393 protein-coding genes, 5 tRNA genes, 1 other RNA gene and 2 pseudogenes (2 of these 401 only partly in view) are annotated in these 461,373 nt (G+C 47.7%); 310 read left to right on the top strand and 91 right to left on the bottom strand.

Annotated features, from left to right (window positions below; all coding sequences use genetic code 11):
• The 7 genes from AC1VOR_RS05320 to AC1VOR_RS05290 form a co-directional block, all read left to right on the top strand.
• Positions 1-426, top strand: partial view of a Dps family protein gene (locus AC1VOR_RS05320; protein ID WP_482616247.1) — the 3' portion only. It extends 48 nt beyond the left edge of the window; 426 of the gene's 474 nt are visible here — the last part of the coding sequence; its start codon lies off the left edge, out of view; it ends in the stop codon at positions 424-426.
• 328 nt (positions 427-754) lie between these two features.
• The gene (sufC, locus tag AC1VOR_RS05315; RefSeq protein ID WP_482616245.1) at positions 755-1,537 is read left to right on the top strand and encodes a Fe-S cluster assembly ATPase SufC; all 783 of its coding nucleotides are present in this window, start codon (positions 755-757) and stop codon (positions 1,535-1,537) included.
• Positions 1,538-1,556: 19 nt separating this feature from the next.
• A complete protein-coding gene (sufD, locus tag AC1VOR_RS05310) occupies positions 1,557-2,858 on the top strand; it encodes a Fe-S cluster assembly protein SufD (protein WP_482616243.1) in 1,302 nt (433 codons plus the stop codon).
• Complete coding sequence (locus AC1VOR_RS05305; RefSeq protein ID WP_482616241.1) at positions 2,855-4,075, top strand: cysteine desulfurase; 1,221 nt, start codon at positions 2,855-2,857, stop codon at positions 4,073-4,075. The genes sufD and AC1VOR_RS05305 overlap by 4 nt, the downstream gene beginning before the upstream one ends.
• Positions 4,075-4,497, top strand: coding sequence for a Fe-S cluster assembly sulfur transfer protein SufU (gene sufU, locus AC1VOR_RS05300; RefSeq protein ID WP_482616240.1), 423 nt, complete (start codon positions 4,075-4,077; stop codon positions 4,495-4,497). The genes AC1VOR_RS05305 and sufU overlap by 1 nt, the downstream gene beginning before the upstream one ends.
• Before the next feature lie 21 nt (positions 4,498-4,518).
• Positions 4,519-5,916 carry a Fe-S cluster assembly protein SufB gene (gene sufB, locus AC1VOR_RS05295; protein ID WP_059051757.1) on the top strand — a complete coding sequence of 466 codons (1,398 nt, stop codon included), beginning with the start codon at positions 4,519-4,521 and terminating at the stop codon, positions 5,914-5,916.
• A gap of 201 nt (positions 5,917-6,117) precedes the next feature.
• Complete coding sequence (locus AC1VOR_RS05290; protein WP_482616239.1) at positions 6,118-6,474, top strand: DUF898 family protein; 357 nt, start codon at positions 6,118-6,120, stop codon at positions 6,472-6,474.
• Between the two features lie 63 nt (positions 6,475-6,537).
• Here AC1VOR_RS05290 and AC1VOR_RS05285 read toward each other — a convergent pair whose 3' ends face one another.
• Positions 6,538-7,584, bottom strand: a complete 1,047-nt coding sequence (locus AC1VOR_RS05285; RefSeq protein ID WP_482616238.1) for an HD-GYP domain-containing protein — start codon at positions 7,582-7,584, stop codon at positions 6,538-6,540.
• A gap of 244 nt (positions 7,585-7,828) precedes the next feature.
• On the opposite strand from AC1VOR_RS05285, the gene AC1VOR_RS05280 reads away from it, so the two are divergent.
• From AC1VOR_RS05280 to yfcE, 17 genes are all read left to right on the top strand, one after another.
• Positions 7,829-9,277, top strand: a complete 1,449-nt coding sequence (locus tag AC1VOR_RS05280; RefSeq protein WP_482616237.1) for a bifunctional metallophosphatase/5'-nucleotidase — start codon at positions 7,829-7,831, stop codon at positions 9,275-9,277.
• Positions 9,278-9,286: 9 nt separating this feature from the next.
• On the top strand, positions 9,287-10,114 hold the full coding sequence (locus AC1VOR_RS05275; RefSeq protein ID WP_482616236.1) for an undecaprenyl-diphosphate phosphatase: 828 nt from the start codon (positions 9,287-9,289) through the stop codon (positions 10,112-10,114).
• Positions 10,115-10,197: 83 nt separating this feature from the next.
• Positions 10,198-11,295, top strand: coding sequence for an HD-GYP domain-containing protein (locus AC1VOR_RS05270; protein WP_482616235.1), 1,098 nt, complete (start codon positions 10,198-10,200; stop codon positions 11,293-11,295).
• Positions 11,292-12,434, top strand: coding sequence for a radical SAM/CxCxxxxC motif protein YfkAB (yfkAB, locus tag AC1VOR_RS05265; protein ID WP_482616234.1), 1,143 nt, complete (start codon positions 11,292-11,294; stop codon positions 12,432-12,434). Before AC1VOR_RS05270 ends, yfkAB begins: the two co-directional genes overlap by 4 nt.
• Positions 12,435-12,450: 16 nt before the next feature.
• Positions 12,451-13,815, top strand: coding sequence for a hemolysin family protein (locus AC1VOR_RS05260; protein WP_482616232.1), 1,365 nt, complete (start codon positions 12,451-12,453; stop codon positions 13,813-13,815).
• A 156-nt stretch (positions 13,816-13,971) separates the two neighbouring features.
• A complete protein-coding gene (locus AC1VOR_RS05255; RefSeq protein WP_482616231.1) occupies positions 13,972-14,190 on the top strand; it encodes a spore coat associated protein CotJA in 219 nt (72 codons plus the stop codon).
• A 4-nt stretch (positions 14,191-14,194) separates the two neighbouring features.
• Positions 14,195-14,473 (top strand): spore coat protein CotJB, encoded by a 279-nt coding sequence (locus AC1VOR_RS05250; RefSeq protein WP_482616229.1) that lies wholly within the window; start codon positions 14,195-14,197, stop codon positions 14,471-14,473.
• 52 nt (positions 14,474-14,525) lie between these two features.
• Positions 14,526-15,095 carry a manganese catalase family protein gene (locus tag AC1VOR_RS05245; protein WP_059051769.1) on the top strand — a complete coding sequence of 190 codons (570 nt, stop codon included), beginning with the start codon at positions 14,526-14,528 and terminating at the stop codon, positions 15,093-15,095.
• Positions 15,096-15,383: 288 nt separating this feature from the next.
• On the top strand, positions 15,384-16,352 hold the full coding sequence (locus AC1VOR_RS05240) for an ABC transporter permease (RefSeq protein ID WP_482616228.1): 969 nt from the start codon (positions 15,384-15,386) through the stop codon (positions 16,350-16,352).
• Positions 16,353-16,370: 18 nt separating this feature from the next.
• Positions 16,371-17,261, top strand: coding sequence for a carbohydrate ABC transporter permease (locus AC1VOR_RS05235; protein ID WP_482616226.1), 891 nt, complete (start codon positions 16,371-16,373; stop codon positions 17,259-17,261).
• A gap of 113 nt (positions 17,262-17,374) precedes the next feature.
• A complete protein-coding gene (locus AC1VOR_RS05230; RefSeq protein ID WP_482616225.1) occupies positions 17,375-19,054 on the top strand; it encodes an extracellular solute-binding protein in 1,680 nt (559 codons plus the stop codon).
• A 67-nt stretch (positions 19,055-19,121) separates the two neighbouring features.
• Positions 19,122-21,035 carry a cache domain-containing sensor histidine kinase gene (locus AC1VOR_RS05225; RefSeq protein ID WP_482616223.1) on the top strand — a complete coding sequence of 638 codons (1,914 nt, stop codon included), beginning with the start codon at positions 19,122-19,124 and terminating at the stop codon, positions 21,033-21,035.
• Entirely contained in the window at positions 21,010-22,629 is a 1,620-nt protein-coding gene (locus AC1VOR_RS05220; protein WP_482616222.1) for a response regulator, read from the top strand. Before AC1VOR_RS05225 ends, AC1VOR_RS05220 begins: the two co-directional genes overlap by 26 nt.
• 77 nt (positions 22,630-22,706) lie before the next feature.
• Entirely contained in the window at positions 22,707-23,792 is a 1,086-nt protein-coding gene (locus AC1VOR_RS05215; protein WP_482616221.1) for an AI-2E family transporter, read from the top strand.
• Between the two features lie 256 nt (positions 23,793-24,048).
• The gene (locus AC1VOR_RS05210; protein ID WP_482616219.1) at positions 24,049-24,594 is read left to right on the top strand and encodes a CueP family metal-binding protein; all 546 of its coding nucleotides are present in this window, start codon (positions 24,049-24,051) and stop codon (positions 24,592-24,594) included.
• A 108-nt stretch (positions 24,595-24,702) separates the two neighbouring features.
• Complete coding sequence (locus AC1VOR_RS05205; protein ID WP_482616217.1) at positions 24,703-25,776, top strand: FAD:protein FMN transferase; 1,074 nt, start codon at positions 24,703-24,705, stop codon at positions 25,774-25,776.
• A gap of 135 nt (positions 25,777-25,911) precedes the next feature.
• Complete coding sequence (gene yfcE / locus AC1VOR_RS05200; protein ID WP_482616216.1) at positions 25,912-26,463, top strand: phosphodiesterase; 552 nt, start codon at positions 25,912-25,914, stop codon at positions 26,461-26,463.
• A gap of 10 nt (positions 26,464-26,473) precedes the next feature.
• Here the strand turns inward: yfcE and AC1VOR_RS05195 are convergent, their stop codons facing one another.
• From AC1VOR_RS05195 to AC1VOR_RS05185, 3 genes are read right to left on the bottom strand one after another with little or no spacing between them, the layout of a single operon-like run.
• Entirely contained in the window at positions 26,474-27,589 is a 1,116-nt protein-coding gene (locus tag AC1VOR_RS05195) for a GerAB/ArcD/ProY family transporter (protein WP_482616215.1), read from the bottom strand.
• A gap of 11 nt (positions 27,590-27,600) precedes the next feature.
• Positions 27,601-28,755: a Ger(x)C family spore germination protein gene (locus tag AC1VOR_RS05190; RefSeq protein ID WP_482616213.1), complete on the bottom strand. Its 1,155-nt coding sequence runs from the start codon at positions 28,753-28,755 to the stop codon at positions 27,601-27,603.
• Positions 28,755-30,200 carry a spore germination protein gene (locus AC1VOR_RS05185; protein ID WP_482616212.1) on the bottom strand — a complete coding sequence of 482 codons (1,446 nt, stop codon included), beginning with the start codon at positions 30,198-30,200 and terminating at the stop codon, positions 28,755-28,757. Before AC1VOR_RS05185 ends, AC1VOR_RS05190 begins: the two co-directional genes overlap by 1 nt.
• Before the next feature lie 124 nt (positions 30,201-30,324).
• On the opposite strand from AC1VOR_RS05185, the gene AC1VOR_RS05180 reads away from it, so the two are divergent.
• From AC1VOR_RS05180 to AC1VOR_RS05155, 6 genes are all read left to right on the top strand, one after another.
• Complete coding sequence (locus AC1VOR_RS05180) at positions 30,325-31,812, top strand: spore germination protein (protein WP_482616210.1); 1,488 nt, start codon at positions 30,325-30,327, stop codon at positions 31,810-31,812.
• A gap of 12 nt (positions 31,813-31,824) precedes the next feature.
• On the top strand, positions 31,825-32,985 hold the full coding sequence (locus tag AC1VOR_RS05175) for a Ger(x)C family spore germination protein (RefSeq protein ID WP_482616209.1): 1,161 nt from the start codon (positions 31,825-31,827) through the stop codon (positions 32,983-32,985).
• Positions 32,982-33,191, top strand: a complete 210-nt coding sequence (locus tag AC1VOR_RS05170) for a hypothetical protein (RefSeq protein ID WP_482616207.1) — start codon at positions 32,982-32,984, stop codon at positions 33,189-33,191. Before AC1VOR_RS05175 ends, AC1VOR_RS05170 begins: the two co-directional genes overlap by 4 nt.
• Positions 33,192-33,213: 22 nt before the next feature.
• Positions 33,214-34,317 carry a GerAB/ArcD/ProY family transporter gene (locus AC1VOR_RS05165; protein WP_482616206.1) on the top strand — a complete coding sequence of 368 codons (1,104 nt, stop codon included), beginning with the start codon at positions 33,214-33,216 and terminating at the stop codon, positions 34,315-34,317.
• 70 nt (positions 34,318-34,387) lie between these two features.
• Positions 34,388-35,077 (top strand): HAD family hydrolase, encoded by a 690-nt coding sequence (locus tag AC1VOR_RS05160; protein WP_482616205.1) that lies wholly within the window; start codon positions 34,388-34,390, stop codon positions 35,075-35,077.
• Between the two features lie 238 nt (positions 35,078-35,315).
• Positions 35,316-38,114 carry an endo-beta-N-acetylglucosaminidase gene (locus tag AC1VOR_RS05155; RefSeq protein WP_482616203.1) on the top strand — a complete coding sequence of 933 codons (2,799 nt, stop codon included), beginning with the start codon at positions 35,316-35,318 and terminating at the stop codon, positions 38,112-38,114.
• Between the two features lie 36 nt (positions 38,115-38,150).
• On the opposite strand, the gene AC1VOR_RS05150 is transcribed toward AC1VOR_RS05155, so the two are convergent.
• The 5 genes from AC1VOR_RS05150 to AC1VOR_RS05130 are packed head-to-tail and all read right to left on the bottom strand — an operon-like array spanning position 38,151 to position 44,328.
• Positions 38,151-39,260, bottom strand: coding sequence for a YheC/YheD family endospore coat-associated protein (locus AC1VOR_RS05150; RefSeq protein ID WP_059054383.1), 1,110 nt, complete (start codon positions 39,258-39,260; stop codon positions 38,151-38,153).
• Positions 39,261-39,313: 53 nt separating this feature from the next.
• Positions 39,314-40,438: a YheC/YheD family endospore coat-associated protein gene (locus tag AC1VOR_RS05145; RefSeq protein ID WP_059054381.1), complete on the bottom strand. Its 1,125-nt coding sequence runs from the start codon at positions 40,436-40,438 to the stop codon at positions 39,314-39,316.
• Positions 40,435-41,811 carry a YheC/YheD family endospore coat-associated protein gene (locus tag AC1VOR_RS05140; protein ID WP_482616199.1) on the bottom strand — a complete coding sequence of 459 codons (1,377 nt, stop codon included), beginning with the start codon at positions 41,809-41,811 and terminating at the stop codon, positions 40,435-40,437. Before AC1VOR_RS05140 ends, AC1VOR_RS05145 begins: the two co-directional genes overlap by 4 nt.
• 23 nt (positions 41,812-41,834) lie before the next feature.
• Positions 41,835-42,947 (bottom strand): YheC/YheD family endospore coat-associated protein, encoded by a 1,113-nt coding sequence (locus AC1VOR_RS05135; protein ID WP_482616197.1) that lies wholly within the window; start codon positions 42,945-42,947, stop codon positions 41,835-41,837.
• Between the two features lie 13 nt (positions 42,948-42,960).
• Positions 42,961-44,328 (bottom strand): YheC/YheD family endospore coat-associated protein, encoded by a 1,368-nt coding sequence (locus AC1VOR_RS05130; RefSeq protein WP_482616195.1) that lies wholly within the window; start codon positions 44,326-44,328, stop codon positions 42,961-42,963.
• A gap of 186 nt (positions 44,329-44,514) precedes the next feature.
• Here AC1VOR_RS05130 and AC1VOR_RS05125 point away from each other — a divergent pair, with 186 nt between their 5' ends.
• From AC1VOR_RS05125 to AC1VOR_RS05115, 3 genes are all read left to right on the top strand, one after another.
• Positions 44,515-45,678, top strand: coding sequence for a DUF445 family protein (locus AC1VOR_RS05125; protein WP_482616193.1), 1,164 nt, complete (start codon positions 44,515-44,517; stop codon positions 45,676-45,678).
• A gap of 34 nt (positions 45,679-45,712) precedes the next feature.
• Complete coding sequence (locus AC1VOR_RS05120) at positions 45,713-46,057, top strand: YlbF/YmcA family competence regulator (protein ID WP_059054373.1); 345 nt, start codon at positions 45,713-45,715, stop codon at positions 46,055-46,057.
• Positions 46,058-46,185: 128 nt separating this feature from the next.
• The gene (locus AC1VOR_RS05115) at positions 46,186-46,479 is read left to right on the top strand and encodes a hypothetical protein (protein ID WP_059054371.1); all 294 of its coding nucleotides are present in this window, start codon (positions 46,186-46,188) and stop codon (positions 46,477-46,479) included.
• Positions 46,480-46,575: 96 nt separating this feature from the next.
• On the opposite strand, the gene AC1VOR_RS05110 is transcribed toward AC1VOR_RS05115, so the two are convergent.
• Both AC1VOR_RS05110 and AC1VOR_RS05105 read right to left on the bottom strand, forming a co-directional pair.
• Complete coding sequence (locus AC1VOR_RS05110) at positions 46,576-46,911, bottom strand: hypothetical protein (protein WP_482616191.1); 336 nt, start codon at positions 46,909-46,911, stop codon at positions 46,576-46,578.
• Between the two features lie 18 nt (positions 46,912-46,929).
• Complete coding sequence (locus AC1VOR_RS05105; protein ID WP_482616190.1) at positions 46,930-47,163, bottom strand: DUF2249 domain-containing protein; 234 nt, start codon at positions 47,161-47,163, stop codon at positions 46,930-46,932.
• Between the two features lie 229 nt (positions 47,164-47,392).
• Here AC1VOR_RS05105 and AC1VOR_RS05100 point away from each other — a divergent pair, with 229 nt between their 5' ends.
• Together AC1VOR_RS05100 and AC1VOR_RS05095 are read left to right on the top strand one after the other, a co-directional pair.
• Positions 47,393-48,115 (top strand): YwiC-like family protein, encoded by a 723-nt coding sequence (locus tag AC1VOR_RS05100; protein ID WP_482616188.1) that lies wholly within the window; start codon positions 47,393-47,395, stop codon positions 48,113-48,115.
• Between the two features lie 52 nt (positions 48,116-48,167).
• Entirely contained in the window at positions 48,168-49,502 is a 1,335-nt protein-coding gene (locus AC1VOR_RS05095) for a DRTGG domain-containing protein (RefSeq protein WP_482616185.1), read from the top strand.
• A gap of 96 nt (positions 49,503-49,598) precedes the next feature.
• On the opposite strand, the gene AC1VOR_RS05090 is transcribed toward AC1VOR_RS05095, so the two are convergent.
• The 3 genes from AC1VOR_RS05090 to AC1VOR_RS05080 all read right to left on the bottom strand — a co-directional run bounded on the left by AC1VOR_RS05090 (position 49,599) and on the right by AC1VOR_RS05080 (position 50,852).
• Positions 49,599-49,898, bottom strand: coding sequence for a YtpI family protein (locus tag AC1VOR_RS05090; RefSeq protein WP_482616183.1), 300 nt, complete (start codon positions 49,896-49,898; stop codon positions 49,599-49,601).
• Between the two features lie 130 nt (positions 49,899-50,028).
• On the bottom strand, positions 50,029-50,526 hold the full coding sequence (locus AC1VOR_RS05085; RefSeq protein WP_482616181.1) for a sporulation membrane protein YtrI: 498 nt from the start codon (positions 50,524-50,526) through the stop codon (positions 50,029-50,031).
• Positions 50,523-50,852 carry a YtrH family sporulation protein gene (locus AC1VOR_RS05080; RefSeq protein WP_482616179.1) on the bottom strand — a complete coding sequence of 110 codons (330 nt, stop codon included), beginning with the start codon at positions 50,850-50,852 and terminating at the stop codon, positions 50,523-50,525. The genes AC1VOR_RS05085 and AC1VOR_RS05080 overlap by 4 nt, the downstream gene beginning before the upstream one ends.
• A 164-nt stretch (positions 50,853-51,016) precedes the next feature.
• Here AC1VOR_RS05080 and AC1VOR_RS05075 point away from each other — a divergent pair, with 164 nt between their 5' ends.
• The 9 genes from AC1VOR_RS05075 to AC1VOR_RS05035 all read left to right on the top strand — a co-directional run bounded on the left by AC1VOR_RS05075 (position 51,017) and on the right by AC1VOR_RS05035 (position 60,544).
• The gene (locus AC1VOR_RS05075; protein ID WP_482616177.1) at positions 51,017-54,601 is read left to right on the top strand and encodes a DNA polymerase III subunit alpha; all 3,585 of its coding nucleotides are present in this window, start codon (positions 51,017-51,019) and stop codon (positions 54,599-54,601) included.
• 148 nt (positions 54,602-54,749) lie between these two features.
• Positions 54,750-55,259 carry a phosphatidylglycerophosphatase A family protein gene (locus AC1VOR_RS05070; protein ID WP_482616175.1) on the top strand — a complete coding sequence of 170 codons (510 nt, stop codon included), beginning with the start codon at positions 54,750-54,752 and terminating at the stop codon, positions 55,257-55,259.
• 133 nt (positions 55,260-55,392) lie between these two features.
• Positions 55,393-55,581: a hypothetical protein gene (locus AC1VOR_RS05065; protein ID WP_059054354.1), complete on the top strand. Its 189-nt coding sequence runs from the start codon at positions 55,393-55,395 to the stop codon at positions 55,579-55,581.
• 312 nt (positions 55,582-55,893) lie between these two features.
• Entirely contained in the window at positions 55,894-56,787 is an 894-nt protein-coding gene (accD, locus tag AC1VOR_RS05060; RefSeq protein ID WP_482616173.1) for an acetyl-CoA carboxylase, carboxyltransferase subunit beta, read from the top strand.
• A complete protein-coding gene (locus AC1VOR_RS05055) occupies positions 56,788-57,897 on the top strand; it encodes an acetyl-CoA carboxylase carboxyltransferase subunit alpha (protein ID WP_482616172.1) in 1,110 nt (369 codons plus the stop codon).
• Positions 57,898-58,085: 188 nt separating this feature from the next.
• Positions 58,086-59,507, top strand: a complete 1,422-nt coding sequence (gene pyk / locus AC1VOR_RS05050) for a pyruvate kinase (RefSeq protein WP_482616170.1) — start codon at positions 58,086-58,088, stop codon at positions 59,505-59,507.
• 140 nt (positions 59,508-59,647) lie between these two features.
• Positions 59,648-59,827, top strand: coding sequence for an acyl-CoA thioesterase (locus tag AC1VOR_RS05045; protein ID WP_482616168.1), 180 nt, complete (start codon positions 59,648-59,650; stop codon positions 59,825-59,827).
• A complete protein-coding gene (locus AC1VOR_RS05040; RefSeq protein WP_482616166.1) occupies positions 59,788-60,066 on the top strand; it encodes an acyl-CoA thioesterase in 279 nt (92 codons plus the stop codon). Before AC1VOR_RS05045 ends, AC1VOR_RS05040 begins: the two co-directional genes overlap by 40 nt.
• A gap of 85 nt (positions 60,067-60,151) precedes the next feature.
• On the top strand, positions 60,152-60,544 hold the full coding sequence (locus tag AC1VOR_RS05035) for an FxsA family protein (RefSeq protein WP_482616165.1): 393 nt from the start codon (positions 60,152-60,154) through the stop codon (positions 60,542-60,544).
• A 371-nt stretch (positions 60,545-60,915) separates the two neighbouring features.
• Here AC1VOR_RS05035 and ytvI read toward each other — a convergent pair whose 3' ends face one another.
• Positions 60,916-62,034 carry a sporulation integral membrane protein YtvI gene (gene ytvI, locus AC1VOR_RS05030; RefSeq protein WP_482616164.1) on the bottom strand — a complete coding sequence of 373 codons (1,119 nt, stop codon included), beginning with the start codon at positions 62,032-62,034 and terminating at the stop codon, positions 60,916-60,918.
• A gap of 622 nt (positions 62,035-62,656) precedes the next feature.
• Here ytvI and citZ point away from each other — a divergent pair.
• From citZ to AC1VOR_RS05015, 3 genes are all read left to right on the top strand, one after another.
• The gene (citZ, locus tag AC1VOR_RS05025) at positions 62,657-63,769 is read left to right on the top strand and encodes a citrate synthase (protein ID WP_482616162.1); all 1,113 of its coding nucleotides are present in this window, start codon (positions 62,657-62,659) and stop codon (positions 63,767-63,769) included.
• 91 nt (positions 63,770-63,860) lie between these two features.
• On the top strand, positions 63,861-65,156 hold the full coding sequence (gene icd / locus AC1VOR_RS05020) for an NADP-dependent isocitrate dehydrogenase (RefSeq protein WP_059054337.1): 1,296 nt from the start codon (positions 63,861-63,863) through the stop codon (positions 65,154-65,156).
• A gap of 143 nt (positions 65,157-65,299) precedes the next feature.
• Entirely contained in the window at positions 65,300-65,725 is a 426-nt protein-coding gene (locus AC1VOR_RS05015; protein ID WP_482616160.1) for a hypothetical protein, read from the top strand.
• A gap of 89 nt (positions 65,726-65,814) precedes the next feature.
• Here AC1VOR_RS05015 and AC1VOR_RS05010 read toward each other — a convergent pair whose 3' ends face one another.
• Positions 65,815-66,171 carry a helix-turn-helix domain-containing protein gene (locus tag AC1VOR_RS05010; protein ID WP_059054333.1) on the bottom strand — a complete coding sequence of 119 codons (357 nt, stop codon included), beginning with the start codon at positions 66,169-66,171 and terminating at the stop codon, positions 65,815-65,817.
• Between the two features lie 163 nt (positions 66,172-66,334).
• Here AC1VOR_RS05010 and AC1VOR_RS05005 point away from each other — a divergent pair, with 163 nt between their 5' ends.
• Both AC1VOR_RS05005 and AC1VOR_RS05000 read left to right on the top strand, forming a co-directional pair.
• Positions 66,335-67,222 carry a glycosyltransferase family 2 protein gene (locus AC1VOR_RS05005; protein WP_482616158.1) on the top strand — a complete coding sequence of 296 codons (888 nt, stop codon included), beginning with the start codon at positions 66,335-66,337 and terminating at the stop codon, positions 67,220-67,222.
• A gap of 94 nt (positions 67,223-67,316) precedes the next feature.
• A complete protein-coding gene (locus AC1VOR_RS05000; RefSeq protein ID WP_482616157.1) occupies positions 67,317-68,186 on the top strand; it encodes an SDR family oxidoreductase in 870 nt (289 codons plus the stop codon).
• Between the two features lie 89 nt (positions 68,187-68,275).
• On the opposite strand, the gene yfbR is transcribed toward AC1VOR_RS05000, so the two are convergent.
• On the bottom strand, positions 68,276-68,896 hold the full coding sequence (gene yfbR / locus AC1VOR_RS04995) for a 5'-deoxynucleotidase (protein ID WP_482616155.1): 621 nt from the start codon (positions 68,894-68,896) through the stop codon (positions 68,276-68,278).
• Between the two features lie 158 nt (positions 68,897-69,054).
• On the opposite strand from yfbR, the gene AC1VOR_RS04990 reads away from it, so the two are divergent.
• From AC1VOR_RS04990 to AC1VOR_RS04945, 10 genes are all read left to right on the top strand, one after another.
• The gene (locus tag AC1VOR_RS04990; RefSeq protein WP_482616418.1) at positions 69,055-70,614 is read left to right on the top strand and encodes a fumarate hydratase; all 1,560 of its coding nucleotides are present in this window, start codon (positions 69,055-69,057) and stop codon (positions 70,612-70,614) included.
• A gap of 2 nt (positions 70,615-70,616) precedes the next feature.
• Positions 70,617-72,422 carry a two-component system histidine kinase PnpS gene (gene pnpS / locus AC1VOR_RS04985; RefSeq protein ID WP_482616154.1) on the top strand — a complete coding sequence of 602 codons (1,806 nt, stop codon included), beginning with the start codon at positions 70,617-70,619 and terminating at the stop codon, positions 72,420-72,422.
• Positions 72,423-72,577: 155 nt separating this feature from the next.
• The gene (locus AC1VOR_RS04980; protein WP_482616152.1) at positions 72,578-73,303 is read left to right on the top strand and encodes a response regulator transcription factor; all 726 of its coding nucleotides are present in this window, start codon (positions 72,578-72,580) and stop codon (positions 73,301-73,303) included.
• Between the two features lie 154 nt (positions 73,304-73,457).
• Positions 73,458-74,654, top strand: coding sequence for a methyl-accepting chemotaxis protein (locus tag AC1VOR_RS04975; RefSeq protein WP_482616151.1), 1,197 nt, complete (start codon positions 73,458-73,460; stop codon positions 74,652-74,654).
• 426 nt (positions 74,655-75,080) lie between these two features.
• Complete coding sequence (gene pstB / locus AC1VOR_RS04970) at positions 75,081-75,836, top strand: phosphate ABC transporter ATP-binding protein PstB (RefSeq protein WP_482616149.1); 756 nt, start codon at positions 75,081-75,083, stop codon at positions 75,834-75,836.
• Between the two features lie 18 nt (positions 75,837-75,854).
• On the top strand, positions 75,855-76,514 hold the full coding sequence (gene phoU / locus AC1VOR_RS04965; RefSeq protein WP_482616148.1) for a phosphate signaling complex protein PhoU: 660 nt from the start codon (positions 75,855-75,857) through the stop codon (positions 76,512-76,514).
• Positions 76,515-76,656: 142 nt separating this feature from the next.
• A complete protein-coding gene (polA, locus tag AC1VOR_RS04960; RefSeq protein WP_482616146.1) occupies positions 76,657-79,314 on the top strand; it encodes a DNA polymerase I in 2,658 nt (885 codons plus the stop codon).
• Between the two features lie 41 nt (positions 79,315-79,355).
• Complete coding sequence (gene mutM, locus AC1VOR_RS04955; RefSeq protein ID WP_482616145.1) at positions 79,356-80,198, top strand: DNA-formamidopyrimidine glycosylase; 843 nt, start codon at positions 79,356-79,358, stop codon at positions 80,196-80,198.
• 25 nt (positions 80,199-80,223) lie between these two features.
• Positions 80,224-80,820 (top strand): dephospho-CoA kinase, encoded by a 597-nt coding sequence (coaE, locus tag AC1VOR_RS04950; RefSeq protein WP_482616144.1) that lies wholly within the window; start codon positions 80,224-80,226, stop codon positions 80,818-80,820.
• Positions 80,817-81,380: a lytic transglycosylase domain-containing protein gene (locus tag AC1VOR_RS04945; RefSeq protein ID WP_482616142.1), complete on the top strand. Its 564-nt coding sequence runs from the start codon at positions 80,817-80,819 to the stop codon at positions 81,378-81,380. The genes coaE and AC1VOR_RS04945 overlap by 4 nt, the downstream gene beginning before the upstream one ends.
• Before the next feature lie 68 nt (positions 81,381-81,448).
• On the opposite strand, the gene AC1VOR_RS04940 is transcribed toward AC1VOR_RS04945, so the two are convergent.
• On the bottom strand, positions 81,449-81,670 hold the full coding sequence (locus AC1VOR_RS04940) for an alpha/beta-type small acid-soluble spore protein (protein ID WP_018750433.1): 222 nt from the start codon (positions 81,668-81,670) through the stop codon (positions 81,449-81,451).
• 136 nt (positions 81,671-81,806) lie between these two features.
• On the opposite strand from AC1VOR_RS04940, the gene nrdR reads away from it, so the two are divergent.
• From nrdR to AC1VOR_RS04910, 6 genes are all read left to right on the top strand, one after another.
• On the top strand, positions 81,807-82,274 hold the full coding sequence (gene nrdR / locus AC1VOR_RS04935) for a transcriptional regulator NrdR (RefSeq protein ID WP_059054306.1): 468 nt from the start codon (positions 81,807-81,809) through the stop codon (positions 82,272-82,274).
• Positions 82,275-82,483: 209 nt separating this feature from the next.
• Positions 82,484-83,437, top strand: a complete 954-nt coding sequence (locus AC1VOR_RS04930) for a phosphate ABC transporter substrate-binding protein (RefSeq protein WP_482616140.1) — start codon at positions 82,484-82,486, stop codon at positions 83,435-83,437.
• Positions 83,438-83,520: 83 nt separating this feature from the next.
• Positions 83,521-84,423 carry a phosphate ABC transporter permease subunit PstC gene (gene pstC / locus AC1VOR_RS04925; protein WP_482616138.1) on the top strand — a complete coding sequence of 301 codons (903 nt, stop codon included), beginning with the start codon at positions 83,521-83,523 and terminating at the stop codon, positions 84,421-84,423.
• On the top strand, positions 84,420-85,307 hold the full coding sequence (gene pstA, locus AC1VOR_RS04920; RefSeq protein WP_482616137.1) for a phosphate ABC transporter permease PstA: 888 nt from the start codon (positions 84,420-84,422) through the stop codon (positions 85,305-85,307). The genes pstC and pstA overlap by 4 nt, the downstream gene beginning before the upstream one ends.
• Before the next feature lie 12 nt (positions 85,308-85,319).
• Positions 85,320-86,078 (top strand): phosphate ABC transporter ATP-binding protein PstB, encoded by a 759-nt coding sequence (pstB, locus tag AC1VOR_RS04915; RefSeq protein WP_482616135.1) that lies wholly within the window; start codon positions 85,320-85,322, stop codon positions 86,076-86,078.
• A gap of 219 nt (positions 86,079-86,297) precedes the next feature.
• The gene (locus tag AC1VOR_RS04910; protein ID WP_482616133.1) at positions 86,298-86,921 is read left to right on the top strand and encodes a DedA family protein; all 624 of its coding nucleotides are present in this window, start codon (positions 86,298-86,300) and stop codon (positions 86,919-86,921) included.
• A gap of 48 nt (positions 86,922-86,969) precedes the next feature.
• On the opposite strand, the gene AC1VOR_RS04905 is transcribed toward AC1VOR_RS04910, so the two are convergent.
• Positions 86,970-87,203 (bottom strand): hypothetical protein, encoded by a 234-nt coding sequence (locus AC1VOR_RS04905; protein ID WP_232436934.1) that lies wholly within the window; start codon positions 87,201-87,203, stop codon positions 86,970-86,972.
• A 190-nt stretch (positions 87,204-87,393) separates the two neighbouring features.
• Here AC1VOR_RS04905 and AC1VOR_RS04900 point away from each other — a divergent pair, with 190 nt between their 5' ends.
• A complete protein-coding gene (locus AC1VOR_RS04900; protein WP_222860898.1) occupies positions 87,394-87,522 on the top strand; it encodes a YjcZ family sporulation protein in 129 nt (42 codons plus the stop codon).
• Positions 87,523-87,587: 65 nt separating this feature from the next.
• Here the strand turns inward: AC1VOR_RS04900 and AC1VOR_RS04895 are convergent, their stop codons facing one another.
• A complete protein-coding gene (locus AC1VOR_RS04895; RefSeq protein ID WP_482616130.1) occupies positions 87,588-88,547 on the bottom strand; it encodes a radical SAM protein in 960 nt (319 codons plus the stop codon).
• A 150-nt stretch (positions 88,548-88,697) separates the two neighbouring features.
• On the opposite strand from AC1VOR_RS04895, the gene AC1VOR_RS04890 reads away from it, so the two are divergent.
• The 4 genes from AC1VOR_RS04890 to AC1VOR_RS04875 all read left to right on the top strand — a co-directional run bounded on the left by AC1VOR_RS04890 (position 88,698) and on the right by AC1VOR_RS04875 (position 90,075).
• Positions 88,698-88,773 (top strand) — tRNA-Ala (locus AC1VOR_RS04890).
• Positions 88,774-88,779: 6 nt separating this feature from the next.
• Positions 88,780-88,852 (top strand) — tRNA-Lys (locus tag AC1VOR_RS04885).
• A 153-nt stretch (positions 88,853-89,005) separates the two neighbouring features.
• On the top strand, positions 89,006-89,602 hold the full coding sequence (locus tag AC1VOR_RS04880) for a TetR/AcrR family transcriptional regulator (protein ID WP_482616127.1): 597 nt from the start codon (positions 89,006-89,008) through the stop codon (positions 89,600-89,602).
• Positions 89,603-89,625: 23 nt separating this feature from the next.
• The gene (locus AC1VOR_RS04875; protein ID WP_482616125.1) at positions 89,626-90,075 is read left to right on the top strand and encodes a DoxX family protein; all 450 of its coding nucleotides are present in this window, start codon (positions 89,626-89,628) and stop codon (positions 90,073-90,075) included.
• A gap of 124 nt (positions 90,076-90,199) precedes the next feature.
• Here AC1VOR_RS04875 and AC1VOR_RS04870 read toward each other — a convergent pair whose 3' ends face one another.
• Complete coding sequence (locus AC1VOR_RS04870) at positions 90,200-90,508, bottom strand: hypothetical protein (protein WP_482616123.1); 309 nt, start codon at positions 90,506-90,508, stop codon at positions 90,200-90,202.
• A gap of 190 nt (positions 90,509-90,698) precedes the next feature.
• Between AC1VOR_RS04870 and AC1VOR_RS04865 the strand changes: the two genes are divergently transcribed.
• The 8 genes from AC1VOR_RS04865 to AC1VOR_RS04830 all read left to right on the top strand — a co-directional run bounded on the left by AC1VOR_RS04865 (position 90,699) and on the right by AC1VOR_RS04830 (position 94,765).
• Positions 90,699-90,986 carry a Dabb family protein gene (locus tag AC1VOR_RS04865; protein ID WP_482616122.1) on the top strand — a complete coding sequence of 96 codons (288 nt, stop codon included), beginning with the start codon at positions 90,699-90,701 and terminating at the stop codon, positions 90,984-90,986.
• 88 nt (positions 90,987-91,074) lie between these two features.
• A complete protein-coding gene (locus tag AC1VOR_RS04860) occupies positions 91,075-91,509 on the top strand; it encodes a DUF86 domain-containing protein (protein WP_482616119.1) in 435 nt (144 codons plus the stop codon).
• A 104-nt stretch (positions 91,510-91,613) separates the two neighbouring features.
• Positions 91,614-92,030 (top strand): YtxH domain-containing protein, encoded by a 417-nt coding sequence (locus AC1VOR_RS04855; protein ID WP_482616117.1) that lies wholly within the window; start codon positions 91,614-91,616, stop codon positions 92,028-92,030.
• A gap of 190 nt (positions 92,031-92,220) precedes the next feature.
• Positions 92,221-93,039: a glutamate racemase gene (racE, locus tag AC1VOR_RS04850; protein ID WP_482616116.1), complete on the top strand. Its 819-nt coding sequence runs from the start codon at positions 92,221-92,223 to the stop codon at positions 93,037-93,039.
• A 135-nt stretch (positions 93,040-93,174) separates the two neighbouring features.
• Positions 93,175-93,804 carry a TraX family protein gene (locus tag AC1VOR_RS04845; protein ID WP_482616115.1) on the top strand — a complete coding sequence of 210 codons (630 nt, stop codon included), beginning with the start codon at positions 93,175-93,177 and terminating at the stop codon, positions 93,802-93,804.
• Positions 93,805-93,858: 54 nt separating this feature from the next.
• Positions 93,859-94,098, top strand: coding sequence for a hypothetical protein (locus AC1VOR_RS04840; protein WP_059054275.1), 240 nt, complete (start codon positions 93,859-93,861; stop codon positions 94,096-94,098).
• An 89-nt stretch (positions 94,099-94,187) separates the two neighbouring features.
• Entirely contained in the window at positions 94,188-94,490 is a 303-nt protein-coding gene (locus AC1VOR_RS04835; RefSeq protein ID WP_059054274.1) for a hypothetical protein, read from the top strand.
• Positions 94,491-94,525: 35 nt separating this feature from the next.
• Positions 94,526-94,765, top strand: coding sequence for a YuzB family protein (locus tag AC1VOR_RS04830; protein WP_059054272.1), 240 nt, complete (start codon positions 94,526-94,528; stop codon positions 94,763-94,765).
• Positions 94,766-94,810: 45 nt separating this feature from the next.
• Here AC1VOR_RS04830 and AC1VOR_RS04825 read toward each other — a convergent pair whose 3' ends face one another.
• A complete protein-coding gene (locus tag AC1VOR_RS04825) occupies positions 94,811-96,769 on the bottom strand; it encodes an LTA synthase family protein (RefSeq protein WP_482616114.1) in 1,959 nt (652 codons plus the stop codon).
• A gap of 55 nt (positions 96,770-96,824) precedes the next feature.
• Entirely contained in the window at positions 96,825-97,970 is a 1,146-nt protein-coding gene (locus AC1VOR_RS04820) for a THUMP domain-containing class I SAM-dependent RNA methyltransferase (protein WP_482616112.1), read from the bottom strand.
• 124 nt (positions 97,971-98,094) lie between these two features.
• On the opposite strand from AC1VOR_RS04820, the gene AC1VOR_RS04815 reads away from it, so the two are divergent.
• Positions 98,095-98,736, top strand: a complete 642-nt coding sequence (locus AC1VOR_RS04815; RefSeq protein ID WP_482616110.1) for an O-methyltransferase — start codon at positions 98,095-98,097, stop codon at positions 98,734-98,736.
• Between the two features lie 101 nt (positions 98,737-98,837).
• On the opposite strand, the gene AC1VOR_RS04810 is transcribed toward AC1VOR_RS04815, so the two are convergent.
• Positions 98,838-99,551 (bottom strand): cupin domain-containing protein, encoded by a 714-nt coding sequence (locus AC1VOR_RS04810; RefSeq protein WP_482616109.1) that lies wholly within the window; start codon positions 99,549-99,551, stop codon positions 98,838-98,840.
• Positions 99,552-99,740: 189 nt separating this feature from the next.
• On the opposite strand from AC1VOR_RS04810, the gene AC1VOR_RS04805 reads away from it, so the two are divergent.
• A complete protein-coding gene (locus AC1VOR_RS04805; RefSeq protein WP_482616107.1) occupies positions 99,741-101,084 on the top strand; it encodes an APC family permease in 1,344 nt (447 codons plus the stop codon).
• A gap of 45 nt (positions 101,085-101,129) precedes the next feature.
• Positions 101,130-102,302 carry an alanine--tRNA ligase-related protein gene (locus tag AC1VOR_RS04800; RefSeq protein WP_482616106.1) on the top strand — a complete coding sequence of 391 codons (1,173 nt, stop codon included), beginning with the start codon at positions 101,130-101,132 and terminating at the stop codon, positions 102,300-102,302.
• Here the strand turns inward: AC1VOR_RS04800 and AC1VOR_RS04795 are convergent.
• Complete coding sequence (locus AC1VOR_RS04795; protein WP_482616416.1) at positions 102,299-103,489, bottom strand: MFS transporter; 1,191 nt, start codon at positions 103,487-103,489, stop codon at positions 102,299-102,301. The genes AC1VOR_RS04800 and AC1VOR_RS04795 overlap by 4 nt on opposite strands.
• Positions 103,490-103,763: 274 nt before the next feature.
• On the opposite strand from AC1VOR_RS04795, the gene hemE reads away from it, so the two are divergent.
• From hemE to AC1VOR_RS04755, 8 genes are all read left to right on the top strand, one after another.
• Positions 103,764-104,831: a uroporphyrinogen decarboxylase gene (gene hemE, locus AC1VOR_RS04790; protein ID WP_482616104.1), complete on the top strand. Its 1,068-nt coding sequence runs from the start codon at positions 103,764-103,766 to the stop codon at positions 104,829-104,831.
• Between the two features lie 53 nt (positions 104,832-104,884).
• Complete coding sequence (gene hemH / locus AC1VOR_RS04785; protein ID WP_482616103.1) at positions 104,885-105,844, top strand: ferrochelatase; 960 nt, start codon at positions 104,885-104,887, stop codon at positions 105,842-105,844.
• Positions 105,837-107,270: a protoporphyrinogen oxidase gene (gene hemG, locus AC1VOR_RS04780; protein ID WP_482616102.1), complete on the top strand. Its 1,434-nt coding sequence runs from the start codon at positions 105,837-105,839 to the stop codon at positions 107,268-107,270. Before hemH ends, hemG begins: the two co-directional genes overlap by 8 nt.
• A gap of 138 nt (positions 107,271-107,408) precedes the next feature.
• Positions 107,409-108,740, top strand: coding sequence for a CapA family protein (locus AC1VOR_RS04775; protein WP_482616101.1), 1,332 nt, complete (start codon positions 107,409-107,411; stop codon positions 108,738-108,740).
• Between the two features lie 73 nt (positions 108,741-108,813).
• Positions 108,814-109,455: a fumarylacetoacetate hydrolase family protein gene (locus tag AC1VOR_RS04770; RefSeq protein ID WP_482616415.1), complete on the top strand. Its 642-nt coding sequence runs from the start codon at positions 108,814-108,816 to the stop codon at positions 109,453-109,455.
• A gap of 2 nt (positions 109,456-109,457) precedes the next feature.
• On the top strand, positions 109,458-110,282 hold the full coding sequence (locus AC1VOR_RS04765) for a DUF92 domain-containing protein (RefSeq protein WP_482616414.1): 825 nt from the start codon (positions 109,458-109,460) through the stop codon (positions 110,280-110,282).
• 16 nt (positions 110,283-110,298) lie between these two features.
• Positions 110,299-112,254 carry an ABC-F family ATP-binding cassette domain-containing protein gene (locus AC1VOR_RS04760; RefSeq protein WP_482616100.1) on the top strand — a complete coding sequence of 652 codons (1,956 nt, stop codon included), beginning with the start codon at positions 110,299-110,301 and terminating at the stop codon, positions 112,252-112,254.
• 462 nt (positions 112,255-112,716) lie between these two features.
• Positions 112,717-114,111, top strand: a complete 1,395-nt coding sequence (locus AC1VOR_RS04755) for an MATE family efflux transporter (RefSeq protein ID WP_059054249.1) — start codon at positions 112,717-112,719, stop codon at positions 114,109-114,111.
• A 92-nt stretch (positions 114,112-114,203) separates the two neighbouring features.
• Here the strand turns inward: AC1VOR_RS04755 and AC1VOR_RS04750 are convergent, their stop codons facing one another.
• The 5 genes from AC1VOR_RS04750 to AC1VOR_RS04730 all read right to left on the bottom strand — a co-directional run bounded on the left by AC1VOR_RS04750 (position 114,204) and on the right by AC1VOR_RS04730 (position 118,279).
• The gene (locus tag AC1VOR_RS04750; RefSeq protein ID WP_482616099.1) at positions 114,204-115,244 is read right to left on the bottom strand and encodes a M42 family metallopeptidase; all 1,041 of its coding nucleotides are present in this window, start codon (positions 115,242-115,244) and stop codon (positions 114,204-114,206) included.
• A 28-nt stretch (positions 115,245-115,272) separates the two neighbouring features.
• A complete protein-coding gene (locus tag AC1VOR_RS04745) occupies positions 115,273-115,671 on the bottom strand; it encodes a LapA family protein (RefSeq protein ID WP_482616098.1) in 399 nt (132 codons plus the stop codon).
• 89 nt (positions 115,672-115,760) lie between these two features.
• Positions 115,761-117,551, bottom strand: coding sequence for an oligoendopeptidase F (gene pepF / locus AC1VOR_RS04740; protein WP_482616413.1), 1,791 nt, complete (start codon positions 117,549-117,551; stop codon positions 115,761-115,763).
• A 260-nt stretch (positions 117,552-117,811) separates the two neighbouring features.
• Complete coding sequence (locus AC1VOR_RS04735; RefSeq protein ID WP_482616097.1) at positions 117,812-117,982, bottom strand: hypothetical protein; 171 nt, start codon at positions 117,980-117,982, stop codon at positions 117,812-117,814.
• 63 nt (positions 117,983-118,045) lie between these two features.
• Complete coding sequence (locus AC1VOR_RS04730) at positions 118,046-118,279, bottom strand: hypothetical protein (protein WP_482616096.1); 234 nt, start codon at positions 118,277-118,279, stop codon at positions 118,046-118,048.
• 234 nt (positions 118,280-118,513) lie between these two features.
• On the opposite strand from AC1VOR_RS04730, the gene AC1VOR_RS04725 reads away from it, so the two are divergent.
• Positions 118,514-118,711, top strand: coding sequence for a cold shock domain-containing protein (locus AC1VOR_RS04725; protein WP_018750471.1), 198 nt, complete (start codon positions 118,514-118,516; stop codon positions 118,709-118,711).
• A 152-nt stretch (positions 118,712-118,863) separates the two neighbouring features.
• Here the strand turns inward: AC1VOR_RS04725 and AC1VOR_RS04720 are convergent, their stop codons facing one another.
• Positions 118,864-119,511, bottom strand: coding sequence for a nitroreductase family protein (locus AC1VOR_RS04720; RefSeq protein WP_482616095.1), 648 nt, complete (start codon positions 119,509-119,511; stop codon positions 118,864-118,866).
• Between the two features lie 101 nt (positions 119,512-119,612).
• Complete coding sequence (locus AC1VOR_RS04715) at positions 119,613-120,809, bottom strand: MFS transporter (protein WP_482616094.1); 1,197 nt, start codon at positions 120,807-120,809, stop codon at positions 119,613-119,615.
• A gap of 278 nt (positions 120,810-121,087) precedes the next feature.
• Between AC1VOR_RS04715 and AC1VOR_RS04710 the strand changes: the two genes are divergently transcribed.
• The 3 genes from AC1VOR_RS04710 (at position 121,088) to AC1VOR_RS04700 (ending at position 123,511) form a co-directional block, all read left to right on the top strand.
• The gene (locus AC1VOR_RS04710; protein WP_482616093.1) at positions 121,088-122,167 is read left to right on the top strand and encodes a tetraprenyl-beta-curcumene synthase family protein; all 1,080 of its coding nucleotides are present in this window, start codon (positions 121,088-121,090) and stop codon (positions 122,165-122,167) included.
• A gap of 19 nt (positions 122,168-122,186) precedes the next feature.
• Positions 122,187-123,158: a 6-phosphofructokinase gene (gene pfkA, locus AC1VOR_RS04705; RefSeq protein WP_482616092.1), complete on the top strand. Its 972-nt coding sequence runs from the start codon at positions 122,187-122,189 to the stop codon at positions 123,156-123,158.
• 146 nt (positions 123,159-123,304) lie between these two features.
• On the top strand, positions 123,305-123,511 hold the full coding sequence (locus AC1VOR_RS04700; RefSeq protein WP_482616091.1) for a DUF3906 family protein: 207 nt from the start codon (positions 123,305-123,307) through the stop codon (positions 123,509-123,511).
• On the opposite strand, the gene AC1VOR_RS04695 is transcribed toward AC1VOR_RS04700, so the two are convergent.
• From AC1VOR_RS04695 to AC1VOR_RS04680, 4 genes are all read right to left on the bottom strand, one after another.
• The gene (locus AC1VOR_RS04695; RefSeq protein ID WP_482616090.1) at positions 123,508-124,884 is read right to left on the bottom strand and encodes an MATE family efflux transporter; all 1,377 of its coding nucleotides are present in this window, start codon (positions 124,882-124,884) and stop codon (positions 123,508-123,510) included. The genes AC1VOR_RS04700 and AC1VOR_RS04695 overlap by 4 nt on opposite strands.
• Before the next feature lie 86 nt (positions 124,885-124,970).
• The gene (locus AC1VOR_RS04690; protein WP_482616089.1) at positions 124,971-126,158 is read right to left on the bottom strand and encodes a putative glycoside hydrolase; all 1,188 of its coding nucleotides are present in this window, start codon (positions 126,156-126,158) and stop codon (positions 124,971-124,973) included.
• A gap of 196 nt (positions 126,159-126,354) precedes the next feature.
• On the bottom strand, positions 126,355-126,555 hold the full coding sequence (locus tag AC1VOR_RS04685; protein ID WP_482616088.1) for a hypothetical protein: 201 nt from the start codon (positions 126,553-126,555) through the stop codon (positions 126,355-126,357).
• A 174-nt stretch (positions 126,556-126,729) separates the two neighbouring features.
• The gene (locus tag AC1VOR_RS04680; protein WP_482616087.1) at positions 126,730-127,557 is read right to left on the bottom strand and encodes a YitT family protein; all 828 of its coding nucleotides are present in this window, start codon (positions 127,555-127,557) and stop codon (positions 126,730-126,732) included.
• A gap of 247 nt (positions 127,558-127,804) precedes the next feature.
• Between AC1VOR_RS04680 and cshA the strand changes: the two genes are divergently transcribed.
• Positions 127,805-129,388, top strand: coding sequence for a degradosome RNA helicase CshA (gene cshA, locus AC1VOR_RS04675; RefSeq protein WP_482616086.1), 1,584 nt, complete (start codon positions 127,805-127,807; stop codon positions 129,386-129,388).
• A gap of 66 nt (positions 129,389-129,454) precedes the next feature.
• On the opposite strand, the gene AC1VOR_RS04670 is transcribed toward cshA, so the two are convergent.
• Positions 129,455-129,562 (bottom strand): hypothetical protein, encoded by a 108-nt coding sequence (locus AC1VOR_RS04670; RefSeq protein ID WP_018750481.1) that lies wholly within the window; start codon positions 129,560-129,562, stop codon positions 129,455-129,457.
• Positions 129,563-129,744: 182 nt separating this feature from the next.
• Between AC1VOR_RS04670 and AC1VOR_RS04665 the strand changes: the two genes are divergently transcribed.
• The 3 genes from AC1VOR_RS04665 (at position 129,745) to AC1VOR_RS04655 (ending at position 131,371) form a co-directional block, all read left to right on the top strand.
• Positions 129,745-130,548: a YesL family protein gene (locus AC1VOR_RS04665; RefSeq protein ID WP_482616085.1), complete on the top strand. Its 804-nt coding sequence runs from the start codon at positions 129,745-129,747 to the stop codon at positions 130,546-130,548.
• 56 nt (positions 130,549-130,604) lie between these two features.
• A non-coding RNA gene (ssrS, locus tag AC1VOR_RS04660) (6S RNA) lies at positions 130,605-130,793 on the top strand.
• 179 nt (positions 130,794-130,972) lie between these two features.
• Positions 130,973-131,371: a DUF1499 domain-containing protein gene (locus AC1VOR_RS04655; RefSeq protein ID WP_482616084.1), complete on the top strand. Its 399-nt coding sequence runs from the start codon at positions 130,973-130,975 to the stop codon at positions 131,369-131,371.
• A 71-nt stretch (positions 131,372-131,442) separates the two neighbouring features.
• Here the strand turns inward: AC1VOR_RS04655 and tpx are convergent, their stop codons facing one another.
• Positions 131,443-131,964, bottom strand: coding sequence for a thiol peroxidase (gene tpx, locus AC1VOR_RS04650; RefSeq protein WP_482616083.1), 522 nt, complete (start codon positions 131,962-131,964; stop codon positions 131,443-131,445).
• A gap of 111 nt (positions 131,965-132,075) precedes the next feature.
• On the opposite strand from tpx, the gene AC1VOR_RS04645 reads away from it, so the two are divergent.
• Positions 132,076-132,690 (top strand): rhomboid family intramembrane serine protease, encoded by a 615-nt coding sequence (locus tag AC1VOR_RS04645; RefSeq protein ID WP_482616082.1) that lies wholly within the window; start codon positions 132,076-132,078, stop codon positions 132,688-132,690.
• Between the two features lie 92 nt (positions 132,691-132,782).
• Positions 132,783-133,691 carry a glutamate biosynthesis transcriptional regulator GltC gene (gltC, locus tag AC1VOR_RS04640; RefSeq protein ID WP_059054214.1) on the top strand — a complete coding sequence of 303 codons (909 nt, stop codon included), beginning with the start codon at positions 132,783-132,785 and terminating at the stop codon, positions 133,689-133,691.
• Positions 133,692-133,827: 136 nt separating this feature from the next.
• Here the strand turns inward: gltC and AC1VOR_RS04635 are convergent, their stop codons facing one another.
• Both AC1VOR_RS04635 and AC1VOR_RS04630 read right to left on the bottom strand, forming a co-directional pair.
• Positions 133,828-134,508, bottom strand: a complete 681-nt coding sequence (locus AC1VOR_RS04635) for a zinc metallopeptidase (protein ID WP_482616081.1) — start codon at positions 134,506-134,508, stop codon at positions 133,828-133,830.
• Positions 134,509-134,594: 86 nt separating this feature from the next.
• Positions 134,595-135,035: a MerR family transcriptional regulator gene (locus AC1VOR_RS04630; protein WP_482616412.1), complete on the bottom strand. Its 441-nt coding sequence runs from the start codon at positions 135,033-135,035 to the stop codon at positions 134,595-134,597.
• A 276-nt stretch (positions 135,036-135,311) separates the two neighbouring features.
• Between AC1VOR_RS04630 and AC1VOR_RS04625 the strand changes: the two genes are divergently transcribed.
• The 5 genes from AC1VOR_RS04625 (at position 135,312) to AC1VOR_RS04605 (ending at position 139,873) form a co-directional block, all read left to right on the top strand.
• Positions 135,312-136,703 carry an ammonium transporter gene (locus AC1VOR_RS04625; protein WP_482616080.1) on the top strand — a complete coding sequence of 464 codons (1,392 nt, stop codon included), beginning with the start codon at positions 135,312-135,314 and terminating at the stop codon, positions 136,701-136,703.
• Between the two features lie 62 nt (positions 136,704-136,765).
• Positions 136,766-137,857 (top strand): DUF294 nucleotidyltransferase-like domain-containing protein, encoded by a 1,092-nt coding sequence (locus tag AC1VOR_RS04620; protein ID WP_482616079.1) that lies wholly within the window; start codon positions 136,766-136,768, stop codon positions 137,855-137,857.
• The gene (locus tag AC1VOR_RS04615) at positions 137,854-138,588 is read left to right on the top strand and encodes an exonuclease domain-containing protein (protein WP_482616078.1); all 735 of its coding nucleotides are present in this window, start codon (positions 137,854-137,856) and stop codon (positions 138,586-138,588) included. The genes AC1VOR_RS04620 and AC1VOR_RS04615 overlap by 4 nt, the downstream gene beginning before the upstream one ends.
• A 177-nt stretch (positions 138,589-138,765) precedes the next feature.
• Positions 138,766-139,359: a TlpA family protein disulfide reductase gene (locus tag AC1VOR_RS04610; protein ID WP_482616077.1), complete on the top strand. Its 594-nt coding sequence runs from the start codon at positions 138,766-138,768 to the stop codon at positions 139,357-139,359.
• Positions 139,360-139,537: 178 nt separating this feature from the next.
• Positions 139,538-139,873 (top strand): nuclear transport factor 2 family protein, encoded by a 336-nt coding sequence (locus AC1VOR_RS04605; protein ID WP_482616076.1) that lies wholly within the window; start codon positions 139,538-139,540, stop codon positions 139,871-139,873.
• 103 nt (positions 139,874-139,976) lie between these two features.
• Here the strand turns inward: AC1VOR_RS04605 and cimA are convergent, their stop codons facing one another.
• Positions 139,977-141,596 (bottom strand): citramalate synthase, encoded by a 1,620-nt coding sequence (gene cimA, locus AC1VOR_RS04600; RefSeq protein WP_482616075.1) that lies wholly within the window; start codon positions 141,594-141,596, stop codon positions 139,977-139,979.
• Positions 141,597-141,788: 192 nt separating this feature from the next.
• Between cimA and AC1VOR_RS04595 the strand changes: the two genes are divergently transcribed.
• The 3 genes from AC1VOR_RS04595 (at position 141,789) to AC1VOR_RS04585 (ending at position 145,109) form a co-directional block, all read left to right on the top strand.
• Positions 141,789-143,093, top strand: a complete 1,305-nt coding sequence (locus tag AC1VOR_RS04595; RefSeq protein ID WP_482616074.1) for a DNA polymerase IV — start codon at positions 141,789-141,791, stop codon at positions 143,091-143,093.
• Positions 143,094-143,213: 120 nt separating this feature from the next.
• On the top strand, positions 143,214-143,456 hold the full coding sequence (locus AC1VOR_RS04590) for a ferredoxin (protein WP_059054195.1): 243 nt from the start codon (positions 143,214-143,216) through the stop codon (positions 143,454-143,456).
• Between the two features lie 204 nt (positions 143,457-143,660).
• Positions 143,661-145,109: a L,D-transpeptidase gene (locus AC1VOR_RS04585; RefSeq protein WP_482616073.1), complete on the top strand. Its 1,449-nt coding sequence runs from the start codon at positions 143,661-143,663 to the stop codon at positions 145,107-145,109.
• Between the two features lie 10 nt (positions 145,110-145,119).
• On the opposite strand, the gene AC1VOR_RS04580 is transcribed toward AC1VOR_RS04585, so the two are convergent.
• Positions 145,120-145,251 (bottom strand): hypothetical protein, encoded by a 132-nt coding sequence (locus AC1VOR_RS04580; protein ID WP_482616072.1) that lies wholly within the window; start codon positions 145,249-145,251, stop codon positions 145,120-145,122.
• Between the two features lie 172 nt (positions 145,252-145,423).
• On the opposite strand from AC1VOR_RS04580, the gene AC1VOR_RS04575 reads away from it, so the two are divergent.
• The 8 genes from AC1VOR_RS04575 (at position 145,424) to AC1VOR_RS04540 (ending at position 154,653) form a co-directional block, all read left to right on the top strand.
• Positions 145,424-146,518: a quinone-dependent dihydroorotate dehydrogenase gene (locus AC1VOR_RS04575; protein WP_482616071.1), complete on the top strand. Its 1,095-nt coding sequence runs from the start codon at positions 145,424-145,426 to the stop codon at positions 146,516-146,518.
• 41 nt (positions 146,519-146,559) lie between these two features.
• Positions 146,560-147,375 (top strand): GTP diphosphokinase, encoded by an 816-nt coding sequence (gene yjbM / locus AC1VOR_RS04570; protein ID WP_059054188.1) that lies wholly within the window; start codon positions 146,560-146,562, stop codon positions 147,373-147,375.
• Entirely contained in the window at positions 147,365-147,859 is a 495-nt protein-coding gene (locus AC1VOR_RS04565; RefSeq protein WP_482616070.1) for a DUF309 domain-containing protein, read from the top strand. Before yjbM ends, AC1VOR_RS04565 begins: the two co-directional genes overlap by 11 nt.
• A 123-nt stretch (positions 147,860-147,982) precedes the next feature.
• Positions 147,983-149,521 carry an RsmB/NOP family class I SAM-dependent RNA methyltransferase gene (locus AC1VOR_RS04560; protein WP_482616069.1) on the top strand — a complete coding sequence of 513 codons (1,539 nt, stop codon included), beginning with the start codon at positions 147,983-147,985 and terminating at the stop codon, positions 149,519-149,521.
• Between the two features lie 2 nt (positions 149,522-149,523).
• Positions 149,524-150,315, top strand: coding sequence for a pseudouridine synthase (locus tag AC1VOR_RS04555; RefSeq protein WP_482616068.1), 792 nt, complete (start codon positions 149,524-149,526; stop codon positions 150,313-150,315).
• 58 nt (positions 150,316-150,373) lie between these two features.
• Positions 150,374-151,189 carry a Cof-type HAD-IIB family hydrolase gene (locus AC1VOR_RS04550; RefSeq protein ID WP_482616067.1) on the top strand — a complete coding sequence of 272 codons (816 nt, stop codon included), beginning with the start codon at positions 150,374-150,376 and terminating at the stop codon, positions 151,187-151,189.
• A 374-nt stretch (positions 151,190-151,563) separates the two neighbouring features.
• Positions 151,564-152,337 carry a hypothetical protein gene (locus tag AC1VOR_RS04545; RefSeq protein WP_482616066.1) on the top strand — a complete coding sequence of 258 codons (774 nt, stop codon included), beginning with the start codon at positions 151,564-151,566 and terminating at the stop codon, positions 152,335-152,337.
• Positions 152,338-152,400: 63 nt separating this feature from the next.
• Complete coding sequence (locus AC1VOR_RS04540; RefSeq protein WP_482616065.1) at positions 152,401-154,653, top strand: S-layer homology domain-containing protein; 2,253 nt, start codon at positions 152,401-152,403, stop codon at positions 154,651-154,653.
• A 183-nt stretch (positions 154,654-154,836) separates the two neighbouring features.
• On the opposite strand, the gene AC1VOR_RS04535 is transcribed toward AC1VOR_RS04540, so the two are convergent.
• Positions 154,837-154,932, bottom strand: a complete 96-nt coding sequence (locus AC1VOR_RS04535; RefSeq protein WP_198343589.1) for a sporulation protein YjcZ — start codon at positions 154,930-154,932, stop codon at positions 154,837-154,839.
• 241 nt (positions 154,933-155,173) lie between these two features.
• A complete protein-coding gene (locus AC1VOR_RS04530; protein WP_482616064.1) occupies positions 155,174-156,721 on the bottom strand; it encodes an RsmB/NOP family class I SAM-dependent RNA methyltransferase in 1,548 nt (515 codons plus the stop codon).
• A gap of 181 nt (positions 156,722-156,902) precedes the next feature.
• Between AC1VOR_RS04530 and AC1VOR_RS04525 the strand changes: the two genes are divergently transcribed.
• Genes AC1VOR_RS04525 through AC1VOR_RS04515 form a run of 3 tightly spaced genes read left to right on the top strand, consistent with a single transcriptional unit; the run spans position 156,903 to position 162,669 of the window.
• On the top strand, positions 156,903-158,024 hold the full coding sequence (locus AC1VOR_RS04525; protein WP_482616063.1) for a glycosyltransferase family 4 protein: 1,122 nt from the start codon (positions 156,903-156,905) through the stop codon (positions 158,022-158,024).
• 17 nt (positions 158,025-158,041) lie between these two features.
• On the top strand, positions 158,042-159,373 hold the full coding sequence (locus AC1VOR_RS04520) for a metallophosphoesterase family protein (protein WP_482616062.1): 1,332 nt from the start codon (positions 158,042-158,044) through the stop codon (positions 159,371-159,373).
• Entirely contained in the window at positions 159,370-162,669 is a 3,300-nt protein-coding gene (locus AC1VOR_RS04515; RefSeq protein WP_482616061.1) for an AAA family ATPase, read from the top strand. Before AC1VOR_RS04520 ends, AC1VOR_RS04515 begins: the two co-directional genes overlap by 4 nt.
• 19 nt (positions 162,670-162,688) lie before the next feature.
• On the opposite strand, the gene AC1VOR_RS04510 is transcribed toward AC1VOR_RS04515, so the two are convergent.
• The gene (locus tag AC1VOR_RS04510) at positions 162,689-163,735 is read right to left on the bottom strand and encodes a YkvI family membrane protein (protein ID WP_482616060.1); all 1,047 of its coding nucleotides are present in this window, start codon (positions 163,733-163,735) and stop codon (positions 162,689-162,691) included.
• A 177-nt stretch (positions 163,736-163,912) separates the two neighbouring features.
• Between AC1VOR_RS04510 and AC1VOR_RS04505 the strand changes: the two genes are divergently transcribed.
• The 3 genes from AC1VOR_RS04505 (at position 163,913) to AC1VOR_RS04495 (ending at position 165,265) form a co-directional block, all read left to right on the top strand.
• A complete protein-coding gene (locus AC1VOR_RS04505; RefSeq protein WP_482616059.1) occupies positions 163,913-164,485 on the top strand; it encodes a xanthine phosphoribosyltransferase in 573 nt (190 codons plus the stop codon).
• A gap of 102 nt (positions 164,486-164,587) precedes the next feature.
• The gene (locus tag AC1VOR_RS04500; protein WP_059054163.1) at positions 164,588-164,920 is read left to right on the top strand and encodes a hypothetical protein; all 333 of its coding nucleotides are present in this window, start codon (positions 164,588-164,590) and stop codon (positions 164,918-164,920) included.
• A 120-nt stretch (positions 164,921-165,040) separates the two neighbouring features.
• The gene (locus AC1VOR_RS04495; RefSeq protein ID WP_482616058.1) at positions 165,041-165,265 is read left to right on the top strand and encodes a hypothetical protein; all 225 of its coding nucleotides are present in this window, start codon (positions 165,041-165,043) and stop codon (positions 165,263-165,265) included.
• A gap of 62 nt (positions 165,266-165,327) precedes the next feature.
• On the opposite strand, the gene AC1VOR_RS04490 is transcribed toward AC1VOR_RS04495, so the two are convergent.
• The gene (locus AC1VOR_RS04490) at positions 165,328-165,726 is read right to left on the bottom strand and encodes a YhjD family protein (RefSeq protein ID WP_482616057.1); all 399 of its coding nucleotides are present in this window, start codon (positions 165,724-165,726) and stop codon (positions 165,328-165,330) included.
• Between the two features lie 113 nt (positions 165,727-165,839).
• The gene (locus AC1VOR_RS04485) at positions 165,840-166,730 is read right to left on the bottom strand and encodes an AraC family transcriptional regulator (RefSeq protein WP_482616056.1); all 891 of its coding nucleotides are present in this window, start codon (positions 166,728-166,730) and stop codon (positions 165,840-165,842) included.
• 162 nt (positions 166,731-166,892) lie between these two features.
• Between AC1VOR_RS04485 and AC1VOR_RS04480 the strand changes: the two genes are divergently transcribed.
• From AC1VOR_RS04480 to AC1VOR_RS04425, 12 genes are all read left to right on the top strand, one after another.
• Positions 166,893-168,251: an ABC transporter substrate-binding protein gene (locus tag AC1VOR_RS04480; protein WP_482616055.1), complete on the top strand. Its 1,359-nt coding sequence runs from the start codon at positions 166,893-166,895 to the stop codon at positions 168,249-168,251.
• A gap of 19 nt (positions 168,252-168,270) precedes the next feature.
• The gene (locus AC1VOR_RS04475) at positions 168,271-169,203 is read left to right on the top strand and encodes a carbohydrate ABC transporter permease (RefSeq protein WP_482616054.1); all 933 of its coding nucleotides are present in this window, start codon (positions 168,271-168,273) and stop codon (positions 169,201-169,203) included.
• A 4-nt stretch (positions 169,204-169,207) separates the two neighbouring features.
• Entirely contained in the window at positions 169,208-170,071 is an 864-nt protein-coding gene (locus AC1VOR_RS04470; protein ID WP_482616053.1) for a carbohydrate ABC transporter permease, read from the top strand.
• 96 nt (positions 170,072-170,167) lie between these two features.
• A tRNA-Leu gene (locus tag AC1VOR_RS04465) sits at positions 170,168-170,251 on the top strand.
• A gap of 174 nt (positions 170,252-170,425) precedes the next feature.
• On the top strand, positions 170,426-172,030 hold the full coding sequence (locus tag AC1VOR_RS04460; protein ID WP_482616052.1) for a response regulator: 1,605 nt from the start codon (positions 170,426-170,428) through the stop codon (positions 172,028-172,030).
• Complete coding sequence (locus tag AC1VOR_RS04455) at positions 172,030-173,808, top strand: sensor histidine kinase (protein WP_482616051.1); 1,779 nt, start codon at positions 172,030-172,032, stop codon at positions 173,806-173,808. Before AC1VOR_RS04460 ends, AC1VOR_RS04455 begins: the two co-directional genes overlap by 1 nt.
• Positions 173,809-173,978: 170 nt before the next feature.
• Positions 173,979-175,328, top strand: coding sequence for an ABC transporter substrate-binding protein (locus tag AC1VOR_RS04450; RefSeq protein WP_482616409.1), 1,350 nt, complete (start codon positions 173,979-173,981; stop codon positions 175,326-175,328).
• 83 nt (positions 175,329-175,411) lie between these two features.
• The gene (locus AC1VOR_RS04445) at positions 175,412-176,338 is read left to right on the top strand and encodes a carbohydrate ABC transporter permease (protein WP_482616050.1); all 927 of its coding nucleotides are present in this window, start codon (positions 175,412-175,414) and stop codon (positions 176,336-176,338) included.
• Positions 176,338-177,174: a carbohydrate ABC transporter permease gene (locus AC1VOR_RS04440; RefSeq protein WP_482616049.1), complete on the top strand. Its 837-nt coding sequence runs from the start codon at positions 176,338-176,340 to the stop codon at positions 177,172-177,174. The genes AC1VOR_RS04445 and AC1VOR_RS04440 overlap by 1 nt, the downstream gene beginning before the upstream one ends.
• 42 nt (positions 177,175-177,216) lie before the next feature.
• Complete coding sequence (locus tag AC1VOR_RS04435; protein ID WP_482616048.1) at positions 177,217-178,371, top strand: glycoside hydrolase family 88 protein; 1,155 nt, start codon at positions 177,217-177,219, stop codon at positions 178,369-178,371.
• 36 nt (positions 178,372-178,407) lie between these two features.
• Positions 178,408-180,003: a glycoside hydrolase family 43 protein gene (locus AC1VOR_RS04430; protein ID WP_482616047.1), complete on the top strand. Its 1,596-nt coding sequence runs from the start codon at positions 178,408-178,410 to the stop codon at positions 180,001-180,003.
• Positions 180,004-180,196: 193 nt separating this feature from the next.
• Positions 180,197-181,234 (top strand): leucine-rich repeat domain-containing protein, encoded by a 1,038-nt coding sequence (locus AC1VOR_RS04425; protein WP_482616046.1) that lies wholly within the window; start codon positions 180,197-180,199, stop codon positions 181,232-181,234.
• Positions 181,235-181,292: 58 nt separating this feature from the next.
• Here the strand turns inward: AC1VOR_RS04425 and AC1VOR_RS04420 are convergent, their stop codons facing one another.
• Positions 181,293-182,315 carry a nitroreductase family protein gene (locus AC1VOR_RS04420; protein ID WP_482616045.1) on the bottom strand — a complete coding sequence of 341 codons (1,023 nt, stop codon included), beginning with the start codon at positions 182,313-182,315 and terminating at the stop codon, positions 181,293-181,295.
• Positions 182,316-182,497: 182 nt separating this feature from the next.
• On the opposite strand from AC1VOR_RS04420, the gene AC1VOR_RS04415 reads away from it, so the two are divergent.
• From AC1VOR_RS04415 to AC1VOR_RS04380, 8 genes are all read left to right on the top strand, one after another.
• A complete protein-coding gene (locus AC1VOR_RS04415; RefSeq protein ID WP_482616044.1) occupies positions 182,498-183,001 on the top strand; it encodes a MarR family transcriptional regulator in 504 nt (167 codons plus the stop codon).
• 200 nt (positions 183,002-183,201) lie between these two features.
• Positions 183,202-185,265, top strand: a complete 2,064-nt coding sequence (locus AC1VOR_RS04410; protein ID WP_482616043.1) for a family 10 glycosylhydrolase — start codon at positions 183,202-183,204, stop codon at positions 185,263-185,265.
• Complete coding sequence (locus AC1VOR_RS04405; protein WP_482616042.1) at positions 185,222-186,181, top strand: ABC transporter permease; 960 nt, start codon at positions 185,222-185,224, stop codon at positions 186,179-186,181. Before AC1VOR_RS04410 ends, AC1VOR_RS04405 begins: the two co-directional genes overlap by 44 nt.
• 48 nt (positions 186,182-186,229) lie before the next feature.
• Positions 186,230-187,111, top strand: a complete 882-nt coding sequence (locus tag AC1VOR_RS04400) for a carbohydrate ABC transporter permease (RefSeq protein WP_059054134.1) — start codon at positions 186,230-186,232, stop codon at positions 187,109-187,111.
• Between the two features lie 195 nt (positions 187,112-187,306).
• Complete coding sequence (locus tag AC1VOR_RS04395) at positions 187,307-188,845, top strand: extracellular solute-binding protein (RefSeq protein WP_482616041.1); 1,539 nt, start codon at positions 187,307-187,309, stop codon at positions 188,843-188,845.
• Positions 188,842-191,001 carry an alpha-amylase family protein gene (locus AC1VOR_RS04390; protein ID WP_482616040.1) on the top strand — a complete coding sequence of 720 codons (2,160 nt, stop codon included), beginning with the start codon at positions 188,842-188,844 and terminating at the stop codon, positions 190,999-191,001. Before AC1VOR_RS04395 ends, AC1VOR_RS04390 begins: the two co-directional genes overlap by 4 nt.
• Positions 191,002-191,124: 123 nt before the next feature.
• Complete coding sequence (locus AC1VOR_RS04385) at positions 191,125-193,458, top strand: helix-turn-helix domain-containing protein (protein WP_482616039.1); 2,334 nt, start codon at positions 191,125-191,127, stop codon at positions 193,456-193,458.
• Between the two features lie 48 nt (positions 193,459-193,506).
• Entirely contained in the window at positions 193,507-194,391 is an 885-nt protein-coding gene (locus tag AC1VOR_RS04380; protein WP_482616038.1) for an NAD(P)-dependent oxidoreductase, read from the top strand.
• 129 nt (positions 194,392-194,520) lie between these two features.
• Here the strand turns inward: AC1VOR_RS04380 and AC1VOR_RS04375 are convergent, their stop codons facing one another.
• Together AC1VOR_RS04375 and AC1VOR_RS04370 are read right to left on the bottom strand one after the other, a co-directional pair.
• A complete protein-coding gene (locus AC1VOR_RS04375) occupies positions 194,521-196,719 on the bottom strand; it encodes a GH92 family glycosyl hydrolase (protein ID WP_482616037.1) in 2,199 nt (732 codons plus the stop codon).
• Positions 196,720-196,736: 17 nt separating this feature from the next.
• Entirely contained in the window at positions 196,737-197,834 is a 1,098-nt protein-coding gene (locus tag AC1VOR_RS04370; protein ID WP_482616036.1) for a GntR family transcriptional regulator, read from the bottom strand.
• A gap of 341 nt (positions 197,835-198,175) precedes the next feature.
• Between AC1VOR_RS04370 and AC1VOR_RS04365 the strand changes: the two genes are divergently transcribed.
• The 20 genes from AC1VOR_RS04365 (at position 198,176) to AC1VOR_RS04270 (ending at position 222,391) form a co-directional block, all read left to right on the top strand.
• The gene (locus tag AC1VOR_RS04365) at positions 198,176-199,765 is read left to right on the top strand and encodes an extracellular solute-binding protein (protein ID WP_482616035.1); all 1,590 of its coding nucleotides are present in this window, start codon (positions 198,176-198,178) and stop codon (positions 199,763-199,765) included.
• 195 nt (positions 199,766-199,960) lie between these two features.
• Positions 199,961-200,818 (top strand): ABC transporter permease, encoded by an 858-nt coding sequence (locus AC1VOR_RS04360; protein WP_316245769.1) that lies wholly within the window; start codon positions 199,961-199,963, stop codon positions 200,816-200,818.
• Between the two features lie 12 nt (positions 200,819-200,830).
• Entirely contained in the window at positions 200,831-201,721 is an 891-nt protein-coding gene (locus AC1VOR_RS04355) for a carbohydrate ABC transporter permease (RefSeq protein ID WP_482616034.1), read from the top strand.
• Positions 201,722-201,830: 109 nt separating this feature from the next.
• Complete coding sequence (locus tag AC1VOR_RS04350; protein WP_059054118.1) at positions 201,831-202,697, top strand: AraC family transcriptional regulator; 867 nt, start codon at positions 201,831-201,833, stop codon at positions 202,695-202,697.
• Between the two features lie 172 nt (positions 202,698-202,869).
• A complete protein-coding gene (locus AC1VOR_RS04345; protein ID WP_482616033.1) occupies positions 202,870-203,943 on the top strand; it encodes a Gfo/Idh/MocA family protein in 1,074 nt (357 codons plus the stop codon).
• Positions 203,944-203,955: 12 nt separating this feature from the next.
• Entirely contained in the window at positions 203,956-204,705 is a 750-nt protein-coding gene (locus AC1VOR_RS04340; protein ID WP_482616032.1) for a sugar phosphate isomerase/epimerase family protein, read from the top strand.
• Positions 204,702-205,412 carry a ThuA domain-containing protein gene (locus AC1VOR_RS04335; protein WP_482616031.1) on the top strand — a complete coding sequence of 237 codons (711 nt, stop codon included), beginning with the start codon at positions 204,702-204,704 and terminating at the stop codon, positions 205,410-205,412. The genes AC1VOR_RS04340 and AC1VOR_RS04335 overlap by 4 nt, the downstream gene beginning before the upstream one ends.
• Positions 205,413-205,427: 15 nt before the next feature.
• On the top strand, positions 205,428-206,396 hold the full coding sequence (locus tag AC1VOR_RS04330) for a sugar phosphate isomerase/epimerase family protein (RefSeq protein WP_482616030.1): 969 nt from the start codon (positions 205,428-205,430) through the stop codon (positions 206,394-206,396).
• A 13-nt stretch (positions 206,397-206,409) separates the two neighbouring features.
• Positions 206,410-207,447, top strand: coding sequence for a Gfo/Idh/MocA family protein (locus tag AC1VOR_RS04325; RefSeq protein WP_482616029.1), 1,038 nt, complete (start codon positions 206,410-206,412; stop codon positions 207,445-207,447).
• A 248-nt stretch (positions 207,448-207,695) separates the two neighbouring features.
• Positions 207,696-208,406: a response regulator transcription factor gene (locus AC1VOR_RS04320; RefSeq protein ID WP_482616028.1), complete on the top strand. Its 711-nt coding sequence runs from the start codon at positions 207,696-207,698 to the stop codon at positions 208,404-208,406.
• 3 nt (positions 208,407-208,409) lie between these two features.
• The gene (locus AC1VOR_RS04315; protein WP_482616027.1) at positions 208,410-210,050 is read left to right on the top strand and encodes a sensor histidine kinase; all 1,641 of its coding nucleotides are present in this window, start codon (positions 208,410-208,412) and stop codon (positions 210,048-210,050) included.
• A 122-nt stretch (positions 210,051-210,172) separates the two neighbouring features.
• Positions 210,173-211,822 carry an extracellular solute-binding protein gene (locus AC1VOR_RS04310; protein WP_482616026.1) on the top strand — a complete coding sequence of 550 codons (1,650 nt, stop codon included), beginning with the start codon at positions 210,173-210,175 and terminating at the stop codon, positions 211,820-211,822.
• Between the two features lie 100 nt (positions 211,823-211,922).
• Positions 211,923-212,801 carry an ABC transporter permease gene (locus AC1VOR_RS04305; RefSeq protein ID WP_482616407.1) on the top strand — a complete coding sequence of 293 codons (879 nt, stop codon included), beginning with the start codon at positions 211,923-211,925 and terminating at the stop codon, positions 212,799-212,801.
• A 9-nt stretch (positions 212,802-212,810) separates the two neighbouring features.
• Positions 212,811-213,698 carry a carbohydrate ABC transporter permease gene (locus tag AC1VOR_RS04300; protein WP_482616025.1) on the top strand — a complete coding sequence of 296 codons (888 nt, stop codon included), beginning with the start codon at positions 212,811-212,813 and terminating at the stop codon, positions 213,696-213,698.
• 65 nt (positions 213,699-213,763) lie between these two features.
• Complete coding sequence (locus AC1VOR_RS04295) at positions 213,764-216,193, top strand: carbohydrate-binding protein (RefSeq protein ID WP_482616024.1); 2,430 nt, start codon at positions 213,764-213,766, stop codon at positions 216,191-216,193.
• A gap of 165 nt (positions 216,194-216,358) precedes the next feature.
• Positions 216,359-217,381, top strand: a complete 1,023-nt coding sequence (locus tag AC1VOR_RS04290) for an ROK family protein (protein ID WP_482616406.1) — start codon at positions 216,359-216,361, stop codon at positions 217,379-217,381.
• 117 nt (positions 217,382-217,498) lie between these two features.
• Positions 217,499-218,719, top strand: a complete 1,221-nt coding sequence (locus AC1VOR_RS04285; protein WP_482616023.1) for an MFS transporter — start codon at positions 217,499-217,501, stop codon at positions 218,717-218,719.
• Between the two features lie 39 nt (positions 218,720-218,758).
• Positions 218,759-219,370 (top strand): sugar O-acetyltransferase, encoded by a 612-nt coding sequence (locus tag AC1VOR_RS04280; RefSeq protein ID WP_482616022.1) that lies wholly within the window; start codon positions 218,759-218,761, stop codon positions 219,368-219,370.
• 25 nt (positions 219,371-219,395) lie between these two features.
• Positions 219,396-220,001: a sugar O-acetyltransferase gene (locus AC1VOR_RS04275; RefSeq protein WP_482616021.1), complete on the top strand. Its 606-nt coding sequence runs from the start codon at positions 219,396-219,398 to the stop codon at positions 219,999-220,001.
• Between the two features lie 140 nt (positions 220,002-220,141).
• Entirely contained in the window at positions 220,142-222,391 is a 2,250-nt protein-coding gene (locus tag AC1VOR_RS04270; protein ID WP_482616020.1) for a hypothetical protein, read from the top strand.
• Between the two features lie 58 nt (positions 222,392-222,449).
• On the opposite strand, the gene AC1VOR_RS04265 is transcribed toward AC1VOR_RS04270, so the two are convergent.
• Together AC1VOR_RS04265 and AC1VOR_RS04260 are read right to left on the bottom strand one after the other, a co-directional pair.
• Complete coding sequence (locus AC1VOR_RS04265; protein ID WP_482616019.1) at positions 222,450-223,232, bottom strand: glycosyltransferase; 783 nt, start codon at positions 223,230-223,232, stop codon at positions 222,450-222,452.
• A 101-nt stretch (positions 223,233-223,333) separates the two neighbouring features.
• Entirely contained in the window at positions 223,334-223,903 is a 570-nt protein-coding gene (locus AC1VOR_RS04260; RefSeq protein WP_482616018.1) for a TetR/AcrR family transcriptional regulator, read from the bottom strand.
• Positions 223,904-224,087: 184 nt separating this feature from the next.
• On the opposite strand from AC1VOR_RS04260, the gene AC1VOR_RS04255 reads away from it, so the two are divergent.
• From AC1VOR_RS04255 to AC1VOR_RS04230, 6 genes are all read left to right on the top strand, one after another.
• The gene (locus AC1VOR_RS04255; protein ID WP_482616017.1) at positions 224,088-224,789 is read left to right on the top strand and encodes an NAD(P)-dependent oxidoreductase; all 702 of its coding nucleotides are present in this window, start codon (positions 224,088-224,090) and stop codon (positions 224,787-224,789) included.
• Between the two features lie 165 nt (positions 224,790-224,954).
• Positions 224,955-225,851, top strand: a complete 897-nt coding sequence (locus AC1VOR_RS04250; RefSeq protein WP_482616016.1) for an NUDIX hydrolase — start codon at positions 224,955-224,957, stop codon at positions 225,849-225,851.
• Positions 225,848-226,399 carry an NADAR family protein gene (locus AC1VOR_RS04245; RefSeq protein ID WP_482616015.1) on the top strand — a complete coding sequence of 184 codons (552 nt, stop codon included), beginning with the start codon at positions 225,848-225,850 and terminating at the stop codon, positions 226,397-226,399. Before AC1VOR_RS04250 ends, AC1VOR_RS04245 begins: the two co-directional genes overlap by 4 nt.
• Positions 226,400-226,414: 15 nt before the next feature.
• A complete protein-coding gene (locus AC1VOR_RS04240) occupies positions 226,415-227,251 on the top strand; it encodes a TIGR02452 family protein (protein ID WP_482616014.1) in 837 nt (278 codons plus the stop codon).
• Positions 227,252-227,331: 80 nt separating this feature from the next.
• Positions 227,332-227,874, top strand: coding sequence for an RNA 2'-phosphotransferase (locus AC1VOR_RS04235; protein WP_482616013.1), 543 nt, complete (start codon positions 227,332-227,334; stop codon positions 227,872-227,874).
• A gap of 90 nt (positions 227,875-227,964) precedes the next feature.
• Positions 227,965-228,051: transfer RNA gene (locus AC1VOR_RS04230), tRNA-Leu, on the top strand.
• A gap of 2 nt (positions 228,052-228,053) precedes the next feature.
• Here the strand turns inward: AC1VOR_RS04230 and AC1VOR_RS04225 are convergent.
• Together AC1VOR_RS04225 and AC1VOR_RS04220 are read right to left on the bottom strand one after the other, a co-directional pair.
• Positions 228,054-228,299, bottom strand: a complete 246-nt coding sequence (locus tag AC1VOR_RS04225) for a tyrosine-type recombinase/integrase (RefSeq protein WP_482616405.1) — start codon at positions 228,297-228,299, stop codon at positions 228,054-228,056.
• Between the two features lie 598 nt (positions 228,300-228,897).
• The gene (locus AC1VOR_RS04220) at positions 228,898-229,323 is read right to left on the bottom strand and encodes a hypothetical protein (protein ID WP_482616012.1); all 426 of its coding nucleotides are present in this window, start codon (positions 229,321-229,323) and stop codon (positions 228,898-228,900) included.
• A gap of 79 nt (positions 229,324-229,402) precedes the next feature.
• Between AC1VOR_RS04220 and AC1VOR_RS04215 the strand changes: the two genes are divergently transcribed.
• Entirely contained in the window at positions 229,403-229,699 is a 297-nt protein-coding gene (locus AC1VOR_RS04215; RefSeq protein ID WP_482616011.1) for a hypothetical protein, read from the top strand.
• Positions 229,700-229,774: 75 nt separating this feature from the next.
• On the opposite strand, the gene AC1VOR_RS04210 is transcribed toward AC1VOR_RS04215, so the two are convergent.
• The 6 genes from AC1VOR_RS04210 to AC1VOR_RS04185 all read right to left on the bottom strand — a co-directional run bounded on the left by AC1VOR_RS04210 (position 229,775) and on the right by AC1VOR_RS04185 (position 232,448).
• Entirely contained in the window at positions 229,775-230,500 is a 726-nt protein-coding gene (locus tag AC1VOR_RS04210) for a hypothetical protein (RefSeq protein ID WP_482616010.1), read from the bottom strand.
• Positions 230,445-230,729, bottom strand: coding sequence for a hypothetical protein (locus AC1VOR_RS04205; RefSeq protein ID WP_482616009.1), 285 nt, complete (start codon positions 230,727-230,729; stop codon positions 230,445-230,447). Before AC1VOR_RS04205 ends, AC1VOR_RS04210 begins: the two co-directional genes overlap by 56 nt.
• Positions 230,704-230,892, bottom strand: a complete 189-nt coding sequence (locus AC1VOR_RS04200) for a hypothetical protein (RefSeq protein ID WP_482616008.1) — start codon at positions 230,890-230,892, stop codon at positions 230,704-230,706. The genes AC1VOR_RS04205 and AC1VOR_RS04200 overlap by 26 nt, the downstream gene beginning before the upstream one ends.
• A gap of 213 nt (positions 230,893-231,105) precedes the next feature.
• Complete coding sequence (locus AC1VOR_RS04195) at positions 231,106-231,369, bottom strand: ABC transporter permease subunit (protein WP_482616007.1); 264 nt, start codon at positions 231,367-231,369, stop codon at positions 231,106-231,108.
• A gap of 297 nt (positions 231,370-231,666) precedes the next feature.
• Positions 231,667-231,831, bottom strand: coding sequence for a hypothetical protein (locus tag AC1VOR_RS04190; RefSeq protein WP_482616006.1), 165 nt, complete (start codon positions 231,829-231,831; stop codon positions 231,667-231,669).
• Positions 231,832-231,923: 92 nt separating this feature from the next.
• Positions 231,924-232,448, bottom strand: coding sequence for a carbohydrate ABC transporter permease (locus AC1VOR_RS04185; RefSeq protein ID WP_482616005.1), 525 nt, complete (start codon positions 232,446-232,448; stop codon positions 231,924-231,926).
• A 1,018-nt stretch (positions 232,449-233,466) separates the two neighbouring features.
• On the opposite strand from AC1VOR_RS04185, the gene AC1VOR_RS04180 reads away from it, so the two are divergent.
• The 25 genes from AC1VOR_RS04180 (at position 233,467) to AC1VOR_RS04060 (ending at position 272,565) form a co-directional block, all read left to right on the top strand.
• Positions 233,467-233,679 carry an alcohol dehydrogenase catalytic domain-containing protein gene (locus AC1VOR_RS04180; RefSeq protein ID WP_482616403.1) on the top strand — a complete coding sequence of 71 codons (213 nt, stop codon included), beginning with the start codon at positions 233,467-233,469 and terminating at the stop codon, positions 233,677-233,679.
• Between the two features lie 558 nt (positions 233,680-234,237).
• Positions 234,238-235,392 (top strand): glycoside hydrolase family 88 protein, encoded by a 1,155-nt coding sequence (locus AC1VOR_RS04175; RefSeq protein WP_482616402.1) that lies wholly within the window; start codon positions 234,238-234,240, stop codon positions 235,390-235,392.
• 78 nt (positions 235,393-235,470) lie between these two features.
• Positions 235,471-236,382 carry a carbon-nitrogen hydrolase family protein gene (locus tag AC1VOR_RS04170; protein ID WP_482616004.1) on the top strand — a complete coding sequence of 304 codons (912 nt, stop codon included), beginning with the start codon at positions 235,471-235,473 and terminating at the stop codon, positions 236,380-236,382.
• Positions 236,383-236,445: 63 nt separating this feature from the next.
• Positions 236,446-238,917, top strand: a complete 2,472-nt coding sequence (locus AC1VOR_RS04165) for a hypothetical protein (protein WP_482616003.1) — start codon at positions 236,446-236,448, stop codon at positions 238,915-238,917.
• A gap of 399 nt (positions 238,918-239,316) precedes the next feature.
• Positions 239,317-240,921 carry a response regulator gene (locus tag AC1VOR_RS04160; protein WP_482616002.1) on the top strand — a complete coding sequence of 535 codons (1,605 nt, stop codon included), beginning with the start codon at positions 239,317-239,319 and terminating at the stop codon, positions 240,919-240,921.
• A 237-nt stretch (positions 240,922-241,158) separates the two neighbouring features.
• Positions 241,159-242,697 carry a sensor histidine kinase gene (locus tag AC1VOR_RS04155; protein WP_482616001.1) on the top strand — a complete coding sequence of 513 codons (1,539 nt, stop codon included), beginning with the start codon at positions 241,159-241,161 and terminating at the stop codon, positions 242,695-242,697.
• A 209-nt stretch (positions 242,698-242,906) separates the two neighbouring features.
• Positions 242,907-244,262 carry an ABC transporter substrate-binding protein gene (locus AC1VOR_RS04150; RefSeq protein WP_482616000.1) on the top strand — a complete coding sequence of 452 codons (1,356 nt, stop codon included), beginning with the start codon at positions 242,907-242,909 and terminating at the stop codon, positions 244,260-244,262.
• 95 nt (positions 244,263-244,357) lie between these two features.
• Positions 244,358-245,278, top strand: a complete 921-nt coding sequence (locus AC1VOR_RS04145) for a carbohydrate ABC transporter permease (RefSeq protein ID WP_482616401.1) — start codon at positions 244,358-244,360, stop codon at positions 245,276-245,278.
• Positions 245,278-246,114: a carbohydrate ABC transporter permease gene (locus AC1VOR_RS04140; RefSeq protein ID WP_482615999.1), complete on the top strand. Its 837-nt coding sequence runs from the start codon at positions 245,278-245,280 to the stop codon at positions 246,112-246,114. Before AC1VOR_RS04145 ends, AC1VOR_RS04140 begins: the two co-directional genes overlap by 1 nt.
• A gap of 85 nt (positions 246,115-246,199) precedes the next feature.
• The gene (locus tag AC1VOR_RS04135; RefSeq protein WP_482615998.1) at positions 246,200-247,771 is read left to right on the top strand and encodes a GH39 family glycosyl hydrolase; all 1,572 of its coding nucleotides are present in this window, start codon (positions 246,200-246,202) and stop codon (positions 247,769-247,771) included.
• 184 nt (positions 247,772-247,955) lie between these two features.
• Positions 247,956-250,049, top strand: coding sequence for a glycoside hydrolase family 36 protein (locus AC1VOR_RS04130; RefSeq protein ID WP_482615997.1), 2,094 nt, complete (start codon positions 247,956-247,958; stop codon positions 250,047-250,049).
• 263 nt (positions 250,050-250,312) lie between these two features.
• Positions 250,313-252,616 (top strand): alginate lyase family protein, encoded by a 2,304-nt coding sequence (locus AC1VOR_RS04125; RefSeq protein ID WP_482615996.1) that lies wholly within the window; start codon positions 250,313-250,315, stop codon positions 252,614-252,616.
• A gap of 415 nt (positions 252,617-253,031) precedes the next feature.
• Positions 253,032-253,829: a carbohydrate-binding protein gene (locus tag AC1VOR_RS04120; protein ID WP_482615995.1), complete on the top strand. Its 798-nt coding sequence runs from the start codon at positions 253,032-253,034 to the stop codon at positions 253,827-253,829.
• Between the two features lie 42 nt (positions 253,830-253,871).
• Positions 253,872-255,461, top strand: coding sequence for a response regulator transcription factor (locus AC1VOR_RS04115; protein WP_482615994.1), 1,590 nt, complete (start codon positions 253,872-253,874; stop codon positions 255,459-255,461).
• A gap of 14 nt (positions 255,462-255,475) precedes the next feature.
• Positions 255,476-257,275, top strand: a complete 1,800-nt coding sequence (locus tag AC1VOR_RS04110) for a sensor histidine kinase (protein WP_482615993.1) — start codon at positions 255,476-255,478, stop codon at positions 257,273-257,275.
• Between the two features lie 23 nt (positions 257,276-257,298).
• Positions 257,299-258,618: an ABC transporter substrate-binding protein gene (locus AC1VOR_RS04105; protein ID WP_482615992.1), complete on the top strand. Its 1,320-nt coding sequence runs from the start codon at positions 257,299-257,301 to the stop codon at positions 258,616-258,618.
• 229 nt (positions 258,619-258,847) lie between these two features.
• Positions 258,848-259,777, top strand: a complete 930-nt coding sequence (locus AC1VOR_RS04100) for an ABC transporter permease (RefSeq protein ID WP_482615991.1) — start codon at positions 258,848-258,850, stop codon at positions 259,775-259,777.
• A 33-nt stretch (positions 259,778-259,810) separates the two neighbouring features.
• The gene (locus tag AC1VOR_RS04095) at positions 259,811-260,701 is read left to right on the top strand and encodes a carbohydrate ABC transporter permease (RefSeq protein ID WP_482615990.1); all 891 of its coding nucleotides are present in this window, start codon (positions 259,811-259,813) and stop codon (positions 260,699-260,701) included.
• 59 nt (positions 260,702-260,760) lie between these two features.
• The gene (locus AC1VOR_RS04090) at positions 260,761-262,338 is read left to right on the top strand and encodes an extracellular solute-binding protein (protein ID WP_482615989.1); all 1,578 of its coding nucleotides are present in this window, start codon (positions 260,761-260,763) and stop codon (positions 262,336-262,338) included.
• A gap of 138 nt (positions 262,339-262,476) precedes the next feature.
• On the top strand, positions 262,477-264,075 hold the full coding sequence (locus AC1VOR_RS04085) for a glycoside hydrolase family 43 protein (RefSeq protein ID WP_482615988.1): 1,599 nt from the start codon (positions 262,477-262,479) through the stop codon (positions 264,073-264,075).
• A gap of 173 nt (positions 264,076-264,248) precedes the next feature.
• A complete protein-coding gene (locus AC1VOR_RS04080; RefSeq protein ID WP_482615987.1) occupies positions 264,249-265,742 on the top strand; it encodes an alpha-L-arabinofuranosidase C-terminal domain-containing protein in 1,494 nt (497 codons plus the stop codon).
• A 92-nt stretch (positions 265,743-265,834) separates the two neighbouring features.
• A complete protein-coding gene (locus AC1VOR_RS04075) occupies positions 265,835-267,190 on the top strand; it encodes a glycoside hydrolase family 28 protein (RefSeq protein WP_482615986.1) in 1,356 nt (451 codons plus the stop codon).
• Between the two features lie 223 nt (positions 267,191-267,413).
• A complete protein-coding gene (locus tag AC1VOR_RS04070; RefSeq protein WP_482615985.1) occupies positions 267,414-269,681 on the top strand; it encodes a glycoside hydrolase family 95 protein in 2,268 nt (755 codons plus the stop codon).
• Positions 269,682-270,519: 838 nt separating this feature from the next.
• Positions 270,520-271,461 carry a hypothetical protein gene (locus AC1VOR_RS04065; protein ID WP_482615984.1) on the top strand — a complete coding sequence of 314 codons (942 nt, stop codon included), beginning with the start codon at positions 270,520-270,522 and terminating at the stop codon, positions 271,459-271,461.
• A 114-nt stretch (positions 271,462-271,575) separates the two neighbouring features.
• Positions 271,576-272,565: a hypothetical protein gene (locus AC1VOR_RS04060; RefSeq protein WP_482615983.1), complete on the top strand. Its 990-nt coding sequence runs from the start codon at positions 271,576-271,578 to the stop codon at positions 272,563-272,565.
• A 1,535-nt stretch (positions 272,566-274,100) separates the two neighbouring features.
• Here AC1VOR_RS04060 and AC1VOR_RS04055 read toward each other — a convergent pair.
• Positions 274,101-275,026, bottom strand: a pseudogene (locus AC1VOR_RS04055) (IS4 family transposase); the annotation flags it as partial.
• A 137-nt stretch (positions 275,027-275,163) separates the two neighbouring features.
• Here AC1VOR_RS04055 and AC1VOR_RS04050 point away from each other — a divergent pair.
• From AC1VOR_RS04050 to AC1VOR_RS04025, 6 genes are all read left to right on the top strand, one after another.
• Positions 275,164-275,835: an SGNH/GDSL hydrolase family protein gene (locus AC1VOR_RS04050; RefSeq protein WP_482615982.1), complete on the top strand. Its 672-nt coding sequence runs from the start codon at positions 275,164-275,166 to the stop codon at positions 275,833-275,835.
• A gap of 140 nt (positions 275,836-275,975) precedes the next feature.
• Positions 275,976-277,553, top strand: coding sequence for a response regulator transcription factor (locus AC1VOR_RS04045; protein ID WP_482615981.1), 1,578 nt, complete (start codon positions 275,976-275,978; stop codon positions 277,551-277,553).
• Between the two features lie 14 nt (positions 277,554-277,567).
• The gene (locus tag AC1VOR_RS04040; protein WP_482615980.1) at positions 277,568-279,322 is read left to right on the top strand and encodes a cache domain-containing sensor histidine kinase; all 1,755 of its coding nucleotides are present in this window, start codon (positions 277,568-277,570) and stop codon (positions 279,320-279,322) included.
• A 203-nt stretch (positions 279,323-279,525) separates the two neighbouring features.
• Positions 279,526-280,833 (top strand): ABC transporter substrate-binding protein, encoded by a 1,308-nt coding sequence (locus tag AC1VOR_RS04035; protein WP_482615979.1) that lies wholly within the window; start codon positions 279,526-279,528, stop codon positions 280,831-280,833.
• Between the two features lie 135 nt (positions 280,834-280,968).
• Positions 280,969-281,832, top strand: coding sequence for a carbohydrate ABC transporter permease (locus AC1VOR_RS04030; protein WP_482616399.1), 864 nt, complete (start codon positions 280,969-280,971; stop codon positions 281,830-281,832).
• Positions 281,825-282,649 (top strand): carbohydrate ABC transporter permease, encoded by an 825-nt coding sequence (locus tag AC1VOR_RS04025; RefSeq protein ID WP_482615978.1) that lies wholly within the window; start codon positions 281,825-281,827, stop codon positions 282,647-282,649. The genes AC1VOR_RS04030 and AC1VOR_RS04025 overlap by 8 nt, the downstream gene beginning before the upstream one ends.
• A gap of 60 nt (positions 282,650-282,709) precedes the next feature.
• Here the strand turns inward: AC1VOR_RS04025 and AC1VOR_RS04020 are convergent, their stop codons facing one another.
• From AC1VOR_RS04020 to AC1VOR_RS04000, 5 genes are all read right to left on the bottom strand, one after another.
• Entirely contained in the window at positions 282,710-283,546 is an 837-nt protein-coding gene (locus tag AC1VOR_RS04020) for an IS3 family transposase (RefSeq protein WP_482616398.1), read from the bottom strand.
• The gene (locus tag AC1VOR_RS04015; RefSeq protein ID WP_482615977.1) at positions 283,543-283,890 is read right to left on the bottom strand and encodes a transposase; all 348 of its coding nucleotides are present in this window, start codon (positions 283,888-283,890) and stop codon (positions 283,543-283,545) included. Before AC1VOR_RS04015 ends, AC1VOR_RS04020 begins: the two co-directional genes overlap by 4 nt.
• A gap of 776 nt (positions 283,891-284,666) precedes the next feature.
• A complete protein-coding gene (locus AC1VOR_RS04010) occupies positions 284,667-285,608 on the bottom strand; it encodes a stalk domain-containing protein (protein ID WP_482615976.1) in 942 nt (313 codons plus the stop codon).
• 14 nt (positions 285,609-285,622) lie between these two features.
• Positions 285,623-286,030, bottom strand: a complete 408-nt coding sequence (locus AC1VOR_RS04005) for a hypothetical protein (protein WP_482615975.1) — start codon at positions 286,028-286,030, stop codon at positions 285,623-285,625.
• Between the two features lie 289 nt (positions 286,031-286,319).
• A complete protein-coding gene (locus tag AC1VOR_RS04000) occupies positions 286,320-286,763 on the bottom strand; it encodes an RNA polymerase sigma factor (RefSeq protein ID WP_482615974.1) in 444 nt (147 codons plus the stop codon).
• 1,032 nt (positions 286,764-287,795) lie between these two features.
• Between AC1VOR_RS04000 and AC1VOR_RS03995 the strand changes: the two genes are divergently transcribed.
• The 38 genes and pseudogenes from AC1VOR_RS03995 to AC1VOR_RS03810 all read left to right on the top strand — a co-directional run bounded on the left by AC1VOR_RS03995 (position 287,796) and on the right by AC1VOR_RS03810 (position 344,541).
• A complete protein-coding gene (locus tag AC1VOR_RS03995; protein WP_482615973.1) occupies positions 287,796-288,254 on the top strand; it encodes a helix-turn-helix domain-containing protein in 459 nt (152 codons plus the stop codon).
• A gap of 106 nt (positions 288,255-288,360) precedes the next feature.
• Positions 288,361-288,831, top strand: a complete 471-nt coding sequence (locus AC1VOR_RS03990) for an IS630 family transposase (protein ID WP_482616397.1) — start codon at positions 288,361-288,363, stop codon at positions 288,829-288,831.
• Positions 288,832-289,234: 403 nt separating this feature from the next.
• On the top strand, positions 289,235-290,128 hold the full coding sequence (locus tag AC1VOR_RS03985) for an ABC transporter permease (RefSeq protein WP_482615972.1): 894 nt from the start codon (positions 289,235-289,237) through the stop codon (positions 290,126-290,128).
• A gap of 4 nt (positions 290,129-290,132) precedes the next feature.
• On the top strand, positions 290,133-291,032 hold the full coding sequence (locus tag AC1VOR_RS03980) for a carbohydrate ABC transporter permease (protein ID WP_482615971.1): 900 nt from the start codon (positions 290,133-290,135) through the stop codon (positions 291,030-291,032).
• A 65-nt stretch (positions 291,033-291,097) separates the two neighbouring features.
• A complete protein-coding gene (locus AC1VOR_RS03975) occupies positions 291,098-292,756 on the top strand; it encodes a type 2 periplasmic-binding domain-containing protein (protein WP_482615970.1) in 1,659 nt (552 codons plus the stop codon).
• Positions 292,757-292,790: 34 nt separating this feature from the next.
• On the top strand, positions 292,791-294,869 hold the full coding sequence (locus AC1VOR_RS03970; protein ID WP_482615969.1) for a beta-galactosidase: 2,079 nt from the start codon (positions 292,791-292,793) through the stop codon (positions 294,867-294,869).
• A complete protein-coding gene (locus tag AC1VOR_RS03965; RefSeq protein WP_482615968.1) occupies positions 294,823-296,781 on the top strand; it encodes a cache domain-containing sensor histidine kinase in 1,959 nt (652 codons plus the stop codon). The genes AC1VOR_RS03970 and AC1VOR_RS03965 overlap by 47 nt, the downstream gene beginning before the upstream one ends.
• Positions 296,753-298,363 carry a response regulator transcription factor gene (locus AC1VOR_RS03960; RefSeq protein ID WP_482615967.1) on the top strand — a complete coding sequence of 537 codons (1,611 nt, stop codon included), beginning with the start codon at positions 296,753-296,755 and terminating at the stop codon, positions 298,361-298,363. The genes AC1VOR_RS03965 and AC1VOR_RS03960 overlap by 29 nt, the downstream gene beginning before the upstream one ends.
• Positions 298,364-298,380: 17 nt before the next feature.
• Positions 298,381-301,191 (top strand): glycoside hydrolase family 2 TIM barrel-domain containing protein, encoded by a 2,811-nt coding sequence (locus tag AC1VOR_RS03955; RefSeq protein WP_482615966.1) that lies wholly within the window; start codon positions 298,381-298,383, stop codon positions 301,189-301,191.
• A 678-nt stretch (positions 301,192-301,869) separates the two neighbouring features.
• Positions 301,870-303,708 carry a cache domain-containing sensor histidine kinase gene (locus AC1VOR_RS03950; RefSeq protein ID WP_482615965.1) on the top strand — a complete coding sequence of 613 codons (1,839 nt, stop codon included), beginning with the start codon at positions 301,870-301,872 and terminating at the stop codon, positions 303,706-303,708.
• Positions 303,701-305,302 carry a response regulator transcription factor gene (locus tag AC1VOR_RS03945; protein ID WP_482615964.1) on the top strand — a complete coding sequence of 534 codons (1,602 nt, stop codon included), beginning with the start codon at positions 303,701-303,703 and terminating at the stop codon, positions 305,300-305,302. Before AC1VOR_RS03950 ends, AC1VOR_RS03945 begins: the two co-directional genes overlap by 8 nt.
• 154 nt (positions 305,303-305,456) lie before the next feature.
• Complete coding sequence (locus AC1VOR_RS03940) at positions 305,457-306,740, top strand: ABC transporter substrate-binding protein (protein ID WP_482615963.1); 1,284 nt, start codon at positions 305,457-305,459, stop codon at positions 306,738-306,740.
• Positions 306,741-306,802: 62 nt separating this feature from the next.
• The gene (locus AC1VOR_RS03935; protein ID WP_482615962.1) at positions 306,803-307,684 is read left to right on the top strand and encodes a carbohydrate ABC transporter permease; all 882 of its coding nucleotides are present in this window, start codon (positions 306,803-306,805) and stop codon (positions 307,682-307,684) included.
• 1 nt (position 307,685) lies between these two features.
• Positions 307,686-308,516, top strand: a complete 831-nt coding sequence (locus AC1VOR_RS03930) for a carbohydrate ABC transporter permease (RefSeq protein WP_482615961.1) — start codon at positions 307,686-307,688, stop codon at positions 308,514-308,516.
• Positions 308,517-308,543: 27 nt separating this feature from the next.
• Positions 308,544-310,049: an alpha-N-arabinofuranosidase gene (locus AC1VOR_RS03925; protein ID WP_482615960.1), complete on the top strand. Its 1,506-nt coding sequence runs from the start codon at positions 308,544-308,546 to the stop codon at positions 310,047-310,049.
• 13 nt (positions 310,050-310,062) lie between these two features.
• On the top strand, positions 310,063-312,180 hold the full coding sequence (locus AC1VOR_RS03920; protein WP_482615959.1) for a glycoside hydrolase family 36 protein: 2,118 nt from the start codon (positions 310,063-310,065) through the stop codon (positions 312,178-312,180).
• Between the two features lie 24 nt (positions 312,181-312,204).
• A complete protein-coding gene (locus AC1VOR_RS03915; protein ID WP_482615958.1) occupies positions 312,205-313,788 on the top strand; it encodes a GH39 family glycosyl hydrolase in 1,584 nt (527 codons plus the stop codon).
• A 243-nt stretch (positions 313,789-314,031) separates the two neighbouring features.
• Positions 314,032-315,651 (top strand): ABC transporter substrate-binding protein, encoded by a 1,620-nt coding sequence (locus AC1VOR_RS03910; RefSeq protein ID WP_482615957.1) that lies wholly within the window; start codon positions 314,032-314,034, stop codon positions 315,649-315,651.
• 202 nt (positions 315,652-315,853) lie between these two features.
• Positions 315,854-318,172 (top strand): AraC family transcriptional regulator, encoded by a 2,319-nt coding sequence (locus tag AC1VOR_RS03905; RefSeq protein WP_482615956.1) that lies wholly within the window; start codon positions 315,854-315,856, stop codon positions 318,170-318,172.
• Positions 318,173-318,331: 159 nt separating this feature from the next.
• Positions 318,332-323,800 carry a putative Ig domain-containing protein gene (locus AC1VOR_RS03900; RefSeq protein WP_482615955.1) on the top strand — a complete coding sequence of 1,823 codons (5,469 nt, stop codon included), beginning with the start codon at positions 318,332-318,334 and terminating at the stop codon, positions 323,798-323,800.
• Between the two features lie 190 nt (positions 323,801-323,990).
• Positions 323,991-324,968: an ABC transporter permease gene (locus AC1VOR_RS03895; protein WP_482615954.1), complete on the top strand. Its 978-nt coding sequence runs from the start codon at positions 323,991-323,993 to the stop codon at positions 324,966-324,968.
• A 162-nt stretch (positions 324,969-325,130) separates the two neighbouring features.
• Entirely contained in the window at positions 325,131-325,880 is a 750-nt protein-coding gene (locus AC1VOR_RS03890) for a carbohydrate ABC transporter permease (protein ID WP_482615953.1), read from the top strand.
• Positions 325,880-329,470 (top strand): hypothetical protein, encoded by a 3,591-nt coding sequence (locus AC1VOR_RS03885; RefSeq protein ID WP_482615952.1) that lies wholly within the window; start codon positions 325,880-325,882, stop codon positions 329,468-329,470. Before AC1VOR_RS03890 ends, AC1VOR_RS03885 begins: the two co-directional genes overlap by 1 nt.
• Before the next feature lie 132 nt (positions 329,471-329,602).
• The gene (locus AC1VOR_RS03880; RefSeq protein WP_482615951.1) at positions 329,603-330,637 is read left to right on the top strand and encodes a dienelactone hydrolase family protein; all 1,035 of its coding nucleotides are present in this window, start codon (positions 329,603-329,605) and stop codon (positions 330,635-330,637) included.
• A 106-nt stretch (positions 330,638-330,743) separates the two neighbouring features.
• Positions 330,744-330,878, top strand: coding sequence for a hypothetical protein (locus tag AC1VOR_RS03875; protein ID WP_482615950.1), 135 nt, complete (start codon positions 330,744-330,746; stop codon positions 330,876-330,878).
• Positions 330,879-330,881: 3 nt separating this feature from the next.
• Positions 330,882-331,175 (top strand): hypothetical protein, encoded by a 294-nt coding sequence (locus AC1VOR_RS03870; protein ID WP_482615949.1) that lies wholly within the window; start codon positions 330,882-330,884, stop codon positions 331,173-331,175.
• A 268-nt stretch (positions 331,176-331,443) separates the two neighbouring features.
• Positions 331,444-331,818 (top strand): hypothetical protein, encoded by a 375-nt coding sequence (locus AC1VOR_RS03865; RefSeq protein ID WP_482615948.1) that lies wholly within the window; start codon positions 331,444-331,446, stop codon positions 331,816-331,818.
• A complete protein-coding gene (locus tag AC1VOR_RS03860) occupies positions 331,803-332,402 on the top strand; it encodes a hypothetical protein (RefSeq protein WP_482615947.1) in 600 nt (199 codons plus the stop codon). Before AC1VOR_RS03865 ends, AC1VOR_RS03860 begins: the two co-directional genes overlap by 16 nt.
• A 31-nt stretch (positions 332,403-332,433) precedes the next feature.
• Positions 332,434-332,637, top strand: a complete 204-nt coding sequence (locus AC1VOR_RS03855; RefSeq protein ID WP_482615946.1) for a hypothetical protein — start codon at positions 332,434-332,436, stop codon at positions 332,635-332,637.
• A 34-nt stretch (positions 332,638-332,671) separates the two neighbouring features.
• Complete coding sequence (locus AC1VOR_RS03850; protein ID WP_482615945.1) at positions 332,672-333,058, top strand: hypothetical protein; 387 nt, start codon at positions 332,672-332,674, stop codon at positions 333,056-333,058.
• A 179-nt stretch (positions 333,059-333,237) separates the two neighbouring features.
• A pseudogene (locus AC1VOR_RS03845) lies at positions 333,238-334,566 on the top strand (glycoside hydrolase family 1 protein).
• Positions 334,567-334,870: 304 nt separating this feature from the next.
• Positions 334,871-336,625, top strand: coding sequence for a glycoside hydrolase family 35 protein (locus AC1VOR_RS03840; RefSeq protein WP_482615944.1), 1,755 nt, complete (start codon positions 334,871-334,873; stop codon positions 336,623-336,625).
• A gap of 324 nt (positions 336,626-336,949) precedes the next feature.
• Positions 336,950-337,906, top strand: a complete 957-nt coding sequence (locus AC1VOR_RS03835) for a sugar phosphate isomerase/epimerase family protein (protein WP_482615943.1) — start codon at positions 336,950-336,952, stop codon at positions 337,904-337,906.
• Between the two features lie 42 nt (positions 337,907-337,948).
• Positions 337,949-340,216, top strand: a complete 2,268-nt coding sequence (locus AC1VOR_RS03830; RefSeq protein WP_482615942.1) for a helix-turn-helix domain-containing protein — start codon at positions 337,949-337,951, stop codon at positions 340,214-340,216.
• A gap of 222 nt (positions 340,217-340,438) precedes the next feature.
• Positions 340,439-342,007 carry an extracellular solute-binding protein gene (locus AC1VOR_RS03825; protein ID WP_482615941.1) on the top strand — a complete coding sequence of 523 codons (1,569 nt, stop codon included), beginning with the start codon at positions 340,439-340,441 and terminating at the stop codon, positions 342,005-342,007.
• Positions 342,008-342,080: 73 nt separating this feature from the next.
• A complete protein-coding gene (locus AC1VOR_RS03820; protein WP_482616396.1) occupies positions 342,081-342,941 on the top strand; it encodes an ABC transporter permease in 861 nt (286 codons plus the stop codon).
• 17 nt (positions 342,942-342,958) lie between these two features.
• Entirely contained in the window at positions 342,959-343,831 is an 873-nt protein-coding gene (locus AC1VOR_RS03815) for a carbohydrate ABC transporter permease (RefSeq protein WP_482615940.1), read from the top strand.
• A gap of 44 nt (positions 343,832-343,875) precedes the next feature.
• On the top strand, positions 343,876-344,541 hold the full coding sequence (locus tag AC1VOR_RS03810; protein WP_482615939.1) for a hypothetical protein: 666 nt from the start codon (positions 343,876-343,878) through the stop codon (positions 344,539-344,541).
• Positions 344,542-344,613: 72 nt separating this feature from the next.
• Here AC1VOR_RS03810 and AC1VOR_RS03805 read toward each other — a convergent pair whose 3' ends face one another.
• Positions 344,614-345,408: a lipase family protein gene (locus tag AC1VOR_RS03805; protein WP_482615938.1), complete on the bottom strand. Its 795-nt coding sequence runs from the start codon at positions 345,406-345,408 to the stop codon at positions 344,614-344,616.
• Between the two features lie 428 nt (positions 345,409-345,836).
• Here AC1VOR_RS03805 and AC1VOR_RS03800 point away from each other — a divergent pair, with 428 nt between their 5' ends.
• The 11 genes from AC1VOR_RS03800 (at position 345,837) to AC1VOR_RS03750 (ending at position 360,373) form a co-directional block, all read left to right on the top strand.
• On the top strand, positions 345,837-347,513 hold the full coding sequence (locus tag AC1VOR_RS03800; protein ID WP_482615937.1) for a helix-turn-helix domain-containing protein: 1,677 nt from the start codon (positions 345,837-345,839) through the stop codon (positions 347,511-347,513).
• Positions 347,514-347,639: 126 nt separating this feature from the next.
• Positions 347,640-348,650, top strand: a complete 1,011-nt coding sequence (locus tag AC1VOR_RS03795) for an ABC transporter substrate-binding protein (RefSeq protein ID WP_482615936.1) — start codon at positions 347,640-347,642, stop codon at positions 348,648-348,650.
• A gap of 21 nt (positions 348,651-348,671) precedes the next feature.
• Complete coding sequence (locus AC1VOR_RS03790) at positions 348,672-349,676, top strand: FecCD family ABC transporter permease (RefSeq protein ID WP_482615935.1); 1,005 nt, start codon at positions 348,672-348,674, stop codon at positions 349,674-349,676.
• Entirely contained in the window at positions 349,673-350,698 is a 1,026-nt protein-coding gene (locus AC1VOR_RS03785; RefSeq protein WP_482615934.1) for a FecCD family ABC transporter permease, read from the top strand. The genes AC1VOR_RS03790 and AC1VOR_RS03785 overlap by 4 nt, the downstream gene beginning before the upstream one ends.
• A 26-nt stretch (positions 350,699-350,724) precedes the next feature.
• The gene (locus AC1VOR_RS03780; RefSeq protein ID WP_482615933.1) at positions 350,725-352,371 is read left to right on the top strand and encodes an alpha/beta hydrolase; all 1,647 of its coding nucleotides are present in this window, start codon (positions 350,725-350,727) and stop codon (positions 352,369-352,371) included.
• Between the two features lie 94 nt (positions 352,372-352,465).
• Positions 352,466-352,672, top strand: coding sequence for a hypothetical protein (locus tag AC1VOR_RS03775; RefSeq protein WP_059054061.1), 207 nt, complete (start codon positions 352,466-352,468; stop codon positions 352,670-352,672).
• A gap of 276 nt (positions 352,673-352,948) precedes the next feature.
• Positions 352,949-353,032, top strand: a tRNA-Leu gene (locus AC1VOR_RS03770).
• 556 nt (positions 353,033-353,588) lie between these two features.
• On the top strand, positions 353,589-356,684 hold the full coding sequence (locus tag AC1VOR_RS03765; RefSeq protein ID WP_482615932.1) for a type I restriction endonuclease subunit R: 3,096 nt from the start codon (positions 353,589-353,591) through the stop codon (positions 356,682-356,684).
• A 14-nt stretch (positions 356,685-356,698) separates the two neighbouring features.
• On the top strand, positions 356,699-357,538 hold the full coding sequence (locus tag AC1VOR_RS03760) for a hypothetical protein (RefSeq protein ID WP_482615931.1): 840 nt from the start codon (positions 356,699-356,701) through the stop codon (positions 357,536-357,538).
• A gap of 56 nt (positions 357,539-357,594) precedes the next feature.
• Positions 357,595-359,172: a type I restriction-modification system subunit M gene (locus AC1VOR_RS03755; protein ID WP_482615930.1), complete on the top strand. Its 1,578-nt coding sequence runs from the start codon at positions 357,595-357,597 to the stop codon at positions 359,170-359,172.
• A gap of 13 nt (positions 359,173-359,185) precedes the next feature.
• Positions 359,186-360,373, top strand: coding sequence for a restriction endonuclease subunit S (locus AC1VOR_RS03750; protein ID WP_482615929.1), 1,188 nt, complete (start codon positions 359,186-359,188; stop codon positions 360,371-360,373).
• Here the strand turns inward: AC1VOR_RS03750 and AC1VOR_RS03745 are convergent.
• The 3 genes from AC1VOR_RS03745 to AC1VOR_RS03735 all read right to left on the bottom strand — a co-directional run bounded on the left by AC1VOR_RS03745 (position 360,366) and on the right by AC1VOR_RS03735 (position 363,574).
• On the bottom strand, positions 360,366-361,292 hold the full coding sequence (locus AC1VOR_RS03745; RefSeq protein ID WP_482615928.1) for a tyrosine-type recombinase/integrase: 927 nt from the start codon (positions 361,290-361,292) through the stop codon (positions 360,366-360,368). The two genes, AC1VOR_RS03750 and AC1VOR_RS03745, sit on opposite strands and share 8 nt — an antisense overlap.
• 67 nt (positions 361,293-361,359) lie before the next feature.
• The gene (locus tag AC1VOR_RS03740; RefSeq protein ID WP_482615927.1) at positions 361,360-362,502 is read right to left on the bottom strand and encodes a restriction endonuclease subunit S; all 1,143 of its coding nucleotides are present in this window, start codon (positions 362,500-362,502) and stop codon (positions 361,360-361,362) included.
• A 316-nt stretch (positions 362,503-362,818) separates the two neighbouring features.
• Positions 362,819-363,574 carry a DeoR/GlpR family DNA-binding transcription regulator gene (locus AC1VOR_RS03735; protein WP_482615926.1) on the bottom strand — a complete coding sequence of 252 codons (756 nt, stop codon included), beginning with the start codon at positions 363,572-363,574 and terminating at the stop codon, positions 362,819-362,821.
• 204 nt (positions 363,575-363,778) lie between these two features.
• Here AC1VOR_RS03735 and rhaB point away from each other — a divergent pair, with 204 nt between their 5' ends.
• The 4 genes from rhaB to AC1VOR_RS03715 all read left to right on the top strand — a co-directional run bounded on the left by rhaB (position 363,779) and on the right by AC1VOR_RS03715 (position 367,861).
• Complete coding sequence (gene rhaB / locus AC1VOR_RS03730) at positions 363,779-365,251, top strand: rhamnulokinase (protein WP_482615925.1); 1,473 nt, start codon at positions 363,779-363,781, stop codon at positions 365,249-365,251.
• A gap of 38 nt (positions 365,252-365,289) precedes the next feature.
• Positions 365,290-366,546, top strand: a complete 1,257-nt coding sequence (gene rhaA, locus AC1VOR_RS03725) for an L-rhamnose isomerase (RefSeq protein ID WP_482615924.1) — start codon at positions 365,290-365,292, stop codon at positions 366,544-366,546.
• A 231-nt stretch (positions 366,547-366,777) separates the two neighbouring features.
• Entirely contained in the window at positions 366,778-367,620 is an 843-nt protein-coding gene (gene rhaD / locus AC1VOR_RS03720; RefSeq protein ID WP_482615923.1) for a rhamnulose-1-phosphate aldolase, read from the top strand.
• A 13-nt stretch (positions 367,621-367,633) separates the two neighbouring features.
• Positions 367,634-367,861 carry a hypothetical protein gene (locus AC1VOR_RS03715; RefSeq protein ID WP_482615922.1) on the top strand — a complete coding sequence of 76 codons (228 nt, stop codon included), beginning with the start codon at positions 367,634-367,636 and terminating at the stop codon, positions 367,859-367,861.
• A 95-nt stretch (positions 367,862-367,956) separates the two neighbouring features.
• On the opposite strand, the gene AC1VOR_RS03710 is transcribed toward AC1VOR_RS03715, so the two are convergent.
• Positions 367,957-368,265: a DUF6809 family protein gene (locus tag AC1VOR_RS03710; protein ID WP_482615921.1), complete on the bottom strand. Its 309-nt coding sequence runs from the start codon at positions 368,263-368,265 to the stop codon at positions 367,957-367,959.
• A gap of 139 nt (positions 368,266-368,404) precedes the next feature.
• The gene (locus tag AC1VOR_RS03705) at positions 368,405-368,584 is read right to left on the bottom strand and encodes a ribbon-helix-helix protein, CopG family (RefSeq protein WP_182534716.1); all 180 of its coding nucleotides are present in this window, start codon (positions 368,582-368,584) and stop codon (positions 368,405-368,407) included.
• A gap of 527 nt (positions 368,585-369,111) precedes the next feature.
• Between AC1VOR_RS03705 and AC1VOR_RS03700 the strand changes: the two genes are divergently transcribed.
• The 6 genes from AC1VOR_RS03700 to AC1VOR_RS03675 all read left to right on the top strand — a co-directional run bounded on the left by AC1VOR_RS03700 (position 369,112) and on the right by AC1VOR_RS03675 (position 377,781).
• On the top strand, positions 369,112-372,120 hold the full coding sequence (locus tag AC1VOR_RS03700; RefSeq protein ID WP_482615920.1) for a type I restriction endonuclease subunit R: 3,009 nt from the start codon (positions 369,112-369,114) through the stop codon (positions 372,118-372,120).
• On the top strand, positions 372,113-373,387 hold the full coding sequence (locus AC1VOR_RS03695; protein ID WP_482615919.1) for a restriction endonuclease subunit S: 1,275 nt from the start codon (positions 372,113-372,115) through the stop codon (positions 373,385-373,387). Before AC1VOR_RS03700 ends, AC1VOR_RS03695 begins: the two co-directional genes overlap by 8 nt.
• The gene (locus AC1VOR_RS03690; protein ID WP_482615918.1) at positions 373,384-374,487 is read left to right on the top strand and encodes an AAA family ATPase; all 1,104 of its coding nucleotides are present in this window, start codon (positions 373,384-373,386) and stop codon (positions 374,485-374,487) included. The genes AC1VOR_RS03695 and AC1VOR_RS03690 overlap by 4 nt, the downstream gene beginning before the upstream one ends.
• 11 nt (positions 374,488-374,498) lie before the next feature.
• Positions 374,499-376,253 carry a type I restriction-modification system subunit M gene (locus AC1VOR_RS03685; RefSeq protein WP_482615917.1) on the top strand — a complete coding sequence of 585 codons (1,755 nt, stop codon included), beginning with the start codon at positions 374,499-374,501 and terminating at the stop codon, positions 376,251-376,253.
• A 395-nt stretch (positions 376,254-376,648) separates the two neighbouring features.
• On the top strand, positions 376,649-377,296 hold the full coding sequence (locus AC1VOR_RS03680) for a hypothetical protein (protein WP_482615916.1): 648 nt from the start codon (positions 376,649-376,651) through the stop codon (positions 377,294-377,296).
• Positions 377,297-377,331: 35 nt separating this feature from the next.
• Positions 377,332-377,781 (top strand): OsmC family protein, encoded by a 450-nt coding sequence (locus tag AC1VOR_RS03675; protein ID WP_482615915.1) that lies wholly within the window; start codon positions 377,332-377,334, stop codon positions 377,779-377,781.
• On the opposite strand, the gene AC1VOR_RS03670 is transcribed toward AC1VOR_RS03675, so the two are convergent.
• The gene (locus AC1VOR_RS03670; protein WP_482615914.1) at positions 377,778-378,557 is read right to left on the bottom strand and encodes a helix-turn-helix transcriptional regulator; all 780 of its coding nucleotides are present in this window, start codon (positions 378,555-378,557) and stop codon (positions 377,778-377,780) included. The genes AC1VOR_RS03675 and AC1VOR_RS03670 overlap by 4 nt on opposite strands.
• A gap of 241 nt (positions 378,558-378,798) precedes the next feature.
• Here AC1VOR_RS03670 and AC1VOR_RS03665 point away from each other — a divergent pair, with 241 nt between their 5' ends.
• From AC1VOR_RS03665 to AC1VOR_RS03630, 8 genes are all read left to right on the top strand, one after another.
• Positions 378,799-380,085, top strand: a complete 1,287-nt coding sequence (locus AC1VOR_RS03665) for a Gfo/Idh/MocA family protein (protein WP_482615913.1) — start codon at positions 378,799-378,801, stop codon at positions 380,083-380,085.
• 186 nt (positions 380,086-380,271) lie between these two features.
• Positions 380,272-382,554 carry a helix-turn-helix domain-containing protein gene (locus AC1VOR_RS03660; RefSeq protein WP_482615912.1) on the top strand — a complete coding sequence of 761 codons (2,283 nt, stop codon included), beginning with the start codon at positions 380,272-380,274 and terminating at the stop codon, positions 382,552-382,554.
• A gap of 329 nt (positions 382,555-382,883) precedes the next feature.
• Entirely contained in the window at positions 382,884-383,741 is an 858-nt protein-coding gene (locus AC1VOR_RS03655) for an ABC transporter permease (protein WP_482615911.1), read from the top strand.
• Between the two features lie 293 nt (positions 383,742-384,034).
• Positions 384,035-384,907: a carbohydrate ABC transporter permease gene (locus AC1VOR_RS03650; protein ID WP_482616394.1), complete on the top strand. Its 873-nt coding sequence runs from the start codon at positions 384,035-384,037 to the stop codon at positions 384,905-384,907.
• Between the two features lie 37 nt (positions 384,908-384,944).
• The gene (locus tag AC1VOR_RS03645) at positions 384,945-386,579 is read left to right on the top strand and encodes an extracellular solute-binding protein (protein WP_482615910.1); all 1,635 of its coding nucleotides are present in this window, start codon (positions 384,945-384,947) and stop codon (positions 386,577-386,579) included.
• Positions 386,580-386,595: 16 nt separating this feature from the next.
• Entirely contained in the window at positions 386,596-387,624 is a 1,029-nt protein-coding gene (locus tag AC1VOR_RS03640) for a glycoside hydrolase family 88/105 protein (RefSeq protein ID WP_482615909.1), read from the top strand.
• Positions 387,625-387,667: 43 nt separating this feature from the next.
• Positions 387,668-387,997 carry an L-rhamnose mutarotase gene (gene rhaM, locus AC1VOR_RS03635; protein WP_482615908.1) on the top strand — a complete coding sequence of 110 codons (330 nt, stop codon included), beginning with the start codon at positions 387,668-387,670 and terminating at the stop codon, positions 387,995-387,997.
• Positions 387,998-388,177: 180 nt separating this feature from the next.
• Positions 388,178-389,200: an L-rhamnose/proton symporter RhaT gene (locus tag AC1VOR_RS03630; RefSeq protein WP_482615907.1), complete on the top strand. Its 1,023-nt coding sequence runs from the start codon at positions 388,178-388,180 to the stop codon at positions 389,198-389,200.
• Between the two features lies 1 nt (position 389,201).
• Here AC1VOR_RS03630 and AC1VOR_RS03625 read toward each other — a convergent pair whose 3' ends face one another.
• The gene (locus tag AC1VOR_RS03625; RefSeq protein WP_482615906.1) at positions 389,202-389,855 is read right to left on the bottom strand and encodes a GntR family transcriptional regulator; all 654 of its coding nucleotides are present in this window, start codon (positions 389,853-389,855) and stop codon (positions 389,202-389,204) included.
• 164 nt (positions 389,856-390,019) lie between these two features.
• On the opposite strand from AC1VOR_RS03625, the gene uxuA reads away from it, so the two are divergent.
• The 5 genes from uxuA to AC1VOR_RS03600 all read left to right on the top strand — a co-directional run bounded on the left by uxuA (position 390,020) and on the right by AC1VOR_RS03600 (position 395,058).
• On the top strand, positions 390,020-391,096 hold the full coding sequence (uxuA, locus tag AC1VOR_RS03620; RefSeq protein WP_482615905.1) for a mannonate dehydratase: 1,077 nt from the start codon (positions 390,020-390,022) through the stop codon (positions 391,094-391,096).
• Complete coding sequence (locus tag AC1VOR_RS03615) at positions 391,096-392,712, top strand: mannitol dehydrogenase family protein (RefSeq protein ID WP_482615904.1); 1,617 nt, start codon at positions 391,096-391,098, stop codon at positions 392,710-392,712. The genes uxuA and AC1VOR_RS03615 overlap by 1 nt, the downstream gene beginning before the upstream one ends.
• A gap of 10 nt (positions 392,713-392,722) precedes the next feature.
• A complete protein-coding gene (locus AC1VOR_RS03610; RefSeq protein ID WP_482615903.1) occupies positions 392,723-393,373 on the top strand; it encodes a bifunctional 2-keto-4-hydroxyglutarate aldolase/2-keto-3-deoxy-6-phosphogluconate aldolase in 651 nt (216 codons plus the stop codon).
• Between the two features lie 158 nt (positions 393,374-393,531).
• Complete coding sequence (locus AC1VOR_RS03605) at positions 393,532-393,984, top strand: DUF6097 family protein (RefSeq protein WP_482615902.1); 453 nt, start codon at positions 393,532-393,534, stop codon at positions 393,982-393,984.
• A gap of 168 nt (positions 393,985-394,152) precedes the next feature.
• Positions 394,153-395,058, top strand: coding sequence for a copper amine oxidase N-terminal domain-containing protein (locus tag AC1VOR_RS03600; protein WP_482615901.1), 906 nt, complete (start codon positions 394,153-394,155; stop codon positions 395,056-395,058).
• 65 nt (positions 395,059-395,123) lie between these two features.
• Here AC1VOR_RS03600 and AC1VOR_RS03595 read toward each other — a convergent pair whose 3' ends face one another.
• The gene (locus tag AC1VOR_RS03595) at positions 395,124-395,978 is read right to left on the bottom strand and encodes a helix-turn-helix domain-containing protein (RefSeq protein ID WP_482615900.1); all 855 of its coding nucleotides are present in this window, start codon (positions 395,976-395,978) and stop codon (positions 395,124-395,126) included.
• 153 nt (positions 395,979-396,131) lie between these two features.
• Here AC1VOR_RS03595 and AC1VOR_RS03590 point away from each other — a divergent pair, with 153 nt between their 5' ends.
• Positions 396,132-396,677: a TetR/AcrR family transcriptional regulator gene (locus AC1VOR_RS03590; protein WP_482615899.1), complete on the top strand. Its 546-nt coding sequence runs from the start codon at positions 396,132-396,134 to the stop codon at positions 396,675-396,677.
• A 2-nt stretch (positions 396,678-396,679) separates the two neighbouring features.
• Entirely contained in the window at positions 396,680-397,081 is a 402-nt protein-coding gene (locus AC1VOR_RS03585) for a DMT family transporter (RefSeq protein ID WP_482616392.1), read from the top strand.
• 61 nt (positions 397,082-397,142) lie between these two features.
• On the opposite strand, the gene pelA is transcribed toward AC1VOR_RS03585, so the two are convergent.
• The 4 genes from pelA to AC1VOR_RS03565 form a co-directional block, all read right to left on the bottom strand.
• Complete coding sequence (pelA, locus tag AC1VOR_RS03580) at positions 397,143-398,327, bottom strand: pectate lyase (protein WP_482615898.1); 1,185 nt, start codon at positions 398,325-398,327, stop codon at positions 397,143-397,145.
• Between the two features lie 313 nt (positions 398,328-398,640).
• Positions 398,641-400,047: an SLC13 family permease gene (locus AC1VOR_RS03575; protein ID WP_482615897.1), complete on the bottom strand. Its 1,407-nt coding sequence runs from the start codon at positions 400,045-400,047 to the stop codon at positions 398,641-398,643.
• A gap of 9 nt (positions 400,048-400,056) precedes the next feature.
• The gene (locus tag AC1VOR_RS03570; protein ID WP_482615896.1) at positions 400,057-401,043 is read right to left on the bottom strand and encodes a hydroxyacid dehydrogenase; all 987 of its coding nucleotides are present in this window, start codon (positions 401,041-401,043) and stop codon (positions 400,057-400,059) included.
• 229 nt (positions 401,044-401,272) lie between these two features.
• A complete protein-coding gene (locus tag AC1VOR_RS03565) occupies positions 401,273-402,133 on the bottom strand; it encodes a MerR family transcriptional regulator (protein WP_482615895.1) in 861 nt (286 codons plus the stop codon).
• Between the two features lie 181 nt (positions 402,134-402,314).
• On the opposite strand from AC1VOR_RS03565, the gene AC1VOR_RS03560 reads away from it, so the two are divergent.
• The 10 genes from AC1VOR_RS03560 to AC1VOR_RS03515 are packed head-to-tail and all read left to right on the top strand — an operon-like array spanning position 402,315 to position 410,448.
• Entirely contained in the window at positions 402,315-402,875 is a 561-nt protein-coding gene (locus tag AC1VOR_RS03560) for a biotin transporter BioY (protein WP_482615894.1), read from the top strand.
• An 18-nt stretch (positions 402,876-402,893) separates the two neighbouring features.
• Positions 402,894-404,393, top strand: coding sequence for a class I adenylate-forming enzyme family protein (locus AC1VOR_RS03555; protein WP_482615893.1), 1,500 nt, complete (start codon positions 402,894-402,896; stop codon positions 404,391-404,393).
• Complete coding sequence (locus AC1VOR_RS03550; RefSeq protein WP_482615892.1) at positions 404,390-405,541, top strand: thiolase family protein; 1,152 nt, start codon at positions 404,390-404,392, stop codon at positions 405,539-405,541. The genes AC1VOR_RS03555 and AC1VOR_RS03550 overlap by 4 nt, the downstream gene beginning before the upstream one ends.
• Positions 405,538-405,924: an FAS1-like dehydratase domain-containing protein gene (locus AC1VOR_RS03545; RefSeq protein ID WP_482615891.1), complete on the top strand. Its 387-nt coding sequence runs from the start codon at positions 405,538-405,540 to the stop codon at positions 405,922-405,924. The genes AC1VOR_RS03550 and AC1VOR_RS03545 overlap by 4 nt, the downstream gene beginning before the upstream one ends.
• Positions 405,917-406,261, top strand: a complete 345-nt coding sequence (locus AC1VOR_RS03540) for a MaoC family dehydratase (RefSeq protein ID WP_482615890.1) — start codon at positions 405,917-405,919, stop codon at positions 406,259-406,261. Before AC1VOR_RS03545 ends, AC1VOR_RS03540 begins: the two co-directional genes overlap by 8 nt.
• A 3-nt stretch (positions 406,262-406,264) precedes the next feature.
• On the top strand, positions 406,265-407,116 hold the full coding sequence (locus tag AC1VOR_RS03535) for an SDR family NAD(P)-dependent oxidoreductase (RefSeq protein WP_482615889.1): 852 nt from the start codon (positions 406,265-406,267) through the stop codon (positions 407,114-407,116).
• Positions 407,095-407,856, top strand: a complete 762-nt coding sequence (locus AC1VOR_RS03530; protein ID WP_482615888.1) for an ATP-binding cassette domain-containing protein — start codon at positions 407,095-407,097, stop codon at positions 407,854-407,856. Before AC1VOR_RS03535 ends, AC1VOR_RS03530 begins: the two co-directional genes overlap by 22 nt.
• Complete coding sequence (locus AC1VOR_RS03525) at positions 407,841-408,695, top strand: ATP-binding cassette domain-containing protein (RefSeq protein ID WP_482615887.1); 855 nt, start codon at positions 407,841-407,843, stop codon at positions 408,693-408,695. Before AC1VOR_RS03530 ends, AC1VOR_RS03525 begins: the two co-directional genes overlap by 16 nt.
• On the top strand, positions 408,692-409,489 hold the full coding sequence (locus AC1VOR_RS03520) for an energy-coupling factor transporter transmembrane component T family protein (RefSeq protein ID WP_482615886.1): 798 nt from the start codon (positions 408,692-408,694) through the stop codon (positions 409,487-409,489). The genes AC1VOR_RS03525 and AC1VOR_RS03520 overlap by 4 nt, the downstream gene beginning before the upstream one ends.
• A complete protein-coding gene (locus AC1VOR_RS03515) occupies positions 409,486-410,448 on the top strand; it encodes an NAD(P)H-dependent flavin oxidoreductase (protein ID WP_482615885.1) in 963 nt (320 codons plus the stop codon). Before AC1VOR_RS03520 ends, AC1VOR_RS03515 begins: the two co-directional genes overlap by 4 nt.
• Before the next feature lie 258 nt (positions 410,449-410,706).
• On the opposite strand, the gene AC1VOR_RS03510 is transcribed toward AC1VOR_RS03515, so the two are convergent.
• The 5 genes from AC1VOR_RS03510 to AC1VOR_RS03490 all read right to left on the bottom strand — a co-directional run bounded on the left by AC1VOR_RS03510 (position 410,707) and on the right by AC1VOR_RS03490 (position 416,830).
• Positions 410,707-412,113: a YfcC family protein gene (locus AC1VOR_RS03510; protein WP_482615884.1), complete on the bottom strand. Its 1,407-nt coding sequence runs from the start codon at positions 412,111-412,113 to the stop codon at positions 410,707-410,709.
• Positions 412,110-413,312: a M20 family metallopeptidase gene (locus AC1VOR_RS03505; RefSeq protein ID WP_482615883.1), complete on the bottom strand. Its 1,203-nt coding sequence runs from the start codon at positions 413,310-413,312 to the stop codon at positions 412,110-412,112. The genes AC1VOR_RS03510 and AC1VOR_RS03505 overlap by 4 nt, the downstream gene beginning before the upstream one ends.
• A gap of 205 nt (positions 413,313-413,517) precedes the next feature.
• Positions 413,518-414,411 (bottom strand): LysR family transcriptional regulator, encoded by an 894-nt coding sequence (locus tag AC1VOR_RS03500; protein ID WP_482615882.1) that lies wholly within the window; start codon positions 414,409-414,411, stop codon positions 413,518-413,520.
• Between the two features lie 33 nt (positions 414,412-414,444).
• The gene (locus AC1VOR_RS03495; RefSeq protein WP_482615881.1) at positions 414,445-415,608 is read right to left on the bottom strand and encodes an anaerobic sulfatase maturase; all 1,164 of its coding nucleotides are present in this window, start codon (positions 415,606-415,608) and stop codon (positions 414,445-414,447) included.
• 31 nt (positions 415,609-415,639) lie between these two features.
• Complete coding sequence (locus AC1VOR_RS03490; RefSeq protein WP_482615880.1) at positions 415,640-416,830, bottom strand: ROK family protein; 1,191 nt, start codon at positions 416,828-416,830, stop codon at positions 415,640-415,642.
• Positions 416,831-417,110: 280 nt separating this feature from the next.
• Between AC1VOR_RS03490 and AC1VOR_RS03485 the strand changes: the two genes are divergently transcribed.
• The 4 genes from AC1VOR_RS03485 (at position 417,111) to AC1VOR_RS03470 (ending at position 422,237) form a co-directional block, all read left to right on the top strand.
• Positions 417,111-417,746 carry a chromate transporter gene (locus tag AC1VOR_RS03485; protein WP_482615879.1) on the top strand — a complete coding sequence of 212 codons (636 nt, stop codon included), beginning with the start codon at positions 417,111-417,113 and terminating at the stop codon, positions 417,744-417,746.
• 17 nt (positions 417,747-417,763) lie between these two features.
• Positions 417,764-418,297 carry a chromate transporter gene (locus AC1VOR_RS03480; protein WP_482615878.1) on the top strand — a complete coding sequence of 178 codons (534 nt, stop codon included), beginning with the start codon at positions 417,764-417,766 and terminating at the stop codon, positions 418,295-418,297.
• A 181-nt stretch (positions 418,298-418,478) separates the two neighbouring features.
• Positions 418,479-419,993: a peptide MFS transporter gene (locus AC1VOR_RS03475; protein ID WP_482615877.1), complete on the top strand. Its 1,515-nt coding sequence runs from the start codon at positions 418,479-418,481 to the stop codon at positions 419,991-419,993.
• Between the two features lie 21 nt (positions 419,994-420,014).
• On the top strand, positions 420,015-422,237 hold the full coding sequence (locus AC1VOR_RS03470) for an alpha-galactosidase (RefSeq protein ID WP_482615876.1): 2,223 nt from the start codon (positions 420,015-420,017) through the stop codon (positions 422,235-422,237).
• Positions 422,238-422,354: 117 nt separating this feature from the next.
• Here AC1VOR_RS03470 and AC1VOR_RS03465 read toward each other — a convergent pair whose 3' ends face one another.
• Both AC1VOR_RS03465 and AC1VOR_RS03460 read right to left on the bottom strand, forming a co-directional pair.
• Positions 422,355-423,407 (bottom strand): hypothetical protein, encoded by a 1,053-nt coding sequence (locus AC1VOR_RS03465; RefSeq protein WP_482615875.1) that lies wholly within the window; start codon positions 423,405-423,407, stop codon positions 422,355-422,357.
• A gap of 119 nt (positions 423,408-423,526) precedes the next feature.
• Complete coding sequence (locus tag AC1VOR_RS03460; protein WP_482615874.1) at positions 423,527-424,384, bottom strand: helix-turn-helix transcriptional regulator; 858 nt, start codon at positions 424,382-424,384, stop codon at positions 423,527-423,529.
• 166 nt (positions 424,385-424,550) lie between these two features.
• Here AC1VOR_RS03460 and AC1VOR_RS03455 point away from each other — a divergent pair, with 166 nt between their 5' ends.
• Entirely contained in the window at positions 424,551-426,830 is a 2,280-nt protein-coding gene (locus tag AC1VOR_RS03455) for a beta-L-arabinofuranosidase domain-containing protein (protein ID WP_482615873.1), read from the top strand.
• A gap of 57 nt (positions 426,831-426,887) precedes the next feature.
• A complete protein-coding gene (locus tag AC1VOR_RS03450; RefSeq protein ID WP_482615872.1) occupies positions 426,888-427,970 on the top strand; it encodes a M24 family metallopeptidase in 1,083 nt (360 codons plus the stop codon).
• Positions 427,971-428,053: 83 nt separating this feature from the next.
• Here AC1VOR_RS03450 and AC1VOR_RS03445 read toward each other — a convergent pair whose 3' ends face one another.
• Positions 428,054-429,592, bottom strand: coding sequence for a sulfatase family protein (locus tag AC1VOR_RS03445; protein ID WP_482615871.1), 1,539 nt, complete (start codon positions 429,590-429,592; stop codon positions 428,054-428,056).
• A 128-nt stretch (positions 429,593-429,720) separates the two neighbouring features.
• Here AC1VOR_RS03445 and AC1VOR_RS03440 point away from each other — a divergent pair, with 128 nt between their 5' ends.
• The 8 genes from AC1VOR_RS03440 (at position 429,721) to AC1VOR_RS03405 (ending at position 441,514) form a co-directional block, all read left to right on the top strand.
• Positions 429,721-430,584, top strand: coding sequence for an AraC family transcriptional regulator (locus AC1VOR_RS03440; protein WP_482616390.1), 864 nt, complete (start codon positions 429,721-429,723; stop codon positions 430,582-430,584).
• A gap of 103 nt (positions 430,585-430,687) precedes the next feature.
• Positions 430,688-432,478 carry a sensor histidine kinase gene (locus AC1VOR_RS03435; RefSeq protein ID WP_482615870.1) on the top strand — a complete coding sequence of 597 codons (1,791 nt, stop codon included), beginning with the start codon at positions 430,688-430,690 and terminating at the stop codon, positions 432,476-432,478.
• 15 nt (positions 432,479-432,493) lie between these two features.
• Positions 432,494-434,083, top strand: coding sequence for a response regulator (locus AC1VOR_RS03430; RefSeq protein ID WP_482615869.1), 1,590 nt, complete (start codon positions 432,494-432,496; stop codon positions 434,081-434,083).
• A gap of 133 nt (positions 434,084-434,216) precedes the next feature.
• Complete coding sequence (locus AC1VOR_RS03425; protein WP_482615868.1) at positions 434,217-435,791, top strand: extracellular solute-binding protein; 1,575 nt, start codon at positions 434,217-434,219, stop codon at positions 435,789-435,791.
• 33 nt (positions 435,792-435,824) lie between these two features.
• A complete protein-coding gene (locus tag AC1VOR_RS03420) occupies positions 435,825-436,784 on the top strand; it encodes an ABC transporter permease (protein WP_482615867.1) in 960 nt (319 codons plus the stop codon).
• Between the two features lie 15 nt (positions 436,785-436,799).
• Positions 436,800-437,696: a carbohydrate ABC transporter permease gene (locus AC1VOR_RS03415; RefSeq protein WP_482615866.1), complete on the top strand. Its 897-nt coding sequence runs from the start codon at positions 436,800-436,802 to the stop codon at positions 437,694-437,696.
• A gap of 20 nt (positions 437,697-437,716) precedes the next feature.
• Positions 437,717-439,747, top strand: coding sequence for an alpha-L-arabinofuranosidase C-terminal domain-containing protein (locus AC1VOR_RS03410; RefSeq protein ID WP_482615865.1), 2,031 nt, complete (start codon positions 437,717-437,719; stop codon positions 439,745-439,747).
• Positions 439,748-441,514 (top strand): glycoside hydrolase family 2 protein, encoded by a 1,767-nt coding sequence (locus tag AC1VOR_RS03405; protein ID WP_482615864.1) that lies wholly within the window; start codon positions 439,748-439,750, stop codon positions 441,512-441,514.
• Positions 441,515-441,829: 315 nt separating this feature from the next.
• Here AC1VOR_RS03405 and melA read toward each other — a convergent pair whose 3' ends face one another.
• A complete protein-coding gene (gene melA, locus AC1VOR_RS03400; RefSeq protein ID WP_482615863.1) occupies positions 441,830-443,128 on the bottom strand; it encodes an alpha-galactosidase in 1,299 nt (432 codons plus the stop codon).
• A 192-nt stretch (positions 443,129-443,320) separates the two neighbouring features.
• Between melA and AC1VOR_RS03395 the strand changes: the two genes are divergently transcribed.
• From AC1VOR_RS03395 to AC1VOR_RS03355, 9 genes are all read left to right on the top strand, one after another.
• Positions 443,321-444,193 carry a helix-turn-helix domain-containing protein gene (locus AC1VOR_RS03395; protein WP_482615862.1) on the top strand — a complete coding sequence of 291 codons (873 nt, stop codon included), beginning with the start codon at positions 443,321-443,323 and terminating at the stop codon, positions 444,191-444,193.
• A gap of 152 nt (positions 444,194-444,345) precedes the next feature.
• Complete coding sequence (locus AC1VOR_RS03390) at positions 444,346-445,893, top strand: extracellular solute-binding protein (protein WP_482615861.1); 1,548 nt, start codon at positions 444,346-444,348, stop codon at positions 445,891-445,893.
• Between the two features lie 81 nt (positions 445,894-445,974).
• Positions 445,975-446,943 (top strand): ABC transporter permease, encoded by a 969-nt coding sequence (locus tag AC1VOR_RS03385; RefSeq protein ID WP_482615860.1) that lies wholly within the window; start codon positions 445,975-445,977, stop codon positions 446,941-446,943.
• A gap of 52 nt (positions 446,944-446,995) precedes the next feature.
• Entirely contained in the window at positions 446,996-447,871 is an 876-nt protein-coding gene (locus tag AC1VOR_RS03380) for a carbohydrate ABC transporter permease (RefSeq protein ID WP_482615859.1), read from the top strand.
• A gap of 452 nt (positions 447,872-448,323) precedes the next feature.
• Complete coding sequence (locus AC1VOR_RS03375) at positions 448,324-449,436, top strand: Gfo/Idh/MocA family protein (RefSeq protein WP_482615858.1); 1,113 nt, start codon at positions 448,324-448,326, stop codon at positions 449,434-449,436.
• Positions 449,436-450,326 carry a carbohydrate ABC transporter permease gene (locus AC1VOR_RS03370; protein WP_482615857.1) on the top strand — a complete coding sequence of 297 codons (891 nt, stop codon included), beginning with the start codon at positions 449,436-449,438 and terminating at the stop codon, positions 450,324-450,326. Before AC1VOR_RS03375 ends, AC1VOR_RS03370 begins: the two co-directional genes overlap by 1 nt.
• A 12-nt stretch (positions 450,327-450,338) precedes the next feature.
• Positions 450,339-451,181 (top strand): carbohydrate ABC transporter permease, encoded by an 843-nt coding sequence (locus AC1VOR_RS03365; RefSeq protein ID WP_482615856.1) that lies wholly within the window; start codon positions 450,339-450,341, stop codon positions 451,179-451,181.
• A 57-nt stretch (positions 451,182-451,238) separates the two neighbouring features.
• Positions 451,239-452,591, top strand: coding sequence for an ABC transporter substrate-binding protein (locus AC1VOR_RS03360; RefSeq protein ID WP_482615855.1), 1,353 nt, complete (start codon positions 451,239-451,241; stop codon positions 452,589-452,591).
• A 754-nt stretch (positions 452,592-453,345) separates the two neighbouring features.
• Positions 453,346-454,368 carry a LacI family DNA-binding transcriptional regulator gene (locus tag AC1VOR_RS03355; protein WP_482615854.1) on the top strand — a complete coding sequence of 341 codons (1,023 nt, stop codon included), beginning with the start codon at positions 453,346-453,348 and terminating at the stop codon, positions 454,366-454,368.
• Between the two features lie 40 nt (positions 454,369-454,408).
• On the opposite strand, the gene AC1VOR_RS03350 is transcribed toward AC1VOR_RS03355, so the two are convergent.
• Together AC1VOR_RS03350 and AC1VOR_RS03345 are read right to left on the bottom strand one after the other, a co-directional pair.
• Entirely contained in the window at positions 454,409-456,271 is a 1,863-nt protein-coding gene (locus AC1VOR_RS03350) for a leucine-rich repeat domain-containing protein (RefSeq protein ID WP_482615853.1), read from the bottom strand.
• A gap of 135 nt (positions 456,272-456,406) precedes the next feature.
• Positions 456,407-457,312 (bottom strand): helix-turn-helix domain-containing protein, encoded by a 906-nt coding sequence (locus tag AC1VOR_RS03345; protein ID WP_482615852.1) that lies wholly within the window; start codon positions 457,310-457,312, stop codon positions 456,407-456,409.
• A 216-nt stretch (positions 457,313-457,528) separates the two neighbouring features.
• Here AC1VOR_RS03345 and AC1VOR_RS03340 point away from each other — a divergent pair, with 216 nt between their 5' ends.
• The 4 genes from AC1VOR_RS03340 to AC1VOR_RS03325 all read left to right on the top strand — a co-directional run bounded on the left by AC1VOR_RS03340 (position 457,529) and on the right by AC1VOR_RS03325 (position 461,044).
• A complete protein-coding gene (locus tag AC1VOR_RS03340) occupies positions 457,529-458,134 on the top strand; it encodes a carbohydrate-binding family 9-like protein (RefSeq protein ID WP_482615851.1) in 606 nt (201 codons plus the stop codon).
• A gap of 40 nt (positions 458,135-458,174) precedes the next feature.
• Positions 458,175-459,014 (top strand): sugar phosphate isomerase/epimerase family protein, encoded by an 840-nt coding sequence (locus AC1VOR_RS03335; protein ID WP_482615850.1) that lies wholly within the window; start codon positions 458,175-458,177, stop codon positions 459,012-459,014.
• Positions 459,015-459,108: 94 nt separating this feature from the next.
• A complete protein-coding gene (locus tag AC1VOR_RS03330; protein ID WP_482615849.1) occupies positions 459,109-460,119 on the top strand; it encodes a Gfo/Idh/MocA family protein in 1,011 nt (336 codons plus the stop codon).
• A 67-nt stretch (positions 460,120-460,186) separates the two neighbouring features.
• Positions 460,187-461,044 carry a divergent polysaccharide deacetylase family protein gene (locus tag AC1VOR_RS03325; protein WP_482615848.1) on the top strand — a complete coding sequence of 286 codons (858 nt, stop codon included), beginning with the start codon at positions 460,187-460,189 and terminating at the stop codon, positions 461,042-461,044.
• Here AC1VOR_RS03325 and AC1VOR_RS03320 read toward each other — a convergent pair.
• Positions 461,031-461,373: the end of an N-acetylmuramoyl-L-alanine amidase family protein gene (locus AC1VOR_RS03320; RefSeq protein ID WP_482615847.1), read on the bottom strand. The gene runs 365 nt beyond the window's last position; the window shows 343 of its 708 coding nt (coding positions 366-708); the start codon falls outside the window, past its right edge; it ends in the stop codon at positions 461,031-461,033. The genes AC1VOR_RS03325 and AC1VOR_RS03320 overlap by 14 nt on opposite strands.

Raw genomic sequence — 461,373 nt, 5'->3', positions numbered from 1 at the left:
CTTGAACCATTGATGAATGAACAGGTTGCTAACTTGAACGTACTTTATGTGAAGTTGCATAGCTACCATTGGTATGTGAAGGGTAACAATTTCTTCAGACTTCATCTTAAATTTGAAGAACTATATAATGAAGTATCTGAGCAGATGGATGCCATTGCCGAACGGATGCTTACATTAAAATGGAATCCAGCAGCAACGTTGAAGGAATACTTAGAATTAGCCACCATTCAGGAGGCTTCTGGTAAGGAAGAGCCGCAAGCGATGGTTCAACATTTGTTGGAGGACCTCGCCACTTTATGTGAATCCTACCGCGAAGGAATCGAGCACGCCGGGAAAGCAGGCGATGATGCCACAGCAGATTTGCTAACCGGTTATGTCGGTAGTCTGGAGAAGCATATGTGGATGCTTCGGGCTTACTTGGGCTAACAAGGGTAGTGGTGTTCATGCTAGGCCGAGGGGCCTTTCGAGCATACCGCCGCGCAGAAGGGCTTGGCCATAGAGATGGCCGAGTCCTTCTATGCGTTTGAGCAATTCTCAAGCTTATAGAATGTGTCTGTGATAAAAGGCACAATGCAAGCGGATATCGGCGGACATACGTTGCTTATGCCAAAAAAGTAAGATAGAATGAAGTGAGAATCAGTGAGAATCAGCGATAATCATTCTAAACTGATAATTATTATGGTACAATGGCAAGAACAAGGGCAGCGCCCTTGATCAAATAACGTTAATTATTGTTAATGGAAGGAGTAGGCTTATGGCGACGCATTTTGTGGTTGAGGGGCTTAAGGCAACAATTGAGGACAAGGAAATCCTGAAGGGGATTGACATTGAAATAAAAGGCGGCGAAATTCATGCCATCATGGGACCTAACGGTACCGGTAAGAGTACGCTTGCTTCTGCATTGATGGGACATCCCAAATATGAGGTTACGGACGGGAAAGCCTTGTTGAATGGCGAAGACGTTCTGGAGATGGCCGTGGACGAGCGGGCTCGTGCCGGCTTATTCCTGGCTATGCAATATCCAAGTGAAATTGCAGGGGTTACGAACTCTGACTTCCTGCGCAGTGCGATTAATGCACGACGTGAAGAAGGTAACGAGATTTCTCTGATTAAATTTATTCGTCAAATGGAAGGGCAAATGAAAGCCTTGGAGATGAACCCTGAGTTCGCTCATCGCTATTTGAATGAAGGCTTCTCCGGCGGGGAGAAGAAGCGGAACGAGATTCTGCAAATGTTGCTGCTTGATCCTAAGATCGTAATTTTAGATGAGATTGATTCCGGTCTCGACATCGATGCCTTGAGAATTGTAGCCAACGGCGTCAATTCTATGCGCAACGAAGATCGTGGCTTCCTGATTATTACCCACTATCAACGTTTGTTGAATTACGTGAAGCCTGATTACGTCCATGTGATGATGCAAGGACGTATCGTTAAATCTGGTGGCCCTGAGCTGGCTGAACGCCTGGAGCAGGATGGTTATGACTGGATTAAGGAAGAGCTTGGCATTGTGGACGAAACGGTCGGTCAAGAAGCCTAGACGGAAGGAGGAATAAAGAATGACGACACAAACCGTTCTTCCGGTAGAAGCGGAACAATTGAAGCAAATTTCCCTGAAGCAGGGTGAACCTGTATGGCTGACGGAGAGCCGTACCAAGGCTTTGCGACTGGCTGAAGGACTGGATCTGCCCAAACTGGAGAAGACGCGGCTGGACCGCTGGAATCTGAGCAACTTTGGCGACTTCGGCGCAGCACGTAGCGAGGAACTGCAACAGCTTCCTGACAGCGTCCATTCGCTGGTGGATTTGACGGAGCAGAGTAACTTGCTGGTACAACGTAATGCTGGCACGGTATTTGCTAGGCTGGCTCCGGAACTGGCTGCCCAAGGCGTGATTTTCACTGACCTGGAGACGGCTGCTCGTGAGCATGGCGAATTGGTACAGAAATATCTGCATACGATTATCAAGCCGGATGAGCATCGCTTGTCTGCCTTGCATGCAGCTCTATGGAGCGGCGGGGTATTCCTCTATGTTCCCAAGAATGTCGTAATTGATACGCCGCTACAAAGCATCTTCTTGCTGGATGAAGCAGACGCTGTGTTTGCACCGCATGTGCTTATTGTTGCAGAAGAGAATAGCCAAGTAACCTATGTAGATAACTACATCTCGGTGAACTTGAGCGAGCGCATCGTGCATAACGGAGCTTCCGAGGTATACATCAAGCACGGAGCGAAGGTGCAATTTGCTAGCGTACATCATCTGGGTGAGCAGGCGACCGACTTGACCTATCGCCGGGCTGTTGTGGAGAACGACGGCAGCATTGAATGGATCGTGGGCGAGATGAATAGCGGTGATTCGGCAAGCGAAACGTTATCCATTCTCAAGGGGAACGGCTCGACTTCGGATGCCAAAGTGATTGCTGTTGGTTCCGGCTCGCAGCGGTTGAATTACACGACCAAGGCGGTTCATTTTGGTAAGAGCTCTAGCAGCCAGATGATTACCCGGGCTGTAATGCGTGAAGGAGCAACCGCCATTATCAACGGTATCACCAAGATTGAGAAGGGTGCCACCAAGGCGGATGGACAACAGACAGAGAAGGTATTGATGCTGAGTCCGAAGGCGCGTGGGGATGCCAACCCGATCCTGCTAATTGATGAGGATGATGTAACGGCAGGCCATGCGGCATCTGTCGGACAGGTGAATCCAGAGCAAATTTACTATCTGATGTCCCGCGGTATTTCGCGTGCGAACGCCGAACGCTTGATTATATACGGCTTCCTTGCACCGGTCGTCTCGGATATTCCGCTGGAGCCACTGCAAAAGCAATTGCAAGGTCTGGTGGAAAGGAAGCTGGGACAATGAGTATCGATGCTGGGGAACTTAAACGGCAGTTTCCAATTTTGCAGCAGGAGATCAGCGGCCATCCACTAGTATATCTGGATAGTGCCGCTACTTCCCAGAAGCCTATTCAGGTTCTGGAAGCACTCAAGCATTATTATGAATGGGACAATGCGAACGTTCACCGCGGTGTGCATACGCTTGGAAGCCGGGCTACAGATGCTTATGAGGGCGCCCGGGACAAAGTGGCCCGGTTCATCGGCGCAGCTCACCGGGAGGAAGTTATTTTTACCCGGGGCACGACTACAGCCTTGAACCTGGTAGCTTCTTCTTATGGAGGAGATGCTATAAGTGAAGGCGACGAAATCGTCATTACGCCGATGGAGCATCATAGTAACCTGATTCCTTGGCAGCAACTGGCCTTGAAGAAGAAGGCTGTCTTGAAATATATTCCGCTTCAGCCGGATGGTCATATTGATTTGGCTGATGCAGAGAACCTCATTACCGATAAGACGAAGATTGTGTCGATCGCCTATGTTTCTAATGTGCTTGGCGTTGTGAATCCGATCAAGGAATTAGCAGCCATCGCTCACCGTCATGGTGCTGTGATGGTGGTGGACGGAGCTCAGAGCACGCCGCATATGAAGGTGGACGTACAGGAACTCGACGTTGATTTCTATGCTTTCTCCGGCCATAAGATGTGCGCTCCAACGGGGATTGGCGTATTATATGGTAAGAAGCATCTGCTGGAGGCCATGGAGCCGATTGAATACGGCGGGGAAATGATTGATGATGTGGGTCTCTATGAGTCCAATTGGAAGGAGCTCCCGTGGAAATTCGAAGGGGGTACGCCGATTATTGCCGGCGCGGTTGGATTGGCAGCGGCCATCGATTTCCTGGAATCAATCGGGCTGGAGAACATTCATCGCCATGAAGCCAAGCTGGCAGCTTATGCGATGAACCGTCTTGCAGAGATCGAGGGATTAACTTTGTATGGGCCGCGTGAACGCGAGGTTGGCTTGCTTACCTTCAATCTTCAGGATATCCATCCCCATGACGTAGCGACCGTGCTTGATGCTTCGGGCATCGCGATTCGGGCAGGGCATCATTGCTGCCAGCCCCTTATGCGCTGGCTTGAAGCAAGCGCGACGGCCAGAGCCAGCTTGTATCTGTACAATACGGAACAGGACATTGACCGGCTGGCGGAAGCTCTAATCCAAACAAAGGAGTATTTTGGATAATGCAACTGGACGATTTGTACCGACGCGTCATTATGGATCACTATAAGAACCCGCGCAACCGGGGGAAGTTTGAGCAAGAGGCTGTAACCGTTGATTTGAATAACCCTACCTGTGGTGATCGGATCTCCTTGCAGCTTATTGTGGAGGAAGATATCGTTCGCGATGCTAGGTTCACCGGGGAAGGGTGCTCAATCAGTATCTCTTCCGCTTCCATGATGACGGAGGCTGTAAAGGGGCGTAGCTTCGCAGAGGCCCTGGATCTGGCCGGAAGATTCTCCAAGCTCATGATGGGGGAATCCGTGGAATTTGAGGATTATGAAGACATTGAGGCTTTATCTGGCGTTAATAAATTTCCTGCTCGTATCAAATGCGCGACCTTAGCCTGGAATGCGCTGAAGAAGGGCATACAGGCAGAATCATAAACCCTAAGGAGGTAGCCGAACATGGCCAAGAAAGCACCGGAACTGGAAGAGTACAAATATGGCTTTCGCGATGAGCACAAATCCATATTTCAGTCGGGCAAAGGCTTGACCCGCGAAATCGTTACGGAAATCTCACGGATTAAGAATGAACCGGAGTGGATGTTGAACTTCCGTCTGAAATCGCTGGAGCAATTTGAGAAGATGCCGACTCCTCAATGGGGCGGAGATTTAAACGGATTGGATTTTGACGATATTCAATACTATGTCAGACCTTCCGAGAAGCAAGGGAAGACTTGGGAGGAAGTTCCTACAGAGATTAAGGAAACCTTCGACAAATTGGGGATTCCCGAAGCGGAGCAGAAGTTCCTGGCCGGGGTGTCTGCTCAATACGAATCCGAGGTTGTATACCATAGCATGCAGAAGGATCTGGAAGATCAAGGTGTTATCTTCATGGATACCGATTCAGCGCTAAGAGAATATCCGGAATTGTTCAAGGAGTATTTTGGTACGGTTGTGCCACCGGCAGATAATAAGTTTGCCGCTTTGAACAGTGCGGTCTGGTCCGGAGGTAGCTTTATCTATGTACCGAAGGGTGTTAAATGCGAGGTTCCGCTGCAAGCTTACTTCCGGATTAACTCGGAGAACATGGGGCAGTTCGAACGGACATTGATTATTGCCGATGAAGGCAGCTTTGTGCACTATACAGAGGGTTGTACGGCTCCAGTCTACAGCACTAACTCTCTGCATAGCGCCGTTGTTGAAATCCTTGTGAAGAAGGATGCTCGCGTTCGTTATACGACGATTCAGAACTGGGCTCCTAACATCTACAACCTGGTAACCAAACGGGCGGTAGCAGAAGAGAATGCAAATATGGAATGGGTTGACGGGAACATCGGCTCCAAGCTGACGATGAAGTACCCAGCGGTTATCCTGAAGGGACGGGGAGCTAAAGGCAGTGTGCTGTCGATTGCTGTAGCTGGCAAGGGTCAACTCCAGGATGCGGGTGCGAAAATGATCCACCTGGCACCGGATACGACATCGACCATCGTCTCCAAATCCATCTCCAAGCATGGGGGTAAAGTAACGTATCGTGGCCTGGCTTCCTTTGGCCGTCAGGCGGAGGGTGCCAAGTCGAACATCAAGTGCGATACGCTCATTCTGGATAACGAATCCACTTCCGATACCATTCCGTACAATGAGATCATGAATGATAACATTGTGTTGGAGCATGAAGCGACGGTATCCAAGGTGTCCGAGGAGCAGCTCTTCTACCTGATGAGCCGCGGGCTTACCGAAGAAGAAGCAACACAAATGATCGTCATGGGCTTTATCGAGCCATTTACCAAAGAGCTGCCAATGGAATATGCGGTAGAGATGAATAGATTGATCAAGTTCGAAATGGAAGGCTCCATCGGTTAATCCCGATAGATCCTGTTGCACCAAGGTTTTATTTAATAAAAAGGCACGGATTGGCTTAGCCGATTCCGTGCCTTTTTTGGTATGTATTTTGATTTTTAGGTCGAATTTACTACCATCCTAAAATATATGCCTAAAGAAGGAGGAATATTGTCCTTTATGTAGAATATTATTCCTTACAACACAAAGAAAAGGATGAAGGACATGAATGTGGCTGTAGAGCCTAAGACAACACAGAATTCGCAGTATGTAGCAAGTGGGCAATATCCATCGGTATTTGATGGTGGACTTGCGCAGTATATTGGATGGAGCATACTTGGCTGGTTGGTGACAATCGTTACTCTGGGTATCTGCTACCCATGGAGTCTTGTGATGATTTATCGCTGGAAGATTGAGCATACCGTTATTGAAGGACGGCGCTTAAAGTTTGATGGAACAGCAGTGGGGCTGTTTGGAAATTGGATTAAATGGTTACTGCTATGTATCATCACGCTGGGTATCTATTCTTTCTGGTTAAACATTAAGCTAGAGCAATGGAAAGTTAAGCACACTCATTTTTAAAAAAAGCAAAGAACCTGCGAGCCTTTTGATTTAAAGGGGCTTGCAGGTTCTTTTTTTTGTTCTCTACAAATAAACCTCAGCAATGGAGATTTCACGTTCCTTGGACAGGTCCACAAACCTGGTGTCGGTCTGGACGAGTGGGCGGAAGAAGTCGGTATGGTTGGTCATGACGATGGAGCCGGACTCGCCTGAGTTCAGCAGGACCTTCTTGCCAATGAAGTTAGGTAGTAGATGACGAATGAGTGCTTGAGTGGGCTCGGGGCTCAGCTTGCCGAAGCTAAGGCTGTTCAACTCACGAAGTACGGACAACAGCTCCTGCTTGGACCCATAGACCCGATTGGAGGTCATTGCTGAATAGACATCGGCTACGGCGGCAATCTTGGCGTAAGGATGTATCTCAGGGCCGCGCAATCCATGAGGATAGCCGCTACCATCCTCTCGTTCATGATGCTGTAGAGCTACCAGGGCCGAAAGTTGGTCACCGGTTGATTCCATAATAATGTCATGGCCGTAGGTGGTGTGAAGTTTAACCTCCTCGAATTCCTCGGGGGTCAACTTACCGGGCTTGGACAAAATGCTGGCAGGCACTTTGCATTTGCCGATATCGAGCAGATAGCCGGCTTTACCAGCCTGATGGGCTTCTTCCTGAGAATAGCCAAGCCATGCGGCGATATAATAACATAGCATGCCCACCTGCATGGAGTGATTGTATGTATAGTTATCATCGTCCTCAATGGCTAGCAGCAAAGAGACGACATCCTTCTGGCTCTCTAACTCCGAGAGGAGTGGCTTCATTAATTCATCCACCTTGGACTCGTTGAACTTGCCATTAGTTAGCGCTTCCAAAAATATTTCTTCAAACTTGTCTACCCCTTCGTCCAGATAAGCCTTTGCCCGTTGAACCGGGTTTGCGATGCGCCCGGATGATGGGAAATCAACCTGAACGGTCTTGGGCTCGATATCCACGTAATCGATGCCATGCTGTATCAGTTTGGCAATAGCTTCATTGGTCAGCTCGGACCCCTTCTGTAGGACAAAGACGCCAAAATGATTAAATACATCATGTTGTAGAAGGTCGCCGGGACTGAGGTCCATGATATGTGCTTTCATGGGCTATGACACCTCATATTCTCCAGTTTTCTTTTTATAATAGCAGGGAATAAATGGGTTGACAATGAGGAATATGGGCCAATGGTCATTGTATAGGGCAGAGGGTCTGGTGCTTATGGCGTAGTCGCTTGTTAACAAGTTGGATTATAACGAGACAACGATGAATTTTAAGGTATATAATACTCATTGAACTCTAAAATTTGAAACAGACCGGATACACCGAAAGCCAAGGAGGCCATTCACGATGCCGGAGACGAACCCGGAAACGTTAACGATATTGTACACCAATGATATTCATAGTCACTTTGAAACGATGGGGCCAATTGCTGCGATGGTGGATCAAGTGAGGGACGAAGCGTCAGGCGGCGAGGTGCTCCTGCTCGATATCGGGGACCATATGGACCGGGCAGCCGTCGAAACGGAAGGCACGATGGGGAAGGCCAATGTAGAAGTGATCAACTTGATGGGATATGATGCGATTACGATTGGCAACAATGAAGGTCTGACCTTTACGCCAGAGCAAATGAAACAAGCTTATGCTCATCTGCATAGTCCTGTGGTGTGCGGCAATATAGTAGATAGAGAGACAGGCAATTCCCCGGAGTGGATGAAACGTAGCTTGATCTTAAGCAAGGGGGGGATCAAGATTGGCCTGGTGGCGGCGACCGCAGCATTTGCGGAATTTTATGAGCTGCTAGGCCTGACTTCCTTAGACCCCTTGGAGACGATTGCTCGCGATGTTCATGAGCTGCGAGACCAGGTAGACCTTGTGGTCGTCATGTCCCATCTGGGTCTGCCTATGGATCGGGAGCTGGCTGAGCAGATTGCGGGTATCGACCTTATTATCGGCGGGCATACACACCACCTGCTAGAGGTACCCTTGCAGGTCGGAGACACGATGATTACGGCTGCGGGCAAATTTGGTGCCTATTTAGGCAAGCTGGTTATCCGCCCGAGTGAGGAAGAAGGTGAGGGAGCGAGCTTTGTGATCGAGGGTCAATGTCTCCCTGTCAAGATGGATAATAGCGCTAGGCGTATCGACGAAGCTATCGCCTTGCAGCAGTCTAAGGCCCGGCAGCAGCTAGCTCATGCCATTGCCGTAACAGATCGAGAGCTCCCGCTAGAATATGCGACGGAGTCTCCCTTTGGCAATCTGCTGGCTCAAGCGGTGCGCCGTTATACGGGCAGCGACTTCTCGCTGGTGAATAGCGGACAACTGCTCGCTAGCTTGCCAGCCGGAACGATCAGTGAAGGCATGCTGCACGAACGCTGCCCCTCTCCGATTAATCCTTGCACGATGAAGCTATCGGGACGAGACATTTTGTACAGCCTGGAGGAGTCTTTGCTGGAAGACATGATTCACAAGGAGATTAAGGGGTATGGCTTCCGGGGCAAGGTACTGGGTGGCTTATGTGTGGATGGTCTGGAGGTTGCCTATGCGCCTCAGGCGGCGCCTTATCAGCGGATTACTCAGGTCACCATGGGCGGTGTACCCATCCAGCCAGAGCTATCCTACACCGTAGGTACGCTGGATATGTTCTCCTTCGGCATCGGATATGAGCGTCTGCAACATGGCACGGAGAAGCGGTATATGTTGCCGGATTTCCTGCGCGACTTGCTGCGGATGGAACTGCAAATTCACGGATCGACGGAAACCTGTTTTCAATTGCGGTGGAAAAAAGTAGAATATTAGGAGGGGCCCATGAGTTTTATTGTTGCGATTATATTAGCGATCGTAGAAGGCCTGACAGAATTTATTCCCGTTTCATCAACGGGGCACATGATTTTGACCGCCAAGCTTATGGGGTATAATGATCAATCGCCGGAAATGAAGACCTTCGAGATTGTCATCCAGCTCGGAGCCATTCTGGCCATGGCGCTAGTGTACCGCGAGCGAATTGCCCATATGCTGGGCCTCAGCAGAAAGATTACGGTAGTAGACCGCCACGCTCCTGCGGGACGGCTGGATCTGATCCATGTTATTCTAGGTATAATGCCGGCTTTGATCGTCGGCTACTTCTTTCGCGATTTCATCAAGAGCCTGTTCAGCTCTCAGACCGTCCTGTGGGCTCTTGTGGCCGGCGGGATATTTATGATTTTTGCTGAATGGTTCTCCAAGCACAAAGCGAATGTTACGGCTCCAGGTATGGACCAGATTACGTACAAGCAGGCCTTGCTGATAGGGCTATATCAATGTATTTCTGTATTGTGGCCGGGCTTCTCTCGTTCGGGCTCCACGATTGCGGGGGGCATGCTTAGCGGTGTTAGTTACAAGGCAGCAGCGGATTTCTCATTTTTGATTGCGATTCCCATTATGTGTGCGGTATCAGGCTATGAGATGCTTGATTCTTACCGCTATCTGACCTCTGATACCATAGGATATTTTCTGATGGGCTTTATTGTTGCTTTTATCGTAGCTTATATTGTTGTGCTGGCGTTCTTTAAGCTGATTCAGAGAATTCAGCTTCGCCATTTTGCTTATTACCGCTTTGTTTTAGCGGCTGTATTCTGGATTTTCATTATGCGTTAATTCGCCTCGCGGCATAAGTGATGCTTGGAGAAGACCGTTAATTCCAGAGACATACAATCCCAAACAGAGATGGATGTGGAAGTATGCGGTTAATCCCCGTTGGCTCCTTACGAGCCGGGATGAAACTCGGTAAAAAGATTTATAATGAAGATGGTATTATTTTGCTGTCGGAAAATGCGGAGCTTAGCGACGCTATCATTCGGCGTTTGCGGAGCCATGGACTGGAATTCATTTATATAGAAGATTCCCGAACGGATGATGTGGTTATTCCGGAAATGATTGCAGAGGAGACCGAGCGTCGTGCGCTCTCGGAGATTCGAACTCATTTTCGCAAATGGGCAGGCCCTGCCGTGAAAGGTGTGGCCTACCCTTATTTAGGTAAAACCTTCTCCGGGCTTGTTGAATCCATTATCGGTGATCTCAGCGCCCGTGACGATGCCATGATTATGCTGATGAGCATGAATAGTATGGATCACTATTTGTATCGTCATTCGTTGAATGTTTGCGTGTATACGTTGCTGCTCGGGCAACTTCATGGTTATAGCAAGGAAGAATTGACGACGCTGGGACTGGGAGCGTTGCTTCATGACATCGGCAAAACCAAGCTCTCTCTGGAGGTACTGAACAAGCCTTCTCGCTTGACCGAAGAGGAGTATAAGATTATTCAACAACACCCGGAGCTTGGCTTCAAAATATTGAAGAATGAACCTGGGATTCCTCTTGTATCCGCTCATTGTGCTTACCAGCATCATGAGAAGGTAGATGGAACAGGTTATCCACGTGGGATAAAGGGAGACGAGATTCATGAGTTCGCCCGTTGGATTGCCATCACGGATGCGTATGACGCCATGACAACGCACCGAGTATATCGCAAGGCCATGCTTCCACATCAAGCGCTGGAGGTGTTGTATGCCGGCTGTGGGGAATGGTATGAGAAGTCGAAGCTGGAGCTCTTCCGTGATCGTGTGGCCATTTATCCGCTGGGGATGACCGTTAAGCTTAACACGGGAGAGACAGCTGTCGTTGTCAAGATCCATGGACATACCCCGCAAAGACCGATCGTCCGTGTGTTAGCAGATGCCGGTGGCCAGGATTTGAAGACCCCTTATGAAATAGATTTGTCCGTTCAACTCTCTATTGTAGTGACGGAAATGGACGGAATGGATGGTGAACAAGTATGATAAACAAGCACACACCAGATACAATTTTTGCCGATAAAAAGATTAGCCCCAGCTATGACCCGTGGGACCCGATTCTCTCTCTACGTGAGTTCGGCCGCCACGTGCTGACCAGCGTCGAGTTAACGGTAACCAATTTATGTAATATGCGCTGCGAGCATTGCGCAGTGGGGGACAGCCTTGTCATGAAGGAGCCTGAGCAGTTGCCCTTGCCATTGATCTTGAAGTCGCTGGATCAGGTGGAGCATCTGAAGACGATCAGTATTACCGGAGGGGAGCCGACCTTCCGGCGCAAGACGGTAGAGGAGAAGATAGTCCCGTTACTCAAGTATGCCAAGGAGCGGGGCATACGCTCTCAGATTAACTCTAACCTGACCCTGGACTATGACCGCTACGAACCCTTGCTGCCTTATTTGGACGTCATGCACATCTCTTTCAACTATACGAACGAGCAAGATTTCCATGAAGTCGGGTTTGCGCGCAGCGGTCATTCCGTTCCTGCGCAAGCGGCGTACAACATGTATAATAAAATGATCGACAATACGCGCAAACTAAGCGCAGCAGGTATGTTTATTTCTGCGGAGTCCATGATTAACTACCGGACCCACGATAAGCTCCCGGAAATTCACAAGCTGATTGTGGACATGGGCTGCCAGCGGCATGAGGTTCACCCCATGTATGCGGCCGATTTCGCGGAGGGCTTGCCGGTTCTTGAATTGAGTGATATGCGAGCCTCGATCCATTCCCTGCTGGACGCGCGAGATCCCTCGCTCTGGATGTTGTTCGGAACGCTGCCGTTCTTTGCCTGCAATCGCAGCGAGGAGGATCAGGCTCTGCTTCGCCGCTTGCGGCAGGAGCCGAATGTAACGGTGCGCAATGACCCTGATGGACGTAATCGCGTGAACGTGAACATGTTTACGGGGGATGTGTATGTCACGGATTTTACTGCAATTCCGGCCTTTGGGAACGTGCAGGACGGGCGCTTGGACGATATCTTTGAGCGTTGGCTCACCCGGCACCCGCTGAATCAAACGGTCAACTGCCACTGCGACGCAGCCGCTTGCTGCGGACCTAACTTGCTAGTTGCCGATATGTATTACAAGCAGACGGATTTCAAAAACCGCCGAGCAATCACATTATAGAAAAGAGGCGTTTTTCGTGCCTGTTCCACCTGATGGACATACTGAGATAGAACTTGGCAAGCTGATCTGGAATTTGCTATTGGTTTTTATTCTTGTTTTTTTGAATGGATTTTTTGTCGCTGCGGAATTTTCGCTGGTGAAGGTCCGTCAATCGCGTCTGACCCAATTGGTTCGAGAGGGTAACCGGAGAGCTAATTATGCACTTAAGGTCAATCACCGTCTGGATACGTATCTGTCAGCCACCCAGCTTGGCATTACCTTGGCCTCGCTGGGGCTGGGCTGGGTAGGGGAGCCGGCGGTGTCGGAACTGCTGATTAAACCCTTGATGCATAAGGCTGGTGCTACAGATCCTACGTTAATCTCGACAGTATCTGTGGCGGTTGGGTTTGCGATCATTACCTTCTTACATATTGTAATGGGTGAGTTAGCTCCTAAATCTTTGGCTATTCAGAAATCAGAGGAGACCTCCCTGTGGTTGTCATGGCCACTGTTGATGTTCTATCGATTGTTCCTGCCTGTGATTTGGCTGCTCAACGCAGCAGCTAACGGGGTATTACGGCTGGTTGGCATTGAGCCGGTGAATGAAAATGAAGCGGCCCACTCCGAGGAAGAAATTCGCATCCTGATGGATCAAAGTGCAAGAAGCGGAGTGATCGACAAGGATGAAATGAAGCTGATGGACAACTTGTTTGATTTCTCGGATATGCTGGCCCGGGAAGTGATGTTGCCCCGCACGGATATGGATTGCTTATACACCAACTTGAGCTGGGAAGAGAATATGCGTATTGTGGCAGAGACCAAGCACTCTCGTTATCCAGTTGCAGTGGAGGATAAGGACCAGATCATGGGATTCGTCCATATTACGGATCTGTTGTTACCTGATCCGGATAAGACCTTGGACTTGGCAGAGATGGTACGTCCTATTCTGAACGTTCCGGAATCCATGGAAGTCAGCCATGTCCTTCGCTTAATGCAGAAGAAGCATGCTCAGTTGACGCTGGTCGTTGATGAATATGGAGGAACGGCGGGGTTGCTGACTGCCGAGGAGATTCTGGAGGAGATCGTCGGAGACTTGCACGATGAGTTCGAGGATGAACGACCGGAAATCGAGAAGCTGACCGAAGGCGTATTTTCCGTCGATGGTCGCTTGCTAATTGAGGAGGTCAATGAACTGGTTGGTAGTGAGATTGAAGATGAAGAAGTGGATTCCATTGGGGGCTGGTTGTTTAAGGAATTGGAGGGTGCTCCGGTGAAAGGGAAGAGAAAACAACTCGATCGTTATCTGTTTGAAGTGGAGGAAGCCAGCCGTTTGCGGATTACACGGGTGAAGGTTGTCCGCCTTGCTATTGAAGAACCTGATGAAGAGGTTGAGGAAGGATAAGGACGAGTCCTGGTCTTGCTGAAAAGATATAAACGCCGTTGTTCCTGCGTAAGCAGGAAGCGGCGTTTTTTTGTATTTTCCGGGAAATGAGTTCATAAACTGGGCATTCGTCATATCTTAGTGATAGGAAATATTCTGTCAAAGGAGGAAATTGGTTTGAGTCAGCCTCAAGAGCGCGTGTATTACCCTTTTGTCGGCCCCTACGATCCTTGTCCGCCGATCACGCCGAAAACCTACAGCACCCCTCCGCAGCTATTTATTCATTTTCAACCTATGGACTTGCCGCAGTTCAGTCCGGCCGAAGCCTTAAAGCTAGGTACATTGTGGCCAGCCTTGTACAGTCCCTATGAATCCAAATGGGGGAAAGGACGGTGACCTCATGACGACGGAGAACCAGTACTTGCCGTGTGACGAGCAATATTATGAGATGCTGGAAAAGTTGCAGGCCCTTGATTTTGTATTGGTCGAGCTCAACCTGTACCTGGATACGCATCCCGATGATTTGAAGGCGATTGAACAGTTCAATCAACTGACACAGGAGCGGACGGGGCTTGCTAACCATTTTCAACAACGATATGGTCCTTTACAGAACTTTGGACGCGCTTATTCCAAGTATCCTTGGGAATGGTCGCAAAGTCCTTGGCCTTGGCAAGTGTAGGCTTCATCTACAGGCGGGTTGCCTGGATGCTAAAGGAGGTTGAACGGACGACATGTGGGTGTATGAGAAAAAACTGCAATACCCGGTTCGTGTGGGCAAATGCGACCCGCGAATGGCAAAGCTGCTGATCGAGCAGTATGGTGGGGCTGACGGAGAGCTGGCGGCGGCGCTGCGCTATATGAACCAACGGTATACAATTCCGGATAAAATCATTGGCCTGCTAACCGATATCTCCACCGAGGAATTTGCCCACCTCGAGATGATTGCAACGATGGTCTACAAGCTGACGAAGGATGCTACCGTGGAACAACTCAAGGAAGCAGGAATGGCTCCGTATTACGTGAACCACGATCATGCGTTGTTCTACGAGAACGCTGGCGGTGTCCCCTTTACGGCAACCTATATTGCGGCAAAAGGCGATCCCATTGCTGATTTGTATGAGGATATTGCCGCAGAAGAAAAAGCGCGGGCTACATACCAGTGGCTGATCGACATGACCGATGACGTGGATATTCAGGATGGCCTGAAATTCTTGCGTGAGCGCGAAGTTGTGCACAGCTTGCGCTTCCGTGAAGCGGTGGAGATCTTGAAGGATGAACAAGGGAAGAAGACGGTGTTCTAACTTGTCTTTGTTTATCGGAAGAACAGCAATGCAGCAGGTTAGGGGAAATCCCGCTACTTGCTGCTTTTTGTTTGCTTGTTTTAATAGATAGGAGCTGATAGTATACTATTTTCTGGACGAGCTGTATTCCTTACACCTGCCTAGCTTATTTCTGGTAATCCGAAAAAAGAACCCCCTAATACGAAATCCTGCACGTTTACCTTGATCCTGTGCACCAAGTACAATAAAAGCGTGACAGGTGAAAGTGCTTTCAAAAGCAGAAACTAGCTAACCTGGAGGTCAGAGGGGATGGACATGAGGCAGTCAATGCAGCCCACAGCCACATTAAAGACAGATAAGCCGCAGGCGCCAAGGCGGAAATGGCTGAAGAAACTTTACACGCAGCGGCATATCCAGATTATGGCTTTACTTGGTATCGCATGGATGATTATATTCAACTATATTCCCATGTACGGTGTCATTATCGCGTTTAAGGACTATGACATCATTCGAACGATTTCGGAGGCTCCTTGGGCTGGATTGGAGCATTTCAGAGAGTTTTTGTCGGACGAGAACTTTGGTTACGTGATGCGGAACACCTTGGGCATCAGTTTGCTCAAGCTGCTAATGTTCCCGCTACCTATCGTATTTGCCCTTTTCTTGAACGAGATTCGTTCATTACGATTTAAGAAAGCGATTCAGACGATTTCATACCTGCCCCATTTCCTGTCCTGGGTTGTACTCGGGGGGATTTTGGCAACCTGGCTATCGGAGACAGGGATTATTAATGACATATTTATGGCCTTAAAGCTTGTCGATCAGCCGATCGCTTATCTGGCGGAACCTAAATATTTCTGGACCATCGTCATTACTTCGGATGTGTGGAAGGAGCTTGGCTGGTCAGCCATTATTTATCTTGCAGCGATTACCAGCATTTCTCCGGAAATGTATGAAGCAGCAACGATTGACGGTGCGGGGCGCTTCCAGCAGATGTGGTACGTTACGCTGCCATCGATCAAAGCGACGATCAGCATTCTGTTCATTCTGGCAGTCAGCGGTGTATTGAACTCCAATTTTGATCAGATTCTCGTATTACGAAACGCGCTTAATGATAGCGCAAGTAACGTAATTGATTACTACGTGTACTATACAGGGATTTCCTCAGGCCGTTACTCGTATTCTGCGGCAATCGGATTGTTCAAGTCCGTCATTGCGCTTACGTTGCTGCTGATTGCGAACCAAGTATCCAAAAAACTCAACGATACGTCGTTGTTTTAGGCCAAGGAGGACCTGCAGATGTTTCTAACCAACCGTAGAACGAAAGGCGAGGTCGCCTTTGACTTTCTAAATAATTTCGGAATGCTCCTGATTTGCTTCGTCACCTTGTATCCGATTTGGTACGTGCTTATCAATTCTTTTAATGATGGTCAGGATGCCATGCTGGGCGGCATCTACTGGTGGCCTAGAGTGTTCAGTCTGGAGAATTTTGAAGCCGTCTTTAACAACCCGGGAATTATGACTGCGATGTGGCTGACGGTGGCCAAGACCCTGCTTGGGGTAGTGGCGCACGTATTCTTTACAGCGATGGTCGCCTATGCCTTCTCCCGCAAGGAGCTGATCGGTGGCAAGATCTATATTCTGATGGGTACCATCACGATGATTTTCTCCGGCGGTCTCATTCCAACGTATTTGTTGATCCGGGATTTACATTTGCTGGATACCTTTATGGTTTATATCATTCCTGTGTTATTCAGCTTCTTTGACTTAATCATCTTCATGACCTTCTTCCGGGAAATCCCGGATGGTCTGGAAGAGGCGGGACGCATTGACGGGGCAAGCGATTGGACGATTTTCTTGAAAATTGTGCTTCCGGTATCCATGCCGGTGCTGGCCACCATTGCCTTGTTCCATGGGGTATATCAGTGGAATGACTATTTCGCAGGAATCATCTTCGTCAATCAGGAATCATTACAGCCCGTTCAGACTTTTCTATACCGGGTTGTGGCTCAGTCAAGCTCCAATATCATGACGACCGCCTTGCAGGGAAGCGCAGTGACCAAGACCGTCACTTCGCAGTCTGTTAAGCTGGCCACGATGGTCGTCACTACTCTCCCCATTGTATTTGCTTATCCGTTCCTGCAACGGTATTTCGTCAAGGGGATGATGATTGGCTCAATCAAGGGCTAATCTAGCGAGTCAAGTCTTGAGTTCAGTAACTCCTCCAGGCCGCCTTACGGCGGCTATGGGGTTGCATATTATAGCAATTAACTATTAATCAATTCAGAAAAGGGGTAAAAAGCATGGGCATGAAAAGCAAGTCCAAAAAAATGATGATGCTGCTAATGGCAGCCGTCATGGTGTTCTCTCTGGCAGCTTGTTCCGGCGGAAATAATAATGCCAAAAACGAAAGCGCTAACAATACGTCGGGGAACACACCTTCATCCAACGAAACGGTGACTCCTCCATCTGCTGATGAACCTGGTTGGAAGTCGGACACTGCTCCAATCACGTTTGACTGGTATTTGAACTTTGCTTGGTTCCCGAATAAATGGGGAGTGGACCCGACTTCTCAATATGTAACGAAGAAGACGGGCGTCGACATTAACTTCATCGTCCCTGCCGGTAATGAGAACGAGAAGCTGAACACGCTGATTGCTTCTGGTAAATTGCCTGATTTTATCACCCTCGGCTGGTATGAAGACGGCGTTAAGAAAATGATTGAAGGCGATCTCGTTCTGCCACTGAACAAGTTGGCTGAAGAGTACGATCCTTACTTCTTCAAAGTATCCGATCCGGATAAGCTGAACTGGTATACGCAGGAGGATGGTAATGTTTACGGCTATCCTAACTCCTCTTCCTCGCCTAAGGATTACGAGCAATTTGGCGATACCTACGTATCCAACCAAACCTTTGTCGTACGGAAGGATATTTATGAAGCAATCGGTAGCCCGGACATGCGTACACCGGAAGGGTTCCTGAATGCGCTTAAGGCAGCCAAGGAGAAGTTCCCGCAAATTGACGGGCAGCCAATGATTCCGTTGGGCTTGCATGAATTTACGCCAACAGGTAACGACTCGCTGGAAGGCTACATTCAGAACTTCCTGGCCATTCCTAGAGAAAAAGATGGCAAGTTATATAACCGCGAGACGGATCCAGAGTATGTACGCTGGTTGAAGACCTTGCGTCAAGCGAACCAGGATGGCTTGTTGGCCAAGGATATCTTTATTGACAAGCGAGCTCAAATGGAAGAGAAAATTGTGCAAGGTCGTTACTTTGCCATGTTGTATCAACGTACAGACTTTGCTGCACAGCTTGGAACCTTGTATCAAAAGGACCCTAACAAGATTTACATCGCTGTAGATGGCCCCGCTAATACAAATCTGGATGCACCTAGACTGAACGGACCAGGCATCTCGGGGTGGACAGTAACGCTGATCTCCAAGGATGTCAAGGATAAGGCTCGGGCTATCAAATTCTTGAGCTACCTGAACAGTGAAGAAGGACAAAAGGATCTTTTCCTTGGTGAAAAAGGTGTGAGCTATGATACAATTGACGGCGTAGACCAATTTCTTCCTGAAGCGTTCGAGCTTATGAATGCTGATCGTGCCGCATTCGACAAGCAATATGGATCTTCTTTCACCTTCTGGATGATGCAAAATACAAACATCACGCAACAATGGGCACCTAAAGCGGTTGAACCCTACAAACAATTGGAGGACTGGACAATCGGCAAGACGGTAAGTAACTCGGAATTTGACCTGATTGATCCGTTAGCTAACTCCGATGAAGGCATTATTCTTGGTAAAATCAAAGACCTGCGCGGCAAGACATTGCCGAAGCTGCTGATGGCATCGTCTGAAGCAGAGTTTGATAAGATATTTAATGATTACATCAAGAAGCAAGAAGAGCTTGGCCTGGATAAGGTCATGGCGTTCCAACAAACGAAATATGAAGAGAACAAGAAGAAGCTTGGCATGTAGTCATAGCCAAGCCCAAAAGCTCGCAAACTGCGGGCTTTTGGGCTTTTAAAAAGGAGTTATCACCTGTATGAAGAATAAGCGCTGGATCGCTCTGTGGGATTCATTTATGTATTGGTTTGGACGTCGCTCGCTGCAGAGCCGCCTGATCGCCGCCTATATCTTTATTATCTTAGGACCCAGCTTGATGGTGTCCTTTTATTCGTATCAAGCAATCAATAACATGTATGTTCGCGATGCCAAGGAGAAGAACGAGTCCTTGCTGGATATGGAAGAGCTCCATATTCATACCCAAATCGAGTCCATGGTTCGGGCAGTTCAGGTTGCTTATGATGATCTGGATGTGAGGGAGTATCTGGCCAATACCATTGAGCCCGATGCAGCATACTTGGTGGATTTCAGCAATAACAGTTTTAAGAATCTGACGCGCATCCAGTATTACAATCCTAACGTAGAGCATCTGCGCTTGTTTTCCAGCAGCAACGTTTCGGAAATATGGCCAATTTTCTTCCGAGAAAGCCGAGTGGCTCATGAACCTTGGTATCAGAAAGCCGTGGAAATGAAGGGAATGGAATCCTGGGCATTCCAGTACAATGACCCGGATGTTATAGAGCGTTATAAGGGACAGCCCCCCCGCAGAGCACCTAAAGTGTCGCTGCTGCGTGAGATGAGTATTCCCGCCAACCATCATGTGGGCATGGTGCAGGTAGATATGCTATTGGAGAAATTTAGCCCGAGGACTTACTCGGCGATTCAGGACAACCAATCACAAATGCTGATTATGGATAGCGAAGCCCAAATCTTTACGCTGGAGCATAACTCTTTGCTGGCAAAGTACCCAAGCATGGGTGAGGCGATTAAGGAGCGTCTTCAGAGCTATAAGGATACAGGAATTTGGGATATCGATTACACGGAGAATGGAAAATCATTTCTTCTACTCCACCAACCCATTGAGCGCATCAATGCTGATTTATTCAATATTGTCTCAATGGACGGTGTATTAGAGGAAATTTCTCATACACGGAATTTATTAATTGGCGCCAATATTGTGTTTATTACTATGGTGACAATCATTGCTTATGTACTTAATGCCTTTATCCTGAAAAATCTTCGTCTACTGACCGAGGAGATGAAGAAGGCCCGGCGCGGAGAGACTTACAACGGAATCACTATCCGCGGAGGCGGGGAAGTTGGAGAACTTGCGCATCATTTCTCCAAACTCATGAACACCATCAATACCTTGGTAGCGCAAGCCGTATATAAGCAAGCGTTAACCAAGGAAGCCGAACTTCGCACATTGCACAACCAGATTGATTCGCATTTTCTATATAATACGTTGGAGAACATCAAGATGCTGGCCGAAATTGAGAACCAAAGAACGATCTCTGATGCGTTAACCTCATTGGGCGGGATGATGAGATACAATTTCAAATGGTCCGGCGAATATGTGAAGCTGCGAGATGAAATCAGGCATATTCAGAACTATACGGAAGTGATGAATATTCGCTTCGACACACCTGTTCAGTTGCAGCTTGATATTCCTGAGGATGATCTGGAGCTTGAGGTGTTGAAAATGTCGCTTCAACCCATTGTGGAGAATGCGGTAAAGCATGGATGGACCGGGGAAGAGGCTACGGCGCGGGAAATCTCCATCCAGGTTGAGGATTGGCAGGAAGCGGACATCCGTATTACGGTAACTGACAACGGCAGGGGAATGGATGAGGATACTCTATTCAAGCTTAATCATCGGCTGGATACGGTAGGGATGAATGTGAAATTCTCTGGCCGCTCGGGACAGGAAGTAAAGCAGCAGGGTATTGGACTACGGAATGTGCAGGAGCGCATTCGTCTTTACTATGGCAAGGAATACGGTTTGAAGGTCTTAAGTAGGGAAGGACATTTTACTCAGGTTGTCATGATTATACCTAAGGTAATGCTAGCAGGGAGGGTTGACAGAAATGACCAAGCTGATCATCGTGGATGATGAGAAAAATATTCGCTTAGGCCTGAAAACCATGATCGAACGCGAATTTCAAGATAAATACGAGATTATCACGGCTACTCAAGGGGCTGAGGCGCTTGAGATGTATCTGACAGAGGGCGCGGACATCATCATTACCGATATTCGTATGCCCGTGATGGATGGCATTACCCTGATTGAGAGAATATCGGCAGAGCCATTGCCATCGGGGCAAAGTGGCCGCCCATTGATCATCATATTAAGCGGTTATGAGGATTTTGAGTATGCCAAAGCCGCTATCCATTATCAAGCGATGGACTATCTTCTCAAGCCGATTCGCCGAGATGAATTGTTTGGGGCACTCTCCAAGTGTGGGGAACAGTTGGCCAAACGCTCCGAGGTAGTCGAACAATTGGCGATTACAGAAACCTACCGCTTGCAGATTCAACTTGCACGGTTACAAGAACTGCTACAGCAAAGAGATTTTACGGACAAAGATATAGAGGCATGGAGTAAAGAAATTGGCTTCGACCGATATGGATTACCGTTCTCTGTGGCTGTATTGACTTATAAATATGAGGATGGTAGCCGGATGAAGAAGGAGGAACTCCAGTCGCTGGCCAAGCATATGTTTGAAAGTGTGGGAGGGCGGCTCGATACCTGTCTGCTTGATCGTGAAGGCAGAGTGGTGCTGATTGGAGGACCGCAACGGAAATTTGCTGAATTGTCGCTGCTGGCTGACGAGAAGGAGCTTGATGGATTGCTGATTGGCGTGAGCCAAGAAGGCAGTCAGCTAACGGATCTGGCCCATGGATACAAACAAGCCAGTGCCTCCTTGAGTTATACGTTTATTTATCCCAAGACACGTCTGATTTGGTTCGCCGAACTACCCAGTGACCGCCCGTTCTTTGCGATACCCAAGGAAGAGATACGCAAGCTGGGGAACATTCTGGGAACCAATCGGGAAAAGGAAATCGGACCGATGCTCCATCAGATATTCCGGATTGATCAACTGGCAAACGTGGACATCTCTTATTTAGAAGCGGTAAGCAAGCAAATGAATGAACAGGTACTTGATGAGGTGTTCCGTTTGTATGGAGAGGCCTCTGTGGAAGTCATCAAGTTGTACCGCAAGGTAGGAGACTTATCCAACTTCCGTCATTTTCATGATTATTTCCGTTCCTTGGAGCAACTGCTCTTCAATCTGGACGAATATATCAAGGAGATCCGTTCAGCACATAGTGAGCATGGAGATATGAGAGAAGCGGTCGCCTACATCGAGAACAATTACCATCGCCCGTTGAACATGGCGATGGTAAGCAACCACGTTTCATTGAATTACTCTTACTTTAGCGAAGCCTTCAAAACTTATGCGGGAGAAAGCTTTGTTACCTACTTGAAGAAGGTGCGAATTCACAAGGCGAAGGAATTAATTGGGATGGGATCGCTCAAGCTATCGGAGATCAGTGCAGCGGTTGGTTTTGAGAACACCAGGCAGTTTTCTCGTGTTTTCAAGGAGCTTGAGGGAGTCTCCCCGTTCGAATATCGGGGGAAATTGTTCGTGGGAAGCGAGCGCTACACAGATCGGCAGAAACTTGAGGACGAGGAATCATCATAGATTATTTTATTTTTGAATCATCCATATAGTATAATGAGATCAACAAAGTTTTGGCATATTTTAAAAGTTAGGTGTGGATGATTATTAACCTGTTGGAGAAATGGACTCGTGCTGCTAAATTTATTTTGATCTTGTTAGCTATTGTGTATGTGTTTTCTTTAGTAAAACCCTTTTTCCTCCCTGTGAGTGCTGTTATCGGGGCCATATCCATCCCCATTCTGTTGGCGGGGTTCTTCTACTACCTGCTACGTCCTGTAGTAAGTTACATGGAAGCTCACAAGATCAAGCGATCCTTGGCGATTCTTATCATTTATGTGGCACTGGCCATTATAACGGTCGGGTTTATTGCTGGGGTATGGCCGATGCTGCGGGACCAGCTTATTACTCTGGTACAGAATATCCCACAATTGATTCATATGCTTGATGTTCAGCTCAACAAGTTGGGAGAGACGCCTCTCTTGGCTTCGATTATTCCGGCAGATTCTGACCTGGCATCGAACTTTACTGCGTATCTTAGCCAAGGAATTTCATTCTTGAGCAACTATATTTCGGGATTTGTATCCTTTATTTCTCAATTCGCGATTGTTTTGTTTACGTTCCCTATTTTGATGTATTACATGTTGAAGGAAGGCCATAACTTTAAGCGGAGTCTGGTGAAGCTGTCTCCCAAGCGCTATCGGAAGGAGACGCTTCGTGCGGCTGTAGAAATGGATAAAGCTTTAAACGATTATATTATCGGCCGGGTCATCGTCAATGTGGCCTTGGGAATGCTGATGTTTATAGGCTTTTTAATTATCGGTCTCCCATATGCGTTGCTATTGACAACGGTAGCCATCGTTTTGAATTTTATTCCTTTGTTTGGGGCGATTATCTCTTCCATTCCGATTGTGATCATTGGCTTGATTGAATCTCCATCTACGGGCATATGGGCTTTGATCATTATTCTGGTAGCACAGCAAATTCAGGATAATGTGATTTCGCCGTATGTGTTTGGTAAGAAGCTGGACATTCATCCAGTAACCACAATTTTGCTTGTGCTGGGTAGCGGCAACTGGTTTGGCATTATCGGCATGATCGTAGTCATCCCGGTATACATGCTGATCAAAATAGCCTGGCGCCGCATCTACAAGCTGTTCTTCCGATCTCAGTGGGAGACCCTGTAGTTCAGTTCAGAGGATTTTATAATGAAACACAAACACCTTCAAGATTGGTCTTATCTATCGTAAGATAGTGAGGATTATCTTTTAGGTGTTTTTTGTATATACGATTTCGCTTTCAATATATTGCCATAATTGTTTCATGTATTGACTTGTGAGTGGAAGTAACAAATAGCTTCCCAAATATAACCTATGGTATAATCGGGGCAGTTTCGTACAGATTTTGGATGATTTCTTTCTATAGAAAGGGTGCCACCATAAAATGAAGAATAAAATGATGTTACTTGGGGCTGGGGGCGTTGTAATTGCTGCCATCGGTGGATTTTTGTTATTCAACGGACCGGAGAAGCAGGCAGACCAGAATGTATTGGACACGCAAAGCATTAAGCAAATGGTTCATGATTATAGTGTAGGGAAGCTGACGGCTGAGTCGGCGTCGATTACTCCGCGGGAGTTGATTGTGAACGGGGGCAGTGCTGATGAGAAGGTGTACGCGTTGCCTCAAGAGGAGTTTTTTGTATCCGTGGCCCCATATATGGATCAAACCCATCCTTGTCAGGTTCACAGTCTGACGGGTTGCCAGGGGGAATTAACGGAGCAGGAATTTCAGGTTACGGTTACGGACCTGGAGGGTAATGCTGTGGTTGATCAAGTCATGAAATCAGAAGCTAACGGGTTTATCGACCTTTGGCTCCCGCGCGAGCAAACCTATCGTATGACTATTGAATATGAAGGCAAGACGGCCGAGTCGCAAATTTCCACGTTTGACACAGATAATACGTGTATAACTACTTTGTCTTTAAGTTAAAATTTCGGTGATTAACTTACTGGACTACTTGGGGACAATGGGGATACAATACAACGTATTGACGACAAGACACCACAGAAGCGTGGAATTATTGAACGAGGTGAAAGAATGTCATTAACACGGTATTTGCGGAGAGGTGCGGTTGCCCTGGCGTTAGTTGCCCTGGTTGCTGTCATGCTATCCGGCTGCGGAAAGAATGCAAGCAAGCAAGAACCGGCATTAGAGCTGGTGTCCAGACAGTATTATATTTTTGATACGGTTGTGAGCGTCAAATTGTACGAGGATGCCAAAGGGGAAGAGCATCTCAATCATATTGATGAAATGTTAAATGAGCTGAATGATGAGTTAAGTCGCACCCTTGAGACCAGCCAGTTGTATAAAGTGAATCAGGAGGCTGGCAAGCAAGCCGTGAAGGTATCCGCTCATACCCTTGAGGTGGTGAAGCGATCCATTGCCTACGCGGAAGAAGCGGACGGGCTATTTGATCCTACCGTTGGGGGATTGGTGGACCTTTGGGACATTGGGCATGAGGGAGCTCACGTCCCGGCTCAGGAGGATTTGCAGCGTGAATTGGCGCTGGTCAACTACAAGGATATCGTGGTGGATGAGACTCAAAGTACAGTTTACCTGAAGCGCCCGGGTACTATCCTTGATCTGGGTGCGATAGGCAAGGGCTACGCAGCCGACGAAATTGCTGCTTACCTCCGTGAAGAAGGCGTAAAGAGTACGCTGATTGACTTGGGAGGAAGTTCTATTATTGCTATGGGCGCCAAGCCTAATGGAGATAGCTGGAATATCGGTCTGCAAGACCCGGACAGTTCCCGTGGTATCTCCGTGGGAACTATTCGTCTTAATGATCAGATCATCACGACTTCTGGCGTGTACGAACGTTATTTTGTGGAAGATGGAGTGATGTATCATCATATTCTCGACCCACGGACCGGAGCGCCGGCACAGAATGAACTTAAAAGTGTGACGATTCTGACAGATTCAGCTACCGCAGGGGACGCCTTGTCCACGTACGTGTATGTGCTGGGGCTAGAGGATGGACTGAAGTACATGGAAGCCCGGGAGGATGACTCTGAAGCCATCTTCATTACCAAGGATGACAAAATTTATATTACCTCCGGCTTGAGGAATCTGTTCAAGATATCAAGCGAGGGATATACACTTGTAAAGTAAGCTGAGGGCATAGGTAAGACGTTCCGGTAAGAGGGGCGTCTTTTTGCTGAGTTATTGAGAAAGGAAGGTGAATATCGGCTCGCCAGTGTTCATTACCTTCCTTAAATACATAAATGATGAGGAGAGAAATTGAATATGAAAATCATGTTTATATCCGATATTCACGGGTCTGCAACTTGGCTGGAACGGGCGTTGGAGAAGGCGAAGGAGGAACAGCCAGATCAACTGGTAATGCTGGGAGATTTCTTGTATCATGGTCCCAGAAATCCCCTGCCTGAGGGATATGATCCGAAGCAGGTAGTAGAAATGTTGAACTTACATAAGCAGAACATTGTGGCCGTTCGCGGAAATTGTGATGCCGAGGTGGACCAGATGCTGCTGGAGTTTCCGATGATGGCAGATTATGCCATGCTGTATGTTGACGGTATGCGTATTTATGTGACGCATGGGCATGGGTATCATATGGAGCAACTTCCGCCTCTAAGGAAGAACGATATCTTTATCCAAGGGCATACTCATGTCCCCGTAGCCGAATGCAACCAGCAAGGCATACACCTGCTTAATCCGGGCTCGATAGCCTTGCCTAAGGAGAACCATCCTAATTCCTACGGAATTTTGCACAACGGACATTTTAGTGTTAAAGATTTCAATGGAAATATGTTGAAGCAAATCTTCTGCTCTCATTAATCGCTCCGCCCTAACGCCGCGACAATCGGAGACTCTTGCCATGGCGAAGCAATCCAATTAGATAGACGGCAGTATAATAAACGGGAATGCATTCAACAACGATCCAGATAATCACCACCTCCATAGAGTAGTAATGCTTCTGATAAAGTGACAGATTATTAGAGTAATAGAAGGCGATACATACAGCAAATACCGTCATCAGTACAATGAAGAACCGATGTCCTTTGGCTTTAGTGAAATAAGTAGCACAGCGGGAGGCGGCATAGATCAGAAAAGAACTATGAATAAACATGGAGGTGGTCCAGATTCCGATGATCAAGGGGGCCACCTTGGATAAAATGCTATCCGGCTCCATACTGCGTATAATTTCCAAATAAGGGTACTGGAACTGGCTGGCTAATTGAGGTCCGAAATTCATTAGAGCCAATAACCACCCGGTGATGACTAGCAAGCTTAGGACGCTGGCCACGGCGAATAGGCTCTTCAGTGCGTTCTTATCCAGCTTAAGGTCAGGAACAATGAACAGGAATACCATCCACTCTGCGAACCAGGAAAATGTAGTCAAGCTATTCTCGAATAGCTCTGAAGAGGGGAGTAGATGATATTGAAGCGCACTTAACATATTAAAATTGGCTTGTTGGGTAAACAGAAGCAATATTAATGTGGTTGAGGCCAGAATAAGAACAAACAGACCGTCAGCCATATAGATGATATTCTTCACGCCGCGCATGGCCGTGTACATGATGATAGGTGCGATTAACGCCTGAAGGAACCAGGGTGGGGTATTTCTCAGATAATTGGATCCGAAGAACAGTACAAAGCTTTGGATGTCATATGAAGTGTAGTATACACACCAAGCCAGCAAGAGTATGACAAAGACGCCGTGCAGCCACTTGCCCATCAGCGATTTGCCGAATTGAAGCCAGGGTTGTTCCGGATACCTGCTGCCAATATAAATCATCGTCCCCAATAACATTAAGCTGAGCAGATATCCTCCCAGTACCCCCATCCACGCATTGTAGGTACTACTTGCCAGCAAGGCAGGCACCAGAAACACAGTGGACTGGGAATTAAAATAGACAAACCCAAAGCGAAACAGTTGCCAAGGCGTCGTACGCATTTCCATGCTTTCCCTCCTTACGAATCTTGAGTTTGCTTGCCGAAATCATTAATTTTAAAATCAGTAATGACCCTGATCGTTGTCCCTTCCTTATAGATTTTCTCCCAATCTTGTTGGTTGGCTTGCCAGTAGTCCGGATACTTCCATTCCAGCATCTCGCCCAATCGGAGCACGTCTGCGGAGGCCTCCTGTGTGGCTTGCATCGCTCGTTCTACGTCCTTGCCAATCCTCTCATTAAGCCTTTCGATAATAATCGCACTAAGTTGCATCGAATCCCGCTTTTTTACATCCCGTATTTTACTTAAACTGGCTCTCCCCATAATCCGAATAGTAAATACAGGATACCCATCCTCCAGCTTAGCTTCATATTTGGAGGAAGATTGGGTGAACAAGGCGCTTGCACGACTCTTATCCCCATCCCAGACGATGGAATAAATAGGGTTTTGTAGCTTTCCGTATGCCCAAGCCAACCCCCTGCCCTCCTCAATGCCTAGCTGCCCCTTCATTTTTTCTTTATTAAATAGCGTAACTCCGCTAATGCCCGTCCAATTTAATGTTTGTCCAGGTTGATCCTCAGAAGGGACTTTCTTGGAGAATAAGTGGGTAAGCGGGAAGCCATACTCTGCAGCATTGGAAATAAGACAATCTCGGGCCGTAGTATTTATCATATGTCTTTGGGAGGCAAAGCTCGTCAGCACTTGGGTTGGCGATTGCTCATAGACGGGAGTTAACTGGGCAACATCACTGATGCTGTCAGCCGTCAGCATGTAGGCTCCCATAGAAACGGAAGATTCCCGCTTGATCCATTCCAGCAGGTCGGAAATTCCTGAAGCAGCATATTTCTTGCCTATGACAATAACCCGGATTTCTGACAGATTCAGCCTGCGCGTCATATCCTCTTGAATAAGTAGCATGGCGTTGGGGATGGTATCCGAGGTTTTGCTAATTATGGCATAGGGCTTCTCGCCGGGACCATTGCCTCCAGACTGTTCCCCGTTATTAAAGTGATTAGGCAAGGGGGTGCTGATAGAAATTTTTAACGTTCCCGGCTGATCCCCCACATCGATAAAAAGACCGTATACAAATACCCATTCATCCAATTCGATTTTGGACCAACATCCCGTGCATGTAACGAGTACCAGCAAAATTAGCGCACATTGAAGATATTTCATTATTTTCCGGCTCCTTTAGGATTGCGTTTTGGATTAAAGGGCAGATTTTCCGTAGCTCTTGTCGGAAATGGAAAGCGGAAGAAGGTGTCCTTCCACTCGGCGAGAATCAAGGGTGCCAACGGTTCCATATAAGGCGTATTAAATGACCTGAGTGATACAACATGTGCATAAATCAGGAAGGTGCCTGCGAATACGCCAATCAGGCCCATCGTTCCACCCATGATCATCAGGGGGAAACGGAGAAGCCGCAACACTAATCCCAATTGAATGTGGGGAATGATAAAGGAAGCGATGCCCGTGATGGAGACTACGATGACCATGGGGGCTGATACGATGCCAGCCTGGACCGCAGCCTGACCAATGACAATCCCGCCAATAATGGATACCGTTTGTCCAACGGGCTTAGGGATTCGAGTACCGGCCTCTCTTAGTGCTTCGAAAGTAAGCTCCATCACGAAGGCCTCAGTCAACGCGGAAAAGGGAATATTCTCACGTGCAGAAGCTATAGTGATCAGTAGATTGGACGGTATGATTTGTGGATGGAACGTAGTAATTGCGATATATAGCGAAGGCATAAGTAAGGCAATCAAGGCAAAGGAAAACCTAACGATCCGAATCCAACTGGCAGCATAGAAGTTCTGATAATAGTCCTCTGAAGATTGCAACAGGGAGATCATGCTCATGGGGGCCATCATGACGCTAGGCGTGCCGTCAACCATAATCGCAATACGTCCTTCCAGCAAGGAAGCCGCAACAGCGTCAGGCCGCTCCGTGAATTGGAACAAAGGAAATAAGGTAAGATTGGTGTTCAGACTTTCGCTCAGGTAGCTGGCACCAAAGACGCCTTTAGTTGAAATAGAGGCCAATTTGCTTTCCACTTGTTCAATAAGCTCTTGAGAGGCTATGCCTTCAACATAAATGATGCAAGTCGCTGACTTGGTGTATTCCCCGATTGTTAGCTGGCGAATTTTCAGGTCAGGATGCTTCAGCTTGTGGCGCAACAACGCTAAATTTGTTCCAATATTCTCGATGAATGCCTCTTGTGGCCCTACAATGACGACTTCATTTTGCGATTCTGTAATGGCTCTTTTCTGATATTGTGTGGCTTCCTCAAAGCAATAGAAGGCGGGACTTCCCTCAATAAAGAGTACCGGTCTCCCAAGTACAACGTAATCAGCCGCCTCAGTATGAGACAGGGTCTCGGTGTAGGACAAGGGGAATGCGGTGCCAGCCTCAAGTCGGGAGGCAAAATCATCCCAGTCTTTCCCTTGCCCGACTTCAGCTTGCAGTGGTGAGATTATATACTCATGAATCGCAAAGCTGTCGGTGATGGAGGAAATATAAATAAGAACTCCGGAGTGGCCCAGAATCTCTATGGGCTTATGGACGATATCTGCACTGTGCGATAACAGGTCAATCAAAGACTTCAGGCGTTGGTTATCCATGCTTCTCCTCCTAAAGATAGATTTAAGTGTACCCTTAGGATGCTGAAAAGAACGGAAAATATGAGGCCGAAACATGATTTTGACTATTTTGGACATAACATAAGGAGATGCATAGGAAGAAAGGATGAGAACATTGCGGGATAAGGAAGGACTTCATGAATCGGTAGAGCAGAATATAGCCTTGTTCAAGCGGACGTTTGCTGGTGATGATACAGTGAAAATCCGTCATTTTCGTCACCCGTCCTTGTCCTACGTATTTGGCTGTGTCATATATATCGAAGGTATGGTCAGCCACGATACGTTAAGCAATAACATTCTCAGGCCTGTGCTTAGTTATCAACCTGCAGAAGAGCACGATGGACATTCGTTTATGGAGATTATGACGGAGTGGTTGATTGACGCCGGTGATCTTCGCTTCTCGGATCATATGGAGGATATATTTAATTCGTTGTTGTACGGAGAGACGCTACTGCTGCTTGAGGGGCAGGCAAGAGTGCTCATTATCGGGACCCAGGGCTGGCAAACCCGCAGTATCTCCGATCCGGGAACAGAGAAGGCCGTCTTGGGGCCACGCGAGGCATTTACAGAATCACTGACCGTAAACCTGTCTCTCGTTCGGCGGAGAATCACAAGCCCTGACCTCAAGTTTAAATTTATGGAGCTTGGCAAGACGACGAATACCAACATCTGTCTTTGTTATGTAGAGAGTGTCGTCTCGCCCAAAATCCTGAAGCAGCTTACTAAGCGGTTGGAGCGTCTGGATATTGATGCGGTGCTTGATTCCGGGCAGCTTCAGGAGATGATTCGGGATACTCCCCTTTCCCTTTACGAAACGGTAGGAAATACAGAGCGGCCGGATGCTGTAGTAGGGAAAATTCTCGAAGGTCGTATTGCTATACTTGTGGATGGAAGCCCGTTTGCGCTGACCGTTCCATTTCTCTTCATAGAATATTTCCAAGTTAGCGAGGATTACTACAGCAATTACTTCTTTGCTTCGTTCAATCGGGTCATTCGCTTCCTGGGGGAATTTCTGGCAATCAGTATTCCGGGGATCTATATTGCACTGGTTACTTATAATCAGGAAATGATGCCCACGCCATTGCTGCTAAGCATTGCGGCTGCCAGGCAGTCCGTGCCGCTACCAACGGTTGCCGAATGCTTTATGATGCTGATTGTGTTCGAGATTTTGCGAGAGGCGGGGACGAGAATTCCCACTTCCGTAGGGCAAGCGGTAAGTATTGTAGGTGCCCTTGTATTGGGACAAGCCGCTGTAGAAGCGCGGGTAGTCAGTGCTCCGATGGTGATCGTAGTGGGTCTCACCGGCATCACGACTTTGCTGAATATTAAGATGAAGGCGGCTTCCATTCTCTCACGATTTCTTCTGCTCTCGTTATCGTCGTTTCTGGGGATTTATGGCTACTTATTTGGCATGATGGGCTTAATTATTCATCTGATGAGTCTGCGCAGCTTTGGAATTCCCTACATGCTAACCGTAGGTTCGTTCAAGGAAGAGGACATTCAGGATACGGTATTTCGTGCTCCTTGGTGGCAGACTAAACTACACGCACCGTTATCTCAGGCAAGGCAGCGAATCAAAAAAGTCTCAAGATAGGCGGGGAAGGACATGATGCGATGGAAAAAAATCACCTTGTGGCTCTTGTGCCTTGGCTTACTCTCTTCGTCAACCGGTTGTTGGAACTATGCAGAAGTCGATAAATTATCGACAGTGGCCGGCATTGCTATTGATAAGGGAGAGGACGACAAGATTGTGCTTACGGTAGAACTTGTGGACCCTACCGGTGGAAATGATAGCATGCACACTGGCTCTCAGTTGATTACCCTGACCGGGCATACCATCTTTGATATTGTCCGCCGCATCATTACGGAATCGGGGACGAAATTGTACTGGGCCCATGCCAAATCGCTGATTATGAGTGAAGAGATTGCAAGAAGCGGGGCAGCCAAAGTAATTGATTGGTATATTCGGGATACAGAAACAAGATCGGATATCCATGTTTTGGTTTCGGGCGAGAAGACAGCCAAAGAGATCCTGGATTCCAAGGAAAAGATCAGTGACCCGATATCGTACAGAATCGAAGATATTTTAAAAAATGAAAAAAGCGTGTCTGCATCGCCGGTCATGGAGCTATGGGACTTCGTGGATACCATTAACACACCGGGCATCAGCAGCATCCTGCCAGTCATTTACCTGAAGGATAATAATGGTAGAGAAACGGCTTCCATCAACGGATTAGCTGTGTTCGACATGGACCGAATGTTAGGAAAGATGGATTATTTGCAAACCAAGTATGTACTTATGTTGCGAAATGAGCTGGAGGGTGGAGTTGTCCCCCTAGGGGGATATAATCAGAAACCGGGCATTTCCCTGGAAATTTTTAATAATAAAACAAAGGTTAAGCCGGTTATCGTGGATGGAGAAGTACAGATTCGGGTTCAAACGCATACCGTTATGGCCGTGGATGAGGTGCTGCAAAAAATAGATTTCTACACGGAGAAGGGACGCACTGAGGTCGAAGAAATGGCAGAAGAAACCATGGAGACGGAAATGATGAAGGTCATCAGATACGCTCAACAGAAATACAAGCAGGACGTGTTTGGATTTGGCCGCATCATTCATGAACGTATGCCTAAGCAGTGGAAGAGTCTTGAGCCCAACTGGGACGAGAGATTCTCGCAACTCAAGGTTACTGTAGAAGCCAAAGTTATGATTAAGAATACAGCTTCCTCCATTAAGCCGATTTTGATTGAGGAGGATGACAAATGATCCTGCTCACGCTTTTGTCCTATGTACTAATTGTACTCGTTGACCAGGTTCAGAATTATAAAAATGGAACGAAACGAGATTTCTACGTGAGTTGTGCAATGTGTCTATTCTCATTCACGATAGCCATCCTGTTGGCCAGTGGTCTGGACCTGCCGAGTCCAGTCAAGCCAATTGAGCGATGGATCAGCCAGATGTTTGGGTCTTAATTGACTGACGGGAGGGAAATGCATGGACAAGGAAATGATCAGCCGCGGTGAGACCCGGACAATTCTGATCCTATATATCATGGGCAGCACTATGATTCTTGGAGCAGCAGGTGAGGCCAAGACGGATTCCTGGATTTCCATCCTGTTGGCGATGGCTTTGGCTGCACCCATTTATTGGGCGTGGGCTCGGGTACTGACCTTGTATCCAGGCCAAAATATGTTTGATATTGCGCTACATGTATTTGGTAAATGGATCGGAAAGATGTTCATCCTGGTATATATCTGGTATGCCTTTCATCTAGGTGCTCTTGTACTGCGGAACTTCGGCGAATTCATGGAAGCGGAGGCTATGCCAGAAACACCGATGCTGGTGCCCATGTTATTTGTGGTAGCATTGGCGGTTGGCGTTGTACGGGCAGGAATTGAGACCATGGGGAGAAGCGGGAGAATGCTGCTGAACATTTGTCTGGTCACGATGCTGGTCGTATTTCTGCTGGTATTAAGCAAATTGCGCTATCAAAATCTGTTGCCTATTTTGGATCAAGGCTGGCCCCGTGTCTGGAAGGGAACCTTCTCCGCCTTTTCTTTCCCATTTGCGGAAGCGGTTGTTTTCCTGGGGGCCATCTCCTCGGTTAAAGGCAAGAAACCCTTAACAGGGGTTTTCCTGTACAGTTTGCTCATTGGTGGAATGCTGGTTCTGTTCATCTCGGTCAGAAATATTATGGTCTTGGGCGTTTATACCATCGATAACGTTTATTTTCCGTCCTACGCGGCGGTTGGCAGAATTAATGTCGGGGATTTCATTCAAAGAATTGAGGGCTCGGTATCCATCGTATTCGTCATCTGTGTATTTATGAAGCTAAGCGTCTGTCTCATGGCTGCGAGCAAGGGAATTGCCAAGCTATTTGGCCTGGAAAGCTATCGTAGCGTGGTCATTCAAGCGGGGCTGCTAACCACTTATTTGGCTTATTTGCTTTACGATAACATTATGGAAATGCAGTATTGGACCATTTACATATACAGTATTTATGCAGTTCCCTTTGAAATTATCTTGCCTCTACTTCTGCTGGTGTTCGTAGAACTCAAGACTCGCCGGGAGCAACGGGCCAAGCCGGAACCTGGCTAGCCTATAGTTTACAAGCAACGTCGGTTTGGCATATCATGGGGCTATATACCGAGACGGAAGGAATGTGGAGATGGGGAAGAAAGATATCAAATTAACTAGGCCGGATGCGATCATCTTCGATATGGACGGCACTTTGTTCAAGACGGAGACCCTGCTGATCCCTGTGTTTCATCAAGTATTTGCACGGTTGCGCGAAGAGGGGCTCTATCACGAGGAGACTCCTCCGGAGGAGTTGATCCTGGGCAGCTTGGGTATGCTGTTACCGGAAATTTGGAGAAGAGTGATCCCGAATCATGGGGAAGAGGTACATCGTCGTGCAGATGAGCTGCTTCTGGAGTTGGAACTGGAGGGGCTCAAGGGACAGGTTACCGAATTATATCCCACTGTACCGGAGACGTTGGAGGCACTTCGCGGTAGAGGAGTAAGGCTGTTTGTTGCCAGTAATGGTCTGGAACATTATGTGAGAGGAGTCGCGGATACTCACCGGATTCTCCCGTTGTTTGAAGGGCTTTACAGTGCAGGCCAGTATGAAACAGAGACAAAAGTGGATCTGGTTCGGTTGTTGCTGGACAATCATAATGTGTCAAAGGCCTGGATGGTTGGAGATCGTTCTTCGGATGTTGAGGCAGGTAAACAAAATGGTCAGATCGTTATTGGTTGTGCCTATGCCGGATTTGGAGACGGACAGGAGTTGGCGGGAGCTGACATTCTAATTAATCAATTTGATGAGTTGCTGGCCTTATTTGATCAAGCCGAGTAGCCAATAAATTTAGAAAAGCCGGAGAATCCGGCTTTTTTTGTGCAAATCTACAAGTTTACATTATGGGAAATGAAGGGCCATTTATTTAGTTTGTTCCTTATATCTTTACTTTCACCTCTATTTGAAAGTGCTTCCATGGGATAGATTGGTATATAAATCCATTTGCAGGGAGGTGTCTGGGGCAGGGAGTCCTTGCTTAGGAACGGTAGCATATAAGAATAGAGGAGTTGATGTGGACATGCAAAAAAGAAGAAAAATGGTTTCGAAAATAACGTCGATGATTTTAGCGGCGGGACTACTCGCTGCTGTATTTCCGTCAGCCGCACAGGCGGGGGATACTTGGCCATTTGAAGGAGATAGCGCCCATGGAAACAATCAGCCTAGCGTTCATGGCTACACCAGTGGCCAAATCCTTCGTTGGAGTCCGGAGACGGATCGTGACGGGGAGTTGCTCCGGTCGCGTGTACCCTTACAGCCTCGAATTAATGCATTTGCTCCAACACAAGCCAATCCCAACTTGAATCCGGATGCCCAAATGATAAATGTGTCCGGGGATTATGGGAATGCCTTTATCGAAAATGCACCTTACACCAATAAATTTGCCCAATATCATTTTAATTTCTGGCAATACGTTGATTACTTCTCCTATTGGCATGGCACAGCGACGGCCTACACGCCACCCGAGTATTACGATGAGCTGGCACAGAAGGACTGGCAGCAGAAATGGTTTGAATTCGGCATACTCAACATTCCCAATCCAACCTATACGGATGCAGCACATAAGAACGGTGTCCTTTCCCTGGCAGGCATTTTCTTCTCCAACAATGACCGTGGCCAGCAAATTTATAAGCAAATGCTTGTTAAGGACGAGAACGGCAATTATCCTGTAGCGGAGAAGCTGATTGAAATGGCTGAATACTACGGATATGATGGTTACTTTGTGAACCAGGAGGAGCAAGGACCCAATGTGGCAGTGGCTGATATTCCTGATTACTTAGGATTTATGAAGACGCTGCAACAGGGCGGCTTGTACGTACAATGGTACGATTCATTGAATACGGCTAACGGGGCCAACACGTTCGCCAGAACCTTCAACGATAACAATATTTCATTCTTGTATGACAAGAATGATGGCCAGCAAGTATCGCAATCTTATTTCTTCGATTATGGCATGGGAAGTTCCCAAATTAATGGAGCCAAGAATTATCTGAACAGTCTGAATCAAAATTATGGTACGAACTATAACCTCTTTGATGTGGGCTTTGCGGGTCTGGAGGCCGGACGCGACCGCTTCAAGAGCGTGCAGGGCTCGGCGCTACGTAGCAAGCTGGATAATAACGGTTTGTTGCAGTTGAGTCTGGCTACACTAGGGGCAGACTTTGTACATGCGGGACTGGATGAAGATATGGGCTTGTCCTGGCCAGTGAAGCATCGTGCGGAGAATGATTACCAGTGGATGACAAAAGTGCGCGAGCAACTGTGGTGGTCCGGTCCTAACGGTGATCCCAGGAATACGTCGGTATCGTCCACGAACACAGCCTCTGATGTTTACGCCGATAACCGTTATTGGCCGGGGATCGCTTCTGCGATTGCAGAACGCTCTGTCATCGGAGAATCAAACTTTTATACAAATTTTAATACCGGTCACGGTCTGAACTATTATGTGGATGGTCAAATCTCCAATGAAGCAGAGTGGTCTAACATGAGCTTGCAGGATGTTCCGGTAACCTGGCAGTGGTGGCAGGATACCGAGGGCGACAAGCTTACGGTCGATTTTGATTATGGTCCTGAATACAATATTGGAACAACCACACGTTTTGATTATGAACAAATTGGAGCTTATCAAGGTGGCAGCTCACTTGTTGTTAATGGACATCTAAATGCTCCCAATTTCTTGAGACTTTATAAGACGAGTCTGGATATCAATGCTTCCTCTAAGCTCTCTATCACCTACAACAAGGTGACGGCGGATGATGATTCTACCATGAAGATCGGAATTATTCTTGCCGATCAACCCGATACCGTTGTAGAAATTCCTGTGGAGGGAAGCGGTAGTCAAACCGACGGTTGGGTTCATGCGGAATTGGACTTAAGCGCTTATGCGGGTCAAGCCATCGCAGCCTTTGGTCTTGTATTTGACCCGGGAGCAGACACTATTTCGGATTATCAGATGAATATTGGACAAATCCGCATCTATGACGGTTCGGCGGTGACGCCACCAGCTCCGGCAGGAGCACAAATTACCGCCGCATACACAGATACGGAGGAAATGGTTGTTAGCTGGCAGATGGATACCAACTATGACAACGTAAAGCAATATAATGTATACGTTAACGACGTTTACGTGGGCGGCAAGTATGATGAACTTTTCTATATCAAGCAATTGCCTGCCCGCTCTGGGGTAGTTAAGGTAGTTCCTGTAGGAGCTGACGGACGAGAAGGGCTGGCTGCAGAAATTTCTTTTGATTTAAATGCTTCACCAACGAATATTCAGGTGGACTCCCGCGAGAACGGCGAGTTTGAAGTGTCTTGGACTCCGGCTTCATCGGGTAGTACGGACGTGAAGGTGAGTGTGCAATCGCTCGACTGGATTACGACTCCTCAGCCTGTATTCGAGCAAGCGACGGCTCCGGCGGGACAAGCCTCTGTCCTGTTCAGTGGGATGCCAACGAATGGGGACGACTATGTGGTCACTTTATCTTCTACAAGTGGTACCCCCGTCTCGGTAAGCGGCAACTTCATTGATAAAGTGGTGGAGCCTTATGCAGAAGCGTGGTCATGGGAAGGTAACCGATTGAATTTGCCTATGCCGGAAACACGGGATTGGCGTTATTTATACGTCTATGAGGACGGAGTACTAAGATCGTTCCCGACTACCTACAGCGTTGGCAACAAGGATCACATCATTCGGGGCAGAACAACCAAGGCTTCCTTAAGCTTTAATTCGACTGCGGCTAATGTCTGCGTCATTATGGAGGATTATGCCGGGAACCAATCGGAACCGCTCTATCTAAAAGGTGGAGAGCCTACATCTTGACTGTTCTTTGAAGCGCAAAGCAAAAGCCGCTTTCTCCTAAGAGGAGAGGGCGGCTTTTTGCTTATGCATCCATAAGGCGTATTCAAGCGGCTTGACGATGGACTGGCGATATACATCCGGATCGCCTGATCGGTTAAATACCTCCCGGGCTGGCTTCGGATTCACCTCTAACAAATAAATTTGCCCCTGCTTGTTGATGGCAAGGTCCAGCGCAAGCTCACAGAGTGCGCCGAAGGTATCCTCCAGATCGGCTGCAATCTCCAGACTAAGCTTCTCGGCACCCCGCCGGACCTCCTGGCGCCGTTCCTCGCTGGGAATCCATTGCTGGAGCAGCGTGTTCATCGCGACGGCATGCCCTCCCCCATGGAGGTTGGAGGTTACGCTACGCGGGGGACCCACCCGGCCTGCGCAGCCCGTGACCTCCCACTTGCCCTGACCATTCTTCTGGACCAACATGCGGTAGTCGTGTACTCTGCCGCTGGGAAGCATGATCTGAATCCCTTGCTGGGCAAGGAAGCGTCCTTGGCCTCCCTTCCATCCAAGCAGAAAGGCACCAAGCTGTGATTTATGGATTTTACGGGGAGAGACGATGCGGCGATTCTGCCGCCGTCCCTGAATCAGGAAGCGTTCCCGGTCCAGTTGCTCTACTCGCACAATACCGCGTCCCCCCGTGCCGTTAATGGGCTTGACGTACACGGTAGGGTGCTTCTTTAAGAGTCCAAATACATCGCTGCTGCTCTCAAATAGAACGGTATCGGGCAAATGTGGCCGGAAGCGGGCTCTACGGGCCAAGGTTTGATATATCGTCCACTTGTTACGAAGCGGGCGATTAAGGAACGTGAGATGTCCGTATTTGGCGCGAAATCTCAGTAATTGATCAAATCGCTTGCTGCGTTGAATCCGGCAACGGTCAAAGATCATCTGTGGGAAGCTTCGCCAGCGCCGGTACCATTTTTTTTGCTTGGGGTCATACATGAGGGCGAATATCATTTTCTTCTGGTCGGATACATCCATGGGCGTAAAGACAAAAATATCCAGACCCAGCTTCTGTCCCTCCGTAATCATCTTCTGATAGATATGCCGTTCCTCAAGCTGTTTCTTGTCGTTGAGATACAAGGTCAAGATGCCTAGAACGGGTTGTGACAACAAGATCACCTTCTTTGCTGGGATGGCCGCTACTTTCATTCCAGATCACAGGCTCACGTTCTAACTTTAGGTTGACGGGACAAGAACTGGCTGTATTGAACGATGCGCTCCAATGATTTTTTGCGGATATGCGGCTCATCGAATTTCATCGGCTTGGCATTGGCTTCAAAGAACCACAATCGTCCGTCCGTATCGACGCCAAGGTCCATCGACATTTCCCCCAACAAAAATCCGGATTCCTTTTCAATTTGCTTGGCGATGAGGACGGCATTCGATTTGACACGACCCAGCAGGAATTGAGTCATGTCAGAGCCGAAGGCCGGAATCAGCATTTTCTCCGGATCTTCAATACTGCCTCCTTGTGGCACATGGGTGGTAATCCGTTTGGGGCCAGCAAGCCGGGCTCCTGTTCCGGTAACCATCCAGACGCCCTTGCCTGTCTTCTGGACGAGCACGCGAAGGTCGAAATGGCGTCCTTGGAAGGAGGACAATTCAATACCCTCTTGCATGATATACGGCGTACTGCCGGTTTCTGCCTTGATCCGCTTCCAGAGCAACCGGAGCTTGGCGGTTTTGTATACGATATTTTTCCGTTTATCTCCCTGGATGGTCAGACGGTAAGGTTTGGCTTCGCCTTCGTCCAGTCGGACGAGCATAATTCCTTTGCCTGCCTTGCCGCTCTCCGGCTTCAGGTACAGACTGCTATACTGCTGAAGCATGGCTGACAGCGTTTTGGGGCCCAGCATTTTCCTTGTTCCAGGAACAAGCGTTTTGGTTGTTTTGTTCTTCTTCAGCCATTCAAACAAGCGGCGTTTATTGAAGAAGCACGGGTTGAACAGATGGATGGAATCGTGCCGGATGACCTCGTCGATTTTCCGCCTTACCTCGGGTCTTCTCTCATCCTCCCGCAGAGGAATCCGGTTATAAACAACATCAGGTAAGGGGAGCCAATGCTTCCGCCACGACTTATCTTCGGGGTGGAACAGATAGCCTTGCACCCGCTTGGCGCTGAGCTTCAAATCTCTGGCGGTCACGACATAAACGGGGCAATCAAGCTCCTGGCCAGTTTTGACGAGATCTCTGAAGTTGGCACGATTGCCGCGAAATTGTCTGGCCTCGTCATCCACCGTCAATACGGCGACGATAGGCTTCTTCTCGCTCAGGAGCAGAGTGCTCATGAGCCATCCCTCCTCCGAAATTTGCTCAAATAGAGGCAATGTTCAAGTATATGTTCCACGGAGGCCTTGCCCTCCGCCCGTAAGGACGGATGCTTGAAGATGGAGCGGCCTGGCTTGGCATTGGCTTCGAACATCCAGATGCGCTCTTCCCGATCGATCCCGATATCGAAGCCAATCTCCCCGATTAAATGCTGCTGATGGGACTCAATTGCCTCGGCTAGTGTAATGGCTATGGCTTTGGCATTACGAAGGACCTCGTCAGCCCGACTGCCGAAGGTACGGCTTAATGCCTGCTCCGGCGTCAGCAAGGAGCCACCGTTCTTAAGATGCGTGGTTACACTGCCCTTGCCTGCTTTCTTCGCACCGATGCCGACGACGGCCCACTGATTTCTACCGTTCTTATGCATATGGAAGCGGAAGTCGATGGGGCAGCCGTCAATTTCAATGAGCCGTATGCCTTGCTGAGCGACATATCCGCGTAGCGAGCGGCCGTGGCGGGCCTGTAGTGTTCTCATCAGACTGGCGAAGGAAGAGAAGCGGATTAAGGCATTACGCCCGTTTTTCCGGTATCTGGCATAATATCCGCTCTTGGGGATGTAGGAAAGGCGGTAAATTCCGTTGCCCAGACTTCCGCTATTCGGCTTGTAATATATCAAAGAATGCTGTTCCAGCATCTCCTTGATCTGTTCAGAGGAAGGGCTCATGATGGACTCAGGTACGTAGCGGCCCACAGTGGCATCCTTCTCCAGCAGGCGATATATATCGGATTTATTGAAGAAACTCCAATTGAAGAAAGGAATTCTGCGCCTTACGAACCGTTCTCGCAATTGGTTGATCGGATTGGTCGTCTCGGCCCGGCGGCTGGGCAAACGGTTATACACCACATCAGGCAGCGGCACGCGCTTGCGGACGAATCTCCCCGCTTCGTTCAGGAAGTAGCCGTTAACGGTTTCGTCCTCCCAGTCAATATCCCTTGGAGTGAAAGCGAAAATGTAAGAGGTGCGGCTACCTTGCCGCAGAAGCTGCTTAATGAAGCCGGTGCGTGATCCGAACGGATTCGTTTGAGACGAGGTAGGTCCGTCGGACAGGACACCGATCAGTGGGCCAATTTGTACTTCTCCCTCTTGAAGGCTGCGAAGGTATACGCCACCTGGCTTGGGAATTTTGATGCCCTTGCGAACACCGCCTGCGAGATATAGGTGTTTTCCAGCTTTGTTAATGCGTTTAACCGTGGCGGGAACCCGTTCTCCGCCCAATCTGAGATGAACCGACTTCTTCCCCGACAGCTTGAGGTTTTTCATTAGAGCCCCTGACACGTAGACGACCCGTTCGGGAGCCTGCGTGAAATGGACGTTGCAAAAAGTCAAACTCATGGATTTTATCCTCCTAAACGTTTTCAGGGTTTGCTCTGCAGCAGGTAGCGGGCATAGAAAATGGGGTTTTCCAGCGACTTTCTGGCGCTTTCCGGGTCACCGATACGGAAGAACGAGGACCGCCCGGGCTTGGAGTTGACCTCCAGCACCCACACGCGACCCTGGCGGTCAACGCCAAAATCGAGGCCAAGTTCTGCCAGCCGACCGAAGCGGGTCTCTAGATACTCCGGGATCAAGAGAGACAACTTGCGGATGGCGGCGACGGCGGCTTTTCCTTCTGTCTCGCCCATCTCTCGAATCAGAAACGGCAAGGCTTGATGAGCGGTGCCTCCACCGTGCAGATTCGAGGTGAGGGAGTGTTTTTGGCCCGCGCGTACTGCCATTCCTGTAAGGCTCCAGGTCCCTGTGGCATTTTTCTGCATCAGCACCCTGACGTCAAACGGTTCGCCTCCGGTACTGTTGAGTTGCAGGTAGGGCTGAATTAAGAAAGGGCGTTTGCCGGTAAATCGGTCTACCCATTTCAAGCCTTCCTGCTGCGAAGAGAACCGTCGTCTAAATATTGAATTTCTCCCGCTGCGCCCAATGACCCTAAGTTCCCCGTTCGGATGCTGGAGCTTGGCGTACAAGGTTCGCTTTCCGTGAGTACCATTGCGGGGCTTCAGGAAGACCTCGCCATTATGGGCTTGAAGCCATTCGCTTAATTGAGCAGGCCCTTTGTAAACTTCAGTCTCCGGGAGATAAGGGGCTGCTTCCGGGCATTGGCGCAGGGCTTGGTGAACGGCCCATTTACCTGCGAGTCCCCGGGTCAGACAAATGAACGGATGCTCGTCGGCGAGCCGGGAGAGCAGCCGGTGCTTGCGTAATTGCTGCTTGCGGTCATGGATCAGGCAGCGGTCGTAGATGATATCGGGTCGTGGGAACCGCTTGCGGACCCAGGTTCCGCGCTGGGTGGTATAGCCTTGAATACCTCCCGCATTGCCATCTGTTATCCAGGCCGGACAGAAGACGTATACACATAGCCCCTGTCTTTCGCCGATGGTACATAACTTTCGGCAGAAGGCGGGCTCTGCGAACGGGAACGGGCCTTCGCTTTCGGCTACAAGTATTCCAACGGCACCTTGCGGATGCTTGATCATGAAGGTTCCCTCCTTAGAAGCCTGAGAGGTAGCGGGTATATTCGATCACTTGCTTGACCGAAGGACGAATTTTCCCTTCGCCCATCGGAGTGTTGTCGTTCTTGGACGGCTTGGAATTGACCTCCAGTAGCCATACCCGTCCACTGGTATCCACGGCTAAATCGATGCCGAACTCTCCGAAGTGAGCCGGGATGTGAGTGTCCACGCTTTGTGCAATATCGAGGGCTGCATTTTTCAACTTCGTTCCGACTTTGCTCTTGACTCCAGCGGGCAGCATGCTGCGTGCAATGGCCTCCTTGACGGTGCTCAGGCTACCCCCGCGGGCCAGGTTAGATACAAAATGCTGACTTCCGGCGATTCGTGCCACGATGGAGGTCGTGTTCCACTTTCCAGACAGATTCTTCTGCACAAGCGCGCGAAAATCCACCGGCCGGTGATCCACTTCGATAAGGTGAAGCCCCTGCTGGATTTGGTAACGGGTAGTTTTCATTTTGCCAGACAACGATTGGAACAGCTTTGTGAGGTTGGGATATGTCTGTCGACGCGTGCCTCCAACTTGAGCGGTCAGGGTCTGATAGGTGCCTCCCTCAAGCCGGGAGATACGGATGATGCCTTTGCCCAGACTGCCTCTGATCGGCTTAAGAAAAATGATTGGATACTTGCTGCACATCATTTTCAACATGGCGTAGTTTCGAAACAGGTGAGATTCGGGCAGGTAGCGCTGAATGGAACCGTCCCGCTCGATGGCATCGAATACTTCGGTCTTGTCGAGATACTTCTCATTGAAGAAATGGCTGCCGTAGCGAGATTTTACTTCTTTCATAAAATGCTGTACGCTAGGTTTATTCTCCAGTTTCCGTGAATTCAGCCGGTTGTAGAATACATCTGCCGCCGGCAGTTGAGTCTGCTTCCATCCGTTGCCGTAGACCCAACCCGTCACTTGGCTCGAGCTTGTGCCGATATGCTTGGGGGTGAAGAAATATACGTACACCCCTTGGCGTGAGCAGGCATTGACAAGTTCCCGGCAAAACAGGGTCATCTGCCCGAAAGGCCGTTCCGGGTTGCCCGCAAAGTCCTGGCTGAGCAGGATGCCCAGCAGCGGCCCAAACTGAAGGGTCGAGGAATGGGGACGGTAGATCAGCCGTAGAGTGGCTTTCGGCTGAATGCCCATTTTCTTCGCGAGACCGGAGCCAAGCCGGATTCCATCAGAACGTGACAATGGAACGACCTTGACGCGTTGTCGGAATGATCCGAAGGTAAGCAGGAGCGGAAGATGAGTAGGTATTCTCCATTGCTTGATCAGAATGTCTCCGAGCACAAGAATGTCATCTTCTAGCAGGCCCGGACTCATGATCTGTATTGTTATTTTTCTGGAGGGCATGTAGCGGATCTCCTTCCAAGCTAAGCTGGGGTCCTGGATGCAAGTAAAGATCATCTGCGTAAAATGCATGTAATGTATCATATGAGGACATAGAATCCTTGGTGATTAACCTATGCCCGTTTTTCCCTTAGTCTGGGCGGGAGACGTCACTATTCTTCAGTGTACGAGACAGAAGGAGGAGGAAAGGTGCAGGACTGGCTATACATATTGGTGAGTATCCTGGTAGCGGCATTTGTAGGCGGAGTCACCAATCACTTTGCGATCAAAATGTTGTTCCACCCAAGGAATGCTGTACATATTGGTAAGGTCCATGTTCCGTTTACACCGGGCCTGATTCCCAAGCGGCGCGATGATATCGCTCTGTCGCTGGGCAAGGTAGTGTCTGAATATCTGGTTACGGTAGAAGGGTTGCAGGAGACCGTGCTGCGACCCGCGTTTCGCCAGCGGCTGGAGGACAAAGCACAGGGGTGGTTCGTGGAGCTAAGCAGTGGTGACTTAACAGTAAGGCAAGCGGCTTTGCGGGTATGGAGTGAGGCGGAACTGGAAGTGCTGAAGGTCAAGCTGGCAGAGGGTGCCAGGCAAACCGCTTTGCGGGGCTTTCAGTCCTGGTGGGAGCAGTCGGATGCCAAGAGCGTTCCCCTCAAACAACTGATCCCCGGCTGGTCCGAGGAGAACCGCAAGGTGTGGAGTGCGGTCTTAGCAGGTGAACTGCTGCGGGTCGCCGAGGAGGAACTTCTATCAGCCAGCGGACAGCGGATGCTTTCCAAGCTGGCAACCGGTATGATGGACAAGACCGGAGGATTTCTCGGGACGATGGCTGCTATCTTTGTAGACGAGGATAAGCTGGTGCAGAAGATGACGCCTGCGGCTGTGCAAGCACTGCGGAGCAAGCCAACCTTGGACAAGACAGCCCAGGCGATTGAAGCGAGAATGGAGCAGTACGGAGAATTGCCGGCGGCAGAACTGCTTGCTATTGTGACCGGTCAGGAGGCCGGGGCATGGCTGGAAGAGCATATCGGACAATGGCCGATTTACGATTGGATCACGCGGGTAGAGCAGCTCCGAATCAGCTCTTTCGTGGAACCTTGGCGGGAGCAAGTGATGACCGGGATTCCCCGGCTGACGGAGCGGGTACTGACTGTAGCTGCTAGCGTGATTCCAGCGGTGATCCAAGCGGTGGGGTTACCCGAACTTGTTGAAGAGCAGGTCAAGAAGTTCCCCGTCGAACGCCTGGAGGAAATTATTTTAGGTATTTCGGGGAAGGAATTTCGAGCAATTACGTGGTTGGGAGCGGTGCTAGGCGGTATCATTGGCTTGTTCCAGGCTATCTTTATGCTTTTGACTAACTAAGATTATTGTCAACTAATCATTAGGAGGAGATTACATGAATATTTACGACAAGGCACATGAATTGGCAGCAGCTCTGAAGGATAGCAAGGAGGTAACGGAGATTACAGCAGCCATGAAACTGGTGGATGCGGACCCTGAAAGCAAGCAAATGCTGGACAATTTCCGTACTCGTCAGGCAGAGGTACAGCAACGCATGATGTCCGGAGATATGCCTGCACAAGAGGAAATGGAGCAGATGGAGAAGCTGTTTGAAGTGCTTAGCCTCAATCTCAATATCCGTCGCTTGTTCGATGCCGAACAGAAGCTTAGTGTCATCATTCAGGACGTCAACAAGATCATTACGGATAGCTTGCAGCATTTGTATGGAGGAGAGGCTTAAATAGCCAATCTGGAATTTTGAAGTGAGTTCGCAGCTTTCTCTCATATTCTTGCAGCTTGGTTCATAGAGATAGAAGAGACAAGGTAAGTTGGAATCTTCTATTCTATGAAATGAGGGAGCTGTGAAAGATGAAGACCGTAAAGAGAGCAAGTAAATGGAAGAATGTCATTTATTTAATTCTGGCTTTGGCCATGCTGGTGTACGCGTTGCCGTTAATTTCCTTTGAGCCGGGGGCCGGGTTTGTATCCTGGTTTGGAGCCGTATGGGCGGGGTTTGCCTTCCTGGTGATCGGGGCACATCTATACTTCATTCTTGGTGTCAGCGAAGAGAAGCAGCGGGAATTGGATAAAATTCGGCGCGCCAAATACCGGGAATGGCAGCTTCAATGGCAGGAGCGCGGTGAGCAGCGCGAGAACGTTTGATGGCTCGAAGCCGATGATAGGCGACATAGTAAAAACAGCAAGTGAGAGGGAAATGTGAAATGCCCTTCTCGCTTGCTGTTTTTTTGCTGCTCCAGCTTACTCAGGTGTGAGTGCCCGGCATAGCCTCGCCGCCCCGCTTAGTCCCTTCATACCACCGAACAGCGTGTAGAAGAAGGAGTCCGGCGCATCGAGAGAAAAGGATAGATACTGCTTGGGATCGATCCCAAGCATTTTCTCAAATAAGGTAGCGGTATCGTAGGCATAGAAGCAGAAGTACGTATATTGAAACTCAGGCATCTTTTCGGCAATCGTCAAAATTTCATCCGCATACAGCTCCAAGTGATTTTCCGCTTCTTCCAGCATGGTCAGCGCATCTTCAAGCTGTACGGCAATCTTGATTGTTTTCTCGTCAATCACGGTAATCGTAGCCATAGTGTCGCCACTCCCCGCTTAGTTTTTGCCGATTTTCACTTGGAACATATCTGGTCCTTGTTCGATATACTCCCATGTGAAGGCGCCTGGATGCATGGCATCAAATTGGAAGCGCAGTGGCACCGGATCATGATCATTAACAAGCAGCATAGCCTCACCGGGCTGTAACGAATTGTAGGCGGCAAAAATGGTCTTATGTTTCAATTGCGGCGGATATTCCGTAGCATTGACAGTCACTTTGAATTGGCTCATATGAGTCCCTCCTGAATAGATAGAATGAATGATTCGCCATCATTATATCAAGGGGTTCAGGTGCGAATGTGATACAAATCACAAGAAGGACTATGGCAATATATTTCTCTGCTATGTTTGCTTAAGCCGTCAATAATCTAGTGACAGAAGTCACTGGACCGGGGAGGAAAGGCGATTATAATGTCGGTAATTTGTGCTTGCTAACATCTGGAAGGAGCGATCAAACGCTTTGAGAATTAAAGACTATATTCCCAATCAACACGGGGCTTGGGCGATGCTCGTTATTCCATTTCTATTCGGTATGCTGGCCTCGACTCCAGGAGTCATTCATGTCTGGTTATTTACTTGCTGGCTACTCATTTACTTATTGATGTTTCCGCTTCTCCAATGGGTGCGTACAGGCAAATTTGGCCGCGTTAGGGGGCCCATAATCCTGTATGGCCTTCTGCTGGTTCCTGCAGCCGCAGGGCTGCTATGGATTCGTCCTGGTGTTATCTTAATGGCCTCCCTGTTCCTGCCCTTATTTGCTGTTAACGTCTATTACGCCAAGCGAAAGCGCGAGCGGGCCTTGCTTAACGATATGGCAGCTATCGTGCAGTTTAGCTTGATGGTGTTCGTGTCGTATCGGCTAGGAGGCGGTAACGACTACCATCTGGCCTTCGAGCTGTTCCTGATTAGTATGCTATATTTCATCGGTACGGCTTTTTATGTAAAAACAATCATTCGCGAGCGCCATAATAAGCGATTCTATGGATATTCGGTTATATATCATCTCGGTTTAACGCTTCTGTCTCTACGGTTGCCTGCCTTAATCCTGGTGGCCGCCGCAGTGATTTTACTGGCTCGAGCCATTATTCTTCCACGTACCGGCATTACCGCGAAGCAGTCCGGGATGCTTGAAATCTTGTTCTCTCTACTAGTTCTGTCTACGGTCTGGCTGACTTACGCCTGAATGTGTATAATAGAAACAGAGTAGTACAGATTCGGGTAAGGGGGTATAACAGTTGGAGGGGCCGGAAGAGAGCGTAACTAAACACGAGCAGTTGCTACAGCATATCGAAGGATTGAAGATTGGAACGAAGATATCCGTACGTAAGCTGGCCAAGGCGCTGAGCGTCAGTGAAGGGACGGCCTACCGCGCGGTCAAGGAAGCGGAGAATCTCGGAATCGTCATCACGAAGGAACGGATTGGCACAGTTCGTGTAGAGAAGAAGCCGAGAAATATCTCTGACCAATTGAGCTTCGGCGATGTGGTGGATATCGTAGAAGGACATGTGCTGGGTGGTGGGGAAGGCTTGGACAAGACCCTGCATAAATATGTCATCGGTGCGATGAAGATTGATGCAATGGCCAGGTACATCGATGCAGGCAGCCTGTTGATCGTCGGGAACCGTGACAATGCCCATTCCTTGGCCTTGGAGCAAGGGGCTGGGGTGCTGATTACCGGGGGATTCGGGACAAGCCGTGAAGTCAAGGCGTTGGCTGATAAGCTGGCGCTACCTATCATCTCTTCAAGACACGATACATTTACGGTAGCCTCCATGATTAACCGTGCCTTATTTGACCGCCTGATAAAAAAGAAGATTATGCTTGTGGAGGATATTGTTGCCCGCAAGCCACGCGTCAATATGCTTAAGGCGACGAGTAATATTTCTGATTTTGACCAACTCTCGCTGGAGACAGGAAGCCTGCATTTCCCTGTGGTGGACGAATGGAATCGGGTCATAGGTATCGTCAGCCGCAAAAATGTCGAAGAGCTGAGCGGAGATCAGACGATTGAGAAGTGTATGACCCGTCATCCAATTACCGTCGGCCTGCAAACTTCGCTGGCATCGGCGGCGCAAATCATGGTCTGGGAAGGGATTGATTTCCTGCCTGTGGTTGACCGCAACCGCAAGCTGGTCTCGTCCGTTACGAGACGGGAGGTACTGCATGCGATGCGGGATGTTCGTAACCAGCCGCAGCTTGGTGAGACGTTCGAGCATCTGATGTGGAACGGGTTTGCTGAAGAACGGGATGCAGAAGGGAAGCTGTTCTTTCGTGGGATGATCACGCCGCAAATGTCCACGGACCTCGGGACCATTTCACACGGCGTGTTGACCTCGTTGATGACCCAAGCGGGCTTGAGAGTAGCGAAGGATGCCAGCGGTGGCGATTTTGTCGTGGATAACATAACCACGTATTTCATTCGCCCGGTACAGATCGAGAACCCGGTGATTATCAGTGCGCTGGTACTGGAGATGAGCCGCCGGGCCTGTAAGCTGGAGATTACGCTGACCTACCAGGACATGTTAATCTCCAAGGCGGTTATGACATTGCAATCTATCGACCATGCTTGACCCATATCATAAGGCCTGATCTGCTATCAGCGCCCTGCCATTAGTCCCGCAAGGACCTGTTGGCAGGGCGCTTCGCTTTAAAGTATAGTGATCCGGTTATCCCTGCTTCTGACGGGAATACATGCCGTGATTACGAATGCCGGCAAAGATATTGAACGCTCCGAGCACCATAAATACCGCGCCGATGATAACGCGAAGTGTAGAGCCGCTGAACATGAACATTTGAATGAATGCCAGAATAATGAGCATGAGACCCATGCTGATGTTCATTTTGGCTCCGGCCAGGGCTCTGGTCACCGGTTCCAGAGAACGGCGAGATTTGAAGCTGAAGAATAGAGAACTTAAGCAGGCAATAATTAAGAAGCTGTACAATATGTATTGAATCGTTTCTATCATCCTGACGACCTCCTTGCGGACCATCCATATTTGCCCTTATTCTAGCATGAAATACCGCGAAGGGACATCCGTCAGATAGAAGTGCGGGCATGGGTTGACGAGGAGGCTCTATGAACAAGCTGCTCGTCTGTTAAGGCCGAACGTATGGCCTCATGTCCACCCAAACTTGCAATACCCCCTCGCTAACGAGCATTGTTTTGATCTGGATGCTATATTCCTTTTCTCGTACGGTATAGATTTTACGATTAAGCAGCGTTCTTGCCATCTTGGCATCGGAGTCGATATCGAACATATTACGTCCGCGAAGGACCTCAAGCTCCTCATGCAATTGCTTGGCAACCTCCTTGACCGCGAGGGAATCAAGCGGGGGGTCACGTTCTTCCACCCGTACCTTGATCTCTTTGATAACGGTGGATTGCTTGTTGTATTTCTTCAAGGTGCGATTGTCTTCCTCCGCCTGGTGCAACTGGATGGTCAGGTCCTTATTTTGAATCCAGAGTAAGTTGTAGCTGGTCTGATAGATCACATTGTACGTGACGCTGCCCGCCACCATGCCCAGAATAAACACGGAGGCTAACTGCATGAACCGGCGAAATCCGGTAGCCCCTGGCGGTTTGGGCGGCTTCATGCTTTGCCTCCTCCACACATCCAGCGGACCAATTCTGATCCGGAATGAGCGCCTAGAAAGGCGAAGAGCAGATACAATATTTGCTTGATAGCCGGAGATAAATTACCGTCGAAGAAGTTGCTCTCAATCACTCGCATCGGGTCGATGGTTCCGCCTACGGCAGCGGCTAGTGCCCATATTTTGATCCGATCGGCGATATCCAGCATGGTATGCGTCGGGGGTTGCAGCGAAACGACAGCCCCGATGCCACCTACCATAGCTCCTCCCACTACAATACCGAAGGCGATGAAGAAATCCATCACGGATTTGGTTAAAAAGGTGCTCATGTGTCAGTTCCCCTTTCCAGTGGTTTGTCCGATTCCTTGAAGGTCGCATTTATAGAGGTCGTACTTATACCATTGTATGGGCGCGTAGTGGACATGTATGATAAAATATTTAGATAGAAGTGCACCAGAAAGTGAATTGATTATAGAGAGGAGGGATCGTCCGTATGAACGGCTTTGTTCATCTGCATGTACACAGCGAATACAGCTTGCTGGATGGCGCGGCACGGCTTGAAGAGCTTGTAGCCAAAGCGGCCGCGTCCGGGATGAAGGCACTGGCTCTCACAGATCACGGGGTAATGTACGGCGCGGTTCCTTTTTATAAATTGTGCAAGAAGTACGGCATCAAGCCCATTATTGGCTGTGAGGCCTATTTCACCTCAGCCTCGCGCAAGGAGCGGGGCAGCCGTCAGGACCAGCCAATTCATCATTTAATTCTGCTCGCGAAGAACGAGGTCGGCTACCGTAATTTGATGAAGCTGTGCTCCATCGGTCATTTGGAAGGATTTCACTACAAGCCACGCATTGACTGGGAGGTGCTGAGCCAGCATCGCGAGGGTTTGATCTGTCTGAGTGCCTGTCTCGGCGGCGAGGTGCCATTCCATCTGCTGCGTGGTCACGAAGAGGAAGCAAAGCGCGCTGCTTTGCGTTACCGTGAGGCCTTTGGGGATGATTTCTACCTTGAATTGCAGGACCACGGTCTGCCGGAGCAGAAGAAGGTGAATCCCAAGCTCGTTCGGCTGGCCGAGGAGACCGGAATCCCGTTGGTTGTGACAAATGACGTGCATTACCTGAGTGCCGCCGATGCGGAGGTTCAAGACGTACTCATCTGTATCGGGACGGGCAAGACCGTGGATGATGAGCAGCGGCTCAAGATGAACACCAACCAGCTTTATCTCAAGAGCGCTGAGGAAATGGCGGCGTTATTTCCTCAATGGCCAAGCGCCTATGCCAATACGGAGGTTATTGCTGCGCACTGTAATCTGGAGCTTGCCTTTGACCACCATATCTTGCCTGCGTACCGTCCCATTCCCGAAGGCCTTGACGCCGAGAGCTATTTGCTAGAGCTGTGCCGGAAGGGATTGGCTGACCGTTACAGCCATCTGACCACCTGGGAGGACCCGTCCGAGCGGGAACGCCTGGAGCAGCGGCTAAATTATGAGCTTGGCGTCATTGCGGGGATGGGCTTTTCCGATTATTTCCTGATCGTCTGGGATTTTATTGCCTTTGCCCACCTGAGCGGCATTGCAACCGGGCCGGGTCGGGGCTCTTCTGCAGGTAGCCTGGTAGCTTACGTGCTCCGGATTACCGACGTTGACCCGATGAAGTATAATCTCTTGTTTGAACGCTTCCTGAATCCCGAACGGATTACGATGCCGGATATCGATATCGACTTTAGCGATGAACGCCGGGACGAGGTTATTGCTTACGTGGTCCAGAAATACGGAACTGAGCATGTGGCGCAGATCATTACCTTCGGGACGATGGCGGCGCGCGCGGCGGTTCGCGATGTGGGCCGTGCGCTAAATGTACCCTTCGGCGAGGTGGACAAGACTGCGAAGCTGATACCGGGAAATTTGGGGATGACCATTGAGCGTGCCTTGAAAGAAAGCCCTGACTTGAAGGCGATGTATGAGTCTTCCGAACGGGTCAAGGGACTGCTGGACATGGCGAAGAAGGTAGAGGGCATGCCGCGCCACGCCTCGACCCATGCCGCCGGCGTTGTGATTTCTCGTGACCCGCTAACGGATGCCGTTCCGCTTCAGGCCGGTGGTGAGCAGATCGCACTGACGCAATATTCCATGGAGCATCTGGAAGCGATCGGCTTGCTGAAAATGGATTTTCTCGGTTTGCGCACCTTATCGATTATTGAGCGGTCTATGCACTGGATTCAAGAGCAGACCGGGGGAAAGCTGGACTTTCGGGATATTCCCGATAATGATCCGCTTACCTATGACATGCTGGGACGCGGGGAGACGACAGGAGTATTCCAGCTTGAGTCTGCGGGAATGCGCCGGGTATTGAAGGAAATGAAAATGTCGGTGTTTGAGGATTTGATCTCTCTGCTGGCCTTGTATCGTCCGGGGCCCATGGAGTTCATCCCTAAATATATCGCCGGTAAGCATGGGCAGATCAGCGTGGAGTATCCACATCCCGATCTGGAACCTATTCTTAAGGATACCTACGGCATCATCGTCTACCAGGAGCAAATTATGCAGATTGCCTCCGGGATGGCGGGCTTCTCGCTGGGTGAAGCCGATCTGTTGCGGCGAGCTGTATCCAAGAAGAAACGTGAAGTGCTGGATGAACAGCGCGGGCATTTTGTTAGCGGAAGCAAGCAACAAGGATATACAGAGGCGGAGGCCGATGTAGTATACGATATGATCGTACGCTTTGCCGATTATGGCTTCCCACGGGCCCATGCCGCCGCCTATGGCGTACTGGCGTTCCAGACCGCCTATCTCAAGGCACATTATCCTGTGCAATTCATGGCCTCCATGCTGACGGCCGTGATGGGCAGCCACCGGAAGGTGGCGGAATATATTGTAGAGTGCCGTAGAATGGGCATTGTCGTGCTACCGCCGGACGTGAATGAGAGCAAGGTGTTGTTCACGCCACAAGCACAGGCCGGAGAAGGTTCTATGTCGGCAGGTGAAGCAGGTGACAGTAGCCGTCTGGGGGTCATTCGCTTTGGGCTGGCAGCAATCAAGAACGTGGGTACCCAGGCCATCGAGAGCATCCTCCGTGAACAACAGGAGCGTCCCTTTGACAGCCTGCTCGATTTCTGCCGGCGGGTTGACTTAAGAACCTGCAACAAGCGGGTCATTGAATCGTTGATTCAGGGTGGGGCCTTCGACTCGCTACCTGGGCATCGGGCCCAACTGCTTGCTATGCTGGATGAAACGGTGGATGCAGCCCTGAAATGGCGCAAGGAGCGGGATGATTTGCAAATACAGCTCTTTGATTTTGTGGAGTCGCCGAATTGGGAGATTGAATACCCTGATATTCCGAAGTTCACTGCCGGAGAGCAGCTTGATCTGGAACGTGAGCTGTTGGGCCTGTATCTGTCCGGGCACCCCCTGGACGATTTCAGCGAGCTTCTGGAGGGAGCGGGCGTGGAACGGCTGATGGATTTGGCCGAGGCTGCTGACGAGAGCCGTACCGTGGTAGCGGGGATGGTCGTCTCCGTCAAGGCGATTACGACCAAGCAGGGCAAGGCGATGGCCTTCGTGGAACTCGAAGACCAGATTGAGCGCTGCGAGGTGGTCTTGTTCCCTGAGGTGTGGCGGCGCTCGGCCGCTCAGGTCCGTAAGGGGGCTTTGCTCGCGCTGCGCGCCACCGTCCAGTTACAGGACGAGGGCTTCAAGCTGCTGGCCGACGAAGTGGCCCCGCTGAGCGAGCAAAGCCTGGCGCAGCTTCGCCGTGGCCTGACCCGCGGGCGGGGCACGGCCGGAGCGAGCGCCGGCGGGGCTGTACGCGCCGCAGCGACGGCATCCGGCGCGGGCAGTACGCAGAAGACGGCGCAGCAGCGCGTCTTCATCAAGATCACGGCCGCGGCGGAGAACGCGCGCCTGCTCGACCGGCTCAAGACGCTGCTGGAGCAGCATCACGGGCCGGTCGGGACGGTGCTCTTCTACGAGAGCACCGGCAAGCTGCTGGCTTTAACCGAGCGCTACAGCATCAAGCCTTCACCGGCGTTGTTCCGCGAGATGGAGCAAATGCTTGGCCCGGAGACGGTCAAGCTTAAATAAAGAGGTCAGCCTGTCCTCCTGCCTTCACCGGCGAGGACGGGCTTTTTGACGAACATTTTACCAGACATGCGCATACACTTAGGAACACGGTAGAACAGAAGCCAATTATCGTGGGAAAATGTGGCTCCGCCAAGAGAGGAAGATGCGCATGTCATATCAATTAGCTGAAAGCTGGTTGCTTCGCCGGGGCGTGGAACTGGAGGAAATTTCCCGTATTGTGTATTCGCTGCAAATCCCGTATCATCAAGGCTTGACTATTGAACAGTGCAGGGAAAGCGTCATGGCCATATTGCAAAAAAGGGAAGTTCAATATACATTGTTTACGGGTATCGCCCTGGATGAATTGGCGGAGCAGAGGTTGCTTCCTGAGCCGCTTCAGGCTATCATGGATGCCGATGAGCCGCTTTATGGCGTTGACGAGACGCTGGCACTGGGCATTACGAATGTGTTCGGAATGATTGGACTGACGAGCTTTGGTTACTTGGACAAGGTCAAGCCGGGAATCATTGGCAGACTAAATAATAAAGGGGAGCGGATTCACGTCTTCCTCGATGATTTGGTCGCAGGGCTTGCTGCTGCGGCGTCTGCCCGCATTGCCCATAAGAATGAGAATGCGACGACCTACACTCCGGTTGATCCACCGAAGGCCGCGGATTAACCTGACAGGGCAATGATATGCACCCTAAACCCACGCAGGAAGAGGTTCCTTTGTTGCGGGAAATTTGAAAATTATGTTATCATTACTCTATTATACGGGCTCGAAGATGAGGTTAGGGGGCTTTGAAAAGGGCATGTGGACTGTCATATATATTGCGCCGACCGCTAAGGTTGCCGATATGATTAAAACGAAACTGACGGAAGAAGGATTTCTTGTCCAAACACGTCCTGTCAATTTATCCAAACAGCAGTTTGAGATTCTGGTTCCCTCCGGGGAGCTGGAGGAAGTACAAGAAGTATTAAATTCCATATTACATCCTTAAAAGAGGTAGTTCAAAAGGTCATCTTCCCAGGACGGAGTTGTCCAAGGAGTGGATTCGACATCGAATCTTGAATTCAGCCGTGCCAAGCGCAGGCTTCCGTAGTATATTTCTTGCAGAAACATTTCAGTTGCTCATGTATCCACTACGTACACTCCGCTACTCACGTCACTAGCTTCATCCTGAAAATTCGACTTTTTGAACAGTTTTGAGTATGTAGTTAGGCAAGATACGTGAACGGCAGATTTCAGGAGGCCAAATGCATCCTGCTGCAACAGATGAGGCCTATAAATAAACGGCTGAAGAGGTGTAGTTGTGTTCAAAGATTTGTTCCAGAAAAAAAGAAAATACGCGACCATTCCTTCAGGGCGCACCGGCAGCGAAGACAATACGGCGTCTTCTGATCGTCCAAAACGCGAGGTTCCGGAAGGTCTGATGAATAAATGCAGTCATTGCGGCTCCATTCAATACAGCAAAGAGCTAGAGAAGAATTACAAGGTATGCCCGGCTTGCGGACACCATATGCGCCTGAACGCGCTGGAGCGGATACGATTTACGCTGGACGAGGGTAGCTTCCAGGAATATGATGCAGATCTGATCTCCGTCGATCCCCTGGAATTCCCGGGCTATGCCAGCAAGCTGGAGCAGCAGACGCTGAAGTCCGGCTTGCGGGAGGCTGTAGTGACCGGAGAGGGGACCATCGGGGGCTTCCCGGCTGTTGTGGCCGTCATGAGCTTCGACTTCTTCTCCGGCAGCATGGGCTCTGTAGTGGGAGAGAAGATTACCCGTGCGGTGGAAGCGGCCACAGAGAAACGCTTGCCGATGATCATCTTCTCAACCTCAGGTGGAGCGCGGATGCAGGAGAGTATCCTCAGCTTGATGCAGATGGCCAAGACGAGCGCTGCTTTGGCCCGTCTGAGTGAGCAGGGAGGGCTGTATATCTCGGTCATTACGGACCCTACCACGGGTGGCGTATCGGCCAGCTTTGCCATGCTTGGCGATATTATTGTGGCCGAGCCTGGGGCTGTCTTCGGATTTGCCGGAAGAATTGTTATTGAGCAGACCATTCGTCAGAAGCTCCCGGACAATTTCCAAACGGCGGAATTCAATCTGGAGCATGGACAGTTGGACCTTGTTGTTCACCGCAAGGAAATAAAAGCTACGCTGGCTAAATTACTAGATTTGCACGGCGTGAAGGGAGGGGAATAAATGGCGGGCGAATTGCCTTTTGAAACACCTCTTGTGAAACTGCGTGAGAAGATTCAGGAACTGGAGCAATTCGGCACTGAGAAGGGGATTGACTTCACGGATGAAATCGCGCGTTTGGAAGAGCGCTATCGGCAGTTGGAGGAAGAGATCTATAGCAATATTACGCCTTCCCAAAAGATGCACCTGGCCCGCGATCATCAACGCCCAACATCGCTGGATATGATTAGCCTGATCTTTGAAGGCTTCATCGAGCTTCACGGAGACCGGGTATTCGGCGATGATCTTGCTGTTGTTGGAGGATTGGCCAAGCTTGAGGGAATGCCAGTAACGGTGATTGGGCAGCAGCGGGGCAAGGATACGAAGGAGAACATTGCCCGCTTCTTTGGAAGCGCCCATCCCGAGGGCTTCCGTAAGGCGCTGCGTCTGATGCAGCAGGCGGAGAAGTTTCGCCGTCCAATTATTACATTTATTGATACGAAGGGGGCATACCCGGGTATCACGGCCGAGGAGAGAGGGCAGTCGGAAGCAATCGCTCGCAATTTGCGGGATATGGCGATGCTTCGAGTGCCCGTCATTTGTGTTGTTCTTGGCGAAGGCGGTAGCGGAGGGGCGCTGGCTCTGGGCGTTGGCAACCGTGTACTCATGATGGAGAATGCGATCTATTCCGTAATTTCGCCGAACGGAGCGGCTTCAATTTTGTGGAAGGATGCCTCCAAAGCTGATCAAGCTGCGGAAGCGATGAAGATTACGGCTCAGGACCTGCTCGAAATGGAAGTGATCGAGGAGATCATTCCTGAACCCCGCGGCGGTGCAGGCCGGGATTACGAAGCCACGGCTGAGGCAATCAAAAGCGGACTGCTGCGGCATCTTGAGGAATTGTCTGTGATGAATCCGGACGAGCTGGTAGAGGACCGTTATCTCAAGTTCCGAAAAATCGGCAAGTTTACGGTGGCACCAAAGGCTGAACCCCCCGTTGCGCAACAATCCGAGGAGATCGCTGAAGTGGCGGCCATACCGGAGGAAGAGGCTACGGGAGAACTATCCGAAGCACCGGATTTGTCGAATGCTGCCGATCCTCGTACACAGGCTCCGGTTAGCACGGAGCATTGAGGGCTTCACGGTTTATTTCTGCCCTTATTAGGATATAATGGAGCTCTGGGATAACCCCCGATAAGCAGAATCCACAGAATGTTCGTTAATTTATGATAAACTTCCTATACAAATCGACAAAACTATAGTAAATTTAGTTGTTGGAAAAGACTATACAGAGAGAACTATTTAAAACGGAGGAAACCCAAATGCGCAAAACAAAAATCGTATGTACTATCGGTCCTTCCAGTGAATCGTTAGAGAACATCAAGAAGTTGATTATGGCTGGAATGAACGTCGCTCGTCTGAACTTCTCCCATGGTGATTTTGAGGAGCATGGTAACCGGATCAAGACGATCCGCGAGGCGAGTGCAGAGCTGGGGAAATCAATCGCCATACTGTTGGACACGAAAGGTCCTGAAATCCGTACCGGCAAATTGAAGGAAGAAGCTATTGAGCTTGAGCAGGATGAATTCCTGACCTTGACCACGGAAGAAATTCTTGGCGACAAGGATCGCATTTCCATCACGTACAAGGAGCTTCCTAGCGATGTGGAAGTGGGCTCGACCATTTTGATCGATGACGGATTGATTGGCCTGACGGTCGTTGATGTGCAAGGCACTGAAATTAAATGCCGCATTGTCAACGGCGGTACTGTCAAGAGCAAGAAAGGCGTTAACGTACCCGGCGTGAATATTTCCCTGCCAGGCATCACAGAGAAAGATGCTAACGATATTCAGTTTGGTATCGAGCAAGGCATTGATTTTATTGCGGCATCCTTCGTTCGTAAAGCGGCTGATGTGCTTGAAATTCGTCAATTGCTTGAAAAGCAAAACGCCACACAAATTCAAATTATCTCCAAGATCGAAAATCAACAAGGTGTTGATAACCTTGATGAAATCCTGGAAGTTTCCGACGGCTTGATGGTTGCCCGTGGTGACCTTGGCGTGGAAATTCCTGCTGAAGATGTACCTTTGGCGCAAAAACGCATGATCGAGAAATGTAATCGTGTGGGCAAACCGGTTATTACGGCCACACAAATGCTGGATTCCATGCAACGCAATCCTAGACCTACACGCGCTGAAGCCAGTGACGTAGCGAACGCAATCTTCGACGGTACAGATGCTATCATGTTGTCTGGTGAAACGGCTGCCGGGAAATATCCGGTAGAATCCGTATTGACGATGGCTCGCATCGCTGAAAAAGCGGAATCTGCACTGGAATATCGTGAAATCTTTATTAAGCAAAGTAATGCTCAACAAACGACGGTTACTGAAGCAATCAGCCAAGCTGTAGCTAATTCTGCACTGGAACTGAACGCCAAGGCAATCATTACTTCGACTGAAACCGGCTATACGGCTCGTATGGTATCCAAATACCGTCCGAAAGCGCCAATCATCGCGGTAACAACAGCAGATCAAACTCTGCGCCGCTTGGCTCTGAACTGGGGAGTAACTCCAGTCAAGGGTGAAGTAGCCGCTACTACCGATGAAATGTTTGACAAGGCAATGAAGGGTGGCTTGGACTCCGGTCTGGTTAAGGAAGGCGACCTCGTTGTCCTGTCCGCAGGTGTGCCGCTCGGAAGCTCCGGTTCGACGAACCTGATCAAAATCGGACAAATCCGCAAGTAGTCGATCATTAAGCATATACACGACTATCGTCCATGACGATCATAAAAAGGCAATGGGATGCCCGGCGACGGGAACCATTGCTTTTTTTGCCTATAAATTACACGCAGTAACACGTAGACTCCGGGAAGGGAGCGACATGAATGCAGGTTTGCGAAGTGGCCATTGAGCCGAGATATTTTGAATACGATATGATGGGTATTATTTATCACTCTCATTATCTGGAGTGGTTTGAACTGGGTAGGTTAGCGCTGATTCGCCAGCTAGGCTTTGACTATTTGATATGGAGCAATCCGGTTACATCTCCCCTGTTCACGAAATGAAGGTTGAATATAAACGTGGTATAAGATATGGGGAGAGCGTCTTGCTTAAGACCCGAATTGTAGACAACGGTGGAGTCAAGACGGTATATGGCTACGAGGTATACAATGGGGAAGGAACGTTATGCGTGGAGGGATCTTCATCCCATTACGTAGTGCGACGTGAAGACTTCAAGCCTGTTCAATTCAAGAAGGTCTTCCCGGAGTGGTATGCAGCATTTGCCGAGGCAGCCAGACCGTGAATTTTGATTATCCGGCGTTGAAGCGGTAAAATACAATTATCAGGAACAATCACATTCTATTGTTGCTTTCAAAAGGAGTCCTTATATGCGTAAATGGATAGCCGTTCTCATCGTCGTCATTCCAATTGTGGAATTTTGGGGATATACCGTCGTAGGCGAAATGCTGGGAGTTGGCAAAACAATCTTTCTGACATTAGCAACCTCCGTTATCGGTGGGTTGATGATGCAATTCGAGGGCCGCAAAGTGCTCGCAGATGCGAAAGCTCAAATGAGCAGCGGACAAATACCGGGACGTATGGTGCTGGATGGTCTTTGTGTATTTGCTGGCGGCTTGTTGCTGTTGATTCCCGGTTTTGTGACCGATATTATTGGTTTTACCATGGTGTTTCCGTTAACTCGCTTGCTATATCGTTTCCCACTCTTGAAGTGGGTGAACAAGAAAATGAAAGACGGAACCATCACTTATTTTCGCAGGTAAGTCTCTCTACTAGTGTGCAACATTCATCCTTGGGGTGCGATTAACTTAGCGGGAAAAAGTCCTGTTATTTATAGATAATCGTAGGATATCACAGATATAGCGGGAAATACTCCCTATAAAATGCTTGAAATCGGCAGTTATCCGTGAATTTAGTCAGATTAGCGGGAGGATTTCCAGCTAAATGGTCAATTTCATGGGGAATAGCCCGAAATATAGGGAGGATTTCCTGTTGATGTGAAATGGGTGCGTAGAGAGTGCTTGGCTCCATTTAAGGGATGAGCGTCCATTCCGTATTAAGTACAAGAAGAAGCAGGAGCAGAACCGGTGCGTTTCTGTCCTGCTTCTTTCTAATATTGATTTGTTGGGCTCACTCACCGTAAACGTCCGTGGGTGATATAGTTTTTCAAATCTCTGACTACCCCGGCTCGCACGGCTGCACTTACCAGTACCAGTGTTACGGGGCCGACGATAAATCCAAGCACTCCAAGGAGCTTCAGCCCAACGAACATAGCAATCAGGGTTGGGAGAGGCTCCAGACCGACGTTGCTGGCTAGCACTTTGGGTTCGATAATCTGGCGGGCAATCAGCACGACGCCGTACAGAATGGCAAGTCCGATGCCAAGCGTGATATCCCCCGAGGCGAAGGCGTAAATAAGCCAGGGAATCATGATGGTACCCAGTCCCACGTAAGGCAGCAAATCGACCAGCCCGATGATCAAGGCATAGGTGAAGGCTGAGTCTACGCCTAGAATGATCAGTCCGATTAGCACGATAAAGGTTGTGATGGAGAGCATGATGAATTGAGCGTGCAGGTATCCGGATAATGCCCGTTGCAGGTCTTGCCAGATCTCACCCGCAGTTCTGCGAAAGGCAGTGGGGACAGCTCCGGCGAGGAAGCGCATATTCCGCTCCCAATGATTGCTGATGAAGAAGGTGGCCAGTAAGACGACCCCGACAATCATACCCAGATGGGGGAGGGAAGAGATCAGATTTACAACAAATTCAAGAATTTGATTGACCAGACGGGAGACGAAGACGCCTACTTTTTCGGCGGTATTGTCAATATTCTTGTGAATGGTATTCTCATAACCCGGATTGTTCGCAATGAATCGGTTGATCTCTGCCATAATGGATTGAATGCTCTCGCTTTGAGTCCAGGAGATGAACAGGCCCCTCCATTCGGCGATACGAAGGTCGAAGGATTCAGTGAGGTGGATAAGTTCCTTCACCAGACGGGTTAAGGCGGCGGACAGCACGATGACGGCACTTCCGAAGCAGACGCACAGAGATACCGTCACAGCCAGCCATTTAGGCAATCTGGCGTGTTGCTGGAGCCAAAGAACAAAGGGATTCATGGCGTAGGCGATAAGCCAGGCAATGAGGAACGGATAAGTCAAGGGGAGGAGCCAATAGACGGCAACGAAAGCTCCGGCAAGGACAACGCATATCCAACTGCTGCGCAGGATGCGCTTGACAATGACGTGATCCACAGAGCATTTCTCCTTTTTTAGAGGTTGTTCAAAAATTCGTCTTCCCAGGACGGAGTTGTTCAAGGAGTAAATTCGACATCGAATCTTGAATTCAGCCGCTCCCTCCGTTGCTCACGTAGATCTGTCTACGCTCCGCTACTCAGTCCCTAGCTTCATCCAACCTTCTCGGTCCTGTAAACCCGACTTTTTCAACTCGCATTTTAGAGGTTGTTCAAAAAGTCGTCTTTCCAGGACGGAGTTGTTCAAGGAGTAAATTCGACATCCCCGACTTTTTCAACTCGCACTTTTAGCAATACATGTCCTGTTTCTACGATATTACTTGTCCGCCGAGGGTATTCCATTCCTGACATTTTTTAAATAATGTGACATATTTCATTGCATATCCTATTTCTTTTAAAAAAATTCTTTATGATCGTGATAAAACATTTTAATGTAGCCGTCACCGCTCTAGCGGTTCCCATGCTTCTTCAAATCCAGTATGATGGGTAAGTAAGCAGTGATAGCCTTGCTTCCGTTTTCAGGAGCCTCGTGCAAGTGGGTTTTGAACCTTCTAATCCTTTAAATTGAAAATGTTTTCAAGGGTGTATTTGCTCACAAAATGTTAACAAAGGAGAGGTGTATCATGACAGCTACGAAAGGCCTGGAAGGCATTGTCGCGGCAAGCTCTTCGATCAGCTCCATTTATGATGGCGTACTCGCTTATCGTGGCATCAATATTGACGATTTGGCAGAACGTGCAAGCTTTGAAGAAACGGCCTATTTGCTGTGGTACGGTAAATTGCCCAATGTATCCGAGCTTGAGGAACTTCGTCAGCAACTGAGTGACTATGCTGCAGTTCCGGAGGCGGTACTTGAGCAGATGAAATTGTATCCGGCAGATGCCAACACCATGGCAGTGCTTCGTACGGCCGTATCTGCACTTGCGTTGTATGATGAGAGCGCAAATGATAACTCCCCAGCAAGCAATCAACTGAAGGCCATCAAGCTTCAGACTCAAATTCCTACTCTGATTGCGGCGTTTGCTCGCATCCGTGAGGGGAAAGAACCCGTACACCCGCTCTCCGGGGTGTCCCTTGCTCATAATTTCCTGTACATGTTAACCGGGGAGGAGCCGGACGAAATTGCTATTCGTGGTTTGGATCAAGCGCTTGTGCTTCATGCAGATCATGAGCTTAACGCTTCTACCTTCTCTGCCCGTGTAACGATTGCAACCTTGTCAGATATATATTCGGGAATTACTTCGGCGATCGGTACCTTGAAGGGGCCGCTGCACGGGGGAGCGAACGAAGCGGTCATGAATATGCTCGCGGAAATTGGTACTCTTGAACAAGCCGAGCCTTATATCAAGCAGAAGTTGGCTAACCGGGAGAAGATTATGGGCTTTGGTCACCGGGTCTATAAACAGGGTGATCCAAGGGCAAAGCATTTGCAGAAGATGTCCCGGCAGTTAAGCGTACTGAAGGGTGATACCACTCTATATGATATCTCCGTTAAGGTGGAGGAACTTGTAACGAGCCAAAAGGGCCTTAAGCCCAATGTGGATTTCTATTCGGCATCGGTGTATACTTTGCTGGGTATTCCACGCGATTTGTTCACCCCTATCTTTGCTATCAGTCGCTTATCGGGATGGACGGCACATATCCTGGAGCAATTGGAGGATAACCGTCTCATTCGTCCGCGTGCAGAGTACACCGGGGTGACTAACCAGCGATTTATTCCTATCGAACTTAGATAAGCAGCTATTTGCGGCATCTCCAAGGAACATTGTGTTAAAATGGAGACCGTGAGACGTAGTAAATTGTGTGAATGAGGAGGAAACCGCTAATATGTTGAAATTGGAAAAATTCTCCCTTCCTACGGAAGGCGAAAAGATTGAGATTCAGGACGGAAAATTGCAAGTGCCTAACCATCCGGTGATTCCTTTCATCGAAGGTGACGGTACCGGCCGCGATATTTGGAGAGCATCGAAGCGTGTATTGGACGCCGCCGTGGAGAAAGCCTACGGCGGTGAGAAGAAAATTGCCTGGTATGAAGTGTTTGCTGGTGAGAAGGCCTTCAATACATACGGGGAATGGCTGCCGGCGGATACGCTGACGGCGATTCGCGAATATATTGTGGCCATCAAGGGGCCGCTCACTACGCCGATTGGCGGCGGTATTCGCTCGCTGAACGTGGCGCTTCGTCAGGAATTGGATTTGTATGTATGCTTGCGTCCGGTTCGTTATTTCGATGGTGTCCCTTCGCCGGTGAAACGTCCTGAACTCGTGGATATGGTTATTTTCCGCGAGAATACAGAAGACATCTACGCTGGTATTGAATATAAGGAAGGCTCCGATGAAGTGAAGAAATTGCTGGCCTTCTTGCAAAATGAGCTGGGAGTTACAAAAATTCGCTTCCCTGAGACATCCGGTCTTGGTATTAAGCCAGTATCGGAGGAAGGCTCCAAGCGTTTGGTTCGCGCAGCGGTGGAGTATGCTATCGAGCACGGCCGCAAGAGCGTCACACTCGTACACAAGGGCAATATCATGAAGTTCACCGAAGGTGCCTTCAAGAACTGGGGTTACGAGGTTGCAGAAGCGGAATTTGGCGACAAGGTATTTACTTGGGCTGAGTATGACCGCATTAAGGAGCAATCCGGTGCAGATGCGGCTAATGAAGCGCAGAAAGCGGCGGAAGCAGCCGGGAGAATTATCGTGAAGGATGCCATTGCGGATATTGCTTTGCAGCAAGTATTGACGCGTCCTACCGATTTTGAAGTCATCGCCACCCTGAATCTGAACGGTGATTACCTGTCTGACGCACTGGCTGCGCAAGTTGGGGGCATCGGAATTGCACCGGGAGCCAACATTAACTATGTCACCGGTCATGCGATCTTCGAGGCTACTCATGGCACAGCACCTAAATATGCCGACCTGGATGTGGTAAATCCGGGATCTGTGATCCTGTCTGGCGTTATGTTGCTTGAGCATTTGGGATGGCATGAAGCAGCCCAATTGATTTACAAAGGGTTGGAAGCTTCGATCAACAACAAAACGGTAACTTACGATTTTGCGCGCTTAATGGAAGGTGCGACCGAAGTAAAATGTTCGGAATTTGCCGATCAAGTCATTAAGAATATGTAAGTGCCTTAAGGGTTAAACTCCGTTTATATCGTTCCTCCCTGACTTGTCGGGGAGGATTTTTTCATTCGAATTTCTTTTATTTCCCTCCAAAGCTATAATAGATTATAATAAATCTAATTGACGTTGAAAGGGTGGCTATGTTCATGTACCAAGTCATGATTTTTTTGCACATCATCGGAGCTTTGGCATTAGGATTTTATTTGTTCCTCCCGTTCGTATTTGGACGTATTGGCAAATTGTCATTGGCTGCTCGGGAAGGAACCGTATCGGCTGTCAGTTCTCTGAACAGATACGCGCAAATCGGTTTGGTGGTTCAACTCCTGACCGGGGGATATCTGATTGGCAAAGGGGAATATTCGGTACCGTGGATGATTGTCATCGTGGTGTTGTTTCTGGCCATCGGGGCTTTTAGCGGAATCATGGGGAAGCCGCTTCGCTTAATACTGGAAGGTATTCGCCAGAATAAGTCGGTGACCGCAGAGGAAGGTAAGCTTCGTACGCTAAGCGCGTTGTTGTCTGTAACCGTCCTGCTGATTTCGTTCTTTATGGTGTTTAGCACCATTATCTAATTTAAGACAAGCTGATAAATGGACACGACCTGCAGGGCTATTAGCCTTGCAGGTCGTGTTTTTTGCCATGCTATCAAGCAAGCAAAGCCCTATGTAGCAGGGTCTTGTTCCACATTTTGTAATTCATCCAGGTGGGTGAACATGAGCTTCATGATGTCCAGCGCCAACTGTTTCTCTTTTGGCGAACGGTTTATCATAATTTGTTGAACCTGGTTTAAGAAATGGTCATCACTGATTTCAATAGAATCATGGAGCAAGTAATCAACGGTAACCCCTAACTGATTGGCCAACTTGATGAGCGTTTCTAGCGACAAGCTGCGTTCGCCTCGCTCAATTTGTCCAATATAGGCGTCCGAAACCTCGATTCGCTCGGCCAGTTTTTCCTGGGTCAAGTGCATTTTATGTCGTTCTTGACGCAGTCTTTTTCCTAATGCCTCGTAGTCCATAACACCCCTCCTGTATTTACCTTAGTGAGAAGCGGAAGGAAAGATAATAAACTACAGGTTTTGTTTTTCTTTACTGAAAGTATGAATTGGGTTATTATGGAACCATGTGATTTACTTTTTTGTATTTGATTGATATTTATATCCAAATTTAAGGAGAAGTATAATGCCTGCCGAATCTATTTACGTATCGATTATTATTGCTGTAAAAAATCATGGTATCGACTTGTACACTACGATGGAATCATTGAAGGTTTCTCAGACGGTATTGCCTTACGAGGTCATTATCGTCGATGAGGGATCGGTGGACGGATGCTGTGACTTTCTTATGAATTATCGATTTGATCATCCGGTGAAGCGAATCAAGGGGGAGCCGGGGATTTCGGCCCGTCATTTGGGGGCTGCTCATGCCTGCGGGAAGTATTTGATCTTCTGTGGTTCACATTTGTATTATGAGGATCACTGGATGGAGCGGCTGCTCGCGCCTCTGTTTTCGGGAGAGGCCGATAGTGTATCTCCGTTATTTGTCCGTAGTGAGCATTCCCATTCCCAGCATGTCGAGCAGCAGGAAACCAAGGGGCTGCTTGGGCGAATCCGGCGATATCCGGCACCACAAGGGGAGCGGGGAGAGATTCCTTGGTTATCCTGGGAATGCTTTGCGATCAGCCGGGATAAATATCAAGAGCTCGGGGGGCTGGAGGAAGACTTCTTTGGCAAGGAGATGGAGACGGCAGAGTTCTCTTTGCGAATCTGGCTGCTTGGGGGGACCTGTTGCCTGGTTCGGGAGGTTACGCTGGTGCAGGTGTTGCGCAAGAATTTCCCCTATGACGATAGCAGGGAGAAATGGGGAAGGGACTTGCTGACGCTGGCCTATTTACATTTTGGATCCTCGCTGATTTCTGCTTGCGAGACATTGGTACAAGAAGTCCCTTCCGGTTGGGCCAGTGAAATTCACGAACTGAGAGAACGAACCAGAACACAACGGGAGAATTACTCCAGCAGAAGAATTCACGATGATGCCTGGTTCTATGAACGATTTGGGATCGAAGCATAGCAGCTAGGGATAAGGTTAGGGGGTCAGGTCATCCTAATATGGGTAAGGTTGTTTTGAAACGACCGATACCTTAATAGCAAGGAGGATGACTTACATGACGCAAAGTAAACAAGGCAAGCAGACGATGCCTCCCCAGCACCAGAATCAGCAGCCCGGTATTGAATCAGATATGAATCCAAGACCGGTGTTTGAAGGCTCCTATAAGGCCGCAGGCAAGCTGAAGGACAAGGTGGCGCTGATTACCGGCGGTGATAGCGGGATTGGCCGAGCCGTAGCCGTAGCTTACGCCAAAGAGGGTGCGGATGTATCCATTGTCTATTTGAGCGAGCATGGCGACGCTGAGGTGGTTAAACGGGAAGTCGAGGAGGAAGGGCGAAAATGTTTGCTCATCAGCGGGGATATCGGAGATGAGAGCTTTGCAGCCCAGGCCGTGGAACAGACCGTGAAGGAACTGGGTGGCCTTGATATTTTGGTGAATAATGCGGCGGAGCAACATCCGCAGAAGGATATAACGGCAATAACATCAGAGCAGCTAGAGAAGACGTTCCGTACCAACATCTTCTCTATGTTCTACCTGACACAAGCGGCAATGCCTCATCTCAAGAAGGGCAGCGTTATTATTAATACGGCTTCTGTCACCGCTTATCGAGGGCACGAAGAACTGCTGGACTATTCAGCAACCAAAGGAGCTATCGTAAGCTTCACTCGCTCTTTGTCCATGAATTTGGTCGGGAGCAAGGGGATTCGCGTGAACGCGGTCGCTCCTGGTCCCATCTGGACTCCGCTAATTCCGTCCACATTTGATAAGCAGCAAGTCGCCGAGTTTGGCGGAAATAGCCCGATGCAGCGTCCAGGACAACCGGAAGAACTCGCTCCGGCATATGTGTACCTGGCTTGCGAAGACTCCTCTTATATGAGCGGCCAAGTGCTGCATATCAATGGTGGGGAAATCATCAACGGTTAGTAGACCCTGGGTACGATTTAACCTTATAAGAACCCCGGCACAATTGATTTGTGCCGGGGGTTCTTGTCGCTTGAGAGCAGTATTAAGCATTACTCGCCAAGGGGTGGCTCTGTCTCTGACAGTTCATCCAGAGTCATCTCGAAGCTTGGAGCGAGATGCTCCAGGAAATAAGCAACCTCGGGAAGATTGACCTGGTTCAGCTTGTCAAGAAGCTGTGTCTTGGCTACGGCGAATTCCCGGTTGCCAGCAGCAAGCTCCCATGCGCATTTTAGATAGGCATCAAGGCTGTCTGCTGCCTTGACGTACAACATCAGTTCGGCATCACCAGAAGCTGCCGAGGGCTCATTTGGCGATAGCAAAGGAGCATAAGCTTCATGCAGACCGGGAGGGACCATGGACAACAGTCGCTCGGCGGCAATTTGTTCCATCTCACGGAAGTTGGCCAAGAGCCGGGGGTTATGATGCTTCACCGGTGTTGGAATATCTCCGGTGAATACCTCCGTAGCATCGTGGAACAGGGCCAGGGTGACCGCTCGCTCCGCATTTAACTTCCGGTCGAACAGAGAGTTGCCGATCTCGCAGAGGAGATGAGAGAGCAGGGCAACATGGTAGGAGTGTTCGGCCACATTATCGGGAGCGGTACTGCGCATCAGGCTCCAACGTGAGATGGAGCGCAGGCGGTACATGTATGCTGAGAAGTGATAGCTCATAAGAGATTAACCTCGCTTTAGCACTCATTTGAATAGAAGGGGTCAACGCCCACCGCTTCTTATGTTATTATAAATCTGTCAAAGACGATATGGCTATTTTATAAAGAGCAGATGCTTATAACATGGAAGATAAACATAGAGAGGGGATTGTTTGGATGATGCAGCAATTCGAGGAAAGCGCGTACCAATTAATTGTGGAAACTTCGACTCATTTACCGGGAGACGTACGCCGCGCGGTTAATCGGGGGCAGGCGCTGGAGAACCAAGCAACGCGAGCAGGATTGGCCATGTCGACGATCACACGGAATATCAAGATGGCAGAAGATCAAGTGTCGCCGATATGCCAGGATACAGGAATGCCCACTTTTATCCTCCATACTCCGGTAGGCGTGAATCAACTTGAACTGAAGAAGGGAATTCATGCGGCTATCCAGAGAGCCACGAAGGAAGGAAAGCTGCGGCCTAACTCCGTGGATTCCTTGACCGGCGAGAACAGCGGAGATAATTTGGGGCTCGGCACACCGGTGATTCATTTCGAGCAGTGGGAACAGGATGTTGTGGAAATGCGCCTCATCCTTAAGGGTGGCGGCTGCGAGAACAAGAATATTCAATATAGTTTACCTGCTGAGATGGAAGGACTGGGTCGGGCCGGGAGGGATCTGGACGGAATCCGAAAGTGCATTTTGCATGCGGTCTATCAGGCACAGGGACAAGGCTGCAGTGCCGGATTTTTAGGCGTCGGAATCGGCGGGGACCGGACAACGGGTTATGAGCTGGCCAAGCAGCAGCTATTTCGCAAAGTGGATGATACGAACCCTAATTCCGAGTTGAACCGGTTGGAGAAGTATGTGTTGGAAGCAGCCAATCAGCTCGGCATCGGTACGATGGGTTTTGGCGGCAAGGTGACCTTGCTTGGTTGTAAAATAGGAGTTATGCACCGTCTCCCAGCGAGCTTCTTCGTGTCGGTTGCATACAATTGCTGGGCTTTCCGCCGTCAAGGAGTAACTGTGGATGCATCCACCGGAGAGATTCAGGAATGGTTATATGAGCGGGGAAGTGACGTCCCTATTGATACAGTAGCAACGGATGGGCAAGCTGCAAAGGTGGATGCTTCAAGCGACCTGACCCCCTCTTCCAGCCGGGAGATCGTCCTGCAAGCGCCGGTGAGCGAGGAGCAGATTCGCCAGTTGCGCGTGGGCGATGTCGTCATAATCAAGGGTGAAATGCACACGGGTCGTGATGCGCTTCATAAACACTTGATGGAGCACGATTCACCGGTGGATTTGAACGGAGCAATTATTTATCATTGTGGACCCGTTATGCTCAAGGATGAGGAAGGCTGGCATGTGAAGGCTGCGGGGCCTACGACCAGTATTCGTGAGGAGCCTTACCAAGGCGATATTATGAAGAAATTCGGTATTCGTGCCGTGATTGGCAAAGGCGGGATGGGGCTCAAGACACTCGCTGCACTCAAGGAGCACGGTGGCGTATATCTGAATGCGATCGGTGGAGCAGCACAATATTATGCTGAGTGCATCAAGAAGGTGAATGGTGTCGACTTTATGGAATTTGGTGTTCCAGAGGCGATGTGGCATTTAGAGGTTGATGGATTTGCAGCTATCGTAACCATGGATTCCCACGGAGACAGCTTGCATGAGGGCATAGAGAAGGATTCGCTGGGCAAGCTAGCCACATTTAAGGAAGCGGTGTTCAAATAAAGATGAAGACTTTTCGTACGCGGCTTACCCTGATTTTGATGGGACTATTGGGCGTATCCATGCTGGCGGCCGGCATTATCATGGCCCAGATGTTTAAGGATTCGCATATACAGGCACTGGAAGAGAACATGGCCCGTGAGATTAATTTGCTGGAGGCGACGTTTGCATTCGTCCCGGTACAAGGGAACCCGGACGCGTACTTCTATTATGAAGAGCAGGCTACCAAGCTAGAGGAATTGACGGACTCCCGGGTGACGTTCATAACCCTCGAAGGCACGGTGTTAGGAGATTCCGGGGTGGATTCCGAGCGGATGGATAACCATGCACACCGCCAAGAGGTAGAGTCGGCCAAGGATGGAGTGATCGGTAGCGCTATCCGTTATAGCGACACCATCGGGGAGAACATGTTGTATGTGGCTGGCCGGGTAACCTCAGACCAGGGCTTTGACGGATATATCCGGCTCTCCATGAGCCTGGCTGCGGTCGAGCAAGGACTAGCCAAGGGTTGGGTCTGGATGTCAGGCGGCCTGCTGGTACTGTTCCTGATTGCGGGGCTGGTCAGCTACCGGGTGGCGGCTGGCCTGACCAGGCCCCTTGAGCAAATTACCCGTGTAGCTCACCGCATCTCCAAATTTGATTATGATGCTCGGGTCAAGCTTAACCGCAATGATGAGATCGGCCAGCTTGGACTAGTCATTAACGGCATGGCCGACAGTTTGCAGCAACAGCTCAAACGTATTAGGGATAATGAGGGCTTGATGCAGAGCGTGCTGGCTAACATGACCGGAGGAATCTTGATGCTCGATGAATCGGGCAAGATTGCCTTGATTAACCGGGAAGCGGAGCGGATCTTGCATATGCGCGGTCGTCAGCTCCTGGGGAAGCCTTATCAAGAAATCAAGCGCAACTATGAATTCACTAAATTCATGGAGGATGGGATTGGACACAAGGAAGCGGTTCAAGAGGAACGTGCCGTATATGATCCTGAGGAGAAAATATTGCTGTTCGACAGTGTGCCGATGTTCGAGGATAATGGCGACTACCGGGGGATGCTATTCCTGCTTCAGGATGTCACGGAGATTCGCAAGCTGGAACGGATGCGTAGCGAATTCGTTGCCAATGTTTCCCACGAACTTAAGACACCGATTGCGGCGGTTAAGGGCTTTGCAGAGACTTTGCTGGCTGGTGGGGTCAAGGATGAGGAGACGGCCCGTTCGTTCCTGCAAATTATTTATGATGAGGGAGATCGGCTTAATCGGCTAATCGGGGATATCCTCGATCTCTCCAAGATTGAATCCAAGCGAACGCCACTGGAGTATGCCCCGGTGCAGCTTAAGGAATTGTTTGACAGCGTGTATGAGGTGCTGTTACCTGCGGCCAAGAAGAAGCTGATCAGCATGTCTCATGATGTGCCAGAGCATTTGTTCATTGAAGGGGACGAGGACAGGCTGCGTCAAATCTTCATGAATCTGTTGTCCAATGCGATTAGTTACTCGCTGGAGGGTGGCAAAATACAGGTGCAAGCGGGAATTATAAGTGATGGGGACGAGGAGAAGGTACGCTTTGTCGTCAGCGATACAGGCATTGGCATTCCTAAGAAGGATTTGCCAAGGATATTTGAACGATTTTACCGGGTGGATAAGGCAAGATCGAGAGGGTCAGGCGGGACAGGGCTTGGTTTATCGATTGTCAAGCATCTGGTAGAGCTGCATCGGGGAACCATCCGGGTGGACAGCAAAGTGGGAGAGGGAACGACATTTGAATTAGAACTCCCCTTGATGCATACTTTAGATGATGATCATGAATAGGTCTTCAGACAAACTTTGGGATACGTACAAACATGTGTAAAATGATTTTTAAAAAATTTTACACCGGGTTAACAATGCCGTGATATGCTGAGCTTGTCATCAAGTGATATTGGTTCATAAATATGAACTTGTACCGCAAACAAATGGGGGGTACTATGACACAGCGTTTACTGGTTATAGAAGATGAACCGACGTTATCCAGACTTTTATCGTACAATTTGACGGGTGAAGGTTATGAAGTTGTCGTAGAGGATCATGGACAATCGGGCTATGAGACTGCATTGCATCAGGAGTTTGATTTGATCTTGCTCGATTTGATGCTGCCGGGCATGAATGGTTTTGAAATTATGTCCAAGCTGAGAAGTGAGGGAGTAAGTACACCGGTCATTATTCTGACGGCCAAAAATGCCGAGGAAGAGGTTGTACAGGGACTCAAGTCCGGTGCGGACGATTATATTACCAAGCCGTTTGGCGTTGCTGAACTGTTGGCCCGGGTAGCTGCGGTGCTTCGTCGCTCCAATGGACAGGAAGAACGGGAGAAGCCGGTCAGTCAAGAGAACTCGCAGATTGCACTCGGAGCCTTGACTATTTTTCCAGAGAAATATGAGGTCACTCTAAATGGTGAAGGCATTACGCTAAGACCGAAGGAATTTGAAGTGTTATTATATCTGGCCCGGAAGCCAGGAGTAGTCATGACTCGGGACGATTTAATGAATGCTGTATGGGGATTTGACTATATCGGCGGACAGCGGACCGTTGATGTGCATGTCAGTTCGTTGCGGAAGAAGCTGGAGCTTGATCCGCAGTCGGTACACATTGATTCTATTCGCGGTGTCGGCTATAAGCTGGTTGTTAACAAGAAAAAAGCGCCCATCATTTAGCAATTGATGATGGACGCTTTTTTTATTTGGAACCGGCGCGTGAATAAACAGTTCATTTTACATAGGACTAAAGCACCGAAAACATTACCCGAATATTTCCCCACTATGATTCTAATATGTAGGCTAACGTATAGATATGGGGGAGTGGTCAGAATTGGATAGTCAGGCCATGGCGTTGCTGGAACGTTCTGTAGAGGAAGACAATGAGACCTCGCCGTGGAATGGGGACAGCGGCGTGTTACAGGGGACTATTGCCGATGCGGCGATATTTCAATCCGGGGGTTCTAATATCGACGTACGGGCTTTCTGCCGCGATGTACCGGTGATTGCGCCGGAGGATTCTTGCCGAAGTGTGCTGCAGTTGTTCAAGAAAGATCACGATTTACCGTGTATTGTCACTTGTGATGATCATTACAATCCTGTGGGCCTGTTGATGCGGGATCAATTCTTCCGCAATCTGGCGGGAAGATTTGCCGCCGATTTATTTTATGATCGTTCTTCCGAGCATTTCGCGGTACGTAATCCGTTGGTATGCGAATTGGACACACCTGCTGGAGACTTGCTGGATGCGGCATTGAATCGGGAGGGCCTGCGATTCTATGACTGCTTGATTATTGTGGACCAAGGGCGGTTCTACGGAATTATGACGGTCCAGGATTTAATGTTATTATCCCGAGAACTACAGCGCGAAGCGGATGAATCACGTCGTATGACCGTTCGGGAGAGCCGTGAGCGCGTCGTGGAGATTGAACAGTCTATTGTTCAAGTGTCCGAGTCGGCCCAGCGGAGTCTAGACGAATCGGGAAGAATGAATGGCTTGTCGGCGGAGGGCAGAGCCGAGCTTGAAGCGGTGAAGGCATCCTTTGCCCGTGTGCTGGAGATGACCCGATACCAGGAGACGCAAATGGGGCAATTGCTGGAGCGCATGAAGGAAATATCTTCTGTAGCATCACGAATCCATGGACTTGCCGATCAAAGCGGGATGCTGGCGATGAATGCTTCCATCGAGGCAGCTCATGCCGGAGAGCATGGGAGGGGTTTTGCGGTGGTAGCTTCGGAAGTTCGCAAGCTGTCGCTTCAAACCAAGAATTTCTCGGAGGATATCGGTACGACCTTGGATGTTGTTGAAAAATTAATTCAGGAAACGGCGGGGACGGCCTCTTCCACGGCGGGAGAGATGGAGCAAAGTCATCAACGCGTCGGGCGTGCGGATGCAACCTTCGAAGCGCTGGTTGGATCGGCCCGGGCCGTAGAGTCGAGAGGACAGGAAATGTGCCAGTCCTCAGAGGAAGCCGCGAAGCGCACGAAGACGGTGTTACATGAATTGCAACTGTTGGAACAAACGGAATGATATTTTACATGCAGTTTACAATTTCACTCATTTTGTTTTACACAAGTGGGCTAAAATAAATATTATATTTCTTCTTTCTATGGCTGTTTTGGAGCATACTAATTTTAAAGTGCTAGTTCAAAAAGTCGGGTTTACAGGACCGAGAAGGTTGGATGAAGCCAGGGACTGAGTAGCGGAGCGTAGTCAGATCTACGTGAGCAACGGAAGGCCCGGCTGAATTCAAGATTCGATGCCGAGTTTACTCCTCGAACAGCTACGTTCTGGGAAGACTACTTTTTAAACAACCTCTTATAGCTGAAGCGCTGGCACGGGTTCGCTTGGAATGGCGGGTACCGTGCTTGAAGTTTGTTAGCGCTCTCCATGTCACTTCATGCGCCTCGAGAACTGAAGGACGGCAAGGATGCTTATTTGTGAAGGAGAACTGAGATGAGCAACATTATCCAGATTAAGAAGCTGAATTTGTATTACGGGCAATTTCATGCGTTAAAGGATGTTTTTTTGGATATTCCGGAGAGAGAAATTACGGCATTTATCGGCCCCTCCGGCTGCGGGAAGTCTACACTCCTGCGTACTTTGAACCGGATGAACGATATGATTCCAGGCACGCAGATCGATGGATCTGTGGAAATTGCCGGTTCGGATATCTATGGCGAGGAAGTACAAGTGGAATCGTTGCGCAAGCGCGTTGGCATGGTCTTTCAACAGCCGAATCCTTTTCCGAAGTCCATCTATGATAATGTGGCCTATGGTCCTCGCTTGCATGGTATTAAGAATAAGAAGGTCCTGGATGAGCTTGTGGAGAAAAGTCTTCGTCAGGCAGTATTGTGGGACGAGGTGAAGGATTTTCTGAAACGTTCGGCACTTAGCTTGTCGGGCGGACAGCAACAACGCCTTTGCATCGCACGCGCTATTGCGGTGCAGCCGGATATTTTATTGATGGATGAAGCAACTTCAGCGCTGGACCCGATCTCCACCTTGAAAATTGAAGAATTGGTGCAGCAATTAAAAGATAGTTATACGATCGTCATGGTTACGCATAACATGCATCAGGCGGCTCGTATTTCGGGACGGACCGTTTTCTTCCTTAATGGGGAGATCGTGGAGGCCGATCATACGCAAAGGCTGTTCTCTACGCCGCGGGATTCACGCACTGAAGATTACATTTCCGGTCGTTTCGGATAACGAGGAGGTTGCTGTTGTATGATTCAACGTAAGGAATTTGATGATAATCTGGAGGAACTTCGCCTTTTGCTCAGACAAATGGGGACGCATGTCGAGGAAGCTTTGACGGGGGCCATTGAGGCTTTACAAACACTGGATTCGACCAAGGCCAAGGAAATTGCGGCCCGTGATGTTGAACTGAATCGGTTGGAGGAGCAAGTCATGGATATCGGTTCACGTCTGATTGTGACGCAGCAACCTGTAGCCAAGGATTTGCGCCGAATTATCGTGGCGTTCAAAATCTCCAGTGATTTGGAGCGTATGGGCGATTTGGCCATTGATATCGCCAAGGTCACCACGCGCTTGCAAGGCGAAACCTTGATCAAGCCGCTGATTGATATTCCCAAGATGACCGAATTGGTTATTCTGATGTTGCGCGAATCCTTACAATCTTATCTGGATGAAAATACCGATTTGGCTTATAAGATGGCGAAGGACGACGATGAGGTGGATCATTTGTATAGCCAGATGATTCATGAGTTGTATTCGTTCATGTCGAGCAACAAGGATTCCTTGCAGCAGGCGATGTTGCTTACTTTAGTAGGTCGTTATATTGAACGAATCGCCGATCATGCGACCAATATTGGAGAGTGTGCCGTTTACCTGGTAACCGGACATCGTCCTGACTTGAACCAATAGTTACCACTTGGGCTACATAACGGCCGCCGCTTGCAAAACTGCAAGCGGCGGTCGTTTTTTGTGTTGAAGCGCATCCGGTGTTTTTGACAGGGGGCTTTGTGTTATCATAAGACAAGGTACAAATTTGTGGACGAGGTGTCGTATGGAAAAATTGATACTTATAGATGGCAACAGCATCATTTATCGGGCGTTCTTTGCGATGCCGCCGCTGACCAATTCAAGCGGAATGCATACGAATGCCGTATATGGATTTACCAACATGCTGCTGCGGCTTATTCAAGAGGAGCAGCCTACGCATATCCTTGTTGCTTTTGATGCGGGCAAGGCAACGTTTCGACATGAGTCGTATCAGGATTATAAAGGTGGACGGGACAAGACTCCGCCCGAATTGGCAGAGCAATTTCCCATGCTGCGCGAACTGCTGGAGAGCTTCGGGATTTCCTGGTTTGAATTAGCCGGTTATGAGGCCGACGATATTATCGGGACGCTGAGCAAGCAGGGCGAAGAAGCCGGATATGATGTACTGGTTGTCACCGGGGATAAGGATATGCTGCAAGTGGTGAGTGACAAGGTCAAGGTAGCCCTGACCCGTAAGGGGGTTAGTGAAATCGAACCTTACGGTCCTAAGGAAATTGAAGATCGTTACCAACTTAAGCCGCTGCAGATCATTGACCTGAAGGGCTTGATGGGAGATACTTCGGATAATATTCCTGGCGTACCTGGTATTGGAGAGAAGACAGCACTTAAGCTGCTGCATCAATATGGCTCCGTTGAGGAAGTGCTGTCCCATCTGGACGAACTTAAGGGCAAGATGAAGGAAAATCTGGTTAATCATGCTGAAGACGCACGCCTGAGCAAGGAACTTGCGACGATCTTCCGTGAGGTTCCCGTTGAACGTTCGTGGGACGATATGATATTTGCCGGGATTACCGAAGAGAAGGCGGTTCCTTTGTTACGCAAGCTGGAATTCAAGTCCCTGATGGATCGGCTGTCCTTTGCAGCCGGTGCGGGAGAGATGGAGGGTACGGCACAGGAACTGGCGGATATTTCCGTAATCATGGTAGACGAAGCTAACCTATCGGAGCTTATTGTTAACCTGCCGAACGTTGAGGGGATGATTGTAGAATCTCATGGAGAGAATCCACATCACGCTGAGTTAATGGGGATTGTATTGTCTACTGCGGATCAACAATACTTCTTGTCAGTTGACGTGCTTAAGCTTGAGGAAGCTAAGGAAGTGCTGACCTGGCTGGCGGACGACGAAATTCCCAAACGTGGGTATGATCTACACCGGGCCGATCTTGTATTGTTCTGGCAAGGTATTGCCTTCGGCGGCGCTGAGCATGATATCCAACTTGCTGCTTATCTGCTTGATCCGACGGAGAACGACCAGACGATTAATGGTTTGGCTACCAAATACCGCTTGCCCACGGTGCCTGCCGATGATGAGGTCTATGGCAAGGGAGCAAAATTCAAGTTGCCGGATACGGAAGAACTCAGCAGGCATTTAGCCCGCAAAGGGGATGCGCTGCTGCGAATCTTGCCGCTTCAACGAGAAGAGCTTGAGAAGAATGAGATGCACCGGTTATTCTATGAAATGGAAATGCCGTTATCCCGGATATTAGCCGATATGGAGAAGCAAGGCGTGGCTGTCAACCGGGAAGCTCTCAAAGAGCTTGGCGTTGAATTTGAAGCACAGATTGGCAAACTGGTAGCCCGGATCTATGACATTGCTGGACTCGAATTCAACATCAATTCGACCAAGCAGTTGGGTGAAATCCTGTTTGATAAGTTAGGTCTGCCAGTGGTCAAGAAGACCAAAACGGGGTATTCGACCGATGCCGAGGTGCTGGACAAACTTGCTCCTTATCATGAGATCGTTCAATTTATTTTGGAATATCGCCAATTGGCCAAGCTCCAGTCTACTTATGTGGAGGGGTTATTGAAGGAAATCTCGACGAAGACGGGCAAGGTGCATACCTATTTCCGTCAGACGATTGCCGCGACGGGCCGCCTGAGTAGCCAATTCCCTAACCTACAGAACATTCCGATTCGTCTGGAAGAAGGCCGTAAAATTCGCAAGGTATTTGTTCCGTCTGAGTCAGGCTGGTCCATTCTGGCGGCTGACTATTCACAAATTGAATTGCGGGTGCTGGCCCATATTTCAGGGGATGAGGGCTTAAGAGAAGCGTTCTTGCATGATATGGATATTCATACGAAGACAGCCATGGACGTCTTTGGGGTAGGCCCGGATGAGGTGGACAGCAACATGCGCCGCTCCGCCAAGGCAGTTAACTTCGGGATCGTGTATGGTATTAGCGATTATGGGTTATCGCAGAATTTGAAAATTACCCGGAAGGAAGCCGCACGCTTTATTGATCAGTATTTTGATGCTTTCCAGGGCGTTCGTCGTTATATGGACGAGATCGTGAAGGAAGCCAAACGGGATGGATACGTCAAAACATTGCTGGAGCGCCGCCGTTATTTGCCAGAGATTAACGCCTCCAATTTTAACCTGCGTTCTTTCGCGGAACGTACGGCAATGAACACCCCGATTCAGGGGAGTGCGGCTGATATCATCAAGCTGGCCATGGTACGTATGGATGAGACGATGCGCAAGCATAACCTGAAGAGCCGTATGCTACTTCAGGTGCATGATGAATTGGTATTTGAAGTGCCACCGGAGGAACTGGATTTAATGAAGCAGCTTGTACCGGAAACGATGGAGAAAGCCTTGCCATTGTCCGTTCCGCTCAAAGCCGAGGTATCTTGTGGCTTGAATTGGTACGAAGCCAAGTAAGTTCCCTTTCAATAATATTACAGTATTAGAGGTGTCAAACCATGCCGGAATTGCCGGAAGTCGAGACAGTCAGAAGAACGCTGACCCAGTTAGTGGTTGGCAAAACCATTGAAGCCGTGCAGGTATTGCTGCCGCGAATTATACAGCGTCCGGATGATATCCGGCGCTTCGAAACCGAGTTGACCGGCCATACCATCACGGAGATTGGACGGAGAGGCAAGTTCCTACGCATTATTATGGATGGCGTGGTGCTTGTCTCCCATCTACGGATGGAGGGCCGTTATGGCGTGTATCCGGCCGATGAACAGGTGGAGAAACATACCCATGTTATCTTCACCTTCACGGATGGGACTCAGCTTCGCTATAAGGATGTCCGCCAATTTGGAACCATGCATCTTTTTGCAGGCGGAGAAGAGCTGAAGGAGAAGCCCTTGTCCAAGCTTGGCCTGGAGCCGCTAGACGGAGACTTTACTTTAGAAGCCTTTTGCCAGGTTATCTCCCGGCGTAACACCAAGATCAAGCCTGCACTACTCAATCAAGAATATATTGTTGGTTTGGGTAATATTTATGTAGATGAAGCCTTGTTTCGGGCGAAAATCCATCCCGAGCGGCCAGCCAGTGCGCTCTCCTCTGAGGAATTGGGGGCTCTCCATGCGGCTATCGTGTCCACTCTGGAAGAAGCGGTGGCGGCTGGTGGCTCGTCCATCAAGTCCTATGTCAATGGACAAGGGGAGATGGGGATGTTCCAGCATTCCCTGCAAATTTATGGACGAAAGGGAGAGGAATGTCGGCGCTGTGGTCACCCGGTGGAGAAATCGGTGGTTGGAGGCCGGGGAACTCATTATTGTCCGGCATGCCAGACCCTCGCTTCTCTGACAAGCTAATCCAATGTGTGAGGTGTAATCCGGGATGAATATTGGATTGACCGGAGGAATTGCTACCGGCAAAAGCACGGTATCCCGAATGCTGGCCCAGCGGGGCGCGGTAATCATTGATGCTGATATCATCGCCAGAGAAGTGATGGAGCCGGGACATCCGGTGCTGGCTGCTGTGGCTGAATGGTTCGGACAAGCCATACTGCAACAGGACGGTACACTCAACCGGAAGAAGTTGGGGGAGATTATTTTCTCACAGCCTGAGGAACGGAAAGCTTTGGAGAATTTGACCCATCCTGCCATCCGGGCCGAGATGAAAAGGCGGATAGCACAATGCGAAGCTGCCGATCCCAGACAACTGGTGGTTGCCGATATTCCGCTGCTGTACGAATCGGGGCTCGAGTCCTTATATAAAGAAATTATGGTGGTATATGCACCCAGAGAAGTGCAGAAGTCTCGATTAATGTCTAGAGATGGGCTGACGGAATGGCAAGCCGAGCAACGATTGAACGCCCAGATGGATATCGAATTGAAGAAGGAGAGGGCGCATATTTTGATTGATAATAGTCAAGGATTGGCACAAACAGAGCAGCAGATTGAGCGTTTTTGGCGGGACAAGGTTCAAATATGAGTTGGCTTCGCAAGAAAAGGGTGCTGCTTTTATTGTTTCTTGGGTTTACTGTTCTGCTGTTCTTTAATTCTACGTGGTTGTCGTTGTTTTACCCGATCTATTATAAGAGCGAAATTCGCCAACATGCCCAGGTGAATGAGCTTGACCCTTTTATTGTGGCGGCCATCATCAAGGTGGAGAGCAACTATAAGCCGGGAGCCGAGTCGCGGAAGGGTGCGCTGGGTATTATGCAAATCATGCCGGATACGGCGAACTGGGTCATTGAAATGGCCAAGCTCCCGGAAGCCTCACTGGAGGAAATCCGCAATGAGACAGAGACGAACATAGCTATAGGCAGTTGGTACTTGAAATCGCTGTCTGACCAGTTTGAAGGCAATCAGATTGCTATGATCGCAGCTTACAATGCGGGACCCACCAATGTGAAGAACTGGTTGAAGAGCGGAAGATGGGATGGCCGGCTGGAGACGTCAAAGGATATTCCGTTTGGTGAGACGCGGCACTATGTGCAGCGGGTGACTCATTATTACAAGCAGTATTCAGATATCTACGATGATTTCTAAAGACCTCATTCATAAGAAAAAAGCATCAACAGCGAATGATCGCTATCGATGCTCTTTTCATACCGGCATTATTTGTATTGACCTGCCAGTTGTTGTTCGGCGATAGTTACCAGACGTTTCGTAATGTAACCACCGATCGAACCGTTTTCGTAAGAAGTCAGGTTGCCGGCATATCCGTCTTGTGGGAAGGAGATGCCAAGTTCCTGAGCGATTTCATATTTCATTTGATCCAACGCTCCAGAAGCTTGTTTAACCACCAGATTGTTCGAAGAGTTATTGTTTTGGGCCACGATTGTTCACCTCCTTGCGGTTGGTAACAGTATTATGTGCCTGGACTATCGACTTCATTACGAAATTGTGCAGTAATTTATTGGTATTATTTTATAATAGGTGTGAGCATTGCATTTTGAAAGGAGGAAGGCTAGCTTGAGATGTCCGTATTGCGACTATTTTGGCACGAAGGTTCTTGATTCAAGACCCGCAAATGAGAACCGTTCCATTCGCCGCCGTCGGGAATGTGAGAAATGCAGCCGCCGCTTTACTACCTTTGAAATGGTCGAGGAGATGCCCTTGATCGTCATCAAGAAGGATGGCAGTCGTGAGGAATTCAGCAGGGAGAAGATGTTGCGTGGGTTAATCCGTGCTTGTGAGAAGCGTCCTGTATCGGTAGAGCAGTTAGAGTCCATAGTATCCGAGGTGGAGCGCTCGATGCATTCTGCTAATGCTGAAGTGGAGAGCCGGGAGATTGGTGAATTTGTTATGGAACAGCTATATCCTGTGGATGAGGTGGCTTATGTCCGCTTTGCTTCAGTATATCGGCAGTTTAAAGACATTAATATGTTTATGAAGGAACTTAAGGGGCTATTGTCCAAAAACACGGAGACCGATAATTAGTACAGCATATCTGTCCACAGTTATAGAAACAAAATGTAAACACTTCTCGCGAAAATGCGAAGGAGTGTTTATTTTTTTGCGTTAATGCGAAAGTTACATGATATAAAACTGTTTATCATTTTACACAAAGTTTACAAAACGAAAACACGGGATTGATCTTTGATCCCTATAATCAAGTTGTAAAACAAATAAGGGGGATACCTAAGACAATGAAAAAGAGTATGCTTTTGGTTTTGACTTTGGTACTGAGCTTGACACTGGCCGCATGTGGTCAAAACACTGCAGCGCCAAACAACACTTCCGGATCAAACGGCGGATCCACGAATGAAGCTGCACCAAACAATGCAGGCGGTGAAGAACAGAAAACATCAGATTTGTCTGGATCTCTTCTGGCAGTAGGCTCTTCGGCCCTTCAACCATTGGTAGATGAAGCTTCAAAGAAATTTATGGATGCAAACCCTAACGTTTCTATACAAGTTCAAGGCGGCGGTAGCGGTACTGGCCTGACGCAAGTATCTGGCGGACAAGCTGATATCGGTAACTCCGACGTATTTGCTGAAGAGAAGCTGGATGAAGCTGCTGCGGCTGAGCTGGTTGACCATCAAGTTGCCGTTGTAGCTATGGCTGCTGTTATCAACCCAGACATCACGGTTGACGACCTGACCAAAGATCAATTGGTACAAATCTTCACGGGTAAAGTAACGAACTGGAAAGAAGTTGGTGGCCCGGATCAAGCGATCCAAATCATCAACCGTCCTTCTAGCTCCGGTACTCGCGCTACATTTGAGAAATACGCTTTGGGTACAAAAACAGACGACCTTCCAGGTTCGATCCAAGAGGATTCTTCCGGCACAGTTAAGAAGCTCGTTGGCGAAACACCGGGAGCCATTGGATACCTTGCCTTGTCCTACCTGGACGATAGCGTTAAGGTTGTCAAATACGAAGGCGTAGAAGCCAACGAAGAAAATGTAACCAACGGTAGCTATCCAGTATGGGCTTACCAACATATGTACACGAAGGGCGAGCCAAACGAAGTGGCTAAGGCATTCCTGGACTTCATGATCTCTCCTGAAGTACAAGATAACGATGTAGTAGAACTTGGCTACATTCCGGCAAGCAAAATGCAAGTTAAACGTGATGTTGACGGCAACATTACGAAATAAGATTACGCGACAAACATCATATTAGCAGGATAAGAGGCGGACCATTCTGCCTCTTTCTGTGCTGCTGCAAAGGGAGAGGTTTCATGGCTCAGTCCGGCGGAAGAAAAAAAGTACAGCCGCATATCATAGAGGAATGGACCGGTAAAATATACGCTTCATTGTGCATCGTGTTTCTGGTTGTGACAATCTTCTCGATGGTTTATTTTGTCGCAACCAAAGGATTAAGCACCTTTTTTCAAGACGGGATCGCATTTGGTGAAATATTTGGGAGCGCGAATTGGAAGCCGGAAGGAGTGCCGCCGATTTATGGGGCGTTACCGTTTATCATCGGTTCCTTTAGCACTTCCTTGCTTGCAGCCTTGATTGCTGCTCCGCTAGGCATTTGCGCAGCCTTGTTCATGGTTGAAATCATGCCTAAATTTGGTAAGAAGTATCTGCAACCGGTAATTGAACTGTTAGCAGGTATTCCTTCGGTTGTTTACGGCTTTGTTGGCCTCAGCGTGATCGTTCCTTTTTACCGGGATATCTTCCCGGGACAAGGCTTGGGTATCATGGCAGGGGCAACTGTATTATCAATCATGATTCTGCCGACCATTACATCGATCGCGACGGATGCGCTTGCCGCATTGCCTCCCGGTTTGAAAGAAGGCTCTTACGCTTTGGGAGCCACCCGTTGGCAAACCTTATCTCGTACAGTTATTCCTACAACCTTGCCGGCGTTGATGACTGGCGTTGTGCTTGGGATGGCTCGCGCCTTCGGCGAAGCTCTTGCCGTGCAGATGGTTATCGGTAACGCTCCGCATATTCCTAGCTCACTCTTCGAATCAACTTCTACGCTGACCAGTGTCATTACGCTGAGTATGGGGAACACAGTCATGGGCACTACGCCTAATAATGTGCTCTGGACACTGGCGTTGATTCTGATGATGATGACATTTGTCTTTGTCTTTGTCGTCCGTTGGCTTGAAAGGAGAGCGAAGTCATGAGTCCAAGAGTAGTAGACAAAATCGCAACGACCGTCATCGTCCTGTTAGCCAGCGTAATTGTGCTCATTATGGCAGGTTTACTGGGATTTATCCTGTACCGGGGACTGGGTCATATCAGCTTTGATTTCCTGACTTCTCCGCCACAAACCATTAAGGCCGGTGGGGGGATTGGTCCGCAGTTATTCAACTCCCTATTCCTATTAGTGCTTACGCTCATCATCACCATTCCGCTGGGACTGGGTGCAGGAATTTATATGAGCGAATACGCCAAGCCGGGCAGAGTAACGGACTTTATTCGATTAATCGTCGAGGTGTTGTCCTCCTTCCCATCTATTGTCGTGGGCTTGTTCGGTTTGCTCGTTATCGTCAATTTATTTGGATTTGGCTTCTCCCTGTTCTCAGGTGCCTTGGCATTGACCGTATTTAATTTGCCGCTGATGGTCCGGATAACCGAACAGGGGATGGCCAGTGTGCCGCAGGCCCAGAAAGAAGCAAGTCTGGCGCTAGGCCTCTCGAAGTGGAAGACGATCAATTCAATTATGCTTCCAATTGCTATGCCGATTATCTTGACAGGAACGATTCTGGCAGCCGGCCGTGTATTCGGCGAAGCCGCCGCCCTGTTGTTCACAGCGGGTATGAGTAGCCCAAGGCTTGACTTCGGGAACTGGAACCCGTTCAGCCCGACGTCTCCGCTTAATCCGTTCCGTCCGGCAGAGACGCTGGCCGTGCATATTTGGAAGATCAATTCTGAGGGGCTGGCTCCGGATGCTCCGGAAATCGCTGCTGGCGCTTCGGCCGTTCTGATCATCACTGTACTGCTGTTCAACTTGCTGGCACGCTGGCTTGGACGCATGATGTTCAAGAAATTTACGGCTACGAAATAGGAGGACGAAGCAGTGCAAAATATCGGATTGGCCACAAAAGACTTAAGTGTATTTTACGGCGATAAGCAAGCCGTTAAGAATATATCGCTTGATTTCGCTACCCGTCAGGTCACGGCATTGATTGGACCATCCGGGTGCGGTAAATCGACCTTCTTGCGAAGCCTGAACCGAATGAACGATTTAATCAGCGGTGCGCGTATTACGGGTGAGGTCTGGATTGGGGAGGATAATATCCTGGACCCTAAAACGGATGTTGTACTGCTACGCCAAAAGATTGGCATGGTCTGGCAACGCCCAAATCCGTTTCACAAGTCGATTTACGAGAATATTGCGTTTGGTCCTCGTTATCACGGTATCCGTAACAAGAAGGATTTGGATCAGATCGTCGAGGAGGCCTTGACGAAGGCGGCGCTTTGGGAAGAAACCAAAGACCGATTGCATAAGTCTGCGTTGGCTTTATCTGGTGGACAGCAGCAGCGCTTGTGCATTGCCAGATCGATTGCCGTTAATCCAAGTATCATTCTGATGGATGAACCTGCATCTGCCCTTGACCCGGTATCCAGTGCAAAAATCGAAGAGCTGATTGCCGATCTCAAGCAGGAATATTGTATTATCATCGTTACGCACAATATGCATCAAGCTGCTCGGGTATCAGAGAAGACGGCGTTCTTCTTGATGGGAGAAGTGGTAGAGTTCGATGAGACAAGCAAAATATTTACCAATCCTTCGGAGAAACGTACGGATGATTATATATCCGGGAGATTTGGCTGAGCCTACGCTTTATTAAACTTAAAAATACGGGAATTATACATGCCAGGCCGGGCAAGGAGATTCGATCTCCTTACCCGGCCTCTTGCGTATGATCAGAAGGGGTCATTTCCCCGCCTAAGGTCTATTTAAGTTTTGCCAAACTCGTATATACTAATAGTGCGTGTTCAAAAAGTTGAGTATTCATTAGATGTGCCTGGAATGATCAAAGGAGATTGAGTCATGAACGTGCTGGACTGGATCGAGCGGATGTTTGAGCAATACGGCTATCTTGTTCTGTTGCTTGGACTGCCTGTCGACTTTATTGCTTTGCCGTTGCCTCCGGGGCAAACGACATTAACTTATACGGGCTATTTGGCTTACGAAAGGATTCTCAGCCTGCCGTGGGCCTTACTCGCCGCATATGCAGGCTCCTTTATCGGTGTGACGGCTACTTACTTTATCGGTTACCGGGTTGGGGCTCCGCTCGCTGAACGCTATGGCAAATGGATTTTCCTAAGGCCCGCCTATTTGCAGCGTACGCGGAAGGTCTATGAGAAATATGGAAATAAGATGCTGTTGATCAGCTTCTTCATCCCTGGGGTAAGACAATTCTTTGGTTATTTCGTAGGCATGATTCGTGTTCCGTTCCGAACCTTTGCTCTATATGCCAGTGTGGGCGCGGCTCTTTGGGTCAGTTTGTTCGTCGGTATCGGTTACATATTCGGTGAACAATGGCAGGTTGCCATCCATTGGGTGGAGAAATACATGATTTATTTCTTTATTGGCGTTGGGGTATTAGTGTCCACGCTGATCTATGTAAAGTGGCGCAAGTGGAGGCTGAAGGTGGCCAAGCTCTCGCGCTGATGGAAAAAGGCGCGAAGGTTCGCTTCCGCGCCTTTTTGTTATATGAGGTTACTTCTTGTTTCGTAAAAGCAAAAATTCATCGATCAACGTTTCTTCGGCTTCTTCTCCGGGAGTGGCCTTGCCGTTCTCCGCTGTTTCTTCTCTCAGCTTCATCAGGGAAAGCAAATCAAATATGTCTCCAAGAACAGTGAAACCGGCGCCGATGATAGCCAGATCGTCCGAAGAGATGTCATTGTTTATGCGCCTTTTATATTGGCGTCTCTTTTTTCCTCCCAAGAGCACCACCTGCTTTTAAATATTGACTTGCTGTATTATATGCAGGGCCATGCACGGTTGATTAGGCAATAGGTACAGCTTACCTGGGGACTGGTGGGGATAACGGGCTATTTTTTGTCTTCTCCGCGAATATGCCGTGTCTTTCGGTAACCGCTCTTAATATGATGTTCTATAATCGTTAGAAGGAGGGAAAACGATGTCGGGATATGAAAATGGCGTAGGCAATATCGGTTGCGGCGGCGTTGGTGGTTTTTGGACTTCAACGGGGACAATCCTTGTATTGTTTATCTTGTTGGTTATTATCTCCAAAGCGTTCGTACTGTAAATTATTGAAATGACGATCAGAAAGGCCCTGCCGAAGCAGGGCCTTTCTTGCGTTTGAAGAATCGTTTATCTTGCCTGGCTGCCTTGAGGGAATAAAGCATCCAGCGCCGGACAAGGTTCGGTATCGAGGAAATGCTTCAAGGCTGTCGGTATATTGTTGAAAATATCCTTCAGCGAGGTCCCCTGATAAATATTGCCGATGATCACCGGGTAGCAAAGTTCGGAGATCAAAATGTCGCCATTACCGTGCAGATGCAGTTGCTTCTTGCCCTCGATACAATGGGAGAAATGAATGCCTGGCTGGTCGGCGAACCGAAGCTCTGCCGCAAAGCGATCCATACAAGTGAAGTAGATGATGCCATCCTCCCGTTTGGCGTCGATCAGCTCTTGCACGGCTCGTTTGAGTTGGTCACGGGCAGCAATGGCTTTCCATCCCGTATGTTCCATCCGGATGCTGTTCTGGATTTCATGCGTACGGACACCAAGCTGATAGACGTGGTCTCCAATTTCACGCAAATGATGTTCGGTTTCCTCGAACAGCAGCGTTTCCAGAACCGTATCAATTGAACTGGCCGCTGAGTAAGCAATATTCTCTCTAATTTTGTGATACACCGATTCCGGCATACCGTAATAGCGGGAGAAGTTGGCAGCATCGGTGAAATTGAACGAAATATGTAGCGTAGTGAGTCCGGCTGCCTCCAACTGATCAATACGGGTAGGGTTCAGCAGACTGGCGTTGGAGTTTAACTGCGTCTCAATGCCATGGGCTGAACAGTAGTTGACGATTTCCAGGCAATCCTGGAATTTCAAAGTAACCTCTCCACCGGAAAGGCGGACCCGGCGAATGGTACCGATTTCCTCTAACAGACGGGTCACTTCTTTACCGCTGATACTGTTACCGTCATTTCTTTCGTATGCACAGCAATAATCGCATTTAAAATTACAGCTTGAGGTAACGCCAACCTCGAGGGCCTCCAGCCCGTATTCAGCAGGCTTTTGCAACTCAAGAAATTTATACTTTTGCATTCGTTTAGTCCTCCTGATTATTACCAAGGATCCTTCTTGGTCCTTAGTGATTATAAGGCTTATGCATAGCGGAGCTTTATGACTTTTTTAACGTTTATTTTATGGTTGACAGGCCATTCACATTTTTATATACTATAATAGTCGTCTAACGGGGCCTTAGCTCAGCTGGGAGAGCGCATCGCTGGCAGCGATGAGGTCAGGGGTTCGATCCCCCTAGGCTCCACCAAAGTACGGACTCTTAGCTCAGTTGGTAGAGCAGTAGACTCTTAATCTATTTGTCCAGGGTTCGAGTCCCTGAGGGTCCATCCAGGAAGAACGGTAGTGATACCGTTCTTTTTTGCTGTCTTAAGCATCGGATTCCCGAAATGCTTGATTAGTTTTATCCACTTTACAAACCGATGGTCGGTTTATATAATTAAAATAACTTACATGCAAAGCTTGGGAAAAGGGGGATAGCTATGAAGAACGCAGATCGCCGGAAGAATACCATCCGGCAACTATTAAATGCAACCAAGGAGTTGCTGCGCGACAAAAGCTGCCATGCTATCACTTTAAAGGATATTATGGAGCAATCGCGTTTATCAAAAGGTGCGATATTCCACTATGTAAAGAGCAAGGATGAGATCTTTGCCTGGGTGCTGGAGGAGCGTCTTGAAGCTGTTAATGAACATTTTGAAGAAGAAGTAGCCAACAGCCTTAATAAAACGTTCGATGGGCCTATGCTGGCCATCTCTAACAGTATTGCGGGGTTGGAAGACAGTCATGAGGTCACCAATAAGGTTCTTCTATATATGCTGGGCAAGGAGAATGAACCGGAGGTAGCAAAGGTGCTTGAGCATTTTCACGAGCGATCTGTATCTGTCTCCAGGCAGTGGATTATTACGGGTCAAAAGTACGGGGTGATTAAAGAAACCGTGAACCCTGATGAAACGGCAGAGTTGTTCGTTCTACTGTCATTGGGTCTGCGTGTACGGGCATCCTTGACCACATCACCAAAGTCTCTGTCAGCGAAAGGTGTATCGGACTTTATGGCCGGAATCCTGAAAAAGCAATAATTTTCGTTTGAGGAGGGTTCAACATGGTTCCTTTTATTTCGCTTATCGTATCCTTTTTGCTATTTCGGATGGTTGGTTTTCTGGGCTTGAATGATTTGAATGATTGGCATACATCCCTGCAATGGGCAGTAGTCACGATGCTGCTATTGAGTGCATCTGCTCACTGGGGAAAGCGGCGGCCTGATCTGGTAAGCATGGTGCCACCTGCTTTTCCGCAAAAGGAATGGATTGTGACGGTTACCGGAATTTTGGAAATTGCTGGAGCTTTGGGCATTCTGGTGCCTGCGCTCTCACTTATTGCTTCGGTGTGCCTTGTCTTGCTTCTTATTGCCATGCTTCCTGCCAATATCTATGCAGCCCGTAACAAGATGACCATCGGCGGCAGACCTGTACCGAAATTGTCGGTTCGCCTAGGAATTCAACTTGTTTTTATTACGGCCATATTACTTGCCTCCCCGTTATTTGCTGGATGAGTCAGCGCACCTAAGAGAATGAATGTATCAGGAAGGAGAAATAGCCGTGTCAGGGAGTTGTCCCAACACGGCTATTTCTTTCCGTGCCCCCGTTGTTCTTTATGGGGGAGATTTGTCTGAAAGCTTACTGCCGGATGAGCAAGATTCTTGCTGCGGGCACAACGACATGCTGGCCTTGTTCATCCATCAATTCCAGAGAATCCTGATGCATGTTGACCAGGATGCCATGTAGGCTATGCTCCCGGGTCTCCACGGTGATGCATTGGCCGGCAGTTGCATTCATGCGTTCCACGGTGCCGGCATCGGGAAAAGAGGCGGCTGCAAAGGCCTGCTCCAGTTGCTCTATACGACTTGTTAACAGCTCAAGCTTGGCCTGTAGCAACCGGATGCGCCTGCGCAGCGGACCATTGAGCAGAAAGCGCAGAACACTCATAAGGTACACCCCCTTCCCTAGATCATTATCTCTGGAAGGAAGGACCTGCTTACTCGACCCTCCTATTGCAGAAGACATTATATCTTATGTTGCTAGATTCATAGAGTTCGGGTGGGTCCGCTTTTCTGGGGCTATTCGTTATGTTATGCTGGAAGCAAGTGACGAATCAAAGCATAGAGGAGCTGATGACATGATCAAACATATCGTATTGTTTAAACTGAAGGATGCTGCTCCGCCAAGCATTGAGCGGACGGTCCAGGTGCTGCGGGGGCTGGAAGGCAAGGTAGAGCAATTGCGGAGCCTTGAGGTGGGAACCGATGTCATACGCTCTGCGCGTTCTTATGACATCGCTTTGATTGCTACCTTTGATTCCCTGGAGGATCTTGAGGGATATCAGGTTCATCCCGAACACAAGAAGGTTATTGAGCACATGAATGAAGTTCGTGAGAGCCAAGTTGCGGTGGATTTTGAATTTTAAGATTCACTTTTGATAAATTGGCGTATTATACATGTAAGGGACATTGGCATAGAGGGACAAACCTCACCGTTTTCAGGAGGTAATTGCTGTGTATTATGTGAATCGGGAACAAATCGAACGAAGACTCGAAATTATTCCGGAATTGCTTCAAGTACTTAGTCAGTCGTCCCGGAGAGAACGTCCCCTCATTGATCGGTATGCCGCGGAGCGTGCGTTACATCTAGCTGTGGAGATCGTAACGGATGTAGGCAGTTACCTCATTGATGGCTTCATTATGCGTGATGCAAGCAGTTACGAGGATATCGTGGACATCATGCTGGACGAGAAGGTCATCGACAGTAACATGCATGCTATCTTGGTTAAGCTGGTGCGGCTTCGGAAGCCACTAGTACAGGAATATTTCCTGAGCCAGCAAGAGCCTGCCGAATGGGCGCAGGATTTACCGGCGGTGCTGGAGACTTTCTCAACAAAGGTATTAACGTATTTGGAACAGGAAGGCGTTTATAGCCCGTTGGCTAAATAAAAATGTCTGTCCATGTGTGACCAGTCGGATTGTTGTTGCTTATAATACATTAAGATATGGGCATTCGCCCTGATACGGGGGATGCTAAAAAGGAGAGATGAGCTATGAGTAAAGGAAATAAAGGTTGGTTGTTAGGTGCAGCAATTGGTACGATCGTTGGTTCGGTGACAGCATTACTGTTTGCGCCGAAGCCAGGCAAGGCACTGCGTAAGGACATCGCGGACGGGGCTCGCCAGGTTGGAGAGAAGACCCAGGAGGTTGCCGGGAAGGTAACGGAGCAAGGTGCTATTCTGGTGGATAAAGTGAAAGAAACAGCCGGAGACCTCATTACGGATATTCGCCAGGTTACTAAGGAAAAAGTAGAGCAAGTATCCGAGATTGTAGAAGACACGGTCGAAACCGTTAAAGACGTTAAGACGGTGGTACTGGGCGTAGTCGACTCTGAGACGGATGGTAAGGATGCCGAAGCTGCTACGCTTGAAGCTGCAGTTACTGCGGAAGAAGACAAAGGCACTAAATAAGCCAGTCTTACTGACAAGACGGCATTGCTTGACGAGGACCCTGGAAGCAGGGTCCTTTCTCATGGCATAAGAGATACGACTTTCTTGTCCGATGATTCAAATTAAGTTAATATTTAGGTACGCTTTATGATTTCAGGTCATACAGTAACGAGAGAGACTCCAATTAAAATTTGATGATAAAGGAAGCGGTATGTTCGTGCAGCAAGCTATTGCCATCTTAGACTCGGGAGTGGGAGGTCTCACAGTTTGCAAGGAAGTGATGAGACAGCTTCCCAGAGAGAAGATTATTTATTTCGGAGATACGGCCCGAGCTCCTTATGGTCCAAGGTCCCCTGAAGAGGTTCGCTTGTTTACCGAGCAAATCGTTGATTATTTGATTCAATTTGACCCTAAACTGATTGTCATTGCCTGCAATACCGCTACTGCGGCAGCGCTTGATTACATTAAGGATAAAGTGAATATTCCGGTCATCGGCGTTATACATCCCGGGGCAAGGGCGGCGATCAGCACTACCAAGAGTGGTAAGGTAGGGGTTATCGGTACGGTTGGTACGATTCGCAGTGAAGCTTATACTATGGCCTTACGCGAGCTAAATCCCCAAATCGAGATCGTTAGCCAGGCATGCCCCGAACTCGTACCGCTAGTGGAACGGGGGTTGTATGAAACCGACGAGGCCTTGTTTGTCGTACAGAATAGTCTGCAAGGACTGCAGGATTATCCTATGGATTGTCTGATTCTTGGCTGTACTCATTATCCCTTTCTGAAGAATTCGATTCAGCAGGTGATGGGGGAGCAGGTTACGTTGATTAGCTCAGCCGATGAGACGGCCCGGGAGATCAGCACTGTGCTGCACCAGAAGGAGGGCTTGGCCCGGGGGAACGCCATCCCGGTACATCAATTTTTCTGTAGCGGGGATGCGGACATGTTCAGCAAGATTGCACGTCAATGGCTAGGGGAGCAGATCGAATTGACCCCGATCGTTTGGCAGGTGTCCAGTCCTGTGGGCTAACATGAAGAACCTTTGGAGGGAAATGCCCCGGCCAAAGGTTCTTTTAGAAGGAAGGCCAAGCCTTTAAATGAATAGCTTTTGTTCTGGGAAGAAGACTTTTTGTACCACCTCTTTAAGGGGAAGGGAGAGTGGGGCATGCAACTGATTGCCATGCTGACGATGTTAATTGATCATGTGGGACTTATATTTTTTCCAGGGGAAATGGGATGGAGAATTATCGGGAGGATTGCCTTTCCCATCTATGCCTATGCGCTGGTTCAAGGTCATGTGCACACTTCGAATTACCGAAGGTATGCGGTGAGGCTCTCGGTCATAGCCCTGCTCTCGCAAATTCCTTATCAACTGGCCTTTAACACCACTGGCCTGAACGTAGTAGCTACCCTGTTAGTTTCATCGCTCGTCCTTCGTTTGCTGGAGAAGGTGAAGCATGGCGTAGGTTCCGGTATTATCATTGTTGTCGCCTGCCTGCTGATGGAGGTTGTGTCGTTCGACTATGGAGCTTATGGCCTGCTGCTCGTGTTAATCTTTAGATATGGGGGAGCGGCTAGCATGGTGCTCATGCATATGCTGCTGAATATTGTTTATTTGTTCGCCTTCGGTTGGCTCGTCCAGCTAGCAAGCATTATCCCGACGATGGTGATTGCTTACGGGCCGGAGGTCTGGAGAAGGCTGGAGAACTGGCGACTCCCTCGCTGGGTATGGCGTAGCTTCTATCCGGTGCATTTGGCCGTGCTGGTTATTTTAGCGTATACGCTACGCTATTAGACGGATGGGAAATAGGGCGAGAATGTATCTTGAACACATCGAGGAGGAAGTGTCATGAAATGGAGAAGAATTTGGTCGTTTCGTCATTGGTCCCATATTTTTCGCCGTACATGGCCTTTGCTGGGGTCCCGGAAGGTGCCTTGGTTCGACAAACTCCTGTTGACAGTACCGGCACTGGCTTATTGGGTTCTGCCTGATGTCATGCCAATGATTCCTATTGACGATATGGCCGTAACGATGCTGCTCATGAACTGGTTCGTGACCCGTGCAGAACGGAAATACCCCGGTGTATAGCAGGATTTGCCCCTTGGTCTTGCTTGTTTGACATTGTTTCTTTACAATTAGGAATGTTAGGTAAGCCAATTGAAGATAGGAGAGATCTCATGAACGTCAAAATTACCCGCAATGCGGCGAAGGTGATAAAGCAGGAACTGGAGAAAGAAGAGAACCAAGGGTTTGCTCTGAAGGTATTCATCACACACTCCCATGGGGACCACGCTCATTATGGTCTGGATTTGGCCAAGCCAGAGAGCGATGCTCAAGTGATTAAGACGGATAAGGAAATTGATGTGATTGTGGAAGGAACCGATCCGCTGCTGGATGGAGTAAAGATCGATTATTTGTATTTTCCGGAGGAAGGATTCGTCATTACTAATCCGTCTAAAGGAAATCATGGCGACCACTAAGTTTTAGCTGAACCATATAAAGAAGGGATCTACGCATGGCTAACGATATCCGGATTTGCGACAAATGCAATCATATCCGAATGAAGACTTTTATACCGAAATTGCAAAAGCTCGCGCCGGACGCCGAGATTAAAGTCGGCTGCAAGTCCTATTGCGGTCCGTGCGGCAAAAGAGCGTTCGTATATATTAACGGCCGATACGTCAGTGCCCCAACGGAAGACGAGGTACTGGCCAAGGCTGCTCCATTCGTCAAGAAACCCAAGACAGATGCTTGAATAGCAAATCCCCCACTCCTGAGAAGAAGTGGGGGATTTATTTGTTTATTTATCGATATCCATTGCATTGAGCAGGTTGTTGGTAATCATTGTATCAGATATTTCCAAGCGGTTCATTGCTTCCTCCTGTGGAACGCGGCAGGGTTCGATGTCGGTTCGCTCCCTGCTGGACAGGTCGTAACATTGTCCGTCTTCGAACAAATGGCTAGCCGATGGAATATAGTAGACTTGTCCGTTTGTTAAGGCCCCTGTGCGCAGCACCACTAAACGCTCATCCGTCGCGCTGCTAAACAAGTTATTGCCCATAAAATAGTACGGCTCCGCAGAGATACCCAGCAGATGCAGTAGCGATGGGGGCATATCCAACTGTCCTGCTGGTTCCGGATAGACCCCGGCATGCTTGCTGTCTGGCAGATGAATTAGCAGGGGGACCTGATTCATGATCTGGTGCATATCCAGTGCACTCAGCTTGCGGCCCAGAAACCGTTCATAATCTTTCTGCACCGTAACGGAATTATCATGGTCGCCGTAAACGTACAAAATGGTATGATCCCATAAGCCTTCCTGCTTCAAGCCTGCTACCAATTGACCTAATGCCTCATCCATATAGTGAATGGACTGCAGGTAATTGCCGAAGATGGTTCCTTCGAACTCCCCGGTATCGAGCGTTCGTGCTTCGGCAGGCAGTGAATAGGGATGGTGGCTGGATAACGTAATCATGAAGGAGTAGAAGGGCTCTGGGGTTTGCGTCATAAAATCTAATGATTGGCGGAAGAAAGACTTATCACCCAGCGACCATCCTAGTGGCTCATCCATTACGTAATCTTTCTTACTGTAAAAGTGGTCGTAGCCCATTTTCGGATACATTTGATTTCGATTCCAGAAGCTGCCTTCGTAAGCATGGAAGGCAGAAGTGGCATAACCAGCCTGTGTCTTCAGGATTTGCGGCAGCATATCAAAGCGATGATCCGGGTAACGGACTGCCACCGAGCCGGTAGGTAATGGATGAAGTGAGCTGTTGGAGGAGAAGTCCGCATCGGAGGTTCTCCCCTGACCCGTCTGGTGATAATAGTTCGGGAAATATAGGCTCTCTTTCATTAATTCATTGAAGTGCGGGGTAATCTCCTGGCCCGCGATTTCCTGACCAATCATAAAGTTCATAAAGGCCTCTGTCTGAATCACAACCACGTTGCTCCCTGTATAAGCGCCGAAGGTTTCATTTGGCTCTACTTGGCGCTGCTTCGCTTCCTGGAACCAACTTTCAATGGCATCTTGTTCCTCGGAATCTACAGCCTTGGCCCCTCCAAAATGCTCCTGCACGTAACGGCTGGCATCATAATAGTGAAAGCCCAGTAGACCGGTAACATTGTAGAGGGATACATTCCACCAATTGTTCTCAAATAATTCGGTGGCCCAGGTACGGGCGTAGAATTGAATAGGTCCTACAGATAACATGAAACCCAGGATAAATGCGGCAAGGCCGGGGAATAGGCGTCCCAGTCCGCGACGCCCCTTCCCCTTGTAGTTGGCGCCCGCTCGGTAGACGGGGCCAAGGTTGCCAATGGTGTGAGAGGGCGTCTGGAACTGTCTGCGCCACACCAGAGCGAAGAGGACGGCAGCTAGCCAGAGGGCCCAGTCGGCAATAAGCCATAAATCACGAGGATGAATAAGTTCCTCGATGCTTTCCCCTAACGCTCCAACTTGTCCCGCCTGCATCAGAACCGGTACGGTAATAAAATCGGCAAAATACCGGTAATAGACCAGATCGGCAAAGATGAGTATGGTGAGCAGCACGTTCAGACTGCCCAGCCCCCATTTGAAGGCTTTGCCAGGGAGCCATAATGTCCAGAATGAAGCCAGCATAATAGAGCCGATGGCAATAAGGTCATCCAGCCAGCTCATGTCAATATAACGGGCCTTCAATTGACCATGAAATAACACGAGCTTGATGAAGACAGCCATGACAAACAAGAGATAGGCAAAATATCGGGAATGCCGTAGCATGACAATCAGCCAGCTCCTTTCTCGCTCCGAAAAGGGAGAAACCCTCCCACCACGATTAATGACGTGGAGGAAGGGGTCCGAGATACTGCAAATATTGGCATTCAATGCGTCCATTAAACAGCTTGCGCCGCTTGTCTGCTTTACGCGTGAAGTCGCGCTCAAACGTCTTGGTTGGTGTTAGGGCGAAGAAAGACCAGGTCGGCAAGCCTGCGGTAACTCTGCCAAGTTGCGATATCAGCTTGCGCACTTCTTTCTCCTCACCGATTCGTTCCCCGTAAGGGGGATTGGTAATCATGCAGCCGTAATCGCCCTGTGGCTCAATCTTGACGGCCGGGAGGCATTCGAAGCGAATCTCATCGGCTAGTCCTGCGCTCTTGGCTGCGGCTTTGGCAATCTCGATGGCTTCCGGATCAATATCGCTGCCCACAATGTTCAGCGGAATATCGTCCCGTACGGCGTCGATGGCTTCCTCGCGTGCCTGGGCCCAGAGCTCCTCCGGTATAGCCGGCCAGCTCTCTGAATTAAAGGTACGGCGTAGTCCCGGCGCGATGTTCCAGCCAATCATCGCTGCTTCAATCGGCAACGTTCCCGAGCCGCAGCAGGGATCGTAGAACGGACGTGTTGGGTTCTGGTTCCAGCGGCTAAGCAGAATCATGGCCGCGGCCATCGTCTCTTTCAGCGGTGCTTCTGTGGCTTGCTTGCGGTAGCCACGCTTATGCAGAGCAGATCCCGTAGTATCGAGGGTGAGCAGAGCACGGTCATTCAGGAGATGAATCTCGATCACGTAGCGCGGCCCGTATTCCTCGAACCATTCAATATCATAGGATTGCTTCAGCTTCTCAACTATGGCCTTCTTCACAATTCCCTGGCAGGCGGGAACGCTGCTGAGCTGCGATTTGTGCGAACGGCCCTCAACGGGAAATTCTCCATCCGCAGGAATCCAGTCCTCCCAAGGCAAAGCCTTAGTGCCCTCAAACAGCTCGTCAAACGTCAAGGCGTTGAATTCCCCCATATTGATCAGAACCCGGTCAGAGGTTCTCAGCCACAAATTGCAGTGGCAGATATCGATCAGATCTCCGGTAAAATGGACGCGTCCGTTATCCACAGACGTATCATGATAGCCCAATTCTTTCAACTCGCGTACCACTACGGCCTCTAGGCCCATCGGTGCGGTTGCGATTAATTTCAAAGGTCCAGACATGCTAGATAATCACTCCAACTTCAGCTTTGTACTTGTGAGAATAAACGAAAAACCATACAATTTAGTATAGGCTAATGTCCTGTAAGTTACAAACGCTTCTTGAAGTAGATAGGAAGGGAAGATTATGATGTTAACGCCTGAACAATACGGGGATGAATTATATGCGAAGGATGAGGTATTGGAGCGTGTAACGCGGTCCATTGCCGAAAGCGGGCTTCAGGATGTATCTATTGCGCCCGGATATGGACGGCTTCTGACGTTCCTGGTGAAGCTGGCCGGGGCCAGATCGGTGCTGGAAATCGGTGCACTGGGAGGCTATAGCGGCATTTGTCTGGCCAGGGGCCTACCGATTGAAGGGGGCAGATTGCTGTCGCTGGAGCTAAAGGAAGAGAACGCTGAGTTGGCCCGAAAAAATCTGCAAGAGGCGGGCTTCGGGCATATGGCGGACTATAGAATTGCTCCAGCGCTTAGCAGCCTGGAGGAGCTGGTGGAGGAAGGGGAACGGTTCGATTTCTTCTTCATCGACGCAGACAAAGAGAATTATCCCAATTACCTGGAGTATGCCATCAAGCTGGCTAATCCGGGAGCTTTGATCGCCGGGGATAATATTTTGTTAAGGGGCCGTACGCTCAATACGGACAAGAACGGACCCTCTGTGCAGGCGATGCGGCGTTTCAATGAAACCATAGCCCGGGATGATCGGTTAATAAGCGCTTTGCTGCCGGCGTATGATGGTCTGGCATTGGCTATGGTCAAATCATCATAAATACTCAATCAAGCAAGGCAAATAAACAAGCAGCGCGGCCCACTCAGGCGGCGCTGCTTGTTTGCATGAAGCCAAAGGAGATGGAAGAAATGATCACAGCTTCAAGGCCCGTTGTGGTACAGATGCGCCCAGCCATTGCCAATGACTTGAGGACGCCGGGGATTTCCGTCGCTCTGCTCATTTGATCTTAGCCCGTAACCTTGATTATAGGGTGGCTGGGCTGGATGAGCATGGTGGGTCTGGGGCCCTTGATTGGCCAAGTGAGCGTTTGGCTGGCCCTGATGGCAGCCTTTTGGTGGACCGATGAGCACCGATTGATTGAGTGGGGCGAAGGTGTCCTTGACTTTAGCCGGGTCGAGGCAATAGGCATAGGCCAATACCTCGGGAGGGGTCAACCGCAGCATGTTCGAGGCCAAAATCACTTCAGGAATCGGAGCATCGAAGATGGCCAGGAAATGCGTGCCGTCCACAGTGGCGGTATCATAGTGCCACCACCCTTGAGGAACGTTTGTCACTTGCCCCGGACGGTTAGGATAGTTGTGCAGCTCATTGGTAAACGGGTTGATGATGGATACAATGACTTCCCCGGAAATGCAGTAGACCAGTTCCGAAGCGTTCTGATGGATATGAGGCTCGACAATATTGTTTTTATCGAGATAGACATCAAGGAGTGAGACATTGCCTAGCGTATTTAATTGCTGGATAGACACCTCATTGATAAAATTTCGATTATCCTTCTTAAAGGTGGTATTGCGATTCACATCAAACGTGAATTGCGCTGAGGGTGAGGCGAAATTCATGTATGAAACCGCCATGCTTTTTCCCTACCTTTCTCTTAGGCTTACAGAGCCGTTCTTCCTAAGATATTTATGATTCTATTAGGTGATAAATACGCTATTTTTTAGCAAATGTTAATTGCTTAAGGAAAGCAGGCTAAAGTATAATAGTGCGGTAATTCAGGATAAGCTATCCGATTTACGAAAGTCATCTTACTAATGAAGGATATGAGAACAACGATGAAGCCTATTGCCAATGTACAGCAAGAACCGCACTCTACCCCCAAACAGATTACCTTTGTCCAAGCTCTGTCGATTGTGGTCGGCATGATTATCGGATCGGGCATATTTTTGAAGCCAGGGATTGTCCTCAGCCATGCTGGTTCACCTTGGATGAGCATTATGGCCTGGGCACTCGGAGGTATTATTACTTTGGCTTCGGCCTTATCGGTAGCGGAAATCGCCGCAGCCATTCCCAAATCCGGGGGGTTATACACCTATTTGGGTGAGTTATATGGTGATGTTGTTGGTTTTCTGCTGGGCTGGGTGCAGACGGTTATCTCGTATCCAGCCTCAGTAGCAGCTCTGGCCATTGCCTTTGCTTCGTATTCCGCTTATTTCCTTCCTATGAACGGTTGGGTTCAGAAGCTGGTGGCGGTCGGAATTCTCGCCTTTATCTTAGTTATGAACATCATAGCTACGAAATACGGCGGAATCATTCAGACACTGGCTACGGTTGGCAAGCTGGTGCCGGTGGTGGGTATTGTTGGCTTTGGTTTGTTCAGCGGTACGGCCCCGGGACTAACTGGTATGCCTGCCGCTGTAACCGGAGCAGGCTTTGGTATGGCCGTGCTGGGTACGTTATGGGCTTATGATGGCTGGATTGGCGTGACCAATATGGCTGGTGAAATTCCCACTCCTGCTCGAACGATGCCCAAGGTAATTTCGATTGGCGTTGTTTTTGTCATTATTGTATATGTATTGTTTAATTTAGCTATTTTTAAAATTTTGCCTTATGAGGTGATTGTAAGCTCCAAGGCTCCTGGAGCGGATGCAGCAGAGGCTCTGCTTGGCAGTGGTGGCGCGATGTTGATTACGGCGGGAATTATCGTATCTGTGTTGGGGGCGCTTAACGGATACCTCATGACGGCAGCCAGAGTTCCGCAGGTGATGGGCGAGAAAGGACAGATTCCTTTCTCCCGCTTGCTTCGCAAGCAGCATGCTAAATTTGGAACGCCCGCAAATGCGCTGATTCTCCAAAGCTTGCTCGCGGTGATCTACATTTTCTCAGGGACCTTTAATACGCTAACCGATTTGCTTGTTTTTGTATTATGGATCTTCTTTACGATGGGCGTGTTCGGCGTGTTTCTTCTGCGGAGAAGGAAGCCTGTAACCTCAGGGGAGCCAGGCAGATACCGTGTACCATTATATCCAATCACTCCGTTGATTGGTATTCTGGGCGGCATTTATATCCTGGGCAGCACCATCATCAGCAATCCGCTACAGTCCTTGACGGGAATCGGAATTACGCTCATTGGCCTGCCTGTGTACTTCTACATGCAGCGCCGCTAGAGGCAATTTGAAGCAGGAGAATCAATTCATGAGAGGAGCATCACGATGACGAGAAGGCTGTATTTTGAAGATGCTTATTTGACCCGGTGGGTGACGCAGGTGAAGGACAAGCTGGAGCGAGAGGAAGGCAAATTTGTTGTACTGGAAGAGAGCGCCTTTTATCCCGATGGCGGGGGACAACCCCATGATACGGGGACGCTTGGTGGAATTCAGGTGCTGGACGTCATTAGCGAGGAAGACAAGGTATTGCATCGTGTGGAGCGTTTTCCGGAGACGGATCAGGTTGCTTGCGAAATCGATTGGCCGCGCAGGTTTGATCATATGCAGCAACATAGCGGGCAACATCTGTTATCTGCGGTTTGCCGCGATTTATATGACGCCATCACGATGAGCTTCCATCTGGGAGCCGACTACTGCACGATTGATGTAGATAAGCCGGAGCTGTCACCTGAACAGCTTGCTGCTATTGAGCAGGAGGTGAACCGTCATATCTATCTGAATCATCGGATTGTCAGCTATTTCGTATCCGCTGAGGAGGCAGGGCGATTGCCGCTGGTCAAGCCACCTAAAGTGACGGAGCATGTTCGTATTGTGGAAATGGAAGATGTTGAACATAACGGGTGCGGCGGGACACATGTTGCTTCTACCGGCTCGATCGGCATGATCAAGCTACTCAAGAGCGAGAAGCAGAAGGGTTACACTCGAATCACCTTCAAGAGCGGATACCGTGCTTTAACTGAGTTTCAGGAGCAACAGCGCGTATTAAGCCAACTCACAGCCAGGCTGAAAACAGGCAGAAACGAGCTCATCGACCGGCTGGACCGCTGGGAGGAAGAACAGAAGCGGCTGCAAGCCGAGGTGTCCGAATTGAAGCAGAAGGAAGATAGGCACGAAGCCAAGGAATTACTCACCAAGCAAGACAACGGGATGATCGCAGCGTGCTATACGGACAAGTCCCTCACGCAATTGCAAAGCCTGGCCAGCGAGGTAGTCGCCCAAGGGGAGGTTATGGTGCTGCTGGCGTCCGAGCTTGAGAATAAGCTCGTATTTGCTCATAGTGGCAGCTTCCCGGTATCCTGCGGTGCCTTCTTCAAGGAGCATCTTCCTGCTTACCAGGGAAAAGGCGGGGGAAGCAATAAGCAAGCCCAGTCAGGCTTTGCGAACACGGAAGATTTGCTGGCCTTCTTCGAGCATACCAGACAAGCCCATTCAGGTTAAGCTCGTCCAGTATGCACTTTGGCTTTGCCATACAGCTTCAGGCGGACCCACAGCGTATTCAGGAGCAACAGGACGCCGGAGATGATGAACAAGCCTTCAATGCCGATATAACCGGAAAGAAACCCGCCAATCAGCGAGCCAAGCATATTGCCAAGGGCCAGTGTACTGCTGTTGAAGCCGAATGCTCGGCTCTCCATACCATCCGGGGTGTAGTGACGGATTAAGGCGTTGACACTGGGCAGCAATCCGCCCATAAATACACCCATCATAAAGCGGATGGTAATCAACTGCCAGACGGATTGAACGAATGCTTGCGGGATGAGTGTAGCAGCCGCTCCCACCAGACAGAAGGTGAGCACACGATGTGCACCAAGCCTGTCGCTGACCCTTCCGAGCACCGGTGAGGTGATCATATTGGAAATTCCCGTGGCGGCACTAACAAATCCCGCCCAGAAGGCTACGTCTGCAGTCTGTCCATGAAGCTTCTCTACATACAACGGCAGCAGCGACATCGGGCTTAGCATGGCGAATTGCAGCAAGAAGGTCACGGCGAACAAGGCGGTCAATTGCGGGGTTTTGTTCAGTTCCACGAGTCCTTGCCATACCGAAGGCTGCGGCGTATGGGCTGCTTCTTCACGATCAAAATTCTCGCGTACGAACAACAACGCGAGCATGGAGGCGAAGAATAGCAGGGAGCCCGTAATATAGAAGATGGGGCGAAATCCTACCCATCCAGCGAGTAATCCGCCGATTAAGGGACCCAGGATGGTGCCGGCAACAAGGCCGGATTGCGTAATGCCCATCGCAAAGCCCATCCTTTCCTTCGGGGCCGTTCCTGACACCAGAGCCACAGAGGCAGGGTTGAAGCCGGAGATGGTTCCATTCAGCAGCCGGAGTGCGAGCAGATGCCAGGGCTCGGTGGCAAAGCCCATCAGCGTGACGACAATGGCCATTCCGAAGCCGGAGCGCAGCAGCATGATTTTGCGTCCGTATTTATCGGCCAGCTTGCCCCAAAGGGGCTGGAAGATGAACGAGGTCGCAAAATTGGCAGCAAAGATGGATCCGGCCCATATTCCAATGGCTTGCTCCCCCTGAACATGCAAATCTCTCGCCAGATACAGCGAGAGAAAGGGAGTGATCATCGTCATGCCCGCATTTGCAAAAAATTGCCCGATCCAAAGCACCATGAGATTGACCTTCCACGTCTTCAAAGTGCCCTCACTTCCTTTCACAGAGATCTGGTCGTCCAAACAAAGTCTTTCCAGTATATCACAACCGGGGAGCCCCGGTCTGAGGCAAACTTCATGCGCTCTTCATCCGATTGTCAAAGGTTTGCCACCCGTTTTCCCGTTGTGAGAGTTGTTACTTACTTTTAAAAAGGGCATAATGTAAATTAGAATGTTTATAGTAATGAACAACCTTTTAAAATATTATAATGATAAGTTTCAGGAGGCGTAGGGTTTGGTTTATAATGATCGCTTGATCCGGGCTTTGCGGCAGCAGGAAGTGGATGAACTTCCGGTATGGTACATGCGCCAGGCGGGAAGATATGACCCCGATTATCGAAAAATTAAAGAAAAGTACAGTTTGCTTGAAATTTGTCGGCAACCCGAATTGGCGGCTGAAGTGACGATGATGCCAGTCCACAAGCTTGGCGTGGATGCGGCTATTTTGTATTCCGACATTATGAATCCGGTTGCTTCGCTAGGCATTGATTTTGATATCGTCAAGAATGTAGGGCCGGTGATTGATCAGCCCATTCGCACGGAGGCGGATGTTGAACGCCTGCGGCGGATTGACGTGGAGAAGGACTTATCCCATATTCTGCAAACCATCTCTATTCTGGACCGGGAGCTTGAGGTTCCCCTGATTACCTTTGCCGGAGCGCCATTTACGATTGCCTCCTACTTGATTGAAGGTCGTCCCTCCAAGAGCTATATTCACACCAAGGCTATGATGTATGGTCAGCCAAAGCTGTGGTTCAAGCTGATGGACAAACTGGGCGACATGGTCATTACCTATTTGCAGGCCCATGTCTCGCATGGTGGCAAGGCGCTTCAGTTGTTTGATAGCTGGGTGGGCGCTTTGGCCCCAAGAGACTTCGAGACTTATGTGCTTCCGACGATTACACGTATTTTTGCCGAACTTCGGCATTTGGATGTACCGAAAATTTATTTTCCAGGTGTAAGCTCAGGAGAACTGCTACCGACGCTGATCGGACTTGAGGCGGATGGGATTGGACTTGATTGGCGTGTATCCATCACGGAGGGACGTCGGCGTTTGGGTCAGAACTTTGCCGTACAGGGTAATTTGGACCCTTATCTGTTGACAGCGCCAATGGATGTGATCAAGGAACAGGCTGCGCGGATTATTGATGAAGGGGTACTGAAGCCAGGTTATGTCTTTAATCTTGGACATGGCTTGTTCCCTGAGGCTTCGCTGGAGAAGCTGCGAGAGCTAACGGAGTTCGTACATGAGTATTCCCGGAAGGCGCTGATGCGGCAGAATGCACCCGCACAACAAGGCTGAACATTCAAGTGGGACGAAGTAAACCAACTATCGACCAGAGGTGAACAGGAATCGTGAAAGCAAAGATCGGAGTATTGGTGATGTCCTACGGCACACCACAAAGTTTGGATCAGGTCGAGGCCTACTATACGCATATCCGGCGCGGCCATCCACCAACCACAGAGCAGCTTCAGGAGCTGGTTGGTCGGTACGAAGCCATCGTGGGCGGGGTATTCCCCTTGCGGGCGAATACGGACAAGCAGGTGGCCGCCTTGCAGGACACCTTGAATCAACTGACCGCGGACAAAGATGTGGAGTTTGTCTGCTATCAAGGATTGAAGCATGCGTATCCGTTCATCGAGGACGGCGTAAGCGCCATGGCAGCAGATGGCATTCGTGAGGGAATTGGTATTGTATTAGCCCCACATTACTCAATCATGAGCATCGGCGGTTACATCAAGCGAGCAGAGGCACAGGCGCAAGAAGCCGGCGTGACCATGAAATTCGTGGAGAGCTATCACCTCCATCCGAAGTTAATTGAAGCTCTTGCGGTGAGAGTAGCGAAGAAATTGGACGAATTCGAGGAAGCGGGCGCGGTACGTGATCAAGTGCAGGTATTGTTCAGCGCACATAGCTTGCCTGAACGGACAGTGCAGATGGGTGACCCATACCGTGACCAATTGCTGGAGACTTCGGAGGCTGTAGCAAGAAAGGCCAACGTCAGCTCCTGGCAATTTACATGGCAAAGCGCGGGAAGAACAGCCGAGCCATGGCTGGGTCCGGATATACTCGACACCTTGAAGGAACTGAGCCGTAAACAGGTGGAGGATGTGCTCGTTGCTCCGGTCGGATTTGTGTCCGATCATCTGGAGGTACTCTACGATTTGGACATTGAAGCCAAGACGGTAGCTAAGGAACTGGATATGCGTCTGGAGCGCATCGAATCCTTAAATACGGAACCATTATACATGGAGACATTAGGCGACATGGTTATTAGAACTTCGCAATGGGAAAGAGTGAAGACGAATGAGTGAAGCTTCCTGTAATGTGGTCATTATCGGCGGAGGATTGACCGGATTGTCCGCAGCGTTCTATGTCCGCAAATTTTACAGAGAACAGGGCATAACGCCACAGATCACCATCGTGGAGAAAGAAAACGTCTTGGGTGGCAAAATTGAAACGTTGCGTAAGGATGAGTTCGTGATTGAGAAGGGTCCGGATTCTTTCCTGGCTCGAAAGACGGCAATGATCGATCTGGCGAGAGAGCTTGGTCTGGAGCACGAGCTTGTCTCTATGAATCCAGAGGCCAAGAAGACATATATCGTTAGTGGTGGCAAACTGCATCCGATGCCGTCCGGGCTTGTCCTGGGGATTCCTACGGAGCTAAGTCCATTTCTGCGCAGCGGGCTCCTGAGTTGGAGCGGCAAGGCAAGAGCGATGCTGGATCTGGTGATGCCAGCCCGACAGAGTAAGGAAGATGAATCGCTTGGAGCTTTCATTGAACGACGGCTCGGCGCGGAGGTTTTGCAAAATATTACCGAGCCGCTACTGGCCGGAATTTATGCTGGAGATACCTATAAGCTGAGCTTACAGTCAACCTTCCCTCAGTTCGGAGAGGCGGAACGAGCCCATGGCAGTCTTATCAAGGGGATGATGGGCGGTAAGAAACCGGCGGAGACGCATACGGGGGCTAAACGCAGTGCCTTCCTGACGTTTCGTAAGGGTCTGCAAACCCTGATTGATGGCTTAACCGCTTCGCTATCGGATGTTCGTTTGCGTCTTGAGCGCGAGGTCACGGAAATTCGCCGTGTCTCAGGGGAAGAAAATGGCCGTTATCAAATATTATTGAACACGGGAGAATCGCTGGAGGCTGACGAGGTCATCGTGACTGTACAGGCCTTTGCTGCAGCAAGGCTGTTGCGTCCGCATGTAGACGTAACCGCGCTGGACGCAATTAATTATGTTTCTGTGGCTAATGTGGTGATGGCCTTCGACAAGAAGGATGTTGCAGGGGTATTCGATGGTTCGGGTTTCCTCGTACCTCGCAGGGAAGGCATGAACATCACCGCATGTACCTGGACCGGCGTTAAATGGCTGCATACGAGTCCAGACGATAAAATGCTGCTGCGTTGTTATGTCGGGCGTTCCGGGGATGAAGAGAAGGTGTTCCAGTCTGACGAGGAGTTGACCGAGCTTGTGCTTAACGACTTGAACAAGCTGATGGAGCTCAAGGCTCGCCCGCTGTTCACAGAGATTACCCGGCTTCCAAAGTCGATGCCGCAATATCCCGTAGGTCACTTGGAGCAATTGGACGATCTTCGCCAGCGGCTGGAAGCGGAATTGCCTAGCGTTTACGCAACAGGAGCGGCCTTCTACGGTGTCGGCTTGCCTGATTGTATCAAGCAGGCTAAGGAATTGGCCGAGCGTATGGCGTCAGGGTTGAAGATAGCACAACCGTAACATTGAGAAAGGTCCCGGCCGAGACCTGGGACGATAGAACCCCTTGCCTGCAAATTAGGCGATGGGTTCTATTTATTTCTCGATACCTGATATAATAAAATCAATACGGTTTGAAATATGGTTTCAAAGGAGTCCGTAATGTATCCACCCAGATCACAGAAGAACAAGCAAAAGCAGCAGGAGAACCGGCGGATTCAGAACCGGATATGGCTCCTGCTTAATTTAACTCTACTCACTTTGATTTTTGTACTTGGGGCCTATTTCTATGTTGAGGTGCGTACCCAGCAAAGAGGGATAGAGACGGGAACTACCGAGTTCTTGCCACCCATGGAGTCTCTGGAAGATGGCTTGGCCTACCTTGGGGGAGAGACCGGAGAAGAGGAGACGACGGAGCACGTAGAAGAGCAGAAGGCTAATGAGCCGAATGGGGAAGCCGAGGCTTCGGCCGGAAGCGAGGGTGTGGAAGGTTCTGAACCCGTAGCTACCTACGCGCCGCCCGTTGATGCGCCCAAGAACAGTGAAGAAGCAGGGGAGCATCTGCTGATTCATTTTGCCGGAGATACGATGTTTTCAGGTAAAGTGCAGGAGCGATTGGAGAAGAAGGGGTATGATTTCCCCTATGAATATATCAGGGAGCTGTTTGAACAGGATGACTTGACCTTGTTAAACCTGGAGACACCAGTGACGGAGGGGGGGCAGCCCGCCGAGAACAAGACCTACGTATTCAAGTCCCCGACCAAGGCGCTCGCGCCCATGGCCAAGGCGGGCATAGATGCGGTGGGCCTGGCTAATAACCATATTCTTGATCAGGGCATCTCAGGCCTTAAGGATACTTTGAAGGCGCTAAAGGAACATAATATAGCCTATGCCGGAGCAGGCCATGCGGCCAAGGATGCTTATGCGCCTGTATATCTGGAGCGCAAGGGAATCAGGGTTGCCTTGCTATCATTCAGCCGGGTTGTGCCCGAATCAGGCTGGGCTGCCGGTGCCAATCATGCAGGAGTAGCTTCGGCGTATACGCCGGGGCGAGCGCTGGAGGAGATCCGTACAGCCAAAGAGAATGCCGATCTTGTACTGGTTATGAGCCATTGGGGCAAAGAGCGGACAACGGTCCTGGAGGATCATCAGCAGGAGCTGGCCCACGCTTACATTGATGCCGGAGCAGATCTGGTAATCGGCAGCCATCCTCACGTGATGCAGGGGCTGGAGCAATACCAGGGCAAATGGATTGTTTACAGTACAGGCAATTTTATTTTCACCAAATCCAAGGACCCGAAGACGTGGGAGACTGCTGTATTTGCGGCGGTGTTCACGAAGGAGGGAGAATGCAGCCTGCGCCTGATTCCGTACCGTACTGAATTGGGTCAGCCGGTTCCGATGAATGCGGAGGATGGAGGCAAGCTGCTGCGGGAGATCGCGGAGATGTCTCCCGGTGTGAGAATTGCAGATACCGGCGAAGTATTCGGGTAGCAGTATAGCTTATACAATTGGCGGTGTTTCCCAAAGAATCGGGGACGACGTACATAGGGAGGACGAGAAGATGATGAACAAGATGATTGCGAACGTATATTGCGTAGGCCGGAATTACAAGGCCCATGCTGAGGAACTGGGTAATGACGTGCCAACTGAGCCGATGATATTTCTTAAGCCGTCCCATGCGGTCACGACGATGAATGGGAGCGGTGTCCAGCTTCCGGCTGACCGGGGCTCGGTACACTACGAGGTGGAATTGGTTCTGCGTATTGCCAGAGATTACAAGCCGGGGATGACCGTGGATGAATTGGTGGATGTCATGGCCTTCGGTATCGACTTTACCTTGCGGGATGTGCAGAATATCGTGAGGGAGCAAGGGAATCCGTGGACCCCGGCCAAGGGCTTCCTTCAGTCTGCACCCATCACTCCTTTTCTGGCTTTCCCTGGAGCCGTGGAGACGGCGGGTAACGACTTTGTGTTGCGCAAGAACGGGGAGACGGTACAACAAGGCAACATTAACCGAATGATATTCCCTTTGCAACAAATCGTTGATTATATCGCAGCAAATTACGGATTAGGTGAAGGGGATCTGATCTTCACGGGTACACCGGAGGGTGTGGGCCCCGTTCATCAGGGAGACAAGCTGGAGATATCCTATGGCTCCCGTATGCTTGGCAGTTGTACCGTGGATTCCGGTCCGTCTGCTTCATGATGATAGATTGGATTATCGGTGCCTCATGCGCTTTGGTCGTCTCGGGTGCCGCTTACGCCAGAAGGTCACTTTCCTTATCCGGGATGCTTGCGGCACTGGTTATGGGTACGGTGTATTATGGCGCAGGCAACCTGTTCTGGTTCGGTATTTTGCTGCTCTTCTTCGTGAGTTCGTCTGTATTTTCCCATCTTCGCGGCGAGCGTAAGCAGGAACTTGAGAAGTCCTATGCCAAGAGCGGCCGTCGGGATGCGGCGCAGGTATTGGCTAACGGTGGACTGGGGATGCTGGCTTGTTTGGGCAACTTATTTTGGCCGTCGCCGGGCTGGGCGTATTTCTTTGTTGGTACGATGGCGGCGGTTACGGCGGACACCTGGGCCACGGAGTGGGGAGGGCTAAGCAAGACGCCACCCCGCTCCATCAAGAGTGGTCGGGTTATACCCCCAGGAACCTCGGGCGGAGTCACATGGCTTGGGAGTATGGCAGCTCTAGCCGGAGCTGTGTGTATCGGCGGAGCTGCCTGGCTGTTGTTACTATGGACAGGCGGTATAGCAGGAGGTAGCGCGGGAGTTATTTTGCTGGCCTTGGTCAAATGGGTTATCATTGGAGGGCTTTCCGGCATGGCTGGCGCCTTCGCCGATTCCTGGCTGGGAGCGACCCTCCAGCGTATGCATCACTGCCCGGTTTGCGGCAAGGAAGTGGAGGTAACCTCTCACTGCGGTCAGGATATAGTACCCTCAAGGGGCCTAGGCTGGATGAGCAATGACATGGTAAATTTACTCAGTTCTCTTGGGGCAGGATTGCTGGCCTGGGGAATCGGGATGATATGATAAAGTAGGGATTAACATGAATATACTAACGATAGAGAACTTGACGAAGACGTATGGGGAAAAGGTGTTGTTCCAGGGTGCTTCCTTCGGGATGGACGAGAACGACAAAATCGGGATTATTGGCGTCAATGGCACGGGAAAATCAACCTTTCTCAAAGTCATCGCTGGCCTGGATCAGCCTGATGAGGGAAGAGTAGCGATTAATCGGGATGTGAGAGTGACTTTTCTGGCCCAAAATCCACAGTATGACCCGGATATCACGGTCTTGCGTGGTGTATTCCAGGGGGGAGGCCCCGAACTGCAGGTGGTGTCGGCCTATATGGAGGCGGAGGAAGCACTTCAACAGCAGCCTGATGATGAATCGCGTCAGGCTGAAGTCTTGCGCTTATCCCAGGAGATGGACCGCCTGCAGGCCTGGACCTTGGTCAGCGATGCCAAGAGCGTGTTGTCCCGCTTGGGGATTGCGGATTTTACCCAGCATATGGGCCAATTGTCCGGGGGACAACGCAAGCGTGTAGCATTAGCTTCGGCGCTGATCATCCCTTCGGAACTGCTAATTCTTGACGAGCCTACCAACCATATTGATAATGATTCGGTCGCTTGGCTGGAGACGTACTTGCAGAAGCGGCGTGGGGCATTGCTGCTGATCACGCATGATCGTTACTTCCTGGATCGGGTTTGCAACGTCATGCTGGAGCTTGATCATGGACGTTTGTTCCGCTATGAGGCCAACTATAGTCGATTCCTGGAGCTGAAGAGTGAACGCGAGGAGCGGGAGGCGGCCTCCGAGCAGAAGAGAAAAAATCTGCTGCGTACGGAACTGGCCTGGATTCGCCGGGGAGCGCAAGCTCGCTCGACCAAGCAGAAGGCCAGGATTGAACGCTTTGAGCAACTGCAGGCAGCGGGGCCAGAGTCCAGAAATGATCATTTGGATATCTCAGTAGCATCTACTAGACTGGGTCGTAAAATTGTGGAGATCGAAGGCTTGAGCAAAGCCATTCCAGACCGTGTGCTGATCAAGGAACTGACCTACACGGCCGTTCCAGGGGATCGCGTGGGCATCGTGGGGCCTAACGGCAGTGGCAAATCGACATTGCTTAACATGATTGCCGGGCGTACTCATCCTGATGCTGGTGAGATTGCAATGGGTCAAACCGTCAATCTGGGCTATTTCACCCAGGAACATCAGGAGATGGATGGGGCTCAGCGGGTTATTGAGTATGTGAAAGAAGCCGCCGAGGTTGTCACTACCGCAGATGGCTCGCGCATCACCGCTTCGCAGATGCTGGAGCGCTTCCTGTTCTCGTCAGATATGCAGTGGACGCCCATCAGTAAGTTGTCGGGAGGAGAGAAGCGGCGGCTATACTTGCTGCGAGTGCTCATGGGTGCCCCGAACGTATTGTTGCTGGATGAACCTACCAATGATCTGGATATACAAACGTTGTCCGTATTGGAAGCCTATCTCGATGAATTTCCCGGTGCGGTATTCGTTGTATCTCATGATCGGTATTTCCTGGACCGGACTGTGGATAAAATTATGGCCTTTGAGGGCGACGGAATCGTTGCGATTCATGTGGGCGACTATAGCGATTATGAGGAACGGGTACAGGCGGGGGGCAACGCGAAGGGAACGGCGGCTTCCAGCCTCCGGGCCAACGGGGCTACTCCTGCTGTTAGCAAGGCACAAGGTCAGACAGATACCCAAGGTCGTGAGGTTTCCCGTGGGGAGAAGCTGAAATTCAGCTATAACGAGCAGCGAGAATATGACACAATCGACGCTACTATCGAGGCCGCCGAGCAGCGCTTGACTTCTATCGCAGAAGACATGGAGGCCTCGGCCAGCGACGCCATGCGACTACAGGAACTGATGCAGGCTCAGCAAGAGGCCGAGGCTGAATTGGAGCGCTTGATGGAGCGCTGGACTTATCTGAATGAGTTGGCAGAGAAGATAGAAGCGGGACGCCACTCTTGATCAGGCCTGCTAAAACAGAGCAGCAAAGAGGAAAGCCGGGAACCCTTCGGCTTTCCTCTTCTTTTTTGCCCAATAAGCGGTGAAATGCTCATTTTCAGAGCAAGCCACCTGCCAGCCAAGGTGGTATAATACACGTTGGAGATACGGCTGCCTTGTGTGGTGAGCATGTAAATATCACAATAAATTGTAAACTCTTCGTTAACGAAGAGTCTTTTCTTTGTTGTAGCATTGCCGAAAATGTTAGATTGAGCTTCAATAAAAGTTCAAAAAGTCAGCTTTTCAGCACCGAGAAGGTTGGATGAAGCTAGGGACTGAGAAGCGGAGCGTACGTAGTGGGTACGTGAGCATCGGAAGGCCCAGGTGAATTCAAGATTCGACGCCGAAACTACTTCCTGAATGACTTCGTGATCAAAAGATGACTTTTTGAACTACCTCTATAAACCATGAAAAAGATGTGATTACGTGCTTAGTGCAGCTATTCGAACTAGAACGCATCAATTTGCGGACAAGCATTTCTCTGGCAAATCTATTGATTATCGGCAAATTATTGCTCTTATCATTCCGATTCTGATTGACCAGGCATTCATTATTGGCCTGAACCTGGTGAATACGGCGATGATCAGCTCCTCGGGAGTGGCGGCGGTGAGCGCCGTCAATATGGTAGATTCGCTTAATATTTTCCTGATTAACGTGTTCGTGGGGGTAGCCACCGGGGGGACAGTGGTAGTGGCGCAGTATAAGGGCAGCCGCAATCCCGAGATGGTATCCAAGTCCTCATCAGGTTCCGTAGCCTCGGTATTTCTGTTGGCTTTGGCTATCAGCTTGCTAATTATTGTGTTCCACAATCCGGCCTTGAATTTGTTATTCGGCTCAGCCGCACCGGATGTATTTCAGAATGCCCGATCTTATTTGATCGGTAGCAGCCTTTCCTTCTGTGGAATCGCTGTTGTTGAAGCGGTATGCGGAGTGCTGCGAGGGATCGGGAAATCACGGGCTTCCCTGATGTTATCCTTGATCATGAATTTAACCTACGTATTGCTTAACTTTCTGCTCATTAATTTAGCCGATCTGGGCATCATGGGGATGAACATTGCCGTGAATGTCTCACGATATTTGGCGGCAGCTTGTGCGATCTATTATCTGGTCAAGTTGGATGCTTCCTTGCATATTCGTCTGAGGGATATGGTTCGGGTCAACCTGACCATGCTCAAGAAAATTATGTCCATCGGGATGCCGTTTGCGGCCGAGCAGATGTTCTTCAACGGTGGGAAGATCTTGACGCAAATCTTCATCGTCAGTCTGGGCACCTATGCTATTGCTGCCAACGCTATTAGCTCGTCGCTTGCTATGGTTATTCAGATTCCGGCTAACGCCTTATCCATTGCGATTGTCACCGTGGTGGGGCAATGTATTGGCAGTAAAAATATCGACGATGCTCGCAAGCTCACGCGCTCATTTATTTGGTTGTCTTCTTCAACGTTTATCTTCATGGGCTTGATTGTATTGCCGTTATTCAAGCCTTTGGTTTCATTGTTCCATCCACCGGCTGAGATTGTGGATGATATCTTTATCATTGTACTGATGAACACGCTGATGCAAATTCCACTGTGGTCGATCAGCTTCATTACTCCATCGGCGCTACGGGCAGCAGGGGATGCGAAATATACCTCGGTTGTCTCCATGTTATCCATGTGGCTGTTCCGTGTAGTGCTTGGTTATATTCTGGGGATTGTCTTGCCTTTCGGTGTAATTGGGGTATGGCTAGCTATGGATATTGAATGGGGCATACGCGGGCTGATTTTCCTGAGGCGTTTCCGCGGTCATAAATGGTATCGTCATCGATTGGTGGAGGACTGACCGGACTTATGATATTAAAAAAACCTTGAGGCACCTTGCGTCTAAGTTACGCAGGAACTTCAAGGTTTTTTTGAAATGGAGAGCCGCTGGGGCTACTCGGCAACGTAGGCTGCCAGTAACCGGGCTGTATTAAGCACCGCTTGCTTGTGCGTCCGTTCCATGGCGTGGGAGGCATGGACTCCTGGGCCGATCAACGCGGCGCGGATATTGTTACCACCTCGTAAGGCAGCCGATGCATCCGAGCCGTAATAGGGGTAAATATCGACGGCATGAGGAATATCAAGATTCTTGGCCAATTCAATCAACCGGCTGGTCATTTCGTAATCGTACGGGCCAGAGGAGTCTTTGGCACAAATGGATACCTCTGTCTCCTTGCAGCTTAGATCATCGCCGAGGGCACCCATGTCTACGGCGATCATTTCATGAATCCCCTCGGGAATCCAGGCGGTACCATGACCTACTTCTTCATAGTTGGAGATAAGGAATACCAGATCATGCTTGGGCACCCAGCCTTCTCGCCGACTAGCTTCAAGCACACCGAACAGAGCAGCCACACTGGCCTTATCATCGAGATGGCGAGATTTGATATACCCGCTTGGTGTGATGACAGGGCGGGCATCAAAGGAGATGAAGTCTCCCACCGAGATGCCGAGCTTGAGGACATCGTCTTTATTTTCCACGAGCTCGTCAATCCGAACCTCCATATTCTTCTCCTCACGCTTAAAATCACGGGCATCACTATATACATGCACGGATGGGTGAATGGAGAGAATCGTTCCTGTATAGACCTTGCCACTGCGAGTGTGAATTTGGCAATATTCGTTCTCGATGGCATTCATCATGAAGCCGCCAACGGAGGTCAAGGCCAGGGTTCCGTTGGGACGTATGGCACGTACCATAGCTCCCAGTGTGTCCACATGGGCGCTCAAGGCGATACGCCGAGAAGCATCTTTGCCTGCCAGGGTGAGGATCGCGCCGCCCTTCTCGTTGAAGGAGCAAGGAATCCCAAGTGCATCCGATTCCCGCTGAATCAACGACATGATATGGCGGGTAAAACCGCTGGGGCTTGGTGTATCGAGCAGTTCTTTCAGCAAATTCAACATATAATCTTCATTGGGTTGTATAGAGTTCATCGTTATTCTCCTTTACGTTCATGCAACGTTAGCGATCTTCTTCAACGCTGCCTGCCATGGCATCGGTCTCACCAGCCAACACTTCATTATCGCCTTGTTGAGCCGTCGCCTCGTGATCTGTGGCTTTCTTCTTTTTGCGTTCATGCTTCTCCGGCTCCGGGAGCACATAGCCGGTTGCATCCTGAATATGTACAAGCTTGGCCTGTAGGCTCTTGACTTCCCGTTGCAACCGATATCCACGGTAAATGCCAAAGGAACCAACGATGATGCCGCCGAGCAGCGTACTACCCAAGATGAGCAGGATCAAGGGCAAGCTGACCGATCCGAACAACAAATTGACTTGAACCGGATTTACGTTAATCACAGCGAACACTGCCGTAATCAGGGCGAAGATGAGTGCCATAATTAGGGACCATTGAATTTTCATGAGGAACACCTCCTTCTAGGACAGTATAAAATCCCTCGTCCGTTTGGAGCAAGGGATTTTACGGAATCGGGTCCAAAGCCCCGCTTAGCTTATTGGGTCAGCTCTTCAATTTGCTTAATGACGTCTTCGAATACGCTCATGGCTTCGCGAATCGGCTCCGGTGAGGACATGTCAACGCCGGCCTTCTTCAGGATATTAATCGAGTAATCGCTGCCCCCGCTCTTCAAGAAGCCCAGGTAGCGGTCTACGGCAGGTTGGCCTTCCTCCAGAATTTGCTTGGAGAAGCTGGTTGCCGCCGAGAAGCCGGTGGCGTATTTGTAGACATAGAAGCTGGTATAGAAGTGAGGAATCCGTGCCCATTCCATTTCGATATCCTGGTCAACGACCATACTCTTGCCGTGATATTTCACATTCAGATCATAGTAAATCTTTGAAAGCTCCTGTGGAGTCAAGGATTCGCCGGCTTCGGCCCGCTCATGGATGATCTTCTCAAATTCGGCGAACATCGTTTGCCGGAACACGGTCGTACGGAATTGATCCGCATAGTAGGTGAGCAGGTACAGCTTTTGCTTCGGATCGGTCGATTTTTTGAGTAAATAATCCATTAACAACGCTTCGTTGGTTGTTGAGGCAACCTCGGCCAGGAAAATAGTGTATTGGGCATCCCGATATTTCAATGCTTCGTCCGAGAAATAGGAGTGCAGGGCATGACCCATCTCATGAGCGAGCGTAAACATGCTGTTCAAATTATCGTTATGGTTCAGCAATACATACGGATGGGTACCATAAGCGCCCCAGCTATAGGCTCCTGTACGTTTGCCATCATTCTCATAGACGTCGATCCAACGATCCTCGAAGCCGGAACGAAGTACATTCAAATAGTTCTCGCCCAATGGCTCCAGACCTTCGACGACCATCTTCTTCGCATCATCGTAAGTGATGTCCCATTTATATTCCTCAACCAGAGGAGCGAACAGATCGTACATATGCAATTCATCGACGCCGAGCAGCTTCTTGCGCAGCTCCATATACCGTTGCAAGAGCGGCAGGCTCTCATGAATGGTATCAATCAGATTGGTGTAGACTTCCTTCGGAATGTTATCGCCATAGAGAGACATTTCAAGTACGGACGGGTATTTGCGTACCCGTGAGTAGAACATATTTTTGTTCACGTTGGCACTTAACGTAGAGGCGATCGTATTTTTTTGCTTGCCATAAGTCTCGTAAACAGCCTTGAAAGCCCGCTCGCGCACTTCACGGTTTGGGTTTTCAAGGAATTGGATGTAGCTGCCGTGAGTCAAATCCACCTCTTGCCCGTTCTCATCCTTGATCTTCGGAAATTTCATATCGGCATTGTTAATCATGCCAAAGATTTGTTGTGGCGCTTGAGACAGATTGCCTACCTGCGCGAGTAAGGCTTCTTCCGTCTTGCTCAGCACATGGGCTTTCTCGCGCTTGATCTCTTGTAATGTGAAACGGTATGCCGCCAGGGTGGGATCATCAATGAATTGATCTAATTGCTGATTCGGCAACGCCAGAATTTCCGGCGTAATAAAGGATAAGGCTTCGCTGAGTTCAACGCTTAACTTACGTGCCTTCTGCACCAGCGCTTGATATGTAGGGTTGGTAGTATCCTGATCATGATTCAGATGGGCATATACGTACAGGCGCTCGATATTCAGAGACAACTCATCCTCAAGCTCGAAGACAGCTTTGATGTTGCCCGCCTGATCTAGTTTGCCCTCAAATTCGCCAGCCTTGTCTTTTAACTTCTTCAACTCATCATATGATTTGTCCCACGCTGCCTGATTGGCAAACAGGTCCTGCAGCTTCCATGTGTTGTCTTCAGGTACTTCGGAACGTTTTAATACTTTGCTCATGGGAATCCTCCTTTGATTTGCTTCATTCAAATAATGGGGTTCATTGGAATCTGTTAGTATAGGCCGCTCGGCAGCCGCGCTGCGAGGGAGCGGAATTACCAGCAAGCAACCGCATAGCAGGAGCAGACTGGCTCGTTTGATTGTTGCACTTGTCATACTAGAAAACCTCCTGGTCGGACATTTCTCTAGTATGACCGCAGATGGCAGGGAATATTTGTCGCTACTACCGTGCGCTTGATACTGCGGCGAACAGGCCGTAGCTAGGCGAGAAAGCTATAAATGATCAGCCCGAAAGCTAAGGCAATCATTACGATGCTTGTGATTGCCAGCCCACGCCTGAACCGGGGCTCAATCCGGTCTTTGCTCATAATGAGCACTACACCCAAGGCAAAGGCGCAGATGATAAAAATAAGAAGGCTAGAATTGTACATAAAAAGTAGCTCCGTTTCGGGTAGAATGATAATTCGGAACGCAGAAGCGGCCCTTGTTCACGGTTATACCTGCTTGAACGCCGCTATGATGCCTTCCCACTCCGCTTCGTTATCCGTATATTCCTCCTTGGGGAAGCGACGCTTGACCCAATCCATCAAGGCTGGACGGCTGAGGAAGGTGTGTGTTTCCTCTCCCCATTGGTCGGAAATTTCGCGGAGAACGATGTATTTGCCCTGGACCTCGACGGTCATCATGTTCCACTTGTCTTTTTTGTATATTTCGTGTTTTTTGATCATCGTTTATTGCTCCAATCTTTGACTTCGCGTACTTGCGCGAGGACCCGAATAATAGGTCATATTTGTATGTAAAATGATAACTCACACCCCCCAGGAAAGCAAATGAAACCGTGCGTTTAAGCGCCTTCCTGACCCTTGAATTTTTAGGTTAATGTCACGTTGCATTGTCAGCAGGCATAGAGTATAATATGGTTATTCGCCAATGATGGCGATTATTTTTAGGAGGTTGTTCATTTGAAAGGTACAGTTAAATGGTTTAACGCAGAAAAAGGCTATGGCTTTATCCAAGTTGAAGGTGGCGAAGATGTATTCGTACACTTCTCAGCAATCCAAGGCGACGGTTTCAAGACATTAGAAGAAGGCCAAGCCGTAGAATTCGAAATCACTGACGGCAACCGTGGTCCTCAAGCTGCTAACGTAATCAAATTATAAGATCACTTCCGGCAACGGATCACTTATAAAGTTTGGTTTCAGGCGCGATATTGAAAGGCACAGCCCTGCAAGGGCTGTGTTTTTTTGTGTTAATCTGGGTAACTGACTGGTGGCCCAAGTCCATCTCCATTACATAGAAGCAAAGGGTCGTCTTAATCGACGACCCTTAAGATGTCTGCAATTTCTTTCCGGGCAGGGGCCTTAGGCGTAACGGCGGGATGTCCCAGAGCGATGACCATGTTAACTCCCCGATCCGCGGGAATGTCCAGATATTCACGCAGCCGGTCTTCGGCCAGCAATACGGGTCCGGTCATGGGACAGGTGGCAAGTCCCTTGGCATGAGCCGCCAGCATCAAGTTCTCAGCGGCAAGGCAACTGCTCTTCATTCCTTCTTCCTCCCAAACCTCAGGAGCGGCAAAGTTGAGGGGATCAAAGATCCTTTCGCGGAATTTAGAGGTATAAGGGGTAGAGAGACAGATGACCAAGACAGGGGCTTTGGAAAAGGCAGTGGCATACGGTCCGAAGGACTTGAGCAGTAACTTGCCTTCCCGTTCCAGTCCCTGTTCGGTGGCGAGTGCAGCTCTCTTATGCAACTGTTCCCAGGTGAAATCCTCAATATATTTAATCTTCGCAGTGTTCGTAACTACAATAAACTCCCAGGTTTGCGAGTTGGTATCACTTGGCGCATAACGGGCACAATCGATCAATTCCTCAATATCGGCGAGGCTAACGGGCTCCTCCGTAAAATCACGTACACTTCTACGGCTTGTCAGCATGTCGCGAAACCGTGCAAATTCCATCCAGTTCACCTGCTTTATTATTATTGTTACCAGGTACTATCATCTGATATTAATCATTATAAAGGATGTGTAGTGCTTTGAACAGCCAGAGTGCGTATGTACTAAGATTTACGGGACATTCCCGTGGACTTGGCTGCATCCGGGTGGCGGATGAAATAACGGCTGGCAAAGCCAATAAAGGCCAGCAGCGCGGAGGCCATGGCTACCAGATAGAAGGTGGTGCGGCCAGATTGTTCAAAGACAAAACCGCCGAAGGTGCCGCTAACTAATCCGGACAGGCTGGACCACATAATCGTATACAGGGCCATGCCGGTAGCGCGAAATTGATCCGGAATCAACCGGGTTAACATCCGGATAGCCGTCACATAGAAGATGCCAAAGGTAATTCCGTGCATCGCCTGAATCGCCAGAATGCCGTACACCGAATCCGTCAGGCCCATGAGCAAAAAGCGGACTGCGAAGAGCAGGCTGGAGAACAGTAGTAGTGGTAATTCCTTATACTTCTCGCCATGGAAACTTAGATATATGAAAATTGGAATCTCTGACAACGCCGAGGCTAACATGGCCCAGCCGATAATGCTCTCTTCTGCTCCCAATTCCTTTAGCGTAATAGACAGGAAGGGTTCGTTCATCCTCATGCCAATGGCCAGGAAGAAGATGCACCCCAGGAACCATAGAAGCTCCTTCTGCCGCAAAAGTGCCCAGATGCCGGATAAATCGACTTTGGCTACAGGGGCGGAAGGATCGTCTTTCACAAATAGCACCAGCGTCAGCGCCAATGTGGCGACGGCAATAGATACCCACATCATGTTCGAGATGCCCACCCAGGCCAGAACATATCCAATCAGCAGGGCGAAGGCAGCGAAGCCGAAGGAACCAAACACCCGAATCGAGATGAAATTCCGATTCTGTCTCTTGGCTGTTGAAATAACGATGGTGTCAGATAAAGGGAAAACCGGGTAAAAGAAAAAATAAAATAAAGTGATGACCGCCATGATCGCGGAAAATGTGGTGGAGACCGATAGTATAAACGTTAAGCTGATCTGACCGATAAGTAGAATAAGGAGAATTTTCTTAATCGTGCGGAACCGGTCACTGGCCAGGCTCCACAGCAAATTGGAGATCAAGGAGATCATCGGCCCGAGTGCGTATAGCAAACCGATCTGGCTGTTGGTGAAACCAAGCTGGGCGTAGTAGAGCGGAAAATAGGACGTTACAAGGACGATCGTTCCGTATATAGTGAAGGTAAAGGCACGGAGCCATTGCACGTCCCGGCTCATCGTCGGTTTTGATTTCATGTAGAATTCATAACTCCATTCTCAGTAGGAAGTCTTTGCTGCCTAGGCTCAGGTAATTGATTGGTACGCAGAGGTCAGCTATGATTGCTAGTATACCAGAAATTTCAGGCAGGGCGGGGTAGAGTTTTACGGTCTGTTGACGAATGAACGTTATACTAAGGTTATTAGAATTCCAACGGGTTTTGTGATTTTGTTTATTTGTACAAAAAGTTGGATCATATTATAATATAGAATGGTTTTCAGTTAAGGATATTTAACAACGTAGTGGAGGCAAGCCATTGATTGAACTTGAGCAAAGCCGAAACCAGTTTCCGAAAGAGCCGATCAGGCTAATGAGCCGGGTTTACAAATTTATATTGCCAGATGTGCGTCAGGCATTGAATGGTTGGAGGAAGGATGCCGAGGCGATTCCTGATCCGGAGCTGCGAAAGCAGGCGCTTGCCAGCATTGCGACGAAGGAATTCCACTGTCAGGGCGGGGCTGTGTATGCAGCCGCGAATCTGCCAATGCGCCACGTTCTAATTCCCCTTATCGTTGCGTTCCAAACCATTAGCGATTATCTGGACAATTTATGTGACCGGAGCACCTCCAAGGATGCGGAGGATTTCCGTTTGCTGCATCAAAGCATGCTGGATGCGGTGAATGATTCTGCGGAATTGCGCAATTATTACGCACTGCGCGAGGAGCAGGATGATGGAGGTTACCTGCATCGCCTGGTGATGACCTGCCGCCATCAAATTACACGGTTGCAGGGTTACCCGGCAGCCATGCCACATATCGTGGATTTGGTAGGGCTGTATACTGACTTGCAAGTGTACAAGCATATTGATCCCAAGCAACGTGAAGCCAAGCTGTTGGAATGGTGGACCCGCCACGAACACCGTGCCCCTCATCTGAAATGGAATGAATTCGCAGCGGCAACAGGCTCTACACTAGGCGTGTTCATGTTATTTCTGGCTGCGAGTCATGCTGATCTGGATGGAAAGAGCGCGAAGATTATCCATGGCGCCTATTTTCCTCATGTTTGCGGACTACATATTATGCTAGATTACTTGATCGACCAAGAGGAAGACGAATTAGGCGGGGACTTGAACTTTTGCAGCTACTATGACAGCAAGGAAACGATGCTGGGAAGAATCACGTTGATTGTCGAAGGAGCGCGGCGCGATATTCGCAAGCTGCCTGCCTCCTCATTTCATAGGATGATCATTGAGGGCTTGCTGGCTTTGTATTTATCCGACCCCAAGGTCAGTCAGCAGGAAGAAATTCGCGAGGTATCCAAGCGGCTGATGCGGAGAAGCCCGTTGATGCGGTTATTCTTCTTCGCAAACAGCCGTTGGATTCGCAAGCATCTTTAAATTTATAGGAGGAATTATCATGTCAGCAGTGAAAAAAATTGCAGTTCTTACAAGTGGGGGAGACTCCCAGGGCATGAATGCCGCCGTTCGTGCGGTTGTGCGCAGCGGTTTGTTTTATGGCGTAGAAGTCTTCGGTATTCAACGGGGGTATCAAGGGCTGCTTAATAACGATATTTTCTCGATGGACATTCGCAGTGTAGGGGACATTATTCAACGTGGCGGCACGATACTTCAATCCGCTCGTTGTCTGGAATTCAAGACGCCGGAAGGCCAGCAGCAGGGAGCACAAATATTGCGTGAACGCGGTATTGATGGCCTGGTCGTTATCGGTGGCGACGGCTCCTACCATGGCGCTGAGAAGCTGAGCAAGCTGGGCATTAAGACGATGGGTCTGCCAGGAACCATTGACAACGATATTTCCTTTACTGATTACACCATTGGATTTGATACGGCAGTTGGTATTGTTGTCGATGCTGTTAACAAACTGCGGGATACCATGTCCTCCCATGAACGGGCTTCTGTCGTGGAGGTTATGGGTCGCCATGCTGGCGATATCGCCCTTCATGCCGGTTTGGCTGCGGGAGCAGAGACCATTCTGATTCCGGAAGTTCCATTTGATCTGAACGAAGTAGCTGACCGGATGCGTCAGAATTTTGATAAAGGTAAACGCCATAGCATCGTCATTGTAGCAGAAGGTGTAGGCCGCGGTGAGGATGTTGTACAAGCTATCAAGCAACGCCAACCTTCGCTGGAGCCTCGCGCAACAGTACTCGGTCATATTCAGCGCGGTGGTTCACCAACTCCATTTGACCGTAATTTGGCCAGTCGTCTTGGCGACTTCGCTGTACGCAGCTTGATTGCTGGCGAATCAAACAAGGCTTGTGGCATGATTGGTGGAGAAATGATATTGACCGATATCGAAAAGGTCGTATCCACCAAAAAGACGTTTGATATGGATATGTACAACTTGGCATTGCGTTTATCTCAATAAAAGTGTCATTAACAAAATGAACCGGATCAGATAAGGGAAATATCCCTTGCCTGATCCGGTTTTTATTTTGATATTCAGAAGGGATATGGCCGGGTGTGCTCGAATTTGCTACAATTCAATACAAAGTAAACAAAGGGGGAAACCATATGTATCTATACCGTCTTGAGGGGGAAACATCGGCAGGGTTGCTGGCTATCGTCATTGCCGCAGAAGGAGAGGAGCAGGCCTTCGCCGCAGCAGAGGAGCATATGCAGCGGCATTTTCTGCCTGCACCTGAAGTACTGGAGTTAACCATTGTGGAGAAAAAGCGAATAACACCCGGGTCGGGTTATGTCATTCAGCCCGGCAATTAAGAAGAAGCCGAGGCTGATGTGTCCTGTGATTTGACCAGTCTGCGTTGAATAATGACCAGGCGGTGTAGCAGTAGGACGGCAGCGATAGCGAGCCCCGTAATGAGTCCGATCCAGTAGCCGTAAGGACCTTGAGTGGTATAGTTAGCCAGTACAAATCCCAGTGGAAGGCCAATGATCCAGTAGGCCAGCAGAGAGATCCAGAAGCCGGGGTTGACATCCTTATAGCCACGCAATACTCCTTGTGTTGGGGTGGCAATGGCATCAGAAATTTGAAAGAAGATGGCATAGATCAGAAAATGCTTGATCAAGGCAACGACATTGGGCTCGCTGGAGTATAACCCTGCCACACTTTCCCTAAATACCATCAGCAAGAGTGCGCTGACCAAGGATAGAATAGCTGCGCCACTTACGCCCATCACGGCATATTGGCGGGCGTCCTTCAGTCGTCCGGCTCCAGTCTCGAAGCCGACGAGAATAGTCAAAGCCAGACAGATGCTTAATGGAATCATGTACAATGTCGAGGCGAAGTTATTGGCTGCCTGATGCGCGGCAATCGTGACCGTATCAAAGCGGCTCATCAGCAGGGTGACGGCGGCGAAGACGGCGGTTTCGAAGAAGATGGCAAAACCGATAGGGACTCCAATATGCATCAGTTCCCGCCATTTAGTCCAAGAGATACGATGCCATTTGTGGAATATGCCATATGAGGCAAACGGCTCGCTACGATGTACAATCCATACAGCAATCAGAAAGATGACCCAGTAGGTAAAGGCAGTGGCAATACCCGAGCCGATGCCGCCCAGCCTTGGAAAGCCGAAACGTCCAAAGATTAGCAAATATCCAACGCCTACGTTCACTGGCAGTGAGACCAGGGTAATGAGCATGGACATCCGGGTTTGCCCCAACGCGTCGATAAAGGAGCGTAGCACAATATAGCCGAATAGGGGAACGATGCCGGTAGAGATGGCCACAAGAAAATAGTGAGCAACGTGATGTACCTTTGGCTCAAGACTCATGGTATTCAGCAAAGGTGTAATGATTAATGCTCCTATGATTAATACAGCCAGGCTAACGGCAATGGACAGCCAGAGTGCTTGAACGACATGGTAGCCGACCTTGTCCCTCTGCCCTCCACCGACTAATTGAGACACGATGGGTGTAATACCCATAAGAATTCCGCTCAGCCCGGTTTGCACGGGAATCCAGAGGCTGGCCCCGATGGCTGCACCAGCGAGATCGGCCGGGCTGGCGTGGCCCGACATCATGGTATCGAAGAAGGTCATTAATGACATCGTGACCTGTGTAATTAGAATAGGGATAAGGATGCGCAGAAATTGTCCGTATTTTTGCTTGCGGGAATAGGTTTCTTTCATAATCACTAAGCTCCGATCTTGAATTGAAAGTTAATGACACACCAAACCCGGGCCTCATAGCCCGGGTTGGACGGCTGTACGATCTATTATTCGTAAGAGACGCCGGGAGTATAGCGGTTGGTCGCGTTCCATAGCAGAAACTCTTCGACCTGCATGTCCCGGAGCGCCCGAATTTGCTCTTCAATCTCGTGCTTGCCGTATTTAACATAATTGCCTTTGCCTAGCCAGCTTGCTGTGAAATCCTGAATCCATGGCCGGATAATCGGTTGCTCCTCACCGAGTTCTTCAAGCTTGGTCTGAGTGTCCTGAACGGCGCCCTTAATGGTCTGGTAAGGCGCTTTGTCCGGCACCTTGGACCCAAACCATCCGGTGGTGTAGTGGCTGGGATAAATCATGGGACAGATGACATCAACATGATCTGAGATCTTCACGAAATCCTGGCCGATGCCTTCTGCAGCGGGAACGGATGCCGCATAACCAAAGATATCGACGGAGATACGAACACCCAGCGGTTCCAGTTCTTCCTTGGCTATCTTCACGAACTCGGAAACGGCATCAACCCGGCTTGTATTGTTGCTTGTATATTTTAACGAATCAGCCCGCTTCTCAAAGCCTTCAGGGAAACGCACATAATCAAATTGAATTTCCTTGAAACCTAATTTAGCGGCTTCCTTCGCCAGCTCAATGTTGTAGTCTCGCACTTCCGGACTATAGGGATTGACGAATTTATCTCCGTTGTTGTTGCTCCATACGGAACCATCTTGTTTGCGGAAGGAATATTCAGGATGCTTCTCCGCCAGGATGGTATCCTTGAAGACGACAATCCGGGCAATAGGATAAATCTCATGTTTCTCTAGTCGGGCCATCAAGGCCTGAATATCACGAATGAACGGCTGGGGTTTGCCGAGCTCCATTAAAGTGGGATTTTCCGTCTTATAGGTGATATAACCCAAATCATCTTTAATATCAATGACCATGGCATTAAGCTCTGTTTGATCGACAAGCTCGACGAGCTCATTCATACGTGAGCCGCCAGCGCTGTAGGCCGTGACGTAAATTCCCTTGACCTTGGGCGCATCTTGCTGCAAGCTGCCCTTCAGGTCGGTAGGTAATATAGGATGATCGGGATCTCCTTGAGCCAAATTGGCATTGATAGTCTGATAGATAGAAGGCCATATTGAAGCCGCTGATTCTTCTTGGGCTATTGGCTCTTGTGCAGGGCTTCCATGACCCAGAGTCAAAGTCAGAAGAAGTAAGGTCCAAACAATGTTCATGTTATCCGCTCCCTCGTATGCATTCGCTACTGATTATATCGAAAGACAGGCATCCAGAAAGAACAGGAATGTCACAATTATCCTAGAATGACATGATTTCATAGTTTCATAGAAAAGCAGCAAAAAAGTCGTTCCTTTTACGTGAAGTAAAAGAAACGACTGGGTACTGCAAACCACGCCACCGCCTTGCTCTTCTTTAATGAAGAAAGGCGGAATCTTGATGCTCGCATATGCTGTAATGGATAATTTCCAGCGCATCCTGCGGTTCCAAGATGGTAAAGCCATCCCGAAGGATGATTGTTGAATCAAGCTCCTTTTGATTCAGGAAGGGCATCATATCCGGGAACCATTTGAGTACGATTTGTTCTAATGTTACTGTTTCCATCTCCACATCCATCACCCTTTCCTTTCAGAATAATTCGCCTTCGAATCCATCCTAAATCGGAAAAGCATAAAGCCTGTGAAATACGGGAAGCTGAGCCCTATTGAGTTGTCATGAAGCTAAGGAACCGCTGTGATTATTATAACAGAGAAGCAGCCACTTGAAAACGCCAGCTCCTGCGGAAAATGGCTAGCGGCGACGGAAAGCACCCATTACGCCCACAGTTTCCACAATATTGACAAACGCGTTAGCATCTGTCTTCTTAATAATTTCACGTAACTCAGCTAATTCATAGCGGGTGGTGACCGTCATGAGCATGTCCTTCTCCTTGTGGGAGAAAGCACCCTGTGTCTTGATAAGAGTTACGCCCCGAGGCAAGGTGAGCAGACGCTCCAGCATGTCCTCCGTCTGGTTAGTGATGATGAATAGTGTGACCTTGATGTGGCTGATGTGAATGAGGTCCACCACTTTACCCGTAATATAAATGGACACCATGGAAGCAAGTACCAGGTCCCAGTTGCCGTTCAGGTAGCCCATGGCGAGGATGACGATGGCATTAAGCCCGACCAGCACGTTGCCCACGGGAAAGTCGCGAAAGCGGGTGACGATGGAGCCGATGATATCAAATCCACCGGAGGAGCCACCCACCCGGAAGGAAATTCCGCTGCCAATGCCGACCAGGACTCCGCCGAATACAGCAGACAAGAGCGTATCCGCAGACAAGAGCTTCTCGGGCGTAGGAATAATCGCGATAAACCAGGTTGTCCCAACAACGGAGAGGATACTGAGCCCGATAAATCGCTTGCCAAGCATAAACAATCCGGCGATCAGAAGCGGGATGTTATAGGCCAGATACATGGTACTGATGCTAAGCGGGGTGAAATAGGCAGTGAGCATGGCTAGACCAGAGACGCCGCCGCTGAGCAATTGGAGTGGAACGAGGAACAAATTGAAGCCGGAGGCGATCAGGGCTGCTCCAAGCAGAATGACGGCGCCTCTTCTAATTTCTTTATACACAGTGGTTCACCTCGCGTTAAAAGTAGGAATAGGGGCCTTGAGCGGCTGGTATTCTATTTAAGTTTTGTGCTATACTATTTGAGATATTCTTGAGTAGGTACTCATTTCCAGGTTCAACGCTAGAACCTATGTAAAATTTGCAGGCTTATGGGACAGTCTATAAACGTTTAGAAAACGTCTAAAATTCTACTTAAGAATACAGTGAAGCTGGTGGAATTGTCCACTAAATAGAAGGAGTATGAATATATTGAACACATTTACAGAATTCGGCCTAGAGCCCAAGGTATTACAAGCCATTACGGAGCTCGGTTTTGAAGAGGCAACTCCAATTCAAACCAAATCCATTCCGATTGCTTTGGAAGGACGAGATTTAATCGGACAAGCCCAGACAGGTACAGGGAAAACCGCCGCCTTCGGTCTTCCGCTTATCAACAAAATACCGCGGGAAGAAGAACGTATCGTTGCATTGATCATGACGCCAACCCGCGAGCTCGCCATTCAGGTAGCTGAGGAGATCGGTAGATTGTCCCGCTTCAAGGGAACCCGCTCACTTCCAATCTACGGCGGACAAGATATCGTACGCCAAATTCGTGCCTTGAAGAAAAAACCCCAAATCATCATCGGTACGCCGGGCCGCTTGCTTGACCACATCAACCGGAAAACGATCAAATTGGACGATGTACAAACTGTTGTATTGGATGAAGCGGATGAAATGCTCGACATGGGCTTCATGGAGGATATTCAATCCATCTTGAAGCTGGTGCCGGAAGAGCGCCAAACGATGTTATTTTCTGCTACAATGCCAGGGAATATCCAGCGTCTTGCCCAACAGTTCCTGAAAAATCCTGAGCATGTGTCTGTGATTCCAAAGCAGGTCAGCGCTCCATTGATCGATCAGGCTTATATTGAAATCCACGAGCGTCAGAAGTTTGACGGACTGACTCGTTTGCTGGACATGGAATCCCCAGAGCTTGCCATCGTATTTGGACGGACGAAACGTCGGGTCGACGAACTGTCCGAAGCATTGCAAAAGCGTGGTTACTCCGCGGACGGACTGCACGGTGATCTATCGCAGAACCAACGTGATAATGTTATGCGCAAATTCCGCGATGGCAGTATCGACGTACTTGTAGCGACAGACGTTGCTGCCCGGGGTCTGGACGTTTCCGGTGTGACGCATGTAGTTAACTTTGACCTTCCACAGGACCCGGAAAGTTATGTACACCGTATTGGTCGTACGGGTCGTGCAGGGAAAGAAGGGGCGGCATGGTCCTTCGTAACGCCTCGTGAAATCGATCATTTGCATTTTATTGAACGGATTACTCGTCATAAGATTGCTCGCAAGCCACTGCCTAGTATTGCTGAAGCGATCGAAGGCAAGCAACGCATCACGGCAGAGCGTTTGCTTGAGCTTGTGGAGAACGGGGAATTGAACGAGTATAAGGGTATTGCCATTCAAATGCTGGAGCAATATGACTCGGTGAACCTGCTGGCCGCTGCATTCAAGCTGATTACAGGCGAGAAGAATGATAAGACCAACATTGAATTGACGCCGGAAGAACCAATTCGTGTTAAACGTCGCAACCCGGATATTCGTTCCAGCGGACGTAAGCCTTCAGGTTATGGCAACAGAGGCGGCAGTGGATACCGTCGTGATTCTCAAGGTGGTAGCCGTGGCGGTAGCTATGGTGGTAACAAGGGCGGATACAATCGGGATAGCGGAAGCCGCGACTCCAACCGTTCTTCCTACGATCGTAAACCGCGTCCTAGCTCAGGCGGCGGGGAACGCAGACCGTCCAAATTCAACGATAATCAGTCTTTCGATAAATAAGCACGAGATATAGCGACTTAAACCAAAAGAAGACGGAGCTTGCTCCGTCTTCTTCGTTTTTGTCCATTACACGAAAATTGTGCGGCTAATGATAACGAGCAAAATGAACAATACCAGAATCGTACCTGTGGAAGTCCAGAAACCTCCGCCATATCCTACACCTACACCGGACATGAGATAACCTCCTTTAAATGTTGTTAAGGTTTTGGAGTTACGGTATATACTATGGCACATCGGCCCTTGAAGATTAGACACACACCTAGGATGCTGTAAATTAGGCGCTGGAACGTGATGGACGAATCATGTATAGTTAAAGATAGGCAGAAATATCACTTTGCTCGAGAGGAGATTTTTACTTGGAATACAAAGGTTTTATGGGCGGATTTTATAGAATTACCGAATGGATTATGAGGATTTCCGGAAGCAACTTGCTGTGGCTGCTATGCTCGTCGCCATTCATGCTAGTCCTGGCGATGAAGGTGCTCCTGTTGCTGCAGACACCAACACCTCCGCCAGAAACGTTGTCCATCTGGATCATGGGCATTTTGGCACCGTTTACACTATTTCCGGCTACGGCAGCGCTGTTCTCTGTAACTCGTAAATGGGTGATGGGGGAAGGGGACCTTAGCATCATCAAGGTTTATTTCAAGGGCTATAAGGAAAATTACAAGCAAAGCATGATTGGCGGTATCTTCTATACCTTGCTCTTCGCCATTATGTATGTGGATTACCGGGTATACATGACGCAGATGGATAATCTGCAAATCATCGGGATGGTGATGTTGTTCTTCCTGTTATTGCTGTCCTTGTCCTTGTTCAATTTCTTCTCCCTTGTGGCCCACTACCATCTCGGGGCATTTCAGTTGATTAAGAATGCTATCCTGTTCACAATCCTTCGTCCCTTCCGGACGATATCCACGTTGATTTGCGCCGGGGTGCTTGCCTTCCTGACCATGCGCTACGGCTGGCTCATCTTCTTTGGGTTCGGCAGCTTGACGTCGGTGGTAGCCTTCTACAACTTCTACATCGCCTATAACAAGATTCAGGAGAAAGTGGAAAGAATGCGTCAGGCCGAAGAGGATTCAGCTAATAGCCAAGCCGAGGAAGACGAGGATATGGCCCTGGATTTGCCAACGGATGAACAGAAAGAAAAAGATTGACAAATTGACCTGTGTAGCTAAGTTTACATTTACTTAACAAAGTCTTATAATGGGTTTACGTCCTGCGATGTACGTTTCGGTTCTATGTTGTTTTGAACCAATGACGATGTCTCGGGAGACCTAATCGCCTCGTAGCTGAACTGCCCTATCCATGTGATGTGGGGACTTCAAAAGCGTCGCTGCGGTCACCCACCTGCTAATGCAGGTTCGAGACAATGTAACCGGACGGCATAGGCGGGTCTTTATCAAGTTTCTCAAGTAGCGCCCTGTATTTCTTTGGCAGCCCCAAGGAAGGACAAGGCGCTTTTTGTTTATGCAGATCGGGAACGCTCGCTTTTGTTTGTGTGATAACAATGGTAAACTAGAACTAGGAAAACGCATACCGTTATACTGACGCTTGAAGGACATGAAGGAGGAAGAATCGTTGTCACTGAAGAGAACGTTAGCTGGCATTTTTCGTAGCCAGGAGGGGACCAGCGACCGTGCGAAGCTGCCCGAATTGAAGACCAGGTATTATCAATTATCCCGTGAGAAGCTATGGGAGGAAGTATCCTCTACATTGAAAAAAATTCCCGGTTACAAGGTGCTACATGAGGTGGCTTCGGTAGGGGAGATTACGTTGGAGAAGCGGACCAGCCTGGGACGCGTTATGGATATTACGGTGTCCATAGTCTCCACGGGACCTGTTCGCAGCGCAGTGGATATCTACTCGGCCACGCGTGGCTCTATGGGGGATCTGGGGGCCAATTACCGCAATATTCAGCAATTATTTGCGGTTCTGGACAAGAAGTTGGCCGCTCACAAGACATCATCCAACTTGTAAGTAATGCAACGCCAAAAAAAGCGAGCAGGGAGAAGATTCCCCACTCGCTTTTCGCTTTCAGGCTGTAGCTGTTAGCCAATTAGTGCTTTTACGGCTGCAACCGGCTTGTCGTAATCCGGATGTTCGGTCATTTCCTTGAGCACTTCGACATATTGAATTTTGTTGTCCTTATCAATAACGAAGACGGCTCGCATGTCGAGGGCGAATTCCTTGATCAGGACGCCGTAGGCTTTGCCGAAGGAATTGTCCTTATAATCGGACAAGGTGATCACCCGGTCAACGCCAGCGGCTCCACACCAGCGGGCCTGGGCGAATGGAAGGTCAGCGCTGACGGTCAGCACGACAACGTCTTCGCCAAGAGCAGAGGCTTCTTGATTGAAGCGGCGGGTCTGAGCATCGCAGACGCCGGTATCCAATGAAGGCACTACACTGATCAATTTGATCTTGTCACTATAATCCTGGAGGGTTGCCTCCTCCAGCAGATTTTTATGCAGGTGGAATTCGGGTGCCGTGTCGCCAACCTTAAGCTCCGGACCAATCAGGGTAAGCGGATTGCCTTTGAATGTAGCTACATTTGTGCGTTCTTGCGACATGTACATATCCTCCTAATTTGATAGATTTATTATTGGTTCAAAATTAATTATAATCGTTTTAAAAAGAAAATGTCCAATACAAGGAAAAAACGTGGGTAAAGGAAGGGTAAAATGATTTTTCTACGATATGAGAATTGGAGGAGTTACCTCCGGTATTATCCCGTAACCTGTTTGATTCTGGCCGCAAACATTGCCATGTTTATCGTCTTGTGGCTGAATGGGGGGTCCACAAACCCGGAGACTTTAGTAAAATACGGAGCTATGGTTGATTTTGGTCCATTCGCCGCGGAGCAGTGGCGGTTGTTCACCGCTATGTTCCTCCATAACGGATTCAATCATTTGTTCTCCAACTCTTTTGCTATTTTGGTGTTTGCTCCGCCGCTTGAGCGGATGCTTGGTCACTGGCGGTACGCGTTGCTCTATTTGGGTAGCGGTCTGGTGGGGAACGCAATTAGCATGGGGGTATATCGGCTTGACTCGACTTTACATATCTCTGTGGGAGCCTCAGGGGCCGTCTACGGTGTCTATGGGGCGTTTCTCTACATTGCTCTATTCCAGCGTCAACTCATGGATACGGGCTCTCGCAAGACGTTGTACAGCCTGCTGATGGTCGGTGGAGTCTATTCTTTGCTGATTCCACAAATCAACCTCGTTGCTCACCTTGGCGGCTTGGTTGGAGGGTTCTTCATCTACGGCTTAATCATTCGCTTGTTAAAACGGCGTTGAACCCAGAGATTGTAAATGGTACATTAAATTTATAGTAATGCCAGCCCTAATTCCAAGGCTCGTAGCAAAAGCGAAATGGAGCGATCAGACTCGTGGAATTGAGACAACTGCAATACTTTGTGAAAGTGGCGAGGAAAGAGCATGTCACACAAGCCGCCGAGGAGCTGCATGTTGCGCAATCGGCGGTGAGCCGGCAAATTCACCAGCTTGAACAGGAGCTGGGGGTGAGCCTGTTTATGCAGAAGGGCAGAAATCTTCAGTTGACCGCTGTCGGACAGTTGTTCTGCGGCCGAGTAGAGTCGGTTCTGAAAGATTTGGACCGGGCCGTTAATGAGGTGCACGAATTTCTGGACCCCGAGCGGGGAGAAATCCGGCTCGGGTTCCCCAATAGTCTTGGCATTCATATGATTCCTAGTGTAGTCGCGGAGTTCCGCAAGCTGTATCCGAATGTGAAGTTTCGCTTCAAGCAGGGCACTTATCCTACGCTGATTCGGGATACTGTGGCCGGAGAGATCGATTTGGCCTTCATTTCCCCTTTCCCGGAGAATCATGATCAGGTTACGGGGAATGTAATGCTGACTGAGGATCTGGTGGCAATCTTGCCGCCGGGCCATCCTTTGGCTGAAGAGCAGAGCATCAAGCTCAGCCAGTTGAAGGATGAGAAGTTTATCTTGTTCAGCAAGGGGTATTCTCTGCGTCCCATTGTTTGGCAGGCTTGTCTTGAGGCGGGTTTTACGCCCAAGATCGCCTTTGAAGGGGAGGAGACGGATACGATCCGTGGCTTGGTGGCTGCGGGAATGGGGGTCAGCCTTCTGCCGGAGATGGCTTTGTTTCAGAGCTTTACGTTACAGCCGGTTCGTGTGCGAGTTTATGAACCGAAGGTAACACGGACGATCGGTCTGATTCACCGCTCCGACGAGAAGTTGCCGTTAGTAGCGCAATCATTTCGGGTATTTCTGCTGGAGTATTTCGGTCTTCAGGTAGATACGCCGCCGCACTAGAGCAGTAATCTTTTTTGTAAACGCTATCTTACATTTGATGATGTACCTTTGGAGTGAACAAAAAAACTGCCAGGTCCTCGAATTCGGGGAGCCTGGCAACTTTTTTTTCTTCCGACTTTACTGACTCTAGCTTAAATTAATCGCGATTCCCTGCAAAAATCAGAATGTAGCGAAGCAGTTCCAGTAGGGAAATCAGCGCAGCCGCTACATAAGTCAATGCAGCCGCATTAAGCACTTTGCCTACGCCGCGGGATTCATCATGAGTGACGAAGCCTTGGGACACCATGATTTTGCGGGCTCTGCTGCTGGCATCAAATTCTACCGGCAAGGTTACGAGTTGGAACAGCACAGCAACCGAGAAGAAGATAATCCCTAGCCCAATTAAGTTGAAGGCTTGAAATATAAAGCCGGCAATCAACAAGAAAGGGGCAATACCGGAAGCGAAATTGACAACCGGGAACATCCGGTGACGCATGACCAGCATCGGGTATTTCTCCTTATGCTGAATGGCATGACCAACCTCGTGACAGGCTACGGCTACGGCAGAGATGGAGCTTTCATAATATACGGGCTCCGATAAACGGACGACGCGATGAATCGGATCGTAGTGATCGGACAGTGTGCCGCGTACCGGTTCAATCGGCACATCGTACAGGCCGTGGGCATCCAGCATCCGCCGTGCAGCATCATGGCCGGTTAAGCCGTACATATTTTGTACTTTGGCCCATTTGTTGAAAGTACCCTTGACCCGGAACTGGGCCCACAGGGAAAGCCCGAAGGCAAGTAAAATCGGGATTAACATGACGTCTGAATACATGAATCATTCCTCCAAGTTATCAATTGAATTAGAATCGTGCCTGCATTCGAACAACAGCAACCAAGCTAAAGGCCAGTTATGCTAGTCTATGAGAAGGGACTATTGTTCATGAGCACGCGGATCGCTTCCATACAAGCCAGGCTCTTGGGCAGCAAGTGAGCAAAAGCCCGCTGGGCTTGCTTGGGCTGCATATTGGAAATAAGGGGCTCCAGCTCCTTCACTTCCCGTTCCAGTTGCTGCATGTGAAGCTCCAGCGAGCTCAATCTCTCAGAGACTTGCTCCTCCGGCGTCACTCGCTTCCACAGGTCTAACTTCTCGCGGATCTCATCCAACGTATATTTCTCTTGTTTCCATTGATTAATACGTTGCAGCCTGTTCAAGGTTTCAGCACTGTACAGGCGGTAGTTCTTCTGGGTCCGCTTCTCGGGAGAGACAAGCCCTAGCTTGGTATAGTAGTCTATCGTACGTTCGCTGACGGCGGCGGCTTTGGCCAATTCTCCAATCCGGTACAGTTTCGTTACTCCAATGACATCACCTCTCCTGCTCGCTAAGAATCCAATTACTTATATTTATATTCTGTTCTTTTATGATACTGAACAATAAGTGTACAGTCAAACGTTACGCTTTACTTTTTTTAGTAACTATAAAGGTTTTGTGTTTAAATATTACATACAATGTTACGATAAGTGCAAATAATCACTTTTTTTCAAAAAAAGTATTGTCATATCGCTTATTTTCGTCTTATAATCACCTTAACAATTCATTTTGTGTTAGGAAACTTAACATTAAGGGAGTGTTAAAGGATGAAGAAAAAGTGGCTCTACGGTTTAGTGGTGTTTCTAGCAACATTTTCGTTTCCGGTATCGGCTTTTGCCGCTGAGGGAGAGATCAGCAGCTCGGTGCTGGAACTGGGACTTAACTCCTTGTTCGTATTCGTAGCAGCAATGCTCGTCTTCTTTATGCAAGCAGGTTTTGCTTTGCTGGAGGCAGGGACGGTTCGTATGAAGAATGCGGGTCATGTAGCCGGCAAAACGGTATTGACCTTGGGCATTTCAATTCTTGCTTGGTGGCTGTTTGGTTTCGGCTTCGCCTTTGGCGACGGTAACAGCTTCCTGGGGACGACAGGATTTTTCTTCGGCGGAGAAGGCGACATTGGTTCGTTCAGCGTCTTTGCCGAAATCGGTGTACCGCTTAATCTGATGTTCCTGTTCCAAATGGCTTTTGCCGCTGTTTCACTGGCGATTGCTTGCGGGGGAATGGCTGAGCGGGCAAAGCTTAGCGTTTATATCGTATTCGGAATCATCTTCGTCGTTATCATTTATCCAATCGTAGCTCACTGGGTATGGGGCGGTGGATGGCTTGGTAACCTTGGCATGCAGGATTACGCGGGTTCCACGGTGGTTCACTTAACAGGTGCAACTGCAGCTCTGGCGGCGACGCTTCTGCTCAAGCCTCGTCTTGGTAAATACAATAAGGATGGAAAGCCAAACAGTATTCCGGGTCATAACCAAGTGTTGACGGTATTGGGTGTTATTATCCTGTGGATCGGTTGGTTCGGCTTTAACCCAGGTAGTGCCTTGACACCGCTTGGTGATGGATTCTTCGGTTACGTGCTGATGACGACGAACTTGGCTGCAGCCGCTGGTGCAGTTGCTGCCTTGCTGATCTCCTGGGCTGTCATGGGCAAGTCGGACATTCCAAGCATGCTGAACGGCGTACTGGCCGCTCTCGTAGCTATTACTGGCTCCTGCGCATTCGTTGATGCATGGGCGGCTGTCATTATCGGTGCGGTTGCCGGTATCTTGACCTTCTTCACAGCAAGATGGTTTGAGCGTGCTGGTGTGGATGATCCAATCTACGCCTTCTCTGTACACGGGATTGCCGGTGTATGGGGCGCGATTTCTACAGGCTTGTTCGCAGCACCTCGTCTGGTCGAGACGACTGGAGTTGGGGCACCGGGCCTGTTCTACGGTGGTGGATTTGGACAATTGGGCGTGCAATTACTTGGGGTTATCGGAACCTTCGCCTTTGTACTGGTGTTGTCCTTCCTGGTCCTTGGCGGTATGAAGTGGCTGATGGGTCTGCGCGTGACAGAAGAGGAAGAAACCATGGGTCTGGATATCAGCGAACACGGTACCTATGGCTACCCTGAGCAAATGAATCTCTTGAACAAGAACGGAGTCTCCGCTGATTAAGAGAACTCAGGGTAGAGAACCATCCCGGGGGCGCATCCGGGAATAAGAAAGGAAGTTGGGACATGAGTCACGATACGGCCATGAATAACGAGCGTTTGTCAGCGGTTCGCTTGGCATCTTCTCCCGCATTGCTCAGGACGGCCAGAATCGATGAGCAGAACCGCCTGTACGCCAAGCTGACTTCCACGCCCATCCGGGCATGGAACATGGAAGCTTCGGAACTGCATGATGCGGTCATGACCCAAGCATGTCAACTCGGTGAAGATACAATGATTCAGGAGGGCCTTGGCCCTCCTCCTTCTCATTATGCATTCATTGCCTTTGGTAGCGCGGGAAGGGCGGAGCCGACCTTGTGGAGCGACCAAGATAATGGCTTAATTTATGGTGGCGATCATACGGAGCAGATTAGCTCCTATTTTGAACAGTTTGGCACCAAGCTCTCGGCCATTTTGGAACATGTCGGATATCCCTTATGCTCGGGAAATGTGATGGTATCCAACCCACTGTGGCGAGGTAACCTGCAGACTTGGGCGAGACGATTCATGGGCTGGCGCGACATACTGGCTTGGGAGCAAGTCCGTTACTTGATGATCGCATCGGATATGCGTCATATCTGCGGTGATGTAAGCTTATCTTCGGCCCTGCGACGGACGCTCAAGGAGATTATGGAGCTGGATCAAGGTATTCAGCAGGATATGAATGCAGCGATTTTGCGCAATACCGTGCGTCATAAGGCCGCATTGAATATTCTGGGGCAAGTCATTACAGAGCCTACCGGTGAACATGCCGGAGATTTTGATGTGAAGTACGGGATGTACATTCCCATAGTGAATGCGGTGCGTTATCTGGCCTTGCAATATGGAATTGAGTCGTCCTCAACCTGGGAACGAATCTCTCAGCTCTACCAGCTTGAAGCGGTACCGCCCCGGTGGATGGAGTCCTGCCGGCGCGCCTTTGATACGGCGGTCAAGTTAAGGTCAATGGTTCCGCCGACCTTGGAAGACGGCATGCTGACGGGAACCCACTATTTGCCGCAGGAAATGCTGAAGCAGAAAGAGATTCGGCGAGAACTGCGGGAATCTCTCAGTACCGTCAGGTTAATGTACCGGACGCTTCAAAGGCAGCATCGGTATGCGGAAAGGAAAGGACTATGAAAGAACCAATGAAGGGAAATGGCGGGTTTTGGGATGTCTTGAGGGGTGGAGGGATGTCTCCGAGAATTGCATCCATGCTGGGTGCCCCTAGCGCGCAACAGATTGCGTTCGTTCGCTCCTTGACCAAAGGACAACGACGTCCGGAGACACTCCATGTTCCATTGACCCAACTAAAAACGGCTGTCTTCGATTTGGAGACGACAGGGTTTCATTACCACTATGGTGATGAAATTTTGTCCTTTGGAGCGGTGAAGGTAGAAGGAGAAACTCCTAGCGAAGAGACCTATTACTCATTGGTGAAACCGGTCTGCTCTATCCCTGAACGCATCGTAGAGCTTACGGGCATTACGGCGGAAATGACCGAGTCTGCTCCTCCGCTGTTGCAAGCCTTACGTGAATTCATGGCATTTGTTGACGACCGGGTGCTGGTGGCACATGGAAGTGCCCACGACAAGGCGTTCCTGGACGTGGCCCTCTGGAAAACGACAAAGGCTCATCTGGGGCACCGTGTTCTGGATACGATGATGATTGCCCGTAAGCTGGAGCCGGATCGGAAGATAGCGGGGTTGGACGATTGGCTGGAGGTCTATGGCATTCCAGTCACACAGCGTCACCATGCTCTGGAGGATTCCAAAATGACGGCATCTTTATGGACGGCCCTGATCGGTCGCCTAACCAATTGCGGGGTTATCACGCTCGGTGATCTCTACACCTTCTTAAGCAAAACGTAAAAAAAGCAGGAATAATATGCTGAAACATTACAAGCCGTCCGGTCTAAGGGCGGCTTGTTGCATGCTGGTGGTTTGAATCTTCAGTCTGATTGTAAAAATTCGTTAAAAACGGGTACAATAATAAACGTAAAGCGAGTAGTGCAGGAAAATACAACGGACATAAGAGGGACAACACTAATGAAGCGAAACCGATGGATTTGGGCCGCATTGCTTATATTGCTGGGCGTGGCAATTATGGACCGGGGGGTTCAGGAGGGCTGGTGGGCCGGATTTGGCGAGAAGGATAGCTCGAAGACGGAGAGCGAAGAGACCTCGCTGGCAGCCTTGGCTGCTGCCGAAGGTACACCTAAGCCAGGGACTGAAGTTCCCTCATTTAGCCTGACTGGTATGGACGGAAATGAGTATAAGGTTGGAGGCAAGCGGGAAAAGGTGCTGCTCTTGAACTTTTGGGCATCCTGGTGTGGACCTTGTAAAGACGAGGCTCCTGATCTGGTCTCGCTTGCCGGGAAGTACAAGGATTCACTGGATATCTATGCGATCAATGTCACGCAGTACGACCAGTTGGAGGATGCCAAGAAGTTTGTAGAAGATTACAGCCTTACGTTCCCCGTGTTGATGGACCGGGGTGAAGAGGTGTTCCAGGGATTTGGCGGAAGGGCCTTCCCCACCAATGTGCTCATCGACAGGGAAGGGGTCATCAGGGAAGTGATTCTCGGTGCGCTGCCCGCGAAGGAACTGGAGGCCAAGCTCAAGCTGATTATAGAATCGTAAAAACAGGGATGTTCCGCCGGGCTCACGATAAGCCTGGCAGGACATCCCTGTTTTTATTATGCAAGATTTTCAGAAAATAATATGATAACTTGACCCGATGTTGTCAGGTTATAGTAAGTACAATAAGAACATGGTACTAATCAAATCACCTGAATCTTAATAAGGGAAGGAGAATAATATGAATTTACAAATACCAGAAGCTGTTAAAAATTACTTTGAAGCATCCAATTCCTATGATAACTATCTGCTTGGCAAGTGCTTCGCAGAAGATGCCATACTCTATGACGAAGGACAGGCTTATCATGGCCCAACGGACATAGAGGCGCATATTACAGAAACAAATAGCAATCTACTGGTTAAAACCAATGTTACCAATGTGGTAGAAAAGAATGGAGAGACCATTGTTACTGCTACAGTTTCCGGCAACTTTGAAGGAAGCCCGGTTGCGCTTGATTTTAATTTTACTATGAAAAATCATAAGATCTCCTTGTTGAGAATCGTCTCAGCAGGGTAGTTATGTGTTATTGAATACACCAGGCACGCATACAAGCTTTAAAAAAACCACCCGTTTAAACGGGTGGTTTGCTTTAAGCTTTTTGTGTTCGGCGGAACTCCCGTCAGTGATTCATCAAGCCCCGACCGGCGGAAGGGATTTCTTCGTAATCAGCCCGTTTGGTCTGCCCTAGCAGGGCGTAACGGATACTGTCGACGAGCGCCTCCCAACTGGCTTCAATTACGTTACTCGATACACCTACCGTATTCCATGAATTCTCGATATTCTGAGATTCAATGAGTACCCGAACCTTGGAGGCCGTGGCGTCCTTATCGTCAAGCACACGCACCTTATAATCGGAGAGATGCATATCCTTTAATCCCGGGTAATAAGTGATGAGAGCCTTGCGCAGTGCATTGTCAAGTGCGTTAACCGGTCCGTTGCCCTCGGCAGCAGTATAGATACTGTTGCCGTCGATGTTCAGCTTGACGAAAGCTTCGGAAACAACCGGACGGTCTGCTGCCTTCTCTACCAGCATTTTAAATGATTCGAATACAAATAATTCCTTCAGTTCACCATTGGCCTGACGAAGCAGCAGTTCCAGAGAGGCGTCGGCGCCTTCAAATTGATAACCCTGATGCTCCAACTCCTTGATCTTGGAGATGACCTCGCGCGTGTTCTCGTTAGCAGGATCAAAATGAATGCCCATATCCTGCGCCTTGGAAAGGACATTGCTTTGCCCGGCGAGCTCGGAGACGAGCACTCGCTGACGATTCCCCACCAGTTCTGGAGCGATATGCTCATATGTTCGCGAATCACGCCGGATGGCGGAGACGTGAATGCCGCCTTTGTGGGCAAAAGCTGCTGTGCCTACATAAGGTTGGTTGACAGGCATGTGGACATTCGCAATCTCGCTAATGTAACGTGCCGTGTTGGTCAATTGCTTAAGCCCGTCAGGTTCTAGCACCTCATAGCCTAGCTTCAATTGCAGACTGGGGATGATGGAGCATAAGTTGGCATTGCCGCAACGCTCGCCGTAACCATTCATTGTTCCCTGAATTTGGCGGGCACCCGCCCGGACGGCACTGATCGAATTGGCTACCGCAAGTTCACAGTCATTATGCGTATGGATGCCAAGTTCCGAGGTGGTGGCGATCCCGGCAAGCACGCTTACAATATCATGCACTTCATGCGGCAAGGTGCCTCCGTTCGTATCGCACATGACCAGCCAGTCCGCGCCGGCTTCTTCCGCCTTGCGCATGACGGCCAAAGCATATTCCGGATTATGTTTGTAGCCGTCGAAGAAGTGCTCAGCATCGAAGATGACTTCAAGCCCTTGATGCTTCAAGTAAGCGATGGAATCGTATATCATGGCCAGGTTCTCTTCCAGCGTGGTTTGCAGCGCAGTGTGCACATGGAAGTCCCATGATTTGCCGACCAAGGTCGCTGCTTGCACTCCGGCTTCCAGCATCCGGTTCAGGTTGGCATCGTGTTCGGCCACGCTGTCTTTCCGGCGGGTGCTGCCGAAGGCCGTGAGCTTGGCTTGCAGATTCAATTCCTTGACTCGCTTGAAGAATTCTATATCCTTCCCGTTGCTGCCCGGAATTCCGCCTTCAATATAATGGACACCAAGCTGGTCCAGCTTCTTGGCGATCTTGAGCTTGTCATCCGCGGACAAGCTGATTCCCTCGCCTTGAGTGCCGTCACGCAAGGTAGTATCGAAGATGGATAAAGCTTTTGACATGATCAAAGCGTCCCCCTTTGGTTGTTCTCAGCATTAAAGCACCGTTTTGTATAATTTCTTATTATAGCATCTGCCGCTTAAATGTCACACGCTTTTTGCAAGCGCAAGCACGGCGGGGCTCTATATTGACCGGATATAGGGAGAAAGGTATGCTGAAGGTAACAGTAACCTATCATAAATGAGGGGAAACCATTGACGAATCCAGCGGATTATTACCCCGCCCGGGGAAGGGTCATCCTGCATGTCGATATGAATGCTTTCTATTGCTCGGTCCATGAAGCGGAAGAACCGGCCAAGTACCGCAACCAACCCACTGCCGTCGCGGGCAGCGTGGAGCTGCGCAAAGGTGTGATCGTAACCTCTTCTTATACTGCGCGAAAAATGGGGGTAACCACCGGAATGACCGTTACCCAAGGGTTGAAGCGTTGCCCTGGACTTATCATTATTCAGCCGGATTTCCACCTATACCGCAAATATTCACGGGCGTTCATGGATATCGCCTACGAATATACGCCAACCCTGCAGGCCGTGTCCATTGATGAGTGCTATCTGGATATTACCGGCTCCAAGCAGTTTGGTACTCCTCCACAAATTGCTAGCCAGATACAGCGACGTATTCACGATGAACTGAATCTACCGTGTTCCATCGGCATTGCTCCGAATAAGCTGCTGGCGAAGATGGCTTCTGATATGAAGAAGCCAAATGGCATTACCGTACTGCGGATTCGTGATGTGCCGGGGCTGCTCTGGGACAAGCCGTGCCAAGATTTGTTTGGGATCGGGAGAAAGACGGCCGAGAAGTTAAAGAAAATGAAAATTTATACGATTGGCCATCTGGCTGCAGCGGACGAATGGAAGCTGATTGAGAGGTTTGGGGTAGCAGGCTCCTGGATGAAGCGGGCCGCCAACGGATTGGACGATTCCCCGGTTAGTGATGAGCGGGAGAAGAATAAGTCGATTGGTCACACCACAACCTTGCCTGCTGATATCAGCAAGATGGAGGACGTGCAGCGCGTCATGCTGAATCTGGCAGATCAGGTAGCCCGGCGGCTGAGACGACAGAAGCTGATGGCCCAAACGGTGCAGATTACAATACGGACTCCCGATATGAAGACCATTACCCGTTCCCAGAGCCTGGATACGGTGACCGAGCAAGCCGAGGACATCTATCGGGAGGCCTGTGAATTGTATCGGCGCCATTGGCGTGAAGACAAGCCCGTCCGTCTGTTGGGGATTACTCTGCAAAATTTGGTCTCCAAAGAAGATTCTGCGCTTCAACTTGATCTATTCGATTACGAGCAGCAGCCGAAGAAGGAATCTCTCACTCGCACGATGGATATGCTAAGGGACAAGTTTGGCGAGCACGCAGTGTTGACGGCAGGCATGTTGACGGATGATCCATCCGCCTTGATCCGAAATCATCGGCGACGCGGAACCTCGCTGCAAACCGACTTTCTTCATGAAGACCAGGACAAGAACGAGCAGGAACGGGATTGATCCCGTTTTGGAATTGGAATAATACGGAAAACGCATTGAAATTGTATACTATTTATATTATATTGGTCATGGTGACATACGCACCGGACTCGTATTGTTTATTCAGGAGGCAGATAAGAAATGGCAAAATATACTTGGGTTGAGAAAGATACTTGCATCGCTTGTGGTGCATGCGGAGCAACCGCACCAGATATCTATGACTATGATGATGAAGGTTTGGCTGAAGTCATTTTCGGAGAAGACGGCAACCGTGGGGTTACCGATATTCCTGACGATTTGCATGATGATCTTCAAGATGCTTGCGATGGCTGCCCAACGGATTCCATCAAGATTGCAGACGCTCCATTTAACAAAGAAGGCTAATTCTACGGCATGACCGGATATAGAAGCCGCCCCTCACTTTGGTGTGAGGGGCGGCTTCTTTGCGGCAAGGGAACCCTGCCTGACAATTAGGTCATAAGTAGCAAAATGGGCATTTCCCGGCGATTTAGATCAGCAACGCTTGGTGATTTGCCGATATAATACCTAACGGAGTTCATTTTGCATAGCTTCATGATGGAGGGAATTATGGGGGATTTGGCTTACCTTAAGAAATATGTGGAGGACCATCCTAACAATAAAATGGCCTGGTATCTGCTAGGCAAGGAATATGAAGCAAGTGGTCAGGAAGGGAAGGCGCATTATTGCTATATTCAAGCTGGCAATATCTATGAAGCCTTTGAAGCCAGCAAGATGCCCTCGCCAGAAGAAGTCTTGCCGGGATATGAGGCGGGACTGGCGGAGGAGAAGCATCGGCGGCAGAAGCGTAGCGGGTTTGTGCGCAAGCTGGCTTTAGCCCTGCTCTTGCTGTTGCTGATACATATCCCGTCTGCACATGCGCCGGGAGATGAGCAGGTAGTTCAGGCTCCGGTCTCTCCTCCGGCGGCAGAAGTTCCAGTTGAGGTGCCGCCCAACGTAGAGGATCCGCCTGAACCGGACGAGCCGCCTGCTCCACCGGTCGTTATCCGTGGGCCGGTATTCACCGCCACGGGATATGGAGGAGGCAGTGACCAGCGACAACAGGCTGGATTATCCAGCCTGCTGGCTCTGCAGCAGCAAATCGGTATGAGCTTGCCTTATGCGGTGGTGCTTGGCATGGAGCCGCTAGAGAACTATCTGGTATGGACCAAGGAGATGCCGGTTGTCGTCGCTTTGGAGGAGGATGCGGGAAGTGGTCAGACGACGCTTCAGTCCTATGACCGGGAGGCTTGTCTCTGTACGCCGCCAGACCCGTCGAACCTACAGGCTGCCGCAGCGACATGGATTCCGGAGCAGGAATCGCTAGGCGTGCTAAGGTCAGCCATGCTTCATTACAAGCAGGCGAAGGGGCAGTGGCCGGAAAGTCTGAAGACCTTGGCCGGTTCTTATCCTAACAATTGGATTGCCGGCACAGATGAAGTGATGGAGCAAGCCTTCGAGCCGCTGCTAGCCCAGCTTGAAGGACCCGCTTCCGGGGAAGGACAACCGGAGACAGCCGAAGAAGCTTCAGCAATATTGGCAAGCGGTATGGCTCCCGGGCAGCCCCCGTATTTCAGCGAGCCGCTTGAGATTATAGTCGATACGGACAATTACAAATTAGCTGTTGTCAGCGGTGATAAGCTAATTCGCAGCTATACGGTGGGCTTGGGTGGAGAACGTACGCCAGAGGGCACCTATGCCATCTCGGAGAAGGTTGTGAATCCGAACGGTAGAGATAACGGAGAATTTGGCAGCAGGGGCATGCAACTGTCAGATACCAATTATGCGATACATGGGACGAATGAGCCGGATAGTATCGGCAAGGATGAGTCGCTGGGATGCATACGGATGACTAAGAAGGATGTAGAGGAGTTATTTGATCTGGTGGCGAAGGGAACGAAGGTGACGATCGGAAAGGGGATTTTGCCGACACTGGAGAGCGTCCCGAAGGAGCGATTTGCCCTGGGGCACAGACAGGATCAGACCAATCCCCACCGTATTTACCGTTGGTTGGATTAGCTAGCGGAACTTAGGTGACAAGCAGAAGGACGACGGTTGCAACAATCAGGACGCCGATAATGGACATGGACCAGATTAGCGCCCTTTTGTTGACCTCGTCCTTTTTGTGCTGGAGTGTAGGTGGTTTACGTTTTGTCGACATATTGCATTCCCCTCTCTTTCCTTATATTGTAACTGCTTTCATTTTGGAATACCATCCCTGGATTTGGTGATTTGCTTTGCCGGGAGGTTAAACTTTTCTTTTGAAGCAGAAACAGCTAAACTGGTAATAGTAAAATAAGGCAAGTGCAGGGAACGGAGTTGAACGAGAAGACGTGTTATATCGCTTATTAGGAAAGCCGCTATTCTTCCGGATGGACCCGGAAAAAGCGCATCATCTGGTTATTGACGGATTACATACTGCTGGCCGCATTCCTGGTGGAGTATCCCTGTTGCGCGGAATGTACGGTGTGCAGGAAACGCCGGAACTGGCTATGGATTTATTTGGACTACACTTTCCTTCTCCGGTGGGTCTCGCTGCCGGTCTTGATAAAAATGCTGATGCGGTACCCGGATTTTCCGCGGTAGGGTTTGGCTTCATGGAGGTCGGAACCGTAACCCCGGTAGGTCAACCCGGCAATGAACAGCCCCGGCTATTCAGACTTCCGCCTGATGAGGCATTGATTAATCGAATGGGATTCAACAATGAGGGAGCTGAGGCGATGGCGGGGCGGCTTCAAGCGCTTAAGTCGCGTCCGATCCCGGTTGCGGTTAACATCGGCAAGAACAAGGTTACGCCTAATGAGCAGGCTTTTCAGGATTATGAGAAGTGTATCTCCGCTTTGTATCCTTACGCGGACTTCTTCGTCGTGAACATCAGTTCACCGAATACGCCGGATTTGCGTAAATTGCAGCATGGCAGCGAACTGGCTTCCTTGCTGGCGGCGGTGGTTCGTCAGATGGGTGAGGAAGCCAAACGCCATGGCAGTGCTAAGGCGGTGCTGGTCAAGATTGCTCCCGATGTGAGCGACGATGAATTGGAATTCATGGTCGATACCATTCAACGCAGCGGGGTATCCGGACTAATTGCTACAAATACGACGCTGTCCCGCGAAGGCATAAGTCATCAGAATGCTAAAGAGACCGGGGGACTCAGCGGCCGTCCGCTAGCGGCCAGATCAACGGAGATCATCTCCAGGGTCTACAGGCAAACGGGCGGTAACTTGCCGATCATCGGCTCCGGCGGAATCTTTACTGCTGAGGACGCCTACGAGAAAATTCGCGCCGGCGCAAGTCTGGTAGAAATATATACGGCGATGATCTATGAAGGACCGGAAGTTAATCGCAAGCTCCATCGCGGGCTTCAAGAGCTGCTGCGGCGCGACGGGTTCAAGCATATCTCCGAGGCGATAGGAGCATCGCACCGTTAACGGGCTTTTTTAGCCTGCGTATAATGACAGGAGGCACAGGGATGGATAGTAGGGATTGGAAAACATTTTTGCTTCCGTACGAACAAGCCGTTGAAGAGTTGAAGGTTAAATTTAAAACGATGCGCTCCGAGTTGAAGAAACGGGAAGAGTACGCCCCGATAGAATTCGTAACCGGCAGGGTCAAGAAGATATCCAGCATTCTTGACAAGGCCAAGCGGCTGGATGTATCGCTTGATGATCTGGAGACCGGCATCGAGGATATCGCGGGCATTCGCATCATGTGCCAGTTTGTGGAGGATATTCGCCGGGTGGCAGAATATATTCGCATGCGCAAGGACCTCAATGTGTTGTACGAGAAGGACTATATTACGAATTTCAAGGAGAGCGGTTATCGCAGCTTCCATATGATTGTCGAGTATCCGGTACAAACCGCGCTTGGACAAAAGGTAGTTCTGGCCGAAATCCAAATTCGCACGTTGGCGATGAATTTCTGGGCTACCATTGAGCATTCCCTGAACTATAAATATCGGGAGAGCTTGCCGGACGAAATGCGCAAACGGCTGAAGAAGGCGGGAGAAGCTGCTTTTGTACTCGATAATGAAATGTCCAGCATCCGCCAGGAAATCTTGATCGCGCAGAAGAGCTTCGAGGACGATGCCAACATTGTGTCGTCGCTGCTTGCGGCTATTCACCAGCTTTATTTCTACCACTTGGTCTCGGAGGCCATCGATGCCCAGCGCCGATTCAATGAATTGTGGGAAGTGAAGGACTTTGAAGGCATCAAGGATTTGCTGGTGGGCGTCAAGGGGCTAATCAAGCAATACAAGAAGGTGGAGGAGCCCGGCGATGAGCTATGAGCCGCTTTATGTGGCGTATCTTGTATATTTCAATCGGGACCGGGATTACTTCGAATGCCATGAGGTGCTTGAGGAGCTGTGGCTGGAACAGAACTACGATCCGCTATATAAAGGTTTACTTCAAGTGGCTGTTGGGTTGTTCCATGCGCGGCGAGGCAATCGGCTTGGTGCCAAGAAGATGTTAGTATCTGCCTTGGAACGCCTGGGGCCCTATCCCGAGCATGTGCTTGGCATCGACCTGGGGCGCTTGCGCCAGGATACGGTGCTGTATGTGCAGCAGCTTGCGGATGAGGCGGACTCGCCTTTCAAATATTATGACTTAACGATTAGGGTGCTGGATGCAGAGCTGGCCGAGGCTGTGAATCAAGCTGCTACGCAAATTGCTCCTAACCATCCGCAGCAGCAGAAGCCTCAGCGCGGGCCCAAGCATGCGGAGCGGCTCTACAAGCTGGAGCAAAGAAAAGCAGGACCACTAAGCGAATAATGACTCGTCTTTCCTGACTCGGGGAGGCGGGTTTTTTCATGAAAATCACCCATGCCTTGTCAGGGGTTGCTATGGTACAATAGCATTGTTTTATTTAGTCTGCACAGATTGGATGGTACACATATGGCGATACAACTGCCGATTGTTTTTATAGAGCGAATGCGGGAGCTGCTGGGGGAGGAATTTGCTGCCTTCCTTGCCTCTTACGAGGAGCCGCGCTACGCTGGAATACGCATAAACACGCTTAAGATTGAAGAGGCGGCATTCCGGGAGCGAGTTCCTTATGAATTAAGGGAGATCCCTTGGTGTGAAACGGGCTACTATGTGGATGAGACAATCAAGCCCGGGAAGCATCCTTATTATCATGCAGGACTGTATTATATACAAGAGCCCAGCGCTATGGCGCCGGTGGAGCTATTGGCGGTTACAAGCGGAGAGCGGGTACTGGATTTGTGTGCGGCTCCAGGTGGGAAATCCACGCAAATTGCCGGTAAGCTGCAAGGAACGGGCTTGCTTGTAACCAATGATATCCATGCGGAGCGCACGAAAGCGTTGGCTAAAAATATAGAGCTCTGCGGGGTGCGGAATGCGGTGGTGCTAAACGAGTCACCGGAGCGAATTGCCGAGTCCTTCCCCTATTTCTTCGATAAAATTCTGATCGATGCTCCTTGCTCGGGAGAAGGGATGTTCCGCAAGGATGAGGATATGGCTCGCTTGTGGGAGCCAGACTGGACCCTGAAGTATGCCGCCATGCAGCGGGAGATTCTAAGCTCGGCGGCTGCGATGCTGGCTCCGGGTGGCCGAATCGTCTATTCCACTTGTACGTTCGCCCCGGAAGAGGACGAGATGATGATCGCGGAATTCTTGCTCTCCCACCCGGAGTTCCAAGTGGTTCCTCTGGCCAGAGACAACGGGATTGCGCCGGGACGGCCGGAGTGGCTGGGAAGACAGGAGAATGGACAAGCCTTCCCGCCTGATGTGGTCAGGCAGATTGCGGACTGCGGTCGGCTGTGGCCACATCAAGTAGCAGGCGAGGGACACTTCTTCGCGGTGCTGGAGCGGATAGAAGGAAGAGAATGGCCGATTACGGCAGAGAAGATGATGAATACCTCGGAAGAGGTACCGGTAAACACTCGGGGGAGAAGAACGCCCCGTCCTGTGCGCCGGTCGCGGCATGCGGCCGGCGCACAAGACGGGAGCGATCGCCACCAAGTGGATGAACAGGAAGTGCTGGAGAGCTGGCACAGGTTTGCCCGGGAGCAGCTTGCTGTACCGTTAATGGGAGAACCTTTATTATATGGAGGAAATGTGTATCTGTCCCCGCTGACCAAGGAGCGTCTTGACGGACTGAAGGTAGTCAGACCAGGCTGGTATGTCGGTACGGCGAAGAATGGGCGCTTTATTCCGGGCCATCCGCTGGCTACGGCATTACGCCCTGAGGAAGCGTTGCGGGTTCTCCATCTCTCGGGAGAGACGGGCGAGGCGATACGCTACTTGAAGGGAGAGACGCTCACGGTGGAGGCGCAGCGGATTCAATGCCGTGAGGGAGCTAGCCTTAAAGGTTATACATTGGTTGCTGTGGACGGATACTCGCTGGGTTGGAGTAAATGGCAGGATGGACTGCTTAAGAATGAATATCCTGCCGGGTGGAGGTGGACGTAAGCATGAGTAGCGGTAAGAAGACGCAACGATTGGATAAAATTTTGGCGCACCTTGGTTATGGTACCAGGTCGGAGCTTAAGAAGTTAGTCAAGCAAGGCCGAGTCACTTGCGGAGGCAAGGTGGTGAAGGATAGCGGACTCCAATGCGATCCCATTGCGGACGTCATTGAACTGGACGGAGAACGGATTTTCTACCGTGAATTTGTCTATCTGATGCTGCACAAGCCGCCGGGAGTAATCTCGGCTACAGAGGATGCGCGGGACCGCACGGTGCTGGACTTGTTACCGGTGGACTTTCAAGTGTTTTCTCCTTTTCCCGTCGGACGGCTTGACAAGGATACGGAAGGATTGTTGTTATTAACGAATGATGGGCAATTGGCCCATGATCTGTTATCTCCCCGCAAGCATGTACCCAAAACGTATGAGGCTCACGTGCTCGGACATGTTGGGGACTCGGAGGCGATACGCTTTCGTCAAGGCGTTACGCTGGACGATGGTTATATGACTTTGCCTGCCGAACTGGAGGTATTGGAGCATAGTATAGCCGGGGATGGCGTACGGAGTTCGCGAATTCGCCTAACCATTTCGGAGGGGAAATTCCATCAGGTCAAGCGAATGTTCGAAGCGGTAGGCTCGCAGGTGACTTATCTGAAGCGCTTGTCGATGGGACCACTTGTGCTGGATGAGACCTTGCCCCTGGGAGACTTTCGGGAATTAACTGCGGAGGAGATCGAGGCGTTGCGTACTTATAAAAGGGTTGCGAAGGATATCCTTGCGGGAAATGAGCGGCTTTGATAGGGTTGTAGTAAGAGATAGAAGAGATTATCCAAATACACCTAAGGAGACCGTGGAGATGAAATACAAACTGATCGCTTTGGATGTGGACGGAACGCTGATTAACGATGACCATGAGTTATCACCAGGTACAGTGGAGACCATACGGGCCATCGCTGCCCAAGGTACAGAGTTTGTGCTGTGTACCGGGCGTGCTCCGGGAAGCTCGATTCCTTATATGGAGCAATTAGGGCTGGATGGTTATGTCATTACTCATAATGGAGCGGCTACGGTGGATGTGGGGACTCAGGAGATCGTTCATCAATTTGCGATGAATCCATTCGGACTAGAGCCTTATATGGATTACTGCCGCAAGCATAATGTACATTTTGATATAAATACGACCTTTGGCGTATTCGTTGAGAATGCGGCCGGATTAAGTCAGGATGCGCTGGCTTTGTACCGTCAATTTATGATAGATGCCCCGCAGGAGCTGCCGCTCTGGGAGCAGTTAGAGGACCCGATCGTGAAATTCACGATTGCAGGACGCATGGATGAACTGGACCGTATCTATTCGGAGTGGAGCCTGTGGACACAGGAATTTAACATGCTGCGCAGCGGCGATTTTTTCATCGATTTGATGAATAGGGAGGCCTCGAAGGGGGCGGCGTTGCAGAAGTTAGCGGAAAAGCGGGGTATCCCGGCCGAGCAAGTGATGGCTATCGGTAATTACTATAATGATTTGACGATGCTTACCTATGCTGGCTTAGGCGTTGCGATGGATAATTCTCCGCTCGAAGTGAAGGCCGCGGCGGATGCTGTTACGGCTTCCAACAATGAGGAAGGCGTAAAGCTGGCATTGCAAAGGTATTGTCTTGAAGAGCAGCTTCGGTAAGGAAACGAAGAGACAAGTAGCCATAGGATCGGGGGATAAGAGCTCCGGTCCTTTTTGTTATGGGCACATGGGCATACAAAAGCGGGAGGAAAATAACCATTGACATAATTAATTCCTAGTCTTAAGATGGGATTACAATGAATATGGGTTGATTGGTAGCTCAGCCTATAGCATCAACTGCACACGGATAGATAAGAATTGATCTACTGGACAGCCAGAGATTCAATGGGCGCTTAACAGCGCTTATTGAGTCTTTTTTTATTATCCGAAAAATGGCAGGCGAAGCGGGGGAAGACCATCAAGGAAGAGGAATTCACAGAGCAAGTACCAGTGATGAAGTGAGTAGTTACATAACCGAAAGGAAAGGTGACCTAATGAAAAAGACCGCGATACTTCTCATTACTTCGGCGTTCTTATTCTCAGCAGTAACTTTTGCGGCGGTATCCGCCAATAAATATGTCCGTGAGGGAGAGGCGACCAGATCGAACCCCCCAGAGCAGAGCGTGGAGTCCAACTTATCGGCTGAACAAGACGGCAAGGCGGTGGAAGAAGTCGAAGACAAGCAGCAGACTGAACTGGCTACTTCTACTAACGAGACAACAGGCAAGCAGGAGCAGGAGGCACAGCAGCAAGCAGGGCAAGCAGAAGCTCCGAAAGCTTCAGTGGCAACATCGTTGCAGGAGAAGACTCAGGCAGACCAGACTGCTGCGACAGTAGAAAATGCGACTCAGCCTACTGCATCGGCCAAAGAGAGCAAGACCGCAGCGGCCAAGACCAGTCCGGTGGCTACCGCACCAAGCAGCACTAAGACGGTAAGCAATAATGCGGAGAAGACGGCTGCGGCGCCAGCTAGCTCTCCTGCCAAAGCCTCGGAGCCGACCAAGACGAAGGAGGCTGCAACCCCCATCTCGTCCGTGACCGACAAACAGGAGCAGATCAAAGCTCCAACTCCGGAAGTAACTAAGGAACAGCCAAAGGCATCAGCAAGCCCTAAGGCAACCGAGGCGACAGGCTCTGCTCCGGCTAGTTCTCCTAAAGCTCCAGCAGCGGCACAGGCGGAAACGCCAGCCCCGGCAACAGCACCGGCCGCTCCAACGCCGGCTCCAGCTTCTCCATCGACCTCTTCAAATTCAGATGAAGATTGCTGATCCTGCTTCAAGTCAAAGTTAATAAGTAATAGTTAAATTATTGGGAGAGAATGAGGGGAATATATGAACAAATATACGCAAATTCAGAGAACGACGGCATGGTTATTGGCATTCCTATTGGTGGTACCACTTGCTTTCTCCGGCGTTGCAGGTGCTGCCTCCGGTAGTCAAGCCAGCGTGGTGACGCCTACAAATGATTTTAATTATTTCGCCCAAGTATATCCTCGTCTGAATGACTCTAATCCAGTCTTCAAAACGGCCACCTATGAGGACATTGCTTATGTATTTGAGAGCGAGGGTAACTTCGCCGTGTTGATCGGAGGAGCCTGGAGCGAGCAGACGCAGGCAACCATTGGCTTAATCAATGAAGTTGCCAAGGAGCAGGGAATCAAGACCATCTACAATTTTGATACCAAGCTGGATGGAGCGAGTCTGGATATTGCCGATACAGGCAATGCCTTCGCTTACAAGTATGTAGACCTCGTCCATAAATATTTGAAAAATTTAAGTCTGTATGATCAGCGTACTTCGGATAATAGCGTCAGCTATACGAAGGAAGACGGATCTGTGGTTGCCGTAGATAAGATCAATTCCCCGTTCCTGTTTGTTTACAACAAGGATCGCAAAGGGGAGGATGGGAAGCCGGCCCCGGTGGTTGCTTACTTGAACGAGCCGAAGGTTTGGGAGGATTTCCTGACTAACGGAGCGGTGGATACCACGAAAATAACGGCATATAAGGAAGCGGTCAAGGAAGTGCTTGGATCAGCTTCAAATTATGTGACAATCAATGAATCTGATTATATCAAGGAGGCATTTAACCGGAATTATGCGGGAGAGAATGCCGGCCAGATTATTTTCGAGGAAACAGATGAGGATTTAATCTACGAGCATGTGACCTACCACCAATTGCGTCAAATTCTGGAGCATGAAGGTAACTCGGTCATCCTGTGGGGAGGCTCATGGTGCCCGAATACGCAAGCGGTCATCAAATATATCAATGACTATGCTGCGAGCCATGGAAGCCGTAAAGTGTATTTCTTCGATACGAAGCTCGATGGAGGTCTTAAGGTAGCCGAGCCTCATAATAATACAGGTGGGCCGCGAGGGGAGAATCCTCACAATACCGAGGACCTGCAAATCCGTACTACCGATCACCCGTATGCCAAATTGTATGTAGACTTGGTTAACACTTATCTGACGAATATTATTACGCAAAATAATTCCGCAGAGGAACCGCGGACGATTGATTATACAAATAGTGCCGGGAAAGTCATCTCCGGTGACCGACTCCAGGTCCCCTACCTGTTTGTCTACAACAAGGACAATAAGGATGCGGATGGCAACCGGGCGCCCATTCTTGGACATATCGAACTGATGTACTCCTGGACGAATATTCAACCAGACTATACGAAGGAAGGCGAGGAGTTCCCGGTAGGGGCAAGATATCAGAACTTCGCCAAAGCACTGGAGGCTTTGTATAGCAGACTGGAAGCTACACCATCAGGGGTGCAGGCTGTGAAGGCCAGCTCCAAGGAGAGTGCGGACGGCCAAATTACCGGAACATCGGCAGCTCTGGAATACAGATTGTTGGGAGAAGCGGAGTTCACCAAGGCTACCGGCTCCTCAATCACCGGATTGACGCCGGGAACGTATGAAATTCGTTATGCGGCTAAACCGGGATACCAAGGTCCAACAACCAAGGACGGAGCAACTGCCATCTCTTATGCTCCGGGTCAGGCGATCCAATTAACAATTCGTTCAGGTGAATTTGTCGATGTCGCTGCGGATGCATGGTATTACCCGGCAGTCGAATTCCTTACCTCCCGCAATATTGCGTCAGGAACGGATAATGAACACTTCAGTCCTAATGCCAAGCTGAGCCGGGGCCAATTCGTGGTCTTGCTCCTGAAGGCTTATGGCATTGCGCCGGAAGCCGAAGGAGCAGATAACTTCGCTGATGCGGGAGATGCTTATTACAGTGGTTATCTGGCTGCTGCCAAGAAGCTGGGGATTGCCGGAGGAGCGGGGGACAACCGCTTTGCTCCGGAAGCAGATCTATCGCGTCAGGATTTGCTAGCATTGCTGCATCGTGCCCTGGAGGCTCTGGGTAAGCTTCCAGCCGGTACGCCGGGAACAGCATCGGGCAATCTGGACCAATATAGCGATGCCGATCAAATCGCAGATTATGCCAAACCTGCATTCCAGGCTTTGCTTGCGGCAGGGGTAATAACAGGTAGTGAAGGCAAGTTGAATCCACAGCAATTATCGACTCGTGCACAGGCCGCACAAATCTTGTACAATTTACTGTCGAGATAACGAAAAAGGGTTGTAGCAGAAAGAGAAACAGGGATAACGCTCCCAAGCAAAAACGAAGAAGCCTGCAAAACCACAATACAGTGGGTTTTGCAGGCTTCTTCTTTGCTTTACGAGTTTGCGCCAGGCTCAAAAAAATGAGCGGAAGAATCCCGAAGGATTCTATCCGCTCTCGAAGGCATTCCGTTAGACCAGAATGGCGCGGGAAATGATAACGAGCAAGATGAACAGCACCAGAATGGCTCCGGTTGAAGTGAAGCCACCTCCATAGATTTCACCCATTGTTATTCCTCCCTTACATCAGGATAGGGTTCCCGTATTTCACGAGATACCGCATTGTATGCCGCCCGGCTATTCTTGGTCCGGGCTTTTAGCGGGTGAGGGGGAAAACGGGCGGGGCTGGTTCTAAAATGGATTAAAACTAACAGGAGAAATTCCAGTTGGGAATCCGTTCCAAGCTATATGGAGTCAGAAGCAGTAAACGGGAACTTTTCCAGTTAGTCTTGTGGCAAGCCGAATTTTCTTATGGCTTGGACCAGGTTGAGGCGCCCGATAAGCGCAGCCCCTTGGGCAGATGGTTCTTGAGTTGACCGCTGCTGGCTTTGCCCCAGCCAAGCGGGAAGTAGTCATCGCCGCAGGCGATGGTGACCAGGTGCCAGCCGCGCAAGTCCGGCGGCACCGCCAGGGTCTCGCCGCGCAGAAAGGCGTCTGCGGCGGTAGAGTCCTCGCTAAGCGTCCATAGACGCGAGGCCGCTTCCTGCGCGCTGAGTGCCATCGCCAGCGCGTGAGCGGGCTGGAACCGGCCCTTGCGAACGTCGCCGAGATGAAGTCCGGCGCGGGGGACCTTCAGGCCGGTGAGTTGCTCCGGCGATAGCGACAGGCTGCGGCTTGCCGGCAGCAGGTAGAGCGCTTCGCCGAACAAGAGCGGGGTGCCGCTGACCGCCTGTTCAGGCTGGAAGGCGGGAAGATCCTCCGCAGCCCAGGCCCGGAAGGCCTCCCAGGCTGCGACGGTGTCCCGACCCGCAGGCCCGTGACTACGGCTTTGGCGCGGCCCGCGGCCTTGCTCTCGTCCGTGCTTGCGGCTGCCTCCATTCTTCTCGCGAACCATACGTCCTGACGCTTCCGACTCTACCGAGCTGCGGGTGTTATCGCGACGAACGCTCACGCGCAGAGCAGCACGTTCTCCGTGGCTATCTCCGGCTTCCTGTGCGTCAATGATTCGTTCGAGCAAGGCGACGTAGTGACCTTCGCCTTGCTCCAGATGCGGCCACACGCGCTTCTCCACAATCAGGCGCAGGTATGAGTGCTCCGCGAGCAGCCGGGCGATCGTCTCCTCGTTCTCCCGGCGGTTGAAGGTGCAGGTCGAGTAGGCAAGACGTCCTCCCGGCTTCAGCATGGCTACCGCGTCCTGCAAAATATCCCACTGACGAGTGGCGCATAACTCCACTGCATCTGGCGACCACTCGGCAATGGCATCCGGGTCTTTACGGAACATGCCTTCCCCCGAGCAAGGGGCATCGAGCATAATTCGATCAAAGGCGAGCGGGAACCGCGCCGACAAGACCTGAGGTGTGGCCTGGGTGACAATGGCATTGCGGATGCCAAGGCGCTCCACGTTCTCGGCCAGTATTTTGGCCCGTTGAGGGTGGATTTCATTGCTGATCAGCAGGCCTTGCCCTGCCAGCTTGGCCGCAATCTGGGTTGTTTTGCCACCGGGAGCCGCCGCCAAATCAAGCACGGTATCACCCGGATGAGGGTCCAGTAGCTCAACGGCCGACATGGCGGAGGGCTCCTGAATATAGTACAGCCCGGCGGCATGATAGGGGTGTCGTCCCGGTCTTGTCGACTCTTCATAATAATATCCGTCAGGGCACCAAGGCACCTCGTGCAAGCCAAACAGTTCAGTAAGCTTGCGCCCTGCTATGGAGCCTGGCGATACCTTCAATGTATTAAGCCGCAACCCATAGGTGCGGGAATCGTTATAGCTATCCAGAAAAGCCTTCGCGGACGCTGGGCCAAGCATGGCCTGTACAGCCTCCTTGAAGGCTTCCGGGAGTGGTGGATGAATCATGAATAATCAGAGCTCCTTCCATATAAGACCGCTACAAATTCTACTTCAGCAGTGTACCATATTGCTTTTTATTCTCAAAAGGGGAATGGATGTTCCACCCTGGCTATGGCATAATGGAAAAAGAAGCAAATGTTGCGTGTAACCTGGTTCAAATTAGAACGACAAGCAAAGGAGAACCTCTATGAAATTGCTGCAGGCTTTATTTTTCCCGCCGGAACAGCCCGGGGGCGTATCTTCGATGATTCCTCATCTGCAAGACCGGTTTAACCCTCCCCATTGGGAGATGGAATTGTTCTCCTTACCGAAGCGGATTCGCTCGAAGGGAAGCGACAACGTGGAATTTCATACCTTCGATTGGCAGCAATACGGAGAGAGTCCCATCGTTCAGAAGTATGTTCAGACTTACCGTGATTACCTCTGGTGGACGAAGCTCAGAATCAAACAGCCTTATGAACTGATTCATTCCCATCATCCCATTGCAGGACTTGCGATGAAGGAGGTATTCCCGGCAACCCCCTTGGTCCAAAGCATTCACTCCAGTTATGAGAGGGAGTTGATTCTGAACGGACGGATCAAGGAGAACGGGCCGGAGCACCGCTTCCTGACCTCATTGTATGGGGAATTGGAGCACCGCACAGATCGGTTGTTTACCGTGTCGCAGTCCTTTGCCGAGTATTTATCCCCTTATGTGCAGCATCCTGAGTTGATTGGCGTTATCCCTAACGGGTTTGACGAAAAGCGGTTTAAGCCTGTTCCTCACGAGAATGAGGTGGCTCAACTGGTTACAGTCTGCCGTCTGGTGCCTGCCAAGGGACTGGATACCCTGTTCCATGCTTGCGCTGAGTTAAAGAAGCGTGGCCATAATTATGTGCTGCATATTATCGGGGACGGACCGATCCGTCAGGAATTGGAGCAACTGGCACAGAAGCTGGGGATTTATGATGAAACTATTTTTTATGGTTATACCTTGCATCCGGAGGAATTCATGCCCTTTTTCGATATCTTCGTACTTCCTTCCCGGGCGGAGGCATTTGGGTCCGTATTTGCTGAGGCGGCTCTTTGCAGCCTGGCACTGGTCGGTACAGCCACTGGAGGGATTGCCGAGCAGATTGAGGATGGAATGAACGGGCTGCTGGTGCCACCGGAGGACCCCGTGGCACTTGCTGTGGCCCTGGAGAAGGTCATCGTCGATCCGGACTATCGGTATCAACTGGCTCGCAGTGGTTCAGAGAAGGCCAAATCCCAATATTCACTCAATCGTGTAGTCCATGAACTGAAGACATTATACCTGCAATTCAAATAAGGGAGAGGTCTTTGAGAATGAATGATTTTCGTTTCCTTCATGCGGCCGATCTGCATCTGGACACCCCGTTCTCCGGGATGTCCGGCGTGCCGGATCGGCTGCGCGCCTATTTAAGGGAATCTACCTTTGCGGCATTCGATCACCTCATTGAACTGGCTATCCAGGAAGAAGTTGATTTCGTCGTCATTAGCGGAGATATTTACGATGCGGCGGATTCCTCGCTGCGGGCACAGCTTCGATTAAGAGAAGGCTGGGATAAGCTCGGGAAGTATGGCATTCCGGTGTATTTCATTCGGGGCAACCACGATCCCTTATCCAGCAGGCGTCTACGACTGGCCTTGCCCCCGCATGTCAAGGAGTTCGGTGCCGAGGCCGAGAGCATCACCGCTGTCCGGCGCAGGGACGGTGAACCTGTGGCGGTGGTGACTGGCATTTCATACAAGACCGCAGCGGTGAGTGATAATCTGTCCTTGCAATATCATCGGCAGCCGGACTCATCGCTGTATCATATCGCCCTTCTACATGCCAATGTAGATGGTCAGGAAGGGCATGATGCATATGCGCCTTGCTCTCTGGCTGATCTGCGGGCCTCAGGATACGATTATTGGGCACTGGGCCATATTCACAAGCGGCAAATCTTGTGCGAGGCTCCGTGGGTAGTCTATCCTGGCAATCTTCAGGGGCGCAGCTTGAAGGAGACTGGCCCCAAAGGTTGTTATACCGTTGATGTCAAGGACAACGGTGAGGCAGAGCTGTTATTCCGTAGGCTGGAGCAAATATTATGGCTGGAGATGCAAATCCCGATCGATGGTCTGGAGACCGAAGAGGCGTGGAAGACACGGGTGGAGGAACGGCTCGAGGAGCTACGGGAAGAGGAAGCTGGCAAAATTACGGTGGTCCGCTTGGTATTCACCGGGCGGGGGCCACTACATACATTGCTACAATCGGAAGGTGAGACAACGGAGTTGTTGCAGGAATTGCGCCGTCAAGAGAGCCTAAGGCTGACGGAACTGGACTCACACGCAGGGTTGTCCTTACTGCCAGAGGGAATTGTCTGGCCAGCGAGCTTGCGGGTGGAGACCGGAACCGAACTGGACCGGGAGCAGTTGCTGTCCGAGGATAGCTTTCTAGGCGAGCTGCTCAGGCTGGGAGACAAGGCATCCAGCGATGAGGAATTGCTAGACGATATTGCTGTGCAGGCCTTGGCGACCCTGGAGGGGAACCGCCAGATTCGTCGTCAGCTTAAAGAGCTCGGGACGATGGACAAGGCGGATTTGCTGCGTCGTGCCGAGGAGATGGCTGCCACCTTGCTGGCGGAAGAAGAACCAGAGGGGAGGCTGCCATCATGAAGCTGGAGCGGATGCAGATCAGTGGCTTCGGTCGTCTGAATGGACTGGATGTCGAGCTTCCGGACCAGGTGACGGTGCTGTACGGTCCAAATGAAGCGGGAAAAAGCACCTTGCTTGGCTTCGTGCGAGCCATGTTGTTTGGTATTCCATCACGCGCGCAGACGGTGGAGCGTTATGAGCCGCTGCAAGGCGGTGTCCATGGGGGGGCGCTGACGCTTCAGTCGGAAGACGGAAGCCGCTGGATGATCGAACGTTATGCCCAGCCACCCGAAGGCCGGAATTTGCCGGGGACGCGGGGAGACCGTTTGCGAATCACCCGTAGCGGTGAAGACGGGCAGGTCCGTGAGGTCACGCAGGAGCAGATGCAGCGGGAATTGCTAGGCGGTATGTCCAAGGCGATGTTCAGGCAATTGTTCGCGGTGTCGCTGACGGAGTTGCAGGAGGTTGGCGCTTTGCAGTCTGGCGAATTGAGCCGTTATTTGTTCCATGCCGGAATCGGCGGGGGTACGGGGGTGCTGCGTGGCGAGAAGAAGCTGGTTCAGGAGATGGACAAGCTGTACCGTCCCCGTGGTCGGACGCAGGAGATCGCTCGGTTGCTTCAGGAACTGGAGCGGCTGGAGCGCGAAGCTGAAGCAGCGAAAGCGCTGCTGCCGCGTTACAATGACGTGCTGGAGGAGCTGGAGGACTTGGCAGGGCAGCTTGCCGACATCGAGGCTGAGCGCAAGCGGCTAAGTCTGGAAGCGACCAGGCTGCACAAGGCGGTGAGCGTCCGGGGCGACTGGCTACACAGGGAGGCTATTCGGGCTGAGCTCACGGCCTTGCCAGAGGTTGCTCGCTTCCCCGGCCAAGGGGTGATGCGGTGGCAGGCCTTGCAAGCGCAGCGGGAGCACCTGCAATTGGAGCAAAATGAATGGGCGCGGCGGCGGGAGACCCTGCTCACGGAGCAGGCCCGGCATCTTCCTGATGAGAAGGTGCTGGCGCAGGAGTCCGTGCTGCGCCAACTGGCGGCTCGCCTGCCGGCGTATGAAGCCGGGCAAGCGGAGCTCACCAAGCTGGAGGCGGAATCTGCCCAGCTTGAGGTTAGATTGGGTGAATGCCTGCGCAACATTCACCCGGATTGGCGGACGCGGGATTTGCGCGACTTCGCCGGGACAGTTGGCGAACGGGAAAGCGTTCGCCGCTTTCTCTCCCGGTTCACGTCGTATGACCGGGAGATGGAGCTGCTGCGCAGCGAGCGCTACAAGCTGGAGCGGGCGGCGGCGAGTGCAGAGGCCGCGCACGAGGCGGCGGTCGCGCGGCTGCAAGATAGCGCCGCACAAGGCCGGCAGCAATTCGCGATGCTCGTGCCGCAGCAGCCCGGCGAGGTCCGCGCCTTGTGGAACGAGCTGCGCGAAGCGCTCGACCGCTGGCGCGGACAGGCATCATCGCGGCAGCAGGACCAGCGCGATGCCGAGGTGGAGGCACTCGCCCAAGCGCGAATGCGCGGCCTGAGCCGCCGCCTGCTGGCGGCCAGCTCCGCGCTGACGCTGGGCTTGCCCGCCGTCTTGTGGCTGACGGCGGATTCCCCGTGGAGCGCCGTGTTTGCCGGCGCTCTGCTGCTCGGCCTGGACGCCTATTTGGCCGTCCTGGCCTTCCGGGACCGCCCCGCCGAGGGGCGGTCCGCTGCCCGTGGGCGCAGCGGCGGAGCAGGCCCTCGCCCGGACGGAAGCCGGACCGGGTGGTCTGGCGCGGCGGAGGACGGGGTGGAGGCGGGCTTGGCCGAGCTGTTCGCTCGGCTGATTCGCCACCCGTACACCGCCGCTTCCGGGGCAGCATCCCGTGCTGACGCAAAGCCGCACGGCCCGGTCAATTGGGACGAGGAGGAGCGGCAGTTGCGGCGCTTGATGGAGGAATGGCTGCTGTGGGAGCAGCGGCATGTGACCCTGGAGAGCGAAGCGGAGCTAACGCATGGCAAGATGACAGCCGCTAAGGACGAGTTGCAGGCCATGGAGCGTGAATTGGCCCGGCGAGAAGAGGCCTTCGGTCAGCTTGCCAGCGAATGGGAAGAGTGGCTTGCCGCGCGGCGGTTATCGGTGAGCTTGTCACCGGAGGCGGCCATGGAGGTGTTCAGGCTGGCGGAGCAAGGCCGGGAACTGCTTGGCCGTTATGATGCCCTGACGGAGAAAGCCGCCGCGCTCCAGACGCAGAACGAGCGGTTCGAACGGGAATGCCGTGCTATTATCTGGCCCGGAGTCATGCAGGATGAGGAAGCGGCTGCCCATGATATCAAGGAACCAGGCTATAACGAGCAGCAGCCTGGCCAGCCAGAAAGCATACCTACACATATATTGCCGCGGGCTCTAGAGCAATTGGAGCGGGAGCTTGAACACAAACGACACTATGATCAGCTAGGGACCACCTTGCTGTCGGCCATGGAAGAAGGTCGGCGGTTAGAGGATCGCGTGCAGCAGGTCCTGCAGTCGAAGCAGGCGCTCTTAACCGAAGCCGGGGTTCGTTCCGGCGAGGAGTTTCTAAGTCTGGGCGCGGCTATGGAACGACGAGAGGCGTTGGAACGCGAACTAAGGCAGTCCGAGCTGTTATTGTTCGCCGGGATGGATGAGCGCAGGTCGGCCGAACTGGAGCAATTGCTGCAAGGAGCGGATGAGACCGAACTGGCGCAGCAATGGGAAGCAGCCGAGCAAGCCTTGAAGCAGGCTGAGCGTAACGGTGAGGAGCTTCAAGAGAAGCGGGGCCGTCTGCTGCAGGAGCAGGAAAGCCTGGAGCTGCGGTGCCGTCAGGAGGATTTGCAGCAGCAGCTTGCCGAGCAGCAGGCGCGATTTACCGAGGTGCTGGATCAATATGCGGTCATGGCGATGTGCCATGAATTAATTGGACGCACTCGCCGGGTATATGAGGAAGAGCGCCAGCCTGCTGTGTTGCAGGCAGCTTCAGAATTTTTCGCCCAGATGACAGACGGGGTGTATAAGAAGATATTTATGAAGATAGGTAGCCAGGAACTTATGGCTGAGCATCGTGTACATGGGCCGCTGGATAGTGCCTTGTTAAGCCGGGGAACGGCCGAGCAGTTGTATTTGGCCATGCGGCTGGCTTTATCCGGAGCGGTAGCCGGGCGGAGCAGCTTGCCGCTGTTACTGGATGACCTGTTCGTTAACTTTGATGCCGTCAGGTTGGAAGGGGCACTGTCTGTGCTGCAGGGGGTGTCCGAACGCCAGCAGATTGTCATGATGACCTGTCATGAGCATGTAGTGGGGCGAGTTCAGGCGATAATGCCCACGGCGCACATCGTCAGGTTATAAGGATAATAAGTCATTTCAGTCAGGACCGTGAGGGCTCTCTTCTCCGGTACAGGCCAAGCATCAGCGCCCAGAACAGGCTGAATAGACCGAAGACGGGATACAGTACGGTGAGCAGGGAAGTGAAGCCAAACTGGCTGGTCATATAGCAGATGCATAAAATAGTCACGGAGATCAGCATGGGAGGAACTTTGATGCGTTGCTGTAATTGCAGGGTGACGCCGTATACATCGGCCACAAAGGTACTGAATATTTCCATGAAAATCAGCAGCACATAAATAAGCTGAATGGTGGTTCCAAGCTGCTGTGCAATGCTGCCCATAGGAATTTCGTATTGGACGATTCCTGGCATATAAGCCGATAAGGCAAAATGGCCCGCCATCAGCATAAAGCCGACACCCGCCCCTCCGAGCGCCCCGCCAAGGACAATGACCCGGCGGTTCTCGGTGTGGCTACCGATGGGAACAAGCACCGCCTGGGCCATCGACAGGTTGAAGGCCGAATACATGAGTGGTGCGGCCCAGGCCGCTACCATGGTACTATCGGTGTCCAGCGTCAGAAACCGAGTTGCTCCCGGTGATCCGGCTGTATTGAAGATAATGGCCAGGGATAGGAGCAACATCATCGGCACCACGACGGAATTAAGCTGAAGGACTCCCTGGATGCCTCTGCCCAGCAGCAAGTAGGTGCAGATTAGTGTAATCCACAGGCCTGTCTGATAATGAAGTCCCAAATGCTCCATGAAGACGGAGCCGGCCCCGGCCAGCATTACGCTGTTGACGCCGATCAGGACAATAAGAGTGAACAGGCTCAGTGTCCTGCCGATGCGTTCGCCAAACAGCTTGCGGTTCAAGTCCTCGTAGGATACGGCCTTGATGTCGCGGGCGAGCAGCATCATTTTCGTACCCAACCAGATGAACAGGATCGTTGAGAGCATGATGGTCAATACTCCCCATTTGCCGTATAGGGTGAAAAATTGCAGGATCTCTTGTCCCGTCGCAAAGCCTGCTCCAACGACGGTGCCAATATAAGTGAAGGCAATTTGCAAAATTTTCACGGTATTTTTCATGGTTTTCCCCCCGGCTCTTGTGCTATATATAGTACAAGGTATGTTGTCCAGGAACGGGACATGACTTAAAACCTGTAGCGATAGCTGAACAAGCCAGCCGTCCGGCAGGAAGTAAGCTTAGGGACTCTGACTTGCCTGAGCTTTCGCTATAGAAAAATGATCTTTGGAGGAAAAGGTATGGAGTTATTAAAACAAAAGATCGCCCAGCAAGGCGTCATTGTTTCGGACCAGGTACTGAAATTGGACGGATTAATCAATCACCAGGTAGACCCTGAGCTTACGATGCAAATGGGCAAAGAGTTTGCCAAGCGTTTTGCGGGCAGCGGCGTTACCCGAGTTATAACGGTGGAGTCGTCAGGGATTGCCGTGGCATTTGCAACGGCTTATGAATTGGGTGTGCCACTGGTCTTTGCCCGGCGCAAGAAGACGCTGCTGGCAGAGGCAGACATGCTATGCGAGCGGGTCCCTTCGTTCACGAAGGGGATCGTTACGGATATTCTGGTGTCACGAGAATTCATTGCGGACACGGACAAGGTGCTGTTCATCGACGATATCATCGCCAACGGCGATGCTGCACGAGGGCTGATCAAGATTATTAGCCGTGCTGGCGCCGAGTTGGTGGGAGCAGGCATTATTGTGGAGAAATGTTTTCAATCCGGAGCCCAGGCGATTCGGGATCAGGGAATTCGATTGGAGACTTTGGCGCGGATTGCTTCGCTGGAGGGCGGACAAATTACGTTTGCCGATTGAGCAACAGGGAGTAAAGGAAAAACCGCCAATTTACGGTTAATCCTTTGCAGGCCTTCGTTTTTTCGCTATAATGGGGATTACTAGGGAGAGGAGGCTTAAAGAATGGGGAAAGAATTATCGGTAGATGCAGCGTTTTTTCTGACGAAATTGTCCGAGGCAAAGATTACGTTTGAACGTGCTCTGGATTGTAAACATACGGAGTTTGATGACCTTTATCCCTATATGCTTGAACATCCCCAGTTTTTTTGGTACAAACGCTATGTCGCATGGTCGGAATTATTAACGATAGCAGGGCTGTGCCAAGAGCTTGATGTACCCTGGAAGGAAGAGTTCAGTCCGCAACAGGTGGGGTATCTGGAGCAACGAGTGATGTCGGCCAAGGTGCTTGATTTCTGGTTTGAGACTAATGATAGTAAGGAACATGCTTCGCGTTAAAAGTGCAAGTGCAAGTTCAACAAGTAAGTAACGCTAGTGTGGTAAATATGCAGTATAGAAAGACTCCGCCTGGTCTGACCATCGGAGTCTTTTGATTGGATAGTTGGGAGGTCACTTTCCATGATTTCGGACGAGCAGTTGGATCAGTATCGATTGTCCGGCGAGAAGGTGCGGGTGGTGCGTGATGGTATCGAGAGTAATGATATTCGGGGCGTAGTCGTAGCCTGGGATGATACTCATGTGCTGATTCGCAGACCGAACCGCAACGTAGTCAAGCTGGATCGTAATTATATTTACCAGCCTTCCCGGGAGCCGCGGGCTTCTCTGGAAGGTCTGAACGAATAAATCGGCGTAAGCAGAATTATGCCGAAGTGAGTAGGGAGTCTCCGATAGGGAGGCTCCCTTCGCTATGTGCGCTTGGCTCTGGACCCGGCAGGGACTTCCCCGCTGCCGCTCAGGTAAGCGCGCATACGCTCGGATACCTCCTGCTGAAGCGCGGACCAGAAGATGTTCATCTTGCCATGGAAGCCCCGGCAACGATATTCCGCCCGAATACCGTGCTCATCCTGGCTAATTCGGTAAATCTCGATGTTCCGTTGCCGGAATTGACCGTGGATTTCCGCCAGTACAACGGATGCCCGGCTCTCGCCGTGCCGAATAAAATCAACATAGACGCCAGGACTCTTGAGTACCCCACTTTGCTCCAGAACCCGTGCATCCCGCTGAAATATGCGTTGCAAGCATTCCAGCAGCAGCGCACTCTTGATCAAGGCCAAATCATCTTCGTTGAGACCAGGAACGGCCATGCATCAACACCCCTTAATATACGAACTTATGTTCTTATCATACTCCTGTTTCGATGTATTTATCAAGGGGATGGCTTATGGAATAAGCTGGATGGGGCGGCTTGCGAACGTGGTTAACGCTCCCGAATAAATTTGCTGCGGAAGCCGGTTGGAGATAACCCCTCCTTCCGCGAGAAGCAGGAGGAGAAGTGGGAGACATGGTGGAAGCCAACCTCGTCAGCGATGCGGGCAACGGACCAGGAGGTCTGTAGCAGTAACCGCTTGGCCTGCTCGATTCGGTAATTTTGCAAATAAGCGATAGGTGTCATTCCATAGGCCTTGAGCATACTTTTGGCTAAATAATTCGGGTGATAGTTCAGTTCATCTCTAAGTAGGGAGTTCGTAATGTTACGGGTGTAATTGTGGCGGATGAAGAGCTCGATTTGTTCGGCTAATTGAATGGCCGTGGCATCGGAAGGGGAGGCCAGATCACGGTCGAGATGCTGGAGGAAGCGTTGAAAGGAGGCCTGCCTGTTCCAGTTACGCAAGGATTGCGGTTCATGCTCCTGGGCGAAGAACAGGTCGAGTACCTCCATGGCCTTGGGAGCGATTATCCTGTGCTTGGGAAGGAAGATCGAGCAGACATCCGCATGATTGACGAAGGCTTTCTGTTTATGATTTTCAATCAATTGGGCTTGCCCTTCCAGACAATCATCCATCGAAAGACACTCGTTCCAACTGCCATAGGTCTGGAAATGAATCCAGATGATCTTTGTCTCCTCCTGGCAGGGAGCGGCGCCATAATGATGTCCATCGGGACGCAGGATCAGAAATTCCCCTTCATGCACCTCCCAGCACTGACCGTCCTCCGCCACTGGAAGCATGCCCTTAATCACAACAATCAGGTCGAACACGCCGATACAGTTGCGGTTAATATGGTGGTCACCTTCATCGTAAGAAGCATGACCGCAATCCACGAAATAGGGAATGGGCGGAGAAATGAAATGCAAGATGGATGAGTTCACGGGTTACCCTCCAAGCAGGTTGAGATTATTAAAAATCAGGTTGTAAACCTCCGTTTTTTATTAGAATACAACATGCTTTAATGTAATTAAAGCGCTTACTCCAATGTTGAGAAAATATAATTGGGGCGAACGCGGCATTTAGAAGTCAAGGAGGAGAACTTGATGAAGAAGGCTTTGATGGGTGCAATGGTGTTGATGCTGATCATGGTCATGGGGCTCAGCGGCTGCGGAGGAGCAAATACAGATAATCCATCCTCGGCGGGGACGGAGCCGAAGCAAAATGAAGGCAACGTCGCGAAGACAGATGGCAATGGTACTGCCACGGGTGGCGAAGCACAGAAGGTAGTCTTCTGGACGTTTGTGGATGCGCATCAACGGTTCTATGAAAGTATGGCGGACAGTTGGAATAAGGCTTACCCTGATAAGGCCATCGAGCTTGAAGCGACGACGATTCCCTATGATGATATGCATACCAAGCTTCTGGTTGCCTTGCAGTCGGGCGTGGGAGCACCGGATCTCGTGGATATCGAGCAGAGCAAGTTCCCGAACTTTATGAAAGGCACGCCACAGCTTGTTTCTCTGAACGACATCGTCGAGCCTGAGCTAGGTAATATTGTTAAATCGAGAGTGGAGATTTATAGCAAAGAGGATACGTATTATGGGATCGACTATCATGTTGGAGCCACGGTGATGTATTACAACAAGGAGATTCTGGATGCAGCCGGAGTTAATCCGGATGATATCGCAACGTGGGCTGATTTTGAGAGTGCAGGGAAGCAAGTGCTTGCAAGCACGGGCAAGCCGATGATTACGTTTGAAGGCAATGGGAACTGGTCCTGGTGGCCAGCGATCAGCCAGCAGGGTTCCGATCAGGTCGATGCCGATGGGAATGTCACGATTGATACCCCGGTTAATGTCAAAACGATGGAGTTCTTTCAGAAGCTGGTGAAGGAAGGAGTCGCTGCGGTAGCTCCCGGGGCTGGCCATGATACAGAAGAATATTTCGGTTATATGAATTCCGGGAGCGCGGCTTCCGTCTTCATGCCCTTCTGGTTCATGAACCGCTTCACCGATCATATCCCTGACCTGTCAGGCAAAATCATGATTCGTCCGATGCCCGCCTGGGAGGAAGGTGGCAATCGTTCGGCAGGCATGGGCGGCACGGCCACCTCTATTACCAATCAGGCCAAAAATCCGGAGCTGATGAAGGAGTTCCTGACCTACGCCAAGTTGTCCAAAGAAGGCAACTTGCAAGTATGGAAGCAGCTTGGATTCGATCCAATTCGGACCGATGTATGGAGCGATCCAGCTATGAAGGAATCTAACAAATTTACGGATTATTTCGGGGATGATATCTTCGATACACTGCTTAGCGTGAAGGATGAAATTGCACCGGTGCATATTCGTGAGCGATCACCGGAAGTATTTGATGCCGTTCGCAACAAAGCGATGCCAGAAATCTTCATTAACATGAAGGAGCCGGCTCAGGTGTTGAAGGATGTTCAGAGCAGCTTGAAATAGTGGGAGCAGGAGGCTAATCATGCAGCTAGAAAGAGAGCTGGATCCGGGGAAGATACGGAAGGAGCCGCGTAAAAAATGGGGCAATTCACAGAAAATTGCCCCTTACGTATTTGTATTTCCGTTCCTTCTGTCGTTTGTGCTGTTTTTTGCCTATCCGCTAGTTAGTGCCGGGGTGATGAGCTTTCAGGAGGTGCTGCCCGGAGAGGTATCATTTGTAGGGCTGGACAATTACCGGGCTTTATGGAATGAGGACTTCGGGGCGGCATTATACAACAGCAGCCGATATACTTTGTGGACGTTGCTGCTGCTCATTCCTGTCCCCATGCTGCTGGCCGTGCTTTTAAATTCCAAGAGAATGGTGTTCAGTCATTTTTTCAGATCCACACTGTTTATCCCGGCCTTGACCTCGGTCGTGGTAGCAGGCGTCATCTTTCGATTGATCTTTGGAGAATTGGATGGAGCGCTATTAAACACAATACTCCATTGGTTTGGCCTTCCTAGCCAGAAATGGCTGTATAGCTCCAGCTTGGGGATGGTGGCGTTGGTCGTGTTAGCTGGCTGGCGGTGGCTGGGCATCAATGTGCTATATTTTCTCTCAGCCTTGCAGAGCATTCCCGGTGAATTGGTTGAGGCGGCCCAGATTGACGGAGCGGGTAAGCTGAGAAGACTATGGAGCATCACGATTCCCATGCTGAAACCCATCACCATTTATGTAGTGACGATTACAATCTATGGCGGCTATGCCATGTTTACCGAGAGCTATATGCTCTGGGCAGGGAAGCCATCTCCTCAAAATATCGGGTTGACGATGGTTGGTTATATTTATCAGCAAGGTTTTCAGTATTTTAATCTTGGCTTCGGCTCCGCCATTGGCCTGACCCTGTTAGCCATTACCCTCATCGTCAGCATGGTGCAATTGGCCTTGACCGGCATGTTCAGGAAGGAGGAGTAGGCATATGCGGTTATGGGCTAGTAAAAAACGCCGAATCAACGCCTCTTCCCTAGCGATGCTGCTGCTCTTTGTCCTGCTCGCGATCTTGATGCTCTTTCCGCTCTATGCGTTATTCCTGGCTTCGCTCAAGCCGGCGACCGAGCTGTTCAGATATGGCCTGAATGTACGGCTGGATGTCCCTCTGATGAGTCTGGATAACTATAAAACGATCTTCATGGGTGAAGGGGCCGCAGCGAACTATTTCGGCTGGTATAAGAACAGTCTCATCATTACGTTGCTATTCACCTTGCTCAGTCTCTTGTTATCCTCTATGGTCGGCTATGGACTTGGCATGTATCGGTTCAAAGGGCGGATGCTGATCTTCACGCTGGCGCTGGTCGTCATGATGATTCCCGTAGAGATCATTCTGTTGCCACTGTACAAGCTGACCATCACACTCAAGCTGATCAACACGGTCTGGGGAGTGATTTTGCCCTTCGTGGTTGCTCCCTTGCCGATTTTCTTCTTCCGTCAATTTGTCCTGGGGCTACCGAAGGATTTCATGGATGCAGGGAGAATGGATGGCTGCTCGGAGTATGGCATTTATTTTCGTATTATGGTGCCCCTGATGGCTCCAGCGTTTGGTGCTATTACGATCCTGCAGGCCATGAATAGCTGGAACAACTTTCTGTGGCCGTTAATTGTACTACGAACGACGGAGCAATTTACGCTTCCTATCGGGCTGGCTTCCTTCGTGACGCCGCTAGGGAATAATTACGAAGCGCTAATCTCGGGGGCTGTGCTGGCGATATTGCCTATTCTGTTGCTATTTCTGTTCTTCCAGCGGTATTTCATTGAGGGTCTGACGGTTGGCGGGGTAAAAGGGTGATGCGCCTTAAAGTTAATCTCTAGTTGTACTTTCCTGAAATTTATGGTAATGTATATTTCGTTGCCGCATTTCTTGATGATGGCGACAACGAAATATGCGGTCGTGGCGGAATTGGCAGACGCGCACGGTTCAGGTCCGTGTGGGCTAACCCCCGTGGAGGTTCGAGTCCTCTCGACCGCATTACAAAGCTCCTGGATTCCTTTTGTGGGATTCAGGAGCTTTTTTTTATGAAAAAAACAGACTTATTCCTTAAAAAAATGATATCAAGCTTTGCTAAGCCCTGTGTTACTGTAAGGTTAGCAGGACTGTAAAATGAGATGATGAGATCGTGGCTGAAGCAAGGGGGGCATATACATGAGGGTGTTATTGGCGGATGACGAACCGGTTATATTGCGTGGATTGAAAAAACTTATTCCCTGGGATGAGCTGGGGCTGAACATTGTGGGTGAAGCTCAAGACGGGCATGAGTTAAGAGAGCTGATACCGGAATGCAGGCCAGATCTGATTATCAGTGATATCAGTATGCCAGGCCTGAGCGGAATTGATATTATCAAGGAGCTTCACGAGCAAGGGCGCCCGATAAAAGTTATATTTATAAGCGCTTATCAGGAATTTGCATACGCCCAGCAAGCTGTACAATACGGGGCGCTGGACTATCTGGTCAAGCCGGTGAGCAAGCCCCATTTGGAGTCGGTCTTAAGACGGGCAGTGGATATGATTCGTGAGGAGAACGAAGAAGAGCGTACCAAGGAAAGGCTTGATCATTATGAGCGTAAGCATCGCACGGTAACGATCAGTGAATACCTGGATAGTCTGATGGACGGAAATCAACGAGCGGCCAACGAACTCATCCGCATGGGAGCGTTCACCCTAAGTCGCTATACGAGCATCTGTCTCATAGAAATTGATGATGAAATAGGCGGAGAATCCCACTGGGCAGAACGTGAACGGAAGCTGGTCCATTTTGCGCTGAATAATATTATGAAAGAAACACTCGATAGCTGTAATAACTGTCTGATGTTTGTGAAGGATGGACGTTATGGTATCCTGGTTCAGTTCGAACACCCCGAAGAACCGAGACGGCTCATCGGGAACTTGCATGAACAAATTACCTCATTACTCAAGCTGAAGTTATCGGCAGGAGTCGGGCAAGCCGTGTCCGGGATTGAGCTTGCGGATGTATCTTATCGAAGTGCCTTGAAAGCGCTGCAAACCAAATATTTTACTGGACTCAATCAAATTATCAACGCGGAAGAGATGGAACAGGAAGCTACAGCGGATGGAGTGCCCGTGTTATCGGAATTACAGGAAGAGATCATTAAGGCGTTGTGTTCTCAGAATAAGAAGCTGCTTGAGGAGGTGACCGACAGCCTTCGGATGGGGGTGATTAGTCAAGCCAAAGGGAACAAGTCACTAGCCGTCACTAGTATGTACAATACAGTGCTGAGACTGGAGCAGGAGCTTACGCAGTTTGGCGTCCATTCCCGATTCTCTCGGGGGGCAGAAGATTCCCTTCTGGAGAGGCTGACGGGTCATGCTACCTTCACGAGTGCCATGGATGAACTCATGACTATGATTCATCACATGTTCGAGCAAATAAGTAGTAAGCTGGCCAACAAGGAGGTGGCTGAATTATCAAAAGTGAAGGCGTATATGGAGGAGCATTACGCCGAGAATATCACTTTAGAATCCATAGCCGCCATGATCTATATGAATCCATATTATTTCAGTAGCTTCTTCAAGAAGCATACAGGGAAGAATTTCAAGCAAGTTCTGACGGAGGAGCGGATGAAGCACGCTATCGGACTTCTGCTCACCACGGATCTGATGATTTATGAGATTGCCGAAGCAGTTGGATATAACAACGCCAGACATTTCAGTGATATGTTTAAGAAGCTGTACGGCAAGCTGCCCCAAGAATACCGGCAGTCCGCCAGGGCGGAACAGGGGGCAGAATGATGGGGTTCCGCAGGAAGAAATTCAATAGTATTTTTGTCAAATTTGCAGGCTCCTTTATTCTGGTAGGGTTAATTCCTCTGTTCACCTTAAGCCTCTTCTCCGTCAATACATTTACGAAATATGTAGAGCGGTATACGACCGGGAATTTGCAGCAGATGGTAACCTATATGAGCTATAATTTGAATTCGACTTTTAATGAATATAATGAACTTTCCAAGCTGATGTACACTGGTAAATACGAAACCTTCATCGAAAGCTATAACCAGAACCAATTACATAATGTCAACGAGTTGGAACAGATCAACAATATTCCGATCCACACCTTCTTGAAAACGCTTCTTTACAGTGATAATTATATCAGCAGCGTGTATTTTATCCGGGCAGAGGATGGCAAGGTTTATGATCAGGAAAGGTTTAATAGAGGGATGGATGAAGCATTGCTGCCTTATGAGCAATGGATAGCACAGATGCGTCTTGAGCCATCGAAGGTGGCTCTCTTCCCGACACATTCCGATTCCTACTATTTGTCATCGAACCGCAGGGTATTTACGATTGGCCGAAACCTGATTGATATCTCGGGGAAAGTGACGGCTGAACCGAGGATTGCCGGGACGTTGTTTATCGATGTGGACGCGAGGTTGTTCGAGCAGTTCTTCAAAGAGCTTAACCTTCAGGAACAAGATCAATTATACTTACTCGATGGCCAAGGCAATGTCTACTTCTCTATTCAAGGAGAAGCTGATTCCCCCGAGGAGACAGACGTAGTGAAGGCTGATCACGGGATGCTCGTCATCTCTGAACCGATACCGTTCCTGAACGGAAGTCTTACCGCACGGATTCATCGGGCCTCCTTGTTTCAGCAATTGCTGTCGGTTCGCATGACCGTATTTATAGCTATTGCGCTGTGCGCGCTGGCACTCATTGTAACGGGAACCTTGTTCTCGAGAAGATTGTCTGCGCCGATTCTGACATTAATGAGGCAAATGAACAAGGTCGAGTCAGGGAATTTCAATACTCATGTGGAAGTGAGCAGCAATGACGAGTTAGGTAGACTTAGCCACAGCTTCAACCGGATGGTCGATCGATTGAAGACTTACATTGATGAAGCTTATGTAGCACAGATCAAGCAGAAGCAATCGGAACTGAATGCGCTAAAAAGCCAGATCAGGCCGCACTTCTTGTACAATACGCTTGAGGTTATCCGAATGAGTGCGGTAGATAAGGACGACCATGAAGTGGCCGATATGATTTTATCTTTGTCTAATCAATTGAAGTATGTGATTGATTATGGAGATGAGAAGGTAAGTATTCAAAGCGAATTGGATAATATCAAGGATTACTTCTATATTATTTCGGTTCGCTATGACCAACGATTTGATTTGCATTGTCATGTGGCTCCGGACGTTGATATCAACTGGCCTATTCTTAAGCTCTCCCTGCAACCGATTGTGGAGAATGCCATTCATCACGGATTACGTCAGAAAGGACGAGGCTCTGTAGGAATTACCGTGGAGCGCTATGCTCGGAATTTGGTAATCACTGTATATGATGATGGGGCAGGGATGGGTGCTGATACGCTGACCAGATTAAATGCTACGCTAAATGATCCTCATACTGCCAGTAAAAATATCGGGCTCAAAAATGTACACGAACGAATCAAATCGGTCTTTGGCGATGAATACGGGATCGTAATCAATAGCCTGGAGCATATCGGAACTTCAATCGTACTGACTTTCCCCTTAATGGCAGAAGTCTTTGAAGCACGGACGGAGGATTAAGTCTCGTCTATGCTTGTATCTTAAAAATGACGCACATGCCTCTAAAAAAACTTCATTCCGCTGAAAGTAGGCAAATGCTAATCTTGAATTAAGGAAGCGGTTTCATCCAAGCGGTGATGCGCACATCGTAGTTGATACCGATTCAAAGTCAAAGGGAGGTTACTTCATTGATATCTAGAAAAAAATGGATGACATGTTCTGCCTTGATCCTGGGGGCTTCACTGGTACTAAGTGCCTGTGGTGGAGGGAGCTCCAATGCAAATACTGCTGCCAATCAACCCTCTACGGGTGGAAACACGACTACCTCGCAAGAAGAGGAGAAGCAGCCCGTCAGCTTCACGATTGGCTATGCTACCGGCGATCCGGCCACCAAAAAGGCCATTGCAGATACGATTCAGCGATTCACAGAGAAGAATTCGCACATCACGATCAAAGATTATAGTGAAACATCATCGGCCTCTTACCTGGACTGGTTAAAAACGAAGGATGCGGTTGGCGAGTTCCCCGACCTCGTGGAAATGCGGGATACGGAAGTCTTTGCAGATGCAGGTAAAATCGTCGAATTGCCCTCTGATTTAATAGAGTTATTTAACGATCCTCCGAAGGTAGAGGGTAAAGTGTGGAATGCCCCCATGCAGGTTAATTCACCGCAGGGCATTATATATAGCAAGAAGGCCTATGAAGCGGCGGGTATTACCGAGCTGCCAACAACCTATGACGAGTTCCTGGAGATTCAGGAGAAGTTAAAGGCCAGTGGCATTTCACCACTTGTGGTCGGCGGCAAAGATATTTTCCACATGGGCTTCTGGGTGAACAAGTTCCTGGTAGATGAGGTTTATGCGAATGACCCGGATTGGAACTCCAAACGTACGGCGCAAGAAGTAAGCTTCACGGATGCCAACGTGGTGCAAGCCATGACCGATTATAAACAGCTGTTCCAGAACTATGTTGATAAAGGCTGGCTGAGCACAGGCGATAATCAAACGGCATCGTTCCTGGTTACCGGGAAGGCAGCGCAGTTGTTCTCCGGAACATGGATGTTTACGCAAATTGCGGAAGCTGATCCTAACTTTGAATTTGGCTTCTACGCCATTCCTGATCGGGAAGGCAAGTTAAACGTCATCGGTCTGCCATCTCCGGCGGGCTGGTCCATCTCGGCAGAAGCGTCCAAGGATGCGGATAAGCAGGAAGCCATCAAGGAATTCATTCGCTTCTTCTTTGAACCCGAGAATTACTCCCTGTACCTGGCCAGCATCAACGCTATTCCTTCCACGAAGGAGGCCGTCACTTATGAATCGAGTGAGCAAATGCAAGTCGTGCTTGAATTGATGGCTGATCCGAATGTCAACAAATCCCTGGCCATTAATAACTGGTGGGGAGAGAACCAAATTCCGCCGCAGTTCCGCAACTGGTACTACAAGCTGTTGCAGGAGTTGGTCGTGACGGATGGTGACGTTCTGGATTATATGAAGCAAGCGGATACGGAATACGACAATCAAGTGAAAGTCAACGCGATGTAAGAAGCACCATCATACCGCAGGAACCTCCTTCGGGGGTTCCTTTTCTATGAAGAAGGTAAGTGGTTCAAAGGAGGGAGACAACCATGAGCGCACCGGTCGTTCAGTCGGCAAAGGCGTATACTTCGCTGAGAAAGAAGAAAAAATGGCCGACTTATGCACTGTTCTTTATATTGCCGGCATTTATCCTATATACCTTGTTTGTTATTGTTCCGACGCTGGGCAGCGTTTATTACAGCTTTACGTCGTGGGATGGAATCAGCTCTGATGTGCGTTTTATTGGACTGGCTAACTTTGTGGAAATCTGGAATAGTCCACGTGTCCGTAACGCGTTACAAAATACGTTGGTTCTAACGATCAGCCTGGTCATTTTGGAGAACATCCTGGCTATATTGCTGGCGATGCTGGTTGATAAAGTACGATGGTTTAGCAAAATATTCCGCAGTCTTTTCTACTTCCCCACCTTGCTTAGCGGCATTGTCATGGGCTTCGTCTGGGCGATGATGCTCAATTACAACTTTGGTGTGGTGAACGGGATACTATCCAAGATGGGCCTGGAAGCCATCACGGTGGATTGGCTGGGAGATCCCAGGTATGCGCTGCTCTCCATTCTTTTGTCTACCGTGTGGAAGGGAGCGGGCTATTATATGATTATCTATCTGGCCGGCTTGCAGGGGATTCCACAGGAATTAAACGAAGCGGCCAGCATAGATGGGGCGAGTAGCCTGCAGCAGTTCCGTCATATCACGTTTCCCCTATTGGCTGGTTCGGTGACGGTATGCATGGTCTTATCTATGATCAGTGCACTCAAGATATTTGATCAGATTGCTGTGATGACGGACGGGGGGCCTGGCTTTGAGACGGAGACCCTGACTTATCTGATCTATAAGGTTGGATTCGGTGAGCTTCGACAAGGCTTTGGGACAGCTTTGGCAATGGTCCTATTCTTTATCATTTTAATCATTACGGTGTTCCAAGTGAAAGTCCTCCAGAAAAGGGAGGTGGAGATGTAATGTCACTGAGCAGACGTAAGACGGTAGGAGATATTCTGATTTTTGCAATCACGTTGATCCTGGGCATTTTGTTTTTCTTCCCTATTTTCTTTAACATCATGTCGGCCTTCAAAAGTAACGCGGAGATTATGAGGGATGCCGTGGCTTTGCCAACATCGCTTTATCTGGAGAGCTTTAAGTATCTGCTCACAGAAACGAACTATCCGCAGGCGATTGGTAACAGCGTTATTCTGACTGTGGTCTCGATTGTCGGTCAGGTCATCATTATTCCGATGGCTGGCTATGCCATTCAACGTAGAAACACCAAATGGACCCGGTTGATCTTTCTGTACTTTCTCGCAGGGATGATGATTCCGTTCCAGGCTTATATGATTCCACTCTTCAAGGAACTCAAGTTGCTAGGCCTTTACGGGAGTCTATTAGGTCCTATTCTGATTTATGTTGCTGGTTCTGTTGGCTTTGGCAGTCTGCTGTATACCAGTTTTGTGAAAGGAATTCCTGTGGAGATTGAGGAAGCCGCGCAGATTGACGGGTGCTCACGGGTGCGCATTTTCTGGGGCATCGTCTTCCCTCTGCTGGGGCCGGTGACGGCGAGTATGGTCGTCCTGAACGGCCTCGGTATCTGGAATGATTTTCTGATGCCGATGCTTGTCCTGCCGTCTGGTGAACCCAAGACGATGGTCGTTGAAATCTATCGTTATATCGGCGAGTTCTCCTCAAGATGGGATATGATTTTTGCCGGGACTACGATGTCCGTGGTTCCTGTACTCCTTGCTTTTATATTTTTGCAGAAGTATTTTGTCAAAGGTCTGGCTTCCGGAGCAACGAAAGGATAAGAATATGTTCACTTAATTCAGGAGGAAAGGCTGTGAACTTCTTTGTTAAATGCTACACAGCAGCAGTGGTTAGACGAGGTAATCGCCAGGCTAACCGCCAAGATGGAGCAGGTCAGCGAACGCTCGCGAGATAAAATTCCTTATACCACGGTGAATGGCGTGCATGATGATCGGGCGAAAGTGAACCCATCAGGCGATGTAGCCGACGGCATTTGCTGGTGGACGAACGGTTTCTGGGGCGGCATGTTATGGCTGATGTATCAGGCCACCGGGCAGGAGAGATACAAGGAGATTGCCGAAGTGTCGGAAGCCAAGCTGGACCAATGCTTTAAGGAATATTACGGTCTTCACCACGATGTTGGCTTCATGTGGCTTCCTACGAGCGTAGCGAACTACAAAGTTACCGGGAATCCCGAGTCTCGCAAGCGGGCGCTGCATGCAGCCAATTTGCTCGCGGGTCGGTTCAATGTGGCTGGCAGCTTCATTCGGGCCTGGAATGATCTGGCGGAAGGGGATACGAGGGGCTGGGCGATCATCGATTGCATGCTCAATATTCCGCTATTATACTGGGCGACGGAAGAAACGGGTGATCCCCGCTATATGCAGATTGCGATGAAGCATGCGGATACCTCAATGACGGCCTTCGTTCGCCCGGATGGCTCAGTACATCATATCGTCGAGTTTGATCCTTTTAACGGAGGGGTGGTCCGGGCACACGGTGGGCAAGGGTTCGGGGATGAATCTTCCTGGACTCGTGGCCAAACCTGGGCTCTCTATGGCTTTATGATGAGCTATCTTCATACGGGGAAGGATGCCTATTTGCAGACCGCCAAGCGGGTTGCCCATTATTTTATGGCGAATATTCCCGAGGATGGGATTATCCCTGTTGATTTTCGGCAGCCGGAAGAGCCGGCTCTGGCGGATGATACAGCCGCAGCCATTGCGGCATGTGGGCTTATAGAAATTGCCAAGGCCGTAGGTGGCCATGAAAGCCGATCCTATATCACCGCAGCGATGAAGCTATTGAGGACGCTGGACCAATCAAGAATGGATTGGTCGCCGGGTACCGATCATTTTCTTCTGTATGGGACGGGAGCCTATCATTCTCCCAACCATCATCATGCCATTATCTATGGTGACTTTTATTTTATGGAAGCCATCTTCAAATTAAAGGGCAACGACCTTCATATATGGTAAACACAGAACAAGGAGAAGGGGGACCTCATCATAAGTATGATTAAAAATCCGATTCTAAGGGGCTTTAATCCTGATCCATCCATCATCCGTGTGGAAGATGATTATTATATTGCCACCTCAACCTTTGAATGGTTCCCTGGGGTGCAAATTCATCATTCGAGGGACCTGATCCATTGGGAATTGATTACTCGCCCATTAAATCGGGTGTCTCAACTGGATCTTCGTGGTGTTGGAGCTTCCCAGGGCGTGTGGGCGCCGTGTTTGACCTTCCATGACGGTGTCTATTATTTACTTTATACGGTTGTGAATTCGTTCTATGTCAATATGTACGATACACCGAACTTCCTCGTAACAGCGACGGATATACGCGGCGAATGGTCAGAACCGATATATCTGCACAGTTATGGCTTTGATCCATCCTTATTCCATGACGATGATGGACGTAAGTATATAGTCAGTATGGTTACGGATCATCGGGTCATGAAGCGCTACAAGGGTCATCTCGTCCTTCAGGAGTATTCGCAGCAAGAGCAACGTGTCATTGGTGAGCCTGTCACCATTTATGCCAGTGATGATATTTATCTGGAAGGGCCCCATATCTACAAACGCAACGGGTATTATTACTTGTTCGCAGCAGATACGGGAACAGGCGAGGGCCATGGACAATCCATCTTGAGATCGAAGGATTTATTTGGACCCTATGAAGCTTATTCCGGCAATTCGCTAATGACATCCAGGGATCACCCTGACCTGCTCTTGCAAAAATCCGGACATGGTGACCTTGTAGAAACGCAAACAGGTGAGTGGTATATGGTTCATCTTTGCGGACGGGCACTGGAGAACCGGACGGAAAAGGGAGAGCGCAAGTACACCTTGGGGCGCGAAACGGCGCTGCAAAAGGTGGAATGGACCGAAGGTGGCTGGCTTCGCTTGTCGAATGGTACCCTGTTGCCGGACGTGGAAGTAGAGGGCCCAGGGCTTCCGCTTCAGCCTGCCTCCAAACGCCCCTACCGAGATGACTTTGACAGTGAAATCCTGGATATACACTTTCAGTCTCTGCGTGTGCCGCTGGATGCAACGTTTTATTCATTAGCGGAGCGGAAGGGCTACCTGCGACTTTATGGCAGGGAAGGACTTGGCTCGAAATACAGGCAAAGCCTGATTGCCCGGCGTTGGCAGGAGTTTAAATTCACGGCTACCACCTGCCTGGAGTTCACGCCGACGAGCTTCAAGCACCTGGCGGGTCTGATCTGCCTTTACGATACACAGAATTACTATTATTTACACGTGACCCATGACGAAGATATAGGCCGTTGTATCAGTATTCTATCCGCGGTTAACAATCGTTACACTGCACCTGTCGGCTATCTTCCCTTACCTGACGATGCACTGCGAATCTGGCTGCGCGTGGAGGTGGATCATGATCAGCTTCAGTTTGCCTACTCTACGAAAGGCGAGCAGGCGTTCCAGCCGATCGGGCCTGTGCTGGATGCCAGCACCTTGTCTGATGAAGCCTGCCATGAAGGGTGGTTCACCGGTGCCTTCGTCGGTTTGTGCTGCCAGGACCTGACGGGCTTCCGCAAGCCCGCTGACTTTGATTATTTTGAGTATGTTGAAGCGCCAGACATATGAATTACAAGAGCTCTTGAGCTTCCTGCCTGGGAAGAACTCAAGAGCTTTTTATTGTGGAGGTTACTTAATTACAAAGGTTAGTCATGTTCAATGTTCAATAGAGTGAAATAGTAGGCATTGATTCAGTAATAGACGGTTGTTTATAATGTGGGTAATAAAACAGGAAATCGGGTAGCAGAGGGGTTGGAGAAGGATGGAAGAAATATGGATCAATTCGATGAGTGGTGTTCCTTGGACCAGGGACAAAATGGATGAAGCCGTCGAACATCTCAGAAGACGGGCAGTTATCTATTTTGTTGTTGATGCCGACCATTCTGACGATTTGCTGAAATTGGATGAGCATGTATTTGCCAAGCGCCCGGACCTAATTCTATCGATTAGTCCAAGAGACATGAAGGAACGTTATTCCGTGTCTTTTCTCTCTCGGTTGGCCGGACTGCGACATGTTGCTGCCTTACAGTTGAACCTCTATCATAGCTATGATTTGAACGAACTCGGTCAGCTAAAGGGAATGAAGTACCTTTCAATCTATAGCAAGAAGCTCCAGGATTTGAGCTTTCTCACGAATTATCAAGAGCTGGAGTATCTTTCATTACGGGGCAAGTTCGTTGATCTCTCGCCTGTAGGCGAAGTAACCTCTCTGGATACGCTGCTGCTAAGCGTACCGATCTATGATTTGAGTTTTATTAGCCAGCTACCCAGGCTGAAATATCTGAGTATACATGATTGTACTCTGGAAGGTTCGCTGGATGCGCTCTTTGATTCAACCATTCGCATTCTTAGACTAGCGGCTATCCGTCATTTAACCGAGCTGGATGTACTGGCCTCAATACCTCATCTAGCTTGTCTTTATCTGGCGCTGCCCAAGGTCGAGCAGCTCTTCGACTTCTCCAGATTGGAGCACTTAAAGCAGCTTGAACTGGACAATATGAAGGGGTTGCGAAATATTGAGCATTTGTGGACGGCCCAGCACCTGGAGCTGCTCACATTAAGAGAGATTTCTTCAGCCGTGAAGGCAAAGGATCTGGAACCTTTGGTGGGGCTGGAGTCTTTGCGACAGTTGGATTTTCAGTATATTGATTTTAATAAAGGGCGGATTGCCGCTTTGCGGGAATGGATTACTCAGGCAGGAAAGGAAGCTATTCTCTATGAGAATATTACAGAAGAGCAGCGAATTCGCCCTATGGATCAAGAGCACCTAATTCAGCATTTGGGCTGGGGCGGAGCTTAGCTTATCTCCTAACCAGGAGGTGGAGGCCAGAGCGTGGCCCCACTTGTTCACCTGGCCCCTAAAGTTGTCTAATATTCAGGGCTTGCGGAGCTTGGGTAAGGTTTGAATTCATTGAATCTTTCCCAAGACCAAGCTCCAAGACTGCCACAATTCGTTCTTGTGGACGAATTCCAAATGCCTCGCATCGCTGCTGATTATAGATCCACTCTGGAAGCAGGCGATGTACTTGCCAAGGCTTGGCTCTAGCCAACAATTGAAAGTTTTGGATCAAGCAGCATACGGCGGCGTAATCCTCTTCTTGCTTATGGGGATCATTCTCTTCCTTGGCTACCAACAGGAGGAAGGTCGAGCCGTCCCGGGCTGGATTCTCCAGCTTATCGGCAGCTTCGCCGCCAGCGATATAGACAAAGCGCCATGGCTCCCGTAATCCATCATTCGGGGCCCAAACGGCCTCATTGAGTAATTCAAGAATGGCTTGAGGAGGAACTTGAGGTTGATGGGAAGGGAGTGTGTCTCCTTCACCCACAATACTCCAATTACGTTCTGCCGGAGTTCTCTTTCGGGCTTTTGGCGTTTTGTCGAAATACCCAATGTGCAGAATTCCGGCAAACCTTTCACCTGATTTTAGACCGATCTCATCCCAAAAGGAGGGGCTAGCTAGCATAGGATCTGTGTACCAAAGCATACCTAATCCCTGTTCCCAACCTAGCAATTGCAGGTTCTGCATAATGCTGCAGACGGCAGCAAAGTTCCGGTCACTCTGATGAGGAGTGTCGGTAGATTCGGCAATAAAGACCAAATGCGCTGGAATATTTACAGCCTGTTTGGTAAGCAGTTCCGTCATCTTCCCTGGAATCAGCTTACCCAGGCTACTATCTTTGATCTTGGCAATCATACTGCTCGCTAGCCGTTGACGAGATTCCAGCGTGTCGTAATAGACACAGCGCCAGAAAGATGAACCCTCGGCTTGGTACAGGCTTACAGCTTCATGAACCAGGGAAAGGATAAGTTCTTGCGGTACGGGGGATGCATTGAATTTCCGAATGGTTCTGCGTTCCTTTATTGTCTTGGAAGCAATCAAAATTATCCCTCCCTATTTTTTGTTTACAAGTAAACTATATATCCGTAATGAACGGACTGTCAACTTTGTTTTTATTTTTGTTTCAAGGTATTTATTAAGTTTTGATAGCTAATAAAGGAAATGATGAGGTATGATTATAATTGTTTGTTGATGAACTATTTATGATTGAAGGGGGCAGCAACATGGATCCAACTGAAGGACTTAAGCGATTATTCTACAGTCGTTTTCTCCATCTTTCCCATATGACAGAGCAGATTTTTACGACGGAAGTGGCAGAATTTGCCGATCTTGCTCGGCTGCATGGATTAAGCTCTATTCCGAACAATATGACGAGCATTCATGTGCTTGACTGTATCGGCAATCATGAGCCGATTAATAATACGGCCATTGCGGAGAAGATGAATTTGTCCAAGGCTAGTATTACGAAGATCAGCAGCAAGCTGCTGGAGGAAGCTTATATTAAGCGGAGCCGAATGAATGATAACAAGAAGGAAGTATATTTTAGCCTCTCGCCCAAGGGCAGGCAGCTATTTGAGGTGCATGCTACATTGCATGAAATGATGGAGCACCGATTTATTAAAGCCATGGACGCTTTCTCCGAGTCAGAGATCCACACCTTGCTGAAATTTTATCAAATGATGATTGACCAGAAGGACAATATTTTGAAAGGCGAAAAGGAAGACTAGCGTTGTACACCCCCCACGCACCCGAGCCCCGAAACCTCCGTATCACTAACCATCTTGCAAACGAAACGCATATTTAACTCATTGGCATGATTCCTTACGGACATTTTTTTCCTGAATTCAAGAGAGCAAAAGATGTCCCTACAATGCCTCCTTCACCTTAGGCTATCTTTAAGTAGCAACAGAAAAGGAGGAGGGTGTGAATGAACTGGTGGTCCGCGAACCGTTTGCGGTTGATCCAAAATAATTTACGAGAGACAGACGCAGTAATGAATGTCGAGCTTCTGATTCAGGAGCTACAGTCATATCAGGCCAATGTTCTGATGATGAACGTGGGAGGCATCTTTGCCTTTTATCCCTCTTTATTACAACATCAGTACGTAACCCCCTATCTAAAAAAAGATCTTGTGGGGGAGGTGTTGGAGAAGACGCATGAGGCCGGCCTAAAGTTCATCGCTCGCTTTGATTTTAGCAAAGCGCATGAATCCTTGTTCGCTTCGCATCCGGATTGGTTCTATCGAGACCGGGAAGGGCGAGAAGTGAATTACTCCGGGATCGTACACACATGCCTGAACGGGGAGTATCAGCAAGAGAAATCATTGGAGAGTATCGGTGAAGTGCTGGAGCGGTATGAGGTGGACGGTATTTTCTTCAATATGTTTGGCTATCAGCACTGGGACTATAGCGGGAATTATTATGGTCCTTGCTATTGCGAGAACTGTCGGCGTCGCTTTAAGGAGCTGACCGGGGAGGATTTATCCGATTATGCCGGCTCGGGGCACCCGCTGCATGCCGCTTACCGGACGTTCCAGGAGCAAACCTCCAGAATGATGCTGGAGAAAATCCATGCTTTCGTCAAAAGCAAAAGATCTGATGTTGCCATCAGCACCTATCATTCTCATCAGGTAGATATCGTGCGGAAGGAGTCCAATACTTCGCTGACACGCAGGGGTCCCTTATGGCTCTATTCGGCCTCGGAGAACGTCGCTACAATTGCAAACAGTTGGGAAGGCAAGCTGATCAGCAATTGCAGCATCAATGCGGTGGATCTGACCTATCGCTTCACCGGGGTATCCGAAGAGGAGACGGCGATTCGATTGTATCAGAATATCGCGAACGGATCAGGACTTGACTTCTGTATTATCGGGGCTTTCGAGGGCTATCCTGACCAAGCAAACCTCCCGACAGTCAAAGAAATTTTCCATTTTCATGCCCGGAACGAGGACGTATTTGGCAATCTGTATTCCATGGCCGAGGTGGTGCTGGTGAAGCCCCTGGACTCCGGAGCGGGAGAGGAATATTTCGGGTTGTTCAAGATGTTAAAGGAGTCGCACATCGTATTTGACGTGGTGCTGGAGGAACAACTTGCGGCCATGGCGGGGCAACTCAAGCTTGCCCGGGCCGTCCTTCTACCTGGATTGCAGCGGCCTCATGCGGATGCTGTTCGTGCGTTGCGTGCAGCACAGCAGGCAGGAGCCGTGCTGTTTGCTACGGGAATTGCTCTGGAGCGAGATGCCGATTTGTTGTCGGAATGGTTTGGCGCAACAAGCGGACAGCTTCGACTGAATGAACCGGCTGCCTACCTGGATGTTACCGATGTCCGGCATTTTCCCAGCATGAAGGGACGTGGCTGGATCATCTCAGGAGAATTTGCCCGGTTCACATTTCATCCCGAGGTGGAGTGCAGGATGACTTACATTGAGGCCTCCACCTTTGGACCTCCGGAACGGGCTTATGGTCATCGAATCAGCACCCATTCGGCTCTCGGCATTTTGCGGCGAGGGGGAAGGGCGATAGGGGGCTATTTCCCGTGGAGTCCCGGGGCGCTCTATTACCGACACGGATTCGAGGATCATAAGCGTGTGGTCACGGACACGCTGCTGGAGTTGATGGGCAGGAGAAGGCTTACGACCAATGCTCCCGCCAGCACGGAGATATTTTTGCATCGAATGAAAGACGGAAATTACCTGCTCCAACTCTTGAACCTCTCCGGATTTAACGGAACCACTTATATGAAACCGATTCCATTAAATGAACTACAGATAGAGCTTGAAATCCCATACCCGTTAATGCAAGCCCGCTCCTTGTGCACAAGGGAGAATCTGCATCTGGACTCATGCGGGGATTTAGTTCGAATTTCCTTGCCCAGGCTGGACCGGTACGAGGCTATTGTGCTTGAGGTTTCGAAGACTTCCGAGCAAAGACGAAAGGAGGGGCTACCGAATGAAGCCAGAAACGACCTTGCGCAAGTCGAAGACGATGTCTAAGGCCGGACATTCCGTGGGGCTTGTCTCCCGAATGGTGAAGCATCGCGCAATTTATCTGCTCGTTTTGCCGGGATTGATTTTTTTTCTGGTATTCAAAATCGCTCCGATGTGGGGGCTTCTGTTAGCCTTCAAAGACTATAATCCGTTTCTCGGCTTTTTCGGCAGCGACTGGGTGGGATTCAAGCACTTTTCCGACTTGTTTGGCAGTTCAACCTTCTATATCATGTTGCGCAATACGCTAGCCATTAACCTTATTGCGCTGGTGTTCCATTTCCCACTGCCTATTCTGCTGGCGCTGATGCTTAATGAGATACGGCATGAACGCTTCAAGCGCATTAATCAATCCATTGTCTATTTGCCGCATTTCCTGTCATGGGTAGTTGTGGCCAGCATGACCTTCTTCTTGCTCTCCATTGACGTGGGTATTGTGAACAAATTGATCGCTGAGAGCGGCGGAGAAACGATTTCTTTCCTTTCTGAACCCAACTATTTTTGGGCCTTGCTGACTGCCCAGAGCATGTGGAAGGAAGCGGGCTGGGGAACGATTATTTTCCTTGCTGCCATGGCCGGGGTCGATCCTCAAAGGTATGAGGCGGCGGTTGTGGATGGTGCGGGGCGCTTCCGCCAAATTTGGCATATCACGTTGCCGGCTATTCGCCCAACAATTATTATTTTGCTGATCCTTCGCTTGGGGAGCATGGCGGATACGGGCTTCGAGCAAATTTTACTCATGATGAACCCCCTGGTTCGCTCTGTAGGCGAGGTGTTCGATACCTATTCATACACCTACGGTATTTTGCAAGGCAAGATCAGTGTAGGGGTAACGGTAGGGATGTTTAAAGGGCTGGTTGGACTGGTCCTGATTGTAACAGCCAATAAGATCGTCAGAAAGCTCGGACATGAAGGAATCTATTAGCAATCTGATTCTACATGTAGACGAATTTTGGGATGAGGAGGTAGTCCAATGAGCTTTGTGATGCACAAAAAGGGATTGACTTTATTCGACTGGATTAACTATAGTCTGATTACTCTATTTTCGGTGGCCTGTGTCTTCCCTTTTTTATATGTATTCAGCGTATCTTTCACGAATCCTGAGGTTTACGTGCCGCTTAAGTTCTATCTGTTTCCCGAGAAGTGGTCGCTGGAATCGTACCGTTACATTCTGTCGACAAACAGCTTCTTGAATGCTTTCAAGAGTACCGTTTTTATTACGGTGGTCGGCACGATTCTCAATGTGATTATCTCCTTTATGATGGCCTACGGCTTAACGAAGAAAACGATGCCTGGTCAGAAGTGGATGATGGGGATGGTCATTTTCACTCTCGTGTTCAGCGCCGGAATTGTACCCAACTATTTGCTGGTCAGGGAACTGGGCTTGCTTAATTCCTACTGGTCGTTGATATTGCCCAGCTTGACGAATGCCTGGAGTTTACTGGTCATTAAGAGCTTTCTGGAGTCGCTTCCTCCTGAACTGGAGGATTCGGCCAAAATTGACGGTTGCACAGACATTGGTGTGTTCCTGCGAATCATTATACCGCTGTCTATGCCAGCTATCGCCACGTTCACCTTGTTTTTTGCGGTAGGGCATTGGAACACCTATTTTAACGCATTGATTTATTTATCCGATTCAAGCAAATGGACCCTTCAGCTTCTGATCAAAACACTTGTCATTGATTCTAACTCGATGGCCGTGGCCCAGGCCGGAGCCAGCGACGAAAACGTTGTGCCTCAGGAGACGATTCGTATGGCTTCCATTGTACTGGCGATGGTTCCGATTCTGGTCGTTTATCCCTTCTTGCAAAAGCATTTTGCTAAGGGCGTGATGCTTGGCTCCGTAAAAGGGTAGCGCCGGACATTTTTTTCTGAAGAATCAGTCTCTGAATGGATTTGGACGCATCATTGTTGGTCTGGAGCGAACTCGGGACCATTTCAACCGGACGTTTCTTGTTCGGAAGGGAAGGGCAATTATTGTCTCTGGAGTGCCTGGTTCCATGTTCGGTACGATAAAAATGCAAGTTACCACAAAAGGGAGGATACAGAGATGACAAAGGCAAGAAGAGGTTGGTTCATATGGGTTACTGCTTTGCTTGCGATTACTATGCTGGCCGGATGCGGTGACAACGCCGGAAGTAGTAAATCCAATGCCGGATCGGGGAATACGGCGGAGGAGGATGCCAAACCATTAAATATAAAAATGTTTGCCGGGCTGTACAATGAAATTCCGGACATGAATAACGAGTACTGGCAGGAGTGGGAACGTCTAACGAACACGAAGCTGGATATTGAATGGGTCCCTTCCGGAGATTTGGATAGTAAATTGGATCTGCTGCTTGCCTCTGGGGATTTGCCAGAGGTGGTCGCGTATCAGAATCCGATTCGTCCCACGCTGATCAATGCTATCAAAAATGGGGCGTTCTGGGATTTGTCTCCCTTTCTCGGCGACCTTAGCGAATATCCGAATTTGAAAAACAATCTAGCGCCGGATGCCTTGAAGTATCTTTCAGTGGACGAGGGGATTTATGCGCTTCCTCGTTCCCGCTCAAGAGTGGATGGCGGCTTGAAAATTCGGGAGGACTGGTTGAAGCAATTGAATATTCCCATTCCTACCACTTTGGATGAATACAAAGCAGCGCTCAAGCAGCTCGTTGAGGCGGACTTGGATAATAATGGGAAGAGAGATACAGTAGGGCTGCTGTATATTAATAACCCACCATCAGCGCTTCAGGCCGGATTCGGTGCGTACAACCCGACCTATGATGAGGAAGGCGGGCTGATGAGTCCCGGTTTGACACCACAATATGTGGACATGGTTGAATGGCTTCGGGGGGTGTATGCCGAGGGTCTGATGTCCAAGGAGTATGTGGTCATGAAGGAGAGCCAGGCCGAGGAACTGTTCAAGACAAATCGTGCCGCTTCCTACGGCCGGCCGATCTGGTGGGATTATGAATGGGAAGAAGCCATGAAGAAATCGGGGCAACCCGATGCCAAAATATTGAATTTGACCTTAACCGGGCCAAATGGTGATTATGCGGTAGGTCTGGAGACCGGTGTAGCGGGAGGTTTCTATATTTCTAAAAAAGTACCGGAGGAGAAGGTAAAGAGATTACTGAAGTATTTTGATCAGACCGCTTCCCAGGAGATGACGGATTTCTCTTACTATGGCATTGAGGGGGTTCATCATACGGTAAAGGGCGAGCAAAAGGTGTTGACGGAGCAAGGGGTTAAGGAAGTTAATACAACCAGTAAAGGCGCCGGGGTATTGGCCTACGCCAAGTGGGGCAAGGTGATCAGTGCTTCAGGCGATAAAGAATATAATGATGCAAAGATCAAAGAGGTAGAAAATTACGACGAGATTGGAAAAATTGATTTTTACCGAGTGATTACTTCGGAAGAGTGGCGTGGAACGTGGCCGAAGTATTCCGATCAATACACCACGATGATAACCAAAACGATTGTTGGGCAGATATCGATGGAGGAATTCAGGGAATATGTCGATACGTTGAGAAATCAGTCCGATATCAAGGAAGCTTTCCAGGCAATGGCCAGGGAATATGAGAAGTTTACCGGGGAGCAGCAATGATGTGGCAAAAGGACACTGACCGCTCTTGGTGGCAGCAGCCCTTGAGAGTGATTCAGACCAATATGCAGGTCAAAGATACTGGGCGAATTAATCCACAGAAGCTAGCAAGTCAGATCAAAGAGCTTGGCGCTAACGTGCTGGTGTTCAATACTGGCGGCATCTATGCGTGGTATCCTTCAAGGGTACGGTTTCATACCGTAAATAATCATTTACCCGCCCATACCGATTTGCTGAAGGATTTAATTCAGGCCTGTCACGATCAAGAATTGCGGTTTATCGCAAGGTTTGATTTTAGCAAAGCTGAGGATGACATTTATTTGCAACGACCGGAATGGTTTGTGCGCAAAGAGGAAGGGCTTCCGGACATCATTGGCGCGGCAAGACCAGGACCCTGGCCGCTGCTCCTGTCCACCTGCATTAACGGTAGCTACCGCAATGAGGAAGTAGCCATTCCTGTGTTGCAGGAGGTCCTCTCCCGCTATGAGATCGATGGCATATTCTTCAATGCTCCTGGTTATATATTCTGCCGCTGCGAAGGTTGCCAACGTAAATACGCAGACTTATATGGCAAAGAATTGCCGCGGGTCGCTGCGGATTTGGAGAAGGACTTTGCTGCCCGTTGTTTTGATGACAATATGGAGAACATGTATAGGACGATTAAGGCGGAACGGGAAGAGGTGCCCATGGTTCTGTATTATAACCTGCATCGCGACCATCTTGGCAAGCGCGTAGAAATGACCGACATGCTATGCACCGAGCCCCAGGATGTGCTCTCGCTGGGTCATCACCGAATCCCGGAATTCTGGATGCCTGCACTTAGCATTAAGGTGGGCCGCTCCGTGCCAGGGCGCCCCGCTCCATTCGGCATCGTTCACTCCTGCCCCGGGATGGACTGGCGCCATACGGGCCTGCCTACGGCGGAATACCGCTTTTGGCTGGCCCAGGTTCCGGCGAACGGAGGGCAAATCTGGCATTCACTGACCGGTATTCCCGATACGATTACGGATAAGCGTATTCTGCGGACTGTGGCAGAATTGAACCGAAATACGGCAAAATTAGCTGATTATATGGACGGCGCTGTGCCTGTGGCTCAGATCGCTTTACTATGGAATGCGGGACGCGCGGCGGAAGGCTGGGCGGAGGCATTGATTAACAAGCAAATTCCATTCAATGTGCTGCTGCCTGAGAGTGTGGGGGACTGGGGATTGGAGCAGTACAAGGCGGTGCTGATTCCAGACGAGACTCATTACACTCCCGAAGTCCTGACGGCGTTGGAAGAATATGTAGGGGCCGGAGGATGCATGATTGCCGAAGGGACGCTTACCTCGGAACTCAAGACAGTGACAGGAGGAGCCAGGCCAGCGGAAACCTCGCGTGAGACTCCTGGTCATGCCGTCTGCGAGGGCCCGCATGAGATGTCGACTACGCAAAGACTGCACCGACTGCTGGGGGTTAGGGACGATCTCTATAACAGTGAGAACTTAACGGCTTCCTATCTGCGATTCTGCGGAGAAGAAAATCCATTGTGGTCAGGCATGGAAGACACGGAGCTGATTCCTCATCGGGGGCGGGTAACTTACTGCAAACCGCTCTCCGATGATGTCCGAGTTCTTGCCACGCTAGTGCCCCCCTTCTCTCCGCTAGAAAGTGTCGGTGCTCCGCCTGAGAGAGCTTCGCTGGCGGTGAAGGAGACAGATTTGCCGCTGGCTATGGAGCATAAATGGAGAAGGGGACGGGTACTGTATTTCCCGTTTTCACTTAGCGCCTTAATGAACGAGTTTAAGCTCGCCGAGCATGACCAGTTACTGGCTAATGCCGTTAGCTACGCTGTCATGAGGCGGCCGTTGGTGTCCGTCACCTCTTGCCCGGGACTACAGGTTACGTTATTTCAGAAGGATAACCAACTGCTCCTGCATTTGGTGAATGGAGCCGGAAGGCGCCCACTCGCGGCAACGCTTCCGCTCCATCAGATTGAGGTTGCTGTTCGGCTGGAAGGGGCGTCTGTATCCTGCAATGTTGAGCAGCTCATTGCTGGAGAGACGCTGGAGGGAGCTTTGGAGAATAGGGTGTTTACCTTTACGGTTCCAAGGTTGGAGGTATGGGAGTGCCTTTGTATTCCATTTGCTGCAGCACATCCTCTTAATGTCGGACTTTAGAAAGAGATGAGAGAAACGAAGTGAGGCGGAGGGATCATGAAAAACGACTGTCCCTTGATATAATAGCTCTAAGTGGCTTTTCACTGGTGCCGGAAATGCCTATACCAAGCGGAGGTGAATTTCATGAAGCAGGTTTGGCAGCGTCTTTCCTCTCGATTTCTCCACTATTTTTCAACAAACCATTATTTAAAGCGGTTGATCTGGCTAGGGTGCTTGTCTGCGGTCGTTCCGGTTTTATTAATTGGTAGCGCTTACTATTATTTCTCGATGAATAAGCTAAGCACGCAATTTCAGGAGAACAATCTGGCTTCCCTCCATCAGTTGAAGGATCGTGTTGAACATATTTTGACGAATCTGGAACATGAATCGCTACAACTAGCCGGGGGACCGCTCATTCGTGCAGCGCTGGATAATTTGAATTACGAGACCGACTATTTTCAGCAACTGGATATCCTGGAGATGTTCCAGCTTCATAAGAATACGAACAATTTGATTGAGGATATTATGTTCTACAATGATCAGCATGGGTTGCTTCTGACCAATACTTACGGCTTGGTCAGACTGGAGGAATTTTATGGACGTCAAGATATCGACGCTGCCATAGCGGAAGGAAGCCGTGCCGGATGGATGTATCTTCCGGAATCCGGGGAGAGAGGGTATATCTCTTACGTCCGTGATCTTCCGGTAATGAGCATCAATGAACCGCGGGGTGTACTCATTATTCAGGTCAAGGAAGAGGCATTGCGGGGACTACTTAAGAGCTACTCGGTCAGTTTGGAGAATCAGTCGCTGACGGTACTGGATTCCAGACACCGGGTGCTGCTTCAGACGGAAGGCCTATCTGCCGCAGGAATTCCGGTAGAAGAGGATCAGATTTTGCGGGCAGTGACGGAGGATGAGGGAACTTCCAATCATTACATTCTGGAAGGGGAGAATGGGAAGGAACTGGTGGCCTTTTACGAGACTTCTATGGGAAGAACCTATGTTTCACGGCTGCCAGAGCGGGAAATGATGGAGCAACTACACTGGATTAAGGTGCTTATGGCTTTCTTGGTGTCCATCTTTGTACTGATTGGCGTGCTCTTGACCTGGTTCTCCTCACGCATGGCATATAATCCGATTCAGCAGCTTCTCCGTTATGGAGAGACGCTGCGTAAAAACGGAGGGAAAATCGGTGAAGGCGGATTTCAGGGGAACGAGATCGAATATATCCGGTCTTCGCTTGCCTACTTGAACGAGCAGGCCGAATCGCTGAATAGCTATATCGGGAGTGTTCAGCCGGACTTGCGGGATCGATTTCTGCAACGGCTGCTAGGATCGGGCAGTTCCTGGAGACGCGATGATCTGGAGGCAGGCTGTGCCAAATACCGCATTCCTGTCCTTGGTCAATATATGGTCATGGTGGTCAAGGTAGAAAATCTCATTAAGAAAAAACGCTTTTTGCCCAGCGAGTGGCCCGTCATCCTGTTCGCGATTAAGAATGTCATTACGGAGCTTCTGGCTCAGAGCCATGATATCAAAGGGTACGTCCTGGATCGGGAAGAGCGTGAGGTCATTGCTGTTGTGCGATTGGAGGAAGGGACAGAGCGGGAACTGCGCACCCGGGCAGGTGCCTTTGCGGAGTCTGTTCATGAGGCGCTCTCTCGCTTTCTTTCCTTCTCGACTTCCGTGGGAATTGGCCGGGCGACCGGGGTGCAGCACCTGGCCCAATCTCTTAAAGAAGCTCAATTAGCTTTGCAATATCGGCTGTTTCAGGATGCGGCGAAGGTGTTGTTTTATGAGGATATGATTCGGATCGAACGGAATCCGGTGTTTATGTACCCCAAAGAAATAGAGGGAGAGATGATCGAATATCTATGGAATGGTGCCTTGCCACAGGCCGAAGCCTCCCTTTACGAGTTCTCCAGGCGGATTCGCGTGTCAGAATCGTACAATATTATCTTCCAGTGCTATCATATTCTGCTGTCAGCCATCGTCCAGTCTATGGAGGAGCGGGGACCGGGCATACAGGAGCTACTGGGTGGCAATCTGTTTGATCAGCTTAAGGAGAATCAGACATCCGAGGAGATGCACGATTGGTTCATCGGTGTCCTGTTCTCCCTTTACCAGGAGATCAGTCATGATTTGCGCACCCGTTCTTCCCGGTTAATTGTACAACGGGTATGCAGCCATATTACCAGTGAGCCCGAAGGGACCCATTCACTAGCGGAGTGTGCGGAACTGGTTCACGTCAGTCCTTCTTATTTAAGCCGGTTGTTCAAGAAGGAAACGGGCATGTCCTTTATCGAATATATAATGAACAATAAGATCCAAAAGGCGAAGCAACTGCTGAAGGATACCGATCATACCGTTATGGAGATTGCAGAGCTTGTCGGGTATTCGGAACGCAATTTGAACCGGGCCTTTCAACGGCATATGCAGATGTCTCCAAGGCAGTACAGACTGTCGGTCAGATAGCTGCTTGGTTAAGTTAAGCCTTAGAATGGGAAAAGGAGAGATTACAGCGTGGTGTTCATACCTGGAAAATCAGCAATAGGCTTTATCGGAATTGGCGTTATGGGCAAAAGCATGGCAAGACATATTCAGCAGGCAGGTTATCCTCTGCATGTGTATACTCGCACCTACTCCAAGGCAGAGGAATTGGTGAGAGAAGGGGCGGTATGGCATGAGTCGCCAGGGGAACTGGCGGCAGCCTGCGAGGCCGTCATCACGATGGTTGGCTATCCGCAAGATGTGGAGGAAGTGTATCTTGGACCCGGCGGGCTGGTGGACCACGCGAAAGAGGGAGCTTATTTACTGGATATGACGACCTCCAGCCCGCGATTAGCGGGACGAATTTTCGAGGCTTGTGTGGCAAAAGGACTGCATGCGCTTGATGCGCCTGTATCTGGTGGTGATATCGGGGCGCGGGATGCCAAGCTCTCCATCATGGTAGGCGGTGAACAAGCGGATTACGAGGCCGTGCAGCCATTGTTGAGGCTGCTGGGCAGTAACATTGTATATCAAGGCAAGGCTGGGGCGGGTCAGCATACAAAAATGTGCAATCAGATTGCTATCGCCTCGGGGATGATGGGAGTATGTGAAGCGCTGGCGTATGCTCGCAATGCCGGGCTTGAAGCAGATCAGGTGCTTAAGAGCATTGAGAGCGGGGCCGCGGGAAGTTGGTCGCTCAGCAATCTTGGACCGCGGATGTTGACCGGCAACTTCGAGCCTGGCTTTTATGTGAAGCATTTTATCAAGGATATGAAGATCGCACTGGAGTCGGCTAAGGACATGGGACTGAAGACACCGGGGCTGGAACTGGCGGAGTCCCTCTACCAGCAAATTGCGGAAAAGGGCTATGAGGATAAGGGAACACAAGCGCTGTTCAAGTATTATCTTGGTTTATAATACAGTACAGGCAAGGTAGGAATGACTGACAGCGAACTAGGCTCTAAAGATACAGGGTGCTCCAAAGTGATCTTATGATTCACTTCTGGAGCACCCTATTTATTTGTCAGCTATGAGAAGCTTCGGTTCCTAGTCATGACGCTTGGATATGGAAAAAGGCAGTTCTTCCGCTTGATACTGGCGATAGCCTGGAGCAAGACCAAGGCGGAATTCCAGCGCTTTCCCTTCCAGAATGTCTTCGTGAGTGATATAGAGCTTGTTGTATGCTTGGCCGCCCAAGGTGACATCAGCCACGAAGTTGGATTGCGGGTTATTATTGTCCGTCTGGATATTCATTTGCTTCCCGTTTGGCAACTCAATCGTGACCGTGTCAAAGAGTGGAATGCCCAGCACGTATTCATTGCTGCCCGGACATACCGGGTAGAAGCCGAGGGAGCTGAACACGAACCAGCCGGACATGCTGCCATTATCCTCGTCGCCAGGATAACCTTCAAAGCCACTGTTGAACAGGTGAGTCAAGATTTGCTTGATGACGACCTGGGAGGAAGCCGGCTGTCCTGCATAGTTGAACAGATAAGGGATGTGGAAGCTTGGCTGGTTGGAGATGGCCAATTGCCCATAATCAACCGCAGCCATCTCACTCATCTCATGAATCTCAAAGCCATAGCCGCGTACATCGTAATCAGGAGCCTTGTTGCATAGCTCGGTGAGCTTCCGGGAGAAGCGCTCTTCCGAGCCGTAAGCGTTAATCAGACCCTGGATATCCTGGAATACGGCGAAGCTGCTCTGCCAAGCGCTACCCTCGGCGTAATCCAGCCCCCAGCTTGTATCATTAAAGTCCGGGCGGAACTGTCCATTCTCGTCCTTGGCTCTCATAAATCCAGTCTCCGAATCGAAGATGTTCTGGTAGTTCAAAGCGCTCTCCCGATAGCGATCGGCGATATCCTTCTGACCCAGCACCTCAGCAACGCGGCTGATGCAATAATCACTATAGGCATAATCCAGCGTATGGTTCACACTTTCCGTATAGTTGCTTGGTACGTATCCGTATTTCATATAATCCTTCGTACCCTGGCGACCATAACAGGACTTGTCGCTTTGCGTTGTGGCTGCGGTAACCATGGCTTCCAGCAGCTCAGGCATCAGCTTGCGGCCAATCCCCTTTGCCGCGGCATCTGCAATCACGGCATCGATGAGCGTTCCAGGCATCAATCCGCGTTCATCCGGTGATAGCCACTTCGGCAAGAATCCCGTTTCCCGGTAGCTGTTCAAATATCCCTCCAGCATCTCTTCATATTCCTTAGGCGCAATGATGGAATATAGCGGATAGACCGTCTTGTAGGTATCCCAAAATCCGTTATTGGTGTACATTACGCCCTTCTTCACCGCCTTGGCGGTCGTATCGTAATGAACAGGCTCCATGTTGGCATCAAGCTCATAGAATTTCTGTGGGAACAGGAACATGCGGTACAAGCAGCCATAGAAGGTGCGTAAATATTCTTCGTTGGTATGCGTGACCTTAATTTTATGCAAATAATGGTTCCAGGCTTCCGTTGCCTGTTCCTTCAATGCATCCATAGAGGCATCCAATTCTCGCTTCAGGTTCAACTCGGCTTGCTCTTGACTAATGAATGAAGTGGCAAGTCTGGCTTCCAGTATGCCTTGCTCACAATCTTTGAAACGGATAACGACATGCTGGTCTGTTCCGCGCAAATCTGTCTCATTGTGTAATTGTCCGTCGGCATCATAGTAGCCTGACGTGCTCAAATCAATGTCTTGATTAAATTGGATCGACACGTACATACGGAATTGGTCGTCATGGCATCCGGCGAAGTTACTTACATAACCGGTGATGCGGCGGTTTGGGACATCCAGATGGAACTCGCTGATCTTCTTGGCGTTCAGCACCAGTCCGGCCTGTTGTCTGGAGTTATATTTCATCCGCAGGGCGGCTCCGTAGCAGGTGGGAACAAGCTCGGTGGTGATATTGTAGCGCTGTTGCTTTATTTTAAGGTGGTGAGGCTTAAAGACCGCTTCTTCGGGTCGATAAGAGCTTTGGCAAGAGAACAGAGTACCCTTGATCTTGTCATCGGCAATTGGCGTCAGCAGAAAGGTGCTGAAGTCGCCCATCCATGGGCTGGGCTGATGAGTGAGCCGAAAGCCTTGAAAGACACGGTCGCGAGGATGGAAGAACCAACTGCCGTCCTCGGCCGTTTGAACGACGAAATGGTTCATGGCAAAGGGAACGGCTGTCACAGGCAGCGTGTTCCCGTTAGAGTATACATATTTGTTGCTGGTGCCTTGTCGTGTATCAATATAATGCAGCATGAAGAACCTCCTGAAAATTATAGTCTCTTTACCGTCTGCCGTTCAATAAGCTGAACCGGAACGACGACTTGATTCTGAGGTAGCGTGTCGGAACTCTCTATCAGTGAGACGAGATGCCGGGCAGCGAGATAACCCATTTGTCCGAAATCCTGGGAAATCGTGGTGAGCTTCGGCTCAACGAAGCTGGACAGATGAATGTTGTCAAAGCCGATAATGGAGAAGTCATCAGGTACGGATAGGCCGATCTCCTTGGCAAGCTGCATGATTTCAATTGCAATGAGATCATTTTCGGCTACGATTCCGGTTACCCCCTGCTCCTGCACGGATTGCAGGAAGTGTAAGTAATACTCCCTGCCCTTGCCTTGTTCATGAGTGAGATAACGCTCGGTTAAGTCAGTCACGCTATAATCCATCAGTTGATGATCATACAGTGCCTTCAAGTAACCGAAATACCGCTCACGGATCGATGAGAAGTTCTCCACCCTGAGGGAGGATACATAGGCAATCTTCTTGTGATTATGATCAATCAGATGCTTGCAGGCCAAGTAAGCTCCGTTCAAATTGTCGGCTACGACTGAGGGAAAGGGAATCCCGTCTACGGTCTTGTCCATGGTGATGAGTGGATACTTCGACAGGTAATATTGATAAAGAATTCCCAGGTCTGCATTACTGCTTACCGGGTAGAAGATCAAACCTGAATTCGAGCCGGTAAGCGCCGCCTCCAGCAGCTTGCGCTGGCCAATGATCGTATTGGACTGGATATTCAACGTGTACTCGGTAGTAGACAAAAATTCATTGATCCCTTTCTCATAATCGCCGAGCCCAGGGTTATGAGTGAACGGAAGAATGAGTAGAATCTCCTTGCCGCTCTTGGATATCGGGGAGCGGGGGGAGGAGGGCTTGTCGCTCACAAAGCTGCCTTTCCCCTGAATCCGGTAGATCAATTGAGCATTTTCCAGTTCGGTTAGTGCGCGCTTCGACGTAATTCGGCTTACTTGAAAAGTTTTGGAAATTTCAGCTTCGGTTGGAAGCTGATCTCCGGCTTTCAGTTCCCCGGAATCAATCCTCGCCTTGAGTGTATTCACGATACGTTGATATAGTGGGATTTGGTCCATATGTAATTCTCCTCACAAAATTGATATACCATTTTATTTGTCGATATGTCAAATGAATCCGTATTTTTTGGAGATTGCAGGTATTAACAATTATGTTGAATATACGACAGTTTAAACGTTTCGGCAATAGAAAGGAGAGAGGCTATGGCAGTTTTGCCATCATGCCCGGACACAAAAGAGGGAAATGTAAGACTTTGTAACAATACCGTTAGTCCTATGTGCCGAAACAAGCTACAAAGCATTAAAAAAATATAAATGTAAGCGCTTGACAAAATGAGTTGGTATGCCGCAGAATAGATTTTGTTCAGATATTTGGTATATCAAATTTAGGGGGCGACGATATGATTTCTCCAAAGAAAGGGAAAATCGCACTGTTAAGCATTTTACTATTATCTTTATTGGCCACTGCTTGCGGGGGCAATGCAGAGGAATCCAAGGAACCCAACTCAAGCGAGTCTGGAACGGCGCAAGAGATTTCACTCCTTAGACCAAGCTGGAACAATCTGAGACCAGCATCCAAGGATTTATGGATGTGGCAGGAATATGAGAAGATGACCGGCATTAAGGTGAACTGGGAAGAGCTTAGCGATATTGGGGAGAAGAAAAACGTTATTTTAACAAGAGGCGAATTGCCCGATGCCTTCTATCAAGTAGATTGGAGCAACGGGGAGTTGCTGAAATACGGACAACAGGGTCTCTTTATTCCCCTGGAGGAGTTAATTAAAGAACATGCTCCAAACCTGCAAAAGTATTTGGATGAAAACGAAGAAGTCCGTAAAGGGATCACCAATGCGGATGGTCATATTTATGCTACTCCGTATCTTGATCCTTATCCCGAAGGGAATCGGACCATTCGCTTATATATTAACAAGAAGTGGCTGGATAACCTGAACATGGACATACCGAAGACAACGGATGAACTTGAACAGGCACTTAACGCATTCGTTACTCAGGACCCGAACGGCAACGGGGTTAATGATGAACAAGGCTGGTACATGCCAAGTGGTTCCCTCGGCTGGACGTTCGAGCAGATGATGATGGGTTCCTTCGGTATTGGCAACGGCGGAAGGAAGGCGCTGGGGAACTTCATCTATGTGGATAACAACGATGAAATTCAACTTACTATTACCTCGGATGGATATAAGGAATTGCTCAAATACGAGAATCGCATGTATGAGAGCGGAGCAATCAACAAGCAGGCCTTCAGTGGCGTGGACTATGACAAATGGACCGCGGATGCTGCCAAGGATACGGTTGGAGCATGGAACTGGGCCGCACCGGATTACATCGGTGAGAGCGTGAAGGACGATTTTGTAGCGATTAACGTGCTTGCCGGACCGGGCGGAGACATGGCTTCACTCACGGATTCTCAGGTTGCAGGGGCATCGAGCCTTGTCATTACCAAGGATGCCAAGGATCCCGCGACCATTCTGAAATGGGTGGATTATTTTTATGGGGAAGAGGGTAGTGTCTTCGGTTACCTTGGCAAAGAAGGCGTTACGTATAACATGGAAGACGGCAAAATGGTCTATATCGACGAGATTCTCAACTATAAAGACGGGATTGGACTAGGCGCATTTCAATATGTAGACAACGTATATGGTGGTTACTTCCCGTACACGGAGCTATCGCCGGAAATTCGTGCCGCAGCGGGAAGACAAGAAGCACCAGTGTATACCGATTTGAATGAGCAGACCTTGCCAAGCGTGATGCTGCCGGATTTGCCGGCAACCATTCAGGAAGCGAATGAAACCTCCTCCATCCGTGCGGATGTCAGCAATTATGTTGGACAGATGCGGGTCGAGTTTGTTACGGGTACGAAGGACATCGACAAAGAGTGGGATAGCTATATCGCTCAATTGAAGAAGATGGGCTCAGATCGGTATTTGGAAATCAAGCAGGAGCAATACAAGCGATATAAAGAAAGCTGAGACCTGATGCAGAGCCGAGAGGGGGATTCACATGAATCCTCCTCCCGACTTTCCAAGAGTGGTGAACAAGAGGCGCAGGCCCTCGTGAATTCACCCGACTCGGCAGGAAAGGGGTAAACTATGGAATCTTCGGTTAGAAGAAAGCTTCCTAAATGGAAGGGCAAAGCTATCCTCAAACAAAAATGGTTATATCTTATGATGCTGTTGCCTCTGACCTCGTTAATCATCTGGAATTATATCCCGATGTACGGAATTATTATTTCCTTCAAGGATTATTCTCCGGCGTTCGGCATATGGCATAGCCCATGGGTGGGGTTTGCTCATTTTGAACGTTTTTTTAATGCATTCTATTTCAAGGATGTTATCGTCAATACGCTTCGAATTAGCTTATACAGTCTTGCCGTGGGGGTTCCTCTTCCTATTATCCTGGCGGTGATGTTCAATGAGCTACGGAATAAGCGCTACAAATCCATTGTTCAGACCATTTCCTATATTCCGAATTTTATCTCCGTGGTTATTATTGTCGGCATGGTGATGTTCTTTACGTCTCCGGCTGATGGCATTATTAATTCGGCTATCGAATATTTCGGCGGCACGCCGATAGACTTCATCGGGAGTCCCAAGCTGTTCCCGCATGTCTTCGTATGGTCCGGTATTTGGCAGTCCGTAGGTTGGGGCACTCTGATCTATACAGCAGCAATGTCCGGTATTCCTCAGGATCAGTATGAGGCAGCTTATATAGAAGGTGCTTCACGGCTGCAATGTATTCGGAAGATTACGATTCCGGCAATTATGCCCACGATCGTTATTTGTACCATATTGGCAACTGGTTCCGTGATGTCCGTAGGCTTCGAGAAGGTGCTGTTGATGCAAAATGATGCGAATCTGGCTACTTCGGAGGTACTGTCTACTTATATGTACAAAGCCGGTATTTTGAACGCGGAATACAGCTTCTCCTCCGCTGTAGGATTCTTTAATAACTTGATCAATTTCATTGTGCTGTATCTGGTCAACAAGTTTGCCCAGAAATTCAGCGAGACGAGCCTGTGGTAAGGAGGGGCGCTTATGTATCGATTATCCAGAGGGGATAAAATTTTTAATGGGTTCAACATGATTCTGGTCGGCATCTTTACATTAGTTATCCTGTATCCGCTGCTGTTTGTGGTGTTCGCATCGCTTAGCGATCCGCGGCATATCTTCGACCAAGTCTTGCTGCTCTGGCCCAGAGGCTTTACGCTGGAGGGGTATAAGCGGGTATTTGCCAACGGGGACATCTGGATGGGATTCAAGAATGCAGTGATCTACACGGCATTAGGGACGGCAGTCAATGTGATCATGACGACGATGGCGGCTTATCCCTTGTCACGGCGGGATTTCAGAGGACGCAACGTTATTACCATGTTGTTCACCTTCACCATGTTCTTCTCCGGGGGTCTGATTCCGACCTACATTGTCAATGAGGGTCTGGGAATTGTGAACACGATGTGGGTCATGATTATCCCCGGCGCGGTCAGTGTGTACAACATGATTATTATGCGTACGTATTTTCAGCAAAATATTCCGATTGAACTGGAGGAGAGCGCCTTTATCGATGGGGCTACCGATATTCAGTTGCTGCTTAAGGTGGTCCTGCCGCTCTCAACGCCTATTATTGCGGTAATGATGATGTTCTATGGCGTGGGCCGATGGAATGGGTATTTCGATGCCATGATTTATTTGTCAGACCGAAGTCTCTTCCCGCTTCAGCTCATTTTGCGTGAGATTCTGGTGCAGAACCAGATGGGGGATGCTGCGAACCAGGCGATGATGAGCGTGAATCAAAGTGAGGTCAGCGCACTGAAGCAATCAATCAAATATGCCGTTGTCGTCGTTTCCAGCGTTCCGGTGCTGCTGTTCTATCCGGTCGTCTCGAAGTATTTTGAGAAGGGCATTATGATTGGGGCGATCAAGGGGTGAAACATACGTTCAATGAAAGATTTACAGACTACTACTTGAATACCGAAAAAACCTATAGTAACGTATGAAGTTGGAAGCAGCTTATCTAACTTACAGGAGCTAGTGGCTTATGAGCAATTATTTGGAGATTCCGGGGTTCGAGGATGCCATTCCGTTCAGAACGTTTCTAAATGACGGAATGACGATTGTGTACCCCCATTGGCATAAGGAAATCGAAATCATCTACTCACGCAAAGGGAAGGTCAACATCGGAGTTGATGAAGACATCGTTCAGCTTGAAGAAGGAGAGATTTATTTCTTCCCCAGTGGGGAGGCTCATTATTTCCTGGCTTCTCCTGATAGCGAACGCTATGTCTTTCAGTTCAATCTGAAGCTGTTCGATGAGAAAATTCTGCGGACCTCGGAGGACTCCTTGCTGAGCCTGTTTGAATACGGGGAGCCGCTTAGTCGCAACTGGCCAGAGCCCCTTGCCCGGAAAGCCACAGAGCTATTGATCAACCTATATAGAATAGAAGAAAGCAAACCCGCAGGAACGAATTATTTAAGCTTGGGGTATCTCTATCAGCTTATGGGTGAATTCTACTTGAATCTGCCCCGGCGCAAGGAAAAGAAGAAAACGACCAAACGCTCTACGATTCAGCATAAGGAAACGTTGGATTTGCTGAACCAGGTGTTTGAATATGTAGAGAACCGCTACCAGGATGTCATTGCGGTGGAGGACATCGCTAAATTTGTGGGCTTCAGTCCCTATTATTTTACGCGCTTCTTCAAAACCAACACAGGGCAGACGTTCATGCAGTTCTTGACAGAATATCGTCTCAATCAAGCCAAGTTTATTTTGGCTAATGAGAAAATACCGATGGTGGACGTTGCTGAGAAGGCAGGCTTCGCCAGCGTGAAGACGTTCCACCATGTGTTTAAGGAAGCGGTGGGGCAGTCGCCCCTGCAATATCAGAAGAGTTTAAATACCCACTAAAAAAGTTAGTATTAGAAGGACCTGGACAAGGAGAGCTTGTCCAGGTCCTTTTGTCTTATGAGAGCATGAAGGCGCAATATCCGGGAATTTTTGAGGGGAAAGTGGGAAGAAAGAGTCTTAGGGTTTGGCTATAATAAAGTCATTAAATAAAAACGTTTTCAGGAGGATGGTTATGACATTAAAGGTTGGAATCATTGGATGCGGCGGGATTGCTAACGGCAAGCACATGCCAGCGTTGTCTCAGGTGGAAGAAGTAGAACTGGTAGCATTCTGCGATATCGTTGTGGAGCGGGCCGAGAAAGCCAAGGAAAAATTCGGTACGGAAAATGCCCAGGTCTTTGATGATTATAAGAAAATGCTGGCTAATACAGATTTGGATGTTGTGCATGTGTGTACGCCTAACTCTTCCCATGCGGAGTTGTCCATTGCAGCTCTGGAGGCAGACTGCCACGTGATGTGCGAGAAGCCGATGGCGAAGACAGCAGAAGAAGCAAGAAATATGGTTGAAGCAGCCAAGCGCACAGGCAAGAAGCTGACGATTGGTTATCAGAACCGCTTCCGTACGGATTCCAGATATCTGCAACAGTTCTGTGAAGAAGGCGGCTTGGGAGATATTTATTTCGGCAAGGCACATGCCATTCGCCGTCGTGCAGTACCTACATGGGGCGTATTCCTGGATGAAGAAGCCCAAGGCGGAGGCCCGTTGATTGACATCGGCACCCATGCCCTTGATCTGACACTATGGATGATGAACAACTACAAGCCTAAATATGTGGTTGGGAAAACGTATCATGCTTTATCTCAAACGAAAAATGCTGCTAATGCATGGGGACCTTGGGACCCTGAGAAGTTCACCGTTGAAGATTCCGCCTTCGGATTCATTGTTATGGAGAACGGAGCGACGATCTTCCTGGAGTCGAGTTGGGCGCTGAATAGTCTGGATGTGAAGGAAGCGAAGACAACACTTTGTGGAACTAAAGCAGGTGCTGACATGAACGATGGCTTGACCATCAATGGTGAAGATCACAGCTTGCTCTATGAGAAGAAGGTCGAACTGAAAACCGGCGGCGTTGCTTTCTATGATGGCTCTGGCGATAAACCGGAGGTGCTGGAAGCAAGATCATGGGTGAATGCGATTCTTAACGATACGGAGCCTGTGGTTAAGCCGGAGCAAGCCCTGGTCGTTACCGAAATTCTGGAGGCACTCTACAAATCGTCGAAGACCGGCGAACCCGTCTATCTATAGGAGGCAATCGATATGAAACCAAAAATTGCTTTGCAGTTATGGAGCATTAAGGAAGTTTGTGAAGCAAATTTTCAAGAGGCCTTGAAAGAGGTTAAGACAAGTGGTTTTGATGGCGTTGAATTTGCTGGCTATTACGGCAAGAGCGCTGCCGAAGTCAAGGGTTATCTGGACGAATACGGGTTGGAAGCTGCTGCTTCTCATATCTCCTACGAGAAGTTAAGAGCGAATCTGGAAGAGACGGTGGCTTTTGAGAAGGCGATTGGTAATAAACGCATCGTGGTTCCTCATGCTACCTTCAGCACCTTTGCAGAATGGCAGGCCTTCATCGCGGAGATGGAGGAAATGGCCGTGAAGGTGGCTGAGGAAGGAATGGAATTCTACTATCATAACCACGCCCATGAATTTACGGAAATTCCAGGTCAAGACATTATTGATTACATCTATAAGAATGCGAAGCACATCCATCTGGAGATGGACCTGTACTGGCTTGCTTATTCCGGAATAGACGTATTTGCTTGGCTGGAGGCACATAAGGACCGGATCGGCCTTCTCCATATCAAGGACATGCAAGAGTCTCCGAAGGAGAGCACTGAGATCGGATCAGGCATTCTGCCGATCAAAGAGTATGTTGAACTGGCTAAGCAATTGGCCTTGCCTTGGTTGATTGTGGAGCAGGAAGCTTTTCAGAAATATCAACCTTTGGAAGCAACCTCGATCGGTTATCAGCAATTGAAAGCCCTGGTCGAGGAGGTGTACGCATGATTCAGGTTACGGTATGGAATGAATACCGTCATGAGAAGACGGATAAGGCGGTTCAGGAGATGTACCCGGAAGGGATTCATGGACAACTGGCCAAATTCTTGACCGAAGATCAATTTACGGTTCGAACCGCCACTTTGGATGAGCCGGAGCATGGCTTGACGGAAGAGGTTCTGGAGGAAACGGATGTCTTGATCTGGTGGGGGCATATGGCTCACGACGAAGTTCAGGACGAGATCGTGGATCGCGTGCATAAGCGCATTCTGGAAGGCATGGGACTGGTAGTTCTGCATTCCGCCCACTTCTCTAAAATTTTCAAAAAGCTGATGGGCACGTCCTGTGATTTGAAATGGCGCGAAGACGGGGGCAATTGCCGTATCTGGAACGTCAATCCAAGTCATCCGATTGTGGAGGGCATTGGCGAATTCATCGAGTTGGAGAAAGAAGAGATGTACGGTGAACACTTTGATATTCCGGCACCGGACGAACTGATCTTCGTCAGTTGGTTCCCGGGTGGAGAGGTGTTCCGCAGCGGTTGTACTTACCGCCGAGGCAACGGGAAAATCTTCTACTTCCAGCCGGGACATGAAACTTACCCGAGCTATTACAATGAAAAGGTCCAAAAAGTGATTAAGAACGGAATTCGCTGGTGCGCCCCGACTCAAAATTTGTATCCGGCCTATGGGCACTACGAACGACGTCAAAAATAGAAGGAGTGATCGTCAATGAAGCTGGGTGTATTTACTCCATTGTTCAACAGTCTGAGCTTTGAAGAGATGATTGAGGAGGTTGCCCGCAAAGGTCTCCAAACCGTTGAGATCGGCACGGGAGGTTATCCTGGTAACGCTCATCTTGATATCGACCATTTGCTCGCTAGCAGTGAAGCGAGACAAGAATATTTGGCCAAGCTTGCAGATAAGGGGCTGGAAATCTCTGCGCTGAGCTGCCATAACAATCCGATCTCGCCCGTGAAGGAAGTGGCAGCGGAAGCGGATGAGTTGCTGCGCAAGACGATCAAGCTGGCAAGTCTGCTGAATGTTCCTGTCGTGAATGGATTCTCCGGCGTGTCGGGCGGCAATGCGACCGATACCCAGGTGAACTGGCCTGTATTGCCGTGGCCAACCGAATACGACGATAGCTATACTTACCAATGGGAACATAAGCTGATCCCTTATTGGAAGGGCATTAATACGGAAGCGGAAGCGGCAGGCGTGAAGATTGGCATTGAGCTTCATGGTGGTTATCTGGCTCATACCCCGTATACGATGTTGAAGCTCCGGGAAGCAACGGGTAAGGCTATCGGCTGTAACCTGGACCCAAGTCATCTGTGGTGGCAAGGGATCGATCCGGTTGCTGCGATCAAGATTCTTGGCGAGGCAGGTGCCATTCACCATTTCCATGCCAAAGATACCTATCTGGATCAAGATAACATTAATATGTATGGACTGACGGACATGCAGCCATACGGGAATGTGAAGACTCGGGCCTGGACGTTCCGTTCGGTGGGTTGTGGCCATGATCTTAAGGTATGGTCGGATATCATTTCCGCATTGCGCGTTTATAACTATGATTACGTCCTGAGCATTGAGCATGAGGACCCCATCATGTCGATTGATGAAGGCTTGACCCGTGCGATTACGAATTTGAAATCCATCATGATTCATGAGCAACCATCAGCGATGTGGTGGGCATAAAGGAGCAATAAGTATGTCAATCATCAACTTGGCCGTAATTGGCTATGGCGGTATGGGTTCCTACCATACTCACCATCTAATTCCTACGGAGCAGGACCGGGTTCGTGTTGTAGGGACCTATGATATCTCCGGGGAAAGACGGCAAATCTCCAAAGATAAAGGCCTGGAGGCTTATGAAAGCCTTGAAGACGTGTTAAATGACGAAAACATTGAAGCCATTCTCGTGGCTACGCCTAATGATTCTCACAAGGAAATAGCGATTCAGGCTTTGCGGGCTGGCAAGCACGTAATATGTGAGAAGCCTGTGGCGATGAGCACGCAGGAGCTTGATGACATCCTGGCGGTTGCCGAGGAGACGGGCAAGGTCTTCATGGTACATCAAAACCGTCGTTGGGACCCGGATTTCCTCATTATTCGCGAGTTGTATCAGAAGAAGACCATCGGCAGTCTGTTCCAAATCGAATCCCGTGTGCAGGGAGCCAACGGGATTCCAGGAGACTGGCGCCATCTGCAACAGCATGGCGGTGGTATGCTGTTGGACTGGGGCGTCCATCTGCTGGATCAATTGTTGTGGCTGATCGATAGCCCCATCAAGAGCGTGCAGGCAGATCTGAGCTTCATCCTGGGTGATGAAGTGGATGATGGATTTATGAGCTACATTACGTTTGAGAACGGCGTTAGAGCCTTGGTGGAAGTGGGAACGACGAACTACACCAAGCTACCTCGCTGGTATGTGAAAGGCTTGGAAGGAACCGCGAAGATCGATGATTGGGATCTGTCGGGCGAAATCATTGCTGCTACGGGTCGCAAGGATGTTCAAGCCCCGGCACCAATTCAGGCTGGCGTAGGCTTGACCAAAACGATGGCACCTCCATCCGAAGAGGCTACCGAGAAGCTGACCTTCCCGGAACCGAAAGCGGAGTATGCTCCTTTCTACCAGAACTTCTATGAGGTCGTTCGTGAAGGCGCAGAGCCAATCGTGAAGAATCATGAAGTTCGCAAGGTCATGCAGCTTATCGAACAAATCTTCAGTATCACCCAAAAGGGATAAGGGGTCCGGTTATTCTAACCCATACCCAGAATGAGAAATCCGTGAGCATTCATTGCTTGCGGATTTCTTTTGTTTGTCTATTCCTACGGGATCCGGATAAAGGTGGAAAAGGATATACCATGATATGTTGCGATGATGGTGTAGAAAATAACGGATCATAGTCTCATTTACAGATAAATATTATATTAATATACTATGTTTATTGGAAGCGCTTCGATTTTTTTATTTTACCTTCTGGGGGCGATCGCATGATGAACGTATTGGTAGTTGATGATGAAAGCATAGAACGAGAAGGAATCAAAAACTTGATCATTCAGCACAAATTTCCTTGCCGCATTCTGGAGGCCGAGAATGGACACGTAGCCGAAAAAATACTAAAGCGCAGCAGTATCGACATCCTCATTACCGACGTGAAGATGCCCTTGATGAACGGGATTGAGTTATGTGAGGCCGCGCGGAAGGTGCAGGAGAATTTGAAGATTGTCATTTGCAGTGGCTACGGAGAATTTGAATATGCCAGAAGCGCGATCAAGCTTGGCGTAGTCAACTACTTGCTAAAGCCCTTGATTCACGAAGAATTTGTAGAGGTGATGGAGGAGATTACGGAAGAACAGGCCTTTGTAGAGCCTGACAGGAAAACAGAGGAATCCAAGGTGATCCAGCAAGTGAAGGACTTTGTGAAGAATCACTTTCAGCAAGACATTTCCTTATCGGATGCGGCCAATGAGGTATACCTTTCGCCAGGCTATTTGAGTATTTTGTTCAAGAAAGAAGCCGGGGTTAATTTCTCAAAGTATTTAACGGATTACCGCTTGCGGAAGGCCAATTACTTGCTCAGTCAGTCGAATATGAAGATTAATGATATCGCGGAATTTGTAGGCATTGATAATCCATCTTACTTCTGCAAGCTGTTCAAGCTGAAATACGGTGTCAGCCCAGCTCAATACAGAAAGGGCTAAAGCATGATGATTCGGCTGATCAAAAGCAAATTCAATGACCTCAAGTTCCGTGACAAGCTGCTACTCTCTCATCTTATCATCGCACTGATTCCCATCCTGTTGCTGGGGCTATTATCCTTCTCGCAATCCTACAATATTCAGATGAATGAAATGAACAGCGAAGCCCGATCCAGCCTGGAACAAACGGTTAATATTCTCGATTACAAGATTAATCGCTACAACATGCTCAGCGAATTTATTGTGCTGAATCGGGAGTTCTCCCGTATATTTCTGAAAAATTACGAGGACAGTTACTTTAATATCTATCTCGATTTTCGCGATATTATGGACCCCTTGATCTCACAGATCAAGTTCATGGACGCCGATATCGAGGAGGTTGAATTCTATACCTCCGGGGATTTGCTTGGCATTCGGGACAATATTCATCCGTTAAGCGAACTGTTAAATGAGCCGTGGTTCGATCGGAACGATAGTAAGCGGTGGATCGTACATGAGCAGCAGGTATATCTGTTGCAGCAATTAATTGGCAACGGGAAGACAAGCAGCTATATGGTCATATCCATTCGCTACGACAGTATCTTCTCAAGTCTGGAGGGGGTGTCCGACCATATCTCCGTCTCTATTGAAAACGAACAGCAGGAGATCATTTATCCGGAAGGCAGGCCACACACGCTCCATTCCGAGCGGACTACCGAACTGCGGAAGACCTTGAACAACAATGATTGGACGTTACACTTTTCGGTATCCCACGCTAATGCTTATAAGAATGCGCTAACGATTTTTCAAATCACTTTCTTTGTCATCGTGCTAAGTCTGTTGATTACGTTTAGTCTGATTTATATTTTCTCCAGCAGTTTTACTCGCCGAATCGTTCATCTTAAGAACAAGGTTGACAAGGTGGAGCAGAACAACCTGGGAATTATCATTCAGAGCCATTCGCGAGATGAGTTCGGGGAGCTGACCAACGGGATCGGGAAGATGCTGCGGCGAATTAATCATCTTATCAGCCAGGTGTACCAGGCGGAGATCGCCAAGAAAGAAAGTGAGTATAACCAGTTGATTGCCCAAATCAATCCACACTTCCTATACAATACGTTATCGTTCATTAATTGGAGAGCCGTCAAGAAGCAGGATATTGAGACCGGCTATATGGTGAACGCCTTGGCCAAATTCTACCGAACAGCTCTGAACAAAGGGAAGAATCAGGTGACGATTCAGGATGAATTGGAGAATATCAAGGCTTACATTGATTTGCAATACATTTTGCATGACGGAAGTTTTGAGGTGGATTATCAGGTGGACCCGAAGCTGCTCAATTACCGCATTATTCATTTTATCCTGCAACCGATCGTGGAGAATGCCATCAAGCATGGCTTTGCGGAGCCTGGAGAAGGCGAGCATCAGCTAGCAATCTCAGTGTATACCGAGCGCGGCATACTGGAAATGAGGGTGGAGGATAACGGAATTGGCATGTCGCCCACACAGCAACAAATGTTATTAGTTGCAGAGAGCAGTGGGTATGGCATTCGTAATGTCAATGAGCGGATCAAGCTGTATTATGGCACCACGTATGGTTTGGAACTGATTAGTGAAGCCAAGGTGGGCACTACGGTGATCATCAGACTTCCTTACCAGCCCTTATAGTCGAGGGAAGGATTCCATTCAAAACTGATACAAATCGTGCTACGAATCCAAAAAACGTTGCATAGAGACCCTCTTTGCAAGCGGTTACAATTAGGGCATAAACCAATAAAGGGGTTAGTGCGATGCAGAAAAAGTGGAAATGGGCTTTGATTCTGACGGTTTGCCTCAGTATGCTGGCAGTCGCGGGTTGCGGAGGAGGAAGTAGCAATGGGAGCGGTAATGCTGCCGATACCATGGCTCCCGGGGAGAATGGAATCAATTACGAGCCCTACGGAAAATATGAGAAGCCCGTAGAATTCACGATTGGCCGCCACACGAATCATATTAATAATCTGCCGGAAGGTGACACCATCGAGAACAACCTGGCAACCCGGTATGTAGAGAGCAAGGTCAATGTAAGAGCGAAGGTAGCCTGGGAGACCGATGATATGAAGCAGAAGCTATCCTTATCCATGACGACTGGAGATCTGCCGGATGTCATGCTGGTTGACCGCGAATTGTTCAATCAGTTGGTTGATAATGATCTGATCGCTGACTTGACGGAAATCTACGAGAAGACGGCTTCGGAAGGAGTGAAGGAGTTTTACGGTTCCTATGGAGACTTGTTGCTCGATCAGGTGAAGGTCGATGGTAAGATTATGGGCTTGCCGATGACCAACATAGGCAACCAGCATCAATTGTTGTGGGTGAGAAAGGACTGGGTTGACAAGGTGGGCGCAGAGCTTCCCAAAACTCTGGATGATGTCTGGAATCTGGCACGCACCTTTATGGAGAAGGATGCCTCGGGAACGGGGAAGACCGGTGGCTTCGTGATGGACCAGAACGCCATGAACTTCTCGCCGGTATTTGCAGCTTATGATGCTTTCCCGACGCAATGGATTAAGAATGCAGAGGGCCAGGTTGTATATGGCTCGGTACAGCCGGAAATGAAGGAGGCCCTGCAGGATTTGAGCGACCGCTACAAGGAGGGCCTAATCGACAAGCAATTTGTCATTCGTTCCAATGAGGAGAAGGAAGCGCTGGTGATTAACGGCCAGGTGGGTATGCTGTTCAACCCTTGGTGGATCGGCTACACCAACTATAAGGATTCCATCAAGCAAACGCCGGAGGCTGAATGGATAGCTGTATCGGCACCTGTGGATGACAACGGCAAGTTCAAGACCATCCGTCAAGACCCGGTGGGTGGCGGAATCGTGGTTGTGAAGAAGAGCTATCCTCATCCGGAAGCGATTATGAAGTCCGTTAATGTGACAACCGATTTCTTATATTCCTTGACAGAGGATGCAGTGCAATACAAGCTGGACCATCCTGACGAGCTCTTGACCGATAACAGCCGCTGGAATAATGACCCGACACAAATTCCTATGCAGGTTGACTATGATGATGTGCTGAAAAGGTATTACGAGGATATTATCAAGGCCGACGAAGCCGGTGACGAGTCTATCATTCAGGAAGACCGCATCGTATCGCTTCGTGCTTATCAGGAATTCAAAGAGAAAGGTAATGACATAGATGTGAATACGTATGGTGAATATCTCTCGCGTATTGAGGGACAACGGGAAGCCAATAACCCAAATCTGGAGGTCATCCTGGCAGGCTTCTACGGCACAACAGAAACCATGAAGCTGAAATGGACCAACTTGAAGAAGATGGAGGAAGAAACCATTCTGAAGATCATTATGGGCGAAGCGCCCATCAGCGAGTTCGACAAGTTCGTTGAGACCTGGCATCGCACGGGTGGAGACGAAATTTTGGCCGAGATAAATGCGTAATGACTTTGGATGCAGGATGTGATAAAACATGGCTCAGACCGACACTGAATTAGGGCGCAGACCGCATATACCGCTGCGTAATAGCCGTATCCGGCAGCGGATGAACGGGCTTACCTACCATGCGATGCTGCTGCCTGGCATGATCATGCTGTTCATCTTCTCTATTGTGCCGATGTTTGGCGCGGTCATGGCGTTTCAGCGATTCATTCCTGCCAAGGGGATCAGCAGATCCCCCTGGGTAGGGCTGGATAATTTCACTTATATGTTCCAGCTTCCCGATAGCAAGCAAATCTTCATCAATACGATGGTGATCGCGGTTGGGAAAATTGTGCTTGGATTGATCGTCCCGATTGTTTTCGCGCTGCTGCTGCATGAGGTTCGGCTTAAGATGTTCAAGAGCACCGTTCAGACGATTGTTTATTTACCTCACTTCATGTCCTGGGTTGTCCTGGGGACGATGCTGACCATGATCTTCTCCTACGATGGGATGGTGAACAATCTGCTGGAGCTGCTGGGGCTGGAAAGGATTATGTTCCTGGCGAGTAATACCTGGTTCCGCCCGTTGCTGATCCTGACCGATACCTGGAAGGAGTTTGGTTACGGGACGATTATTTATTTGGCCGCATTAACGGCTATCAATCCAGCCTTGTATGAGTCGGCGGCTCTGGATGGCGCGAATCGGTGGAAGCAAATGCTGCATATTACCTTGCCAGGCATATTCCCGACCATTGTACTGCTAGGTACGCTCAGCTTGGGCAATGTACTTAATGCGGGCTTTGATCAGGTGTTCAACATGTATAACCCGCTGGTGTACGAGACAGGGGATATCATTGATACGTTTGTCTATCGAATGGGTCTGATCAATATGCAGTATTCCTTTGCTACGGCCATCGGCTTGATGAAATCGGTCATCAGCTTTGTGCTCATCATCATCTCCTACAAGCTGGCATCCAAATACGCCGGATACAGGATTTTTTAGGAGGACTATATGGTACAGTCGCAGACGTTAACATCCAGACTCGTTAATATCTTGATTACGGCCCTGCTTATTATTATCGCCTTTATGTCGCTGGCCCCTATGCTGAATACCATCAGTATTTCCATTAGCAGCAGTACGGCCGTGAACGCCGGAAGGGTCAATTTTCTCCCTATCGACATCAACTTCTCTTCCTATGAGAAGATTTTGAATGACACGAAATTCTGGAATTCCTTTGTGATTTCGGTGGAACGGGTTATCTTAGGGGGCGCCATCAACATGCTGCTGACCATCCTGATGGCCTACCCGCTGTCCAGGAGCGTCGGTCAGTTCAGGTCGAGGAATATTTATATGTGGGTGATCATATTCACCATGCTGTTCAGCGGAGGGATCGTTCCCTGGTACATGGTCATCAGTGAGCTCAAGCTGATCAATACGATCTGGGCGCTGGTGCTGCCGGGCGCAGTCCCCGTATTTAACGTCATACTGCTGATGAACTTCTTCAAGGGGATTCCGAAGGAACTGGAGGAAGCAGCCTTCATGGATGGAGCGGGTCCGCTGACCATATTGGTCAAAATCTTCCTGCCGGTATCCCTGCCCAGCTTGGCTACGATTACGCTCTTTGTGATCGTCGGGCACTGGAACAATTTCTTCGACGGGATTGTACTTATTAACGACAATAACAAAATTCCGCTGCAAACCTACCTCCAGCAACTCAGTTTGACCCGGGATCAGATGCAAAATCTGACGGTGGAGCAGTTGCAGCAATACAATAAAATTTCCAATACGACACTGAATTCGGCAAAAATTCTGGTATCCATGATTCCGATTATGTTGATCTATCCCTTCCTTCAACGTTATTTAATCCATGGCATTGTGCTTGGTTCGGTGAAGGAGTAGCAGAGAATGAAGGCTGATGCAGGAGAATAGTTATGGATCATAATATGAGCCCTGGGAGGTTGGAAATGAAATTGAAAAATGGTCAAAGATGGGTTCCCCCAATGTCCAGTTGTGTTCTGGCGTTCGTGCTTGTCTTCACTGCCTGGTTCAGTGGAGGAGCTACTTCGTCCAGCGCGTACGAGAGTACGGATGCCGATGTGGCGGTGAAGGCGTTCAATGAGCAGTTTTGGGACCCGCAAGCCAAATACTTCTGGGAGAATACGAATCATGGGGATGCCTATCAAGGCTTCTGGGTAGAGGCGGAGTTATGGGAGCTGGTGATGGATGCCTATCTCCATACCTCAGACCCGCAATTGAAGACGCAGCTTCGCACCCAGATCGATGATATCTTCGATGGTACGGTGGCAAAGTATGGGGTGGATTGGACCAACAATCCCTTCAACGACGACATTATGTGGTGGGCCATGGGTAGTGCGAGAGCCTATGAAATTACCAATGATGCCAGGTATCTGGACAAAGCGAAATATTACTTCGACTTCGTGTACGACACGCAGTGGGACGATACGTTCGGTGGGGGAATCTGGTGGCTGAACAGCGAGCATGTGACCAAAAATGCTTGTATCAATTTCCCGGCCGCTCAAGCTGCCGTATTCTTATATGAGATCACCGGCGATGCTCATTATCTGGATGCAGCCACCCGAATTTTCACCTGGGGGAAGACGGTTCTGACCGATGGCAACGGTAAGGTATTTGACCGGATTGAGCCGGTGGCGGGACCGATTCCTCATGCAACGCACTACAATCAAGGAACCTTTATCGGGGCCGCAGTAGGGTTATACCAAGCTACTGGGGATTCGGTCTATTTGGAGGATGCCATCAAGGCAGCCAATTTTGCCAAAGAGCATCAGGTGGATGAGAATAATATTCTGAACTATGAAGGTCCGAACGGAGATTTGAAGGGTGGCAAAACGATTCTTCTCCGCAACTTTGCTTATCTATTAACCGCCTTGAAGGGGAATGAAATTCCCGCAGCACAACGTCAATTCGGCGAAGAATTAGGCGATTGGCTGGCCTTCAATACGGAAATGGCCTGGAGTCACCGTAATGCAGATCACCTTGTGGATGGGAACTGGGTTGGCCAGAAGGTATCCGGCATTTATGATTCCTGGACCGCCTCTAGTGCGGTGCAGGCCTTAACGGTATTTGAGCCTGCAGACGTTCCTTTGAGTTATGCGGTCAAAAATGCGTATGAGAAGATCGAGGTGAGAGAATACAACATCGGTAAGGGCTTTGTGCTGGAGGGAAGTCCCGAAGGTTCCTTGCAGCTTGGGGGCATTCAGGATGGGCATTATGCGGCTTATAGGAATGTGGATTTTGGGAATGAGGGTGCCGTCGGAGTGATTGCCCGCGCCTCCAGTGCCACCGGTGGTGGCAAGATTGAGGTTCGCCTGGATGCCCTGGATGGTCCTGTCGTAGGAACGATTCAGGTGGAAGGTACAGGTGATTGGAGCCAATTCATGGATGCCGTTGCCTTGTTGAAGGATGAACAGGGTAATCCCGTTCAGGTGACTGGCCTACATGATGTATATTTCTTGTTCGAGAAGACGCAGGACGACTACCTGTTCAACTTGAACTGGTTCCGGTTTACGAAGAATGATCCAACGAGGACGAATGCTTTTGCCAAATTGCAGGCCGAGAACTTTGATGATAGCTCAGGTCTGGGCGTTCATACGGGAGACGGATATCTGGATCATATTACGAACGGAGCGTATGCCTTATATCGCGATCTGGACTTTGGCAGCGGTGCAGCGGGTGTTACGTTATATGCCTCTAGTGGACATGAGGGCGGAACGGTTGAGATTCGGCTGGATAGTCTGACAGGGCCGGTCATCAGCGAGGTTCCTGTTCCGGCAATGGGAGATTGGAACAACTGGGTCAGTCTCATGGGAATTGTGGATGAGGGAACGGCAGCCGGGGTGCATGATGTTTACTTTGTGTTCAAAGGCAAGGACGGGGCCGATTTCCCTTGTAATCTCGACTGGTTCAACTTCACCACGGTCAAGGGGAAGGCCCGGGATGCCTATGGCAAAATAGAAGCAGAGGATTATACCAATGCAGCCAGCTTGGGAACGGAAACGGGCGGCGGGCAGACGTATTTGGCCGGCTTGTTTGGTCCCAATGAACCGTATGCCATGTACAATTATATGGATTTTGGCCATGTCAGCCCCCAGAAGCTCTATATTCAGGCGGCCAGTGATACAGCCGGGGGAACGGTGGAGGTAAGGATCGACAGCATGCAGGGTCCTGTGATCGCGAGTGTGCCTGTGACTGGAACGGGAGGTTGGCAGAACTTCCAGGTCTTCTCGGCAAATGTTACAGCTCAGGTAACAGGTAAGCATGTGGTATTCTTCCTGTTTAAAGGCTCGGATTGGCTATTCAATGTGGATAAATATACGTTTGGCGATCCAGGCGTATTTCCCACGCTTGCGGAGTGACAGACTAATTCGTAAGCTAGATTCATAAAGCTTCCATGGACCGGTGCGGGGATGATTCCTGCATCGGTCTTATTTTGTTGTGAAAATCAGGTACAATATATGTAGAATGAGATACATAAAATGGGTGTGCGGATTTATATATTAGCGGTGAAGAGGGAGACAATGATGAAGAAAGCAAACGCCAATCTCATGAAGGAGATCAATCTGAACATCGTTCGCCAGGCGATGAAGCGTGTGGAAACGGCAACCAAGCCGCAATTAGCTTCATGGACCAAGCTGAGCGTGGTCACGATTAATTCTCTGGTGAGGGAGCTCTGCGAGCTGGGAGAAATTCTTGAGGATGAAACTGCGCCCTCCAGTGGTGGTCGACCGGCGCTTACTTATCGATATAATTTCGACTTTAGCCATGCCCTGGTTATTTATATGAAGGAAAAGCAAGGTCAGGAGTTGGTCTCCTTCGTGGTTGTAAATTTGGACAATCAAATATTACTTAAGAAAGAACTAATGATGTCTGTATTTGACCGGGAGTCGTTCTATGAGTTCATTGGCAGCATCGTTGCGGGTGATCCGGCGATAAAGGTAATTGGCATCGGTATTCCCGGACAGGTGGTCGGTGGGGAAATAACGGTGAGTGGGCATTTGGAGTTAAGGGGCTTTCCGCTCATTGATGAGATGGAGTCCCAATTCGGACTGCCAGTGATGGTGGAGAACGATATTAATGCTGCATTAAGTGGCTATTGTGCAAAGAATGACCTGGACCTGGAGGAGGGGGTATGCGTGGCTGGGATGTACTTCCCGGAGGCCTATCCACCCGGAATGGGAATCTGTATGGACGGTAAAATCTTCAAGGGGAAAAACGGGATGGCCGGGGAGATCTCCTTTCTCCCTGCTCTGGGGTTGGACTGGTATGATCACATGGAGGAATCAAAGTTGTTGGAGACGTTGTGCGGAATCATTCAAGCCGTTAGCGTTATTCTTGCACCGGATCGAATCGTGGTGTATCAGGAACGGAGGGCGGACGAAGCTCATTGGTACCCGGTGTGGCAGGCGTATCAGCTTCAACATCCCGTGCCTTCCTATCCGGAGATTATTTTCCAGGAGACATTCCAACAAGATTTTGAAGCGGGGATGCGCTTCTTAACCTTGAAGGAGCTGGAATCAGCGGCACAAATGCATCCATGGTCATGACAATTTTACGACGGTTTGGATGTAGTATATTGACACTTAAATAGGGTCTGTTATAGTTTAATAAATAATCTTTATAAAGTTATTTTACTATATTGAAGTTGGGGAGAAAACATACTTATGGCCACATGGTTTTTGGTGTTAATTTATCTTGCTTTTATTAGTCTGGGACTTCCCGATTCACTGCTGGGTTCAGCCTGGCCTGTCATGTGGCCTGAGCTTGACGCTTCCTTGGGTTCGGCCGGGATTGTGGCTATGGTCATTGCCGGTGGAACTATTGTATCCAGTCTGGCCAGTGGATATTTGGTGGAACGACTGGGTACCGGGAAGGTAACCCTGCTTAGCTGCGCCCTGACCGCCGGAGCACTATTGGGCTTCTCGATGTCTCCTTCGCTGGGGTGGCTTATTCTATTGGCTGTTCCACTCGGATTGGGTGGAGGTTCCGTAGATGCGGCGCTCAATCATTACGTGGCCGAGCACTATAAAGCCCATCATATGAACTGGCTGCATTGCTTCTGGGGAGTGGGAGCGACGGCGGGGCCGTTCATCATGTCCGCATATCTGGCGGATAACGGCTCTTGGCAAGGAGGGTACTTTGCTGTATCTATGATTCAGTTCGCGCTGGTCGCCATCCTGCTCGTGACGCTTCCGCTGTGGAAGCGCGTGGCTGCAAGCCGCGAGTCCGGGCAGCGGGAGGCGCAGGCTGTTGAGCCTTCGCCAGCGCCTCTTCCCACCCAGGACGCCAACAGAAATGTCCTACGCTTAAGAGGGGTTAAGCCTTCTTTGCTTGTCTTTTTCTTCTTCTGCGGTGCTGAATCGACAGTGGGACTGTGGGGGGCCAGCTATTTGGTGGGGGTTCAGCAAGTTACGGCGGAGACCGCTGCGGGCTGGATATCCTTGTACTATGGCGGAATCACTGTGGGGCGGTTCATTACTGGCTTCATCTCGCTTAAGGTTCACAATCGTGTTCTGATTCGCGGAGGACAACTTGTGGCCCTGAGCGGTGGAATCATGTTGTTTCTACCACTGCCTGAAGTGTTCTCGTTGGTTGCCATCATCCTGATTGGTCTGGGCCTGGCTCCTATCTATCCAGCTCTGCTTCATGAGACGCCAACCCGGTTCGGCCGCGAGAATTCAGCCAAGCTCATGGGTTATCAAATGGCGGTAGCCTATACTGGTACAACCCTGCTACCTCCGTTCTTCGGATTTATGGCTACTCAGATTCATCTTGGTCTGTTCCCGTATGCCGTAATTCTCCTGCTGGTCATGATGTTGCTTACCGCGGAGCGAGTGAATATGATTCTACGACAACGGGGCGAACCCAGTGATTACTATGTATAAGTTCAACTGATTTAAATTGAACATGAGAGGAAGAATGAAATGAACCAAAAGGAAAGAATGCTGGCCGGATTACCGTATAAGGCCTGGCTGGATGGATTAAGCGAAGCACGTATGGAGAACAAGCTGAAGCTCTGGGAATACAATGCCTTGCGTCCAGATGAGAGGGAGAAGAAGGATGAATTGATTCGCAGCATCCTTGGTGAGGCTGGCGAGCAGGTGCATATTGAAGCTCCTTTCCACTGCGATTATGGAAAGAACATTACGGTAGGCAACAATTTCTATGCCAATTTCAATTGTATCATCCTTGATGTTGGCAAGGTGGTTATCGGTAATAACGTCATGTTTGCTCCTAATGTAGCAATCTATACGGCGGGGCATCCGATTCATCCGGATTCCAGAAACTCCGGCTACGAATATGGGATCGGCATTACGATTGGCGACAACGTGTGGATTGGCGGCAATGTGGTCGTGAATCCCGGTGTGACGATTGGCAACAACGTCGTGATCGGTTCAGGCAGTGTAGTTACGAAGGATCTCCCTGACAATGTCATTGCTGTCGGAAATCCATGCCGTATTATCCGCGAAGTTACGGAAGAGGACCGAAAGTACTATTTTCGAGATCAAGTATTTGATGTAGAGGACTATATCTGAACAGGGATAGGGGAGGAACGCGGTTATGCTGACAGAAAAACAAAAAATGCTGGCCGGTATGCTGTACAAGACTTCGGATGAAGAATTGGTCAAGCAGCGGGATATCGCCAGAAATGCCTCTGCTCGCTATAACCATACAACGGAGGAACAGAAGGAAGAGAGACGGGAGATTCTAGAGGGATTGCTGGGTTCATTGGGGCAGGGCGTTGAACTTGCTCCCATTGTTCAATTCGATTATGGCTGCAACACTTATATAGGCGACAACTGCTACATTAATTTTAATTGCACCTTCCTGGATTGTGCAGAAATCCGCATTGGCAACAATGTCTTTCTCGGCCCGAATGTTTCACTGCTTACGCCGGTACATCCCTTACTGGCCAGCGAGCGGAATTTCCGATTCGACGAGCAAGGAGAGCGCTATCTGATTGAATCCTGCAAGCCAATCACCATTGGGGACAATGTGTGGTTTGGCGGCAACGTCACAGTCACGCCCGGAGTGACCATAGGTCATGATTCTGTGATCGGTGCCGGCAGTGTGGTCACCAAGGATATCCCGCCAGGCGTCGTGGCTGCGGGTGTTCCGTGCCGAGTAATTCGGGACATTACGGAGGCTGACAGCGTGTTCGGATAACCTTCTCATCATCTATCCTACCAGCGACCTAATCCCTTCAGTGAATTTGAAATCCCGTTTGTTTCTGGTAAAATCTTTACATGTCGTTGGTTGCTGGGTACAGCCAAACGAACAGGGAAGAGTCAAAGGGGGAGGGCACCATGAGAAAGTTAGGTGGTTTGATCTTTTTATTTCCTGTGATTTTGTTGAGTATTTTTTTATGGAGAGATTATACAAAAGGAATTGAGGAACTCAACGACAATCCACCGGAAATAGCAGAAATTTATTATTTTGATGAAGGACATAAGGCAGTTGCCGTGAGCTTCAAGGATTACAGGGAGAATATGCAACTGCAAATGTTCGATGCGGCAACCGGTCAATTGCTGAAGGAAGGGGAAATCCCTTCTAATATTCATGGACAACTGGTAGCTTCATACCAGAATGGCTCACTTATCATCAATTCCCATGTTCAAAGCAGGGGCTTGCAAGTAAATGTGCTGGATTCTTCAGGAAATCTGCAGGAACTCGCTCAAAGCAGACTGGATATTCCCACCTTCCTGAGCTCGGATATGAAGTTGTGGCGAGGTCGCCTGATTGTTGCCGGGAATATGATGGGAACTGCGTTGTATGTGGCACAAATCGAGGATGGCAAGCTTGAGATGGTGAACCTGAATGCAGAGGGATTATTCCCGGCCAGACCAGAGCGTGTTGCTGAGGTGCGCGACAGCTTTGATCAGGGGATGGCTGTTCCTATGTACAAGGTGGATCTAGTGAATGACAGGACAGCATACATAAGCGGGATTCTGGACCAGAACCAGCAACCTGTGATCATGATGCAGCCGGAAGAGGGGTCTTCCTTTGAGGCTGAGGAACAGGCGGCGGCACAATTTGCCAAGCATTTTAACCTGGATGCTACCAAGCTGGTTCGGGTAAATAGCAGCTTCCCCGAGCAAGCTCATTATTATAACGCCTCCACAGATGATTGGGGAAGCGTTGTTCCTACGCCTCAGCCGGTATATCAAGCCAGGGTGTTCACGCTAAACAGTGAAGAAGTGTTGATTACCGGTTCGTCGACAGAGGATGAACAGGATGGTCAAGTAATCGGTTATCTGTTGCATGAGCAGAATGGACAATTCACAGATGTGTCTGCGCTTGTAGCTCAGCTTAGCTATGAAGAACTGATGCAGACCGAGACGGCATTCTACAAGGAAACAGGTAGCTCGAAGCTGTACTATTCAGCTCAAGGGAAGTCTGCCGGAATCATGGATGTGGAGAATCAAGCCGTGCAGCACCTCACGGAGGATCAGATGCAGCAGTGGAGATTTGCGGATCGAAGCACAGTCTCTCTGCAAAGCTTCTGGGCTTATCTGCTTGAGGGAGGAGCTCTGGTCATTAACTGGCTGGTCTGGGTACTCATTATTTCGTTTATGCTTATTGCGCTTATATTTGCTCCTAAAATTGCCAATAAGGTCAACAAGTCCGCCATAGCTAACGGTGAAATTCGACAAGGTACGATTGTGGGGATGCGGGAAACTGGCCTCTACGTTAATGAACGTCCTCAGGTTGAATTCAGGGTCCGCTTCGATGATGGGGGACAGATGAGAGAGGTTGCGATTAAGAAGGTTATTTCTTTCCTTGAAGGGATCAGGGAAGGTGATTCGGTCATGATCTCCTATAATCGCAAACGTAACAAGGCGATCTTCCTGACCAGCGACCAAGCCGTGAATGAAGCTCAGCCAGAGAAGCAAGAGCGCATTGAACGCGCAGTGCTGGAGCGGATTGATCCTTACGGGGCTGTTGGGAGAGGTCAGGCGCTTCTGCTTCACTTCAAGGCTGGAACGGATCGTTACAGTGTTCCCGTCGTGCAAGCGGCCGGATTCGAGTACCAAATTGGGGAGCGCGCTAACCTGATGGTGGTGGGTGGCGTGACGCGAATTCTTGGTTATGGGCCATCCATGCGCTCAATTGACGAGAAGATGCTTACTCTGCAAGGCAAAATCGTGCAGATCAAGAAGGAGCCAATCACGATTCAAAATCGCAGGCTGATGGTCATCGATGTGGTCATTACCGAGGGAACCGACCAGCTAAGAAAGAGCAATAGCTTGTTCGTGCCTGAGAATATGCCTATTCAGGAGGGCGTCACCCTGCCGATGTCGATTCGAAAAGACGACCTCGACAAAGAGCGCCGTTTGTTAAAAGGGAAGCAAGGTAGTGCCAAAGTCGTATCGGTGTCCTATCTGGGAACGGTGGGCGAACGTCCGCTGGCTCGTATTACTGCCGAGCGGGCAGGAACACACTATATCATCGAGCAATCCATCGAGCCGCTGTATGGCGTGCAAGAGGGTGACGAATTGTGGATTACGTACGATGAATCCACTCGCGAAGCCCTGATATTGAATTATACATCTTAAGCTCTAACACACATTAGCCTCCATCCTGCTACGGGATGGAGGCTTTTTAATGTATCTCTCAACAAAATTGGGCCAGAATCTGCTTCTTCTCTGCGGGACGAATGATCTCTGGCCCGAAGCAGGCGAAGGATCTACTGCTGTTGCTCCAAGGTTCCAGTGTGCTGGCATCGGTTACGCCCTTGATCTGCCAGGACAGGGCCTTGTCGAATGACATGCCTGTGTTGAAGGCATGAATGTGATTAATCCAGATCGGTTCCTTGAGATTAATGAATTCATGCGGAATCTTCAAGGCATCACGCCAGCTATACCTGAATTGCTTGATCGACAGGAATTCATCGACGCTATGAATCGTGGCCCCGTAACTAGGCAGCCAGAAGAAGAATTTGCCTAATCGGTCCTGAACCGAGTCATAGATATAACCGTATTGTGGAACCAGTGCCAATGTATCCTTTTTAGGCTTGAATGCAAGAAGTGATCTAATAAAATTTCGATGATAGAGGTCATCACTGGACAAATAAATGCGGTAAAAGAATCGATGTCCTTGCAGAACCTGTGCCAGTGAAGTCTTATAACCGATTGGAGTTACGAAGTGGATATTAGCAGGTAAGGCCGGATAGCGCTGTAATGCGGCGCGAATAATTGGCTCCGTCTGGGGGTCGTACAAAATGTAGCAATGGAAGGCTTGAACGGTCTGGAGCCGCAAGCTTTTCAAAGCATAGTTTATAAACAAGTCCATGCGGCCGTCGATCCATCGCTTGGTCAGGCGGTCTGGCGTACCGCCCCAATCATTAAAGTGGATTTCTATAATGGGCTTGATGGCTGGATGATTGTTCTCCACCATGGGATAGCCTCCTAATTACAAATTGGCATCACAATGCTGATGTAACATCATATGAATAGACCTCCTTTGATGAAATAGACAGATTCATAGATTTTGCCAGATCAGGGCACTCCGATCTGTTTAAGATTAAGTTCAAGCAAGGCGCCCAGCCGCTGAGCCATGAAGGAAGGAGGATGAGGCTTATCCTGCTTGAACCACCATTCTACGACGCCTACAATTGCCGCCCCCAAAAATTGAAAATCCACGTCCTCACCTTCAGCTAATGGCTGACTATTTGCAGCAGACGTATCCTGCTGTCTTAATTCTTGCAGGAAAAATTCAAGAAACCGATGGTGAAAAAACAGGCTTCCTTTACTCTTGAGCATGGCGGAGAAGAATAGATAATGACTCTCAAAATATTCAAACCAGACTAAGCCGGAATCCCTATAATCTGCACCATCCTCCGTTGATTCGCAAAGCTCCCGCATTTCATCAATATGTTCTTCGATCAGCTTGTCGAGCAGGTCAAACTTATCCATGTAATGCAGGTAGATGGTTCTTCGGCTAACATCGGCTTTGTCGGAAATATCCTGTATGGTAATCTGGTCAAAATCCTTCTCCATCATCAGCTCAATAACGGCTGTTTTTATAGCTTCCTGGGATTTGCGTACCCTCCGGTCTGTCTTTGACACGGGAGCCTCACCAGCCTCTCTTAGAATTAATGCACAATAATAGAAGGGGTGTGTAATAATGCTCGGAATTCGCTTTTTTAAGAATTGTACACCCGCTATTCTTGATTAAAATTATACATAGTTGTTACTTAATATACTAGTGTGCATTTCATGATGTGCATTAAGGTTGAAGGAGAGCTTGGTCATGAAAATTGCAATTATTGGAGCCACCGGAGGAACCGGCAAGAAAGCAGTGGAGCGTGCGCTAGAATTAGGGCATGAGGTAATTGCGGTGGCTCGTCGGCCGGAAGTGATTCCGTCCGCAGAGCGACTCACTGTGCGTAAAGGGGATGTATTCGACGAGGCGAGCATAGCGAAAGCTATTGTCGGCGCAGAGGTGGTTATCAGTTGCATAGGTCCTCCCAGTAATGTCACGCCAGGTAGCTTCCGGAAGGGACTTACCAATGTAAAGGCAGGCATGAACGTGATGGCAGCCAATTTCTCGCCGGGCACTATCATGTCAGAGGGAATTCCGAATATAATCGCAGCCTGTCAGCAGGCAGGGGTCAACCGGATAGTCATGCAAAGCGGGATTAATTTGACGGATGGTAAGGAGCTTACTGTATTCAATCGACTTGCGGTGCGTATGATGCGGCGTATCTTCTGGAGAGCGATCAAGGATAAAGCGTTCGCTGAGGATGCGGTGAGACAAAGCAATCTGGAATGGGTCATTGTACGGCCATCGGTACTTAGTTATGCGGAGGAGATCGAGAAATATATAGCTGGACCCAAGGCCCGCATCGCTCCACTTCGGCCGTTGCCCTTCGCCAATTGTGCCAACTCCCTTGTGCGGGCGGCCACGAGCGAGCCAACCTGGGTTGGCAAATTCGTGAATGTTGGACGATGAAGTTGAGGTAAACCCAAGATTCATAGAGGATGATTTGAGGGCTCCTACCGTTAGGTGGGGGCTTTTGTAATTAAAGAATTGGGTTGACAAAGCAAATAAAAAGGTTTATTTTGTTAGTAACTAATAGATAGTATCAAAATAATACTAAGTAGGAAGCGGTGGCTTATGACTTTGCGCGATCGGGATGACCTGACCGAAGAAGAGTTCTTGCAGCAGTATGATGCAGGGGATTATGAACGACCTTCCGTGGCTACGGATATGGTTATCTTCACGGTGCTGGATGATGAACGGGACAATTACCGCAAGCTTCCGGAGAAGACGCTTCGGGTGCTGCTGATTCAGCGTGGGGGTCACCCGTTTCTGGGCAAATGGGCATTGCCGGGAGGGTTTGTTCGTCCGCATGAGACGACGGAGCAAGCAGCGGCGCGCGAGCTACGGGAAGAGAGTGGCGTAGATGATGTGTATCTTGAGCAGCTATACACCTTTAGCGAGCCGGGACGTGATCCGCGGACATGGGTGATGAGCTGTGCTTATATGGCGCTGATCGATGGCAGTCAGGTGGTGCTGGAAGCCGGGGATGACGCTGACCGAGCGGCTTGGTTCACAATGAGCTATCAATTGCTGAAGGAGCAGAAGGAGCATCAGGAAGAAGCGGTTGTCCGCTCCTGGCAATACGAATTGAAGCTGACCTCGGAGCAGGAATGTCTGACAGCCATGGTTGAACGAAGAGTGACGTTAACGGCATCGGCGACCAAGACGGAAGTTGTTATTTTGTCTAACCAGGGTCTGGCCTTCGATCATGCCAAAATTATCAGCACGGCGGTGGAGAGGCTACGGGGGAAGGTGGAGTATACTGGCATTGCTCTGCACCTGATGCCAAAGCTGTTTACGCTGACGGCTTTGCAGCAGGTCTACGAGGTTATTCTAGGCAAGGAATTGCTTAAGGCGGCCTTCCGCCGTAAAGTGGCACATCTTGTTGAAGAGACGGACCATTATACCGAGCATGCTGGCCACCGTCCATCGCGTCTGTATCGCAGGAATTGGGAGGAAATGTTGAGATGATTTATAATCTGGAGCAATTGCAGAAGGCCTATCAGGCCGGGGAGAAATTTAAATTCCTGTTCTTCTGGGGACATACTCCACCGGCTGGTGGTGGCGTGAATCAAAGCTGCTTCAGCCAATGGTGGATGTGCCCCTTCGAAGTCCAGGGCATCGTTTATTCTTGTACGGAACAGTATATGATGGCTGAGAAAGCACGTTTGTTTGGTGACGCGGACATGCTGGAGGCGATTATGAAATCAAGTCATCCGAAGGAAATGAAGGCGTTTGGCCGTGCTGTGCAGCACTTCGATCAGCAGGTGTGGTCGGAGCAGTGTTATGACATTGTAAAGCAGGGGAACCTGGCCAAGTTCTCGCAGAATGCTGCGCTTTCAGATTTTATGAAAACCACAAAAAATCGAATTTTGGTAGAAGCAAGCCCACGAGACCGCGTGTGGGGCATTGGTCTGGGGAAATCCAATCCGGATGCCGAGAATCCGATGAAATGGCGGGGGAAGAACCTGCTGGGATTTGCCTTGACGGAGGTTCGTGACCACTTGCTGGAGTCCTAAGGGAGAGTGTAATACATGGAACGTAAAGAGATTGCCAAGCATACGGTACAAATCATGGAGCAAGGGTTCTATGACTATGCAGGACAAAGGGTTGATATTGAGGAAGCTCAGCGGAGTTCGGAACTAGATAGCCTGCTGGTCACGCCCGCTGAAGCGGATGCTTTGCTGGAAGATTACCGAGAGCGGACTGTACCGGGGGAGGGTTCCGAGCCACAGCAACGGGTAGCTAATATTGCTACCGTGCAGGCCATTCTGGAGCTCCATCAAGCCGGGGCGCAGCGGGTGGGTGTGCTTAACTTTGCAAGTGCGAAGAATCCCGGGGGAGGCTTCCTGAATGGAGCCATGGCACAGGAGGAGAGTTTGGCCGCTTCCAGCGGATTGTATGGCAGCTTGCTGCGCCATCCAGCCTATTACAAGGCCAATCGGGCCCATAAATCAATGATGTATACGCATCATGCTATCTATTCCCCGGAGGTCGTATTTTTTCGTAACGAACGATTTGAATTGCTGGCCGAGCCAGTAACTGCATCGGTGCTTACTTTACCAGCGGTGAACTATGGACAGGTGCTGCGGCAGGGGGAAGATTCGGAGCAAGCCGCCAAGGTGATGAAGGAGCGAATGCGCCTTGCACTGTCACTATTCGCCCGCGAAGGACATCGTTTGCTGGTACTCGGAGCATATGGCTGCGGCGTGTTCCGCAATGATCCACTACGGGTTGCCGGGTGGTGGAAGGAACTGCTTGGTACTGAGGGATACGGGGTTTATTTTGATGAAATTATCTATGCCGTATTGGACCGAACGAAGCAAGCTGCGTGTATCTCGGCGTTTGAAGAGGTATTTGCAGCAGGATAAAGTAAAACAAATCATTCAAGAAATATTCGGGCAGACGGACATTGAAATTGTCATTTGCTCGTTGTAAGGAGGAAATACAAATGCAGCAAAGTAAAAGCGATGTGAAACTTGGAAGGTTCCTGAGCCTGGTATTGCGCCATGAGCCCAGTGCGGCAGGGCTGAAGCTGGATGAGCAAGGTTATGTGGACGTTGGGCAGCTAATATCCGGAGTGAAACGGGCGGGTTGGCCCATTGATCGCGAGGTGCTGGAGCGGATTGTCCGGGAAAATAATAAGCAGCGGTATAGCTTCAATGAGGACGGGACGAAAATTCGAGCCAGTCAGGGTCATTCCTTGACCGTCGATGTAGGCTTGGAGCAACAGCTTCCCCCGGATCTGCTCTATCATGGAACGGCTGAGCGTTTTGTCGAGAGCATCCGAGCCCAGGGAATCCGCAAAGGGACGCGTCAGCATGTACATCTGTCCGAGGATATCGAGACCGCCCGTAAGGTGGGCAGCCGACATGGTAAGCCAACGATTTTGGCGGTGAATGCCGCCGCGATGCATGCGGACGGTCATCTCTTCTATCGTTCTGCTAACCAGGTGTGGTTATGTGATCATGTGCCATGGAAATACGTATTATAGCCGCTAGGCTAGCGCCAGAAAAATAAAAATTGACCGATATTCTGTCCTATGATATTATATATTTCGTTGCCGCATTTTGCGGTGAAATATGCGGTCGTGGCGGAATTGGCAGACGCGCACGGTTCAGGTCCGTGTGGGCTAACCCCCGTGGAGGTTCGAGTCCTCTCGACCGCACCATTTTAACAGTGAACGAGCTCTTGAATTTTCTTCTGTGGAGATTCAGGAGCTTTTTGCATATTTGGAATCTGCAATGTGGCGCTCATCACCTGGGCCGAAGAAATCTTTGAGCTATAGTCAAGATAAGCATAAATGTTGGCGGTCGTGGAATAACGGCTATGCCCTAACCACGCCTGAATTTCCTTTAAGCTGACACCGTTAGCAAGTAGTAAGCTGGCGCAACTGTGCCAAAGATCATGAAATCGGATCAGCCGTAAATTATGCTTTTTCAGAACGAGCGGTAAATGTTGAGTAATATAACCTGGCTTGATTCGTAAATGTAATCCTGATATTGATTGCTGTAAGAATCCTTATACAAAGTCCGATTCTTTTGTTGCTCTCCCAGAATCCGCAAAAGGAGTTCCAGAAAGACGAGAACGAGTGCAAAGTACGGTAACTTGATTTTTTTTCTGGCCCGGTCTTTTTCCACAATGATTTGTTTACCCTCATACGACACGGGATAACCGTGTGCTTAATGGTAATGATCTGATGATGAAAGTTGATGTCGTCCCATTTAAGCCCGACAATTTTGCTTCGCCGCAGTTCGTAAAATGCAGACAGAATGACAGCTAACTCAACCGGATCGTCTTTAACGACATCGAATAAGTCGTTTAAATTGGTTCTTCTCGAGCCGCTAGACTTTGTCTGCAGGGTTCGAAGGAATCATGTCCATTTCAAATGCATGCGGCAATGCCTGCGGATGTTGGCATGGTAATGCAGCACGTTGTTCGTGGTTAGGCCAAATTCTTAAAAATTGTGAAGGTGTTTTGGCTGCAACTCTTTCAGATAAATCCCTTTTTCCCGGGATTACGGGACAATCCTGGTGTTAACGGCAAAACTATAAGCAGAGTGGGTAGTGATCTCAACTTGGTATTTCATCATTTCAAGCCATTCCACCATGAAGTCAGCGAATAAAATGTCATCCTCTTCCGTTTCTTTAGTAACTTTGGACTCATCTGGCTCCTCTTTTTTTTCTTCAGCAACTACCTCTTCTCCATGTTCTAAATCGGCTTCAGAGGGAGGCAAAAAATTCTTGCGCGCCTCGAGTAACATGGTCTCCACTTTTTTCTTGTTTCCTTTTACCGGAAGTTTGGTGGAGATCCACTTGCTTTTTCGTTTTCCTCCCTCTTTGTAGTTCAGAACGATATAAAAAACCTTCTTTTCCTGTAGGTGGCCTGCTATATTTAGTAAATATCTTCCTTGGTAAGCAGCTCTATCTCCTACCATTGACACTGTAAATATACCACAGTGCAACGGATGATTTAATACAATAAACGTCACAGTCCGAAGTGGCAGAATCGATCATGATGCTGTGGAGGTAGGAGATAATATTGGGTTTTGGAATTTTATCCCAAGCGGCGACGCGCTCCTTGACCGCGGTAAATCTGGTCTGGGGATTTGTAAGCACGTAGAGTTTGCCGGAACGTCCAACGACCCAAACCCGATTGCCATCGGCAATCAGTTGCTTGTAAGGTTCTTCGGGCAAGCAGGGGTTAAGGCACGGACCCGAATTCCGGCAGGATTTGCCACTGCCTCCCACAACAGCCAACCATCCGCCGCGGCCAATACCCTGCCGCCGGCCGTAGAGGCAAGAGCTTTGACTGCATGATCAAAGGTGTGGACTGTGGCCAAACTCCATCCTCCAGCCGTACGAAACGCCAAGGGTCGGGCAGGGCGGAGCAGCTCAGGTGCCTGACCTGATGCAATACCGGACAGCGGCGGTCCGATATGTAAAGTTCCGAGTACGGCTCAGTTTCCGTGCTCCGCTTCCCAGAAGAATCCGTCCTCTGTGGCCACAAGATGACGGTCCCGTTACAAAAGGACCAGACCATAAGGCAAAGCTGCGGTTTCGCCGACGAAGCTTTCCCACCTGGATCAGTTCATTCGTTGCTGTTGCCGGGGAGTGACCGGCTGCGTCGGCAATCTTCACCGATGGAACGGGACCGGCGGCCCGCTTGGCGTCGTTCTGACCGGAAAAAGGCCCAGCGAGGAGTTTTTGTCTTCCGGTTTCGGAAATCGGGGAATCCGTTTCAGTGTTAAGACCCATGAGATTGCCGGGACTTTCTTTCCAGGCGAACGCACCTTCTCCCGTAATCCGGCGTTCGATATGGTCCAGCGTCTGGATGGTGATACCTAGCGAATCGATATCGATAATCCGGGACTGCCGTTTGCTATCCCGGATGCAGGGATTGTGAACTCCGGTCAGAAAGAAATGGGTACCCTCAACGAGCGTATGGGAGTTAACATACCCCTGGCTAAGATGGTAGTGAGCGGGGAACCACATAACGATCTCCGGAAAGCTGCGGACAAGCTTCAGCCAGCGGTAAGAATCATGGTTCTGATCCAGGTAAGCGTTAGTGGAACGAACATGGACGTGGGGGAATGTCCGCAGGCCGCTTCCGTAGCGCATGGGTGAAGAAAATTATCGGCACCCCGAGCCGTTCCTTCAATTTAGCGGTCAGCGCGTCAAACTGGTGATCCTTCGCATAACATTCCTGACATCGTAACGGGAATCGGCGGGCTGAGGTTCGGCCGAAGCAAAAAGGCAGCCGCCATTCGGGAAACTCCAGGACGCCGTAAGGTTCCGGTAAGCCAAATACTCCCATAAACGCGTTATCCATCGTTCCGTTCGTTTGCACACCGCCGGATCCCCACTCTAGATCGTGATTTCCCCATGATCTGGCGCAGAGACGCTCCAATCCGGTCAAGATATTCCTTGGCTTCCCGAAAGCCTTGCGGATCACCGATTCGGCCCTTTCTACCAAAGCACCCCAGCGGAATCACCAAATCGTGGGCAATCATCGCACATCCTCCATGGCTTTTATAGTTAATTCCGGGTGTTGTCCATCAATGTGGAAATCACCTAGTACAACGATTCTCAACCAAAAAACCTCCTAAACAAGTAAGAGACAAGTTAATCCTTGATGCCCGTCAAGGAAATGCCTTGTACAAAGTATTTTTGTCCGATAAAGAAGAGAATAAGCGTGGGCAGCATTGACGCGCAGGCGACCGCCATTAAATAATTCCACTGCACTTCGAATTGTCCGTTAAACAGTTCATCCCCAGCGAGATTGTAAACAGGTCCTGTTTGTTCAAATAGATTAAAGGCTGAAGAAAATCGTTCCATGACGCGTCGAATTGAAAAATGGCCACGGTGATGAGTACCGGGACCGTAACGGGCAGCATCACATGCCATAAAAATCCTAATACACCGGCTCCGTCGATCTTGACCGCTTCCTCCGTGGTGGGAGGAATGGTCTGGAAAAATTGCCGAAGCAAAAAATATTGAAGGCGCTCCCTAAAAAGGAAGGCACCGTCAGCGGGAGAAATGTGTTTATCCAGCCGATCTGCGTAAACAGGTAAAACTTAGGGATCATTACTACGGTCCAGGGAATCATCATAATAGAAATCATCAGGCTAAACAGCAGCGAACGTCCCTGCGCGCGATAGCGGGCAAAGCCGTAGGCGGTGATGGTGCACGACAGAAGCGTTCCACACACGCTGAGCACCGTAATTAGAGTGGCATTGCCGAACCAGCAGCCGAAAAGAAGTTAGGTGAACGCTTTGATATAGTTATCAACCTGCAGCGGCAGCCATACGGGCGGCCAGGCATATATTTGAATGCCTCTCTTGAATGAGGTGGATAGCATCCATACGAACGGGAACAACATCGCAATGGAGCCGATCCCGAGCAACAGATAGATCAGGGAGTTGAGCAGCGGATGTTTTTTTAAATGTCATTTTTTTCTCTCCTCCTCCGTAATAAACCCAACGCCTGAAAGTGGAAAATACGAGCAGGGTTAAGGCAAGAATGATCAGAAACAACAGTCAGGCTAGAGTGGAGGCGTACACCATCTCAAATTTGCTGAAGGCGTAATCGTATAAATGGTAATTGAAGAAGCGGGTGGAGCGGCCCGCCTTTGGTTAAAGACAAACACCCACATGACCATCAACGCGACGGCGTTGATTTGCGAAGGCAAGTAATAGATGGTGCGAAACAGCCTGGTACCCGGCAAAGAGGTGTTGAGGAGCATCGCGAGCGCCAGGCTGACCAACAAATTTAGCGGTACCTCGACGACTGTAAATCCGAAAATAATGTACAACGACTTCCAAAACAAGGGGTCCTTTGTTAATGCGTCTGCGTAATTGCTAAACCCGATCCATTCCGGAGCGGTCAGCATATTCCATTCTGTAAAGCTAAAGAAGAGAGAAGCAAGCGGACCTGCATCTAGGGCGATTAAATGAGTCAGCCAAGGGGATATGAGAAGGTAGAAGATTAAGGCTTCCTTGCGTCTTAGAGGCGATTTCCGTTTTTGTACTGCGGTTTTGGCCTCCTTGTGGATCGATAAAAATTCCATCGGCAGCGTCCTCCACCAAATGGGAAGCAAGCAGACCGCTTGGCCCGCCTGAGCCGTTTTTCACTTATTTTTTTTATTATCCCCTGCGAGGGCAGCGTTATCCAGTACTTGATTCACATCGTTTTCGGACAGTAGAATCTTCTCCAAGGCTTCCGTGAAGGCGGGCTTTCCGCTCTTTGGATAGTTGACGTCCAGCGTGTCAGAATAATTACCAAATTGGGAATATCGTCTGTGAACGCTCTGTAATTCGGATCGGTCCTTTGCCCTTTTTCTTCGTCGATCGGTTTGTAGGCTACGAAGTCGAAGTGGCCGAACACTTCCAAACCCGTCCGGGTGGTTATATATTTGAGGACATCCCAAGCTGCTTCTTTGTTTGGCGATTTCGCGTAGAGCGACCACCTGGCGTAGAACAGGAGATTGTTGGCTCCCTTCGGGCCTACGGGAAGCGAGACCGTCCCGAATTGAAAATTCGGGTCCTTGAGATAATCTTCGATCGGCCACCGGCCGTTCAGCCCATAGCCCTTTACCGGCGGAGAACATATCGATGCCTTTAAAAGCATAGGTATCCGTTGAGCTTGGGAGCGGTCAACAGTAGACTGGGATCCTGCAAGCAGTCAGTTGAAGGCCGTTTGTAAAAAACAGCCGGATATTGCGCATCTCAGGGTGTTGATATTGCAAAGCTGGCTATTCAATATTCGACGGAACATGAACAAATTCCGACCACATTGGACAGCACAGCTACTCCGGCAAATATTATTAACAATACAACTTGGACCGATGAGACAAACGATAGAGTGTTACTTCAAGAAGTACTGGATATCCTAAAGCCCGTTCATAATGAATCCTGGGTAAGCGGCTTGCTGGAATACAATGAACGCTTGGTATTAAGCAAGGGAGGCGGCCTTGCATAATGAAAGACATTGTCTGTGAAGAAATCAGGAAATTTGCTTGGTATGGGAATTTAGTAGAGCCGGTATTGGAGGCGGGGAGCGCCGTTGTCTGAAGTCGCCGGAACGGAATTTGTGGGACGGATCTTCATGATTACCAAGACAATCAGCCGTTTTTCTCCTACCCGCGCGTATTAGGCAATGAACTGGCCGGTATTATTGAAGAAGTTAAAGAAAATGAGTTCGGATTTCAACAGGGGGATCAAGTCAGCATCGTGCCTTACATGCACTGTGGAGAATGCCTGCTTGTTGCAACTGTAAAACCAAATACTGCAAAAATATGAAAGTATTCGGCGTTCATATCAATGGTGTAAAAAATGGAAATAAAGGAACCTACTTGTTGTATTGTATCCCGGAAACTCTTTGCTGTACGCAGCGCCTCTGTAAAAGCTGGAAGCGACAGGCGGGTACGGTTGTAGCCTACTCATATCTGTCAGGCAATCCAAGGAACAATACGGTCGCATCTGTTTAGCCTTGTAACGCTCAGTAGACATTCATTCACATCATCTGTGTGAATGATGCGATGAATAATTCGTTTGTTGGAATTCATAATCCCCAAAAAGCTTGTACCACACCGTCTGCCCGTGAGGTTTTGATGGCTGGATAAGAGTGATTCTTTACGAACTTAAGAGAAAACACCCTAATAAACTAGAAAATCTGCACATTTTTCTAAAAAAACATCGTTTATTATCCAGATCTTCTATGAAAAAATAGAACTATAAAAAAATTGTATTTGAAGGTTCTGGTGATTAACGGATAGTAAATTATTATTTCCTCTTACGAATAAAGAAGACAAAAAATATAAGGTTTTCTTGTTTAATGGTAAGAAAGGGTTGATGAAAATGTTACAAGGAAATGATTTGATTTGGGTAAAAGGAGTAATAAAGAAAGTAACGGAAAAAATGGATTGGGTCAGTGAAAAGTCCAAAAATAAGATTCCCTATACCACGATTAACGGAACGCATGATAACCGGATTGTTGATAATCTAAGAAATTCCATTACCGATGGGATTAATTGGTGGACAAACGGATTCTGGGCAGGAATGCTGTGGCAGATGTACCATGAAACAGGCGAAGAAAAGTACAGAGAGATTGCCAATGTTTCTGAGGATGCTTTGGACGAATGTTTTCGTCAGTTTTACGGCTTACATCACGATGTAGGATTTATGTGGTTACCTACTAGTGTGGCCAATTATAAGATCACGGGAAACCCCGAATCCCGAAAAAGAGCCCTGCATGCGGCTACTTTATTAGCAGGTCGATTTAATTTAGCGGGCAGATTTATCCGGGCATGGAACGATGATGCCGGCGAAGATACTCGCGGCTGGGCGATAATTGACTGTATGTTTAATATTCCTCTGCTGTACTGGGCGACAGAGGAAACGGGCGATCCGCGTTATAAGCAGATTGCTATGGCACATGCAGATACTGCTATGACTGCTTTTGTGCGTCCAGACGGTTCCGTCAATCATATTGTTGAATTTGATCCGGAGAACGGGGGAGTTGTTACAACTTACGGAGGTCAAGGTTACGAAAATGGTTCTTCTTGGACACGTGGGCAAACGTGGGCAATGTATGGATATATGATGAGCTACAATCACACTAAAAAAGAAGAATATTTGAATACAGCCAAGCGAATTGCCCATTATTTTATTGCGAATATTCCTGAAAGTGGAATTATTCCAATCGATTTTCGCCAACCGGAGAAGCCGGCCTATGAAGACTCTACAGCAGCGGCAATTGCAGCTTGTGGTTTGCTGGAAATAGCTAAATCGGTTGGTGAGCTTGAAAAAGAGCTTTATATCCGATCAGCGCTTAAATTATTGAAAACTTTGGATGAATCCCGTAGCGATTGGACTCGCAATTCCGATTGTATTTTATTGAACGGTTCCGCTGCTTACCATAATGCGGATAGACATACTGCTATTATCTATGGAGACTATTATTTTATAGAAGCAATTTTCAAACTTAAAGGTAATGATTTGTATCTTTGGTAACACTTCAAGTAAGAACCCGAGAAATATCCTCGGGTTCTTACTACTTAAAAAATCATCAAATGAGCAGGGGGAGACGGTTTGAAAATCAGCACCATTCAAAGCCAACATTTTCTTTATAATGTAGATGATCCGGGAACGTATACGGTCGAAAACTTGTTTCAGCGAAGAGATGCCGTTGTGAACCAGGTCCTCCAACTAACGGAAGAAGCGGCAAGGCAAGGCAGCGATCTGATTGTTACAACAGAATCAATCAACGTTTCGATATTTCCTGGAGACAAGCGGTATGATCTTCTTCAGACAGGAGAAGCGTTAGATGGTCCGATTATGCAAAAGTTCTCCACTATTGCACGTATGTATGACACCTATATCGTTGTCGGTTTATATACAACTAGAGAAGGTCGCATATATAACTCTGCTGTATTATTTAATCCCAAAGGTGAAATTCAGGGAATTTACGATAAGACCCATCTGACTACTGGTGAACTTCCAGGTATAACGCCAGGTAACGACTATCCTGTTTTTGAAACGGAATTCGGCAATCTGGCAATGCTTGTCTGTTTCGACCTGCAGTATCCTGAAGCTGTCCGAGAGGTGGCTCTTGCAGGTGCAGACTTGATTGCTTGCCCGACATGGGGATGGGAAAACATATACGGACTGTGCAGAGCCTATGAAAGTAGTGCGTATATCGCTGCTGCTAACGCCTTGCCGCCTCACGGTGAAATGTGGGAGTGGTGTGATCCTTCCTGTGTTGTTGACAATATGGGAAGAGTGATTGCTTTGGGACCTAAGGATGATGTGGGAGTTGTAACGGTTGATATAGATATTCGAAAAGAACCAGGTCAACAATATACTGATGAGCCTGGGACAGAGTCGATGAGAAGAATCCGAGCAATGCTTCGCAGACCGGAAACCTACAAATTGATTACTAAGAGCCATCCGCCCCTTATGGATCGCTACGAGAGTCAGGAAGGAAACATTAAGTCCTGGTGATGCCGTGGTGAAGTGTTGTCATGTACACTTGATCGAAAATCGGATATAACTGGAGGGAACAGCGTGAGTAAAACAGAGTTGAAATTTTTAAGCTTATGGGCAATCAATGACAAATTGGAGATTACCGCTCTGAAGAAGCAAATGGACGAGTTACATGCAGCGGGATTGAACGGAGTCGTTTTTCATCCGCGGTTTTATCCGGGTGAGCCTGCCTATATGGGTGAGGAATATCTGGATATTGTTTCTGAAATCATTTTATATGCTAAGGCAAAGAAGATGGATTTCTGGATTTACGACGAGGATGGCTGGCCGTCCGGTACAGCGGGAGGTCAAGTGTTGAAACGTAATCCAGGGTTGCGATGCCAATGGATTGAATGGTTGCCGATCTCTCAACAGCCAGAACATTCCACAATTCTGTCCAAACTGTCAGGCCGAGAAGACCAGAACGACTACGCAGTGCATTTATGTTCATCGACCAACGTCTCCTCTCTTGATTTGAATGCAACCACACTTTTTATTGAAATTACCCACGAAGGATATCAAAAAGGGTTATCGCCTGAGGCATTTGAATATGTTACTGGCTTTTTTAGCGATGAAGTCGCATTTCTAGACGGGCACAGTGTAACTCACCAGCGAGGAGGTATTCCGTGGAATGAGCAAATTCCTATAAACTACCGGCAGCGTTATGGAGAAGATATTGTTCCTTCCTTGCATCTGCTATTTGAAGGTGGCGAAGGTGCGGAACAATTTCGTATTCGATACTGGGAATTGTTGACGGATGAACTGGGGGCCAGCTTTTACAAGCCAATTGCCGAATGGTGCGAAAATCAAGGTAAGTTATTTACCGCCCATTTGAAGGCGGAGGAAAATCCGTTTTTTCAGCTTATTTACAGCGGATCAGCATTTCAAATTTTACAAAATGTATCGCTTCCGGGTATTGATGCATTGGAACGATTTCCTGGTAATCATTATTATCCCCGGATGGTACATTCAATCTCTGTTCAGCAAGGAAGGCAAGGAACCATGGTGGAAGCGATGGGTGGAGCAGGGTGGGGAGCAACGCCGGAATCGTTTAAACGTTATATGTTGTGGTTAGCCGGACATGGCTTGGATTGCTTCATTCTTCATCTCAATCAACTTAAGCTTAATATGCATGCGTTACATGATTGGCCGCCTTCCCTTCCATGCCATATTACCTGGAAAGAGGCGTTTCCAACTGTACTTAACGATATTAAAAAGGCTGTAGCGTTGTTGCCTGATCTTCGGGGAGGAGAACCTGATCTGCTAATCGTTACACCGACTCGAGGCGTAATGGGAAATTTCCATCCAGAGGAAGCCAAGGTTATTAATGAGCATGATGGTTCGCTTTTGCCCGATACAAAAAGCGGTAGCATAAGTAACCGCTTTATTGCATTGGTTAACCGGGTTTATGAATCTGGATTACATTACGAACTTACTGAAGAGAGAGCTCTAGAAGATGGTGCTATAATTCGAGATGGGAAGGTAATCATTGGCCAGCGCCAGTATGGTAAAGTTTTGATCCCAGATGGTTGCATATGGAACCAGGATGATTCTGGAAAAACGCTGCTTGATCTCTTAAAATGTGCGGAGGTAGAGCTAATATCTGAGCAAGATCTGGAGAAGATGTTTTCTTTGGAAAAAATCTCTAATTCGGTCGAACGAAAAACGAAAATGGCCAAGCAAACGCCCTGGGAACTGACTGTACCTGAGTACAATCAATTGGTACTCGAGCTTCAGTCAAGTGCTCAGGGAGGACTCCGAACTGAATTCCAAGTTCATAATGTGCATCAAATTCCACGCATGCAGCTTCTGTTTGTGGACGATTTGCCTGATGTAAAACTCAATGGACATAGGCTTTTGGGACAGGAATATGAGGGACGATGGTTGTATACGATTCCTTCCAAGTATTTAAAAGAAGGCGCCGCACAGGTTGTAGAAACTGGTGTATACGAGGGAATGGAACCTGACCAGCTTGTATTTTTACAAGGCGACATATCTGTTTCTAGTCTGTCCGTCTATAAGGATAAGGACTATAGACAATGCAGCACGAGGGGATCCTTTCTGGTTGGCCCCCCTGTCAAGTTGACGGGAAAAGATTTGGTGGTGGAGGGGCTTCCGTTTTGCAGCAAACCTATTACGGCCACAAAGTTCATTCATTTGAGCGAGCCACTTTCAAACGTCACACTAGAATTAACGGATGTGCAGGGAGATGCTGCTCAAATTTTCTTGAATAACCGGGAGCTGGGTTGGTGCTGGGGTCCGGATTGGAAGATTGCAGTTTCCGGTGTACTGCCTATGGGTGACAACGAAGTAAAGATGCGGCTTATTCCAAGCAGTTTCAATACTTATGGACCTCATCGGCATTACGAAGGGGATCGGTATTTAACCAGCCCTCTTCAATACAAAGGAATCAAGAATTTCGCGGACCGGCAGGATGCACCTGAGCAGACTCTTGGAGAAGACTGGCATTTTGTTAAATGGAGTATAACGGGGAATATCGAAATTATCGGATAAAAGTTCGAGTGGCGGGCAAAGAAGATGGTCTCTGTTATTACCGGGATCATCTTCTTTTATCCTGTAATCTGAGGCTTCTATTTCATTTAACATTGCGACGAGCTTCAACGATTAGGATGGCCACCTAATTGATGGACGGACGCAGCATTTGAAAATACTAAAGCTCGAAAGCAGTGAAACAACGATTAGGGTGATATTACGAAAAAGCAGTGACAGGACTCTGTTCCAATTGATCGAGTATACCGTGTTGGCGAAACAACGGGGATACTAAGATTGATTTCAGTTAAGTAGAACTTTTGATTTTCGGATATATGTCAGATTGTCGACCGTAACAAATTGTTTATTAGAATGGATGATTTGGTATCTAAAGATAACATTATGGAGCAGGAGGAACTCACGATGATGAACATTATTCGGGTGTTATTGGCTGATGACGAGCCCATCATCTTGCGTGGGCTGAGAAAACTGATCCCTTGGGAAACGATGGGATTAAAGATCATTGGCGAGGCCCGCGATGGTCATGAGTTGAAAAGCTTAATTGAAACGTGTAAACCTGATTTGATTCTCAGCGATATTAGCATGCCTGGGTTTACCGGCATAGATATTATCAAACAAATACACACCTCACAGCTGCCGATCAAGGTTATTTTTATCAGTGCCTATCAGGAGTTTACATACGCCCAGCAAGCGATTCAGTACGGTGCCCTAGATTATCTTATAAAGCCTGTTAACACTGAGCAACTAAAACAGGTCATTCAAAGAGCAGTGGCTGAAATTCGGGAGGAGTCTCAGGGAGAACGTAATAAGGCAATGCTCAGTCACTATGAGAAGAAAAACCAGTTGGTAACACTTGAAGAACTTCTGGACCGGTTGACTGATGGTAATAAAAGCGTTGTAATTGAATTGCAACGGATGGGAGTATTTATTGAGACTTCTTGTATTAGGGTCTGTACTATTGAAATAGATGAATACGCAGATGAAACTTCTCGATGGGAAGAACGAGAGCGGAAACTGGTTGAATTCGCTCTTTATAATATTATTAATGAAACACTCGATGACAAGAGCGATGGCGGATTTGTCTTTCGTAAAGGTGAACGATTTTGCATCTTGCTTCAAGACAAACGAGCATTAATCCCTCAACTTTTTCTAGAGGATCTTCATGAAAAAATCAACAGTTACTTGAAAATTCAAACATCTTTTGGTGTAGGTTTGTCTGTCCCTGAGGTTTCCGAAGCTGACAAGTCGTATCTTTCTTCCCTTAAAGCAATTAATCAACGCTATTTTCATGGCCTTAACCAGGTGCACTATTTTAATGAAGAACGGTCGTCTATGATACATGAAGACAGCTTAAACGAATTGACAGTCCAACTTGGAGAAGTATTGAAATCTCCAGAGAAAGGTCGTTTTGCCGACTTAAAGCAGCAATTGTTGGATGTTGCTTTTGAGCAAGCCAAGGGAAGCAAAGGCCAGGCCGTATCCACATTGTATAATGCCATTCTCCAATTGGAGCAAAGCCTAACGGAGTTTGGCATTAAGCGGCAGCATGAAAAGCAAAGGTTAACCTTGTTGGATGCACTTAATGAGGCGCAAACTTTTAAAAGCGCCAGCCAAATATTTGAACTGGAGATTGATGGAATTGCGGCGCAATTTAATGCGTCTTTAAACGGTAAGGAAGTAACACTGCTGACCGAAGTGAAGCATTACATTGAGGAGCATTATGCGGAAAACATTACGCTCGAGTCGGCAGCATCGCTAATGTTTATGAATCCATACTATTTCAGCAGCTTTTTCAAGAAACACACCGGGATAAACTTCAAACAATATATGACGGAAGTGCGTATGAAGCAGGCATTGCGGCTCTTGTTGCAAACTGATTTGAAAATTTATGAAATTTCTGATCGAGTTGGATATAACAATCCTCGCCATTTTAGTGATATGTTTAAGAGACAGTTCGGAAAGCTACCTCAAGAATATAAGCAACTGCATAACGATTCTCAGGAATAAAGGAAGGAGAAGGTTATGTTCGGTAGGAGAATAAAATCACGTAGTATGTTCATCAAATTTTCGACATCCTTTATTTTAGTGGGTTTAATACCACTCTTTGCGTTAAGTTTTTTCTCCGTTAGGACTTTCTCCGCATATGTTGAGAAGTATACTACCAGTAATCTTCAGCAAATGATGTTATTCACGAGCTATAATTTAAATAATTCATTCAGTCAATACAACGAAATTTCCAAGCTAATGTATACAGGGCATTATGAAGGACTTATAGATAGTTACAAGCAAAATCAGACCTATAACGTCAACGAACTGGAACAAATCAATACTATTCCCATCAATTCATTTCTGAAAACGCTGCTATTCAGTGATCCCTATATAACCGGAGTGTTTTTTGTTCGTCAGTCTGACGGTAAACTGTATTATCAGGAAAAGGAAGACCGCTCGCTTGTGAAGGATGACCTTCCCATGAGCCAATGGCGTGAATCGATGATCGACAACCCCACCAAAGTTTCCATTTTTTCAAGCCATGCAGACACATATTTTTTTGGTTCTAAACATACAGTGTTCACCATTGGACGTAATTTAATTGATACCTCAAGTATTTTGAATAAAGAACCAAAGATTGTGGGGACACTTTTCTTTGATATCGACAGTTCTTTGTTTAATCAATTTTTCCGAGAACTTAGTTTGGGAGAGAAAGACCAATTATTGCTACTCGATCATAATGGGAATGTATATTTCAGGAATCAACCCATAACACAAGTACTGCCTGATACCATAGAATCGTTGGCGCAGGATAACAAAGCGACGCTGGCTTTTAGTGAAGACATTCCTTTTCTTGATGGTAAACTAATTGTGCGCATTCACCGGGGGAGCCTGTTCGAACAACTGCTGGCGGTGAGGACTACAGTCTACATCGCCATCAGTATTTGTGCGTTTGCCCTTGTTATTATGGGAACATGGTTCTCACGACGGCTGGCGGCGCCGATTCGGAACGTCATTAAACATATGACGATAGTCGAGTCCGGGAATTTGGAAGTCAAACTATCAGTTAATAGTAATGACGAGATGGGTAGATTGGCACATGATTTCAATCGAATGGTTGAACGGCTTCAGGAGTACATCAATGTAGCATATATCGCTCAAATTAAACAAAAACAGACGGAGCTTAATGCCCTGAAATCACAGATACGTCCCCACTATTTGTATAATACACTGGAAGTTATTCGTATGAGTGCAGTGGACAAGGGGGTAGGGGAAGTAGCCGACATGATCCTATCATTGTCGAATCAGATGAAATATGCGATTAATTATGGAGAAGAGCGAGTAACGGTTCAAAAAGAATTGGAGCACCTTGAGGATTATTTCTACATTATTTCCGTCCGCTATGATAATTGTTTCAACCTAATTCTGGATATCGCCCAAGAAGTGAGCTTGAACGAAATTATACTTAAACTCTCACTTCAACCTGTTGTCGAGAATGCAATCAATCACGGTCTACGTCCGAAGGGAAAGGGAACGGTAAAAGTTTCTGTCGAGAGAAAGGATGAGGAGCTGGTGATTACGATTTACGACGATGGGATCGGTATTGATAAGGATAAGCTGGAATCTCTTGAAGCTCTTCTCGCTGATCCAGATGCAACTTCGAAAAGTATTGGTCTTAAAAATGTGCATGAGCGTATACGCTCTGAGTTCGGCGAGTCTTACGGACTTTCTATCAGCAGTCGCCAAAGCGTGGGAACATTTGTAGTGCTGTCGTTTCCCATTACGAACGAATAAAAAAAGGATGGAATGAACGAGAGCACCAAGGGTGCTCTTTTATGTTATCCAGGAACGCCATATTCTTAAAATAGTAGCGTAGGATACTTAAAAAAGTTCATTTTAACATAAAAAGAGCGATGTTAGTATGAAGTTAAGGAAACGCTTTCGAACGATGAGACGCACATCGATCCTGTTTCCGGCTTCGACTAAAGGGAGGTTATCTGTACATGTTAAAGAAAAAAATATTGACTGGATTATCCATATTGTTGCTCGCCACGACTTCTGTGCTTAGCGCTTGCGGCAATGGCAACTCGAACACCAATAATTCCGCCAGCAATACATCTCCTTCAGCAAATGGCTCTTCACCGGCTGCATCAACAGAGGACAAAAAAGTTAGCTTCACCATTGGCTACGCTGCAGGCGATCCGGCAACCAAGCAGGCTATTGCCAACACAATTAAAGCTTTTACTGAAGCCAATCCGAATATCACCATCAAGGATCTCAGTGAAACTACCTCTGCGGCATATCTTGACTGGCTTAAAACGAAAGACGCTGTCGGCGAATTCCCGGATCTGGTAGAAATGCGTGATACTCAACTGTTTGCGGATGCTGGTAAGATTGCGGAACTGCCGTCTGATCTTCTCGATCTTTTTGATAATCCACCGCAGGTAGAAGGAAAAGTCTGGAACGCGCCGCTTTCTGTGAACGTACCCGAAGGAATTATTTACAGTAAAAAGGCTTATTCTGATGCCGGCATTACGTCTCTGCCTAAAACGTATGGTGAGTTTCTGCAAATTCAGGAAAAACTTAAGTCAAGTGGAATTACACCTATCGTAGTTGGCGGCAAAGACATTTTCCATATGGGCTTCTGGATTAACAAATTCCTGATTGATGATGTTTATTCGAAAGACCCGGATTGGAACTCCAAGCGGACAGCCCAAACGGTGAGCTTTGCAGATCCAAATGTAGTTCAGGCGATGACTGACTACAAACAACTCTTTACCAATTATGTTGATAAAGGTTGGCTGAGCACGGCTGACAATCAAGTCGCATCCTTTCTCGTGTCTGGCAAAGCTGCCCAACTGTTCTCCGGAACGTGGATGTTCACACAGATCAATGAGGCAGATCCGAACTTTGACTTTGGTTTTTATGCTATTCCAGACCGCGAAGGCAAGGTGAATGTTGTCGGACTTCCTTCTCCGGCTGGTTGGTCGCTCTCGACTGAGGCGGCAAAAGATACCGATAAGACTGAAGCTATCAAAAAGTTTATTCGCTTCTTCTTCCAGGAAGAGAATTACTCGACCTATCTGGCAAGTATCAATGCTATCCCTTCCACTAAAGAAAAAGTCACGTACGAGACAGGAGAACAGATGAAGGTTGCTCTTGATCTCATTGCAGATCCTAACGTGACCAAATCCTTAATGATTAATAATTGGTGGGGCGATAATCTGATTCCGCCACAGTTCCGTAATTGGTTCTACAAATTGATGCAGGATATGGTCGTCAAAGATGGCGATGTTCAAAGCTATATGAAACAAGCCGATACCGAATATGATAATCAGGTTAAGGCAAATAAACAGTAATTTTAAACGCAAGGAGGGCGAGCATTGCTGAACATGCAAGCTCGCCCTTTCCTGCTTACGCTTTTTTAGGAGGGAGAACATCCGTGACTACAAACATGGAACAATCGAAACCATTGCTGCCGGTTGCTACGTACAAAAAAAAGAGAAAATGGCAAACTTATTCACTAATGTTTATTTTGCCTTCATTTCTGATTTACACTTTGTTTGTTATTGTTCCAACTGCAGGTAGTGTTTATCTGAGCTTCACATCATGGGATGGCATCAGCGATAATATACGTTATATCGGTTTTGCCAACTTTATTGAAATCATTCACAGCCCTCGTGTTCATAACGCACTTAAAAACACTTTGATTATGACAATCAGTCTGGTTCTGCTTGAAAACTTTATGGCCATTCTGTTAGCAGTACTGGTAGACAAAGTGCGCTGGTTTCGTAATCTCTTTAGAAGCATTTTCTATTTTCCGACTCTCTTGAGTGGGATTGTAATGGGCTTTGTATGGGCCATGATTCTGAATTATAATTTTGGGGTTTTTAATCAACTTCTGGATGCGATAGGGTTAGGGAGTTGGACTGTTGACTGGTTAGGAAGTCCCAAGTATGCAATGCTTTCTATTATCCTATCAACGGTTTGGAAAGGCGCCGGGTATTACATGATTATTTACCTGGCTGGTCTGCAGGGAATACCGGCTGAATTAAGCGAAGCGGCAAGCATTGACGGAGCGAATGGTTGGAAACAGTTCCGTTATATCACCTTTCCGTTATTGGCTGGCTCCATGACAGTTTGTATGGTTCTTTCCATGATTAGTGCGCTGAAAATTTTTGATCAAATCGCCGTCATGACAGACGGTGGTCCGGGCTTTGAGACGGAGACGCTGACGTACATTATTTATAAAGTCGGTTTTGGTGAACTGCGCCAGGGATTTGGTACAGCACTAGCCATGGTGCTGTTCTTAATTATTATGTTGATCACATTCATTCAGATTAAATTTCTCCGCAAGCGGGAGGTGCAGATGTAATGTCTCTGAACGCAAAAAGAAAATGGCGCGAAGTTCTTTTGTTTGCAATTACTCTGCTGCTTGCGATCTTTTTCTTCTTTCCAATCTTTTTTAACTTAATGTCTGCCTTTAAGAGCAACGGGGAAATCATGAAGAATGCTTTAGCTTTTCCAGAAGGTCTTTATCTCGATAGTTTTAAATACTTGCTGACTGAGACGAATTTTCCCCAAGCCATTCTAAATAGTCTGATTCTTACTGTCGTGTCCATTATCGCTCAAGTGCTGATTATTCCGATGGCGGGTTACGCTATTGAACGTCGAAACGCCCGTTGGACTCAAATCGTATTTTTGTATTTTCTGATGGGCATGATGATTCCTTTTCAGGCATATATGATTCCGCTGTTCAAAGAACTCAAAGTACTGGGTTTGTACGGAAGTCTGGCTGGTCCGATTCTCGTATATGTAGCTGGGGCAGTTGGATTCGGTTGTCTATTATATACGAGTTTTGTCAAAGGCATTCCGCTTGAAATTGAGGAAGCTGCTGAAATCGATGGCTGCAATCAATATTTAATTTTTTGGCGAATTGTGTTTCCGCTGTTGGGTCCGGTAACGGCCAGTATGGTTGTACTAAACGGTTTGGGAATTTGGAATGACTTTCTGATGCCGATGTTGGTCTTGCCTTCCGGAAAACCTAAGACGATGGTTGTAGAAATATATCGCTACATCGGCGAATTCTCATCGAGATGGGACATGATCTTTGCAGGTACCGCAATGTCTGTAATTCCCGTATTGATAGCATTTATTGCTTTGCAAAAGTATTTTGTCAAGGGCATTGCTTCTGGAGCGACTAAAGGCTAGCTCACTCAACATTAAAAAGATTAGGTGTATAGGTTTGGTAAGAGAGGCAAGCTTACAATTTCAAAACTTTTTTCTGGAGGATGTCATGAGAGTTCATATTCAATCGCCGACAAAGCCGCTTGCTCATTTATGGTCGACTTGCGTAGGAGCAGGAAGAGCAAACGAGGGCTTACGTGCCGACTGGCAGGCACATTTACGGGAAGCAGTGTCTCACTGCGGGTTTCAATATTTGCGATTCCACGGCTTGCTTCATGACGATATGCATGTGTATAAAAATGTGAATGGAGAAGCGCAATATAATTTTCAGTATATTGATAAATTATTTGATGCCATGCTGGAGATTGGAATTCGACCTTTTGTCGAGTTTGGTTTTATGCCGAGTGATTTGGCATCAGATGACAAAACTCAATTTTGGTGGAAAGGTAATATTACTCCGCCTAAGGATTACACCGAATGGGGAGCGCTTGTGGGCGCTTGTGTTAGGCATTGGATTGATCGTTATGGGCTTTCAGAGATCCTTACCTGGTATTTTGAAATTTGGAATGAGCCCAATCTTCCGCCGTTTTGGTCGGGAACGAAATCGCAGTATTTTGAAATGTACAGAGTATCCGCTTTGGCAATCAAGGAGATTGATTCCAGGCTTCGTGTAGGAGGACCCGCAACAAGCAATTTTGTACCAGACGCCCGATTTGACGGTGAAACGGAGAATACATTAGTTCATGCCACGTTTCTTACGGAGGACATTGATACGTTAGAGTGGAAGGGAGTATGGATTGAGGATTTCCTTAAATTCTGCCAGAAGAAAGAACTTCCGGTCGATTTTATCTCCTGTCATCCATATCCCACTGATTTTGCTTTAGATGGACATGGTAACACCAATGGACGATCACGTCATGTCGGCTCCACCAAAGAGGATATCGAATGGCTCAGAAAGGTCATGAAGGATACTCCTTATGAAAACGCAGAGCTGCACTTGACTGAATGGAGCAGTAGTCCTTCCTCGCGGGATTATAGCCATGATTATCTTCCAGCAGCGGCTTATATAGTAAAGTCCAATCTGGAAGTTGCCGAACTTGCGGATTCTCTATCTTATTGGGTGTTCACGGATGTATTTGAAGAAGTGGGGGCGGGACCAGCTGCTTTTCACGGCGGTTTCGGGCTGATAACCTTACAGGGCGTCCGGAAACCGACCTTCTATGCGTATCATTTTCTTAACAAATTGGGAGCAAGGGAGCTTGGCAGAGCGGATGGAGCGATTATTACATTAGATGAACGAGATGATCTCTATTGCCTTTTTTATAATTATCCCGAAAGCTACCCTGGAACGGTCCCAATGTCAATGTTTCCTGATCAAAGTATTGCACGAGACTTGCAAAATATGGACAGCGACAAAGCCTTCGAGATTGAAGTTGAGGGGCTTGAGCCGAAAACAGAGTATATATTGTCTGTGCTGGACAGAGATCATGGGGTTGCCGTCAATTATTGGAATGAGATAGGAGCGCCCATCACCCCAACTCGTGAGCAGAGTACAGCTTTGCGAGAATATGCCAGTAATTTGAATAATGTGTCTTTCAAATCAGACAAGAGTGGTAAACTAGTCCTTAAATTTAGCTTGTCAGCCTGGGCTATTGCACTATTGAAAAAGAAAATCAATTAATTGGGGTTTTAAGCTGTACAAAGAAAGGATAATATTTTTTAATTAACTGAATCAAGAGATCAGCTGGATGATGTGAGAGCCTGGGGGAGCATTACCCCTGGGCTGTTGTTATTAAAAGGGCGGGGTTTCTGCCCAATAAGGCTCACGCACCGAATATATTTGAATTCAAGAGGAGAGAAGCTAAGTGAGTAAAGAAATTGCAACCTTCACTTTTGGGGATATGATTGTTAAATATGAACAGGACGAGCTCACTATGGCGGTTGGTCTTAAAGTGTTCCCTTTGTTGGAGGTAAATAATTGTGTCGTAAAAAAGCAAACTGCGGTCGACTCCTGTGTCCATCTCAAGCTAGTAGGAGATAATTATCCCAATGGTTTTTCGCATGGGCGGACAATGCGTAATGCCCAAAGTGTTCAAAAATTACGCTTTGAGTGCCAGCATGTCACAAAGCAAGGTTTGGAAACTAATGTTACGACTATTTTAACGGACGGAAACACAGTAAGAATCAAGCATGTACTTATCTGGTATGAAGGAGGAAAAGGGGTTCATATTCATACTGAGTTGCAAAATGTAGGAAATGAACAAATTTCACTCGAAATGCTCACAAGCTTCTCCCTTGGCGGATTAACACCTTTCTGTGAAGCGGATGCTCCGAACAGACTGTATCTTCATCGACTTCGCAGTACATGGAGCATGGAAGGAAGACTAGAATCTGTGCCGATAGAAGATCTACAATTGGAGCCCTCCTGGCAGCACTTCTCCGCTAATAGCCTCCGATTCGGGCAAATTGGTTCCATGCCGGTTCGAGGCTTCTTTCCGTTTATTGCTATTGAAGATCGTAAACAAGGTGTAACATGGGCAGCGCAGCTGGCATGGGCTGGATCATGGCAGTTGGAGGCATATCGGCGGGATAATGGCTTGTGCATTTCTGGTGGATTAGCTGATCGAGAATACGGACATTGGCTAAAATATCTTTTGCCTGGTGAGGAAATGGTTACCCCAAGAGCATGGTTAACTGTAACCAAAGGTGGGCTTGACGAGGCATCCCAACGCTTGACCTCCTTGCATGAGCTGGCATTCAAAGAAATGCCCGAGTCAGAAAGGGACCTGCCAATCATTTTTAATGAGTTTTGCACGACATGGGGCAATCCCTCCGCCTCAAACGTAATGCGAATAGCTGATTGTCTGGAAGGTAAGGGAATTCGACACCTGGTTGTGGATTGCGGCTGGTATGCCGAAGACGGGAAAAATTGGGAGCGCAGTATGGGGGATTGGATACCCGATCCTGCCTTGTTTCCTGTTGGCCTTGAACAGGTAACAGCACATATCAGAAAAAGAGGGATGGTACCAGGCATCTGGTTTGAAATTGAGATTTGCGGTCATGATGCGGCAGCCTTTCATTTTACAGATCATTTGTTAAAAAGAGACGGTGTACCAATCACCACAGGTATCCGTCGTTTTTGGGATATGCGAGATCCTTGGGTAATCAATTATTTGACTGAAAAAGTAATCGATATGATTCAAAAGTATGACTTCGGCTATTTGAAAATTGATTATAACGATTCTATTGGTATCGGTGTAGACGGTGCAGAATCGCTAGGAGAAGGGCTGAGACAGCAGATTGAGGCTGTTCAATTTTTTATTAAAAAAATAAGAGAGATGATTCCACAGCTTGTCATAGAAAACTGTTCCTCAGGTGGACATCGCCTTGAACCCTCCATGATGGCGCTGACCAGCATGTCTTCTTTCTCTGACGCTCACGAAGAAAAAGAAATACCCGTCATTGCAGCTAATCTTCATCGAGTTATGCTACCAAGACAAAGCCAAATTTGGGCTGTGCTCCGAAAAGAAGATACTCTGAAGAGGTTCTCATATTCGCTCGCCTCGACCTTTCTTGGAAGAATGTGTCTGTCGGGTGATATTGAGGAACTAAATGAAGAACAGTGGAAACTTATCCGGGAAGCAATTCAATTTTACCAGAACATTTCTGACATTATCGATCATGGGACGACACAATGGTTGGGCTCGCCTGTAGGTAGCTACCGACACCTTGAAGGGTGGCAGGGAATTTGGCGTATGGGTGTCGATAACAATCGTGGTTTGCTTGTAATTCATACCTTCGGAGGAGATATTCCAGAGAAGGTGAATATTCCTGCCTATGGATTTCAATCGATCGTGTCTGTATTTAGTGATATCCCTGTAAAAACTAATATTTTGGATAACCAGCTTGAAGTGAGCCTCGGACGTGACTTTTCAGCACTCGCTTTATTACTAGAATAGGAGGTATGTATATTTATTGCTGCGGAAAGGGCTCTGAGACTTTAATCACTTTATATTGAATGCGTTATATATAAAGGAGGGAATGATATACATTTATCCCATATGCAGAGAAGTATGAGGGGACCACCTTCGACTAATAATTTGCATGAGACTGAGTCTGAAAAAGAGACCTTTTTGGTTTTCAAATGCAACTCAAGTTCGTTGAAATAAAACAATGCAAGACAAAAATGATGTATTTAATCAGAGGAGGAATAATGTTGAACTTGAAGCGATGGTTTTCGATTTTCATGGTCTTGTTTCTTGCATTGGGAAGTGGGGGACAAAGTGGCCTTACGAAAAGGGTGTCGGCGGATCCTGTTAAATTAAATACAGCTAATTTAAAAGTTGGCTATTATGGCTGGGCCTTGGAAGGACATTCTGCAGTGGAGTTTGCGACGAGTTCAGCTAACCTGTCTTCTATTACTTATGCGACTTCTGCTTTGTTTGACAGCGATACCACGACGAGCACAAACCTTAGTAAAGATGTCTATTTATATTTGGATCTTGGAACGAGCTCAGTGACACTTTCAAAAATCGCTTTGACAATGAAAGCGGGAGGAAACATATCGGGCAACTGGAAAATTTACGGCTCGAACACGCTGTCCACATCCTCTTCTGCATGGACTGCAATTGCAACGCCTTCTGGATTAAATGCGGGAGTGACAAAAGAAATATCCGTTTCATCTTCCTATCGTTATCTGCTGATAGGAGGTTCCGACACGCCGCTTAATACGTGGATTCATACATGGGACCAACTTTCTGAGATTTCACTATATGGAACTGGAACAATTACGGCCGCCTCTACCGCTTTTTTACATCCAGGTATACTTCAGACAGCGTCCAGTATCCAGACCATGAAGAACATGGTCGCGTCACAGACAGAGCCCTGGTATACTACTTACAACACGTTGGTGTCAACCGTAGCCGCCTATGGTTCAATTTCCTCAGCTGACTATACGCTGACGTCGATTTATCGCGGCAACAGCGGAAGTTATAATGAAATGCGCTTGGCAGCCACGAAGGCATACAATCTGGCTCTTCTGTATACGATTTCTGGAAACAGTACGTATGCAGCTGGTGCCCGCACAATTATGATGAAGTACGCATCCATTTTTAACGGGGTGGGAATAAGCGGAGATACTAATTCTGTTTACGACACTAATATTGATGTTGGCGTAATCGCTTTGAAATTTAGCGCAGCTGCCGAACTTCTCCGCTATAATTATAGCGGTTGGTCAGTTGCGGATACGAATACACTTATTGGGATGTTCAGCAAAAACACAGGCGGCACGGCTATCAGCATGTATCAACTCTTGTCAAACGCTCCTGTTCTGGCAACCTACGACATGAACAATATGGCGCACGGGCATGCAGCGATATTAAGACAAGGTTCGATGGCCTATGCTATTTTTGCAGAGGACACGGCATTGTATAACCTCGTACGCAATGATTTCAAAGCCGATAGCACGGCGTATTATACAAACCAGGGAGCACAACCATGGGAGAAAAAACCGGATAAAAACCAGGGTGCGAATGGTTATAGTCTGAAGTATAACTATAACGCGACAACGGGGCAGAGCAAGGAGAGCGACCGGGATCAGGGTCATGCCTTGGTGAATTTATCCTCCTTTATTAACATTGCGCAAATGGCCTGGCAGCAAGGAGACAGCAGCTTATACGAATTCAACGGGCGAATGTTGCTTAAGGCCACGGAGTTCAGCGCCAGATATAATTTGGGCTACGATGTTGCTTCCTATGTAACCGCTTACCCTTGGAATCATCACAGTGATCTCGGAATCTCCACCTATGATAGAGGCAAGATCGCCAATAATATTTATGCTGTGCCCTACAATTATTACAAATTTGCATCTTTCACCAGTACTGGTGAATACAACTATCTGTCCATGGTTGTGAACAGCCCTGTTTACGCATCGGATCGGAACGGCTTTGATGTGGAGGGCTTTTCTGCTTTAACTGCTTCTGTTGCGGCACGCGCTTCGGATTATATGAATAACGTAGTACTGCCTTCTAACCCGGTGAAGTGGTCTGATAGTGGTGTATCCAGTATGTTAAACGGGACGTATCCTCTCTATGGAGAGTATGCGACAGCCTCTGTCAGTGGTGCTTCCAGGGATGGTAGCAAGTTGAAGCTTGTCGGAACAAATGCCGTTGCATCGCTGCCGTATGTTTCCTTTAACAATATCAAGAACGTCAATTTCCGTTATTCAAGCACAGGAACAGGAACACTTGAAATTCGGACGGCAAGCAGTACGGGGACACTCAAGGGACAGCCGGAGGCATATGATGTTGGTTCCGGAAAAGGGGATCGAGGAACCCTGCTCGCTTCGATTCCAATAAGCAATACAGGTAGCTTCGACACCTATTTGACGACCTCTCTTTCAAATAATATTCTTGCAAATTCTGGACAAACGGGTGGGTCAATAACAGGAAATTATTTGATTTACGCTGTTTTTAAGGGTTCGAGCACGAATATTGGTATGAATTTACTTTCAATAACCTTCCAATAGGACTTAATATCAAGCGCAGACGGCCGCCCAGTCTCGGATTTCGGCCAGTCGGGTGTATCTGTTACACTTGATTATGAAATTCAAGATTGCTTCAAGCAGAGGCTTTCATTCCAGCTAAGAATAAATGATGCGTATGCCGGGTTTTGATTTGATTAGTTGATAAAACAGCCTCTAAAGAAAGTACGGTTACTACTAAAAAAAGTGCATTTTACCGTTCTTTATATTATGAAAAAATAAAGAAAATACTTGTCTATAATGGGTGGGTACTTATAAAAGCAAGAGTCGCAATGGGCACTTAACAGGAATTGGTATTTTTACAAAGGTTTTGAAGTTTGATATCGCTCAACAGAATGTAAAGTTGGATGTCATCCTTTTTTTATGGTTTTAGTAAAATATGATCTGGAGGTATTGAAAAATGAATGTGCTGACACTGGAAGTCCAAAACAAGAAAAAGGAACCTTTGACAACTCAAAAGGATATGGAACAGGTGATTCTGTTGCACCAGCTGCCCTATGAACCAGGGGATAGCATTGTATTGACAAGCAGCGAAGCCGGTGTTTTTTTGATGATTCAGCTAGAAGAAGCGATGAATCCAGCCTTTGTCTATTTATCGACAAAGGAATATCGCTTTATAATTCCGTTTGCAGAAAAACAGGTTTCTTACTCCCCAAAGGCATTTGCTGGGAACCTTCATGTCCTTAAGGCACGGTACGCAACCTTTGCAGAAATATCCGCCTATAAGAATTTGGCACAGAATGAGTATGACCAGCACGGAAATGAAAGCTGTTATCCGCATGCCTTTGCGAACGTAGAGACTCGCGGAGAAGCTGTCTTCGCAGCCCGCAACGCCATAAATGGCAATAGATTGAATTTTTCTCATGGCCCGTGGCCGTTTGAATCTTGGGGAATCAACCAGCAAGAGGATGCAGAAATAACCGTAAGTTTTGGTCGACCAGTCGAAGTCGATAAGCTGATTCTAACACTGCGCGCGGACTTCCCGCATGACAACTATTGGGAGCGTGCTACTGTAACATTCTCCGATGGAAGTTCTTACGCTGCTAAATTGATAAAGACACACAAACCGCAAGAAATTTCTCTTGTTCCAAGGGTAACAGAGTGGATCAGACTGAGTGAGCTAATCAAGTCGGATGATCCGTCACCTTTTCCGGCACTTACTCAAATTGAGGTGTACGGGGTTGAGAAGGAACATTGAATATCCAACAGCATCGAATGAAGTAAAGTGAGGGGATCTTGGATGATAACTATCTTGATTGCCGACGATGAGAAAATAATCGTAAAAGGTTTGATCAAGTTGATAGAGTGGGAAAAATGGGGGTTGGAGCTTGTTGGTGAGGCATATAGAGGTGATGACTTATTGGAATTTGTCCATCGTTGTAAACCCGATATTGTTATGACGGATATTTCAATGCCAGGAATGACGGGAATCGAAGTGTTGAAAAAATTGAAAGCGTCGAACAGTGCCACCAAGGTGATTTTCATCAGCGCTTATCGAGAATTTAGCTATGCGCAGGATGCGCTTGCATACGGAGCGGTCGATTATTTAATCAAACCAATCGATCGCAATAAGCTTGAGAGTGTTATACACAGAACCATTTCCAGCATCCGAGAAGCTTCTGAAATGAAGCAGGTAAGCAGTCGGCTAGAACGATTCGAAAGCCTTAGTCGTACGCAATCAGTCCTTGATTTTTTCCACGAATGGCTTGAAGAGAACAAGCGTGTCAATTGGTCCGCCAGATCAAAGCAGCTTGGTGGAGATGATCCTTGTAGTCGATTCACTGTTGCAGTTGTTGATGTCGAACCCAGTCACAACTATGCCTCCAGTTGGGCACAGGGAGAACGCAAGCTAATTTATTTTGCTATTCAAAATATTATTGAAGAATTATTGGAACCGGTTGCATGTGCCTGGTTCCTGTCAGGGAAAGAACATTTATATTATATTATTCGTCATCCGTATTCCTTGGATATAAACCCAATGATAACCCAGCACCGTGCTCATATCAGCCGATATCTTAAGCTTGATGCGACGATTGGTGTCGGCAGCTCGGTAGTATTGGAGCATCTTCCTGGCAGTTATCATGAAGCGATGCTGAGTGTCTCCTACAAATTTTTTGTTGGTAAAAATATAGTTATCCCTTATAATCTGCCTAGTTCGATATCGACGCATACACAGGAGCAATCTTTTGATAAGGAACACACAGAGACGGAATTACTTAGATTGTATGCATCATTTCAATACGAGGAGGCAAAAGAAGTACTTCATTATTGGCAAGCTGGTATTGTAAGCTTATCGATGGGAAGCCGCGACTATGTACTCAATTTAGCCAAGACATTACTGATGAAAGCCTGGCGGGAGATTGGAATAATTGAAAGCAATACGGATGCTGAGGAGTTGCGATTCACTCAAGAACTTCAATTTTGCACGACAATAAGTTCCTTAGAGGGGTACTTGTTTGGGGAACTCGAAGCTATTTTCAAACGAAATACGTTAAATTCGGGTACCAAGGAGGCGGCTTTAATTACACAAATCAGATCATATATCGAGGAGCATTTTCACGAGGATATCAATCTGGAAGTTATGGCAGCAAGCTTTTTTATGAATCCGTCTTATTTCAGCTACTTTTTTAAAAAACAAACCGGTCGAAACTTTAAACAATATGTAACCGAAATACGAATGAAGCAAGGTTTGAAAATGCTCGTACACTCAGATGCCATGTTGTATGAAATTGCTCAGAAAATAGGGTTTAACACTGCAAGGCAATTTACAGAGGCTTTTAAAAAAAACTATGGTGTACTTCCTAACGAGTATAGACAAAAATTGAGATAGTTGGGGAACTTTCTATGAGAAAATTGTCGCTTTCATTTTTTCGGCGCAGTATTTTTGTTAAATTTGTAGTTTCTTTCGTAATGGCGGGATTGTTGCCGCTTGGTATTGTTTATTACTTTTTGATGAATGCCTACTTGTCCCAGTCTGAGCGCTTTAACCTGAACAATTTGGAACAAATGTCACTCTATATGGCAAAGAATGCTTCGCAGGTATTGTCTGAATATAATGATATCTCAAAAATGATGTATGATTCGAATTGGTATGACAGACTTAGCGTAGCTGCTAGGGGAAATCAAAATACCATTATCGACAACTGGTTGAATGTGGTAATAAGTTCAGATCCCCACATTGAGAGCGCTTATTTTATCCCTCAATCCAGTGGAGAGATAATTGCACGTTCTAGGCGAGGGAAAACGTTTATTAGCAATAATTTTCCGCTTGCCGAGTTGACGATGGGCCTAAAGGAAAAACCGAAATCTCTTTATCAATTCCCTGCACATGTGGAGAACTACTACACGAGTTCAAATCGCCAGGTGATGACTTTTTCGCGTAATTTGTTTGACATATCTACACTGCTCAGCAACCATCCAAAATTGCTCGGAACATTTATCTTTGAAGTGAATGTTGATGCTTTCGAAAATCTATTTGCAGGTTTGAGTCTCGAAGCAGATGATGAGATTTTGTTGATTGCGAAGAATTCTACTGTTAACTACAGCAATAAGGAAGCACGGGTTGGTTCTCAGATCACGCCAGAGCTTCTCTTGAAAGAAACAGTGGGAAAAGATAAGCGTGTAATTGTGATTGATATTCCGAATACAGACCAGAAGCTAATTGGAAGTTATTCACGAACATCCTTTGTAGGGACGTTGAACCATTTCAGAGGGCTTGTTATTTTACTGGTTTCTGCCTGCGTTTTGTTTTTATTTGTACTTGTACTCGTATTCTCCAGAAGATTCTCTCAGCCTATTCGAGATGTTATTAAACAAATGGTTAAGATGGAATCGGGAGACTTGGAGGTCTTCCTGCCCGTTCGATCAGAAGATGAATTGGGGCAATTGACGAGAGGAGTCAACAAATTAGCTGAGCAGTTGAAGGAGTTTATTCAAAATGCATTTGTCGCCGAAATTCGGCAGAAGCAATCTCAACTAAATGCACTCAAAAGTCAAATTCGTCCCCATTATTTGTACAATACCCTCGAAGTTATTCGAATGAGTGCGGTCAATAATGATGATATGCCGGTTGCTGATATGATTCATTCACTATCTAATCAGCTACAATATGTTCTTGACTATGGAGAAAATATGGTAACTCTTCAAGAGGAAATTGCAATTGTGAAGGATTATTTTAATCTGATCCAGGTACGTTACGAAGACCGTGTAGAACTGCAATTTCAAATTGATCCCTATGTGGATGATTCCTGGGGTATTCTGAAACTATCCATTCAACCCTTGATCGAGAATGCGGTTCAACATGGCATTCTTCCCAAGGATGGTGGTGGCAGTATTCGGCTCGAAATCTCATTGGAGCAACAGAAAACGTTGTCTATTCACGTTATTGACGATGGAGTGGGAATCACGGCTGAAGAAGTCAAACGACTTAATCGTCTTTTGTCCAATCAAACATTCGAAGGAGAAGAGGGGAAGCAAACCAGCTTTGGTCTAAAAAACGTTCATGATCGCATTCTTACTCTCTTTGGAGCGGATTATGGCATCGTGATTGACAGCATATTCGGCATCGGGACATCTATTCAGATTAGAATTCCAGTGGTCCGGCAGTTGCATCGTTATGTCAACAAACCATTTAAAGAATTCTGAGTCTGCAGAAAGGGAGTGAACCAATGAATACAGAATTTAAAAGCAGACTGGCATCTTTGATGTGTGGACTACTGTTTGTTGTAACAACGGGGTGTTCTTCGACGCCTTCTGGTTATGAAATTTTGACTCAGGATTTGAACAAGGTGAAGCTCAGTTTTGTTTATGCAGGCGGAGAACCAACAATTAGCCAAGCTATACAAGAAGCTGTAGACGCCTTTAATGAATCCCATTCCGATATTGAAATTGCGGCGACTTCTTCTGATGTGGGGCCAACATCCTATGACCAGTATTTGCTTAAGCAAGACGCTGTTGGGGAGTTTCCCGATATATTGGAGATGTGGGCTGCTGAAGAATATATTAAAGCGAAAATGATTGCGCCTTTGCCTTCGGATATCGTGAGCCTATTAGACAACCCGGTAGCTATAGAGGGTCTGGTTTATGTTGCACCAATCGCACGTCAACTTCCATTAGGTGTTTTTTATAACAAGGATGTGTTTGCAAAGGCGGGAGTACAAGAGGAACCAAAAACATGGATGGAATTTCTTCAGATTTGTCAAAAAATCAAGGATTCTGGAATTAGCCCAATTGTTGTGGGGGGGAAGGATGTCTGGCATCTTGCATACTGGAGCAATTATTTTTTTGGAAACTATATGTATGCAGACGATCCGGATTGGAATAGGGATAGAACTGCTGAAAAAGTCCACTTTACGGACTCAAAGGTACTACGCGGTTTTTTAGATATGCAAGAACTATGGGATAAGGACTACGTTAACCCCGATTGGTTATACACTTCAGATGTAAATACGGTGCCCCGTCTCGTGGCAGGAAAAGCTGGGATGCTTTATAGCGGATCGTGGACCCTTGAAACGATCGACCAGTTAAATTCAGAGTTGGATATTGGTTTCTTTGTTCCGCCGGATCGGGAGGGGCAAACTGTGTTACATAGTATGTCCCCGTTAAAAGGTTTAGCATTATCCACAGCTGCGGCTAGTGATCCAGCCAAAAAAGCAGCATTTACAACTTTTATGAAATTTTTTTATGAGTCTCGTCAGTATGAAAGTTATTTGAAATCAGTCAATGCTTTGTCAACTTTAAAACAAAAAGTAAATTATGAGGCGTCCCCACTTACAAAAAAAATGATTAGTGTGACTGAAGACCCGAAAGTAGTCAAAGTATTACAAATGGATGATTATTGGGGAGTTAATCGAGTGCCTGTAGGATTTCAAGATTGGTTTCTTAATCTGTTGCAATACACCTTAGCAAAAGGGAGTCCATCTGTAGAGCAGTTGTTGGAGCAGGCGGATGAGCAGTGGATGAACAACTTGCAACTTGGTGGATTGTAGCATTTAAATTCCAATATTAAAAGCTTCTTCTGAAGAAAGGATATCAGAAGAAGTTTTTTTGAGCCCAAAAGCTCAATTTTAGCGTTTCAGGTATACGAATATAGAGAAGCGAGGCTTAAATGATCCAAAAAACCTGCACAATACACTAAAGAAAAAGCGTTCTCATTATTGAAAGCAATCCCTATAATCGAAGTACAGAGAGAAGCAATTGGTAAAGGAGCGTAACAAAATGAGAGTAAAAGGTCTTTTCAATGAGTTAATCAGAAACAGGTCGTTATACTCCATGGCGATTCCCGGAGTAGTAATAATTTTCCTCTTTAGTTATTTTCCAATGTTTGGTCTTCTAGTGGCGTTTAAGAACTTCAATTTTACGGATGGTATTCTCGGAAGTCCTTGGATGCAGCCGTTCTATGGTAACTTTGAGTATTTATTCTCTTCCGGATCGGCTGCAATGCGTGCCACGGTTAATACACTTTACCTAAATATATTGTTCATTATATTTGGACTTGTTTTTCAAGTGGGTCTGGCTCTTGCTTTTAATGAACTAGCAGGTAAGTATTTTAAGAAAATCACTCAGTCGCTTATGTTTTTGCCTTATTTTATCTCATGGATTGTCGTGGGTGTCATCGCCTACAATATGTTCAGCGTGGATACGGGTTTTATTAATAAAACTTTTGAAAGCATGGGACTGAGTGGGGTGGATTGGTTCACTACACCTTGGGTCTGGCCGATTATACTAGTCATCTTTTACGTTTGGAAATCCACGGGATATGGTATGGTGCTTTACTTGGCGTCGTTGACTGGCGTTGATCCATCTTATTACGAGGCGGCTAAAATTGATGGGGCGAGCAAATTTCAGCAAATTCGTTATATCTCGCTTCCGTTTCTGATGCCAACGATAATTACACTGACGTTACTGCAGGTAGGAAGAATTATGAATGCGGATTTCGGAATGTTCTACGCTATCATTGGAGACAATGCTGCAATCTATAAAACCGGTGACGTCCTGGATACGTTCATTTTTCGCAGTTTGCGTCTTAATGGAGATATCGGAATGGCTTCAGCAGCCGGATTTTATCAATCCATTATTTCTTTTGCCGTCATTATGCTTTGTAATAAGCTGGCTAAGCGATTCAGTGAAAATTCTTCACTCTTTTAAATGGACATAGCGATTCGGGAGGAATTATGAAATATGATTCAATCTATAGGCAGTAAAGTTGCAAATGGAGTTTTATATGTGGTAGTGATAACGTTCGGAATTCTTTGCGCAATCCCTTTTCTTTTGGTATTAAGTAGCTCCTTTACAAACGAAAATACTATTTTGTTGCATGGTTATAGTCTGTTCCCACGGGATTTCGATGTTTCTGCTTACCGCTTGCTTTTTCTAGATTCGAGCCGACTGATTAATGGGTACAAGATTTCCATTATTGTTACAGTCGTGGGGACCATCCTCAGCTTACTTATTACTTCGTTATTGGCGTATCCTATTTCGCTTAAACGGTTGAAGTATCGAAAAATACTGAACGTTTACACGCTAATTACAATCCTTATTAATGGTGGCATTGTACCTTGGTACATTGTTTGCGTAAAATATCTGCATTTGCAGGATAATGTGTTTGCCTTGATTATCCCTTACTTGTGTATGGCATGGAATGTATTCCTGCTCCGCAGTTTTTTTCAGACGATACCGGAAGAAATTAGCGAATCGGCAAAAATTGATGGAGCTGGCGAGTATCGTATCTTGTTTTCCATAATTCTTCCGCTGGCCAAGCCAGCACTTGCTACGGTCGGCTTGTTTATTGCTTTAATGTATTGGAATGATTGGTGGCTTGGACTGATGCTTCTCAACAAAACAGAATTGCAGCCGCTGCAGTTGTTACTGCGTACCATTCAATCCAACGTACAGTTTCTTGCAACATCAGATCAAGGCTCCCAAATGCTTGCAGCCTCCGGCGGTAAATTACCCTCTGAAGGAATCAAGATGGCAACTTGTATTATAACTATCGGGCCGATCATTTTTCTTTATCCGTTTATTCAAAGGTATTTTATTAAAGGTTTGACCATTGGAGCAGTTAAAGGTTAATACTCACGGGTAACCGTTTGTAGATATTACCGCTTATTTCAAAAGGGAGGGTAAATTAAATGAAAGTTAAAAAGAAAGTGGTAATTGGTTTGGCATTGGCAATGCTAGCGTTAATGACAGCGGCCTGTGGTCCAAGTAATAATAATGCGGAAAATTCCTCGGGGAATTCTTCTCCGGGAACTTCCAACAGTACAAATGCAAGCGCCTTACAATCTGAAGCACCTGAAAAGTTGAAGGAGGTCACGCTTAAAATTTTTCTTCCGGGGGACGATAAGCCTGCCAAAAAGGAAGTACTAGATGCTTTGTACGAAAAAACGAAAGATCGACTCAATGCTAAATTTGAAATTAACTTCGTTCCATTTGCAGATTATCAGTCCAAACTGACAATGCTTGCTTCTTCAGGTGATGATTATGATGCTGCGTTTACTGCGGACTGGTTTGGATACTCGGCAATGGTTAACAAGGGAGCATTTTTAGACTTGAGTGAACTGGCACCTCAATATGCTCCTGATTTGTATAAATTTTATAAAGATAACAATATGTTATCTTCCGCAAGCGTAAATGGTAAATTGATGGCGCTTCCTTGGACTGAAATTAAAACGTCCAAAACCGCTTTTGAATACCGCGAGGATATTGCAGAAAAGTTGAATATTGATCCGGGTGATCTGAGTACAATCGAAGGCATCGATGCCTTTCTGACGAAAGTTCATGCCGCTAATCCCGGGGTGCCGACCTTTTTCCAAAATTTCGGTTCTGCAGAAGGCAGTATTGTACCTATTCTAATGCCTAAATATGAATATTGGGATATGGGATTCCACTCCTTATATATGGACTTGAACGATCCAGCACATAAGGTTATTCCAGTTGAGCAAACCCCAATATTTAAAGAAGCTGTAGAGTATGCCAAGAAATGGTATGACGCTGGAATTATTTCGAAGAATACATTAAATGACAAGACGAACCAACCGTTCAACAACTCGCAAGCCTTTTCTCAAAAAAATACTATTCTGGCCATGTTCGAAAAATCGATCATGACTGACAAGAATGCAGTTGCAAAAGCGGTTGAAGTATATCCAGGAAAGAAGTTTCCGCGCGATTCCCAAATGAACAATGCGATTGCCATTAATAAAAGCGCGGCAAATCCGGAACGTATGCTGATGTTCATGGACTTGTTGAGCACAGACCGCGAAGTGTACGATCTGTTTCATTACGGAATCAAAGACAAGACGTACTCGCTTGATAGCAACGGAGTCGTTGGCTATGCACAGGATGAAGATCCAAGCAAGCCACTCTGGCAAGGGTGGTTTAATTCGGGATTTGTTCGTGCGGACTTTACCAGACCTACAATTACACGTACGGCAGAGTCTATCCAGAAGCAACAAAATTTCGTAAATCAACCCAATATCATCGTAGCACCTACTGCAGGTCTTGTGCCTCTGACGGATAATATCAAGACTGAACTTGCCGCACGCGATCAATTAGTAGCAGAGCAAGGGAAATTGCTTTTAGTTGGTATTATGAAGGGTGATGTTGATTCAGCCATAAACGAATACATTGAAAAGCAAAAAGCAGCAGGACTGGATAAAATACTTGCAGATGTTCAAAAGCAGGTCGACGATTATCTCAATAGCAAGTAATATTTGTGAGCTTCATTTATAAAATCGGAGGGCGTCCCATCTTCGGGAGCGCTCTCCGATTATTGGGTTATCTGCTTTTTTTGAAACAGTTATACATTTATAGTGCTTTTCACTATGAAGAATGAAGGAGAGATTATCATGAATAAAATTATGAATCCCATTCTACGCGGTTTTAATCCAGACCCTTCAATTATTCGAGTTGGTGATGATTATTACATTGCCACGTCAACCTTCGAATGGTTTCCGGGGGTACAAATCCATCATTCACGGGATCTGATTCATTGGGAACTCATTGCCCATCCGCTGAACAGGGTTTCTCAACTAAACTTGTTGGGAGTCGGAGCATCCCAAGGAATATGGGCTCCATGTCTTACTTACGACAATGGTACTTACTATCTCATTTATACGGTAGTCAATTCTTTCTATTGCAAAATGTATGATACACCTAACTACCTGGTGACGACCACAGATATCCGAGGAGAATGGTCAGAACCTATATACTTGAATAGCTATGGATTTGATCCTTCGTTGTTTCACGATGATGATGGACGAAAGTACATTGTTAGTATGGTGACAGACCACAGAGTTGATCGGATGTACAAGGGGCATTTGGTTCTTCAGGAATATTCAGTAGAGGATCAGCGGATGCTTGGTGAAGCAGTGACCATTTTTACCAGCGACGACATCTACTTCGAAGGTCCCCATATCTATAAGCGAAATGGATGGTACTACTTGTTTGCAGCAGATACCGGCACCGGCGAAGGTCATGGCCAATCTATTATGAGATCCAAACAGGTGTATGGGCCTTATGAACGTTACGAACATAACTCAATTATGACTTCCAGATATAACCCGGAACTTCTCCTGCAAAAATCAGGACATGGTGATCTGGTAGAAACACAGTCTGGTGAGTGGTATATGGTTCATCTGTGCGGGCGAGCATTGGAAAATCGGACTGCCAAAGGAGAACGTAAGTATACCCTGGGCCGGGAAACAGCTCTACAGAAAGTGTGCTGGACTGAAGACGGGTGGCTCGAACTCGCTAATGGTTCCTTTTTACCGGATGTTGAAGTAGACGCTCCCGACTTACCTTTACATCCTTTTTCCCAACCTCCTGTCAGAGATGATTTTGAATCGGATCAGCTGAATATTCATTTTCAGTCCTTACGGGTTCCTATGGACGAGACGTTCTGCACGCTGAAAGAAAGAAAGGGATACCTGCGTCTATATGGCAGAGAGGGACTGGGTTCCAAATTTCGACAAAGCTTGATTGCTAGACGATGGCAGGAATTTAAGTTCACCGCAGCCACTTGTGTGGAATTCGAGCCAACCACTTTCAAACAACTGGCAGGTATCATCTGTTTATATGATACACAAAACTATTACTATTTAAATATTACGCATCATGAACGCTATGGCCGCTGTGTCAGCATACTGGCAGCAGTCAATAATGTCTATTCAGAACCAATTGGTTATATTCCGTTACCTGGGGATGCCAAGCGCATTCATCTACGTGTATCCGTGGATCATGATAAATTGCAGTTTTCCTATGCAGTGAACGATAGAGAACAATACGAAAATATCGGGCCAGTGCTGGATGCCAGCACTCTTTCAGATGAAGCTTGTTTGGAAGGCTGGTTCACCGGTGCTTTTGTGGGAATTTGCTGTCAGGATTTGACGGGATTCCGCAAGCCTGCCGATTTCGATTATTTTGAATATAAAGAAGAGCGTGTTTAAAAAAAAACGCTATTTTCAGTGATTAGGGTCTCATGTTACTCCGTTCACTGATAGAAAAGTTGCACTTTTTCTTAAAAAACATCATTTAATATCCTGTCCTTATATGGAAAAATAATAGAAACCGGATTGAAAGGAACGATAAAATCATTTAAACAACACTTTAGAGGAGCATAATGATGAACAAAATCGTAATCAACCCTAAAAGAACGATTGGAAAAGTAGATTCCCTTATTTTTGGGAACTTTATCGAAAATTTAGATCGGTGTATATATGGAGGAGTTTACGATCCAGAAAGCCCAAATGCGGATGAAGATGGCTTTCGCAAAGAAGTGATCGAGTCCTCCAAAATGATGCAGATTTCAAATGTTCGTTTTCCAGGTGGCTGCTATGCTCCTTTTTACCACTTTCAGGATGGCATTGGAGAGAAAACGAACCGGCCGTTAACCCGTTATAAAAATGAGTATCCTGCCAACAACGAGTTTGGCACGGATGAGTTCGTAAAATGGTGCAATAAAATTGGCGCGGAGCCGTTTATCTGTGTAAACATGGGAACGGGCACAGCGGAAGAAGCAATGAACTGGGTAGAATACTGCAACGGGAAAGCAGGCTCGAGATGGGCGGATAAACGCATCGCCGGTGGCCATCCGGAACCATTTAATGTGAAATACTGGGCCATTGGAAATGAGATCAGTGCACCTTGGGAATTGGGTTACACCGAAACTCCGCAGGATTACATCAAAAAAGCCCGGGATTTTGCGATGGCAATGAAATTTGCCGATCCGTCGATCAAGCTTATCTTCAGTGGTGCACATTTCCCGATTGATTTTCCTCATGATAATTGGAATCGGGAAATTCTGGACGCTCTCTACGATTATGTGGACTATATTAACATTCATGATTATATCGGCCATGATTATAAAGATACTGTAATGGATACTTGGCAAGAATGGGGAGCGGTAAAGACCCATTATTACTTGTCCGAATTCATGAATTTGCTGGAAGATGCTTATCGAATTATGCGAGAAGATATCCGATTAATTAACCACAAACACAATTCGTTCAAAACAATTGGGATCGCACTTGATGAATACAATCCCTGGTATCGTCAAGAGGCTGAACACATGGTTCCATTTAATGTGAGTGATAGCCTGCTTGTCGGGTCATATTTTAACATCTTTATAAGAAACAGCGATGTAGCTACCTTGGCCAATATGGCCCAACTCGTCAATACCATTCCTGCTATGGTTTCAGAGAGCGGCGGAACGGGCTTTTACCGCCAAGGAATTTCCTATATTCAGGAGATGCTCACGATCAATAAAGGACGAACTGCCGTGGATGTATGGAATGGCGGTATATGTTATGAGGGCGCCTACTATCCTAAGGTTTCTCTGCTGGATACTTCTGCAAGCTTTGATGATGCCACGCGGACCGTTATTCTCAATATTATTAACCGTGATCATGAACATACCCAGTCTGTCGATATCGGTATTGTGGATGAGGAGATCGAAAGTATTCGGGGAAAAGTATGGGGAGATCGTGAAATCGAGGCAATGAATACTTTTGCAGAACCTGATCGCTTAACCATCCGTGATGTAGAGCCTCAAAGCATGGGGACTTTGACACTTGAACCATTGTCTATGTATGTGCTGGAAATTCAGTTAAAATAGGGTAATGCCCTGTTTTTTTATACATGCTGGATATCGACATAAACAAACCTGAGCTATAGAGTACACCTAAATAACTATTGGAGGCATGAAGGATGCGAGATATATTTGATCCTAAAGAGTATGGAGCTGTGGCGGATGGTGTCACTGTGGACACTAAAGCTATACAAAATGCAATTGACGCTTGTTTTAAGAATGGAGGCGGATATGTTGTACTTTCAGGTGGCACATTTGTCTCGGGTACTATTGTTTTGAAGTCCAATGTCTATTTGCAGATAAATGCTTCCGCTGTCCTGCTGGCAAATCCTGATATCGGAGACTATCCCGACGGAATGCACTACAATCGTTATGTCAACGAGAAAGATATGGATAAATGTTTTATTTATGCCGAGGAAGCATTGAATATCGGAATAATTGGCCATGGGGAAATCAACGGTAATGCAGAGTGCTTTCCAAATGAAGGAAGTATTTATCGCCCGATGATGATTCGGTTTTTGCGCTGCAAGCATATTCATATCGAGAATATGCGGCTATACAATGCTGCGGCATGGACTACAGCTTTTCTGGATAGTGAGAATATATGGTGTGAGAATCTGGACATCCGTAATGAACAAAGATACAACGGAGATGGCCTGGACTATGATGGCTGTAAAAATGTGTTTGTATCCAACTGCAAAATTCTAGGAACTGATGATAATCTGTGTCTGCAGGCTAGCAGCAAAAGCTTTCCAACCAAAAACGTAAATATATCCAATTGTCATTTTACTTCAATCTGCGCTGGTATCCGCATAGGTTTAAAATCCGTTGGCGATATCTCGAATGTGGCCATCCATAATTGCACCTTCGAAAACATTTGGCGCGAAGGCATCAAAATTGAAAGCACAGAAGGTGGAAGCATCACAGACATCATAGCTCAGGGACTAGTTATGAGGAATGTTACTCGTCCAATTTTCATCATTCTAAATAACAGGCTTGATACCATTGGATCTTCAATCGGTCTCGATAGCATGCCGGAAATTGGTGCATTGGAACGGATTACACTCTCCAACATTATCGCCATTGATGATGAGGAGATGTACAATACGCATTACCGCTTTACCGATGATGTGATGGGCTGCCCCGCATTCAATGGAATTCGGGTTGACGCCTGTGAGAACTATCCCATTCGTGATTTAACCCTCAGCAATATTACCTATACCACTGCTGGGGGTGTCAAAAAAGAGGATATTCCTGCGGAATATCCAAAGGTATGGGATTTGAGATATGAACATCCGGCACAGGTATCCGAAAATTATTACCCAACGTGGAGTCGGACAATTTTTATGGATATTCGCAATGTGGAGAGACTCTCATTGGACGGTTTAAAATTTCATTCTCTGCGGGAGGATACGAGGGTTTCGTATTTTACGGAGAATTGTGAAATTCTAACACAGCAAATATTAGAATATTGAAAGCAAGAACTGAAAAGGAACAAGGGTGTATTGTTACTCCTGTTTTCTTTTTGACTATACGTTAAAAAGAAAACTATAGGCATTTTTTGCGTTTATCGAGATTGCCACTTTTTACTGTAGCTCAGCGGGGGACAATCGGTACAATCGGCGCGTTCTTTAAATAAATCAAGAATAAAAAGGATTACATCAAAACTCACTTAAAGCAAGTGGAGAGGAGCCAGAAATGAGCAGTAACCAATATAGACATAAATTAATGTACAGCAAGCCGGCTGCAAATTGGAACGAAGCTTTGCCAATCGGTAATGGTCGGCTAGGCGCTATGATATTTGGTGATCCTTTGGATGAAAATCTTCAACTTAACGAGGATTCTGTATGGTATGGAGGCCCGCGGGACAGGAATAACGATGATGCTCTTCCAAATCTTCCCGAACTTAGAAAATTGATTTTAGAAGGTAAGCTTAGGAAGGCTGAGGAACTTGCTTTATTGACAATGACTGGTCTGCCGGAAACACAACGTCATTATGTTCCTCTAGGTAATCTGATGCTGCATTTTAACCAACAGGATTCGAATATACATGATTACATCCGAGAACTAGACTTGGAAAGCGCTGTACACCGAATACAATATAAAAGTGGCGACATTACCTACACAAGAGAGATATTCTCGAGTTATCCGGATCAAGCACTAATTATGTTAATAAAGGCTGATCATGGCGGTGCTATATCCCTCAAAGCTCGGTTTGACCGCAACCGTTGGCGTTATCTCGAGAAGACAGAAAAATGGGGAACGGATGGACTTATGATGGAGGGCCATAGTGGTGGAGATGGAGGCTGCCAGTTTCGTGTGGGGGTTAAGGCGGCCGTTGAGGGAGGGGAATGTCGAGTAGTTGGAGAGCATCTAATTATTGAAGGAGCAGATAAGGTTGTGCTCATGCTCACTGCTTTGACAACCTTCCGTTACAAAGATCCTCAAACGGCATGCGGGGAAAAATTGGAACAAATATCCGGAATATCATATAATCAATTACTTCAACGGCATGTCCGGGATTATCGTGAACTGTATGGGCGTACCGAACTAAGGCTTGTTTCAAATACAGTTGGGCCAGGAACTCTTCAGACAGATGAAAGACTAAAACGTTTTGCGGAGGGAGAAGCGGACAATGATTTGATCGCCCTGTACTTTCATTACGGTCGTTATTTGCTTATTGCTTCTAGCCGATCTGGTTCGCTTCCCGCTAATTTGCAAGGGATATGGAATGACAGCTTCTTGCCTCCATGGGACAGCAAATACACAATCAATATTAACACGCAAATGAATTACTGGGCTGCTGAGAATTGCAATCTGGCTGAGTGTCATACACCGCTGTTTGACTTAATTGAGCGAATGCGTGAACCGGGAAGATTGACAGCACAAAAAATGTACAATTGCCGAGGATTTACAGCCCATCATAATACGGACATTTGGGCGGACACGGCACCTCAAGATTCCTATCTGCCAGCTTCCTACTGGCCGCTTGGAGCAGCCTGGCTTTGTTTGCATTTGTGGGAACATTATCAATTTGGAAAGGAACGCGAATTTCTTGCGGATGCATATGAAACTATTAAAGAAGCGACTTTGTTCCTTATAGACTATTTAATAGAAGATGAGCACGGCCGAATGATTACCTGTCCATCAGTATCACCGGAAAATAGCTATACACTGCCTGGTGGTGAGACTGGTGTGCTTTGTGCGGGTGCTTCAATGGATTTTCAAATTATTGAGACGCTATTTCGGGCTTGTATAACTAGTTCAAAAATTCTGGATCGTGATGCTGAATTCGCAGATAAAGTAGCAGATGTGTTAGAACGTCTTCCAAAACCGCAAATCGGACGCTTTGGGCAAGTGCAGGAATGGATGGAGGATTATGATGAACCGGAACCAGGACATCGTCATATCTCTCATCTCTTTGCTCTTTATCCTGGAGATAGCTTTACACCGGAATTAACGCCTGAGTTAGCAGCCGCATCACGAGTTACGCTGGAGCGAAGATTGGCCAATGGGGGGGGGCATACTGGATGGAGCCGAGCTTGGATCATTAACTTCTGGGCGCGTCTTCAGGATGGTGATCAGGGACTAGAGAATATAAAGGCTCTCCTTGGGCATTCTACGCTCCCCAATCTTCTGGACAATCACCCGCCTTTTCAAATTGACGGCAATTTTGGAGGAACTGCGGGCATTGCGGAAATGCTGGTACAAAGTCATACTGGCGACCTTCATTTACTACCGGCGCTACCTAAGGAGTGGAAAGAGGGCTCCGTCCGCGGTTTGCGTGCGCGTGGAGGATATACTATCGATTTAAAGTGGAAGGACTTGAAAGTTTCTGAAGTTTCTATTCACTGCAAATCAACTGGAGTTTGTTGGATTAAGGGCCCTGGATTAAATCCTCAAAAATTTGTCGCCCAGGCGGGAAAAGATTATTTGTTTACTGGAGAATCAGATCTAGGCGATTAATTTGGTTAAAATTTCACTACAATACAAGATTACTGTAGTAGAGTCGAACCCAATATAGAGTATCTATCTTTGGGAAGAGAGATTATAACTCTAGAGGAAGCTGAAAAGTTGAAGCCTGAAGGGATGATTATGTAGGGGCTAACTAAGCGTTCGGCATTTTAAATTTAAAAAGCCAAAAAACCATTTAGTGGGTTTTTGGCTTTTTGGTTATTTGTAATTTTTTTTTTATATTAAAAAAAGATGAAAAGGAATGGGATTTAGGATAGGGTACATAAAGATTGATGAAAACCTTTAAAATACGTATATTGCTCTAAAAAAAGCGCGTTCCCCCACTAAAAAAACTTCTCCTATAATCAATCATGTAAAAGGATAAATAGCATCCGCTGCGGGTCATGGCAGAGGGAGGGCTGAATCTTTATATCTGTGGCTGTAGAAAAAGCGAAAATTCAGTAAAGGAGGTGTTTGTTAAAATTGAATAATTAATTGCTATGCCGCGTTAAAATATTCGGATTAATATCTGTCTGAGCAACGTTGCTCCACACAAGTAGCTAAATCAAAAATAATAACTCCTTCTCTAAAATTTCCACAATTCATGAATGTGTTATTAAAGCCGCCAGATATTTTAGGTGTTTGTAGCATTTTATAGTATGGTGGCGCTTTCTAAAGCGAGGAGGCTCTTTTATCAATTGCTTTATTCTAAAAGACTAAATAAATTCAGTATAAGGTCGATCGGCTTCATTAAAAAAAATTATTATTGAAATCGCTTACTTATTTCCTTTTTAAGAAGTTTAGAAATTAATTTGATGACCGTAAAGGATTTAATAAGGAGGATAGTAAAATGAGTTTTCAATTGGAGTTAAAATCAACAATCAAAAAATTGGTAGCATTCTGTTTGTCAGCCGCTCTCCTGTTGCCTACATCATGGGATTGGCACAGCATGGCGTATGCAGAAACCAGTTCATTGTCACAAGGGATTGTGGACAAAATTGATTTGGGCGAATCTATGTCGGAGGCAGCTCATCATTTCAATGGTGCCAACACATCAGCTTACACAGATGCCCACGGCCAGACTGCCAGAAAATCGATGCCCGAGCAACCGGCCGGATACTATGGTGGGTACCTGTATTTTGACATGAAGGTAGATCCTGAAAAACAAAATTATGTAAGCCTTCGTGTATCTGGCGATGATCTGAACGTCAACAACATCAATGTTTTGGTCAATGGGGAATACATTGAACTTGACGATACGGACTACAATTACCTTTTAGGTGTCAATGAAAACTCACGTAAAGATAGTCCGCCTTTTCCAGGTCAGTATTATTACGTGACGGAGCCGCTTCCATTAAGCATTACTCGCGGACAAAGCTCGGTTAATATAACTCTGCAAGTTCGAGGAACAAATTGGGAATACGGATCGGATTATGCTTCTTCTTACAGTAAAGTAACTACTCCAAGCCGGGGGCTTTACGATTTTTATACGCACACGACTGCTGCTATAAAAGATTCTACAGTTCAAGACGGGACACCATATAGTACAGTGAAAGTAAATGGAGCTACGGTAGCTCAATCAGACGCTGCGGTCTTGAAACTAAGAGATTCATATATCAATCTATTGACCGATTTGCTTCCGAAAAAATCCTCTGGGACGGTTGATATAACAGCCATTACTGCAAAAATTGCGGGACTGGGACTGGACCGTTATACAGGTGAACGAGTCACGACTGCGCTTCTTTCATCGGATTATGATATTAACCCCCCCCGGCGCGAAGCCAACAGATAGCAACTGGGTGGTCAACCCTCTGCTGGCTAGCCCCGAAATTACAAACGCTATTATTGACGGAACGATTCTTCGCATCGTAAATTTGCCAGACAATATGCATCCGATCCGTCAACAGTGATCAGCGGAGGCCACCAAAGTGATTGGGGCGGTTATTATCAATGGGCTGCACAAGAACTCATGGGGCTTGATTATCTTGATAATGAAAACTATTTGAGCAATCTTGGTAAGGATCATATCATTAAAACATATTATCGTGAACATATCAGCGCATGGCTGGCTGAGACTATTACGATGAACGATGGAAGTCAGCTCTCACGTAAACAGGCTTGGGAAAACATGTTCTTGGCCAATTACAATTATGCACGAACACATATTGCCACCTATAGTAATCAAGCTCAATTAACATCACAAGGAGCTTATCTAGCCAATTATGCCTTGCATATGATTGGATCGGATAGAGGCGAATCTTTGACCGCTGCGCAAAGGTTTCTGAAAGTATCCAACGGATCTACTGCATGGCTCGGTAGTGATATCCTGGATGCAAACAGTCATTCCGTTTATCTAATCAAAGACGTCGACAAGGATTATCCCGGTTATGATTACGCTGCTAAAAATTCCGACGGTACGGTGAAGACCGTGACCGAAGAAGGTGTGGAATATATCTTGACGGAAGCCGGAGATAAAATTCAGAAGCAGCAAGTAAATTGGGGAAGCAATTTTTACACGAGTTCGGCCGCTGGTGTATCGCGAGAGCTGGATTATGTAGCGAATTACGGCGATCGTATGGGAGATATGAAAGCCATCTTTCGTTGGTCACAAGACATCGGTGATGGGGAGCGGCTTTTGAAGATTGCGCTGGCCCGCGCTGCAATCTCGCATCCGATACTGGATTCCGCTAATAATCGCGCCATGACAGCCGAAGGTTATCTAGAAGCGAGAGCTCAGGCCTTCCCGTTCCATAAGATCGGCTACTTGGGCACGTCTGATGGAACGGAATCTGCGGAAACAATGTTTGATACCGCGCTTATACGCATGATGCTGGATCGAAATCCGGAAAAATACGGAACATCCTCCGCGCCTGCTTCGAGGTATGAAGAATTGTAGAAGCTATCGGACGAGGCGATGGGAATTACTAAACAGATTTTTGAGGATGGGCAGCAATTAGTTGCTTTGTCTACTTTTGATAGCAGCAAATTCATCAATACATGGAACACTAACACCAATCTTTTTCAAGTGTATTGGTATATTCGGAACTCCGTTGATACAGGTTACCGGGTTCCACAAACAAATTTCAATTGGTATACACAGGATGAGAAAGACAAAATCGACGCTGCTCGAACTGCCTATTCAGCGGCAACAGGCAAGAATGTTCAGACAGTAGAAGAGGAACAAAAGAGTACCTGGGCATTTGTGGACCCGGAGACCGGCATTCTGACCTTTAAGGATGGAGACATATCTGGGTATGTCCAGATGGGATACAAAGCATTTGAAAGAGGCATTAATGGAGTAGGCCGCATTCATTATATCGATCATGATGTTCACCGGGCTGCAACAGTTATGCTTGATCAAGTCTTTCAGCCGGATATTGGGGAATGGAACGTTCGCGAAGACGATGGCAAAGGAAGTTCGACGAAGAAGGCGCCTGAAGGATCAACTTTCGCTCTCGCCGGAGAGACAGTTCCCGTTAACAAGGGAGTAATTCCCAATACAAATCAGGATTTTAAGACACCATACCTTGGACAAACCGACTTTTCGGTTATGAGGTACGACAAGTATCTTATTGCACTGAATTCCACTACAACGTACAAACATGGTAATGGAAAAGCGGATAATGTAGCCACTTATTACGTGCGTGTTCCATCCGAGTATACGGGAAGCACCATATTTGACATTGTATCCGGCCAGAATCTGTCGATAGTGGACGGTCAGGTTGCCGTTCCGCTTTTCTCCGCTGTGGTGCTTCGGTTGAACGTAAACGAGACTGAAGATTCGGTGCCAATGGCAACACGTTTCGTTAGCGCGACGATAGGCGACAATCAAGCCATTGTCAACTGGAGTCACGCCGGCGGCGCTCACACTTACGATGTTTACCGTGCCGAAGTGGTTGGAGATGTTGTCGGGACTTATAGCAAAATCGGGAGCACCTCGCCTGACAATGCTGATGATAATGATACGCTAAAGCAATCGTATAACTGCTATATCGACGAGAGGGCAGAGAATGGTCACACTTATAGGTACAAAATTGTTGCTGTCAGTGCAAACGGTAACGAGAGTATTGAATCCGCTTACACTGAGGTGGCGCTTGTCGGCCAATCACTTGGAGAAGGATACGTTGCATCGATGGTTGGCAATTCCAATTTGGAATTGGCAGCAGCGACAGATGCAGGTAAGGTAATCTTTGCACCCAATGGCAACAGCGGATCTCAAGATGGAGGAGTGGACGCTCCGTATATTAATTTAAACTTGTCCAATATTCCGACTGAAGGCAAAGACGGCGTTACTGCGCATATTAGATTAGATAGCCCCTACAGCGATGAAGTAGCGACAATTGCTATACATTCGACAAATTCGCTGGACTCCTATAAAAACTTTTTGGGAGCGCTGACAACGTACGCTTCGGGCAAACATGACATTTATATTAAGTCGGTACTCAAAATGGCAAGCCATTCCCGTTTTTTATTTCGGTTGCGGACAAAAACAAGGTTTAAGGGCAGACCACAGGCGGTGTGTACGATGACGGAGCTCTTGATGTCTTTGGCATTCGATGAGGGAAGGCTTTGAAAGACCTCACTCAGCATCACTCGATTGCCTTGAACCACATACCGCTGTTTCATCTCTTTCACCATGCCAATGACACCCAGACCTTTGTCGGAGAGTTCACGAAGCAGTGGAGTTTGCGTAAACCAGCTATCCATAAGCACGTAGTCGGCGGTGTAAAGCCCGTTCCAGCAAGGCGACAACAGCATCCGGTTTCCGGGAAAAAGCCTCCATCCGGTGCTTAAACCCGGCGCTACGGTTGGAAAGACCTGAGGCCTTTCACAGATTCGATTGGCTACCTTCGCCGAAGACAGCATGACAAAGTCAAGCGGGCGAAGCTAAACCCGTCTGACCAGCCCAGCGTTAGCATGGTGTAACCTTTGGTGAATTTGCCTTCGGAATGGTCAAAGACTCGTGCCAGTAATTCTGCTTTTTTACTCCGGTTTCGGCTAAGCACTGAATCGTCGATGATGAACAAGCGAACTCGATGTGACGAAATGAGCGATTCGAAATGACGTACGATTCGAAGACTTAAGGCCTGTAAAAAGCGCCACCAAGCAAAAGAAGCCTGATTTAAAAAGCGATAGATGACATCTTTGCCGGGAAGATCCGCTCCACGATCGCTTTCCAGAAGTGGAAACCAGTTCTTTCCTTCGAAGACCAGGGAGAACACGATTTGAAAAATCGCTAGGCTGGAGAGGCCAAAGGATTTGGTAATGCCTGCGTGTCTTAAGGCTTTCCCGATGGAGAGAGTCGCAAAAAGTTTGGAAAAACGAGACTGTTCAGACAGGGAATGCTGTTGTAACATAGGGTTACGCACCTTTCTTGTTGGCATGGTTGCTCGACACTTCCATGATACCAAACAAGTGAGGTGTTTTTTGTCAATAAGATTAAGTATATTGAATTCTTCTCACGCCCTCAAGGGTTTAGGGCATTTTTCTAGGTGTGAAAGTTGAGTCAATTACTAATACTAAAAAAGTTTTTCTATTTCAGGGGGATTCAATAACAGATGGTAATCGTGCGCGTAATGATGATCCTAATCATATTCTAGGACACAGCTATGCTTATATCATTGGTGGCAAATTGGTAAATGAACTGGCTGAACAGCAGCCGAAATTCTATAATCGTGGTGTTAGTGGAGATCGTATCTCTGATTTATATGCCCGTTGGAACGAGGATGCATTCTTTTTGCAGCCGGATGTTCTTAGTATTCTAATTGGAGTAAATGATATCTGGAGAATGATGAAGGGGGAGCCCAGCGGTGTAACCGATCGTTTTGAACGGGCTTATCGTCATGTCTTGGAAGAAACATGTGAGGTACTGCCTCAAACGAAGCTGATTCTGTGTGAGCCTTTTATATTGAATACGGGGGCACCTGCAGAGGCTTGGGGGGATTGGTCGAAGCATATACTTCATTACCAGCAGGTTGTCCTTGAGCTATTACAACAGTTCAGAACATTGCATGTTCCATTGCAGGCGGCCTTTGATGCTGCCACACAACGAGCAGATGCAGCATATTGGCTGTGGGATGGTGTTCATCCAACTTACGCTGGTCATGATTTAATTGCTAATGAGTGGCTGAGTGTTGTCAGAAAAAGCGGAATACTGAATGACTAAGGTGCGTTGAATGTAGTACGAAAACTGGAGAATTGTAGAGCCCGCGCTTAGCGCGGGTTTTTACGTGATGTGGCAAAAATAGAGTAAATGTTTTATCTTTTTGATTTTCGACTATTATAATGAAGTATGAGTTTAAGAAAGTGAATCGAGAGGAGAACTTTGAGACTGAAATGAATGATTTATGCAGAATACTTATTGTTGATGATGAAGTTCTGGTAAGACAAGGGATTAGATATTATTTGAATTGGGAACAGTTTGGATTTCATATTGTAGGGGAGGCGGCTAATGGAAAAGAAGCATTAGCGATGATTCCATCTTTAATGCCGCATATTGTCCTTTCAGATATTGTGATGCCTGTAATGGACGGAGAAGAATTCATCCGCATTCTAAAGGTACATTATCCGCAAATTCAAGTGATTGTGTTAAGCAGTTTTGGTGAGTTTGAATATGTGCGATCTTCTTTTCAGAGTGGAGTAGCTGATTATATTCTAAAACCCAAACTTGCTACAGAAGAGCTTCTGCGGGTTCTACAGCAGACCGCACATAAAATTCCGGGATTTAATATAAGTGAAAAGAGAGACGAAAGATCGCAGGCGCCAGAACTTCTGCTGGAACGAATGCTTGCTGGTTATGAGCCTAGCGATGATGAGCAGCTCAGGATTTTTGAGCATTATAGAGGATTCGTGCTTTTTGGGGCAGATTTGAGCGGGGTAGCAGGGGAGACTCAAGTATACATTGCAGGTCTAATGGCGGAAACAATGATTCATTTCAAGGAGCTTTCTTATGAATGTAAGGTATGGACGCTAACATTTGAAGATAAACGAATAATAATGTTGGCCGCGATCGAAGATGAATTTTATGTAGATTTTTTATCTTCTTTATCAGGATTTGCCAAGGAGAAACATTTCAATATGCCGGAAATGACCTGGGCAATAAGCCGTTGGTTTAATGATATTAGGCAGATTAATAATGTATATAGTCAGGAATGGAACAGACTTTTATCTTTCCGGTTCTATTTTCCTGACCAGTGCTGGTTTCAATCAAATCAATTACCAGTGGCACCAGAAGTGCCTTCATTCGATATGCTGAAATTCACTACTGAGCTCAAAAAAGGAAATCTGGATCTAACTGTTTCTTACGTTAAAGATTATACAGCGCGTTTGGCTCAGAACTATCAGCTACCGCCATTTGAAATGAAATCGTTCTTTGGAAACATTGTGTTCAATCTGTGTGGAGTGCTTTCTGAGGTGAATGGACAAATAAGAGAATTAGATGATGCTAAATATAATTATTTCAAGGATATAGACAAGGCAAAAAACATTCTTGAAGCTTTAAACACCTTGGAAGATTTTCTTGATCAAGCCCTCAAGCTGCCCTTAATCAGAACGATGGATAAAACTGGGGGGAATATGAAGCGGCTTTTGGAGTATATTGACCAGCATTATAGTGAACCACTAAATTTGAACTCAGTCAGTCAACACTTTCATTTTAGCCCATCTTACCTCTCCAGTTATTTCTCTGCAAACAACAATGAAGGATTTAGTGAGTATTTAATACGGGTACGAATTGAAAAAGCAGCAGAATTATTGCAGGTTAGTGAATTATCGGTTTCCGAAATCGGGGCAAGAGTTGGTTATTCAGATCATAGTTATTTTACAAAAGTGTTTAAGAAACAAACTGGTTTATCTCCAAGTGATTACCGCAAAAAAAATGTGTGAGAAGGAGAGAACCAATGAAATTCATTCTGGAAAGGTTACAAAATCAGCGCTTATTCTCAAAATTATTTATCGTCATGACAGTGAGTATCATCTCAGTTTGCGTAGTGACATCATTAATTACCATTCGAGTGTCAGAGAGGTTGTTCGTTGAAACGTTCAGTATTACAAACAGCAAGGTGCTTGAGCAGATAAAGACGGGGTTAGATTCCTTTAACGATTCTGTAATTAATGCGGCAACCTATGCTTCCCAGAGCGGAACAATTAAGACATTCCTCATTGGGGGCAACGCAGACTCAGTCACCATGTCTAAGCTCTACTACAGAATGTCTGAGCAGATGAAGCAGCTATCCTCGTACATCAATGCATATGAAGTTACAATAACGATGTCTGGAATTAATGGACGTATTTATTCAACTGACCGGGCGTATTCAACTACAAATTCAGAGCCTCATTTCATCCCAGAAGCAGACACAACCAGCAATACTTCAAATCGCTTAACTTATCAACTGAAGACAGACAAGGATGCAGACAATTTTATTGTAGCTTCGAAAGCACTTGTTGAGCATAGCAAAAGCAGCCCATATGGGTTGTTGTATATAACAATTCGTGAGCAGCAATTCAGGCAATTCTATACTAACTTTACCAGTACAGGTAACGATGTTTTATTCCTTGATTCTAATGGTGTAATCGTGTCCTCGAATCTTTCCGAGAGGGTAGGGCAGAGTGACCTGCAATTGTTAAAAGAGGCACAACGAATAGCAGAAGAGCAACAGGATTATAGCACAGGAGAAATTTTGAGCAAGGATAAGATTATTCTTTCGTCTTATTTGCCCAATTATAATTTGTATTTGGTTAACCTGATTGACAGGCAATATACTGCCGGCAAAATTATTGATGTCCGGTCCATCATAATGGTTAGTTTAGGAGTAATAGCAGTAGCTTTATTAGTTGTATTCTTAATTTCTAGAAGATTAACCCGTTCTTTAACTCGGCTGGTTAGGCAAATGTCTTCAATTACCAAACGGGATTTTAGCAATTATATTAATATAAGCGGAGGTTATGAAGTCAGGGAGCTTGGGAAGGGTTATAATTACATGCTTGATGAGGTGAATGATTATATCACGCGTCTACTGGATACCCAAAAAGAGCAGCGTAATGCCGAACTTGCCGCGCTTCAGCATCAGATTAACCCACACTTTCTTTACAATACATTAGCCACGATTAAAATTCTGGTTCAAAGAGGAAGTAAGGAGGCTGCTGCAGATACTATTAATGCTCTTATTAACTTGCTGCAGAACACAATTAGCAATGTTTCCGAAACAATCACAATTGCTCAAGAGTTGGAAAATATGAAGAATTATGTACTCATCAACCATTTGCGTTATGGTGAGCAAATCAAGGTGAATTATTATGTTTCATCAGATTGTTTCCCTTGTAAGGTGCCAAAGCTAATTATTCAGCCCTTTATTGAGAATGCCTTCTTTCATGCTTTTAATAAAAAAGACGAAGGGACCATTACAATTATGATTTCCAAAAGTCAGAATGATCTAGTTTGTGAAGTTATGGATAATGGTGACGGAATGGATATGAGCGATGAGAGTGTCAACCTTCTAAATTCTACAAGCCGGCGTCAATTGTTCACAGGGATCGGAATTCAGAATGTAGATGATCGAATCAAACTGTTTTATGGAGAGCCTTATGGTGTGCAAATCAGGAGTGCTAAGGGTGAAGGAACACAGATCCGAGTGACAATACCTTTCATCCTCTAAAAAGCGCAATTTATATAGAAATATCACCATAATCTTAAGATAAGACCAATATAAAGAATGCATTTCTATGATCATAACGAAAAAACGCCAATTCTTGCGAAGATGTTTCTAACCTGCCTAAAACCCATAATGTTAATATAAAAGCGGTTACAAAATAGCGCTTACTTGTACGCGCTTACTACATCAAGGGGGTTAAGTTGTAAATGAAAAAAACATATCTCATGACACTTGTATGTACTCTGTTGCTTCTGACACTATCCGCGTGCTCCGGAAACACCAAGAATGCAGAGTCTGATGCTTCCACAGGTAACTCAGAAGGAGTAAAAGAAATTACGGTCTGGGCGTGGGATCCTAATTTCAACATTGCTGCACTGAAGATTGCTAAGGAAAGATATGAGGCAAAGCACACTGACGTTAAAGTAAACATTGTGGAATATGCCCAAAATGATATTGTGCAAAAGCTTAACACTGGGCTAAACTCGGGAACAACCAAGGGACTTCCCAACATTGTATTGATTGAGGATTACCGGGCTCAAAATTTCTTGATGGCTTATACCAACTCTTTTCTCGATATGTCTGATGTAATTAAAGCGGATAATTTCGCTGACTATAAAATCGGGCCAACGAGTTATGAGGGGAAACAATATGGGGTTCCGTTCGACTCCGGTGCCACAGGTCTATATGTTCGTACGGACTATTTGAAGCAGGCTGGTTTTACAGTAAATGATTTAACCAATATTGATTGGAAGCAATATATCGAAATTGGTAAAAAAGTTAAAGAGGCTACGGGAAAAGATATGCTTACTCAAGATCCCAACGACCTGGCTTTAATCCGTATGATGGCTCAATCAGCCGGAACATGGTATTTGAAAGAAGACGGGAAGACGCCTAACATTGCCGGAAATGATTCTTTGAAGCAAGCCCTTGAAACCTATAAGGCAATCTTTGATGCCAATATTGTAAAGATGAATTCAGATTGGAGTCAATTTCTTGCGGCGTTTAACAACGGGGATGTTGCTTCAATTCCAACAGGTAACTGGATTACGCCATCGGTCAAGGCGGAGATGTCCCAGTCTGGAAATTGGGCGGTTGTTCCAATCCCCCGCCTTGCAAACAATCCAAACTCAGTAAACGCATCTAGTGTTGGAGGAAGTTCATGGTATGTCATGAATTTGGACGGTAAAGAGACTGCGGCTGATTTCCTAAAAGAAACATTCGGTTCTGATAATGAGTTGTACTCACAGATGATTGAAAAAGCAGGTGTAGTTGGTTCGCTTAAAGCCGCCTCGAGTGGGGCTGCTTATGAGACGGGCGATGCATTCTTCGGAGGTCAAAAAATTTATTCAGACTTTGCAAAATGGACTGCGGAAGTTCCTAAAGTAAACTATGGTTTGCATACGTATGCTATTGAGGACATTTTGGTTATTGAAATTCAGAACTATTTGAACGGTAAAGCTATTGACAATGTCATTCAAGATGCTCAAAAACAAGCTGAATCACAACTTCAGTAAAAGAGGATAATAGAGTAAAGCCTTGGGCTGCACTAGGCTCAGGGCTTTACTCATAAGAATAGGAATTACTATAGATAGATATTTAATTAGGTTAAGGAGTTGAAAGAAATGAGAGATTCCGGTATAGCGGCAAGCATGAAGAAATCAGCTGTAGGTTGGTTCTTTGTCATAACCTCAGTGCTATTAATCATGTTTTTCTATTTTTATCCGATGATTCAGGCATTGATTCTGTCATTTCAGAGCGGGACAGGTTCCAATTTAAGCTTTAACGGCTTAAGTAATTATAAACGTCTGTTTACGGATTCGATGTTTATTACTGCCGTAACCAACACTTTTATATATTTAATTATACAAGTTCCATTAATGGTTTTAATAGCACTTTTATTGTCAGTAATGTTAAACGATCAGAACCTTAAGTTTAAGGGTTTTTTTCGTACAGCAATATTTTTACCTTCTATCACCTCACTCGTTGCTTATTCAGTAATATTTAAATACTTGTTTTCTGTTGATGGGTTAGTGAATTCATTGCTGTTGAATTTGCATTTAGTAAGTGAACCTATTCAATGGATAACTGCCCCCTTTTGGGCGAAAATTACTATTATTATCGCAATAACCTGGCGATGGACAGGATACAATATGATTTTTTACTTATCAGGAATGCAGAATATTGACCCTTCTATCTACGAAGCCGCCAGAATCGATGGAGCTTCTGCCACAAGGCAATTCTTTGGGATCACAATCCCTATGCTGAAGCCGATTATTTTATTTACATCAATAACTTCAACCATCGGAACACTTCAACTTTTCGACGAGGTTATGAACATTACTAAAGGTGGCCCTGGTAACGCTACTTCTACAATTTCACAATATATTTATAATCTTTCATTTAAATATTCTGCTGATTTTGGTTATGCTGCAACTGTCTCTTATTCCATTGTAATAATGATTTTGATCTTGGCATTCTTACAGTTTAAACTGGCAGGTGATCGTGATGCTTAAATTCAGAAGAATATTTATGTATTTATTTCTCAGTTTAGCCGCATTCATTTCGATCTTTCCATTCTTATGGATGATAGTGAGTGCAACTAACCCTTCGGTAGATGTGACTAAGGGCAGACTGCTGCCAGGCAGTAATCTGTTGGTTAACTTTCAGAATTTGCTTGATACGGTTGATATCGTTATTGCGTTGAAAAACTCACTATTGGTCTCGGTTTCTACAACTTTGCTAGCGCTACTGATTGCATCTTTAGCTGGTTACGGGTTTGAGATATATAAAAGTAAAGCCAAAACGATTGTTTTCAATATTCTTCTCTTGTCTATGATGATTCCATTTGCAGCATTGATGGTGCCATTGTATCGTTTATTCGGGAAGATCAGTAACCTGATCCCGATCATCGGAGTCGATACGCTATCGGCTGTGGTATTACCGACAATGACCACCGCCTTTCTCATCTTTTTCTTCCGGCAAAACACGAAAATGTTTCCTAAAGAGCTGCTGGAAGCAGGAAGAATTGACGGCCTGTCTGAGTTAGGACTGTTTTTCCGGGTATATGTCCCTACAATGAAAACTACTTATGCCGCAGCAGCAATTATTACTTTTATGAGCAGTTGGAATAATTATCTTTGGCCATTAATTGTTCTGCAATCCCCACAAAAACAGACGATTCCATTGCTTATTTCGACGCTTGGTTCAAGCTATGCACCTGATTTCGGCCTGATTATGCTTGCAATTGTCATTTCGACGATCCCGACAGCTATTGTATTCTTTGTTATGCAAAAACACTTTGTAGCAGGAATGCTTGGTTCGGTAAAATAATAAAAATTGATTTTTGCAGCTGTTTGGTCATACCCCTGTCAAGTAGACAGCTAAAAAAAGCTATGCAGCCAACGCGCATCGGTACTCAACCGGTGCGCGTTGTTTCAATTTGGCTTGAAATCTACGGTAGTTGTAGTGGTACATGTAGTCTTCTACAGCTTGCCGAATTTCCGCCCCTGAATTACACTGATTAAGGTACAACTTCTCTGTCTTGAGATGCGAAAAGAAGGATTCGATGCATGCGTTATCCAGGCAGGTTGCTTTGCGAGAGTGGCTGCCGTTAACGCCGAATGCCTCTAATTGTGTGTTGTACGCCTGAGACGTGTACTGGAAGCCCTGATCCGAATGGAGAACGGCTTCCGAGACGTTTCTTTTTCTTGTCCACTGCGAAACGGTATCCAGAACAAGTTCAATATCGTTCCGATCTGACAATTGCCAAGCAACGATTTCGTTGTTGAATAGATCTTGAATGACGGACAAGTAATGAAAGTGGGTCCCATCTGAAATATAGGTAATATCGGTCACCATTTTTTGTTGGGGCGCTGTAGCATGGAACTGACGCTTTAGGCGATTTGGATATACAACAGAAGGTGTATAACTGGACCGTTTCCTCTTCTTTCGAATAATCGATTGGATCGATAGCTCCCTTGCCAATCGCCATACTTTCTTGTGATTCACACGGTATCCTGCTTCCCATAAGGCGGTCGTCATGCGAGGGTAGCCAAAATCGGGATGTGCAAAATGAATGGCCATCATGTGTTTCTTAATCTCATGTTTCTTGTCTTTTCGTGCGTCACATTGAGATTGTGTGGCTCGCCATTTGTAATAGCTGGCCCGGAGGATTCCGGCAATGGCTAACAGTCTTGTAATACCGTGCAGAGCGCGTAGTTCCTCTATAATTTTGTAGTTCTCTTGTTGGCAGGGTGCTTCTCCTTTACTAGATTTGGATATCGCTTTTTTAAATAATCCACCTGCGCCCTCAGGTAGTCTCGTTCTTCCTCCACGCTGTCAAATACGGTGCGTGGGCGTCCCTTCATTGGGTTTGGCCCGATGCCTTTTTGCTCATCAAATGACTCCCCGTTTTGCCATTTCTTTACCCATACCTTCAGTTGTGAACAGTTACAGATTCCTTCTCGCTCTGCTACCACTTTGTAGCTCGAAGAACCCCCTAAATACGCTTTGACCGCCTTTAACTTGAATTCTTCTGTATACGTCTGGAATCTTTGTCCTTTTTTAGCCATAAAAATATCCCCTCCAAGTGTCACTCAAATCTCCATCATAACATGAAATTTTTTTCAGAGTGTCTACTTGAAGGGGATAATACCAGTTGACCCTTGATATCAAGGGTTTTTTCTTTTATGAGGTGCTTAAATCAGGCATAGTCAATCAAAAAGAAATAAATCCAATCATAGTATATTCTCGCGTCTCTGTTTTCCCGTTACGATTAAGGCAAGGGGAGGAGTAATCATGATAGCAAAAATGTATAAATATCGTTGGCAGTATTTAATGATTTTACCAGGCGTCATATTATTGTTTCTATTCAGCTATATTCCGATGGCAGGGATTTAAGTGGCGTTCAGAGATTTCCGGATCGGTACCTCCATTTGGAGCAGCCCGTGGATAGGGATGGACAACTTTGCATTTTTACATGAGTCGCAATTTGGGACTGTTGTCAAAAACACTTTATTTATTTTGGTATTAAAATTTATCTTCGGGTTTCCGGCACCGATACTGTTGGAAGGATATTGCCAAGCCGGAAAAGCAGATCGAACAGGAAAAGTAACTTCGGGCCAATACTGCTCGAGCGTACTGCGTATGGATTTTTCGCTGCTTTGTTAAAGTAGCATGAAAATAGATCTGCTGCACGACAGTAAAGAGAAAAACTGTTGTGCAGCAGATCTATGTGTTAATATATTAAATTAATTAAAAATCGGAAGGAATATTTTGATTTGTTTTGGTGACAGATTTTATATCGACAAATCAAAGCGGCTTAAATTTCTGATAGCAGCCACGCATCTTAATCAAGCTCGTTCATCACAGGCGATATGGTAATGACCATTGCTTCAACGCCGACCTCGTTGAAAAACTCTTTAAAAAGAGAAGCCGGAACGTAGGTATATCCATCGCGAATAACTGCAGCAGTCTCAAGCTCTATTGTGCGGGTAATATCGATAACCGTTAGTTTCCCAGTGAATTGGGCTGTCGTCGAACCGTTGTGCAATATTACCTTTTGAATATTATCTTCCATAAAGATATCTTTCGTTGCTGATACCCAGTCAACTTTATAGCCCAACGCTTCCCCGGTCATGCGCAAGGGAACCATGAGCACGCCATTATCGATGTATGCGGAATACGGCAGATTCTTTGTGTTTATGAGCGTTTCGTTCACGAGGATTTGGTAGCCCTCTGTTTTGCCAGGCTCTGGTTCTCCGTCAGTAATATAGTACACGTGCTCCGAAACCGACACAGTGTCATCGGTCACTGCAACATCATTGAAGAACTCAATGAACAGGTTTACAGGGGCGTAGACCGTGTTTTCCACAACCGCAACAGCGCCGTCCAGTTCAATGCTTCTGCTGAGGTCAATGATTTTCAGCTTACCGATAAACTCCGCATTTTTTCTATCCTTCGTGAGAACGACCTTTTGGATGGAGTCCTCGATGGTAAACGTGCTGCTTTCGGCATCCCACGTATAAGTGTAGCCGATCCCATCGCAGATGACAGCCACAGGAACCATTGTGATGCCGTCTTCTTTATAGAAAGCATTCGGCAGCTTCGATATATCGACAGCCTTGCCGTTTACCACCAACCCTGTCAGATTCTTTTGCTCCGTATCCTGTGTGGGGCTATCGACATAAGGGGCCTGATCGAAGTCATACTGAGCGGTACTCGCACCGGCACATGGAACAGCGCTGCCGAGTAAAGTCAGGGAGAGAAGAAGTGCAAATATCTTTTTCACAATTTAATCCATCCTTATTTTAATTGTAGTATCAAACTACTGATTTCATGCGAGTAGTCCGGTTCTTCATGCGGGTCGCTTTCGGGAAACGCGGCCGTTCCACTGACATTGTAGTCATAGTAGTGGTAAAAATACCCGTTGTATGACCATGCGGCATACTGGTGACCGTCCTCCCAACCAAAAGATACAGATACGCCGTCTATGGTTTCAAGGCCATAGTTATCTTCTGCCATTTCATCGCTGTCACGTGAGATTTGAAAGCTGGATCCGTCGCTGTATTGAATATTACCCATTTCCGCATACTCACCGGACGAATGGAGCACGTAAGCGGAGGCGGTTTTGTTTTCCAGCACCGGCACAGTGTATCCCAGGTACTCCTGCATTTCAGAAACAGATGTTACCTCCGTGATCTCGTTCTCCATTTTTGGCAGTGTCTCTGTTGACGCACTAAAATGCTGAACGACCATGGCTGCGTACAGACATATGCAGACGCATGCGGCAACGGACAGCCACCGAACTATCGGGCTGATGGGTCGTCGGAAACGGTTTTTTCAGGAAACTCGATGATATTGCACCGTCCGCTGCTCTGTGGGTAGTTTTTTTGTTAAAATGCTCTCTGACCGCATCTTCGTTGGCTTTTATGATCCATTTATCGCTGATGTACTGTATGCCGTTCCATAGGGTATCGGTCATATTGCGTATCCCTACTTGTCAAGATGTGCTTTTAGCTTGCCGCGCTCGAAACAGGCACGTTGCAATGCTGTTTTCGCTCATGCCGGTTAGAGATGCAATGAAAGCAAGCGAGTCACAGTAGAAATATCGCCTTACAAAAAGCATCTGTGTATCTTCATCAAGGAACTCAAGAAATGAATCAATGATTCCTCCCAGCTCACTCCTCTCCGGCTGGCGGATACTTGCGTCCGGGATAATCTCGCAAAGTTCGTCTGTTAACGATACCATTTCGGCGTTCCTTTTCTGCGCTGTGTTGTACCGAAAAACCTTATACGACAAATTCCTGACGATCCGGCACAAGTATGCGCCGAAGTTTTCAGGCTTAGTCGGCGGGATTTGTTTCCATGCAGCAAGATATGTATCGTTCACGCATTTTTCCGAATCAGGCTGACTTCCTATGATATTGACCGATAGACACGTCAATTACCTGCCGTACTTTGAATCCGTCTCACGGATTGAATCTTGATCCAGTTTAAAAAACAAGCTAATAATTACGCTGTCTTCCATTGCTCCTCCTTTCCCGGCAAACCCGTTTGAATTTAAGGGCCTTCACTATGTATGTACCAAAAGAGATACAGGATATTTCGCACTTATTACTTTTTAGTAAAACACAATTATGTAGTCATCCTGATTTTTTCTTTTAGTATCAATCATTATAAATTACCTTGCATCAGGATTATACCATTTTGATGGTAGTTTTTCATTATGAGTATTCGTCTCCATGTCAAGCTCTTTTTAACACACTGTCTGTAATCTTTGAGCATCATCTGTGCTGATTACCTGCAAACCATTGATGATATTTTTCTATGTATTTCTAATCCTTTTGTATTACATAGCAGCGTTAACATCTCTTTCAAACTATTGCGATATTGATTATATAATCTTTCGTCTATACTGGTGAGCGAATACAATGTGATATTTACACATCTATTTGGTTCGAGCTAAATTATTTGCTGTACTTGCCATTAAAATTACTCCTTCTTTTGTTATAAAGCAGCTCGAACACCTGAATTATATATCAGAAAGGTGCTTTTTGTATGACAATCGATACACACCCGCATAGCGGGTGGCTTTATGTTTTACACGCTATACGAGTTCAACAGGCTTATAAGTCTATAAACTAAACTTCGGGCCAACTTGGCCCGAAGTCATTACCCGAAGTCATTATGCTGGATAATTGATTGCTAGAACTCTAATTTTAAAATGGATCAGTTGGGTTAGATACAACATACCATTCTTTATTAAATATAAGGTAACAGTCCTTCTCGCCATTTTAAGTAACATTTGATTCTTCATTATTGATAACAAATGAATATGATTCGCCACCCTCCACATTACCGGGCGTGTTACCTTTCTTAAAATCTTTTTGATGGGCCGAAAGACCTCCTAGTACCTTGACCGTGAATAGTTTTACCTTTAAGTTCTTCATATAGAGTCAAACGGGAGGGCTTAGACATGAACAAAAAATACGTAGTTGAACTCAATGACAACGAACGCGAACAGATTCAACAACTTCTTCATAGGAAGGAGACTTCTCGGGGGATTCGGAATCGCTGTTTCATCCTCATGTTGGTCGATGAAAGTCAAGGAGCCATTCCCAGGCAGATGGAGATTGCCCAGCGAGTAGGTGTCAGTGACGTTACGATCCACCATACCTTGAAAAGTTACTGTACCCGTGGCTTGGAGGCTACCCTGAGTTATGGAAAGCGGCTGGAGCCAGGAAATCCCGCGCTCATTACGGGAGAACTTGAGGCCAGAATCATAGCATTGGCCTGTTCTGAGTCACCTGAGGGCTATGCTTGCTGGACCGTTCGTCTGTTGACGCGCTGGGTCATCGAACTGAATATCATGGAATCCGTGGGACGAGAGACGATTCGAACCACGTTAAAAAAACGAAACTTAAGCCTCACTTAAAGAAACAATGGTGTATTCCCGCCAAATCCAATGCTGAATTTGTTGCCCGGATGGAGGATATTTTGGAGACATATGCGCTCCCGTACGATCCTGAAATCCCGCTGATCTGTATGGACGAAAACCAATCCAACTTCTAGAAGATTCTCGTCCATCGGAACCGATGAAACCCGGACAAGTGTGTCGTGAAGACTACGAGTATGTCCGTAAAGGAAGCTCTAGCGTTTTCCTATTCACAGAACCTTTAGTCGGATGGCGTCATGTGCAGGCCAGTGAGCGGCCAACTAAAGCAGATTGGGCGATGCAAATCAAGGAATTACTTGACGTTCACTATCCTCATGCGAAACGGCTTCGGCTCGTGATGGATAACTTTAACACGCATACGATTTCCTCTTTGTATGAAACGTTTGCTCCGGAACAGGCATTATCGCTGGCCAGGCGTTTGGAAATTCATTATACCCCCAAACACGGAAGCTGGCTGAACATGGCGGAAATTGAGTTGAGCGCAATGACGGTTCAATGTCTGGATCGACGTATCGGTTCTACGGAACAACTGCAACACGAAATCACAGCTGGATAGAGCTTGGAATCTCTTCCCGGTAATAAGGTTTTTGCCCCGCTTTGGAGCCCAAATAGATCTGAAATCCCCATTCTTTTAGGGTCAAGCTATCGCCCGATGACTCGGGCAGGCCTTTCTTCTTCTACAAAATTGTCTAACGTATTTGGAAATAAATAAATTTGATGTACACCCGCACCTTCAATAAAACGGTATCCATTTTCATACATAGAAACGGAGAGTTCAAAGATTGTTAGACAAACTGACGTTTGGTGGTGTGAGAGGTTGGCTACTCCACTAATGGGCAGCTATCTATCCTATTTTTAGTTTGGAAAATGAGACCCAACCAAAACGAAAGAAATCCAATCATTAAAGATGGTCGAAATTTCCCTTCCTGTTTTAAGATGAAGCAGGAGGAGGGGGAAATATGTTAGGTATGCTTTATAAGTATCGTTGGCAATATGTCATGATATTGCCCGGAGTAATGCTGCTCTTCTTGTTTAGCTACATTCCGATGGCGGGGATACAAATCGCATTCAGAGACTTTCGAATCGGGACCTCTATCTGGAATAGTCCATGGGTGGGATTGGAGAATTTTTCATTTTTGATGGAACCGCAATTTTGGGTAGTGGTCAAAAATACGTTGTTCATTTCTGTCCTGAAATTTATTTTTGGTTTTCCCGCTCCTATCATACTGGCATTGATGATCAATGAAGTGACACATGCGGGGTTTAAACGTTTTGTTCAATCTGTCAGTTATCTGCCGCATTTTTTCTCATGGATTGTTGTTGCTTATATTCTGCAAGCCTTTTTAACCATGGATGGTGGCTTAGTCAACGAATTTGTCACCAGAGCAGGCGGAGAACCTATATTTTTCCTAGGGTCTACGGAGTGGTTCAGGCCAATGGTAATTTCAAGCGGCTTATGGAAAGAGACCGGGTGGAACACCATTCTCTATCTGGCTGCAATAACTACAATAGATCCACAGCTTTATGAAGCAGCTAAAGTAGAAGGGGCGGGAAAAATGGCGCAAATTCGTCATATTACGATCCCGGGTATATTACCTACCATCTCCATCGTACTTATTTTAAGTATTCCAAGCTTAATTTCTGTAGGGATGGATCAAATTTATCCATTAATGAATTCGGCAAATATGGAAGTTGCTGACGTTCTGGATACTTATGTACTTCGTAGCGGGCTACAGCAGGGGTACTTTGGGATGGCGACAGCCGTAGGGTTGTTGTCCTCGCTAATCAGTTTAGTTCTGGTCCTTCTCACTAACGGGCTATCTAGAAAAATCAACGGTGAGGGATTGTGGTGATGACATGGTGAAACAATTTAATCTCGAGAAATTCATACAAGCGGTAATCGTTTTGTTGTTGGCGTTAGTTTGTTTGTCCGTTCTGTATCCCTTCTTGTACATGTTAGCCATTTCCCTCAATGAGGGGGGGGACGCGGCTAGGGGAGGAGTGTATCTATGGCCCCGAGCATTCACCTTAATCAACTATGAAATCGTATTAGGAAATGAAATCATACGGCATGCTTATCTAATTACGATTGTCCGAACGGTTGTTGGAACATTTGCAGGTCTTTTCGTGACTCTCTTAATTGCTTTTGGAATCTCATATAGAAGTTTACCATTGCGAGGTCCCATCCTCACATACATTTTAATTACAATGCTTTTTAGTGGTGGACTTGTACCATTGTATATTCAATTAAACAACTTAGGCTTACTTAATACATTCTGGGTTTATATTTTCCCAAGCCTATTTTCTGTTTGGAATATGTTTGTCATGTTAAAGTTCATCCAGGGGATCCCTGAGGCATTGATCGAATCAGCCGAACTGGATGGAGCAGGGCCGTTGCGTATTCTTTTGCAAATTATTATCCCACTTTCCAAACCGATGTTAGCCGCATTAGGGTTGTTTACGGCCGTTGGACATTGGAATGACTGGTTTGCCGGAGCTTTCTTTGTCACAGATCAATCCTTGATTCCGGTACAGACCTTTTTGCAGCAACTGTTGTCGGCTCCCGATCTTTCCTCTGTCGTTGGATCCAATGCCAATCAGGAAGCATTGGCTAGAGGCTCATCCATGCAAAACATTACGCTGATGTCTATCAAAATGGCAGTCGTAATGGTAAGCGCTTTACCAATTCTCTGTGTTTATCCTTTTCTTCAAAAGTATTTTGTTAAGGGTGTGCTTATTGGATCTGTTAAAGGTTGAATCTAGTTTCGGGTATAAGGTCATTCCACATACCATTAAAATGAACAGGTGGGGGAGATTTAATCATGAAATCAAGGGAAATCGGGAGACGCTTCATAACTTTGACATTAGTTATCGTGTTAGCTTTACTTTCAGGTTGTGTAAGTGGTGGGCAAGTCGGAGTTGGCAATACCGGAGGTTCTGCTGTTGAAGGTGAGTCTACTTCATTTGATTTATGGCTGGGCTGGGCTGCGACAATTAACAATGACAGTCTTATTCAAAAGTACTGGAGAGAGACTGACCCTGGCGTAAATATTAAGCTTGAGGCTACGCAAGGTGATGCTATTACTGCCTTGAATTTGAAAATTAACACGGGCGGGTTCAAAGATGCGGCTATTTTTAATCGGAATGATACTGTAAACAATGCCCTGAAACGTTCGAATCTGATTATGCCGGTGGAGCAATATTTTGATATGCCCGATAAATATCCAGGACTGGCGTCTATACCTAAGGAATATTTGGAGCAGATGAAGGATGAGGATGGTCATATCTACTCTATTCCAACATATTTTGATGTTAATCCATCTGACCCGTGGCCAGGATGGGCTTCCAATGCATGGTTTATCCGCACGGACATTTTGGAGCAGACAGGGATGACCGAGGGCGACCTGGCTACGATTGAAGGCGTGGATAAATACCTTGAGAAAGCAGCCCAACTTAAGGATGAATCAGGAAAATCGTTAATTCCACTAGGAATCTTAACTGATCAAAATGATGAGAATGCGGTGCTTTCAGCATTTGGTGTTACTATTGGAGCAGCTGGGGGAGTAGCTGCCGTAGGTCAAAGAAATAATGAATTTGTGTTCCAATACGATGATCCTGGCTATAAGGCAGCTTTCAAATGGATGAACAAGATGTATCTCAAAGGAATTCTAGACCCTGAGGCGTTAACGGATAAAAAGGAACGTTATATGGAGAAAAACAAAAGTGGACGTTACGCTGCAAATATCGGAAGCTTTTGGAGCTTTGACGCTACGTTATGGGAGCAGTTGGATGGCCCAACATCACCAGGATGGTTTTATAAACCAATTCCTTTCCCTAAAGTAGAAGGCGTGGAGGAATTAGGGGCTATACAGGTTGTTAATCCTTATCCGTATTACGACACTTATGTCAGCAAAAACACTAACAATTTGGACGCCATTTTGAAGTTTTTTGATTATACTTTAACAAATAAAGTAGAACAAGGGATGATCGTTAATGATGGACCTGTAGGTAAATATTGGGATTGGACAGATCAGCCTTACGGGGAATGGAAGTACATTGACCCTGAATATAAGGAATTACGTAATTCTGGTGATCAGGCCAAAAAAGCAAAGGTAACTCCGGAATTGTGGCAGACTTCTAATTATAGTAACAAGTGGTATTCGTGGTGGAACTACGGGGAAAATGATCATGTTGGAGCAGCCAAAACTGCTGAATTCTCTAAGATGATTGGTGAGATGGGAATCACTCGTATTGCAGAGAAGCGTGATATGGTCAAGGCAAAGCCGGGGGGAGCCTGGGAAAAATACGGTCTTGAACTTGATAATGTACGAAAAGAATATCGTGCTAAGTTGATTTTGGCTAAAGATGAAGCACAGTTTGAGAAGGCATGGAGTGATTTTGAGTCTGCACTAGAGAAACGTGCTCATTGGAGTGAATTGAAACAAGAATGGAACGAGGTTTACCAAGAAATGTCCAAATAGTAGATTGCTATGCCTATCAGGGGGTGAGTGAAATATGGTTGGCAAATTACCACCTATCAGTTGCAAGTTGCCATTGCTCATGCATGGTGCAGATTACAATCCAGATCAATGGTTGCATGATCTAGACGTGCTTGAGAAGGATATCCGGCTTATGAAATTGGCTAATTGCAACGTTATGGCCGTTGGTATATTTGCCTGGTCAAAGCTAGAGCCGGAAGAAGGTATATTTGACTTTATCTGGTTGGATGAGGTCCTGAGACGTTTTACCAAGCATGGAATCTATGCTTGGCTGGCCACGCCGAGTGGAGCTCGTCCGGCTTGGATGTCTCAGAAATATCCGGAAGTACTGAGAGTTGGTGCAAATCGCGTGCGTAATTTACATGGAGGACGCCATAATCATTGCCATACTTCCTCTGTTTATCGTGAGAAAGTAAGTATAATTAATGAAAAGCTGGCAGAACGTTACAGTCATAATCCCGCTGTTATTGGTTGGCATATTTCAAATGAGTATGGCGGCGAATGTCATTGTGAGGGGTGCCAAGCTGCTTTCCGCGAGTGGCTAAAGGTGAAGTACGGGTCACTTGAATCATTAAACCATGCTTGGTGGACTTCATTCTGGAGCCATACTTACACGGACTGGTCTCAGGTGGAATCGCCCGCTCCTCACGGAGAGTGGGAGGTGCATGGTCAAAATCTGGATTGGCATCGCTTTAATACGGATATAACTATCGATTTCTATAAGCATGAAGTTGCCCCTTTAAAAGCTGCTAATCCTGAGTTGCCCTGCACTACAAACTTTATGGATTTGAATATGGACATGGATTATCATAAATTTGCTGAAGCGGTGGATGTGATCTCCTGGGACGCTTATCCTGCGTGGCATGAACATACCACGGAAATTGAAGTGGCTAGCCGTTTTGCGTTTAATCATGATTTGATGAGATCATTAAAGAAGAAGCCATTCATATTAATGGAAAGTACGCCAAGTCAGACCAATTGGCAACCTATCAGTAAGTTGAAGCGCCCAGGTATGCATCGTCTGTCTTCACTGCAAGCAGTAGCTCATGGAGCAGATGCAGTTCAATATTTCCAGTGGCGAAAAAGCCGGGGTTCCAGCGAAAAATTTCACGGGGCCGTAGTGGATCATGTAGGTCATGAACGTACCCGTGTATTCCAAGACGTCGCAGAACTTGGTACGACGCTTGTCCAACTGGCTAATGTTACAGGAACGATAGTTCCGGCAGAGGCGGCTATTATGTATGATTGGAATAATCGCTGGGCAGTGCGGGATGCGCAAGGGCCTCGTAATCAGGGAATTCATTATGAAGGAACGGTCATCCAGCATTACCGTGCTCTCTGGAATTTGGGAGTTCCCACTGATGTTGTTGGCCCGGATGATGCACTGGATGGATACAAGTTGCTGCTGTTGCCGTTGGTCTACTTAATCAAACCAGATACGGCGAAAAGAATCGAGCAGTTTGTGCGTGCAGGAGGGACAGTGGTTGTTACGTATTGGTCAGGGATTGTTAACGAGAATGATCTTTGCTATCTTGGAGGGGTTCCGGGACCATTACGAACAACAGTAGGGATCTGGGCAGAGGAAATTGAAGGTCTTTACGATCATGATCGTAATTGCTTAATTATGAATAAGGGCAATTCGCTTCATCTTCAGGGAACGTATGAGATTCGGGAACTTTGTGAGCTGATTCATGTAGAGACCGCAGAAGTTCTGGCGGTTTACGGGGAAGATTTTTATAATGGTCAGCCAGCATTTACTCTCAATCGACTGGGTTCTGGACATGCTTACTATTTGGCAGCTCGTGTTAGTGATCCTTCATTTTATGCTAATGTTTATGGTCAGCTGGTTCACAAACTGGATATTCGTCGTGCCATCCTTACATCACTACCGGAAGGAATCACTGCCCAGATTCGTAGCGACGGGGAGAATGAATATGTTTTCTTGCTGAACTTCTCAGGTCAGTCGGCTATCATTGAACTGGATTCTGAAGAATATATTGATGCGGAAAATCAGAGCCTGATAAGGGGAGTCTTGGAGCTTCCACTCTATGGATCTCGCATTCTTAAACGTTCACACTCTGGAAGTCAAAATTAAATTTGAAATATATGTAAATATTGGAGCATTCCGTTTGAAAAAGGGATGCTCCGTTTACCGTTTTAAATATTATTGCAATGTGTATATGGAGAGGAGGGTTATTACACTGAAACGGCAAATAGATAGATGGATTATTTATATGACTCGGTCAATGAGTTTGAGAGGTAAAATCGTATTTTTATACAGTTTAATTGTCTTTTTACCAACGACATTACTTGCAGCGGGTGCTGGCTATTTAGCGGCTCATAACGTGCGGGCTAACTATATGCTAACCATACGGGAAGCCGTTCGTCAAAGTGCACAAAGTATTGCTTTCAAGAAGCAGAGCTATGATTTACTTGTCATTCGAACGGCTACGGATGGAGAATTGACTTCCAGGTTGTCACGAGATTATTCAGATTGGTCCGAGCAGCTTGAAATGGTACAATACGTTGATCGTTCTTTTCTTATTATATCTAAATATTTGCCGGGGATAGAGGACTTTCGTATTTACCATACAAATGAAACGTTGCTGCAAGATGGAGGACTATTATGGAAACCAGAGGATCGGATGTTGTCTGGTATACCTGAGGAAGAGTGGTACAAACAAACCATTGCATCGGATGATACTTTAACTTGGAGGAATTTGCTCCATGATAGGCAAAAGTTGGTTGTTACCCGGAAAATTATGGACAAGTATAATTATATACACGGTGTTGTGTACATGCTCCTGAATTACAATGAAGTATTGGCTGAACCTTTTAAGTCACCATTTAATGGAGCAGGCGAGTTGTACATTATTGATAAAGAGAACCATATCATTGCCTCTTCAATACCTGATGAAATTGGGAAGTTCTTGAAAGATTCAACGCTTGAGCCTTATTGGCATCAAAATACAAAGGAAGCATCAGTCAAAGGAAAGGTATTGGTAACTAGCCAGCTCGATTCCGGTTGGACAGTGGCGGCTCTTGTACACATTGATCAACTAGAAAAACAGTCCAGGCATATATTTATGATTATAGGTGCGGGTATGATTTTTTTTATGTTGATCTCCACTTTCCTCCTTTTAATAATTATAAAGTATATTGTGCTGCGTATTCGAAAGCTCGGCACACGAATGAATGATATCTCAGAGGGATTGTTTGATGTAACGGTAAAGAACAGAGATCAGGACGAGTTAGGAGAACTAGAGGTCTTGTTTAATCACATGTCCAGACAACTGGGCAAATTGGTCAAAGAAAATACTGAGGTGATATTAAAGGAAAAGGAACAGGCTTTTAAAGCTTTGCAAGCACAAATTAATCCCCATTTTATCTACAATACGCTTGGTTTAATTCGTTGGAGAGCGATGGATATGATGGATGAGACGCAGATTCTTCTTGTGGATGCCATGACAACCTTCTATCGTCAAGCCTTAAATAATAGTGATAACGTCACGCTGATTCGTAATGAATTGGAGCATATCCATGCCTATATCGCCATACAGCAACAACGCTATCCTGATCGAGTAAATGTAGAATGGAATGTTGAGCAGGACACGATGGATTTTTATACTATTAAAATGGTGCTGCAGCCGATTGTGGAGAATTGCTACTTGCATGGTCAAATTACCAAGAAAAACGGCTTCATACGAATAGATATTTACCAGTCCGACGGTCAAATGTGTTTGAAAATTTTTGATAATGGTGCTGGAATCGAGTCAGACATGCTTGAACGAATTCGAAAGGGAGACTATGTTGGATGCAGGAACGGATTCGGTATTAAAAATATCCAAGAACGGTTGAATTTATATTTTGGGACCAAGGCCTGCATGAACGTAACCAGTGTTCAAGGGGAGTGGACTGAGATAACCATTCAATTTCCCATTTGTAGAGAACGTCCTGAAATTATAAGAGGTGAGGGATATGATGGTTCAAGCCTTGATCGTAGATGATGAATGGGTGCAGATTCAAGGGCTGGTTAGTCATGTTCATTGGGGGAATCTTGGGTATAAACCTCCGTATACTGCTGAATCGGGTGAGGAAGCGCTTCGTATTCTGCAGGAAAGATCGGTTGATGTTTTAATTACAGATGTATCTATGCCGGGTATGTCCGGAATTGAGCTGCTCACCAAATGTGTGTCAGGGGCAATCTCAAATCAGTGTATGCAAACACTTCTCATTAGTGGGTATGATGAGTTCCAATTTGTACAAGAAGCGATTCTTTTGGGGGCCAAAGCCTATATACTTAAACCAGTGAAAATCGATGAACTTGAGGAACGACTACGTATTTTTCGAATTGATATTGAGAAAAGAAATCAAATCCAGATGGAGACCACTGTGTTGAAAGAAAAAGTAAGTTACAGCCTTGATGTCTTGCAAGAACGTTTTGTTAACGATCTAATTGAAGGCAAAATTCAGGGGAAGGAGTTGACTGAATCATGGAAACGGTTACTGAATCTTTCTGAAGATGAATGGAGGTTCCGGCTGTTCGTTTTTGGTTATGACCAGTTGCAGCATTCACCTTTAAAGGATGCTCACCAACGTATTCAATTAAGTGATGGTCTGCTTCGTGCAGTCAAGGTGAGTTTATCTAGTTTTGAGCGTACTTATATCGGTAAGACTGGTACGGATGAGGTGGCTGTGCTTCATATGAATGCTATTCCCAATGAGCGTGCAAAAATTGAAAAGCAGTTTATCTTTGTGCAGGATGTAATCCGTGAGCAATATGATGCTTCTATTACTGTTGGGATAAGCAGGGAATGTGATCTTGAAGAAGTGGAATTTCTATATAAGGAAGTAAAATACATGCTTGCTAATGCCCGATTGGGTGAAGGAGGAAGTATACATTATTTCGATTTGATGGTGGCTTCCAGTTATCGTGAATTCAAGTTGCATGAGGAGGATATATCCGAAGTAATCAGGCTGTTGGAACAAGGTGGAGTCAAACAGGCAGTTGCTTATTTCAATCAGGTATTTGATATACTCCTTACCCAAAACACGGTTACATTCTCTTATATACAGGCATTTGGCATGGCCCTGATCAGTGAGTTAGCGAGGAAATACAGACATATTAAAGAAACAGAGGGTGAAATGAATATCCGCATATGGAAAAGGATGATTGAATGCACTCGTGCTCAGGAAATTCGTGAAATTGTGATGGAATATCTTTGCCAGTATATCAGGTATGAGTTTAATGAGCAGACACTGCAACATAATTTGATTCACAAAATTTCTAAGCATATCGAAGATAATTTGCTAAATCATGGGACAGTCAAGGAGCTTGCCGAGCAATTTCATTTGAATCCAACCTATCTGAGTGTACTATTCAAAAAGAAAACCGGCAAAACAATATCAGAGTTCGTTCAAGAAATTCGAATTAATAAAGCGAAGAACTTGTTGAGAGACCCCAATATTAAAGTGTACGAGGTAGCCGAACAGATAGGATTTCAAACAACGGCATACTTTACAACCTTCTTTAAGAAAGCTACGGGAATTACCCCGCAGGAGTTTAGAGACTATTATTATGATTATTAGAGGGAGATGGGGCTGGAATGCTGCAGAAATTGAGCTTGCAAGGACGCTGGAATTTGTATTTGGATGAGAATAAGCAAGGGCTGCAATTGCCGTATCGCGATTCAATAGAACTGCCTAATACTACTTCTCATGCCCGGAAAGGGAGAAGGAGTCAGGAAGTGCAGATAGGAGCGCTAACAGATGAGTACGCCTTTGAAGGAAGTGTATGGTATAATCGGAAATTTGAAATTTCGGATGAACTTGCTGGACGAGAAATCGTTCTATTTCTAGAGCGTACAAGAATAACTACGGTCTGGATTAATGGACAGGAAGTTGGTACACAAAATAGCCTTAGCACACCGCATCGTTACAAGCTTCCGAAGGGATTGCGTGCAGGTAGACATGATATAACAATTCGGGTAGATAACACCGGGTATCCTACCAAGGGAGGGCATCTGACTTCCGGTGATACTCAAACGAATTGGAATGGAATTACCGGTCTTATCGAATTGCAATTTTATGCCTCTACGTATCTTGAGCAATTGCGAATCTATCCGGATGTTGTGAATCGAACACTACAACTGACGGGCCGATTGCATGAGGGACAGGCAAATACACTACTGACAGTGACAGCGGAAAGCATGACTGGGGGTATAAAGCATGAAGTTCTATCGCAGGTTTATCCAATAGCTTCAGAGTTCTTTGAAATAAGTTATGTGCTTGGGCAAGAGGCATTGCTGTGGAGTGACGAACATCCCAATCTTTATAAACTTCGGATCGGTTTAATGAGGGGGGATGAAGAACTATTAGACCAACAGGAACTAATTGTCGGCTTGAGGGAATTTGAGGCAAGCGGTGATAAATTCTTGATCAATGGAAAACCTACATTCTTAAGAGGAAAGCACGATGGCCTCATCTTTCCTCTTACCGGGTATGCCCCTACTGAATTAAGTGAATGGCTAAGAATTATGAATATAGCTAAGTCTTATGGAATTAACCACTACCGTTTCCATACCTGTTGCCCGCCGGAGGCTGCCTTTTTGGCAGCTGATATGTTAGGAATTTATATAGAGCCGGAACTTCCGTTCTGGGGGACTGTGACGGATGAAAGCTATGATCACCATAATGCACCTGAGCAGGAGTATTTAATCAGTGAGGGCTACGCTATGCTGGAGGCCTTCGGCAATCATCCTTCCTTTGTAATGATGTCTTTGGGCAATGAGTTATGGGGTAGTAAAACTAGAATGAATGAAATTTTAAAGGATTACAAGACTTTTGATCGCCGTCATTTATATACTCAGGGCTCAAATAATTTTCAGTTCAATCCAATAATATTGGAGCAAGATGACTTTTTTTGCGGGGTCCGCTTCTCTCGGGACCGCCTGATCAGAGGTTCTTATGCCATGTGTGATGCACCTCAAGGGCATGTACAGTTAAATCGGCCCAATACTATGAAAGACTACGATTTGCGAATTAAGCCACCACAGAGCATTTCGATAAATGAAGCGACAGAGGACATTAGCGAAACTATACAAATCCAGTACGGTACGGGGATGAAAACGGTCAAAGCAGATGCAACAGGTGACGTTCTAATTCCTCAAATTCCCGTAATTTCTCATGAGGCTGGGCAGTATAGCATGTATCCAAATTTTGATGAAATTAGCAAATACAAGGGTTCTTTGAAGGCTAAGAATTTTGAAGCGTTCAAAGATCGGCTCGAAGCAAAAGGTATGGGCCATTTGGCTGAAAAGTTTTTCAAGTCATCGGGTAAACTCGCGGTGGATTGTTACAAAGAGGAACTAGAAGCGGTATTTCGCTCGAAATATTTAGCTGGATTTCAACTGCTGGACCTTCAAGATTTTACTGGACAAGGAACAGCGTTAGTTGGTGTTCTTGACGCCTTCATGGATTCAAAAGGACTAGTTACTCCAAAAGAGTGGAGGAATTTCTGTGGGAATGCTGTCTTACTGGCACGTTTTCAGAAATATACGTATAAGGGGGGAGAGGAGTTTGAGGCACAAATCGATCTCTCCTATTACCGCTCAGAAGCACCAAAAGGGTTAGTGCAGTGGGACATTATGGTCGGTCAGGAGCGTTTTACCGAAGGGGCCACGGTAATTGAGGCAGAAGACATGGAAACCTATTTGCAAGTTTGCAAAATACATTTTAAGCTTCCTTCAGTCACTGTCATGACCAAAGCAACGTTGTCTCTATCAGCTGAGAGTTTAGAATTGCACAAAAGTTATAACTTTTGGATATTTCCCAATAAGGTTGAGCTTGACTCCACCGGTATTAATCTATGCACCGTGTTTGATCAAAAAGTAATTTCTTTGCTTGAGAAGGGTGAAGACGTGCTACTTTTAATACAGCCCAACAAATTAATTCGAGCTATACCTGGGACCTACTGTACAGATTTTTGGTGTTATCCAATGTTCCGCTCTATCTCTGAAAGCATGAACAAACCTGTACCCATCGGAACCATGGGGTTATTAATTGAAAGTAATCATGCTCTGTTTAATCATTTTCCAACAGAGTCCTATTCTACTTATCCGTGGTGGGAGATCGTATCTCATTCAGCTTCGGTCATTTTGGATAATTTGCCCCGGAATTTACAGCCAATTGTCCAAACGATAGATAACTTTGAAAGAAATCATAAGCTGGGTTTGTTATTTGAAGCTCGTGTCCTGAATGGAAGAATACTGGCGGGGGCATTAGATTTTTACAAATTAGCTTCTACGCTTGAAGGAAAACAATTAATTTACAGTATGCTCCAATATATGAAGTCGGAGAAGTATAGTCCAAATGTAAAAATTAGCTTGGCGGAGCTGCAAGGTGTTTTTTCCATATGAGGTGTTTTCTTTAAAGAGAATCCTGCCGTGTCGTCAAAAAAGGCGTTGCAAGAAGAACAAGGGGAACGGCAAGATTCCATCTAGTTTATAAGTATCCATATCAGATAAATGCCGATGATTCTTTTTAAAAGTAAAGGGTCATCGGCATTTTAATGGAGTAAAACTAAAAACGATTCTTTTAATATAATTTATTGTAAACAAAACGAGGGAACGGACAATTATTGTGGTTATTATTAAAAACAAAACTAGGCAATCTTCAATAATACCATTAAATTAAAATGATGATTTCATGCAGAAAGGGTTGGAATTATATGGTTGCTTGCCAGTGTCGCCAATTTTAAGCTGACGAGTAATTTTTGAAATCAAGAATACGGGCTCTTCGTGCCGCTACCTTACTTGCGGACTTATTGAAGTAGCTAAGGTAGTTGGTGAATGGAAGCACTATTTAAATTGAAAGGAAACGATCTTTATTTATGGTAAGCAAGCGTGCAAATTCATGGTTTCCGAAAGAATGCCGATTTTGATTACTTCGAATGCATTGAGTATCCTAGGGTAGACTAAACTCGTTATTCATTAATTGCTTAATCATTTAATAATCTACTCCTCAGCCCATAACCTTGACGCCCTTAGAGCGCTAGAGTTATGATCGGGTTGACATTTTGAGTGTGGAGTGAGGTTATGGGTAAAAGCATTGAATGGTTTAGGAAGGCGCTGATGCCGCTTTGGCCAAGGATTACTCGCTTTCAAACCAAAATTATTGCGGTGTTTCTGTTAATTATCATTATTCCAATTTTGGCGGTCAGCCTCATCACTTTTCAAGTATATGAGGAGAGCCTGAAGGATAAAATCAGTGAATATTCCGGCAGACTGGCAGAACAGATGAATTCAAATATCGATACGTACATGAAGGATATCGATCGAATCTCTAAAACGCCTTATTATACTTCCAGCGTACAGAGTACTCTGAAGGCAATTAGCGACAACCCATCCAGCCCTCTGCTGCGCGATATTGAAACGGAAGATCGCATGAGGGCTTATCTGTTTTCCATCATGAATCAAAGGGAAGGGATATCTTCTGTTTTTTTGCTTGGCAATGATGGACGAGTGCTGTTTGCCAACACGCTAACTGGCGGTTATAGCGAAAGCTTTAATCCTCTGAGCTTGGGGTGGTTAAACGGACTGGAGAATAATGCGGGGGTCGTGACCGTTCCAACTCATAAGCAAAATTATGTGCGCAAGTCAGATTCTAATGGATTTTCCTATATTCGCGAAATTAAAGGAATCGGAACACAGACAACCATTGGTTATATGATGATCAATGTAGATACCGAAATTTTGAAAACGATTTTAAGAGGAGTTAGCTACCCATTTGACGGCGACGTGTCGGTGGTTCATCCGAATGGACAAATGATATATCGTTCTGGTGGGGAATATGTCGGACAGACGCTGGACCGACGCATTGACCAATTGTTGAAGGAGTCTAGTGGGCGAAAGGAAATCATCATGACTAGCGACGAGTATATGCTAGCTTCGAGCGACTCTTCTTTTACTGGCTTTAAAGTAATGACCAGTACTAAAACATCTTTAGTATTGAGCGATCTCTACGTTGTTCGGCAAATTTCAGTTTCATTGCTTTTGCTCATTCTGTTCGTTGCCTTTTTCTTTTCTGTTGTGCTTAGCTTTAATATTGTAAAACCCGTAAAAAAGCTGACCAGATTGATGAAAGAAGTCCAATTGGGCAATTTTAAAATACAGGCCGACTTTAAAACTCACGACGAATTTAATCATATGGCGCTTGGATTTAATCGTATGATTACTTATATAGACGAACTGATTGAAAGAGAATATAAAGCGAAGCTGAAAGAACGGGAAGCGGAGCTGAAAGCCTTGCAAAACCAGATCAATCCTCATTTTATATATAATACGCTTGAGAGCATCACTATGAAAGCAGAGATTAATGACGATGTGGAAGTAGCAGAAATGGTATCCACGTTCGGCAAGCTCTTCCGGTTTTCAATTCATCGTGGCCGAGAATTTGTCAAGCTGCGCGACGAGCTTGAATATGTTTGTGTTTATGTCAAAATTCAAAATATTCGCTTTAACCATCAAATTTATCTCGTATGTGAAGTTGGCTTATCGGAGTTGGATTGCTTGGTGCCCAAACTGTTGCTTCAGCCGCTTGTGGAAAATTCCATTCTTCATGCTTTTGATCGGAAGCATCCAATGACAATTCGAATTTCCGCAAACAGAATGGAAGCAGATCTCATTGTTAAGGTTGAGGATGATGGAAGAGGATTGGATAGAAAGCAACTGCGTGGTCTCCGTAAGGCCATCAATCAAGAATTTTCTAATTTGCATGAGCAGGGCATCGGACTGAGAAATGTGAATCAGAGAATCAAATTAAATTACGGAGTTCCCTACGAAATGTATATAGCTAGCGCAATTCAAATCGGAACGCGGATTGCTCTACGATTGCCTTATAATACCTCTTTGGAGGAGCAACCAGATAATGATTAGATTATTAATTGTAGACGATGAGCCTCTTATACGGGAGGGAATCCGCAAAATCATTAACCGGGATCATCATGGCTTTCAAATTGTCGGAGAAGCTGCTGATGGTGAAGAGGCCGAGAAAATGGCTGAAAAAGTACTTCCCCAAGTGATTATTACCGATGTCAGTATGCCGGAAATGAACGGGTTGACATTAATTGAACGGTTGCGTGAGCGGATGGGAAATGTCAAGTTCATCATTTTAAGCGGTTACGACGACTTTGCTTACGTTCGTCAGGCCCTGAGGAACGGGGTGCTTGATTATATGCTGAAGCCTATCAATAGCGCCGATTTGTATCAGATGTTGGACAAAGTGAAGGAGATTATTGATAGCGAAGCATTGGAGAACGGCCACCGCATCAGCCTTCGCAACCGTCTGAATGAGTCTCTTCGTTCAACTCGGGAGAAAGCGCTAAATAATGTAATCACCTTGAGAGGTTCTCACGATAGTGTCCAGCGGCTTGTGCAGAACCTTGAAACAGATGCGGGCGGAGAATCCCGATTCATGTTTGTCATAATTACTCCTAAATTGCTTGGGCAATATGCAAAAGCAAGGTGGCAGGGAAATAATGAACTTCTACTGGCCTCGCTGTACAATCTGTTGCAAGAGTATGTTGCGGAACTGAAGGGAATCGTGACTAAAGACGGAAAGCGGCTTCTTGTGCTTATAGACTTACTTGAGTCCGACGATATTGATCCGTATGGTTTCACTAAACGTTTAAGCGAATTGGCTGAGTACTATCTTAAGGTTCGTGTAGAGATTAGTGCAGGCCCCTTATTCAGCTCGCTTACCGATGTGTTCAATATATATTTACAAACGGAGAAAATGGAGAAGTCCAGGTTTTATACCCGGTATGAAGGACTTTTGCATGCAAATGAGGCTTTGCTTCCGGCCTTTAATGGCAATTTGCTTGGCATAATGGACTTGCACAAGGGGGTTATCGAAGCGGTAAGGCGTGCGGATCACAGCGCAGTTGGCAAAGCGCTGAACCATTTAGCAAGTGGCTTCCGCAGCCAAAATGTTGATCCGGATGAAGCAAGGAATTTTTGTGGAAATATGGTGAGAGATATATTGTTCGCCTTGAGTGAGGACGGTTACTCCATCGACGGAATTCGTTTTATCCCGGACAGCTTCACTAATGAGGCGAAAGCTTGTGGGGATATGGAAGAATTACAGCGCAAGCTTTATGATTCTTTATCCTATATTGCCAGTTTTCTGAATGCTAAGCATCACGACCATGAGCGGAAAATTATTGAAGTGGCTAAGCTGCATATTAAAGAAAATGCTCATAAGGATCTTCGCTTAGCTGATATCGCAGGTTTGGTATATGTTAGCCCCAAATACTTAAGCGATTTATTTAAAAAAGAGACGGGCATTAATTTTATTGATTTTCTTACGAACATCCGGATTGAGAAATCGAAGATACTGCTCAAGAGGCTTGATTTGAAAACATATGAAGTTGCACAAATGGTAGGTTATCAGAGCCCGAAACATTTCCTCAAGAAATTCAAAGGAGCGACCGGCATGACTCCGACTGAATATAGAGAGAGCCTAAAATAGGCTTTCTTTTTTTATGGAAAAAAGATACCATATCAGGATTTTGGGCCATATCTCCTCCGCGCGTCTTGCGATAAACTCAAGTCAAAGAGATGCGCATCTCTTCAAATTGCATAAAACAGGTAGCGAGCGAAATCACATTTGGGGGATGAAAGAGATGAAGAAATGGAGCATATTAACGGTAATGCTCGTGCTAATCACCACAGCTCTGGTAGGCTGCGGAGGAAGCGGCAAGCCTAGTTCAGCAGACAGTGATTCCAGGGAAGGCAACGGAACAGTGGCGACACTTAAGTTTTCGGGCTGGCTGGAAACAAGCCGCGAGGGCATGGAAGCGGTTGTGAATAAGTTCATGAGCGAGAATCCGAGTATAAAAGTAGAGCTGGAGTTTCTGGACACTCAACAGTATGACCAGGTGTATATGGCCAGAATGGCTTCCGGGGAAGGTTCCGATTTGATGGCTTTGCGCAACCAACTTGCGGACAAGCAGAATTATGTAAACGGTAACTACGTGGTATCTTTAAATGATCAGCCGGCTCTCTCCAATCTGATGGATGGTGTTGCCGAAATTGGCACATACGAGGGGAAGGTATTGGGGATTCCTGTGTATGCCGATGTTTGGGGACTTTGGTACAACAAAGACATATTAAAGGAATTGGGCCTTGAATATCCCAAATCGAGACCGGAGTTTATCACTGCAGCCGAGAAAATCAAGGTTTCGGGTAAAATCCCTGTATCTCAAGGGTTAAAAGACAATTGGAATGCTTTTAATGAGCTGTGGACATTCGGTTGGAGTAAAGTGGGCGACGATGATCCGGCTTTTTTTGACAAGGCTCAAAGCGGTGAAGTGAAATTTATAGACAATCCTGGAATAGCGGGCGGGTTTGAACATATCAAGGAATTTTATGACAAAGGGTTCTTTCAGAAAGATATGCTTGGAACTTCATGGGAGTCGGCACAACAAGCCTTTTTTAACGGGGACGCAGCTTTCCTTCCATCCGGCAGCTTTCTGCTATCAGATGTTCGCAAAGCTAGTCCAAACTTTGAAGTGGGATTTGCTAAAGCACCATATAAAGAAGTGGAGACCCCGCAAGATGAACTTACCGCAAATGGTGGTTATGGTTGGATGCTGGGTGTGAACGCTAACTCGAAACATCAGGAGGAAGCATTAAAGTTCCTTAATTTCTTTTTTGAACCGGAAAATTACACCTTATATTTGAATATGGCTAAGCAGACAGGTGCCATCGTTAAAGGAATTCAAGTGGATTTTGACCCATTAGCACCGGAAGTTCAGGCTGCCATTACTCATACGACTTCACTACATCCTGGAGTAGCTCAAGATGCTGCTCTCAATGGCGCTCAAGCCTTGATTGCGGGGCGGACGACACCGGAGAAAATCGTTGAGGATATGAACAGTATGACCCAACGGTCACTTAAAAAATAGCAGATATTGCCGGGGAGCCTTCGTGTAGGGCTCCTGTTATTTAGCTAAGGAGGTCAACTACCTTGAAAACTAAATTTACGTCCTGGGTAACGGGGTATGCGCTCATTATGCCTGGACTGATCTTAATAGGTATGTTTCTTATTTATCCTGTAATCATGACATTAATTTATAGCTTTACGAACTATGACGGATTTGACCCTAATTTGCATTTTATTGGTATTAAAAACTATGTCCAGCTTTTTAACGATGATCCTCTATTTTGGTCATCCCTTAAGAATAACGGCATTCTGCTATTAGTATGGAATACATTTGGGTTGGCAGTCTCGCTTGGCCTGGCCCTACTACTGAATAAAATTGCTGGTAGAAATATGTATCGTGCTGTTTTTTTCTTCCCGGTTGTTGTTAGTACTGTTGCGGCAGGATATATATGGACCTATCTATATGAACCTACCGGGATTCTCAACATGTTATTGAATCAAATTGGCTTGTCAGGAATTGATTGGCTGGGAAATCCGGATATTTCACTTTTTTCTGTTTTGATCGTTGATATCTGGAAAGGGCAAGGCAACAATATGATCCTGTTCCTGGCAGCCCTTCAGACGATTTCATCTGATATTTACGAAGCGGCAGACATCGATGGAGCAAAAGGGTGGCATAAATTCCGATTTATTACGCTTCCTTTATTGGCACCGATGACCCGAATGATTATTCTGTTGACAACTGTCGGCTGCATTAAGTCATTCGATTTGATTTTCGTTATGACTAACGGGGGACCCGCTTATGCGACAGATGTTATTACAACTCGAATATTCTCCGATGTGTTTGGCGGTAGCACCCATTTCTTCGGGTATGCTTCTGCAGAAACGGTCATTTTGTTCATTATTGTGTTGTTGCTGTCACTCATACAAATGCGACTGAGTCGCCGTAGCGGGGAGGTAAGTTGAGATGACTATTCGACGCCGTGTCGGTATGATCAGCTTGCATGTTTTACTTATCCTGGGCTCGTTTGCTACTTTCTTTCCGATTTTATTGATGATCATGAACTCTTTAAAGACACCGGAAGAAATTCGCAAATCTCCCATTTCAATCCCCAAGGGTTTGTACTTTCATAACTATGTAGAGGTGTGGCAGAAGGCCAATTTTGGACGTCTGTTCATGAATAGTACCATCGTAACGCTTTTCACTCTGCTGCTGATTTACATTGTGGGAGCGCTTGCTGCTTACAGCTTTGCACGTATTCGTTTTAAAGGTAAAGATTTTTTCTATATTTTGTTCTTAAGCGGTATTATGTTCCCAGTACAAATCGCCATCATACCCTTATTCAAAATGGTTACGCAGCTTCATCTGGTCAACCACCCACTTAGCATCATTCTTGTGGATGCCACGTTTGGTTTGCCGATGGCTGTGTTTATCATAACAACCTTTATACGAGGATTATCTATTGAAATTGAAGAATCAGCCCGAATTGATGGGTGCGGTACGCTGGGCACTCTGTTCCGAATCGTGCTGCCATTGGTTCGTCCAGCTTCAACAACTGTGCTGATTATTAATGCCATCTATGTCTGGAACGATTTGTTGTTGCCAGTTATTTTTATGACGGCAGACAAATCCAAGACTCTACCAGCCGGATTGATGTACTTTACTGGGCAGTATGTAAGTCAGTGGGAGTACATCACGGCAGCCATTGTCATTATGAGTTTGCCTATTATGATTTTCTATTTGTTCATGCAGAAAGATATCATTAATGGTTTAAGTGCGGGGGCGGTCAAAGGATAGTTAATTACGATTTGGAGGTAAAGAAGAATGATTCGTTTGCAGATTAATAAAGATCGGACTATTGGTGTGGTTGAGCCAAACTTGTTTGGAAGTTTTATTGAAAATCTGCACCGGTGCATTTATGGTGGGGTGTACGATCCGGCTAGTTCGGTGGCCGATGAAGATGGATTCCGCCGGGACGTTATAGAAGCTACACAAAAAATGGGCATCACGAATGTACGCTTTCCCGGGGGGTGTTACGCTCCCTATTATCACTGGAAAGATGGAATCGGCCCATTGGAGAATCGCCCACTTACTCGTTATCGGGCCAACGAGGATTGGCCTGCCTCTAATGCCTTTGGTACTGACGAGTTTGTCCGCTGGTGTCGTAAAATCGATGCGGAGCCCTATATTTGTGTCAATATGGGGAGCGGAACACCGGAGGAAGCGAGGGATTGGGTGGAGTATTGTAACGGAAAGGCTGGCAGCCGCTGGACGGATCTGAGGATTGCAAATGGTCAAGAGGCTCCCTACGCAGTAAAATATTGGGCGCTAGGCAACGAAATTAGTGCTCCATGGGAGTTTGGCTATACGGATACTCCGGAGGAATACATCCGCCGTGCCCGGGATTTCGCCATGGCAATGAAGGCGGCAGATCCATCGATTAAATTGGTGATTTCAGGAGCTCATTTTCCGATTGATTTTCCTCATCGTAATTGGAATAGACAAGTACTTGATGCCCTGTTTGATTATACGGATTACATCAGTATTCATCACTATATCGGGCATGATTATAAAGATTACATTATGGATAAATGGCAGACGATGGGGAATGAGAGGGTTCACTTAAAACTGACGGAGTACATGCTTCTGCTGGAAGATGCCTATCGTTTGCTTCGTGAAGATATTCGATTGATTCAACATGAGAAGAATCGGTTTAAGGAGATTCATGTTGCACTTGATGAATATAATCCCTGGTACAAAACTGATGGTTTAGAGGATGAGTTGGTGGAACCATATAATTTGAGCGATAGTTTGCTGGTTGGTTCTTATTTCAATATTTTCCTACGTCATGCGGATGTTGCTGCAATATCAAATATGGCCCAGTTAGTCAATACATTGCCGGCAATGGTTTGTGAAAGCGGAGGGGAAAAGTTCTACCGTCAAGGTATCTCTTATGTTCAGGAAATGTTTACCCTCAATAAAGGTAATATGGCAGTGGATGCTTGGATTAATTCACCGAAGTATACCGGGGAGTATTACCCGGAAGTACCGTACCTGGATGTATCCGCAAGCTATGGGGAGGCGGAACGCATCGTGGTCATCAACATCATTAACCGACATACTCACGATACTTATACCGTCCATTTGGAAATGTCCGGGGAGCAGTTTGAATTTATGGACGGTCAATTGTTTGGAGACAAGGATATAGCTGCCATCAATTCATTTGAATCTCCGCAAGAAGTGGGCATTAGTCAAGCTCTTGACCCGGGCGGACCGGTAGTGACGATACCCCCACTGACTTTGGGAGTATACAGATTCAAAATAGGCTAGGAGGAGGATAACAATGAATACCATACGGATTGAGGAAAATGGTCTGCGGGTACTCTTTGAAGTCACCGATACAGGAGAAGTATTGCTGCTGCATTTTTCCACGCTTCCGTTTACAGAAGCTACACTTAAGGGAGACCAACAAAAGAGCAGGTTCCTCGCGGTCGAACTACAACTGGCAGGTGAAAATCATGATGGGCATCACGGAGCCAAGCACCTGGAGACATTACCGGGGAAAAGGTTGAGATACGCCAACCATAAACTTGATCCAAATGAAACGGGAACCAAGCTAGAATTGACACTGTTTGATGAGACTGGTTTGGAAGTCACGGCTCACTGGCAATTTTTTGATGGTCTCCCTATCATCCGTTGTTATAATACCGTGGTGAACAAGGGTTCTAAACCTTTGACGATGGAGTATGTCTCCTCATTTGCACTTACTGGTCTGGCCAAGGAGGGGAGGCAAAACTGGGGGGACAAAATGAGAATTCATCTGCCGCATAACTCATGGTATGGTGAATTACAGTGGCGCAATTATGGTCTGCCAGAACTTGGCCTTACACCGGTCAATCGATTTACCACCAAACGAATAGCTGCTACGAATACGGGATCATGGTCAACCGGAGAGTATTTGCCGCTGGGTTGCTTGGAGAATCAAGAGGCAGGAACAAGCCTCTTCTGGCAAATCGAGCATAATGGATCATGGCACTGGGAAATAGGCGATCATTTTTATCGCGATATTGATGATGCAGGTACAGACGAAGGGCATTTGTATCTTAGAGCCGGGGGACCAACGGAAAGAGAAAACCATTGGTGGAAGCAGCTTCAGCCCGGAGATAAATTTACAACCGTCCCTGTCGCGGTTGGAGCTGTGCAGGGGGGGCTAGAGAGCGCAGCACAGGTACTTACACATTATCGTCGGATCATTCGGCACCCTCATCGAGACAATCATGAAATGCCAGTTATTTTTAATGATTTTATGAACTGCTTGTTTGGCGATCCTACTTCGGAGAAGTTGTATCCGTTAATTGATGCCGCTGCAGAAGTAGGTTGTGAAGTTTTTTGTATTGATGCGGGTTGGTATGCCGATGGAGAATGGTGGGATGAGGTTGGTGAGTGGCTTCCGTCTGCAAGGCGTTTCCCAGAAGGTCTGGATACGGTTGTGGAATATATCCGTTCCCGAAGCATGTTACCCGGATTGTGGCTGGAAATCGAAGTAATAGGGGTGAGATGCCCGTTAGCAGAGCAATTGCCGAACGACTGGTTTTTTTGTCGGCATGGGAGAAGAGTCGTTGACAATGGTAGATATCAGCTTGATTTTCGTAATGAAGAAGTCTGCCGTCACGCCGACGGAATTATTGATCGCTTAGTACTCCAGTATGGAGTTGGGTATATTAAGATGGATTACAATATTAATATCGGGGTAGGTACTGAAGTGGCTGCTGAGAGTTGGGGAGAAGGCTTACTTCAGCATAACCGCGCTTACTTGCGATGGATAGAGTCAATATTTGAACGCTATCCTGATTTGATTATTGAGCATTGTAGCAGTGGCGGAATGCGGATGGACTATGCTATGCTACAACGCCATTCAATTGCCTCAGTTAGTGATCAGACTGATTATCGTAAGCTAGCCCTCATCGCGGCGGCTGCGCCAACGGGAATAACCCCCGAGCAGGCAGCAATTTGGTCATATCCGTTAGAAACAGGTGATGAAGAAGAGACGGTATTTAATATGGTTAATGCGCTATTACTTCGAATTCATCAAAGCGGGCATTTGGCAAACATCGCTCCGAGTCGAAAGAAACTTATCAAAGAAGCAATTGCTTACTACAAAATGATTCGTGAGGATATAGCGGACGCGGTTCCTTTCTGGCCACTTGGTTTACCACAGCATGACAATCAATGGGCTGCCCTTGGCTTAATTTGTAGTGAAAAAACGTTGCTTGCTATTTGGAGGCTTGGTGGGGAGCCGGAAGCAGATTTCCCAATCTCGCACCTATGTGGACAGCAAGTCAACCTCTTCTGTGCTTATCCGAAAGGCGGCGGTCAAGGCTCTTGGAATAAGGAGAGGGGAACTTTGAAAGTTCGTCTGGATCAGCCTAATACAGCAAGGTTATTTGAATTAACAAAATAAAGAAAAACAGGAGGGGAATTATTGATGAATCGTACCATTTCTATCGTTTCGGCAGCTACGGCTCCGGGGGTTCCACTAAACCATTACTGGAGTAAGTGTGTTGGTGCAGGACGGGCTCACGAAGGACTTCGGGCTAATTGGCTGGAACAGCTAAAACTGGTTGTGGAAGAATGCGGCTTTAAATATATTCGTTTTCATGGGTTACTCCATGATGATATGTGTGTTTATAGAGAAGTTGACGGACAAGCCGTATATAATTGGCAATATATTGATGAGCTTTTTGATCGACTAATAGATATCGGGATTCGTCCTTTCGTGGAGTTTGGCTTCTGTCCCAAGGATATGGCATCAGGAAGTGGGAAGCAGTTTTGGTGGCAGGGAAACGTCAGTCCCCCTAAAAGCTATGATGACTGGGCGGAACTGATTAAGCGCCTTGTGAGCCACTGGGCGGATCGATATGGATTGGAAGAAACTCGGTCTTGGTACTATGAGGTCTGGAACGAGCCTAATCTGCATCCCTTCTGGAATGGCTCGCGAAGCGAGTACTTCAAGTTGTATAAATCGACAGCGATGGCTGTCAAATCGATAGACAGTCAACTTCGGATAGGTGGTCCTGCTACAAGCAATTTTGTTCCCGATGACCGTTTTTCCGGAGAAGTGGAGGACACTGCGAAGCACATGACTTTCCGTGATGCACGTGTAGATGAGGCGGATTGGCGTCCCGTATGGGTGCGGGAATTTCTCGACTATTGCAAAGAGGAGGAATTGCCGATTGATTTTATCTCGGCCCATCCTTATCCTACCGATTTTGCTTTGGACGGCTTTGGTAGCATGCAAGGGTTTAGCAGAAAGGTAGATTCGACTCGGCAGGACTTGGCACTACTTCGTAATATGGTCTCTGAAAGTGCCTACCCTAAAGCAGAGATTCATTTGACTGAATGGAGTTCGAGCCCATCGCCACGTGACCATAGTCATGACCGATTACCGGCGGCTGCATATGTGGCTAAGGCGAATTTGGCTGCGTCAGGTCTTGTAGACTCATTGTCTTATTGGACATTTACCGATGTGTTCGAGGAAGGAGGGGCTGGGGACTCCATCTTCCACGGTGGATTTGGCATGATTAATTTTCAAGGAATTGTGAAACCTACCTTTCATGCCTACCGAATGCTACATCAATTGGGTGACGAGCAGCTATATCAAGGGGAGAAGGGGACAATTACTCGCCATCGTCAAAACGGCAAGATTTCAGCTTTGCTCTATCATTATGATACAGAAGCCATCCCGATGGCTGTACCTTTTGCTGTAGCCAAGGAGACAGCAGAAAATGTTCAAAACCAGGGTAAGGCAATAAAGCTTCGTGTAGAACTGAATGAATTGGCTCCCAATGCGCTCTTTGCTGTAGAGACGTTAGACCGGGAGCATGGGTACGCCTTGCCAACCTGGGAGGAGATGGGAGCTCCGGAGCCTCCTACAAGGGAGCAGACGAGACACTTGCGCCAAATTGCCAGACATACGGATTTAACTTATGTTAGGGCTGACTCGACAGGAAAGCTAATTATTGAATTTACGATTCAGCCGTGGACGCTTGTATCTATGAATGAACAGTAAGAAGAGTAAAGAGTGCGTTTATCCCGCTTCGGATAAGCACACTCTTTTTATAACAGGGCTTAGAAGGTGCTTTTACGAAACAATAAGAACCTTACAATTATAAAACTGTAGAAAAATAAGATTCTATGGTGTTTAAGACGAATGAAATATGGTTATACACAAAATTTATTCTAGCTCTTTTTGTATGAACCATACATAATAAAAGCGTTAAATGAAAGCGTTTAAATAAGGGAGGTTAGATCCATGAGTAACAAAAGAATGAAAAGAACGGTTATATTGTTGCTGGCTATGATCATGCTTATTTCTATTACCGCCTGTAGTAGCAACAATTCCGTAAGCAATGAGGTAGCCAGTAACAATGGAGCTACAAAGTCTGATGAGAAGCTGGATCCAGTAGTATTAAAATTCATGCTGTTTGGAGAAAAGCCGAAGGAATTGGAAAAAATCTTAACCAGATTTGAAGAACTCACCAAGGATACCCTGAACACAAAAGTGGATATCGAATGGAACTCAAATACTGACCACAAACAAAAATTGAAACTTAGGATGGCTGCTGGCGAAGTAGTGGATGTGGCATTTGACGCGTCTTGGGGGAGCTTGTATCCAAATGTAAGCCAAGGTTTTTATCAAAAGTTGGATAAATACTTCAATAATGATGAATATCCTGGCTTGAAGAACGCATTTAGTGAGGAATTTCTAGAAAGTAACAAAATCGATGGACATATTTATGCTATTCCATTTACTCAGTATTATTATGATATTCCGGTGGTTTTGGTCCGTAAAGATTTGCGGGAGAAATATGGACTGGATCCTATCAAAAGCTATGATGAGCTAGCCATTTACCTAGACAAGGTAAAAGAAAACGAAAAAAAGATGATACCTCTGGCTCTGACTGGAAGAAGAGGGTTTCAAACGATGTTCGACAAAGAACATCGCAAGGATAGAATGACATTGATCAGCGGAGTGGGGCTTCCGATTAAAGTCATGATGTCTGAAGATGGAAAGAAGGTACTAAACGCTGTGGTACAAGGCGATCCCGCTTCTATGTATGAAGATTTCCCGGCCCCTTTTAATGATTCTGAATATGTCTGGTATGAACAAATGGATAAGTTTGCTGAATGGAATCAAAAATATGTTCAGAAGGATGCGCTGAGTGAACAGGACTCGACAGCATTGTTCGTCAGTGGAAAAGGAGCGGCTACTGAAGGAACGATCAGTGGTATGGCATCTATTCGAGATCGGTTGCAATCCGCTATCCCTGGTGCAGATGTTGAACCATTTATTATGCAAGATTCAATCCGTAATATGGAGAAAGAAGCCATGGGTGTAACCTATAAAGCATGGAATAACATTGTCATTCCTACAACATCCAAAAATATCGATCGCACGATGAAATTCATCGATTGGGTATTCCAAAATCAGGAGAATCATGATTTGTTCGAATTGGGTATCGAAGGGGAACATTGGATTAAAGAAAATGACAACAAGTATAAAATGACCGATAAAACGGCAAATTACATTTTCCCGTCTTACGAATTAACCATGAATCCGAAGATGTCAAGAATAAATGCGGACAATGATGAGGAAACCTTGAAATATTTAGAATATTCAGCGCAAGAAGATAGCTATTATCGCCTTCCGCTATCTGGATTTGTATTTGACAGCGAACTAGTCAAAACGGAAATTGCAAAAATCTCACCCAAGAATACAGAATATGATCAAATCACGAAACTTGGTGCAGACCCAGACTGGAGAGCATATACAGAGAAATATTACAAAGAAATTAAAGCGTTGGGATTGGAAACTTTAAGAGCTGAATTCATTAAACAGGCCCAGAGCTACCTGGATGCAGGTGGGAAATAGTGTATAAGTTATCATGAATTGTTTGAGGGCGGTCCAGATTTTTTGGACCGCTTTTCGTTCGAGACTCCCTTCGAGAAGTGTGGATTATATAGATAACGTTATATTTTAAAGTAGGCAATTCAAGCAATTGCAGTTATTTTTAAATATATAGTAGGATTTAGAAATAGAATGGAATTCAAGACAGAGGCGGGGGGAGTATGGTATGAAAATATTGCGTAATTTCTGGATTACACGCAAAATGCTACTTAAAATGATTTTTACCTATTCAATTGTTTCTTTTATTGTGCTTGGAGCGTTCTCTTATACTATAGTGGATAAAGTTTCTTATAACTTAACTGAGGATATCAACCAATCTGCAGATCGAATGACGGTACAGTCCTATAATACGGCAGATAACCTTCTCTCATCTACATATAATTATTTTGCTTCTGTATTTGTTCGTAACCAGGATGTTTATTATGCGATGTACGGAAAACAATTCACTTCTCGAGAGATGTATAGATTCAGTAAATTATTAAATGAATTAAAGGCAGCTAATCCTTTAATTAAATCGATTTATATTTATAATATGGAACATAATTACGTTTTTTCATCTGAAGCGAGTTCCCAGACCATCGATGATTTTTTTGATAAGCAAATGACAACTATGTTGTCAGGTGAGGATTTGCATAAACAAAGCATATTTATTCCTCGACGGTTTCAAGGCATGAAGGAAGACAGCGTTATTGATAATCAGCTAATTTCAATTATTTACTCCGAAACAAAAAAAGCAGGAACTGTGGAGGGGGCTATGGTTCTGAATCTGGATCAAGAACTGCTGCAAAAGATGGTTTCTATTGGAAGCACTGAAAGCTCAATTCAATCATTTATTGTGAACCGGAGTGGGGATATTATCTCGCACACTGACAGCAAGATGTTCGAGAAAAATGTAAGCGAATACAAAGTTATGGTTACTATTCTTTCAAGCCAAAACAGTCATGGCAATTTTATCGAGGATATTGATGGAAAAAGTTCATTTATCTCTTATGTCAAATCTGAACGATTAGGTTGGGTTTTCATAAGCACCGCGGAGTATGACAACATGTTGGTTAAGGTAAACAAGCTCAAGTATTACATTTTGACAGTAACCCTTTTATTTGTGGGCACAGCAGTCATTCTGGCTATCTTCTCAGTTCGAATGTTGTACCGTCCGATATCTCAGTTGATTAAGCGCTTTGGCTCTTCTTTTATGAGTGAGAAAATGCCGCCACTCAGCGAATATGATTTCATGTTACATTCCTTTCAGAAGCTAGAGGGCCGAATTTATGATTTGAAGAAGGATATTAGCAGTTATTTACCAGCCAAGAAGAAGGAAGTATTGCAATCAATGATGCGTTCCGGAGTGCCCTCCCATCCAACTGATTCTGAATTGGTGGACGTAGGGCTTATGCTGGAGGGGAATCGATATCAGATTGTATTGTTAAGAATCGATGATTATGAACAACAATTTCAACGATATGATCAGGCGGATATTTCACTGTTTAAATATGCAATTTCTAATATTTCCGAGGAGATTATTCAAACGAAGTGTGGTGTGGAAATATGGACTGATAACGATGATGCTATTGGTTTGTTATTACACTGGAATGAGGAAGAGTCTGCCGCTCTTCCAAGCAATATGTATCCGTTACTTAAAAGCCTGCAAGAAAATGTTTCTCATTATCTTCAAATTAGTGTGACGGTAGCGAGTGGTTCCCAGGTATCAGAACTGGCGCAACTGCCTATGTCTTATCATTTAGCCTATCAGTCCTCACGCTATCGTTTGATGTACGGGCCAGGCTCAATCATTCGGCATGAAGACCATTGTTTGGAATTTGCCCAAAATGACTACCCCATTCAACTGGAGAAATTGATTACAGACCATATGCGGCTTGGTGAACAAGCCAAAGTGGAGCAACTCGTCGAGAGCTTCTTTAATGAACTGAAAGTCTGTAAGTACGATGAAATTATGCTTTACGTCTATCAATTAGCAGTAATGACTTTAAGGGCAGCCAGCGATATGGTTAGCGAAAGTGAGTTGACTCGTAGTGGAATGTTGTTTTTGCCAGAAACCATTATAAATTGTGAAACTTTAAATGAAATGCAGCAATTTTTTCTGCAAAGTTGTAGTGAAATCATTAAATTACGTGATCAACGGTCCTGTGAGAGCAACACCAAAATCGTGAGTATGATTCAACAGTATATCGTTGACAACTACACCAATCCTGACTTGTCTGCTGATGTGTTGGCCAGTCAGGTGAGAATGTCTACAAATTACCTGAGAAAACTGTTCAAAGATCATACGGGGAGTACTATTTCTCATTACATTACGGATATTCGCTTTGAAAAGGCCAAACAATTGCTTCTCGAAACGGATCATTCGGCGGGAAAGGTAGGAGAAATGGTGGGCATTTCTAACACAAATTACTTTTATGCTTCATTTAAGAAATATGTAGGGATGTCACCCGTGCACTTTCGCAAAGAACACAAGCTTCAGGGTTAAGGTGGATTTCTGATTTAGAGTAAAAATTAATATTTATTGCATTGAAATGAGCTTATTTATACATTTATGAGGATATTAAGGGTTTCGAAAAAGCGCTTACAAGATAAAATATTGGGTGTTTACGCTACTCATATCTTTTTTATAGAGGAGGAGACAAGTATGACATCCAGCAATAGAAAGAGCAAAAGAGCTAGTTTATTTAATTTAAATTTAGCTGTTGTATTGTCGTTGTCTTTGTTAATGCCAGCTCAGGTTGTTTGGGGGAAAGCTGTGAATTCGGAGGAGCAGGGAGGAGGGCAGACTTCTCAAACATTAAATGAACATGACTCTGCGAGGGAAAAAGCACTGGACATTATTCACTTTGGAGACAAAGAATCAGAAGAAGAGCATCTTTTTGAAGAACGGCTCAGCATCGCTGGAGTTGATAATAGAGCTGAGGCGGAATATGTGGACGTAAATGGAAAGCTAGCTGGAGGAGGCTTGGGGCATGGGCTGACCTATCGTTACATTCAACCCTCCCCAGATACTACTAAAGCCTTCGATGGGAAATTGGAGTTCACCTTGAAAGCGGATTCTACCCGGCAAAACTATTTAACAATTCGTCTAAGCGGGACGCAGCAGAAGAGAGGAAATCTAATGCTGTATGGGCCTGATGGAGACAAGACAATTCTGAATCCCCACTTTGGCAGAGAGTTCTCTGAGCTTGACAATGGTTATGAAGGGGGAGCTCCTTTTCTTGGAAGATATTACTACAGCACATACATTCTTCCTCAAGGTCTTATTCATTCTGATGGTACCGTTCGCTTGTCTATTATGAGTACAGGCAATTTTTCTGCTTACGGAAATAGCCAATATGGACATCAGGAGGAGAACAGCAAATACATTTATTCGGCGGCTACGCATACTGACCCCTTTTATTTTCCTGAGGATGATTATACGGGGGAAATCCCTGTGGGCAAACCGGCAGATTCGGAGTCGGGATTAGCTTCTTATGACTATTTACAAAATCAAAGCAAGGAATTCCTGGAGTTAATGATGTCCTGGCAGCTTTATGGTCCGGAATATGAAGCATTTAAAAATGAAAATAATGATTTCCTGGAAGGATCTGTGATTACCTATACACCAGTCACGAATCTAGCTAATTTTAATGGCGACTCCCGTGAGGCTTGGGCCAAAAAAGTGACAGGTGCAGCGATTAATCATCAAAATTGGTCACCGATGATGGCTACAGAGATTTTTGCAAACGCTTTTATGCATGAATGGTCCGAAGAATATTATCGTAGCGAAGAATTGCTGGATCGCATTTTTAAGCTATATGATTTTTTTGCCAAGGCGCAAGATCAACAAGGTGCATGGTGTGTTCCAACAACAGGTCAAGATGCGTATCAATGGATCGGGGCAGCTCTTGATGGAAGCGGAACTCGTGGACTTGGTGAAAATTGGCCTTTGCTTTCATTAGGTACTGATTCACTTGTACAGACCTGGCTTCAAATTCATAATTATATTATGAGTAGCAGTGACCAGGATTTAATTAACCTCTACACGAATTATTTAGATGAAAAAGTGGATAATTCCCTTACTGGTGAAGCCAATCAAACCCGACGCGCCAGCTATATTGAGATGTTTGCTAAGTTGAGAGATTATCAATATAATCCGGTAAAGGGAGACTTTTATGATCCCTCAACACGGGCAGGCACGGCCAATCAAGATTTTGGTTTTGCTTATGACACAAATCGTGCGATGCAACTACTGTTTGACAGTATGAAGCTAAGCGACACAAATAAGCCTGCAGATATTGACGATCGATATCAGGTCAAGGACAACTCCTTATATTTGCATCAACTAAAATATAAATTCGGAGAGATGGTTGATGGAGAAAAATGGTTCTCCGATCAAGGGGTTGGCCTTGAGGGGGGAGCTAGTCACGGAGGATGGGCCGGAGAATATGGCTTGCTTTTGTTGAAAGTTATAAATAAATATGCGGAAACGGCAACAGGGTCGGAGGATTTGGAGGACTTTTTTGGAGATCTGTCTTTTAATGCTTTCGAAACTGCTAAATATTTTTTCCGTCCATCCGTTACACCCGATGGGATTAATGTCCTGATTAGCGAAATGTATGGAGGATCTCGGAATTCGGCGCATGGGCAGAAAATTGCTTATCCTGTTGGGGGGTATACTGCTTTTGAACTAAAAAGTGAAAGCGCTTTACTTTTCCTGAATAAATATATTGAGGATAACCGCGCTTTCTCCGAAACATTTAAAGATGAGGTGTTTAAAGAGAAAACGCCTCACGTATTTTCGCGGATTATTGAATTGCAGGAGCTTCTGAAATATTATCAACGAGCCAAGGAAGAAAGAGTGCAAAGAGAGAGCGAAGGAGAAGACATAAAACTTCCGATGGAAGAAGGTCACCCGGATTTTGCCTGGGCTGATCCGGATGCTCAAGCAGTTGTTTTCAAAAACAAAGGAGACCGGGTGTACTTCACTTTTAACTATCGCAGAGATAATTGGGAGTATAACGATAATGTACGTATCCACTTCACAACCGATAAGGTGGATCGTTTAGCCAATGTTGTAGGTACTAGCAAAGGCGAAATATATACCTTCAAGGATCAGAGTACACATCCAGAAGGTAAGGAATACACACACATTCGGGCAGATGGGTTCAGTCAGGTTCGTTATGGTAAATATGCAGTTGGCATGAATCAGTCCAAAGATGATGCTGATGTTGAGCAAATCGGTAAAGTTTATACAATGGATACACTCGGAATTAAAAAAGCCAAGGATTTGATGAGTGGAAAATTGTATGAGGCACTGGATGGAAAAGATATTAAGTTGCAGGTCCAGCCAAGGCAAACTGTAGTTCTTGAAGTCCTTGAGGAGGCGGAGGTCCACGAGGTCTCAGTCAAGTATATATCAGGCTCCAAATTGTTGAAAGTAGTGAATACTCCTGCTGTAGTGGAACAAGAGCTGACCATAGAAGCCGAAGTGCTGGATGGGTATAAACTGTTAGACTCGGGGGCAGCGACCTTGATTGTCTCACCAGATAACCGTGATAACGTTGTTTCTTTCAATTATAAGGAGAATGTTGCTCCCGTCTTCAAATTAAATGGAATAAATGGGGCGGAGTTGCCTTTCCAATCTGTGAATTTGGGCAATGGCAAGGGCCAGGTAGAATGGAATGATGAAGGGAATCCCACATCTATTACTTCTTCAGGTAGCGATAATTTCTCACCCACATGGGTCTATCAGGAGGTTACTGGTGATTTTTCTGCGCACGTGCGTTTAGATCATTTTTCAACGACATCTACAGACAAGGAGTATTTCTCACTGTTGGTTGCCGATTCGTTAGATTTAAAGACAGCCAACTTTGTTCAGTTACGCCATTTTCCTAACAATAATAATATATTGCTGGTTAGCCATCGCCATGATGAAGGGGATGCAATTACAGGCCACTGGGCCGGAGACCTGAATAACAAAAAGGTGCCTATTCATTTTAAGTTAGAGAAAGAAGGGCAGGCGATTCGCTATAAATTCTCCCTTGATGACGGTCAAACTTACCAGCAAACGTCCCGACCGGAGATTAGCTTGGATATGGGAGATAAGCTGTATGTCGGAGCGGCAATGACCACCATTAACGGATTGCAAAATACAGCCTTCTTGTCTGAATTAGATATCGTAAGTGATGATAAGTTACTTGCACCGCTACCAACAGGAAAGGAAATCACTGTGGATTTGGGAGCAGACGACGCAGATGGAGACGAAATTACCTATCGCTTATATGGACTGCCAGAAGGCGCTCGGTATGATGAATTGAAAAATGCAGTGATTTGGAATCCGGAAGTTCCGGGGAGCTATATAATCAAGACAGAAGCTAGCGATGCTTATCATCTGAGCCCTGTTACAAAAGTGAAGGAGATTGTTATTGGCAATAACACTGAGGAACAGGAAGAATTACAAGAGAGTTTGAGTCGTGTACCGTTGATTCGGAATATTGAGGTCAAAGAAGGAGAGGAGGTTTCATTTACAGCTGAGGCTAAAGCTGGAAAAGTGGAGGTTAAGGGGGATGTACCAGACGATACAAGCTTCGAGAACGGACACTGGAGTTGGGTCACAAAGCCGGGCGATACCGGTACGTATCATCTTCACATTACGTATACGTTTGAACGAAATATTGTTACCCGTATTGTAAAAGTTACGGTTACACCAGTTAATCAGAAGATTGACTATTCACAGGACTGGGAAGTTAGTTTAAGTAATCTCCAGCCCCAGAAGGCGGAGTCAGGCCGTGAATTTATGTTTGACGTAGAAACGCAGGTTCCGGTTGACGGATTTGGCTTAAATGTATCCGTAACGAATCTTCCGAAGGGAGCGACGTTTACTAACCGTACGTTGCGCTGGAGGCCGGGAGATCAAGATGCTAACACTTTCAGGTCGATTGGCTTTAAGGCGATACAACCGAATGGCAAAACCACATCAGGGACTTTAACGATTCATATAGATCAGGGGTCGATGCCTAGCATGTTGACTTTGGATAAAAAGGAACTGAAGTTGAATATTTCAGATGTATATCGCTTAAAGGCTACAGTGGCTCCTAAGGAGGCAGCAAATAAGCAGGTTTTGTGGTCGTCAAGCAACGACGAAGTTGCTGCTGTCGATCAAAAGGGACGGGTTAAAGGGATGAGCGAAGGTTACGCCCTAATTACGGCCGCAACGGTGTCGGGCAACCTTACAGCTACAGCAGCCGTTTATGTCGGGCATGCTGCAACCGATTTGCCGCCAGTTATTACGCCAATAGACCCGCTGACCGTTTCGGCTGGAGAGACCGTTACCTTTACTGTGTACGCGGATGATCCAGAAGGCGGAACTGTACGTTTCTCGGCATTGTACTTACCTCCGCTAAGCGATCTTGATCCGGAGACGGGTGAGTTTGTTTGGACGCCGGAAACTGCAGGCCAATATGATATCTACTTTACGGCTGCAGATGAAGCGGGCAATAAGGCTGTACTGGAAGTTTCGGTTGCAGTGGATGGAGTCGAAAAGGCGGACGGTGTGCCAGAGGTTCCGGTACTGTCGAGCAATAATGGCTTTGATACGGGACTGATGGATGGAAATTATGAGATTAAAATGGATTTGTGGTGGGGGAATAACGGAACAACTTACAAGTTGTATGAAAATGGGGTATTGATTGGAACTCAACTGTTTCCGGATAGTTCTCCATCAGCGCAGCAGGCGGTAGTCTCCTTGACCGGAAAACCGAACGGAACCTATGTGTACACCGCCGAGCTGATTAACCGTTATGGCACAACCGTAAGTAAACCCCTTATCATCGAAGTTACCGAAGCGGGTCCGGGAAAACCGGTCTTGTCCAGTGACAATTGGGATGGGGACGGCAATTATCGGGTGACGATGAACCTGTGGTGGGGCGTCAACGGGACGGTCTATAAATTGTATGAGAATGGGAAGCTTATCGACGAACAATTTCTGGAGGATCACACTCCCAATGCTCAAATCGCCAAGACCGTGATTCAGGGAAAAGAGCCGGGAGAGTATCAATATGTTTCCGAGCTAATTAATAGTAGCGGTTCTACGCTAAGCGAAGCGCATACAATCGTAGTTAAAAATTAAAGTGTGATAGCCGCTTTGTCATCGCTTACAGGTGATGACAAAGCGGCTTTTTTTGTCTGTTTTCGAGAAATATTAATATTTTAAAGCATGAAGCGTGGAAAATCATCGTTTTCTGAAGGATTTGAACTGGCTGGGATGGGACCATGCTTGCATAATGGGGTCATTCAAGGTTGTAAAGGAGGTTTTCATCATGAACAAATATGGACAAATAACAACTGTAAGCCAAGCCTCGGCAAGCCCCGCCCCAAGTAAGTTGGCCTCTTTTTTGCTGGAAATCCGCAAAAACAAGATACTTTATTTTCTAACCTTGCCGGGGATACTGCTCATCTTCGTATTTGCCTATTTACCGATGGCAGGGATTGTAATCGCTTTTCAGGATTTCAACCCTGTCAAGGGAATTACAGGCAGCGAATTTGTAGGGTTAAAAAACTTTCGTTTTTTTGTCGAATCGGGAGAAACATTGCGTATTATCGCCAACACTTTATTTTTGAATGTATTGTTTATCGGTTTTGGCGCTCTGGCTGCGGTTTCGATTGCCATTATGCTTTCCGAACTCAGCAGCCGATGGTTTAAACGCATTATTCAGACGGTTGTAACATTGCCGAACTTTTTGTCTTGGACGGTAATTTCGATGCTGGTTACCGCATTATTGTCAACCGAGAACGGAGTAGTGAACAAAGTGCTGGAGGGAGTGGGACTAGAGCCCGTTTCTTTTTACGGGAATCCGGAGATTTGGCCGCTCCTGCTCGTGCTTATCAAGTTGTGGCAAGGTGCCGGTTTTGGCTCCATTATTTATTTGGCTACGATTTCGGGAATCAACCCGGAAATCTATGAATCAGCCTCAATGGATGGCGCTACGCGCTGGCGTAAAATCCGTTACATCACATTGCCACTGCTGAAGCCTACGGTGATCCTAATGCTGTTGCTTGCAATGGGCGGTATTTTTTACGGCGATTTTGGCATGATTTTCGCCATTATCGGGCGCAACCCGATTTTGTATCCAACAACGGACGTCATTGACACCTATGTTTACCGGGCTCTGATGGACTTGGGTGACATGAGTATGGCTGCGGCAGTGGGGTTCTTCCAATCTGTGGTAGGCTGTATTTTCGTAGTTACTGTTAATGCTATAGCTCGCAAATGGGCGCCCGAATCAGCTCTGTTCTAGTACTTTACCAGTAAAGGCAGGTGTATATCCGTGATTAAAGAAAGCAAAAGCGATCTTATACTAAAAGGTTTTTTCTATGTTTTTATGTTGATGTTTGCTGTTTATTGCTTTGTCCCCTTTCTCACAGTGATCGGCAGTTCGTTTGGTACAGAAAGTTCTATCTTGCGGGACGGTTATTCGATTATACCCACGGAGTTCAGCTTTGAGGCCTACAAGCTCATCTTCCAGGATACGACTATCTACCGGTCCTACGGAGTAACTCTATTCGTGACCATAGTAGGTACGATTTTAGCAATGATCGTCACCAGCGCGCTTGCCTATCCTTTGTCGGTTAAATCGTTGAAATATCGAAACTGCATTAACTTCTATGTCTATTTCACCATGTTGTTTCACGGCGGCCTGGTTGCTAACTATCTATTGATTTCCAAGTATCTGGACATGAAAAACTCCATTTGGGTGTTGATTATCCCGGCACTTATCTCGCCATGGAATATGTTTTTGCTCCGTAATTTTTTTAAATCGATTGATGAATCGATAGCAGAATCAGCTAAGATTGACGGGGCAAACGATATGTATATATTGTTCCGTATCATTTTACCGATCTCTTTACCGGCAATTGCGACGGTGAGTCTGTTTTATGCACTTGCTTTCTGGAACGAATGGTTCCGGGCGATGCTCTATATTGACGATGAAAAGTTGTTTCCGTTGCAGTATTTAATTATGCGCATCATGAATAACGCGGATTTTGCCAACCAGGTATCTTCCCAGGTATCGTTGCCGGGGTATGTCGTACCAACAATTACCACCCGTTTGGCTACAACGGTGGTGACAATCGGTCCCATTGTATTTCTGTATCCTTCGCTGCAAAAATATTTTGTCAAGGGCCTAATGGTGGGAGCGGTGAAAGGCTGATGAAGGAAAAATTACGATGGAGCGAAAGCGAGGAGAAGAAAGCGATGAGTCTATTGTTGAACAAAAAGATGGGCAACAATGTCGTTCTAACAAAACTCGATTTAATGAAATGGGATATTCGGCAGAAGGAGGGCGGTGAGACGGGCACTTCGGGGCTGGAACTGTTGACCTTGGCGCCTGGGAGAGAACTGGAATTCCGCCACCCGGGGGTAAGCACGTCCAATCATTGGCACGTACGCGGTTTTGTGGAATACAATGAATGCTCGGTCGATTTAGATGGCTGGGATGGCATTATGCTCGAAGTGTTAATTCCGCAAGAAGAAGCATTGGAACTGAGGTTTGACATTGATCGGGTGGTGAACAAAAGCCCGTTGCCTGAGGAGATGGACACGACATCATATACAACCTTGGTTGCGGGGAAAGGCCGCAGGCATTTGTGGATTCCGTTTCAGTTATTTGATGATCCCAAATCAGTATACGCGAAATGGAAGTATGTCCGTAGTTTGCGCATTACCGCACGTTGGCTATCCGGAGACAGCGAACAGTCGTTGCAACTGACGGGTTTATCTTTCCGACGCCGTAAATCGTTGTTCTTACACACAGATGTATTGTCCAAAGCAGCGGAAACAGGCGGAAGTGTAAAATACCTGATTACAGTGGTTAATTGCACGGAAAAGAAGCAAGCCGTACGATTATCTACGGAACTATATGGAGGCGAAACGATGACTGTTCAGATCGAGCCTTCCGTTCTGATGCTGGGCCCTGAAGAGGTAAAGCAGGTCGAGGCTTGGGTTGAAATCTCGGAGCGTGTCGCTCCGGGAGGGTTCGAAAAGCAAATCATTCATGCGGTTGCAGATGGCCGAGGAGATGAAGGAGAGCGATTGGAACTAACGACGCTGCGAAGTTTGCCACATCCCTACGTCATTATGACCGAACCTGAATGGGAGGAAGTGCGGGTGAAGGTAACTCAAACCGAATCGATGCAGGAATTGCTTGGAATGTATGTACGTCGGGCTGAGACCTGGGAAGTGCCGGAAATCCAGCAGAACGCCCCCTTCCTTTTTGAAACGCATCATTCTCATGAAGCCCATAACGCGATCATTGCCTGGAAGGTAACCGGACGCTCCGAATTTGCCGAAAAGGCTGCCTTGTTTCTTAAACGTTTGATCAATCCGGTGAACGGCTATGAGACGACAATGCGAGCCAGCCACCAGCAGTTGGTGCATGAAGGCGAGTTCTTTAAGCATATGGCGGTTGTGTACGACCTGCTTTACGATTCAGCTTATTTAAGCGAAGCAGATCACCGTCAAACGGAAGTGTGCTTTCGTCGATACATGGCTTTGATCGATTGGAGCATGGGGATGGGAAATATTTCAAACTGGACGCTGGCGGAGTTGGCTGGAGCGCTTTATTGCAGCCAATCGTTACAGGATCGGGAAAGCATGAACCGTTATCTATACGGCCCAGGTGGTCTGGCCGAGCAACTGGCCCGGGGAACGCTCGACGATGGCTGGTGGTATGAATGCGCCGTAGGTTATAACTTGATGGCAGCAGGGTTGTTTACGGAAGTCTCACAAAGCTTGCGCCCGTGGGGCATCAACTTTGCCGACATTTGGGTACCGGCCAGTTACTCTACCGAAGTGACTCCGAATGGGCAATCCCTGATTGACGGCTTGTCTCTGGAGGTATGGGGACCTAGCACCAAAAATTACCGTTCCATTACAATGCTATGGGATAGTCTGATTCCATTTGCGGATTACCGCGGTGTTATTTTCGGCTTCAACGATGCGGCCGAGCTGATGATCCCCGGCATCTCGCCACGTGGTTATCTGGATGCGAGACTGGATCTTGCATACTATTTGTACGGCACGCCAGAGTATGGAAGCATGCTTCGCCATTGCCCTCTTGAGGAACGCGATCTGTTATTTGCGGCTGCCCAATTGCCTGAGCTTGAGCCGGGAACAGAGCCTTTTAGACGTTCGTATTACGCCGATAATGCCGGTGCAGTTGTTCTTCGTTCCCGGACACCGGGGCGTCATCCTCGCGAACAGATCCAAGCGGCGCTGAAATATGGCTCTCATGGCGGAGCACATGGCCATTACGACCGGGTCAGCCTTGTATCGTTGATGCGTTACGGCAAAAGTTTCTATAACCCGGAGAGCATCTGGTACAACTATTTGACATTCATGTACAAATTTTATGTGCAGAATTCAATAACTCACAATATGGTTACGATTGATTTGAAACAGCAGGATCCAAGCGAAGGCAAGCGTATCTTGTTCCACGAAGGACAGGCGTTCCAGGCTGCAGCAGTTGAGAACGTTGCCAAATGGTGCAATCCACCTTACGGAGGCTGGACGGTCAAGGAGGATACGTTCGCCAAACGCGCATGGAGCGAGGGACGTTATGTGCCAATCCCTGATAATCCGCCGCCGTATACGCATCGGAGCGATTTTACAGAGCCGATTCTGCAGAGACGCCTGGCCGTGGTCACTGATGATTATGTGGTGTTGTTTGACCACGTTTCGGCCGAAAAGGAGCATGTTTACGATTGCCTGTTCCATATTAAGGGGCTGCAGCATCTGGAGTCCTCCGACGGGAAGACATATATTCGCCATACGGAGCAGCTTACCGATGATCCGCTTTCCAGCGCCCAATTCATCACGGATTGCGATTGGTACGACACGAAAGGGACTGTTCATGCTTCGTTTGCGTTTGGCTTTGGCCCAGATTTCGACAATGAAGGCAACCGGACATTCTTTAATGAGGACGGTCCCTTGAATATGAGTGTGTATTCACTCTGGCCGTTGCATAAAGAAACCATCGTGGGGACTGATCCGGAGTATATCCAGGTAGAAAAAAAATTGATTTACGCTGTCGAGGCCGATGGGGAGCTATTGGCGGAAGGCAGCTTCGGAGCATGGATTCTGGGTCGTGACGAAATCGATGTGGAAGTGGGGGGGCGAGAAAAGCTGCGTCTGAAGGTGCGTATTAACGAGGCAACCGGAGAACATGATGCTCTTGTCAAGACCCAGAAAACCGTATTTTGGGGCGACCCGCATCTGGTGACTTCTTCGGGCGATATCGTCTACCTGGCCGACCTGCCCCTTCATTACTGCAATACCGATGAAGGATACGGAATTGGCAAGGACTATGCTGGCGGTCCTGTCAAAATTCAAGCCCGTCCTTATGAGCGTGCAGTACCTGCCCAGCCGCTTACGCCGGAAGACGAGGGGATCATTGAAGCGGATATCTCCAGCCTAGACGCAGTTCGCTTCGTAACGGCGATCGGCGGTGACTATCCGCTGGGCGATGAAAGCCCGCGGCGGAAGCTGCTCAGCTTCCGGCAGAAAGGGCAAGCAGCACGATATACCTCGATCATGGAAGTTTATGAGGAGCAAAAGATGATTATGAGAGCAGACGCCGTTAGCGCTGATGAATTGACGGTGGAGCTTGCCGACGGCCGGAAGCAATGGATTCAGATCAATGGTTTGGATTCGGAAACGGGGTCAATTACCGTGCAGCTTAGGGAATACGATGCCGCCGGTCAATTGATTCGCGAGGAGGCTACGCTTCCTCAAAAAGAATAGGCAGGATGAAGATCGAGGCTGCAATGTAAACTTCAGCATCCTGCATATGTCATGGGGAGGACAAAGCTGGCAGCTTCATGAATACGGAATTGGGGATACTTTCGAACGGGGACAAGAAAGGTGAAATGAGTCATGTGGACAGGGGATGCTTATCTAGAAAGATTATATGCCGAGACAACAAATCGGATTCGTTCGTCAAACGCTTCACAAAGCCCAATAGAGAAAAAGGAATATCTGCGGGAAAAGCTGCGGCATCTTATCGGGGAGTTTGAGCTGAATCAGGAAGACGAGCCCAAATTACTGGAACGGGAGACATACGAAGGTTATATTCGAGAGCGCGTGGAATTATCAATCCTACCGGGGCTTTCGTTTGCAGCTTATGTATTGATTCCAGAAGGAAGCGATGGTGAAGGATTCCCCCGGCCGGCCGTCGTAGCCGTTCATGGGCACGGCTACGGCAGCCGTGAAATTGTCGGATTAGAGCCGGATGGAGCGCCAGACTTAAAGGAACCAGGAATTCATCAACATTTTGCACTTTCGTTGGTTCGCCGCGGAGTCGTTGTGATTGCGCCGGATGTTATCGGTTTTGGGGAGCGGAGGCTGGCTAGTGATTTAGCTAAAGACCCAAATGCTGGTAGTTCTTGCTACAGCTTAACTACACAACTGCTGATGTATGGACAAACGCTAACCGGTCTCAGGGTCGCTGAAATGTTTGGAGCTTTTCGCTATCTGTCTTCCCGGCCAGAGGTGGATGAGCGTCGGATAGGAATTATGGGATTCTCCGGCGGGGGGCTGATTGCGTATACCTGTGCGGCGTTGGAAGAAAGGATTCGTGCCGTGGTTCTGTGCGGGTTCACAAATACCTTCAAGGATAGCATCATGGCAGTACACCATTGTGTTTGCAATTTTACGCCGCAGATGCTTAAGCATGCCGAATTGCCTGAATGGATCGGGCTGGTTTCTCCCCGCCCATTATTTCTGGAATCTGGTGCGAATGACCCGATCTTTCCACAGGCCGGTTTCCTGACAGCAGCCGGGAATATCCGGGAAATATATCGGCTGGAAGGGACCGAGCCTGTACTGCAAATCGACATGTTCCCCGGTGGGCACGAAATCAGCGGTAGAAAGTCGTACGATTGGCTATGCGGGACACTAAAAAAACTGTAGTTACTGTTTAAAAAGCAGCGTTCAAGCCGGGATGTGCAGCCTCTTACAATGAGAATAGAACGTAAATTAGAGGGAAAGAGGAGCTGTCGCTATGGAGGTAAACCATATGAACTTTTTAGCGTTCTGGGCAATTAACAATAGGCCGGTACGGGAGGAACTGTTTGGACAACTGGAGAGATTCAAAGAAGCCGGATTAAAGGGAGTCGTGTATCACCCGCGGAATTATCCGAATGACCCCTGATACATGAGTCGGGAGTATCTCGATATCGTATCGGAGGTCATTATATTCGCCAAGCAACTTGGTCTGATATTTTGGATTTATGATGAAAATGGCTGGCCGTCAGGCACTGCCGGAGGAGAGGTGCTGCGGCAGCGTCCCGATTTGACTTGCGAATGGCTAGAGTGGGATGAGTACGGCCGTAATGGACAAGGAGAGGTGAAAGTCTGCGTTAAGTCGGCGGTGTCCTCGCTGGAGGCGGAAGCCACCAATCTATTTATCCAGATTACGCATGAAACATACCGCAAAGGGTTGAGGTAGGAAGCCTTCGAATATGTCTCCGGTTTTTTACCGATGAAGTGGCATTCCTTGATGGCCATAGCGTAGCCGTAGCGCGGGGAGCCGCACCGTGGCATCCCAAATTGCCGGAGATGTACGCGGAGCGTTACGGCGAGTTTCTGGAGCCGAAGCTTGAGCTGTTGTTCAAAGCGGATGAAGGCGGCACGGAAGGGGAAACATTCCGGGTGCGCTTTTGGGAACTGTTGACCGATGCCTTGATCGAAGGTTTTTACAAGCCCATAGCAACTTGGTGCGAGCAACATGGAAAGCTATTTACAGGGCATTTGAAAGGGAGGAGAATCCATTCTTTCAATTGTCCTATAGCGGATCGTGTTTTCAGGTGCTGAAAGATATGAAAGTGCCTGCCATCGATGCGCTGGAGCGGTATCCAGGTAATCATTTTTACCCTCGCATCGTGCATTCCTTGTCCGTCCAGCAAGGGCGGGAAAGCTGCCTTGTAGAGGCGCATGGCGGCAGCGGATGGGGCGTGACGCCGGAATCGTTCAACGATTATATTCTATGGCTGGCGGGGCATGGCCTGAAGCAGTACGTGCTCCATCTCAGCCAGTATCGTCTGAAATCGCAGGCTGTTCACGACTGGCCACGTCGATGCCGCTGCATATAAGCTGGCAGGACGCTTTTTCTGCCGTTCTTGACGGCATCCGTCACCGGGCGGCAGCACTTCCGAATCTGCCAGATACGGAGCCCGAACTACTGATCGTGACGCCAACCCGAGGCGTGATGTCGCATTTTGTGCCGAGCGAGGCGATGGTCATCAACAAGCATAACGGGACTGGTGTGCCGGACACGGCAAGCGGCGGGATCAGCAATGCTTTTATAGCACTTGTCGAGTCTTGCCATGATGATGGCATTCATTATGAGCTGACGGAAGAGCGGATGATCGAGGAGGGGAGCCGGATCGAACGGGGGGCGGTCGTCATCGGGCAACGTAAATATACACGGGTGTTGCTTGCAGATGGCTGCGTCTGGAAGGCTGACGAAACGGGCATGACTGCGGAATGGCAGATGCGAGAGGCAGGCGTCACCTTATTGTATTCGGATACTTGGCAGGCAGTATTTTTCAAAAAGTCGGCAGGGTCGGATACGTGCATCTGTATGTCGGATAAGATGCCTGAGTATTGGACGCCGGCGCAAACGTCTTGGGTTGCTACTATGCCGGAAAATAATCAATGTGTGCTTATTCTTTGAACGGCAGGGAGAAAAGGAAAATCGCAGCTTTATGGCGCATCTTGAGGCGGGAGCTTTAACACCGGCCGCTTCACCTACGCTGATTCTGTTGGATGAAGCGCGAACATTATATCTGAATGGCCAGATGCTACAGGGTTTGCGCAGCGACGAAGGCTGGGTCTACGCGATCCCGGAAGAGTTTAGTGAGGGAGGACTCTGGACTTTCGAACTGGAGCTTCAGGAAGAGGGGGGATGATTTTCCTGTCTCCTTCCTGTACGGGCATTTTACGGTGGAGAGTCTTACTCGGTTCGAGGAGAAGGATGAGCGACAGTGGAGAACGAAGGGGCCATTTCGACTTAAGGCACCTCTTCGGCCTGAGGCGGGCAATTTACTCGAATCAGGTCTGCCGTTTTACGGCAAACCTGTGGAGGTGGCAAAAACGGTGACACTGCCAGCAGGTGCGTCGGCTTCAAGCTTGCAGTTGAAGGACATATATGCAGATGCTGCTCAGATTACGGTAAACGGGCGGAATGCGGGGTGGTGCTGGGGTCCAGAGTGGACGTTGGAGTTGCCGGGTGGCCTTGGGTCTGGGGAGCACAAAGTTAGCGTGTCGCTGATTCCGAGCACTTACAACATGTACGGCCCACATTGCCATTTTGACGGGACCGGTATCTGATTAGCCATGATCAATACAAAGGCGTCAAAAACTTTGCCGATTTTCCGGATACCCCTGAGTATACGCATGGGCAGTTACCCGGACCAGGTTATGATCATCCGGCTGGAAGCGGACCATCCCGGTGCGCTGACTCTCACCGCGCACTTCGAACGGAAGAAAGGCAAGCACATGGATGTGTCATGACGGAGGGTTCCTTTGGGGAGCCGAGACGAATTATCAGAGGAATTGTAGAAGGGGAATATTACCCGGCTCACGATGCGATCGACCATTATAATCGATACAAAGAGGATATTGCTTTATTTGCCGAAATGGGACTGAAAATGTATCGCTTGTCCATTGCATGGTCTCGTATTTTCCCGGATGGCCATTCGGATACACCTAATGAGAAAGGCCTGGAGTTCTATGACAATGTGTTCAAGGAACTGAAGAAATATAATATTGAGCCGTTGGTCACAGTCTATCATAATGATCTGCCTTATCATTTCGTAGATGAATGCCAGGGATGGGCTTCCCGGAAGGTTCTGGATCAATATCTGGCGTTATGCAAAGTATTATTTACACGCTATAAGAATGACGTGAAATACTGGATTACTTTTAATGAAATCAACGACCTGACTGTACCTTTGGGTAACTGGAACCATGGTGGCATTCTTCACTAAGGAACAAAATACTTTGAGCAACAGGTAGATGAGCCTAACCTGCGTTATCAGGCATTGCATAATCAGATGGTAGCCAGTGCCGAAGCGGTGGTGATGGGGAAACAAATTAACCCAGAGTTCCAGTTCGGTTCCATGATTTGTCATATTACGGTCTACCCGTTAACTTGCCATCCTGACGATGTTTTACTGGCACAGCGAGAGGATTTGATCAGGAACTGCTTCTGTGGCGATGTGATGCATCGGGGAGAGTACCCGTATTATGCCTTTAGATATTTTGAAGAGAACGGTATTGAATTTGAATTTACGGATGCGGATAAAGCCATTCTGAAAGAAGGCATCTGTGACTTCTACACTTTCAGCTATTACATGACGATTTGTAAAAGTGCTAATCCGGATACAGCACAGACGTCTGGCAATATTATGGGCGGAGCTAAAAATCCTTATCTGGAAGTGAATGACTGGGATTGGCAAATTGACCCGAAAGGGCTTCGCTATACGCTGAACCATGTGTATGACCGCTACCGGCTGCCGGTTATGATTACGGAAAATGGTCTGGGAGCTCGTGATGTGGTAGAGGACGGTCAGATTCATGATGATTATCGGATCGAGTATACCCGTCAGCATATTCAACAAATGCAAGAGGCTATTACCGACGGCGTTGAACTTGTTGGCTACACCTCTTGGGGGATTATTGACGTAGTAAGCTGTTCAACCGGAGAAATGGACAAGCGTTATGGCTTCATTCATGTCGATAAGGATAATTACGGCAATGGAACTTTGAAGAGAACGAAGAAGGATAGCTTCTACTGGTATCAGAAGGTTATTGAAACGAACGGCAAAGAATTGTAAAAAAATAGAATTATTAAATAATATGGACAGATAATTGATAATAGTAGATTAAATGCACCTCTTGGGATCTCGGAATAAGCCTTGGCTAATTCGATGTAATTCCCAAGAGGTGCATTCTTATAAGCTGGAACAGAAAATTCGATAAGCCTGGACATCGGATTGGGCTTTGTATGCTATTGTGAAATGTCATCGTATCGTCTCCTTTGCTAATATGTGAATATAGTATACAGAATGGACGGCACACCGGCCAAAAATGTGATAAAGTATAAGGGATTTTTAGTAACCCTCGAAGGGATCGTGGCCTATGTCGAAGCAGCATTCATTTACTATTGAAGATCAGTTCTACTTGAATGGTAAGCCGATGAAGATTATTTCCGGTGCCATTCACTATTTCCGTGTTGTCCCGGAGTATTGGCAGGACCGTCTGGAGAAGCTCCAGGCACTTGGTTGTAATACGGTAGAAACTTATATTCCATGGAATATGCACGAGCCACGGGAGGGCGAATATAACTTCTCGGGCATGTATGATGTCAGGAAGTTTATCCAGACCGCTCAGAAGTTGGGCCTGTATGTTATCCTCAGACCGTCCCCTTATATTTGTGCCGAGTGGGAATTTGGAGGTCTTCCTTTCTGGTTGCTGCGGGATGGCGATATGAAGCTTCGCTTCAACTACGCGCCTTATCTGGAGAAGATCGACCGCTATTACAAGCGTTTGTTCGAGGAATTTAACGATCTGCAAATCGATAAGGGCGGCCCTATTGTGATGATGCAGGTGGAAAATGAATACGGTAGCTACGCCAATGATAAGGAATATATTTATTCGTTGGTGGATTTGATGAGAAAGCATGGGGCGACCGTTCCCTTAGTAACTTCCGATGGTCCATGGCTTGACATGCTGGATAACGGTTCCGTTCAAGATGTGGCACTGCCAACCATTAACTGCGGTTCAGATGTGAAGGAGCATTTTGTGAAGCTGAAGCAGTTCCATGGTGAGGACCGACCGCTGATGGTCATGGAATTCTGGATCGGGTGGTTTGATGCTTGGGGAGATAAGGAGCATCATACTCGGGAGGCCGAGAGTGCGGCTGCGGAACTTGATGATATTCTGAAAGAAGGCAGCGTTAACATTTATATGTTCCATGGGGGAACGAATTTCGGCTTTACGAGCGGTGCCAATTATTATGACAAGCTGTCGCCGGATACGACATCCTACGATTATGATGCGTTGCTGACGGAATGGGGAGATTTCACCCCGAAATATGAGGCCTTTAAGCAGGTTATTGCCCGTTATACCGAGATTCCGGACGTGCAATTCTCCACCACGATTAGCAAGAAGGCGTACGGAGAGGTCACCGTTAAAGAAAAGGTATCCTTGTTCTCTATTGTAGACAAGCTGGCGAAGGTCGTGGAATCTCCGTACCCCTTGACAATGGAGTCCCTGGATCAATCTACTGGATATGTATTGTATCAAACAGATTTGGGGAAACAACGTCGCGTTGAGGATTTTCGCTTGATTCAATGTGATGACCGGGCTCAGGTATTTATCAACGATAAGCTGATGTTCACCAAGTATGATCAACATATGGAGGATAAAGAGATCTTTGAGCTTCCTGATCCACAGAATGAACTGAAGATTCTGGTCGAGAACATGGGCAGAATCAATTATTCTGTCAAGATGAATACGCAGCATAAAGGAATCAAGGGCGGGGTTATCGTTAACGGCGCCTTCCAAAGCAGCTGGCAGCACTACGCATTGCCGCTGGATAATCTGGAGCTGGTCGATTTCAGCAAAGAGTATGTAAGCGGAACCCCGGCCTTTTACCGCTTTGAGTTGGAAGTGGATGAAGCAGGCGATACGTTTCTGGACTTTACCGGCTGGGGCAAGGGTGTGGCCTGGATCAACGGTTTTAATCTGGGTCGGTATTGGGAGATTGGTCCGCAACAAAGGTTGTATATTCCCGGCCCTTTGCTTACGAAAGGTATAAATGAAGTCATTCTGTTCGAAACAGAAGGCAAAGCCGGAGACACGATTCGTTTTGAGGATGAGCCAGCGCTTTAAGTGCGAGTTCAAAAAGTCGGGTTTACAGGACCGAGAAGGTTGGATGAAGCTAGGGACTGAGTAGCGGAGCGTAGACAGATCTACGTGAGCAACGGAAGGCCCGGCTGAATTCAAGATTCGATGTGGAATTTACTCCTCGAGCTGCTTCGTTCTGGGAAGACGACTTTTTGAACAACCTCTTTAATAACAAGCTTCTATGGTAGCCTAACAGCTCCATGGAGGCTTGTTTTAGTTTACAATCGGGTTCATTTATTTTGTTCGTGTCTTAACAGTTATGCTACATAATTAGGGTTGGCACCATAGTAAATGCAGAAGTGAAAGGTAGTGTGGCTATTGACTGGCTTGGACAAAGGTGAATATTCGTTCTCCACTTGCTGGAATATCAAACGTTTCGAGCAGGACGGAGCAGGTATGATAGAGGACATTCGTAAGCTTGGATTCCGCCGGGTAGAGTTGAACTACAATGTGACGCAGGAACATCTGAGAACCATTGAACCAATGATTGAGCGGGGCGAAATCGGGGTGTCCAGCGTACACAATACGTTTCCATATGTGAGTGATCCCGATTATGGTACCGATTCCGTGCTGCTGGGATTCAAGGATGAAGATAAACGGCAAAAAGCGATGGAGCTGTTACTCGGTTCCATGGAATATGCTCATCGTTACGGAGCCCAGGCTGTAGTTGTGCATCCGGGAGAGGTTCCGTTTGATACGAATATAGATGCTACGCTCAAAGAGATTTACCATGAACAAGGCAAGCATTCACAGGCCTACCAACAGCTTTGGGACGAAATGATCGCTCATCGTAGCAAGGAGGCTTTGGGTTATCAGAAGAAGATCCAGCAAAGCCTTGAGGAAGTATGTGAAGTGGCAGCTCGTAAAGGGTGGGACGTTAAGATTGGCATCGAGACAAGGTCCCGCTGCAATCAGATGCCTACCCTGATGGAGGCTAAAGAAATTTGTGTCAATCTGGCAGGGGCGGGAGTTCATCTGTGGTATGACATCGGACATGCCACGATGATGGAACGCATGGGTCTGTACGATAACGCTATTCATCTTAGTCAAGTGTTGCCTTACATTTACGGGGTGCACATTCATGAAACGGTAGAGCTTTCGGATCACTGGTGTCCTTACATTCACAGTGGGGACCCTGTCGATTTCAACCGTTTTCTACCGGCGATTGAGCAGGCCAAGGTTAAGGTATATGAGCTTAAGGCAGCATGCTCTCCAGAAGATATTCATGCGAGTCATGACCTGATTTTGTCCAAACTTGCAAAGTGAAGTGTTGAAACGAGCGATAGGCAGCGGAGAGGAGACTGGACGATGAAGACAATGAGTAAATGGACAAAAGTGTGGGTATGGATCTACTTGCCCGTTGTTTTCACAGCCATTTTAACTTTCCTGATTGTATCTGCCTGTAATTCGTACATTGTAGCTGCACAGCAGCAAAACCTGGAGCAGCGTGATGACATAAAGGCTTTCAGCCAATCTATTGAACGTCAGTTGAAGGAGCTTGATAAGCAGCTCTCCTTACGTATGGTCAAGAACGGATACATGAACCGCTTTTTGCTAAGGACCGACGACACCAAGCTGTCGATGACAGACTATTATGCCAGTCAGGAGCTTAGAGCCTTGCTGGATGAGAACAAACTGCTTCAATCCGTTTATTTATATCGTGGTCAGGATCAGCAAATCTTGTCTACAGGATATAAGAATGCAGCGTCCCAATTTCATGACCGTGAATATCTCCAATCTTTGCTTGCCGACGGGGCCTATAATAAGTGGTCATCAGCAAGAGAACTGTCAGAATATCCACTCTCCGTACCAGCGGAGCAGGTGGTTTCGTTAGCCAAGAATATGAGTAGCTTCAGCGGGAGTGACGGTGCACTCGTTGTCAGTCTGAAGCTTAAGGACTTGTTTAGTCGTGCGGCAGCGGGTAATTTTTCCGACAAGCTCTCTGTCCTCGTTACGGATGCAGAGGATATGCCACTCTATAGCAATCTTCCGCCAACTTATTTAATAGATGATAGAAGCAAAGACTTGTCCTTGCAAAATGAAACGATGTTGACCGGTCCAGGCTGGAAAATAGAAAGCCGGTTGTTGGATGACTCACTATTTCGCGCAGCCGAGCAAGCCGTGGTTATTCGCAATTTGACTATTATGGCAGGCATCCTTGCCATTCTGAGTTGCTTTATTATTTATTTCCGCAAAACCTTTAGACCTTTGAAGCAAATTTTGAGTCAAATTGAAGCTTCAGGGCTGCCTGCGCTTCATTCTTCCCATGGACAGGACGAGTACGCCATTATCGGTGAAACTATCACCAAATGGACCGATCATATGAAGGAATACAGTCAGCAGCAGGCGAAGGCGAAGGAACAGCTCAAACAGCATTTTTTCCGCGAACTCCTTTATGATGAAGAGCAAGCTATCCCAGTGTCCATTATGGAAGAAGAAAGCAAGCACTATGGCGTGGGAGAACAGGGGAATACCCTTGCTTTGATGATCATTGAAATCGATGGGTACGAGCAATTAAGCTTGTCGGGAAGAAAAGACGAAGTTAAACAGAACCTTCTGAATATGGTCAAGCAATGGGCGGAGGAACATCACTGTCACGTGTGGACGGAATGGACGATGAGTAAGCGGCTGACGGTGATGACGAGCTTACCAGGTGAATTGGCGGGGGATATACATTTCCTGACCGCTCAGTCCATTTTTGATTTAATTCAAGCCAGGCTCGAATGGTCGGTAACCATTGGCGTTGGTCAGAGCGTCACCTTGCTCCGTCACGTGCACAAGGCCTATAAGCAGGCATTGTTTGCTTTGCAGCATAAATTAACATCTGGCGGTGGAAGGGTGCTTGCCAGCAAAGAAGTGGCTGGGCGAGAATTGGCACTGGGCAAGGACTTCCTCCAACTGACTGAAGAAGCAGCCGAGAAGTTTAAATCGCTGTCGGAGGGTTGGGAGCCTGTTCTCAATCAGTATTTTGATGAATTGGACAAGCAAAAATTATCAGATGAACATGTCAGAATGCTGCTGGCTCTGCTCGTTTCGCGTTTTGAAATTATGATCGAAAGCAGGACGATAGACATTCGTCAATATTGGGCAGAGCATATATATCCCAAGCTGTTAGCGAAGATCAAGCATTCTGAACAGCTAAACGAAATCAGGGAATCTTGCCTCAGCTTGCTTGGCGCGACGTTCAAAGAAGTTCTTCTTGAGAACGAAAATCGAAGCCAGCGTCGCCTGGCTCAGCAAATTCGCACTTATATTGAAACGAGTTATTCAGATCCGGAGCTATCGCTTGATCGGGTCAGCGAAGCTGTCGGGATTAATGGTAAATATGCTAGTCAGCTCTTTAAGGAAGAATTCAAAATTAACTACAGCGAGTTTGTGGCTGGCCTAAGACTTCATAAGGCGAGCCGTCTATTACTTGAAACGGATGCCCCGGTGCAGGAAGTGGCCCGTGAGGTGGGATATCTGCATGCGATTTCCTTTGGCCGGGTGTTTAAAAAAGCGACGGGATTATCGCCGGGAGAATACAGAAAAAGTAAATGCGAGCCGCTGGATATTGGCGAGCTTGCCATCTATTGAAGAAAGGCCCATCAGATCACTGATGGCTTTTTTTATTCAATAAACCAAATGGTAGAGAGACACTCTTGCATTAACGACAAACCCTTGCTGGATAAGGCTTTCGGCCCTATATAGATGATACGGAATTTTGTGAATTGCCGGTGCTCGTACCCGGAAGCTATAACGGATATAGGGACTGCTACACGGCAGCCTGAAACCAAAAAAAGTATGAGGAGTGGAAGCGTGTTGTTAAAAAAAATGTGGGGTTTGGCAGGCTCGATTATTCTGACAGCGGGATTGCTTGCAGGCTGTGGTTCAGAGCAGCAGAACGTACCTGATACTGGTGCGAACGTTCCGCAAGAGAGAGTGACCTTAAAGGTTGGCATTTTTGACCGTGGAAATAGCCCGTCCGGCGTCACAGTGACAAATAACTATTGGACCAATTGGGTGAAGGACAGCTTTGGGGCAGTAGAGAGTTATATTGATGTGGAGTTTGTTCCTATTCCAAGATCGGGGGCTACCGAGAAGGTTAACGTGATGATGGCCAGTGAAGATGCCCCGGATATCGTATTTGCATCCACAGACAATCTGTTACCTTATAACTTTGCTAAGCAAGGTGGCTTGATGGATCTAACAGACATCATTGATGAGCATGGACCTAATTTAAAAAGCTACCTTGGCGATGTGCTGGAGATGGGGAAGGTAGACGGGAAAATTTACTCCATTCCTGGTAAACGCGTATATCAAGGCCGCTACACCTCTATTATCCGTCAGGACTGGCTGGATGAGTTGAACCTGCAAATGCCGGCAACTACAGAAGAAACCTATGAGGTCCTCAAAGCGATCAAGGCAGCCAAGCCGGATGCCATTCCACTTGGATTTGCACTTCGCCAAAGCTCCATTGAGCCCATTATGTGGTCGTTTGTAGAACCGCTGAATGAAGAACAAAGATACACATTGACCCAGCAGCTTGGGGCTACGGATTTTCCGGTTCTGCTGCCTGGCTTCAAGGCAGGCTTGAAGTTCCTCAACCAAATGTATAATGAGGACTTGATGAGCCCGGACTTTGCACTTGATACCGATGGGAATCAGTTGAATGAAGATATTATGAACGGCAAAGTTGGCTTGTATAGCGAAGATACGGGTAAAACCTATAATTCAACTCCAGGCATAGCAGCCAAACTCATCGCCAGTGAGCCAGCCGCTAATCTTGTGCCGGTAGATCCGTATACAAACAGTGAAGGCAAGCATGCCAAACCAGGTTATTTGCCGAACAATTTCTATATCATGGTCCCCGCCAAAAGTGAGCGAGCGGTGGAAGCGGTCAAGTATCTGAACTGGCTGGCTTCCGAGGAAGTCATGAGTACCATTCTGAACGGAACGGAAGGCCAAGACTATACATTAGTGGATGGCGTTCCACAGCGCATTGACTCGCAGGAAGTTGCCGATCGCATGTACAATGCCGGTGATATTGAACTGATGACCAGTGCCGTGGACTATGGAAATGCTGAAATGAATAGAAAAGCAATGGTATCGAGTGTGGCCGAGCAATTCCGTGCACGAGCCGAAAAATCTTATGAAATCGGAGAGACCGATACTATAGATCAAATACGCTTCCCCGATCCTATTGAAGCAGAGATCAAGTATGGGGCAATTCTGGGCGATCTGTATAACGAAATGCTTGTCAAAGTAGTGATGGCAAGTCCACAGGATTTTGAGGCAACCTATCAATCCATGATGGATCAATACATGAAGAGTGGCGGTCAGCAAATTCTGGATGAACGCATTCAGGCTTACGCAGCGTTGAAGTAGTAATAACACAGGGGTGGTGCAAGTAGAGGTGAAGAACGTAGGAAGGCACTTGCGGCTGAATTGGCAACTGTACATGCTGTTGGCGTTACCTCTGTCCTTTTTTATCATATTTCGCTACGGCTCCATGTACGGTGTCATCATTGCCTTCAAGGAGTACAACATCTTCCAGGGTGTGATGAAGAGCCCTTGGAGCGGCCTGGATACCTTTAGACAAATTTTTGCGATGGACAACTTTTGGAATTCGCTAAAAAATACGTTTATACTGAACTTTTTGGATTTGATCGTGTCTTTTCCAGCACCGATACTGTTGGCTCTCATCTTGAATGAATTGCGGTTATCGCTATTTAAAAGGTTCGCACAGACGGTGTTGTACCTGCCTCATTTCATTTCCTGGGTGATTATAGGCGGAATTGTCTATCAGGTATTTGCCACGAATAATGGTTTTCTAAATGAAATGCTTGGAGCCTTGGGTATTGGGCCGATCCCGTTCCTGACGAATTCGGGAAGCTGGCTTATCACCTACTTGCTTGTGGGTGTATGGCAAAGCGCGGGCTGGGGGACCATCATCTATTTGGCTGCGATTACGTCCATTAATCCTGAACTGTATGAAGCCGCTGCGATGGACGGAGCGACAAGAACAAGGAGAATGTGGAACATTACACTTCCCGGAATTGCGCCGACCATTATCCTTATGCTGATTATCAAGGTTGGGGATATCGTCCAAATTGGCTTTGATCGTCCCTATGTACTTGGGAATGCCAGTGTCGGGGATACCTCCAGGGTACTTAGTACCTTTGTCTACCAACTGGGTATGACCAGTGGGCAGTTCTCCATGGCGGCTGCGGTAGGATTATTTCAATCGGTCGTCGGGTTAGTCTTCTTGTTCAGTGCCAATACGTTAGCGCGGAGATGGACAGGAAGAGGAATTTTCTAAGAAAGGGGAGAAGGAACATGAATTTGAATGATCAAAGTGTAGCCGCACAAGCAACGATACGCGTCTTCATGATCATAGCCATCTTCCTATGTCTGGCCCCGTTTGTGCATATTTTTGCTCTCTCGCTGAGTTCGAATTCAGCTATTCTCTCGGGGAAGGTCTCGTTACTCCCCGTTGACTTTAATCTCAATGCTTATAAACAAGTGCTTGGCGATGCATCAATGATTCGATCTTTGCTATACAGTATTGTGCTTACCATATCCTATACGCTGTTCGCTTTGTTGATGACCATAGCAGCCGCCTTTCCGTTGTCCAAAGACAAGCTGAAGGGACGTAAACAGATGATGGTACTCATTATTGTCACGATGTTTTTTAGTGGCGGGCCTATACCGGAATATATGCTGGTTAAAGAGCTGGGACTAACGAACACCATGTGGTCATTAATTTTGCCCATACTGATCAATCCATTCTTCTTGATGATTACGATTACGTTCTTCCGGGCCATTCCAACTGCGCTGCTGGAGGCATCAGAAATGGACGGGGCAGGACATTTACGAAGTTTAGTGCAGGTTGTCTTACCCCTGTCTCTGCCGGTTATGGCTACCATTGGCTTGTTTTATGCGGTTGGCCGTTGGAACGGATTTATGGACTCGTTATATTACATTACGGACCCCAAACAGTTCCCCATTCAGTTGAAGCTGTATCAAATCGTCCAGAACAGTATGACGAACGACACGACCATCACGGAAGGTACACAGTATATCAAAATTCTCCCAGAGAGCATCAAATCGGCTAGCATCATGCTTGCCACGGTACCGATTTTATTAGTATATCCGTGGCTTCAACGCTACTTTATCGCGGGCTCTCAGGTCGGTGCGGTCAAGGAATAAGCTGGGCAACACATATATTAAGCCATTAAAAGGAGACTGCAAAAATGGATAATTTCACAATGGATCTGGTTCGGGAATATGCGCCAATCTTGTATTTCGACACTTTGGAGCCTTTCTTCCCGGTACGGGTTGGGGTTACGGTGCTGGACAAGTCCGGAGCTTCGCCTTCGTTCCGTAGGTCTTTTGATTTTCAAGCCAAGGATTTGAAGTATGTCATCGAATATGCGATTTACTGGGATTATGACATTCAGCATCTATATGAGCTGGAGCATGTGTGGATTTATGTGGATCAAGAGGGTCATGTGGTGGATTGCGATGCGAGCTTCCATGGGCGTTACTTTAAGGGGCTTCTAAGGGATGACAGCAATTTGGAGGGGACACATGTGAAGCTTTATTCTCAACCGGGAAAGCATGCTTTTCTGCCCGACCCGGAGATGTTCTATTTAATCCCGGATTTGATGGAGTGTACTAAGGCCGAAGCTCATAAGAGAGGTCTGATTGTCACGGGTGCCTTTGACGGCATCTATGAAAGCAATGAAGAGAAAGACCGTTTGGTCAACGCGGAACTTACAAGGAATGCCTTTACTCCCTCTATGGAATTCCAGGAATATCGTCTGGACCCAAGCCTCTTCGTAACATGGGAGCAATTAAAAGTGGAAGTCCCGCAGCGGATTGAAGCATGTATTGAACAATTGCGTAGCCAGAAGTAAATGATAAACACAAGCTTCCAGAGCAGCCTTATAGCTGCCTTGGAAGCTTGTTTTAGTTGGAGGGACATCTTCTTATACCACCGCTTCAGGAACGGGACAAAATCCCGGATTAGCTTGCTCCAGGCGCTGCACGAAGAGCGGGTCCAGCTTGGTCAACTCGGCAAAGTAGTTACCCAGGCTGTGGTTGTCGGACAGGGACAAGCTCGCAAAATGCAGCGGATAATCGGCAGGAACGTGGCTGTAGTAATAGGTTTTGTCCTGCTTCGGCAACTTGAAGACATTCGGTGGGGCATGGGTGACGGCATCAAAAGCGTTGGAAATCCGGTAGCTGTTAGGCACTTGCTTGGTGAAGAGATTCATGAAGTCAGGGTCGCCAACCCGCGGGGAGGCGTATGTGAACAGAATCGGCGTCCGGTTCGTGTTCAGAGCGATGTCGAAGGCACACAGGGTGGCGAGCGCTGCCCCCAGACTATGACCGGTAATGTAGAGCTTCTTATGCTCTGACAGGCGGTTGAGTAGGGAATGGATATGTTTACGGGCGGAATCGTAGATATTGGTGAAGCCGCGATGCGTCAGGCAAGCGGTCTTGCTCCATTTGGGCTTCCGCTGAGTGGCGATGACATCAGCGACCCAGTTGGGGGCTGAACTGCTGCCACGAAAAGCAAGGATAATCTCGTCATCCGTTTGCAAAATAAAGCCAAATCGTTCCCAGACGCCAACCAGTGATTCCGCTTCAATGACATCAAATAGTGAGTACCCGTAAGGAAGCACAAAGGATCCGTCCAGGTTGGAGAATTGCTTGTATGTCTGCTGGCAGACGGCAGCCAGAAATAGAGCACGCTGTGCTTGAGCTGTATTAAGTTCCATGCTTCATCTCCCTTCCGCTTTTGTACAATATATTAAGCGGCGAGGGGAGAGGTGCCTAAGCCTGGGTGAAACTGAACTTTAACCGTAATAACTCATATGCATAGCCAAGAAGGGAATCTCTCCGTTATAATTGATAATGATATTCATTATTAATTATAAATTATAAACGCTTCTCTAGCTGCTATTAATATTTTCTATTCAGTTGAACCAAAAGAATAGGCATGACAAGCAAGAGAGAAAATGATTCTGGAAGAAGCGGAGCGTTCGCCTTTGGGAGTGGATTTCTACCTCATAAGAATTTATTAAATAGGAAGAAATCCATGAGCAACAGCGATCGTAAGAACATTTTCTCGTCTGCTTCCTTGCATAAAATATAAGTTCAACTATATCAGTTAGGCAAATCAGCAATATAGGAGGGAGAGAAGACCTTGGCTATACACTTAGAATCCTACTCACAAGATATCAGCAGGTTAACCTTTCGCCTTTACGATGCGGAGCTTCAGCGAAGCGGGCCAGAGGCCGGGGAAGGCTTCACACAGGAAATGGTGATCCATCCGACCTTCCTGCTCCTTGCCGAAGGATCATGTCAACTGGAACGGGGACAGGGCAGTTGCCAGCTCAAGTCCGGCATGCTGTACGTATGCAAACCGGGGGAAACGATCTCCCTGAACTCCGATGGAGAGTCGGCTTCTGTTGCCGTGCTTAGAATCGGCATATACCGCCCTTCTGCAACCGCCAAGGGCCATCTTGAGCCGGTTGGCGGACATGAGCTATTTCCGTTCCCTGAAGAGATTTGGCTGCCACAAGCCGTCAAGTCCCTTGAACGCTGCCGCTCTATCTGTAGTCTGTTTGGCTGCGATGATCCGGTTAGTCGCTGCCGTGCACAAATCGAGATGATGGAGTTCATGCTCGAAGTGATTGAAGGCCAATGGAAGCCCTGGAAGGGCTATACCGATCCCATTGAAGGTGCAAAAAATTATATTGAAGAGCATCTGGATGAGCCTTTGACTACCGACCGAATTGCCGCTATCGCTGGTATGGCCCCGAGACGTTTTGCCGCATTATTTCGCAAGCGTTACGGGACGAGCCCGCATGATTATTTGACCCGAACCCGATTGCATCAAGCCATTCGCATTATGCTGCGGCCTTCCCAGAAGCTGAAGGATGTAGCCCATGCCGTTGGCTATGATGATGAATTTTACTTCAGTCGTCTATTCAAACGTGTCTACGGATTGTCCCCCTCGCAGTATGTATTGGAGCGCAAGGATCGTAGCGCAGTGTATGGCGGCCCGGCGGGGATTGGTTATTTGCTTGCGCTGGACGTCATCCCTCAGGCAGCTCCTTTACATCCCAAATGGTCCGGTTATTACCTGGAGCGATACGGGACGGACATTCCTTATCCGCTGGAAGGCTGGCGTTCCGGGCTTCCAGGCGATCCTAATCTGTTGCGCTTAAGAGAAGCCCAGCCCAGCTTGATCGTATGCCCTGCCGACCTTACATCAGAGGAGCGAGAGCAATTGGAGAATCTGGCCCCTGCGTACATTCTTCCGGAGGAAGCCAAGGATAGCTGGAGAGCGGGGTTATGCGGGCTGGCCGAGGTGCTTGGAGTAGAAGAGAGAGCGAAGCGGTGGATCGAAGAGTTCGAGGAACGTGCTACCCATGCCAGATTGCATATTGTTGAAGCAGCCGGAGGCCAGGCCCCGTCGGCTGTATTTGCCAGAATGACGGCGGAAGGTTTGTTTAGCCTTGGCTCACCGGGCACCTTAGACTTTGTTTATGGTCAGCTAGGTTTCCAGCGATCATCTCTGGCTCCAGAGGATGGAGACGAGGAAGCGCGGGTTACCTTACGGCAATTGGAGGCAGCGGAGGAAGAGCATCTCTTCATTCTGGTGCGCCAGGATACCCGAACGCTGATGGAGTGGAAGAAGCTGCGCCGTAGTCCAGAGTGGCAGGCGCTGCCCGCCGTCCGCTCCAACCGGGTGCATCTGTTGTCCTCCAGTCCCTGGAGAGAGTATTCGCCGATCGCGCTGGATCGCATTCGGGACAATCTCATTCAATTGTTGGATACTTATTCGGCTTCAATGAATGGATTCTCCGGTTCCTGAAAAGTCGAATTCGCAAAATATCCATGCCTGAGAGGAAATTTGTCTATGGCCCCTGACGGTCGATCTTTCTATCATAGTAATTGAGAAACATTATCAATTAAAGATCGGAAGGGGATCGAAAGAGATATGAAACGCAAAATAGCCAGCTTTATGTTAACGGTTCTACTCGTACTTACCGTAGGGTGCGGTGCTAATAATGCACCGGCTAACACATCCGCAAATACAAGCGGGGATGCATCTTCCGCGGCGCAAGCGGATACGGGCAATGCGGGAGCCAATACTGCCGATGATTCTACGGCCACGAAGACGATAAAATACCTGGACAAGGAGTATGTGGTTCCTGCCAACGCCGAACGTATCGTGATTACCGGAGCCCTTGAGGCTATGGAGGATGCTGTCTTGCTGGATGTTCACCCTGTCGGCATGGTCTCTTTCTCCGGCGAGTTCCCACCGCTGTATGCCTCCATTGCAGACAAGGCTGAATCCATCGGAGAGAAGACGGAGCCTAACTTCGAGAAAATACTGTCACTCAAGCCCGATGTTATTCTCGGAACCTCGAAGTTCGATGAGGCGGTTGTGCAGAAGCTGGAGCAGATTGCTGTTACGATTCCGTATTCCCATGTCTCGACGAACTGGGAAGCTAACCTGACACTGCTTGGCGAGTTGTCCGGCAAGGAGAGCGAGGCTGGTCAGATTATTGAACAGTACAAGCAAGACCTGGAGACCGGTAAAGCTAAAATAGAGGCCTCCATGAAGGATAAGAGCGTGGCCATTATCCGGATTCGGGGTGGAGAGCTCGCCATTTACGGACCGGACTTGTTCTTCAATCCGATTCTCTATACCGATCTGGGCATTACGCCTCCGGCTGAGATTGCTGCCGCCGAGAAGCAGGCGACGATCTCCGTGGAGAAGCTGGCCGAGATGAATCCGGACGTGCTCTATATTCAATTCTCTGAGGATGAGAATGCCAACGCCACGGATGCGCTGGACAAGCTGAAGGCGAACCCGATCTTCTCCAGCATTGAAGCGGTGAAGAATGACCAATTGCATGTCAATGTAGTCGATCCGCTAGCTCAAGGAGGAACCGCGTACAGCAAGGTTCAACTCCTCAAGGCATTCCTCGCTAACCTGGAATAAGGTGAAATGGGTGGTTCATTGATGCGCTTATCTAATCGATTGCCGGTGTTAATCCTCGGATTGGCACCGGCAATCGCTCTATTACTCGTTGTGGGCTCCGTTCTGTACGGAGCCAAGTCTATTCAACCCATTGATGTTTGGCATGCCATCGTTCAGTTCGATCCGGGAAATGTGGATCATCAGGTCATTCGCCACTCGCGGCTTCCCCGGGTATTCGGGGCGCTGCTCATCGGGGCATGTCTGGCTTTGTCGGGTGTGGTGATGCAGAGCATTACCCGCAATGACCTGGCTTCTCCATCGTTAATGGGGGTGCTGGACGGCTCGGTATTTGCCGTGACTCTGGCCATGATCTTCCTCCCCTCAAGCGGAGGGGGAGTGGGACTCATTGGTTTCTCGCTGATCGGCTCGGCCTTGGGGGCGGCTCTCGTATTTGGTCTGCTGCGGATGCTGCCGGGAAGAGGTGACCCGGTGACCCTGGCCATTCTGGGGACGCTGGTCGGGATGTTCCTGAACGGAACGGCGGATGCTTTGGCACTGTACTATCATATTCCTCAAAAAATCAGCTTCTGGTACAACTCGCGTCTCTATCAGCTAGACCCCGAGCTTATCAAGTTGTCTCTGCCGTTCGTACTTGTCGGTGGCCTGCTTGTATTCGGCCTGTCCCGCTCCATTACGCTGCTCTCCCTTGGCGAGGAGCAGGCTGAGGGATTGGGCGTACGGACCAGACTGGTGAAGGTACTGGCCATGATTGGTGTCACTTTGCTGTCAGGCATTACGGTTGCCATCGCCGGGAAGATCGCATTCATTGGTCTTGTTATTCCGCATATTGCTCGCAGGCTGGCAGTTCGCAGCACCCGGCTGGTCTTGCCCCTGTCGGCGGTACTAGGTGGTCTATTCCTGGCCTTCTGCGATATTTTGTCCCGGTTCCTGAATGCCCCGTTCGAGACGCCGATTGGGGTAGTAACCGCTCTATTTGGCGTACCGTTCTTCCTCTATCTAATCAAGAGAAAGGGTGGAAGAATATGAGCCGCCGAGGGCTTCCTTATTTAGTTGCTTTATTGCTGGCTGGTCTGCTGATTTACCTGGGAATGACGAATGGTGAATTCGATGTCAGCGTTCCTGAGGTCCTGAAGACCTTACTTGGAATGAGTCAAAATAATGATTTTGAATTGGTTGTGTTCCAATTCCGCTTGCCTCGTATTGTGCTGGGGGCGATGGTTGGGTTCGCTCTTGGCCTGTCGGGGGCAGCCGTTCAGAGCTTGACCCGCAATCCGCTGGCCGATCCCGGCATTCTGGGCATCCACAGCGGGGCCAGTCTGTTCGTCGTGTTGTTCATGTTCTCCTTCCAGGGGATGATCTCCTTAACGGGGAATTTGGCAGTCATGGCTATGCCAATATTCGGGATCATCGGAGGGATGCTCTCGATGAGCTTGATCTACCTGCTGGCTCAGCATCGAGGGAACTTTGATCCGCGTAGGCTGATTTTAGTGGGGATTGCTGTGAATCTGGGATTTGGAGCGATGACGATGTATGTTTCGCTCAAGATGAATCCGCAGGATTTCGAGAGAGCGGCGATGTGGCTTTCCGGTAATTTGAATACAGCCAACTGGCTGTATATTCAGACCATTTTGCCTTGGCTGCTGATATTGGCGCCCTTATTATGGGGGCAATCCCGGCGTCTGGATCTGCTTCGTCTGAATGACGACAGTCTGGTGGGCTTGGGCATGGGACTGAAGCAGACGCGCAACATCCTGCTGGGGATGAGCGTGGGCCTGACTGCCGCCACGGTGGCGGTCGCAGGAACGATTGGATTCGTGGGCCTGATTGCGCCACATATCGCTTATCGTCTGGTGGGCATTCACAACCGTCTCGCTCTTCCGCTTGCCGGACTGCTGGGGATGGTCCTGGTGCTGGCGGGTGATTTTATCGGTCGAACCTTCTTCCTGCCAGCACAGCTTCCCGTAGGCGTGGTCATTTCCGTGATCGGTGCCCCCTATTTCGTCTATCTGTTGATTCAGGGAAGTAAGCCGGGAAGAGGTAGAGCATGAACTTTAATGAAAAGGAGGAGTCACGCGTGAATGTACAATCTACTATGGAAGACAGGGAGTGGGAGGGTCGCAAGCTGACCATCTATCTTCCTCCTACCTATGCGATATCGGAGCGGTCTTACCCTACGGTGTATGTGCATGACGGAGGCAAGCTGATGGGAGCCTGCTTCCGTTATATGGAGCGGCTCTTCTGTGAAGAGAAGGTCGAAGAGGTCATCGTAATCGGTGTCCATTCCGCTTACCGCAACGATGAATATACGCCTTGGCCGACCGATGCCGTGACGGAGGGACGCCCGGTATTCGGGGGAGCAGGGCGGGCTTATGTGGATGAACTGGCCGATTCAATCAAGCCCTGGATCGATTCGGTCTATCGCACAAAGCCGGAGCCTGCTCATACGGGGCTTATCGGCGGCTCGCTCGGAGGACTGATCTCTTTATTCGGTGCTTATTTCCGGCCAGATGCCTTTGGCCGCTTCGGTCTCCTATCTGCCTCCCTCTGGTACGAAGGGGCACTGGCGCAGCTTGCGCAGTGGCCTGTTCCATCGAAGGAACAGGCCTTCTATGTCTCCGTAGGGAACCGGGAGGGGCAGAGTAAGGTGAATCGTCAGCGCGAGATGGTTCCGAATACACTCGCGTTATGCCGCGAGTGGCGTGCTCGCGGGATACATTCGCAGTCGCTGAAGCTGGAGATTGTGGATGGCGGTACGCATGACTTCATCTTTATGGCCAAGCAATTTCCTGAAGCCTTGGCTTGGTTATTTCCTCACACAGATCGGGATCGATATGCGGAGAGTGGTTTAGGAACGTCCTCCGGGAATGTGTGGGGAGCCTCCCCCGGCTCAGTACCTACCGAAGGCGCTGGGGGAGTCCCCTATACTGTGCTGGGCACCGAGCAGATTGACCTGGTGTCAGGCATTACCGGACTATCCTACCGCATCTTCGTCCATATTCCGTTGAAGCCCGCTCCGCCTGAGGGTTATCCGGTATTGTATGCCGTGGATGGCAACGCCTATTTCGGTTCCTTGGCCGAAGCGATGCGGCTGGTGACGCGACATCCTCGCGGCTTGCCGCCTGGGGTGATCGTAGGAATTGGTTATCCAGCGGAGGGGCCCTTTGTGGCAGAACGGCGGTTCTACGACCTGACCACGCTTGCCAAGCGGGACGGGCTTCGCCCGGATGGCTCTGCCTGGCCGGTAAATGGGGGAGCGGAGTTCTTCCTTGATTTTATCGAACAAGAGTTGATGCCCCTGATTGCTCAGCGTTTGCCCATTGATCGCTCGCGGCAGTCGTTGTTTGGCCACTCGCTTGGGGGATATTTCACGCTCCATACCCTGATGACACGTCCCCACATGTTCCGTTCTTATATCGCAGGTAGCCCGTCACTTTGGTGGGATGACCGCCTGCTGTTCCGTCGTCTCCCCGAATGGGAGCAGCGAGAAGGCTCGCTGGATCATGGGCCTGAGCTTATGATCATGGTGGGGACACAGGATGATAGAATCTACGAATCGGCCCAGGAGTATTACCGTGGGCTGCTTCCTTACCGCAATCAAGCCTTTAGCAGGCTGGAATGGAGCGAATTTACCGGGGAAGGTCATGTTTCCGTGCTGCATCCGCTGATAAGTCCTATGTTGCGTTTTCTCTTTGCAAAGCCGGGAGAAGAACTGCGCATATAGGATGCATAAAGACAGCGCTTTCGATATAATGGACCCAAGGTTGAGTTGGGCTCACTTCAATCTGTATAGCGTTGTCATTATGAGGCATGGGCAGGTGATACTTGTGGAATGGCTGTATTTAATTATTATTCTGGCTGTAGTGTTGGCTCTGGTCTTCACAATCATGATTGGACGCTCTCAGGGCAATAAAGAAGAGAACTCCCGCTATACCCAGCAGACGGGCCGAAATTGGCTAAGTCTAAGCCTGATGTACATTGCCGGCATTTTGGCTGTGGTGTTGCTGCTGATTACTTTCCTGTAGAGACTCCCATTTAGCAGGAAATCCTCCAGTTAAACCTTGAAAATCAGCCATTTTCCTCATATTAGTGGGAGGATTTCCAACTCGTCTCAACTCGTCTAGTATCAGCATGAAGGGACAGTATGCAGGGGACGGGGCAGCACTTGGATCAGCTCCCGAGTATGTTTTCGTAAGCGCTGCTGGATTTGGGCCAATTCACATTTTTGTTGACTCGCTTGCTTATACGTGATATCATAAATTTCGTTGCCGCATTTCTTGGTGAAGGCGACAACGAGATACGCGGTCGTGGCGGAATTGGCAGACGCGCACGGTTCAGGTCCGTGTGGGCTAACCCCCGTGGAGGTTCGAGTCCTCTCGACCGCATTATTATAAATACTCAGGATCTTGAATTCGTCTTTTGACGTTATTCAAGATCCTTTTTTACATAGCTTGTTGTATATTTTTAATTTGCAATTTGTAAAAAAGGAAAATGACAGAAAGCGTCGAAATTAAGCTCTAATCTACATATATACCAATTACAGGTGCAGGTCATAGGGTGAGTCTAAATTGGACGGAATAGACTAGGATTTTCAGAGCGATGAATAAGGGAATTTAATTATAGTGAGGCGAAGAACGAGGTGCATATGGCTGTATGTTGATTGGAAAGTAGATGAAACAGGTCTGAGGCTGTTACTCATTAAAGCTTTCTACGTGGTCGTCAGATAGTTTAGCACTGCTATTTCTTTGAATATGTAAGGTGTTAATAAAGAGGAATGATAGTGTTATCAAGCATGATGCTTACTTCATCTTAGTTTGCAAACACGCTCTAGAGGATACTTTCTTTAACACCAAGTTTGAAGAGAGTGTTACAATCATTCCAAATTAAATAGTCTTCATGGCGGTAAAAAGTCAGAAAAATTTTATTACGGAGGATTAATCAATGAACTATGAAGCCCAAACAGAAAAGAGTTTCATTGAGATCTTAACTAAACGGGAAAACCAATGGACATATCGTGGTGATTTAAAAACAGAAGCTGCTCTGTGGGATAATTTGCGAAAACATATCAATCGCATTAATCTGGCGCGACTAGATGGTGTACCGCTTACAGAGAAAGAGTTTGAACAGCTAAAGGTTGAATTTAGCCGACTGACAGCTACTCCCTTTAACGCTTCTCAATGGCTACGAGGTGAAAATGGTGTTGCTGCCATTCATGTTGAGCGAGAAGATGTGAAACGTGGCAGGGTGTCGCTTGTGCTATTCAGTAATAAGGATATTGCTGGCGGAATTTCAAGCTATGAAGTGGTAAACCAAGTTACACCAGATACAAATACTGATACTCGTGGTGATGTAACCTTATTGATAAATGGTTTGCCACTTATTCATGTTGAATTAAAAGCTGAATCTGCCAAAGATGGATACATGCAAGCGTTCGAGCAAATACAGCGTTATGCAGAAGTTGGATTTTTTGATGGCATTTTTTCGACTACCCAAATTTTCGTAATAAGTAACAAAGTATCAACGAAATACTTTGCACGACCTGTAGCTAACACCTCAAAAGCTTTTGAAGCCGCAAAGAAATTTCTGTTCAACTGGAGAACGTCGGATAATGAGCCCGTCGAAAATCTTTACGATTTCACAAGGCAGGTTTTACGTATCCCTACTGCCCACGAATTAATTAGCAAATTCACTATTTTGGTGGATGATCAGAAAAGCCATAAGTTTTTGATGGTTTTAAGACCGTATCAAGTTCATGCTATTCAAAAGATTATTGGTCAAGCGGCGAAGCATGAGGGTGGCTTTATTTGGCATGCTACTGGCTCAGGGAAAACAATAACAAGTTTCGTGGCAACCAAGCTTTTAGCACAGACATCCATCGGTGTAGACCGAACCGTTATGGTTGTTGATCGAACAGATTTAGACAGCCAAACCAAAGATGAGTTTAGTAAATTTGCATCTGAGTTTCACACAGGCTTGGCATCGGGCAATATTACAGAGAATGCGCTAATTGTCGGCGTTGATAATCAACGTAAGCTAAGCAATAGCTTACTAAGTAAAAAAAATAACAACACCATTATCGTCACAACCATCCAAAAATTGAGTGCGGCTGTTAGAGATGCTAAAGAAACGGAAAATAATAAATTTGAGAAGCTTAAAAGCGAACACATTGTTTTTGTAGTAGATGAGTGTCATCGTGCAGTCAGCGATGAGCAGATGAAAGAGATTAAAAAACTTCTGCCTAACTCAACATGGTTTGGTTTAACTGGCACGCCAATTTTTAATGAAAACCAAAAACAAGAAAACGGAACATTTGCAAGAACAACGAAACAGCAGTATGGCAACTTACTGCATGCATACACAACGAAAAACGCGATGGACGATAATTCTGTCTTGAACTTTCAAGTGGAATATCATTGCCTATTGAATGAGGATAGTAAAGCAGAATTTTTGTATAAAACAGTCAAAGGAAAATACCCGAAGATCGATCCGAGCAAAAAGCTTGCCGACATGACAGATATTGAAAAAGAGGCATTACAAGACAGAGAATTATTTGAGTGTGACGATTATATTGAAGCCATGCTAAAAAAAATATTTAAGCGTTCATCCGTGATAGAACGTTTTAAGGTAATAAATGGCTATCCGACTATGAGCGCTGTTCTAACAACACACTCCATTACTCAAGCCAAGCTTATTTATCATAAGCTACAAAAAATGAAAAAAAAAGGAACTCTGTTAAATGGGCATGAGTTAGATGAACGTCATACACTCCGTGATCCTGATTTTCCAAGAGTGACCATTACATATTCCATTAACGAAAATCAAGGTGAGATGAACAAAGCGCAAGCAGAAGTTAATGCCATTATGCAGGAATACAATACTGTTTTTGGCACGAACTACGCAGATCTCGATCTGTTTAATAAAAATATTAATAACCGCTTAGCACGGAAAGATGCTTTATATCAAAAGGACGGAAAATGGCTTGATATGGTTATTGTTGTTGACCGTCTGTTGACGGGATTTGATGCGCCTACGATACAGACTTTGTATGTTGACCGGGAACTGAAATATCAAAAGCTGCTACAGGCATTTTCACGTACCAATCGCATTGCGCCTGGGAAAGAGCACGGTATTGTGGTATTGTTCCGAAAACCTGCCACTATGCGAAAAAATGTGGAGGATGCCATCCGGCTATTTACGAACCAACAGCAAAATTGGGAAGCCCTAGTGCCGAAAGAATATGCCCAAGTGAAAGTTGGATATATAGAAGCCTACGAGGAACTTCAACAAGCAAAAGAAAAATTGGAATGCGATTCCAATAACATTAAAAACAAGATTGAACAAGTAAGAGCCTATCAAAAACTTGAAAAAATCCAAAGAGCCATAAAAAGCTATGAGAATTACGAAGAGGATTATACAAAACTTGAACATATTACGAAAGCACTTCCCAAGGAAAGAGGATATTGTGAAAATTTGAAAGCCGAGATTCGAGTCGAATTAGAGGGTCAAACTGGAGACGAGATGGATAACTTGCTCCAAGACATTGAATTTACGAGCGAACAAAGGGCTGTGCATGAGGAACGCATTGATAGCTTCTACATAAATCAGCTTCTGAGCAAATATCAGAAGTCCACGGATAAAACAGATAAAAATGCTTTGCGCGAAAAAATCATGCAAGAGATTAATACAAAACACGCATCCGTTCAGGTAATATACAACGCTATCTTAAACATCATTGACAACAATCGACCAACAAAGGATTGGATAGCTTATTTCGCTGAAGAGATTGATAATATACTACAGAATACTGCTGAGATATTGAAAGTGCCTATAGCTAACCTGCAAACCAGCTTTAACGAGTATCGTCCAAATAGTGGGATTGTGCCCTTTGTCAATGTAATAAGCGAAGCATCAAGCTTAAGCAAAGATGATTTTGAGGCTACATTTAACGAAAAATATAGAAAGCGTCTTCTCGTTATAGAGCAGTATTGGAAAAATATTTTAGATGAAAAATTACTACCACTAAGAGATGAGTGTTAGAGGGTGGGCATGATATGGATTTGAGTAAACTATTGAGAAAACCGCCAGCGGAGGATTACCAACAAGTCGACACGTTCTGGATTCCAGAAGAAAGCGAAGACTATGAATATAGCGATGAGAATGAGGACGATATCTCCCTCCTAATTGGGAAACATATCATTTTGGATGCTGGACAAATATCTCTGAATTACTACTGTACAGAATGTGAAGATTTACGCACTTTTAATTCTATTAAAGGGCAAGAGCTTCGAGGAATTGTTGTAAATAAACAAGTCATTAGCATTGATTGCATTTTGCATTGCAATTGTGGTTCAGTTGTCCATACCTGGTTTTTAGTCGAAGCTGAAGAGGATTTTCGGTATCAGTCACCTAAAGTACGCATATTGCATTTTAGAGAAAAATTAACCGAAAATGTTAAGCTGCAGTTTGAGAAATATGGAGAATTTAGTGAATGGCTAGAAAAAGCAAAGCGAGCATACAGAGATGAACTTGGTTCAGGTGCAGTTATATATCTAAGAAAGGTATATGAATCTATAACCTATAGCATTGCAAATGCCAATAACATCATTATTCATACAACAAATGGGAAGAGACGTCCTTTTTCTGACATATTGAAAGAGGTCGATCAGCAGCACTCAATTATCCCAGTCTCTTTCTCTACAAACGGATATGAGCTTTTCAGGCAGCTTAGCGAAATAATACATGGCGATGGAAGCGAGGAAGATGCACTTGAGTACTTTGGAGCATTGTATACTTTAGTCACCAGCATATTAGATAATGTAAACAAGAAAGAAGAGTTAAAAAGCGCCGTACAGAAATTCAACTGGTCTACGAATAATGTAAGCGCAAATTAATGTTTATGCCTGCAACCAACTTTTAAATAATCTGTCTATAGGAAGGAAGTAAATATATGAGCCATCTAGAGCAACAATTATGGGCAAGCGCCGATATTCTTAGAGGGAAAATGGATGCGAGCGAGTATAAAAATTATTTGCTCGGTCTTGTTTTTTATAAGTATCTTTCCGACTTAGAGCTACGCGCTGTGTACGAAGAAGCAAACGGAAAACCCGAAGAATACCCATCTCGTGACATACAATTTGACGAGCTTATGGATTGGTATAACGATGATGTCGAAGAGTTAAAGAACACCATGCACCGCAAACTTGGGTATTTTATAGAGCCGCAGTATCTCTTTTTACTTCTCCGTAATAAAGCATCACAATATGAATTTCAAATAGACGATTTGCAGACTGCCTTTATCGAGCTTTCTCGTCAAGGTGAAAATTTTGAAAGCTTGTTTGATGATGTTGACCTAAACTCTACGAAGCTCGGATCACACGCACAGCAAAAAAATACAACCATCATGGAGGTTATAAAAGCTTTAGATGAGATAGACTTGTTTGGGCATGAAGGGGATGTTATTGGCGATGCTTATGAATACCTTATTGCCCAATTTGCCGCAGGAGCAGGCAAGAAAGCAGGAGAATTCTATACCCCGCAAGCTGTTTCGAAAATTATTTCAAAGATTGTTAGTATCGGGCAAGAGGAACTAGCACCATTCCATATTTACGACCCGGCTATGGGTTCGGGCTCGCTGATGTTGAATATCCGTCAGTTTCTGAGTAATCCGGAAAAGGTCTATTTTCACGGACAAGAGCTAAACACCACCACGTACAATCTCGCTCGAATGAATTTAATTTTACACAACGTTGATCGTGAGCAAATGCGGCTCAATAATGGTGATACGTTAGATGCAGATTGGCCGACAGACGAACCATTCCTTTTCAACGCGGTTGTTATGAATCCTCCATACTCTGCAAATTGGAGTGCTTCCGAAAAGTTTTTAAGTGATCCACGTTTCGAACAATATGGAAAACTCGCACCAAAATCCAAAGCCGATTTTGCGTTCTTGCTACATGGCTACTACCACCTAAAAGACAGTGGCACGATGGGAATTGTACTGCCGCATGGTGTTTTGTTCCGTGGTGCTGCCGAGGGCGTTATTCGCAAGGTGCTTCTTGAAATGGGCGCAATAGAAGCTGTAATCGGCTTGCCAGCTAATATTTTCTATGGAACAAGCATACCAACGGTTGTGCTTATCTTGAAGAAAAACCGTGCGAGTCGTGATGTGCTTTTCATTGATGCTTCTAACGATTATGAAAAACAGAAGAATCAAAATATCTTATGTCAGCAAAATATTTCAACAATTGTTGATGCCTATAAAAAGCGTGAAGAAATTACTAAATACGCACATTTAGCAAATTTTGATGAGATCGTGGCGAATGACTACAATCTCAACATTCCTCGCTATGTAGATACTTTCGAGGAAGAAGAGCAAATTGACATTGTTGCACTGGGACGTGAAATGCTGGACTTAAATTTGCAAATAAAACAAAAAGAAACGGAATTTTTAGCCTTGCTTGATGAGCTTGCTATGACTGATGAAACTAAAGAGCTTATTGAGGCAACAAAGCGAATTTTTATTTGAGGTGGTAGTGATCATGACAAAAAACAAACATTTAGTACCTGAAATCCGATTTAATGGTTTCACTGACGCTTGGGAACAGCGAAAGCTGGGGGAGATCGCTGAATTAAATCCTAAATCAATATTGCCAGACGAGTTTGAATACATTGATTTGGAATCTGTTGTAGGTACTGAATTGATTACTCATCGTACTGAATCAAAAGAATCTGCACCTTCCAGAGCACAACGGTTAGCACAAAGAGGAGATGTCTTTTTTCAAACAGTTCGTCCTTATCAAAAAAACAATTATTTATATGATTTACCTTATAATAACTATGTTTTCTCAACTGGCTATGCACAGATAAGACCAAGTATTAATAGTTATTTTTTGCTTAGCCGTGTGCAAGAAGAGTTATTCGTTAAAACTGTCCTAGATAGAAGTAATGGTACAAGTTATCCTACAATTAACTCAAATGACTTAGCGAAAGTTGAAATTGGAGTACCTATGAATAGTGATGAACAAGCGAAAATCGGATCAGTATTCCGTACCCTCGACGAGACTATCACTCTGTATAAGCGTAAGCTGGAAGGGCTGCATAAATTGAAAAAAGGCTACTTGCAGCAGATGTTTCCACAAGCGGGGGCACGTGTACCACGTGTTAGGTTTGGTGGGTTTAGCGTGGAGTGGAAGGAGAAGAAGCTGGGAGAATTATTCAAAGAGCGTAACGAAAGAAGTTCTGAAGGCGAATTGATTTCTGTTACAATAAATTCTGGCGTAATAAGGGCAAGTGAATTAGAACGTAAAGATAATTCGAGTGCGAATAAATCCAATTATAAAAAAGTATCGGTAGGAGATATTGCGTATAACTCCATGCGAATGTGGCAAGGTGCAAGCGGCGTCTCAAATTACTCCGGTATTTTAAGCCCTGCGTATACGGTTATTACACCCAAAGAGGGAATAAATTCGTTGTTTATTTCGTATATGTTCAAATTGGCTAAAATTATTGAAATTTTTCATTCATTCTCACAAGGATTAACTTCAGATACATGGAATTTAAAGTTCCCCCTGTTGAAAGAAATATATGTAACAGTACCGTGCAGCAATGAGCAAGCTGCCATTGGTGACTTTTTACTTGTTCTGGACGAGCAAATAACCGCCCAAGCTGTAAATCTCGAACAGCTAAAAAAGCTTAAGGCGGCGTATATGCAAAGAATGTTTATATGAGAGCCGATAAATGCCGTACAATTTTATCGTTATCTTGATTCTCTAATTCCTGAATGATATGTAGATATGTTTCCTGCGTAGTGGTTACGCTGGAATGTCCCAACCTCTTGGCGATACTAGCAATGGATACGCCGGCGAAAATTAAAAGTGAGGCATGGGTGTGTCTGAGGCTGTGCAAAGAAATTACGGGCACACCAGCTTTTTTGCACAGCTTTTTTAAACGACTGTTAACCGTAGAATTGAAAACTCTTCCGCTTACGAAAATTGGCTCATCTTCGGGTAAGCCATGAACCAGTTTAGAAAACTGTATGCAGAGTTGCGGGTCAATCGGCAGAGTTCGTTTTGAAGAAAAATTTTTAGTTTCTCCGAATCCACCACTAGCATTTTTGTAATTCCATGTTTTTGTAATTTTTATTTTTTGTTGGACTAAATCAAAATCACTTGGGGTCAGAGCTAGCGCTTCTGAAAATCTTAACCCAGTCTTTGAAATAAGCAGAATAAGCCAGTCCCAGTTTGGTTTATCCAGTAAGGTGAGATTTTTAAGCAAAGCTTGAAGTTCAAACTGGCTCAAAAATTTCGGTTTCTTATCAACAGGCGGTTTACCTTTTATAATAGCCTTGCGGGTAGGGTCTGTTGTGAGAAGGCCCTCATCGATGGCATCCAATATAACGCTTTTTAAATGGTTATGGAAGTCCATGGTCGTCTGTTTCTCGTGGGTTTGGGCGTACTCATTAATAAGGGCCTGGTAAGTTCGTTTATCAAGCTCGCAGATTTTTAGATTTGGAGCAAGCTCGGTAAGCCGTCGTGAGGTCATTAAGTATTTTTTATAGGTGATGGGGCGTACTGCTCCAAGTTTGTACACCTCAATCCATTCAGTAAAATACTTGTGAAAAATCGTAATTTTGTTCTTGTTGTGCACAGTAAAAGTCCTCCTACATAATTTGGTGGCAATGTACCCTCTCCATTATGCAGGAGGACTTCAATAGCTATATAAACATTTTTTTGAGGTAAGCAGTTTTTAGCTGTTGAAGCCGTTCGAGCTTTGCTACTTGGGCGGTTATTTGTTCGTCAAGATTGCGAAAGAAATTACCAATTACAGTTTGTTCCTTAACGCTCGGAAATGGAATAGGCATCTCTTCAAGAACGCTGTCTTTTATGTTAAACCTATCTGAACGCACTCCATTATCGCCGTTCATCTTCATGAACTCATGCCAATAAACACTTTCAAAATATTTTTCTATATAAGTATGATCGCCCTTAAGCACTCGAAAAACATAATACAATGGAGACATCACCCCTACTCGTCCAAGTTTATTTCTTTTAATCGGGCCAACAGGGGCGAAATTTGAAATTCTAGGATTATATACAAAATCATCAGGATTCACTATAAAATAACTATCTAAATTTTTAAAGTTGGATATGTCCTTATAAAAAAAATCTTTTTGAGTGACTATGCCGTGTTCTGCGGAATTAGTGAAAGTTTCGCTAAAGTGATTATTTTTGTTCTTTTCCAATACTTTCATTGAAATATTACCTAATTTTTGGTTTTCCCACTCCCCGCTAAACCCATCAAACCTAACTCGCGGTACACGCCCCCCGGCTTGTGGAAACATCTGCTGCAAGTAGCCTTTTTTCAATTTATGCAGCCCTTCCAGCTTACGCTTATACAGAGTGATAGTCTCGTCGAGGGTACTGAAAAAATTGCCGATAGCAGTTTGTTCTTTCGAACAGGGCATAAGGAATTTATATTTATTTAATTCTTCTCGGTTTATTTTTGGCATACCTGTCCGTTGTGAAACAGAAACAGAATAATCATAAAAGTCTTTGTTCTGTAAGATTCTGTATAAAAAGTACTGTTCTAAGCCATTTTTTGAGTTAAGAACATATGCATCAGCACTGGCTAATCCTTCAAAATTTATAAGTGCATATTTTGCTAAATTAGGCCTTATTTTACTATAAATAATATCACCACTACGAAAGTGAAATTTACTACTTATCAGACTTTCTTCTCGCACATATCTTACATTTCTTAAAATTCCTGTAAAAGACTCGATATTTCCAGGCCCAATATGAGGCAGTTCGTCATATTTGCCCGTCTTTGGATCAACCATGTTTGTAGAAATATCCACTGTATCTGACCACGCTCGCTGTTCCCAAGCGTTAGGCTACTCTATAGTTTGTCAGTTGAAAGTCGGGCAAGGCTGCTTTAGGTGTTGCTCTCTACGTTTTCTTTTAGATGTCCAATTTTGTTCACTTTTGGTGATTTACCGAGAAAACTTATGACATTAAGAACAGGCGATGAGAAACGCTGGAGTTCCTTAATTTTATACGTTTTTCAGTTCGGCCCTATAGGGAAATGATTTTTGCCTGATTCTCTTTAACTTGTCCGGGTTGACCCTCCCCCCCATCGAGGTTCGAGTCCTCTCGACAGGGTATACCGTTGAGTCAATAAATCAACTCAATATTCAGCTCTGCCAATCTGCGTATCCAAGGTTCAGATGGCTTCTGATCCGTAACCAGATAATCCACTCGTTCCAGGTCACTCAGCACGGTAAAGGCCACTTTATCAAACTTGGTATGATCCGCAAGCAGAATGACTTTGTCGGACTGCTGGAGCATATATTTTTTTAACTCACATTCAGGCTCATTGGACTCCGTAATTCCTTTGTCCAGGTCCATGCCTTTGCAGCTGATGATCGCCTTATCTACGTTGTAGCGTTGCAGTGTATGGTGGGCCACCGGACCGACGAGGGACGACGAGCGTGGTCTCAAATGGCCGCCTGTGGAGACAATGTTCATCTCTGATCCGGAGAAGTCATTCAAAATATGAACGGAATTCGTGATTACGGTCAGGTTGTTCTTATTGATCAACAGCTTCAACAATTCAAATGAGGTGGAGCTGGGGTCTACCATCATCGTGTCGCCTTCATTGATTAACTCCATCGCCTTGATCGCGATATCTTGCTTGATCTCCGTATTCATAATATTGCGAGCGGTAAACGGAAGGTCTTCATTCGTATGCCGGTTCAGCATAGCCCCTCCGTAAGTCCTGGTGACAATGCCTTCCTTCTCCAGCTTCTCCAGATCGCGGCGGATGGTCTCTTCAGTGACATCAAACATGCGGCTGAGAACGGATACCAGCACTCTTTTTTCCTGATGCGCCAACTCTATAATTTTCTTTCGTCTTTCGGCAGCTAACATAACATTTCCTTTCTGACACCTGCTTTTCATTAAGTATGGAATAAATTTTCTGTGTTTGCAACAAGAACAAAGATTTTTGATGTTACATTGACTTATAATGATCATAAAACAAATAAAAACAACAAAAATAATCTTTAAATCGTTGACAACAAAGAATGGCGCGAATAGGATAGAAATATAAAACATAAACCGGGAGAGTATTCTATGACCTATCATATGGCCATTGATATCGGCGCTTCTAGCGGAAGATTGGTGCTGGGAACGCTTCAGGACGGTAACATCAAATTAAGAGAAATCCATCGTTTTGCCAACGGGTTCCATGAGCGGGACGGCTCTTGCTTTTGGGATATCGACTACCTGTTTGGTGAGATTATCACCGGGCTTGAGCAGGCAAAGGCGGAGGGAGTCGAGCAATGCACGCTGGGAATTGACACCTGGGCTGTAGATTATGTACTGCTGGATCACTCAGGCCACCGAATTCAGGAGGTCTACGCTTACCGCGACCGCCGGACAGAGCATGCGATGGAGCGTCTAGCCGAAGAGATTTCGCCTGCAACGGTGTACGGTAAGACGGGCATTCAGCAGTTGAATTTTAATACGCTATATCAGTTGTATGTGCATGATCGTGACGAGCTGTCCCGTACGGATAGCCTCCTGATGGTGCCGGATTATTTATATTATTTGTTAACTGGGAAAAAAGGAAACGAAGCGACGAATGCTTCAACGATGCAGTTATTGAATCTGGATACGCGTGACTATGATACCGAGCTGTTGGAACTGCTTGGCTTGCGCAAGGAGCAGTTCCCGGGATTAATCGAGCCGGGCATTGAGCTTGGCTCGCTTCGACCAGAGCTAATGGAGCAGTACCATCTGCCGGAGTGTCGCGTTATTGTTGTGGCTACTCATGATACCGCTTCCGCGGTGCTTGGCACCCCGGCGGCCAAGGGGCGTCATGCCGCCTATCTTAGCAGCGGAACCTGGTCGCTGCTGGGGGTTGAGCTGGAGCAGCCGCTGAATCATGCCCGGGCTATGGCTGCGAATTATACCAACGAATGGGGAGCGTATGGGACATTCCGTTTCCTGAAGAACATTATGGGACTTTGGCTGATTCAGGAGGTGCGGCTGCTGGATGGGAATAGGTACAGCTTTGCAGAGTTAGCTGAAATGGCGGCGACGGCTGAGCCCTTTCGCAGCTTGATTCCATGTAATCATGACAGATTTCTGCACCCGGAGCATATGATTGAGGAAATTCACAGGGCCTGCGAGCAGCTTGGCGAGCCTGTTCCGGAGAGCATCGGGCAAGTGGCACGCTGTATTTTTGACAGTCTGGCCTTGTCCTACCGCAGTTATTTGGAGGAACTGGAGCAGTTGATCGGCCAATCCATTGATCTGCTGCAAATCGTTGGCGGGGGAGCGAACAATGAATTACTCTGTCAGCTTACTGCGAATGTGCTGGAACGGGAAGTTTCGGCGGGACCCACCGAGTCAACCGCGCTAGGGAATTTGGCTGTACAGATGATTAGTAGCGATATCCTACCGGATATGAAGGACGCACGAGAAGTCATTTTGAACTCATTTGATATTAGATATTACAAGCCGGAGCCGATTCAGGATTTGGGGCGAATCGTCGAGCGCTGGAACAAAGTGAACAAGACAGCCGAAGTCCGGAACCATTAAATAGGAAGATGTGCAATAGAAGAAAGGGGACGAATCGCATGGATCAGAGCATAATGAACAGCTATAACGAAGCCAAGAAGTTATATGAATCCCATGGTATTGATGTAGATCAAGTCTTAAAGAAACTCGCTGAGGTCAAAATTTCTCTGCATTGCTGGCAGGGGGATGATGTGCGAGGCTTTCTGTTCTCTGACAAGGAGCTTAGCGGCGGCATTGCCGTCACAGGCAGCTATCCAGGCCGGGCAAGCACTCCACAAGAGCTGCGTGAGGATCTGGAGAAGGCGTTATCCCTTATTCCAGGTAAGCATAAGGTCAATCTGCATGCTATCTACGCAGATACGGATGAGCAGGTTGATCTGGATGAGCTAGAGCCGCGCCATTTCCAGAAATGGGTGGATTGGGCGAAGGAGCAGGGCTTGGGTCTTGATTTTAACCCTACATATTTCTCTCACCCGAATGCGGCGGATGGGTTCACCTTGAGTCATGCGAACGATGAGATTCGCGAGTTCTGGATACGTCATGGCAAGGCATCCCGCAAGATTGCCGAGCATTTCGGCCGTGAGTTGGGTCAGACGTGCTTCACGAATTTTTGGGTACCGGATGGCTACAAGGATACACCGGTGGATCGTCTGGCACCAAGACAACGGCTGGCCGCTTCGCTCGACGAAATTTTCAGCGAACCGATTGATGAACAATTTAATATAGATGGCGTGGAGAGCAAGCTGTTCGGCATCGGCTCGGAGAGCTATGTCGTAGGCTCGCATGAGTTCTATATGGGATACGGCATATCGCGTGGTAAGGCGATTACCCTAGATGCAGGGCATTTTCATCCTACGGAGGTCATCAGCAACAAGCTGTCGTCGATTCTATTATTCAACAAGCATTTGCTGCTGCATGTCAGCCGTCCGGTTCGTTGGGATAGCGATCATGTTGTGACTATGGATGATGAATTGCTGGAGATCGCACGTGAACTGGTTCGGGGAGATTTATTGCCGAAGACAAGCCTGGGCCTCGATTTCTTTGACGGCAGTATCAATCATCTGGCCGCCTGGGTGATTGGAACGCGGAACACGATCAAGGCGTTGCTGCGAGCTATGCTGGAGCCGCTAGAAGAACTCCGGCAGATTGAACTGGCGGGCGACTACACTTCTCGCTTGGCTTTGGTTGAAGAATTTAAATCCTATCCATTCGGAGCCGTATGGGATTATTATTGTGCTTCGCAAGGCGTACCTGTCAGGGAACAATGGCTTAACGAGGTCAAGCAGCACGAACAGGAAGTATTGCTCAAGAGATAAACTATATAAGTTGAACTTATGATTAAAGCAAAGAAGCAGACGAGAAAATGTTCTTACGATCGCTGTTGCTCATGGATTTCTTTTATTCAATAAATTCTTATAAGGTAGAAATCCATTCCCAAAGGCGAACGCTCCGCTTCTTCAGAATCATTTTTCTCGCTTGCTTGTGTTGCCTTTCTTTAGTTCAACTAATATAGCTATTATCGATTAATTAAGGAGAGAGAAGAAATCATGACAATAGCTTTAAGTGAAACGTCCGGCTATATCGGAAGCACAGAAGCTCCTTTTATTCAGGAAATGACGGAGATTACTCATCATCTGTGGACCTTGGGCTGGGATGAGCTGAATGGTGGCAATATCAGCTATTTGCTGGATGAAGAGGAAGTCGCCAAGTACATGGATATCCGCAGTTCCTTACGCTCTCTGGAACTGGCTTTCCCGGTCAAGGAACTGGCAGGCAAATACTTTATTGTCACCGGATCGGGCAAGTATTTCCGAAACGTGATCAAGGACCCGGAAGCCAACCTGGGTGTGGTTCGTGTATCTGCTAACGGAGAGCAAGTAGAAATTCTGTGGGGGCTACGTAACGACGCAAGACCTACCAGTGAGTTAGCCTCTCATTTTATGAGCCATATTGAGCGTTTGAAGGTAGACCCCAAGCATCGCATCGTGATGCATACCCATGCTACGAATCTCATTGCCATGACCTTTACTCATGAGTTGGATGAACGGAAGTTCACCAAGACGCTGTGGCAGATGTGTACCGAATGTCTTGTGGTCTTCCCGGAAGGCGTAAGCATCCTGCCTTGGATGGTTCCGGGCAGTAATGAGATCGGCCGGGAAACGGCCAAGAAAATGAAGGACTACCGCATTGTCATCTGGCCGCATCACGGCATCTTTGGCACAGGCGCTACCATGGACGAAACCTTCGGCCTGATCGAGACCGTAGAGAAAGCGGCAACCGTCTACAACCTGATCGGCGGAAGGGCCATCAAGCAAGTCATTACCGATTCGGAGCTGGCGGACTTGGCGAAGGCGTTTGGTGTGGTGACGCGGGATGGGGTATTGGGGTAGGGGGAAATAGAAGTTGGAGCGGGATTTGTTAATGATAGGTGGGGGATTAGGGGCGTACCCTGACAAGCGAATTTGGGAGACCAAAAAAAGAGAAGCGAACAAGCAGCATCTTGCCTTCAAGATTAGCCCATTTGAAATTGAATGGACTGAAGGTTACTGCTACATTCGCTTCTCATATTTAATATATAGTCAGCATTTTACTCAATCCCTGTACATCATCATTTCTCTGGTAATCGCCTGAGCATAATGCATTTCTAAGCATTTTCAATTTTATAGCAGGGATAGTGGTAAATAATACTGTCCGCATCAATAACGGTTAGCATGTCGGTATTATCATCATAATGGCATACTCGAAGCTGCATTTGGAACCAACTTCTCCCGATTGCTCATAACCTCGATAAGAAGGTTCGCTCCCAACTTGAACCCGTGAAGGAAAGCAGCTTCCACATGCATACTATTTGCGCTATCGCACAGGTCAAAATATTCCTCTAGCTCACGAAATACTTCCTCACCTAATCGTTCACGCCAATGCAGCGTCTTCGCTGACACTTGTTGGCTTATAGAACGGTATTCTGGCTGAGACGGAACAATGATCTCGTCGGGGTTAATTTGTCCGCGATACAAGGCTTCTAAAATGGTTTTCATATTCATCCTCCCATTATTATCATCGCATCGCTTGAATGAGATTCCTGCACATGGTAGGATATTTATGCAGTCGCTTATCCAAGCGGTTGCGGGATAGGAAGTAGCGGTGTTCTTCGTCGGACTCACGCTGCTTCCTTCTTTATTTTTGGAGTTCGTCATACACCTTTTCAATCCCTTTGCGCACAATTGCAGAACGTGACGTATTCAGCTTTTCAGCAGAAGCATCAAGCTTACTCATTGTTTCCTCATCGACACGAATCTCAATCGTTTTGCTTTTGGGCTTGTCAGATGGAGGACGCCCCACCTTTTTAGAGGACATGTCTTCACCTCGATTTTTGTCCTGACAATAATATATTATTGTCAGGACAAAAAGTCAATGGAATTATTCAGGCCTTTACATTTTTCTCGTCAGGTTAGGAATTTTAATACACAAGGCTGCTGTCTTGTGTTTCAGCAAGCACTGAATATGGATGGCCATATTCGCTTGTTAGGGGCATTGCCCCTAAGACCCCTCATTAGCCGCACCTGATCCGTTCAGTTCTAAGCGCTTTTTACAATAAGAACAATTCGATAAAAGCAAAATCAATACGGAAAATACCCCTTTTGTTTACCAGCCTAAAACGTATTCTTACTGTAGTTCATAGGATGTGATACAATGTAATGTAGTTCTTTATAGATGCTACTACGCGAAAGTTATATGGATGAATTGTTAAAGATAGCTTTACAAAACCAAATCGTACTGCTCTTCATATTTTAAAGAAAAGAGAAATATAAGTTCTGAACAGATTGAGTTGTTTTTTGAACAAAATAGACATGCAGTCCTTGGAAAATATGAGGAGATAAAATATGAAATCTGAAAAGCAAATCGAAGTAAACTTTATTCAAAAACTACAAGATTTAAAGTATACATATCGAGAAGACATTCGAGATAAAGTCTCCATTGAGGCTAATTTCAGAGAACATTTTGAGAGATTGAATCGTGTTAAGTTAAGCGATTCTGAATTTGCACGCCTCAGGGATAGCATTATTACTGCGGATGTATTTGTCGCGGCTAAAACATTACGAGAAATAAATACTTTCAAACGAGATGATGACACGCCACTACAGTATACCCTTGTAAACATCAAAGATTGGTGTAAAAATGAATTTGAAGTGATAAATCAGTTGCGTATAAATACAGACAACAGTAATCATCGATATGATGTTATTATTCTCATTAACGGTGTTCCTGTTGTTCAAATTGAATTAAAGGCTCTACAAATTACACCCAAAAAAGCAATGGAGCAGATTGTAGATTATAAAAATGATCAAGGCAATGGATACACCAATTCGCTTCTTTGTTTTATGCAGCTATTCATCGTAAGCAATGAAACAAAAACATACTATTTTGCCAATAACCACAAAGAACACTTTTGCTTTGATGCGGATGAAAGGTTTTTGCCAATTTATGAGTTTGCAGATAAGAAAAATAAAAAGATAACGAATCTGTATGAATTTGCGGATAGATTTTTGCTCAAATGTACCCTTGGGCAATTAATTAGCAGATATATGGTTCTTGTTGTAAGTGAACAAAAACTGATGATTATGCGTCCTTATCAGATTTATGCTGTTAAGGCGATTATGGATTGCATTGAACAAAATCGTGGCAACGGCTATATTTGGCATACTACTGGGAGTGGAAAAACGCTCACTTCTTTTAAAGCATCTACACTTTTAAAGGACAATCCCGAAATTGAAAAATGTTTATTTGTGGTGGACAGAAAAGATCTTGATAGACAAACACGCTTAGAATTTAATAAGTTCCAAGAGGGCTGCGTTGAGGAAAACACAAATACCGAAAGATTGGTGAGGCGCCTTACTTCTGACGACTATAAAGACAAGGTAATTGTTACTACCATCCAAAAGCTTGGATTAGCCCTTGATGAGGACAGTAGGCGTAACCAAGAGAAAAAGAAAAAAGGTGAACTAACCTTTAAAGAAAGATTAGAGAAACTCAGAGATAAAAGAATGGCAATTATATTTGATGAATGTCATCGTTCCCAGTTTGGAGATAATCATGATGCAATAAAGACTTTTTTTCCAAAAGCTCAGCTTTTTGGCTTTACCGGAACGCCAATTTTTGAAGAAAACTCCACATATAAGAATATTGATGGTACTGTGGGCTCTTACAGAACAACAAAAGATGTTTTTCAGCAAGAACTTCATGCTTACACTATCACAAATGCAATTGACGATGGTAATGTATTGCGTTTTCATATCGATTATTTCAAACCAGAAGATGGTAAGAAGGTTGCCAAAGTTTCCTCTGAAGAGTATAAGCAAGCCGTTATCGAAGCAATCTTATCAAAGCATGATGCAGCAACATACAACAGACGGTACAATACACTCTTTGCAACAGCTTCGATTAATGATGCAATCAAGTATTTTGAACTGTTTAAAATACTACAAGAAGAACTGAAAAATAGTGGAGATAAAAAATTTAATTCACTAAATATTGCTTGCGTTTTTTCTCCACCTGCTGAGGGTAATAAAGATGTGAAGCAGCTTCAAGAAGACCTTGCACAAGAAAAAGCAGACAACGAGCAGGAGCCTGATATAAAAAAAGCATCGCTTAAAGCCATTATTGCTGATTACAACACCCAATATGGTACGAATCATAGTATAAACGAATTTGACCTGTATTATCAGGATGTACAAAAACGTATTAAAGACCAACAATTTACGAATGCAGATTATCCGCACAAAAACAAAATTGATATCACTATTGTTGTGGACATGCTGTTAACTGGCTTTGATTCCAAGTATTTAAATACGCTGTATGTCGATAAAAACTTAAAGCAGCACGGCTTAATTCAGGCTTTTTCAAGAACAAATCGTGTTCTAAATCCCACAAAGCCATATGGTAACATTATAGACTTTAGAGGGCTAGAAAATGAGGTCGATGATGCAATCAAACTCTTTTCTGGAACAGAAAAGAGTGAGAAAGTAAAAGAAATTTGGCTTGTTGATCCTGCTTCTGCCGTGATTGAAAAGTTGGATAAGGCTGTTGCCGAGCTTGAAAAATTCATGTTTTTAAATGGGTTGGGGTGTAAACCGGAAGAAGTAAGCAACCTGAAGGGTGATACAGCACGTGCAGAGTTTATTGATAAATTCAAAGAGATACAACGCCTTAAAACGCAACTAGACCAATATACAGATATCAAAGAAGGTCAAACAGCAGTTATTGAGAAATTGCTGCCTGAGGACACTTTGCGCGCATTTCGCGGGGCATATATTGAAACTGCTCAGAGGTTAAAAGCGCAGCAAGGTAAAAAAAATGCGGATAAAGCCCCAGAGATTGAACAACTTGACTTTGAGTTTGTTTTATTTTCCTCCGCAATCATTGACTATGATTATATCATGTCGCTGATTTCAAAATACACACAGCTTAATGTTCCTAAAAAAGAAAAAATGACTAAGAAAGAATTGATTGACCTTATATCATCAACTTCCAACTTGATGGATGAACGAGAAGATATAGAAGAATATATCAACACTTTGGAAGTAGGCAAGGGATTGGATGAAAAATCCATAAGGAAAGACTTTCAAAAATTCAAGGCAGAAAAATCAGCTGAAGAATTGGATGCTGTTGCAAATAAACATGCTATAGAGCCGGACTCATTACATGCATTTGTTGATAAAATTTTGGAGCGTATGATTTTTGATGGTGAGAAGTTAAGCGATTTGTTAGAGCCTCTCGGTCTTGGCTGGAGAGACAGAACAAAAAAGGAATTGGAACTGATGGAAGATTTGATACCTCTACTGAAAAAGTTAGCAAATGGACGTGAGATTGTGGGGTTAAAGGCATATGAGTAATAAAAAAAATACCATATTACCTAAATTGAGATTTTGTCGATTTAAAGATTATCCAGCTTGGAATATTGATAAGCTTGGTAACTTAATTGTTGCTATAAATGAACGTGCCGGAACAAATAAATATATACTTATGAGTGTTACTGCTGGTGTAGGTCTGGTGCCTCAAATTGAAAAGTTTGGTCGTGAAATTGCTGGAAGTGCTTATAAAAATTATTATGTAATAAAGAAAGATGATTTTGCTTATAACAAAAGCGCAACTAAACAATTCCCAGAAGGTTATATTTCAATGCTTAAAGAGTATGAAGAGGCAGCTTTACCCAATAGCATTTTTACTTGTTTTCGTATTACTGATATTGATTGTAATCCAAGGTTTTTTGACTACCTCTTTCATAACAACTACCATGGTTCATGGCTTCGAAAGTATATTGAAGTTGGTGCCCGCGCCCATGGATCACTAAGTGTTGATACAAAACATTTATGGAATATGCCTGTTGCCTTACCCAATCTTGCTGAACAACAAGAAATATCCGACTGCCTATCTTCCCTTGATGATCTCATTACCGCGGAGGATAAAAAGTTGTCAGTTTTTAAAATGCAAAAAAAAGGCTTGATGCAGAAGTTGTTTCCCTCCGAAGGCACAAATCTTCCTGAATGGAGATTCCCGGAGTTTAGGCATTGTGGTGAGTGGACTAAGAAGACTCTTGGTGAAATGGGTGAGCTTGTCTCAGGGTTAACATATAGTCCAAATGATGTAAGAGAAACAGGATTGCTTGTACTGAGATCGTCCAATATTAAAAATAGTGTAATTTCATTAAATGACAATGTTTATGTAAGGACAGATATTAGTGGTGCAAATCTGTCTTTAGAGGGCGATATATTAATTTGTGTACGTAACGGTTCAAAAACTTTGATAGGAAAAAATGCCATTATACCTAAAAATATGCCTCTATGTACACACGGTGCGTTTATGACAGTGTTAAGAGTACAAAATCCTCAATTTGTCTTTCAGCTTCTTCAAACAAGAGCATATGAAAGGCAAGTAAAGGCTGATTTGGGTGCGACTATAAACTCAATTAATGGAACACAATTGAAAAAATATGTTTTTTATATGCCGGAAAATGAAAAAGAACAAAAAAAAATCACTGAATGCCTCTCTACCTTGGATAAACTTATAGCCTCACAGACAGATAAAATCGAAGCTTTGAAGACTCATAAAAAAGGCTTGATGCAAGGACTGTTCCCTTCCATTGAGGAGGTTGGGAGATGACCAGCAGAACTTTTCCTAATCTAAAAAAATTAGCACAAAATATGCGTGATACACTTGGTGATAAAAAGTGTTATTTAATCTTTGCTCACAATGGGACCGGAAAAACAAGACTCTCCTGCATGTTTAAAGATTTAGGTAAAAAAACTATTCGCAACACTGAGGAAAAAACAGCTGATACTCTTTATTATAATGCTTTCACCGAAGACCTTTTTACATGGAATAATGATTTGGAGAGTGATACACAGCGTGTATTAATGTTAAACAAAGAATCTCGTTTTTTTAATGGCATAAAAGAGCTCGAAATGGATACCCGCATTCGTGATTTTTTAAGAATTTATGCTGATTTTGATTTTAGAATAGATTATGATGATTTGTACGTGGTTTTTTCTCGTGATGTTCAAATACGCAATACTACAAAACGAGAAGAATATATAAAAATTTCCCGCGGGGAAGAAAATATTTTTATCTGGAGCTTTTTTCTTGCCATTGCTCAATTGGCAATCGATAAAGATCCTGCATATGACTGGGTAAAATATATTTATATTGATGATCCAATTTCTTCATTAGACGATAACAACGCTATCGCGGTAGCTTGTCACCTTGCACAACTAATTAAGATGAGTGATATGAGAATGGTTGTTTCTACACACCATGCATTATTTTTCAATGTAATGTACAACGAGTTAAAGCGAGACAGTACTGCAAAGCGATTTCTTGGTAAAAAAGATGATACTGGTAAATACTTTACTCGTGATACAGGGGACACCCCTTTTTTTCATCATATCGAATTACTAAAACAATTGAAAAAAGTTGCAGACTCCGGGAAGCTATATACATATCACTTCAATATTCTTAGGAACATTCTTGAAAAAACGGCAGCTTTTCACGGTTTTGATAAATTTTCATCATGCATTAAACAAGATGAAACAGATTTAGATGGTACCATTCATTTGCGAATGACAAACCTATTAAGTCATGGGGCATATTCAATATTTGAACCCATTGAAATGGTTGAAGACAATAAGAGGATTTTCAAAGAAATTTTAGACGGTTTTATGGATACTTATAAGTTTAATACTAAGTTATTTATTGAGGAGTAAAGGGTGATAATATGGCTGATTTACAACAAAAACAATTAGGAGCAACCCTGTGGGCTATAGCAGATAAACTTCGCGGAGCGATGAATGCCGACGACTTTCGTGATTATATGTTGTCTTTTCTCTTCTTGCGGTACCTCTCAGATAACTATGAACAGGCTGCAAAAAAAGAGCTTGGTAGCGATTATCTTTATTGTGAGAGTGAAATTAAAAATATCTATGCTGCAAGTAAGCAGGATGAGACTGTTAATGTGTTGAAAGAGCAAGCAGCAGATTATTTTAGAAACCAAAATTTAGAAGATAATGAAAAAAAGATGATGCTGTATGAACATTTCACATTGTTCGAAAGTAAAAAATTAACCCCTCTTATTATGTGGTACAACAACAACTTGGACCAAGTAACAATGTTTGAAAAGCAAATGCGCCGTAAGCTTCATTACGTAATCAAGCCGCAGTATCTCTGGAGTAATATATACGAATTAGCTCGCACGCAAAACGAATACCTCTTAAAGACATTACAAGCTGGTTTTAAATTTATTGAAAATGAGTCTTTTGACAGTACATTTCGTGGGTTGTTCTCAGAGGTAAATCTTGACTCTGATAAACTTGGAAGAAATTACAACTCTCGCAATGCAATGCTGTGTTCGATTATAACCGAAATTTCTGATGGACTAGATGAATTTTCTAACGAAAGTGATCTGTTGGGTAATGCCTATGAATACTTAATAAGTCAATTTGCTGCAGGGTCAGGAAAAAAGGCTGGAGAATTTTATACTCCTCAGCAGATTTCGACAATCCTTTCTCGAATCGTTATACTTGATAGTCAAAACCCAAGTGAAGGAAAAAAAAAGTATATTAATAATTTGCTCGACTTTGCCTGCGGCTCTGGTTCTCTTCTAATCAACGTTAAAAAGCAACTTGAGCCAAACAGCATTGGACAGATATATGGACAAGAAAAGAATATCACGACTTACAATCTTGCGCGTATGAATATGCTTCTCCATGGATTCAAAGATTCTGAATTTCAAATATTTCACGGAGATTCATTATTAAATGATTGGGATATTTTCAATGAGATGAACCCGGCTAATAAATTGGAGTGTGACGCAGTTGTAGCAAACCCACCTTTCAGTTATCGTTGGGAGCCAAACGATACGCTGGCTGAAGATTTTCGATTTAAAAACTATGGACTGGCACCGAAATCAGCAGCTGATTTTGCTTTTCTGCTTCATGGTTTCCACTTTTTAAGCGATAATGGCACAATGGCAATCATTCTGCCACATGGTGTTTTATTCCGTGGTGGTGCAGAAGAAAAAATAAGAACAAAATTACTTAAGGACAATAATATTGACACAATAATAGGTTTACCGGCAAACCTATTTTTCTCTACCGGTATCCCAGTCTGTATCCTTGTCCTAAAGAAGTGCAAAAAAATTGATGATGTGCTGTTTATTAACGCAAGTGATTACTATGAAAAGGGGAAACGTCAAAACATCTTACTGCCAGAGCATATTAACAAAATAGTTGACACATATCAATATCGAAAAGAAGATGACATAAAGTATTCTCGTCGTGTCTCCATGGAAGAAATCAAAAAGAACGGTTACAATTTGAATATATCAAGGTATGTCAGCACAGATCCAGAAGAAGAAGTTATTAACCTTGCGGAAGTAAAAGAGGATTTAGACCGCATTGAAAAAGATATAAATGAAGCCAAGGAAAAACATAATCGATTTTTAAGAGAGCTTGGGTTGCCGGAATTGAAGTGAGACGGATTTAACTATTAGCATATTTGCACAATGAATATTTGAAAGTCGATGTCTCCAATGATATCTCATAGATGCCACCATCCCTTTAGTTCCTAATTATATTGGTTGAATGCAAAAAACCACCTTCACTTTGAAGGTGGTTTTCAAACCGTTTTATTGCTACTCCCCATGATTTCAAATCCGCCTCGTAAAAACCAACCACCGGCTTACTATAGCTTGTTCTATTTTTTTATTGAGTATTTTGAGCGCAACATTTTTCTTAAAAAGGGGATAGAAAAGGAGGACTAAAAAAGCTGATGTCGAACCTTCTACAACGGAAGAAAAACATTTTAATCGACTAACTGGGAGTATTATTTAAAGAGTCGAAAATTTATGTTTGGTGGAGGGTTCAGCTTATGGGTGAAAAGAAAGTTGGAGCAAGCGATTATCTTGCATTAGGTTTGTATGCTTTTGCAGGATTTGGTCTTGAGGTTGTATTATCAATGTTTTTGCCTTCTATATTAGGTGTTGAAAGTTCTGAATATACTCTCATTCATGAATGTATACACTGGGTGCTTACATGCATTTTGTGGGGGAGTATGGCACTATTTTTGATAAGGCTTTCAAAGAAAAAATACTCTTTTGATATTATGAAGTTAAACGAAATGCCCGACTCCAAGGGATGGTTACTTGCGGTTGTGGTTTCTGTTATAGCAATTATAGTTACAACTTTTGTATGGGGTGGCTTTAAGCCAGTTCAAGAATACAATGGTATCGTTAAATCCATTTTTCAAAATATTTATTACTTGTTTGAAGCTGCCTTGATCCTGCTAACGATTGCTTTTGGACAAAAATTCGGTGAAACGCTCCTGAAAAGAGGTAGTCTACCTTATGGAGGGATCTTTCTTGCGCTCACATGGGGACTCATACACATTTTGCTCCAAGGAACTCAAACGGGTGTTTATGCTTTCTTCATGTCCATTCTATATGGCACTGTATACATATTGTTAAAAAAGAATATCCGATATTCATATATTATGATCGCAATTATATTTATTTTGTAAGCATTACAGCTTAAGCCCGAAAGGAATGAGCTAAATTGAAGCATCCTTTTCATCTGAAAGCAGTATGGAATGGTGGACGTAACAGTGAAGGGCATATCGATGCAGGCGGATTGAAAACGGTCATATCGATTCCGCAGGAGATGGGTGGGCCGGGAACAGGCACAAACCCTGATGAAATGCTGCTGGGAGCGGCGGCAACCTGTTATCTGATTACTTTGGCAGCGATGCTGGAGCGGGCAGATATTACACCCCTGGAGCTGACACTAGAGTCTGAGGCAACGGTCGATGTAACGAATAATATTTTTACGTATGAACGGATTATTCATAAACCACGGATTGTGTTGAGAGATGAGACAACCGAGGCTGAATTTGCAAAAGCAGAGCGGCTTGCGCATTTGGCCGAACAGTCCTGTATGATCTCAAGAGCCGTGGCAGGTAATGTATCCATAGAAACGCAGCCTAGTGTTGTAAAGGCAGAGGTTTAAGTGACCTTATTTTGATGCCCCCTCCGATATTCTCTGGGCGTGACTCCAGTCAGCCTTTTAAACATTTTCCCAAAGTGGGAAAAGTTATCGAAGCCGGACAGTTCAGAGACACGGGTAATGCTGTGGTTGGTTTCGCGGAGCAAGCGCTCGGCTTCTTTGACGCGGGTGAGGTTCACGTATTCGGCAAATCCAAAGCCTGTGACTTGCTTGAACATGCGACTCAGGTAGCTTTTGCTAATGTAGAAGCGGAGAGACAGTTCCTCCAGCTCAAGCGGTTCTCCGAAGTGAAGGTTGATATAGCGGACGATGTCGGAAACTTTGCGTTGAACGGAAGAGGCTTCCTGCTCCGGTAGAGACTCACGCTTCAGGAGGCTGCGGGCCGTATACAGCAATATTTCACCTGCTAGTTGAGTCATGCGTAAGCGATACCCGGGTTGCTGCTCATTTAATTCAGTAAGCAGGGTAACAAAAAGACCTTCGATCTGTTGTTGCTCCTGAAAGTTAAGTCTGAGCAGGGGAAACTCCAGTAGAAAAGGGGATAACAGCAAATCCCTTTCTTCTGTAGTTAAATTATCAAAATAGGACGGCTCATAGTAAAGGACAATGCGTTCATGATTGGGTGCCCCCGAGTCGGAGGTCTTGTGAACGGCATGGGAGTCAATAAATACAAGATCGCCTGACTGTACTTGGTAGACATCTTCTTTAATAAAGTAGTTACGCTGTCCGCTGAATAAATAATAGAGCTCATACTCCCGGTGGTAATGGTCGGTTGCCATGGAATAATGACCCCTTCTTCGATCGAATTCGAGATAGAGGGGGTCATTTTTATGTCCAAATCGAAGGGTATCCGGAAATGAAGCAAGATTCATGAGAACACTCCTTAAGGAAACAATGACTTCCTTTATCATATGACAAAAAAAGCGGGTTATCAAAGAAAATCAATTTAAAAAGCGGCGAGAACCATTTTTTATTGTGTTAACTTACAAGTGAAGAATTAAACTTTAAAGGAGCTGTAACATGGACAAGAAAAAATATGTTCTTGTGGGAACCGGAGGCCGGGCGGAGTTTTTTTACTCTGCGATTGCTGCTCAATTTAGTGAGACATCTGAGCTTGTTGCCTTTTGCGATATTAATCAGACACGAATGGATTATGCCAACCGGATGCTTGAAGAGAAGTATAGCTACCCTAAGGTGCGGACTTACCTCTCAGACCAGTTCGAGCAGATGATTAAGTCCGAAAAGCCCGATGCCGTCATCGTCACCAGCGTGGACCGTACACATCATACCTATATCATCCAGGCGCTGGAGCTGGGCTGTGATATCATTACGGAGAAGCCGATGACAGTAGACGAAGACAAATGCCAGGATATTTTGGATGCGGTTAAGCGAACGGGCCGCAATGTGCGAGTCGCCTTTAATTATCGCTATGCTCCGCATCATACCAAGGCTCGTGAGCTCATTATGGATGGAGTCATCGGCGATGTGCATTCCATCCATTTCGAATGGCTGCTGAATACGATGCATGGGGCAGATTACTTCCGCCGCTGGCATCGGGACAAGCGGAATAGCGGGGGATTACTAGTTCACAAATCGACGCACCATTTCGATCTGGTCAACTTCTGGATCGGCTCAGAGCCGGATGAAGTATTCGCCTATGGGGACTTGTTGTTCTATGGCAGGGAGAATGCCGAGCAACGGGGAGTCACGAGCTTCTACGAGCGCGCAACGGGCCATCCGAATGCCAAGGATGATCCGTTTGCCTTACATTTGGATGAGAATTCGCACTTGAAGGCGATGTATCTGGATGCCGAGCATGAGGACGGCTATCGGCGTGACCAAAGTGTATTCGGGGATGGGATCAGCATTGAAGACACCATGGGTGTCATGGTCCGCTATAAGAATAAAGCGATATTAACTTATTCCTTGAATGCCTATATGCCTTGGGAGGGCTACCGCATTGCCTTTAACGGCAGTAAGGGGAGAATGGAGATGACGATTGTGGAGCAATCGTATGTCAACTCCGGGGGAGACAAGGCGCTGGAAGGGGCGCTCAAGGATAAGCGTATCGTAGTTTATCCCATGTGGAAGCCGCCTTATGAAGTAGAGGTTCAAGAGGGAGAAGGGGGCCACGGTGGAGGAGATCCGATTTTACTCCAGGATATGTTCGGTACCCCGGTCGTGGATCGATTCAATCGGGCGGCGAACCATGTAGATGGGGCAAGGTCCATTCTTACCGGAATTGCGGCTAATCGTTCGATTCAAACAGGGCGGGCGGTGAAGGTTGATGATCTGGTCAGGTTTTAACCCATCCCGCAATCAATAATAGAGGCTATTCATTCACCACCGTCTGTGACATTCGTTCAGGCGGTGTTTTTGTGTAAAAAAATGGTTGATAAAGCACGCTAAGCCAAATATATTTAAATTAACTTGAAATAATTCATATAAACTTAAATGAAAGGAAAGTTGAACAGGTAAAGAGGGGGTTGAGCAATGAAACGAGTTCCGATGCTGCTTCAACTGGCGCTGATTCTGTTCTGCGTCATGGCCATTCCGTTGTCCATCTTGACTTGGTACAGCGGAGCGCAGATCCTGCGAAATTCCGAGCTAGAGATTGCAGAATCAGCACTCGCCGGGCTGAATGCGAACCGAAACTTGAATGAGAATGCGCTGAACAATCTGGCACAGGATGCCGTAAGGCTGTCTTCGACCCATATTTATGATGGTATCCGTAATTTCAAGACCTATGATGAGCTTGGAGAGAGTTACGGTAATATGAGCAGTGCCCTTACGGTGTTGAACGAATTGGTGAATCTGAATCACAGAGTGGATGGCGTGTACTCCAGCTATTTTTATCTGGAGGGTGCGAACTATGTCATTTCCACGGATAAGGGAATTACGACGCTGGACAGATATGAGCCGATCGAATGGACCGAGCAGGCGCTGACCGGACGGATAGGGATTGGAGGGATCTGGCATCCTCGGGAATTAAGTTCGGGGACGAACGTCATTTCTTACGTGCTGCCACTAAATCGCTTATCGACGACAACAAGAGGAATGGTAGTTATTAATTTGCGGGAAAGCCAGGTGGCAACTTACCTGCGATCGTCAGAGCCTGGCGAGCATGGATTTATGCTCATGAAGCGAGATGGCAAGATCATTTCCCATCATGATAAAGGCCTGCTGCTTACTAATGGAAGAGAGCTGCCGTTTGTCGAGAACATCCTGAATCAGGGAATCAGGCAAGGGTATGCATTTCATGAGCAGGATGGCAAGCGGCTGCTGTACGCCTGGTCCTACTCGGAGCGGTACCGCTGGTGGAATGTAAGCATCTTGTCGATGGATGAGCTGATGACGGAGACTCGCATAATGCAGCGTAGCATTCTGCTGTTGACGGTGGCCATCTTCTTCGTCGGGACTTTGCTGTCCGTCTTTCTTGCCACATGGTTGTCCAAGCCCGTGCGCAAGCTGGTTCGCAGTGTGCGGGCGCGTAGTAACTTGGGGATATCGGGGCGAAATGAGCTTGCCTTTCTTGATGTGGCTTTTCGGCGAATGCAGGAGGAGGAGGAAGAACTTCATCTGCTGCTGCGCCAGCGTGAACGGGATACGCGTAGTCTGGCTATTCATAATCTGCTGAAAGGCGAGGTATCGGAGCAGGCTGTGAGCATGTTCCCCGAGCCCCATTGTCTGGTCGCCATTGTCTCGATTGATCGATACCGGAATTATGTGCGCCAGGCTAATGCGGAGACTCGCAGCTATCATCGCTACCTATTCAATACTCAATGTGAAGGCTTGTTCCCGGAGAATATTCATGCTTACAGCGTGTATCAGGGCGAGGGCTATTTTGCAATGGTGATGAATTATGGCGAGGAAGCAGCAGGAGGCATTGATGGCACAGAAATTCACGATGCACTTGTGGGGATTAGAACTGTGGCGGAGGACATCTTTGGTCATACGGTGACGATCGGGGTGAGCAGTCCGGCTGCCTTAAGCGGAAATATGGCTGACCGGGCGGCTGAGGCTAGAGAGATGATTAAGTACAGAATGATTGAAGGAAGCCGGGGCATTATTTTCTGGAAAGAATCAGCAGACAACCGCAGCAGGAAATACGTCTACCCATCGCGCAGTGAAAGGAAAATCCTCAATTTTCTCGACACGCGTAACTTGAACCTTATTCAACAGGAGCTGGCTGTGATCCGGCAAGAAATCATTACGGCTGATTATATTTCCTACGATAATATCATGTTCATCTATAACCAACTGCTTAGCGTCACGATCAAGCATCTCAGAGAAAATAACATCAGCACGGAACGAATCTTCGCGGGGCGGGGCAACATGTATTCTGCTATTGCCTCTTTGGATACGCTTGACGAACTGGAGGAATACCTGGGCGGCTTCTTTGGCGAGATCATTCAATATCTTACAAGGAATCAAGGGGAGGCCGGATATGGTGAGCGCATTGTCCGCTATCTGGAGCAGCATTATTGCGAGGAAATCGTCTTTGAAAATATGGCCAAGGAAATCGGCATCAGTTATTCCTATATGCGGAGAGTCGTGTATGAATTTACCGGGAAGAGCTTGCTTGATTATCTGAATCAGCTACGCATTGAGAAGGCGAAGCAATTGTTGCTGGACACTTCGCTCACCATTACTCAAATCGCTGCTGAAGTGGGGTACTACAATGTCCAGAGCTTCAACCGGTTTTTTCGTAAATATGAGGGTATGGCTCCAAGCAGCTATAAGTCAGCCAGGACAAACACCTCGCAACCAGGATGAAGGAGCTGTTCCGGTCCGTCTATTTTGCTTACAGGCATCATTAATGATTATTTTCCCCGGTAAAATTCCCGCCACTGCAAGCAGCAATCAAAAATGACAAATAGAATCAAAACTCATGATTTACCGGTATCAAGGTGGAGCGTAAGATGAAACACAGCCTCCCCCCAAGGTTCTCCACGAGATTTCGGGCGGGGAAGGAATGACCAAGCGTAGGAGGTGAGATTCTGAAAATTGAAAGCGCTTCAAAAGTTAAAGGTTCTCTAGGCCCCAAGGAGCCATTAGGGAAGGGCTCCGCTTTTTATCTTCGCCGGGACCTTGAGCTTTACCTGATGCTGCTGATCCCGATTGCCTTCGTACTTGTATTCAAATACGCCCCGATGTCCGGACTGGTATTAGCGTTCAAGGATTACAAGATTGCTCATGGCGTCTGGGGCAGTGAATGGGTCGGGTTCGAGGTATTCAGAGAGCTGTTTGCCAAGCATGATTTCGCCCGTGCTGTCCGCAATACGTTGCTGCTGAATTGCCTTGATCTTGTCTTCAGCTTCACCATGCCCATTGTCCTGGCGTTATTGCTCAATGAGGTAAGGAACATCCGCTTCAAGCGAATTAACCAGACGTTGCTCTATTTACCGCATTTTCTATCCTGGATAATCATCGGTGCCATCGCCTATCAACTGCTGAGCGAAGGTAGCGGCGTGGTCAACAATGTAATTGCCATGATGGGTGGCAATCGGGTTCCGTTCCTGCAAGAGGATGTTAACTGGCTGGTCAGTTATCTGGCAATTGGGGTTTGGCAGAGCATGGGCTGGGGAACCATCATTTATCTTGCAGCGATCAGCGGTATTAATCCCGAGCTGTACGAGGCGGCAACCGTTGACGGTGCAGGCCGCTGGCGGAAGGTATGGAATATATCTCTGCCGTCGATTCGCTCGACCATCGTAACTTTGTTAATTATGAATCTGGGTCGGGTCATGGAGGGCTCGTTCGAACGAATTTATGCCCTGCAAAATAAAGCCACCACCGAGTTTACAACAACGATTCCGGTGCTGGTCTACCGCTGGGGAATCGAGGGAGGGAATTTCAGCCGGGCGACGGCGCTTGGACTGTTCCAATCCCTGATCGGCATCATGCTGGTGCTGATGGCGGATCGTATCGCCAAGAAGCTAGGAGAAGACGGACTACTATAAATTGAAAGTTCAAAAAGTCGGGTTTACAGGACCAAGAAGGTTGGATGAAGCTAGGGACTGAGTAGCGGAGCTACAAGTTTTCGGAGAAAACTACTTCGGAAGCATAGGTACGTGAGCAACTCAAATGTTTCAGAAGGAAACATACTACGGAAGCCTATGCTGGGCCCGGCTGAATTCAAGATTCGACGCCCGAATTTACTTCTCGAACAACTACGTCCTGGGAAGATGACTTTTTGAACAACATATCAAAGAAAGGAGGCGGGTTCTTGAAGTCTTCGGGCAACGTACTTACCATGCATCGCAAGAGACGCTTTGACACCTGGGATGTGCTGATTCATCTCTCGCTGATCATCGCCTCGCTAATTTGTTTGCTGCCGTTTCTCCATGTTGCAGCTAAATCGCTTAGCTCGGATGCTTTTGTCATCGCGAACAAGGTGTTTCTCCTGCCGCGTGGCTTCACGTTTGAAGCTTATGGCAAAATTTTTGCCGACGCCAGTATACTTCGTTCTCTCTATATCTCGGTCCTTGTCACGGTTGTATTTACCCTTCTCGGGATGATAATTACCGTCTGCGCAGCCTACCCTTTATCACGCAAGCAGCTTAAGGGCCGTACCACATTGACGATGATCTTCATGATTACCTTATATTTCAGTGGCGGCATTATTCCTGAATATATGTTGATGAATCAGCTTGGCATGCTTGACACCCTGTGGGCGCTTATTCTACCGCAGGCATTCAGCGCGTTTAACTTCCTGATCATGAAGACAGCTATTTCAAGCAGTGTTCCGGTAAGCCTTGAGGAATCAGCAAGAATCGATGGTGCGGGGCATTTCCGTATCTTGTGGAGTATCGTCCTGCCGCTTTCCAAGCCGATTATTGCCACGTTATCACTCTTCTATGCTGTGGGTCGCTGGAACGCGTATCAAGACGCTCTTTTTTACATCAAGCAAGCGGTGGAACTTCGGCCCTTGCAGCTCAAATTGTACTACCTGGTCATTCAAGCCAGCGAAAGCTTCCAGTTGGAGGCAACACAGGTTCAACTCAGCAACCCTGAGGTTCTAAAGGCATCGTGTGTTGTCTTTGCGACACTCCCGATCCTTTGCATCTATCCGTTTATTCAGAAATATTTCGTGCAAGGCGTTTTGCTGGGGGCAGTCAAGGAGTAGTATAGCAAGATCATTTGAAAAAAACGGGGGAAAAGCGATGAATCAAAGAAGAGTTTTCTCGATAGTCATGGCTTTGTTCGTAACCATCAGTGTGCTGTCCGCATGTACAGGCAATTCGGAGCAAAGTGCTAAAAAGTCGAATACGCCATCGGACAACTCTGCGAACGTTCCGGGAGAATATGTAGATTATTCGGAAGGATTTCCCGAGAAGGTCACGCTGGAAATTCCGGTCTATGAGCGGGCGTTCGAAGGCTGGAATGTGACGGATAATTACTATACCCGCTGGATTCAGCAGGAATTCGGAGATAAGTATAACATCGAGGTTAAATTTACTCCAATTACCCGCACGAGCGAGGTCACGGACTATGAGCAATTGCTGGCTTCGCACAAGGCTCCGGACATTATTTTTCACTATGACATGCCGCAAGCCTTGGCCTACTACGGGGAAGATGTGATGCAAGAGCTGGATTATGAGGAAATAGCTCACTATGCTCCGACCTACTGGAAAAATGTGAGTTCAACGATAGAGAAGTATGGCAGTGTAGACGGGAACAAAGTTTTTTTCTTTGCCAATCGTCCCTCTGCGGACAACTTTACTACGCTCATTCGGAAGGATTGGGTGGAGCAAGTGGGGATGAAAATGGAGGATCTGACTTCCTTGGAGAAATTTAACGAGCTGCTGGCAAAATGGAAGGAAGCCGGCCTTGGCGTTGGTGGCGTTAGCTTGCTGCAGAACAACTACAACTTCAATTATCCATTCCGGGACTGGCCGTTCGACGAGAAAGAACGGGCTCTGTATTCTGATCTTAGTGTGGCGGATTTGCCGTCTCCGGCAACCGAGCGCTATCTGCGCAATCTCAACAATCAGTACCACAATGGGTTAATCGACAAGGAATTCTATCTGCGCAATGATGAGGCCAAGACGAAGGCTGAGTTCGTAGCCGGTAAGACCGGAACGTTCGCCTTCTATCTTACCAGCAATACAGACGTTATATCGGCTACGCTTGTCAACAATCCGGATGCCGAGTTCGCGGTGCTCCCTCCAGCAGCCGGTGTAGCGGAAGGATATCAGCCGCAGGGACGTGCCTACTGGCCATTCGGCTTCATCATGGGTATCAATTACGAATCAACGACCGAGGAACGTAGAGCGGTGTGGATGTATCTGGAATGGATGAGCCAGCCGGACAATTTGTTCTTCCTGCAAAATGGAGTTGAAGGCGAGAATTACACGCTCGATGCGGATGGTATTGCGGTGAAGATAGCCGATTTTGCAGGTGAGTCGAAGCTGTCCAATAACAATAACAAAGATTACTGGGGACTTGTTACGGAAATGGCTGAATACGCCAGCCCGGAATTGTCGCGGAAGTCGTATATCCGCAATTGGGCACCTCCAGGATACGAGTATCTGGCTGAAGATATGCTTAAGTATTATGACGAGGTGGAGGAATATCGCACACCAGACGCTTTGTTCAGTGTCGTTCTTGAGAAAGTGAACGAATATAAGGCCGATCTGAACTCATTGTTCCAGGAGCTGTATGTCAAGTGTGTTCTTGCCCCTGAAGGAGAGTTCGATGCCATATACGAAGCTGCGAAGAAGACTTACCTGAATGCGGGCTACCAAGAAATACTTGACGAGAAGCAGAAAGCGATTGAAGCAGGACAATACAATTAATCCGGGAGGGTGATTAGTGTTGAAGCTAACATCGGTTCCGTCCGAGCTGAGGCCAATCGCTGGACGTGTGGCGGACTATATTTTCGGCATGGACCTGACCTGGGACTGGCCGGGAGGGGTTGCCTTCTACGGAGTCAGCTCCATCTACGAAGCCACCGGGGAAGAGACTTATCTTGAACGGATGGTGGCCTGGTGTGAGGAGTACATCGAGGCGGGCCTTCCGGCATGGACTGTGAACACCTGCGCGATGGGACATATGCTGCTCACGTTGTATGAACACACCCAAGACCCAAAGTACCTCGATTTGATATTAAGCAAGATCGATTATATCCAGAACAAGGCGCCAAGATTCGGAGAACGGGTGCTTCAGCATACGGTATCCACCAAGAATGATTTCCCCGAGCAGTGCTGGGCGGATACCCTGTTTATGGCGGCCTACTTCATGCTGCGTACGGGCGTGATGCTTGGGGAGAAGCCGCTGATAGAAGATGCGCTGCAGCAATTTTATTGGCATATCCATTACTTGCAAGATGAGGAATCCGGGCTTTGGTACCACGGTTACAACAACCTCAGTAAGGATCATATGTCCGGCATCTACTGGGCTCGCGCCAACGCTTGGGCAGCCTATACGATGTCCCGGGCGGCAACGGGGGTACCGGAAGGTTATCTCTACCCACCGATGATGCATATATGGAGCTCCTTGCGGGATCAACTCGCAGCGATTAAGAAGCTGCAACAGGGTAGTGGACTCTGGGGAACCGTGCTGGATGTTCCGGAGGCTTATGGTGAAGTGTCAGCAACGGCGGGAATAGCGGCCGCGATGCTGATACAAGGCAATCCCCTCCATGCAAAATTTGTGCAGAAAGCGCTGAACGGTGTACTTGATCATGTTGCTGCGAATGGACGTGTTCTTAATGTATCCGGGGGAACCGCCGTGATGAATCATATGGAAGACTACCTTGCGGTGGATCGAAAATGGGCTCAGGGCTGGGGACAGGGTCTCGTGTTAGCATTATTAGCTGCTGCCATCAAACACGGTGAATGATATGCTTTTATAGAGAATCATCGTGTGAGAGGGAGGTGGAGCGATGATAAGAAAAGCCTCATTAATGAAGGTGTACGAAGATTGTCATGAGGAATATCATCAACGTCATGATGAGCTTTGGCCTGAGATGGAAGAGATGCTGTTCAGTCACGGAGTCGTGAGTTACTCTATTTTTTTAGATGAGTCTACCAGCAATCTATTTGCCTACCTAGAGATTGAGGATGAAGCTCTCTGGAGCCAGGCCGCGGATACGGATGTTTGCCGAAAGTGGTGGGACAGCATGAAGGATCTTATGGAGACGCATGCGGATCACAGTCCTGTGAGCCGTGAGTTGAAGGAGGTATTCTTTCTGGAAAGAAAGCCGGGAGAGTAAATGGAGACGGCCCCTGAATGCCTCAGGGGCCGTCTTTCTTCATCATGCAGGCTCTCAAAAATTAATATGATAATGCTCTAATTATATAGGTTGTATTATTGTTGCTCTCTCTTTATAGTAAACATGATTGTACATATAATAGTTGGGCCTTTATAACAAGGCAGGAGGAGAGAGAATCAATTGTTGACAGGTTTTTTGCTCTTATTATTGGCTTGTTTCTTTCAAGGAAGTTTTGGACTTGGCATGAAGAAATATCAACCCTTCTCGTGGGAAGCCTTCTGGGTTATCTTTTCCGTGGTGGGCATTTTGCTCATTCCCTGGTTATGGACCTGGATTGAAGTACCGGAGTTCCTGAATTATGTGCGCGAGACCCCGGTTAAGGTGCTTGGCCTGGCGTCTCTATGTGGCTTGTTGTGGGGTGTTAGCTCCATTCTGTTCGGCAAAGCGGTGGACTCCATAGGTGTATCGCTGACGTATGGTGTAAACATGGGGATTTCAGCGTCGCTGGGATCACTGATTCCGTTGCTCCTGTTCGGCAATCTGCCCAGAGCAGCTTCCTTCATCGTATTGCTTGCTGGCATGGTCATCATGCTTGGCGGGGTTGTGGTGATTACCAAGGCGGGTCTGGATAAGGAGAAGTGGCTCAAGCAACAGGGGAGAGGACAAGGCGGAGCTTCTGCTCCGGCCGTGCCGTTGTCCAAGGGGCTGCTCATGGCCTCGATAGCCGGTCTTGGCTCGGCGGCGATGAACATTGGCTTCGCCTATGCGAACCGGACGCTGGATATCGCTGCAGGACATGGGGTATCCGCGATGAGCGCCAGTCTGATTCCGTGGGTGGTTACGCTATCCGGCGGTTTTGTGGCGAACTTCGCCTATGCCTTCTACAAGCTGATTCAGAACCGGACCTATCGCGATTATGTGAAGCCGGGCTGCGGTAAGGCGTATGTTAAAGCCATCGGGACTGCGTTAATCTGGTTTTTTGCGCTCGGCTTCTATGCCAAGGCGACGGTCCTGCTCGGACCCATCGGCTCCAGTGTAGGCTGGTTGGCCTTTAACGGCCTGGCTCTGATCGTGAGCAATGCCTGGGGACTGAAGGACGGCGAATGGAAGGGCTTCCCGGGGCCGAAGAAGCAGCTTATGATCGGAAATGCTATTCTGATCGCGTCCTGGGTCGTAGTGGGCATCGCCAACAGCTTGGCATGAATTAAGGTTTAATATATTCTGCAAAGTTCTCCTGTAAATACCGTGAATTAATATCCTCTCTGAGATGGTGATGGATCAGCGCATCGAGCTGGTCCATTTCTTTATGCATCATCAGCTCCAGCATCGTCTGATGCTCCTGGTGGATCTCCACCAGCTTTTCCTTCCTAAGCATATGCAATCTGCGGTATCGGGCGTAATGGATGCTGGACTGTTGAATGAGGTCCCACAGGAACTCCCGACCAGCCAGCCGGAACAGGGATTGGTGGAAAGCATCATCCAGATTAAGGAATCGCTCACCGTCTTCCTCCTCATGGATCACGGTCTGTTGCTGATCCAGTATTTCCTTGAGCTCATGTACCCCTGTAAGCAGCAGGCGGGAGGACAACTCTTTAATAATTTCCTTCTCCAGCACGCTGCGTAAATAGATCATTTGCTCCACCGACTGCAAATCAATGAAGGATACCAGATTCCCCTTCTTGGGATAGATATCGATATAGGACTCCAGGCTAAGCTGCTTTAGCACATCTCGAAGTGGGGTCCTTGAAATTTGATAACGTTCGGAGAGTGCGGTTTCGCTTAAGATGGAGCCGGGCTTGAGCTTTAACGTCACAATTTCCTGTTTTAAGGTCTCTCTGATCTTTTCTTTGATCGGCATTTGTACTCCTGCTTTGTTTTTTAATCTAGTATACATGAAATTATTCATTAGAGAAAGAAATGCCAGTAATAATCCGTGTTGACAAAAGGAGAAAGCTGTTTTATGATCAAACCGATCTTGTATACAAGATTATTTTAATCATTCAAGGGGAGGCCTGATTATTAATGAACATGACATGGCGGTGGTATGGGGAAGGGAACGACAACATTACACTGGATCATATTCGGCAAATTCCTGGAGTTATGGGGATTGTCTGGTCTTTGCACAACAAGATAGCCGGAGAGGTCTGGGAAATGGAAGAGATTCAGAAGGTGGCAGACCAGATTACGAGCAAAGGGTTCAGCACCGCCGTGGTCGAAAGCGTGAATGTTCATGATGATATTAAAATTGGCTTGCCTACACGTGATCATTACATTGATATCTATATCGATACCATCCGTAAGTTGTCCAAAGTAGGTGTGAAGGTCATTTGCTACAATTTCATGCCGATCTTTGACTGGACGCGTACCGAACTATATAAAGAGCTTCCGGACGGATCAAATGCCTTGTTTTATGAAAAGGCTGCCATTCTGGATCATCCGCGGGAGATGGTGGACCGCATTCTGGCTGGAGCCGGGGCGTTTACGATGCCGGGCTGGGAACCGGAGCGGCTGGCGAAGCTGGATGAGCTTTTTGCCGCCTATGCCGATGTGACGGAAGAGAAGCTGTTTGAGAACTTAATATATTTCCTGAAGCGCATTATTCCAGTGTGCGAGGAAGTGGATATCAAGATGGCGATTCATCCGGATGATCCGGCGTGGCCGATCTTTGGCTTGCCAAGGATTATTCGCAGTCGCGACACGATTCGCCGTATGCTGGATGCCGTGGACAGTCCGTACAATGGCCTGACCTTCTGTACCGGATCGCTTGGGACAAATCCGGATAATGATTTGCCGGCGATGATTCGTGAATTCCATGATCGGATTTATTTTGCTCATATTCGTAATGTGAAGGTATTTGAGAACGGAGACTTTATCGAGGTATCCCATCGGGGGCGTGACGGCAGTGTAGATATTGCCGAGGTGGTGAAAGCCTATCATGAGAGCGGTTATACCGGCTATGTGCGTCCCGACCATGGGCGTCATTTATGGGGAGAAGAGAAGAATTGCCGTCCGGGATACGGCCTGTACGATCGGGCGCTTGGGATTATGTATTTGCTGGGGGTTTGGGATAGTCTGGAAAATGCGAGGGAGGCGAAGTAATGCTTCGTTTATCTTTAAGCAGTATTTCGGATGAAGCATCTGCCTGGGCGTCTGCGGGTGTGGAGCTTCCCAAGTTTGATATTGCTCAGGTGACGGAGAATACCGGCAAGAAGCCGCAATGGGTTCATTTCGGGGCAGGCAACATCTTTCGGGGCTTCGTAGCCAATGCGCATCAGCGATTGCTGGATAGCGGGAAGGCGGATACGGGGATTATCGCTGTCAATTCCTATGATCTCGATAAGGTGGATTCGGGTCGCAAGCCGGCTGGTATTTTAACACTATTGGTACTGATCAATGCTCGCGGAGAATTTCGGAAGAGCGTGGTTGGCAGTATTGTGGATACGATTACAGCAGACCCGGCCTGGGAAGCTGAATATAACCGCTTAGTCCATGTGTTTGAGCAGCCGAGCCTGCAAATGGCCAGCTTCACCATCACGGAGAAGGGATACGCCCTCACCGGACCGAATGGGCACTACCTGGATACCGCCAAGCAAGATATCAAGAATGGCCCGGCTGCGCCGAAGCATACGATGAGCAAGGTGGCTGCCCTGGCGTACCGCCGCTATCTGAAAAACGCCTATCCCATGAGCTTTGTCAGCATGGATAACTGCTCGCATAATGGTGACAAGCTGAAGCAGGCGGTCGTAACGATTGCCCGAGAATGGGCGAAGAACGGCTTGGTAGAAGCCGGCTTTATCACTTACCTTGAGGACGAGAGCCGAATCACCTTCCCCTTGTCCATGATTGATAAGATCACGCCGCGCCCGTCAGAACAGGTGCAGGCAGCGTTGCTGGAGCAGGGCATCGGGGGGATGGAGGTGGCGGTCACCTCCCAGAACACCTATGTGGCTCCTTTCGTTAATGCGGAGATCAGCGAATATCTGGTGATTGAGGACAAATTCGCAAATGGTCGGCCACCGCTAGAGGAAGCGGGTATCATTCTGACCGACAGAGCTACGGTTAATCAGGTGGAGACGATGAAGGTAACGACTTGCCTGAATCCACTCCATACGGGCCTTGCGGTAACCGGATGCCTGCTGGGCTATACGCTAATCTCCGATACGATGCAGGATGCTACGCTTCGTAAACTGGTAGAAACCATAGGCTACGACGAGGGCCTGCCGGTCGTGGTCGACCCGGGTATTCTTGATCCGAAGCAGTTCCTCGATGAGGTGCTGCAGGAGCGGTTCGCCAACCCGTTTATTCCCGATACGCCGCAACGAATTGCATCCGACACTTCGCAAAAGGTAGGCATACGGTTCGGTGAGACGATTAAATCATATATCCGTAGGGAGGACCTGAATCCGGCTAGCCTGACGGCAATTCCGCTGGCGATTGCCGCCTGGTGTCGCTATCTGCTAGGAATGGATGATACAGGCAAGCCGTTTGTGCCAAGCCCCGACCCCTTGCTTGCGGTACTGCAAGGACATTTGGCGGGGGTTAAGCTGGGGGATACGACTTCAGGCGTACGTGCAATTCTGGAAGATGAGCAGATCTTTGGCGTTTCCTTGTATGCCGCTGGTCTCGGTGAAAAGATTGAACGCATGTTTTATGAAATGCTGGAGGCCCCGGGGGCAGTACGAAGTACGCTGAATAAATACTTGGAATTGCCGTAAGGAGGAGCAGATGAAGAAGCTTAAGGTATTAGGAGGTTTGCAGGAGTGCGGCGTGGTGGCGGTCATCCGTGCAGAGAGCGGAGAGGAAGCTTATAACATGGCGGTCGCTTGCGTGAATGGCGGACTCACGAATCTGGAAGTGACGTTCACTACGCCGGACGCCCAAGAGGTTATTCGTCGGCTGGTAGCCCAATATGGCGACCAGGCACTGGTCGGTGCCGGAACGGTGCTTGACCCGGTAACGGCGAGGATTGCCATGCTGGCAGGTGCGGAATTTGTGGTTAGCCCATCCTTTGATCAGGAGACCGCACAGCTATGCAACCTGTACGGTATTCCCTATATGCCGGGAGTACTGACGTTAAGCGAAATCAAGGAAGCGTTGAAGCACGGGGCAGATGTTCTCAAATTGTTCCCAGGCAGCGCTTATGGCCCTGGCTTTGTCAAGGCGGTGAAGGGGCCGATGCCTCATGTCAACATCATGCCGACGGGCGGAGTTGATCTTGATAATATGGAGCAATGGCTGAAGGCCGGCTGCCTGGCGGTAGGCATTGGCGGGAATCTGACCGCTCCGGCCAAGGAGGGGCGTTACGACCAAATTACCGAATTGGCAGCGGCTTATGTAGCCCGGTTCAAGGCTTGCTCTATAGCGAGTTCTAAATAAGGTACGGCGCCTCTTGTAAACCATACCTAAGGCCCAGGAAGACAGCGGTATTTTCGCAAATACAGTACCAAGATACTAATGATTTGCACCTCGGTTGGTAGTATAATAATCACATTGTCTTGGTGGTTAATTAATCAATTTCGAGGATGTGCTGTACGATGAATGCGGGAAAAATTCTGTTAAAAACTCTGGAATTCAGCCACGAGCTGGATGTGCTGCATAAGCATATTACAACGAACCAATTGCCAGTCAGAAAGAGCGATTCCTTTGACAAGCAATGCTTTTTCCTGGAGGAATATCTTAAGGAAGACACCTATCAATCTGTGTATCGCAAGATGAACGCTGTCAACAAATGGTCTGGCATTGTAGCCGTCCCCGTGTTTCTGATTATTGCGGCGGCATTTGTATACGGGAAGTGGATTAATCCGTCGTTCGACGTATTCGGGTTCTTTGTAGATAACCCGGTGCTGTATATTGTGCCTGCTATTCTGATTGTCATTACTTTAACGTTGGCGTTGGTTCATCAGTCCTTGCGCAAGAAACTCTATGAGCAAATTTACCCGCGGTTAAAGGCCAAATTAGAGGTAAGAGAAGGCGCTACGGGTTCGTAGGGTTGAAATCCATTCGCAAAGGCGACCACTTTGTTTCTCCAAAATTAGAAAAAGCCGAATGTCCCAAAAATATTTTGGGTCATTTCGGTTTTTTTGTTTATATATAATTAGGCAGGAGATTTATATTTATCCATTTGGGATATCGATGTGAAGGAGATGAGGGATTGTATGAGAAAACAAGGCTTGCTAGCATTCTGCATGTTGTTGGCGACAGGGATGTTGTGGAACAGTACGGCCTCCGCGGACAATTCATCGGTGAGTTTGAACATTAATGGGCAAAAGTTAACCAATGAGAAGGCGCTCATTATCAATCAAACAACCATGGTACCGATCCGAACCATCAATGAAATGCCTTTTCTTACCGTGAATTGGGATAACGCAACCAAGACCGTTTCCGTTCAGGATACATTAACGGGGGAGACGCTTAAGCTAACTATTGGGAGCAAGGAGGCGCTGAAAGGAACAGAAAAAATAACGGCCAGTGAAACTCCTCGAATTGTAGATGGTTCGGTGTATGTGCCCTTGCGATTTATTGCGGAGTCTCTGGATACGTTGACGTTCTGGGATGCAACAACTAGAACTGCCGTCGTGTATGAGGCTCCGGGGAATGAGGATACGGAAAGCAACGACCTGGCGGTAGCACGTCAAGCTGTTCTGGAGTTGCCCCGCATTAGCTTGAATGCTCATTTGGGCTCCACTATGGATGTGCGGAACACACTATATTATTTCCCTTACGGTCATGCAAAAAGCTTCTTTACCCAAGAAGGCAACTATATCCGCTATTATGAGGTTCGTGATTATGCGGCATGGCAAGTCTGGGAAGGAGAAGTGACGGACAAGCCATCCGGGGAACCGGACGTGATCAAGAATATCGTTCCGGCTGTAAGTAAGGAATGGGGAGAGCGCCCATCTTATGCGGGAGACTATGTCTACTACTCTCATGGATGGATGGCAGGTACTCTGCACTATGGAATACTTACGGAAGCCGGGGAATACAATGAACTGGACAACGTGAATAACGTGCACGATAAGATTAAGGTCTATCTTATTGCCGACGAGGAACGAGTCGATTGATACCAGCTATTAGAAGAAAGATAAGGGATTGAGAGCGTAATTTACGTTCTCAATCCCTTTTTGAGTTAACTGAAATATTGCTTGCGGAACTGGAACGGCGATATCCCCACATTTTGCTTGAAGCAAGCCGAGAAATAAGGAGTGTAGCGAAAGCCAATTTCCTCAGCGATCCGTTCGATGGACCACTCCGTGGTAATTAACAGCCGCTTGGCCTGTTCCAGACGGAAATCCTGCAAATATTCGAGCGGGGTCCGTCCATATCTCGACTTCATGCAGCGCACAATATAATTGGTGTGAAAATGAAGAGCGGAGGACAGCGCTTCATTGGTTACCTTCTCCCGGTAATGCTCCTGAATATAGGCAGAGGCCCTCTCGGCCAGCCGCGTGGCTGCCAAGCCGGCTTCGCTGCCTTCGCCTTCCTCAAGCATGGATAGCAGATCGGCCAGACAGCGTTGCTCCTGCCAGAACGAGTTCGTCATGGGCACGGCAAGCAACTGCTCCATCAAGGCATAAGCTGCCGCAGGGCTGGCTAGCTGCGTATGCTTGGGCAGTCGTAGCGTATAGGCGTTGTTGAAGGGGCGCGAAAGGGGCGGAGAATCTATTGCTTGGACAAGAAGGTCCGGTTGGACTGGCGGGGCATCATGCTCGAAATGAATCCAGTAAAATATAGTAGCCTGCTCACAAGGCTTTACGGCGTAATGCTCACCGTCAGGTGCAAGCAGCAGGGTATCCCCCTTTTGCAAGGTCCACTCCTGTCCATTCTCCCCAATATGCAATTCACCTTTCACCATAATTAACAGGTCATAAATGCCCAGCTTCTTGCGGTTGGGGTGGCGATCTCCCGGGGAGAATTCTGAACGGCCAGAGCCCAAATAGTAGGGTAACGGCGGAATTTGAAGCTCAACAATATCTGTACTCAATGACCTGCCCTCCATCCCTAAGCTGCTGCTATTCATGAGAAAAGCATATAGTTGAGCGGGACAAGAGTCAATCCAAAATGAAAAGCGGGTTATTTTTCTGCTTGAAAAAAACCGTCCAGACGGTATAATAAATAACTAGAGGGGGTATGATCGGTGAAGTCTAAGAAGGAACAAAAGCGGGAACTGATCTTGAACACGGTGTCTAAGCTTATTCGTGAAGAAGGGATGGAGAAGCTGACTTTGGAGGCTGTAGCCACGAAGGCAGGCATTAGCAAGGGAGGTTTGCTTTATCATTTTCCCAGCAAGGATGCTTTGATTCTGGGGATGATCGAACAACTGTCCGATCGCTTCATCTCTGATTTTAGAAGCAGGGCAGAAGAGGACCCCGACAGCAAGGGCAAGTGGACGCGTTCTTATGTGGACACGTCAGTACAAGAGGAATTCTGTGATTTGTACGTCGGCATATCAGCGGCCCATTTCACCAACCCGGATATGCTTCAGCAGCTTCAAGAGACCTACGTTGAAGTTCAGGAGAAGATGGAGCACGATGACGTGGACCCGGTACGCTCAACGATGGCCCGGTTAGCCATCGATGGTTTATGGTTAGCCGACATGTTCGGACTTGCCTCACCACAAGGAGCGTTCAGACAACAAATTATTGAACATATCAAAGCAAGCATACAGGAGGAGCAACAATGATGATGGCTTATCTATTTCTGGCATTCTCGATCATGCTGGAGCTGCTGGGGACTTCTTTGCTGAAGGCATCGAACGGGTTCACCAGACTTTTCCCCACCTTAGGAACGGTGATTGCGTTTGTCGCCGCCTTTTATTTCCTGTCCATATCGCTCAAGACGCTTCCATTAAATATGACGTATGCCATCTGGTCAGGCGTAGGGACGGTGGCGACGGCGCTTATCTCTATCCTGATCTGGAAGGAGAAGGTGAATGCCGGGAGTGTGGTAGGGATTGGCTTAATTGTGGTTGGGGTGATCGTGCTTAATTTGTTTGGGGCAGGCCATGGCGAAGCTGGGGCCGGAGCCAAGGAGAACAATCCGGTATCCAACGAGGTCGCTATTTCCAAACCCTATGATGAAGCATAAGTGCAAGGATACAAGAACAGAAGGACCGACCGGAGCTTGTAAGCCGGACGGTCCTTGCCTTTTAGCGGGGCAGAGGTCGGGAGAGCTGGTAATAACCGCTGTCCGAGGCTAATTGCAGCAGATCACGGGCATAGGAGCCGGCCCAGGAATATCCATGGCGGCGTTCCTCACTAATTTGCAGGATATCGAAGTATTTCTTGCCATCCCGATCGGCGAAGAAATGGCGGTTGTCCTCTACATTATAGAAGCGGTACCAAATGACGCTGGAGGGATCGCTGATGAAATAATCCGGTCCTTGCCTTACGTATTTAATACCATCTGTTCGGACGGTATCGAACCATTGGAGAGCGGCCTTGGCGGCTCGTTGGATCTCGGTGGTCTGGGATCTGGACATCAGGAAAGCTACAATCCCGACGGATTCGCTGCCGGATTTGGAAGGTAACTCATAGGCGCGGGCAGCTACCGGAGCATAGTTCACAGGGTCATGCTGAGCGCCCCATACCGTTCGGACTCCGTTATTAACAATCTGAGAGCGAAGAATATAATCAATGCTTTTATCCATTGCTGTGCCAAGCTTGCTATACTGCTCATTGGTCAGTAGATTGCTGTTGCTGAAATCCCCTTTCCGTTGGATCATGTCATCTATTAATACGAGGACTCGAACCATAGCATCATCATTGAAGGTGACAGCATCGGAATAGTTACTCCGCTTCGGATAGACTTGGGGGAAGCCGCCGGAGGGATACTGCATACCTGTAATGAAATCTACCGCTTTACGCAAGCTTGTCCGATAAGCATTGTTGCTGGTTTTGTTATACATATAAGCGAGGAAGCGAATTTCCGCAACGGTAGCTTTATTGTCGATTGTGCCTAATTCTACGCCCGAGGCTTTCCAGCCTGATCGGGCTTCTTTGCCGTCCCAAGGCTTCTTGTACTTATCCAGCATATCCTTATAGAAGCCGCCATGGGGCATTTGCCAAGTGATGATATTATTAGCCAAGATGGTATCTTTGGCCAGATCTCCGCTGATAAAATCACTAATATTCCGATGTTTGTTCAAGAGTGAATCCGTATTGACGGCTTGCAGGGAGATATCTGAATTGTAGGTCAGGGAATCGGCTGATTCGGATGGGGAGGTGGGGACGGGGGTGTTGTCTCCACTCGCAAAGCCGACGGGGAGAGCGCCCAGGATAAGTGCGGTCACAAGACAAGGCACGATTAGCTTCTTGAAATGATAGTTCAGCATAGGAATACCTCCTGAAAATGAGATGGGATGTTCATTCCGGCGACAAAAGCAGAAATCGAACCCAAGCTGACTATAGTTTGTAAGCGATTACATAATGATATTAAAAAAGACATCTTTCCTCCTTTCTTATTAAAATCATAGAACTAGAATCATAGACAATAAAATGGAATAAACATCCATTAATGCAAATTAAATATAACCTTTCTGATTTAAAATGTCAATATTAGTATAATGATTATCAAAATGGAAATTCAAACGATAAAAAGCCGCTACATTCCTGGAAAGGAGCGTAGCGGCTTACGAATGAGTTGTCTTATCCAATCAGGCCCAGCCATTGCCAGACGGGTACGCTGACCAGTAGACCGACGATGTTAACGACCATATAAATGACCGATCCCAGCATGGTTTGTTTGGCGGTAGCCATTTTCCCGTCGATCGCATAATACGTCGTCAGGAACGGTGGATTCTGGTATTGCAGAATCCAGATATTCACCGAGGTAATCGTGGCAAAGGCAATGATGAACGGGCTGATATCCGTATTAGCCAGCAGCGGTAGCACAATCAGAATGAAGATGGTCACGGCTGCGGACAAGGAAACGAGCAGGAAGCGAATGGCATAGACCAGCAAGGCCAACACCACGACCAGAATGTAAGGGTTCTGCAACACGGGCTTGATAATTGGCGTTAGTGTGCTGCCGATCCATTGATCAATACCTACTTCCGGAAGCACTGTGCCCAGATTCAAGGCGCAGCCGATAAAGATAATGGCGTTCCAAGGTATTTTATTCTTGAAGTCAGCGACGCTGATGACCTTCAGGCCCACCAGAATAGATACGGCCAGAATGGCTATAACAGCGGAAGAGATCCCCGTCGTCTTCTCCAGCATCCACAGAGCGAGCGTACCCACTAAGACGATGGCGGTGATTTTTTCGTTTTTGCTCATTTTACCCAGGTCTTTAAGCTGGTTGCTCAGGAAGTCTCCAGGTAGCTTGGTATCCTTCTCTGGCTTGAAGAAATGTCGGATGGCAAAATAGCTGCCAACAATAAATACGATGGACCACGGCAAGGCATACAGGAACCAGTTGCCCCAGGTCAATTGCTTCTGAACGGATTCATCCAGCAGCCCACGGCCGACATAGTTCATAAAGGTGGCGCTTAGAAAGATAGGCGAAGCACAGACGAAGCCAAAGAACATGGAGAGGAATAGACCCGCGCTAGGCTTGCTCTTTCTTTCATACCCCATCGTGTCGCTGATGGACAAGCTGAGTGGAGCGGCGATGGAGCCTTTGGCATTGGTGCTAGGAATGGTCGGAGATACGATTAATCCCGCCAGCAGCACAGCCAGACTTTGTCCTCGGAACGTTGTCGGGAAGAATTTCATCACATGTAGAGCAATGCGCTTCATCAATCCCGAGCCACTAACGGCAATCCCGATGCCCAGGCCGCCAATGACCATCCACCAGCTTGTGCCGGAGAATTGGGAGAACGCTACGTTGAACGGAACGACCTTGAGGACAACCCAGGACGCACACATGATCAGCGCAACGGCAAAATCAGGCATGACGTCGGCAATCCAGAATACGATGGCCCCGGCCAAAGTTCCCAATACGATCATGGATGATTGATCCAGCCCTTCAAAGGGAGGAAGAAACGCGATGACGATGGCGAAAAGCAGACCGAGAACCGCGCCGATGATTTTTTTGGTATTTGTATTCTTCAATGGGTTCACCTACTTCTCTAGAACTGCCGGATTAACTACATAGGCAGGTGTCTTACCGGCATGGAAATCAACGATCGCTTGCGCGGCACCGATGGAAAGGTTCTCGATGGCTTCGGCGGTGGTACCCGCAATATGCGGCGTAAGCATAACGTTCTTGGCCGAGAACAACGGGTTAGCCAGCTCTGGTGGCTCAACAGAATACACGTCTACAGCGGCGCCGGCGATGATATCCCGATTCAGCGCTTCTGCCAGATCCGCTTCGTTAACGATCCCCCCGCGGCTGGCGTTAATCAAATAGGCGGAAGGCTTCATTTGTTGCAACGTATCCAAAGTAATCATATTCTTCGTCGTTTCTGTCAAAGGCACATTAATCGTGACGAAGTCGGCCAGCTCGTACAATTCCTGAGCTGTATTCACTTGCGTAACATTCGGATTTGTTGTCTTCACATATTCATCATAGACATAGACCGAGACACCCAAGGATTGGACCAAATCAGCAATGATGCTGCCGATGCTGCCGAACCCGATAATCCCCAGATTTTTGCCTTTGATCTCGCTCCCCCCAACCTTATAGCGGTTGACCAGTCCAGGCAACGAGGCGCCAGGCTCGGACAGCTTCCCTGTTCGGATCAGGTGATCTGCCGGGAAGAAATATCTTCCGAGGGTCATCATTGAAGCCACGATGTATTCCGCCACCGAGTAGGCATTGGCATTCAATACCCGACTCACCAAAATACCGCGTTCTGTAGCTGCTTCCACGTCGATGTTATCCACACCGATACCGTGACGGGAGATAATGGACAAATTCGGTGCTGCTTCAATCACTTCACGAGGCAAGGGACTGGTGCGGACGATCATGCCGTACACGTCCCGGCTCAGGCTAATCAAGGTCTCCGCATCGGTAGAAGGAGAGACGACGACTTCGAATCCTTGTTGCTCCAAAAGGGCCAGCCCTTTAGGGTTAATCGCTTCACATAGCAAAATTTTGGTTGACATAGGAACCCTCCATTACAGTAATATCATGCCGGATTTTCTCACGAAAAAACTTTGTGAAAAAAGTATCAAGCAATTGAAGTGTACTCGCTACACTTACTGTACAGTCAATACAGGCTTTCCAAGAAAAAAGGATGATTTGGATTCCATCAGAACCCAAACCATCCTTTATTTTCCCTTGTTTCAAGGGTTTTATGTTGCTTATACATCATCAATTCATGCCGGTGTACAGTTACTGTATCTGGTTCCTGATGGGAATCCAGGCTTCAAAATAACGATACCGTTCCTTAGCGCTATCGGTCTCTTCAAAGATATTAGCGATGGTGGCAAGCTGCACATCTCCACTCAGTTCGAGCTGATTAAATTGCATGAACTCTTCCACGTAATCAAGGTAGCTCCATTTGACTGAATCATAGGAATCGACCTTGAAAATCGTATAAATACAAGGCTGCGACTCGACGAAAAAAGCCGTAGGAATTTGGTCAAAGCCAAAAAATTCAGCATATTCCTGCTCCAAAGTCAGGTCGCAGTAGGTGGAGATTGGCTGTTCCTGAGTGGCGATATCCAATTGCCTGATGCCCAAGGTATGCCGACATAACGGCATAGCCTCCATGGCGATCTTCCTCGCCAGCGTGCCGTTGCTTGACTTCTCCAAGATATCTTCTTGCAAATGGAGATGGTGCCACCTTGCAGGGCGGACCCGATAGAAGCATTTTTTATAAAATAAAGGAATGGATTGAACCAGTTGCTGAAGCTGCTTCATGCCTTCCAGGCAGTATTGCTTCCGCAGCAGCTCCTTCTCATTTTCGGCAATCTTGCTACCGAGACTGTTTGCCAAATCGTTCATATCATCTTCGTTGAAGATCTTCTCGGTTTCTTCTACGGAGAAGCCCATGTTCTGATACTGCTTGCGAATCATGATCATGTATACGTCATAGGACGCGTAAAGCCGTTCGTTCCTGTGATTCTTCTCACCAGGCAGCACGATGCCAGCCTTGTCGTAATAGCGAATGGTCTGGGGATGCATGCCCAGCATATTTGCGACTTCGCCGATTCGATAGGTAGCCATAAATTTGCGGTCTTTTTGTTCCATAGGTTGCAAGCCCCGCCTTCGTGTATTTAATGGTCATTCTATCACTCTATCCTTGCGGGCAACAAGTAGAAGTACTTCAATGAATCTATTGTTAACCTGGTTTAATAAAAATAGGTTTACAATTGGAGAGAGGCGAAATATAATTCAAAGCATACATTTCGCAATAGGTGGAGGAACAACAATGAAGACAAAAGATTTGGTATACGCTTCGCTATTAGCTGCATTTATTTCCGTATTAGGTATGCTTCCGCCCCTTCCGTTAGGCTTTATCCCTGTTCCCATTACGGCGCAGACACTGGGGGTTATGCTGGCCGGGTCCTTTTTGGGTAGAAAAACGGGGGCGATGAGCCTGCTCTTGTTCATTGTACTTGTAGCTATTGGTCTGCCGGTATTGTCGGGTGGCCGGGGAGGATTCGCTGCGCTGGTGGGTCCGTCGGCCGGGTACATTTTGAGCTTTCCCATTGCCGCTTATGCGATCGGTTGGGCTACGGAAAAAGTGTGGCGTAACCTGAAGACGTGGAAGCTGCTGATCATTCATATCGTATTTGGCGTGCTGCTAGTGAATTTGATCGGCGCTCCTATGATGGCACTGATTACAAATACATCGATCTGGGCAGGGTTGCTGGGCGCAGCCGCGTATCTCCCGGGCGACTTGATCAAGGCGGTGGCCGCTACGCTGATTGCCATGCAGCTTAGAACGGTCAGTCCTATTGAGGACAAAATACATAGCTCAGCATCTTGAGTTTGGAAGTGATGGAACATGAATTTACTATTACCTATACTAAGTCATGCCCAAGTGAAGCCGGATCAAGTAGCTATTTCTCACACGCGGGGGATATTGACGTATTCCGAACTCGTGGAGCGAGTGCACAGGGTAGCTGGCGGCCTGCGAAGGTCTGACGTCTTTGTTGCAGGCGATAAGGTCGCTATTCTATCGAGAAATCGGGTAGAATTTGTTGAGGTGTTTCTAGGTGCCGTTTGTGCAGGGGGAGTACCCGTTGTCCTTGATCCTAAATGGAATGCGGGCGAAGTGACTGCGGTCATTCGGCAATGTGAACCTCGGGTGTTGGTAAGCGACGAGAAACTGGCTTCGATTGGGGAGTGGGTGGACGGTTGCTGTAAGCGTCTTACCTTCTCCCGTGCTGGTGAGCTGCCAGGAAGTTATGATGCATGGTTGGCTGCTCAAGAGCCGCAATCCACGATGGAGGCAGCGAATGAACTGTTGTTCATCGGTTTCACCTCAGGGACAACCGGGATGCCCAAGGGGTATACCCGTACGCATAGCTCGTGGCTTCGGAGCTTTCAGGCTACGGGTGAAGCGTTTGGAATGGACCGTATGGAGGATGTGATGGCTCCCGGGCCCTTGGCCCATTCCATCTCTTTGTTTGCTCTGATGCAGTGTCTGGTTGGCGGCGGGACTTTCCATATGCAGACGCAATTTGCTGCAACGGATGTGCTGGGGCTGTGTGCCAGTATTCCGGGGATGATTCTGTATGTGGTGCCGACTATGATTGATGCGCTGCTTCAGGTGGAAGATGACAATCCATGTACGATTGGAGCATTGATCAGTTCGGGAGGCCTATGGTCTGAGCGATCCAAGGAGCGATGCAGGGAGCGCTTTGCCGGAGCCAGACTCTATGAATATTACGGTTCGTCTGAGGCGAGTTATATCAGCTATGCCGATGTGACGAGCGAGGAACAGCAGCCAGGCTGCTTGGGCCAGCCCTTCAAGGGTGTAGAGGTATCCATTCGCGATGAGGATTTCTGCGAAGTATCACCGGGGGCAGCGGGGTTGCTTTATGTTCGGAGTCCCATGATGTTTGCCGGTTACTATGGGCTAAACGAGGAGACGGAGGCTGTATTTTGCGATGGCTGGCTTCGCACCGGAGATTATGTATGTATGGACGGTAATGGTGCGCTCTATCTAGCGGGACGTTCCCAGAACATGATCAAGACAGGCGGCCTGAAGGTCTTCCCGGAGGAAGTGGAGCAGGTGCTGCGGAACATTCCTTCCATTCAAGAGATCATGGTATTCGGCAAGCCTGATGATCATTGGGGTGAACAGGTCACGGCTATCATTGAATGGCGTGAGGGCTCACCGTGGACCTTGGAGGATATCAGGTCCTACTGCCTTAAGCAGTTAGCCAGTTACAAAATCCCCAAGGAGCTTATTACCGTGGACAGCTTCTGCTATACGAGCAGCGGCAAGGTAGCTCGTCAGCAGATGATCGAGGCGATAGAAGGAGGAATCATCTTATGACAGAGGCAGTCATCGTTATGGCGAAGCGCACCCCTATTGGACGTATGGGTGGAGTGCTCAGCATGCTTGAGCCGGAAAGGTTGCTGGCACCGCTCATCAGACAGCTATGTTCAGATGCGGGATTTGCCCATGACTCCGTGGATGATGTAATCATCGGCAATGTGGTTGGCCCGGGCGGGAATATCGCCCGAGTTGCAGCTCTGGAGGCCGGTCTTCCCGTTAGCGTACCCGGCGTTACGATTGATCGCCAGTGCGGCTCCGGCCTGGAGGCCATTCACATGGCGGCTCGGCTGATTCAAAGCGGTGCCGGTGAAATTTATCTGGCCGGAGGAGTGGAGAGCACGAGCCGGGCGCCATGGCGGATGCGCAAGCCGCAGACGCCAACGGGTATGCCCGAGCTGTACACGCGGGCACCATTTACCCCTGCGGCTTATGGTGATCCGGAGATGGGAATAGCGGCGGAGAATGTGGCTCATGCCTGCGGCATCACCAGGGAGGCTCAGGATTTGTATGCTCTGCGCAGCCATGAGAAGGCAGTGCTGTCTCAGCAGACGGGGCGATTCAAGCAGGAGATTGTGCCGATCCAAGCCGGGGGCAGATGGATTGACGAGGACGAGTGCCCTAGAGCGGATACCAGTCTGGACAAGCTGCAACAGCTCCGGCCTGTATTTCTCGAAGAAGGAACGGTCACAGCCGGGAATGCCTGTCCTATGAATGACGGGGCAGCACTTGTGCTTATCATGTCGGCACAGAAGTGCCGCGAATTGAAGCTGCAGCCGGTATTGCGTGTTGTAGATACGAGGGTGGTCGGAGTAGACCCGCATTATTTGGGACTAGGTCCCGTCCCGGCGTTACGCAGCCTGCTGCAAAGGCAACAGCTAACCGTGGATGACATTGATGTAGTGGAGTTCAATGAAGCTTTTGCTGCTCAGGTGCTGGGTTCCTTGCAGGAACTGGAGATTCCGCTGGAGAAAGTGAATCCTGCTGGAGGTGCACTGGCCCTGGGCCATCCCTACGGGGCATCCGGGGCGATTCTGATAACCCGTCTGTACGCAGAGATGCTACACAAGCCCTTCAAGCGTGGGGTGGCCACGCTAGGTGTCGGCGGCGGATTGGGGATGGCCACCCTGGTGGAGGCTGCTTTATGAACCGAATGGTCTTTCCCTGCTATCTGACAGTCGAAGCTATCAGGGACTATGGGGATAGCATAGAATCTCCTTTGCCGAAGCTGGCTGGTCAACTCATTGCTCCGCCAACGATGCCAATTACCTTCTGGCATACGCATGAGGTACCCTGGCTGCCGAAGGAGAAGGCGTTGATTCATGGCCAGCAGTCTTTTAGCTATGAGGCTCCCTTGAAGGCGGGAGATGTACTGGCTTGCGAGTTGACATTAATGAAACGGGAGACAAAAACAGGCCGTAGCGGCACGTTAACCTTGTATACTCATCGGCTTGAATGTTGGTGTAAGGGTGAGTTAATCGTGACAGCAGACACGGTGTTAATTTCCAGAGAGGGGACAGGAGATGAATAAGGCAGTGAAGATAACGAAGGAAGCCCTGCGGCAATATGCGGTCGCTTCCGGCGATACGTCTGCTATCCATCTTGAGCTTGATGCTGCGAAGCAAGCAGGCTTCGAGCGCCCGATTGCCCACGGCATGTATATGATGGGCTTGGCACATTCCTTGTATTTAAGCCAGCACCCCTCCTTCTGGATCAAATCCTCGCGCATGACCTTCATCCGCCCGCTATTTGTGGATACGTTGGTTTGTTTTGACTACGCCGTTGTGGATGATAAGGTTGAAATTACGGTAGTTGAAAAAAACGGCGACCTCGTAGCCCGGGGTTATCTCACAGTGAGGGAGGCTTGAACGGTGAATAGACCTGATCGGAGAAGGGCTCTCATTACTGGCGCGACTCGGGGAATTGGCCGCAGTCTGGCCCTCCAGCTCGCCCAAAGTGGCTATCTTGTAATCGTGAATGGCCTGCGGTCGCCCGCTATTGAGCTAGTTGTAGAAGAGATACGTACCCAAGGCGGGGAAGCCTTGGGTTATTGCGCCGATGTAGCAGATGCCGCACAGGTGACTGCTATGATGAAGGCTATTGCCGAACAAGCTGGACCGATTGACGTTCTGATTCATAATGCGGGGAATTTGCAGGACCGAAAATGCGCGCAGATGACGAATGAGGAATGGCTGGACGTGCAGAATGTGCATCTGAATGGTGCTTTCTATTGTGTACGGGAAGTGCTGCCCTATATGTCCGGACGCGGTGGGGATATCGTGCTGATGACCTCGACGGCCGGGCTGCAAGGTTCGGTGGGGCAAGTGAATTATAGTGCTGCCAAGGCGGGAATGCTGGGGATGGTCTGGACGCTGGCAGAGGAACTGCGCGGGGAGCGTATCCGGGTGAATGGCGTAGCTCCGGCCGCGCTCACCGATATGACGAGACCGGTAATCGAACATTTGCAGGCCAAGTATGCCCTTCGCAATGAGCCTGTTCCTGAATACTGGAACGTAGGGAGTTCAGAGGAAGTCGCCCGCTTCGTCGACCAACTCCTGAAACAGCCGGATGATCATTTGACGGGTGAGATTTTTGGTGTTAACGGTACAGCGGTGACGTTATGGCAGAAGCCGGTCCAACAATGGACGACAAATGATCCGGCTTTGGCATTTGAGCGCTGGAGACAAGGGGGTGAGGGATCATGCTTGCAATCGAGCAGGTAGATTTTTTTTACCGGGCTGGGCAACCGGTTCTGGAACAGATCAGCTTGACGCTGCGGCCGGGCGAGTTCGTGTCGATCATCGGAGGTAATGGCTCCGGCAAGTCGACGCTGGCTCTTCTGATGGCAGGCCTGCAAGCCCCTAGACAGGGGAGGATTGTACGGGAGGATATGCAGGCAGGCATGGTGTTTCAAAATCCGGACGACCAATTCATTACGACGACCGTGGAGGATGAAATTGTGTTTGGCATGGAGAATATCGGACTATCCCGGCAAGAGATGCACGAGCGCTTGCATGAGGTCTTGCGGGCCGTTCAAATGGAGGAATACAGGCACGCTCAGCCGAACCAGTTGTCTGGAGGCCAGAAGCAGCGGGTAGCCATTGCCGCCGTTCTTGCCATGAGGCCCCAACTGATTATATTCGACGAGGCCACCTCCATGCTGGACCCTCAGGGTCGGCAGCAGATGATGTCCATTATTGGAGAACTGCATGGACAAGGGGTGACTCTCGTGCAGATTACTCACCATATGGAAGAAGCGCTGCATGCCCAGCGGGTTCTGGTCCTCCACGAAGGGCGACTTGTCTTTGACGGACTACCTTCGCAGGCGTTCCGGACACTTCCCTTAGCCGAATACGGGCTACAGCCCCCCTTTGCTGCGCGTATGCAGCATGCGCTTGGTGTTGCCGCTCCGCTTACCCCGGACTGGAAGGAGTTGATTCGCGCGCAATGGCATATGTGTTAGACGAAGTAAGTGTGAGCTATGCTGGACGAACCGCTCTTCGGCAGATAAGCTGCACCCTTCAGGAGGGGAAGTGGATCTCCGTCATCGGAGCCAGTGGGGCCGGTAAATCCACTCTGGCTCATTTGCTAAAAGGGCTTATTCCTGCATTTGAGGGAGCTTACACTCTTCATGGACAGCCTTTACCCCGGGATTCGCGAGGTCAGGCGGCAGTCCTGCCGGAGATCGGTCTGGTATTTCAACATCCCGAGCATCAAATTTTTGAGACAACGGTATATAAGGAGCTTGCTTTTGCCCCTCGTATGCAAGGTTGGTCTTCCTCCCAAATCGAGGAAGCCATTCAGAAGGTGCTACCGCTGGTGGGCTTGGATGAAGCACTGCTGCCCTTGGCTCCTTTTCAGCTAAGCGGGGGGCAGAAACGGCGTGTCGCGTTGGCGTCTGTGCTGATACCTGACCCCAAGCTGCTGATTCTCGATGAACCGACAGCAGGGCTTGACGCATTCGGCCGAGAGAACCTGTTACAAATGCTCCGTACCTGGCAGCAGGGGAATCAGCACACGGTAATATTCATTTCACATCATATGGAGGATGTAGCAGAATATTCGGACGAGGTGATGGTGCTTCATGAGGGAAGGCTTGTGGGACATGAGCAGACTCGCAGCTTGTTTCTTGACCGTTCCGATTTATTACAGCAGGCCGGGCTGCCACAGCCAGAAGCCATACAACTGTTGCATCTCATTGAGGAACTGTCGGGACAACAAATAGAACCGGCTAGCTGCCGGGAGCAGGACATTCTGCACAGCATCATTCCGGTATGGCAGACGAGAGGACTTAAGAGATGAGCAACAGGATGATACTTGGGCAATTCATGGACAGAGATTCGCTGCTTCATCGGCTTGATCCCCGGACAAAGCTGCTTGGCATGTTGCTGGTGATGTTAGGCGTCATGTCTCTACGCTCGCTGGGGCAATACGTGGTAATTACTGTGTTTGTGGTGTTTGTAGTACTCATGTCCAAGGTTTCTTGGATTAGCTATTGGCAAATGCTGCGGCCTTTACGGCTTATTTTGTTGTTTACCTTTCTTTATAACATCATGGCTACACCAGGGACGCATACGATCTGGACCTGGTCCTGGATCATGCTAACCCAAGAGGGAATTTGGGCTGGCGTATCTGTTACCTGGCGCCTTGTGTTATTGATTGTTGCAGCATCGATATTAACGTTAACGACCAAGCCCTTGGTGTTAGCTAGAGGCTTGGAGAGTTTGCTATCCCCTTTGTCCAGATTGCGAGTGCCTATCAGCCAAATTTCCTTGATGGTTGTCATTGCGATTCGCTTCATCCCTACGATTATGGAGGAACTGGAGCGGATTATTTTAGCCCAGAAGGCTCGGGGTTATGATCTAGCTGCGGTGAGAATGCCAAGGCGTCTGCTCGCGTATATTCCTATCGTCATTCCCCTCTTCATGACAACAATTCAGCGTGCTGAGCAGCTAACGATGGCTATAGAGGCGAGGGAGTTTGGGAATGGACAGGGCAGGAGCACGTTCAGACCGCTGACTCTACGGGCACAGGATTTCTGGGCAGGCGGGTGCTTGCTTGTACTGCTATTAATCATTTGGAGGATAAAAGGATGAACTGGAGCACACGTTTGACCCAGCTATTGCGTATCAAATATCCCATTATCCAAGGGGGGCTTGCTTATCTGGGAGATGCAGGCCTGGCAGCGGCCGTGTCCAATGCAGGAGGGTTGGGACAGATTACCGCGATGAGCCTTCCGGATGCCAAGGCCCTGCGCAAGGAAATCGAGCAGGCTCGGGCGCTTACGGACAAGCCCATTGGTGTGAACTTGGCGATGGGCATGCATCATGCCGATTTCCGCGATCGGTTACAAATCATCATGGAAGAGCGGGTTCCGGTCGTCTCTATCACAGGGGGGAATCCAGCCGAGATCTTGCAAATTTTAAGTGCTACCGATATCGCCACCTTGGTGCTGGTATCCTCACGCAGGCAGGCGCAGAAGGCCGAGCAGCTTGGTGCCTCGGCAGTCATTGCGATAGGGCACGAGGGTGGAGGACATCTGGGACGCGATGGCGTAGGCACGATGGTATTGGTTCCCCGTGTGGTAGATGCGGTGCAAATTCCCGTCATTGCAGCCGGAGGAATTGGTGACGGACGTGGCTGGATGGCGGCACAGGCCTTGGGGGCGGAGGGAATCTTGATGGGCACCCGGTTTATCGCGACACAGGAATGTACCGCGGCAGCGGAGTCTTATCAGCATGCCCTGATTGAGAACTCGGAGGCCGATACGGCCATTATCAAGCAATCGATTCAATCTCCAGCCAGGGTACTGCGAAATTCTGTTGCTGAGCGTATTCTGGAGCTGGAGCGCAGCAACCCTGGTTACGACAAGCTGAAACCATGGATTAGCGGGGAAGTCAATAAACGGTGGATTCATGATGGCGATGAGGAAGCGGGCTTCGGCTGGGCCGGTCAGGTAACAGGTCTGATTCAGGATATCCCCACTGTTTCGGAATTGGTCGACCGAATGGTTCAGGAAGCTAGACAAATCAAAAGCGCTTGGGGGAGAGCTTAATCCCCAAGCGCTGGTGGAAAGTTACTATAAAAATTGAATTAAAGTATAGGCATACCAAGCAAGCGAGAAAAATGATTCTGAAGAAGGTCAAAGCTTTCTGCAAGAAAGCTGCATCGGGAAGCATATGCTTGGTCGCCTTTGGGAGTGGATTTCTACTTCATCTGAATTCGTTAATTCAAGAAATCTATGAGCAACAGCGATCGTAAGAACATTTTCTCGTCTGCTTCTTTGCCTAAGGCATGAATTTAACTTATATAGTCAGTATTTGATGATGTTAGCGAAGACGATAAATACCGCACCAATCGCAATCCAGATGCACATGAGGGGCCAGAAGAACTTGACCCACTTCTGATAAGGAATACCGGAGACGGCCAGGCTGCCCATCAGTGCAGAGGAGGTTGGCAGAATCATGTTCGAGATGCCATCTCCCAAATGGAAGGCCAAGACCGTAGTCTGGCGGGTGATGCCAAGCAGGTCGGATAACGGCACCATGATGGGCATAGTAGTCACCGCCATACCGGTTCCTGAGGTGATGAAGATGTTCATGACATTCTGGAAGGCGAACATGCCCAGGACTTGCACAGACCCTGGCAATTCTCCAACGATTCCCGCCAAGCTGTTGACGATCGTGTCGATGACGCGACCCTCGTCCAGTACTATGATGATGCCCCGGGCAAAGCCGATAATGAGGGCACCATAGGTAATGGACTTGGCTCCTTTGACGAATTCGCTGGCGATGCGGCTAGGACCGTATCCGGCGCAGAAGCCGCAGACGATACCCATGCTCAGGAACAGGGCAGCCAATTCCTCGATCCACCACCCCTTCTGTGAGACACCCCAGATCAGAGACCCAAAGCCCAAGACGACAGTGGCGATCGTTAAATAATGCTTGAGTGTCATCGGCGGCAGATTCGAGAAATCCAGGTCCGGCGTGCCGGATTCCTGCTCCAGATGATGTACCAGGCTATGCGCGGCATTGGTCTTGACCTTGGAAGCATAGCGGATAATATACAGGCTAGTTGCGGCAATCAGGCAAATCAGCAGGATGACCCGCAGCCAGGCCCCGGAGAAGAGTGGTACTTCAGCAATAGCCTGAGCCAGTCCGACGTTAAATGGATTCAGAATCCCTGCGGTGAAGCCGCAGGCTGCCCCCAAAGAGATCATGGCAGTTCCCGTCAAGGCATCGAAGCCAAGCGCTCGGGCAATGGCGATGCCGACAGGGACAAACACCATGACTTCTGTAGACATCCCCATAGTGAAGCCGGCTATCGAGAAGAGGGTAATGAAGATCGGAATCACCCATTTCCCCTGATTGGCGAACCTGCGGGCTACCCGGCCTGTGATAGCTTCAATCGTGCCGGTGGAAGAAATAATTTCAAAGGTACCGCCGATAATCAGAATGAAGAAGACAACATCTGCTGAATCGACCAGTCCGTGGACGACAGCCTGAGGCAGGCTGATCAATCCGACAGGGCTGGCCTCAACCGCTTGATAGGAGTCCGGAACAACCAGGGTCTTGCCGGTAACCTCATCCTGGACTCGTTGAAATTCACCTGAAGGGACAACGTAAGTCAGAACTGCTGCCACCAGGGTCAGGAAAATCAAGATAACGTAAGTGTGAGGCATCTTAAACCATTGACGTGATGTGTTAGTCTTCGTGTTCATGTATGAGATGTGCCCCCGTCTTTCTGTGCCTTCCAAGCCTCAAATTCATGTCGTACTTGCTTAAGGGCTTCCGAGTTGCTGCACAGGTCATAGGTAGTCAGCGCTAACGCTTTAGCCGCGCGGTTCAACTCGATCATGCCCTCCTCGGAGCCTGCCAGAGTGGCGAACTCAGGAGTGTGCGTGTTGGCGTTGCCCAGCCGGATATAGGGATGGATTGCCGCGGTCACTTGGCTGACATTGCCGATGTCCGATGATCCAACTCCGCCCTTTTGCGGTGGATCATTCACCTCGATGCCCAATCTCTGCAAGTTGTCGGCAAAGAGCCCGGCCAGCTTCTTGTTATTGTTCCGTTCAGCGTAGATTAGTCCCTCACTGATATCCACCGTTGCACCCGTTCCTTCGGCCGCTGCGCGTACCGCCCGGTAAACCTTGTGCCGGACCTCTTCAAGCTCGTTAACATTGGCCGCGCGCAGAATAAATACAGCTTCAGCGAGTTCCGGGACGACGTTTGGCGCATCCCCGCCTTTGGTGATGATGCCATGAATGCGAACATCATCCTTCATAAATTGTCGTAATGAGTTGATAGATACATAGGCATTCACCAGGGCATCCAGCGCACTGATTCCCTTCTCAGGTGCGGAAGAGGCATGAGCTTGCTTGCCATGGAAAGTGAAGGTCGCATCTACACAGGCAAGAGCGCCCCGTAACACCATCGTTTTGTCCTGAGGGTGGCACATCATGACCGCATCAATCGAATCAAATACCCCATCCTCGCACATGATGATCTTACCACCGCCTTCTTCCTCAGCCGGTGTGCCCAGTACAACTATTTTGCCAGGGAGATCAGGGCAGGAGGCTTTCAGAGACAGTGCAGCACCTACTGCTGCTGTGCCGATCAGATTATGTCCGCAGGCATGTCCGATGCCTGGAAGTGCATCATATTCGGCCAACAAGGCGATGGTTGGACCACCGGGTGTACCTTCCCAGGTTGCCCGGAAGGAGGTAGGCAAGCCGGAAATGCCTTTCTCTACACTGAATCCGGCGTCGATCAATGGCTCGGTTAACCAGCCCTGAGCCTGATGTTCGTGGAAGCTTAGCTCCGGGTGGGCATGAATTCGCTGTGAAATGCTCCGCAGCATTTCATCACGCTCATCGACTGCCTGTATAATATCGTCTTTCTTTGCTTCTGTATTCATCATCGCTTCCCCCATCGTATCCATTATGTTGAGACATATAGCTAACCGGATATCCGCTCTGCATATTTATGCATTTGTCTGAATTAAATAATAAGGTTCTGGGATAGGGATGTACAATTGATATTTTTTTGCACTTATCCAAAAAAATATTTATGGGGAGGAGGACGCAAAAAAAGCCTCGCCTATTGGCGAGGCCAGTCAGGTTAACTTAACTGGAGGGGTGTTCAGCCTTCATAAATTCAATGAAGCGGGCAACGATCGTTAGTTCCAGGGAAGGGGTGCCATACAGCATCCAGGTGTTACGGCGCAGGGCCTCCCCATTCTTGTGATTCAGCTCAAGCGTATACAGGCCATCCTCGGGACGAACAAATACGCCCGGAACAAATGAATATCCAAGTCCATGCTTGACCATCTCCTTACAGGTCTCGTAGGAGTCGACCTGCATGGCGACAAAAGGCGGGACGGCGTAGTGCTCATGCCACCAGGCGTGAATAGTATCCCCAAATCGCGAGGGGGGCTGTCTCATGGCTTTGGCTGTTGGCTGAGCATAACGAATCAGCGGCAGCTCAGGCAGGCTTGGCAGAGAGAGCGGCGTGTCAGCAATCAAACAGATGGGCTCATCATGAAGCAGATAGCTGGCGTCCTTCCAGGCGAAATCCCCGCGCACGATTCCGACATGGATCTCCTGAGCATCGAGCATGCTCAGCACCTCGGGACTCAGCGCACAAGTCACATTGAATTGAACGTCGGGGTATACATCGCGAAATTTCTTCAGCAGGGGAGGGAGTTTATACAAGCCATAATAACTGGCTACTCCCAAGCGGAGCGTTCCCTTCATCTGTCCACCCATGCTAAGCAGCCGATCCTTTAACTGCATCAAATCCTCCCGGGATTTCCGGGCATAGGCAGCTAATGCTTCTCCTTCGGGGGTCAGATAGGTTCCCTTGGCATGCTTCACAATCAGCGGTACGCCAAATTCCCGTTCCATCTGTTGAAGCCGATAAGTTAAAGCCGGTTGGGTCATATAAAGTTTTTCCGATGCTTTGGTCAAGCTTTGCTCTTCGCCTAAATACTGCAAAATGGCGGCGTCCTTGTCATCCACGCGGCCAGGCCCCTTTCTTCCATACCATTGTCATTATCGTAAGTGCCGGGCATACTGCTCGCTGCGCAGCTTCTCACCCAGCTTAAGCATTCGCTCATGTGCATAGGCATAAATCTGCATATAGCTCTCGCAGAAGTAATCTGGTCCCGCTTGGCCTTCCTCTGCATTCCAGCGTCGATTGCGCGGACAACCTCCATAACAAAGACGCTGCCATGGGCAAGAACGACATTTATCGGGAAGTGCGGGCTTCATTTGGTGGAACCGGGCAAAGTTAGGGTGGGACAGCATATCAGCGATGGAATTCTCGGCGACATTACCCACCTTCCACTGCTCGTTAATGAAGAAATCGCAAGGAAAGGCATCTCCGTTCTGCTCCAGTATCAGGCTAGTGGGGCAAGAGGCCTGATGTATGCAATGCTCGGCCTGTCCATTTACATAAACGCTAAGCATATTATCGAAGAAACGCACCGAGACGTCCGGTTGCCCATCCTGATACCAGAGATCAAATATTTCACAGAGGAATTGACCGTATTCCTGCGGGGTAATCTCGTACACGCCGGGCTTGTCCACCTGTTGTGAACGGAAATCCATGCAGGGGATGAACTGAACATAACGGAAGTGCTGCTCACGGTAAAAGTCCATCAGTTCGCGGGCTTTGCCGACGTTCCCTTTATGTACCACCGTTAAAATGTTGAAGTCGACTTCATGCCTCCGCAGATGTTCTATGCCAGCCATCACCCGATTGAAGCTGCCCCTACCGGCAGCATTGACCCGGCGGGCATCATGAATCTCTTGCGGGCCGTCAATACTGACTCCCACTAGAAAGTGGTAGGTCTTGAAGAAGGCCGCCCAGCGATCGTTAATCAGGGTCGCATTCGTCTGCAAGGAATTACTGATTACCGTATGCGGCGGAGCATGCATGGCCTGGCGGGCCACGACCTCCTCGAAGAATTCATAACCTGCGAGCAGGGGCTCGCCCCCCTGCCAGGCAAAGGTAGCGGCCCCGCGGCTATACTGCATATAATCCTGAATAAATTTATCGAGAAGGGCGGAATCGATACGATTGATGCGCGGACCCGTCTTGCCACCGCAGGTGCTGTAATAGCAATAATCACATGCCAAATTGCAATCCTCAGATACGGTCTTCCACATGACGCCTAGCGCGGAATGTCCACTTTGCATACAGCCCATCGACATGGCTTATCCCTCCTTGTTGTCTGGAAACCCATCATTCCCCTGTCCATTGCTGTATAACCATTACTGCGGCCCCGGTAGCTACCGCTTCGTCCGTGAGTGCCCCTTGCGTGAAGACCGGGTTGTATTCAGGATAATGGTACGTATTCTTCTTGGCAATCTCTAGTACGGTATCGAACACGACGGGATGCGCAGTGACGAGCGGGCCGCCCAAAATCACATATTCGGGATGCAGTGCATTGATGAGATTGGAGAGTCCTATGCCGAGATAAGCGGCGGTTTCCGTGAACTGTTCCTTCACCAGCGCATCGCCTTGATTAAGTACATCAACCAGTGTAGCGAAGTTGACTTGTTCGGGAGGCATACCGGACAGCAGACTTTCCCGACCGATCTTGAGTTGGGTACGAACCCGGTCCTCCAGCGCGGGCACGGATACGAAGGCCTCAAGCGCCCCATAATTTCCGCTCTCCCTTAGGCGTGGGCCGTTGGCTTGGATAATCATCTGACCGACGGCTCCTTCCGTATCAGCGGCCCCGCGGAGAATTTGTCCACCGGACATGGCGGCGGAGCGAATGCTGACCCCGGCATGGACATAAAGTGCATGCTGGATATGATTGTCACGCAAGGCCCAATGCTCGCCAATCAGGGCCGTATTGGCCCCGTTGTCCAGCTTGGCCGGAATATGCAGCAGACTTTCCAGCATGCGGCATATCGGCACGTTCTTCCACAATGGGGCCGGGAACCATTCAGGCTCCACGATAATACCCGTCTTCTGGTTCAAGGGGCCAACGGCTCCTATGCCAATGCCCAGAACGGATTCAGTAGAGATACCATGCTGGTCCAGGAACTGCTGAGCCCCTTGAGCAACCAGGCTGACCAGCCGTTCCGGCGTCATCCGCTCATCCATACTCCAGCGGGTGAGGGACAAGGGATTGAGATGCATATCATACAAACCCAGCGTAGAATAAATGCGGGATATTTCCAGTCCAAATACGTATCGGTAGGTTGGATTGGTTTGAAATAGCAACGGCTTTCTGCCGCCGGTTGAATCACCGAGGCCTGAGACAAGAATCAGGCCTTGAGAGGTCATTTCTTCCAATAAGCGTGTCATACTGCTGCTAGTTATAGGAAAATCCTGTAGCAAATCGGCCTTGGAGGCAGTCCCGAGGTAGGAGATATGAGCATACACCTGTTTTTTGAGCGGTGGATTGGGATGAACCATCATAAAATACCTTTCTCCATTTCCAAGTTATTTAGTCGGGATATATTTTTAGTATAGCCGGAGTACCACGTAATTTCCAGTTAATATCATCTGAATAATCAAGATAAATTCAAAAAGAATTTTTTGAATACGTAAAAATCTGGTTTTTTAACTTATTTTAGCTAGATGAATGACCTATAGACCCTATATTACCAAAACTTTAATCCAAAATGAAATTATTTTATGTTATACTAAGACTACCACTTCGCGGTGAGGCATGACAAACAGAAAAGGGTGAGACAAGATGAATCATGCGCTGATCCAGCGAATGCAATTGATCGGGCAAATATTCGCAGTTTTCTTGAAGATTGGACCCTCTACCTTTGGAGGGGGCTACGCGATGATTGCAACCATTGAGAAGGAAATTGTCGACAAAAAGGGTTGGCTGGGTAGCGAGGAAATGGGCAACATGGTATCCATCGCGGGATCGGCTCCCGGAGGCGTGGCGGTTAACTCTGCCGCCTTCATCGGTTATCGTCTGGCGGGTGTAGCAGGAGCAGTAGCTGCGGTGACCGCGATTACGCTGCCGACCTTTATTATTGTATTTCTGCTTAGCTTGCTGAGCGCCTTCTTCAAGGACCATGTCAAGGTCCAGGCGGCCTTGAAGGGAATCCATGCGGCGGTGGTTGCTCTTATCATTCTGGCAGCGGCTAAAATGTGGAGAACGTCCATACTTGATGCTACTACACTGCTTATTGCAGCAATCGCAGCCGGGCTCCTGTTATTCACGGGCATCCATTCGCTATATCTGATTGCGGGAGGTCCGATTGTCGGAGTTCTTATCGTGATGATCAAGCGCAAATACGGGTTCACGGTGCGAACTGAACGGGCAACTCTGAAGGAGAAGCATGAGCTTCATTTTCCCGAGTATTATATTTGAGAGGAGCTTTCTTGCCCATGTTATGGGAGTTATTATTGGTCTTTATCAAGGTTGGGCTTATTTCCTTTGGCGGTGGCTATGCGGTCATGACGCTGATTCAGCGGGAGGTCGCTGACAAGCAATGGATGAATGCGGCTGACTTCCAGGAGGTCGTAGCCTTGGCAGGCATGGCCCCGGGCTCTATCGCCACAAATGCTGCGACGCTGATCGGTTACTCTCAAGCAGGAGTAGGGGGAGCCATCGTGGCGACGATTGGCATTATTTTACCTTCACTTCTTATCGTCATTTTGATTACCGCCTTCTTTATGCGTCTCCAAGGCAACGACTGGGTCAAGTCTTCCTTCTATGGCTTACGTCCCATCGTGACGGGTCTCATTATATATGCAGCCATACACTTCGGGCTCAGCGGAAGAACAGAATCTTTCTTTAGCTGGACGATGGCAGGGACATTGTTGATTTGCGGCGGCTCGCTTCTGCTGGTGGCCAAATACAAGCTGCATCCTTTTGCCGTCATTGGTCTATCGGCTATTGCCGGAATTGTCTTGTTCTAAAATGTTCTAAATTGATGGATGATTCTCCGATATAAGGGGGATCATCTTTTTTTTGTTCTTCCTCCATCTAGGTAAGAAATGTCCACCTATCCCAACTATCCGCTACCGTTTTGAAAAAACTTATCTGCTATATTTTAGAGGAAAGCGTTATCAAGAAACTCGGAAGAAAGAGGGAAGCACGATGAATGATGATTTGCAGCACGGGTCGAGTTCGAACGAAGCGAGATTGGAAGAAGTTCTGGATGACAAGAAGTTCTTCGGACATCCAAGGGGAGTAGGAGCTCTGGCAGCGGGCAATTTCTTTAATTCCTTTGCCTGGGGTGCCCTGTATGCCATCTTAATTTTCTATTTATATTCCCCTTATATGAAGGGGTTGGGATTTACACAAGGGCAGGCTGCTTCCATGGTTACAGCAATGGGGGCCTGTAACTCGATCTTCGGCATCTTCGGAAGCTGGCTGGCGGACCGGGTGCTCGGGATGCGCAAGGCGTTAATTATCGGGAACATCGTCAAAGGGACAGCTTTCGCGATCCTGGCTATACCGGCATTTTCACTGACGCAGGGGAGAATCTTCGCCTTTGCCGCCTTGTTCCTGATGTCGTTGCCCATTATGGGAGCGAGTAATGCTTCCCTTACCGGCCAATTGTACCGCAAAACCGATAATGGCCGGCGTGATGCTGCCTTCACCATCCATACGATTGCCAACAACATTGCGGGCTTGATTGCTCCGGTTCTGGTTGGTCAAATCGGAATGAAGAACTTCCATGTTGGCTTCCTCATCGCGGCCATCGCTGCTTTCCTCTATGGTGCGGTTATTTGGTTCACTCAGCATAAGTTCTTCGGTCCGCTGGGTGACTTGCCAGTCAAACCGCTGGAGAAGGGCAAGTTCAAGAGCATATTTGCCAAATTTATGGCTGTGCTGATCGTGGTGATGGGGACCATCATTGCCTTGGTTCTCACGCATGTTATTTCGTTCCAGGGTGTACTGAACATCATCACTTCTGCAACCTTCATTATTCCAATCGTTTTCCTGACCAATTTGCTCAGCAAGAAGGATTTGACGGATCTGGACAGAAGACGGATGAAGCCGTTTCTGAAGCTGTTCTCCGCGCAAATCGTCATGGCTTTATGCGGGGTCATGCTGACCTCCACGGTGGCTATCTTTATCGATCAGAAGATCAATCGTAATCTGTTTGGCTTTGAGATTGCTCCCGGTTCAGTAGGGACAATCTATACGATCTTCGGGCTGGTGTTGGCTCCGGTCTTCGTCTGGATGTGGACAAAGACACGCGCTACCCGAATCCGTACAACTCATAAATATGGTCTGGGCATTTTGTTCTCGGCGCTTGGCTATGGACTACTCACGATCCCAATCATTATGTTCAAAGATTCGGCACCGTACAACCTGCTTTGGATGGTCTTTTATTATCTGTTCCTTACTTTTTCCGATAACCTGGTATGGCCGATCGGTTCATCCTTCGTAGCCAAGCTGTCGCCAGATGCCTATGAGACGCAGATGCAGACCGCCTGGGGGCAAGCGGGCACCATCGGGAACGGGATTGCGTTGATTCTGTTCAACTTCTATCAAACTGCGGACCAGCAAGTGAACCTTTTCCCAATCATGACAGGCCTGCTGCTGGTGACAGCCTTAGCGATCTTCGTCTTCTCTAAAAACATTGAGAAGGATATGGTCTAAATCTGAGGGGAGTGAGCCGACGTGCCTATCGTCTACCATGAGCAAGCCAAGCAATTTCATTTGTATAACGACCAAATCAGTTATATCTTCGGTCTGATGCCGAATCTTCAGCCCGGGCATCTATACTATGGTCCCAGGCTTCGGGATCGCGAGGATTATTCACATCTGCTGGAAGTAGGATTTCGGGATATGTCCCCTTGTGTATTCGAGGGCAATCCCCGGTTTTCACTGGAGCAGGTAAAGCAGGAGCTATCCGTCTACGGCTCGGGAGATTTGAGACATTGTGCTCTGGATCTCGTTCAGGAAGATGGCAGCCATACGACAGCATTTGAGTATGATCGGCATGTCTTGATGCCGGGCAAGCCCTCCCTGGAGGGTTTGCCGTCTACCTATGTGGATGCGGAGCAAGAGGCTGACACGCTAATCGTTTATCTAAGAGATGTATTACTAGAATGCGAGCTAGAGCTGCAATATACGATTTATCGGGATCAGCCTGTGCTGACGCGCAGCATGAAGATTAACAATCGGGGACACCACCATGTAAGACTGGATTCGGCCCTGAGCTTGAGTCTGGATCTACCCGATGCTGATTATGAGATGATTGAACTGACCGGTGCCTGGGGGCGGGAGCGCCATATCGAGACGCAGCAACTGCACCGTGGTATTCAGAGCATCTATAGCTTGCGCGGTCATAGCAGCCATTTATATAATCCGTTCATGGGCCTGAAGCGCAGGGGGACGACGGAGTTAGCCGGAGAGGTTATTGGTATCAGCCTCGTCTATAGTGGCAACTTTCTAGGACAAGTAGAAGTGGATGCCTATGACGTGGCTCGTGTAATGATCGGCATTCATCCGCAGTATTTCCAGTGGAGCCTGGCTCCGGGGGAGAGCTTCCAGACTCCGGAAGCAGTGATGGTTTATGCCCGGGACGGCTTGAACCAGATGAGTCAGGTCTTTCATGAGCTATACCGCACCAGACTGGCAAAGGGGCATTGGCGTGATAGGGCACGCCCGATTCTGATTAATAATTGGGAAGCTACTTACATGAATTTTGATGAAGAGAAAATCGTAGGGATTGCAAGGTCGGCGGCCGACTTGGGCGTGGAGTTGTTCGTGCTGGACGATGGGTGGTTCGGCAAGCGGAATTCGGACACAACCTCGCTGGGGGATTGGTTCCCGAATTCAGACAAATTGCCTCATGGCATTACTGGACTGGCGCAGAGGATTACTGAACTCGGCCTGCAATTCGGTTTGTGGTTCGAGCCGGAAATGATCAGCAAAGATAGCGAACTCTACCGAATCCATAGTGATTGGCTACTAGCAGTTCCTTACCGCGCAGCTAGCCCTGGCCGCAATCAATACGTGCTGGATTTGACGAAGGCCGAGGTCGTTGATTATCTGGATATGACACTGAGTGGTATTCTATCAGAATCGGCGATTTCTTATGTGAAATGGGATATGAACCGCTCGATGTCGGAGGTGTTTTCCGCTGGGCAGGACTCGGCATTTCAGGGAAGAGTCTATCACCAGTACATACTGGGATTATACGACTTGCTTGATCGGTTAACCTCAAAATTTCCGGAGGTGCTCTTCGAATCCTGCGCGAGTGGAGGCGGGCGCTTCGATCCCGGGATGTTACACTACTGCCCGCAGGGCTGGATCTCCGATGATACTGATGCCGTGGAGCGCTTGAAAATCCAATATGGTACATCCCTGGTATACCCCCTAAGCAGCATGGGGTCTCATGTGTCCGCGGTGCCTAATCATCAGACTCACCGCCACACGCCGTTAACGACCCGAGGGGATGTAGCTTATTTCGGAACATTTGGATATGAGCTGGATCTAAGCCTGCTAACGGAAGAGGAGAAGGAGGAGGTTCGCGAGCAGATTGCCTTTATGAAGGAGCATCGTGAACTGATTCAGCACGGGGTATTTTACCGACTAGCCAGTCCATTTGAAGGGAATATCACCGCCTGGATGGTAGTATCGCCTGACCGGCGCCGTGCTATCGTCGGGTATTATCGCATCCTTGCACCGGTTAATGTTGGTTATCCGCGTTTGAAGCTTGCCGGACTGGCTGCGGACCAGAAGTATCGCATTAAGGAGGCAGGAGAACGCGACTATTACGGAGATGAACTGATGAATATCGGCATTCTCCTAAATGACAGCACTTCCGGAGATTACACCTCCAAGGTACGCAGAGGTGATTATCTGTCAAGACTATTCACCTTGAAAGCAGAGTAACCAAGGGCGCGTCTAAGCATGCTGAGGTTAAAAAATATAAAGCTGACTACAAACTGGATTAGCGGGGATTTCCGCGGCCACTTGTGGTCAGCTCTTTGTGTTCTTGATATTGTCTGATTATAAGGCAGGCAAGATTGGATAGCGGTTGGGCGTATTGCTCCATGGCTCAGGGAAGGAGCATTCCGGATATATGGAGGCGAAGAAGGCATACCCTACAGGATCATATTCCTGCAGTTCATCACGCGTATTAACCGGACCTCTTACACCATCCCAGGAGCCATCCTTGCTCTCGGCCATGACATTGAACCAGATAGCCGTCAGGGTAGCAAAATATTCTTCGTAGTTGGAAATGGCGTAGGTAGTGGGCCACAACTGATTAGCGGTGGCATGTTCATAGGCGCTGACCAACTCCCTGGCAAGGGTCTGATCCTCCAGATTGTTGATTCCGATGAGATGAATGGCATGGCCAAACTCATGGGCCAGTATGGATTCATTCTTGTATTTGGTCTGATAAGGCCCTTCAATGTAGCGCATCACGTTCTTCTCTGATACAGAGGTGACGGGAATGTCCGTGGTTCCTCCAAAGCCCTCTACCTCATAGTGCAAGAAGTCGGCTCCACCACGGTGTTCGGGAATGTCGTAGGCATTCTCTTGTAAACCATAAATAGCTAGAGCCGCCCCATGATCTATCAATTTACGGGCGATCTCTGGACGCTTGAGGAGCATGAGGTCAACCATTGTGCAAGCCCTTTGATGGACCTCGAAATCGACGCCGTCCGAGGATTTAATCAGCACCCCTGATGAGGTGCGGGTGAACCGGGTATAGAAGCATTGCAGACTATTGACCGGGTAATTCTCAAGCTTGACGGGCTGGTTCCGTTGCTTGTCCTGAATCGGGCCGACAACAGATAGTGTTACCTTGCCCAGATCACTAAGCTGCACAGGTTGCTGTAGGTACAGCGTTGTTCTACGCTTCGTCTGTTCATAGACGCACCAAGCATCCCAGGCTTCTTTATCTTCGTTCAGGTAGATTGGCAACGGGCTTCCGTCAAGCTCAACCAGATAGGATCGCGGATCGCCAGCTCCGTCAACATCGTGTCTCCACATAATTTCAAGGCGGTGAAAATCAATGAACCGGACTGTCTCTATGGGCCATTCAACACTGTGCACTATACAATCCCCCGTTTAAAGTATCGAATTTGTGTAACCGCTTACCTTTTATAATAGCATCCAAGCCAGGTAATTACGGTAGCGTAAACCTTACTTTAAGTGGACGATAGTGCAGGCGTTTATTTCTTGTTGTAGTGCTTGCAGAAGAACGTTTTCCGGTATTCGGTAGGAGTTACGCTTTCGTATTTCTTGAACAGCCGCATGAAGTATTTGGAGTCCTCGTAGCCCACCTCCGAAGCAATTTCAATAATGCTCAAATCCGTTTCAGTCAACAGCTCCTTGGCATGTTTTAGCCTGAACTTGATAACCTGCTCTGAAATACCAATGCCCGCACTTTCCTTGTAGATTCGGGACAAATAATTTTTGTTGTATTTAAAGTGCTCGGCGATCTGTTCCAGCGTAATGTCCTCAAAGGCATGGATGCGAATCCAGTCCTGAATCGGTTGCAGACGGTTGCCGCTATATTTCTTGTGAATGAGATAATTCGTAATTTCCGAGGTCAGTTCGTACAGCAGACAGGACAGATAGGCGTTGAGGTAGTCCTTCGGCTTCTTCTCCTGATACAAATCCAGCAATTGATTAAACATGACGTGAAACCGCCGGGAATCAATTTTGTTGGTATACACGGGTAAAATAATCATCTTCTCCGGGTTCTTGTCACTAATATCCTGGAGCACTTCGGCCTCATTACGCAACTGTAGCTGAGTTTGGGAAAAGTGAAGCCAGTGGAATTTCATTCGTCCCTCACATAGCTTGAGCCCACGATGCAGGGTGTGGGGCGGGAGAAGAAGGATTTCCCCGGGTTCAATCGCGTACGGAATATGGTCGCTCTCGATGTATAGCGTTGAATCTACGGGACTGATAATTTCGTAGCTATCGATAATTCGCTCTTTGTGAATCCAGGGCTGGTTTGTAATAAAAGTGCCGGCAGACAGGAAGGTGGCCTGCTTGCTATACTCTTGATCTACAAAGTACATGATGTCAGCTCCTCTAATTCAAATAGGCCATTCAGACGACTTTTTGAACTACCTCTTAAGTAAATATAGTCCACCTATTCTTTTTTTCAACTACTTACTTTGAATTTTTTTTCTTGTAACATAAGTGTTGTGAAAGCGATTTAAAGTATGGCGGGGAGGAAAGCTTATGTCAACGAAGAAAAGTGATCTGGAGATCGTTCAAGGGGATATTGACACGCTGCACCTGGGAAACTTGAAGACGGTCGAATTCGATATTCACTTGCCATCAACCGGGAAGAACGGCACCCGTATTACCTGGAAATCCAAGGATGACCGTTGGATTAATGGCACCGGCAAGGTCAAGCAGCCCGAATATGGGAAGGGGGATCGGGTGGTTCCCTTGACCGCTACCTTCCAGTATGGGGAAGCCCAATTGCAGAAGGTCTTTGAGGTTACGATTCTGGAGGAGAAGAACACGATTCAGGTCCAGAAAATTTTCCCGATCGAGCTTCATCAACAGGTCAATCAATCGTTCCATCTGCCTGCGGCAGTTGCCATTCAGACTGTTAGCGGGGATATTCTGGCTCATACGGTGGCCTGGGAAGAGGGCGATGAGCGTTGCTTCTCCAGTGTTGGCGAATACAAGGCTGTCGGTCAGCTTAAGGATACGGCCTATGAAGTAGAAGGTGTAATTGTTGTCCTAAGCGAATTGAAGGTTGCCAAGGTGAACACCCGTCAATTGTTTGATATCTCGCCGCAGCAAGTGCAGCTTGAAGGCGCCTCCTTGCTGAAAACATCGCAAGATCGCAGATTACAATTTCTGCTGGGCGTCAACGACGATCAGATGCTCTACAACTTCCGTAAGGCCGCAGGCCTGGATACGCTTGAAGCGCCTGCGATGATCGGCTGGGATTCGGACGATAGCTTGCTTAAGGGGCATACCACCGGGCATTATCTCTCAGCCTTGGCCTTGGGTTACGCATCCACCGGAAACAAGGAAATTCACCACAAATTGAGCTACATGGTTGCTGAACTGGCTAAGGTCCAGGCAGCGTTTGAAGCCGATAGCCATTATCACTACGGATTTCTTAGTGCTTACTCCGAGGAACAGTTCGATTTGCTGGAGAAATACACAAGATACCCGGAGATTTGGGCTCCTTACTATACACTGCATAAGATCCTGGCAGGCTTGCTGGATAGCTACCACAAGGCGGGCATTGAGCAGGCGTTGACCGTAGCCGACAAGGTAGGGGACTGGGTCTACAACCGGTTGAGCGTACTTCCTCATGAGCAGTTAAAGAAAATGTGGGGACTATATATCGCAGGAGAATTTGGCGGAATTAACGAGTCACTGGCCGAATTATACACGTATACGCAGAAGGAACAGCATCTTCTGGCCGCCAAATTGTTCGACAACGACCGTTTGTTCTTCCCGATGGAACAACAGGTAGATGCCTTGGGAGCCATGCATGCCAACCAGCATATTCCACAAATCGTGGGTGCTTTTAAAATATTTGAAGCGTCTGGCGATCAGAAATACTATGACATCGCTAAATTTTTCTGGAATTCGGTGGTGGATGCCCATATCTATTCCATCGGCGGTACGGGCGAAGGGGAAATGTTCAAGCAACCATACAAGATCGGAGCACATATTACGGAGCATACGGCAGAGACCTGTGCCTCTTACAATATGCTCAAGCTGACGAAGCAGCTTTACATGTACGAGAAGGACGTAAAGTATATGGATTACTATGAACGTACCGTTCTGAACCATATCTTGGCTTCCACCGATCATGAGGAGCTGGGGGCAAGCACTTACTTTATGCCGACAAGTCCTGGTGGGCAGAAGGGGTATGATGCGGAGAACTCCTGCTGTCACGGAACCGGGTTGGAGAATCATTTCAAGTATGGTGAAGCTGTCTATTTTGAGGATGACGATGCCTTGTATGTTAACTTGTTCGTGCCTTCAGTGGTGAAGGATGAAGATAAGGGGCTGCATGTCGTGCAAACCGTGCCCGAGATATTTAGCGGAGAAGTTGACCTGCGTATCGAGTCGTTGAAGCGGGCGCAGCTTAAAGTACGTAAGCCGTATTGGCATCATGGCGAGGCTGTGGTAACCGTTAATCAGAGCCGAGTGGAAGCGATAGAAGAGAATGGTTATATCGTACTTTCGCAGCCGTGGAACAAGGGGGACCAAGTAAATATCACCTTTGCACCGGACCTACGTCTTGAATTTACCCCGGATCAAGGGGACATGGCCTCGTTGGCCTTTGGCCCCTATATTCTGGCAGCGGTCTCGGAGCAGAAGGAATTCTTCCAACTGCCAGTGAACGGGGAGAGCTTGTCGTCTCAATTTGAACGAATAACGAATACGAATCGGTTTATTTACAAGGCGGGGCATATTGAATTTGCGCCCTTGGCAGAGCTCAATCATGAGCACTATCATTTGTATGTAAAGACGGTGTAGCCGAAGAAAGGGGGGGAGTCTTCCCCCTTCTTTCTATTTCTAGCAGGAGATGAGAAGATGGAACGAATGACACGTTTACTTGGCAAAATGAAAGAGGATGGGCTGACAGCCCTATACGTCAGCAACCCGAAGAATGTTCGTTATTTATCCGGGTTTACAGGAGAGGATTCCTGTCTGCTTTTGACTCAGGACGCAGTATTCTTCATCACGGATAGCCGGTACGTGGAGCAGGCGGGAGAGGAGCTGGATGACCGAATCCAGGTAATTTGTTGGAGCCGTTCCCTATTGGATGAAGCAGCAGAACTGGTTCGCAAGTATAGCATTAAGGAGATTGGCTTTGAGGGTGGGCATTTAAGCTACAGTGACGGTGAATCGTTCAGGACAAGGGTTCTGCCTGCCAAGACGCGAGTCGTGGATGGCTGGATTGAGGAGTTCCGGGCCGTGAAGGATGAGGCGGAGCTTCGAAGGATTGTTGAAGCGGTCAAGATCGTGGACCAGACCTTCATGCACATCCTGAATTTCATCCGTCCCGGTATATCAGAGAAGCACGTGGCGAATGAGATGGAATATTTCATGAAGAAGATAGGTTCGGAGAAGACCTCTTTCGAAACGATTGTAGCTTCGGGTATTCGCTCTTCCTACCCCCATGGAGAAGCCAGCGACAAGATTATCGAACTGGGAGATACGGTCATTCTTGACTTTGGGGCAACTTATCAGGGTTACGTCTCTGACATCACAAGAACGATTGCCGTAGGAGAACCTCATCCTAAGCTGGCAGAAATCTATGGTTGGGTCTTGGAGGCCGGTCAGGCCGGGATCAGCGCCATTCATGGCGGGATAAAGAGTAAAGAGCTTGATGCCATTATCCGGGGTCCCTTGGTTAGAGAACAGGTGAACCAGTATTTCAATCATGGGGCAGGTCACAGCATCGGGCTGGATATTCATGAGGCTCCTTACATCAGCTACCGCTCCGATCATGAGTTCCCGGAACATGCGGTCATGACGATTGAACCTGGCTTATATTTGCCGGGGATTGGCGGCGTGCGAATTGAGGACGATGTGCTGGTTGGTGCAGAGCATAGCCGGGTACTGACCAGATCGCCGAAGCAGGATTTCATTATGCTGCCTTTCTATGCGTGACTAGATTGATTGAAATAAACGACGCCCTTGGCTGCGATTTGCGGCAGGGGCGTCGTTTATTTTAGACGGTGCTTAGCCTAATCTTAAGCGTGGTGAATTCTTGGCATGGCCAAAGGTTCCTTGCCAAGCTCGGCCCATACATATTTAAGCAGTAACTCTGTCTTTAGCTGTTCATAGCCGGGCTCATCCCACAGATTATGCAATTCCTTCGGATCTTCTTGCAAATCGAAGATTTCTCCGTAGGTTTGGTTGTAGTACACCGTAATCTTGTAGCGGGCATCGACATAGGTCTTCTGGTGAATCGTGGTCGGCTCATGTCGGAACTCACATATGGCGTGATCCCGTGCGTGATCTTGCTGGCCAAGCCATACCTTCTTCTGATCTACCCCGGCGATGGACGACGGAATCGGCAAATCGCAGAAGGACAGGAAGGTCGGCACCAGATCTACCAGCGACTGAATCGCATCGGAACGTTGGCCGGCGGGGACCTGGCCCGGGTATCTCACGATGAACGGCAGCTTGATCAAGTCCTCATAATGGAAGCCGCCCTTGGCTTGCAGACCGTGCTGTCCGAAGAAATGACCGTGATCGGTCGTAAATACCACCAGTGTATTGTCGGCCAGACCCAGTTCATCCAACTTGTCGAGTATTCGGCCAATATACTTGTCCATGAGGCTGATCATGCCGTAGTAGACGGCGACCAGCTTCTTCTTGTCGTATTCGGTCAAGCGATGCTTGGCCCCATACTCATAGTAGTGATGAGATCGGTAGCCATGAATGCCAAAGCCGGTCTCCATCAGATGGGAGAAATCAGGATCATCCTCCTGGGTCAAGCCGAAGTGAGGTGGATTGCGATCATGCTCTCCCGGCACAAGGCCCGGAATCGTCAGCTTCTCGGGATCATACATCGTATCCCAAGGCTCGGGCGCCAGATACTCTGGATGCGGATCGAAGAAGCTGGCCCAGAGGAAGAAGGGGTCTCCCGCTTTCTGGTGTTCTTCCAGCCGGGCATTCGTCCGCTCGGCAATCCAGGTGTTGTAATGATATTTCTCAGGAATTGGCCACTTGTAGGTTTGCTCCGGGTCCATCGTGCCGGTAGGTGGCAGGAAGTAGTCCCGCCAGTTGTGACAACCCTGTTCCTCCAGCCAAAGAGCATAGTGTTGGCCGACATGGGCTTCATTCGTATGATTGCGAGCCAATTCCACATGATCAAATCCATAGAATGGTCCATGGAAGCCCTTCCAGTATTCCAGATCCTGAAGAATGGGATAGGCCTCCTTGGATTCATAAGCTTCCGTAGATTTCAAGGGTTGAAAATGTGCCTTACCGATCAGCGAGGTTTGATAACCCGCTTCACTGAAATTTTCTCCGACGGTGGGTTGGTCTTCCGATAGCTTCGTGCCCAAGGTCCAGGCTCCATGTTGGCTGGGATACAGGCCAGTAATCATGGAAGAGCGACTTGGCGTACAAGTCGGGTTGGGACAGTAAGCCCGGCCAAACGTTGTCCCTTGCTGCGCCAAACGATCCAGATTAGGCGTAGAAATCTCTGATTGAAATGCACCAATGGTATCCCAATGCTGTTGGTCACTTGTGATTAGTAAAATGTTAGGTTTACTAGACAAAAAATATCCCCTCCTATTATGATAATAGTGTAATATCAATGTTTAATAAATGTCCTTCTGTTATCTAATGATTGTCATTTTGTTGTATGCAAGAACGAATTTCTAGGAAAGGAGTGGGTTTGGTGACCATGCGGGAGTATGAGCATGAATTTGCCGAGTTTATCTACTATACGCCCGGCCAGTGGGACAAAGAAGCGCGGCTGTGGCCTGTTCGTGGCGGCCACAGTATAGCGAAAGCTCATTACCGAGTGGGACCTAAGCGAATCGAATGTTACAGTCTGCATGTTGTACATGCTGGCAGGTTATGTCTTGAATTTACCGACAAGTCTATTGAACTGGAGAGCGGTGACTTGTTCTGCTTGTTCCCGGGCAGGACGTACAATTATTACGCCTTGTCTTCCGAAGAGCCGCTGCAAATGAGTTGGCTGGCTATGGACGGCAACCGCATGAAGTCATTGCTGCGCCTGGCCGGAGTTACACCGGATCGGCCCTATGGTCAAGGGATGATAACGGTCCAGGCTGAAAAACTGCTGAAGCAGACGCTTGGCAAGATGGCCGTTGTAGAGAGGGGGCATCCTGCTATTGCCCTGGGATTGCAGGCGCTTATCTGCGGTCTGTTGGCGGAGCTTATTCCAGGCACACTACCTGTGCCTGTCCAGCCAAACGAACCTTCAGACTGGATACGCGAGTGTATGGAATTTATGGACCTCCATGCTACAGAAGGGATATCTGTACAGCAGGTAGCTGCATTTGCCGGGGTACATCGGTCTTACTTCTCCAATACATTTGCCGAACAGGTGGGAGTTTCACCGCAGAAGTATCTACAGCAAATCCGTATGGATAAGGCCAAACAATTATTAAGGGAGACGGATGCCTCAGTAACGGAAATTGCCTTGTCTCTGGGTTATCCGAACTTATACACGTTCACTCGGGCCTTCAAGGTTTATTACAAGGTGCCTCCTTTGGTCATGCGGGCTGAGGGCAGTGCCTGAGAGGGAGGGGAAACGGTTATAGGGGGCTAGGCTTAGTTCAAGTGTATTTAGTAAGCGCTTACTATTTATTTGACTCTGATTCTGCCACAAAGGAGCATAGCCTATGACGCTGGCCAGGTTACGCAAATGGATTTCACCCAGGCTGGGAATCCAAGGGAAAATATTTATTGCTTTTGGCTTACTAACATTGCTGGCAATCGTTGCGATCACTAGCATTATCTATGTCAATATGCGTGATACGATCAAGCGCAACGCGATTACTTCGGTCTCGGACAGCATCCGTCAGGCTGATGAATCCCTCAACGTCATGTTGACTGAAATTGATCGTTTAAACACGGTAGTAGTCACGAACAAAAATACTGTAATTGATACGGTGCTGAGTCCAAGCGAGGAAATCAGCTATGAATGGTTCCAGGAGCAGAAGCGGATTACTGAATACCTGTCCGGCCTGATTGACTATAAGCCTTACATTACACGAATAGCGGTGATTGGTCTGAACGGCAAGGTGTTCTTTTCCGGCGGACCATGGATTGACCGTAATTTTCTGGAGACGAAGACAATGGACTTCATGCTCCAGCATGGGGAGCGACATGCCTACTTCAAGTATGAAGGCGGCATCGAGGCGATCTCCGTAGGTCGGGTGCTTCGTTATGATCGTGAGACGATTGGTGTGGTCATGGTCGACCTGAAATATGAGTTTATTCGCAATACGTATGGTGTGAAACCAACGGATGATAGTATTCTGTATGTCCTGGATGGACAGAAGGAATTGGTCTACCAGTCGGATTCGGCACCGACTTCCATCTCAGATGCTATGACGAAGGTCATCTATGATACGTCGGCAGCATCGAACACGGTGGAGCCCGTCGAGCAGATCATTGACGGGCAACCGTATATCGTCATTAGCCGAAAGTCGGAGTACACAGGCTGGATAACAAGAGCTCTGATTCCTCTTGACTCGCTGCTCAGCGATTCGATCCGAATTCGTAATCTGATGGTTGAGGTGTCGGTGGTGGTCTTTATCATCGTCTTGATTGGGTCGTTGCAGATGTCCTTTCGCACCACACTTCATATCCGCCGCTTGAAGACGATGATGATGCGGGTCAAGGATGGGAATCTGGACTTTCCGAGGACGGAGATTGAGACAAGGGATGAGATTGGGGACCTGTACCGGGTATTTATTACGATGATTGACGAGTTGAAGCGGCTAATGGAAGACATACGCACCAGTGAGCAGGATAAGCGGGAAGCAGAGCTGACGGCTTTGCAGGCGCAAATCCGGCCTCATTTTCTCTATAACTCGCTGAATACCATCAAATATTTAGCGAAGCTAAATGGAGTGCCTAATATTGAAGAGGTGTCCGGTGCTTTAGTTGAGCTAATGCGCGGTGTGCTGGGGAATTCCCGAGAGTTGCTGACGGTACGGGAGGAACTGGATTATGTAAGCAGCTATGTAGCCATTGCCAAATACAGATTTATGGAGCCGGTTCCCGTTCATTTTCAGATCGAGGATGAGGCTTTGCTGGATTGCCAAATCGTGAAGTTATCCTTGCAGCCCATTGTTGAGAATGCCTTGGTGCACGGCTTGGAGCCCTCGTCCCACGGAGGTTATGTGGTGGTACGGGTGTATGAGGAGGATGGGGATTTAAAGATAGAGGTCATGGACAACGGCAAGGGGATGGATAAGGAACATATCGATGCCTTGACGAGGGAGGCGGGAGAAGCCCATGGAACAGCCTCTCGCTTCATGGGGATGGGAGTACGCAATACTCATGAGCGGATACGTCGGAGGTTTGGCGAGCCATATGGCATCAAGCTGTATAGTGAGCCAGGATGGTATACAAAGGTAGAAATCAGGTACCCCCGGTTGGAGAAGAAGGACACACACCGTTAGAAAGAGGGGATGCGCATGTATCAAGTATTGCTGGTAGATGACGAGCCATTGGTGTATCACCATCTCAGAACCTTATCCAATTGGCAGGAGGCAGACTTCGAATTGTGTGGGCAAGCCTTTGATGGAGCTTCGGCGCTGGAGATGATAGCGAGCGTTCGTCCTGATATCGTCATTCTCGATGTGGATATGCAGGGGATGAACGGAGTGGAGCTGAACCGAAAGATTCAACAGCAGTATCCCTTCGTTAAAACCATCATGCTCAGCAGCTACGATAATTATGATTATGTGCGGGAGTGCTTGCAAAATGGAGCGGTGGATTATTTGCTCAAGCATCGGCTGGATGGTTCGACGCTAATTAACGTATTGCAGAAGGCGGTCCGGGTGTCCGCGGTTCAACGGGATACCAAGCCGACTGAGGTGGAGGACATTTGGGAGATACGTGAACTGGTAGCACAGATGTTGCAGGGCGAAGCCGGGGCAACCAAGGAATTGATGAACTATGCCCGGGAGAAGGGGATGTTCGAGCAGACCGTATGTTATACCGCGGGAGCGATGCAAATCTCTTCCTTCCTGTTGCTGACGGAAGCTCGCAGTGATGTCCAGACGAACCGCCTGGTCCGGCAAGCCCTCGATATGATTCAGCAAAGCCTGGGAGAACTGCCGGAGCGCATGGCTGCTTACGTAGAGAATGGACGGATTGCCGTGATCTTTGCCTTTCAGGAACGTAGTGAGCGAGCGGCGGCTAGCGAAGCAGAGCGATTAATGAGCCACCTGCGCCATTCCCTGGAGCTATTTCTTAATCTGACCTGCACCTATGCGGTGGGTCATGTCTGCAGTAGCTTGTCGGGGCTGGAGGCCAGTTACCGTAACGCGGAGAAGCGGCTGGATGCCTGTCCCGTCCTGGCATTGCCAGGCAAGCATTCCGAACGGGTCGCTCTGACCATAGAAGAGCAGAAGCAATTGCTGCTGTCGGTCGAGAATCTGGATCGTCAAGGCGTATATACCTTGATTGCTTCCGTATTTGAGGGTGTACGTGAACAGCCTATTCATGCTCCCGCGGTGCAAATGATTGTACGGGAGCTACTGTCAATCGGAGAAAAGGCCGCGCGAAAGTGGATTCCGCTAACTGGTGAGGAAGAGCCGGGAACCTTGCCGACGCGCGAAGAGTTGGGCCGTATCGCCCAGACAGCGGAGCTAGAGAAGTGGCTGCAATCCTACTATGAGGAACTGTTGCAGCGCCTCAAGGAGGAGCGGGCCTCTGGCCCCTATTCCCGGCATGTATCCCAGGCTGTTCTGCTGATTCTGGAGAAATATTCAAGTTATATTACCTTGGAATTGGCAGCGGGGGCTATTGGTCTGAGCTCGTCTTATCTGAGTCGCATCTTCAAGGAAGAAGCAGGCATGACCTTCTCCGAATACGTCAACCGGGTGCGAATTGATGCTAGCCGGAAGCTGCTGGAGAGTGGCCGTTATTCAGTCAAGCAAGTTAGTGGACAAGTAGGCTTTAGCACCTATAATTATTTCTTCAAAGTCTTCAAGGAATGGACCGGACTGACACCGCAGGCCTATGTGCAGCAGCTCAAGTCAGACGAACACGCCAAGTAACTCCACAAATAAGTAGAGTAAGTAGTCATATTTGTATAATTTGCGACCTGACCCGTACGAAATATAATGAACTCACATCTTAGTAAACGCTTACATGTTATGGCTTTGTACTTATAAAGGAGGTCATGTCAAGATGTACAAACACAGAAGTTGGGGGAAAGCCGCCGTCAGCACGATGCTGGTTGCCGCATTGGTGCTGGGAGGCTGTGGCGCCGGAGATGACAACAAGAAATCCGCCGCCGGGGAAGGTTCTGAGGTGGTAGTCAGCAAGGAAGGCTTCCCGATTGTTCAGGAGCCGATTACGCTGAAGATGTTCACCCGGATTGCCCCGGTTAATGGGCCATTCAAGGATATGCCTGTATTCCAGGATTACGAGAAGATGAGCAATGTGAAGGTGGAATTTATAGAAGCACCTACAGACGGGTTCCAGGAGAAGAAAAATCTGCTGTTCGCTTCTAACGAATTACCGGATGTGATGTTTCGTTCAGGCATTACACCTCTGGAAGCCGTTCGTTACGGGTCTGGAGGACAACTGATTCCTCTTGAAGATATGATCGAGGATTATGCTCCCAATTTCAATAAGCTGATGGAGGAGTATCCGGAGATTCGTGCAGCGATTACGACTCCTGAAGGGCATATTTACTCACTCCCCGGTATTGTAACTCTGGGTTCCGCGCGTACGGACAAGAAATGGATCAATAAAGCCTGGCTGGATAAGTTGAACTTGAAGGAACCGGAAACGCTGGATGAGCTATATGATGTGCTGGTTGCCTTCCGTGATGGAGATCCGAACGGGAACGGACAGAAGGATGAGCTTCCATTAACGGCTCGCACAGGACTTCCTATTGTAGTTGCCATGAGCGGATCCTATGGACTGGATCTACAGTTTGGCTACAACGTTAATATCGTGGACGACAAGGTTGAGATTTGGATGGGGAACGAGAGGAACAAGGAATTGCTGATGTATTTAAACAAGCTGTATAAGGAAAAATTGCTTGATCCTGAAATTTTCTCTCAAACCGAAGCTCAATTCTTGGCCAAGCAAGGGACTGGTAACACAGGAATGTTCTTCGATCAGACGAACAATAACTTCCTGCCCATTGCTGACCAATATGTAGGCATTGCACCGCCGGAAGGACCTTATGGTGATCGTCTGCAATCCCAGGGCTCACCGGTTCCGAGAGATCCCGGAGCATTTGCCATTACGTCCGTTAATAAATACCCGGAAGTATCCTTACGCTGGATTGACTACTTCTATACCGATGAAGGATCAACGCTGCTACGGTTCGGCCGGGAAGGTGAACATTACGAAATCGTTGACGGCATTCCGCACTACAAACCGGAATTCTCGACGGCTGAGACACAACCGAAGCTGACGCCTTATGCCGGAGGAGGAGCACCGCATATCATCAGTGAGTATGTCGCTTCTTATATCAATCCTCCACAAGTACAGGAAGCACAGAAAAAACTGGACCCGTATATGCCGAAAGTTCGTTATGCCGCTCCTATGTTTGACGAAGAGACAGCACAAAAGGTGAATATGCTCCGCAATGATATCGACAAGTATTATGAAGAACAAAGCACCAAATTTATTGCAGGTGCGCTGAGCTTTGATAAATGGGATGAATTCCAGGCCACCCTGAAGAAAATGAATTTGGAAGAATTACAGCAAATTTATCAAGAAGCCTATGACAAAATGGAGAAATAAAGTAAATCGTCTTGCGGATAGGAGTGGATGTTCATGAAGAACGCAAAAATCCATGAGACTGCCGCGGTGCCCCAGTTCCGTTCGGAACGGGGCAACCGCCTGCTCAGACAAATCGCCAAGAGATATGATTTGTATCTCATGTTGCTAGTGCCGATTGTATGGTATTTGCTGTTCCATTACGGCCCTCTTTATGGGCTGCAAATTGCTTTTAAAAATTTCAATCCCGGCAAGGGAATTCTCGGCAGCAGTTGGGTAGGGTTTGAGCATTTTCAGCGCTTCTTCGATTCTTATTATTTTGGAAGGCTACTCTGGAATACCCTGTCGATCAACCTGCTCTCACTACTTCTTGCTTTTCCAATCCCCATTATGTTAGCGCTGCTAATTAACGAAATTCGTAGCAAGAGCTACAGCAAGCTGCTGCAAAATATTACTTATATCCCGCATTTTATTTCAGTTGTCGTTATCGTAGGGATTTTGAACGTGATGCTCTCCACAAATGGCCCCATTAACATGCTGATCCAGGGCTTGGGTGGATCATCCGTTCGCTTTATGGAATCAGCAGGATGGTTCAAGACCATCTTCATTGGTTCGAATATCTGGCAGAATATGGGCTGGCAATCGATCATTTATATTGCGGGACTTAGCGGAATTAATCCGCAATTGTATGAAGCAGCCAAAATGGACGGTGCCTCTCGGCTACGCCGAATCTGGCATGTATCTCTACCAGGAATTGTTCCGGTCATTGTTATCTTGCTGATCCTAGACATTGGCCAATTTATGAATATCGGGTTTGAGAAAATCTTGCTTATGCAAAATAACTTGAATCTCGAAGCAAGTGACGTGATTTCCACCTTTGTCTATACAACAGGAATTCTAAAGGGAGAGTATAGCTACACGGCGGCCATCGGACTCTTCAACTCCTTGATTAATCTGACGCTCTTGCTGCTTGTGAACCGCTTTGCACGAAAAACATCGGAGACGAGCCTTTGGTAGGGGAGGAGAAGAAGAATGGCTGAAAAAATAGCTGCGAAAGGTCCATCGGACGAACTCCGTTTCGATGTCATTGTATATTCGATAGCTGCGGTGATTATTATCATCGTACTTTATCCTTTGTTATTTGTAGTTGCGGCTTCGTTCAGTGATCCTGCGAGGGTCCTGAATGGGGAGGTATGGCTGCTGCCCAAGGGAGTGACACTTGAGGCTTACATTAATATTTTGCATAATGACAAAATCTGGATTGGGTATCGCAACTCCATTCTATACACCGTGGTAGGTACACTCATTAATATCGTAATGACTTTGTTAGCGGCGTATCCCCTCTCAAGACCGGATCTGCCAGGTCGTAAAGGGCTGATGCTGATTATTACGTTAACCATGTTCTTCAGTGGCGGCTTGATTCCCAGTTATCTGCTCGTCAAAGGGCTTGGGATGGTCGATACAATGTGGGCACTCATCATTCCAGGAGCTATTTCCACATATAATCTGATCGTGATGAGAACTTATTTTCAGTCCAGCATTCCCTGGGAACTACAAGAGGCAGCCCATATGGATGGTTGCTCTAACTGGAGATTACTCCTTAGCATCATCTTGCCATTGTCTAAGCCGATATTGGCAGTTATGGTTCTGTTCTATGCTGTGGGTCACTGGAATGCATTCTTTAATGCACTTATCTACATCCGTAGTGAAGAGCTGTATCCGCTCCAACTCGTACTGCGCGAGATCTTGATGATCAGCCAATCGGCTGGAGAAGAAGGTGGAAATGTAGGACTTGAGGATAAAATTCTGTTGTCCGAGAGTATCAAATATGCAGTGATTATCGTATCCAGTCTGCCCGTCCTGATCATGTATCCATTTGTGCAGCGGCACTTTGTCAAGGGCGTCATGATTGGTTCGATTAAAGGGTAAAAAGAAACGGAGGTCCACCAATGAACAGCAATGCCATGATAACGATCGATAGTAGCCAGAAAAGCAATCATACAGTAAATCCTTATTTGTTTGGTCATTTCGTTGAAGATATTCGGGATCATATGGAAGCGATGTTGGCTTTTCCTCTAAAAGATATGGACTTTGAGAGTGATCCGGAGCTTGCAGTTGGAGTGGCGGGAAGCTGGTCCGCTTATACGAACGGCAGGAATACCAAGTACGCGCTTGAGGCAGCGGCTCCAAAGCATTCGGGACGTGCCCAGCGCATTAGAATATTAAGTGATGATGAAGCTTATGCGGGCATTGCTCAGAACGTGGCATTAAAGGGAGCCATGGAATATACCGTTAAGCTGGTGGCGAGAGTCTCGATTGAGATTACTTATGTGATTGTTGAGGCGGTAGATCGACTCAGCCAGGAACGGCTTGGGCTGGAGCGTATTGAACTGGACAGTCATAACTGGAAAGAATACGAAGTTGTACTGGGCATCAAACGGGATTGTGCAAATGTAGAATTCCGGCTATATGTGCCTGCCGAACATCCCAGATGGAAGGATAGCGTATCTACGGGCATGCTCTGGATTGATCATGTCTCGCTGCTACCCAAAGATCATATCGGATTAGTGAAGCGTGAAGTGGTCGAGATGAGCAGAGATTTGAATGCCGGCATGATGAGGCTTGCTGGTAATTATATTAGCGCTTATCATTTCGAACACGGTATCGGCCCAGTGCTTGAGCGTCCGGTGATGTTCAATGAGGCATGGGGCGGCTGGACGAGCAAATACTTCGGTACCGATGAATTTATCCAGTTCTGCCGCGAACTGCAGGTAGAACCGTTAATCTGTGTGAACGATGGTTCGGGAACTCCGGAGGAAGCCGCGCAATGGGTGGAATATTGCAATGGAAGTATCGATACACCGATGGGAGCGAAGCGTGCCGCGAACGGCTATCCAGACCCGTATAACGTGAAATATTGGGAGATCGGTAATGAGGTATGGGGACCCTGGCAGGTAGGAACTTGTACAGGAGAAGCGTTCGCCAAACGCACGGTGCCGATCATCAAGGCCATGAAGGACGTTGACTCTTCGCTCATCATTCTGGCTTGCGGGCATACAGATCAGGAGTGGAACCGGGCGGTACTCCGTATCGCTGGCGAGCATATTGATTATCTGACATTACACTTGTATCACGGCTATAATCGCTTTGCCATGGATCATAACACGCCTGCCGAGGAGCGCTATAAGGCGATAGCTTCCTTCCCGGAATATACTCGTCTCAATATCGAAGAGACAAGGGAAGAAATCCTGGCCGATCCGAAGCATTCTCATGTTAAGCTGGCCATCACCGAATACAATACGATGTATTATCCCAATACGATTAGAAAAGGTGTACCGGATGAGCATACTCTTGGTGCAGCCGTAGCCAATGCCGCTAACTTGAATGCCATGCTGCGAGCTAGCGATATTGTTCACATTGGCAGCTTCTCAGATTTGGTCAATGGTTGGCTTGGAGGGTGTATACGGGTGGGTGATTACTATGCCGACCAATACTGTGGCAAGAAACCGGGATGGAGTGGACAACCGCTCACCATCTACGGCACGCCTACCTATGAAGTGATGAAGTTGTATGCTGGCAGGGATATTTCACATTTACTTGCTACAGATACGGTCTGCGGGACCTTTGCAGTTAAAGCCAATAAGGCCACTCCAATTCCTCTTGATCATCTGCCCGATCTGGATACGGTTGCGTTCAGCAATGAGGACGGAAGTGTGATTACCCTATTTATTGTGAATCGGAGTCTGGATGAGGTGAAGGCCCAGCTTTCGTTACAAGGGCTAAGCTCAGCAGAGGAAACAACGCTGTATGAGATTACGGGAGAGTCCGAGTGGGATATTAATTCCGTCTTCACGCCGGAGTGTATTGTCTGCAAGACAAAGACGGTTCCGCTTGAAGCCTGGAATGAAGGTTACGCGTTGTGCCCGACATCTATTTATGCGCTGGAGATTAGAAACGGAAAGTCAACAGGAGGGGCGTAAATGACAACGAAAGGTTATGTTAAGGATTATCCAAGACCACAGTTCGTTCGTGATCACTGGATGAACTTGAACGGCACATGGGGGTTCCGCTTCGATGACGATCATGTTGGAGAAATTGAGAAGTGGCAACAACAGTTAGAAGAGACACATAAGATCATCGTTCCTTTCACTTACGAGACACAAGCCAGCGGGATCGGGATCGAAGAATTTCATCCCCGGGTATGGTACAGCAGGAAGGTCTCTATCCCGGAAGAGGTCGATGGCAAGCGGGTCATCCTTCACTTTCAGGCTGTGGACTACCTGGCTAAGGTCTGGGTGAATGGCGTGCTGGCAGGAGAGCATCAGGGAGCGTATACTGCATTTTCCTTGGATATTACCCCCTATCTGGTGTTCGGAGCGGATAATATCGTGACCGTGAAGGCAGAAGATAGTGACGATTGTACTCAACCCCGGGGCAAGCAGCGTTGGACCAAGGATAACTTTGAATGCTTTTACGTACAGACAACAGGGATTTGGCAGACCGTTTGGCTGGAATATGTGGAAGAACAGCATCTTGAAACGGTGAAAATTACCCCGGATCTCGATCATGCCCGAGTGTGCTTCGATTATTATGTATCAGGTCTGGAAACAGCAACAGGGAGTCTGAGATTGGAAGCGATTGTGACCTTCAAGGATCGTCTGGTCAAGACGGTGAGCCTGGCGGTTGATCGCTCTCGCTTGAGCGTGGAGGTTGACTTGATCCACGAAGCTATGGGTCCGTGGAAAAGATCATTTTGGTCCCCCAAGCAACCGAATTTATATGATGTGGAATTTGTGCTCTATCGGGATGAGGTCATCATAGATCGCGTTATTTCCTATTTTGGCATGAGGAAGGTATCCATTGAGAAAGGGAAGGTACTGCTGAATAACGGACCCATCTACCAACGGCTGATCCTGGATCAAGGGTATTGGACAGAAAGCCATCTCACCCCTCCAAGTGAGGAGGCAATCATCGCTGACATCGACCATATGCTGGCCATGGGATACAACGGTGTACGCAAGCATATGAAAATTGAAGATGCCCGCTTCCTGTACTGGTGTGATGTAAAAGGACTACTGGTATGGTCCGAGATGGCAGCTACCTTCGAGTTCCATGATCATGCCGTTGAGAAGTTCACGAAGGAATGGCTGGAGATCGTCCAGCAGCAATACAACCATCCCAGCATTATTACCTGGGTGCCATTCAATGAATCCTGGGGCATTCATTACATTCTTCACGATCAACGCCAGCAAAAGTTCACCGAAGGTATTTACCATCTGACCAAATCGATTGATCCTTATCGCCCGGTCATAACTAATGATGGTTGGGAGCATACGGTGTCCGATATTATTACACTTCATGATTATGTGGAGACCGGAGAGGGCTTCTTGCAGCGTTATGCCGATAACAAGGATGAGATTGTCAATAAAGAAACCACTTGCAACCACTGGAAATATGCTTTGGCGGCTGGCTATGAGTACAAAGGGCAACCCATTATGATCACTGAGTTCGGCGGAGTTGCGTTCCAATCGGACAAAGGGTGGGGGTATGGTCGCCAGGTGGATACGGAAGAGGAATTCTTGCAACGATTCGACGGGTTGATCCAGGCTATCAAGAGTGTGGATTATATTTGTGGATTTTGCTACACGCAATTAACGGATGTACAGCAGGAGATTAATGGACTGTTAACCGAGGATCGCAAGCCGAAATTTCCACTGGAGCAAATCAAGGAGATTAACTTGAAGTAACGTAAGCAAATATAAGTGCGTGTTCAAAAAGTCGAATTTTCAGGACCGAGAAGGTTGGATGAAGCTAGGGACTGAGTAGCGGAGCGTACGTAGTGGGTACGTGAGCAACGGAAGTCCCGGGTGAATTCAAGATTCGATGTCGCCCCCCTTCTCGAACAGCTTCGTTCTGGGAAGACGACTTTTTGAACAACCTCGACAAGAATAGCCAAACAGCAAGGCCAAGGACTCTGAGCAACCGGAGTCTCTCTGGCCTTGCTGTTTGGCATTGGGTCTTACTTGATGAGACTGCTGAGCCCAGCCAAGCTGGGTCTGCCATCAGCGGAACGCAGGCAACCAGTCGCCGTGGGCGGCGATAAGATCGTCGCAGAGGGCAACGATGTCGTCCATCGACAGTTCTGCCGCTGTATGGGGGTCCAGCATAGCCGCATGGTAGATATGCTCTTTCTTGCCGGTTATGGCAGCTTCAATTGTAAGTAGCTGCGTGTTGATGTTGGTGCGGTTCAATGCAGCGCATTGCGGCGGCAAGTTCCCGGCATAGGTCGGGGTAACGCCGCTGGCGTCTACCAGGCAAGAGACCTCTACGCAAGCTTCCTGTGGCAAGTTGGGAATCAATCCTGTATTCATCACATTGCCGGCAATTTTGAAGGGGACATCGGTTTCGATGGCTTCCATGATATAAGAGGCATACTCATGGGAACGCTCATGCTTCAGATCATGATTATTCACCAACTCCTCGCGCATCTTCTCCCAGCCTGCAATTTGCGATACGCAGCGGCGTGGATATTCATCCAATGGTATTTGGAAGCGTTCGATTAACTCGGGATATTGGCGTTTGATGAAATAAGGATGATATTCGGCATTATGCTCCGAAGATTCGGTGATATAATAGCCGAATTTGAGCATCATTTCAAAGCGCACCATATCCGAGTGTGGCGTTTGCTGCTTCTCTGCGGCAAGGCGTTTGATTTCCGGGTATAGATCGACGCCATCGCGAGTGACCTCAAGCAGCCAAGCCATATGGTTGATGCCGGCAATCTTGGCTTGTACACCGGTCTTGTCGAGTCCAAGGCTGTCGAACAAGCCGGGAATGCATTGCTGCACACTATGGCATAGGCCAACGGTCCGAACCTGTCCGTAAGTATTCATCACGTTGGTAAGCACGGCCATCGGGTTAGTGTAATTCAGAAACAAGGCTTCGGGACAAACCTCGCGGATGTCAGACGCAAAGTCCAGCATGACCGGAATAGTACGCAGGTTGCGAAAAATTCCGCCGATGCCCACGGTGTCCGCGATGGTTTGGCGCAGTCCGTACTTCTTGGGAATTTCAAAATCCGTAATTGTACAAGGATCGTACCCGCCAACCTGGATGGCATTGATGACATATTTGGCTCCTCGCAGCGCTTCCTTGCGGTCTGTATAGGCTTTGACAACACAAGTGCTGCCGCTGCTGTGCCGGAGGTTGTTCAGCATATTCTCGGAATCCTTTAAGCGTTGCTGGTCAATATCGAACAGGGCTAATTCGAACCCTTGCAAGGCCGGGGTTTGCATGCAATCTCCGAGCACATTCTTCGCAAATACGGTACTGCCGGCCCCGATAAATGTAATTTTAGGCATAATAAACTCCTCCTTATCATATGGACGGATGAATGATAGTTAGTTTTGTTGCACGTCCTCAATATAGCTTAATTAGTTAATTATGAGTATGGATGAATGAAGGTTAACTATGGATAAATGTTGTGTTTAGTCCGAGATGTAGAGTAGGCTATAGCTATAATGTTATAAAGTCACAAATCACCAGGAGGATTTATGATTCCCGAACATGATATGTATGAAGCTTATATGAACGCCGACAAGCAGGATAGACAGATCAATTTATTGTTCAGCGGGCAGGCCTATCCCCAGCCCGATCACAAAATCGGTCCTTCCGTGCATGATTACTACCTACTGCATAGTGTGCTGGAGGGGAGGGGGAAGTTTGAATCGGGAGGGGTGACCTATGACTGCCGCCCTGGTGACACCTTCGTCATCTTCCCGGGGAGCTTGTTCTCTTATCAGGCGGATACCATGAATCCTTGGCATTATGCCTGGGTGGCGTTGCAGGGACCGGGGGTCTTTGGTCAACTTGCAGAGATCGGAATTACCCCGACGGCACCCGTAGTCCGTTCCGGGGATGTAGTCGCCTTGCAAGAGTTGTATATGAAAATACGACTCGCACTACAGCCAGGAGCAGACCCTCGATTAGAAAGCCTGGAGGCATCAGGGTGGCTGCTACTGCTGTTCCATCATTTCGGGCGGGCTCACCGGGAGGCAACACCTGCTTCAGACCTGAAGGAGATGGCGATGATTGACCGGCAAGTCGAACAGGCTATTCGCTGGTTCTCGCTGCAATATCAGCAGCAGCTTAGCATCGAGGAGCTTGCCCGTCAGCTTGGTTATCATCGTGCTCACCTGTTCCATGCCTTCAAGGCGCGAACCGGATTGTCCCCCAAGCAATACCTCATGAAGGTACGGATGGATAAGGCCAAGCAGTTGCTGACAGGCGTAGCCTTGACCGTCGATCAGATTGCTTCCTCGGTAGGATTCAATGATGCCCTGTATTTCTCACGGCAATTCCGGAAGATAACGGGCATGTCGCCTAGTGAATATCGGAGTCAGGCTGGAAAGTCTGACTCCATTTGAAGAAGGCAATCACTATGATAATCATTTGTTCAGATATACGGTCTAATCAGGGATGCAGCAGGGGATTATGAGCAAATGATTGTTTCTGAAACGCTTCAATGAAATGTACTGTGAAAGAGTAACGATTATATTTCATTGGAGGTCAAAACGGTATGAAAAACAAGTCTTTCACCCTCTTGCTGACCACGATCTTGACGCTTAGCCTTGTGCTGGCCGGTTGTGGAAGCGGTAACAATGGAGGGGGCAACGGAAGCGCAGCGACGACAGACCCGGCTCCATCCAACGTGGAGAACCAGGCTGAAGTACCGCAAGAACCAACGGAAATTACAATTATGCTTCCGTTGAATACGTCGGAAACTCCACCAGATACCATCAAGACTGAGCTTGAGAAACTAACAAACACGAAGCTGACATATCAATTTTTTCCCGCAGATACGTATGAAGAGAAGCTGAACACCGCTTTTGCGACAGGCTCTCTCCCTCAAGTCACTTACCTCAAGAACCAGACTACATTTATCCAGATGAAGGAAGCCATTAAAGACGGACAGTTCTGGGAAATCGAACCTTACTTGGGCGAATTCCCGAACCTGAGCAAGATGAAACCTGAAATTCTGAACAATACGAGAGTGGAGGGCAAACTGTACTCGCTGTACATTGGCAGACCGCTCGCTCGGCAAGGCATGATTTACCGCAAGGACTGGGCGGATAAGCTGGGCATCTCCGCACCGGCTAACGTCGATGAGTTGTTCGAGATGGCCAAGGCATTCACCGAACAGGACCCTGACGGCAATGGACAGAAGGATACAACGGGTCTTGCTGACCGCAACGAGTTAGTTTATGGGGCGTTCAAGACCGTATCTGCCTGGTTCGGCACGCCGAACAATTGGGGGGAGAAGGATGGTAGCTTGCAGCCTGAATTCACCTTCCCGCAATATGTGGACACGATGGATTTCTTCAAGAATCTTCGTAGTAATGGTTATATGAACCAGGACTTTGCAGCCACTAGTAAAACGGATGCCGTTAACATGTTCACCAGCGGCAAAGCTGGTATGTATATCGGTGGTTCTATGCAGGACATTGACTCACTGAACAAGGATTTGATCAAGAATGCACCGGATGCGGTGCTGGATACACATAGCATGGTTGCCGGGAAAGACGGGGTATTCGCACAATGGATGATTCCGGGCTATAACAATATCGTCTTGTTCCCGAAATCCTCGGTCAAGAGCGAAGAGGAACTCAAGAAGCTGCTGGCCTTCTTCGATAAGATGATGACACCTGAGGTGGCTAACCTGATGTATTGGGGCATCGAAGGCACGCATTACACGGTAGAGGATGGCAAGGCCAAGGTGACGGATGATAAGGAATTGATCGAACGTGAAGTGAAGCCGTTCAAAGACAGCGTCATCGGCGAGTCCGAGACGAACGGGATGTATGAGAGCTATAACACCTTGCCTGGACGGATTCATGCAGAAGAGTTGATCAAGGAGAACGTGAAGGTCGGCGTCCCAGATCCAACAGCAGCATTGGATTCACAAACCTATACCTCAAAGGGAGTAGAATTGCAGCAAATTATTACAGATGCCACTTACCAATATATTTATGGTCAAATTGATAAGGCTGGCTTCGAGAAAGCTGTAGAACAGTGGAAATCACGCGGCGGCGACAAGATTATCGAGGAGTACAATGCTGCCAAATAAATAGAAGAACGGGCAGGCTATCGGAGGAGATTATCTTCATAGCCTGCTCCAATGAATTATGAAGCAGAGAGGAAGAGACACATGCAGGAAGCAACTGCTCCGTCGACCACTGGACCGGGGCTCAAGCCTCGCAAACGCCCGCATACCGGCGAGCTCAAACGGCGAATATGGCGAAATAAATGGCTATACGTCATGCTGCTGCCGGGATTGATCTATTTCATTGTTTTCAAATATTTGCCCATGTACGGACTGATTATCTCCTTCCAGAACTATAAGCCCTATAACGGCATCATGGGCAGCGAATGGGTGGGGATGGAGCATTTCAAACGGCTGTTCACTGAACCGGATTTCCTTAATATTCTGATGAATACCATCATTTTGTTTGCGCTCAACCTGTTTATTTATTTCCCGGTACCGATTATACTCGCGCTGATGCTTAACGAACTGCGGGGCAATTTCTTCAAACGGCTGTTCCAGACGCTGGTCTATTTACCGCACTTTATGTCTTGGGTCATCATCGTTTCGATTACCTACGTCATGGTGACGATGGATGGCGGGATCATTAACGAGTTGCTCGTTTATCTCGGCTTCGAGAAGGTCAATTTCTTGCTGAACCCCGATTGGTTCAGGCCGATGTACATTCTTCAAGTCATATGGAGAGAAGCAGGTTGGGGAACGATTATTTACTTGGCAGCCATTGCGGCAGTCGATCCAGGACTGTATGAGGCAGCCCGGATGGATGGAGCCGGCCGGCTTCGCCAGGTTTGGCATATTACGCTTCCAGCGATCCGTGGCGTGATTATCACGCTGTTCATCTTGAAGATTGGTCACGTCCTGGACCTTGGGTTCGAGCACGTATACCTGCTGCTTAATTCGATGAACCGCGGAGTTGCAGAGATTATTGATACGTACGTGTATACCGCCGGCTTGCGCCAAGGTCAATATAGCTATAGTACGGCGATCGGATTCTTCAAATCGGTGATTGGCTTAATCATGGTTATGATGGTCAACCGAGTATCCAAGAAAATGGGAGAAGAGGGCGTTTATTAATGCTTGTCCAAAAGATGAAGATATCAGCCCGAAGAAAGTTGGAGGAGTTCAAATGGTAGAAGATAGATCCATTGCCGGCAGAATTTACGCGGCCATCAATTTTACACTGTTGGCTATCATTGCCCTGATTACAGTGCTGCCCTTTGTCCATGTTGTAGCGGGTTCGTTCACGACGAACGCGGAACTGGCGGCGAATAAATTCGTATTGATTCCGAAGGTGTGGAGCCTGGAGGCTTACAAATTCATCTTCTCGACCAATACCATATTCAAAGCCATGGGCGTATCCATTGGCGTTACGTTGCTCGGCACCGTATTCAGTATGATGCTTACAGCGTTAATGGCATATGCCCTGGCCCGGAAAGATCTCGATGGCCGCAAGACCATCAATTTCATGGTTGTATTTACGATGTTGTTCAATGGTGGTTTGATTCCTACATTTCTTGTCGTGAAGGAGATGGGGTTGATCGATTCTTATGCATCGCTAATCATCCCGTCAGCCATCAGTGCCTTCAACATGATTATTCTAAAAAACTTCTTCCAGAATATCCCCGAAGGATTGGAGGAATCGGCCAAAATTGACGGGTGCAGTGACTTCGGAATTCTCTTCCGGATTGTACTACCGTTGTCCTTACCTGCGATTGCGACCATCTCCTTGTTCTATGCGGTAACGTATTGGAATACGTACATGTCAGCCATTCTGTATCTGAATGACAGCGCAAAATGGCCGATTCAGGTATTGCTCCGGCAAATTGTCGTGCTGGCGAGTGGGCTGGACCACAGTTCGACGCTGGACGGCACGGTGCCTCCTCCAGATCAGACGATCAAGATGGCGGTTATCGTGGTGGCGACGATACCGATCCTGCTGGTGTATCCGTTCTTGCAAAAGCATTTCGCGAAGGGAGCCTTGCTGGGCTCGATGAAAGGATAAAGATAGCGTTTTCTAGAAACGTGGTGAACCATCAGGAGTGCCAGGAGCCTGGAGTTGGTCAAGCCCTCGAATTTGTCTTTGTGACAATTCGAGGGCTTTTCACGTTGTAATAGAGTACAAATCAAGAAAGCGTTAACAAGTGCAAAAAATAACCGTTGACTTTCCCAAAAGAAATGTAATAATAAAGTTAACAAAAATTTGCCGCAAATAAATTGATTTTACTACGCAAATTTCACATGGCATGGGAAATTGAACTTCCTTTTTGCTACATGATGGAAATTGCGCTGATCCTTGGAAATTAGCGTATTTGTGGACGAGTGATGTTCCAGTAGCAAAATATTGAGGGATAATGCTTGTCTTGCTAAGTTGAAAAGCCATTTGCGCTAGAGAATATTGTAATTATAGAAACTGAAATTTGCGGCAAAAAAACAAGAAAAAGGAGCATGACAACTATGGGAAAGATCAGAATGGGGTTTATTGGCGTCGGTGATATGGGATCGCATCACTGCATGGGGTTCGACCGACTGGATAATTGTGAGGTGCGGTACATATGCGATATGAACGAGGCAAATGTAGAGCGGACTCTAAAAGAATTGCGTTATAGCAATCCAACCATCTGCTCCGACTATCATGAACTGCTGGGTAAGGAAGATCTGGATGCAGTCGTTATCAGCGTCCCTAACTATATGCACCGGCAGATTGCTGTTGCCTTCCTGGAAGCTGGAAAGCATGTATTCCTGGAGAAGCCGATTGCCCATACCCTAGAGGATTGCGATGCTATCATTGCAGCGGCAGAGAAACATCAACGGGTGTTGCAAATCGGGTTGGTCTACCGTTACTCCAACCTGTACCGCAGAATGGCGCATGAGATTGGAGAGAAGCGGCTAGGCGATGTAAAAATGATGTGGTGCAAGGAATTCCGCGATTCGTTCCCACCAGCCGATTGGTTCTACGACAAGTCCAAATCAGGTGGTTCAATTGTAGAGAAAGATTGCCATCACTTTGATATCTTCAACTGGATGATCGGAGCCACCCCGGTTCGAGTATTTGCTTCCGGTGGACAGCACATCATCAAGCAGGGACAGAGAAATCTGATTCAAAATTCTTACAGCCATTATCCAGCGAAATATATTGATGATCCTTCCGTTGTCGACCATGCCTTCATCACTGTTGACTATGATAACGGCAGCAAAGCCAACCTGGGCTTATGCCTGTACCTCAAGCCACGGAACCTATCTGATGATGGCCTGGAATTTGGTCTGATCGGCAGCAACGGGGCACAAATGCTGGTTAGAAATGACAAGACCATCGACATTACAGGCGGAGAGGATTCCAGCCGCGATCATCTTGAAGTGGACGTAACCACCGATTCCATCGAAGGTGGACATACGGGAGGGCAAACGCAGCGTATCGATTTCCTTGAATGTATCCGTACAGGCAAGCAGCCGTTCGCCAGTGCCCAGGTAGGCCGAAATGCCTTGCTGATCGCCTTGGCCGCAGAGAAATCCATCGTTGAGGAACGTTATGTTTATTTACAGGAACTCCAAGACCATGAGGTGTTGTGATGAGAATTTCGAGTAGAAAAGATACGCTGGGCTTCTTTCTATTCATTATGCCTTGGATCATTGGTTTCTGCGTTTTCTTCCTGGTTCCGTTCGGCACTTCTATCTTCTATGCGTTCACAGATGCCAAGCTGCCGGGTTCTACCAATTACCAATTCGTAGGCATCAGTAACTTTGTAGAGATGCTGAAGAGCCCGATTTTCGCCAAGAGCGTATTCAACACAATGTATTTCGTCCTGTTCGGGGTACCTATTGTGACGGCAGGCATGTTGCTGCTGGCTACACTATTGAATTTCAAGGTCAAGGGCATCGCCTTGTACCGGACGTTCTACTATCTGCCAACGCTGGTGCCTATCGTGGCTACAGTCATTATATGGCGGCTGGTGTTCAACGCGGAGTTCGGAATACTGAATGCTGCTCTCGGTATATTTGGTGCCGACAAAATTGATTGGCTGGGTGGGGAGCATACGATTAAGCCGGTCATCATCCTACTCCAGGTGTGGATATCCGGTAGTGGGGTACTGATCTTCCTGGCTGCCCTGAAGAATGTCCCGCGGCATCTGTATGAAGCGGCGGAGATTGATGGAGCAAGCATGTTACGACGGTTCTTCTCCATTACACTTCCAATGATCAGCTCATCCATTCTGTTTGTTGTCATTATTCAAACGATGTATAACTTCCAGATGTTCACGGAGGCGATGCTGCTATCCAAGGGCGGACCTAACTATGCTTCCTATACCTTCGTCTATAACATCTATAAATCGGCCTTTACCGATTTGAAATTCAGTATGGCCATGGCTCAATCGATCTTCCTGTTTGTGCTCATTGCCCTGGTAACCACAACGTTAATGAAATTGTCCAATCGGTATGTTTATAATGAATCCGGAAACTAGGGGGGCACATCAATGAGTGAAGGACGAAAAAGCAGTCTTTCCGTTACGATAACCAAATACTTCTTGCTGACAGTGACATTACTATTGTTTGTCGGGCCGCTGGTGTGGCTTCTCTCTACGATGATGAAGACTAAGGCAGAGACCTACAAGGTACCTCCTGCCATATTTCCCGAGCAGCTTACATTTGAGGCCTTTGAACGATTGTTCGCCGTACAACCGCTGATGTGGCGGTGGATTCAGAACTCATTTACCATCTCGATCATTGTGGTCATCGGCGTAGTCCTCTCCAGTTCCATCGTGGCTTACGGGTTCTCACGGTTCAAGACGAAGTACAAAGACAAGCTGTTCTCGGTCGTGCTCGTCACTTTGATGATCCCGCCATCCATTATGATGATTCCGTCCTACGTCTTGTACACGAAGCTAGGATGGATTGATACCTGGTTGCCCCTGATCGTCCCAGCCTGGCTTGGAAGCGCATACTATATCTTCTTGTTCCGCCAGTTCTTCATGAGTATTCCTATGGAACTGGACGAAGCGACTTACCTGGACGGGGGCAACCGCTGGACGGTGTACGCAAAGGTCATTATGCCACTGTCGAAGCCGATCATCATCACGACCGTGATTTTGTCCTTCGTCAATTCCTGGCTTGATTTCCTAGGGCCCTTCCTGTATCTGAAGGATAACTTGAAATTTACACTAAGCGTAGGGTTACAATTGCTCATTGGTCAGACCAGCCAGGACTTCCCGGCACTCGCGGCAGGAGCGTTCATCAGCATCATCCCGATTGGCCTGCTCTACTTCTTCGGTCAACGTTATATTGTTGAGGGGGTGGTGCTGACAGGAACGAAGGGATAACTCGGCTAAATCGTTGGTATTTTGTTGTTTCCATACTATCCATAGGGGGAATTTCGCATGAAAACGAAGCGCAAATGGCTATTGGGGAGTTTAAGCCTGATCCTGACTTTGGTACTTAGCCTGACAGGCTGTTCCCAGGCAACAAATCAACCTGCGGCAGATCCGAACAATTCCAACGGAGCGGGTGCTAATACGGCTGAACCTGTGAGCATTACTTATTCCCAGTGGGGAACCGCCGAGGAACTACAACGGGTGCAAGAACTGCTCGATCAATTCATGGAAGTCAATCCGGACATCAAGGTGAAGCTGGAAGGCAAGGATTGGGGCAGCTATTGGGACGGTCTGACAGCCAATGCGGCTGGCGGCACCCTTCCTGATGTATTCAAGACAAGTTATGCGTATATTGAGAAGTACGCTGAACTGGGTATTTATAAGGAGCTTGACACCTTGCTCGCAGATGGCGGGTTTAATTTAGAAAACATCGATGCCAGCTTGCTTGGCCTCCATCAATATCAAGATAAACAGGTATCACTGCCAATTGACGGCAATGTCATCGTCTGGTACTACAATAAAGGGCTGTTCAATGATGCCGAGCGGAATCCGAAAAATGCACCTGTACCCTCTTTGGAACCAACTTGGGATGAAATCATCGAGATTGCTACCAAGATGACGATTGATAAGAATGGCAAGAGTGCAGATGAAGAAGGCTTCGATGCCAAAAATATCGTCCAATGGGGGATGTCCATCTCTCCAGGTTCATCTATGGACTGGTTCCTGGAGCCTGAGCTTTGGTCCAATGGAGCAAAATTAATGAATGATGACGGCTCGTTAGCTCTGGATACTCCAGAAGCCAAGGAAGTCATGGAATTGTTCATTGATGTCACCAAGAATAAGAAGATCAACACGACTCCGGCGCAAATCGAAGGACTTGGCGGACAGGTCAACCTGAGTATTACGACAGGTAAGGTAGCGATGAACCCGGGCGGTAACTGGAATACGACGAACTATCAAGAGGCTGGTATTGATTATGGTATGACTTATTTGCCTAAATTCAAAACGACCCAAACCGTCGTTCAGCCAGCCGGTGTAGCCATTAGCGCGAATACGAAGCATGAAGAAGCAGCCTATAAACTGCTGTCCTGGTTGGCTGGTCCGGAAGGGCAAATTGCTTTGGCCAAACAAGGATATTCCTTGCCAGCCAATAAAGAAGCGGCAGATACTTATGTAGAAACAGCAGGGGAAGCGAACCAAATCTTCCTGGACGCTCAGAAGTTCGGCATTATCTCTCCATTTACAGTGAAGAAAACGGATCTTGTATGGACTTATGGTGAGCAAACGTTGAAGCTGCCACTGTCAGGCGAAGGGGATCTGGATGCTGCCATTTCGGAGTTGGCGGCGCAAATACAGTAAAAATTTAAAAGTGCGGTGAACAACAAGGGCCTACAGCCGATATGGGCTTACACTCGCTGTTAAACCCGTATTTTTGGAATCAATTAAACCTAACAAGGTTAAAATCCGGGTTTAAAGGCGACCGCTTCCGCTGTTTCAGCTCCATATCGACCTTCCGGCAAAACTGTTCACCACACTTTTAAAAGTCATCAACGAAAAACAATAATCAAACGCCAACAGGCCATGTCAGAAGGGGAAGCCCTGGACATGGCCTGTTCCTTACCCAGGCAATCTTGACATATGATGATAAGAAATGTAGAATAAATTTGCCGCAATTTTTCTCTTTTTTTGAGTTGGATAAGCGTTCTATCTTATAAAATTGAAGTTGAACCAAGGGATAAGCAGATTATGCTAAGCGAGAGATAGATTCTTAAGAAGACATAGGAAGGCCAGAGGACGCCTGGATTTTGAGGCCTAAGGGTTCATCCTAACTCAACTCAGCTTAATTCAACTTAACTTAACGGGAAAAAGTCCTGTTAATTGGCTTCATATAGCGGAAAATAGATTGTTTATATGGAATTTGTCCTGCTAATTGCGGTGAATTGACCGCTTTGGTGAAAAAACCACTAAATTAACATGAGAATTTCCCGCTAAACCCTAGATTTGGTAGAAATGCGGGGAATTAGCGTGAGGATTTCCCACTAAAGGCACATTCAGCCGGGTTCAACTATATAGAAATTATGGCGACGGGATTGCAGGGAGGAACAGAACAAAGATGGCGACTTTAAAAGATATTGCCGAACAGGTAGGAGTGTCAATCTCAACCGTATCACGAGTCATGAAGAATGATGGCAACCGCTCCGTCAGCGAAGAGACACGGCGCAAAATTTGGGAAACTGCCGAGCAAATTGGTTATAATACGCAGCGAGCCAATAAAGCCAAGAAGCAGGCGCCCAAGCTAAGTTATCGGGTAGGCTGCATCGTGGCGATGCCTCAAAATAAGTATAATAATCCGTATTTCTCTGTCATTTTGGAGGGTATTGAGAAGGAACTGGCGGCATCCGGTATGAGACTGGAGTTCGTGCATAGTCTGGAGAAGCAAGGCGATCTTCAGCAATTGCAGGCGCTGGTGAAGGAGCACCGTCCCGATGGCGTCTTAATTGTGGAACGTATTGAATACGAGGCCTATAAGTGGCTTCGGGAGAACGTAGGCGTCATTGTTGGCATTGACCTGGCGGATAAGGAAATTCCGACGGTTCGTTATGACCGGGCATCCGCAGCGAAGGAAGCGGTCCAGTATCTTATTTCCCAGGGGCACCAGCAAATTGCTTATGTTGGCGGTGCAGAGTTCGGCGGGGACTTCCGCAAGGAAAGACGTTATCTTGGCTACCAAAGCGCGATGCAAGAGGCGGGGCTGACGATCAATGACGATTGGGTCATCGATGTGAAGTGGGATGTGGCGTTAAGCTACGAGCTGACCAAGCAAGCCTTCGAGAAGCACGGGAACTGGCCGACGGCGATTTTCTCGGCAAGTGATATGATGGCGATTGCTGCGATGCGGGCGGCGACGGAACGCGGACTTAAGATTCCTGAGGATATTGCCTTCTTCGGGGTGGATAATATTGAAATATCGGAGTTTACTTCGCCTCCACTGTCTACCATCCATGTTCCCAAGCTGGAAATGGGTATGTTCGCGGTCAAAATGCTACTGGATTATTTAGAGAATCGCTATGCTATTCCGGTCAAGCTGATGATTCCATATAAAATCATGCTCCGTCACTCCTCGGGCAGCCAATAAGCTGCCTGGAGGAGTTTTTTTATGTTGGAGCGTGGGTGGGCTAATACACATGAACCTGCTCGCTTAACACCGTTGCATTTCTTACCGGATTGCCTGTGAGATAAAGCTGTTTTAAATTAGGCAACTGGATAAGCGGCTGCAAGTCTGTAATGGCATTGTTCTCCAGATGGAGCTCTTCTATTTGCTGCCAGTTCTCCATAAAGGCCAGCGATTGCATCATACTATCCTGCATCGAGAAGGATTGCAGTGAAGTCAACCCGGCGAAGTAGGGCATCACTTTGTCCAGTTCATTGACATAGTCCTGATCGACCCGGAAAGAAGGCTTGCTCAGTCGTAAATGCTCCAGTCCCGAATCCGTAATGGGCTCTTTATCATCAAGGGTGAGGATACATTCATGGCAGTCAAGCGTGGTGACTTGCTGCAATGTAAACAAATCGCGTACTCCTTCTGCAAAAAACATGTCGTCCAGCACAAGTGTATGCATGTTCTTCAATTGATTCAGCGCTTGAATGTCCACAAGAGGATAAGCCTCGCTAATCGTCAAATGCTCCAACTTAGGGAAGGACCGGAGTAACGACAAAGGCATTTCCTCGTCGTTTGCATCCACAGTTAACGAGAGAAGGGCAGGGGCGTCCAGTTTTGTCACAAAACCAATCGGGAGTTCTGCCTTGGTTAGATGTGTCAATTGCAGTTGCGCGGCTTTGCCATAATACCCCTGTAGGCTGATTTCCTTCAGTGAGGGGAGAGAATTCAGTACATCCACTTGATCCAGTTGATGTACGGAGGACAAGTAGACTCGGGTCAGAGACTTCTTGTCGCGCAATGCTTCCAGACTGGAAATATTGCTGTTTGTTAACTCTAAAAGCTGCAAATTGGGCATATTGGCCACAAAATCCAACGTTTTCAAATTGGAGTCAAAGCGAAGACGCAGTTCTTCCAGTGCGGTCAGCCCATACAAGGCATTGAAGTCAGTCGCCTCACTATATCCAATTCCTAAAGATTTCAGATTGGTTATGGCGCTGATCCAGTTGAAATCATCGAGCCCTGTGACGGTCAAGCTTTCCAAGGGCAGTTGACCTAGCAAGTGAAAGTCTGTCACAGATTCATCTACATAAGTCAGATTCAGGGAGTGCAGATTTTTAAATTCAAGTAATAGTGCAAGCTCTGTATTGTTGCGGATTTGTGTCGTGAGCGATTGCACGCGGGATTTGTCGCCCAAATAGGCGGCTGCCTGCTGGAAAGATTCATTAAAGCTCCCGCCAAAGCTCTTTAGATGTTGCAAATGAGCGAGACTAAGTGATTCAGATTTGTTGATTTCATAGGTATTATTGAACTCAAGCGACGTAAGACCTGTAAACGCCTCGAAATCCTTTTGCTCGATGCGCTGGGTATTTAACAGTTTGTCTTGCATCACATATACCTGCGGGGCACTGCTTCCATCAGTAGATGGTTCCTTCAGGCTGTAAGTAAAATGCCACTGGTTATCAATATATTGCACCGAAAGAGAGGTTATTTGGGCCAAGTTCTCGGTGGTGGGCTGCGCCTTCCCCTTGTTCAGAATTTGCTGCACAAAGGAGAGAAGCGCTTGGCTCTCCGGCATCGTGCGCACCGCAGTCACCCGCGCCTCTTCCTGTCTGACCGAGGTAGCGCTATTAAAGAAAATATAAGCCAGAAATCCAGCCATTATAATCAGAACCAGGGCTGCAATCCACTTCGTATTTGGTGCTGGCCGCACTTGAGCGGGCGTTGTCCCGTAGTAGTTGTTAATGGTCTGGTCGACATGATACACATGATTTTTCTTCATGATTAGCTCTGTATTACAGAAGGGACATTGGAACACATCGTCATTCTTCTGATTGATTTGGCCCCCGCAATTTGGACATTTTAACTGGATAAGACTCATGCTCCACTCTCCTCGCACCTGTTTGCTCTTTTACACCGGTTGTATTCTGCTAATTAAATTGTACGAAGTGTGACAAAAATGGTTGCACCACAAGCAGCCTCTGCTGCTGAAAATAAGCCGATAGTCGCAGTGCTTCTACAAAATACTGGAAAGCTTGCGGTAGGCGCGGGGCGATATTCCTTCATTGGCTCGGAATAATCGGCTGAAATGGTGTATATCCGGGTAGCCCACCTGTGCGCCTACTTCCTCAATTGTCCATTCTGTATCCCGAAGCAGCTTGCACGCCTCGCGGTGCCGCAGGCCTCTGACAAATTCCCCGGGAGGAACGCCTACGACCTGACGGAACAGCTTCGCGGCATGATCGATGCTCATTTGCAATTCGGCAGAAATTCGCCGATTGGACCAGTCTTCCGCCGGAGTTGCGTCCATCCGCTCCGTCAGCCGCTTAATTCGTTCGCCATGCTCTGATACACCAGCAATCCGCCGGGTCATTTGCGAGCGCAGCAGGCGCGCGAGTATTTCCAGCATCAGTCCCTTGCACACCAATTCATAACCCAGATCGCGTCTTGCGAATTCATGAATAAGTTGCTCCATAAATTGCACGCATTCCAGGGACGGGGTATAGAGCGGATCGGTGGAGAAGGCTGGAGTTGCCCCGATGACCGGCTCAGCAGCCAGCTTGTTCCACACTAATTCATCCTCCCCAACAATCAAATCCTCCTCTCTGCGAATCATTAGCTCGCCAAAAAAATCGAAATGAATGCCCAGCAGTTTCGTTTCCGGCCTGCCCACAATTTCATTCTGATGATAAATCCCGGGTGACAGAAAGATGAGCTGTCCCGCGGACAGTACATAACGCTGCCCATGCATGGTTGTGATGAGCTCACCTTGGGCTACATAAAGCAGCTCAAAATCATAGAGTCTTCTCACCGGAAAATAGCAAGGGGCAAGGGTTTGGAACTGGGCGTAATGAATGCCTGGCGACCAGGTGGTAAAGGGGGCGTGTTGCGTCTTGACGGTTGGTATGTACTCCTCACTCATCAGGTGGTTCCTCCTTATCCTGTAATGAACCTACTTCCATTTATATTATCACGGAATAAGACAAAAATTATCTTTTTGCGCTAAATAATTATTTCAATTAAATCAATATAATTAAAGATGTAAACCACAATTATTAGCTTTAATTACTCAAGCAACTATCCAACGGAAAAATGCAAATAGGAGGTGGTTGTAACGGTTTTGCAGGTGGGCATCAATGTGCCGGTATATTTGTGCAAGCAGCTTGTGATAGATCAGCCTGAGAGTATCCCCTGGAATCAAATCACACCTGTCCCCCTTGTTGATACGGTTACGGGGAAGGCGGTCAAGGAGCCAACGGAGGTACGTACTTGTTGGACAACCGAAGCGTGGCACATTCAATTCCGGTGCAAGGATTCATATGCGATATCTCATTATGAAAATCGGGACGATCCGCTGTATGAGCAGGATGTCGTGGAAGTGTTCATTGACGTGAGCGGTGAAGGCCAACGTTACATCGAAATCGAGGTCAGTCCGTTAAATGTCATCTTCGATGCCTGGATTGAGCGAGCTGAGGATGGACGGATTCAGGGCGATACCTCCTGGAACATGGAGCGGTTGGACACGAATGTCGTTGCCGAGGAGTCCTATGGACGAATCTATGAATTACGGCTGCCTTGGGGGGACTTTGCTCCAGCCCCGGTGGCGGGGACGGAGTGGCGGGTTAACTTCTATCGCATTGACGAACAGCCAGATGGAACCAGAGAGTATCAGGCGTGGGGGCCAACAGGCGAGGTCAATTTTCATATACCCTCCCATTTTGGCCGGTTGCAGTTTGTGAGGTAGTATTCCATTTATATAAATTTAGAAAACGGAGGAATTTACGATGAAGAAGGGTATTAACATTTGGTCTTTCCCCGAAGGGACAACCATTGCGGAAAGCATTCGCGTAGCTAAAGCGGCCGGGTTCGAAGGGATCGAGCTATCCCTCAATGAAGACGGTGAGATGGGACTCAAGACGACTGACAAAGAGGTGAATCAAATCCGCCGTCAACTGGACGACGAAGGACTCGAAATTTGCGGTCTGGCTACTGGCTTGTATTGGTCCTATTCCATGACCAGCGAGCAGGAGTCCAATCGGATTAAGGCGGCCGATGTTTGTAAGAAGCAGTTGGAGCTGGCGGCAGCATTGGGTGTAGATGCGATTCTGGTTATTCCTGGGGCGGTTGGCGTAGACTTTATTCCTGGCTCCGAGGTTGTACCTTATGATAAAGCTTACGACCGTGCGCTGGAGGCCATTACGAAGCTATCCTCGGAAGCAGAGAAAGTGGGCGTCTCCATCGGGATCGAAAACGTATGGAATAAATTCCTGTTATCTCCGCTGGAAATGCGCGGCTTCCTTGATGCTGTGAATTCACCTTATGTCGGCTCTTATTTGGATATCGGCAATGTAGTGTACTCGGGGTATCCAGAGCATTGGGTCCGGATTCTGGGCTCGCGTATCAAGAAGGTTCACTTCAAGGATTACCGTTGTGAAGCGGGTGGACTGCATGGATTTGTAGATCTGCTGGCCGGTAACGTGGACTACCCTGCCGTCGTAGCTGCCCTTCAAGAGGTAGGTTATACCAACTATGTTACGGCTGAAATGATTCCTCATTACGAGCATCATGCGCATCAAATTATTTACAATACCTCAGCGGCTATGGACGCTATTCTGGGAAGGTAGTTTAGAGCTTGACAACAGGCATTTATGTCACGGAGGGTCGTAGGGATTCTGGAGAAACGAAGTGGTATTATTCTTATTTTGAGGAGGAAGCGATATGTTGAAGATTGGATTGGTGGGCTTCGGCTTTATGGGCCGTATGCATTTCGATAATTATGTACGTCTGATGAAAGAAGGACAGCAGATTGAACTGGTGGCCATCTGTGACTTGATTATCGATGAATTGAAGGACAGCAAAGCAGGCGGGAATATGTCTACAGGTCAGGAGGTTTATGATCTGTCTTCTTACCGGTTATATAATGACATCGAGAAGATGGTAGCTGCGGAAGAACTGGATATGATTGACCTGGCTGTTCCAACCTACATCCATGCCGAGATGGCGTGTTCGTTGCTGGAGCGTGGCTATCATGTGTTCTGCGAGAAGCCAATGGCCCGTTATTCTGCTGATGCACGCAAGATGGCCGAAACGGCCCGCAAGCACGACAGAAAGTTGATGATTGGACAATGTCTGCGCTTCTGGCCGGGTTATGAATATTTGAAAGCAACCATTGAAGAGGAACGCTTCGGTAAGGTGACGGCTGGTTACTTCTATCGCGGTTCGGGAGCTCCAAAGAACTGGTTCCTGGACGAAAGCTTGAGCGGCGGCGCTTTGTTGGATATGCATATCCATGATACCGATATGATTCAGTGGTTGTTCGGAACACCGGAGAAAGTATCCACCATCGGACGTAACGTGATTCCGGGCAGCGGCTATGACATGGCATCTACACATTATGCCTATCCGGACGGTAAGGTCATTAACTCGCAGGTAGACTGGACGCTGGAAGGGGATCATGGCTTTTACATGGGCTACCGCGTTAACTTTGAGCGGGGCAACATCGTATTTGACGGCGGGACGGTCACGGTTAATCCTAATGATCAACCTGGCTTCAAGGCTGAACTGCCTGCGGAAGATGGATACTATCGCGAATTGAAGCACTTTATCGGTGCGATTGAGAACCATGCAGATATCGTGATTTGTACGCCTGAAAGTGCAGCAGATTCGGTGGCCCTGGTGGAAGGCGAGGAGCAATCGGCCAAGGCTGGAGGCGCCTGGGTTAATCTGTAATCCAAAGCGAAGAACGCATGTTTCCGGGAAGGGACAGTCATACTAGCATGGAGGAGGCTTGATATCCATGTTAGTCAAGAAGAGATGCTTAACCTTCATCATCATAGCTGGATTATGTGTTGGCGGCGGATTGCAAGTTAACTTGCAAACGGTGGAAGCTTCAGTTCCTACGTTGCTTCTACCTTCTGCTTCTGCTGTGGAAAAGTCCCGGAAGCTGGTAGTCATTATTGATGATTTTGGCAACGATATGGGTGGCACGGAGGAAATGCTCTCTTTGCCGATTCATTTGACGGTTGCGGTCATGCCTTTTCTGCGAACCTCCCGGGAGGATGCGCTACGTGCTCATGAGCTTGGTCATGATGTGCTGGTACATCTACCGCTAGAGCCCAAGCAAGGAAGGCCGGAGTGGCTGGGTCCCGGCGCGATCCTCACCCGGATGACAGATGCGGAGGTCAGACAACGGGTAGAAGCGGCCATCGATGAAGTGCCATATGCCGTTGGGATTAATAATCATATGGGCTCCAAGGTGACCGGAGACGACCGGGTCATGTCAGTCATTCTGGAGGTATGCCGAGAACGTGGACTCTTCTTCGTTGACAGTAAGACCAACTATCGTTCCGTCGTTGGAAGGTTAAGTCTGGAGAAGGGACTGCCACAACTGGAAAATCATCTCTTCCTGGATGATTTGCATACCGAGAACCATATGGCGGGTCAGCTTCGGAAGGCTCAGCAATTGCTGGAGAACCGAGACAACTGTGTATTGATTGGACATGTTGGTGTTCATGGCCGAAAGTCAGCCGCCGTATTGAAGAAGTACATTCCGCTGATGCAGGCAGACGGCGTTAAGTTTATCGGTATTAGCCAGCTTGCCCAGGAACAGATCAGTCCCGGAGTATCTCCGGGACCGGGGTTCACATTACCGTAAGGTATTCCATAATTCCATGGTACAATGCTTCGGCGATTCTCTGCTGACCGCGCCCATTCGTAAGAAGGGCGCGGTCTTCTGCGTTACTCAGGAAGCCCGTCTCCACGATGACGGCAGGGCAGTCAATGTGATTCAGCAGATAGAAAGGCTTGCCAAGCTCAGGGATGCGTGATACCTGTACGTTCGGATCATAAAGTCGTTCGAGAGACTGCTGGATGGCATTCGCCAGGTAAGCGCTCCGGCCTTCGTTCTGATGCAGCACCAGTGGGCCGCGCCTGCTCTTGTTCTTGCCCCAATTGACATGCAGGCTGACTACAATAACCGCAGGC

This window comes from Paenibacillus sp. 1SOY10, from assembly GCF_056836745.1.
Note: the sequence above shows the minus strand (reverse complement) of the source record. Positions and strands in the feature narration are given on the sequence as shown.

What these genes read in the sequence shown, in the direction of transcription:
- AC1VOR_RS05270 (WP_482616235.1), top strand. Translation starts at nt 10,198, where the DNA reads ATGCGGTTAATCCCCGTTGGCTCCTTACGAGCCGGGATGAAACTCGGT.
- AC1VOR_RS03855 (WP_482615946.1), top strand. Translation starts at nt 332,434, where the DNA reads ATGGCGCATCTTGAGGCGGGAGCTTTAACACCGGCCGCTTCACCTACG.
- AC1VOR_RS03610 (WP_482615903.1), top strand. Translation starts at nt 392,723, where the DNA reads ATGAAGAAGCTTAAGGTATTAGGAGGTTTGCAGGAGTGCGGCGTGGTG.
- AC1VOR_RS03425 (WP_482615868.1), top strand. Translation starts at nt 434,217, where the DNA reads ATGTACAAACACAGAAGTTGGGGGAAAGCCGCCGTCAGCACGATGCTG.
- AC1VOR_RS03415 (WP_482615866.1), top strand. Translation starts at nt 436,800, where the DNA reads ATGGCTGAAAAAATAGCTGCGAAAGGTCCATCGGACGAACTCCGTTTC.
- AC1VOR_RS03480 (WP_482615878.1), top strand. Translation starts at nt 417,764, where the DNA reads ATGTTATGGGAGTTATTATTGGTCTTTATCAAGGTTGGGCTTATTTCC.
- AC1VOR_RS04910 (WP_482616133.1), top strand. Translation starts at nt 86,298, where the DNA reads ATGAACGTGCTGGACTGGATCGAGCGGATGTTTGAGCAATACGGCTAT.
- AC1VOR_RS03520 (WP_482615886.1), top strand. Translation starts at nt 408,692, where the DNA reads ATGAGCAACAGGATGATACTTGGGCAATTCATGGACAGAGATTCGCTG.
- AC1VOR_RS04255 (WP_482616017.1), top strand. Translation starts at nt 224,088, where the DNA reads ATGAAAATTGCAATTATTGGAGCCACCGGAGGAACCGGCAAGAAAGCA.
- AC1VOR_RS05170 (WP_482616207.1), top strand. Translation starts at nt 32,982, where the DNA reads ATGATCCTGCTCACGCTTTTGTCCTATGTACTAATTGTACTCGTTGAC.
- AC1VOR_RS04445 (WP_482616050.1), top strand. Translation starts at nt 175,412, where the DNA reads ATGAGCGCACCGGTCGTTCAGTCGGCAAAGGCGTATACTTCGCTGAGA.
- mutM (WP_482616145.1), top strand. Translation starts at nt 79,356, where the DNA reads ATGCCGGAATTGCCGGAAGTCGAGACAGTCAGAAGAACGCTGACCCAG.
- AC1VOR_RS03515 (WP_482615885.1), top strand. Translation starts at nt 409,486, where the DNA reads ATGAACTGGAGCACACGTTTGACCCAGCTATTGCGTATCAAATATCCC.
- AC1VOR_RS03355 (WP_482615854.1), top strand. Translation starts at nt 453,346, where the DNA reads ATGGCGACTTTAAAAGATATTGCCGAACAGGTAGGAGTGTCAATCTCA.
- AC1VOR_RS05160 (WP_482616205.1), top strand. Translation starts at nt 34,388, where the DNA reads ATGGGGAAGAAAGATATCAAATTAACTAGGCCGGATGCGATCATCTTC.
- AC1VOR_RS04105 (WP_482615992.1), top strand. Translation starts at nt 257,299, where the DNA reads ATGAATACAGAATTTAAAAGCAGACTGGCATCTTTGATGTGTGGACTA.
- AC1VOR_RS04510 (WP_482616060.1), bottom strand. Translation starts at nt 163,735, where the DNA reads ATGAAAAATACCGTGAAAATTTTGCAAATTGCCTTCACTTATATTGGC.
- AC1VOR_RS04430 (WP_482616047.1), top strand. Translation starts at nt 178,408, where the DNA reads ATGATTAAAAATCCGATTCTAAGGGGCTTTAATCCTGATCCATCCATC.
- AC1VOR_RS05055 (WP_482616172.1), top strand. Translation starts at nt 56,788, where the DNA reads ATGGCGGGCGAATTGCCTTTTGAAACACCTCTTGTGAAACTGCGTGAG.
- AC1VOR_RS04610 (WP_482616077.1), top strand. Translation starts at nt 138,766, where the DNA reads ATGAAGCGAAACCGATGGATTTGGGCCGCATTGCTTATATTGCTGGGC.
- AC1VOR_RS04275 (WP_482616021.1), top strand. Translation starts at nt 219,396, where the DNA reads ATGCTGACAGAAAAACAAAAAATGCTGGCCGGTATGCTGTACAAGACT.
- AC1VOR_RS04770 (WP_482616415.1), top strand. Translation starts at nt 108,814, where the DNA reads ATGAACAAGATGATTGCGAACGTATATTGCGTAGGCCGGAATTACAAG.
- AC1VOR_RS03645 (WP_482615910.1), top strand. Translation starts at nt 384,945, where the DNA reads ATGAATCAAAGAAGAGTTTTCTCGATAGTCATGGCTTTGTTCGTAACC.
- AC1VOR_RS04500 (WP_059054163.1), top strand. Translation starts at nt 164,588, where the DNA reads ATGGGGAAAGAATTATCGGTAGATGCAGCGTTTTTTCTGACGAAATTG.
- AC1VOR_RS05205 (WP_482616217.1), top strand. Translation starts at nt 24,703, where the DNA reads ATGTCATTAACACGGTATTTGCGGAGAGGTGCGGTTGCCCTGGCGTTA.
- AC1VOR_RS05005 (WP_482616158.1), top strand. Translation starts at nt 66,335, where the DNA reads ATGCCTGCCGAATCTATTTACGTATCGATTATTATTGCTGTAAAAAAT.
- AC1VOR_RS03755 (WP_482615930.1), top strand. Translation starts at nt 357,595, where the DNA reads ATGAGCCATCTAGAGCAACAATTATGGGCAAGCGCCGATATTCTTAGA.
- AC1VOR_RS03830 (WP_482615942.1), top strand. Translation starts at nt 337,949, where the DNA reads ATGAAGACAATGAGTAAATGGACAAAAGTGTGGGTATGGATCTACTTG.
- AC1VOR_RS03670 (WP_482615914.1), bottom strand. Translation starts at nt 378,557, where the DNA reads ATGGCAACCGACCATTACCACCGGGAGTATGAGCTCTATTATTTATTC.
- AC1VOR_RS04190 (WP_482616006.1), bottom strand. Translation starts at nt 231,831, where the DNA reads ATGACATTTAAAAAAACATCCGCTGCTCAACTCCCTGATCTATCTGTT.
- AC1VOR_RS04385 (WP_482616039.1), top strand. Translation starts at nt 191,125, where the DNA reads ATGAAGCAGGTTTGGCAGCGTCTTTCCTCTCGATTTCTCCACTATTTT.
- yjbM (WP_059054188.1), top strand. Translation starts at nt 146,560, where the DNA reads ATGGATAGTAGGGATTGGAAAACATTTTTGCTTCCGTACGAACAAGCC.
- AC1VOR_RS04325 (WP_482616029.1), top strand. Translation starts at nt 206,410, where the DNA reads ATGTCAATCATCAACTTGGCCGTAATTGGCTATGGCGGTATGGGTTCC.
- AC1VOR_RS04250 (WP_482616016.1), top strand. Translation starts at nt 224,955, where the DNA reads ATGACTTTGCGCGATCGGGATGACCTGACCGAAGAAGAGTTCTTGCAG.
- AC1VOR_RS04635 (WP_482616081.1), bottom strand. Translation starts at nt 134,508, where the DNA reads ATGTATTCAGACGTCATGTTAATCCCGATTTTACTTGCCTTCGGGCTT.
- AC1VOR_RS05165 (WP_482616206.1), top strand. Translation starts at nt 33,214, where the DNA reads ATGGACAAGGAAATGATCAGCCGCGGTGAGACCCGGACAATTCTGATC.
- AC1VOR_RS03665 (WP_482615913.1), top strand. Translation starts at nt 378,799, where the DNA reads ATGGACAAGAAAAAATATGTTCTTGTGGGAACCGGAGGCCGGGCGGAG.
- AC1VOR_RS03405 (WP_482615864.1), top strand. Translation starts at nt 439,748, where the DNA reads ATGACAACGAAAGGTTATGTTAAGGATTATCCAAGACCACAGTTCGTT.
- tpx (WP_482616083.1), bottom strand. Translation starts at nt 131,964, where the DNA reads ATGTCGCAAGAACGCACAAATGTAGCTACATTCAAAGGCAATCCGCTT.
- AC1VOR_RS04370 (WP_482616036.1), bottom strand. Translation starts at nt 197,834, where the DNA reads ATGGACCAAATCCCACTATATCAACGTATCGTGAATACACTCAAGGCG.
- AC1VOR_RS04560 (WP_482616069.1), top strand. Translation starts at nt 147,983, where the DNA reads ATGGCGATACAACTGCCGATTGTTTTTATAGAGCGAATGCGGGAGCTG.
- AC1VOR_RS03420 (WP_482615867.1), top strand. Translation starts at nt 435,825, where the DNA reads ATGAAGAACGCAAAAATCCATGAGACTGCCGCGGTGCCCCAGTTCCGT.
- AC1VOR_RS05280 (WP_482616237.1), top strand. Translation starts at nt 7,829, where the DNA reads ATGCCGGAGACGAACCCGGAAACGTTAACGATATTGTACACCAATGAT.
- AC1VOR_RS04880 (WP_482616127.1), top strand. Translation starts at nt 89,006, where the DNA reads ATGAAGAACGCAGATCGCCGGAAGAATACCATCCGGCAACTATTAAAT.
- AC1VOR_RS04440 (WP_482616049.1), top strand. Translation starts at nt 176,338, where the DNA reads ATGTCACTGAGCAGACGTAAGACGGTAGGAGATATTCTGATTTTTGCA.
- AC1VOR_RS03750 (WP_482615929.1), top strand. Translation starts at nt 359,186, where the DNA reads ATGACAAAAAACAAACATTTAGTACCTGAAATCCGATTTAATGGTTTC.
- AC1VOR_RS04620 (WP_482616079.1), top strand. Translation starts at nt 136,766, where the DNA reads ATGAGTCACGATACGGCCATGAATAACGAGCGTTTGTCAGCGGTTCGC.
- AC1VOR_RS04730 (WP_482616096.1), bottom strand. Translation starts at nt 118,279, where the DNA reads ATGATCAAAAAACACGAAATATACAAAAAAGACAAGTGGAACATGATG.
- yfbR (WP_482616155.1), bottom strand. Translation starts at nt 68,896, where the DNA reads ATGAGCTATCACTTCTCAGCATACATGTACCGCCTGCGCTCCATCTCA.
- AC1VOR_RS03460 (WP_482615874.1), bottom strand. Translation starts at nt 424,384, where the DNA reads ATGTACTTTGTAGATCAAGAGTATAGCAAGCAGGCCACCTTCCTGTCT.
- AC1VOR_RS03375 (WP_482615858.1), top strand. Translation starts at nt 448,324, where the DNA reads ATGGGAAAGATCAGAATGGGGTTTATTGGCGTCGGTGATATGGGATCG.
- AC1VOR_RS03895 (WP_482615954.1), top strand. Translation starts at nt 323,991, where the DNA reads ATGAACAAATATGGACAAATAACAACTGTAAGCCAAGCCTCGGCAAGC.
- pnpS (WP_482616154.1), top strand. Translation starts at nt 70,617, where the DNA reads ATGAAGACTTTTCGTACGCGGCTTACCCTGATTTTGATGGGACTATTG.
- AC1VOR_RS04305 (WP_482616407.1), top strand. Translation starts at nt 211,923, where the DNA reads ATGAACGGGCTTACCTACCATGCGATGCTGCTGCCTGGCATGATCATG.
- AC1VOR_RS04140 (WP_482615999.1), top strand. Translation starts at nt 245,278, where the DNA reads ATGTCTCTGAACGCAAAAAGAAAATGGCGCGAAGTTCTTTTGTTTGCA.
- AC1VOR_RS03905 (WP_482615956.1), top strand. Translation starts at nt 315,854, where the DNA reads ATGAAAATATTGCGTAATTTCTGGATTACACGCAAAATGCTACTTAAA.
- AC1VOR_RS05135 (WP_482616197.1), bottom strand. Translation starts at nt 42,947, where the DNA reads ATGATCAAGCATCCGCAAGGTGCCGTTGGAATACTTGTAGCCGAAAGC.
- AC1VOR_RS05140 (WP_482616199.1), bottom strand. Translation starts at nt 41,811, where the DNA reads ATGAGTTTGACTTTTTGCAACGTCCATTTCACGCAGGCTCCCGAACGG.
- AC1VOR_RS03560 (WP_482615894.1), top strand. Translation starts at nt 402,315, where the DNA reads ATGAAGACAAAAGATTTGGTATACGCTTCGCTATTAGCTGCATTTATT.
- AC1VOR_RS05240 (WP_482616228.1), top strand. Translation starts at nt 15,384, where the DNA reads ATGGACATGAGGCAGTCAATGCAGCCCACAGCCACATTAAAGACAGAT.
- AC1VOR_RS05145 (WP_059054381.1), bottom strand. Translation starts at nt 40,438, where the DNA reads ATGAGCACTCTGCTCCTGAGCGAGAAGAAGCCTATCGTCGCCGTATTG.
- AC1VOR_RS04900 (WP_222860898.1), top strand. Translation starts at nt 87,394, where the DNA reads ATGTCGGGATATGAAAATGGCGTAGGCAATATCGGTTGCGGCGGCGTT.
- AC1VOR_RS04080 (WP_482615987.1), top strand. Translation starts at nt 264,249, where the DNA reads ATGATGAACAAAATCGTAATCAACCCTAAAAGAACGATTGGAAAAGTA.
- AC1VOR_RS04990 (WP_482616418.1), top strand. Translation starts at nt 69,055, where the DNA reads ATGCAGCAATTCGAGGAAAGCGCGTACCAATTAATTGTGGAAACTTCG.
- AC1VOR_RS04090 (WP_482615989.1), top strand. Translation starts at nt 260,761, where the DNA reads ATGAAAGTTAAAAAGAAAGTGGTAATTGGTTTGGCATTGGCAATGCTA.
- AC1VOR_RS04415 (WP_482616044.1), top strand. Translation starts at nt 182,498, where the DNA reads ATGGATCCAACTGAAGGACTTAAGCGATTATTCTACAGTCGTTTTCTC.
- AC1VOR_RS04245 (WP_482616015.1), top strand. Translation starts at nt 225,848, where the DNA reads ATGATTTATAATCTGGAGCAATTGCAGAAGGCCTATCAGGCCGGGGAG.
- AC1VOR_RS05195 (WP_482616215.1), bottom strand. Translation starts at nt 27,589, where the DNA reads ATGGAAATGCGTACGACGCCTTGGCAACTGTTTCGCTTTGGGTTTGTC.
- AC1VOR_RS04120 (WP_482615995.1), top strand. Translation starts at nt 253,032, where the DNA reads ATGAATGTGCTGACACTGGAAGTCCAAAACAAGAAAAAGGAACCTTTG.
- AC1VOR_RS03920 (WP_482615959.1), top strand. Translation starts at nt 310,063, where the DNA reads ATGAATACCATACGGATTGAGGAAAATGGTCTGCGGGTACTCTTTGAA.
- AC1VOR_RS04015 (WP_482615977.1), bottom strand. Translation starts at nt 283,890, where the DNA reads ATGGCTAAAAAAGGACAAAGATTCCAGACGTATACAGAAGAATTCAAG.
- AC1VOR_RS04410 (WP_482616043.1), top strand. Translation starts at nt 183,202, where the DNA reads ATGAACTGGTGGTCCGCGAACCGTTTGCGGTTGATCCAAAATAATTTA.
- AC1VOR_RS04360 (WP_316245769.1), top strand. Translation starts at nt 199,961, where the DNA reads ATGATGCTGTTGCCTCTGACCTCGTTAATCATCTGGAATTATATCCCG.
- AC1VOR_RS03325 (WP_482615848.1), top strand. Translation starts at nt 460,187, where the DNA reads ATGTTAGTCAAGAAGAGATGCTTAACCTTCATCATCATAGCTGGATTA.
- AC1VOR_RS04690 (WP_482616089.1), bottom strand. Translation starts at nt 126,158, where the DNA reads ATGAACATTGTTTGGACCTTACTTCTTCTGACTTTGACTCTGGGTCAT.
- uxuA (WP_482615905.1), top strand. Translation starts at nt 390,020, where the DNA reads ATGAACATGACATGGCGGTGGTATGGGGAAGGGAACGACAACATTACA.
- citZ (WP_482616162.1), top strand. Translation starts at nt 62,657, where the DNA reads ATGACAGCTACGAAAGGCCTGGAAGGCATTGTCGCGGCAAGCTCTTCG.
- AC1VOR_RS03435 (WP_482615870.1), top strand. Translation starts at nt 430,688, where the DNA reads ATGACGCTGGCCAGGTTACGCAAATGGATTTCACCCAGGCTGGGAATC.
- AC1VOR_RS03790 (WP_482615935.1), top strand. Translation starts at nt 348,672, where the DNA reads ATGCGCTTATCTAATCGATTGCCGGTGTTAATCCTCGGATTGGCACCG.
- AC1VOR_RS03760 (WP_482615931.1), top strand. Translation starts at nt 356,699, where the DNA reads ATGGATTTGAGTAAACTATTGAGAAAACCGCCAGCGGAGGATTACCAA.
- AC1VOR_RS05040 (WP_482616166.1), top strand. Translation starts at nt 59,788, where the DNA reads ATGGAGCAATCCGGTTACATCTCCCCTGTTCACGAAATGAAGGTTGAA.
- AC1VOR_RS03570 (WP_482615896.1), bottom strand. Translation starts at nt 401,043, where the DNA reads ATGTCAACCAAAATTTTGCTATGTGAAGCGATTAACCCTAAAGGGCTG.
- AC1VOR_RS04750 (WP_482616099.1), bottom strand. Translation starts at nt 115,244, where the DNA reads ATGAACTCTATACAACCCAATGAAGATTATATGTTGAATTTGCTGAAA.
- AC1VOR_RS04695 (WP_482616090.1), bottom strand. Translation starts at nt 124,884, where the DNA reads ATGAAAGAAACCTATTCCCGCAAGCAAAAATACGGACAATTTCTGCGC.
- AC1VOR_RS04340 (WP_482616032.1), top strand. Translation starts at nt 203,956, where the DNA reads ATGAAACCAAAAATTGCTTTGCAGTTATGGAGCATTAAGGAAGTTTGT.
- AC1VOR_RS04745 (WP_482616098.1), bottom strand. Translation starts at nt 115,671, where the DNA reads ATGAAAATTCAATGGTCCCTAATTATGGCACTCATCTTCGCCCTGATT.
- AC1VOR_RS04470 (WP_482616053.1), top strand. Translation starts at nt 169,208, where the DNA reads ATGCGGTTATGGGCTAGTAAAAAACGCCGAATCAACGCCTCTTCCCTA.
- yfkAB (WP_482616234.1), top strand. Translation starts at nt 11,292, where the DNA reads ATGATAAACAAGCACACACCAGATACAATTTTTGCCGATAAAAAGATT.
- AC1VOR_RS03450 (WP_482615872.1), top strand. Translation starts at nt 426,888, where the DNA reads ATGGAACGAATGACACGTTTACTTGGCAAAATGAAAGAGGATGGGCTG.
- racE (WP_482616116.1), top strand. Translation starts at nt 92,221, where the DNA reads ATGTTCGTGCAGCAAGCTATTGCCATCTTAGACTCGGGAGTGGGAGGT.
- AC1VOR_RS04405 (WP_482616042.1), top strand. Translation starts at nt 185,222, where the DNA reads ATGAAGCCAGAAACGACCTTGCGCAAGTCGAAGACGATGTCTAAGGCC.
- AC1VOR_RS03810 (WP_482615939.1), top strand. Translation starts at nt 343,876, where the DNA reads ATGGATAATTTCACAATGGATCTGGTTCGGGAATATGCGCCAATCTTG.
- AC1VOR_RS04980 (WP_482616152.1), top strand. Translation starts at nt 72,578, where the DNA reads ATGACACAGCGTTTACTGGTTATAGAAGATGAACCGACGTTATCCAGA.
- AC1VOR_RS04355 (WP_482616034.1), top strand. Translation starts at nt 200,831, where the DNA reads ATGTATCGATTATCCAGAGGGGATAAAATTTTTAATGGGTTCAACATG.
- AC1VOR_RS03485 (WP_482615879.1), top strand. Translation starts at nt 417,111, where the DNA reads ATGAATCATGCGCTGATCCAGCGAATGCAATTGATCGGGCAAATATTC.
- AC1VOR_RS04855 (WP_482616117.1), top strand. Translation starts at nt 91,614, where the DNA reads ATGAGTAAAGGAAATAAAGGTTGGTTGTTAGGTGCAGCAATTGGTACG.
- AC1VOR_RS05180 (WP_482616210.1), top strand. Translation starts at nt 30,325, where the DNA reads ATGAGAACATTGCGGGATAAGGAAGGACTTCATGAATCGGTAGAGCAG.
- AC1VOR_RS03395 (WP_482615862.1), top strand. Translation starts at nt 443,321, where the DNA reads ATGATTCCCGAACATGATATGTATGAAGCTTATATGAACGCCGACAAG.
- AC1VOR_RS04095 (WP_482615990.1), top strand. Translation starts at nt 259,811, where the DNA reads ATGATTCAATCTATAGGCAGTAAAGTTGCAAATGGAGTTTTATATGTG.
- AC1VOR_RS03915 (WP_482615958.1), top strand. Translation starts at nt 312,205, where the DNA reads ATGAATCGTACCATTTCTATCGTTTCGGCAGCTACGGCTCCGGGGGTT.
- pstC (WP_482616138.1), top strand. Translation starts at nt 83,521, where the DNA reads ATGGCTCAGTCCGGCGGAAGAAAAAAAGTACAGCCGCATATCATAGAG.
- AC1VOR_RS04810 (WP_482616109.1), bottom strand. Translation starts at nt 99,551, where the DNA reads ATGGCGGTTTCATACATGAATTTCGCCTCACCCTCAGCGCAATTCACG.
- AC1VOR_RS04025 (WP_482615978.1), top strand. Translation starts at nt 281,825, where the DNA reads ATGCTTAAATTCAGAAGAATATTTATGTATTTATTTCTCAGTTTAGCC.
- AC1VOR_RS04715 (WP_482616094.1), bottom strand. Translation starts at nt 120,809, where the DNA reads ATGAAATCAAAACCGACGATGAGCCGGGACGTGCAATGGCTCCGTGCC.
- AC1VOR_RS04425 (WP_482616046.1), top strand. Translation starts at nt 180,197, where the DNA reads ATGGAAGAAATATGGATCAATTCGATGAGTGGTGTTCCTTGGACCAGG.
- AC1VOR_RS04035 (WP_482615979.1), top strand. Translation starts at nt 279,526, where the DNA reads ATGAAAAAAACATATCTCATGACACTTGTATGTACTCTGTTGCTTCTG.
- AC1VOR_RS04400 (WP_059054134.1), top strand. Translation starts at nt 186,230, where the DNA reads ATGAGCTTTGTGATGCACAAAAAGGGATTGACTTTATTCGACTGGATT.
- AC1VOR_RS04605 (WP_482616076.1), top strand. Translation starts at nt 139,538, where the DNA reads ATGAATTTACAAATACCAGAAGCTGTTAAAAATTACTTTGAAGCATCC.
- AC1VOR_RS04565 (WP_482616070.1), top strand. Translation starts at nt 147,365, where the DNA reads ATGAGCTATGAGCCGCTTTATGTGGCGTATCTTGTATATTTCAATCGG.
- AC1VOR_RS03600 (WP_482615901.1), top strand. Translation starts at nt 394,153, where the DNA reads ATGAGAAAACAAGGCTTGCTAGCATTCTGCATGTTGTTGGCGACAGGG.
- AC1VOR_RS05250 (WP_482616229.1), top strand. Translation starts at nt 14,195, where the DNA reads ATGACGACGGAGAACCAGTACTTGCCGTGTGACGAGCAATATTATGAG.
- AC1VOR_RS05015 (WP_482616160.1), top strand. Translation starts at nt 65,300, where the DNA reads ATGTACCAAGTCATGATTTTTTTGCACATCATCGGAGCTTTGGCATTA.
- AC1VOR_RS04505 (WP_482616059.1), top strand. Translation starts at nt 163,913, where the DNA reads ATGGAGTTATTAAAACAAAAGATCGCCCAGCAAGGCGTCATTGTTTCG.
- AC1VOR_RS03820 (WP_482616396.1), top strand. Translation starts at nt 342,081, where the DNA reads ATGCTGTTGGCGTTACCTCTGTCCTTTTTTATCATATTTCGCTACGGC.
- AC1VOR_RS04760 (WP_482616100.1), top strand. Translation starts at nt 110,299, where the DNA reads ATGAATATACTAACGATAGAGAACTTGACGAAGACGTATGGGGAAAAG.
- rhaM (WP_482615908.1), top strand. Translation starts at nt 387,668, where the DNA reads ATGATAAGAAAAGCCTCATTAATGAAGGTGTACGAAGATTGTCATGAG.
- AC1VOR_RS03885 (WP_482615952.1), top strand. Translation starts at nt 325,880, where the DNA reads ATGAAGGAAAAATTACGATGGAGCGAAAGCGAGGAGAAGAAAGCGATG.
- AC1VOR_RS05275 (WP_482616236.1), top strand. Translation starts at nt 9,287, where the DNA reads ATGAGTTTTATTGTTGCGATTATATTAGCGATCGTAGAAGGCCTGACA.
- AC1VOR_RS03410 (WP_482615865.1), top strand. Translation starts at nt 437,717, where the DNA reads ATGAACAGCAATGCCATGATAACGATCGATAGTAGCCAGAAAAGCAAT.
- AC1VOR_RS03870 (WP_482615949.1), top strand. Translation starts at nt 330,882, where the DNA reads ATGAGTCGGGAGTATCTCGATATCGTATCGGAGGTCATTATATTCGCC.
- AC1VOR_RS04800 (WP_482616106.1), top strand. Translation starts at nt 101,130, where the DNA reads ATGACGAGAAGGCTGTATTTTGAAGATGCTTATTTGACCCGGTGGGTG.
- AC1VOR_RS03385 (WP_482615860.1), top strand. Translation starts at nt 445,975, where the DNA reads ATGCAGGAAGCAACTGCTCCGTCGACCACTGGACCGGGGCTCAAGCCT.
- AC1VOR_RS04065 (WP_482615984.1), top strand. Translation starts at nt 270,520, where the DNA reads ATGAGTTTTCAATTGGAGTTAAAATCAACAATCAAAAAATTGGTAGCA.
- AC1VOR_RS04350 (WP_059054118.1), top strand. Translation starts at nt 201,831, where the DNA reads ATGAGCAATTATTTGGAGATTCCGGGGTTCGAGGATGCCATTCCGTTC.
- AC1VOR_RS04815 (WP_482616110.1), top strand. Translation starts at nt 98,095, where the DNA reads ATGATGTTAACGCCTGAACAATACGGGGATGAATTATATGCGAAGGAT.
- AC1VOR_RS04585 (WP_482616073.1), top strand. Translation starts at nt 143,661, where the DNA reads ATGGGGGATTTGGCTTACCTTAAGAAATATGTGGAGGACCATCCTAAC.
- AC1VOR_RS04270 (WP_482616020.1), top strand. Translation starts at nt 220,142, where the DNA reads ATGAGAAAGTTAGGTGGTTTGATCTTTTTATTTCCTGTGATTTTGTTG.
- AC1VOR_RS03695 (WP_482615919.1), top strand. Translation starts at nt 372,113, where the DNA reads ATGAGTAATAAAAAAAATACCATATTACCTAAATTGAGATTTTGTCGA.
- AC1VOR_RS04545 (WP_482616066.1), top strand. Translation starts at nt 151,564, where the DNA reads ATGAAAAAGACCGCGATACTTCTCATTACTTCGGCGTTCTTATTCTCA.
- AC1VOR_RS03805 (WP_482615938.1), bottom strand. Translation starts at nt 345,408, where the DNA reads ATGGAACTTAATACAGCTCAAGCACAGCGTGCTCTATTTCTGGCTGCC.
- AC1VOR_RS04490 (WP_482616057.1), bottom strand. Translation starts at nt 165,726, where the DNA reads ATGGCCGTTCCTGGTCTCAACGAAGATGATTTGGCCTTGATCAAGAGT.
- AC1VOR_RS03625 (WP_482615906.1), bottom strand. Translation starts at nt 389,855, where the DNA reads ATGCCGATCAAAGAAAAGATCAGAGAGACCTTAAAACAGGAAATTGTG.
- AC1VOR_RS05000 (WP_482616157.1), top strand. Translation starts at nt 67,317, where the DNA reads ATGACGCAAAGTAAACAAGGCAAGCAGACGATGCCTCCCCAGCACCAG.
- AC1VOR_RS03505 (WP_482615883.1), bottom strand. Translation starts at nt 413,312, where the DNA reads ATGATGAATACAGAAGCAAAGAAAGACGATATTATACAGGCAGTCGAT.
- AC1VOR_RS03350 (WP_482615853.1), bottom strand. Translation starts at nt 456,271, where the DNA reads ATGAGTCTTATCCAGTTAAAATGTCCAAATTGCGGGGGCCAAATCAAT.
- AC1VOR_RS03925 (WP_482615960.1), top strand. Translation starts at nt 308,544, where the DNA reads ATGATTCGTTTGCAGATTAATAAAGATCGGACTATTGGTGTGGTTGAG.
- AC1VOR_RS04040 (WP_482615980.1), top strand. Translation starts at nt 277,568, where the DNA reads ATGAAATTCATTCTGGAAAGGTTACAAAATCAGCGCTTATTCTCAAAA.
- AC1VOR_RS04290 (WP_482616406.1), top strand. Translation starts at nt 216,359, where the DNA reads ATGAAGAAAGCAAACGCCAATCTCATGAAGGAGATCAATCTGAACATC.
- AC1VOR_RS04460 (WP_482616052.1), top strand. Translation starts at nt 170,426, where the DNA reads ATGAGGGTGTTATTGGCGGATGACGAACCGGTTATATTGCGTGGATTG.
- AC1VOR_RS05230 (WP_482616225.1), top strand. Translation starts at nt 17,375, where the DNA reads ATGGGCATGAAAAGCAAGTCCAAAAAAATGATGATGCTGCTAATGGCA.
- AC1VOR_RS05130 (WP_482616195.1), bottom strand. Translation starts at nt 44,328, where the DNA reads ATGCCCTCCAGAAAAATAACAATACAGATCATGAGTCCGGGCCTGCTA.
- AC1VOR_RS03875 (WP_482615950.1), top strand. Translation starts at nt 330,744, where the DNA reads ATGAACTTTTTAGCGTTCTGGGCAATTAACAATAGGCCGGTACGGGAG.
- AC1VOR_RS03475 (WP_482615877.1), top strand. Translation starts at nt 418,479, where the DNA reads ATGAATGATGATTTGCAGCACGGGTCGAGTTCGAACGAAGCGAGATTG.
- AC1VOR_RS03650 (WP_482616394.1), top strand. Translation starts at nt 384,035, where the DNA reads ATGCATCGCAAGAGACGCTTTGACACCTGGGATGTGCTGATTCATCTC.
- AC1VOR_RS03585 (WP_482616392.1), top strand. Translation starts at nt 396,680, where the DNA reads ATGGCTTATCTATTTCTGGCATTCTCGATCATGCTGGAGCTGCTGGGG.
- AC1VOR_RS04820 (WP_482616112.1), bottom strand. Translation starts at nt 97,970, where the DNA reads ATGTCTGGACCTTTGAAATTAATCGCAACCGCACCGATGGGCCTAGAG.
- AC1VOR_RS04030 (WP_482616399.1), top strand. Translation starts at nt 280,969, where the DNA reads ATGAAGAAATCAGCTGTAGGTTGGTTCTTTGTCATAACCTCAGTGCTA.
- AC1VOR_RS04580 (WP_482616072.1), bottom strand. Translation starts at nt 145,251, where the DNA reads ATGTCGACAAAACGTAAACCACCTACACTCCAGCACAAAAAGGACGAG.
- AC1VOR_RS05035 (WP_482616165.1), top strand. Translation starts at nt 60,152, where the DNA reads ATGCGTAAATGGATAGCCGTTCTCATCGTCGTCATTCCAATTGTGGAA.
- AC1VOR_RS05115 (WP_059054371.1), top strand. Translation starts at nt 46,186, where the DNA reads ATGAAGACCGTAAAGAGAGCAAGTAAATGGAAGAATGTCATTTATTTA.
- AC1VOR_RS03705 (WP_182534716.1), bottom strand. Translation starts at nt 368,584, where the DNA reads ATGTCCTCTAAAAAGGTGGGGCGTCCTCCATCTGACAAGCCCAAAAGC.
- AC1VOR_RS03690 (WP_482615918.1), top strand. Translation starts at nt 373,384, where the DNA reads ATGACCAGCAGAACTTTTCCTAATCTAAAAAAATTAGCACAAAATATG.
- AC1VOR_RS04835 (WP_059054274.1), top strand. Translation starts at nt 94,188, where the DNA reads ATGAACGTCAAAATTACCCGCAATGCGGCGAAGGTGATAAAGCAGGAA.
- AC1VOR_RS04155 (WP_482616001.1), top strand. Translation starts at nt 241,159, where the DNA reads ATGTATACAGGGCATTATGAAGGACTTATAGATAGTTACAAGCAAAAT.
- icd (WP_059054337.1), top strand. Translation starts at nt 63,861, where the DNA reads ATGTTGAAATTGGAAAAATTCTCCCTTCCTACGGAAGGCGAAAAGATT.
- AC1VOR_RS04005 (WP_482615975.1), bottom strand. Translation starts at nt 286,030, where the DNA reads ATGGAGAACGAGATCACGGAGGTAACATCTGTTTCTGAAATGCAGGAG.
- AC1VOR_RS03565 (WP_482615895.1), bottom strand. Translation starts at nt 402,133, where the DNA reads ATGGAACAAAAAGACCGCAAATTTATGGCTACCTATCGAATCGGCGAA.
- sufB (WP_059051757.1), top strand. Translation starts at nt 4,519, where the DNA reads ATGGCCAAGAAAGCACCGGAACTGGAAGAGTACAAATATGGCTTTCGC.
- pfkA (WP_482616092.1), top strand. Translation starts at nt 122,187, where the DNA reads ATGTCAGCAGTGAAAAAAATTGCAGTTCTTACAAGTGGGGGAGACTCC.
- AC1VOR_RS04845 (WP_482616115.1), top strand. Translation starts at nt 93,175, where the DNA reads ATGCAACTGATTGCCATGCTGACGATGTTAATTGATCATGTGGGACTT.
- AC1VOR_RS04550 (WP_482616067.1), top strand. Translation starts at nt 150,374, where the DNA reads ATGAAATACAAACTGATCGCTTTGGATGTGGACGGAACGCTGATTAAC.
- AC1VOR_RS03685 (WP_482615917.1), top strand. Translation starts at nt 374,499, where the DNA reads ATGGCTGATTTACAACAAAAACAATTAGGAGCAACCCTGTGGGCTATA.
- AC1VOR_RS04200 (WP_482616008.1), bottom strand. Translation starts at nt 230,892, where the DNA reads ATGATTGCCCACGATTTGGTGATTCCGCTGGGGTGCTTTGGTAGAAAG.
- AC1VOR_RS05225 (WP_482616223.1), top strand. Translation starts at nt 19,122, where the DNA reads ATGAAGAATAAGCGCTGGATCGCTCTGTGGGATTCATTTATGTATTGG.
- coaE (WP_482616144.1), top strand. Translation starts at nt 80,224, where the DNA reads ATGAATATTGGATTGACCGGAGGAATTGCTACCGGCAAAAGCACGGTA.
- AC1VOR_RS03490 (WP_482615880.1), bottom strand. Translation starts at nt 416,830, where the DNA reads ATGATGGTTCATCCCAATCCACCGCTCAAAAAACAGGTGTATGCTCAT.
- AC1VOR_RS03380 (WP_482615859.1), top strand. Translation starts at nt 446,996, where the DNA reads ATGGTAGAAGATAGATCCATTGCCGGCAGAATTTACGCGGCCATCAAT.
- AC1VOR_RS05305 (WP_482616241.1), top strand. Translation starts at nt 2,855, where the DNA reads ATGAGTATCGATGCTGGGGAACTTAAACGGCAGTTTCCAATTTTGCAG.
- AC1VOR_RS03655 (WP_482615911.1), top strand. Translation starts at nt 382,884, where the DNA reads ATGCTGCTGATCCCGATTGCCTTCGTACTTGTATTCAAATACGCCCCG.
- AC1VOR_RS04315 (WP_482616027.1), top strand. Translation starts at nt 208,410, where the DNA reads ATGATGATTCGGCTGATCAAAAGCAAATTCAATGACCTCAAGTTCCGT.
- AC1VOR_RS04555 (WP_482616068.1), top strand. Translation starts at nt 149,524, where the DNA reads ATGAGTAGCGGTAAGAAGACGCAACGATTGGATAAAATTTTGGCGCAC.
- AC1VOR_RS04830 (WP_059054272.1), top strand. Translation starts at nt 94,526, where the DNA reads ATGGCTAACGATATCCGGATTTGCGACAAATGCAATCATATCCGAATG.
- AC1VOR_RS04735 (WP_482616097.1), bottom strand. Translation starts at nt 117,982, where the DNA reads ATGTACAATTCTAGCCTTCTTATTTTTATCATCTGCGCCTTTGCCTTG.
- AC1VOR_RS05215 (WP_482616221.1), top strand. Translation starts at nt 22,707, where the DNA reads ATGATTATTAACCTGTTGGAGAAATGGACTCGTGCTGCTAAATTTATT.
- AC1VOR_RS04455 (WP_482616051.1), top strand. Translation starts at nt 172,030, where the DNA reads ATGGGGTTCCGCAGGAAGAAATTCAATAGTATTTTTGTCAAATTTGCA.
- sufC (WP_482616245.1), top strand. Translation starts at nt 755, where the DNA reads ATGGCGACGCATTTTGTGGTTGAGGGGCTTAAGGCAACAATTGAGGAC.
- AC1VOR_RS03980 (WP_482615971.1), top strand. Translation starts at nt 290,133, where the DNA reads ATGGTGAAACAATTTAATCTCGAGAAATTCATACAAGCGGTAATCGTT.
- AC1VOR_RS04075 (WP_482615986.1), top strand. Translation starts at nt 265,835, where the DNA reads ATGCGAGATATATTTGATCCTAAAGAGTATGGAGCTGTGGCGGATGGT.
- AC1VOR_RS03950 (WP_482615965.1), top strand. Translation starts at nt 301,870, where the DNA reads ATGGGTAAAAGCATTGAATGGTTTAGGAAGGCGCTGATGCCGCTTTGG.
- AC1VOR_RS04310 (WP_482616026.1), top strand. Translation starts at nt 210,173, where the DNA reads ATGCAGAAAAAGTGGAAATGGGCTTTGATTCTGACGGTTTGCCTCAGT.
- AC1VOR_RS05185 (WP_482616212.1), bottom strand. Translation starts at nt 30,200, where the DNA reads ATGGATAACCAACGCCTGAAGTCTTTGATTGACCTGTTATCGCACAGT.
- AC1VOR_RS04515 (WP_482616061.1), top strand. Translation starts at nt 159,370, where the DNA reads ATGAAGCTGGAGCGGATGCAGATCAGTGGCTTCGGTCGTCTGAATGGA.
- AC1VOR_RS04280 (WP_482616022.1), top strand. Translation starts at nt 218,759, where the DNA reads ATGAACCAAAAGGAAAGAATGCTGGCCGGATTACCGTATAAGGCCTGG.
- AC1VOR_RS04945 (WP_482616142.1), top strand. Translation starts at nt 80,817, where the DNA reads ATGAGTTGGCTTCGCAAGAAAAGGGTGCTGCTTTTATTGTTTCTTGGG.
- AC1VOR_RS04335 (WP_482616031.1), top strand. Translation starts at nt 204,702, where the DNA reads ATGATTCAGGTTACGGTATGGAATGAATACCGTCATGAGAAGACGGAT.
- pelA (WP_482615898.1), bottom strand. Translation starts at nt 398,327, where the DNA reads ATGCTGAACTATCATTTCAAGAAGCTAATCGTGCCTTGTCTTGTGACC.
- cimA (WP_482616075.1), bottom strand. Translation starts at nt 141,596, where the DNA reads ATGTCAAAAGCTTTATCCATCTTCGATACTACCTTGCGTGACGGCACT.
- sufU (WP_482616240.1), top strand. Translation starts at nt 4,075, where the DNA reads ATGCAACTGGACGATTTGTACCGACGCGTCATTATGGATCACTATAAG.
- AC1VOR_RS03900 (WP_482615955.1), top strand. Translation starts at nt 318,332, where the DNA reads ATGACATCCAGCAATAGAAAGAGCAAAAGAGCTAGTTTATTTAATTTA.
- AC1VOR_RS03880 (WP_482615951.1), top strand. Translation starts at nt 329,603, where the DNA reads ATGTGGACAGGGGATGCTTATCTAGAAAGATTATATGCCGAGACAACA.
- sufD (WP_482616243.1), top strand. Translation starts at nt 1,557, where the DNA reads ATGACGACACAAACCGTTCTTCCGGTAGAAGCGGAACAATTGAAGCAA.
- AC1VOR_RS03765 (WP_482615932.1), top strand. Translation starts at nt 353,589, where the DNA reads ATGAACTATGAAGCCCAAACAGAAAAGAGTTTCATTGAGATCTTAACT.
- AC1VOR_RS04395 (WP_482616041.1), top strand. Translation starts at nt 187,307, where the DNA reads ATGACAAAGGCAAGAAGAGGTTGGTTCATATGGGTTACTGCTTTGCTT.
- AC1VOR_RS04345 (WP_482616033.1), top strand. Translation starts at nt 202,870, where the DNA reads ATGACATTAAAGGTTGGAATCATTGGATGCGGCGGGATTGCTAACGGC.
- AC1VOR_RS03960 (WP_482615967.1), top strand. Translation starts at nt 296,753, where the DNA reads ATGATGGTTCAAGCCTTGATCGTAGATGATGAATGGGTGCAGATTCAA.
- AC1VOR_RS03975 (WP_482615970.1), top strand. Translation starts at nt 291,098, where the DNA reads ATGAAATCAAGGGAAATCGGGAGACGCTTCATAACTTTGACATTAGTT.
- AC1VOR_RS05110 (WP_482616191.1), bottom strand. Translation starts at nt 46,911, where the DNA reads ATGGCTACGATTACCGTGATTGACGAGAAAACAATCAAGATTGCCGTA.
- AC1VOR_RS03540 (WP_482615890.1), top strand. Translation starts at nt 405,917, where the DNA reads ATGAATAAGGCAGTGAAGATAACGAAGGAAGCCCTGCGGCAATATGCG.
- AC1VOR_RS04625 (WP_482616080.1), top strand. Translation starts at nt 135,312, where the DNA reads ATGAAGAAAAAGTGGCTCTACGGTTTAGTGGTGTTTCTAGCAACATTT.
- AC1VOR_RS05045 (WP_482616168.1), top strand. Translation starts at nt 59,648, where the DNA reads ATGCAGGTTTGCGAAGTGGCCATTGAGCCGAGATATTTTGAATACGAT.
- AC1VOR_RS05065 (WP_059054354.1), top strand. Translation starts at nt 55,393, where the DNA reads ATGTGGACTGTCATATATATTGCGCCGACCGCTAAGGTTGCCGATATG.
- AC1VOR_RS03555 (WP_482615893.1), top strand. Translation starts at nt 402,894, where the DNA reads ATGAATTTACTATTACCTATACTAAGTCATGCCCAAGTGAAGCCGGAT.
- AC1VOR_RS04895 (WP_482616130.1), bottom strand. Translation starts at nt 88,547, where the DNA reads ATGCAAAAGTATAAATTTCTTGAGTTGCAAAAGCCTGCTGAATACGGG.
- AC1VOR_RS04590 (WP_059054195.1), top strand. Translation starts at nt 143,214, where the DNA reads ATGGCAAAATATACTTGGGTTGAGAAAGATACTTGCATCGCTTGTGGT.
- AC1VOR_RS04530 (WP_482616064.1), bottom strand. Translation starts at nt 156,721, where the DNA reads ATGATTCATCCACCACTCCCGGAAGCCTTCAAGGAGGCTGTACAGGCC.
- AC1VOR_RS03335 (WP_482615850.1), top strand. Translation starts at nt 458,175, where the DNA reads ATGAAGAAGGGTATTAACATTTGGTCTTTCCCCGAAGGGACAACCATT.
- AC1VOR_RS04775 (WP_482616101.1), top strand. Translation starts at nt 107,409, where the DNA reads ATGTATCCACCCAGATCACAGAAGAACAAGCAAAAGCAGCAGGAGAAC.
- AC1VOR_RS04525 (WP_482616063.1), top strand. Translation starts at nt 156,903, where the DNA reads ATGAAATTGCTGCAGGCTTTATTTTTCCCGCCGGAACAGCCCGGGGGC.
- pyk (WP_482616170.1), top strand. Translation starts at nt 58,086, where the DNA reads ATGCGCAAAACAAAAATCGTATGTACTATCGGTCCTTCCAGTGAATCG.
- AC1VOR_RS05120 (WP_059054373.1), top strand. Translation starts at nt 45,713, where the DNA reads ATGAATATTTACGACAAGGCACATGAATTGGCAGCAGCTCTGAAGGAT.
- AC1VOR_RS04235 (WP_482616013.1), top strand. Translation starts at nt 227,332, where the DNA reads ATGCAGCAAAGTAAAAGCGATGTGAAACTTGGAAGGTTCCTGAGCCTG.
- AC1VOR_RS04330 (WP_482616030.1), top strand. Translation starts at nt 205,428, where the DNA reads ATGAAGCTGGGTGTATTTACTCCATTGTTCAACAGTCTGAGCTTTGAA.
- AC1VOR_RS04535 (WP_198343589.1), bottom strand. Translation starts at nt 154,932, where the DNA reads ATGGGTGAAATCTATGGAGGTGGCTTCACTTCAACCGGAGCCATTCTG.
- AC1VOR_RS04115 (WP_482615994.1), top strand. Translation starts at nt 253,872, where the DNA reads ATGATAACTATCTTGATTGCCGACGATGAGAAAATAATCGTAAAAGGT.
- AC1VOR_RS05080 (WP_482616179.1), bottom strand. Translation starts at nt 50,852, where the DNA reads ATGAGCACCTTTTTAACCAAATCCGTGATGGATTTCTTCATCGCCTTC.
- AC1VOR_RS03345 (WP_482615852.1), bottom strand. Translation starts at nt 457,312, where the DNA reads ATGAGTGAGGAGTACATACCAACCGTCAAGACGCAACACGCCCCCTTT.
- AC1VOR_RS04795 (WP_482616416.1), bottom strand. Translation starts at nt 103,489, where the DNA reads ATGGTGCTTTGGATCGGGCAATTTTTTGCAAATGCGGGCATGACGATG.
- pstB (WP_482616149.1), top strand. Translation starts at nt 75,081, where the DNA reads ATGAGCAACATTATCCAGATTAAGAAGCTGAATTTGTATTACGGGCAA.
- AC1VOR_RS04160 (WP_482616002.1), top strand. Translation starts at nt 239,317, where the DNA reads ATGATGAACATTATTCGGGTGTTATTGGCTGATGACGAGCCCATCATC.
- AC1VOR_RS05235 (WP_482616226.1), top strand. Translation starts at nt 16,371, where the DNA reads ATGTTTCTAACCAACCGTAGAACGAAAGGCGAGGTCGCCTTTGACTTT.
- AC1VOR_RS03970 (WP_482615969.1), top strand. Translation starts at nt 292,791, where the DNA reads ATGGTTGGCAAATTACCACCTATCAGTTGCAAGTTGCCATTGCTCATG.
- AC1VOR_RS03455 (WP_482615873.1), top strand. Translation starts at nt 424,551, where the DNA reads ATGTCAACGAAGAAAAGTGATCTGGAGATCGTTCAAGGGGATATTGAC.
- AC1VOR_RS04375 (WP_482616037.1), bottom strand. Translation starts at nt 196,719, where the DNA reads ATGCTGCATTATATTGATACACGACAAGGCACCAGCAACAAATATGTA.
- AC1VOR_RS04540 (WP_482616065.1), top strand. Translation starts at nt 152,401, where the DNA reads ATGAACAAATATACGCAAATTCAGAGAACGACGGCATGGTTATTGGCA.
- AC1VOR_RS05190 (WP_482616213.1), bottom strand. Translation starts at nt 28,755, where the DNA reads ATGAAATATCTTCAATGTGCGCTAATTTTGCTGGTACTCGTTACATGC.
- AC1VOR_RS04240 (WP_482616014.1), top strand. Translation starts at nt 226,415, where the DNA reads ATGGAACGTAAAGAGATTGCCAAGCATACGGTACAAATCATGGAGCAA.
- AC1VOR_RS05175 (WP_482616209.1), top strand. Translation starts at nt 31,825, where the DNA reads ATGATGCGATGGAAAAAAATCACCTTGTGGCTCTTGTGCCTTGGCTTA.
- AC1VOR_RS03390 (WP_482615861.1), top strand. Translation starts at nt 444,346, where the DNA reads ATGAAAAACAAGTCTTTCACCCTCTTGCTGACCACGATCTTGACGCTT.
- AC1VOR_RS03370 (WP_482615857.1), top strand. Translation starts at nt 449,436, where the DNA reads ATGAGAATTTCGAGTAGAAAAGATACGCTGGGCTTCTTTCTATTCATT.
- AC1VOR_RS03815 (WP_482615940.1), top strand. Translation starts at nt 342,959, where the DNA reads ATGAATTTGAATGATCAAAGTGTAGCCGCACAAGCAACGATACGCGTC.
- pstA (WP_482616137.1), top strand. Translation starts at nt 84,420, where the DNA reads ATGAGTCCAAGAGTAGTAGACAAAATCGCAACGACCGTCATCGTCCTG.
- AC1VOR_RS04185 (WP_482616005.1), bottom strand. Translation starts at nt 232,448, where the DNA reads ATGGAATTTTTATCGATCCACAAGGAGGCCAAAACCGCAGTACAAAAA.
- AC1VOR_RS04295 (WP_482616024.1), top strand. Translation starts at nt 213,764, where the DNA reads ATGAAATTGAAAAATGGTCAAAGATGGGTTCCCCCAATGTCCAGTTGT.
- AC1VOR_RS04070 (WP_482615985.1), top strand. Translation starts at nt 267,414, where the DNA reads ATGAGCAGTAACCAATATAGACATAAATTAATGTACAGCAAGCCGGCT.
- AC1VOR_RS03965 (WP_482615968.1), top strand. Translation starts at nt 294,823, where the DNA reads ATGGATCTCGCATTCTTAAACGTTCACACTCTGGAAGTCAAAATTAAA.
- AC1VOR_RS03605 (WP_482615902.1), top strand. Translation starts at nt 393,532, where the DNA reads ATGAATGCGGGAAAAATTCTGTTAAAAACTCTGGAATTCAGCCACGAG.
- AC1VOR_RS03660 (WP_482615912.1), top strand. Translation starts at nt 380,272, where the DNA reads ATGAAACGAGTTCCGATGCTGCTTCAACTGGCGCTGATTCTGTTCTGC.
- AC1VOR_RS04720 (WP_482616095.1), bottom strand. Translation starts at nt 119,511, where the DNA reads ATGGAATTTGCACGGTTTCGCGACATGCTGACAAGCCGTAGAAGTGTA.
- AC1VOR_RS05155 (WP_482616203.1), top strand. Translation starts at nt 35,316, where the DNA reads ATGCAAAAAAGAAGAAAAATGGTTTCGAAAATAACGTCGATGATTTTA.
- AC1VOR_RS03840 (WP_482615944.1), top strand. Translation starts at nt 334,871, where the DNA reads ATGTCGAAGCAGCATTCATTTACTATTGAAGATCAGTTCTACTTGAAT.
- polA (WP_482616146.1), top strand. Translation starts at nt 76,657, where the DNA reads ATGGAAAAATTGATACTTATAGATGGCAACAGCATCATTTATCGGGCG.
- AC1VOR_RS04700 (WP_482616091.1), top strand. Translation starts at nt 123,305, where the DNA reads ATGTATCTATACCGTCTTGAGGGGGAAACATCGGCAGGGTTGCTGGCT.
- AC1VOR_RS04475 (WP_482616054.1), top strand. Translation starts at nt 168,271, where the DNA reads ATGCAGCTAGAAAGAGAGCTGGATCCGGGGAAGATACGGAAGGAGCCG.
- AC1VOR_RS05010 (WP_059054333.1), bottom strand. Translation starts at nt 66,171, where the DNA reads ATGGACTACGAGGCATTAGGAAAAAGACTGCGTCAAGAACGACATAAA.
- hemG (WP_482616102.1), top strand. Translation starts at nt 105,837, where the DNA reads ATGAGTGAAGCTTCCTGTAATGTGGTCATTATCGGCGGAGGATTGACC.
- AC1VOR_RS04145 (WP_482616401.1), top strand. Translation starts at nt 244,358, where the DNA reads ATGGAACAATCGAAACCATTGCTGCCGGTTGCTACGTACAAAAAAAAG.
- AC1VOR_RS03710 (WP_482615921.1), bottom strand. Translation starts at nt 368,265, where the DNA reads ATGAAAACCATTTTAGAAGCCTTGTATCGCGGACAAATTAACCCCGAC.
- AC1VOR_RS05245 (WP_059051769.1), top strand. Translation starts at nt 14,526, where the DNA reads ATGTGGGTGTATGAGAAAAAACTGCAATACCCGGTTCGTGTGGGCAAA.
- AC1VOR_RS04870 (WP_482616123.1), bottom strand. Translation starts at nt 90,508, where the DNA reads ATGAGTGTTCTGCGCTTTCTGCTCAATGGTCCGCTGCGCAGGCGCATC.
- AC1VOR_RS03440 (WP_482616390.1), top strand. Translation starts at nt 429,721, where the DNA reads ATGCGGGAGTATGAGCATGAATTTGCCGAGTTTATCTACTATACGCCC.
- AC1VOR_RS03785 (WP_482615934.1), top strand. Translation starts at nt 349,673, where the DNA reads ATGAGCCGCCGAGGGCTTCCTTATTTAGTTGCTTTATTGCTGGCTGGT.
- pepF (WP_482616413.1), bottom strand. Translation starts at nt 117,551, where the DNA reads ATGAGCAAAGTATTAAAACGTTCCGAAGTACCTGAAGACAACACATGG.
- AC1VOR_RS04085 (WP_482615988.1), top strand. Translation starts at nt 262,477, where the DNA reads ATGAATAAAATTATGAATCCCATTCTACGCGGTTTTAATCCAGACCCT.
- phoU (WP_482616148.1), top strand. Translation starts at nt 75,855, where the DNA reads ATGATTCAACGTAAGGAATTTGATGATAATCTGGAGGAACTTCGCCTT.
- rhaB (WP_482615925.1), top strand. Translation starts at nt 363,779, where the DNA reads ATGACCTATCATATGGCCATTGATATCGGCGCTTCTAGCGGAAGATTG.
- AC1VOR_RS04390 (WP_482616040.1), top strand. Translation starts at nt 188,842, where the DNA reads ATGATGTGGCAAAAGGACACTGACCGCTCTTGGTGGCAGCAGCCCTTG.
- rhaA (WP_482615924.1), top strand. Translation starts at nt 365,290, where the DNA reads ATGGATCAGAGCATAATGAACAGCTATAACGAAGCCAAGAAGTTATAT.
- AC1VOR_RS04175 (WP_482616402.1), top strand. Translation starts at nt 234,238, where the DNA reads ATGTTACAAGGAAATGATTTGATTTGGGTAAAAGGAGTAATAAAGAAA.
- AC1VOR_RS05210 (WP_482616219.1), top strand. Translation starts at nt 24,049, where the DNA reads ATGAAGAATAAAATGATGTTACTTGGGGCTGGGGGCGTTGTAATTGCT.
- AC1VOR_RS03510 (WP_482615884.1), bottom strand. Translation starts at nt 412,113, where the DNA reads ATGAACACGAAGACTAACACATCACGTCAATGGTTTAAGATGCCTCAC.
- AC1VOR_RS04825 (WP_482616114.1), bottom strand. Translation starts at nt 96,769, where the DNA reads ATGCTACGGCATTCCCGATATTTTGCCTATCTCTTGTTTGTCATGGCT.
- AC1VOR_RS03985 (WP_482615972.1), top strand. Translation starts at nt 289,235, where the DNA reads ATGTTAGGTATGCTTTATAAGTATCGTTGGCAATATGTCATGATATTG.
- AC1VOR_RS04930 (WP_482616140.1), top strand. Translation starts at nt 82,484, where the DNA reads ATGAAAAAGAGTATGCTTTTGGTTTTGACTTTGGTACTGAGCTTGACA.
- AC1VOR_RS03365 (WP_482615856.1), top strand. Translation starts at nt 450,339, where the DNA reads ATGAGTGAAGGACGAAAAAGCAGTCTTTCCGTTACGATAACCAAATAC.
- AC1VOR_RS04615 (WP_482616078.1), top strand. Translation starts at nt 137,854, where the DNA reads ATGAAAGAACCAATGAAGGGAAATGGCGGGTTTTGGGATGTCTTGAGG.
- AC1VOR_RS04320 (WP_482616028.1), top strand. Translation starts at nt 207,696, where the DNA reads ATGATGAACGTATTGGTAGTTGATGATGAAAGCATAGAACGAGAAGGA.
- AC1VOR_RS04670 (WP_018750481.1), bottom strand. Translation starts at nt 129,562, where the DNA reads ATGTCCGGTGTAGGTGTAGGATATGGCGGAGGTTTCTGGACTTCCACA.
- AC1VOR_RS03940 (WP_482615963.1), top strand. Translation starts at nt 305,457, where the DNA reads ATGAAGAAATGGAGCATATTAACGGTAATGCTCGTGCTAATCACCACA.
- AC1VOR_RS04110 (WP_482615993.1), top strand. Translation starts at nt 255,476, where the DNA reads ATGAGAAAATTGTCGCTTTCATTTTTTCGGCGCAGTATTTTTGTTAAA.
- AC1VOR_RS05285 (WP_482616238.1), bottom strand. Translation starts at nt 7,584, where the DNA reads ATGAAAGCACATATCATGGACCTCAGTCCCGGCGACCTTCTACAACAT.
- AC1VOR_RS03955 (WP_482615966.1), top strand. Translation starts at nt 298,381, where the DNA reads ATGCTGCAGAAATTGAGCTTGCAAGGACGCTGGAATTTGTATTTGGAT.
- AC1VOR_RS03860 (WP_482615947.1), top strand. Translation starts at nt 331,803, where the DNA reads ATGCCGCTGCATATAAGCTGGCAGGACGCTTTTTCTGCCGTTCTTGAC.
- AC1VOR_RS04135 (WP_482615998.1), top strand. Translation starts at nt 246,200, where the DNA reads ATGAGAGTTCATATTCAATCGCCGACAAAGCCGCTTGCTCATTTATGG.
- AC1VOR_RS04150 (WP_482616000.1), top strand. Translation starts at nt 242,907, where the DNA reads ATGTTAAAGAAAAAAATATTGACTGGATTATCCATATTGTTGCTCGCC.
- AC1VOR_RS05220 (WP_482616222.1), top strand. Translation starts at nt 21,010, where the DNA reads ATGACCAAGCTGATCATCGTGGATGATGAGAAAAATATTCGCTTAGGC.
- AC1VOR_RS04210 (WP_482616010.1), bottom strand. Translation starts at nt 230,500, where the DNA reads ATGCGCTACGGAAGCGGCCTGCGGACATTCCCCCACGTCCATGTTCGT.
- AC1VOR_RS03910 (WP_482615957.1), top strand. Translation starts at nt 314,032, where the DNA reads ATGAGTAACAAAAGAATGAAAAGAACGGTTATATTGTTGCTGGCTATG.
- AC1VOR_RS04685 (WP_482616088.1), bottom strand. Translation starts at nt 126,555, where the DNA reads ATGGATGTGGAGATGGAAACAGTAACATTAGAACAAATCGTACTCAAA.
- AC1VOR_RS05090 (WP_482616183.1), bottom strand. Translation starts at nt 49,898, where the DNA reads ATGATAGAAACGATTCAATACATATTGTACAGCTTCTTAATTATTGCC.
- AC1VOR_RS03945 (WP_482615964.1), top strand. Translation starts at nt 303,701, where the DNA reads ATGATTAGATTATTAATTGTAGACGATGAGCCTCTTATACGGGAGGGA.
- AC1VOR_RS03495 (WP_482615881.1), bottom strand. Translation starts at nt 415,608, where the DNA reads ATGTCGATGGGCTGTATGCAAAGTGGACATTCCGCGCTAGGCGTCATG.
- AC1VOR_RS03330 (WP_482615849.1), top strand. Translation starts at nt 459,109, where the DNA reads ATGTTGAAGATTGGATTGGTGGGCTTCGGCTTTATGGGCCGTATGCAT.
- AC1VOR_RS03995 (WP_482615973.1), top strand. Translation starts at nt 287,796, where the DNA reads ATGAACAAAAAATACGTAGTTGAACTCAATGACAACGAACGCGAACAG.
- AC1VOR_RS03525 (WP_482615887.1), top strand. Translation starts at nt 407,841, where the DNA reads ATGGCATATGTGTTAGACGAAGTAAGTGTGAGCTATGCTGGACGAACC.
- yfcE (WP_482616216.1), top strand. Translation starts at nt 25,912, where the DNA reads ATGAAAATCATGTTTATATCCGATATTCACGGGTCTGCAACTTGGCTG.
- AC1VOR_RS04520 (WP_482616062.1), top strand. Translation starts at nt 158,042, where the DNA reads ATGAATGATTTTCGTTTCCTTCATGCGGCCGATCTGCATCTGGACACC.
- AC1VOR_RS05290 (WP_482616239.1), top strand. Translation starts at nt 6,118, where the DNA reads ATGAATGTGGCTGTAGAGCCTAAGACAACACAGAATTCGCAGTATGTA.
- AC1VOR_RS03735 (WP_482615926.1), bottom strand. Translation starts at nt 363,574, where the DNA reads ATGTTAGCTGCCGAAAGACGAAAGAAAATTATAGAGTTGGCGCATCAG.
- AC1VOR_RS03545 (WP_482615891.1), top strand. Translation starts at nt 405,538, where the DNA reads ATGAACCGAATGGTCTTTCCCTGCTATCTGACAGTCGAAGCTATCAGG.
- AC1VOR_RS03430 (WP_482615869.1), top strand. Translation starts at nt 432,494, where the DNA reads ATGTATCAAGTATTGCTGGTAGATGACGAGCCATTGGTGTATCACCAT.
- AC1VOR_RS04875 (WP_482616125.1), top strand. Translation starts at nt 89,626, where the DNA reads ATGGTTCCTTTTATTTCGCTTATCGTATCCTTTTTGCTATTTCGGATG.
- AC1VOR_RS04265 (WP_482616019.1), bottom strand. Translation starts at nt 223,232, where the DNA reads ATGGTGGAGAACAATCATCCAGCCATCAAGCCCATTATAGAAATCCAC.
- AC1VOR_RS04365 (WP_482616035.1), top strand. Translation starts at nt 198,176, where the DNA reads ATGATTTCTCCAAAGAAAGGGAAAATCGCACTGTTAAGCATTTTACTA.
- AC1VOR_RS04300 (WP_482616025.1), top strand. Translation starts at nt 212,811, where the DNA reads ATGGTACAGTCGCAGACGTTAACATCCAGACTCGTTAATATCTTGATT.
- AC1VOR_RS05070 (WP_482616175.1), top strand. Translation starts at nt 54,750, where the DNA reads ATGTCATATCAATTAGCTGAAAGCTGGTTGCTTCGCCGGGGCGTGGAA.
- AC1VOR_RS04285 (WP_482616023.1), top strand. Translation starts at nt 217,499, where the DNA reads ATGGCCACATGGTTTTTGGTGTTAATTTATCTTGCTTTTATTAGTCTG.
- AC1VOR_RS03700 (WP_482615920.1), top strand. Translation starts at nt 369,112, where the DNA reads ATGAAATCTGAAAAGCAAATCGAAGTAAACTTTATTCAAAAACTACAA.
- AC1VOR_RS03930 (WP_482615961.1), top strand. Translation starts at nt 307,686, where the DNA reads ATGACTATTCGACGCCGTGTCGGTATGATCAGCTTGCATGTTTTACTT.
- AC1VOR_RS04495 (WP_482616058.1), top strand. Translation starts at nt 165,041, where the DNA reads ATGATTTCGGACGAGCAGTTGGATCAGTATCGATTGTCCGGCGAGAAG.
- AC1VOR_RS04480 (WP_482616055.1), top strand. Translation starts at nt 166,893, where the DNA reads ATGAAGAAGGCTTTGATGGGTGCAATGGTGTTGATGCTGATCATGGTC.
- AC1VOR_RS04865 (WP_482616122.1), top strand. Translation starts at nt 90,699, where the DNA reads ATGATCAAACATATCGTATTGTTTAAACTGAAGGATGCTGCTCCGCCA.
- AC1VOR_RS05075 (WP_482616177.1), top strand. Translation starts at nt 51,017, where the DNA reads ATGAACGGCTTTGTTCATCTGCATGTACACAGCGAATACAGCTTGCTG.
- AC1VOR_RS04805 (WP_482616107.1), top strand. Translation starts at nt 99,741, where the DNA reads ATGAGAACAACGATGAAGCCTATTGCCAATGTACAGCAAGAACCGCAC.
- AC1VOR_RS03530 (WP_482615888.1), top strand. Translation starts at nt 407,095, where the DNA reads ATGCTTGCAATCGAGCAGGTAGATTTTTTTTACCGGGCTGGGCAACCG.
- AC1VOR_RS04840 (WP_059054275.1), top strand. Translation starts at nt 93,859, where the DNA reads ATGAAATGGAGAAGAATTTGGTCGTTTCGTCATTGGTCCCATATTTTT.
- AC1VOR_RS03615 (WP_482615904.1), top strand. Translation starts at nt 391,096, where the DNA reads ATGCTTCGTTTATCTTTAAGCAGTATTTCGGATGAAGCATCTGCCTGG.
- AC1VOR_RS03680 (WP_482615916.1), top strand. Translation starts at nt 376,649, where the DNA reads ATGGGTGAAAAGAAAGTTGGAGCAAGCGATTATCTTGCATTAGGTTTG.
- AC1VOR_RS04100 (WP_482615991.1), top strand. Translation starts at nt 258,848, where the DNA reads ATGAGAGTAAAAGGTCTTTTCAATGAGTTAATCAGAAACAGGTCGTTA.
- rhaD (WP_482615923.1), top strand. Translation starts at nt 366,778, where the DNA reads ATGACAATAGCTTTAAGTGAAACGTCCGGCTATATCGGAAGCACAGAA.
- AC1VOR_RS04645 (WP_482616082.1), top strand. Translation starts at nt 132,076, where the DNA reads ATGATTTTTCTACGATATGAGAATTGGAGGAGTTACCTCCGGTATTAT.
- melA (WP_482615863.1), bottom strand. Translation starts at nt 443,128, where the DNA reads ATGCCTAAAATTACATTTATCGGGGCCGGCAGTACCGTATTTGCGAAG.
- AC1VOR_RS05085 (WP_482616181.1), bottom strand. Translation starts at nt 50,526, where the DNA reads ATGAAGCCGCCCAAACCGCCAGGGGCTACCGGATTTCGCCGGTTCATG.
- AC1VOR_RS03795 (WP_482615936.1), top strand. Translation starts at nt 347,640, where the DNA reads ATGAAACGCAAAATAGCCAGCTTTATGTTAACGGTTCTACTCGTACTT.
- AC1VOR_RS05105 (WP_482616190.1), bottom strand. Translation starts at nt 47,163, where the DNA reads ATGAGCCAATTCAAAGTGACTGTCAATGCTACGGAATATCCGCCGCAA.
- AC1VOR_RS03550 (WP_482615892.1), top strand. Translation starts at nt 404,390, where the DNA reads ATGACAGAGGCAGTCATCGTTATGGCGAAGCGCACCCCTATTGGACGT.
- AC1VOR_RS03360 (WP_482615855.1), top strand. Translation starts at nt 451,239, where the DNA reads ATGAAAACGAAGCGCAAATGGCTATTGGGGAGTTTAAGCCTGATCCTG.